Annotated in this window: 432 protein-coding genes, 1 tRNA gene, 8 pseudogenes, 1 riboswitch and 1 other annotated feature (2 of these 443 cut by a window edge); of the genes and pseudogenes, 353 read left to right on the top strand and 88 right to left on the bottom strand. The window is 29.5% G+C overall.

The annotated features are described in order from the left end of the window. The 3 genes from AXY43_RS04930 to AXY43_RS04920 all read left to right on the top strand — a co-directional run. Nucleotides 1-525, top strand: partial view of a response regulator transcription factor gene (locus AXY43_RS04930; protein WP_039769284.1) — the 3' portion only. The gene continues 132 nt to the left of window position 1, outside the view; only the last 525 of its 657 coding nucleotides appear in the window; the start codon falls outside the window, past its left edge; its stop codon occupies nucleotides 523-525. A 5-nt stretch (nucleotides 526-530) separates the two neighbouring features. Then, entirely contained in the window at nucleotides 531-1,991 is a 1,461-nt protein-coding gene (locus tag AXY43_RS04925) for a sensor histidine kinase (RefSeq protein WP_105411118.1), read from the top strand. Nucleotides 1,992-2,228: 237 nt separating this feature from the next. Continuing rightward, nucleotides 2,229-3,074 (top strand): hypothetical protein, encoded by an 846-nt coding sequence (locus AXY43_RS04920; protein ID WP_105411117.1) that lies wholly within the window; start codon nucleotides 2,229-2,231, stop codon nucleotides 3,072-3,074. A 438-nt stretch (nucleotides 3,075-3,512) separates the two neighbouring features. Here AXY43_RS04920 and AXY43_RS04915 read toward each other — a convergent pair. Then, nucleotides 3,513-5,224, bottom strand: a pseudogene (locus tag AXY43_RS04915) (methyl-accepting chemotaxis protein). A 616-nt stretch (nucleotides 5,225-5,840) separates the two neighbouring features. Continuing rightward, a complete protein-coding gene (locus AXY43_RS04910; RefSeq protein WP_012059532.1) occupies nucleotides 5,841-6,182 on the bottom strand; it encodes a winged helix-turn-helix transcriptional regulator in 342 nt (113 codons plus the stop codon). A 352-nt stretch (nucleotides 6,183-6,534) separates the two neighbouring features. Here AXY43_RS04910 and AXY43_RS04905 point away from each other — a divergent pair, with 352 nt between their 5' ends. Then, entirely contained in the window at nucleotides 6,535-7,170 is a 636-nt protein-coding gene (locus tag AXY43_RS04905; protein ID WP_017210998.1) for a flavodoxin family protein, read from the top strand. A 143-nt stretch (nucleotides 7,171-7,313) separates the two neighbouring features. Here AXY43_RS04905 and AXY43_RS04900 read toward each other — a convergent pair whose 3' ends face one another. After that, nucleotides 7,314-8,234 carry a glycoside hydrolase family 18 protein gene (locus AXY43_RS04900; protein WP_279220086.1) on the bottom strand — a complete coding sequence of 307 codons (921 nt, stop codon included), beginning with the start codon at nucleotides 8,232-8,234 and terminating at the stop codon, nucleotides 7,314-7,316. Between the two features lie 500 nt (nucleotides 8,235-8,734). Here AXY43_RS04900 and AXY43_RS04895 point away from each other — a divergent pair, with 500 nt between their 5' ends. The 4 genes from AXY43_RS04895 (at nucleotide 8,735) to AXY43_RS04880 (ending at nucleotide 14,243) form a co-directional block, all read left to right on the top strand. Next, nucleotides 8,735-10,459, top strand: a complete 1,725-nt coding sequence (locus AXY43_RS04895) for a sigma-54-dependent Fis family transcriptional regulator (protein ID WP_039769295.1) — start codon at nucleotides 8,735-8,737, stop codon at nucleotides 10,457-10,459. 289 nt (nucleotides 10,460-10,748) lie between these two features. Beyond that, the gene (locus AXY43_RS04890; protein ID WP_077868825.1) at nucleotides 10,749-12,293 is read left to right on the top strand and encodes an acyl CoA:acetate/3-ketoacid CoA transferase; all 1,545 of its coding nucleotides are present in this window, start codon (nucleotides 10,749-10,751) and stop codon (nucleotides 12,291-12,293) included. Between the two features lie 74 nt (nucleotides 12,294-12,367). Further along, nucleotides 12,368-13,762, top strand: a complete 1,395-nt coding sequence (locus tag AXY43_RS04885) for a GntP family permease (protein ID WP_012059527.1) — start codon at nucleotides 12,368-12,370, stop codon at nucleotides 13,760-13,762. Between the two features lie 64 nt (nucleotides 13,763-13,826). Further along, nucleotides 13,827-14,243 carry a MaoC family dehydratase gene (locus AXY43_RS04880; protein WP_012059526.1) on the top strand — a complete coding sequence of 139 codons (417 nt, stop codon included), beginning with the start codon at nucleotides 13,827-13,829 and terminating at the stop codon, nucleotides 14,241-14,243. 260 nt (nucleotides 14,244-14,503) lie between these two features. On the opposite strand, the gene AXY43_RS04875 is transcribed toward AXY43_RS04880, so the two are convergent. The 4 genes from AXY43_RS04875 to AXY43_RS04860 form a co-directional block, all read right to left on the bottom strand. Continuing rightward, nucleotides 14,504-14,887 carry a desulfoferrodoxin gene (locus AXY43_RS04875; protein WP_012059525.1) on the bottom strand — a complete coding sequence of 128 codons (384 nt, stop codon included), beginning with the start codon at nucleotides 14,885-14,887 and terminating at the stop codon, nucleotides 14,504-14,506. Nucleotides 14,888-15,252: 365 nt separating this feature from the next. Continuing rightward, the gene (locus AXY43_RS04870; RefSeq protein WP_105411115.1) at nucleotides 15,253-16,311 is read right to left on the bottom strand and encodes a galactose ABC transporter substrate-binding protein; all 1,059 of its coding nucleotides are present in this window, start codon (nucleotides 16,309-16,311) and stop codon (nucleotides 15,253-15,255) included. A 294-nt stretch (nucleotides 16,312-16,605) separates the two neighbouring features. Beyond that, on the bottom strand, nucleotides 16,606-17,727 hold the full coding sequence (locus AXY43_RS04865) for a DNA alkylation repair protein (RefSeq protein WP_105411114.1): 1,122 nt from the start codon (nucleotides 17,725-17,727) through the stop codon (nucleotides 16,606-16,608). Between the two features lie 159 nt (nucleotides 17,728-17,886). After that, on the bottom strand, nucleotides 17,887-18,801 hold the full coding sequence (locus AXY43_RS04860; protein WP_039769305.1) for a helix-turn-helix transcriptional regulator: 915 nt from the start codon (nucleotides 18,799-18,801) through the stop codon (nucleotides 17,887-17,889). Between the two features lie 109 nt (nucleotides 18,802-18,910). Here AXY43_RS04860 and AXY43_RS04855 point away from each other — a divergent pair, with 109 nt between their 5' ends. The 5 genes from AXY43_RS04855 (at nucleotide 18,911) to AXY43_RS04835 (ending at nucleotide 21,445) form a co-directional block, all read left to right on the top strand. Continuing rightward, a complete protein-coding gene (locus AXY43_RS04855) occupies nucleotides 18,911-19,336 on the top strand; it encodes a PTS sugar transporter subunit IIA (protein WP_012059521.1) in 426 nt (141 codons plus the stop codon). Between the two features lie 341 nt (nucleotides 19,337-19,677). Next, nucleotides 19,678-20,190 carry an RNA polymerase sigma factor gene (locus AXY43_RS04850; RefSeq protein WP_026015777.1) on the top strand — a complete coding sequence of 171 codons (513 nt, stop codon included), beginning with the start codon at nucleotides 19,678-19,680 and terminating at the stop codon, nucleotides 20,188-20,190. Beyond that, nucleotides 20,187-20,639 (top strand): hypothetical protein, encoded by a 453-nt coding sequence (locus AXY43_RS04845; protein ID WP_023976046.1) that lies wholly within the window; start codon nucleotides 20,187-20,189, stop codon nucleotides 20,637-20,639. Before AXY43_RS04850 ends, AXY43_RS04845 begins: the two co-directional genes overlap by 4 nt. Further along, nucleotides 20,620-21,147: a hypothetical protein gene (locus tag AXY43_RS04840; RefSeq protein WP_017211008.1), complete on the top strand. Its 528-nt coding sequence runs from the start codon at nucleotides 20,620-20,622 to the stop codon at nucleotides 21,145-21,147. Before AXY43_RS04845 ends, AXY43_RS04840 begins: the two co-directional genes overlap by 20 nt. Continuing rightward, nucleotides 21,140-21,445 (top strand): hypothetical protein, encoded by a 306-nt coding sequence (locus AXY43_RS04835; RefSeq protein ID WP_039769311.1) that lies wholly within the window; start codon nucleotides 21,140-21,142, stop codon nucleotides 21,443-21,445. The genes AXY43_RS04840 and AXY43_RS04835 overlap by 8 nt, the downstream gene beginning before the upstream one ends. Nucleotides 21,446-21,822: 377 nt before the next feature. On the opposite strand, the gene AXY43_RS04830 is transcribed toward AXY43_RS04835, so the two are convergent. After that, entirely contained in the window at nucleotides 21,823-23,490 is a 1,668-nt protein-coding gene (locus AXY43_RS04830; protein WP_039769314.1) for an MFS transporter, read from the bottom strand. A gap of 152 nt (nucleotides 23,491-23,642) precedes the next feature. Here AXY43_RS04830 and AXY43_RS04825 point away from each other — a divergent pair, with 152 nt between their 5' ends. The 18 genes from AXY43_RS04825 (at nucleotide 23,643) to AXY43_RS04745 (ending at nucleotide 43,592) form a co-directional block, all read left to right on the top strand. Next, nucleotides 23,643-24,290: a TetR/AcrR family transcriptional regulator gene (locus AXY43_RS04825; RefSeq protein ID WP_039769317.1), complete on the top strand. Its 648-nt coding sequence runs from the start codon at nucleotides 23,643-23,645 to the stop codon at nucleotides 24,288-24,290. 418 nt (nucleotides 24,291-24,708) lie between these two features. Further along, a complete protein-coding gene (locus tag AXY43_RS04820) occupies nucleotides 24,709-25,053 on the top strand; it encodes a hypothetical protein (RefSeq protein ID WP_012059512.1) in 345 nt (114 codons plus the stop codon). A gap of 953 nt (nucleotides 25,054-26,006) precedes the next feature. Further along, a complete protein-coding gene (locus AXY43_RS04815; protein WP_039769321.1) occupies nucleotides 26,007-26,816 on the top strand; it encodes an ABC transporter permease subunit in 810 nt (269 codons plus the stop codon). A 98-nt stretch (nucleotides 26,817-26,914) separates the two neighbouring features. Then, complete coding sequence (locus AXY43_RS04810) at nucleotides 26,915-27,955, top strand: taurine ABC transporter substrate-binding protein (protein WP_105411113.1); 1,041 nt, start codon at nucleotides 26,915-26,917, stop codon at nucleotides 27,953-27,955. A 20-nt stretch (nucleotides 27,956-27,975) separates the two neighbouring features. Further along, nucleotides 27,976-28,803, top strand: coding sequence for an ABC transporter ATP-binding protein (locus tag AXY43_RS04805; RefSeq protein ID WP_012059509.1), 828 nt, complete (start codon nucleotides 27,976-27,978; stop codon nucleotides 28,801-28,803). Between the two features lie 142 nt (nucleotides 28,804-28,945). Continuing rightward, complete coding sequence (locus tag AXY43_RS04800) at nucleotides 28,946-30,994, top strand: alkaline phosphatase family protein (RefSeq protein ID WP_105411112.1); 2,049 nt, start codon at nucleotides 28,946-28,948, stop codon at nucleotides 30,992-30,994. A gap of 117 nt (nucleotides 30,995-31,111) precedes the next feature. After that, a complete protein-coding gene (locus AXY43_RS04795) occupies nucleotides 31,112-31,438 on the top strand; it encodes a thioredoxin family protein (protein WP_105411111.1) in 327 nt (108 codons plus the stop codon). A gap of 8 nt (nucleotides 31,439-31,446) precedes the next feature. After that, a complete protein-coding gene (gene trxB, locus AXY43_RS04790; protein WP_105411110.1) occupies nucleotides 31,447-32,670 on the top strand; it encodes a thioredoxin-disulfide reductase in 1,224 nt (407 codons plus the stop codon). A 339-nt stretch (nucleotides 32,671-33,009) separates the two neighbouring features. After that, nucleotides 33,010-34,347 carry a hemolysin family protein gene (locus tag AXY43_RS04785; RefSeq protein WP_077307892.1) on the top strand — a complete coding sequence of 446 codons (1,338 nt, stop codon included), beginning with the start codon at nucleotides 33,010-33,012 and terminating at the stop codon, nucleotides 34,345-34,347. 392 nt (nucleotides 34,348-34,739) lie between these two features. Next, nucleotides 34,740-35,363, top strand: a complete 624-nt coding sequence (locus AXY43_RS04780) for a DUF975 family protein (RefSeq protein ID WP_105411109.1) — start codon at nucleotides 34,740-34,742, stop codon at nucleotides 35,361-35,363. A 103-nt stretch (nucleotides 35,364-35,466) separates the two neighbouring features. Next, nucleotides 35,467-36,405, top strand: a complete 939-nt coding sequence (locus AXY43_RS04775) for a transposase (protein ID WP_105411108.1) — start codon at nucleotides 35,467-35,469, stop codon at nucleotides 36,403-36,405. A gap of 388 nt (nucleotides 36,406-36,793) precedes the next feature. After that, nucleotides 36,794-37,498 (top strand): lantibiotic protection ABC transporter ATP-binding protein, encoded by a 705-nt coding sequence (locus AXY43_RS04770; protein WP_039769334.1) that lies wholly within the window; start codon nucleotides 36,794-36,796, stop codon nucleotides 37,496-37,498. Further along, nucleotides 37,498-37,743 carry a hypothetical protein gene (locus tag AXY43_RS28620; RefSeq protein ID WP_347501431.1) on the top strand — a complete coding sequence of 82 codons (246 nt, stop codon included), beginning with the start codon at nucleotides 37,498-37,500 and terminating at the stop codon, nucleotides 37,741-37,743. Before AXY43_RS04770 ends, AXY43_RS28620 begins: the two co-directional genes overlap by 1 nt. Nucleotides 37,744-37,775: 32 nt before the next feature. Then, nucleotides 37,776-38,249, top strand: a complete 474-nt coding sequence (locus tag AXY43_RS28615) for a lantibiotic immunity ABC transporter MutE/EpiE family permease subunit (RefSeq protein ID WP_347501430.1) — start codon at nucleotides 37,776-37,778, stop codon at nucleotides 38,247-38,249. Between the two features lie 4 nt (nucleotides 38,250-38,253). Continuing rightward, entirely contained in the window at nucleotides 38,254-39,030 is a 777-nt protein-coding gene (locus AXY43_RS04760; RefSeq protein WP_039769337.1) for a lantibiotic immunity ABC transporter MutG family permease subunit, read from the top strand. Between the two features lie 67 nt (nucleotides 39,031-39,097). After that, a complete protein-coding gene (locus tag AXY43_RS04755; RefSeq protein ID WP_039769339.1) occupies nucleotides 39,098-39,760 on the top strand; it encodes a response regulator transcription factor in 663 nt (220 codons plus the stop codon). Beyond that, nucleotides 39,748-41,124, top strand: coding sequence for a HAMP domain-containing sensor histidine kinase (locus AXY43_RS04750; protein WP_105411107.1), 1,377 nt, complete (start codon nucleotides 39,748-39,750; stop codon nucleotides 41,122-41,124). The genes AXY43_RS04755 and AXY43_RS04750 overlap by 13 nt, the downstream gene beginning before the upstream one ends. Nucleotides 41,125-41,579: 455 nt before the next feature. Beyond that, on the top strand, nucleotides 41,580-43,592 hold the full coding sequence (locus AXY43_RS04745; protein WP_105411106.1) for a methyl-accepting chemotaxis protein: 2,013 nt from the start codon (nucleotides 41,580-41,582) through the stop codon (nucleotides 43,590-43,592). A 161-nt stretch (nucleotides 43,593-43,753) separates the two neighbouring features. On the opposite strand, the gene AXY43_RS04740 is transcribed toward AXY43_RS04745, so the two are convergent. After that, nucleotides 43,754-44,317, bottom strand: coding sequence for a TetR/AcrR family transcriptional regulator (locus AXY43_RS04740; RefSeq protein WP_017211025.1), 564 nt, complete (start codon nucleotides 44,315-44,317; stop codon nucleotides 43,754-43,756). A gap of 198 nt (nucleotides 44,318-44,515) precedes the next feature. Between AXY43_RS04740 and AXY43_RS04735 the strand changes: the two genes are divergently transcribed. Then, complete coding sequence (locus tag AXY43_RS04735; protein WP_039769345.1) at nucleotides 44,516-45,772, top strand: multidrug efflux MFS transporter; 1,257 nt, start codon at nucleotides 44,516-44,518, stop codon at nucleotides 45,770-45,772. Between the two features lie 225 nt (nucleotides 45,773-45,997). Here the strand turns inward: AXY43_RS04735 and AXY43_RS04725 are convergent, their stop codons facing one another. Then, nucleotides 45,998-47,062 carry an NADH:flavin oxidoreductase gene (locus tag AXY43_RS04725; protein ID WP_337250450.1) on the bottom strand — a complete coding sequence of 355 codons (1,065 nt, stop codon included), beginning with the start codon at nucleotides 47,060-47,062 and terminating at the stop codon, nucleotides 45,998-46,000. A gap of 120 nt (nucleotides 47,063-47,182) precedes the next feature. Between AXY43_RS04725 and AXY43_RS04720 the strand changes: the two genes are divergently transcribed. Further along, nucleotides 47,183-47,548, top strand: coding sequence for a winged helix-turn-helix transcriptional regulator (locus AXY43_RS04720; RefSeq protein WP_039769350.1), 366 nt, complete (start codon nucleotides 47,183-47,185; stop codon nucleotides 47,546-47,548). A 65-nt stretch (nucleotides 47,549-47,613) separates the two neighbouring features. On the opposite strand, the gene AXY43_RS04715 is transcribed toward AXY43_RS04720, so the two are convergent. Next, nucleotides 47,614-49,320 carry a GGDEF domain-containing protein gene (locus tag AXY43_RS04715; RefSeq protein ID WP_039769352.1) on the bottom strand — a complete coding sequence of 569 codons (1,707 nt, stop codon included), beginning with the start codon at nucleotides 49,318-49,320 and terminating at the stop codon, nucleotides 47,614-47,616. Between the two features lie 373 nt (nucleotides 49,321-49,693). On the opposite strand from AXY43_RS04715, the gene AXY43_RS04710 reads away from it, so the two are divergent. After that, nucleotides 49,694-50,827 (top strand): deaminase domain-containing protein, encoded by a 1,134-nt coding sequence (locus AXY43_RS04710; protein ID WP_105411105.1) that lies wholly within the window; start codon nucleotides 49,694-49,696, stop codon nucleotides 50,825-50,827. Nucleotides 50,828-50,919: 92 nt separating this feature from the next. Here AXY43_RS04710 and AXY43_RS04705 read toward each other — a convergent pair whose 3' ends face one another. The 5 genes from AXY43_RS04705 to AXY43_RS04685 form a co-directional block, all read right to left on the bottom strand. Beyond that, nucleotides 50,920-51,771 (bottom strand): IS3 family transposase, encoded by an 852-nt coding sequence (locus AXY43_RS04705; protein ID WP_243099213.1) that lies wholly within the window; start codon nucleotides 51,769-51,771, stop codon nucleotides 50,920-50,922. A gap of 35 nt (nucleotides 51,772-51,806) precedes the next feature. Continuing rightward, the gene (locus AXY43_RS04700) at nucleotides 51,807-52,124 is read right to left on the bottom strand and encodes a helix-turn-helix domain-containing protein (RefSeq protein ID WP_077836903.1); all 318 of its coding nucleotides are present in this window, start codon (nucleotides 52,122-52,124) and stop codon (nucleotides 51,807-51,809) included. A 168-nt stretch (nucleotides 52,125-52,292) separates the two neighbouring features. Then, nucleotides 52,293-52,487 (bottom strand): transposase, encoded by a 195-nt coding sequence (locus AXY43_RS04695; protein WP_105411103.1) that lies wholly within the window; start codon nucleotides 52,485-52,487, stop codon nucleotides 52,293-52,295. A gap of 103 nt (nucleotides 52,488-52,590) precedes the next feature. Continuing rightward, nucleotides 52,591-52,893 carry a hypothetical protein gene (locus AXY43_RS04690; RefSeq protein ID WP_241413822.1) on the bottom strand — a complete coding sequence of 101 codons (303 nt, stop codon included), beginning with the start codon at nucleotides 52,891-52,893 and terminating at the stop codon, nucleotides 52,591-52,593. 196 nt (nucleotides 52,894-53,089) lie between these two features. Next, a complete protein-coding gene (locus AXY43_RS04685; RefSeq protein WP_105411102.1) occupies nucleotides 53,090-54,073 on the bottom strand; it encodes an SDR family NAD(P)-dependent oxidoreductase in 984 nt (327 codons plus the stop codon). Between the two features lie 409 nt (nucleotides 54,074-54,482). Between AXY43_RS04685 and AXY43_RS04680 the strand changes: the two genes are divergently transcribed. The 6 genes from AXY43_RS04680 (at nucleotide 54,483) to AXY43_RS04655 (ending at nucleotide 61,027) form a co-directional block, all read left to right on the top strand. Continuing rightward, nucleotides 54,483-54,887: a MerR family transcriptional regulator gene (locus AXY43_RS04680; protein WP_105411101.1), complete on the top strand. Its 405-nt coding sequence runs from the start codon at nucleotides 54,483-54,485 to the stop codon at nucleotides 54,885-54,887. Nucleotides 54,888-55,058: 171 nt separating this feature from the next. Continuing rightward, nucleotides 55,059-56,777 carry an ABC transporter ATP-binding protein gene (locus AXY43_RS04675; protein ID WP_087703227.1) on the top strand — a complete coding sequence of 573 codons (1,719 nt, stop codon included), beginning with the start codon at nucleotides 55,059-55,061 and terminating at the stop codon, nucleotides 56,775-56,777. 6 nt (nucleotides 56,778-56,783) lie between these two features. After that, a complete protein-coding gene (locus tag AXY43_RS04670; RefSeq protein WP_087703221.1) occupies nucleotides 56,784-58,634 on the top strand; it encodes an ABC transporter ATP-binding protein in 1,851 nt (616 codons plus the stop codon). A gap of 22 nt (nucleotides 58,635-58,656) precedes the next feature. Next, entirely contained in the window at nucleotides 58,657-59,355 is a 699-nt protein-coding gene (locus AXY43_RS04665) for an MBL fold metallo-hydrolase (RefSeq protein WP_105411100.1), read from the top strand. Nucleotides 59,356-59,524: 169 nt separating this feature from the next. Continuing rightward, on the top strand, nucleotides 59,525-60,268 hold the full coding sequence (locus AXY43_RS04660) for a hypothetical protein (RefSeq protein WP_012059484.1): 744 nt from the start codon (nucleotides 59,525-59,527) through the stop codon (nucleotides 60,266-60,268). A 198-nt stretch (nucleotides 60,269-60,466) separates the two neighbouring features. Next, nucleotides 60,467-61,027 carry a class I SAM-dependent methyltransferase gene (locus AXY43_RS04655; RefSeq protein WP_012059483.1) on the top strand — a complete coding sequence of 187 codons (561 nt, stop codon included), beginning with the start codon at nucleotides 60,467-60,469 and terminating at the stop codon, nucleotides 61,025-61,027. 525 nt (nucleotides 61,028-61,552) lie between these two features. Here the strand turns inward: AXY43_RS04655 and AXY43_RS04650 are convergent. After that, the gene (locus tag AXY43_RS04650; protein ID WP_105411099.1) at nucleotides 61,553-62,275 is read right to left on the bottom strand and encodes a hypothetical protein; all 723 of its coding nucleotides are present in this window, start codon (nucleotides 62,273-62,275) and stop codon (nucleotides 61,553-61,555) included. A 227-nt stretch (nucleotides 62,276-62,502) separates the two neighbouring features. Between AXY43_RS04650 and AXY43_RS04645 the strand changes: the two genes are divergently transcribed. Together AXY43_RS04645 and AXY43_RS04640 are read left to right on the top strand one after the other, a co-directional pair. Further along, nucleotides 62,503-64,290 (top strand): GGDEF domain-containing protein, encoded by a 1,788-nt coding sequence (locus AXY43_RS04645; RefSeq protein ID WP_039769369.1) that lies wholly within the window; start codon nucleotides 62,503-62,505, stop codon nucleotides 64,288-64,290. Nucleotides 64,291-64,498: 208 nt separating this feature from the next. Beyond that, nucleotides 64,499-65,620 (top strand): IS4 family transposase, encoded by a 1,122-nt coding sequence (locus AXY43_RS04640; RefSeq protein ID WP_243099169.1) that lies wholly within the window; start codon nucleotides 64,499-64,501, stop codon nucleotides 65,618-65,620. A gap of 223 nt (nucleotides 65,621-65,843) precedes the next feature. Here AXY43_RS04640 and AXY43_RS04635 read toward each other — a convergent pair whose 3' ends face one another. Further along, nucleotides 65,844-67,175: a DUF346 domain-containing protein gene (locus AXY43_RS04635; RefSeq protein ID WP_105411097.1), complete on the bottom strand. Its 1,332-nt coding sequence runs from the start codon at nucleotides 67,173-67,175 to the stop codon at nucleotides 65,844-65,846. Nucleotides 67,176-67,553: 378 nt separating this feature from the next. On the opposite strand from AXY43_RS04635, the gene AXY43_RS04630 reads away from it, so the two are divergent. The 12 genes and pseudogenes from AXY43_RS04630 (at nucleotide 67,554) to AXY43_RS04575 (ending at nucleotide 81,214) form a co-directional block, all read left to right on the top strand. After that, on the top strand, nucleotides 67,554-67,985 hold the full coding sequence (locus tag AXY43_RS04630) for a MarR family winged helix-turn-helix transcriptional regulator (protein WP_077869428.1): 432 nt from the start codon (nucleotides 67,554-67,556) through the stop codon (nucleotides 67,983-67,985). Nucleotides 67,986-68,308: 323 nt separating this feature from the next. Next, nucleotides 68,309-70,042, top strand: coding sequence for an ABC transporter ATP-binding protein (locus tag AXY43_RS04625; protein ID WP_077869427.1), 1,734 nt, complete (start codon nucleotides 68,309-68,311; stop codon nucleotides 70,040-70,042). Nucleotides 70,043-70,073: 31 nt separating this feature from the next. Further along, nucleotides 70,074-71,965: pseudogene (locus AXY43_RS04620) on the top strand (ABC transporter ATP-binding protein). 237 nt (nucleotides 71,966-72,202) lie between these two features. Then, nucleotides 72,203-73,255 (top strand): galactose ABC transporter substrate-binding protein, encoded by a 1,053-nt coding sequence (locus AXY43_RS04615; protein ID WP_105411096.1) that lies wholly within the window; start codon nucleotides 72,203-72,205, stop codon nucleotides 73,253-73,255. Nucleotides 73,256-73,581: 326 nt separating this feature from the next. After that, nucleotides 73,582-75,570 carry a methyl-accepting chemotaxis protein gene (locus AXY43_RS04610; RefSeq protein WP_105411095.1) on the top strand — a complete coding sequence of 663 codons (1,989 nt, stop codon included), beginning with the start codon at nucleotides 73,582-73,584 and terminating at the stop codon, nucleotides 75,568-75,570. A 175-nt stretch (nucleotides 75,571-75,745) separates the two neighbouring features. Then, nucleotides 75,746-76,726, top strand: a complete 981-nt coding sequence (locus tag AXY43_RS04605) for a substrate-binding domain-containing protein (RefSeq protein ID WP_105411094.1) — start codon at nucleotides 75,746-75,748, stop codon at nucleotides 76,724-76,726. A 491-nt stretch (nucleotides 76,727-77,217) separates the two neighbouring features. After that, entirely contained in the window at nucleotides 77,218-77,679 is a 462-nt protein-coding gene (locus AXY43_RS04600; protein ID WP_105411093.1) for a PIN domain-containing protein, read from the top strand. Nucleotide 77,680: 1 nt separating this feature from the next. Continuing rightward, nucleotides 77,681-78,004, top strand: a complete 324-nt coding sequence (locus tag AXY43_RS04595) for a thioredoxin family protein (protein WP_077869421.1) — start codon at nucleotides 77,681-77,683, stop codon at nucleotides 78,002-78,004. Between the two features lie 310 nt (nucleotides 78,005-78,314). Continuing rightward, nucleotides 78,315-78,746 (top strand): HD domain-containing protein, encoded by a 432-nt coding sequence (locus AXY43_RS04590; protein WP_105411092.1) that lies wholly within the window; start codon nucleotides 78,315-78,317, stop codon nucleotides 78,744-78,746. A gap of 199 nt (nucleotides 78,747-78,945) precedes the next feature. After that, nucleotides 78,946-79,416 carry a GNAT family N-acetyltransferase gene (locus AXY43_RS04585; RefSeq protein ID WP_039769779.1) on the top strand — a complete coding sequence of 157 codons (471 nt, stop codon included), beginning with the start codon at nucleotides 78,946-78,948 and terminating at the stop codon, nucleotides 79,414-79,416. A 579-nt stretch (nucleotides 79,417-79,995) separates the two neighbouring features. Beyond that, on the top strand, nucleotides 79,996-80,790 hold the full coding sequence (locus AXY43_RS04580; RefSeq protein ID WP_039769468.1) for a polysaccharide deacetylase family protein: 795 nt from the start codon (nucleotides 79,996-79,998) through the stop codon (nucleotides 80,788-80,790). A 139-nt stretch (nucleotides 80,791-80,929) separates the two neighbouring features. Further along, complete coding sequence (locus AXY43_RS04575; protein ID WP_105411091.1) at nucleotides 80,930-81,214, top strand: hypothetical protein; 285 nt, start codon at nucleotides 80,930-80,932, stop codon at nucleotides 81,212-81,214. 499 nt (nucleotides 81,215-81,713) lie between these two features. Here AXY43_RS04575 and AXY43_RS27610 read toward each other — a convergent pair whose 3' ends face one another. Beyond that, a complete protein-coding gene (locus AXY43_RS27610) occupies nucleotides 81,714-81,851 on the bottom strand; it encodes a hypothetical protein (RefSeq protein ID WP_155715530.1) in 138 nt (45 codons plus the stop codon). Nucleotides 81,852-82,125: 274 nt separating this feature from the next. Here AXY43_RS27610 and AXY43_RS04570 point away from each other — a divergent pair, with 274 nt between their 5' ends. From AXY43_RS04570 to AXY43_RS04475, 24 genes and pseudogenes are all read left to right on the top strand, one after another. Next, nucleotides 82,126-83,109, top strand: coding sequence for an HD-GYP domain-containing protein (locus AXY43_RS04570; protein ID WP_105411090.1), 984 nt, complete (start codon nucleotides 82,126-82,128; stop codon nucleotides 83,107-83,109). A gap of 168 nt (nucleotides 83,110-83,277) precedes the next feature. Beyond that, complete coding sequence (locus AXY43_RS27605) at nucleotides 83,278-83,448, top strand: hypothetical protein (RefSeq protein WP_167514421.1); 171 nt, start codon at nucleotides 83,278-83,280, stop codon at nucleotides 83,446-83,448. 166 nt (nucleotides 83,449-83,614) lie between these two features. Beyond that, the gene (locus tag AXY43_RS04565) at nucleotides 83,615-83,872 is read left to right on the top strand and encodes a hypothetical protein (RefSeq protein WP_012059465.1); all 258 of its coding nucleotides are present in this window, start codon (nucleotides 83,615-83,617) and stop codon (nucleotides 83,870-83,872) included. A 224-nt stretch (nucleotides 83,873-84,096) separates the two neighbouring features. Further along, nucleotides 84,097-84,267, top strand: coding sequence for a hypothetical protein (locus AXY43_RS27600; protein WP_181246120.1), 171 nt, complete (start codon nucleotides 84,097-84,099; stop codon nucleotides 84,265-84,267). A gap of 650 nt (nucleotides 84,268-84,917) precedes the next feature. Then, complete coding sequence (locus tag AXY43_RS04560; protein ID WP_077829138.1) at nucleotides 84,918-85,355, top strand: YmaF family protein; 438 nt, start codon at nucleotides 84,918-84,920, stop codon at nucleotides 85,353-85,355. Nucleotides 85,356-85,666: 311 nt separating this feature from the next. Continuing rightward, nucleotides 85,667-86,809, top strand: coding sequence for a flagellin lysine-N-methylase (gene fliB / locus AXY43_RS04555; RefSeq protein WP_039769457.1), 1,143 nt, complete (start codon nucleotides 85,667-85,669; stop codon nucleotides 86,807-86,809). 653 nt (nucleotides 86,810-87,462) lie between these two features. Continuing rightward, the gene (locus AXY43_RS04550; RefSeq protein WP_039769456.1) at nucleotides 87,463-87,906 is read left to right on the top strand and encodes a hypothetical protein; all 444 of its coding nucleotides are present in this window, start codon (nucleotides 87,463-87,465) and stop codon (nucleotides 87,904-87,906) included. A gap of 255 nt (nucleotides 87,907-88,161) precedes the next feature. After that, nucleotides 88,162-88,983: an NAD(+) diphosphatase gene (nudC, locus tag AXY43_RS04545; RefSeq protein WP_105411089.1), complete on the top strand. Its 822-nt coding sequence runs from the start codon at nucleotides 88,162-88,164 to the stop codon at nucleotides 88,981-88,983. 391 nt (nucleotides 88,984-89,374) lie between these two features. Then, nucleotides 89,375-89,872, top strand: a complete 498-nt coding sequence (locus AXY43_RS04540; protein ID WP_105411088.1) for a DUF3850 domain-containing protein — start codon at nucleotides 89,375-89,377, stop codon at nucleotides 89,870-89,872. Nucleotides 89,873-90,534: 662 nt separating this feature from the next. After that, entirely contained in the window at nucleotides 90,535-91,425 is an 891-nt protein-coding gene (locus AXY43_RS04535) for a cation diffusion facilitator family transporter (RefSeq protein WP_105411087.1), read from the top strand. 597 nt (nucleotides 91,426-92,022) lie between these two features. After that, on the top strand, nucleotides 92,023-93,570 hold the full coding sequence (locus AXY43_RS04530; protein WP_012059458.1) for an acyl CoA:acetate/3-ketoacid CoA transferase: 1,548 nt from the start codon (nucleotides 92,023-92,025) through the stop codon (nucleotides 93,568-93,570). A gap of 30 nt (nucleotides 93,571-93,600) precedes the next feature. Further along, nucleotides 93,601-94,236, top strand: a complete 636-nt coding sequence (locus AXY43_RS04525) for a class II aldolase/adducin family protein (protein WP_023976985.1) — start codon at nucleotides 93,601-93,603, stop codon at nucleotides 94,234-94,236. 479 nt (nucleotides 94,237-94,715) lie between these two features. Beyond that, nucleotides 94,716-96,122, top strand: a complete 1,407-nt coding sequence (locus AXY43_RS04520; protein WP_077869473.1) for an amino acid permease — start codon at nucleotides 94,716-94,718, stop codon at nucleotides 96,120-96,122. A 196-nt stretch (nucleotides 96,123-96,318) separates the two neighbouring features. Beyond that, nucleotides 96,319-96,528, top strand: coding sequence for an alpha/beta-type small acid-soluble spore protein (locus AXY43_RS04515; RefSeq protein WP_012059455.1), 210 nt, complete (start codon nucleotides 96,319-96,321; stop codon nucleotides 96,526-96,528). A 442-nt stretch (nucleotides 96,529-96,970) separates the two neighbouring features. Further along, nucleotides 96,971-98,368: a prolyl oligopeptidase family serine peptidase gene (locus AXY43_RS04510; RefSeq protein WP_077869472.1), complete on the top strand. Its 1,398-nt coding sequence runs from the start codon at nucleotides 96,971-96,973 to the stop codon at nucleotides 98,366-98,368. Between the two features lie 218 nt (nucleotides 98,369-98,586). Next, entirely contained in the window at nucleotides 98,587-98,742 is a 156-nt protein-coding gene (locus AXY43_RS27595; RefSeq protein ID WP_167514420.1) for a hypothetical protein, read from the top strand. 304 nt (nucleotides 98,743-99,046) lie between these two features. Continuing rightward, nucleotides 99,047-99,307, top strand: a complete 261-nt coding sequence (locus AXY43_RS04505; protein WP_017211070.1) for a hypothetical protein — start codon at nucleotides 99,047-99,049, stop codon at nucleotides 99,305-99,307. 340 nt (nucleotides 99,308-99,647) lie between these two features. Continuing rightward, the gene (locus AXY43_RS04500; protein ID WP_012059448.1) at nucleotides 99,648-99,905 is read left to right on the top strand and encodes a phage holin; all 258 of its coding nucleotides are present in this window, start codon (nucleotides 99,648-99,650) and stop codon (nucleotides 99,903-99,905) included. 97 nt (nucleotides 99,906-100,002) lie between these two features. Then, nucleotides 100,003-101,037 (top strand): GH25 family lysozyme, encoded by a 1,035-nt coding sequence (locus tag AXY43_RS04495; RefSeq protein ID WP_039769440.1) that lies wholly within the window; start codon nucleotides 100,003-100,005, stop codon nucleotides 101,035-101,037. A 667-nt stretch (nucleotides 101,038-101,704) separates the two neighbouring features. Next, nucleotides 101,705-101,875, top strand: coding sequence for a hypothetical protein (locus AXY43_RS27590; RefSeq protein ID WP_017211073.1), 171 nt, complete (start codon nucleotides 101,705-101,707; stop codon nucleotides 101,873-101,875). A 261-nt stretch (nucleotides 101,876-102,136) separates the two neighbouring features. Next, nucleotides 102,137-102,775 (top strand): hypothetical protein, encoded by a 639-nt coding sequence (locus AXY43_RS04490; RefSeq protein WP_105411086.1) that lies wholly within the window; start codon nucleotides 102,137-102,139, stop codon nucleotides 102,773-102,775. A gap of 438 nt (nucleotides 102,776-103,213) precedes the next feature. Continuing rightward, nucleotides 103,214-103,602 (top strand): annotated as a pseudogene (locus AXY43_RS04485) (ACT domain-containing protein). 135 nt (nucleotides 103,603-103,737) lie between these two features. After that, a complete protein-coding gene (locus tag AXY43_RS04480) occupies nucleotides 103,738-103,944 on the top strand; it encodes an alpha/beta-type small acid-soluble spore protein (RefSeq protein ID WP_012059444.1) in 207 nt (68 codons plus the stop codon). Nucleotides 103,945-104,427: 483 nt separating this feature from the next. Continuing rightward, on the top strand, nucleotides 104,428-105,165 hold the full coding sequence (locus AXY43_RS04475) for a cell wall-binding protein (RefSeq protein ID WP_039769430.1): 738 nt from the start codon (nucleotides 104,428-104,430) through the stop codon (nucleotides 105,163-105,165). 113 nt (nucleotides 105,166-105,278) lie between these two features. Here the strand turns inward: AXY43_RS04475 and AXY43_RS04470 are convergent, their stop codons facing one another. Both AXY43_RS04470 and AXY43_RS04465 read right to left on the bottom strand, forming a co-directional pair. After that, nucleotides 105,279-106,097: a TIGR03943 family putative permease subunit gene (locus tag AXY43_RS04470; protein ID WP_087703203.1), complete on the bottom strand. Its 819-nt coding sequence runs from the start codon at nucleotides 106,095-106,097 to the stop codon at nucleotides 105,279-105,281. Nucleotides 106,098-106,741: 644 nt separating this feature from the next. Further along, nucleotides 106,742-108,352, bottom strand: coding sequence for a permease (locus tag AXY43_RS04465; RefSeq protein WP_105411084.1), 1,611 nt, complete (start codon nucleotides 108,350-108,352; stop codon nucleotides 106,742-106,744). A 682-nt stretch (nucleotides 108,353-109,034) separates the two neighbouring features. Between AXY43_RS04465 and AXY43_RS04460 the strand changes: the two genes are divergently transcribed. The 7 genes from AXY43_RS04460 (at nucleotide 109,035) to AXY43_RS04435 (ending at nucleotide 115,532) form a co-directional block, all read left to right on the top strand. Further along, nucleotides 109,035-109,226 carry a hypothetical protein gene (locus tag AXY43_RS04460; RefSeq protein ID WP_243099168.1) on the top strand — a complete coding sequence of 64 codons (192 nt, stop codon included), beginning with the start codon at nucleotides 109,035-109,037 and terminating at the stop codon, nucleotides 109,224-109,226. A 73-nt stretch (nucleotides 109,227-109,299) separates the two neighbouring features. Continuing rightward, on the top strand, nucleotides 109,300-110,595 hold the full coding sequence (istA, locus tag AXY43_RS04455) for an IS21 family transposase (RefSeq protein WP_077857071.1): 1,296 nt from the start codon (nucleotides 109,300-109,302) through the stop codon (nucleotides 110,593-110,595). Further along, nucleotides 110,588-111,340, top strand: coding sequence for an IS21-like element helper ATPase IstB (gene istB, locus AXY43_RS04450; RefSeq protein ID WP_078114545.1), 753 nt, complete (start codon nucleotides 110,588-110,590; stop codon nucleotides 111,338-111,340). Before istA ends, istB begins: the two co-directional genes overlap by 8 nt. Nucleotides 111,341-111,381: 41 nt before the next feature. Next, on the top strand, nucleotides 111,382-112,146 hold the full coding sequence (ltrA, locus tag AXY43_RS04445) for a group II intron reverse transcriptase/maturase (RefSeq protein ID WP_279220071.1): 765 nt from the start codon (nucleotides 111,382-111,384) through the stop codon (nucleotides 112,144-112,146). 132 nt (nucleotides 112,147-112,278) lie between these two features. Further along, entirely contained in the window at nucleotides 112,279-112,575 is a 297-nt protein-coding gene (locus AXY43_RS28720) for a group II intron maturase-specific domain-containing protein (RefSeq protein WP_171786255.1), read from the top strand. Nucleotides 112,576-113,598: 1,023 nt separating this feature from the next. Further along, entirely contained in the window at nucleotides 113,599-114,279 is a 681-nt protein-coding gene (locus AXY43_RS04440; protein ID WP_105411082.1) for a YjjG family noncanonical pyrimidine nucleotidase, read from the top strand. A 251-nt stretch (nucleotides 114,280-114,530) separates the two neighbouring features. Then, nucleotides 114,531-115,532: a Gfo/Idh/MocA family protein gene (locus tag AXY43_RS04435; protein WP_105411081.1), complete on the top strand. Its 1,002-nt coding sequence runs from the start codon at nucleotides 114,531-114,533 to the stop codon at nucleotides 115,530-115,532. 121 nt (nucleotides 115,533-115,653) lie between these two features. On the opposite strand, the gene AXY43_RS04430 is transcribed toward AXY43_RS04435, so the two are convergent. After that, a complete protein-coding gene (locus AXY43_RS04430; protein WP_105411080.1) occupies nucleotides 115,654-116,097 on the bottom strand; it encodes a hypothetical protein in 444 nt (147 codons plus the stop codon). A gap of 277 nt (nucleotides 116,098-116,374) precedes the next feature. Here AXY43_RS04430 and AXY43_RS04425 point away from each other — a divergent pair, with 277 nt between their 5' ends. After that, complete coding sequence (locus tag AXY43_RS04425; RefSeq protein ID WP_242986357.1) at nucleotides 116,375-117,013, top strand: ferritin-like domain-containing protein; 639 nt, start codon at nucleotides 116,375-116,377, stop codon at nucleotides 117,011-117,013. Between the two features lie 661 nt (nucleotides 117,014-117,674). Beyond that, complete coding sequence (locus AXY43_RS04420) at nucleotides 117,675-118,052, top strand: hypothetical protein (RefSeq protein WP_077869466.1); 378 nt, start codon at nucleotides 117,675-117,677, stop codon at nucleotides 118,050-118,052. A 750-nt stretch (nucleotides 118,053-118,802) separates the two neighbouring features. On the opposite strand, the gene AXY43_RS04415 is transcribed toward AXY43_RS04420, so the two are convergent. After that, nucleotides 118,803-120,104, bottom strand: coding sequence for an IS110 family transposase (locus tag AXY43_RS04415; RefSeq protein ID WP_012059009.1), 1,302 nt, complete (start codon nucleotides 120,102-120,104; stop codon nucleotides 118,803-118,805). Between the two features lie 420 nt (nucleotides 120,105-120,524). On the opposite strand from AXY43_RS04415, the gene AXY43_RS04410 reads away from it, so the two are divergent. Continuing rightward, the gene (locus AXY43_RS04410) at nucleotides 120,525-121,070 is read left to right on the top strand and encodes a hypothetical protein (protein WP_105411079.1); all 546 of its coding nucleotides are present in this window, start codon (nucleotides 120,525-120,527) and stop codon (nucleotides 121,068-121,070) included. A 135-nt stretch (nucleotides 121,071-121,205) separates the two neighbouring features. Here AXY43_RS04410 and AXY43_RS04405 read toward each other — a convergent pair whose 3' ends face one another. After that, the gene (locus AXY43_RS04405; RefSeq protein WP_236886673.1) at nucleotides 121,206-121,862 is read right to left on the bottom strand and encodes a Crp/Fnr family transcriptional regulator; all 657 of its coding nucleotides are present in this window, start codon (nucleotides 121,860-121,862) and stop codon (nucleotides 121,206-121,208) included. Between the two features lie 76 nt (nucleotides 121,863-121,938). Here AXY43_RS04405 and AXY43_RS04400 point away from each other — a divergent pair, with 76 nt between their 5' ends. The 5 genes from AXY43_RS04400 (at nucleotide 121,939) to AXY43_RS04380 (ending at nucleotide 125,931) form a co-directional block, all read left to right on the top strand. Next, complete coding sequence (locus AXY43_RS04400) at nucleotides 121,939-122,811, top strand: YitT family protein (protein ID WP_105411078.1); 873 nt, start codon at nucleotides 121,939-121,941, stop codon at nucleotides 122,809-122,811. Between the two features lie 240 nt (nucleotides 122,812-123,051). Continuing rightward, a complete protein-coding gene (locus AXY43_RS27585; protein WP_242986359.1) occupies nucleotides 123,052-123,306 on the top strand; it encodes a hypothetical protein in 255 nt (84 codons plus the stop codon). A 117-nt stretch (nucleotides 123,307-123,423) separates the two neighbouring features. Then, complete coding sequence (locus AXY43_RS04390; RefSeq protein WP_061114876.1) at nucleotides 123,424-123,633, top strand: alpha/beta-type small acid-soluble spore protein; 210 nt, start codon at nucleotides 123,424-123,426, stop codon at nucleotides 123,631-123,633. Nucleotides 123,634-124,370: 737 nt separating this feature from the next. Beyond that, a complete protein-coding gene (locus AXY43_RS04385) occupies nucleotides 124,371-125,081 on the top strand; it encodes a DedA family protein (protein ID WP_105411077.1) in 711 nt (236 codons plus the stop codon). Between the two features lie 157 nt (nucleotides 125,082-125,238). Then, nucleotides 125,239-125,931: an MBL fold metallo-hydrolase gene (locus AXY43_RS04380; RefSeq protein ID WP_105411076.1), complete on the top strand. Its 693-nt coding sequence runs from the start codon at nucleotides 125,239-125,241 to the stop codon at nucleotides 125,929-125,931. 126 nt (nucleotides 125,932-126,057) lie between these two features. On the opposite strand, the gene AXY43_RS27580 is transcribed toward AXY43_RS04380, so the two are convergent. Further along, nucleotides 126,058-126,222 (bottom strand): hypothetical protein, encoded by a 165-nt coding sequence (locus AXY43_RS27580; RefSeq protein ID WP_023973835.1) that lies wholly within the window; start codon nucleotides 126,220-126,222, stop codon nucleotides 126,058-126,060. 583 nt (nucleotides 126,223-126,805) lie between these two features. On the opposite strand from AXY43_RS27580, the gene AXY43_RS04375 reads away from it, so the two are divergent. Continuing rightward, nucleotides 126,806-126,970 carry a Spo0E family sporulation regulatory protein-aspartic acid phosphatase gene (locus AXY43_RS04375; protein WP_078117502.1) on the top strand — a complete coding sequence of 55 codons (165 nt, stop codon included), beginning with the start codon at nucleotides 126,806-126,808 and terminating at the stop codon, nucleotides 126,968-126,970. Nucleotides 126,971-128,148: 1,178 nt separating this feature from the next. Here the strand turns inward: AXY43_RS04375 and AXY43_RS04370 are convergent. Then, entirely contained in the window at nucleotides 128,149-128,724 is a 576-nt protein-coding gene (locus tag AXY43_RS04370; protein WP_077869342.1) for a class I SAM-dependent methyltransferase, read from the bottom strand. Nucleotides 128,725-129,057: 333 nt separating this feature from the next. Here AXY43_RS04370 and AXY43_RS04365 point away from each other — a divergent pair, with 333 nt between their 5' ends. Next, a complete protein-coding gene (locus AXY43_RS04365; protein ID WP_242986293.1) occupies nucleotides 129,058-130,614 on the top strand; it encodes a peptidoglycan-binding domain-containing protein in 1,557 nt (518 codons plus the stop codon). Nucleotides 130,615-131,068: 454 nt separating this feature from the next. Here AXY43_RS04365 and AXY43_RS04360 read toward each other — a convergent pair whose 3' ends face one another. Continuing rightward, entirely contained in the window at nucleotides 131,069-132,466 is a 1,398-nt protein-coding gene (locus tag AXY43_RS04360) for an aspartate ammonia-lyase (RefSeq protein ID WP_105411075.1), read from the bottom strand. 155 nt (nucleotides 132,467-132,621) lie between these two features. Here AXY43_RS04360 and hydF point away from each other — a divergent pair, with 155 nt between their 5' ends. The 9 genes from hydF (at nucleotide 132,622) to AXY43_RS04320 (ending at nucleotide 140,203) form a co-directional block, all read left to right on the top strand. Next, on the top strand, nucleotides 132,622-133,860 hold the full coding sequence (gene hydF, locus AXY43_RS04355; protein WP_105411074.1) for a [FeFe] hydrogenase H-cluster maturation GTPase HydF: 1,239 nt from the start codon (nucleotides 132,622-132,624) through the stop codon (nucleotides 133,858-133,860). Nucleotides 133,861-134,231: 371 nt separating this feature from the next. After that, nucleotides 134,232-134,849 (top strand): DUF3267 domain-containing protein, encoded by a 618-nt coding sequence (locus AXY43_RS04350; RefSeq protein WP_039768266.1) that lies wholly within the window; start codon nucleotides 134,232-134,234, stop codon nucleotides 134,847-134,849. A 460-nt stretch (nucleotides 134,850-135,309) separates the two neighbouring features. Then, nucleotides 135,310-135,741 (top strand): hypothetical protein, encoded by a 432-nt coding sequence (locus tag AXY43_RS04345; RefSeq protein ID WP_242986291.1) that lies wholly within the window; start codon nucleotides 135,310-135,312, stop codon nucleotides 135,739-135,741. A gap of 142 nt (nucleotides 135,742-135,883) precedes the next feature. Beyond that, nucleotides 135,884-136,072: a hypothetical protein gene (locus AXY43_RS27575; RefSeq protein WP_243099167.1), complete on the top strand. Its 189-nt coding sequence runs from the start codon at nucleotides 135,884-135,886 to the stop codon at nucleotides 136,070-136,072. Next, on the top strand, nucleotides 136,069-136,341 hold the full coding sequence (locus AXY43_RS27570) for a cupin domain-containing protein (RefSeq protein ID WP_243099166.1): 273 nt from the start codon (nucleotides 136,069-136,071) through the stop codon (nucleotides 136,339-136,341). The genes AXY43_RS27575 and AXY43_RS27570 overlap by 4 nt, the downstream gene beginning before the upstream one ends. Nucleotides 136,342-136,633: 292 nt before the next feature. After that, nucleotides 136,634-136,927: a hypothetical protein gene (locus tag AXY43_RS04335; protein WP_105411072.1), complete on the top strand. Its 294-nt coding sequence runs from the start codon at nucleotides 136,634-136,636 to the stop codon at nucleotides 136,925-136,927. Between the two features lie 288 nt (nucleotides 136,928-137,215). Continuing rightward, entirely contained in the window at nucleotides 137,216-138,475 is a 1,260-nt protein-coding gene (locus tag AXY43_RS04330) for a glycosyltransferase (RefSeq protein ID WP_105411071.1), read from the top strand. Nucleotides 138,476-138,780: 305 nt separating this feature from the next. Continuing rightward, nucleotides 138,781-139,668, top strand: a complete 888-nt coding sequence (locus AXY43_RS04325; protein ID WP_105411070.1) for an alpha/beta fold hydrolase — start codon at nucleotides 138,781-138,783, stop codon at nucleotides 139,666-139,668. A gap of 148 nt (nucleotides 139,669-139,816) precedes the next feature. Further along, complete coding sequence (locus AXY43_RS04320; RefSeq protein WP_077869332.1) at nucleotides 139,817-140,203, top strand: VOC family protein; 387 nt, start codon at nucleotides 139,817-139,819, stop codon at nucleotides 140,201-140,203. 209 nt (nucleotides 140,204-140,412) lie between these two features. On the opposite strand, the gene AXY43_RS04315 is transcribed toward AXY43_RS04320, so the two are convergent. After that, nucleotides 140,413-141,042: a class I SAM-dependent methyltransferase gene (locus AXY43_RS04315; RefSeq protein WP_105411069.1), complete on the bottom strand. Its 630-nt coding sequence runs from the start codon at nucleotides 141,040-141,042 to the stop codon at nucleotides 140,413-140,415. Nucleotides 141,043-141,661: 619 nt separating this feature from the next. Here AXY43_RS04315 and licT point away from each other — a divergent pair. The 12 genes from licT to AXY43_RS27555 all read left to right on the top strand — a co-directional run bounded on the left by licT (nucleotide 141,662) and on the right by AXY43_RS27555 (nucleotide 150,059). Further along, entirely contained in the window at nucleotides 141,662-142,492 is an 831-nt protein-coding gene (gene licT, locus AXY43_RS04310; protein ID WP_105411068.1) for a BglG family transcription antiterminator LicT, read from the top strand. 139 nt (nucleotides 142,493-142,631) lie between these two features. Continuing rightward, entirely contained in the window at nucleotides 142,632-144,521 is a 1,890-nt protein-coding gene (locus AXY43_RS04305; protein ID WP_105411067.1) for a beta-glucoside-specific PTS transporter subunit IIABC, read from the top strand. A 165-nt stretch (nucleotides 144,522-144,686) separates the two neighbouring features. Further along, nucleotides 144,687-146,102 carry a glycoside hydrolase family 1 protein gene (locus tag AXY43_RS04300; RefSeq protein WP_105411066.1) on the top strand — a complete coding sequence of 472 codons (1,416 nt, stop codon included), beginning with the start codon at nucleotides 144,687-144,689 and terminating at the stop codon, nucleotides 146,100-146,102. 434 nt (nucleotides 146,103-146,536) lie between these two features. Next, the gene (locus AXY43_RS04295) at nucleotides 146,537-147,028 is read left to right on the top strand and encodes a GNAT family N-acetyltransferase (RefSeq protein ID WP_039768243.1); all 492 of its coding nucleotides are present in this window, start codon (nucleotides 146,537-146,539) and stop codon (nucleotides 147,026-147,028) included. A gap of 50 nt (nucleotides 147,029-147,078) precedes the next feature. Further along, on the top strand, nucleotides 147,079-147,369 hold the full coding sequence (locus AXY43_RS04290) for a pyridoxamine 5'-phosphate oxidase family protein (protein ID WP_242986289.1): 291 nt from the start codon (nucleotides 147,079-147,081) through the stop codon (nucleotides 147,367-147,369). Between the two features lie 170 nt (nucleotides 147,370-147,539). After that, the gene (locus AXY43_RS04285; RefSeq protein WP_077831609.1) at nucleotides 147,540-147,896 is read left to right on the top strand and encodes a RidA family protein; all 357 of its coding nucleotides are present in this window, start codon (nucleotides 147,540-147,542) and stop codon (nucleotides 147,894-147,896) included. A 91-nt stretch (nucleotides 147,897-147,987) separates the two neighbouring features. After that, nucleotides 147,988-148,248, top strand: coding sequence for an NUDIX domain-containing protein (locus tag AXY43_RS04280; protein WP_105411065.1), 261 nt, complete (start codon nucleotides 147,988-147,990; stop codon nucleotides 148,246-148,248). Between the two features lie 125 nt (nucleotides 148,249-148,373). Then, on the top strand, nucleotides 148,374-148,541 hold the full coding sequence (locus tag AXY43_RS27565) for a hypothetical protein (RefSeq protein ID WP_171780658.1): 168 nt from the start codon (nucleotides 148,374-148,376) through the stop codon (nucleotides 148,539-148,541). A 185-nt stretch (nucleotides 148,542-148,726) separates the two neighbouring features. Continuing rightward, nucleotides 148,727-148,981, top strand: coding sequence for a hypothetical protein (locus tag AXY43_RS04275; RefSeq protein WP_171786265.1), 255 nt, complete (start codon nucleotides 148,727-148,729; stop codon nucleotides 148,979-148,981). Nucleotides 148,982-149,266: 285 nt separating this feature from the next. After that, nucleotides 149,267-149,416 carry a hypothetical protein gene (locus tag AXY43_RS04270; protein WP_241414831.1) on the top strand — a complete coding sequence of 50 codons (150 nt, stop codon included), beginning with the start codon at nucleotides 149,267-149,269 and terminating at the stop codon, nucleotides 149,414-149,416. A 17-nt stretch (nucleotides 149,417-149,433) separates the two neighbouring features. Continuing rightward, complete coding sequence (locus tag AXY43_RS27560) at nucleotides 149,434-149,712, top strand: hypothetical protein (protein ID WP_242986287.1); 279 nt, start codon at nucleotides 149,434-149,436, stop codon at nucleotides 149,710-149,712. Continuing rightward, nucleotides 149,667-150,059 (top strand): DUF4830 domain-containing protein, encoded by a 393-nt coding sequence (locus AXY43_RS27555; RefSeq protein ID WP_181246122.1) that lies wholly within the window; start codon nucleotides 149,667-149,669, stop codon nucleotides 150,057-150,059. Before AXY43_RS27560 ends, AXY43_RS27555 begins: the two co-directional genes overlap by 46 nt. 318 nt (nucleotides 150,060-150,377) lie before the next feature. On the opposite strand, the gene AXY43_RS04260 is transcribed toward AXY43_RS27555, so the two are convergent. After that, nucleotides 150,378-151,334 (bottom strand): LysR family transcriptional regulator, encoded by a 957-nt coding sequence (locus AXY43_RS04260; RefSeq protein WP_041897952.1) that lies wholly within the window; start codon nucleotides 151,332-151,334, stop codon nucleotides 150,378-150,380. A gap of 168 nt (nucleotides 151,335-151,502) precedes the next feature. Here AXY43_RS04260 and AXY43_RS04255 point away from each other — a divergent pair, with 168 nt between their 5' ends. The 15 genes from AXY43_RS04255 to thrS all read left to right on the top strand — a co-directional run bounded on the left by AXY43_RS04255 (nucleotide 151,503) and on the right by thrS (nucleotide 171,202). Continuing rightward, complete coding sequence (locus tag AXY43_RS04255; protein WP_026015725.1) at nucleotides 151,503-152,963, top strand: aspartate ammonia-lyase; 1,461 nt, start codon at nucleotides 151,503-151,505, stop codon at nucleotides 152,961-152,963. Nucleotides 152,964-154,105: 1,142 nt separating this feature from the next. Further along, nucleotides 154,106-155,371, top strand: a complete 1,266-nt coding sequence (locus AXY43_RS04250; RefSeq protein ID WP_039768229.1) for a cation:dicarboxylate symporter family transporter — start codon at nucleotides 154,106-154,108, stop codon at nucleotides 155,369-155,371. Nucleotides 155,372-156,579: 1,208 nt separating this feature from the next. Next, entirely contained in the window at nucleotides 156,580-156,702 is a 123-nt protein-coding gene (locus AXY43_RS04245; protein ID WP_206154756.1) for a winged helix-turn-helix transcriptional regulator, read from the top strand. Between the two features lie 84 nt (nucleotides 156,703-156,786). Continuing rightward, nucleotides 156,787-157,350: a nitroreductase family protein gene (locus tag AXY43_RS04240; RefSeq protein ID WP_023973812.1), complete on the top strand. Its 564-nt coding sequence runs from the start codon at nucleotides 156,787-156,789 to the stop codon at nucleotides 157,348-157,350. Nucleotides 157,351-157,649: 299 nt separating this feature from the next. Continuing rightward, nucleotides 157,650-158,516 (top strand): cell division protein, encoded by an 867-nt coding sequence (locus tag AXY43_RS04235; protein ID WP_105411063.1) that lies wholly within the window; start codon nucleotides 157,650-157,652, stop codon nucleotides 158,514-158,516. Between the two features lie 324 nt (nucleotides 158,517-158,840). Next, nucleotides 158,841-159,515, top strand: coding sequence for an HD domain-containing protein (locus AXY43_RS04230; RefSeq protein ID WP_105411062.1), 675 nt, complete (start codon nucleotides 158,841-158,843; stop codon nucleotides 159,513-159,515). A gap of 181 nt (nucleotides 159,516-159,696) precedes the next feature. Next, on the top strand, nucleotides 159,697-160,455 hold the full coding sequence (locus AXY43_RS04225) for a DUF4304 domain-containing protein (protein ID WP_105411061.1): 759 nt from the start codon (nucleotides 159,697-159,699) through the stop codon (nucleotides 160,453-160,455). A 289-nt stretch (nucleotides 160,456-160,744) separates the two neighbouring features. Further along, nucleotides 160,745-161,374, top strand: coding sequence for a site-2 protease family protein (locus tag AXY43_RS04220; protein ID WP_105411060.1), 630 nt, complete (start codon nucleotides 160,745-160,747; stop codon nucleotides 161,372-161,374). Nucleotides 161,375-161,602: 228 nt separating this feature from the next. Then, a complete protein-coding gene (locus tag AXY43_RS04215) occupies nucleotides 161,603-162,532 on the top strand; it encodes a tyrosine-type recombinase/integrase (protein WP_236897329.1) in 930 nt (309 codons plus the stop codon). A gap of 4 nt (nucleotides 162,533-162,536) precedes the next feature. Further along, a complete protein-coding gene (locus AXY43_RS04210) occupies nucleotides 162,537-163,691 on the top strand; it encodes an IS91 family transposase (RefSeq protein ID WP_105411058.1) in 1,155 nt (384 codons plus the stop codon). 426 nt (nucleotides 163,692-164,117) lie between these two features. Continuing rightward, entirely contained in the window at nucleotides 164,118-165,014 is an 897-nt protein-coding gene (locus AXY43_RS04205; protein WP_077831769.1) for a GNAT family N-acetyltransferase, read from the top strand. Between the two features lie 50 nt (nucleotides 165,015-165,064). After that, the gene (locus tag AXY43_RS04200) at nucleotides 165,065-165,331 is read left to right on the top strand and encodes a hypothetical protein (RefSeq protein ID WP_105411057.1); all 267 of its coding nucleotides are present in this window, start codon (nucleotides 165,065-165,067) and stop codon (nucleotides 165,329-165,331) included. Nucleotides 165,332-165,656: 325 nt separating this feature from the next. Then, nucleotides 165,657-166,799, top strand: a complete 1,143-nt coding sequence (locus AXY43_RS04195; protein ID WP_105411056.1) for a leucine-rich repeat domain-containing protein — start codon at nucleotides 165,657-165,659, stop codon at nucleotides 166,797-166,799. Between the two features lie 430 nt (nucleotides 166,800-167,229). Next, nucleotides 167,230-168,144 carry a class I SAM-dependent methyltransferase gene (locus tag AXY43_RS04190; protein ID WP_105411055.1) on the top strand — a complete coding sequence of 305 codons (915 nt, stop codon included), beginning with the start codon at nucleotides 167,230-167,232 and terminating at the stop codon, nucleotides 168,142-168,144. A gap of 777 nt (nucleotides 168,145-168,921) precedes the next feature. Next, nucleotides 168,922-169,152: a binding site (T-box leader), on the top strand. 142 nt (nucleotides 169,153-169,294) lie between these two features. After that, entirely contained in the window at nucleotides 169,295-171,202 is a 1,908-nt protein-coding gene (gene thrS, locus AXY43_RS04185) for a threonine--tRNA ligase (RefSeq protein WP_077868770.1), read from the top strand. 287 nt (nucleotides 171,203-171,489) lie between these two features. Here the strand turns inward: thrS and AXY43_RS04180 are convergent, their stop codons facing one another. After that, nucleotides 171,490-171,720 (bottom strand): DUF4318 domain-containing protein, encoded by a 231-nt coding sequence (locus tag AXY43_RS04180; RefSeq protein ID WP_039773543.1) that lies wholly within the window; start codon nucleotides 171,718-171,720, stop codon nucleotides 171,490-171,492. Nucleotides 171,721-172,353: 633 nt separating this feature from the next. Between AXY43_RS04180 and AXY43_RS04175 the strand changes: the two genes are divergently transcribed. The 6 genes from AXY43_RS04175 (at nucleotide 172,354) to AXY43_RS04150 (ending at nucleotide 183,657) form a co-directional block, all read left to right on the top strand. After that, the gene (locus tag AXY43_RS04175; protein ID WP_105411054.1) at nucleotides 172,354-172,971 is read left to right on the top strand and encodes a hypothetical protein; all 618 of its coding nucleotides are present in this window, start codon (nucleotides 172,354-172,356) and stop codon (nucleotides 172,969-172,971) included. A gap of 351 nt (nucleotides 172,972-173,322) precedes the next feature. Beyond that, nucleotides 173,323-177,663: a DNA polymerase III subunit alpha gene (gene polC, locus AXY43_RS04170; protein WP_105411053.1), complete on the top strand. Its 4,341-nt coding sequence runs from the start codon at nucleotides 173,323-173,325 to the stop codon at nucleotides 177,661-177,663. Between the two features lie 1,629 nt (nucleotides 177,664-179,292). After that, complete coding sequence (locus tag AXY43_RS04165; protein WP_039773548.1) at nucleotides 179,293-180,147, top strand: zinc ribbon domain-containing protein; 855 nt, start codon at nucleotides 179,293-179,295, stop codon at nucleotides 180,145-180,147. 35 nt (nucleotides 180,148-180,182) lie between these two features. After that, the gene (locus AXY43_RS04160; RefSeq protein WP_105411052.1) at nucleotides 180,183-181,139 is read left to right on the top strand and encodes a zinc ribbon domain-containing protein; all 957 of its coding nucleotides are present in this window, start codon (nucleotides 180,183-180,185) and stop codon (nucleotides 181,137-181,139) included. Nucleotides 181,140-181,185: 46 nt separating this feature from the next. Further along, complete coding sequence (locus AXY43_RS04155) at nucleotides 181,186-182,817, top strand: YARHG domain-containing protein (protein WP_105411051.1); 1,632 nt, start codon at nucleotides 181,186-181,188, stop codon at nucleotides 182,815-182,817. Further along, nucleotides 182,818-183,657 carry an N-acetylmuramoyl-L-alanine amidase family protein gene (locus AXY43_RS04150; RefSeq protein ID WP_039773550.1) on the top strand — a complete coding sequence of 280 codons (840 nt, stop codon included), beginning with the start codon at nucleotides 182,818-182,820 and terminating at the stop codon, nucleotides 183,655-183,657. A gap of 395 nt (nucleotides 183,658-184,052) precedes the next feature. Here AXY43_RS04150 and AXY43_RS04145 read toward each other — a convergent pair whose 3' ends face one another. From AXY43_RS04145 to AXY43_RS04130, 4 genes are all read right to left on the bottom strand, one after another. After that, nucleotides 184,053-184,247, bottom strand: a complete 195-nt coding sequence (locus AXY43_RS04145) for a hypothetical protein (RefSeq protein ID WP_105411050.1) — start codon at nucleotides 184,245-184,247, stop codon at nucleotides 184,053-184,055. Between the two features lie 25 nt (nucleotides 184,248-184,272). Next, a complete protein-coding gene (locus AXY43_RS04140; RefSeq protein WP_105411049.1) occupies nucleotides 184,273-184,560 on the bottom strand; it encodes a hypothetical protein in 288 nt (95 codons plus the stop codon). Between the two features lie 62 nt (nucleotides 184,561-184,622). Next, nucleotides 184,623-185,066 (bottom strand): ImmA/IrrE family metallo-endopeptidase, encoded by a 444-nt coding sequence (locus AXY43_RS04135; protein WP_181246100.1) that lies wholly within the window; start codon nucleotides 185,064-185,066, stop codon nucleotides 184,623-184,625. Nucleotides 185,067-185,223: 157 nt separating this feature from the next. Beyond that, nucleotides 185,224-185,736, bottom strand: coding sequence for a helix-turn-helix domain-containing protein (locus AXY43_RS04130; RefSeq protein ID WP_051144914.1), 513 nt, complete (start codon nucleotides 185,734-185,736; stop codon nucleotides 185,224-185,226). A gap of 217 nt (nucleotides 185,737-185,953) precedes the next feature. Here AXY43_RS04130 and AXY43_RS04125 point away from each other — a divergent pair, with 217 nt between their 5' ends. The 7 genes from AXY43_RS04125 to AXY43_RS04095 all read left to right on the top strand — a co-directional run bounded on the left by AXY43_RS04125 (nucleotide 185,954) and on the right by AXY43_RS04095 (nucleotide 192,030). Beyond that, nucleotides 185,954-186,166: a transcriptional regulator gene (locus AXY43_RS04125; protein WP_105411047.1), complete on the top strand. Its 213-nt coding sequence runs from the start codon at nucleotides 185,954-185,956 to the stop codon at nucleotides 186,164-186,166. A 548-nt stretch (nucleotides 186,167-186,714) separates the two neighbouring features. Further along, complete coding sequence (locus AXY43_RS04120) at nucleotides 186,715-187,629, top strand: YqaJ viral recombinase family protein (protein ID WP_105411046.1); 915 nt, start codon at nucleotides 186,715-186,717, stop codon at nucleotides 187,627-187,629. Between the two features lie 59 nt (nucleotides 187,630-187,688). Further along, nucleotides 187,689-188,459, top strand: a complete 771-nt coding sequence (locus AXY43_RS04115; RefSeq protein WP_105411045.1) for a recombinase RecT — start codon at nucleotides 187,689-187,691, stop codon at nucleotides 188,457-188,459. A 77-nt stretch (nucleotides 188,460-188,536) separates the two neighbouring features. Beyond that, nucleotides 188,537-189,523: a phage replisome organizer N-terminal domain-containing protein gene (locus tag AXY43_RS04110; protein WP_105411044.1), complete on the top strand. Its 987-nt coding sequence runs from the start codon at nucleotides 188,537-188,539 to the stop codon at nucleotides 189,521-189,523. Beyond that, on the top strand, nucleotides 189,486-190,199 hold the full coding sequence (locus AXY43_RS04105) for an ATP-binding protein (RefSeq protein ID WP_242986231.1): 714 nt from the start codon (nucleotides 189,486-189,488) through the stop codon (nucleotides 190,197-190,199). The genes AXY43_RS04110 and AXY43_RS04105 overlap by 38 nt, the downstream gene beginning before the upstream one ends. Nucleotides 190,200-191,009: 810 nt before the next feature. Continuing rightward, entirely contained in the window at nucleotides 191,010-191,252 is a 243-nt protein-coding gene (locus tag AXY43_RS04100) for an AbrB/MazE/SpoVT family DNA-binding domain-containing protein (protein ID WP_077868758.1), read from the top strand. Between the two features lie 25 nt (nucleotides 191,253-191,277). After that, entirely contained in the window at nucleotides 191,278-192,030 is a 753-nt protein-coding gene (locus tag AXY43_RS04095; protein WP_077868757.1) for a phage antirepressor KilAC domain-containing protein, read from the top strand. Between the two features lie 147 nt (nucleotides 192,031-192,177). Here the strand turns inward: AXY43_RS04095 and AXY43_RS04090 are convergent, their stop codons facing one another. After that, nucleotides 192,178-193,437 (bottom strand): helix-turn-helix domain-containing protein, encoded by a 1,260-nt coding sequence (locus AXY43_RS04090; RefSeq protein ID WP_105411043.1) that lies wholly within the window; start codon nucleotides 193,435-193,437, stop codon nucleotides 192,178-192,180. A gap of 530 nt (nucleotides 193,438-193,967) precedes the next feature. Here AXY43_RS04090 and AXY43_RS04085 point away from each other — a divergent pair. The 5 genes from AXY43_RS04085 (at nucleotide 193,968) to AXY43_RS28385 (ending at nucleotide 197,356) form a co-directional block, all read left to right on the top strand. Next, nucleotides 193,968-194,987: a rod shape-determining protein gene (locus tag AXY43_RS04085; protein WP_105411042.1), complete on the top strand. Its 1,020-nt coding sequence runs from the start codon at nucleotides 193,968-193,970 to the stop codon at nucleotides 194,985-194,987. A 168-nt stretch (nucleotides 194,988-195,155) separates the two neighbouring features. Then, a complete protein-coding gene (locus AXY43_RS04080) occupies nucleotides 195,156-196,370 on the top strand; it encodes a macrolide family glycosyltransferase (RefSeq protein ID WP_105411041.1) in 1,215 nt (404 codons plus the stop codon). Between the two features lie 372 nt (nucleotides 196,371-196,742). Further along, complete coding sequence (locus AXY43_RS27550; protein WP_242986233.1) at nucleotides 196,743-196,934, top strand: hypothetical protein; 192 nt, start codon at nucleotides 196,743-196,745, stop codon at nucleotides 196,932-196,934. Nucleotides 196,935-196,952: 18 nt separating this feature from the next. Beyond that, nucleotides 196,953-197,231, top strand: coding sequence for a hypothetical protein (locus tag AXY43_RS27545; protein ID WP_242986235.1), 279 nt, complete (start codon nucleotides 196,953-196,955; stop codon nucleotides 197,229-197,231). Further along, nucleotides 197,222-197,356, top strand: a complete 135-nt coding sequence (locus tag AXY43_RS28385; protein WP_278337365.1) for a hypothetical protein — start codon at nucleotides 197,222-197,224, stop codon at nucleotides 197,354-197,356. Before AXY43_RS27545 ends, AXY43_RS28385 begins: the two co-directional genes overlap by 10 nt. 130 nt (nucleotides 197,357-197,486) lie before the next feature. On the opposite strand, the gene AXY43_RS04070 is transcribed toward AXY43_RS28385, so the two are convergent. After that, nucleotides 197,487-197,705 carry a DUF2922 domain-containing protein gene (locus AXY43_RS04070; protein WP_105411040.1) on the bottom strand — a complete coding sequence of 73 codons (219 nt, stop codon included), beginning with the start codon at nucleotides 197,703-197,705 and terminating at the stop codon, nucleotides 197,487-197,489. 164 nt (nucleotides 197,706-197,869) lie between these two features. Next, nucleotides 197,870-198,094: a DUF1659 domain-containing protein gene (locus AXY43_RS04065; protein WP_039773565.1), complete on the bottom strand. Its 225-nt coding sequence runs from the start codon at nucleotides 198,092-198,094 to the stop codon at nucleotides 197,870-197,872. 339 nt (nucleotides 198,095-198,433) lie between these two features. Here AXY43_RS04065 and AXY43_RS04060 point away from each other — a divergent pair, with 339 nt between their 5' ends. From AXY43_RS04060 to AXY43_RS04000, 14 genes are all read left to right on the top strand, one after another. Continuing rightward, nucleotides 198,434-201,580, top strand: a complete 3,147-nt coding sequence (locus tag AXY43_RS04060; protein ID WP_105411039.1) for an HD domain-containing protein — start codon at nucleotides 198,434-198,436, stop codon at nucleotides 201,578-201,580. Nucleotides 201,581-201,716: 136 nt separating this feature from the next. Then, on the top strand, nucleotides 201,717-203,213 hold the full coding sequence (locus AXY43_RS04055; protein ID WP_105411038.1) for an SIR2 family protein: 1,497 nt from the start codon (nucleotides 201,717-201,719) through the stop codon (nucleotides 203,211-203,213). A gap of 206 nt (nucleotides 203,214-203,419) precedes the next feature. Next, on the top strand, nucleotides 203,420-203,920 hold the full coding sequence (locus tag AXY43_RS04050) for a DUF3916 domain-containing protein (protein WP_105411037.1): 501 nt from the start codon (nucleotides 203,420-203,422) through the stop codon (nucleotides 203,918-203,920). Nucleotides 203,921-203,979: 59 nt separating this feature from the next. Then, nucleotides 203,980-204,309, top strand: a complete 330-nt coding sequence (locus AXY43_RS04045; RefSeq protein ID WP_105411036.1) for a hypothetical protein — start codon at nucleotides 203,980-203,982, stop codon at nucleotides 204,307-204,309. A 192-nt stretch (nucleotides 204,310-204,501) separates the two neighbouring features. Beyond that, nucleotides 204,502-204,657 (top strand): hypothetical protein, encoded by a 156-nt coding sequence (locus AXY43_RS27540; RefSeq protein WP_206608169.1) that lies wholly within the window; start codon nucleotides 204,502-204,504, stop codon nucleotides 204,655-204,657. A 117-nt stretch (nucleotides 204,658-204,774) separates the two neighbouring features. After that, entirely contained in the window at nucleotides 204,775-205,341 is a 567-nt protein-coding gene (locus AXY43_RS04040) for a hypothetical protein (RefSeq protein WP_105411035.1), read from the top strand. Nucleotides 205,342-205,406: 65 nt separating this feature from the next. Continuing rightward, nucleotides 205,407-206,078, top strand: a complete 672-nt coding sequence (locus AXY43_RS04035; protein ID WP_105411034.1) for a hypothetical protein — start codon at nucleotides 205,407-205,409, stop codon at nucleotides 206,076-206,078. A gap of 202 nt (nucleotides 206,079-206,280) precedes the next feature. Then, nucleotides 206,281-206,898 carry a hypothetical protein gene (locus AXY43_RS04030; protein ID WP_105411033.1) on the top strand — a complete coding sequence of 206 codons (618 nt, stop codon included), beginning with the start codon at nucleotides 206,281-206,283 and terminating at the stop codon, nucleotides 206,896-206,898. Between the two features lie 137 nt (nucleotides 206,899-207,035). Next, nucleotides 207,036-207,509, top strand: coding sequence for a hypothetical protein (locus AXY43_RS04025; protein WP_105412492.1), 474 nt, complete (start codon nucleotides 207,036-207,038; stop codon nucleotides 207,507-207,509). Nucleotides 207,510-207,718: 209 nt separating this feature from the next. Then, nucleotides 207,719-208,171 (top strand): hypothetical protein, encoded by a 453-nt coding sequence (locus AXY43_RS04020; protein ID WP_105411032.1) that lies wholly within the window; start codon nucleotides 207,719-207,721, stop codon nucleotides 208,169-208,171. Between the two features lie 285 nt (nucleotides 208,172-208,456). Continuing rightward, a protein-coding gene (locus AXY43_RS04015; protein ID WP_105412491.1) for an IS630 family transposase occupies nucleotides 208,457-209,516 on the top strand; the annotation gives its coding sequence in 2 pieces (ribosomal slippage) (nucleotides 208,457-208,984 and nucleotides 208,986-209,516; 1,059 coding nt in all). A gap of 249 nt (nucleotides 209,517-209,765) precedes the next feature. Then, the gene (locus tag AXY43_RS04010) at nucleotides 209,766-210,428 is read left to right on the top strand and encodes a hypothetical protein (RefSeq protein ID WP_105411031.1); all 663 of its coding nucleotides are present in this window, start codon (nucleotides 209,766-209,768) and stop codon (nucleotides 210,426-210,428) included. 181 nt (nucleotides 210,429-210,609) lie between these two features. Further along, the gene (locus AXY43_RS04005; RefSeq protein WP_105411030.1) at nucleotides 210,610-210,951 is read left to right on the top strand and encodes a hypothetical protein; all 342 of its coding nucleotides are present in this window, start codon (nucleotides 210,610-210,612) and stop codon (nucleotides 210,949-210,951) included. A gap of 982 nt (nucleotides 210,952-211,933) precedes the next feature. Next, nucleotides 211,934-213,901 (top strand): class I tRNA ligase family protein, encoded by a 1,968-nt coding sequence (locus AXY43_RS04000; RefSeq protein WP_105411029.1) that lies wholly within the window; start codon nucleotides 211,934-211,936, stop codon nucleotides 213,899-213,901. Nucleotides 213,902-214,083: 182 nt separating this feature from the next. Here the strand turns inward: AXY43_RS04000 and AXY43_RS03995 are convergent, their stop codons facing one another. After that, nucleotides 214,084-215,316: a PucR family transcriptional regulator gene (locus AXY43_RS03995; RefSeq protein WP_105411028.1), complete on the bottom strand. Its 1,233-nt coding sequence runs from the start codon at nucleotides 215,314-215,316 to the stop codon at nucleotides 214,084-214,086. Between the two features lie 275 nt (nucleotides 215,317-215,591). Here AXY43_RS03995 and AXY43_RS03990 point away from each other — a divergent pair, with 275 nt between their 5' ends. Then, nucleotides 215,592-216,686, top strand: coding sequence for an amidohydrolase family protein (locus AXY43_RS03990; protein WP_105411027.1), 1,095 nt, complete (start codon nucleotides 215,592-215,594; stop codon nucleotides 216,684-216,686). Between the two features lie 10 nt (nucleotides 216,687-216,696). Further along, nucleotides 216,697-217,341, top strand: a complete 645-nt coding sequence (locus tag AXY43_RS03985; protein ID WP_206608170.1) for a nuclear transport factor 2 family protein — start codon at nucleotides 216,697-216,699, stop codon at nucleotides 217,339-217,341. A gap of 635 nt (nucleotides 217,342-217,976) precedes the next feature. Here AXY43_RS03985 and AXY43_RS03975 read toward each other — a convergent pair. After that, entirely contained in the window at nucleotides 217,977-218,588 is a 612-nt protein-coding gene (locus AXY43_RS03975; protein ID WP_105411026.1) for a LysE family transporter, read from the bottom strand. A 134-nt stretch (nucleotides 218,589-218,722) separates the two neighbouring features. Between AXY43_RS03975 and AXY43_RS03970 the strand changes: the two genes are divergently transcribed. Continuing rightward, entirely contained in the window at nucleotides 218,723-219,610 is an 888-nt protein-coding gene (locus tag AXY43_RS03970) for a LysR family transcriptional regulator (protein ID WP_105411025.1), read from the top strand. A 509-nt stretch (nucleotides 219,611-220,119) separates the two neighbouring features. Here AXY43_RS03970 and AXY43_RS03965 read toward each other — a convergent pair. Next, entirely contained in the window at nucleotides 220,120-220,962 is an 843-nt protein-coding gene (locus AXY43_RS03965) for an SDR family oxidoreductase (RefSeq protein WP_105411024.1), read from the bottom strand. 278 nt (nucleotides 220,963-221,240) lie between these two features. Between AXY43_RS03965 and AXY43_RS03960 the strand changes: the two genes are divergently transcribed. After that, the gene (locus tag AXY43_RS03960; RefSeq protein ID WP_039773578.1) at nucleotides 221,241-222,218 is read left to right on the top strand and encodes an AraC family transcriptional regulator; all 978 of its coding nucleotides are present in this window, start codon (nucleotides 221,241-221,243) and stop codon (nucleotides 222,216-222,218) included. Nucleotides 222,219-222,328: 110 nt separating this feature from the next. Here AXY43_RS03960 and AXY43_RS03955 read toward each other — a convergent pair whose 3' ends face one another. Then, nucleotides 222,329-222,910 carry a TetR/AcrR family transcriptional regulator gene (locus AXY43_RS03955; protein WP_105411023.1) on the bottom strand — a complete coding sequence of 194 codons (582 nt, stop codon included), beginning with the start codon at nucleotides 222,908-222,910 and terminating at the stop codon, nucleotides 222,329-222,331. Nucleotides 222,911-223,108: 198 nt separating this feature from the next. Here AXY43_RS03955 and AXY43_RS03950 point away from each other — a divergent pair, with 198 nt between their 5' ends. Continuing rightward, nucleotides 223,109-223,288 carry a hypothetical protein gene (locus tag AXY43_RS03950; protein ID WP_039773579.1) on the top strand — a complete coding sequence of 60 codons (180 nt, stop codon included), beginning with the start codon at nucleotides 223,109-223,111 and terminating at the stop codon, nucleotides 223,286-223,288. Nucleotides 223,289-223,473: 185 nt separating this feature from the next. Here AXY43_RS03950 and AXY43_RS03940 read toward each other — a convergent pair whose 3' ends face one another. Continuing rightward, nucleotides 223,474-223,899 carry a MerR family transcriptional regulator gene (locus AXY43_RS03940; RefSeq protein ID WP_039773580.1) on the bottom strand — a complete coding sequence of 142 codons (426 nt, stop codon included), beginning with the start codon at nucleotides 223,897-223,899 and terminating at the stop codon, nucleotides 223,474-223,476. A gap of 229 nt (nucleotides 223,900-224,128) precedes the next feature. On the opposite strand from AXY43_RS03940, the gene AXY43_RS03935 reads away from it, so the two are divergent. Further along, nucleotides 224,129-224,893 carry an SDR family NAD(P)-dependent oxidoreductase gene (locus tag AXY43_RS03935; protein ID WP_105411022.1) on the top strand — a complete coding sequence of 255 codons (765 nt, stop codon included), beginning with the start codon at nucleotides 224,129-224,131 and terminating at the stop codon, nucleotides 224,891-224,893. Between the two features lie 299 nt (nucleotides 224,894-225,192). Here the strand turns inward: AXY43_RS03935 and AXY43_RS03930 are convergent, their stop codons facing one another. Continuing rightward, the gene (locus AXY43_RS03930) at nucleotides 225,193-226,182 is read right to left on the bottom strand and encodes an AraC family transcriptional regulator (protein WP_243099165.1); all 990 of its coding nucleotides are present in this window, start codon (nucleotides 226,180-226,182) and stop codon (nucleotides 225,193-225,195) included. Nucleotides 226,183-226,315: 133 nt separating this feature from the next. Here AXY43_RS03930 and AXY43_RS03925 point away from each other — a divergent pair, with 133 nt between their 5' ends. The 4 genes from AXY43_RS03925 (at nucleotide 226,316) to AXY43_RS28380 (ending at nucleotide 228,069) form a co-directional block, all read left to right on the top strand. Further along, nucleotides 226,316-226,651, top strand: a complete 336-nt coding sequence (locus tag AXY43_RS03925) for a hypothetical protein (RefSeq protein WP_238892680.1) — start codon at nucleotides 226,316-226,318, stop codon at nucleotides 226,649-226,651. 54 nt (nucleotides 226,652-226,705) lie between these two features. Then, nucleotides 226,706-227,278, top strand: coding sequence for a flavin reductase family protein (locus tag AXY43_RS03920; RefSeq protein WP_039773583.1), 573 nt, complete (start codon nucleotides 226,706-226,708; stop codon nucleotides 227,276-227,278). Nucleotides 227,279-227,294: 16 nt separating this feature from the next. After that, nucleotides 227,295-227,867: a flavin reductase family protein gene (locus AXY43_RS03915; RefSeq protein ID WP_039773584.1), complete on the top strand. Its 573-nt coding sequence runs from the start codon at nucleotides 227,295-227,297 to the stop codon at nucleotides 227,865-227,867. Nucleotides 227,868-227,937: 70 nt separating this feature from the next. Continuing rightward, a complete protein-coding gene (locus tag AXY43_RS28380; protein WP_276517138.1) occupies nucleotides 227,938-228,069 on the top strand; it encodes a hypothetical protein in 132 nt (43 codons plus the stop codon). A 378-nt stretch (nucleotides 228,070-228,447) separates the two neighbouring features. Here AXY43_RS28380 and AXY43_RS03910 read toward each other — a convergent pair whose 3' ends face one another. Further along, the gene (locus AXY43_RS03910) at nucleotides 228,448-229,416 is read right to left on the bottom strand and encodes a carotenoid biosynthesis protein (RefSeq protein WP_039773585.1); all 969 of its coding nucleotides are present in this window, start codon (nucleotides 229,414-229,416) and stop codon (nucleotides 228,448-228,450) included. A 596-nt stretch (nucleotides 229,417-230,012) separates the two neighbouring features. Here AXY43_RS03910 and AXY43_RS03905 point away from each other — a divergent pair. The 17 genes from AXY43_RS03905 (at nucleotide 230,013) to AXY43_RS03835 (ending at nucleotide 243,276) form a co-directional block, all read left to right on the top strand. Beyond that, on the top strand, nucleotides 230,013-230,579 hold the full coding sequence (locus tag AXY43_RS03905; protein ID WP_236887816.1) for a TetR/AcrR family transcriptional regulator: 567 nt from the start codon (nucleotides 230,013-230,015) through the stop codon (nucleotides 230,577-230,579). A 584-nt stretch (nucleotides 230,580-231,163) separates the two neighbouring features. Continuing rightward, complete coding sequence (locus AXY43_RS03900) at nucleotides 231,164-231,847, top strand: accessory gene regulator ArgB-like protein (RefSeq protein ID WP_105411020.1); 684 nt, start codon at nucleotides 231,164-231,166, stop codon at nucleotides 231,845-231,847. Between the two features lie 193 nt (nucleotides 231,848-232,040). Continuing rightward, a complete protein-coding gene (locus tag AXY43_RS03895) occupies nucleotides 232,041-232,508 on the top strand; it encodes a hypothetical protein (protein WP_105411019.1) in 468 nt (155 codons plus the stop codon). A gap of 32 nt (nucleotides 232,509-232,540) precedes the next feature. Next, nucleotides 232,541-232,687, top strand: coding sequence for a cyclic lactone autoinducer peptide (locus tag AXY43_RS03890; RefSeq protein ID WP_081300627.1), 147 nt, complete (start codon nucleotides 232,541-232,543; stop codon nucleotides 232,685-232,687). A gap of 85 nt (nucleotides 232,688-232,772) precedes the next feature. Further along, a complete protein-coding gene (locus tag AXY43_RS03885) occupies nucleotides 232,773-234,296 on the top strand; it encodes a PAS domain-containing sensor histidine kinase (protein ID WP_243099164.1) in 1,524 nt (507 codons plus the stop codon). Nucleotides 234,297-234,313: 17 nt separating this feature from the next. Next, the gene (locus AXY43_RS27535; protein WP_347501436.1) at nucleotides 234,314-234,604 is read left to right on the top strand and encodes an ATP-binding protein; all 291 of its coding nucleotides are present in this window, start codon (nucleotides 234,314-234,316) and stop codon (nucleotides 234,602-234,604) included. A 135-nt stretch (nucleotides 234,605-234,739) separates the two neighbouring features. Then, nucleotides 234,740-235,348 (top strand): histidine phosphatase family protein, encoded by a 609-nt coding sequence (locus tag AXY43_RS03880; protein ID WP_012059351.1) that lies wholly within the window; start codon nucleotides 234,740-234,742, stop codon nucleotides 235,346-235,348. Nucleotides 235,349-235,518: 170 nt separating this feature from the next. Then, nucleotides 235,519-235,659, top strand: a complete 141-nt coding sequence (locus AXY43_RS27530; protein ID WP_167514417.1) for a hypothetical protein — start codon at nucleotides 235,519-235,521, stop codon at nucleotides 235,657-235,659. 76 nt (nucleotides 235,660-235,735) lie between these two features. Continuing rightward, nucleotides 235,736-236,164 (top strand): Rrf2 family transcriptional regulator, encoded by a 429-nt coding sequence (locus AXY43_RS03875; RefSeq protein ID WP_039773646.1) that lies wholly within the window; start codon nucleotides 235,736-235,738, stop codon nucleotides 236,162-236,164. Nucleotides 236,165-236,378: 214 nt separating this feature from the next. Then, complete coding sequence (locus AXY43_RS03870) at nucleotides 236,379-237,374, top strand: NADH:flavin oxidoreductase (protein ID WP_077868484.1); 996 nt, start codon at nucleotides 236,379-236,381, stop codon at nucleotides 237,372-237,374. A gap of 122 nt (nucleotides 237,375-237,496) precedes the next feature. Continuing rightward, on the top strand, nucleotides 237,497-238,003 hold the full coding sequence (locus AXY43_RS03865; RefSeq protein ID WP_077830516.1) for a nitroreductase family protein: 507 nt from the start codon (nucleotides 237,497-237,499) through the stop codon (nucleotides 238,001-238,003). A gap of 515 nt (nucleotides 238,004-238,518) precedes the next feature. Continuing rightward, nucleotides 238,519-239,928, top strand: coding sequence for an RNA polymerase sigma factor (locus tag AXY43_RS03860; protein ID WP_105411018.1), 1,410 nt, complete (start codon nucleotides 238,519-238,521; stop codon nucleotides 239,926-239,928). A 91-nt stretch (nucleotides 239,929-240,019) separates the two neighbouring features. Further along, the gene (locus AXY43_RS03855) at nucleotides 240,020-240,451 is read left to right on the top strand and encodes a hypothetical protein (RefSeq protein WP_105411017.1); all 432 of its coding nucleotides are present in this window, start codon (nucleotides 240,020-240,022) and stop codon (nucleotides 240,449-240,451) included. A 42-nt stretch (nucleotides 240,452-240,493) separates the two neighbouring features. After that, nucleotides 240,494-240,769, top strand: coding sequence for a hypothetical protein (locus AXY43_RS03850; RefSeq protein ID WP_105411016.1), 276 nt, complete (start codon nucleotides 240,494-240,496; stop codon nucleotides 240,767-240,769). 131 nt (nucleotides 240,770-240,900) lie between these two features. Next, nucleotides 240,901-241,506 carry a hypothetical protein gene (locus tag AXY43_RS03845; protein WP_105411015.1) on the top strand — a complete coding sequence of 202 codons (606 nt, stop codon included), beginning with the start codon at nucleotides 240,901-240,903 and terminating at the stop codon, nucleotides 241,504-241,506. Nucleotides 241,507-241,614: 108 nt separating this feature from the next. Further along, a complete protein-coding gene (locus AXY43_RS27525; RefSeq protein ID WP_181246109.1) occupies nucleotides 241,615-242,448 on the top strand; it encodes a hypothetical protein in 834 nt (277 codons plus the stop codon). Between the two features lie 63 nt (nucleotides 242,449-242,511). Then, on the top strand, nucleotides 242,512-243,276 hold the full coding sequence (locus AXY43_RS03835) for a hypothetical protein (protein WP_077868489.1): 765 nt from the start codon (nucleotides 242,512-242,514) through the stop codon (nucleotides 243,274-243,276). Nucleotides 243,277-243,582: 306 nt separating this feature from the next. Here the strand turns inward: AXY43_RS03835 and AXY43_RS03830 are convergent, their stop codons facing one another. Next, nucleotides 243,583-243,783, bottom strand: a complete 201-nt coding sequence (locus AXY43_RS03830) for a YvrJ family protein (RefSeq protein WP_012059349.1) — start codon at nucleotides 243,781-243,783, stop codon at nucleotides 243,583-243,585. A 1,131-nt stretch (nucleotides 243,784-244,914) separates the two neighbouring features. On the opposite strand from AXY43_RS03830, the gene AXY43_RS03825 reads away from it, so the two are divergent. Next, complete coding sequence (locus tag AXY43_RS03825; RefSeq protein ID WP_087701761.1) at nucleotides 244,915-245,790, top strand: helix-turn-helix domain-containing protein; 876 nt, start codon at nucleotides 244,915-244,917, stop codon at nucleotides 245,788-245,790. Nucleotides 245,791-245,848: 58 nt separating this feature from the next. Further along, on the top strand, nucleotides 245,849-247,210 hold the full coding sequence (locus AXY43_RS03820; RefSeq protein ID WP_105411014.1) for an MATE family efflux transporter: 1,362 nt from the start codon (nucleotides 245,849-245,851) through the stop codon (nucleotides 247,208-247,210). A 233-nt stretch (nucleotides 247,211-247,443) separates the two neighbouring features. Here AXY43_RS03820 and AXY43_RS03815 read toward each other — a convergent pair whose 3' ends face one another. Next, nucleotides 247,444-248,016, bottom strand: a complete 573-nt coding sequence (locus tag AXY43_RS03815; protein ID WP_105411013.1) for a sigma-70 family RNA polymerase sigma factor — start codon at nucleotides 248,014-248,016, stop codon at nucleotides 247,444-247,446. Nucleotides 248,017-248,423: 407 nt separating this feature from the next. Here AXY43_RS03815 and AXY43_RS03810 point away from each other — a divergent pair, with 407 nt between their 5' ends. Then, entirely contained in the window at nucleotides 248,424-250,130 is a 1,707-nt protein-coding gene (locus tag AXY43_RS03810) for an AAA family ATPase (RefSeq protein ID WP_105411012.1), read from the top strand. A gap of 219 nt (nucleotides 250,131-250,349) precedes the next feature. Here the strand turns inward: AXY43_RS03810 and AXY43_RS03805 are convergent. Then, nucleotides 250,350-250,802, bottom strand: a pseudogene (locus AXY43_RS03805) (RNA polymerase sigma factor); the annotation flags it as partial. A gap of 566 nt (nucleotides 250,803-251,368) precedes the next feature. Between AXY43_RS03805 and AXY43_RS03800 the strand changes: the two are divergent. From AXY43_RS03800 to AXY43_RS03755, 10 genes are all read left to right on the top strand, one after another. Then, nucleotides 251,369-251,938, top strand: coding sequence for a hypothetical protein (locus AXY43_RS03800; protein ID WP_077868498.1), 570 nt, complete (start codon nucleotides 251,369-251,371; stop codon nucleotides 251,936-251,938). Between the two features lie 352 nt (nucleotides 251,939-252,290). Next, complete coding sequence (locus tag AXY43_RS03795; protein ID WP_181246108.1) at nucleotides 252,291-253,139, top strand: restriction endonuclease; 849 nt, start codon at nucleotides 252,291-252,293, stop codon at nucleotides 253,137-253,139. Between the two features lie 222 nt (nucleotides 253,140-253,361). Continuing rightward, nucleotides 253,362-254,240 (top strand): ATP-binding protein, encoded by an 879-nt coding sequence (locus AXY43_RS03790; RefSeq protein ID WP_105411010.1) that lies wholly within the window; start codon nucleotides 253,362-253,364, stop codon nucleotides 254,238-254,240. A gap of 51 nt (nucleotides 254,241-254,291) precedes the next feature. Beyond that, a complete protein-coding gene (locus tag AXY43_RS03785; RefSeq protein WP_105411009.1) occupies nucleotides 254,292-255,518 on the top strand; it encodes an AAA family ATPase in 1,227 nt (408 codons plus the stop codon). Beyond that, nucleotides 255,515-256,486, top strand: a complete 972-nt coding sequence (locus tag AXY43_RS03780) for an HNH endonuclease (RefSeq protein WP_105411008.1) — start codon at nucleotides 255,515-255,517, stop codon at nucleotides 256,484-256,486. Before AXY43_RS03785 ends, AXY43_RS03780 begins: the two co-directional genes overlap by 4 nt. 176 nt (nucleotides 256,487-256,662) lie before the next feature. After that, nucleotides 256,663-257,802: a hypothetical protein gene (locus AXY43_RS03775; protein ID WP_105411007.1), complete on the top strand. Its 1,140-nt coding sequence runs from the start codon at nucleotides 256,663-256,665 to the stop codon at nucleotides 257,800-257,802. Between the two features lie 967 nt (nucleotides 257,803-258,769). Then, nucleotides 258,770-261,433, top strand: coding sequence for a DEAD/DEAH box helicase (locus tag AXY43_RS03770; RefSeq protein ID WP_105411006.1), 2,664 nt, complete (start codon nucleotides 258,770-258,772; stop codon nucleotides 261,431-261,433). Nucleotides 261,434-261,442: 9 nt separating this feature from the next. Then, complete coding sequence (locus AXY43_RS03765; protein ID WP_105411005.1) at nucleotides 261,443-263,518, top strand: ATP-dependent helicase; 2,076 nt, start codon at nucleotides 261,443-261,445, stop codon at nucleotides 263,516-263,518. Nucleotides 263,519-263,636: 118 nt separating this feature from the next. Then, complete coding sequence (locus AXY43_RS03760) at nucleotides 263,637-264,743, top strand: MBL fold metallo-hydrolase (protein ID WP_105411004.1); 1,107 nt, start codon at nucleotides 263,637-263,639, stop codon at nucleotides 264,741-264,743. A gap of 238 nt (nucleotides 264,744-264,981) precedes the next feature. Next, a complete protein-coding gene (locus tag AXY43_RS03755; protein WP_017212361.1) occupies nucleotides 264,982-265,257 on the top strand; it encodes a hypothetical protein in 276 nt (91 codons plus the stop codon). A gap of 539 nt (nucleotides 265,258-265,796) precedes the next feature. Here AXY43_RS03755 and AXY43_RS03750 read toward each other — a convergent pair. After that, nucleotides 265,797-266,840: a galactose ABC transporter substrate-binding protein gene (locus AXY43_RS03750; protein ID WP_105411003.1), complete on the bottom strand. Its 1,044-nt coding sequence runs from the start codon at nucleotides 266,838-266,840 to the stop codon at nucleotides 265,797-265,799. Nucleotides 266,841-267,368: 528 nt separating this feature from the next. Here AXY43_RS03750 and AXY43_RS03745 point away from each other — a divergent pair. Beyond that, nucleotides 267,369-267,560 carry a hypothetical protein gene (locus tag AXY43_RS03745; RefSeq protein WP_241394047.1) on the top strand — a complete coding sequence of 64 codons (192 nt, stop codon included), beginning with the start codon at nucleotides 267,369-267,371 and terminating at the stop codon, nucleotides 267,558-267,560. A 51-nt stretch (nucleotides 267,561-267,611) separates the two neighbouring features. Beyond that, nucleotides 267,612-268,238: a type 1 glutamine amidotransferase family protein gene (locus AXY43_RS03740; protein ID WP_105411002.1), complete on the top strand. Its 627-nt coding sequence runs from the start codon at nucleotides 267,612-267,614 to the stop codon at nucleotides 268,236-268,238. A 155-nt stretch (nucleotides 268,239-268,393) separates the two neighbouring features. Here the strand turns inward: AXY43_RS03740 and AXY43_RS03735 are convergent, their stop codons facing one another. Further along, nucleotides 268,394-268,816: a membrane protein gene (locus tag AXY43_RS03735; protein WP_012059326.1), complete on the bottom strand. Its 423-nt coding sequence runs from the start codon at nucleotides 268,814-268,816 to the stop codon at nucleotides 268,394-268,396. 93 nt (nucleotides 268,817-268,909) lie between these two features. Then, nucleotides 268,910-269,218 (bottom strand): cupin domain-containing protein, encoded by a 309-nt coding sequence (locus AXY43_RS03730; RefSeq protein WP_105411001.1) that lies wholly within the window; start codon nucleotides 269,216-269,218, stop codon nucleotides 268,910-268,912. A 224-nt stretch (nucleotides 269,219-269,442) separates the two neighbouring features. On the opposite strand from AXY43_RS03730, the gene AXY43_RS03725 reads away from it, so the two are divergent. The 3 genes from AXY43_RS03725 (at nucleotide 269,443) to AXY43_RS03720 (ending at nucleotide 270,429) form a co-directional block, all read left to right on the top strand. Then, nucleotides 269,443-269,778, top strand: coding sequence for a winged helix-turn-helix transcriptional regulator (locus tag AXY43_RS03725; RefSeq protein ID WP_105411000.1), 336 nt, complete (start codon nucleotides 269,443-269,445; stop codon nucleotides 269,776-269,778). A gap of 142 nt (nucleotides 269,779-269,920) precedes the next feature. Then, nucleotides 269,921-270,049 (top strand): hypothetical protein, encoded by a 129-nt coding sequence (locus AXY43_RS28375; RefSeq protein ID WP_278337366.1) that lies wholly within the window; start codon nucleotides 269,921-269,923, stop codon nucleotides 270,047-270,049. Nucleotides 270,050-270,078: 29 nt separating this feature from the next. Further along, nucleotides 270,079-270,429 (top strand): GNAT family N-acetyltransferase, encoded by a 351-nt coding sequence (locus AXY43_RS03720; RefSeq protein ID WP_206608174.1) that lies wholly within the window; start codon nucleotides 270,079-270,081, stop codon nucleotides 270,427-270,429. Nucleotides 270,430-270,457: 28 nt separating this feature from the next. On the opposite strand, the gene AXY43_RS27520 is transcribed toward AXY43_RS03720, so the two are convergent. Further along, entirely contained in the window at nucleotides 270,458-270,610 is a 153-nt protein-coding gene (locus AXY43_RS27520) for a hypothetical protein (RefSeq protein WP_206608173.1), read from the bottom strand. A 68-nt stretch (nucleotides 270,611-270,678) separates the two neighbouring features. Between AXY43_RS27520 and AXY43_RS03715 the strand changes: the two genes are divergently transcribed. Further along, nucleotides 270,679-271,737 (top strand): galactose ABC transporter substrate-binding protein, encoded by a 1,059-nt coding sequence (locus AXY43_RS03715; RefSeq protein ID WP_105410999.1) that lies wholly within the window; start codon nucleotides 270,679-270,681, stop codon nucleotides 271,735-271,737. Between the two features lie 167 nt (nucleotides 271,738-271,904). Continuing rightward, nucleotides 271,905-272,924 (top strand): aldo/keto reductase, encoded by a 1,020-nt coding sequence (locus tag AXY43_RS03710; RefSeq protein WP_039773620.1) that lies wholly within the window; start codon nucleotides 271,905-271,907, stop codon nucleotides 272,922-272,924. A gap of 666 nt (nucleotides 272,925-273,590) precedes the next feature. On the opposite strand, the gene AXY43_RS03705 is transcribed toward AXY43_RS03710, so the two are convergent. Then, the gene (locus tag AXY43_RS03705; RefSeq protein WP_105410998.1) at nucleotides 273,591-274,478 is read right to left on the bottom strand and encodes a LysR substrate-binding domain-containing protein; all 888 of its coding nucleotides are present in this window, start codon (nucleotides 274,476-274,478) and stop codon (nucleotides 273,591-273,593) included. 142 nt (nucleotides 274,479-274,620) lie between these two features. On the opposite strand from AXY43_RS03705, the gene AXY43_RS03700 reads away from it, so the two are divergent. Further along, nucleotides 274,621-275,652 (top strand): YeiH family protein, encoded by a 1,032-nt coding sequence (locus tag AXY43_RS03700; RefSeq protein ID WP_039773623.1) that lies wholly within the window; start codon nucleotides 274,621-274,623, stop codon nucleotides 275,650-275,652. A 130-nt stretch (nucleotides 275,653-275,782) separates the two neighbouring features. Here the strand turns inward: AXY43_RS03700 and AXY43_RS03695 are convergent, their stop codons facing one another. From AXY43_RS03695 to AXY43_RS03685, 4 genes are all read right to left on the bottom strand, one after another. Further along, nucleotides 275,783-276,106 carry a hypothetical protein gene (locus tag AXY43_RS03695; RefSeq protein WP_077868512.1) on the bottom strand — a complete coding sequence of 108 codons (324 nt, stop codon included), beginning with the start codon at nucleotides 276,104-276,106 and terminating at the stop codon, nucleotides 275,783-275,785. A 216-nt stretch (nucleotides 276,107-276,322) separates the two neighbouring features. Beyond that, nucleotides 276,323-276,856: an amidohydrolase family protein gene (locus AXY43_RS03690; protein WP_242986246.1), complete on the bottom strand. Its 534-nt coding sequence runs from the start codon at nucleotides 276,854-276,856 to the stop codon at nucleotides 276,323-276,325. Between the two features lie 11 nt (nucleotides 276,857-276,867). Next, nucleotides 276,868-277,077 (bottom strand): hypothetical protein, encoded by a 210-nt coding sequence (locus AXY43_RS27515; RefSeq protein WP_242986245.1) that lies wholly within the window; start codon nucleotides 277,075-277,077, stop codon nucleotides 276,868-276,870. Between the two features lie 13 nt (nucleotides 277,078-277,090). Next, nucleotides 277,091-278,323, bottom strand: coding sequence for an amidohydrolase family protein (locus AXY43_RS03685; RefSeq protein ID WP_023974983.1), 1,233 nt, complete (start codon nucleotides 278,321-278,323; stop codon nucleotides 277,091-277,093). Between the two features lie 289 nt (nucleotides 278,324-278,612). Here AXY43_RS03685 and AXY43_RS03680 point away from each other — a divergent pair, with 289 nt between their 5' ends. After that, nucleotides 278,613-279,266 (top strand): TetR/AcrR family transcriptional regulator C-terminal domain-containing protein, encoded by a 654-nt coding sequence (locus tag AXY43_RS03680; RefSeq protein WP_023974982.1) that lies wholly within the window; start codon nucleotides 278,613-278,615, stop codon nucleotides 279,264-279,266. A gap of 966 nt (nucleotides 279,267-280,232) precedes the next feature. Here AXY43_RS03680 and AXY43_RS03675 read toward each other — a convergent pair. Then, entirely contained in the window at nucleotides 280,233-280,973 is a 741-nt protein-coding gene (locus AXY43_RS03675) for a GntR family transcriptional regulator (protein WP_012059317.1), read from the bottom strand. A 384-nt stretch (nucleotides 280,974-281,357) separates the two neighbouring features. Between AXY43_RS03675 and udp the strand changes: the two genes are divergently transcribed. The 13 genes from udp to AXY43_RS03610 all read left to right on the top strand — a co-directional run bounded on the left by udp (nucleotide 281,358) and on the right by AXY43_RS03610 (nucleotide 296,325). Continuing rightward, entirely contained in the window at nucleotides 281,358-282,143 is a 786-nt protein-coding gene (gene udp, locus AXY43_RS03670; RefSeq protein WP_012059316.1) for a uridine phosphorylase, read from the top strand. A 33-nt stretch (nucleotides 282,144-282,176) separates the two neighbouring features. Beyond that, the gene (gene cdd, locus AXY43_RS03665; protein ID WP_023974981.1) at nucleotides 282,177-282,578 is read left to right on the top strand and encodes a cytidine deaminase; all 402 of its coding nucleotides are present in this window, start codon (nucleotides 282,177-282,179) and stop codon (nucleotides 282,576-282,578) included. Nucleotides 282,579-282,653: 75 nt separating this feature from the next. Then, nucleotides 282,654-283,844: a phosphopentomutase gene (locus tag AXY43_RS03660; RefSeq protein ID WP_105410997.1), complete on the top strand. Its 1,191-nt coding sequence runs from the start codon at nucleotides 282,654-282,656 to the stop codon at nucleotides 283,842-283,844. A 24-nt stretch (nucleotides 283,845-283,868) separates the two neighbouring features. After that, nucleotides 283,869-284,546, top strand: a complete 678-nt coding sequence (locus AXY43_RS03655) for a YczE/YyaS/YitT family protein (RefSeq protein ID WP_105410996.1) — start codon at nucleotides 283,869-283,871, stop codon at nucleotides 284,544-284,546. Between the two features lie 31 nt (nucleotides 284,547-284,577). Then, complete coding sequence (gene deoD / locus AXY43_RS03650; RefSeq protein ID WP_017212346.1) at nucleotides 284,578-285,291, top strand: purine-nucleoside phosphorylase; 714 nt, start codon at nucleotides 284,578-284,580, stop codon at nucleotides 285,289-285,291. Nucleotides 285,292-285,314: 23 nt separating this feature from the next. Further along, nucleotides 285,315-286,367 carry a BMP family ABC transporter substrate-binding protein gene (locus tag AXY43_RS03645; RefSeq protein WP_105410995.1) on the top strand — a complete coding sequence of 351 codons (1,053 nt, stop codon included), beginning with the start codon at nucleotides 285,315-285,317 and terminating at the stop codon, nucleotides 286,365-286,367. 110 nt (nucleotides 286,368-286,477) lie between these two features. Next, entirely contained in the window at nucleotides 286,478-288,028 is a 1,551-nt protein-coding gene (locus tag AXY43_RS03640) for an ABC transporter ATP-binding protein (protein ID WP_039773632.1), read from the top strand. Continuing rightward, the gene (locus tag AXY43_RS03635; protein WP_105410994.1) at nucleotides 288,003-289,130 is read left to right on the top strand and encodes an ABC transporter permease; all 1,128 of its coding nucleotides are present in this window, start codon (nucleotides 288,003-288,005) and stop codon (nucleotides 289,128-289,130) included. The genes AXY43_RS03640 and AXY43_RS03635 overlap by 26 nt, the downstream gene beginning before the upstream one ends. Beyond that, nucleotides 289,120-290,004 (top strand): ABC transporter permease, encoded by an 885-nt coding sequence (locus AXY43_RS03630; protein ID WP_105410993.1) that lies wholly within the window; start codon nucleotides 289,120-289,122, stop codon nucleotides 290,002-290,004. Before AXY43_RS03635 ends, AXY43_RS03630 begins: the two co-directional genes overlap by 11 nt. 448 nt (nucleotides 290,005-290,452) lie before the next feature. Beyond that, nucleotides 290,453-291,103, top strand: coding sequence for a deoxyribose-phosphate aldolase (gene deoC, locus AXY43_RS03625; protein WP_105410992.1), 651 nt, complete (start codon nucleotides 290,453-290,455; stop codon nucleotides 291,101-291,103). A 917-nt stretch (nucleotides 291,104-292,020) separates the two neighbouring features. Next, complete coding sequence (locus AXY43_RS03620) at nucleotides 292,021-293,730, top strand: methyl-accepting chemotaxis protein (protein ID WP_087701733.1); 1,710 nt, start codon at nucleotides 292,021-292,023, stop codon at nucleotides 293,728-293,730. Between the two features lie 173 nt (nucleotides 293,731-293,903). After that, on the top strand, nucleotides 293,904-295,172 hold the full coding sequence (locus tag AXY43_RS03615) for an APC family permease (RefSeq protein ID WP_105410991.1): 1,269 nt from the start codon (nucleotides 293,904-293,906) through the stop codon (nucleotides 295,170-295,172). Between the two features lie 871 nt (nucleotides 295,173-296,043). After that, a complete protein-coding gene (locus AXY43_RS03610) occupies nucleotides 296,044-296,325 on the top strand; it encodes a glutaredoxin (protein ID WP_242986346.1) in 282 nt (93 codons plus the stop codon). Between the two features lie 247 nt (nucleotides 296,326-296,572). Here AXY43_RS03610 and AXY43_RS03605 read toward each other — a convergent pair whose 3' ends face one another. Next, nucleotides 296,573-297,091, bottom strand: coding sequence for a methyltransferase family protein (locus AXY43_RS03605; RefSeq protein ID WP_017213123.1), 519 nt, complete (start codon nucleotides 297,089-297,091; stop codon nucleotides 296,573-296,575). Between the two features lie 293 nt (nucleotides 297,092-297,384). On the opposite strand from AXY43_RS03605, the gene AXY43_RS03600 reads away from it, so the two are divergent. Beyond that, on the top strand, nucleotides 297,385-298,155 hold the full coding sequence (locus tag AXY43_RS03600; protein ID WP_039773386.1) for a hypothetical protein: 771 nt from the start codon (nucleotides 297,385-297,387) through the stop codon (nucleotides 298,153-298,155). 124 nt (nucleotides 298,156-298,279) lie between these two features. Here the strand turns inward: AXY43_RS03600 and AXY43_RS03595 are convergent, their stop codons facing one another. Continuing rightward, complete coding sequence (locus tag AXY43_RS03595) at nucleotides 298,280-298,486, bottom strand: capping complex subunit for YIEGIA (protein WP_012059301.1); 207 nt, start codon at nucleotides 298,484-298,486, stop codon at nucleotides 298,280-298,282. A 15-nt stretch (nucleotides 298,487-298,501) separates the two neighbouring features. Further along, nucleotides 298,502-299,407, bottom strand: a complete 906-nt coding sequence (locus tag AXY43_RS03590) for a YIEGIA family protein (RefSeq protein ID WP_039773385.1) — start codon at nucleotides 299,405-299,407, stop codon at nucleotides 298,502-298,504. A 1,019-nt stretch (nucleotides 299,408-300,426) separates the two neighbouring features. Between AXY43_RS03590 and AXY43_RS03585 the strand changes: the two genes are divergently transcribed. After that, a complete protein-coding gene (locus AXY43_RS03585; protein ID WP_023974968.1) occupies nucleotides 300,427-300,636 on the top strand; it encodes an alpha/beta-type small acid-soluble spore protein in 210 nt (69 codons plus the stop codon). A gap of 303 nt (nucleotides 300,637-300,939) precedes the next feature. Here the strand turns inward: AXY43_RS03585 and AXY43_RS03580 are convergent, their stop codons facing one another. Then, a complete protein-coding gene (locus AXY43_RS03580) occupies nucleotides 300,940-302,196 on the bottom strand; it encodes a PucR family transcriptional regulator (protein ID WP_087701730.1) in 1,257 nt (418 codons plus the stop codon). 416 nt (nucleotides 302,197-302,612) lie between these two features. Between AXY43_RS03580 and AXY43_RS03575 the strand changes: the two genes are divergently transcribed. Beyond that, a complete protein-coding gene (locus tag AXY43_RS03575) occupies nucleotides 302,613-303,566 on the top strand; it encodes a flavodoxin family protein (protein ID WP_077867792.1) in 954 nt (317 codons plus the stop codon). Nucleotides 303,567-304,026: 460 nt separating this feature from the next. Beyond that, on the top strand, nucleotides 304,027-307,161 hold the full coding sequence (locus AXY43_RS03570) for an MMPL family transporter (protein WP_039773382.1): 3,135 nt from the start codon (nucleotides 304,027-304,029) through the stop codon (nucleotides 307,159-307,161). A gap of 129 nt (nucleotides 307,162-307,290) precedes the next feature. On the opposite strand, the gene AXY43_RS03565 is transcribed toward AXY43_RS03570, so the two are convergent. Then, nucleotides 307,291-307,833 (bottom strand): TetR/AcrR family transcriptional regulator, encoded by a 543-nt coding sequence (locus AXY43_RS03565; RefSeq protein WP_105410990.1) that lies wholly within the window; start codon nucleotides 307,831-307,833, stop codon nucleotides 307,291-307,293. A gap of 245 nt (nucleotides 307,834-308,078) precedes the next feature. Between AXY43_RS03565 and AXY43_RS03560 the strand changes: the two genes are divergently transcribed. The 9 genes from AXY43_RS03560 (at nucleotide 308,079) to metH (ending at nucleotide 320,820) form a co-directional block, all read left to right on the top strand. Continuing rightward, nucleotides 308,079-308,834: a molecular chaperone DnaJ gene (locus AXY43_RS03560; protein WP_105410989.1), complete on the top strand. Its 756-nt coding sequence runs from the start codon at nucleotides 308,079-308,081 to the stop codon at nucleotides 308,832-308,834. 21 nt (nucleotides 308,835-308,855) lie between these two features. Further along, a complete protein-coding gene (locus AXY43_RS03555; protein ID WP_105410988.1) occupies nucleotides 308,856-309,821 on the top strand; it encodes a tRNA dihydrouridine synthase in 966 nt (321 codons plus the stop codon). A gap of 204 nt (nucleotides 309,822-310,025) precedes the next feature. Then, nucleotides 310,026-310,400 (top strand): CopY/TcrY family copper transport repressor, encoded by a 375-nt coding sequence (locus AXY43_RS03550; protein WP_009170362.1) that lies wholly within the window; start codon nucleotides 310,026-310,028, stop codon nucleotides 310,398-310,400. Nucleotides 310,401-310,406: 6 nt separating this feature from the next. Further along, a complete protein-coding gene (locus AXY43_RS03545; RefSeq protein ID WP_105410987.1) occupies nucleotides 310,407-312,251 on the top strand; it encodes a M56 family metallopeptidase in 1,845 nt (614 codons plus the stop codon). Between the two features lie 621 nt (nucleotides 312,252-312,872). Further along, nucleotides 312,873-313,787 carry a group II intron reverse transcriptase/maturase gene (ltrA, locus tag AXY43_RS03540; RefSeq protein ID WP_012059836.1) on the top strand — a complete coding sequence of 305 codons (915 nt, stop codon included), beginning with the start codon at nucleotides 312,873-312,875 and terminating at the stop codon, nucleotides 313,785-313,787. A 132-nt stretch (nucleotides 313,788-313,919) separates the two neighbouring features. Further along, nucleotides 313,920-314,216 carry a group II intron maturase-specific domain-containing protein gene (locus tag AXY43_RS27510; protein WP_171786255.1) on the top strand — a complete coding sequence of 99 codons (297 nt, stop codon included), beginning with the start codon at nucleotides 313,920-313,922 and terminating at the stop codon, nucleotides 314,214-314,216. A gap of 632 nt (nucleotides 314,217-314,848) precedes the next feature. Next, nucleotides 314,849-315,382 carry an RNA polymerase sigma factor gene (locus tag AXY43_RS03535; protein WP_105410986.1) on the top strand — a complete coding sequence of 178 codons (534 nt, stop codon included), beginning with the start codon at nucleotides 314,849-314,851 and terminating at the stop codon, nucleotides 315,380-315,382. Further along, nucleotides 315,379-316,785, top strand: coding sequence for a DUF4179 domain-containing protein (locus AXY43_RS03530; RefSeq protein ID WP_087701722.1), 1,407 nt, complete (start codon nucleotides 315,379-315,381; stop codon nucleotides 316,783-316,785). Before AXY43_RS03535 ends, AXY43_RS03530 begins: the two co-directional genes overlap by 4 nt. Before the next feature lie 393 nt (nucleotides 316,786-317,178). Beyond that, nucleotides 317,179-320,820 (top strand): methionine synthase, encoded by a 3,642-nt coding sequence (gene metH, locus AXY43_RS03525; protein WP_105410985.1) that lies wholly within the window; start codon nucleotides 317,179-317,181, stop codon nucleotides 320,818-320,820. A gap of 394 nt (nucleotides 320,821-321,214) precedes the next feature. Here the strand turns inward: metH and AXY43_RS27505 are convergent, their stop codons facing one another. Beyond that, a complete protein-coding gene (locus AXY43_RS27505; protein WP_017213138.1) occupies nucleotides 321,215-321,376 on the bottom strand; it encodes a hypothetical protein in 162 nt (53 codons plus the stop codon). 474 nt (nucleotides 321,377-321,850) lie between these two features. Here AXY43_RS27505 and hisS point away from each other — a divergent pair, with 474 nt between their 5' ends. From hisS to AXY43_RS03510, 3 genes are all read left to right on the top strand, one after another. Further along, nucleotides 321,851-323,164 (top strand): histidine--tRNA ligase, encoded by a 1,314-nt coding sequence (gene hisS, locus AXY43_RS03520; RefSeq protein WP_023974962.1) that lies wholly within the window; start codon nucleotides 321,851-321,853, stop codon nucleotides 323,162-323,164. 402 nt (nucleotides 323,165-323,566) lie between these two features. After that, entirely contained in the window at nucleotides 323,567-323,722 is a 156-nt protein-coding gene (locus AXY43_RS03515; RefSeq protein ID WP_008425645.1) for a zinc-ribbon domain-containing protein, read from the top strand. An 835-nt stretch (nucleotides 323,723-324,557) separates the two neighbouring features. Next, complete coding sequence (locus AXY43_RS03510) at nucleotides 324,558-326,036, top strand: Lsa family ABC-F type ribosomal protection protein (RefSeq protein ID WP_023974961.1); 1,479 nt, start codon at nucleotides 324,558-324,560, stop codon at nucleotides 326,034-326,036. Nucleotides 326,037-326,100: 64 nt separating this feature from the next. Here AXY43_RS03510 and AXY43_RS03505 read toward each other — a convergent pair whose 3' ends face one another. Then, complete coding sequence (locus AXY43_RS03505; RefSeq protein ID WP_023974960.1) at nucleotides 326,101-326,469, bottom strand: metal-dependent transcriptional regulator; 369 nt, start codon at nucleotides 326,467-326,469, stop codon at nucleotides 326,101-326,103. Nucleotides 326,470-327,038: 569 nt separating this feature from the next. Here AXY43_RS03505 and AXY43_RS03500 point away from each other — a divergent pair. The 4 genes from AXY43_RS03500 to AXY43_RS03485 all read left to right on the top strand — a co-directional run bounded on the left by AXY43_RS03500 (nucleotide 327,039) and on the right by AXY43_RS03485 (nucleotide 329,109). Continuing rightward, a complete protein-coding gene (locus tag AXY43_RS03500; RefSeq protein ID WP_087701718.1) occupies nucleotides 327,039-327,332 on the top strand; it encodes a DUF2325 domain-containing protein in 294 nt (97 codons plus the stop codon). Nucleotides 327,333-327,689: 357 nt separating this feature from the next. Further along, nucleotides 327,690-327,950: a TfoX/Sxy family protein gene (locus tag AXY43_RS03495; RefSeq protein WP_041897537.1), complete on the top strand. Its 261-nt coding sequence runs from the start codon at nucleotides 327,690-327,692 to the stop codon at nucleotides 327,948-327,950. A gap of 25 nt (nucleotides 327,951-327,975) precedes the next feature. Further along, nucleotides 327,976-328,497 (top strand): cysteine hydrolase family protein, encoded by a 522-nt coding sequence (locus AXY43_RS03490; RefSeq protein WP_105410984.1) that lies wholly within the window; start codon nucleotides 327,976-327,978, stop codon nucleotides 328,495-328,497. A 42-nt stretch (nucleotides 328,498-328,539) separates the two neighbouring features. After that, nucleotides 328,540-329,109: an RBBP9/YdeN family alpha/beta hydrolase gene (locus AXY43_RS03485; RefSeq protein ID WP_105410983.1), complete on the top strand. Its 570-nt coding sequence runs from the start codon at nucleotides 328,540-328,542 to the stop codon at nucleotides 329,107-329,109. A 298-nt stretch (nucleotides 329,110-329,407) separates the two neighbouring features. On the opposite strand, the gene AXY43_RS03480 is transcribed toward AXY43_RS03485, so the two are convergent. Next, nucleotides 329,408-329,962, bottom strand: a complete 555-nt coding sequence (locus tag AXY43_RS03480; protein ID WP_105410982.1) for a nitroreductase family protein — start codon at nucleotides 329,960-329,962, stop codon at nucleotides 329,408-329,410. 158 nt (nucleotides 329,963-330,120) lie between these two features. Between AXY43_RS03480 and AXY43_RS03475 the strand changes: the two genes are divergently transcribed. The 11 genes from AXY43_RS03475 to AXY43_RS03420 all read left to right on the top strand — a co-directional run bounded on the left by AXY43_RS03475 (nucleotide 330,121) and on the right by AXY43_RS03420 (nucleotide 345,053). Next, nucleotides 330,121-330,474, top strand: coding sequence for a winged helix-turn-helix transcriptional regulator (locus AXY43_RS03475; RefSeq protein WP_077842640.1), 354 nt, complete (start codon nucleotides 330,121-330,123; stop codon nucleotides 330,472-330,474). A gap of 110 nt (nucleotides 330,475-330,584) precedes the next feature. Continuing rightward, nucleotides 330,585-331,100: an isopentenyl-diphosphate Delta-isomerase gene (gene idi / locus AXY43_RS03470; protein ID WP_023977045.1), complete on the top strand. Its 516-nt coding sequence runs from the start codon at nucleotides 330,585-330,587 to the stop codon at nucleotides 331,098-331,100. Nucleotides 331,101-331,708: 608 nt separating this feature from the next. Next, nucleotides 331,709-331,918, top strand: a complete 210-nt coding sequence (locus AXY43_RS03460; protein WP_012059270.1) for an alpha/beta-type small acid-soluble spore protein — start codon at nucleotides 331,709-331,711, stop codon at nucleotides 331,916-331,918. 273 nt (nucleotides 331,919-332,191) lie between these two features. Beyond that, entirely contained in the window at nucleotides 332,192-332,581 is a 390-nt protein-coding gene (locus AXY43_RS03455; protein WP_105410981.1) for a hypothetical protein, read from the top strand. Nucleotides 332,582-332,616: 35 nt separating this feature from the next. Beyond that, entirely contained in the window at nucleotides 332,617-335,265 is a 2,649-nt protein-coding gene (locus tag AXY43_RS03450; RefSeq protein ID WP_105410980.1) for a PAS domain-containing hybrid sensor histidine kinase/response regulator, read from the top strand. 46 nt (nucleotides 335,266-335,311) lie between these two features. Further along, nucleotides 335,312-337,576 carry a PAS domain S-box protein gene (locus tag AXY43_RS03445; RefSeq protein WP_023975515.1) on the top strand — a complete coding sequence of 755 codons (2,265 nt, stop codon included), beginning with the start codon at nucleotides 335,312-335,314 and terminating at the stop codon, nucleotides 337,574-337,576. A 167-nt stretch (nucleotides 337,577-337,743) separates the two neighbouring features. Beyond that, nucleotides 337,744-338,865 (top strand): IS4 family transposase, encoded by a 1,122-nt coding sequence (locus AXY43_RS03440; protein ID WP_243099107.1) that lies wholly within the window; start codon nucleotides 337,744-337,746, stop codon nucleotides 338,863-338,865. Nucleotides 338,866-339,393: 528 nt separating this feature from the next. Continuing rightward, nucleotides 339,394-339,975 (top strand): TetR/AcrR family transcriptional regulator, encoded by a 582-nt coding sequence (locus AXY43_RS03435; protein WP_039773368.1) that lies wholly within the window; start codon nucleotides 339,394-339,396, stop codon nucleotides 339,973-339,975. A 104-nt stretch (nucleotides 339,976-340,079) separates the two neighbouring features. Beyond that, a complete protein-coding gene (locus tag AXY43_RS03430) occupies nucleotides 340,080-341,198 on the top strand; it encodes a GGDEF domain-containing protein (protein ID WP_087701712.1) in 1,119 nt (372 codons plus the stop codon). After that, the gene (locus AXY43_RS03425) at nucleotides 341,188-342,942 is read left to right on the top strand and encodes a sensor domain-containing protein (protein WP_105410979.1); all 1,755 of its coding nucleotides are present in this window, start codon (nucleotides 341,188-341,190) and stop codon (nucleotides 342,940-342,942) included. Before AXY43_RS03430 ends, AXY43_RS03425 begins: the two co-directional genes overlap by 11 nt. 101 nt (nucleotides 342,943-343,043) lie before the next feature. Continuing rightward, complete coding sequence (locus AXY43_RS03420) at nucleotides 343,044-345,053, top strand: PAS domain S-box protein (protein WP_105410978.1); 2,010 nt, start codon at nucleotides 343,044-343,046, stop codon at nucleotides 345,051-345,053. Nucleotides 345,054-345,408: 355 nt separating this feature from the next. Here the strand turns inward: AXY43_RS03420 and AXY43_RS28370 are convergent, their stop codons facing one another. Continuing rightward, nucleotides 345,409-345,531 carry a hypothetical protein gene (locus tag AXY43_RS28370; protein WP_278337261.1) on the bottom strand — a complete coding sequence of 41 codons (123 nt, stop codon included), beginning with the start codon at nucleotides 345,529-345,531 and terminating at the stop codon, nucleotides 345,409-345,411. A 197-nt stretch (nucleotides 345,532-345,728) separates the two neighbouring features. On the opposite strand from AXY43_RS28370, the gene AXY43_RS03415 reads away from it, so the two are divergent. Next, entirely contained in the window at nucleotides 345,729-346,127 is a 399-nt protein-coding gene (locus AXY43_RS03415; RefSeq protein WP_181246144.1) for a hypothetical protein, read from the top strand. A gap of 120 nt (nucleotides 346,128-346,247) precedes the next feature. On the opposite strand, the gene AXY43_RS03410 is transcribed toward AXY43_RS03415, so the two are convergent. The 4 genes from AXY43_RS03410 to AXY43_RS03390 form a co-directional block, all read right to left on the bottom strand. Continuing rightward, on the bottom strand, nucleotides 346,248-347,294 hold the full coding sequence (locus AXY43_RS03410; RefSeq protein WP_087701709.1) for a galactose ABC transporter substrate-binding protein: 1,047 nt from the start codon (nucleotides 347,292-347,294) through the stop codon (nucleotides 346,248-346,250). A gap of 516 nt (nucleotides 347,295-347,810) precedes the next feature. Next, nucleotides 347,811-348,212 (bottom strand): ferritin-like domain-containing protein, encoded by a 402-nt coding sequence (locus AXY43_RS03405; protein WP_023975507.1) that lies wholly within the window; start codon nucleotides 348,210-348,212, stop codon nucleotides 347,811-347,813. A 167-nt stretch (nucleotides 348,213-348,379) separates the two neighbouring features. After that, nucleotides 348,380-349,318 (bottom strand): transposase, encoded by a 939-nt coding sequence (locus tag AXY43_RS03400; RefSeq protein ID WP_039771370.1) that lies wholly within the window; start codon nucleotides 349,316-349,318, stop codon nucleotides 348,380-348,382. A 503-nt stretch (nucleotides 349,319-349,821) separates the two neighbouring features. Next, the gene (locus AXY43_RS03390) at nucleotides 349,822-350,142 is read right to left on the bottom strand and encodes a hypothetical protein (RefSeq protein ID WP_023975505.1); all 321 of its coding nucleotides are present in this window, start codon (nucleotides 350,140-350,142) and stop codon (nucleotides 349,822-349,824) included. A gap of 424 nt (nucleotides 350,143-350,566) precedes the next feature. On the opposite strand from AXY43_RS03390, the gene AXY43_RS03385 reads away from it, so the two are divergent. Beyond that, complete coding sequence (locus tag AXY43_RS03385) at nucleotides 350,567-351,070, top strand: GNAT family N-acetyltransferase (RefSeq protein WP_023975504.1); 504 nt, start codon at nucleotides 350,567-350,569, stop codon at nucleotides 351,068-351,070. 310 nt (nucleotides 351,071-351,380) lie between these two features. Here AXY43_RS03385 and AXY43_RS03380 read toward each other — a convergent pair whose 3' ends face one another. Both AXY43_RS03380 and AXY43_RS03375 read right to left on the bottom strand, forming a co-directional pair. Next, complete coding sequence (locus AXY43_RS03380; protein ID WP_031276000.1) at nucleotides 351,381-353,246, bottom strand: heavy metal translocating P-type ATPase; 1,866 nt, start codon at nucleotides 353,244-353,246, stop codon at nucleotides 351,381-351,383. 8 nt (nucleotides 353,247-353,254) lie between these two features. Continuing rightward, entirely contained in the window at nucleotides 353,255-353,530 is a 276-nt protein-coding gene (locus tag AXY43_RS03375; RefSeq protein ID WP_012059254.1) for a metal-sensing transcriptional repressor, read from the bottom strand. A gap of 211 nt (nucleotides 353,531-353,741) precedes the next feature. Here AXY43_RS03375 and AXY43_RS03370 point away from each other — a divergent pair. The 13 genes and pseudogenes from AXY43_RS03370 to AXY43_RS03310 form a co-directional block, all read left to right on the top strand. Continuing rightward, nucleotides 353,742-354,146 (top strand): annotated as a pseudogene (locus AXY43_RS03370) (DUF2935 domain-containing protein); the annotation flags it as partial. Between the two features lie 251 nt (nucleotides 354,147-354,397). Beyond that, nucleotides 354,398-355,843, top strand: coding sequence for an FAD-dependent oxidoreductase (locus tag AXY43_RS03365; protein ID WP_105410977.1), 1,446 nt, complete (start codon nucleotides 354,398-354,400; stop codon nucleotides 355,841-355,843). A gap of 206 nt (nucleotides 355,844-356,049) precedes the next feature. Then, entirely contained in the window at nucleotides 356,050-356,496 is a 447-nt protein-coding gene (locus tag AXY43_RS03360; RefSeq protein ID WP_023975501.1) for a MarR family winged helix-turn-helix transcriptional regulator, read from the top strand. Nucleotides 356,497-356,749: 253 nt separating this feature from the next. After that, nucleotides 356,750-357,451 (top strand): pirin family protein, encoded by a 702-nt coding sequence (locus tag AXY43_RS03355; RefSeq protein WP_023975500.1) that lies wholly within the window; start codon nucleotides 356,750-356,752, stop codon nucleotides 357,449-357,451. Between the two features lie 81 nt (nucleotides 357,452-357,532). After that, nucleotides 357,533-358,153, top strand: coding sequence for a nitroreductase family protein (locus AXY43_RS03350; protein ID WP_077830279.1), 621 nt, complete (start codon nucleotides 357,533-357,535; stop codon nucleotides 358,151-358,153). 153 nt (nucleotides 358,154-358,306) lie between these two features. Continuing rightward, on the top strand, nucleotides 358,307-358,486 hold the full coding sequence (locus tag AXY43_RS03345; RefSeq protein ID WP_105410976.1) for a (2Fe-2S)-binding protein: 180 nt from the start codon (nucleotides 358,307-358,309) through the stop codon (nucleotides 358,484-358,486). 212 nt (nucleotides 358,487-358,698) lie between these two features. Further along, entirely contained in the window at nucleotides 358,699-359,916 is a 1,218-nt protein-coding gene (locus AXY43_RS03340) for an HD-GYP domain-containing protein (RefSeq protein ID WP_039773360.1), read from the top strand. A 274-nt stretch (nucleotides 359,917-360,190) separates the two neighbouring features. Beyond that, a complete protein-coding gene (locus AXY43_RS03335) occupies nucleotides 360,191-360,466 on the top strand; it encodes a CD3324 family protein (protein ID WP_017209248.1) in 276 nt (91 codons plus the stop codon). Nucleotides 360,467-360,620: 154 nt separating this feature from the next. Then, on the top strand, nucleotides 360,621-362,168 hold the full coding sequence (locus AXY43_RS03330; RefSeq protein ID WP_105410975.1) for an ABC-F family ATP-binding cassette domain-containing protein: 1,548 nt from the start codon (nucleotides 360,621-360,623) through the stop codon (nucleotides 362,166-362,168). Nucleotides 362,169-362,594: 426 nt separating this feature from the next. Continuing rightward, nucleotides 362,595-362,678, top strand: a riboswitch (cyclic di-GMP riboswitch). 125 nt (nucleotides 362,679-362,803) lie between these two features. Beyond that, nucleotides 362,804-364,525 carry a methyl-accepting chemotaxis protein gene (locus AXY43_RS03325; protein ID WP_039773358.1) on the top strand — a complete coding sequence of 574 codons (1,722 nt, stop codon included), beginning with the start codon at nucleotides 362,804-362,806 and terminating at the stop codon, nucleotides 364,523-364,525. A 632-nt stretch (nucleotides 364,526-365,157) separates the two neighbouring features. Next, nucleotides 365,158-365,328: a Spo0E family sporulation regulatory protein-aspartic acid phosphatase gene (locus AXY43_RS03320; protein WP_085953361.1), complete on the top strand. Its 171-nt coding sequence runs from the start codon at nucleotides 365,158-365,160 to the stop codon at nucleotides 365,326-365,328. Between the two features lie 12 nt (nucleotides 365,329-365,340). After that, nucleotides 365,341-365,425: transfer RNA gene (locus AXY43_RS03315), tRNA-Ser, on the top strand. Nucleotides 365,426-365,673: 248 nt separating this feature from the next. Next, nucleotides 365,674-366,291: a DUF5105 domain-containing protein gene (locus tag AXY43_RS03310; protein WP_039773357.1), complete on the top strand. Its 618-nt coding sequence runs from the start codon at nucleotides 365,674-365,676 to the stop codon at nucleotides 366,289-366,291. 331 nt (nucleotides 366,292-366,622) lie between these two features. Here AXY43_RS03310 and AXY43_RS03305 read toward each other — a convergent pair whose 3' ends face one another. Then, a complete protein-coding gene (locus AXY43_RS03305) occupies nucleotides 366,623-366,940 on the bottom strand; it encodes a hypothetical protein (protein ID WP_039773356.1) in 318 nt (105 codons plus the stop codon). Between the two features lie 366 nt (nucleotides 366,941-367,306). Between AXY43_RS03305 and AXY43_RS03300 the strand changes: the two genes are divergently transcribed. From AXY43_RS03300 to nhaA, 11 genes are all read left to right on the top strand, one after another. After that, complete coding sequence (locus AXY43_RS03300) at nucleotides 367,307-368,194, top strand: fructose bisphosphate aldolase (RefSeq protein WP_105410974.1); 888 nt, start codon at nucleotides 367,307-367,309, stop codon at nucleotides 368,192-368,194. A 370-nt stretch (nucleotides 368,195-368,564) separates the two neighbouring features. Further along, a complete protein-coding gene (locus AXY43_RS03295) occupies nucleotides 368,565-369,248 on the top strand; it encodes a zinc metallopeptidase (protein WP_039773354.1) in 684 nt (227 codons plus the stop codon). Nucleotides 369,249-369,339: 91 nt separating this feature from the next. Beyond that, nucleotides 369,340-371,223, top strand: a complete 1,884-nt coding sequence (ftsH, locus tag AXY43_RS03290; RefSeq protein WP_105410973.1) for an ATP-dependent zinc metalloprotease FtsH — start codon at nucleotides 369,340-369,342, stop codon at nucleotides 371,221-371,223. 409 nt (nucleotides 371,224-371,632) lie between these two features. Then, on the top strand, nucleotides 371,633-372,310 hold the full coding sequence (locus AXY43_RS03285; RefSeq protein WP_039773353.1) for a cell wall-binding protein: 678 nt from the start codon (nucleotides 371,633-371,635) through the stop codon (nucleotides 372,308-372,310). A 530-nt stretch (nucleotides 372,311-372,840) separates the two neighbouring features. Then, on the top strand, nucleotides 372,841-373,296 hold the full coding sequence (locus AXY43_RS03280; RefSeq protein WP_017209231.1) for a LytTR family DNA-binding domain-containing protein: 456 nt from the start codon (nucleotides 372,841-372,843) through the stop codon (nucleotides 373,294-373,296). Nucleotides 373,297-373,298: 2 nt separating this feature from the next. Beyond that, nucleotides 373,299-373,997: a LiaF transmembrane domain-containing protein gene (locus AXY43_RS03275; RefSeq protein WP_039773352.1), complete on the top strand. Its 699-nt coding sequence runs from the start codon at nucleotides 373,299-373,301 to the stop codon at nucleotides 373,995-373,997. A gap of 272 nt (nucleotides 373,998-374,269) precedes the next feature. Next, nucleotides 374,270-374,746 (top strand): DUF2975 domain-containing protein, encoded by a 477-nt coding sequence (locus AXY43_RS03270; RefSeq protein WP_039773351.1) that lies wholly within the window; start codon nucleotides 374,270-374,272, stop codon nucleotides 374,744-374,746. Between the two features lie 56 nt (nucleotides 374,747-374,802). After that, nucleotides 374,803-375,018, top strand: coding sequence for a helix-turn-helix domain-containing protein (locus AXY43_RS03265; RefSeq protein ID WP_023975479.1), 216 nt, complete (start codon nucleotides 374,803-374,805; stop codon nucleotides 375,016-375,018). A gap of 204 nt (nucleotides 375,019-375,222) precedes the next feature. Further along, a complete protein-coding gene (locus AXY43_RS03260; RefSeq protein ID WP_077867758.1) occupies nucleotides 375,223-376,569 on the top strand; it encodes a B12-binding domain-containing radical SAM protein in 1,347 nt (448 codons plus the stop codon). Nucleotides 376,570-376,843: 274 nt separating this feature from the next. Next, the gene (locus AXY43_RS03255; protein WP_105410971.1) at nucleotides 376,844-379,453 is read left to right on the top strand and encodes a cation-translocating P-type ATPase; all 2,610 of its coding nucleotides are present in this window, start codon (nucleotides 376,844-376,846) and stop codon (nucleotides 379,451-379,453) included. 329 nt (nucleotides 379,454-379,782) lie between these two features. After that, the gene (nhaA, locus tag AXY43_RS03250; RefSeq protein WP_105410970.1) at nucleotides 379,783-380,988 is read left to right on the top strand and encodes a Na+/H+ antiporter NhaA; all 1,206 of its coding nucleotides are present in this window, start codon (nucleotides 379,783-379,785) and stop codon (nucleotides 380,986-380,988) included. A 106-nt stretch (nucleotides 380,989-381,094) separates the two neighbouring features. Here nhaA and AXY43_RS03245 read toward each other — a convergent pair whose 3' ends face one another. Beyond that, nucleotides 381,095-381,763 (bottom strand): potassium channel family protein, encoded by a 669-nt coding sequence (locus tag AXY43_RS03245; RefSeq protein ID WP_039773347.1) that lies wholly within the window; start codon nucleotides 381,761-381,763, stop codon nucleotides 381,095-381,097. An 11-nt stretch (nucleotides 381,764-381,774) separates the two neighbouring features. After that, a complete protein-coding gene (locus tag AXY43_RS03240) occupies nucleotides 381,775-383,121 on the bottom strand; it encodes a TrkH family potassium uptake protein (RefSeq protein ID WP_105410969.1) in 1,347 nt (448 codons plus the stop codon). A 400-nt stretch (nucleotides 383,122-383,521) separates the two neighbouring features. On the opposite strand from AXY43_RS03240, the gene AXY43_RS03235 reads away from it, so the two are divergent. Further along, the gene (locus AXY43_RS03235) at nucleotides 383,522-383,872 is read left to right on the top strand and encodes a hypothetical protein (protein WP_012059221.1); all 351 of its coding nucleotides are present in this window, start codon (nucleotides 383,522-383,524) and stop codon (nucleotides 383,870-383,872) included. A gap of 224 nt (nucleotides 383,873-384,096) precedes the next feature. Here AXY43_RS03235 and AXY43_RS03230 read toward each other — a convergent pair whose 3' ends face one another. Both AXY43_RS03230 and AXY43_RS03225 read right to left on the bottom strand, forming a co-directional pair. After that, complete coding sequence (locus AXY43_RS03230; protein ID WP_039773391.1) at nucleotides 384,097-385,461, bottom strand: MFS transporter; 1,365 nt, start codon at nucleotides 385,459-385,461, stop codon at nucleotides 384,097-384,099. A gap of 5 nt (nucleotides 385,462-385,466) precedes the next feature. Beyond that, entirely contained in the window at nucleotides 385,467-386,033 is a 567-nt protein-coding gene (locus AXY43_RS03225) for a PadR family transcriptional regulator (RefSeq protein WP_241394825.1), read from the bottom strand. 235 nt (nucleotides 386,034-386,268) lie between these two features. On the opposite strand from AXY43_RS03225, the gene AXY43_RS03220 reads away from it, so the two are divergent. After that, nucleotides 386,269-386,631: a heavy-metal-associated domain-containing protein gene (locus AXY43_RS03220; protein WP_031275995.1), complete on the top strand. Its 363-nt coding sequence runs from the start codon at nucleotides 386,269-386,271 to the stop codon at nucleotides 386,629-386,631. Nucleotides 386,632-386,914: 283 nt separating this feature from the next. After that, the gene (locus AXY43_RS03215) at nucleotides 386,915-387,676 is read left to right on the top strand and encodes a SagB/ThcOx family dehydrogenase (RefSeq protein WP_105410968.1); all 762 of its coding nucleotides are present in this window, start codon (nucleotides 386,915-386,917) and stop codon (nucleotides 387,674-387,676) included. 59 nt (nucleotides 387,677-387,735) lie between these two features. Here the strand turns inward: AXY43_RS03215 and AXY43_RS03210 are convergent, their stop codons facing one another. Next, entirely contained in the window at nucleotides 387,736-389,325 is a 1,590-nt protein-coding gene (locus AXY43_RS03210; protein WP_105410967.1) for a nitrite/sulfite reductase, read from the bottom strand. Between the two features lie 17 nt (nucleotides 389,326-389,342). Continuing rightward, nucleotides 389,343-389,888 (bottom strand): flavin reductase family protein, encoded by a 546-nt coding sequence (locus AXY43_RS03205; RefSeq protein WP_023975469.1) that lies wholly within the window; start codon nucleotides 389,886-389,888, stop codon nucleotides 389,343-389,345. A gap of 465 nt (nucleotides 389,889-390,353) precedes the next feature. Here AXY43_RS03205 and AXY43_RS03200 point away from each other — a divergent pair, with 465 nt between their 5' ends. Then, nucleotides 390,354-391,301, top strand: coding sequence for a methyl-accepting chemotaxis protein (locus AXY43_RS03200; RefSeq protein WP_105410966.1), 948 nt, complete (start codon nucleotides 390,354-390,356; stop codon nucleotides 391,299-391,301). A 238-nt stretch (nucleotides 391,302-391,539) separates the two neighbouring features. Next, nucleotides 391,540-391,869 carry a protease inhibitor I42 family protein gene (locus tag AXY43_RS03195; RefSeq protein WP_017209212.1) on the top strand — a complete coding sequence of 110 codons (330 nt, stop codon included), beginning with the start codon at nucleotides 391,540-391,542 and terminating at the stop codon, nucleotides 391,867-391,869. A gap of 200 nt (nucleotides 391,870-392,069) precedes the next feature. On the opposite strand, the gene cooS is transcribed toward AXY43_RS03195, so the two are convergent. Next, complete coding sequence (cooS, locus tag AXY43_RS03190; protein WP_105410965.1) at nucleotides 392,070-393,998, bottom strand: anaerobic carbon-monoxide dehydrogenase catalytic subunit; 1,929 nt, start codon at nucleotides 393,996-393,998, stop codon at nucleotides 392,070-392,072. Between the two features lie 428 nt (nucleotides 393,999-394,426). Here cooS and AXY43_RS03185 point away from each other — a divergent pair, with 428 nt between their 5' ends. After that, nucleotides 394,427-395,617 (top strand): flavodoxin domain-containing protein, encoded by a 1,191-nt coding sequence (locus AXY43_RS03185; protein WP_023975465.1) that lies wholly within the window; start codon nucleotides 394,427-394,429, stop codon nucleotides 395,615-395,617. Between the two features lie 196 nt (nucleotides 395,618-395,813). Here AXY43_RS03185 and AXY43_RS03180 read toward each other — a convergent pair whose 3' ends face one another. Further along, the gene (locus AXY43_RS03180) at nucleotides 395,814-397,046 is read right to left on the bottom strand and encodes an FprA family A-type flavoprotein (RefSeq protein WP_039771534.1); all 1,233 of its coding nucleotides are present in this window, start codon (nucleotides 397,044-397,046) and stop codon (nucleotides 395,814-395,816) included. Nucleotides 397,047-397,316: 270 nt separating this feature from the next. Here AXY43_RS03180 and AXY43_RS03175 point away from each other — a divergent pair, with 270 nt between their 5' ends. Both AXY43_RS03175 and AXY43_RS03170 read left to right on the top strand, forming a co-directional pair. After that, nucleotides 397,317-398,030 (top strand): Crp/Fnr family transcriptional regulator, encoded by a 714-nt coding sequence (locus AXY43_RS03175; RefSeq protein WP_039771532.1) that lies wholly within the window; start codon nucleotides 397,317-397,319, stop codon nucleotides 398,028-398,030. Nucleotides 398,031-398,220: 190 nt separating this feature from the next. Beyond that, entirely contained in the window at nucleotides 398,221-398,637 is a 417-nt protein-coding gene (locus AXY43_RS03170) for a flavodoxin (protein WP_105410964.1), read from the top strand. 115 nt (nucleotides 398,638-398,752) lie between these two features. Here AXY43_RS03170 and hcp read toward each other — a convergent pair whose 3' ends face one another. Next, nucleotides 398,753-400,399 carry a hydroxylamine reductase gene (gene hcp, locus AXY43_RS03165; RefSeq protein ID WP_105410963.1) on the bottom strand — a complete coding sequence of 549 codons (1,647 nt, stop codon included), beginning with the start codon at nucleotides 400,397-400,399 and terminating at the stop codon, nucleotides 398,753-398,755. Between the two features lie 444 nt (nucleotides 400,400-400,843). Here hcp and AXY43_RS03160 point away from each other — a divergent pair, with 444 nt between their 5' ends. The 39 genes and pseudogenes from AXY43_RS03160 to AXY43_RS02970 all read left to right on the top strand — a co-directional run bounded on the left by AXY43_RS03160 (nucleotide 400,844) and on the right by AXY43_RS02970 (nucleotide 438,089). Next, a complete protein-coding gene (locus AXY43_RS03160) occupies nucleotides 400,844-401,719 on the top strand; it encodes a hydrogenase small subunit (protein ID WP_105410962.1) in 876 nt (291 codons plus the stop codon). Between the two features lie 70 nt (nucleotides 401,720-401,789). Continuing rightward, nucleotides 401,790-403,181, top strand: a complete 1,392-nt coding sequence (locus tag AXY43_RS03155) for a nickel-dependent hydrogenase large subunit (RefSeq protein ID WP_105410961.1) — start codon at nucleotides 401,790-401,792, stop codon at nucleotides 403,179-403,181. Between the two features lie 319 nt (nucleotides 403,182-403,500). Continuing rightward, entirely contained in the window at nucleotides 403,501-403,959 is a 459-nt protein-coding gene (locus tag AXY43_RS03150; RefSeq protein ID WP_051144828.1) for a hydrogenase maturation protease, read from the top strand. 31 nt (nucleotides 403,960-403,990) lie between these two features. Further along, complete coding sequence (locus tag AXY43_RS03145; protein ID WP_039771525.1) at nucleotides 403,991-404,251, top strand: hypothetical protein; 261 nt, start codon at nucleotides 403,991-403,993, stop codon at nucleotides 404,249-404,251. Nucleotides 404,252-404,450: 199 nt separating this feature from the next. Continuing rightward, nucleotides 404,451-406,751 carry a carbamoyltransferase HypF gene (hypF, locus tag AXY43_RS03140; protein WP_105410960.1) on the top strand — a complete coding sequence of 767 codons (2,301 nt, stop codon included), beginning with the start codon at nucleotides 404,451-404,453 and terminating at the stop codon, nucleotides 406,749-406,751. A gap of 159 nt (nucleotides 406,752-406,910) precedes the next feature. Continuing rightward, nucleotides 406,911-407,138, top strand: a complete 228-nt coding sequence (locus AXY43_RS03135) for a HypC/HybG/HupF family hydrogenase formation chaperone (protein ID WP_023975572.1) — start codon at nucleotides 406,911-406,913, stop codon at nucleotides 407,136-407,138. Then, nucleotides 407,135-408,214, top strand: coding sequence for a hydrogenase formation protein HypD (gene hypD / locus AXY43_RS03130; protein WP_023975571.1), 1,080 nt, complete (start codon nucleotides 407,135-407,137; stop codon nucleotides 408,212-408,214). The genes AXY43_RS03135 and hypD overlap by 4 nt, the downstream gene beginning before the upstream one ends. Further along, nucleotides 408,215-409,216 carry a hydrogenase expression/formation protein HypE gene (hypE, locus tag AXY43_RS03125; protein WP_023975570.1) on the top strand — a complete coding sequence of 334 codons (1,002 nt, stop codon included), beginning with the start codon at nucleotides 408,215-408,217 and terminating at the stop codon, nucleotides 409,214-409,216. It abuts the gene before it with no gap. 313 nt (nucleotides 409,217-409,529) lie between these two features. After that, entirely contained in the window at nucleotides 409,530-410,552 is a 1,023-nt protein-coding gene (locus AXY43_RS03120; RefSeq protein WP_105410959.1) for a methionine ABC transporter ATP-binding protein, read from the top strand. Further along, a complete protein-coding gene (locus AXY43_RS03115) occupies nucleotides 410,549-411,202 on the top strand; it encodes a methionine ABC transporter permease (protein ID WP_105410958.1) in 654 nt (217 codons plus the stop codon). The genes AXY43_RS03120 and AXY43_RS03115 overlap by 4 nt, the downstream gene beginning before the upstream one ends. A 124-nt stretch (nucleotides 411,203-411,326) precedes the next feature. Further along, nucleotides 411,327-412,172 (top strand): MetQ/NlpA family ABC transporter substrate-binding protein, encoded by an 846-nt coding sequence (locus AXY43_RS03110; protein WP_105410957.1) that lies wholly within the window; start codon nucleotides 411,327-411,329, stop codon nucleotides 412,170-412,172. A 175-nt stretch (nucleotides 412,173-412,347) separates the two neighbouring features. Next, nucleotides 412,348-413,682, top strand: a complete 1,335-nt coding sequence (locus AXY43_RS03105; RefSeq protein WP_023975566.1) for an amidohydrolase — start codon at nucleotides 412,348-412,350, stop codon at nucleotides 413,680-413,682. A gap of 213 nt (nucleotides 413,683-413,895) precedes the next feature. Further along, entirely contained in the window at nucleotides 413,896-415,044 is a 1,149-nt protein-coding gene (locus AXY43_RS03100; protein WP_023975565.1) for an ROK family transcriptional regulator, read from the top strand. 4 nt (nucleotides 415,045-415,048) lie between these two features. Beyond that, entirely contained in the window at nucleotides 415,049-415,831 is a 783-nt protein-coding gene (gene lgt / locus AXY43_RS03095) for a prolipoprotein diacylglyceryl transferase (protein ID WP_077856268.1), read from the top strand. A gap of 392 nt (nucleotides 415,832-416,223) precedes the next feature. After that, nucleotides 416,224-416,312: pseudogene (locus AXY43_RS28715) on the top strand (4Fe-4S binding protein); the annotation flags it as partial. Between the two features lie 171 nt (nucleotides 416,313-416,483). Continuing rightward, nucleotides 416,484-417,302, top strand: coding sequence for a sulfite exporter TauE/SafE family protein (locus AXY43_RS03085; protein WP_039771509.1), 819 nt, complete (start codon nucleotides 416,484-416,486; stop codon nucleotides 417,300-417,302). A 121-nt stretch (nucleotides 417,303-417,423) separates the two neighbouring features. Beyond that, nucleotides 417,424-418,290, top strand: coding sequence for a 4Fe-4S binding protein (locus tag AXY43_RS03080; protein WP_171780782.1), 867 nt, complete (start codon nucleotides 417,424-417,426; stop codon nucleotides 418,288-418,290). A gap of 339 nt (nucleotides 418,291-418,629) precedes the next feature. Beyond that, nucleotides 418,630-420,330: an FAD-dependent oxidoreductase gene (locus AXY43_RS03075; protein WP_105410956.1), complete on the top strand. Its 1,701-nt coding sequence runs from the start codon at nucleotides 418,630-418,632 to the stop codon at nucleotides 420,328-420,330. A gap of 299 nt (nucleotides 420,331-420,629) precedes the next feature. Then, nucleotides 420,630-421,517 carry a prenyltransferase gene (locus AXY43_RS03070; RefSeq protein ID WP_105410955.1) on the top strand — a complete coding sequence of 296 codons (888 nt, stop codon included), beginning with the start codon at nucleotides 420,630-420,632 and terminating at the stop codon, nucleotides 421,515-421,517. A gap of 228 nt (nucleotides 421,518-421,745) precedes the next feature. Next, nucleotides 421,746-422,189 carry a hypothetical protein gene (locus AXY43_RS03065; protein WP_023975559.1) on the top strand — a complete coding sequence of 148 codons (444 nt, stop codon included), beginning with the start codon at nucleotides 421,746-421,748 and terminating at the stop codon, nucleotides 422,187-422,189. A 68-nt stretch (nucleotides 422,190-422,257) separates the two neighbouring features. Beyond that, the gene (locus AXY43_RS03060) at nucleotides 422,258-422,443 is read left to right on the top strand and encodes an SHOCT domain-containing protein (protein WP_023975558.1); all 186 of its coding nucleotides are present in this window, start codon (nucleotides 422,258-422,260) and stop codon (nucleotides 422,441-422,443) included. A gap of 550 nt (nucleotides 422,444-422,993) precedes the next feature. Beyond that, the gene (locus AXY43_RS03055) at nucleotides 422,994-423,350 is read left to right on the top strand and encodes an NADH-quinone oxidoreductase subunit A (RefSeq protein ID WP_012059188.1); all 357 of its coding nucleotides are present in this window, start codon (nucleotides 422,994-422,996) and stop codon (nucleotides 423,348-423,350) included. After that, a complete protein-coding gene (locus tag AXY43_RS03050; RefSeq protein WP_023975556.1) occupies nucleotides 423,341-423,850 on the top strand; it encodes an NADH-quinone oxidoreductase subunit B in 510 nt (169 codons plus the stop codon). Before AXY43_RS03055 ends, AXY43_RS03050 begins: the two co-directional genes overlap by 10 nt. Beyond that, nucleotides 423,843-424,280 (top strand): NADH-quinone oxidoreductase subunit C, encoded by a 438-nt coding sequence (locus AXY43_RS03045; protein ID WP_039771502.1) that lies wholly within the window; start codon nucleotides 423,843-423,845, stop codon nucleotides 424,278-424,280. Before AXY43_RS03050 ends, AXY43_RS03045 begins: the two co-directional genes overlap by 8 nt. Before the next feature lie 18 nt (nucleotides 424,281-424,298). After that, nucleotides 424,299-425,411, top strand: coding sequence for an NADH-quinone oxidoreductase subunit D (locus AXY43_RS03040; RefSeq protein ID WP_039771501.1), 1,113 nt, complete (start codon nucleotides 424,299-424,301; stop codon nucleotides 425,409-425,411). A 243-nt stretch (nucleotides 425,412-425,654) separates the two neighbouring features. After that, entirely contained in the window at nucleotides 425,655-426,689 is a 1,035-nt protein-coding gene (nuoH, locus tag AXY43_RS03035; protein ID WP_039771499.1) for an NADH-quinone oxidoreductase subunit NuoH, read from the top strand. 172 nt (nucleotides 426,690-426,861) lie between these two features. Beyond that, nucleotides 426,862-427,251, top strand: coding sequence for a NuoI/complex I 23 kDa subunit family protein (locus AXY43_RS03030; protein WP_039771498.1), 390 nt, complete (start codon nucleotides 426,862-426,864; stop codon nucleotides 427,249-427,251). 89 nt (nucleotides 427,252-427,340) lie between these two features. After that, nucleotides 427,341-427,832 (top strand): NADH-quinone oxidoreductase subunit J family protein, encoded by a 492-nt coding sequence (locus AXY43_RS03025; protein WP_105410954.1) that lies wholly within the window; start codon nucleotides 427,341-427,343, stop codon nucleotides 427,830-427,832. Further along, complete coding sequence (gene nuoK, locus AXY43_RS03020; RefSeq protein ID WP_012059181.1) at nucleotides 427,833-428,141, top strand: NADH-quinone oxidoreductase subunit NuoK; 309 nt, start codon at nucleotides 427,833-427,835, stop codon at nucleotides 428,139-428,141. Further along, the gene (nuoL, locus tag AXY43_RS03015; protein WP_105410953.1) at nucleotides 428,135-430,003 is read left to right on the top strand and encodes an NADH-quinone oxidoreductase subunit L; all 1,869 of its coding nucleotides are present in this window, start codon (nucleotides 428,135-428,137) and stop codon (nucleotides 430,001-430,003) included. The genes nuoK and nuoL overlap by 7 nt, the downstream gene beginning before the upstream one ends. Further along, nucleotides 430,004-431,525: pseudogene (locus AXY43_RS03010) on the top strand (complex I subunit 4 family protein). It begins immediately after the preceding gene. A 2-nt stretch (nucleotides 431,526-431,527) separates the two neighbouring features. Beyond that, nucleotides 431,528-432,946 (top strand): NADH-quinone oxidoreductase subunit N, encoded by a 1,419-nt coding sequence (locus AXY43_RS03005; protein ID WP_023975548.1) that lies wholly within the window; start codon nucleotides 431,528-431,530, stop codon nucleotides 432,944-432,946. A 371-nt stretch (nucleotides 432,947-433,317) separates the two neighbouring features. Then, the gene (locus tag AXY43_RS03000) at nucleotides 433,318-434,001 is read left to right on the top strand and encodes a response regulator transcription factor (protein ID WP_039771490.1); all 684 of its coding nucleotides are present in this window, start codon (nucleotides 433,318-433,320) and stop codon (nucleotides 433,999-434,001) included. After that, nucleotides 433,998-435,371, top strand: a complete 1,374-nt coding sequence (locus AXY43_RS02995) for a sensor histidine kinase (protein WP_023975546.1) — start codon at nucleotides 433,998-434,000, stop codon at nucleotides 435,369-435,371. The genes AXY43_RS03000 and AXY43_RS02995 overlap by 4 nt, the downstream gene beginning before the upstream one ends. Before the next feature lie 291 nt (nucleotides 435,372-435,662). Then, nucleotides 435,663-436,166 (top strand): cupredoxin domain-containing protein, encoded by a 504-nt coding sequence (locus AXY43_RS02990; RefSeq protein WP_023975545.1) that lies wholly within the window; start codon nucleotides 435,663-435,665, stop codon nucleotides 436,164-436,166. A gap of 167 nt (nucleotides 436,167-436,333) precedes the next feature. Beyond that, entirely contained in the window at nucleotides 436,334-436,564 is a 231-nt protein-coding gene (locus tag AXY43_RS02985; protein ID WP_012059175.1) for a heavy-metal-associated domain-containing protein, read from the top strand. Nucleotides 436,565-436,594: 30 nt separating this feature from the next. Continuing rightward, complete coding sequence (locus AXY43_RS02980) at nucleotides 436,595-436,879, top strand: hypothetical protein (protein WP_039771484.1); 285 nt, start codon at nucleotides 436,595-436,597, stop codon at nucleotides 436,877-436,879. A 217-nt stretch (nucleotides 436,880-437,096) separates the two neighbouring features. Beyond that, nucleotides 437,097-437,306, top strand: coding sequence for a DUF378 domain-containing protein (locus AXY43_RS02975; protein ID WP_077868195.1), 210 nt, complete (start codon nucleotides 437,097-437,099; stop codon nucleotides 437,304-437,306). 225 nt (nucleotides 437,307-437,531) lie between these two features. After that, on the top strand, nucleotides 437,532-438,089 hold the full coding sequence (locus AXY43_RS02970; RefSeq protein ID WP_077868196.1) for a TVP38/TMEM64 family protein: 558 nt from the start codon (nucleotides 437,532-437,534) through the stop codon (nucleotides 438,087-438,089). 63 nt (nucleotides 438,090-438,152) lie between these two features. On the opposite strand, the gene AXY43_RS02965 is transcribed toward AXY43_RS02970, so the two are convergent. Next, the gene (locus tag AXY43_RS02965) at nucleotides 438,153-438,437 is read right to left on the bottom strand and encodes a TlpA family protein disulfide reductase (protein WP_238892967.1); all 285 of its coding nucleotides are present in this window, start codon (nucleotides 438,435-438,437) and stop codon (nucleotides 438,153-438,155) included. A 396-nt stretch (nucleotides 438,438-438,833) separates the two neighbouring features. Between AXY43_RS02965 and AXY43_RS02960 the strand changes: the two genes are divergently transcribed. Both AXY43_RS02960 and AXY43_RS27500 read left to right on the top strand, forming a co-directional pair. After that, nucleotides 438,834-440,546, top strand: coding sequence for a methyl-accepting chemotaxis protein (locus AXY43_RS02960; RefSeq protein ID WP_077868197.1), 1,713 nt, complete (start codon nucleotides 438,834-438,836; stop codon nucleotides 440,544-440,546). Nucleotides 440,547-440,583: 37 nt separating this feature from the next. Next, complete coding sequence (locus AXY43_RS27500; RefSeq protein WP_338422880.1) at nucleotides 440,584-440,892, top strand: YncE family protein; 309 nt, start codon at nucleotides 440,584-440,586, stop codon at nucleotides 440,890-440,892. A 147-nt stretch (nucleotides 440,893-441,039) separates the two neighbouring features. On the opposite strand, the gene ftsX is transcribed toward AXY43_RS27500, so the two are convergent. Both ftsX and ftsE read right to left on the bottom strand, forming a co-directional pair. Beyond that, a complete protein-coding gene (gene ftsX, locus AXY43_RS02950) occupies nucleotides 441,040-441,933 on the bottom strand; it encodes a permease-like cell division protein FtsX (protein ID WP_077868222.1) in 894 nt (297 codons plus the stop codon). Further along, nucleotides 441,923-442,608 (bottom strand): annotated as a pseudogene (ftsE, locus tag AXY43_RS02945) (cell division ATP-binding protein FtsE). Before ftsE ends, ftsX begins: the two are co-directional and overlap by 11 nt. A 208-nt stretch (nucleotides 442,609-442,816) precedes the next feature. Here ftsE and AXY43_RS02940 point away from each other — a divergent pair. From AXY43_RS02940 to AXY43_RS02895, 12 genes are all read left to right on the top strand, one after another. Continuing rightward, a complete protein-coding gene (locus tag AXY43_RS02940; protein ID WP_105410952.1) occupies nucleotides 442,817-443,920 on the top strand; it encodes an NlpC/P60 family protein in 1,104 nt (367 codons plus the stop codon). A gap of 70 nt (nucleotides 443,921-443,990) precedes the next feature. Beyond that, nucleotides 443,991-444,131 carry a hypothetical protein gene (locus AXY43_RS27495; protein ID WP_155715492.1) on the top strand — a complete coding sequence of 47 codons (141 nt, stop codon included), beginning with the start codon at nucleotides 443,991-443,993 and terminating at the stop codon, nucleotides 444,129-444,131. Between the two features lie 41 nt (nucleotides 444,132-444,172). Further along, nucleotides 444,173-444,607, top strand: coding sequence for a prolipoprotein diacylglyceryl transferase (locus AXY43_RS28365; RefSeq protein WP_278337355.1), 435 nt, complete (start codon nucleotides 444,173-444,175; stop codon nucleotides 444,605-444,607). After that, nucleotides 444,579-444,995: a prolipoprotein diacylglyceryl transferase family protein gene (locus AXY43_RS28360; RefSeq protein WP_278337356.1), complete on the top strand. Its 417-nt coding sequence runs from the start codon at nucleotides 444,579-444,581 to the stop codon at nucleotides 444,993-444,995. The genes AXY43_RS28365 and AXY43_RS28360 overlap by 29 nt, the downstream gene beginning before the upstream one ends. A gap of 312 nt (nucleotides 444,996-445,307) precedes the next feature. Next, nucleotides 445,308-446,135, top strand: coding sequence for a polyprenyl synthetase family protein (locus AXY43_RS02930; RefSeq protein ID WP_039771463.1), 828 nt, complete (start codon nucleotides 445,308-445,310; stop codon nucleotides 446,133-446,135). Nucleotides 446,136-446,176: 41 nt separating this feature from the next. Continuing rightward, on the top strand, nucleotides 446,177-446,671 hold the full coding sequence (locus tag AXY43_RS02925) for a DoxX family membrane protein (protein WP_039771460.1): 495 nt from the start codon (nucleotides 446,177-446,179) through the stop codon (nucleotides 446,669-446,671). 77 nt (nucleotides 446,672-446,748) lie between these two features. Then, nucleotides 446,749-447,288: a FixH family protein gene (locus AXY43_RS02920; protein WP_077868200.1), complete on the top strand. Its 540-nt coding sequence runs from the start codon at nucleotides 446,749-446,751 to the stop codon at nucleotides 447,286-447,288. A gap of 26 nt (nucleotides 447,289-447,314) precedes the next feature. Further along, nucleotides 447,315-448,706, top strand: coding sequence for a 4Fe-4S binding protein (locus AXY43_RS02915; protein ID WP_039771456.1), 1,392 nt, complete (start codon nucleotides 447,315-447,317; stop codon nucleotides 448,704-448,706). 126 nt (nucleotides 448,707-448,832) lie between these two features. After that, nucleotides 448,833-449,732 (top strand): 1,4-dihydroxy-2-naphthoate octaprenyltransferase, encoded by a 900-nt coding sequence (menA, locus tag AXY43_RS02910; RefSeq protein ID WP_077868201.1) that lies wholly within the window; start codon nucleotides 448,833-448,835, stop codon nucleotides 449,730-449,732. A gap of 15 nt (nucleotides 449,733-449,747) precedes the next feature. Next, a complete protein-coding gene (locus tag AXY43_RS02905; RefSeq protein WP_077868202.1) occupies nucleotides 449,748-450,374 on the top strand; it encodes a CPBP family intramembrane glutamic endopeptidase in 627 nt (208 codons plus the stop codon). A gap of 117 nt (nucleotides 450,375-450,491) precedes the next feature. After that, nucleotides 450,492-451,196 carry a bifunctional demethylmenaquinone methyltransferase/2-methoxy-6-polyprenyl-1,4-benzoquinol methylase UbiE gene (gene ubiE / locus AXY43_RS02900; RefSeq protein WP_077868203.1) on the top strand — a complete coding sequence of 235 codons (705 nt, stop codon included), beginning with the start codon at nucleotides 450,492-450,494 and terminating at the stop codon, nucleotides 451,194-451,196. A 334-nt stretch (nucleotides 451,197-451,530) separates the two neighbouring features. After that, entirely contained in the window at nucleotides 451,531-451,977 is a 447-nt protein-coding gene (locus AXY43_RS02895) for a DUF134 domain-containing protein (protein WP_012059156.1), read from the top strand. A gap of 88 nt (nucleotides 451,978-452,065) precedes the next feature. Here AXY43_RS02895 and AXY43_RS02890 read toward each other — a convergent pair whose 3' ends face one another. Next, complete coding sequence (locus AXY43_RS02890; protein ID WP_105410951.1) at nucleotides 452,066-452,422, bottom strand: NifB/NifX family molybdenum-iron cluster-binding protein; 357 nt, start codon at nucleotides 452,420-452,422, stop codon at nucleotides 452,066-452,068. Between the two features lie 301 nt (nucleotides 452,423-452,723). Between AXY43_RS02890 and AXY43_RS02885 the strand changes: the two genes are divergently transcribed. The 3 genes from AXY43_RS02885 to trxA all read left to right on the top strand — a co-directional run bounded on the left by AXY43_RS02885 (nucleotide 452,724) and on the right by trxA (nucleotide 454,464). Beyond that, nucleotides 452,724-453,395 carry a cytochrome c biogenesis CcdA family protein gene (locus tag AXY43_RS02885; RefSeq protein ID WP_105410950.1) on the top strand — a complete coding sequence of 224 codons (672 nt, stop codon included), beginning with the start codon at nucleotides 452,724-452,726 and terminating at the stop codon, nucleotides 453,393-453,395. Between the two features lie 9 nt (nucleotides 453,396-453,404). After that, a complete protein-coding gene (locus AXY43_RS02880) occupies nucleotides 453,405-454,007 on the top strand; it encodes a TlpA disulfide reductase family protein (RefSeq protein ID WP_039771447.1) in 603 nt (200 codons plus the stop codon). 139 nt (nucleotides 454,008-454,146) lie between these two features. Further along, complete coding sequence (trxA, locus tag AXY43_RS02875) at nucleotides 454,147-454,464, top strand: thioredoxin (protein WP_012059152.1); 318 nt, start codon at nucleotides 454,147-454,149, stop codon at nucleotides 454,462-454,464. Between the two features lie 193 nt (nucleotides 454,465-454,657). Here the strand turns inward: trxA and AXY43_RS02870 are convergent, their stop codons facing one another. Further along, nucleotides 454,658-455,554, bottom strand: coding sequence for a cation diffusion facilitator family transporter (locus AXY43_RS02870; RefSeq protein ID WP_012059151.1), 897 nt, complete (start codon nucleotides 455,552-455,554; stop codon nucleotides 454,658-454,660). Between the two features lie 333 nt (nucleotides 455,555-455,887). Here AXY43_RS02870 and AXY43_RS02865 point away from each other — a divergent pair, with 333 nt between their 5' ends. Beyond that, on the top strand, nucleotides 455,888-456,046 hold the full coding sequence (locus AXY43_RS02865; protein WP_077868206.1) for a peptidoglycan-binding domain-containing protein: 159 nt from the start codon (nucleotides 455,888-455,890) through the stop codon (nucleotides 456,044-456,046). A 20-nt stretch (nucleotides 456,047-456,066) separates the two neighbouring features. On the opposite strand, the gene AXY43_RS02860 is transcribed toward AXY43_RS02865, so the two are convergent. Continuing rightward, on the bottom strand, nucleotides 456,067-456,372 hold the full coding sequence (locus AXY43_RS02860) for a hypothetical protein (protein WP_039771444.1): 306 nt from the start codon (nucleotides 456,370-456,372) through the stop codon (nucleotides 456,067-456,069). A gap of 242 nt (nucleotides 456,373-456,614) precedes the next feature. On the opposite strand from AXY43_RS02860, the gene AXY43_RS02855 reads away from it, so the two are divergent. The 6 genes from AXY43_RS02855 to AXY43_RS02830 all read left to right on the top strand — a co-directional run. Further along, nucleotides 456,615-457,202, top strand: coding sequence for a cupin domain-containing protein (locus tag AXY43_RS02855; protein ID WP_039771442.1), 588 nt, complete (start codon nucleotides 456,615-456,617; stop codon nucleotides 457,200-457,202). Nucleotides 457,203-457,562: 360 nt separating this feature from the next. Next, nucleotides 457,563-457,793 (top strand): hypothetical protein, encoded by a 231-nt coding sequence (locus AXY43_RS02850; protein ID WP_039771439.1) that lies wholly within the window; start codon nucleotides 457,563-457,565, stop codon nucleotides 457,791-457,793. A gap of 11 nt (nucleotides 457,794-457,804) precedes the next feature. Further along, nucleotides 457,805-458,524, top strand: coding sequence for a serine/threonine-protein kinase (locus AXY43_RS02845; RefSeq protein WP_039771437.1), 720 nt, complete (start codon nucleotides 457,805-457,807; stop codon nucleotides 458,522-458,524). A gap of 90 nt (nucleotides 458,525-458,614) precedes the next feature. Next, nucleotides 458,615-459,202, top strand: a complete 588-nt coding sequence (locus tag AXY43_RS02840) for a hypothetical protein (protein WP_039771435.1) — start codon at nucleotides 458,615-458,617, stop codon at nucleotides 459,200-459,202. Nucleotides 459,203-459,520: 318 nt separating this feature from the next. After that, nucleotides 459,521-460,249 carry a YetF domain-containing protein gene (locus AXY43_RS02835; RefSeq protein WP_039771433.1) on the top strand — a complete coding sequence of 243 codons (729 nt, stop codon included), beginning with the start codon at nucleotides 459,521-459,523 and terminating at the stop codon, nucleotides 460,247-460,249. Between the two features lie 197 nt (nucleotides 460,250-460,446). After that, nucleotides 460,447-461,373 carry the 5' portion of a methyl-accepting chemotaxis protein gene (locus AXY43_RS02830; protein ID WP_039771431.1) on the top strand. 1,182 nt of this gene lie beyond the right edge of the window, so the window shows 927 of its 2,109 coding nt (coding positions 1-927); the start codon lies at nucleotides 460,447-460,449; its stop codon lies off the right edge, out of view.

Genomic DNA, 461,373 nt, shown 5'->3' with positions numbered 1-461,373 from the left:
GAGTCTTTTGATCTTGTACTTATGGATATTATGCTGCCAGGTATAGACGGATTCGAATTAATGAAAAGGATAAAAAGTTTAAATGTACCAGTAATATTTCTGACTGCTAAAAATGGGCTTGCTGATAAAATAACTGGCTTAAAATCTGGTGCAGAAGATTATATTGTTAAACCATTTGAAACAGTTGAATTATTAGCAAGAATTGAAATAGTACTAAGAAGATATTCAAAAAATAATAACTGTATAGAATTTAAAAGACTAAAAATATATGAAGACGAAAGAATTATAAAAAATGGAGATGAGACAATTGATCTTACTTTAAAGGAATTTGAGCTCATACTTTTGCTTGTGAAAAATAAAAATATGGCATTATCTAGGGAGTATTTATTAGAAAAAATTTGGGGATATGAGTATATGGGGGAGACCAGAACAATAGATACTCATATACAAAAAATAAGAAAAAAGCTTGATATTGGGGATAACATAAAAACTGTATATAAAATTGGATATAGGTTAGAGGAGTGAAATACATGAAGTTGTGGCTTAAAATATATCTTTTTTCGTTACTATTACTTGTATTCACTTTGAACATAGCTGGATTTATATTGATACAAAAACTTCATAATGATCTGCTACAAAAAGAAGTTGATAAATGCCTTGCAGAACAAAAATTTGCTTCTTCACAATTAAGTGTTAATTCTATGTATATGCAAAAAATCTATTCAAGTAATACCTACGATATAAATATATTAATTGGGACTTTAATGGATGAATATAATAAGGCTACTAATAGTGGAGCAGAACAGCATGGAGACGTAGAAATTTTGGATTCTAGGAATAATATATTATTTTCAGACATGAAATTTCCATTTTCAAACGAAAAGGATGAACTAGAAGACCTTTTGCCAGGAAAAACTAATTATATTATTAGGACAGTAGATGGTAAACAGTATTTGTACGCTAGCAGCTTAGTTAATGTATATGACTATCCAATAAAAGTACACTATGCGAAAGATATTTCAAATATATATTCTGAAAAAATAAATCAATATGCTCTCTTTATGAAATTAGATATTTTAATCTGTTCTATTTTTGCTATATTTATGTTTTTTATAAGCAAATTAATAACAAAACCAATAAATACATTAATAGCTTCGACCCAGAAAATATCTCTTGGCCAGTATGCAGAAAGGGTGAGAATTAAATCAAGAGATGAGTTTAGCGTGCTTTCCAATAATTTTAATCTTATGGCACAGACAATAGAAGATAAAATAAACGAACTTGAAACATCTAATATTGAGAAGGAAACCTTTATAAATAATCTGACTCATGAACTTAAGACACCTTTAACTTCAATAATTGGATATGCAAATTTAATTAGAACATCAAAATATAATGAAGAGGTATTTGTTGAAGCTTCGGATTACATATATAAAGAAGGAAAAAGGCTTGAAAAGATGGCTTTTAAAATGATGGATTTAATTTATACAAAGACTCAAGAAATCGAGTTAATGCCTGAAAAAATATCTACTATAATAAACGAGGTTAGAAGATTGTTATCTAGTAAACTTAAAGATAAAAATATAGACCTAATTATTGAAGGAGAGGATTGCGTACTAGATATAGAAAAGGATCTAATTACTATGGCATTATCTAATCTAGTTGAAAATGCTATAAAAGCATCTAAAAATAATTCGAAAATATATATAAAAATATACACTTTTCAGAGTAAAACTCACCTATCTGTTGTAGATTCAGGTTTAGGAATAGCCAAAGAACATTTAGATAAACTTTGGCAGCCATTTTATGTAGTTGATAAAGCTAGAAGTAGAAAAAATAATGGAGCAGGAATTGGTCTTTCTATATGTAAAAAGATAGCAGAGGTTCATAATGCAGATATTAAAATAAATAGTAATTTAGGTATAGGAACGGAAGTTATTTTAATTTTTAATAGTCATATTGCTGAAATAAATGATAAGCATGTGAATTAAAAGGTACGAACGTAGCTTATATGCATATCTTAAAAATAGTTTTAGATAGTTTGAATAAAAATAATCGTAAATAGAAATAGAGAGTTCTGGATTTTTGATTGAGTTTATTAGTGAAGTATATGTAAGTTTACAACTATTTTACAACTATAATAAACTTTTGGGACATTCAAATTTTATACTTAAAGAGTGGGGTAAGTACTTACGCACAATTAAAAAATATATTATGGAGGGATTATTGTGCATTCTAAAAAAATAGTAGCAGTATTGTTAATAGTAGGAGTAGTAGCATCTACTTTTGCTATATTTAATCAAATTAATATGAAAGGAGCTTTTGCAGATACTATAAAACAAAATGTTGTCTACACTAAAGAGGATACTTCATCAGTTTCTCAAGATGATGGGACTGGAAAAATAACTGGCGATGAGAAGGAAGCTTATAGGCAGAAATCCTTAGGTATATTAAAAGAATATTTTAACATATCATCTGTTGAAGAAAATGAAGATTTTAAGTTTGGCGCATGTATATTAAATGAAAAAACTTTGGATGCAATAAAGCCACTAGAAAAAAAAGATATACAAGATTCATATGATAAGAAAGAAATATCTAAGGAAGAATATGATAAGGAAATGGCTTATGCTGAAGAAAATGATAATGGACTTAAGGATAGGGTAGCAAAATTAAAGCACGGAATGGTTCAAACTGGATGGGTTGGAATTAATGAAGATAAATGCTATATGTTTGATTTTAATGAAAACACAAAGGAAATAGATAATGTATTGATTAGTGAAGGATATCTTGATGAATCCAAACCTAAGTTAACAATTTCTCAAGAACAATTAAAAAATACAGCTGAAGATTTTATTAAGCAGCATAAGCTAGGGGATATAGAAAAACCTAAATGTATACTTGTAGCAGGAGAAAATGGACATCGTCTTTTTTATCAAGATGAAAATAATTCTTCTAAAAAAGTGGAGATATTTATTAGTCCATATACAGGTAAGGTAGATGGTTTTTCGATAAAAGCATATGCAGATTTAGAATACAATATAGAAATTAATGAAACTAGGCTTGGCACTAAATAGGAAAACCTTAAGTTACTAGTCCTAATTCGGAGAAAACATTTGCTAACGCATACCATGAATCAATCAGCAGATAATTAGTTTGGGTAGCTGGAGTAAATTCCCACGTGATATGCTAAGGCTTCCATGTCTAGTACAAGTAAGTTTTATTATAGATTGAGGAGATATTTTGCTACCCTAGGTGACTGGTATTCCAGAAATTAAATTTATTATAGTTTTTGTGTGAATTAAAAGAATACCATTACTTAGAGATAAGCTGAGGCATAATAAAACTTTCAGTCTTTATCTTAAAGTTATTAAACTCTAAAAGAGAAATAGCCTATGCCAATTTTATTTGATAATTTATTATAGTATCAAATAAAATTTGTACAGGCTATTTTACATTTTATATGAGATTTGCAAAGATAATTTTAAATTTTCATAAATTATTTTGATTTTGTATTATATCTTAAATCTTTGAATCATTTCATTAAGTTTTTGTGAAAGTTCAGCTTGGCTTTGAGCAGATTTTGTAACATCTGAAAGAGCAAAGGTAACTTCAGTAATGCTATTTAATATTTCTTCTGTATTTGAGGCAGATTCTTGAGCTACTGAAGATACATTTTGTATTGCACCACTTATCTGCATTATAACTTCATCCATTTGTTTTGAAGAAGAGGCAGATTTATCTATAATATTACTTATAAATTCAGAATCCTTTTCATATTGAATTCCTGTATTCATGAGGAGTTCATAATTAGGTTTAACATTGTCAGCCATAAATTCTAGAACATCTTGTCCGCTTTTTGATAAACTTTCTACAGAAGCTTCAACTTGTGATACCATGGTTTGAATATTATAAACTGCATTGGAAGATTGTTCAGCAAGTTTTCTAACTTCGTCAGCAACTACTGCAAAGCCTTTTCCGTGTTCACCAGCTCTAGCGGCTTCAATAGCAGCATTTAGAGCTAATAAATTTGTCTGCTCTGCTATACTTCCAATAGAATTTGCCATTATTCTAACTTCTGATACAATTTTAGAATTTTCAATTGATTCTAAAATGTTTAAACGATTTTTATCATAAATTAAATTACTTTCTTCAATACTTTTTGAAGATTTATTTCTAATATTATAAGCACGTTCTTTTATTTCATTTACTGATACTAATGAATTTTCTGCATCTTTTGCGATGGAATTTATGGCGCTACTTATTTCTTCTGTTGATGCAGTTACTTCTTCTGTGGTAGCGCTTAAATCTTGAACACCTTTAGATATATGTTCTGTGGATTCATTAACAATTTCCATTTTAGAAGCAATTTCTTCAGTAGTAGCAGAAAGTTCTTCGCTTGTGGCGCTTATATCGCTTGAACTGTTCATTATTTCAACAATTAAATTCTGTATATTTTCTTTTGCATTGTTTAATGCCATTGAAAGACCACCTATTTCATCTTTAGAGTCAACAGTTATAGTTTTAGTTAAATCACCACTACCAAGAGCTTCAGCGAAGATTAAAACTCTTTTTACTTGTTTTGAAATCATAAATGAAATTGATAAACCTAAAATAACAGCTAGTAGTAAACTAATAAGTATTATTGAGATTGTTATGTATAAAGATCTTTTAAAAGTTGAGTTATTTTCAGAATAAGAAGCATCGGCTTGGTTAACATTATTTTTTATTAATTCATCCATGCTCAAATATATATTTTTTCTGGTTTCGGTAACTTTAGAATAATTTTCATCAGCTTCACTAAAATTATTCTCATCTACGTATTTTATTATTGAGTTAGATAAATCAACATATTTATTAAAGTTTTCTTTAAGGCTTGAGAATGCAGGTTTCTCAGATTCAGAGATTAGAGTACTTTCATATATTTTTATAAGGTCATTATTCTCGTCAATTAAGTCTTTAATGTCTTTTTTTACTATATCTTTTCGCTGACATTTCTTTGATAAGCAAGTTTTAGCAAATCTGAACGTATATCAGAAATATTTTGCTTTAAAGTAGTTAAGTTATTTATTGAGGCCAAGTTATAATCATGCATGGAAGTTGCATTGTTATTAATTATATTCATATTATATAATCCAATAAAACCAACAATACATACTAAAATTGAAATAAAAGTAAAAGTGGAAATAAGTTTATGCGATATTCTTAAATTTTTAAACCAAATCATTAAATCAACCCCTCTTTATTTTTTATGCGAAAGTTTTTTATTTTCTCACCTCCATTAAAAGTTCAATATAAATAGTTTATATTTGAGAAAAGTTGTAATTAAAAGTCTACATACTTCTTGATTTTAATTCATAGAAATTTAGTTTAAACTACCAGCTATTGCAAACCAAATAACACGATGTAAAATGAATTATATTATGTAGAATCTATATATTTATAATAATCGAAATTAAAATTAAAAAATTAAGAGAAAATAAAGAAAAATGCAGAAAAAACTAAAAATATAACCAAATATGGTTATAAGATATCTTGAAATTTAAGGTGAGTTAAATAATTTTTTATAATAATATTAATATGGTTAAATTATTATGAGTGATGGTAGCCATGAAATCAATAATAAATATTTAGAAAGGCTATAGCTATAATACTAACAAGTAGTAACATATTTAAAGACATAAAAAAGTATAATAGTAGATGAGACAGAGGAAGGGCATTGAAATAAATTATGCAATAAAATAATTAGTAAAAAGACAAGAGTGATGCATTTAAAGAATAAAGAAGAATCAGCTATAAAGGAGAAGGTTCTTCTTTATTTTAATTATAGAAAAGTGATAGAATTAAACACATTTATTATCTAATTCAGGGTAGTGTTTAACCGACCAAGACTCAATTTCCTTAATAATACTAGTAAGCTCTTTTCCTTTATCAGTAAGAGAGTATTCAACTTTGGGTGGAATTTCTGCATAAACCTTTTTACATACAAGTTCATCATTTTCTAATTCTTTAAGTTTTTCATTTAACACTTTTTGACTTATTCCTTCAGTCATTCGTTGAAGTTCTAGGAATCTTTTTGGTTCATTATATAAATGACATAATAAAACTGCCTTCCATTTTCCTCTTATAAAATCCATTGCAAAATCCAATAAGCACACATAACTTCTTCCGTTATAATTTACCATTTAGTTACCCGCTTTCATTTTTAAATATTTATAAATGTTACTAGATATTAGTATAAACAACCTGTCTGATAATATCAAATCAATTAAGCAAAATGTAAAATATATGTTAGTAATAATTTAGAAGATTGTATAAGATAATGGTTATTTTACCATGACTATTAGATAAGTTATATATTGCGAATTAGAATAAGGATATTATTGTTTTATGAAAAATTTATTATGGCCTTACATGTAGGCTATTCAATAATTCTTACCAAAAAGTAAGTTGTCTAACTAAAAAGTGCGTACTTGTTACTTACATTACTGAGTTATATAATCACATCATGATTTTAATATTATGGAGGTATGTATTATGAAAGTAGTTGCTTTTAATGGAAGTCCTAAAAAGAATGGAAATACTTATGAGGCAATAAAAGCTGTAGCAGAAGAATTAAAGAAAGAGAATATAGATGTAGAAATAGTTCATGTTGGAAATAAGGTTATACGTGGATGTATGGCTTGTGGCGGATGTGCCAGAAATATGAACGAAAAGTGTGTTATGCAGAATGATGAAGTTAACGATTGGATTCAAAAGATGAAAGAAGCTGATGGAATCATTCTAGGCTCTCCAGTGCATTATTCTGCCATAGCAGGAACTATGAAATCATTTTTAGATCGTGCGTTTTATGTTACATCTGTAAATAATGGCATGCTTAGACACAAAGTAGGTGCAAGTGTTGTCGCAGTTAGAAGGTCTGGTGGAGTTCCAACATTTACTCAGTTAAATAATTATCTTAATTATTCTGAGATGTTAATGCCAACATCAAACTATTGGAACGTAGTTCACGGTACAGCACCAGGAGAAGCAGTTCAGGATGAAGAAGGAATGCAGATAATGAGAGTTTTAGGAAAGAACATGGCATGGCTATTAAAACTTGCTGATTCTGGGAAAGCTAATGTAGAAGAAAGTAAAGGTGAAGAGAAAATATTTACTAACTTTATTAGATAGTGTTTAAAATGATAATGACTAAATTAATTAAATTAGTATTTCAAAAATTAAATTCAATAAAATGGTATTAAAAAAAATATATTTATTTATAAGAATAGGATGAATTAAGTAACATCCTATTTTTATTTTTTATGCATGTAATATTATTCGTTTAAACCTGTCCATAATTTATTTAGAAGAATATCATTGTAATCTTGATTATATTCCCAAAACATTGCGCCACCGAGGCCTTTTGATTTTATATATTTAACTTTATAGTCAATTGATTCTTCATCCTCATAAGTAATAAATGAATCATAATTTTTTAAATAAGCGGCTTTTGCTTCATAATCCCAGTATCTAGTCCAACCATTTTTATTTATATAATTTTCAAGTAGATTTCCATATGAAAGATATTCATGACCATAATACCCATAAAAAGGAATGCCTAAATTAATTTTCATAGCTGGAACACCTGCCTGCAAAAATATATTTACTGACTCATCACAGCTAAAATCCGATCCATAGGTAGAAGAAGTTGGATAAAGATTTGCATTATGAGTATTATAACCAAAGTCATAAGTCATTAAATTTATATAATCGCAGATATTTACTATTTCATTAATTTCTACATTATTAATGTAAAATTTATCTGCTCCAGCTGCAATACTGAGTATTTTATTCGTTCCAATTTTATTACGTATAGATTTAAGTAAAAGCGTGAAATTTTCTTTATCTTTAAGAGTACATTTAATTAGGTTACAAGATCCGCTAACAGGATATTCCCAATCAAGGTCTATTCCATCTATACCATAGTTATTTACGATATCCAGGCAGCTATTTGCAAAACTATTCCGTGATGACTCTGAATATGCTGCATCTGAAAAACCTTCAGCTCCCCACCCACCTATTGAAAGGATGACCATTAATTTTGGATTTTGAGATTTTAATAATACTAAATTCATTAAATTTTGATAATCAGGAATAAAAATTGAATTGTTTATAATACTTCCAAAAGCGTAATTAATATGAGTTAATTTGTTAGGATTTACATTAGTGGTGGCACCGTGTATATATCCTACTATTCTATATTTAGCTGTATTAGATGAATAATAAGATGAAGTTATTCTTTTTATTTCTATCAGTCCTTTCTAAATGCTTATAAAATATTTATATTTAATTTAAGTACATATATATTGCAATTATTTAGAACTAATTGACTACTTGGCTCGCTAGAGTTTCAAGATAGATTTATTATTGGAATATGTGTGTAGATAAATCAATTATGGCCTGGATTCACACTATGAAATATATCCTAAATAACAATGTTTTTAATTTAGATTTGTTAGATGAGCATATTAAAAAAGTTGATAAAACTTTAAGTTAGCACATAAATATAGTTTTAAAGGTGAATATCTATATTTTTTAAGGTTTAATTTGTATTTAATAAAAGTATATGTGGAAGGCTTATAAATGGGAATATAAAGCTGAAAACCATGTTCCAGAATAGTTACTTTATCACTTGTATTTACTTGGAATCTTTAGTAAAATACTTAAAAATAAGATTTAAGAGAGAAGGTGTTACATGAGCAACAAACCATTATTCAAAAATTATATTAGTAAGCTTGAAGTAATATTAGATAATATGTTTAATGCAATAATTGCAGTTGATAGTAACGATAAAATACTTTTTATTAATGAAGCAGCTAGTATTCTTTTTGATATAGATAGTAAAGGTGGTTTAGGCAAGAATATTAAAGAAATAATGCCAGATCCAGATATAGAATACTTTCTGTCAACTAAAAAAGAGGAAATTAAAAGGCCAATAGTAGTTAATGAATTGAATTTGATTTTGAGTATCATACCTTTTGGAGAAAATACTAATACACAAGGATCAATGCTAATTTTTAGTAATGTAACAAATTATAGTCAGTTAATTCATAAGCTTGAGGAAGAGAGGGATAGCAAAGAAATACTAAATACTGTAATTGAAACTGCTTATGATGGAATGATTATCATTGATAAGCAGGGGATAGTTACTATGATCAGTAATGCCTATACAGAATTTTTAGGGATTAAGAGGGAGGATGCTATCGGCAGGCATGTAAATGAAGTGATAGAAAATACTAGAATGCCAATAGTATTAGAAACTGGAAAAGAAGAAGTAGCACAACTTCATAAGATAAAAGGAAGCTATATGATAGCGTCAAGAATACCAATAGTAAAAAATGGAGAAATTATTGGGGTAGTTGGTAAGGTCTTATTTAGAAATGTAAAAGAATTAAATAGCCTTTATAAACGAATAAGCGTTATAGAAAAGGAATTAGCTACTTATAAATCAAGGTTTAGAGAATTCAATAAAGCAAATTATTCGCTTGAAAATATTATAGGTGAGAGTGAACCTATTGTTATGGCTAAAGCCATAGTTGAAAAAGCAGCTCATACAAATTCAAATGTTCTAATTTTAGGGGAAAGCGGGACAGGTAAAGAAATCTTTGCACATGCAATACATTCGGAAAGTAATAGACATGAAGGGCCATTTGTTAAAGTTAATTGTGCAGCAATTCCAAGTGATTTACTTGAATCAGAATTATTTGGCTACGAATCAGGAGCTTTTACAGGTGCCAAAAAAGAAGGTAAGATAGGAAAATTCGAGATTGCAAATGAAGGTACTATATTTCTAGATGAGATTGGAGATATGCCTCTCCATATGCAGGTAAAGCTATTAAGAGTTATTCAAGAAAGAGAAGTTGAAAAGGTTGGTGGCGTAGCTAGTAAAAAGATTAATATTAGAATAATTGCTGCAACAAATAGAAATCTTGAAAGATTAGTTGAAGAAGGTAAGTTTCGTGAAGATTTATATTATAGACTTAATGTCGTAACAATTGAAATTCCACCTTTAAGAGAAAGAGGAAATGACATAATACTTATTTCTAATCATTTAATAAAAAAGCTTTCAGTTGATTTAGATAAGAAGGTTAGAGGAATCTCTAAGGAGGCTGAACAATATCTTAAAACCTATGAATGGAAGGGTAATGTAAGAGAATTAGAAAATATATTAGAGCGGGCTATAAACATTATGGAGAATAGTGAGATTATTGAAGTGAAAGATTTACCGAAAGAGATCACAGGCAAAAAGGTTTCAATGGTTCCTAAGAAGCTTCAAGATATTCTTGCTGAAAGTGAAAAAAATGCTATTATTCTTGCCCTTAGGGCTGCGGATGGTAATAAAACTAAGGCAGCAAAAATTCTTGATATAGGGCGTACTAGTTTATATGAGAAAATAGAAAAATATAAAATACAAACATAGTTGTTCGTTTTTACGAACAACTTCTTTTTTTATGCAAAATAATTGTACGGAAAATCATACACTATGTAAATGTTTACTTAAAAAACTGTACGAAATAACGAACAAAAACTTTCTATTATTAAGAATTTTTTATGAAATTACTTATAGAAAAGCGCAATTTTACGTTGAATACATGCTCGAAATCTTGGCACGGATATTGCTTATATAAATAAGTGTAAAAGGAATTATAAATAAAATATTACACTCTTGCTTTATGGAGTATATAAAAGTGTGAAAAGGAGGAGTAAAGATGAACAAGATAATGTCGGTAGAACAAGCAATCGCCTTAATCAAAAGTGGAGACACAGTTGCATTTGGTGGGTTTATAGGTGCTGGGCATGCAGAAGGGGTTTCTAAGAAACTTAAGGAAATATACTTAGAACAAGGTGCCCCTAATAATTTAACTCTTGTTTATGCAGCGGGACAAGGAGATGGTAAAGAAAAAGGTTTGAATCATTTAGGACAAGAAGGTCTTCTCTCAAAGGTAATAGGCGGTCATTGGGGATTAGCTCCTAAGATCCAAAAACTCGCAATTGAAAACAAAATAAAGGCTTACAATCTTCCACAAGGAGTAATATCTAGTCTATATAGAGATATTGCGGCAGGTAAACCAGGTACAATTACTCATGTTGGTTTAAAGACTTTCGTAGATCCAAGAGTTGAGGGAGGAAAATTAAATGAATGTACAACAGAGGACATTGTAAAGGTTATCGAAATTGATAATAAGGAATATCTCTATTACAAAGCATTTCCTATAGATGTAGCTATATTAAGAGCAACATATGCAGATGAAGATGGAAATGCAACTCTTCAAAAGGAAGCAGCAACACTAGATGGTTTAGCTATGGCACAGGCAGCAAAAAATTCTGGTGGAAAAGTAATTCTTCAGGTTGAGAAAATAGTCTCTAAGGGAACTTTAGATCCAAAGCTTGTAAAAATCCCTGGAATACTTGTAGATGCTATAGTTGTAGCTAACAGTGAAGACCATATGCAGACATTTGCTGAAGCATTTAATCCAGCTTATAGTGGAGAAATAAGAATGCCAGTAGATTCTATCGAATGTCTTTCAATGGATGAGAGAAAAATAATAGCAAGGCGTTGTGCAATGGAACTTATACCAAATGCAGTAACTAATCTTGGTATAGGTATGCCGGAGGGAATTTCAATGGTTGCCAATGAAGAAGGAATAGGAGATACAATGAGATTAACTATTGAATCTGGCCCAATTGGTGGAATTCCAGCAGGAGGTTTAAGTTTTGGTGCAGCTATAAATCCAGATAGCATTATAGATCAATCATCTCAATTTGATTTTTATGATGGTGGAGGGTTAGATGTAGCATTTTTAGGACTAGCTCAATGCGATGAAAAAGGCAATATAAATGTAAGTAAATTTGGTCCTAAGATAGCTGGATGTGGAGGATTTATAAATATAACTCAAAATTCAAAAAAGGTTATATTCTGTGGCACATTTACAGCAGGAGGACTTAAAATTAATGTTACTGATGGCAAGCTAGTAATCGAAAATGAGGGAAGGTCAAAGAAGTTTATTAAAAATGTTGAACAAATTACATTCAGTGGAGATTATGCTAGAGATGTAAATCAACCGGTATTATATATAACTGAAAGAGCAGTTTTCAGATTGACAAAAGATGGAGTAACATTAGAAGAAATAGCTCCAGGGGTAGATTTACAAAAGGATATTATTGATCAAATGGACTTTAAGCCAATAATATCAAATAATTTAAAAACAATGGATGAAAGAATTTTTAAAGATAAGCCTATGAAGTTGAAGTAACAACTAATATAAGTGAATAGGATACGGATAAAATATTTGAAAAGAAAAATAATAAAATAACGGAGGTTTTGTATATGGCAGTTATAGGAATTTTATTAAGCTTAGCACTTTTAATGTTTATGGCCTATAAGGGGTTTTCAGTTATTGTTTTCGCACCTATATTTGCGATTATGGCAGCTATATTTTCAGGAATGGCGATTATGCCAACTTATACGGAAATATTCTTACCTAACTTGGGTAACTATGTAAAAGTTTACTTTCCATTCTTCTTACTAGGTGCAGTATTTGGTAAGGTTATGGAGCAATCTGGTGCAGCAAAATCAATAGCAAAATTTATAGTAGATAAATTAGGAAAAAAACGAGCTATGCTATCTGTAATACTAGCAGCAGCTATACTAACTTATGGTGGAGTAAGTCTTTTCGTTGTAGCATTTGCTGTTTATCCATTTGCAGCTTCTATATTTAAAGAAGCAGATATACCAAAGAGACTTGTGCCTGCAACTATTGCTGTTGGTGCTTTCACATTCACAATGGACGCGCTTCCAGGAACACCTCAAATTCAAAATTCTATACCAATGAAATTCTTTAATACAGATTTATATGCAGCTCCTATATTTGGAACGCTAGGTGCAATTATGGTTTTAGTTTGTGGTGTATCCTACTTAGAATGGTGCAAACGCAAAGCTCAGGCAAAAGGAGAAGGATATGGAACAAACCATAAGCAAGAGCCTGTGATTGTTGAAGACAGCAGCTTGCCGAATCCATTTATATCAGCATTACCATTAGCATCGGTACTTATAGTGACTCTAGTTCTTCAAAAAGTTGTATTTCCTAAATGGGATATCGTTTCTTGGGTAACTAAAGCTCCATACAACATACCGGAAGCTGGTGTTGTAGGTTCAATGAATAACTGGGCTCTTATGATCGCACTTGTAATTGGTATTACTCTTGCAGTATCAATTAACCCAAAACGTATGAAAGGAAACTTTGCTGCAGCAATTAATGCTGGTGCAATTGGATCACTTTTAGCAGTTATGAACACAGCGTCAGAAGTAGGATTCGGTAATGTTATCAAAACTTTACCAGGATTTCAATCTATAGCTCATGCTTTAACTAATATTAACCCAGATGGAAGCCCATTACTTTCAGAGGCAGTTACAGTAAATGTTCTTTCAGGAGTTACAGGTTCTGCTTCAGGAGGAATGAGTATAGCACTTGACACTTTTGGAAAACAATATTTAACTTGGGCAAATAGTGTTGGAATAGATCCACAATTACTTCACCGTGTTGCTGCTATGGCTTCAGGTGGAATGGATACATTACCTCATAATGGTGCAGTTATAACTTTACTTGGAATTGCAGGGTTAACTCATAAACAATCATATAAAGATATATTTGTAATCACTTGCATAAAGACAGGAACTGTATTTGCATTAATAGCATTACAAAGCTTATTACATTTTGTTTAATTAGAATTGAAAATACTTACAAATAATATTTTGAAAATTATATAGCAAAGAAGGGGGAGTACTAGTGAAAGGATTAACTATAAAGGAATTAAAGATTGGAGATAAGGCATCTTTTCAAAAGACTATTACAGAAACTGATGTATATTTATATGCCGGAATAACAGGAGATTTAAATCCGGCACATATAAATCAAGTTGAATCAGAAAAAACAATGTTTCAAGGTAGAATTGCTCATGGAATGTTAACTGCTGGCTTAGTATCTGCAGTATTGGGGATGCAATTGCCAGGTCCAGGTTCAATTTATCTTGGACAAGAACTAAAATTTACGGCTCCAGTAAAAATAGGAGATACAATTAAGGCTGAAGTAGAAGTGATAGAAAGAATTGAAGATAAAAATAGAATAAAATTAAGTACTATATGTACAAATCAAGATGGTGTTCAAGTGCTTAAAGGCATAGCAACAATAATGCCTCCTAAATAAAGACAAGCTCAAAAACAATGTGAATTTCATTAATTTGAAGTTCACATTGTTTTTATACATTAACTAAAAATATAAAAAATAATGAATGGATCTGCTTTGTATTATATGAAAGTATATTATTTTCTTAGAAGGATTTATGTATTAATGTTGAAGTGGAAGTTTTCTAAGTAAAACATTAAGTCTGTAGTCATTTGATTAAGATATGTAAGCAATAATCAAATGACTACAGACTTCTATTCATTTAAATAAAAAGTTTTTTATTAAGAATTTTTTTCAGCCCACAAACCATGTAAGTTGCAATATTCTCTAGCAAAAAGAACAGGTTCATCTACCTTAAAGAAAGCCTCAGGCTTTTCACCAGGTTTTAAGAATTTTTTATATACGTTACTTTCAGTATGAATTTCAATCCATTCTATATAGTGGTTATCAAGCATAGGATGTTCTACAGAGCCTACCTTTACTAAAACTCCACCTTCAACTTTTTCAATTACAGGAACGTGCTTTTCTGTTGCTCCATCAGTAGTATTTTCAGCTTTAAGCTTCATTGGCTGATTACAACATACTAGTGTACCTCCAGCATTATGAACAACCTCCACAATATTACCGCAAATTTCACATTTATACACTTGTTTCAATTCAGTCATTTTATTACCTCCTAAATTTAATTATAATTATTTGACTATTTCTTCATGATTTTTTTTGCAAGACCTTGGATATAAAGTTTTACTTTCTGCTAAATAACCAAGTTTAATTGTCATTACAACAGTCTTGTACTCTTTAAATTTATTTCTAAAATGTCTTTTTAATGACTAAGAATCTTAAAATTATTATTTATGTATATTTTAAGATTAAAATCATCAATGTGTTTAAAATTTAGCTGACATAATTAGAAAAAAATGAGAGTGTTATCTTTAAGATTATTATATACATAATAATTGCATTAGTCAATAATAATTATTAGTTAATAAAATAAATTTATAAAAATTATATGCTTTTATTATCTAATTTTTTATTGAAACATTGGGCCAGTATATTCTTCGTATGGTATACGAACAGCAGCTCCAGATTCATCTAATTTGTATGGTGTTCCTTCAATAGGATTTATTCCATGAACTAAGTTAGAACCTATTGTATAAATAGCGTTAGCCATAACGCTAGTATCTTGAACAGGAGAGCCTAACATAAAGCCTTTTGAAATCAATTCTCTAGCTTCAGGAACGCCATCCACTCCAACAATAGGAATTACTTTGGATTTATTTCCAGTGTTATAGCCATATTTTTGTAATGCTTTAGTTGCACCAATTGCCATAGAATCATCATTTGAAATTATTGCTTCCACCTTACTTCCAAGTCTTAGGAATAATGCATCAACAGTATTTTGCGCTGTTTCTCTATCCCAATTTAAAACAGGTGACGCAAGTTCCTCTGTTTTAATTCCAGCCTGCTGTATAGTTGAAATAGAATATGCAGATCTATCTATAGATGTTTTATTAAGTCTTTCACCAATAAGCATAATGTATTGTAATACATTATCTTTATTTTTATCAATTAAATCTTTATGATTATTCCAAGCATCAGTAATAATTTTACCTTGTAAAGTACCAGCTTGTTTTGAATCAGTACCTACATATAGGGCTTTTTTATATGATTTTATAGCATCCATTGTAAGTGGTTCTCTATTAAAAACTATTACTGGAATTTCATATTTTGATATTTTATTAATTAAGTCTCCTATATCGTTAACATTAACCATATCTAGCAATATTAGATCAATTCCTTCATTAAGTTTAGTATCAAGTTCGGCATTTTGAGTTGATTGATTGAATTTCGCATCATAAAATGTAAAGATGACTTCGTTCGGATGTTGATTTTGTATATCTTCAAAATTTTTACGGAGAAATATAAGGTAATCATCATTAAGATCTGCCGAAAACAGGCCAACTCTAATAGTAGTTCTTTGTTTAGAATCTTCTGCAATAGCTGTATTATTGAGAAAGATGCTTCTAAGTACCGTACTAAATATTATGGTAATTGCAGTTATAGCTAATATCTTTTTTAATATTTTCATTTAAATCCTCCAATCCTGTGTACTCATAAATGTATTATACGTTTTAAGAAAAAGTTTATACTTAATCTAAGTATATCTATAAGTTAAAAATGATTTTCAGGATAAATAAAAAAGCCCCAATAATGGGGCTAAAAGTGGATAGTTTAAATCATGAAAACATCTATATTATATGAAATTTTCGTAAAAATATTCATGTGATATGGATATCATTTGAATTCAATATATATTGCGATAATATATTTATATTGTTTGTTTAATATTATTAATGTACCTGTTTTTTATTTCAATAGTAGATTATTTATAATCATATTTGCATTCAAGAATATTTAATGTAGTCTGCGCAGATTCTATGCCGTTAACTATAAGGACAATTTTATGAATGCCAGGATAGTGCTTACGGACAGTAAGATCTGCGAAGCTATGTATACGCGTACCTTGTAAATGTGCATTAGGTAACACTGTTTTGTCAGATAAAAAAAATAATTTACGTGATGATTTACCATTTGATTTTATAAAATCAATGCCATATTCTAAGCGGATATGTACTGGAGAACCCCAGTCTATATCCAGTGAATAATTTAACTCACAACTGCCTCCAATTTTAAGTTGGTTAGGTTGAATAGAGATTGAGGCAGTTCTAAATATGGGATTTTCAGCTGAAGAGTTAGTGTAACCAAAGAGTGACATTGCCTTGGGATTAGCTCTTTTAATAAGGGTACGGCAGCCGCGTTTTAAAATCCAATCAGTATTTTGATTATGACATATCCAATTCTCCGCTATCGCTAAAACAGCGTCAGGATTATCTTTTGAAATGTCATTAAGGTTGTTAGCAACACTCTTACGAACATAAAGAGAGTCGTCTTCTTTCAAATTTTCTAACACTTTAAAAACAGGTAATGGATCGGCTTTAAACATCGGAAGAGCTATTCCCCAAGGAAGACGTGGTCGACAGCCTTCACTTGAAAGACGCCTTACATGTTCATTAGGAGATAATGACCACTTCATCATATATTCCATTACACCTCGAGGGTCATTCAATAAAAATGGTCGAATCGCAAACTCTGAAGATGACTGTTGAGTGAAACGTTCTAAGGCATTCATAGAGAGCTCAAAGTACTTCTCTTGCTTCCCATAGGTAGCAACAAAATCTGGAAAGAATAGATATGGAAAACCTACGCAACTCTTATTAATGGAGAATAAGATATTTAGGGCATTTTCAAAATCATTAGGAAGGTAGTCACCTAATATTTCAGCTATTCTATGAATACGAGCCTTTAAAGGCAATTCATCCCACGGATAAGCTAAAACTGAAGCGACAAAATCGCTCTTATTAAATTCTGCATAAACATTGTGTATCTTATTTGAAAAATCATTTAAAAATTCTAACGTATAAATATTTTTTAGTGGTTCACTCATAAGTATTTCATAATCTCCTTGTAACTATTATATCAAAAAAACTTGATATTTTATTATAATCTGAATTTAAAATATACTAAAATATTTTAATAACGTAATCCTTATACAGTTAAATTTTATTTATTATTATTGTAATAAACTAAACTTGACTACATTATGTCAAGTTTTAGAAGTATATTTATTTATCATGTTACCTAAGCGGTTGATAATTTCGTTTCGGACATCTATAGGCTCTATAATTTCTAACATTGTCCCGAAGGAAAGAAGATAATTATAAATCCATTCACCCTCAGGCATCGAAATGTCTATGGAGTAAGAGCCATCTTTATCGATAGTTATATTTTCTTCATCAAAATCATCGTATACTCTATAGGCACCTTCTGAAGATATTTTTAGTTTAAGATGAATTAGTTCACTGAATTTTTCTGATGGTGAATCATCCATAAGATCTTGTAAATATTGATGTATACAACTTTCATCTGTAATATTAATATCATTCATTCGAGTTATCTTAAAGGTTCTAAACGCTGTTCTTTCAAGACAATATCCTTGTAGATACCAGGCTTTATCTTTAAATAACAATTTAAAAGGTTCAACATACCTATTACTTTTCATACCGTCAGCACTAAAATATGAGAAATTGATTACTTTTTGCTTTAGTATTGATTCTTTTATTAGATTGAAGATCTCTTTTTGTTTTCTTTCACTACCCCAATTAGAAAAATCAACTTCAATCCAATTAATATCACTTTTCTGAAAAAGATTGCTCAATTTTGATAATACGTCATTAATATCATCATATCCTACAGCGGAAAGACTCTGTAGAGCAAGTAGAATTTTATCCTGTTCAACTTCAGAAAATAGTGATTTATCAAAAATGAATTTATCTACTAATGAAATACCGCCTCCTTTACCTTGACTTGAATATATAGGAATTCCAGCCTGGCATAGAGCATCAATATCTCTATAAATTGTTCTGACAGATACTTCAAAATGCTCTGATAGCTCTCTTGCTGTTATTGATTTTTTTTTGAGTAGAATATATATAATTTGAAACAATCTGCTAATTTGCATAACATCACCTCACATATAAATATATAATATATAACTTGACAACATAATGTCATATTATATCATTAATATAGAAAGATTAACTGAAAAAACTTTAAAAGGGGTAATTTAAATGATAGGAATAATTGTAGGAACTCATGGAGATTTATCTAAAGAGTTAGTTAAATCGGCAGAAATGATTTATGGAGAACAAAAGAATATTGGATGTGTTACGTTTAAGCCAGGAGAGGGAATTGAAAATTTATTAGATAAATACAATAAACTTATACAAGAATTAAATTGTACAGAAGGAATTTTAGTTATGGTTGATCTCTTTGGTGGAAGTCCATTTAATGCTGCTAGTATGATTGCATTAGAAAAGGAAGATATGGAGGTCATAACTGGAGTTAATATGCCAATGTTATTAGAAGTTTTTGCAAGTAGAGATATTTCATCAAGTCTTTCAGAGCTATTAGAGATTGCAAAAAATGGGGGCAAAAACGCCATAAAACAATTAGAGAAACAAACAGGTAGAAATTTAGATGATGACATATTATGAGCAAATAGGAGAACTAAACCTGAATGGGAGGAAGTTCTCCTATTTGCATTTAGGAAAATGTTAATAATAAATTTTATGAGAGTATAAACATTTATATGACTTATAAGAAATTATTTATAGAATAAAGTTTATAAAAATAGAAATTTATTATTTTTTGAATCAAAGAATATTCATGTGGAACTCGCAATACGTCATATGCTTTTTTCAAATGGCAGTATAATCTTATTATTTGATAAATTTTATGCAGCTGATAAATCAATAAATTCTTTATAATTTTTAAAAAAGTTGAAGTGTTTTTTATTTATTGATCGTTATATTTAATGTAAGGATTAATTAAGGTGGTGATAGATATTGAAAAAGAACAATTTCCAAATTGCATAAAACAATATGAACGGTTAATTATCACTATTTGTTTATCCTTCACAAAAAATTATTTTGATGCTGAAGATTTGGCTCAGCAAACATTTTTATCAGCATATCAAAATTGGGAAGGCTTTGATGGTGATAACCTTAAGGCTTGGCTTGCTAAAATTGCTGCAAATAAATGTAAGGATTATCTTAAGAGTAAGGCAAGAAAAACAGTTAGCTTGTCAGAAGATGAATATCAAGATCTTGAGTATAGAGGAGATTCACCAGAGGAAACAGTAGTTAAAAAGAATACTACAGAAAGAATACAAATTTTATGCAACAAGCTAAAAGAGCCATATAGAACTGTAGCTATAAATTATTTTTGCAAAGATGTCAAACTATCACATTTAGCAAAGGAAACTGGGCAGAATATTAAAACTTTGGAAACGCAACTTTACAGGTCAAAAAAAATGTTAAAGGATTTATGGAAGGAGGAGTTCATGTGAATAATGGATTATTTGATAAAGAAGGTCATTTAACTGAAGAAACATTAACCATGCTAAAGTTTGATATTTTGGGCGACGAAGAAATGATAGATATATTAGAACATATTAGTGATTGTCAAATGTGTGCTGGTGAATTTGCCGATAGTTTTAAAGAAGATGAACTTGCAGAAGCTCCTTTAGGTTTTCAAGAAAAAGTACAAATTAAAATAAAAAGTAAGAGGCAAAGCAAGATTCAGTTCCGTTTTTATTGTGTTAAAGTTGCAGTTGCAGCTAGTGTGGCATTAGTATTGGTTTTTTCAAATGGATTAAATTCTTTGGTTAATACAGCGACAAATCATGTTAGACCATTGGATTCTAGGATTGTAGATTCGGTTAATGTAAATCTTAATAACTTTTCTGAAAAAATAATTAAACTGGAGGTTTTTAATAATGATCAAGAGAAAAAGTAGATTTTTGACTTTTGTTTTTTCAATGTTGCCAGGTGCAGGACATATGTATATGGGATTTATGAAAATAGGAGTATCGTTTATGTCTGTATTCTTCTTTTTAATATTTCTTTCTTCTTGGCTTAACATAGGACCGCTATTATATATAGCGCCACTTATTTGGTTTTATTCTTTCTTTGATTGTACTAATAGAATGAATTTAAATGACGACGAACTTTTACTTTTAGAGGATAAGTACTTGTTCTCTATTGATAAGCTAGCAAAATTAGACAAAGATATATTTGAGAAACGTAGACTTACAGTAGGAGTTGTATGCTTATTTTTAGGTGTATATTTAGTTATAGAAAATATAATGAGTATTTTAGAACCATATATTCCATACGAACTACGCCGTTTTATTATTTATGATTTAATGAGGGACATTCCTAAAGTAATCATAGGAGTAGCAATAGTTACACTTGGTATAAAACTTATCAAGGGGAAAAAAATGGAGAGTGAGATAGATGATTAAGGGGCGTAAGGTAGGCACATTAACCTCAGGACTTGCTTTAGTTATATTTGGGATAATGTTTTTACTAAGATTGTTTATAACTAATCTCAATGTTCTTTTAATTTTATCAATGTGGCCACTTATATTAGTAAGTGTTGGAATAGAGATTATCGCAGCTTATATAATAAATAATCAAGAAAAAATGCAATATGATTTTAGTGCAATAATATTAGTTATTATTTTAGTATTCTTTGCTATGGGAATGGGAGGAGCTGAATTTATAGTTACTCATTCTCCACAGTTTGGAGCAACAATTTAGTTGAAATTTATGGAATAAATATTTCGAATTATAAATTAAAGTTATATTTATTATGATTTAATGGTTAATAGATAAAAAGTGAATAATAAATTTATTATGTAAAAATAATTTAAATGAGTGCATATCATTTTAGCTAGAATGAAGAATTGACTATAGATAGTAATGCATCTATAGTCAATATCTATGGTAAAAAATAAGCCCAAGACATATCGAACTGTCTTGGGCTTATTTACTGTAATTGAAATTAAGCATCATAATTATCAACAGAATGCTGAAAAATAAATATTATATTGAGAAATAAAACTTCTATATTATAATATGATAAGAATTATTTTACTGAAAATATTAATGCCATTTCAATGATTGTTTCGAAATATTCATACTACAAATTCTGGTTTGTTTTTTCCAAGTTCACTTTCTTTCATTTTATTAAAAGGTACTGCTGCTAATCCTAAAATTGCAATAATTGCTGTAAGTAGGAAGCACTTATTATAAACCTTATTACTTTCATCATTTTTTATGACAGTCATGTCATCTAAGACCTTATGGATCTCTTTTGTTTGAGTATTAAAGTTCTCTTCTATAGATGGCTTCATTTTATCAGGAGCAGAAGCTAACACAGTATCCTCTTTGTCTTTAATTAATTTATCAACCATATCTTTCGAAAAGGAAGTATTTTTGCTGGTGTCTGCAGTCTTTATTTTATCAACTATCGTAGATTTCACTTGATCTTCAAGAACTGTATTGTTATTAACAAGTTCGATTATTCTGCTTTTTGAATTATCTATAGCTTGAGTAGTGTAATAGCTGCTTAATGTTGAAACTAAGGCTATAGCTAAACATGCAGTTAGTTGCCTAAAGCTGTTCAGTATTCCTGAAGCAATACCATTCTTATCTTTTGAAACCTCATCAAATGCACTTTTATATAATGGAGAGGTTGAAGCAACACCAAGTCCTACTACAATGAATGCACTATAAATTATCTTCATATTGTTTGAACTATTCATAAATACAAACATAAGATCACCTAAAGATACAAAAATTATTGCTAATAATGAAATAACTCTAGCACCATATTTCTTAGATATAATTGCAAAGATTGGAGAGGTAAGAAATGAGACACCGCTTACTATACCTAAAATAAGTCCAGATTTTAAGACAGAATAACCTAATTGGTTTTCTAGATAGAAATTCATTAAATAAGATATAGGCATATAAGCAAAGAATATTATTCCGACTATTATGATTGAAGAAGTAAAGCTTCTTATTTTAAATAATTTAAATTCTATCATTGGATTTTTTGATCTTAATTCATATATTAGGAAAGCAATAATTGAAATTGCTGAGGTTATTATTAAAGTAACAATTTTTGTACTGCCCCAGCCATATGAGCTTCCTTTAACAAGGAAAAAGGTTAGTGCTCCGATTCCGTAAGCTAATAATATAGAGCCAATAAAATCTATTCGCTTTTCAATTGTTCTATCATAACATTCTGTAAGACATTGAGCTCCAAAGATTAAAGAGATGATTATAAAAGGAACATTTACATAGAATATTGCTTTAAAACCAAAGGCTTCATTTAATATTCCTCCAACAACAGGACCAGAAGCTGCAGCTATAGAAATTGTCATACCAATTACAATGGCAAGTTTTGACATAGCATCTTTACCAAATAATTCGATACCTAAAGGAATGGCTAATGGAGCGAGAATTGCAGCACCTATCCCTTGCATTATTCTAAAAATTATAATCATGGAAAGGGAAGTGGAAAGACCACAAAGTATTGATGAAATACCAAATACTATAAGACCAATTATAAATAGTTTCTTTCTTCCAAAAATATCTGCGATTTTAGAGAAGTTTATTAAAAGAGCTGAGAATGGAATCAAGTAAGCGGTACTTACCCATGATATTCCTGTTATATCTGTGTTGAAGTAATCAGCCATAGAAGGCAAAGATACATTAACTATGGTTGAATCTAATACTGTTAAGAAGCAAGCTATTGCCAGTGAAATAAATGCTAATACTTTTTGTTTTTTATTCATGATGACCTCCAAAATCTTTATTATATGAATATGAAATTAAATTCATGTTTATATAATATACTGGAAAAAATTAAAAGTCAATACATGAAATGAATTTCATATTTTATTGACTTTTATTTTTTTATATTTTATTATTTAAATAGGTGATAAAGATGGAAAGAAAGACAAGAATACCAACACAAAAAAGAGCTTTAGAAAAATATGATAGAATTTTAGAAGCAGCTTATAAACTATTTAATGAAAAAGGTTATTATAATACTACGACAGCAGATATATCTAATGAAGCCAATGTAGCGACAGGTTCTGTATATGCCTATTTTGAAGATAAGAAGGAAATTTATCTTAAGGTAATTGAAAGAATTAACAAAAGTTTTGATTATCCAAGTCATGATTATTGGTTAGAAAATGCTGATAAGGAATTTGATAATGCTGAAGTAGTAAAACCACTATTTAAAGTATTTATAAAGATGATGTTAGAATATCATGACTTTTCTAAAACTTTTCATGATGAAATGGAAGCATTAACACTCTTAGATAAAGATGTAGCTGCTTTGAGGAAAGAATATGATGAGCAGAGAAAAGATAAAATTAAAGAAATTTTCAAAGCTTTATCTATACCTTTTAACAGCGAAGAGGAAGAAAGATTATTCTACCATTATTCATTTTTTATAACAGATGATGTATGCCATAAGATTAAATTTGATGATGAAATTAAAGACATAGATTTGTGCATTGAGAAATGTGTTAATATGCTATATTGCTTATTTAAAGATTGTACAAATTATATAAAGGTAACATAGGATATTAATTTACTGGCACGAGTGGCTTTATGGTCAACGTTATCTTTTAACATAAAGATAACGATATGATTAGTATAGTGAAAAATTTTCTTCATAGAAGTACATACTATTTATATATAGATTAAATTTATAGTATTAATATTATTTGTATATATTAAAAAAGCCCCGATAAAGGGGCAAAGAATGAATGCCTAGGTTTAAGAATAAACCCATTTTTAGTATACGTAAAGTTGAAATTTTTATACGAAATTATTGTTGAACTTTTATTAATATTTATGAAAATGCGGAATTTCTATTTTATGAGCAATTATTAGAGTATATATTGTAAAAGCAATAACAAATATAGTAAATTAGCATAGTATATAATTAGAAGTTTAATCAAAAGATTATAAATTTGATAATTTACGGAGGAAAAGAAATGGGATACAGATGTCATAGAAGAAGATATAGAAATTCTAATACTCTTGGAGCTGTAAGTAATAATAATAATAATAATTGTAACGGAACTCTTGGAGAAAATGTACGATGTAATTGTAATGGAACTCTTGGGGAAAATGTTCAATGCCGTTGTAGAAGAAATTATCCTTCAGCTGGTGCATTAGAAGATGCTTATAACCAAGGATATAAGGATGGATATTGTGCAGGAGTAGAAGCAGGGCGTGAAGAAGGATATTGTCAAGGATACCAAGAAGGTGCACAAGAAGGGTGCCAAGATGCAAAAGAAGCTGCTGTAAGGTGCATAAATAGTATTAGATGTAATTAGAGTAATAGATTTTTTATAATAAAAATTAAGAAATAGAGAGAGCAAGGTAGTTGTACAGTGCTGTCTCTATTTGATATTGCTATTGTTTTTATGTAATTTTTATCATAGTTAATGAAAAGCCAAAGTGGGGACATAAGTGTGAATTTTACCTTGCTTGTATTCAGTAGTGTCCGCAAAAGGTTATATAATATAAAAAATCAACATTAAAAGAGGTCGATATCGTCATCAAGAAATAAAAACCAATGAGTTATTCGAAAAGTAACTAGGATGATACTTAAATTTAAGATTTTCATATATTAATACCGTGAAAAAAGTAAGTTATAAAATGCTTAGAGCAAAATAGAGGCTTTAAGCATTTTTATTTGTAAAAATATACAAATAATGATTACGAAAAAGTGAATTTAGGTAGTTAAAAGCAAATAGTGTATCATAAAACGTATATTTTTAGGAATAAAAAGAATATTTTAAGAAAATATAAGAAAGCTTATGATAATTTTGCTTTTTGTGCATAATTTTGTATGTTTAAAGGAAAAAGTATTTATTTAATTTTCATAAGTATTGTTGAGGGCGTACTTATTTATTTAGTGTAAATATATATCACAATTATTTTACTATAAATGTGAAAAAATACATGAACTTATTGCGTTGAACATTGAACAGTGATAGTATTACATTGTTCAATAATTGAACTTGCTGAACAGCGTAATTTATCAGGATTTATATTAATATATAAACATATTGTAAGTTACCATATATTCCTTAGAAAAATAAATCTTACTTTTTTGATATGTTTTATAGTATTTTTTATTGACAATACTTGGACGGTCTAGTAAGATATATTTAAAATTAAATCATAGTAATTGTATAGGAAAAGTAAAGAAGGGGGATGTGTATGAAAAATAAGAATTTAAAAAATAGATGTAAAAAGAAATGGGGGAGGGAAATTAACCTATATGAATAATCAAGACACAGCTGCGAGAATAGTGAAAAGAAAAAGAGGTGAAATTTTTTATATTGGTATTTCTTTTACATCTGTAATCATTTTCTTTATTGTATGGGAAATTGCCACAAGTAAAGGCTTGATTAATCAAGTATTTCTTCCATCGCCTCAAAAAGTATGGCAGGCATTTGTTGAATTAGCAAAACAAGGCTATAAGGGAGAAAGTCTAGTATCTCATATTGCTATAAGCATGGAGAGACTTTTTATTGCTATCTTTTTTGCAATAATAATTGGTGTTCCTTTAGGACTTATTGCAGGTAGCTCAAGGACTGTAAGGGCAATTTTAGATCCATTTATTGAATTTTATCGTCCACTTCCGCCGCTAGCGTATTATACATTAATTGTACTTTGGTTTGGAATTGGAGATGAATCAAAAATTATCTTATTGTTTTTAAATGCATTCGCACCTTTATTAATTGGGGTTATATTTAGTGTTCAAAAAGTACCGATAGATAGAATTAATGGCGCTAAATCATTAGGTGCCAGCGGAGTGAATCTTTTTATCAGTGTTATTTTTAGATCATGCCTGCCAGATATATTGACTAGTCTTAGAACAGCTATTGGTGTTGCTTATGCAACTTTGGTTGCAGCAGAAATGGTTGCAGCTGTATCAGGAATAGGCTGGATGGTATTGGATGCAAGTAAATATCTTAGAAACGATATTGTCTATGCTGGAGTTATAATTATGGGAATTATAGCAATTATATTAGATTCTTTTGTGAGATTTTTGATCAGGAAGGCTTCACCATGGCTAGAAAAATAAAAAAATAGAAAGTTCTTTATATTGAGTAATAGTAGATTATTAATAAAATCAATCAATGTACAAGCAAGTACATAAAGATATTTAAAGGAGTGTTATTTATGAAAATTAAAAAATATACAGTACTTCTGTCAGCTATTTTATCAGTTGGTATTTTAATAACAGGCTGCTCAGGAGCAAAAACAGCTAGTACAACAGGGAATACTCAAGCTTCAGATTCAGCGCTGCCAAAAGAAATACGTTTAGGATATTTTCAGTCCCCAAATGGAGAACTTCTTGCAAAAGGAGAAAAGTTACTTGAAAAAAATTTTCCAGGGATTTCAATTAAGTATGTTCAATTTGATGTTGGGCGTGATGTAAATGCTGCAATGGCTAGTGGATCTATAGATATTGCAACCATTGGTACACCTCCAGGAACAACTGGAATTGTTAATGACCTTCCTTATAAAATTTATTATTTACATGATATAATCGGTTCAAGTGAGGCACTTGTTGCAAAAAATACATCTGTAATCAATTCAATAGCAGATGTAAAGGGTAAAAAGATTGCAACTCCATTTGGTTCAACTTCACACTATAGCTTACTTGCTGCATTGAAACAAAATAATATTTCAGAAAATGATGTAACTATTTTAGATATGAGTGCACAAGACATTATAGCGGCATGGAGCAGAGGGGAAATTGATGGAGCTTATATTTGGCAGCCAGCACAATCAAAGCTAGTTTCAGATGGTGGAAAAGTAATACTTTCATCTGAAGATGTTGCTAAAGGCGGAGCTGTTACTGGTGAATTTGGTATTGTAAATAATGATTTTGCAGCTAAGTATCCAGATGTAGTCAAGGCATATATTGATATATTAGATGAAGCTACTAAGTCATATAAGACTCAATCAGATGATGTAGTAAAAACATTATCAGCAGAACTTGGATTAAGCGCTGAGGATACAAAGCAAGCTATGAATCAAATTTCTGTTTTAGATAAGTCTGAGCAGGCAAAATATATAGGAACAGCAGGCAATCAAGGGGCACTACCACAAATTTTAAAGGATACAAGTGATTTTTTGTTAACTCAAAAAGCAGTTACTACTTCACCAGATATTGAAACTTTCAAGAAGGCGGTAAGGAACGATTTATATAATTAATAGAGACGAGGAGATATAATATGGAATCGTTAGTTGAAATAAATAGACCAGAAGAGAGAAAAGCAAATTGTTCTGTTGAATTAAAGAATGTTAATTTAATATATAAAAATGGAAAAGAGTATTCGAATGTCTTAAATAACATTGAGCTTAAATTATTTGATGATGATTTCGTTTGTGTTCTTGGGCCATCTGGATGTGGGAAAACTTCATTATTAAATGCTATCGCTGGATATAATACAGATATCTCAGGGCAAGTACTTATAAATGGAGCACCGCACACTAAGCCAAATCCAGATGTAGGAGTTGTTTTTCAGCAGCCTAACATCTTTCCTTGGTTAAGTGTTGAAAAGAATATTGAATTTGGACTTAAGATGAAGAAGATTCCTAAAAAAGAGCGAGCAGAAATCGTAAATCATTATGTTGACTTAGTTGGTTTAGAAAAAGCTAGAAAACTGCTTCCTCATCAATTGTCTGGAGGTATGAAGCAGCGTGCAGCAATTGCAAGAACATTAGCGGCAGACTCAAAAGTAGTTCTGCTTGATGAACCTTTTAGTGCATTAGATGCATTAACGAGAGAAGCTATGCAAAAACATCTAAAGAAGATATGGAAAGAAACTAATAAATGCTTTTTCTTTATTACTCATGATGTGGAAGAAGCGATTCTTTTATCAACCAGGATTATTGTAATGAATGCTAATCCGGGAAGAATTGTGAGTGATTTTAAAAATCCACTTCAACAATATGATGATAATAGCTTTAAAAAAATCAGAGTTTCAGAAGAATTTGGAGAGCTTAGAGATTCGTTAATAGAATTGATTCAGGGAAATGATTTAGAAAATGAAGTTTAACAAATTATACGCTAAATGAAAGAAAGCGCACGATCTATTCGCAAAAATAAGTATCGATATTAAGAGTAATAGAAATTTTTGATTTATTATCCTCTTGATGGAGGTACATTAACGACAGAATTGTTGAAGGGAGATAAATATTATGAAAAGAGCAGCACTTACTCAAAAATTATTGGTTTTGGGTGTAGATGGCATGGATCCAAGAGTGAGTCAAAAATTTTTAAAAGAAGGAAAAATGCCAAATTTAAAAAAGCTGATTGAACGTGGTTCAGCTAGAAATGATTTAAGACAAATTGGTGCAATCCCAACAATTACACCGCCTTGTTGGACAACACTTGCTACAGGTGCTTATCCAGGAACACATGGAATTACTTGTTACTGGAGACAATCTCCTGAAAGTCTTGATGCAGTTGTTTATAATATGGATTCGCGTAACTGCACTGCTGAACAGATTTGGAATATTACATCAGAAGCTGATTTAAAAACATTAGTTTGGCATTGGCCAGGCAGTTCTTGGCCGCCAACTTCTCACAGTGAAAATTTGAGTGTTGTAGATGGAACTCAGCCAGGATCTGTTAATATGGGAGTTGCACAACTTGATTGGGAAAAAGTTATTGTTGCTTCGCCTGAAATCGAAGAGGTTCGTTATGCACCAAGAGTCGAAAAACCAGCAGGTGTTGGTTGCATAATTACAGATTTAGAAGGCACTTTAGACGATGAAGTTGATGATGAAATGATGGAACTTTGGTGGGGAGATACAGCCCGTCAAGGCGGTGAAATTCGTACCTATGTTATGGATGATAATGATACAGAAATTGTTATTGGAAGTAAAGTGGCTTATGATATTGTAAATTCTCCACTTAAACAGGCAAAGGGGTGGAAAAGTGCGCCGGAAGGAGCAAAAGAATTCACTATAATAACTTCAAGCGGTGTAACTAGACGTCCAGCCTTAATTCTTAAAAATGAAGCTGGTGAATATGATAAAGTAGCAATTTATAAAAATAAGAAAGCAGATGAACCAATCGTCATTTTAGAGAAAGATAAGATGGTAACAGGTATAATAGACGATGTTACAAAGAAAGAAGTGACAAAGCCTGCATGTCGTTCAATGAAGATTTTAGAACTTGATCCACAAGGCAATAAAGTTAGAGTCTGGATTAGTAATGCTCTTGACATCTCCAATGATCAATTATGGCATCAAAAATCTTTATACAAAGATATTACTGAGAATGTTGGACATGTTCCGCCTGTTAGTTTAATCGGTGGAGAAGATGATGAACTAGTAAGGGAAATCTTTGAACCATCCTGGGCAATTTACGATAAGTGGCAGGCGGATTGTCTTAATTATTGCATTAAGGAGAAAAAATATGATGTAGTATTCTCTCATCTTCATAATATTGATTGTGCAGGACATCAATTATGGCATCTTGCTAAGACGCTTGAGCCATGGGATTACACTGATGAAAAAGTATATCAGGAATTTATTGAAAAATTCTATATACAAACAGATGATTATATTGGTGAATTCCTGCATCTATTAGATGAAGGATGGACTGTATTACTTGTAAGCGATCATGGGCTTATGGTTGGAGAAAATGTACCTCCAATTTTAGGTGAGTATGGGGGATTAAATACAAAAGTCATGGAAGAGCTTGGGTATACAGTTTTGAAAAAAGATAAAGATGGTAATTCAACAAGAGAAGTAGATTGGGAGAAAACAAGAGCTGTTCAGATTCGTAGTAATTACATTTATATTAATCTAAAAGGCCGTGATAAACATGGTATTGTAGACCCAAAAGATAAGTATGATTTGGAAGAACAAATAATCTCTGACTTGTATAATTACAGGGATGATAAAACTGGTAAAAGGGTTGTAGGCATATGCCTTAGAAATAAAGATGCTGTCTTAATAGGTACTCATGGACCAGAATGTGGTGATATATTCTTCTCTATTGAAGAAAAATATAACAGACTACACGGAGATAGCCTTTCGACTTCAGAAGGATATTTTGATACCTCGGTGTCACCAATCTTTGTAGCAGCAGGCTCTGGGATAAAGAATGGCTTTACAACTGAACGTATTATAAGGCAAGTTGATGTTGCGCCTTCAGTTTCTGTATTACTAGGTTTACGTTATCCTGCACAGTGTGAAGGAGCTCCAATTTATCAAATTTTCTCAGAAGATATTTAGGCATAATCAGAAAAATAACAAATCCATCTGTCTTAATAAAGAATTATGGCTATCAGAAAGTAGCACTCTGATAGCTGTTTTTAAAATAGATTGAAGAATTATAAAGGAGTGAATAGAATGGCTTTACAACATTTGGATTCAAATGAGTTTGATGAAATTATATATGACAATGCTGAGTCAAGCCTAGTGATTTTTTCTAGAAAAAGCTGTAGTGTATGTCAAGGTGTAGTACCAATTTTAGAAGATTTAAAATCAAAATATGATGGTAAGTATAATTTTTATTATGTTGACGTTGAAGAACAAAAAAATTTATTTCAGAGATTTTCTTTAAAAGGTGTTCCTCAAATCCTGTTTTTTAAGGATGGTGAGTACCAAGGAAAATTAGCTGGTAACGTAGAAGATGATGCAGTTGAGGAAAAAATTGCTGAAGTTTTTGAGGAGTGATTAAAAGTATGGGCGATATGACTAATTCCTACGATTTAATTATCATAGGTGGTGGGCCTGCAGGGCTTTCAGCTGCAATTTATGGGGGAAGAGCTAAACTTAAAACTCTGGTAATTAATAAAGGAGTAGTTGGAGGTCTCGTAAATACAACAAGGGAAGTAGTTAACTATCCTGGTTATGAACAAATCAGCGGGCCAGAGCTTATGAAAAACTTTAAGAAGCACGCAGAGAACTTTGGAGTTGAATTTTTAAGAGATGAAGTTGTAGGTGCTGATTTGTCATTAAGAGAAAAACTCATTACCACTAAGAAAGGAAAGCAATTCTTAGCTAAGGCTGTAATCATAGCTTGTGGTAGCGAGCCTAGACTACTAAACATTCCTGGGGAAACGAGATTCCAAGGCAATGGAGTGGCATACTGCGCAACTTGTGATGCTGAGTTTTTTGAAGGAGAACATGTTGTTGTAATTGGAAGCGGTGATCAGGCTATTGAAGAAGGGATGCACATCACAAAGTTTGCAAGTAAAGTGACTGTCATAGTGCTTCATGATGAAGGTATTCTCGATTGTAACAAAGTAAGCAGTGAAAAAGCCTTTAATAATGAAAAGATGGAGTTTATCTGGAATTCAACCATAGAGGAAGTCCTTGGGAATGAAAATGTAGAAGGAGTAAAAATTAAGAACTTAAACACTGGAAATATAAAAGAGATAAACTGCCAAGGAGTATTTTTCTTTGTAGGTATGGTACCATCAACTAATTTCTTAAAAAACAGTAATCTTAAGTTTGATTCAAACGGTTATATATCTGTAAATGAACTCATGGAAACTAGCTTTGAAGGAGTTTATGCTATTGGAGATAATAGAGTTAAATATTTAAGACAGATTGTTTCTGCTGCTGGTGATGGAGCAATTGCAGCGGTGGCAGCTGAGCGTTACATTGAAGAATTAAATGACTTTAATGAAAGTATTCTAAAAAGTGAAAAAAGAGTATTGTTATTATTTTTAGATGCTTTAGTTAATGAAAACTTAAGATTTAGAACACTGCTAGAAGAGGTAAATAGGGAATTAGTTGATTGCTATAGGATTAAAGAAGTAAATATAGCCACAAAGAAAAATCTTATAGGAAAATATAATGTTAGAAATGTGCCTGAAATAATTGTGTTAGATCATGGTAATGAAATTAAAAGATTAAAGTATACAATGGATAAAGAACAATTAAAAAGTCAATTATCCTAACTTGTCATCTTTATGGTAATAGTCAGTAAAATTTATTTCACCAACAAATAAGAATATAAATGTATCGTATAAATACTAAGAAGTAACAGGACTTGAGTTCAGTATTAATGAAAGAGAATATAATAAAAGATTTATATAAGGAAATAAGTTAATTAATGCATATGCAACTCCCAGTATTAATATAATATTTTATAAAATTTAAATATTAGTGAATCAAATTGCTATAACACTTAATATTATATGTAAATAAGGAATATTTGAATTAATTGAAATTTTACTTTAAATATTTCTTGTGATATGATTATATTAAAAAAATTTTATGTTGGAGGAAATATTTTTATGGATTTAGACCCGGAACAGACGAGTATCACGTCACAATTAATTTTAATAGTCATATTGACTTTGATCAATGCATTTTTCGCGTCAGCAGAAATGTCTATAGTATCATTAAATAAAAATAAAATAAAGCTTCTTGAGGAAGAAGGAAATAAGAAGGCCAAGCTTTTATTGAAACTTATGGAAGAGCCTACTAATTTTTTATCTACTGTACAGGTAGGAATAACGCTTGCAGGATTTTTTAGTAGTGCTTCAGCAGCAACAGGACTATCAAAGGATGTAGCTCTTTATTTAAAGGGACTTAATGTTCCTTATAGTGGACAAGTTGCATTGGCATTAGTAACAATTGTATTATCTTATATCACCCTGGTATTTGGAGAACTTTTTCCAAAAAGAATAGCGCTTAAAAAATCAGAAGCTATTGCAATGTTCTGTATAAAACCATTAGTTATTATAGCTAAAATTGCAGTTCCATTTGTAAGGTTGCTTTCAGCATCAACTAATATATTAGTTAAACTGATTGGGCTCGATAAAGAGGATTTAGGTGAAAAAGTATCAAAAGAGGAAATCAAATCTTATGTAGAAGCTGGACTAGAACATGGAGTCATAAATAAGACTGAAACAGAAATGATAAATAGCATATTTGAATTTGATGATAAATTAGCATGTGAAGTAATGACACCGAGAACAGAAGTATATATGATTAATATAGAAGATCCATTAATGGAATATTTAGATGAATTGATTGATGAAAGATATTCAAGAGTTCCTGTTTACGAAGATGATACTGATAATATAATTGGTATTCTTTATATGAAGGATTTCTTCAGTGAAGCAAGAAAATATGGATTTGAAAATGTGGATATAAGAAGCATATTGCATCCCCCTTATTTTGTTCCAGAAAATAGAAATATTGATAGGTTATTTAAGGAGCTTCAAAGTACTAAAAAGCATATTGCTGTATTAGTAGATGAGTATGGGGGATTTTCAGGTATAGTTTCTATTGAGGATTTAATAGAAGAAGTCATGGGAAATATAGATGATGAATATGATGAGGATGAGCCATCAATAGAAGAAATGGATAATGACACTTTTATGATATCAGGTATGCTTTCAATTAATGATTTTAATAATTACTTCGATACAGATATTAAAAGTGAGAATTATGATACTATGAGTGGTTTTATTATTGAAATTCTTGAACGTATTCCTAGTAATACAGATGAACAAGAGATAGAATATGAAAACTTGATCTTTAAAATAGAAGAAGTAAAGGAAAAAAGAATTAGTAAGATAAAGCTTTATATTCAGAAAGATGATGAAATTTTAGCTGTATTATAAGGCTGTAATATAAAATAAAAGTGGCTGTTTTAGAATAAAAAATAGAACAATATAAGTACTGTTTTTTTATTAAAGACTATTTATGTTGTTCTAAAAATTTATTTTATAACAGTCTTTTTATTTGCAGTTTTATAACTGATATTTAATGCAAATTGTGTGATATATCCTTAATTATGAAATATTAATATAGAAGTTAAGTGCAAGATAGATAATTATGTTGAAATTATGAATTACTCGAATGAAAACTTTTACAAAAAGTATATAAATTATACAAAAGATTAATGTATATTTATAAATTAATGCGATTACTGTAAATTAAAATATAAATATAGCATAATGTTAAATCTCCCTGCATAAATATCAAAGGTATTTCAATTTAAGGAGGAATTTTTATGAATACTAGGGCAGAACTGAAGAGATATGCCAAAGATCAACTAAAAGGGAGGTGGGGACTGGCTATTGGAGGAATTTTTGTTGCTGGATTTCTAATTCCAATTATTTTTAATTTAATTTTAAGAGTTGTTAGAGAAAGTTTTGGTTTGAGTTTAATAGTATTTTTAGTAACAATATTTGTTAGCGCAGCAATAGGAGTTGGCATATGCAAATTTTCTCTAAACTATGCTGAAAGAGATAGTAACCCTAAATTTACAGATATATTTTCAGGATTTTCAATAATTCATAAAGCTGTAGGCCTATATATTTTATTGACTATAATTGTTACCATAGGATTATTTTTAGTGATAGTTCCAGGCATTATATTTATATATATGTTTTCACAATCATTTTTTATTTTAGCTGATGATAATAATAAGTCAATAATTGAATGTTTAAAAGAGAGCTCAGCTATTATGAAAGGGCATAAATTTGAGTACTTCGTCCTTACTTTAAGTTTTTTAGGGTGGATAATACTTGGAATGATTCCACTATGTATCGGTCTATTATGGGTGGTTCCTTATATGAACGTCACAGTGGCTACCTATTACTTAAAACTTAGAGATAGTTATAATAATAATTAGGTTGTTGAGTAAACAAAATTTGTAAAAAGTAAATAAGCCATTCCTTTGTGATATAATAATTTCGCTAAAAACCAAATCACATCACACAAGGAATGACTTAAATATGATTATATCACGAAAGATTAAAACTGAAAATGATAATTATAAGATTTTTGAAGCTGTTAAAATTGCATTTGCTAAATTAAATTCTAATAGTAAAAATGCTAAAGGCCGACCACGTAAGTACTCAGATGAGCAAATAGTTGCCTGCATGTTATATGGTGTTAAACATAGTATATTCAGTCTGAGAGAACTTGAATACGAAATAAAAAAAGATTATGTGTTTCAATCTATAATTGATCTTAATGAAATACCTGATTATTCTACCTTTTCGTTAAGAGCTAAGAATTTAGAGAAACATATATATTATGGTATTTATGCTATGTTTGTTGAACTTATTAACCCAGAAACTAGACTATGCGCAATTGATGCTACTGCCTTAAGAAGTTCAAAATACGATAGCGAAGCTAAATCCGGCAAAGGTACACGTCTGGGATATTATAAAGGTTACAAGTTACACTGCATTGCAACGGTTACTGATACTATTATTCCTCTAGTTTTTAGTTTAACAACAGCTAATGTTTACGATAATCAAGTTCAGGATTTACTATATGACGCTAAAAATTATAATCCATTTTTAATACTTGCTGATGCAGCATATGACTCAGTTGAATGGTTTGAAATTGCTGCAAAACTAGAATTTAATTTATTAGCTGATATAAATATGCGTAAAGCTAAAAGCATTGAGGCGTTCATTGATAAACGATATGAAAATGCTTTATTTTTAGAATCTCCTATCGGAGCGAACCTATATAAAAATAGATTGAAAATAGAGCAATTATTCTCAGTTTTAAAAGGTTTATATAATTTAGAAAATCCAAGGCTCTATGGGCAAGCACGATACAAACGTCATATAAAATGGGTTTTATTAGCCTATTTAATAGAGGAATTTAATAAAAAACAGCAGGGAATAAAATCGAGAAAATATCCTTGGAATCTTTGATTCCTAAGAATATTTTCTTAAATAACTATTTGTAAAAATTAGTTATTCAACAACCTAAATAATGATAAAATAGCATAAAGAACAATAATTTATTATTCAGAAAAAAATATATATATTGCAAAAATAATTCTTTATCATAATTCTAAAAATATTGTAAGAATTTTAGCTGTAATTGTGAATTGTGCATTGTGAATTGCGACATATATATTTATAAAATATTATATATGTTAAATTGAAGACTAAAGAAATTATACCTTCAGTAATGCCGTACGGAAGCGTTACTGAGGGATTTTTTATTTTTAAATACAAGTAAGTTTCTTAAATTTCAGTTCCTTATAAATTCCTTATAATTAAGGCTTATTATTTAATTATAAGAGGAGGAGTGAAGATGAACGAATTTATTTTAGAAACAAAAAACTTATGTAAAAACTTTAAAAAGCAAGAAGCAGTTAAAGATATTTCAGTATTAGTTAAAAAGAATTCAATATATGGGTTGCTTGGTCCAAATGGAGCAGGAAAGTCAACACTATTAAAGATGGTTACGGGAATGCTTAGAGCAAATTCAGGAGAAATCTTATTTGATGGACATAAATGGAGTAGAAAGGATTTACGCGAAATTGGGTCATTAATAGAATCAGCGCCTTTATATGAGAATTTGACGGCAAAAGAGAATTTAAAGGTTCGTACTACAGTACTTGGATTGCCAGATTCAAGAATTGAAGAAGTTCTTCATGTAGTAGAGCTTGAAGGTACAGGTAAAAAGAGAGCAGGACAATTTTCTATGGGGATGAAGCAGAGATTGGGGATTGCTATTGCACTACTTAATAATCCTAAGCTTTTAATTTTAGATGAGCCAACTAATGGACTTGATCCATTTGGAATACAAGAATTAAGAGAGTTAATACGATCTTTTCCAAAGAAAGGCATTACAGTAATATTATCAAGTCATATGTTAAGTGAAGTAGAACAGATCGCTGATCATATTGGAATTATATCTGGAGGTATTTTAGGATATCAAGGAGAATTAAAAAAAGGTGAAGATTTAGAAAAATTATTCATAGATATTGCAAAAAAATATAGGAGGGAGAAATAATGATGCTTAAATATTTTATTTCAGAAAATATGAAGATAAATCATACGTTTGTAAAGAAATTAGTATGGATAGCACCAATTATGGTAATTCTTCTTTCGGGATTTTTAGCATCAAATTATTTTCAGGTTGATATTTATAATTGGTGGTATACATTAATACTTCCTGGAGCTATATCACTAGGCAGTTGCCTTTTATCAAAAACTGATGGCTCTATGAAAAATAAAGCGGTTATATCACTTCAGTAGATTTAGATAAAATATGGATTGCTAAAATATTGGTGGGAGTAAAGAATATAGCTATTTCTTGTATAGTTATTTTTATAGCTGGAGAGTTAAGTGTGTTCTTTATTAAAATGGATAGCATATCACATATTTCGATGTTAAGTGGTTTAGTCGGAACTTTAGTGATCATTATAACTTCAATGTGGCAGGTTCCGTTATATTTTTTTCTGGGAAATAAAATAGGATTATTTCCAACTATTGTATTAAGCCTAGCTGTTAATATGTTTTCTATAGTTATGGCAGTAAAGGATTTTTGGTGGATAAATCCTTTTTCGTATACATCTAGACTAATGTGTCCAATTTTGAAATTACTACCAAATGGCTTAATAGCTAAACCAGAAAGTCAAACTTTTACACCAGAATTACTTAAGAGTTGGGGGATACCTCTTGGTATCGGAATTTCAATAGTCTTATTTATATTGATAACTTATTTAACAGCTAAATGGTATGATAGACAGGAGGCAAAGTAATATAATGAAAATTCTTCGCTTATTGAAGGCAGACTTTATAAAAATGAAGCACACACACTTTTATTGGATTCATATTTGTTTACCAATTATAGGAGCAATAATATTTTTGGAATATTATTCATTTTCAACTTGGAATTCTGTAAACAAAATAAATGGATATTTAGAAGTAGTATCATTAACATTTCCTGTGGTAATCGGAATTGTATGTTCCATGGTTATAGAACAGGAGGTTATGGCTGGAAAATTTAAAGAAATGCTATCTATAGAATATGGAAAAGGAATGTGTCTTTTGAGTAAAACATTAATTCTACTTCTTACAGGTTTATTTTCGCTTAGTTTAGCGGTTGGCATTTTTTTTGCTGGATTTCAATTTATTTTAAGGCAAAATACTCTACCAGTAAATTTTTACTTAAATATAATTTTTATTATATTTGGAGCTCAAATCTTCTTTTATTTATTTCACCTATGGTTGAGTATTAAAATAGGAAGTGGAGCATCGATAGGAATGGGCATACTTGAAAGCTTATTAGCGGCTTTGCTGATTACAGGACTTGGAGATGGAATATGGCAATGGATACCTTGTGGATGGTCAGTTAAGTTTTGTGATAATTTCTTTATAAAAGCCTCTAATTCTGCAGATAATTTTAATAAACTGGCTGATATTAATACTGTATTTAGTAATAGCGCCATTGGATTTAGAGATTGTGTTTTATTTACAATTGTCTTTGGGATTTATCTTGGAGTTTGGTTTAACTTTTTTGAAGGTAGAGGAGAGAAGTAATAATAATTTATAGAATAATAAAGATTAGCTGTTAATGTTGGATATAATAGATGTAGGAGGGATGGAAATGGCATATATTCTAGCGATAGATGATGAGCAAGGCATATTAAAGGTTATAAAAGGTGCCTTAGAAAGAGAAGGACATAATGTAACTATAGTTTCTAATCCTACGGATATATCAAAGGATCAGTATGTAAAATACGATTTAATTTTACTTGACGTAATGATGCCAGAAATAGATGGATTTTCTTTATGCAAAGATATACGAAGTTTGGTTGATTGTCCAATTATATTTTTGACAGCAAAAACCATGGAACAAGATATTGTAATGGGATTAAGTATTGGTGGAGATGATTATATATCAAAGCCTTTTAGTATAGGTGAGCTTCGAGCAAGGGTAGCTGCACACTTAAGACGTGAACATAGGGAAAAACAAAATGCTTTTTCTATTTCTGATATAAAATTTAATATAACTGCAAAAGAGGCATATTATAATGAAGAACTAGTGCCGTTTACAAAAAGTGAGTATAATATATGCGAGTACCTTGCTCTAAATCATGGGCAGGTATTTTCCAAGGAGAGAATATATGAAAGTGTATTTGGTTTTGATGGAAATAGCGATACTACAGCGATTGTAGAACATATTAAAAATATAAGAAATAAGTTTAAAAAGGTAGGAATAAACCCTATAGAAACTGTTTGGGGGATAGGATATAAATGGAAAGAGTGAAGAAGCAAAAAAGCATTTCTAAGATTTTTGCAATATATATATTGTTTTTCTGTATAGCTACAATTCTTTTAGCTGTATTTGATTTTATTCTATTTCAAATTGGTTTAGATAGTGGATTTATTTTACCAGCAAACTACTATGAGCAGAAAATTGAAAGACAGAGAGAAGAAATAGCAAAAGCTGAGGATGTTAATGTAAAAGACTTTATACCTGCGGAATGTAATTATATAGTTTATGATTCTATTGGAAATGTATTTTATAGCAATGTATCAGAAGCTAAAGCAACAGATATTTGGAATCTTGTACAAAGTGATAAGAGAAGTAAAGGAAAATATTATTATAAATTTATTTCTAGGGAGAATGGAATCTGTGTAGTTGAATACACCATAGGGGCAAGTTTTGTTAGCCCTGTTTTGAAAAAGTATGTTCAAAATGCTGAGCTTAGTTTAATTTTATTATATTTTATTTTGTTTAGCATTGAAATTATAATTCTATCTAGGTGTTTTAGAAGAAGAATATCGAAAGAACTACATGTTTTAAAAGAGACTACAGAAAATATACAGATGGAAAACTTAGAATTTGAGGTGAAGTATTCAAATATATTAGAAATCAATGAAGTCATTTCTGCGCTCGGTAAAATGAAGACAGAGTTGAATGATTCTCTAAGTAAACAATGGAAGATGGAAGAAGCACGTAAAGAGCAAATAGCAGCATTGGCTCATGATATAAAGACACCATTAACAATTATTAAGGGAAACTCTGAGCTTTTAAGTGAACTTAATTTAAAAGCAGATCAAGCCGAATTTAACGATAGTATAATAAACGAGGTTAAAAATATAGAAGATTATATTAAATCATTAATAGAAATTATGAAAACTGAGAAAGAATCAATATTAGAAAAAAATAAAATAAAGTTAGAAGAATTTATACAGGATATAATTGAACAAGGAATTTCCATAGGTATAAATAAAAAAGTAGAGTTTAGAAATGAAATTAAACATATTCCAGAAGTTATTATAGGAGATGAACTGGCTTTAAAGCGAGCTTTAAGCAATGTTATTTCGAACGCGGTTGAATATTGCTCCGAAAATGGGAAAATAGCATTTGGGGTTGATTCAGATAATGATAATATAAGATTCACCATTGAAGATTCAGGAAGAGGATTTACAGAAGAGGAATTACAGTTAGCTACAGAGCAGTTTTTCCAAGGCGACAAGAGTAGAAATTCCAAAAATCATTATGGCATGGGTTTATATATTGCAAAAAAATTTATGGAAAAACACAACGGGAATATTTCACTTGGAAAATCAGAAAAACTTGGAGGGGCTAAAGTTGTTATAGAATTACCCATTTTATTTAATTAATCAAAGTAGTTAGCTAAATAATAGGAAATTATTTGTTATTCAAACAACTATTAAACCTAAGTAAAATTAATAGTTCTAATTATAAACCTAATAAGAACCAAGAGTATAGATCTCTGTGAACATGGAGATTTTTACTCTTGGTTTTGTGATTTTATAAAACAATAAATAGAGGATTATTTTATAAAAGAGACATTATTGTAAAATCCAAATATGTAAAAGTTATACATTGACTTTGAGTATACTCTAGAATATATATTAGAATTAAAACAGTTTTGTAGAAAGAAGGCGAATTATATGAAATATATTAACTATATAAGAAGCGTAACTTAAGTTAAGGGCATTTTTACATGTTACTAAAGATAAAGCAATCAATACATATAATATATTGGTTATAAGGAATATTTATGTTTAACATTGTTATACAAATTTTAAAATCAAACAGGAAGTGAATTAAAATGAAAAACATTAAGACAAAAGTTATTCTATTGGTCGTAGCAGTTTGTTTTTTTAGTTTATTATGTTCTTCGACGATAAGTTATTATCTGTTTTATAAAACTACTGTGGTTGAATCAAAGGATAAACTAGGGGCACTATCTGAAAAATATGCAGAAACTATAGACAAATGGATGGCTAATCAAGGAAACTTTGTTAATGAAACAGCTGAAAACATCGAATTTAACAATAATTATGATAGTACAAACCTTTTGAAATATATGAAAGTTAAAGCAGAGTCAAATACCGATATTATGGATATATATTTTGGTTTTCAAGATAAAAGTTTTGTTGATGAAGATGGATGGATACCGGATAATGACTTTAATTGTACAGAGAGAGATTGGTATAAAGATGCTTTAAAAAGTGACTCAGTAATTTATTCTGATCCATACATAGATTCTGAAACTAAGAAGTTAGTCGTTACAGTTGCAAAATCAGTTAAAAAAGATGGAGCAGTCATAGGCGTTTTAGGTACTGACATAAATATGGAAAGTATCTCTAAAGAGGTTCAGAAGGCACAACCTATAAATACCAGTTATGGATTTTTATTAGATGAAAAAGATGAATTTGTGATTCATCCCAATAAAGATTTTCAGCCGAGTGCAGATAAGCTAAAGAATATTAGAGATGTATTAAGTGGAAGTTTAAGTAGCATGGTTGGGAAAGGTAGTTCTGAAGCTAATATTGTAAAGCTAAAAGATTATGATGGAATAAATAAATATTTTGCAACAGCACCTATTACTTCTTCAAAATGGATAATGGGGATTGCAGTTCCAAATGCTGAATTTTTAAAACCGCTAACCGGTTTAATTATCAGTTTTATTGCCATGTTTGTATTTTTAATGGTTGTTTTTTCTATGGTTGCTTTATATTTTGCAAGTAAAATATCAAGACCGATTTCATTGGTAACTAATTTAATAAATAAAACTACTAGCCTAGATTTAGAAATGAAGAAAGAAGATGAATTCGAGAAATTACTTCAAAGTAAAGATGAAATTGGAATTATTGCTAGAGCTGTAACATCGCTAAGAAAAGAGTTAAGGGAAATTATTGAAGTTCTTAAAGAAAAATCGAAAGAGTTACTTGATCATTCAGAAGGAATTGCAGTTTCAACTAATGAAACGCTTCAGGGAATTCAAGGTATTTCTGCAACGGTGGATCAGCTTTCAGTTGGCGCATTAGACCAAGCAAGGAATACAGAACTTACTTCTGAAAAATTATTGCATCTTGGAGAGAAAATAGATGTCTCATCAAATAATGCAGATTTAGTAACAAAGTTTTCAAAAAAATCGCAGCATATTAGCGAAGAAGGTATTAGTGCTTCAAGGGATCTTATGGATAATATCAATGCTAATAATGAAGCTTTGGAAAAAGTAATTAGAAATATAGACTTATTATCTAATAAATCAGGATCTGCAGGCAAAATAATAAATACAATTCAAGCGATTTCAGAACAAACTAATCTTCTCGCATTAAATGCAGCAATTGAGGCGGCAAAAGCAGGGGAAGCAGGTAAGGGATTTGCGGTTGTAGCAGATGAGATACGAAAACTTTCAGAACAGACTTCAAATTCCACTAAGGAAATAGAATGCATTGTAAATGAAATTATAAGAGAGATAAATGCAGCTAAGAAAAGCATGGATGAAGAAAAAAACATAATGACAGAAGTAAGCAAAACTACTAAAGAAGCTATTAATACATTCCAACTTATAAATAGTACATTTGATGATACTATAGAAAATATAGAAGAGTTAACTTCTAATATAAAGTCCATAGATGAAAATAAAGATTCAGCAATAAGCAGCATTCAAGAAATTTCAGCTGTAGCAGAGCAGTCAGCAGCTTCAATTGAAGAAGTTTCAGCAACTGTTTCAGAGCAATCTAATTCTATGGAAAAGATATCACATTCTGTAATAGAGCTTAAGAATATTGCAGATAAATTAGAACAAATAGTTGGAAAGTTTAATGTATAGAGGAAATAATTAGATGCGATAATATAAAAACTAGCAGCACAGCAAAATTTACATTTTGATATGCTGCTAGTTTTTGTAAAATAATAATTTAACATAGAACTCACTATTTGGAACATAGATATGTAGTTAACATTTTGAATTAAGATTTAAAAGTTTCTTAGTTATTTTTCTGATATTGATAAAATAAAGTCATCTATCATTAATTTAAAGCTGTCTTCTAAATTGACTGGATTTTGAAAATATCCGTGAGAGCTTAAGGAAACGAATCCATGTAATAGACTTCTTAAAGCCCTGCTTTTATGAATTATAAATATTTTATCACTGCTATAAAAGTCTAAAATTTTACGTATTATTGCATTACTTTCACTAGCTAAGCGCTTAACTTCATCACTTTCAGTACTTGGGATATTCACGTAAAGCTTATAGCCACTCTTGTTTTCAAATGCAAAATCTCGATATACATAAGCAAATTCTCTTATTGCAGTCTCTCCACTTTTCCCGATTAGTCGCTCCATTAAAGTTGAATTTAAGTTATTTAAAAAGTATATGGTCATTTTTATTTTAAGCTCTTCAATGTTGGCAAAATGATTATATAAAGACGGATATTTTATATCCAGTTTTTCTGCAATCTTTTGGAAAGTAATTTGATTAAGTCCAATTTCATCAGCTAGTAAAAAAGAAGATTCAATAATTTTTTCCTTAGTTAAATTTCGTTTCTGAACCATTTTATCACCTCTTATAATTCTGATTAATAAAGATAGTTTAACATGATAGGTTATTTTTATCAAATTGGAAATAATTATTAAACTATAAGATGTAGTTTACAAATTATATTTTATAGTTTATTCTTATATTTAGAAGACAATATACAAGTTATTGTATTGGAATAACAAAACTAATTAGTAAGAAGGAATAAATTTATTATGGAAATGTGGAAAAGAAATTTAAAAGTTTGTTGGTTCGGAATGTTCGTGACAGGAATAGGCATGAGTCAGATAGCACCAGTATTACCACTATATATACAGCATTTAGGAATTCAGGATTCGGCTTCGATAGAGAGGCTTTCTGGAATTGCTTTTGGTAGTACGTTTATTATCTCAGCTATTTTTTCACCCATTTGGGGACATGCTGCTGACAAATTTGGGCGAAAACCAATGTTGCTTAGAGCAAGTCTTGGTATGGCTATAGTTATAAGCTGCATGGGATTTGCACCTAATGTATATGTATTAATAGCTCTTAGGTTATTACAAGGAGCTATCACAGGATATAGCACAGCCTGTACTACCTTAATTGCAACTCAAACAGATAAAGAACATGCAGGATATGCTCTAGGAACTATTTCAACAGCAAATATTGCAGGTTCCTTACTTGGACCTACAATTGGAGGATTTGTAGGAGAGACTTTTGGTTTGCAAAATGTATTTTTTATAACAGGCGGGCTTATGCTCATTGCATTTATTACTACAGTATTATTTGTAAGGGAATCTTTTAGTCGTGAAGATAATAAAGTTTTAAGTTTCAAAGAAGTTTGGAATACAGTTCCAGAAAAAGGATTAACCATTACTTTATTTATAACTTTTTTTATATTATCTGTAGCAATGTATTCGGTAGAGCCAATAGTAACAGTTTATGTTACTCAACTATCTAAGGAAGCGAGTCATATTGCATTAATAGCGGGAATAACTTTTTCTGCATCAGGTTTTGCTAATATAATTGCAGCTCCAAGGCTTGGAAGGCTCTCTGATAAAATAGGAGCACATAAAGTTATGCTAATATGTCTCGTAATAGCTGGAATAATATTCATACCTCAAGCATTTGTAACGAACACTTGGGAACTTATGGGACTTAGATTTTTACTAGGACTCACAGTTGGTGGTCTTAACCCTTCTGTTAATATATTGGTTAAGAAAATTACACCATCCGCTCTTACAGGTAGAGTATTTGGTTTTAGTATGGCAGCAGGATATCTAGGTGTATTTGCAGGATCAGTTCTAGGAGGACAAATCGCAGGATATTTAGGAATAAAATGCGTATTTTTTGTAACGAGTGCATTGTTATTAATTAATGCAGTGCTAGTATATTTTAAAGTGTATAATAAACTTAATATAAATAATAATCATAGAATGGAGAAGTATGAAAAGGGGATAAGAAATGGAAAACTTCAAGTCAGTGGAAAATAAATTTATTAATATAGAAAAAACTGCATTAGTTCTTATAGATTTGTAAAATGGAATCGTAAATAGAGAACTTTCACTTCCTAAGATTGGAAGTATTAGAACAAGCGAAGAAGTAATTTCAGCATTAAAATAATTAAAAACAAAAAGTAGCGAAAAAGATACAATGCATATAATACATAAGCATTGTATCTTTTTTACTGTAATTAAATTTACAGTTTAGAAAACATTTTATTTATTATTCTTATCGAATATAACTTTTCCAGGACACACTTCAGATTGACCAAACCACATGCACTTTGCACAATTTAAACATTTTCCAGTATCTTTTCCATCCATAGCATGGTTTGCCCAATTAGGATTTATAAGAATCCCTTTACCAATATCAACGATATCTACATTTGTTTCATCTAATATTTCTTCTGCAATTTCGGCTGAGTTAATTCCATTAACTGCAAATACTGGAATTGATACTTCTTGCTTGATCTTCTCAGCAGCATAAACAGCATTGGAATACTTATAATCTTTGTTTACATTAATTTCTTGTTCATTAAAGAATCCATAAGAAATATCAAGAAAATCTATTCCACTCTTATCTAATATTTTAGCATAACTTACTCCATCTTCTATTGATGGTTCAAATCCGCCTAGACGAATTCCTACAACAAATTCTTCTGGAGTTACTTTTCTAATTCCTTCTAGTATTTCTAGTACAAATCTTTCTGGGTTAGTGCCATATTCATCAGTTCTTTTATTAACATTCTTATTTAAAAATTGACTTATTAAATAACCATGACATCCGTGTAGCTCAACGCCATCATATCCAGCTTCGTAAGATCTTCTTACAGCTTCAATATAGTCTTTTTGTATTGATTCTATATCTTCTTTAGTCATTTCACGTCCAATAACTGTTCCGGCAAAACCTTTATATTCATATGGACTTGGACATAGAGGAGATTTAGAGATTCCTGTAACTCCAGCATGATGAATTTGAATAAATATTTTACATCCTTCTTCATGAACTGCATTAACTATGTTTTTTAATCCTTCAATTTGGTTATCTTCCCAAATTCCAATTTGCTTTTCTGATAATCTTCCATCTTTATTAATACATGTAGCTTCTTGTATTATAAGTCCTGGACCGCCTTTAGCTAATTCCTTATAACGGTCTAAATTTTCTGCTGTTACATATCCATCTTTGGCTAAACCTACAACCATTGGAGGTACGCATATGCGGTTTTTTATTTCTATATTTTTAATACTAAATTCTGAGAATAACTTTTTCAAAATATCCACACTCCCATTTTGACTTATTTACATATTACCATTTGTCTGGTATGTTAATATTATAATTTAATAGGAAACATAATAACAAGTACGCACATTTTTGTGCCTTAGTTTTAAGGGGGATTACTTATGAAAGGTGAAACAGAAAAAACGAAAAACAAGTATTCTAAAGCATGTCCTGTTCTTCACGCACTTGAAATTATAGGAGGTAAGTGGAGGCTACCTATTATATGGGAGATATCAGGTTCAAAGAGCATTAGGTATAATGAACTTAAAAGAAGCATACCTGGTATAACTAATATTATGCTGACTCGATCTCTGCAAGCATTAGAAGAACATGGACTTATAAAAAGAACAGAATATAATAAGATTCCACCGCATGTAGAATATTCTTTGACTGATGACTGTAATGATTTACTTCCCGCATTAGCAATCATTAATGAATGGGGAAAAAGGGTATGGCCAGAATATGAAGCTAAAAATAAAACAAAATAAAAGAGTTTAGACGTGATGAATGTTTAAACTCTAAATATGATTATAGTTTCGTAGTAATTTTGATGTTAGGAATTATTTCTTATTTCATTTGTATAACAAATGCAAACAGTATTTCTACCATTCTCTTTTGCATTATATAAGGCATTGTCAGCACGCCTAAACCAGCTATGAAAATCCTCAACTACATCTTTTTCGGCTATGCCTATGCTAACAGTTATTTTATTTACAAATTTGAATTTATGATTTTCTATGGATAATCTTATTGTTTCAGCAATTATAGTACTTTCTTTTGAATCTGTGAAGGGGAGTACTGCAACAAATTCTTCTCCACCCCATCTAACAAGAATGTCTTCTTTTCTAAGGCACTGTTTAATAATCATAGCTGTTTCAGATAAAACTAGGTCTCCAGTACTATGTCCATAGGTATCATTAACTTTTTTAAAGTGATCAATATCAAGAACCAACATTGATACAAGACTCTTTTCTTTTTCGAGTTGAAGAATTTTATTTACAACTGTTTCTTCAAAATAGCGCCTATTATATATATTTGTAAGTTTATCTGTTATAACTTCTAATTGAAGCTTAGTATTAACTTCTTTTTCATGTTTTATTTGTTTTATAATTCCGATGGTAAATAATAATGTTTCAATGGAGGCAGCAGGATAGCATGTACTAAAAGCAAAAATATTCCATTCTAGTAAGCCGTAAGAACCTAAAATATATATGATAAAGCCAGTAAATAGTATAAATATGCCAACCAAGTAATATATAGATCCCATACCAAATTTAAAATAAGAATATATTGAAATAAGAATATATAACCCTACTAGGATCATCTGCAAATATAAAATATCATAAGTAAATCCGTCAGGAATAATTTCAGATATATATAGAGAAAGTACGAGAAAAAGTATTGAAAGTTTAAAAAAATTATTTAATATGGGCATGTTATTTTTTATATCTAAGTATGAATAGATAAATAAAACCCAGGTTGAAGCGGCCATTGCAGCTAATGCTATAAGCCTGTTATTACTATTAAATCCTAGAATTAACTTTTGCATTCCAGATAAGCAATATAGTAGTGAAAGCAGTGATCCTGTAAAAAGTGAATGAAATAAATACTTCTTATCTTTTGATGAAAAGAATAGAATCATATTCATAATAAGCATTCCTAGGAGTACACCCAAATTACCGATATAAAAACATGCTAACAAGTTTTGAATAATATAAAAGTTACTGTCTTTTGCTAGAAGCAAATTAAATACATTTGAATCCCAAGTTGAATTTATATAGATATCTCTATTAAAATCAATATTTTCAGGTAGATTAATATATGGAAAAATAAAGTATTCATTAGGCTTTTTAGTTACATACTTGCCATCAGTAGTTGGAATATAAAATTGAATATTTTCAATGAATTCACAATCAATGTACATTATATTATCAGTGCTAGCTTGTTTACCTTGTAATCTTAGTTTAAGCCAGACTTTTTGAACATCTTCAGGAAAGTAGATATTTTTAGAATTGTTTTTTTCAAATTTAATATAACTATTATCTGCTACTTGGTTTATTTCTGCATATTGATTATCTTTGGGGATGAAGTATTCTACATTGTTTGATAAGTTTATATATTTATCATCATCAATAAGTTCAAAATAACTATATTTTAGAACCTTTACAAAATTTATTAATAGTATAATTGAAATAATAATGATGCCCGTTAGAGCTACAAAATTTACCTCCTTTAATTTTATTGATATATTTTTTAACATACTGCCACCCCATATTAATGTTTTTAGATTAATGAACTTATATTCCTGAAAATATTTATTAGATTTAATATATTTTATTTTATATGTTTCTACTATGTTCTTTATTTTAGTGCATTATTAAGCTACTTTTTTCTATAATTAAAGCTAAATTGTTTATAACAAAAGTATGATTAATTGCATTATAATTCACGATAAGTATTATTATACCATATAAATTTTACATGATATTTTTATGTTTATAATCTTATGATTATTTTTAAATCGTATCGGTATTTGATTATAATCATTTTAAAATTTATGATATAATGATTAAATTGTTAAAGAGTTAAAATCAGTAATATATTTAGATAAGCATAAAACATAAGAGGGAAGTATGACTAAAATAAACATAATTTCAAATAAAAGAAAAAAAGAACGAATAAAGATTAATAATTTAAATGATTTTAAAGATGCATTGAAAAAAGAAGGCTATAAAATAAATTACTTTGATGAAGAGAAATTTAAAATAGAAGTTGCCAAGGCTTTTAAAGTAGAGAATAGTCTCATAGAGGAATTATATAAATGTATTGGTAAGGCGCAGGCCACTTACAGAGCAGATGATGTTAGTGATTTAATTAATTACATGAAAAAAATAATACTATTTGAATATGAACATGATAGATTATGGAAAAAAATAAATTCAATAAAAATATTAAATATAAATAGGATTGAATATGAGCGAGATGCAGTATCTAGAGATGATGTTAAAGATATGCTGATTGACATAAAAGAAGTTAAAAAAAGAGTATCCAGAATAGTAAGTGAAAAAGAAAAAGAGAAATTAGAAATTTTGGAAAAAGAATTAGATAATGATTATTTATATTCAAAGGATATTGAGCTTTTGAAGAAAATGCTTCTTATTAAAGAAGAAAGAGTAAAAGAAAGTTATAATGTTAATACTAAAGTTAAAACAATATCTATAGAAATTCCAAAGCAAATAGATTATCACTATATAACGCCACAAAAAGGCACTGTTGAATATCATCAACATCTAAGTAATAATATACCGAGAATGCAGCGATTAATAAAGAATATTAATAAGTATATGAAAGCCGATGAAGAAGAAAGATCAGTATTTAAAATAAATCAAAGTAAAACATTACAGGATTCTATAAATATTGCAGTGGCAGTATATGATAATAAAGAATTTAAGGCGATAAGCGGAAGTAATAATATAAAGGATTATTGTCATGCACCAACGAAAGATGAATCATTTTTTAAAAGTAATAAAGTTAACAAATTGGGTGAGTTTGGAATTGGATATGACAGAATCAATGATAGTGAAAAAAAGATAATTGAAGAAATACATAAACAGATAGAAGCAAAAGTATTGAAAGATGAGGGAAACTTAACTTTATATAGCAAATGGGAGCCTTGTCCAAGTTGCTGCTTTGTAATTAGCCAGTTTTGCAAAAAGCATCCTAATATAGAAGTTCAAGTTAAGTATCATAAGAAATATGGTGAATAAAAAACACATATTATTTGAAAATAAAGATGGAACCAACGACAATACAAAAATGAACTGCCCCCTGTCAAGTAGACAGATGAAAAAACAAAAAATTATGAAACCAAGGTCTGATTTCGATATTCAATTGGAGTCAGACCTTTTAAGTTTTTCTGTAGTCTTTTTGTATTATAGAAAACTATGTATTCATCAATTGCTTGTCTCAATTCTTCATATGTATAAAATTTTTGCAAATAGTACATCTCACATTTTAGAGTTCCCCAAAAACCTTCCATTGGTCCGTTGTCGATACATCTGCTGACACGTGACATGCTTTGAGTTGCTTTGATTTTATCAAGTTTAGCTTTGAAAGTCCTATTAGTATACTGAAATCCTCTGTCACTATGAAACAGTGGCTTTGCAGTCGGATTAGCACTTACTGCTAAATCAAATGTATCAAAAACAAGCTGATTGTTATTTGAGTGACCAACAACATAAGAAACAATGCTCTTATCAGCTAAATCAAATATTGCGCTAAGGTAAGCCTTTTTACCATTAAGTAGTTTAAATTCAGTAACATCTGTTAACCATTTTTCATTTGGTTTCTTTGCATAAAATTCTCTATTTAATTTGTTTTCTGCTGTAATTTGTGGAGTACTTTGAATATAATGCTTTCTCTTTTTTCTTATAACTGATCTCATGTTAATAGATTTCATTAATCTATAAATTCGTTTATGATTATACTGTTTATCCAGGAGTCTATTTATATTCATTGTTATCCGACGGTATCCATAGATACCATTTACATCTTCATAAAGCTTAACAATCTCTTTTAGTATTATTGAATTTTCCTTATCTAATTCAGTCTCTGAACGGTTAATCCATTTGTAGTAAGATGATCGTGCAATCCCAGCTAAATTGAATAGATCAGCTATTGGATAGCCATTTTTTTCATGTAATTCTTTTATAGAAATATATTTATATTCTTGGAGTCTTTTAGTGCTTATCGCCTTCTTTCTACTTCTTTCAATTTTTTTAAGAAATCAATCTCCATCTTTAAACGTCTATTTTCTGCTTCAATAAGTTTTAATTGTGCGGATAATTTATCAGACTCAGTAATCTCATCAGTATCTTTACGCTTACCGCGACGGTCTATTAGCTCTTCATATCCATTAGCTTTGTATTTTCTTACCCAGGTATAAACTTGTTGATAAGAAACATTAAATTTATCAGCAGTAGCTTGATAATCATCATTATTCGAAATGCAGAATGCAACAATCTCAATTCTTTCTTCATAAGTAGTCTTTCTTCCATTAGTCATAATTCTATCCCCTTGCTTATTATGAGATTTAATTGTTTTATGACCATTATACTTCTTAATCCAATCGCTGAGAACACGAGGAGATGAAATTTCATATGTGCAGCATATATTTCTTAAAGAGCCTTTTCCAGCTAGATAATCTTTAACTGCATTAAGTTTAAGCGAATCTCAATAATATTTGTTTTTTGTAGAAACTATTAAATTTGCTTCACCAACATCATTATATATTTTCAACCAGTCATAAAATGTGGCACTATGAATTCCCATCTCATCGCATATCTGTATAACTGCTTTTTCTCCTGATAGGTATTCTTTAATTCCTTTCAATTTCTCTTCCAGAGAACATTTCGTTTTTCTTGACATTAAAATACCCCCTTTATAGAAACAGTTTTATTATTTTAACTGTCTACTATAAAGGGAGCATATCAAAAATATGCTGTCGTTGGTTTTGATTTATATAGAAGATTTATATTTCACCTTGATAGTCAAATTCATCATCATCTTTATGTATGTCAGAATCAGAATATCTAACTGATGAGGGAATTCTTTCGGTAGAATCTGGGTTGCTTGTATTAACAGGGCTTACGTCGCTTGAACCATGAGTATATTTTGAACGTGAAGCATGACTGTTAGCGTATCTTACTTTTTCTGAATCAAGGGATGGATCGTCCTCAGATGAATGGATATCAATAATTTTTTCAGTATCATAGACACTTGGTGTTTGATCATCTAGTGTTTTTCCTTTTTTCATTGAAATCACTCCTAACATAATAATCTAAAAAATTATTTATAATATATTAAAATACTCTAAATAAAAATTTAAATAACTTAAAGATAAGTTATATAGTTATTATTGAGAAAAGTAAACTTATTAATACGTGGAAGATTTAGTTTTATAAATATTTAATGAAGATAAAACTAATTAATTATACTTGATTAAATGCTAAAAATTATATTAAGAAAACTTAAATTATGAATTTAACATTTGTAAGATCTTCACTAAGTATCCACAGTTTTTTTGCTAGATCTTTATCTATAGCCCAAGGACGAACACCATTATCTTTCAAACTGTCATAAGGAACAGCTTCAGCTATATTGCAGTCTTCACAGTAAACTCCACCCATTCCATCTAAAATACTATTTGTAGCACACCAAACAGAGGTTGCTGCACCTTGTTCAATGGTTTTAAATTCATTTGATTTTGTATTAGTGTCATCTTTTCTAGTGTTAGTTTTTAGTTCTTGTACAGTAGCTTTTCCGTTAACAGAGAATCTTCCAAGATTTGTAGTTGGAATTAAACCTGGGTGAACTGAGAAAGCCCTAACACCATGGGTTTTTCCTAATCTGTCTAATTCAACGGCGAATAATGAATTAGCGGATTTTGATTGAGCATAAGCCTTCCAACTATCATATTCTGTTTTTTGAAAGTTTGGATCATCAAAATTGACTCCGCCAAGACGCTGCGCTCTTGATGAAACTGAAATAACTCTAGCACCTTTAGCATTTTTTAGAGCAGGCCAAAGTCGTGCTGTTAACTGGAAATGACCTAGATGATTTGTCGCAAATTGAGATTCATAACCTCTTTTGTCCCTTATTAGTGGAGGTGCCATTATTCCAGCGCTATTTATTAAAATATGAAGAGATCTTTGAGAATTTATAAACTTTTGTGCGAAACTATCAATAGACATTGGATCCATAAGGTCTAAATGTTCAATTTCTATATTTGGAATATTATCCATAGCTCCTTTTGCTTTTTCTATATCTCTAGCAGGAATTATTACTGTTGCACCAGCTTCAGCTAAAACTTTTGCTGTTTCTATCCCAATTCCAGAATATCCGCCAGTAACAATTGCAATTTTACCTTTCAAGTTTATACCATCTATAACATCTTTTGCAGTTGTAGAAAAATTATATTTTGAATTTATTGGTGTTTGAGTAGTGTTTTTCATATATCTTTCTCCTTAGAAAATAATTTGATTTACAAGATAATAGAAATGAAAGAATAACATTCTTTTCACCAATCTTGTAGTATAAGATGAGTATATTTGTTAGAGTGCAGTGTAAGTCAATAGGAAATTTTTTTATATTTTTTTAGTTATTTTCTAATGTATTGATTTTTAGATATATTAACTTTTATAATAACTAATATGATGAAACTGAAATAAGAGAAAATGATAAATAGAAAAATGAGAGATGATTTTATCGTCTTATAAGTAGAGTTCAGTAATATATTTCATTAAGCATAGAGATTTGCATATATAGATAATATATCTAGATGAAGTAATTTTATAGTGTATGAATTTTGCTAATAGAACTTATAGATTTAAATAATTTTTGAGATATTTGGGAGTGTGACTTATGAAATATTCAATGAAAGAAGTTTCTGAAAAATTTAATATAACACCGTATACATTAAGATATTATGAGCGTGAGGGGTTATTGCCTTTTGTTCAACGTGATGATAATGGCAGAAGAATATACACAGATGTTGATCTTGGATCTATTCAGCTTGTTAACTGCATGAGGGCTACAGGAATGTCAATTGCATATATAAAAAATTATGTTAGTTTGACTACAAAGGGGAAGGATACAGTGGAGGAAAGAAGAAATATTATGCTTGAACAAAAAGAAATACTTAAGGAAGAAATCAAAAGATATAATGATCTTCTAGAACTTGTAAATATGAAACTAGACTACTATGATGAGAAGATTTCTAGAGATGAACTGAAAGAGATTATAACTGAAAGAAATAATAAGAATTAAAAATATGAATTGATATTTGAGAGTCACTTTAAGTAATAATTGATAGGAAATATTATAGCTGTTAGGTAACGCATACAAGCAGCTGGAAATATTTATTGTATTCTGCATGCAAAAATGATGTATAATATGGTATGGGAATTACCATTTAAACAAAGGAAAGGAATAAAGGATATGAACTTATACAGTAAATATTTTAATAAGTATAAAATTCCATTTGGGATAGCTGTTTTTTGTGTTGCATCTGAAGCAATTTGTGATTTGCTTGGTCCAACACTTATGTCTAACATAATTAATACAGGAATTGAGCAAGGATCACTTTCTAAAGTTTATTACTGGGGAATGCTTATGCTTATAGTAACTGCAATTGGAGCTGTTTTCGCAGTTACAAGAAATATTTTAGCAAGTAAGGTATCTCAAAGAATGGGAGCAGATCTTAGGTATGACTTATTTGAAAAGATTGTTTATTTTTCAGAATTAAGCACAGATAAGATTGAAAGTGGATCTCTAATTACACGTATGACAAATGATACGGCACAGGTTATATTGTTCGTTAATGGAATTATGAGAATTTTTTTAAAGGCTCCGATTACATGCATAGGTAGTATTGTGCTTGCAACACTGCTTAATTTTAGGTTGAGCCTTATTATATATGGTGTTGTTGCGATTGTGTCGATACTTATTATTATTAGTATGAAGTTAAGTTATCCGCGTTTTTATGAATTACAAAAGGCGATGGATAAAGTAAATTCAGTTGTTCAGGAATATCTTATAGGTGTACGCTTAGTCAAGGCCTTTGGAACATATGATAAGGAAAGTAGTAAGTTTGAAAATGCAAATACAAACTTAATGGAAAAAGGAATATCATCTCAAAGTGTTATTACATTTGTGTCACCACTTATAACTCTTACTGTTGGAATTGGAACAATAATTGTAATTTCAGCAGGTAGCAGTCTCTTTTCAGCAAACCTTGCAAATCCAGGAGATATATCAGCGTTTGTAATTTATATGGCACAAATTCTTACCTCATTAATTATGATAACAAATATATTCAATACATTTGTAAGAACCAAGGCTTCTACTGCTCGTATTAAAGAAATAGTTGATTGTGATGGAGATTTTTCTCATGATGGTGAAATGAAAGAATTAAATGGTAATATTGAATTTAGAGATGTTACATTTGCATATCCAAATGGTAGTGGTGTACCTGCTTTAAATAATCTATCGTTTTCTATTAGAAGTGGACAAAGTTTAGCTATAATTGGTCCAACAGGCAGCGGGAAATCTACTATTGCATGGCTTCTTTTGCGATTTTATGATGTGAACAAGGGGAAAATTTTAATTGACGGCTACGATGTTAAAGAATTAAATGTTGATTCTGTACGAAATAGCATTGCTATAGTGCCGCAGAAACCAATGCTTTTTTCTGGTTCTGTTGCTGAAAATATTAGATGGGGTAAAAGGGAAGCGAGCAATGTGATGGTTCATGAGGCTTCTGAAAAGGCACAAGCAGGTTTTATAAATAATATGAAAGATGGATATGAAAGTATGTTAGGGAGTGCTGGAGTTAATCTTTCGGGTGGCCAAAAGCAACGTATTTCTATAGCTCGTGGAATACTTAGGGATTCGTCTGTAATTATATTAGATGATGCAACAAGTGCATTAGATTCAGTAACAGAAGCAAAGGTTAGAGAAAACTTAAGTTCAAAAACAAGTAATCAAACTGTGATTACAATCACTCAACGTTGTGGAACAGCGATGTTTGCAGACAGAATTTTGGTTATGGATAATGGATCTAAGGTTGGATATGGAACTCATGATGAATTAATGCAAAGCTGTGAAGTATATAGAGATATTTATAAAACGCAAATAGAGAGCAGCAAGGAGGTATAGGATATTATGACACAACAATTTTCTAAAACTGAAGTAAAAGTACCTTCTATTAGTGGGAGACGTGTGGGTGGAGGCGGAAATCGCTTTGCACCTACACAAAAAGCTAAAAATGCTAGAGGCACATTAGTGCGTATTATTAAAATATACATGCGTTTTGCTAAGACGATCTTTCTAGCTATGATTTTTACAGCTTTTTCATCAGCAATTTCTGTTGGGATTCCTTATTTTGTAGGAAAGACTTTTGATACATTTAGAATAGCAACAAGAACTGTAGATAAATCGACTCTTATATTATTTTTAACTATAATTGCAGTTTTGTATGGAGTTAATTGTCTTATTTCATGGATAAATGGTGTTATTATGCTTAAAGTTTCACAAAAACTTGTTTTTGTAATACGTGCAGAGTTTTTTGAAAAGATGCAGAGGCTTCCTTTGAAATTTTATGATACACGTTCCCATGGAGATACAATGAGTAGAATCACAAATGATGTAGACAATATTAGCTCTACAATTGCACAAACAACTACACAGTTAATATCAAGTATTTTAACTTTAGTTGGATCTTTTATGGTTATGATAGTGTTAAATGTTCCCCTTACACTAGTTGTTTTATTATGTATACCTCTAGTTATACTTTTAACACGTGTAATTGCAACGCATAGCCGCAAATATTTCTTAGCTCAGCAAAGAAATTTAGGCTCACTTAATGGAGTAATTGAGGAAAATATATTAGGACTAAAGATGGTAAAGGCTTTTAATAAACAGGAGGATGTCCTAAAGCAATTTGAAGAGATAAACGAAAATCTATATGAAAGCAGCAATAAAGCACAGATATGGTCTGGGTATATGATGCCTCTTATGAATGTTATTAATAACTTTATTTTTGCAGTTGTTGCAATCGTTGGTGGTATGCTATCCGTAGGATATGGTGTAGCTGTTGGAACTGTAGTTAGTTTTTTAAGCTATTCAAAACAATTTTCACAGCCATTAAATTCTGTAGCAGGTATGTTTAATACAATTCAATCAGCACTTGCTGGGGCAGAACGTGTTTTTGAGATTTTAGATAATGAAGAAGAAAGTGCAGATTTTAAAGATGCAATTGAGATAAAACAACCCAATGGTAATGTAACCTTTGAAAATGTATGTTTTTCATATGATAAGTCTATACCTATATTAAAGAATGTGAGTTTTAAAGTTAAAGCAGGAGAAACAGTTGCGCTAGTAGGAGAGACTGGAGCAGGAAAAACTACTATTGTGAATCTTCTTACTCGATTTTATGATGCAGACAGTGGAAATATATTCATTGATGATGAGCCGATTACGAATATAAAAAGAAATAGTCTTAGGAAATGCTTCTCTGTTGTGCTTCAAGATACTTGTCTTTTCACTGGAACGATTATGGATAATATTCGTTATTCTAAAAAAGATGCAACAGATGAACAGGTTGTAAATGCTGCTAAAATAGCTCATGCTCATGAATTTATTGATAAACTTCCTAAAGGTTATCAAACATTGGTTTCTGGAGCTACAGATAACTTAAGTCAAGGGCAGCGCCAATTAATGTCTATTGCTAGAGCAGTTCTGTGTGATAGCCCGATTTTAATTTTGGACGAAGCAACTAGCAGTGTAGATACAAAGACCGAAAAAGATATTCAACATGCATTATTAAGATTAATGAAAAACCGTACTAGCTTTTTAATAGCACACAGATTATCGACTATTAGAGATGCAGATCGCATTATGGTAATTGGTGGTGGAAAAATATTAGAAAGTGGAAACCACAAAAGTCTTATGAATGAAAAAGGTGAGTATTACAAAATGGTTATTAGTCAAATGGGAAAATTAATTGAGGAGTAAATTTTAATTAGGAGGAAGAAAAATGAAAATTGCAGAAGGATTAGATATACTTGAATTAGGGAACGAAGAAAGAAGAATGAATGCTACACTAATTTGGGATGATAAAAATGTTATTTTAATAGATGCAGGATTACCTGGACAAATAGAAAATATTCGCGAAGAAGTGGAAAAAGCAGGTGTATCATTCGACAGAATTAATAAAATAATTATTACTCATCACGATTTAGATCATATCGGCAGCTTATCAAGTATTGTTAAAAATTCTAAAAGTGAAATAGAAGTGTTAGCACATAGTGGAGAAAGACCTTATATTGAGGGAGATAAAATCGGTATAAAAATTACTCCTGAGCGTTTGAGTTCAATGCCAGATTCTATGAAAGAAACCATAAAGCAGCTTAAAACAAAAGTTAATAGGGTTGTTAAAGATGAAGAGAATCTTCCTTATTGTGGAGGAATAGATGTAATTTATACTCCAGGACATACTCCGGGACATATTTGTCTCTATCTAAGAAAGTATAAGGCATTGGTAACTGGAGACGCAATGAATGTTGTAAATAATGAATTAATTGGTCCTAATCCAGAATATACATTTGATATGGAGCAAGCAATGGAATCTCTTAAGAAGCTCACAAAATATGATATAGAAACAGTCATCTGTTATCATGGTGGAGTATTTACAAAAGGCTCAAATGAGAGGATTGCAAAATTAGCTAATAGTTAAGAAGAATATAAAGATAGTAGCTTTATTATGAAGCTTCTATCTTTTTTATATTCTATTAAAAAAATTTCCATTAAATTTATAATTATTAGTGAAGGATATATTAATAATATTTTTTTTATTTGCAGATAATATAAAGTAGTAAAATAAATGTAGAAGTTAGAGGCTGATTATGAAAAAAACATTATATGATTATAGAGATAAAATTAAAAAATTGCCAGTAAAAGAGAAATACAATAAGAATGAACTATTGATAAAAGATTTTTTAATTGATAAGAAAGAAGATCTTGAAATATATTATTCGCCTCATAATGAATATATAAATTTAGACGCAAGGGTATTTATTGTTGGTATAACTCCAGGCTTCCAGCAAATGAGTACGGCCATTGCTACTGCAAGAAGAGAGTTAGAGAACTCTGATAATATTAGAGAAATTCAGTATAAATGCAAGAAAGCAGGAAGGTTTAGCGGTAGTCTTAGAAAAAACTTAATTGGTATGTTAGATGAAATAGAACTTAATAAGAGTCTAAAAATAGAAAATTGCAGCCAATTGTTTGAAGAAAAAGATCATTTATTGCACACATTTTCATTAATACCTTATGCAGTCTTTGTAAAAGGAAAAAACTATTCAGGTCACACTCCAAAACTTATTAAGAATGAATTTTTGATGAAATATATTTATGAGAATTTTATTTATGAATTAAAAGCATTAAATAATTTAGATAAAATTCTTATAGTACCATTAGGCAGGTCAGTAGAGGAAGTATTATACAAGCTATGTGAAAATAAAATTATAAACGAAAAGCAAATATTAAAAGGATTTCCACATCCATCTGGAGCTAATGTAAATAGGTTAGTTCAACTAGAGGAAAATAAGGAAAGTATGATTAATACAGTAAGAAATAATTTAAATTAAAAAGAACAAAAATTAATTTAAAAGCACATTATATATAAAATAAAGTCTAAAAGAGGGTTAAAGTGTATACCTTCTTTCTTTATATTTAAAACAAAATTTAAAGATTATTAATATTTTACTAAATAGATTTTTAATATTTAAGACTTATACTAATTCTATAATTTAACTAAAAGAGAAGAATTCAAGGAGGCTTTTAATATGAAGCTAGTAAAATTTTTGATTGAATATTTTAAATCACCTAGAACTATAGGGGCTGTAGCACCTAGTTCAGAGAAACTTGCAGAGAAAATGGTAGGAGACATAGATTTTAAAAATTCTGAGGTTATAATTGAGTACGGGCCAGGGACAGGAGTTTTTACGGACAAGCTGGTAAAAAGAAAAAAGAAAGAGACAGTATTAATGTTATTTGAATATAATGAAGAATTTTGCAGACAATTAGAAGAGAAATATAAAGGAGAAGATGATATTATAATAATAAATGATTCTGCTGAAAATGTAGACAAACATTTAGCAAAATATAATCTTAGCAGAGTAGACTATGTTGTATCGGGGCTGCCTTTTGCTAGTCTTCCTAAAGATGTTTCAAATAAAATTTTAAGACAAACTAGAAATATATTAAAAAGAAATGGATTATTTATAACATTTCAATATACTCTTTTGAAAAAAGAATTTATTACTGGATATTTTAAAAAGATAAATATAGAAAGAGTTATCTTTAACTTACCACCAGCCTATGTTTTGAAATGTATAAATTCTTAGAAGAAAGAGGAAGATTTATTTTGTGTATTCAAGAAGAAATGAAATATCATACAATAATCTCATTTAATTATATAAATATGAAAGAAGACTAGCAAATAAATGCTAGTCTTCTTTTTGCTGAAATTTATAATAAAATTTAAAGATAGATTATTTTTATTGTATAGATAACCCAATTATAAGTTAGATTTATATTATGAAATATATCCCAACTAGAAATAAGAATTATGCTTTTGTGAAATGTTTCATTAGGAATTTGATGGCTTTGATTCTTAGATTAAAAGTTGTTCCAAGTATGCTAGTTCAAAAAGTGAGAATCGAAATTTTATATTTCGTTCTTCGAACTTTCTCTGTGAGCGCTTGTTCTTTGAGGCTAGCACTTTGGGTGCAACTTTATAGCCTTAGAATCACCAATCAGAATTACCTAGAAACTGGAACAAAAGTATGTTACTCATTTCGGCGAGTTATACGCATAAGTATAGATTATAGTTGGGCTATCTATATATTGTAGAGTAATATAAGAAAGTTTTAATCTACATTGATGGAATTAAGAACTCTGAATCTATCATTGCATAAATCTATTCTAACCTTATTATTTTCAAAAACATTTTTAGAAATCTCTTTTGATATTGCTTTCATAGGTTCTACATAGCTTGTATCACTTTTATAATCACCTTCTACAACAAGAGATAAAATATAGAGTGTATCTTGCTTATCAATCTTAACGTCCACTTTTGAACTAGGAGTGAAGTATCCTTCTGAATTTAAATAATCTCCAAGTTTTTTCGCTTGAGATTCTGTTATCTTATTAGTATAAAATAAGTGATTTTCGCCATAATCAAGAGCATTTTTTGGTACGTAAATTGAGTATAGAATTGAAACAGCAGACAATGAAAAAATCAAAATCCCTATGATTATAGGAAATAAATACGAAGCACTTTGCCCTCCATTTTGAATATGTTCATTATACAGCTTTAACTGTGTGAACATAAGAATTATTCCTAAAGCTATATTAATACTGAAAAATATGATAGAAGTATTAATTGATAATATAGGCAGCAGTGCAATAAGTGCTATAAACACTAAGATACTCGTTAAAAGAAATATCCACTTCTTTTTTTGACTTCCAGATCGTCCATAATTCAAAGCACACATGATCCCAGCTGGTAGAAATGAGAAAAATACGGAAAATATAATAAATGATTTCGGATTCCACAGTTTTGTTGTAGGTAATTTATTAACCTTTGTCATGAAGATGCCTCCTTAGAATTGTCTTTACAATAATTATATCATAAGTTTATGGAAGCAAAATATGTTAATTCCAATTTATGTAATAAATTTGGTTTTGACTAGATAAACGTTTTTACATTAACTTAACAAAAATTATAAATACTTTTAATAAGATTATGTTATATTTCAACTATATTTACAAGAGCTACTATAATAGCTAATAAGAAGAAATATGGGGAGATTATAATATGTTAAATTCATTAGTTGATAATTTAAAATATAATGAGGCAGAGGAGTTGGAAAATATATTAAATAGTAAAAATATAACTACAGTTTATCAACCCATTGTTTCACTTTTAGATGGGGAAATCATAGGGTATGAGGCGTTAAGCAGAGGGCCGATAGACTCACCATTGCAAAATCCAGATAAGTTATTTAACGCTGCCCAGGTTTATAATAAAACATGGGAGTTAGAACAATTATGTAGAATAAAAGCTATTAAAAGAGCTACAAATATTGAAAAAAATAAATATCTTTTTATAAATGTAGATCCCCATATTTTTAAAGACGAAAAATTTAAGAAGGGTTTTACTAAAGAATTTCTTGCAGAACATAACATGTCACCTGATTGTATAATATTTGAGATTACGGAAAAGACGTGTATAGAAGATTACAAAGGATTTAAACAGGCTCTTAGCAATTATGTAGATCAAGGATATAAAATTGCGATTGATGATACTGGTTCAGGATATTCTGGACTTAAGATGCTTAATGAAACAAAGCCACATTATGTAAAAATTGACATGGATCTAATTAGAAATATAAATGAAGATTCGTTTAAACAATCATTAGTAGAATGCTTTGTTAAGCTATCGGAAGCAACAAATATGAAGCTTATTGCTGAGGGGATAGAAACAGAAGAAGAATTGAGAACATTAGTAAACTTAGGCGTCTATGCAGGACAAGGTTTCTTACTAAGTCGTCCAGCAGGAACTTTTCTAGATATACCTAATCATATTAGAGATTTAATTGTAAGGTGTAATAAATTCAAGGATAATGTGTATTATAACTATCAGTCAAGCTGTATAGGCGAAATTGTTAGACATGATAGTCCGTTTGGGCCTAAAACTTATTGTGGTGATATTAAAGAATATTTTGATTCTAACGATATTACTGGAGCCTGTATAGTAAATAATGATGTACCATTAGGCCTTATTATGAAACATACGTTAGACTCAGCGCTTGCTACAAAATATGGTGTTGCAATTTTTACAAAACGTCCTGTTTCTTTAGTTATGGATACAAATCCTTTAGTTGTAGATTACAACACACCAGTAACAGAAGTTTCAAGGCTAGCAATGTCTAGGAAAACACAAAATATATATGATTATATTATCGTAACCAACAATAATAAATACTGTGGAATGGTTACAATAAGATCTTTGTTAAATTATACTACAATGCTAGAATGTAACTACGCGAGACAACTTAATCCCCTTACTGAGCTACCGGGTAATACCGCTATACAAAATAATATAATGAATATAATTAAAACAAAACGTAAATGTTGTATTCTTTATCTAGATCTAGATAATTTTAAAGTTTATAATGATACGTACGGATTTGAAAATGGGGATAGGATTCTTAAATATACAGCTCAATTAATACAAGCTGAAATAAAATCGCTTTTCCCCTATAATGGATTTATTGGACATATAGGAGGAGACGATTTTGTAAGTATTTTAGAAAATCCAATTGAAGAATGTGAAGAAATGTGTGAAAAAATTATAAAGAAGTTTAATTATGGGATTTTAAATTTTTTTAATGAAAAAGACAGAAGTAATAGATATGTTACGGCTACAGATAGATATGGAAAAAATGGTATATTTCCACTTACTTCGCTTTCAATTGCAGGAATTTATGGTGAACTCAATGATTATTCAAATTCAGAAGAAGTAGGGGTAGCTGTAGCCGCAATAAAAAAAGAAGTTAAATGTATTCTTGGAAGTTGCTATTTAATAAAACCGGTTAATTGAAATCAGATTATTACCTTTATTGGTAATTCATAGAAAATAAAAAATGCTTAGTATATAAAGATTAAGCATTTTTTATTATTTTATTCTATAGGAATTTATCATATGTGTTGATTAACCAAAAAATAGAAGTGAAAATATATAAAAAATGAGGTCATTCTGTAGTAATATTAAAGTGCGAACCAAAATAATACTTAAGGAGAATGCCCTCATGAAAAATACTACCACTATATTTGATATATTTCAAACATTTTTAAGTGAAAAGGAAGTTGAAAAATTTAGTAAAATTTTAGAATATGTTGATACTGCAAGAAAATTCACATTATATGATTTAATAAAATTCTTTATTGCAGCAGCTACGAATGAATATAAGAGTTATAGGGATGGCGTTGAGCATATGGAATCAGTAGGGCTAACACCAGTTGATTATTCAACTATTTCTAAAAAAGCCTCTAAGGTAGATTACAAAATTTCTAAAACTTTATTTGAGATTATTGTTTCTAAATGTAATCGTAGAATGCGAAGAATTCTAAATTTGCCAAAACAATTAATAGCAATTGATTCAACTACCGTGACCGTAGGTGAAAACCGTCTTAAATGGGCAAAATTTAATGGGAAGAAATCTGGAATAAAACTTCATATATCTTTAAATATTAATGACTTTACACCACAAAAAGTTATTGAAACTATTGCTAAAAAGCATGATGGACCGATAGGTGAAGGTTTAATAGATGTACACTCTATTTTAGTTGAAGATAGGGCTTATGAAAATCATGAGAGATTTGATATGTTTAAAGAAATAAAACAATCTTTTGTTATAAGAATAAAAAATAATACAATACTTTCAAAACCAAAGAAATTGAGAAGTTTAGGAGTAGTAGAAAATTCTTCTGTAATTCGAGATGTTACATGTTATTTAGGAAAAGAGACTAAAAAAACTCAAAATAGATTTAGAGTAGTTGAATTTACTGATTATTATGGTAAATCAGTAAAAGTGTGCACTGACCTAATGAACATTACTCCAGAAAAAATAGCAGAAATATACAAGGAACGTTGGAAAATTGAAACCTTCTTTAAATCTATAAAACAAAACTTGAATGTAAAAAGAATATTTGGAACAACTGAAAATGCTGTCTATAATCAACTTTTCATATCATTGATAGCTTATGTTTTGCTTCAATTTACTTATGTTGAAACGACTAAAAATTTAAAATATGTTAAATTATCACTAATTCAATTTGTAAGAAAATTGCTTAAAAAAAGTCTTAAGGTCGAAGTCTATATATCTATTAACTTATTTTTGAAAAATATCAAAAATAAGTTAATAATTTAAAGTAAAAATTTGGTTAATCAACACTTGTGGGAATTTATAATGTAATAGAATCTGTGGATAACTTATGAAGAAGGCTATTTAATTAGTTTTTGTATAGAAAAAGAATAAAAAAGAAATCTTATTCGCCTGCCAGATTTTCCTCACATGCGTTCGGAAAGGCAGATGCGTAAAAAAAATCTACGGCTCCACAGTCGCCTGCGATTTTTTTATTATTTTATACTAATTAATTTCTCCAAATATGCAATAGAGAATCTTTTGAACTTTTTGTAAATACATCGGTTCTATTAGAGCTCCAAGAAACAGCTGCAGGATCTAAAGTGAAGGGACCACCTATTGTTTGCCAATCGCTCCAGCGCGAACCGTTCCATGTCTTTGTAATTAATTGGTTACTTTGATTTCGTGCAAATACCTCTAGCCTATTAGAAGCTCGAGAAGATACAGCAGGGGCAGATGCTAAATTTCCACCAAGATCTTCAAAGTCATTCCAACGAGAACCATCCCACCATTTATGATATAGACGATTTCCCTGACCACGAACAAATACATCAATTCTATTATTTCCCCAAGAAACAGCTGCTGGGCCAGAAGTTAGAACGCCACCAAGGTTTTCAAAGTCGCTCCAGCGAGAGCCATCCCACCATTTGTGATAAAGAGCATTATCTGTTCCACGGACAAATGTATCTATTCTATTTGCGGCCCAGGAAGAAGCAGCAGGTGCAGATGTTAAGACTCCACCGAGATTTTCAAAATCACTCCAACGAGAGCCATCCCACCACTTATGGTACATTGCGTTATTTGAACCTTTACCAAATACATCGATCCTATTATTTCCACAGGAAACAGCTGCTGGACCAGAAGTTAGGACACCACCAAGGTTTTCGAAATCATTCCAGCGAGAGCCGTCCCACCATTTGTGGTAAAGAGCATTATCAGATCCAGTTACAAATACATCAAGCCTGTTTGCAGACCAAGAAGAAACTCCAGGAGAATATTTTAAAACTCCGCCAAGATCTTCCCATTTACTCCAACCACTACTAGGCGATGGAGTAGGATTTGGACCAGGAGCTGGTGAAGGTTTAATGTTTCTAAGAGTAAATTCAATTATAGATCTAAAAGTGAGATTAATAACGTTGTTAGGAACACCTAGAGAACGAAGAGAAAGAAAAATTGAATTATTTCTTCTTCTAAAGTCATTAAAAATTCTATTTACACTTTGATTTATATTTCCCGGATATGTTTGAGCATTATCTAAAGTGAAAGCAATAGCGGTTCTAAAATAGTTATCGCCAACTCCTTGGAATAGTGAGAAAAGTTGAGGCATTTGATTACGCATTAATCTTAATATTCTATTAACTTCTTGGTCAGAAGCTCTATAAGAATCTGAGTGAATTTCTTTAGTCAATAAGTTTGAATCTTGAAATTCATAAGAATCTTCGTATCTATCAAATCTTGACATTTGATCATTATCGCCGAAATTTTTCATTTGTTCATCAAAAAATGGACAAATATTTTTCTGCATACAATACGGACAGTAAAAAAAATCATCATTATACATTGAGAATCTCCTCGTATTTTTGCTATGGCAGTAAAGCCTGTCTCATTCATTTTATGATTGCGGTTTAGGTATGTTACAGAGATAGTAAATTTAATATACATATGCAGCAATTGAGTTTCTATATTCAAAAAAATAATAGATTTAAAGCAGGAGTATAAATACAGTAATGAAAGGCTTCAAGTTGTTATTGGAGATTTTGATTCATCAAATAAAAATAGAAAATATCATATAAAGAATTGATAATAAATAGAAGGAAACTAATTTCTAAGAGTTGAAAAATATTATTTTTAAAATAAAATTATATTACCTTGACAAACTTAAAAAATAAAATTAAGATAATATATGTTAGAAATCTAACAAATTGATGGGAGCATAAGTATGGATAAAGAGGTACACATTGGGAAAAAATTGAGTATGTTATCTAGGAGATTGCATAGAAGAATAGATAAGGAAGCTTCAGAATATGGTGTGACTGGAGTTCAAGCTAGGATTCTTGGCTTCATATATCATAAATCAGATAAAAAAGACATTTTTCAGAAAGACATAGAAGAGGAACTTGATATTAGACGTTCTTCAGTTACGAGCGTACTCCAATTAATGGAGAAGAACGGGCATATTAAGAGAATAAGTGTATCAGAAGATGCACGTCTTAAAAAAATAGTATTAACAGAAAAGGGCTTGGAAATTCAAAGAAATGTATATGAGTTTATCCTTAGAGTTGAAAAATCATTAAGAGATGAGTTAAATGAGGATGAATTCAATATATTAGTTTCTTTAATTGATAGATTAGCTAAGAAAATTGCAGATTAAAGCACATTCAAAAAATAACAAGTACATTTGCCAGCCTATTTTCCACCATAAAGGAAGCTCGACTCGCATACGCTCACTGAGTAAGCGATTCACACAAAATCATAGATTTTGGTTCTCTGCTCATCGGCAAATTGACCTAATAGGCCCGCTATGAGGGAAATTTGCCTCCTTGCCTGATGAAAAATATCCACACATTAGAAAGGAGTAGCTATGCTGCATGTCGGAACTTCTATTGGCAACTTTGGACTTGTTATTTATTTTCATGTGCTATGCAATTTTTTTTGAGCTATTAGTTAGAAACCTAACAAAGAAGGAGGAAAATTATGATAAAAAAATTAGCAGGTTTTGTAGCAGAATTTAAAAGAGATAGTATTCTAACTCCTCTATATGTAGCATTAGAAGTAGTTATGGAAACAATTATTCCGCTTTTAATGGCATGGATTATTGACAATGGAGTAGGAAAAGGTAATGTGAAATATGTAAGTATTGTTGGTGGGGCAATGATAATAACATCATTTTTATCTCTTACTTTTGGAGTCTTGGGTGGTGTACATGCAGCTAAAGCTTCATCAGGGTTTGCTAGAAATTTAAGAAAGGGAATGTATTATAATATACAAAATTTTTCTTTCTCCAATATAGATAAATATTCTACAGCTGGACTTATAACAAGACTGACTACAGATGTAATAAATGTTCAAAATGCATTCCAAATGATAATAAGAATGGCTGTAAGGGCGCCATTTATGCTTATATCCGCTACAACAATGTGTTTTTATATTAATGCAAAATTATCTATGATATTTATAGGTGCTATAGTTTTTCTTGGAGTTATATTATATTTCATTATGACTACAGTACACCCATATTTTGTTGAGGTTTTTAAAAAGTATGATGATTTAAATGCCAGTGTACAAGAAAATTTAACTGGAATTAGAGCAGTAAAGGCTTATGTAAGAGAAGAGCATGAAACAAGCAAGTTTTATAAAGCTTCTAAAACTTTATACAAATATTTTATAAGAGCTGAAAAACTAATCATAGTTAATGCTCCAGCAATGCAATTTACAGTTTATACATGTATTTTGCTTTTATCTTGGCTTGGTGCAAAAATGATTGTTTCAAATACTATGTCAACTGGAGAATTGATGAGTTTATTTACTTATACTCTTAATATATTAATGAGTTTAATGTTCCTTTCGATGGTATTTGTAATGGTAATTATGTCTAAATCATCAGCTGAAAGAATTACAGAAGTTTTAAATGAAAAAAGTGATTTGGCAAATGATGAAAATCCAGTTTATGAAGTAAAAGATGGATCTATAACTTTTAATAATGTTGGATTTTCCTATAACAAAAATAAGGACAACCTTGTTTTAGAAAATATCAATTTGAAAATTAATTCTGGTGAGACTATTGGAATTATAGGAGGAACAGGAAGTTCAAAAACTACTCTTGTTCAGCTTATTCCAAGATTGTATGATGCTACAAATGGTAGTGTTGAGGTCGGAGGAGTTGATGTTCGAAAATATGATATAGAAACACTTAGAGATGAGGTTTCTATGGTATTACAAAAGAATGTTTTATTTTCTGGAACAATAAAAGAGAATTTAAGATGGGGAAATAAAGATGCCTCTGATGAAGAGTTAATAGATGCATGTAAGCAAGCACAAGCAGATGAATTTATAGAAAGTCTTCCAAATAAGTATGACACTTTTATAGAACAAGGCGGAACAAATGTATCTGGAGGACAAAAGCAAAGATTATGTATTGCAAGAGCGCTACTTAAAAAACCTAAAATATTAATTTTAGATGATTCAACAAGTGCTGTAGATACTAAAACTGATGCTTTGATCAGGAAAGCATTTAAAGAAACAATACCAAATACTACAAAGATTATTATTGCTCAGCGTATTTCTTCAGTTCAAGATGCAGATAAAATTATTGTATTAAATGATGGGAAAATAGATGGATTTGGAACTCATGAAGAATTACTAAAATCAAATGAAATATATAGTGAAGTTTACGAATCTCAAATGAAAGGGGCGAGCGACAATGAGTAAAGATAATGCTAGCAATAGACCTCCTAGAATGATGGGACGTGGCGGACGTGCTCCAGTAAAAGCCGATAAAAATTCTTTGAAGATACTAAAAAGATTATTAGCGTATATACTTAAGGAATATAAGTTTTTATTTTTCATGGTACTAGTAACTATTATTATAAGTTCTCTTGCTAATGTTATTGGAACGTTATTTTTAAGAAACTTAATCGATGATTATATAACACCACTTTTAAATAAATCAGGAGCAGATTTTGGTCCGCTTCTTAAAATGATAATTACTATGGCAGTAATTTATTATGTTGGGGTTATATCAACTTATATATATAGTCGTATAATGATTGTAATCTCACAAGGATCTCTAAAAAGAATAAGAGATGATATGTTTGCTCATATGGAGAGTTTGCCAATAAAGTTCTTCGATACACATGCTCATGGAGATTTGATGAGTTTATATAAAATGATACAGATGCTTTAAGACAAATGATAAGCCAAGGAATACCACAATTATTATCAGCTATCATAACTGTTGTTAGTATATTTGCTTCAATGATATATTTAAGTATTCCTCTAACAGGCGTTGAAATTATAATTATACTATTGATGTTTAGAGTTACTAAAGTTATTGGCGCAAAGAGTGGAAAATATTTTGGTCTTCAACAAAAAGATATAGGTGCAGTAAATGGATATATAGAAGAAATGATGGAAGGGCAAAAGGTTGTAAAAGTCTTTTGCCATGAAGAAGAAGCAAAAGCTAACTTTGATAGATTAAATGATATGCTCTTCAATAGTGCAAATAATGCAAATAAATATGCTAATGTCTTAATGCCTATTATGGGTAACATTGGATATATAAATTATGTAGCAGTTGCTATCTTTGGATCAGTTTTAGCTATTGGTGCATTTGGTGGATTTACACTTGGTGGACTTGCAGCATTTTTGCAATTAACAAGAAATTTCAGTCAAACAATTAATCAAATGGCTCAACAATTCAATTTTGTTATTATGGCACTTGCGGGTGCGGAACGTATATTCAAGCTTCTTGATGAAAAGAAAGAAACAGATGAAGGTTATGTTACTTTGGTAAATGCTAAGGAAAATGAAAATGGGGAATTAGAGGAGTGCAAAGAGCGTACAGGAATTTGGGCTTGGAAACATCCTCATGAAGATGGAACTATTACGTATACAAAGCTTCTCGGTGAAGTAGTATTTGATGATGTGGACTTTGGATATAATGATGAAAAGATAATTTTGCATAATATAAAGCTATATGCTAAACAAGGACAAAAAATAGCCTTTGTAGGTGCTACAGGAGCAGGTAAAACTACTATTACTAATTTAATAAACCGCTTCTATGATATTCAAGATGGAAAGATAAGATATGATGGCATTAATATCAATAAGATTAAAAAGGATGACTTAAGAAGATCTCTTGGAATAGTGCTTCAAGATGCACATCTTTTTACCGGAACGGTAGCAGATAATATTAGATATGGTAAATTAGATGCTACAGATGAAGAAGTAGTTGCAGCAGCAAAACTTGCAAATGCAGATACGTTTATAAGACACCTTCCAAATGGTTATGATACAATTCTTACAGGAGATGGAGGCAGTCTTTCACAAGGTCAAAGGCAGCTATTAACAATTGCTAGAGCAGCAATAGCAGATCCACCAGTTTTAATCTTGGATGAAGCAACTTCAAGCATAGATACAAGAACAGAAAGAATTGTTCAAGAAGGAATGGATAAGCTTATGAAAGGAAGAACCGTTTTTGTAATTGCTCATAGACTTTCAACAATTAAAAACTCTGATGTAATTATGGTATTAGACCAAGGTAGAATTATTGAAAGAGGAAATCATGATGATCTAATAAAAGAAAAAGGTAAGTATTATCAATTATATACAGGAGCTTTTGAATTATCATAAAGCTGAAATTTAATGACCACAAAATTGTGGTCATTAAATTTTTTTATTCTTTATGAAATTATAATGCAATTAAAGCTATGGATAATTTTTATATTAATCTATTTTATCTGGGTTAATTACTATATAAAGAATAAAAAAATAAATCATATTCACTTGCATAAAATGCTCTTATATGCAGAATAAAACTCTTATTAAAAGACAATCTATGAGTATAACTAAGTATAGGAGGGTCTTGAAATGAGTTTGTTTAAAAAGATATTTATATTTACTACAATTTCCTTTGTAATAATAATTATGCTAATAGGTAGTATTTCTAAAAGTTTAGCAATTAATTTAAATGGGGCTTCAATAATTCCAGTAAAAGTAGCTGTGTTTCAATCTAGAGAAGATGATCAATATAACATTGAGGTTAGAAAGAATTTAGAGGACATTCAGAAAGAAAATAAGGGCAAGGTTGAGTTCACTTTTTTTGATGGAAAAGGAAATCAGGTTATACAAAACGAAAGTATTTACGAAGCTATTGATGATCATTTTGATTTGTTTGTAATAAATCTGGTTGATACAAAGGTAGATACTATAAGTGATGTAATTAATAAAATTGAAAAAAATAATATACCATTAATTTTAAATGGAACACCTAATAAATATATATTGAATTTTATTACCCCTTACAAGAATATTGTTTTTCTTGGAACTGATACTGAACAATCTGGAGCTCTAGAAGGTAAGATAATAGTTGATTCATGGAATGCCAATAAGGGAGCTATAGATAAAAATAAAGATAATATACTTCAATATATTATGCTTCAGGGAAAAATAGATCATCCTGGTACTATTGATAGAACAAAGTATTCTATTTCAACAATTAATGATGCAGGAATAAAAACCCATGAACTTGCAATACAAAGTTGTAATTGGGATGAAGAATGTGCTAGAGCGAGCATTGACTCATTATTTTTAAGATATGGCAATAGTGTTGAAGCAATTATCGCAAATAATGATGCTATGGCCATAGGCGCTGTTAAAGCACTTCAGAAATATGGGTATAATAAAGGTGATAAAAATAAAAATGTTTTGGTAGTCGGAATTGATGCTATTCCAGAAGCTATGGAATTAGTAGATAAAGGATTTATGACCGGGACAGTTATTCAAGATGCAAGTGCAGAAGCTCAAGCAATATATTCTGTAGGCATGAACTTAGTTAAGGGAAAAGATCCTCTCGAAGGTACAAAATATAAATTTGATGATAATAGAATTTTACGTATGCCTTACCGTGAATATGTAAAATGAATTAGAATTTGGAGAATACTAATATTAGAAGGCTATTTACGGGAGCTTCATTTGGAATTGGATTAGGTTTCTTATTAATGCATGCAATTAAAATATTATGTGAAAAATTATAAATATATAAAAATTATTTAAATAAGAATTGCAGATGAAGATATCTTCATCTGTATTTTTTTAAAATAAAAGTTCGTTTTAAATATAGAGCTATGAAAAAATAAAGGAGAAATATGAAATATTGTAGAAGAATGTATACATAAAGGAAGAAAAATTGTATTATAGGTATAGGAAAAATGCTATTATAATTTATAGTGCCTAAAAGGGGGATGCTTATGAAAAAAGGGGAAACTAAGTATAAGGTTTCAATTAAAACAAAATTGCTTGGAATTATTATTCCAATGCTAGTAATAGTAATTTCATTGCTTATTTTTATTTCCTACAATAAGTCTAAAAATATAATAACCAACTCAGCTAATGATTTGCTAGAAACCTCAAGTAAGAAGCAGGTTGATCAAATTGAATCATTGTTAAATGAAAACTTGTCATCATTTAAAACTTTAAAAGATTCATTAGAAGTTGCGAATTTAAGCGAAAAACAATTACAAGACGTACTAAATAAATATTATGGATACAGTGATAATTACAAAGAAGGATTTTACATAGCTGATGAGAGTGGAAAGCTATTTAAAGCAGAAAAATCCAATAAATCAGATAAAGATGTGCTTAACTCAGTGTGGTATAAAGAGGGACTTACTCGTGTTAATATGGCATTTGGATCACCATATAAGAATGAATTTGGTAAGAATGTTGTTAGTGCTTCGGCAATATTAAATGATAAATCTGGAAAGATAAAGATTTTTTCTGTAGATCTTTCATTGGATAAGGTATCGATAATTGTAAATTCAATGATTGAGATGCATGATGCAGAAGCTTTCTTAATAGACAGTAGTGATAAAACAATAGTGGCTAATAGAGATAGTGAATTAATTTCCACTAAACTTGATTCCAGCAATGATAAATTTTTTACAGATGTTTCAGGAAAAATTGAAAATAAAGATTACAATTCATGCGAGTTAGATAATAACAGGGTTGTTTTTAAAGAAGTAGAGGGAACAAATTGGATTCTTGTATCATATGTACCTACAAAATCTATTTTATCAGAACTTATAAAGCTTCGTACTTTTATGATTTTAATAGGCATTATCTCTATTATTATTTTAGCTGTTTTAGTGGAGCGAGTTGTACAAGTAGTTATAAAACCTATTAGAAAACTTACAGACACAATTGTATCTATGACTAATGGAGATTTTACAGTTGATGTGGAAATAAGGGGTAATGATGAAATTTCAGTTATGCTGAAAAGTGTAAAAGAGTTTATAACAGTAATGAGAAATATGATAAATAATATTAGTATAGTATCAAATAAAATGAGTGAACAATCTGAAGGCGGTATAAGAATCTCTACAGAGTTATATGATTCATCTAAACTTCAATCTGAGTCTATGCAAAATTTAAACCTAACAGTAGATCAGTTATCAAGTTCGGTAGAAGAAATAGCTGAGAATACAACAACTTTAGCTAATGTCGTTTCTAATACTAGAGATTATGGTAATAATGTGAATGATAAAATGAAGGAAACTATTAAGATCTCAGAAAAAGGCATAAAAGATATGCAAAAAGTAAACGTAGCTATGGAAAATATAAGGATTTCAATAGGATCACTTGAGCAGGCTATAAGTAACGTTGGGAAATCTTCAATTGAAATAACTAGTATTATAAATGTTATTGGAAGCATTGCAGAACAAACTAATCTTTTATCACTTAATGCGTCAATAGAGGCGGCTAGGGCTGGAGAAGCAGGAAAAGGATTTGCTGTTGTAGCAAGTGAAATAGGCAAATTAGCTAATACAAGTTCTGAATCTGTTAAAAATATTTCATCTATTGTAAATGAAATTAACAAACTTGTTTCAGATACTGTAAAGCAATCACATGATAGTGCAGAATATATTAATGAAAGTAGTTATTTAATAAGTGGAACAGCTGATACATTTGATAATATTTTCAATAAAATTAATTCAGCAAATGATCTAATTCAAGAAATGATTGAAAAAGTTGGACATTTAGATGATGTTGCAACAACTGTAGCAGCCATAGCAGAGGAACAAGCAGCAAGTTCAGAGGAAATTTTAGCAACTTCAGAAGTCATGGTTGATCAGTCAAATAATATTACTAAAAATAGTGAAAAAGTAGCTAATGATGCAGAAACTTTAGCAAATACATCTGATGAACTTAGCAAACAGATTAAAATGTTTAAAATATAGGGATATTTTTTATTCTCTAGGAATTTACATTAGAGTAAAATCTGTGGGTATTGTGACACTTGCGAGAAATAAATTATTAAAAGACTGATTTAGAAGGTTTCACAGTTACCAGCAATTTTGTTCTATTAGACTTTATAATTATTACAAAATGAGTTTTAAGGGGGAAGTATATAGTATGAGAAAGAAAATATCTATATTATTAACTATAATTATGATGTTTGTTATGGTATCGGGATGTAGCTCAAAGAGTAGTTCTTCGACAAAGAAAAACGTAAAAATTCTATTATCAATTTCAGATGCATCAGATGAATTTCGTAGCATGCTAGCAAAAAGTGCAAAAGACTTTGCTGATAGTGAAAAAGTTGATTTAGTTATTAAAGATGCGGCAGGTTCTGTAGAAACGCAAGTGTCTCATATGAAAGAGGGAGTTTCTGGTGGATATGATGTTATACTATGCACTCCAGTGGATTCAACTACAGGGCTACAACTTAAAAAAGCAGCAGGAAATCTTCCGATAGTATTTATGAATAGTAGTCCAAGTGAAGAGTTACTAGAAAAAGATAAGTACATTTATGTGGCTTCAAATGAAAAGGTTGCAGGGCAATATCAAGCTGAATATATTGCAGATTATTTTAAAAATAAAAATAATATTAAAGTGGTTTTATTAAAAGGTGAGAAGAACCATGCAGCCACTAAAGGGCGTACGAAGGCAGTAAAAGAAACTTTCAAGGAAAAAGGAATAGATGCCGATTATGTTTTTGAGGATAATGCAGATTGGAGCAGGGCAAAAGCTAAGGAGATGTTTAATATATTCCTGTCTACAGGTAGAAAATTTGACTGTGTAATTGCTAATAATGATGAAATGGCACTTGGAGTGATGGATTCATTTAAAGAAAATAAAATCGATACTTCATTAATTCCAATTGTGGGAATTGATGCTACATCAGATGGATGCAAGGCTATTGTAGATGGAGGTTTACAATTTACTGTTTATCAGTCTGCTAAAGACCAAAGCAAAAATGCTGTTCAGGCAGCTGTTCAACTAGGATCAAATGGTGAGTTATCTAATATGGAAAATTTAGCACAGGATGGGAAACACATATGGGTTACATTTGAAAAAGTAACAAAGGATAACGTGAAAAATTATATGAGTTAATTTTATATTAATAGTTTTTAATAAATTAATCATATAAGATTCAGAGAAATAAATAATAGTTGATTTTAAGATGTAGTTATTTGATAATTACGTCAATTGTATTATAAAAAAGTTATTTCAACTAATGGAGAAGACTTAAGTCTATAAAATATACTGATTGAAATTTAACAAATAAAGCCGTGCATGTAGTTAATATACACGATTTTATTTATTATTTGGGGCTATATCACTAATAGGTTTGCCACTTGAAAATTACTATTTTGCAAGAGTCACATGTAAGTAGGTGAGGAGAATACAATAAAAATAAAACAATAAAAATTATGTCTAAATCTCTTTATATGTATGAGAGAAAAACTTATATAATTAAAAGAATGAATTTACGATAGATGAGAAAACTAAGATTGTAGTAATTAATAAAAAAATAATACGGAGTATAATAAATATATAAATAGATTAAGGATAATAATATAGCAATTGCGGGAGGGATAATTATGAACAAGTATTTATTGGATACTAATGTTGTAATAGGGCTCTGGAAACAATATCCTTCGATTATTAATAAACTCATAGAAGATGAGAAAATAATAATTTTAAAAGAAGTGAGTGAAGAGCTTGTTGTCAAGGAAAGGAAAGAATACAAAGGTCGACAAGTACTATCAGAAAGATTCTGTAAATTGCTATTTTCAATTATAGAAATAAATAAGAATAATCTCGAAGAATTTTCATCAAAATTAAATATAAAGTATTCTAAAAGTGGTAATATATATTTAAATAGTATAAATAAATTATCACAGAATGATTTGTTACTTTTATATGCGTGTCATTCAGATGATAGTCTTGTATTAGTGACAGAAGATAAATATTTATATAATGCTGCAAATCAAATATTAGGTGAGGATAAAGTTGTGACATTAAATATGATGATAGAAGAGCAATATAGTGAGGTAAATTAAGTTGGACAATTTGAATAATGATACGGAACTATTAGATCTAATAAAAGACAAAAGAATGAGCGCGATATATTTTACAGGAGGAGCTTGCGGGGCGTGTGAAGTCATTAAAACTAAGATTGAAGATATTTTAAAAAGATTTCCTGAAATTAAGAGTGGAGAAGTAAATGCAGAAAAGCATTTAGATTTAGCAGCAAAATATAATGTATTTTCTGTACCAATATTTCTACTTTATATAGAAGGCAAGGAAAGTATAAGAGTAGGAAGAAATTTAGATTTACTAGAATTAGAAGCAAGTGTAAAGAGATATTATGAAATGATATTCTAATTTAAAGGCGAATACAACTTTGTATAGATTATTACAGTATAAAAAACTGCTTTGGATATTAATTTTATAGCAGTTTTTTTGCGGTAAATGCAGAATGAAATCTATTTCAGATATTGTTTCTGATGCTCTTGGAGGTTATGTCCTTAAAAGGTACAATGTCCATAAGATGCCTTTGGTGTTTATACCGAAGAAGTCGAATGTTATGTCCCCAAAAGGTACAGTATCCATAGAGTTGACTCGATTATAAGTTCACAAAGAATATTTTAAATTTACTGAAAATATAATTTGACTAGTAAAAGGAGATGAAGATATGTTGGAAAAAGCTATATGTATAGCAGCAAAAGCTCATGAAGGTCAGGTGGATAAAGGTGGTAAACCATATATTCTTCATCCTCTAAGATTAATGATTTCAAAGAGAAGCCAAGAAGAAATGATATGTGCAATGCTTCATGATGTAATAGAAGATACTGATATTACAATAGATTATTTAAAAAATGAAGGCTTTTCAGAAGAAATACTATCTGCACTGGATGCATTAACAAGACGGCATAATGAAACATACGATGAGTTTATAGAAAGAATAATTACTAATAGGTTAGCGTGCGAGATAAAGCTAGCCGATTTAAAAGACAATATGAATCTATCAAGAATTAAAAATCCTTCTCAAAAGGATCATGAAAGAATAGAAAAATATAATAAAGCAGCAGATAAAATACTTAATGCATTAGAATTTTATAGATAGGAGTAACATAGAGAGGATGAAGAACAGTTTTTCTTTTGATATGGAAAATATTATAGATAACATGAAAGTTTCAGGAGCATTTTTATTTTAATTGTTATATTAAATGGAACATTCTTAATTAATATTGATAAATAGGTAATTTTATTGTATCCTATTATATAAAAATTAAACTAGCAAGTTAGTAGTGGGGGGAAGCTTTATGATAATAAGAGAAATACAGGAAAAAGATAATGAACAAGTAGAATCATTAATAAGAACTTGTTTGATAGAATTTGGGGCTAATAAACCTGGCTGTGCTTGGTCTGATCCCAACTTAGGATGTTTTTACCAAGTGTATAGCGGTGAAAAATCTAAATACTGGGTAGTTGAAGAAAATGGGAAGATAGTAGCAGGATGTGGGATAGGGCCATTGTTAGGAACTGAAGATGTATGTGAATTACAAAAAATGTATTCTTTAAAAGAAGCAAGAGGCTCAGGTATCGCAAAGAAATTACTAGGTCTTTCTTTAGAATTTGCGAGAGTACATTATAAAAAATGTTATTTAGAAACTTTTGATAATATGGAGGCCGCTAAGAGATTTTACGAAAAGAATGAATTTCTTAGATTAGAAAAACCTTTAGTTGAAACTGAACATTATGCCTGTGATGTGTGGTACATAAAGGAATTATAAATTTTATTGAAGTTTAAGATATATAAATAGTATAAGATAATAAACTAATACAATATGCAATGTTTTAAATGTATATTTATTAGTTTATTTTTATGCCTATAGATATCCAACGTTAAAACTAGATTTATGTGATAACTTACCGAAATCATAAATATTTTGATTCCGAAAAGCTATGAAAATATCGCTGAAGGTTCTAAGCAGCAGGTTGTATCCAATTTAGCATGCTCCAACTTTCTTAGGGAAGCTCGACTCATTACATTCGCTGAGGAAGTTCGAGAACCCAAAATAAAATTTGGGACTCTCACTTCACAAGCTAAATTGGAACAACCTACAGCTAAGAACCTTTAATAGCTCATTTTCAAATGTTTTCTCCACAAATATATTTATTATTTCTAATGAAGATATGAACTCAAGGGTTTAGTAACTTTGTAAATCTGTTCATCAAATAAGTTGAATTGTTATTGTTTATCACTAAAGTAGATGTTCAAAATTACCACAAATAAAAAATTTAAATATGTAAATTATAAGAAGTGTTTAGAATTATGATTCTAAAATGAATTATAAAAGGAGGGGGAGAAATTGAAGAATAGAATAAAATTTTTCTTATTTTTATTAAGTGGTCTTTTTGTTATATTTATATGCATGAAAAACGTAAGTGCTATTCCGATATCATCTAATGAAACAACTAGTGAAAATCATGATCCGGATAAAAAAGTTTCGCATGATATGAAGAAGGTAATTTATCTGACTTTTGATGATGGTCCTAGCTATAAAGTTACAGATCGTGTTCTAGACATTTTGAAGGAAAAGGATGTTAAAGGAACTTTTTTTCTCATAGGAAGCCAGATTGAGGGAAGAGAAGGGGTTGTAAAAAGAATTTATGATGAGGGAAACAGTATAGGGCTTCATACTTATACTCATAAATTTAATAAAATTTATTGTAGTGAAGATAAATTTATACAAGAAATGCTTGCATGCCGTATTCAGATAAATAATGTTATTGGAATTTCGCCAAATATAATAAGGTTTCCAGGTGGAAGTAGTAAGCATTTAAATAATAGATGTTTAAAAAAATTACATGATAATAATTTTAAAGTATATGACTGGAATATGGATAATACAGATGGATTAAATCCAAAGCTTTCTCCATATAATTTATATAGGAAGGCAACAAAGGGAAGCGAGAAATTATCAAAAGTAATATTGCTTTTACATTGTACGGATATGAATAATAATACTTGTGAAGCATTACCCGAAATAATAGAATACTATAAATCACAAGGATATGAATTTAAGACGATTACAGAAGAAACACAAGAGTTATATTTTCCTATATCAAGAAGAACATTTACATTCTTTGAGAATATTATATAAGAGCCGATATAAAAATATTCTTTATTAACTCTACATAATTCATTTTTTGGTAATATGATGTTTACAAAAGGTTAATAACTTTGACAAACGACTGACAAAAATAAGTATTAATATAGTTATTAGAAAGGGTGTTTATATCATGGAAAAAGAAATTGAGGATCTAGAAATTAGAGATGATAAAGAATTAGAAATTAGAAATAAAGTTACAAAAAGGGATAAGAAGATATTGCAAAAGGCAATAAGTGGAATAAAGGGATGGAGCTTTAATCCAATAGCTGTAGTAAGTAATGGAATAGAAGAGTATTATTTTATTTGTAAAGTAAAAACAATAATAGAAAATTTGCAAATGACTATGGCGAGGATATATGTTAAAGTTCAAGATGGAAATAAGCCTAGATTATTAGCTATAGAAGAGATAGTATAAAAGCCTTGTAGCAAGTAAAATTGTTGTATAGGAATGGTTTGGAAAATAAAAAAATGTTAATAATTAAATTGTTAAACCTTTTTTCATAATTTATCAAAAGCAGCAATTAGGAATGGTCCAATTGCTGCTTATATTTATTTTCTTAGAAATAATCATAAAGAAAGATCTTCACATAGATAAACATTATAATAGCTTAGTCTTATGAAACAATCTACCAAAAAGGAGAAACATTATTATTTCATAGGCTATGAAAATTTCGCTGAAAGCGCTAAATTACAGATTGCACTACTAGTGATTGCTCTCGATTTCGTTGTGAGAAGTATTAATTGATAAAAAATATCAATTAATATTGATTATCTTATGATGATGTGCTAATATATGAATATACAAAAGATATTCAAATCCCCTTTACCCCTCATAATTAATAGATAAAAAAATGCAGTCATATGATGGCTGCATTTTATTTTGCAATTTAAAACAGCGATATTAAGTTTTATTATTATTTTATTATTTTTAACTCATCTTGTAGCTGTTTTTGCATGTCTTGCATATAGTCGTCTATATTTTTATTTTTCGCAGAACTCAAAAATATACTTATTACTATAAAAATTAAAAATATTAGACTTAATATAATCATAAACTACACCTCACTTATCTAAAGTATTAACAAAAAAGCGTAATTGTATTACGACTATTTTCAACAATTAGATTAAAAACAAAAAAATATCTAGATAAAATTTCGTCAATAAATAATTTGATAAAACTTAACATATTAAACAAATGTAGCATAAAATAAGATATTCAGATTATAATGGGTAAAATTAAAAAATTGACCAATAAAATATATTTTATTATAATTTATAATAGCAATATAAAAACAAATGAAATGTTTATGAGAGGAGAAGAATCATATGAGATTAGTTATACTAAACGAAAAAGCAATGGACAAAGAGCTTGCGGTTCCTATTTATACGCAATCAGGAATGATATATTTAAATAGAGGTGCAAAAATTAATGAAAGAAATATTGAACAAATAAAGAAAATAGGTATAAGCACAGTCTATATAGATGATGGTATAAATGATGTTAATTTACAAGAAATATATGATGCCCCGCTAAGATTAAAAGCAATTAAAGAGTTAAAGAATGTATTTGATGAATGCAAAAGAAAAAAATATGTTCCTGAACAACCAGTAATAAAAATAGTTGAAGAAATAATTGAAAATATAAATATTTCAGAAAATGCCTATTTATATAACAACTTAGCTAAAAATGATAAAGACCTTGAATTATGTACTCATTCGTTGAATGTAGCATTATTATCAATAATAATTGGTTATAAGAAAAAATATAGTCAGGACAAGATTTTAAAGCTAGGAATTGGAGCTATATTACATGATATTGGTAAAATGGTTTCTAATGGGGAAGATCATACTATCGAAGGGTATAAATTGGTAAAAAGTAATAATTATTTTTCGGCAACATTATGTACTTGCATACGCTCACATCATGAAAATGAAGATGGAAGCGGTTATCCTGAAAAATTAAAAGGGGACAAGATATATGAGTTTGCAAAGATTGTTTCTATTTGTAATGAATATATTAATATATTAGATTCTGATGATTCTATCTTGCCACACCATGCAATTGAAGTATTAGCAGCAATGGGGCAGCAAAGATTCAGTAATGATATATATAAGGATTTTGTTGGATCGATTTATTGTTACCCTAATGGTTTGACTGTAAAGTTGAGTAATGGGTTAGAGGCCATGGTTATTAAGCAAAATATAAACATGCCAACAAGGCCTATAGTTGCATTTAAGGAAAATGATAATATAAAATATATTGATTTAGTTAATAATCTTACTATATTTATTGAAGAAGTAGTATATTAAAGTAGATATTTTAGTTAGCCACGAGATTGTGGTTAACTATTTTTTTATTAAATAACTATCGAAGAAATATTATAGGATATATTATAGAAAATACTTCATATCCTAAAATTTTAGTACCCAAATTTATACATGTAAATTGTATTATAGATATAGAAGGAGGTGGTGAATATGGGGAATATAATTAAGATAATTATGTATTCAGAGATTAAGAAGGATAAGAAGAGTAAAATTAAATTAAGAGTTTTAGAAGAAAATATTTTAAAATATAACTATTGGCTAAAAGTAACACATAGAGAGGACAAAATCGAAAATTATGAAGAATTTTTACGAGCTCGATAATTACTAAGAGGTAGATTAGATTTTAAGTTTAATCTGTCTCTTTTGTTTTTAATAAAGCAGAATCTTTATTTTTTTGTAATATTATATTAAGAAAAGCTTTATATAATTGATTAATAACTGACAAAAACCGGTAATAATATAATTACAGGAGAAGGTGTTTGTTTATATGTTAAAAGAAAATAGAAAAATGGAAATCAGAAGTGAAATTTCTATAGAAGAAAAAGTAATGCTAAATGATGCGTTAGATGGCATAAATGGATTCAAATTTGATCCTATAACAGTAATTACTAATGGTGTCGAGGACTATTATTTTATATGTAAAGTAAAGGTAATAATAAAAAGTTTGAGAATGAAGATAGCAAAGGTACATGTTAGAGTTTCTAATAACAATCCTCAATTATTAAGGATTGAAGGTATAGAATAAATTTATTTTAATTTTTATGAGATTTATGTAATTATATATAAATACAATTTTAAAAATATTTTATTTATTAATTATATCACTAGATGGATAGTAAATATAATATAATTTTAAAATAACAAATAATTATTCTTAAATAGTATTGAATATTTTATAATAATCTGGTAATATATATTTGAAGATAAAAATAATAAATAATATTTAATATTTAAGAAAGGAGAGTTATTATGGGTAACTTAATGAAAATCAATATATATGCTGAAAAAAAGAAAAAGATTGGAAAAGTTATAAGAATTAACAAGTTAGAAGAGACTATTTTAACTTATAATAACTGGCTAAAGAAGAATAATAGAGAGGATAGAATAGAGAGCTATGAGGAATTTTTACAAGCTCAATAATATTTATTATTAGAGGTAAATTAAATTGTATGATTTGATTTACCTCTATTTTTTAAAATTTTAAAATATTAATCGATAAAAGTTATTAATTAATATGGACTATTTAAAAATAATATGCTATTATATAAATACACAATATATTCAAATCCTAAATAACTCTCTCTCAAGTTTAACCATTAGATGCAGTCATTATTTGGCTGCATCTTTATTTTATTAGACCTAATTTATATAGCATTCTTTGAAAGAACTTTAGAATATTTTGTCAAAATTTATGTTATGAAAAATAGTTACTAGTTTAAAGTATTGTGATATTATAAAAGTGATTTGATAAAAGATTCTTCATCTATAAAGGTGGTATTGTCATGTACAATGCCACCTTTTTTAAAATTTAATTTTAAGAATTAAAATATTATGATCTATTTGCGATTGTTTAAAAAGATTTTTTATATAGAAATTTCGATTTTAATGGTTCAATGTTAAGGAACGGAATGTCTAACTTATACAAAATTTTATAGAAATTAAATCCACTTGAAATGGTGGATTTACTATAGGAAAGCAATAAAAATATGGTATGTTACTAAGTAATCACACAAATATGCGAGCAAACATAAAATATTATATATGTTTTAATAACGGAGGAGGAGCTTACGGTGAGATACAATTGTAATAATAACGGGAGATGCAGCTGTGGTTATAAAAATAACCAAAATGATAAAAATGAGGATAACTGTAACTATGTAGATATTAGCTATAGAATAAAGAATCATAATCATGAATATTTATCAAGTACAGATTATGCAAAAGATGATGAATGTGTGAGACATAATCATCGAATTGCCGGTATGACTGGTCCTGCAATAGAATGTGGGAATTCGCACGTTCATAAAATAGAAGGACGTACAGATACTTTTTGTGATCACTATCATAATCTTTGTGATACAACAGGTCCAGCTATTTACCTTCCAGACGGAAAGCATATTCATTTAGTAAAGGGTAAAACAGCTTGTGCAGATGGACATTATCATGATTATTATTTTACTACTTTAGTTGAAGATCCTACAAACGTTCCGAAAGATAAAGATTGCTAGATTTAAACACCAATAAAAGAAGCTTACCATTAAATAACTTCTAAAATATATATATTATAGATGTTTGATTATCACACTTTATGTATAATAGAGTGTGATTTGAATTTCGCCTTATATATTTCATTGCAGTATTTCATCTATCATGTACATTTTTGCGAGATTAAGTATGATATAATGAAATTGAAATAGTAATAATATTATTATATAAACTTATTGGAATTATATCTCTAAATAAAGTGAAATATATAAATAAGTCTATATTGGAATATGATAAATTACTCTTAAGGACGTAAGAAGATTGGAGCTAGTAAATGAAAATAAACGTTTTTTTACCTAAATATATGGAAAAATTTAAATGCATAAACTCAAGTTGCATTGATACTTGTTGTGCAGGGTGGGATATAAATATAGATGAGGATACTTATAATAATTACACTAATAGCACTGGTGAACTTAAAGAATTATTGGAAGGAAAGTTTTTTTTTAATGAAGCTGAACACGATTTTTTTAATAATGGTTTCATGGCACTAAAAGACGGTAATAGATGTCCTTTCTTAAATTGTAATATGCTTTGTGATATACATGGTGGATTTGGGGAAAAGAATCTTTGTATAACTTGTAAAAGTTATCCTAGAGTATTTAATATTGTCGATAATATTTACGAAAAGAGTGGATTACCTTCTTGTATTGAAATATGTACAAAAGCGTTTTTGGATAAAGATAAGATGGAGTTTATAGAGAACGAAGAAGAAATAAATGAGAATGATATTGAGATAAGAAGAATTATAGATAGTGAAGCTTTTGAAGGAACTGAAAGTCTTTTTCAATATTTCTGGGACATAAGGGTGATATCTATAAATATTATTCAATTGAGAGAATATTCGATAGAGGAACGGTTAAATATTCTTAAGAATTTTTACTGGAAAATTCAGAGTTCATATAAATTAAATGATTTTGATGGAATAGAGAAGTTATTAGATGATTTTAACAATGAATACATAGATTATGAGTCGTTAAAAGGAATGAATTTCAAGGAAAATAATGATTTTTATATGGATATTGCTAAGGATGATTTACTTGAAAATATAAGAGGTATAAGGCTTAAGCAATGTGTTAATGAATACAAAGATGGGATTTTTAATAAAAATGATTTACGCACGTATCTAGAAGAAAATCCTAGATATTTTGATGAGATAGATGAGTATTCATACATTTTAGAGAATTACTTAGTAAATCAGATTTTTAAAGACTTAATTCCTTTTAATAAAGGAGAAGAGTTTTTAGAAAGTATTAAAGTTCTTATTAATACCTATAAAATAATAAAAGCTTATATAATAGGAATTGCTATGAATTCCAAAGAAAAGATAAATGAACAGCAGATTATAAGAGTTATTCAATCTCTAAGCAAGGACATAGAGCACAATAAGGTGTTTAAGGAATTGCTGGAAAGGTAGGATTAGAAGCTAATTTATAGGAATATAATAGAGATAGTATTATTAATTAAAAAATACTATCTCTATTTTAAGTGTGGTTGAGTAATAATGCTTTCCTTTAGAATTATTGACAGGGTAGTAAGGAAATATACATATATTTTAAAATTATTATATAAAAATTTTATACATTAAATACATATGTTGTAATGATAAACTCACATTCAAAATTATAGTAAGTTAAGTACTCAATTAAAATAATCAATGTAGGAATCCAACTGTAGCACATATAGATAGTTATTATAAATAAATTTAAAATACAAAATAGAGATAGTATTAGTGAATTCTAAAATACTATCTCTATTTTAAATTTAGGTCGGGTTATTATGTTTTCAATAATATTATTAACAAAGTACAGAAAAATATACGTTTTTTAAATAACTTTTATAGTTTTATTATTCAGGTTAAAGCTTAGATATATTGGAATATTTCTTTAGTAATTAATAGCAAATATTATAAAGCAGCATAATATAGTACTAAGTGATTGCTAATTTTAACAAAGTTCTGGTAAAAAATATTATCAGATTTCTAATAGCATAATTGATAAATTAAAAGCTATATAAATAGAGCTTCTATAAATCAAACAATTTTATGGAAATTACAAAGGAGAGAAAAAAATGGATTACAAAGATAATAAAGAAGAATACGATTATTATTTTGAAAATGAGCTTGACTTTGATTTTGATGACCTAGAGGATGAGTTTGATTTCTTTGGAAAAGAAGAATGCGAATTTGAAGAAAAAGACGATTATGAATATGATCAAAAAGAAGAATGTGAATATGATCAAAAAGAAGAATGTGAATTTGCTGAAAGAGAAGATTGGGATTTAGGCGGAAGAGAAGAGTGTGACTTTGATAAAGATGAAGATTATATCCCAAAGATGATGGAAAAAGTTTTCAAAGAAGGTTTTGAAAAAGGAAAGTACGAAGGGTATAAAAAAGGCTGTAGAGATGGTTATGAAAGAGCAAAACGTCAACTTATAGAGTATATGAAAAAGAATAAATGCTGCTTCAAATGTCGTAAATCTCATCATAAACATCACTGCTGTAAAAAACACTAATATAAGGCCAAGGGTTATTATATAAAATAATAGTTTATTTATTAAGAGGGGTTATACAAAATGCTCCTCTTTGTATGTTTAATAAGGCGAATTTTATTGAATTATTCGATACATAAGTTATTTTTAGTTAATTTAGGTTAAATGTATATGCTTACCTTAATTTAAATTAAATGTTATAATAAAGATTATTTATTATTACTTTACATTAGGTATCAGTTTTAAATGGTAAAGTGTTTTGAAAGGAATTAATTTAAGATGGAGAATAATTTTAATATATTATCTAATATAACGAAAAAAAGTAGGCCTGAGGATTTGTGTTTTTTGATATTTAAAGGCAGTTTATTAGTGAAGAGAAATGGGGAAGTATTAAGTATTCCTGTTTTTGACGAAATTATGAGATTAGGTGCTAAATATGAAAAAGAGTTCCTTCTTGGAAAAATTGAAGATAAGTTTTGCTTTGCAATAGAAGTTTCTTCAGGAATTAAATTGGAAAATAATTTTGAGTTAATATCATTATATGAAATAGGACCGATATTAGAAGAAGAATTATTTTTAGCAGCAGGAAGAGCTAACCAAATATTAAATTGGGATAAAACACATAAATTTTGCGGGAAATGTGGATCTAGAACAGAAGAAAAAATTGATGAAATGGCTAAAGTTTGTCCGAGCTGCAATAACGTAATGTATCCTGTAATATGTCCTGCTATAATAGTTGCTGTAATAAAAGGAGATGAAATTCTTCTTGCCCATAATGGAGGATTTAAAAATGATATGTATAGTTTGATTGCAGGATTTGTAGAGGCTGGAGAAGATTTAGAGAGTACAGTCAAAAGAGAAGTTTTTGAAGAAGTTGGAATAAAGGTTAAGAATATTAAATATTATAAAAGTTCTTCTTGGTCATTTCCTAACTCATTAATGGTTGGATTTTTTGCAGAATATGAATCAGGAGAAATAAATGTTGATGGAAAAGAGATAGTTGATGCGCAATGGTTCTCACAAGAAAGCTTCCCTAATATACCTAAAAAGTTTACTTTGGCAAGAAAATTAATAGATGAATTTATAGAAAAAATTAAGTAATGAATTAGAACATATCTATAAAAACTAGACTTATGTGATAACTTACCGAAATCATAAATATTTTGATTCCGAAAAGCTATGAAAATATCTCTGAAGGTTCTAAGCAGTAGGTTGTATCCACTTTAGCATGCTCCAACTTTCAGTTTGACAAGCTAAAATGGAACAACCTACAATTTAGTACTTTCAGCGAAATTTTCATAGTCCTGCGAAATAACAATGTTTCTACTTTCAGTGGATTATTTATATATTAATTGGAGATTACATAATTTAAAAGCTTTTATTAAGAATAGTAGAAGTATTTTTTGACACAATAGTTATATAGAGCAAATACTCAATTTATTTAAGTCTAAAATTTTAAAATATAATACACTATAGAAAGAAGATGATTTAAATGATACATGAGCTAAAAATAACGCCTAATAACTATAAAGTGATAAGAGATGGAAGTAAAACTTTTGAATTAGTAGAATACAATAGGGAGTTTAGTGTTAGAGACATTCTTGTATTTGAAGAATATGAAGACTCAATCGGATATACGGGAAGAAAAATTATTAAAGAAATTTCATATGTTTCTAATAAAGGCGAAGATGGATTAAGTGATGATCTTTGTATACTTGGATTAAAAAATACATTATGTGTAGAATTAAAAAATGTAGATTCTGATGAAATAACTTTAATGAATCAGTTGAGAAAAGTTGAAAAGGAAAATAATGAGTTTGAGACTGCAGTGGTGAAAAATCATGTCAATAGAGCAGTAGAAGAATTCTGGGATAAAGTACAATCTTCATTGGGGGCATTAGAGAAGATTGGAATAAAAGCTGATATTGTAATTCAGGATTATCCAGAGCACCTAGAAAAAATTAGAAGTGAATTACCACACAAAGTATAAAAGAGATAGCTAATTATATAAATATAATTCTATAGAATGCTTAACAAAATGCTTTTTTCAATTAATACCAATATACTATTTGCAATAGCTTTTTAAAGTAATCTTATATTTTTGTACAAGCTGGCATGAATGTGAATAATTAGATATATTGGAAATAAGGATTTTCGATAATGGTTATATATGTTAAAATTCACAATGCACATTTCACAATTGCGTTAAAGTTCTTGTAATATTTTTTAGAATTATGATGAAGGATTATTTTTGCAATATATTAATTTAAAATGGAGGATTCGGAAGATGGGCTTCTGAGTCCTTTTTGTTGTCTGTATTTCTTTTTATATAATATTTGAGCTAATAGATCGTGGACTATATGAGATATCAATTAGAATTTATTTTCAACTGATAATAATAAGTACTTGATATATTGTTATATATATTAACATATATACAACAATAACATACTATAGAAGTATAAAATATATTACCAATTGATAATTAATGAGCAAACTATTATTAAAATAATTGATGAAGCAGGATGTAGAATAAACTTTTTTAGAAGTAACATAAAGAAAAAATAATAATATATTAGTCATCTATAGTTGAATTCATCAACCAATTTATTATAGTTACTTAAATTTTATTAATTAAAAGTAGGTGTAATTTTGGAGAAAAACAATTTTAAAGAAATAAAAAGAGTGCTTTGGATTATTATGTTTGCAAATATAATAATAGCTTTTATAAAAATAGTAATTGGTACTTTTGCAAATAGTTCGAGTATAGTGGCAGATGGATTTCATTCAATAACAGATGGATCATCTAATATTATTGGACTTATTGGGGTAGGAATAGCAGCCAAGCCTATTGACGAAGAGCATCCTTATGGACATAAGAAATATGAAACACTTACAGGATTATTTATTGTTGGAATGTTAGTTTTTATAGGTGGAAAGATTATAATCGATGGGATTAATAAATTTATGCATCCAGTTAGACCAGAAATTACAACGATCAGTCTAATTGTAATGCTTGTTACACTATGCATTAATATATTTATTACAAAGTATGAATATAAGAGGGGACTAGAGTTAAAGAGTACAATTCTAATTTCTGATTCAATGCATACAAAAAGTGATGTATTTGTAACCATCGGTGTAATTATAGCTGTTAGCGCAATAAAATTGGGAATATCGCCACTTATAGATAGTTTTGCTTCTGTTGTAGTTGCTATCTTTATATTTCATTCTGCCTATGAAATATTCAGAGCTGCTAGCGATATTTTAGTTGATAGTATTGCAGTAGAAGCTGGGACAATAAAAGAAATTACAATGTCCCAGAAAAGTGTAAAAGGTGTTCATAAAATAAGAAGTCGTGGAACTATTGAAGATATGCATATAGATATGCATGTTTTAGCAGATTCAAGAATGAGTCTTGAAGAGTCGCATAAATTAACTCATGAAATTCAAGATGCGTTAAGAAAGGAATTTAATAATAATGCCGATGTAATTGTTCATTTAGAGCCATATAGAGAAAATATGAATAATAGAGCAACTTAATATATAACATATATTGCTGATTATAAGTCAGAATATAACAAAAGAGAAAACAATATAAGTTTTATATTTTATAATATAGTAGTAACTCCTTTGATTTTAAGACAATCAGAGGAGTTATTGCTGTATTAAAGAGGGAAAATTTAAATGTTAAATGGTTTTATTGGAGAACATATATTGCAAGAATTTTAGACGTAATTATGCATTTTGAATTGCAACATATATGTTAAAGCGATATGTGAAATATAATGTTGTTATTTGGTAATCAATAATAAATTGAAAAATAGTTAAAAAAATATCAATATATATTAACCAATATGTGATTGCTTTCATAAAATGTAAGTATAATCAGATAATAAATATTTTGATTTAATTTTATATTTTAAATTTTTTTGAAAAATGTGGGAGAAATATAGAAATGTTAGCGATATCAATACATTAACAATAAAAAATAGATTTTTGAATAATAATGGATTAAAAAATAATTCTGAATTGTCAGAAAATTAGATTGACAAAAAATAGACAAGCTATTAAAATAAAGGTAAGAGGAATTGATAAAAAAATAACAAAGGCTATTATATTTTTCAGGAGATGATATTTATGGTAAAAATAATTAATTCTAAAGAAGCAGCAGATTTGGTAAAAGACAATAATGTTTTAGCAACATCAGGTTTCGCATTACTAGGAGTTCCAGAATCATTAATCAAAAGATTGGAAGAAAGATTTTTAGAAGAAAATAGCCCCAAAAATCTAACATTAATGTTTGCAGCAGCATCAGGTGATAGAGGAAGTAAAGGATTAAATCACTTAGCACATGAAGGGCTAACAGGTAGAGTTATAGGAGGACATTTTGGCTTAGCACCTAAGATAGGCGCATTAATTAGAGATAATAAAACATATGCATATAATTTACCGCAAGGAGTTATGTGTCATATGTTTAGAGATAAAGCAAGTAATAGGACTGGCACTATAACTAAAGTTGGATTAAACACTTTTGTAGATCCTAGAGTAGAGGGAGGAAAAGCAAATTCAATAACTAAGGATGATATAGTACAAGTAATAGATATATTAGGTGAAGAAAATTTAATATATAAATGTCCAAAGATAGATATTGCTTTTATTAGAGGAACATATGCAGATGAAAAAGGAAATATTACAATGGACCATGAAGCTACTTATTCTGAGGCTGCATGTATAGCTCAAGCAGTTAAAAATTGCGGAGGAACTGTAGTAGTTCAGGTTGAGAAGATTGTTAAATTTGGAACATTGGATCCAAGAGCTGTGAAGATACCTAGAATATATGTTGACTATATAGTTGAAGCAGAAGATAAAGAAGATCAAGCTCAAATATTAGGATACAATTATGACCCTTCATTAACTGGAGAGGCAAATATGGTGGTCGATGGATTAGCACCTTTAAAATTAGATGAAAGAAAAATTATCGGAAGAAGAGCTGCAATGGAATTAGTAAAAGGACAAGTTGTGAATATCGGGATTGGAATGCCAGAAGCAATTTCAAATGTTGCTAATGAAGAAGGAATATGTGATTACTTTACGTTAACTGTAGAACCAGGAGCTATAGGGGGAATTCCTCAAGGCGGTAATAAATTTGGAGCATCAATAAACCCAGAATGTATGTATGATCAACCAACACAATTTGATTTCTACGATGGAGGCGGATTGGATATAGCATTCTTAGGTCTTGCAGAAGTAGACAAGCAGGGAAATATAAATGTAAGTAAATTTGGACCAAAGGTGCCAGGCTGTGGTGGATTTATTAACATTACTCAAAGCTCGAAGAAAGTAGTCTTCTGTGGAACTTTTACAGCTAAAGGATTAGACATAAAAATAGAAGATGGGAAATTAAAAATTATAAATGATGGATCAAATAAAAAATTTGTAGACTCTGTTCAGCAGATTACTTTTAGTGGAAATCGTGCAACGAAGTTAAAGCAACCTGTTATGTATATAACAGAAAGAGCTGTATTTGAGTTAAAAGAAGATGGATTACATTTAACTGAAATTGCACCTGGAGTAAATCTTGAAAAAGATATATTAGCTGCAATGGATTTTGCACCAATAGTAGATAAAGATCTTAAATTAATGGATGCTAGAATATTTGAAGATAAAGTAATGGGATTAAATTAAGTGAGTGTTATGGTGAAGGAGAGTGTAAGTATGTTAGAAAACTTAAAAATCAAACTTATAAAAATTGCTAAAGACGCAGAAAAATATAACTTATGCATAGAAAAAATAGGAAGTTTTAGTATTAAAGACGAAAGTTCTGGTTATGTAATTATAACACCATCAAAAATTAAAATAGAGGATTTATGTAAAGAACATGTTTGTGTTGTAGATTTAAATGGAAATAAAGTTGAAACAATGGATGGAATTGAGCCAAATAGTGATATGCAAATGCATCTTGATATATATAAGGCTCGAAAAGATATAAAAGCTTTTATGCATATTCACCCAGTTTATGCGACTACTTTTGCGGTAGCTAATAAAGTAATTCCTCCAGTAACTTATGATGCGGCAAACTACGGAGGTTATATATATTTAGCTAATTATGAAAAAGCAAAAACTAATGATCCAGCAAAAGACTTAGTAGAAAGATTGAGCACAAGTGATGCTTGTTTATTAGAAAGTAACGGAGTAATTGTTGTTAGTAAAGATATAGAAGATGTATTATCTAAAGGAAGATATGTTGAAAAAGTAGCCGAAGTTTATTATAGAGCGTTAACTTTAAATCAATTTAAAGAACCTAAAAGATTTACAAGAGAAGAATTGATGGCTTATCTTATAGCTCAATAAAATTTTACAATAATCTTATTATAAAGTGCCGAGCTTATGCCTCTTATCGTTTTAAAGTAATGATAAGAGATATAAGTTCGGCATTTTTTAATAAATTTCTTCATTTATTACTAATATTATTCTTATATTTGTTTAAAATAATGATGGATATTATAGGTTTAAATTTATTTAGAAACATAGATTAAAAATAATGCAGTAATTTTTTGTTGGGTTTTCGTCGTTAACCTATGATTTTCTTCCTTATATTAGGACTTTGCATAATATTATGTTAAAAAGTATTGGTTTTTTAAGAGAAAAATTAAAAAATATATAAATTATTAATGTGTTAATGTCTTGCCTAATATTATAAAAATATGATAATATATTAATTGATTTGTTGTACTTTTAAAATTTCTAGATAAATATTTAATATGTTATATAGAGGTATATAGTTATTAAGAGATTTTTGACGAATGGATTAAGTAAATAGGAGGACCTATATGAATATTTTTAAGAAAAAATCGTTAGATAAAATGCTAGAAGGCGCGCAAAAGTCAGCTTTAAAGAAAAATCTTAAAGCAAAAGACATAGCTGCCTTTGGTATTGGAGCAGTAGTAGGGGTAGGTATTTTTGTTGCCACAGGGACAGGAGCACATTTAGCTGGACCAGCTGTAATTATTTCATTTATTTTAGCAGGTATAGTAGCTGGCCTTTGTGCATTGTGTTATTGTGAACTTTCAACTATGTTTCCAGTTGCGGGAAGTACATATTCTTATTCATACATAGTATTTGGTGAAATAGTAGCTATGATAATTGGATGGTGCCTTACTGCAGAATATTTAGTTGCATGTAGTGCGGTTGCATCAGGTTGGTCAGGAACCTTTATTGGAATATTAAAATCAGTGGGTGTAACACTTCCACAAGCTTTGATAACGTCACCAAGTAAAGGTGGAATAGTGGATTTACCAGCTGTATTAATAATTGCAATAATAACTTACATATTATATTACGGTATGAAGGAAAGCGCTAGAGTTAACAATTTAATTGTAGGAATAAAGATAACTATAATTATTGTATTTATAGTTCTTGGAGTATCACATATAAATCCATCTAACTATCAACCTTTTGTACCATTTGGATTTAAGGGGATTTTTGCAGCAACAGCTACTATATTCTTCTCGTTTATAGGATTTGATGCAATATCTACAGCGGCAGAAGAAGCTGAAAATCCTAAAAAAGACATTCCACTTGGACTTATAATTTGTTTAATAGCAGTTACTTTGCTTTATGTTTCAGTTGCAGTTGTGCTTACTGGAATGGTACCTTATAATGAAATAATTTCAGAAAATGCAGTACCAGGAGCTTTAGCTAGAGTTGGTATAAATTGGGGAGCAGCGTTAGTTGGAACTGGGGCTATACTTGGAATGGTTTCTACTATGATGGTTGTACTTTATGGCCAAGTTAGAGTATTCATGGTTATGTCAAGAGATGGACTTTTACCAAAATTATTTTCAAAAGTGCATCCAACACATAAAACTCCACACATTTCAACTATAATAACTGGAAGTATAGCAGCAGTAATAGCAGGATTCTTACCATTAGATATTATAGTAGAATTTTTAAGTACAGGAACATTATTAAGTTTCATTTCTGTATCTGTTGCCGTTATAGTACTTAGAAAAACTATGCCAGATTTCAAAAGAATGTTTAAAACTCCAGGAGTACCATTTACTCCATTAATATCAATAATATGCTGTATAATTTTATTATGCGGATTAAAATTAATAACTTGGATTGGATTTTTAGTATGGCTTGCTATAGGTTTAATAGTGTATTTTGTTTACGGAAGAAAGCATAGTGCACTTCAAAATGAAAGCAATCAAGAAAATTCAGACAAGGCTGTATAATTTATAATACATAAAAAAGTAGTAATCATAGATTGCTACTTTTTTTATGAATTTTAGTACAAGATATTGAAAGTTTTTTCTAATTATAATTTATGATGCTACTTTTGTTAATATTTTTATAGGTTATAATTCATCATAATGGTTAATATATTACTGCCAAGCAAAATTTATATTAATTTAAGGGAGGTAGATATATATGTCTTCAAACAATAGTGGAAGAAACAGAACATTAATACCAGAAGCAAAACAAGGGTTAAACAGATTAAAAACTGAGGTTGCTTCAGAAATTGGATTACAAGACTATGAAAATCAAGATAAAGGAAACCTTTCTTCAAGACAAAACGGAAGCGTTGGTGGATACATGGTTAAACACATGATCGAAAGTTACGAACAAGGTTTAAAGTAATTAAGAACTAAGAACGTAGAAAAAGTTTTCTTTAAAAAACTGTAAATCTCAATTTGCGGTTAAGTAAGGCTGGTAGAGCATTTAATATTAAATTATTTGTTCTACCAGCTTTTTTATTCTTTTGTGAGATTTTTTTACGTGTACTTAAAAAGAATGAGGTTAAAAAATCGTCAGCTTCACAGTTGTCTATCATTTTTTTGGATAAAAATAATAACAAAATTATTGACATTTAATAGCAAAGAAGCTAATATAAACATGTGAAGAAACGATTACAAGATATTGTTATTGTTACTTACTAGATCAGGCGAAACCTTAATTAATGAGAAGAGATATTACCTAGTCTCTTTTGATTAATTGGGGTTTTTATATTCTAATATATAATTCATAGTGATTGAGGATAGGAAAGTCTTATAATCTATATTCTAAATATAGGAGGAAAACAATGAAAAATATGATTAGGAAATATTTAAAAACTATAATATTATGTACTATCGGAGCTAATATGTCTACTTCTTCTACTGTTGATGTTTCCGCTACAAGTAAGCAAATAAATGAAGAATCTTATAGAACCGTTACAGAAACATTTGATTGGGGTCCAGCAATTACAAAAATAATCATTTATTTAGGTGCAACAGTATCAAAGGATTCAATAACCAACGAAACTTTTAAGATACGTGTAGTAAGAACTGAAAATAGGATAGAGAGTCCGATTTTAGGGGAGGCAGAAGGAGAGTGTAAAATCATAAAAGCTTATGTTTCTGATAATGATGGAAATGTCCAATTTAAAGGAAAATATGTAACACTTGAATTGGAAGTTGGACCTGATGTATCTTTAACTTCGCCAATTAACTATGATTTAACTACGAATCTTAATGGATGGGTTAATTGTGATTTTACAATTAAACAAAATAATGATATCGTTACGGATTCGGGCAAAATTTCTGGCTTAGTTATAAATAAATTTGCGGGTGGAACTAAAAAGCTTGTTGATGATTTCAAAATCGGAAGTGCAACTTATGATAACATTACTATAAAATATGTAAGCTATACACCAGAAAATGATTATAGTAAAAAACCATTAATTATTTGGTTACATGGTATTGGTGAAGGAGGGACAGATGGACTTTTACCTATATCAGGGAATAAAGCTGTAAATTTTGCATCAAAAGACATACAAGTATATTTTAACGGTGCATATATTTTAGTTCCTCAGGCACAAACTTTTTGGATGGATGGATTTAATGGTTTTGGAGATGGAAGCTCAAAGTATGAAAAAGCTCTTATGTCATTAATCAAAGATTACGTATCAAAGAATAGTAATATTGACACAAATAGAATTTATATAGGCGGAGATTCTAATGGTGGCTATATGACAATGCTTATGATACGTGATTATGCTGATTATTTTGCAGCAGCCTTCCCAACTTGTGAGGCGCTAAAGGATACATTGATTACTGATAAAGATATTGAAGCGTTTAAGAAAGTGCCAATTTGGTTTACAGCAGCTAAAACAGATACAACAGTACCTCCAGCTGATTATGTAGTCCCAACTTATGATCGTTTAGTGCAAGCCGGTGATACAAATGTTCATTTTTCATTTTTTGATAATGTAATTGATACTACAGGTTTATACAAGAAGGCAGATAACACACCATATGAATATAATGGGCACTGGTCATGGATATACGTATATAATAACCAATGTTCATCAATAATAAATGGAAAAGTAACAACGCTTATGGAATGGCTCTCTGACCAGCAATTAAATAAAGAAACTAAATCTCAAACAGGAATGAGACCTATTACGGTATCTCAGACTATTACTATATCGCAAAACTAACATTTAGTAAGCGCATGCACAGGAGAAATGAAAAAAAGGTATGCTTTGAAAGCAGTTTATATTTTAGAAAAGAGATTCTTATATACAATAGCTATTAAAGCCCTACTTTTAACTTCAAAGTGTATTTCATAGTCTTCATTAGATATTTTTAAATAAAGTATGTATAAAATATTATTTATTATGCACATTATGAATATAAGTCAAAAGGAGAGAAAAATATGAATAATCAAATTGATTACAATTCTATTTGTGATAATGAATTGAAGGAAAAAACTATAAAGGAATTTCATAGAGCAATAGTTAAAGATCTTATTAATAAATATGGAGCTCAAACTATGAAAGATGTTATGAGAAAAGTAAATTTACAGCGTTAGAAAGTTTGTTATTAATTAAATAGAATAGTTAAAGAGAAGTGTTTCATAATGTTTGGGACTCTTCTCTTTATTATTTGGTTCTATCACCACATAAATCTAGATTTGAAGTCGGATATCTATAATCACCAATGCATATTACAATTGATTTTCTATATTTTATTTTTTAAAGCAAATTTGCTGCACTTCTAAATTTTCTTTTGGAAATTAGTTAAAAAATTCAGATAATATGAATATGCTATAGTAAATCGAATATTATATAATCGTTTTCTAAAATTTAAGGGGATATAAATGAGAGGAGAATTCTATGAAGATATCAAGAGGATGGAAAGTTCACAATAACATAACAGATGATGATATAAATGTGCTTAAGACAGCATTAAGTGAATTAATTGGTGTTGAGTATGAACCTAAAATCTTAGCTACTCAGAGCGTAAATGGAACAAATTATTGTTTTATATGTAAGTCAAAGGTTGCAGCGCATAATGGACAAGGTATTTCGAAAGTGATGATTTATAAGCCGCTTACGGGAAATGCAAAGATAACGAGCATTGAGTGTATATTATAAAATAAATCACAATAAAATTAGTTTAGTTGAAAGTAGGGATAATATTTCTGTGCTTAGTAAAATATTATCTCTATTTTTATTTGAGATTTATATTACATTGCCTCTTCTTTAAATAAATAACTTTAATATAATAAGGTATTACTTAGATTAAAACTTAGATGGATTGTAAAAATGGCATTCATAATATATTTTTAAACATATATATTTTAAGAGGTATTAAAGTGATGAATGATAGTACCACTTATAAAATAGAATTCGTACTGTTAGTTCAATTTTAAGTCGCCATTAAGAGTTTTAATTCATATTATGTATATATAAAAGAAGAGAGGTGAAGATAGGTATGTTAGGTATTGATCTTCAAGCAAGATTAAAAAACAAAGCCTTTTGGGTTGCAATAGCTAGTGCTATAGCATTATTAGTGCAACAATTAGGGTTAAATATAATTCCTAATAACTATACAGAAATTGTTAATACTATTTTAACAATCTTAACAATGCTAGGAATTATAGTTGATACTAGTACACCAGGTTTAAGCGACCAAACTACAAATGATGAAGCAAAAACTGTCCAAGCTTCAGATTCTAAAGAAAATAAATAAAAGCAATAAGTTAATGGAACAATAGTAACTGAATATTTGAGAGTAACCCTTTAGGGTTACTCTTTATAAATATGAAAATCGGAAGGGAGTATGAATTATGGGGTATATAAAAGGTATAGATGTATCAAATAACAATGGAAATATAGATTTTGGAGCTGTTGCAGGAGATGGGGTTCAATATGTTTATTTAAAGGCAACAGAAGGGGCAACATTTAGAGATAGCAAAATGGAACTATTTTATAGTGGCTGCAAAAATAATAACTTAAAAGTGGGAGCATATCATTTTTTAGTTGGGACAAGTACTCCAGAAGCACAAGCCCAGAATTTTTATAATAAGATAAAAGATTATAATTGGGATCTAGTGCCTATGATGGATGTAGAAACTAACTTTAGCGGACTTGCAGATTATGTTACAAGATTTGTTACTGCATTTGGCCAGCTAACGTCTATTCCATTAGGCATTTACAGTTATACAAGTTTTATAAGTTACCTTACCAATGCAAAATCAGTTATACAGGATATGCCTTTCTGGGAGGCTAACTATAACAATGATCCTTGGAATTTGCCATCAAATTTCTTTACCAATAGGGTAGGGCATCAATATACTGAAACTGGCAGAGTAAATGGGGTAAGTGAAGATTGTGACATAAATTCATTTACTGATGGAGCTTTAATAAGCAATGTTACTAAACCAGGACAATGGATTATAAAGGATAATAAGTGGTGGTATAGGCACACTGATGGAAGTTATACTAAAAATGGATGGGAAAAAATAAATGGAAAGTGGTATCTATTTGATAGTGAAGGCTGGATGCTTTATGATTGGAAGTTGAGTGGAGATTATTGGTATTACCTGGGAAATTCAGATGATGGATCAATGAAATCAGGATGGTTATTGAAAAATAATAAGTGGTATTACCTTGGAGACTCTAGAGATGGATCAATGAAGACTGGATGGCAGAAAATAAATGGTAACTGGTACTACTTTGGAACGGATGGAGCCATGGTTACTGGATGGTTTAATGTAGGTGGATACGATTATCTAACTTATTCTACTGGCGAGTTAATTACCAATATAGATATATACGGATATCGCTTTGATGAGAATGGACATGCTACAAAGTTAAGCTAGCTTGAACAGATACAATAATGGTATTTTGAGCATAGGGAGGGATAGATAAACCAATCAACAGCTTGATTTATAATTTGTAAATAAAAGATAATATCTTGATTAGTAACAAGATATAAGTGGTGAGTATAGATAATTCAACTATAAGTTAGATTTATACTATGAAATATATCTTAACTAGGAATGAGTAATATACTTTTGTGGAATGTTTCATTGGTAATTCTGATGGATGTGATTCTTAATTGAAATTCAAAATCTATGATTTGGTCAATTGAAATTACTCAGTGAACGAAGTGAGTCGAGTTTCCTTTGAACTATTCCAAATGTGCTAGTTCAAAAAGTGAGAATCGAAAAGTGATGCTCCAAATTTTACATTTGGTAAGCAGAACTTTCTCTATGAACGCTTATTCTTTGAGGCTAGCACTTTGGGTGCAACTTTATAGCCTTAGAATCGCCCATTAGAATTACCTAGAAACTGGAACAAAAGTATATTATTCGTTTCGGTGGGTGTGTACGCATAAGTATAGGCTGTAGTTGCTGTATCTATACAAAGAGCGTTTTTAAAATTATCTATGTTAGAAGATATAATTAAATTTTAACTATTTCTTAATATTTTTCTACACAAAAAATTAATATCAAAGTTATATTATATAGAAAGGAGGGCAATGAAATGGGAAATATAATTAAAATTAATATGTATGCAGAAATGAAAAGAAAAAGAAATAATAAATTAAACGTAACAACAATAGAAAAAGTTATCTTGGAATATAATAATTGGATAAAGAATACCAACAGAGAGGATAAAATAGAGAGTTATGAAAAGTTCCTACATACAAAATAGTCTATAAAGGGTAGTTTGCGATTTTAGTTCGTTAACTACCCTTTATTATTTTTAAAAGTAATTTAATTTAGATAATATTTTTATGTTAAAAGTGAGTAGAAATTTGAGCCTGAAATTAGTTAGAATGCCCTAAAATAAAGAGGCAGGGGGATGGCTTAAGTTTGTATGAAACTTAGGGTAAGCGTAATGTAGCTATGCATATACAATCTATCTTTGGGTACTATAGTAGTATAGAAAAATATGCATCTAGGAGGAGAACTAATGAGTAAAATGAAAATAACAATTTTTAATTCACTTATATTAATCTTAGGTATTATGTTACTTGGATGTAGAGATATAGATTTAAGAAGTTCTACTGTAATAAATGAAAATGGGTCAGGTATTGTAAAATTGCAAGTTGTATATGATGATTTTATATCAACAAAATTAAAAAATGATGTAATTGATCATGAATGGGCTAAAGAAAATGGATATAATTTTAATAAGTATTTTAAAGACAATATGAATATTGAAGAAATTACCTATGAGTTCAAAGATATTAAAGAATTAGAGGAAAAAATAAATTCAAGTGGATTAGCAACAATGACTGATTTAAAAAGAGCAAGAGGAAAAGATGATGTATACACAATTGATGTAAAATTCAATAAATCAGCAATAGATAACTTAATAAAAAATAATACTGATGATCAAAAAGTATACAGTTATATTAAAAATATAAAATTTATTAATGAAGTTGAAGTACCAGGGAATGTTATAGGTTGCAATGCAGAAGAAGATGTTGATGAAAATACAAGAGTATGGAACTATAAATTGAGCCAAATAGATGATGATACTAAACTAGATCTTGCATATAAAATAAAGAAACATGCATTTCCAATTTCAGTATTACCTAATAATTAACTATCATATTGGAATTATGGGAGGCTAAAGAGAGGTAAAGTTAATATATTTTTTGAGTAAGAAAGTATTAAGATTGAAATGTATTCTACACATTTTAGGAATAAATAAACACCTAATTTAGTGAAATTATAAATGAAAAATCGTGATCGAAATATATACAATAATATGTGACGTTGATTGAAATTTTACATTATGTTAGAATAGATGAATAAATTTAACATGTAATAATTAAGGCTGAATTGTTTTTTTGATTCAATAGTTCAACATGATTAGCTGTTCTAAGATAAACTTTAAAGTTAATTGTATTCACTAAAGGATAAAAGCCTGAGAAGTATTTTAATAATATTTCTATTGGCTTTTTTCTTTTTGTATATTTTAAACTATAAATTTGCGATAAATAAGGCGTTTAAAAATGAGAAGAAAGGATGAAAGAAAGATATGTCGGAAAAAATATTAACTATCAGATTATTAGAAGAAAAATTGGAGTGTGCAGATTAAATAACAACGAATCAATTCCTGAATGGATAAAAAACAGTGATTTTTTTTCTATAACAAAGACATGTGATGAATTATCAATAGTATGTCTTGAAAAAGATATACCTGATGAAGTTAAATGCGAAAAAGAATGGAGAATTTTAAAGGTTGAAGGTCAGCTGGACTTTTCATTAGTAGGAATTCTTTCGTCAATTAGTACGATTTTAGCGAAAAGCGGAATAAGCATATTTGCAATTTCCACTTATGATACTGATTATATCCTTGTTAAGGAAAAAGATGTAGATAATGCTATGAAAGCACTTATTAAAAATAAATATGAGGTTATAGTTTAAGGAGGAATATCTAAAATTAACTAATACAAGCTATCTGTACTACTTCTGTTAACATTTTTATAGATTATATTTTGTGATAGTGGTTAAGATATTACTGCCAAACAAAATAAAAAAAATTAAGGGAGGTAGATTCATATGGCTTCAAACAATAGTGGAAGAAACAGAACATTAGTACCAGAGGCAAAACAAGGGTTAAACAGATTAAAAACAGAGGTTGCTTCAGAAGTTGGATTAAGCAATTATGAAAGCATGGATAAAGGAAACCTTTCTTCAAGACAAAACGGTAGCGTTGGTGGAGAAATGGTAAAAAGAATGATAGAAAGCTATGAACAAGGACTATAATAAATAAAAGTAAAGCACTAAGAAGATTCTTAGTGCTTTGCTTTTTTCTCTGGAAATTATAGATAAACAATATATAACTTAGACTTATGTAATAATCCACCGAAAGGAGAAACATTGTTATTTCACAGGACTATGAAAATTTCGCTGAAAGCACTAAATTGCAGGCTTCACCACTAATGCTTGTTCTTTGAGGCTAGCACTTTGTGTGCAACTTTATAGCATTAGAATCACCCATCAGAATTACCTAGAAACTGGAACAAAAGTATGTTATTCATTTCGGTGAGTTATATGCATAAGTTCAGGTCTTAGTTGGATTATCTATAAAGCTAAATCTGAGTAGAAGTTTTAAAAGCGGTAAGAAAATATAATATGTGAAACAGATATCTGTGTATTTTCCTTTTTTAAGAGTTATTATATTCTATTAGCATTATTGACATCACATGGTAAAAGGTGTAATAGTAATATGTGTAGGGAGGAATGGCAATGAATAAAGTGAAAAAGTTGTCCTTAGTAATCTTAACTATCTTGTCAATACAAATTACTAATTCTACTATGGCTAATGCATATTGGAAACAAAACAGTCAAGGATGGCAATTTACTAAAGGAGAAGCTTACTCAGTTGGATGGGATAAAATTGATGGTAACTGGTATTATTTTGATAGTGATGGAATAATGGAAACAGGATGGATTAATGATAATAATAAATGGTATTATCTAAATGATAGTGGAGCTTGGGAAGAATCTAAGACTACTACTGTTGTTCCAAATGATATTCAGGTTATGTATGATATAATTAATATTTATAATGATTCTGGAACTATTAAATATGAGAATAAGGGATTCATTAATCAAATAGGATTAAGTGATAAGAGTTTATATAAATTCTCTGCAGAAGACCAAGTTGGAAACAATATTAGTGAATATTACTATGATTCTTCTAATGGAAATGTATATAAAATAAAACAAGGAATTACAACACTGCTTAATTCTAATATTACTATAAATAACACTAATACTCAGATTTCAACGATTGAAGCTGTAGAGAAAGTAAAAGATTATCTTCTAGCGAATGGAAAATATGTTCCAAGTAAAGTTGAGTATGATCATGATGAGTCTAACTCTTATGTAATTCATTGCTATGATACAACAGGAGAATACATAACAACTGGCGGATGGTATTATGTAGATAAATTTACTGGAAATGTGACATCAATGTTTTAGAGCTATAAAATAAGAATAATCTAACGTAGAAAGTTAGGTTATTCTTATTTTATATTCATTATAATTTGTTTATATAGAGATCATGTTGGCTGAAAATTATATTGTCATATATTTTAAAATGGATAAACATAAGAAGTGTCAGGAGTAGGATCTTTTTCTATATTTTCAACAGCTATAACTGGATCTATTCCATCTTCAGAAGTATTAATTTTAATTTTTCCCTTTATTTTTACCCAGGTACCATTATCATATGAACCTGAATCACCGCTAGAACATTCAATTCCTGCAACTTGAAGATCAGCAGCACAACACACCATCATAAATCGTGCAATTATAAATTGATTTTCTTTTAAATCGTTATCTCTATATACAAATCCTGAAATTTCTATTTCCTTTCCTTCATATTTTTTAGGGTTTCCTAAAATCTCATCAAGAGAAGATACAAAGTTATTAATGTTTACTTCTATAATATCATTCACAATGTTTAGCTGAATCTTATCTACTTGACCTTGCCCATCACTTTCGGATTTTCCACTATACAATTCATATGTTGAGTTAAGGGAAGGCAAGTTGTTATTTGAATTATTGGAAGAGCTGTTAGTAGATGATGATTCGTTAAGATTCCCATTTGTATCAATGCTTTTAGTGGCAGAATTTGCGCTACCACTTTGCATAAAAAGTATCATAATCAAAGGAAAAATAAAGATAAAGTGATTCTTAATTTTAAATTTTTTTCTATTATTATAAAAGACATCTGAAATTAAAAATAAGGTAATTATGAACATCGAAATCATTCCAAAGATTGCAAAGGGTATAATTCGTGGATGTACATATGTGAGAATTTCATTACTTACAATAATTTTTAAATAGAATATTGAAAAACCTAATAGTATTAATATTTTTGCAACTACTTCCGCATTAATTTTTTTCATATTTTCATCTCCATATCAAATTAAAGAGTATCTTAAGATAAAATATATTGCCTAAGATAAGAGGATATTCTAAAATTGCTATATTCTTATATTCTTATATTCTTATATTCTTATATTCTTATATTCTTATATTCTTATATTCTTATATTCTTATATTCTTATATGGCATGGGTCTGTGGACTTAGGTTAATATTATGGACACATTTTTTACTAGTACATTGAATCTAAGTCAGTGATCTGTACACACCTTCTATTGAATATATGCTATTATTACTAGAATTCTTCTCGTTGCTGAATTAATATAATCTATAGAACTATAAATTCATTGGTGGTTACATATAGATATCAAATTTAAGAATTCAACTTATTAGATGAACATATTTACAAAATTGCTAGAACTTTAAGCTCATATATTAACTAGAAATCATAAATATATTTGTGTAGAAAACATTTGAAAATGAGCTGTTAAAGGTTCTTGGCTGTAGGTTGTTCCATTTTAGCTTGTCAAACTGAAAGTTGGAGCATGCTAAAGTGGATACAACCTGCGGCTTAGAGCCTTCAGCGATATTTTCATAGCTTTTCGGAATCAAAATATTTATGATTTCGGTAAGTTATAACATAAATCTAGTCTTAAAGTTGGATATCTATAGCCTAAGGTTAATAAGAATACTAAATGATACTACAATAATAAAAAATATTAGCTTTATGGCAAATTTTCTTTTGAAGTTTCCAAAAATCATAATTGTATTTTTTATATCAAGCATAGGGCCAACAACTAAAAAGCCCATTACAGAGTTAACTGAGAATTGTTTTAAAAATCCCTTAGCAATGAATGCATCTGAGGTTGAACAAACTGAAAGTACAAAAGACAATAATATCATTGCAATTAGAGGGGGTATATTACCACTCAAAATTGGAATGTTGGTACCGGCAGATACTATATTTTGAAAAATGCTAGATAAAAATGTACCAATGATCATAAACTTTCCTATATTAAAAAATTCATCGCCAGTATGAATAAATACTGCTCTGATTTTTTCAAATTTATTTCTTGAATAATCATAGTCATCATTACAAAAACCGCATTCGCAACTTAATGCATTATTATTAATACTTAATATATCATCATCTTTCCTTGTTAGAAAATGCATAATTAAACCAACTAGAATAGAAATTATTATGCCTGCAACAATCCTATAAATTACAACTGCCTTCATACCTTGAAAGGCGTATATTGTTGAAATTATAGCTATTGGATTTACTATTGGGGCAGATAACATGAAAGTAATACTAGCAGCTATAGGAACTTTTTTCTTTATAAGTCCTTTTACAACAGGAATAGTTCCGCAATCACATATTGGAAAGAGTAAGCCAGCAAGAGCTGCAATAACACATGACAAGAATATATTTCTTGGAAAAAATTTAATAAATGTATCCTTTGGGATACAAATTTGTATTATTGCAGATACAAAACTTCCAACTAAGATAAATGGTATACCTTGAATTAATATGCTAATGAATACAGTATAAAAATTTTTAAACTTGTCCAAATAGAATAAATACTCATTACTATCAGTAATAGATAATGCAGCAAAACACGTAAATGACAATATTAGAAGGCTCATATAAAACATAGTTTTAATTGCAGAAAAACTATGACTACTAATTTCTCTATATTCGTCTTGATGTATTTCTTTAATATTTAATGAAGGCGCATGCTCTAATAAGTTAGCCGTTTCATTAATTCTCTTTATTTGATTCTGAATATTTAAGAAGTCTTTTTTGTTGATATTATTTATATTGTTTAATATTATTGTCTTGCTATTATAGATTTGAGTACTTAACATGCTTTTCATATTTCTGAAATAAATGAAGAACTTTTTCGTATCAATTAAGGTTACGATATCGTCAATTCTGCATAACTTTCTTAAATTTTTATTATTGAACATATTAATTATAGAGTTAGAATTTTTCATACCATTAACTTCAATAAATATTCTATGGGGAGAATATATTTCTAAAATTTTGTTTATATACTTTTCATTAATTTCTTCATTAGAAGTATTTTCGATGTTTATAATATTCATATTTTCATTTGAATTTATAAATTCATTTTTTATTTTGCTTTGTCCAAATTCATCTTGGATGACAACAATAGTTTCATTTTGTAAATCGCAATTTTTAATCATAGAATTTATAAAATTAGTTTTTCCAGACTGTAAGAATCCTAGTATTATTTCTATTTTCGTTTTCATATAAATCTCCTTGTTGCAATGTATTTGCATTTAAATGTATTATATTACCATATATGTAAACAAACAAGAATAATATTGTGATAATTTTTGGCATTATTTTTATATTTATAGATATCTAACTTTAAAACTACATTTATGTGATAACTTACCGGTACGCCAAGCAAGGGCGTAAAAGATAATGAGGGCTAACCTTCCTCATTATTACTATATAGCAGGTGGGAATCCTGCATGACAAAGGCCAGCAACCAGTCATTAGTTAGTCTTGGGCTTATTATGGCGATGTAATAAGTTAAGTGTAGACAAACAAGGTACCAGGCCGCAAGCGAATGCTGAAACTACTAGCCACGAAATTATCACAAAGTCAGAAAGGACGATAATATCGGTAAATTAGAAGTCAGAACATAGATAATCATTATTGCAAGAATATCTGTGCTTTCTCGTGGTTTTAAGGTGTAGCATGGTATACATTGATATAGTACGTCAACTTGGGAGGACTCATTATTCTCTGACTTCAGAGTATGGAAAACAATGATTAGAAATCAGAGGTATTCAAATGATAATGAGTAGTCGGATTACACCATAGTACTGAAGAAATGAGTAATGACCATGGAGGGAAGGGTGTAACATATTATAGACCTTGAAAAGAGAAACAGAAATTCTCACACAGAGGAGGAAAAAAAAAATGTACACAAAACTTGAGAGGATAGCAGAAATAGCTGGAAATAATCCTAAAGAGAAATTTACATCACTAATGCATTTAGTTAACAAGGAAATGCTAATTTTATGCCATTATGAACTGAGCGGAAATAAGGCTACAGGAGTGGATAAGGTAACAAAGGAAGAATATGATATAAATGATAAGATAAGAATGTAAGGAAATGATCATTTAAGAATGTACAAATTAGTTTTTATAAATTATAATTACCCAATATTTATTGGGGGTAATTATGATTATACAAACAAACATTTATTCAGAAATTAAAATAAATAAGGTAGAAGATCTTCATAAATTAAAGCCACTTATGGAGGTAAACAATTTGAAAGTAAATAAAAGCCAAATAGCTAGAGAACTTGGAGTTGATCCTCGAACCGTAGGCAAATATATAAATGGATATGTCAAACCTACCACTAGAAAATGCAAATCTAAAATAGAAGCTTTTGAGCCTATTATAAAAGAGCTTCTTAGCAAAGATTCAATTCAAGTATTTTATTATAAACGTATTTTATGGCAATATCTAAAAGATAATCATGGACTAGATTGCGCACAATCTTCGTTTAGAAGATACATTTCTAATCACTCAGAATTTAATGAGTACTTTAATAATAGGAAAAAAGGACATATATCAAATGCTTCGCCTATGCGATATGAAACGGAGAAAGGGCAACAAGCACAATTGGATTGGAAAGAAAATATAGAATTTGTTTTGACTACAGGTGAAATTATTAATATAAATATTTTTGTGGTAATCCTTTCATACTCAAGGTTTAGAGTATATAAATTATCGATTGATAAAACGCAAGATATACTACTATCTTTTTTAGATGAGTCATTCGAAACTTTTGGAGGTGTGCCAAAAGAATTACTAACAGATAACATGAAAACAGTTATGGATAACCCTCGAACTACTTATTCTAAGGGAAAAGTAAACAATAAATTTCAACAATTTGCAGATGACTATGGATTTAAGGTCCGTCCCTGCATAGCAGGAAGACCGAATACAAAAGCAAAAGTTGAGGCTCCTATGAAACTATTAGACGAAATAAGGGCCTATAATGGAACCTTAGATTATGAAGGTCTGCATAAGCTTGTTTCGGATTTAAACAATAGAATTAATGGTACATGCCATACATCAACTGGTAAAATACCCATATTGCATTTAGAAAAAGAAAAAGATTTCTTATCAGAACTGCCTAAAGTACAGATAAGAAATCACCACAAAATAATCACCACAAATGTTAAAGTAAATCGCCAAAGTATGATTTCATATAAATCAAACCAATATTCTGTACCACCAGAATATATAGGTAAAAAACTAAAACTTCAAGTTTATGATGATCAACTACATGTGTATTATAGCACAAAGTTAGTTACTATTCATAGAATAAAAAATCAGAAGTTAAATTATCATGCTGATCATTATGCTGAAATCAGTGGTTTAACATTTAATAAAAATTCATATGAAATGATAGAAGTAGCCAGAAATAATTTGAAAATGATAGGAGAAATATATCAAAATGAATAGTACATATACACAACTCATAAATAATTTAGAATATTTGAAGATGAAGCAAATGATTACTCATTTGGACGAAGTTATTGATTTTACAACAAAAAACAATCTATCTTTTGTTGATGCTTTAATTAAGCTTACAGCTCACGAGATCGACTGTAAAGAAGCCAATATGATTAAATCAATGGTTAAGGTTGGGGCTTTTCCACATCAAAAGGAAATTAAAGATTTTGACTTTAATTTTCAACCTGGAATTAATAAAGATCAAATATTGGATTTTTTAACACTGCGTTTTTTAGAATCACAAGAAAATATTGTATTTTTAGGTTCTAGCGGAGTTGGGAAAACACATCTTGCGACATCTATAGGAATCGCGGCTGCGAAGCGCCGGTACAGTACATATTTCATTAAGTGTAATGATTTGCTGCAGCAGCTAAAACGAGCAAATTTAGAGAATAGGTTAGATGCTAGACTTAAGCATTTTAGTAAGTATAAACTTCTTATTATTGATGAATTGGGATATTTACCTATAGATAAAGAAGATTCGAAACTGTTTTTCCAATTAATTGATATGAGGTATGAGAAAAAAAGCACTATCTTAACTACCAACATAAATTTTAACTCTTGGGATGATATTTTTTATGATCCTGTTATAGCTAGTGCTATCTTAGATAGAATTTTACATCACGCCCATGTTGTTACAATCAATGGAAAATCATATAGACTAAAAGATCATTTTAAACAAGAAGAAGATTAAAAAACCACATTCTTAAATGATCAAAAAGTTACATTTCTAGCTTGACATTTATATATGAAACTAACTTAGAGAATAATATTGATAATCTACTAATTAGAATGAAGACTTTTAAATATAGACCGCAGCCTGTAAGGAGAGTATACATAGATAAGTCTGGTTCAAACAAGAAAAGACCTCTAGGTATACCGGCATATGAAGACAAAGTTGTACAATTAGCCATTAATAAAATATTAAAATCAATATATGAACAAGATTTCATTGATAGTTCTTTTGGGTTTAGACAAAATAGAAGTTGTCATGATGCTCTTAAAATCTTAAATGTATATTTATCTGAAAAGAATGTGAATTATGTTGTAGATGCTGATATTAAAGGATTCTTTGATAATGTTGACCACAAGTGGTTGATGAAATTTCTTGAACACAGGATTGCAGACAAGAACTTACTTAGATATATAGGTAGATTTTTGAAAACTGGAATAATGGAAAACGGAAAGTTTTATAAAGTATATGAAGGAACTCCACAAGGGGGAATAATATCTCCAACATTAGCAAACATTTATTTACATTATGTTTTAGATATATGGTTTAATAACTTTATCAAAAAGAAGTGTAAAGGACAGGCGTACATAGTACGCTATGCGGATGATTTTGTTTGCTGTTTTCAGTATGAAGACGAAGCGAAAGCTTTCTATGAAGCATTGAAAAACAGATTAGACAAATTTAACTTGCAGGTAGCTGAAGATAAAACTAAAATATTATATTTCGGTAAGAATGCCTACTATGATAGAAAATTCAAGAGAGCATGAAAGTTAGAATCATATAAAGATAGAACTTTTGATTTTCTAGGATTTACACACTTCTGCAGTTGCAGAAAGAATGGAAGTTTTAGAGTTAAGAGGAAGACTAGCTCAAAGAAATTTGGAGCTAGCATAAAGAGATTGAATGAATGGTTAAAGAATAATAGAACAGTGCCGCTCACATTATTAATGGAGAAACTGACACAGAGACTAATAGGATATTATAGGTATTACGGAATCACTGACAACAGTTTAAGTCTCGCAACTTTCAGATATTTAGTAAGAAAACTAACTTTTAAATGGCTAAACAAAAGAAGTCAGAAAAGAAGTTATAACTGGAGAAGTTTTGACACTATGTTTGAGTGCTTCAAAATACCTAAAGCTAAAATATATGTTAATATTTTCAACTTAAAAGAAGATATATCATATATACTGTGAATTATAATGTGGGGAGCCGTATGCGGGAAATCCGCACGTACGGTTCTGAGAGGGGTTAGGGAAGTGATTCCCTAGTCTACTTACCAAATCATAAATATTTTGATTCCGAAAAGCTATGAAAATATCGCTGAAGGTTCTAAGCAGCAGGTTGTATCCAATTTGGCATGCTCCAACTTTCAGTTTGACAAGCTAAAATGGAACAACCTACAGCTAAGAACCTTTAACAGCTCATCTTCAAATGTTTTCTCCACAAACATATTTATGATTTCTAGTGAAGATATGAACTTAAACTTCTAGTAATTTTGTGAATAGCTTCATCTAATAGGTCTATTTATTGAGCTGTTTACCTATAAAATTGATAAACTAAGAGGGAAAGGTTATGGGGCAGATAATGCACAACTATAAGAGAGTTTGATAAAATGATTAAAAATAGTTAAGCTATATAAATAGGGAATGATGAAATTTTATAGATAAACAAATCAACAGCTTAATTTATGTGGTAACTTACCAAATTATAAATATTTTTTCTGAAAAGCTATGAAAATATTGCTGAAGATTATAAGTAGCTCATTTTCAAATGTATTTATGATTTCTAGTTAAGATAATCATTTAGATATAGTAAGTATGGAAATATTTCTATATAATAAATCTAATCTATTACATATATAATGTATGGTTCAATATATATCTAATTCGTAAATTAGGCATATATAGATAAATCGCTTATAAGCTAAAATTTATACTATGAAATATATCCCAACTAGAAATGGGTAATATACTTTTGTGGAATGTTTCATTGGTAATTTTGATGGATGTGATTCTTTGGCTATAAGTTGTTCCAAATGTGCTAGTTCAAAGCTTGTCTTTGAGGCTAGCACTTTGGGTGCAACTTTATAGCCTTAGAATCACCCATCACAATTACCTAGAAACTGGAACAAAAATATGTTATTCATTTCGGCGAGTTATATGCATAAGTTCAGATCTTAGTTGGGTTATCCATAAAAGGGAAGGGAGAGGCATGAAATGAAATACAATACGTTATTATTTGATGTTGATAATACATTACTTGATTTCGACGCAAATGAAGGAGAATCGTTTAAGAGTTTAATTAGAGATAAGGGTGAAATATATTCAGAAGAATTGTATGAAGTTTATAAAAAAATCAATCAAGGCATGTGGGCTGATATTGAATTAGGAAAGATTAAAGTAGATGAAGTATTAAATACAAGATTCTCTAAGTTAATGTCTGAGTATGGGAAGAGTATAGATGGTGGAGAGTGGGAGAAGACCTATAGATTGTATTTAAATCAAGGAGTGCAGTTAATGCCAGATGCCCATGAGGTTTTGAGTAAACTGCATGAAAAGTATACTTTATATATCGTTACTAATGGAATTGCGAGGACACAGTATTCAAGAATAAATGGCGCTGGAATTTCACAGTACTTTAAAGACTGTTTTATATCAGAAGATATAGGTGCTAATAAGCCGGCAATTGAATTTTTTAACTACGTCAAGGATCATATTAAGGGGTTCAATCAGGCAGAAACATTAATTATTGGAGATTCTATCACATCAGATATTAAGGGAGGAAATCTCGCTGGAATTGACACTTGTTGGCTTTGCAAGGAGGGAACAGTAAATGAATCATCAATATCTCCTAACTATGAAATACATTCGTTAAAGGAATTACTTCAAATACTATAATGATAAGAATAATAACTTTGAATTTTATTAATTGGTTTGATTTGGGATGATTAAATTAAATTTATAGGTTATAATGCTATTAAAAGTAACTATGATATCTAACAAATAAAAGAATTTAAGTCAATTATTATAGGAAATATATCTTAGTAAATAAGCAAAAACTAAAAAGAAAATTGAGTTTAGTTAAGCATATTAGGTATCTAATGATAAGGTTACTAAGGAGATATCAATAGTAAAAGGGAGGAATTAATATGAAATTAGGAATTGTTGGAGCTGGAATGATAGTAAAGGATTTTCTTTCAATTAGTCATCTTTTGGAAGATATAGAATTAGAGGCTATTTGCGGAACTCCAAGAAGTGAAGATACTTTGAATGAATTGAAAGATAAGTATGGGATTAAGAAGGTTTTTTGTGATTATGATGAACTACTAAATAGTGATTTAGATATAATTTATATTGGCGTACCAAATAATTTACATTTTGAATTTGCTAAAAAAGCATTAGAGGCTAATAAAAATGTTATAGTTGAAAAGCCATTTACATCAACATATAAGGAATCATTAATTTTAAGTGATTTAGCTAGGAAAAAGAAATTATTCTTATTTGAGGCTATAACTAATCAATATTTCCCAAACTACAAAAAGATAAAAGAGCTGCTTCCGACTTTAGGAAATATAAAGATTGTTCAGTGTAATTATTCTCAATACTCTAGCAGATATGACAGCTTTAAAGAGGGGAAGGTATTACCTGCTTTTGATCCTAAATTCTCTGGTGGCGCATTGATGGATTTAAATATTTATAATATTCATTATGTAGTAGGTTTGTTTGGTAAACCAGAAAATGTTGAGTATTATCCAAACATTGAGAGGGGAATAGATACATCGGGTGTATTAATCTTAGATTATGGAAAATTTAAATGTGTTTGTGTTGGTGCAAAAGATTGTAAGGCACCTATAGCAAATAATATTCAAGGAGATAAAGGCTGCATATATCAAGACACTCCAGCCAATGTTTGTAAGAGATTTGAATTGCTTATGAATGATGGAACTAGCTCAGAAGTAAATGAAAATAATTATGAGCACCGTATGGTTAATGAGTTCATTGAATTTTCAGAAGCTGTCAAAAATAATGATTTAGAAAGATGTTATAAAATGCTAGATCATAGCTTGATAGTTAGTGAAGTTCAAACAATTGCTAGGCATAAAGGTGGAATAATATTCCCAGTAGATGATTTTACAGAAACAGAAAGTTAATTTGAATTTTGTAATAGGATAGCACAGCAGCTTATGTATCAGGCATACTAATCTTAGACCAATGTATGTCTGATTCTTTATCCGATAGTAATATCGCCAGCTGCTGCATGATGCTGATCTTTTATGAAGTTAATCTATTTATATAATCTAAATCTAAACTATTATCAATGATTTTATACTCTTTATTTGAGTTATCATAGTCATTTATAATATTAATATATTCTTTCCCCTGTATGATAATCTCGGTAGTAATCCTGCTTTTATCATAAATGTAAATATGAATAGCACCCTTTGTTTTATTCGCTGTACTACCATAATGTCGAACTAATTTTATGTTGGAAACATTAGCTAAAAGTTCATTGATTTTAGCCTTATCTTTAATTGATTTATCTTGTCTTGAAAGTGTACTTCTAATCTCTATTTGTTCAATATTTTCTTTGTTATAATTATTTAATAAAAAACTATTCAAAGTTTCAGGTTTATGATATAAGTAATATCCTGTTCCTAAAGCTAATATTAATAAAATTGAAAAAAACAATATTGAAAATCTCTTTTTATTTCTCATAAATAATAACTCCTAACATACAAGTTGTGTAAACCAAATTATACCATAATATTAAACTGAATTATATTTAAAATAGGTTTGTATATAAATTTTGTTTTTTAAAGTAACTTTTATTGACTGCTAGTACCACATGGAAATGTGGGTGATAAGTATACTGAATTGAGATAATTTATATTATTGGCATAGCTAGGGGATTATTGATCTTAATGCACAAATGAATTATAAATTAATACAATGAAAGTGAGTTAATTATTTGTAGGAGAATCAATAATATTTTATGGAAAACAATAATAATCAAATGAGTAATAATGATCAGATGAACAATGATGATCAGTTACAGATAGCAATTCAGGGGGTAAAAAAAGCAATTCAAGGAGAAAGAGAAGATGAATTGTTTTATGATTATCTTATTAGTGAAGCGCCAACAAATGAAGAGAAAGAAATAATATCATCTATTAGAGATGATGAGCGCAGACATAATATGTTGTTTAGAGGGATCTATGAAGATTTTACAGGTGATATGGATGCTACAATGGAGGGTGAAGAAGAAAATTTTGAGGTTCCTGAATCATATTTAGAAGGTATTAAGAAAGCTTTATTTGGAGAGCTAGCAGCAGTAGAAAGATATAGAGTTATTAGGAGAGGACTTCCTGAAGGAGTTTACAGGGATGTATTATTTGATATAATTACAGACGAATTAAAGCATGCTTCAAAATACAATTATCTATTTACATTAAATAGTATTGGAAATAATGAATCTATGAATAGAAGCTTAATGAGACAAGATACAGTTATTACAGAAAATATAGATAACACAAATGATCTTAATCCAGATGATTGGGTTAGCTATATTGATCCACTAGTTAATCGCGCTTTAACAGAATCAAAAGAAGGGGTCAATTCTGAGCATTTGTAACAAGAATTTATATTATCAGGTGTACTTGTTGGCTTAGGAAAGAATCCTAATGAAGCCATGGAACAGGTTGAAGAGTGGCGAAAATCAGGAGCTTCAAAGAAATTAGCTATGAGTAAAATGAGCAGATATTTTAATGATTTAGATAACATTTAAATATAAATATCCACCTATAATCTATACTTATGTGTATACTTCACCGAAATGAATAATATACTTTTGTTCCAGTTTTTAGGTAATTATGATGGGTGATTCTAGGGCTATAAAGTTGAACCCAAAGTGCTAGCCTCAAAGAACAAGCTTTGAACTAGCACATTTGGAACAACTTATAGCCAAAGAATCACATCCATCAAAATTACCAATAAAACATTCCACAAAAGTATATCACTCATTTCTGGTTTGAAGGTATTTCATAGTTTAAGTATAGTTTATGATTTCAAGTGAAGATATTAACTTAGAGTTTTAACAACTTTGTAAGTATATTCATATTAATCTTTATAAATTAACTAATGAAAAAGCGTGTAAAATGATTTATAATTTCCAAATTTTTAATACCACAACATTCATGAGTGTTGTGGTATTTTATTAAGAAATATTCATGATAAGCAACTATTAAGAGTCATATTCATAATATAAATTATTAATAAATTCTTTGGAGAAAGATATGTTTGATAGAAGTCCATATAGAACAATGATGAGAGCATTAGAAAAAGCTACTGCATATAGAAGAGACGGGATAATTTATATATTTGTGACAGGTGAGATGCCAACGCCATGTGATGAAGTTAAAATAGTTGGCACTTATCCAGGCAATATTGTGCATATAAAAGATCCAGGAGTAGCAGAACTTTTTATTAAAATGGGGCGTAAGCCTGAAGAAGAAGGGGAGTATTGCATTCCTATAGTGATGCCATTTTTTATTGAGGAAGAGATAGAAGATTCGAATTATGATGAGGTAGCAATTTATGTGAATGACAATTTGTATAAAAGGATAGAGGTCGAAGAGTGGAATGAGACATTTGCGCGCGTGACAAAGGAGTAAATGTTATACATTTACAGTATAGTGATTTAGATTTTTATTGTCTTGTAATTATGAAAGAATCTATATACCACAATATTCAGGTATGTAGCTAGATTTGTGTACAACAAATCTACTACATTCTTTTTTTTATTCTATAGGAATTTATAATGTAATAGAATCTGTGGATAACTTATGAAGAAGGCTATTTAATTAGTTTTTGTATAGAAAAAGAATAAAAAAGAAATCTTATTCGCCTGCCAGATTTTCCTCACATGCGTTCGGAAAGGCAGATGCGTAAAAAAAATCTACACATATGAAAAGAGTGCGAAGCACAATACGGAACTTAACCACAGTCGCCTGCGATTTTTTTATTGTTTCATGGTAGATTTGAAATAGTATACTTTAAAATAACAAGTGAGGATTTTAAAGGAAATTTCACTCTCAAATTGTCAGTGGCCCCTTTTAAATTATTACTAATCAAGATATTATCTTCTTGATTGTATAAGCACATTTTTAGGTGAGGTATATGTTGATGGTGTTATTGAAGCAGATGAAGTATTCGTATAGAATACATGGTGTTTTGTAAATTATGTTATAATAAGCATTATAAAAAAACTATAATCAAGTAAGCAATAGCAATTAATTAAGAGAATTATTTAAAAAGACCAGCTAATAATAGTCAAGTTAATTTTCAAAAAAATAGTTTTTGGAAAAAGAGTATGGCAAACAAACCGTTTTAAAACACGAACGGTTACAGAAATTGGAATAAAATTAAGCGACTTTGTTTAAAGAGTTATTTTCTAGGAACATTTGCTTATGTATTTTGGGATCTCTTTGCTCAAACGGAGTTTGATTTCGGAGAACAGCAAAAATGTAGTTTATAATTTTATGCATTATAGCGACTAAGGCGATTTTAGGCTTTTTGCCTTTAAGGTTTATTTGATAATAATCTAATAGGACTTTATTTATAGGAACTCCATTACGATTGTTACGGATTGAAGCTAGTGCAACAGAATATAATGCTCTTCGACCGATTCGAGTTCCTCTTTTTGAAATTTTATTATCATCGCCTTTAAAATTACCTGATTGATTAACTGAGCTATCAATACCAAAGAAAGCTACAAGATGTTTGGGCTTAAGAAAACCATCAATATCACCTATTTCAGCTATTATAGTAATAGCAGTTAATTGCCCTATGCCAGGAATTGAATCAATTAGTTCAATATTAGCTCTAATAGATTCAGGAAAAGTTTCAGACTGTATAAAATTGTTAATTTTCTGTAGCAATGTATCAATCTCTGATTGAATAGTTTTTATTAATGTTATAGAGCTGGCTATTTTGACGGCTAAACCGTCTAACGGTAAGCCAATTATTTTAGCTTCATTAGCAACCTTAAATAATTTGGAATATGTATTTTCCGACCAGATAATGCCCTTTTTAGAGCTATTAAGGAAAATCTTAATTATATTTTCCTTAGGTGCCTCTAAAATTGATTGTGGCGTTGGATATTGACTTAAAAGCTCAATTGAACTTTTAGATGTTGAATCTGAAAATATAGTATTATAGCCAGGAAAAATAACTCTTAAATCAGCGGATAATTTTTTCTTAAAAGTAGAGCTAGTATCTGTAAGTTTGTAATACTCTCTTACAAGATTTTTCAGAAGAAAAATATCAAGGCTAAGTTGTTGTGATAACTTAATGTTTTGAAATTTTCCTATTGTTGCAATAGATAAAGCGTCTTTTTTATCATTTTTCACTTTTCTTATGTCACCATTTTTGTTAGACTTAGTAACGAGTGGATTGATAACAAATGTGTTATCGAAATATTTATTAAGATAGTGGAAAAGAGATAAATGGTACACGCCAGTGGACTCCATGAAAATTGCAGTTTTCATGTTAAACTCTTCTTCCACTTTTTTTATTTCATTAACTAAGTGGTTGAAGCCATTGAGATCATGCTTTATTTTAAATGACTTCTTATAAATATCACCATTCGGTGCGAGTATTGCAGTATATGAAAAATCAGCTGAAACATCAATTCCTATTACAGGACTATAAAAAAAATTAGACATTGTATATATCTCCTTAAATTAAATTTTAGATATAGAATAGAACTTCCACTCTGTCAGATAGCTTATAACCTTGTTTGTGACACGGGTAATTCCCGAAGGGAAACCCAACCAGCTAAACATAGAATTCTACCTGATGAAATGATACGCTTTTTTACGGGTATAGGTTCTAAAAGACCTCCCAGGAGGTTTACATCTATCTTCTATTCAGGAGTATTATACTAGACTATATAAAACTTGGTTAGATTCCTTTAAGGAATTTAAATAAAAAACTATTTAAGATATGAAATGCATATTCCCTATCGGGGCGTAGGCAAAGTAATAAATTAGAATATTAAAAATAATAAGAGGTGTAATGTTCGTTAGAAAGATAAATAGTTTTCTATCAAATGTTACAACTAGATTATACAAGGAGGTTCGTTAATGAAGATTATTAGTAAAACTAATGGTATTAATTTTGGAGTTTCAAGTGAATTTAAAAGCGAATATCTTGCACCAATAATACAAAATTTACTGTTTAAAGCGGAAAATGAGTGGGATGATTATAATGAAGTTTATCATTGCTGTAAATTAATTGAGAATGTAAGAAGCAATGAAAATATAAATATGGACTTTCATATTATGAAGAAAGACGAAAAATGTTTAGGTGTTGCTCTTGTTAGTAGTGGCATTCTTGATTATAAGATGTTTTTTAAAGAACCTATAAAGATAAACGAAGAGGATAAAGACATTTTGATATTCAACTATTTTCATATAGCCCAAGAAGGCAGAGGAAATGGAGAAATGTGGTTGAAGAACATAATACAATATTATAAATCTAAACATTATAAAGCAATTTATTTAAAATCAAGTCATCCTAAGGTATTTTCTATGTATAATCGTTTGGGCATAGAAGTAGGAGAATATTCAAGTTATAGTGATAACAATTTATTTCATAGGAAAGGAAAAATATTTAAAATTACACTTTAAAGACATATATATAAATATTTCATGATTTTCATATATATTAAGTATTGCAGGCGGGAAATCTCACTTATAATTTTTATAGGCTATATTTCAACATTATATTAAAGCATAGCCTATTTTTAAGATAATTCTAGCCTTCTACTCTACATATTTAATTAGAGCTTCTCTTTCTAGTATTATTACTTTTTTATATTTTAATTTAATATATCCTAGTTTGCTAAAGTAGTTTAATATCTTGGTGGTTGTGACTCTATTTAGGCCAATGCAAGAAGCGATTTCCTCATGAGAATAGGGAATGCAATCTTCGCTTATATTTTTATCTTTATTAGGAACAGCTGTCTGTTGCAGCAAAAAATTAGCTACCTTTTCATAACGATTATAAAAGTAAGCTTGGTTAAGCAGACTTGAAAGATGATTACATGTATTTGAAAGTAACTGAAAAAGTAGAATCATCAATTCCTTTGATTGAGTTAGGTAAGGATACAGATCTTCTAATGAACAAGAAATCAATTCAACATCATTAACTGCACTTACTGTAGTAGGCTGTTTTGAACTTTGAATGAAAGATGATTCGCCAAATATTCTACCTTTTTCAACTATCTCTATTGTAATTTCACTACCGTCTTTTGAAGAAGAATATACTCTCACTCGACCAGCCTTTATTAAGTATAGATGGGTTGCGTTATCATCTTGCATATAGATAATATCATTCTTATTATATGTTAATGATTTTCCAACTTTTTCAAAATAATAATACAATTCTTCTGGAATTTTTATTTTATCCAAATTTTTCACCTTCTTTTATGAGATTGTAACATAGATTACATTTTTGTTTCAAGTATTATGGTATTCTGTGTCTTGGGGTGATAACATGAAAGGAAAAATCAATAGTTTAATTTACATTCTTCTAGGAAATATATTAATAGCTTTTGCTATTAGCACATTAATATTAGAAAATAATATTATTGTTGGTGGAGTTACAGGATTAGGAAGAGTGATAAATAATTTTACTGGGGCAAGCTTGACAATAGTTGTGTACATTATAAGCATTGCATTATTTTTATCGGCATTATTTTTTTTAGGAAAGAAATTTGCTTTATCTACTTTAGTATCTACATTTTTATTTCCTATTCTTTTGGACTTTTTTGAAAAGCATGAAAATCTGCATCATTATTGTAATGATATATTATTAGCATGTGTCCTTGCAGGATGTTTAATAGGAATAGGAGCAGGACTTATATTAAAAGCAAATGCATCATCTGGTGGAATTGATATTATAGGAATTATAATAAATAAAAAATTTAATACTCCAGTTCATATCACTTTAAATGTAATTGATTTGTGCATCTTAACTTTGCAAATTACATTTTCAAGTGTTACTAATGTATTGTATGGTCTGGTTGTTGTATTTTTAACTTATTTTATGTTAAATAAGACTTTAACTTTTGGAAAAGAAATGATACAAGTAGTTATTATGAGTGATCATTATGATGAAATAAAAAAGGCTATTATCTTGGAGGCAGATACAGGAGTAACTTTATTGCATGCAGAAAAGGGATACTCAAAAGTTGAAGCTAAAGCTATCAGCACAGTTATTCCAGCTGAGAAGCTGCAAAAAGTAAAAAATATTGTTAATAAAATTGATTATAGCGCCTTTATAACAGTATCAGACGTTAGGGAAGTTGGGGGAAGAGGATATACTCTAAATCGTGCATATGACAATTTAGATGTGTCTACAACGTAATTAATAAAAAATGATTAATAATAGAAATTTAAATGCTCAAGGTGAAATATTTATACTAAAATTGATAATTTAAAGGATGCTATAAAGCCTAATACAATAATGTATTTAAAGAATAGTTTAAAATCATAGCTTGGCAAGTATGTTAAAGAAAAAGATCCAAAGCCAATAAATCATTTTATAGAATTTTTTAAAGCTGCATATCCTGAAAATAGTAGAAGAAAAGATTTTACATGGGTGTTAATGGATGTAAATAGCATATCAGAGGAACAGGCATGGACTACTTTAACTTACATTAATAGAGAGTGCCTAAGTAATTATATGAGACTAAGTTCTTCTCAGAAAAAAGACATAATAAAAGTAATTGAAAAAGTGATTGCTAAAGGCAATGTTAAATTTATAAATAATATGAAAAGTCTTAAGCAATTTACTGATATTTTAGGGATAAATATCATAAATGATGGTAAAGGATTCAAAGTAAAACATAAGATTATCTAAAGTTATCTAATACAAGCTATCTGTACTACTTTTGTTAATATTTTTATAGATTATAATTTATCATACTGGTTAATATATTACTGCAAACAAAATATTAATTAAGGGAGGTAGATGTATATGTCATCAAACAATAGTGGAAGAAACAGAACATTAGTACCAGAAGCAAAACAAGGATTAAACAGATTAAAAACTGAGGTTGCTTCAGAAGTAGGATTAAATGATTACGAAAATCAAGATAAAGGAAATTTATCTTCAAGACAAAATGGATACGTTGGCGGTTACATGGTTAAACACATGATTGAAAGCTACGAACAAGGTTTAAAGTAATTAGTAACATAGAATAATAGAAAACCATTTCTTCGCAATATAATAACTATCCCCTTGCGGTTAAAAAGCCAGCAGAGCAATATAACATTGTTATATTTGTTCTGTTGGCTTTTTATAATTTTTAAAGACATATATGCTAAATGATTATAGATAAACCACCTATAGTCTATACTTATGCGTATACCTCGCCGAAATGAATAATATACTTTTGTTACAGTTTCTAGGCAATTCTGATGGTGATTCTAAGGCTATAAAGTTGCACCCAAAGTGCTAGCCTCAAAGAACAAGCTTTGAACTAGCACATTTGGAACAACTTATAGCCAAAGAATCACTTTCATCAAAATTGCCAATGAAACATTCCACAAAAGTATATTACTCATTTCTGGTTGGAATATATTTCATAGTTTAAGTATAGTTTATGACTTTTAAGGAAGAAATGAACTTGAAGTTTTTGTAACTTTGTAAATATGCTTATCTAATGAGTATATCTAATAGCCTATTTACCTATATATTCGATTTAAGAATTTGACATATACATCAGATTAGACACTAGATAATGTTTATCTATAAACTATGCAAAATAAATGAAAAGAGGTTATAATTAGTAATATAATAAATGCATTAATTCCAAATAAATCATATTGACCTCGGATTTTGCCTTAAGATATTGGGAATTAAGATAAGATTTATTGCTAAGGAAGTATGCAGAAAATTATTAAGCCGTGGAAGTGAGAGTATTGGATCATGTTATAGAATTGTTTAATCATTACGGATATATAGCAGTGCTTATAAGTTTAGTGTTAGAATTAATAGCATTTCCTTTGCCTGGTGAGGCACTAATGACTTATTGTGGATATGTTGTTTATATGAATAAAATGAGTTATCTGCTCAGCATTATAGTGGCTACAAGTGGGGCTATAATAGGTATTACTATATCATATTTCATTGGCAGGGCATTAGAAATAAGATTAATTGAGAAATATGGATCTTATATTCATCTAAATAAAAATAGGATGGATAAGATTTCAACATGGTATCAAAAATATGGTGGTATATTGCTGATTGTAGCATATTTTATTCCAGGAATAAGGCATATTACAGGCTACTTTTCTGGCATGACTAAGGTATCATATAAGAAGTTTGTGATTAGTGCATATTTAGGTGCATTAATATGGACTACTACATTTATATCTTTGGGAAGGGTTCTTGGAGCAAACTGGAATAAATATAATGAAATATCAAAATGGTATCTATTAATAGCAGTTTTAATCGCTATATTATTAATACTTCTTTATATAAGCTATAAGGAAAAAATAAATGTATTTTCTAAATTTCTAAAAGAAGAGTTTTGTAAAATACTTTATTCAATGCTTAAAGTAAAGGTATTGGTTACTGGATTAGCAGTTTTATTTTTGATATTTATAGTTGTTATGATAGGATTTATTTAAGATTAGTAAGTTAAGATTTGATAGAGAGTAAAAAATAAAATATATTCGCCAGTGATTTTGCTTGTCTTAAAGAATTGATTATTTAAGTTAAATTGGTGAAGATTACTCTTGTGGATGTAGAGCATGAGATGAAATTTATAAAAAAAGGATGATGCAAATGAATATTACATATGTTGAACATAGCTGTTTTTCAGTTGAACTTGATAAAGTAGTTTTGATATTTGATTATTTTAAAGGTCAGCTTCCAGATTTTGATCTAGAAAAGACAATATACGTGTTTTCAAGTCATAATCACCATGACCATTTTAATATAGATATTTTTCAGTTATTAAATAAATATCCAAATGTTGTGTATATTTTTTCAAAAGATATCAAAAAGAAATTTGGTAGAAAATTTTTTAATACTCATGGCGTTGATGATGAGGTTTATGAAAAAATAGAATTTATAGATATTAATAAAACTCTTGAAATATCAGATTTGAAAATAGAGACATTAAATTCCACAGATGAGGGCGTAGCATTTATTGTAACAGCAGAAGATAAAACAATTTATCATGCTGGGGATCTTAATCTATGGTGGTGGAATGGAAGGGATCAAAAGGACAATGAAAGTGCAAGAGAAAGATTTGAAGAAGAAATTAATAAGATCAAGAATAGACATTTTGATGCTGCATTTGTAGTTTTAGACCCTAGGCAAGGGGACGAATTTTACTTAGGATTTGATTATTTCATGAAAAACACTAATACAGATAAAGTGTTTCCAATGCATTTTTGGGGAGACAGCTCCGTAATAGAACGATTAAAGGAAATGAAATGTTCAGAAGATTACCGTAATAAAATATTTCTTTAATAAATTAAAAAAAGAGTGAGTATTATGTTGTTAAGTTTTTTAACATATAACAAACAACAATTGGCACTCTTTTTTGCTTATTATATTTAGATATCTTGGACTACTTTAATAAATATAGATACATTGTTATTCAACTTTTTTAAATGGGATAACATTATTCTTTTTAGGCATATCTGTGAAATTATCATCTTCGATCTCCTTTTCAGTAAAACTTAAATCAAGATCTTTATTTAGTAGTTTAATAAATGATATAATTCTTTCTCTACGAGTTTGAAATAGCATTTTGTTCATTAAAATTCTCCTTTTTACAAAAATTAATATGAAAATAGCTTGCCCTCAAATGAATAAAATATTCAAAATTAGGCACAACAATTCTATAAATTTAAAAATATATAATTTAATAAAACTAGCCCCTTAATTAATAAGGGGCTAGTAAAAGAGAAGAATAATGGCCGGGGGTGCAATTTAATAAGTTTGAATGTTGTATCAAGAGTAGTCTATGAAACATTGTAATATATATTCAAGTTATAATTAGTAAAAATAGAGTTTTTAGGATAGATTGTTTTAATTTATTAGTGACTACTCATAATCACTTATTTTTAAGATATAAATTTACTTTCCTATTTGATATTATGTATGAAATTGGTTAAACGTAGGCAAGATGTTATATTAATACTATTTTTTCTAATATTTTTAAAGAGTATAAGTGTCAATTGCGGTTAATATATTAGTGTCAAAACAAATTAAAATAAGCCAGTAGGGAATACAAGCAAACCCTTCTTATATAACACTTTCAGTAATATATCCTACGGGTTTATCTAATAAAATTATGCAAAAATTCTTAAAGATATTAACAAATAAAGGAGAATTAATTATGGATTCTATAAACAAAATAGATAGTGAAATTTATAAGATGGAACAAAACCTTCTAAATGTAATAAAGGAAAAAGTTGATTTGTTCGATCCTGAGGTAATTGTTGCAAGTGAACAATTAGATTCTATTTTGGACGAGTATAGCCATTTAATTCAATTAAGCTAGATAGAAATCTAGATAAAAGAGAGTTCTTATAAAGAGGGGCTCTTTTTTTGTGATATAAATATAGATAAACCAAGTATGGATTAGAATCATACATATAGCCAACCGAAAGTAAAAACATTGTTGCTTCGCAGGACTATAAAAATTTCGCTGAAAGTGCTAAATTGCAGGTTGTCGCCACTTGTGCTTGCTCCCACTTTCAGTGTGACAAGCACAAGTAGAACAACCTACAATAAAGCACTTTTAACAGCTCATTTTTAAATGCCTGCTGCGCAAAAATGTTTCTACTTTCGAGTATTGAATATATTTCAGGAGATAAACCAACTGTGATCTATACTTATGCATATAACTCGCCAAAATGAATAACATACTTTTGTTCCGAAAAGCTATGAAAATATCGCTGAAGGTTCTAAGCATCAGGTTGTATAATTTTAGCATGCTCGAACTTTCAGTTTGACAAGCTAAAATAGAACGACCATTAGCGGAAACTCTACTCACGTTCGTTAGCTGAGTAAGCGATTATCACTAAATCAAAGATTTGGGTTCTCTGCTTAAGAGCCTTTAACAGCTCATTTTCAAATGTTTTCTCCATATTATTACCCTTGTAGTTACAAATATATTTATGATTTCTTGTGAAGATATGAACTTAAAGTCTCTTAGTAATTTTGTAAATCTGTTCATCTAATAAGCCTAACTCTTAGGTTGTTTATGAATAGGCTCCAGAATGAGAGTGGAAATTATATGGATATCAGTCCAAATTGAATATATATTTGTTACAAATGAATATGAAAATTTCTCTGCTTGATATATTTCAAACTTTCAATGGGGAACCCTATGATAAACCAATTAAAAGTTAGATTTATACTATGAAATATATCCTAACTAGAAATAAGAATTATGCTTTTGTGAAATGTTTCATCAGGAATTTGATGGTTTTGATTCTTAGATTAAAAGTTGTTCCAAATGTGCTAGCTCAAAAAGTGAGAATCGAAATTTTACATTTCGTTCTTCGAACTTTCTCTGTGAGCGCTTGCCTTTGAGGCCAGCATCTTGGGTACAACTTGTGATCTTAGAATCATCCATCATAATTTCCTTAGAAACTGGAACAACAGCATAATTCTTATTTCGGCGAGGTATACGCATAAGTATAGATTATAGTTGGTTTATCAATAGAAATTGATTTATTTTTGGGCAATTATTCCGTAGAAGTCTTCACCAATATCTATAGTTGATATGGTTGAAAAATTAAGTTCATCCAATAGTTTTATTAGATCCATCCTGTCTAATCTACGTTCAATAGGAGGTCCAAAATTACTATCAATTTTTTCCCATTCAAGTATAGCAATTTTCCCTTCTGGGCATATTATTCTTTTTATTTCATTTAAAAATCTCTCTTTTTCTTCGACTTCATGAATTATATTACTTGCAAAAGCAAATGTGACCGAATTGCTTTCTAATTTTAAGTGATTTTCCTCTGTTAAAATAGTCTCAACATTTGATATGTTATTTTCAATTATTTTTTCTTCAACATCTTGCAACATTTCATCTGATATATCAAGTGCTAATATCTTACCGTTTTTTCCTACAATTTTAGAGGCGGGAATAGTAAAATATCCAATGCCGCATCCTATATCAGCCATTACATCTCCAGTCTGCAGATCAAGATTAATAAGTGTCTGTTCAGGTGGCAATATTTTTCTTCTCTTTTCATTTTCTATCTTGAGCGTGTCTTTTGCATCTAGTTTTTGTGTCATCATTTAAAAATACACCTCCTAAAATTTGTTTTAGGTACATGAAAGAAAGTAATAGACCAAAGATTCATGAGATATTTCGTATAGTTTCTCCACCAACACTACCGTTTTATCTTGAAGAAACTTTCCTTTATTCATGCTCTATTTGTCCTGTATGAGTTCAATTAAATTAAGCTGGAATATAAAATTCCAAATTAAAGGTTTCACATAAAAAGATATTAAGAGTACATAAATATTATGCACTTTCAGTAAATAATTATTAACCATAATTATATTTTTTAGTAATAAATATTGCATTTATTAAATATAATATCTTGAAAAAATAGAAAGAGGAATGTTATGGAGAATATAAGTAGTGGAAATGTTACAGGTAGTACTGGCGAAAATATGATACCAAATACAGCTGGAGGTTCAACTTTAAGTGCAGGAGGTGCTACAGGAAGCGCTGCTGGGAATGTCACAACACCAAGTACTGGAGGTGCTACATTAGGTGCAGGAAACATTACAGGAAGTGCCCCAGCAAATACTGGAACGACGCCAAGCACTGGAAGTGCTACACCAAAAATAGGTGGCTTGAAGATACAATGTTTCAGAGGAAACGATTATATTCCAGTAGATAGAGCTAGAATAACAGTAAGAGGACAATCTACTTTAGGTAATGATAGAACCATTGAGTTAGTTACTGATGTAGTTGGATTAACTAATATTATAGAACTACCGGCACCACCATTGGAATATTCCTTAAATCCTAATAGTAATCAAATACCTTATAGTTTATATGATATAACTGTTGAGAGAGAAGGGTTTAATCCTATAATAATAAGAGGATGCCAAGTGTTTCCTACAGAAATTGCATATCAGATATGTAATTTGCAACCTAATTTAGGCAGAGGCTCTATGAGACAAGAAGTTATAGACATACTGCCAAATACTTTGAATGGAAATTTTCCTCCTAAGATACCAGAGGCAGAAGATAAGCCATTACCACCGCCAACTTCAGGGGTTGTATTACCACAGCCTGTAGTGCCTGAATTTGTCATTGTTCATCAAGGTGGTCCAAATGATCCATCAGCACCAAATTATAAGGTGCCATTTAAAGATTATATTAAAAATGTTGCCTCATGTGAAATATATTCAACTTGGACAGGATCAGCTATAAGAGCAAATATTTTCTGTATTGTATCATTCACATTAAATAGAATATTTACTGAATGGTATAGAGGTAAGGGAAAAAATTTCGACATTACAAGTTCTACAGCTTATGATCAAGCATTTAATTATGGCAGAAATATTTATGATAACATAAGTGAACTTGTAGATGAAATCTTTTCAACATATATAAGAAGAGTTGGAAGAAAGCAGCCGCTTTTTGCACAATATTGCGATGGAAAGAGCGTTACTTGTCCTAACTGGTTAAGTCAATGGGGAAGTCAAGAATTGTCACGCCAAGGTCTTGGACCATACGATATATTAACACGTTACTATGGAAATAATATTGAATTAACTACAGCTGAAAAAGTTGCTGGAATACCAGTATCATACCCAGGAAGAGAATTGACACTTGGGTCATCAGGAGCACCTGTAAGAGCAATTCAAGGTCAATTAAACAGAATAGCAAGAAATTATCCACTTATTCCTAAGATTGCTGAAGATGGGAAATATGGACAAAAAACAGCTGCAGCAGTAAAAACATTTCAACAAATATTTACATTACCTCAAACAGGAGTAGTTGATTATGCAACATGGTATAGGATATCAGATATTTATGTTGGAGTAACAAAACTTGCAGAACTTAATACAACTGAATCAAGCAGAAGCTTTGGAATGAATGAATTTAGACCACCAGTTATACCTGGATTTGATAATGAAAGGAATATTCCAAGATTTTATTATTAAAATAAAAGTGTGCCCTTTAGAGTAAAAATATACTTTAAAGGGCACATCTATATATCCAACTTTAAAATTAAATTTAAGTGGTAACTTACCGGAATCATAAATATTTTGATTCCGAAAAGCTATGAAAATATCGCTGAAGGTTCCAAGCAACAGGTTGTATCCACTTTAGCATGCTCCAACTCTTAGTTTGACAAGCTAAAATGGAACAACCGTTAGCGGAAACTCGACTCACGTTCGTTCACTGAGTAAGCGATTCTCACCAAATCAAAGATTTGGGTTCTCTGCTTAAGAACCTTTAACAGCTCATTTTCAAATGTTTTCTCCATATTATGACCCTTGTGGTTACAAATATATTTATGATTTCTAGTGAAGATGCGAACTTAAATACGTAGCAACTTTGTAAATATATTCGTTTAGTAAGTCGAATTTTTAAGTTGGATATCTATAATTTGTTTTATTTTCCTGGGATATGGGTTCTTATTAATTCAGTTGGGGATAATATTTTATCAATAATATCTTCAGGTAATATTTGTTCTTCTAGAAGAATCTCTCTTATGGTCTTTCCAGTTGCTAAGGCTTTTTTTGATATTAAGCTGGCTTTATCATAACCTAGGTGAGGAACTAATGATGTTGCAGAAACTAAGGAATTTTCTAGGTTTTCTAAACATCTATCCTCATCCATTTTTAGATCATTTATGCATTTATCTTTAAAAAGTGTGACGCTTCTTTCAAGAAGTTCTAGAGATTCAAGTAGACATTCTGCTATAAGTGGAGTAAAAGCGTTTAGTTCTAATTGTCCCATAGAACTTGCCATGGTTATGGCGCTGTCATTAGAAATAACTCTTAAGCTTACTTGAGCAACCATCTCAGGGATAACAGGATTAACTTTTCCTGGCATAATTGTTGAGCCTGCCTGCATCTTAGGAAGAATTACTTCTCCTATTCCACCACGAGGACCAGAATTAAGGAGCCTCAAATCATTTGAAATCTTAAGAAGATTTACGCTGCACGATTTTAAAAGTCCAGAAGTTTCTACGAATATATCACAGTTTTGTGTAATGTCCATAGGGTAATCAGATCTTGCTATTCCAAGACCAGTAAGGTTTTGGATAATATCTGTCATCATAAATACATATTTATTTGTAGCATTTAAACCTGTACCTATAGCAGTACCACCAAGGTTTATCTGTCTTAATCTTTCTTCTACTTTGTATATTCTCCATCTATCTCTTTCGATAGCTTTAGAATATGCTCCAAAGCTTTGTCCAGCAGTCATTGGAAGGGCATCCATTAATTGAGTTCTTCCAAGCTTTATTATATCTGAAAATTCATTCTCCTTAATTTGGAGAGCTTCTTGCAGACTCGATAAAGAATCACTTAACTTTCTTATTAATCTAATTGCCGCAATTCTAAGGGCAGAAGGGTAAACATCATTAGTTGATTGGGACATATTAACATGGTTAAGAGGATGAACTAAATTGTAATCCCCTTTAACTCCACCTAACAATTCAATAGCTCTGTTAGCGATAACTTCATTTACATTCATATTAGTAGATGTACCAGCTCCACCTTGAAATGCACTAAGTTTAAATTCATAATCAAATTTTCCGTCTATAACTTCTTCGCTTGCTTTTATTATTGCATCGGCTTTTTCAGGGTCAAGAAATTTTAAGGTTTTATTTGTCATAGCAGCAGCTTTTTTTATAAGTGCAATTTCTCGTATTAAATTTAAATTTACACTTTTGCTGTTTAAATCAAAATTCTCCAAAGCTCTTGCTGTATTTATTCCACTATATGTAGAATTATCAATATTCTTTTCACCTAATACATCTTGTTCTAATCTATAATTCAAAATGAACACTCCTTAATATTTTTGTACTGATAATAAATCATCAATAAATAAAGAATTATTTTGCAATGTATATATTTCTATTTTATATTATAATAGAATAGGCAACTTAAAAAAATATTTTTGAGTAATTAAAATTAATTCAAAGGAGAAATAATATGAGTTTAAATACAACACCGTCTGGAGAAAGAGTACATATTGCTCTATTTGGTATGACAAACGCTGGAAAATCAAGTATTATAAATGCACTTACAAATCAAGAAATTTCAATTGTTTCTGATGTTAAGGGGACAACTACAGACCCTGTTTATAAAGCTATAGAAATTCTTCCGATAGGACCTTGTATGATTATTGATACAGCAGGACTTGACGATGAAAGTGAATTAGGTGAGTCAAGAAAAAAGAAAACTATTGAAGTTTTATCAAAAACAGATGTTGCATTAGTAGTGGTAGATGCTACTGTTGGAGTCACTGAAAATGATAGATTAATAATAGATCAAATAAAGGAAAAGAAGATACCTACAATTTGTATTTTTAATAAGGCAGATAAGAAAAGCATAGCAAAAGAGGAATTAGCTGAGATAGAAAAGACAATTGGAAGTACTGTTGTTTCAGTTTCTGCATTAAATAAAAATGGAATAGATGAGCTTAAGCAAAAAATTATAAGCGTAATACCAGATAATGAAGATAAATTTAAATTAGTTGGAGACCTTATAAGCCCAGGAGATTTAGTTGTTCTTGTTACACCTATTGATAAGGCAGCACCTAAAGGAAGATTAATCCTTCCTCAGCAGCAAACAATAAGAGACATAATTGAAAGTGATGCCATAGCTATTGTAACAAAAGAGCATGAGTTAAGAGAAACTCTTGAAAATTTAAAGAAAAAACCTAAACTTGTTATAACAGATTCACAAGTTTTCTTAAAGGCATCAGCAGATACACCTAAAGATATTATGCTTACATCATTTTCAATATTGCAAGCAAGATATAAGGGAGATCTTATGGAGCTTGTAAAAGGAGCTAAAGCAGTAGAAAGTTTAGAAGATGGGGATTGTGTTTTAATCTCAGAAGGATGCACTCATCACAGACAATGTGACGATATTGGAACAGTTAAAATACCTAGATGGGTACGTCAAATGACAGGGAAACAAATTAATTTTGAATATTCTTCTGGAAATTCATTTACTGATGATGTTAAGAAATACAAACTTATCATTCATTGTGGAGGCTGCATGTTAAATAGAGCAGCTATGCTTTCAAGAATTGGTAATGCAGTTAAATATGAAATTCCAATTGTAAATTATGGAGTATTAATAGGGTACGTTCAAGGAATTTTAGAAAGAGCACTTGAACCTTTCCCAATGGCAAAAGCAATATATGATGGAGATTTTAATTAAATAAAACTTACTGTAAGTAGAAACATTGTTATTTCGCAGGACTATGAAAATTTCGCTGAAAGTGCTAAATTGCAGGTTGCATCACTAATGCTTGCACCCAATTTCCTAGGAAAGCTCGACTCATTACATTCACTGAGGAAGTTCGAGAACACAAAAGAAAATTTTGGACTCTCACTTCATAAGCGTTAGTGGAACAACCTACAATCAATAACTTTTAAAAGCTCATTTTCAAATGCCTGCTACATAAAAAATGTTTCTACTTTTTAGTTGAAGCATTTTTCTTTATATAAATTTAGCTTTATGTAGTAACTTACCGAAATAAGGATTATTCAATAAAAATCAATTATGTTTTGATGAAAGGATTTTAATTAATGAGATATTTAAAGAAAATACCTTCTGCAGATAAGGAAGTTAGTATTAAGCTAATATCAGAGGGATGGACAAAACTAAAAGAACCCTCTAATTTGGGTATAGCAATGTTACTATCAGTGCCTTTTATGCTTATAAATGGGATTATATCTATTGCTATTTCCTATTATTTATATCCACAATTGAAAGAAATTTTTAGCAGTAGTAGGCATGGCTTTAGTATTAATTTCACAGTAAATTTATTTACTCTTATATACATTGTTGCAATTTTCATCTTTATGACTATACATGAATTTCTTCATGCTTGTTTTATACCTAATGTATTTAAATCAAGTCAAATATATTGGGGGATAAATGGCTTTTTCGGATTTGTTTACACTACTGAAAAAGTCAAAAAGAACAGATTTTTAATTATTTCTATTATGCCTTTCATTTTGTTGTCAGTTGTATTACCCTTTATTCTAAATTTTTTGGGATGGTTAAATGGATTCACTATATTTCTGTGTTTATTAAATGCAATGGGTTCATGTGTCGACTGTCTGAATATATATTTAGTAGCAATTCAAGTTCCAAAGGGTTCATATATTGTTAATAATGGATTTGAAACATATTTTAAGTAATTTAAGATTATGAACGTAATATTCCTACATTGAGTTTTATAGGTGGACAATATCACTTATAATTTTTTCAGGCTATATTTCAAAATCACATTAAAACGCAGCCAAAATAAAGATACCAACATTTCAGTTTAAGAAAAGTTGGTATCTTTATTTTGGGCTCTGATAATGAATGTATAGCATATGTGATATTTTGTAAATGATGTTATAATAAGTGTTGTGTAGCACTATAATCTAATGAACAAGTGCAAATATGTAATAATAGGGAGAATCAACGTTGAGTATTATCGGAATTATAATTATAATAAGTATATTTTTGTTAACAGTCACAGTTCTTACTTTAGGATTTATAAAGAAAAAATTCTCAATAAAGAAGATATTTAAAATTATCATTACTATTTTTATCTTAATTTGCTGTATTATATTTGGTGCTTATAAATATTTCCAAAGGTCAAGCAGCTTTATGTTTACCAAAACAACGACTCTTAACCAAGAAAATATAGATGGCATTCAAATGTATGAGAGTATTGATAGTAAGGAATTTATACAAAAATACGGGACAAATCTTGAAAAAATTGATAATGCACTATTTGACTACTATAAACTAAGTGATGGTTTAAAAATTGCTACGAATAAACAGAGACAAATTATTAGAGTTATTATTAACAGTGAAACCAACAGTAATATGAAGACAAGTAAAGGTATTGGGTTAGGGAGCTCAGTTGATGATGTGATTAATGCTTATGGTACTAACTATTATAAGAGGACTGAGGAACAAATGCCTAGCTCGCCAGTAATTGGATATGTAGACCATGGAAAAAAAGTAACAATTGAATTTTGGAATGCAGAAGATAAAGTAGTAAAAATAAGATATGATATTACTTCCATGGAATAACATCATATATAATCTGTAGATTTGACGTGGTAGTAAGTGAAAAAAGATGTTCTTAAAGAAAATAAAGCTAGATTTGATATAATATTTCAAGGATAATAATATCATATTAAATATATTAAAAGGAAAGGAGATGTTTTGAATTATGGTTAATATATTAAATATTAATAATTTGCCTAATGAATACACAATAGATTTTCTAGGCAAAGCTAATACTTCATATTTGGGTAAGGCAGCTGGTAGTGAGAAAATTTATATAAATATTGACAGAATATTACAGGAGCTAAAAGTGCTAAATATCACAGCCACACAAAACAAGAAGAATTTTTTATGATTATTAGTGGATGTGGAACTCTGAGGATGGATGGTAAAGAATATTTAATAAAAAAGGGAGACTTTATTGCTAAAACTGCAGGAAAAAATATAGCACATCAATTCATAAATACCGGGAATGAAACATTGGAAATATTGGATGTTGGTACTAAAGAAGAAGGCGACATGGCATATTATCCAGATGAAGATGTATATTATTTAAGTGAGCAGAAACTTATTTTTAATGGAAATAGTAAGTTAAATGGATGGGATTCTGAGCCAAATAAGTAATTTGGGAATATAATTCTATGAACGAGAATAATGTGTGATTGAGTTAATTCACAGTTTTCTTTCAGGTATACATAGGAAAAATAAATAGTAGATTGAAATATCACATTATTCAGTATGAATTTGTGATATTTTTTTGTTACGCAATTCTAAAATAAAACGTGATAGTAAATTATGAGGTAGTAAATTATGAGGTAGTAAATAAAAAACGTAGATTTTAGTATTTGGGAAATATGTTATAATTAGGATGAGATGTTATTAATTTATTTTATTTATTGAGAGGAAGATTATTTTTATGAAAAGTTATTATTATTTTTTAGCACTTGCAACATATGTAATATCCTTTCTAATATGTTTTAATATCTGCTTAAAAGTAAATATAGAAAAATTTATACGTGGTAAAATAAGCAGAAGAGTTAGTTTGGTTATAATTGCTTTTTTATTTAGTATTGTTGGTCCTTTAATGATAGATGGTTTGAATATTGCAAAAGAATACAGATTTTTGATTGATGGCTTTTTGGTTTTTGGACCTGCCACAGCTCTTTTTGTTTGGGCATTGCCAGCAAAACTAAACCGTAATAATCAATGAGTAATAATTAATACAAGTAAAGACTAAATTGAAATATTACAGGATCGTCTAGAAGTTGCAATGTTTTTTTGCATGATTTAGGCATAATACACAATGTGTAGAAAGTTAGTATCAAATTAATTTAAATAATAATATCTTCATCATTTTCTTATAAAAAGTAATAGTAATAATATGTGAATTAGCAGTTTCGTAGTGGGACAGAATATATTAAGTGTAAGGACATAAGAAATATAAACAGGGGATAGTTTTAACTAACAACTGATTATATTTGTGAAGGAGAAACTATGTATGAAAGTAGTATTTTTAACATTAGGTAGCAGAGGCGATGTTCAACCATATGTTGCACTTGCAAAAGAACTCATAAAAAACAGGCATGAAGCATTGGTGTGTACGGGGGGGAGTTTTAAAAGTTTTGTAGAGGAAAATGGTGTGACTTTTTGTGAGGCTTCAGCAGATCTTATGGCTCTCCTAGAGAGTGAGGAAGGAAAAAAGATTTTTAATGGCGGCCACTATAATGTTTTTAGAATGTTAAAGTATGCAAAGGAAGTAATTACACCCGAATATAGAAAAAGCATGGATGACTTTTTAGAGGCTTCAAAAGGAGCAGATATCATAGTGTATCATCCTAAAGCACTAGGGGCGGTTGATATTGCTGAATATTTAAATATTCCCTGCATAAGTATGCCTCCTATTCCAATTGTTTATCCGATCACTGAATTCCCTAATTTAGCCATTTCTGCTAATAAGAATTTTGGACCATTCTTAAATAAACTCTCTTATAAAGCTTCTTCACTTGGAGAGTTATCTTATATGAAACATATTAACGACTTCAGAAAAAAATCATTGCATTTACCCAAAAGAAAGGCAGGGGAGCTTGCGTTTAAAGTGAATGGGAAAAATATTCCGATAGTCTATCCGATTAGCCCGTTTCTCTTTAAAGAAGTAGACACTTGGAGTGAGAGTGTTTTCCTTTCAGGATTTTTCTTTTTGGATATAGTTGAAAGTGAGCTTGATGATGAAATGGAGGAGTTTCTGAAATCCGGTGTAAGGCCTATTGTTGTGTCTTTTAGCAGTATGCCTCTAAAAGACCCTAAAATATTTAAAAATAAGTTGATTAAAGCATTAAAGGAGACCGGTAACAGGGCTATTGTTTTAACTGGAACAAGTGGTATGACTTTTGAAAATGATGATAATATTATGGCAGTAAAAAAAGCATCTCATAGACTACTATTTAGAAGAGCTAAATGTATTATTCATCATGGTGGAGTCGGAACTATGTCAGAGGCTCTCCTTAGTGGGGTTCCACAATTAATCATGCCATTTACGGTAGATCAGCCGTTTTGGGCTAACAGACTTTATTTAAAAGGACTTACTACACATCCATTAAAGGAAAAAAATCTTGAAGTATATGATTTAGTTAAAGCATTTAAAGAAATGGAAAATGATAAATATATTCGAAATGCTGAAGAAATCAAAAATATTATTGAATCTGAAAAGGGACTTGAAAATGCAGTAAAATATATTGAAAGAGTATACAAAACATTTTGAAAAGATAATGTCTATTGTAAAGAAAGATAAATTTGCTGCATTACATGATTAATTAAAGGTATAAGACAATTAGAGGAAATGTTGATTTACATTTTTATTAAATCATGAATCAATAAAATAAAATGACAAATTGTGAAATCTTATTATTTAAGAGATTTAAATTATGATTTTTTTTACTGCGTAATGCTTACTATAAAACGTAATAGTGAATTAATGCTAAATAATGATCGTTTATTTACAAATTTATAAAAAGACGTTTTATAGTATTATATTAATAATAAAAATACAAAAGGGAGATGTATGCGATGGCACGCATAAATGCAAATGGAATACAAATTGAATATGAAATTTTTGGGGAGAAGACAAATCCTACTATAGTACTTATTGCAGGAAATGGTGCTCAGCTAAATTTTTGGGAACCAGATTTTTGTGAAATGCTTGCAAAGGAAAATTTACAAGTTATAAGATTTGATAATCGCGATGCGGGATTGTCTACAAAATTCGATGGGTTGGGTATTCCTGATATGGAAAGAATATACCAGGCAGCACAAGAGGGAAAAACAATTAACGTCGCCTATACATTGGAAGATATGGCTGATGATGTGGCTGGCTTATTAGATGCGCTCAATATAAAGAAGGCTCACATCTGTGGTGCTTCTATGGGAGGCATGATTGCTCAGGTTTTTGCTTATAAACACCCTTCACTTATATATAGTTTAATTTCCATTATGTCATCTACAGGTAATCCAAACAATCCACAAATATCACCAGAAACATTGAAGATTGTTACAGCAATGCCCCCAAATGGACGAGATGCATACATTGATTATACTTTACGTATGTGGAAAAATCTTTGGAGCAAAGGGTTTCCTTTTGAAGAGGAACGTGCAATACGATATACTGAAGAAAGCTATGATCGTTCTTATTATCCACAAGGAGCTGTACGCCAAAATGCGGCGTTGGTTGCTAATGGAGATAGAAGACAACACCTTTCATTATTAACAGTTCCAACACTGGTGATTCATGGAACTGCAGATCCATTGATTCCTGTTGAAGCAGGAAAAGATACAGCACGTACAATACCTAATGCTAAATTACTTTTGATTGAAGGCATGGGACATGATATGCCTAAAGGAACATGGAAATGCATAGTTGAAGCTATTGCTAATCTAGTAAACGACACGTCTCATTAATATTAATTAGAAAAGATACAACCATGTTTATTATGTAAGCAGAAAGTGGATTGATTATTATCGCAAATTCCACGTTATAGTTAAATTATTTCACATTATTTTTTTAAAATGAACTATATGTTAAATTAAGAAAGGGGAAAAATATACGATGAAAGCACAAATTAATCTTATTACGATTTGGACAAATGATATAGAGAGAATGAAAGATTTCTATAATAAAGTTCTTGGATTTAGAATTGAAAATGATCTTGGTAATTATGTTGAATTTGAAAATGATGGAGTAAGGTTTGCTATTTGTATGAGAGATGTTATGTATGTGTATAGTGACGAATATAGGAAAGAGTCATTTGGACAGGGATTTGAACTTGCTTTCCCATGTGAAAGTCCTAATGATGTTGATGAATCATTTAAGACGTTAATCTCAAAGGGAGCAACTTCTGTTCACGAGCCACAAGATATGCCGTGGAATCAAAGAACAGCACTATTTGCTGACCCAGATGGAAATATACATGAAATTTTTGCAGAAATTAAATAATACGTAGCTTTATTGCATTGAGTGTCATAGGAGGACAATCTCACTTGTGATTTTTTAGGCCACATATAAACATCATATTAAAACATAGGCAAAATAAAAATACCAACATTTCAATTTAAGAAAAGTTGATATTTTTATTTTTGTCATAATAGTTTACTAGCACACCTACATAATTTTATTGTAAGCATAAAAGGTTAGCTTTATCAGCTCTATATATCTTTTTTGCATTTTATCATTAAAAAGTTTACTGGAGGTTTATCTGGATTATCCTTATATATGTCATCAATCTCTACAAAGTCTACAAGACCATAATTTCCGAATTCTTTCTCTATAGACTTAGAATTGTAGAAAAACAGTTTTACACCATACGTTGTTTCATAATAATTTTCAGCAAGCTTCGTGCCATTACCGTACATTGGAGCTTTTTCAGAAACGGCTGTAAAAATCATATATCCACCTGGTTTTAAATGGTTATAGCAATCATTAATAAACTTTTTTCTTTCAGCTTCATTTAACAAATGAATAAGTGCAAAGCTGGCTACACCATCATAGAGTTTATTTTCAAAAGGCATATCTGATACTGATCCATGATAAATTTTATTATTAATTCCATGTTCTCTTGCTATATTAATTGCTGTTTGAGAAATTTCGATTCCTGTAACTTCCATGTTCTTATCAACAAATGGTTTTATATTTCGTCCATATCCAACACCTGGTATTAAGATCTCTTTCAGATTATTTTCAGCAAAGTAATCTGCGACTACAATTGCAGTGCTTGATGGCTCAAAACCCCACATTGCTTGCTTTTCTGAAAAATTTTTTTCCCAAAACTCTGACATATAAACATCTCCTTTAAAATTTTTTTATAACTTTATTATTAATATAAATCTTATTTTTATAGCAAAGATTATTTAAGTTATTTATAACCTAAATATAATTGTTTTAATCAAATGTATTACAGACTGTATTTATCTATAATATATCCGTTTATGCTTTTAGTCAATACTTATTAATGATTAAGTAAATTTTATTATGTTTTTATGGAAACCTATAAACTTTATGGTTCAAAGTAATGTATAGCATTCATATATGAGAATAAAAGACTTAAAAATATAGAGCAGATATATGTATTGTATGTGTAATATTTTGTTACTGGGAAAGTGGAAAAAAAATAATACTCAACAAGTAATGAACAGTTAATGCGGCAGTATTGTTATAGTTTAATAAGAGGTAACTTATTTGAATGCCTAAAAATATTTAAGAAAACTAAAATAAAATTGTTGACATTTAATTGCATAAACGTTATCATTGACTTACAACATTCATACAATTGTTAGGATTGTTACTGATTTGATCAGGCAAAACCTTAATTAATGAGAAAAGATATTTTTGTCTTTTTTGATTAATTGAGGTTTTTATATTATAAATTAGTATAATAGTATGGATAGGGGGAAAGAAATGATAATAAAAAAAATATTTAATAATAATACCCTATTAGCTAAAAATTTAGACAAAGATGAATTTGTCGTTATGGGATGCGGAATTGCGTTCAAGAAGAAAATAGGGGATGAAGTAGATGAAGGTTTAATAGAAAAAACTTTTATTCTTAAACAAAAAGATGCTTCAGAAAAATTTAAATTATTATTAGAAGATATCCCGGCAGAACATGTTTCGTTATGCTACGATATTATTGAATATGCGAAAAACATACTAGGTGTTGAATTAAGTGATTATATTTATGTCACACTTACAGATCATATTAGTTATGCACTAAAGTTGTTTGAAGAAGGCCTTAATAGACCAAATGCATTGATTTGGGAAATAAAGAAGTTTTATCCGAAGGAATTCAGTGTTGGATTAAAGGCACTAGATTTTATTGAAGATGAAGTTGCAAAAAGATTACCTGAAGATGAGGCAGGGAATATAGCATTACATTTAATAAATGCTCAAATGAATAATTCCAACAACAAAGTGGAAGATATTGCTCATCAAACAAAAATGATACAAGATATATTAAACATAATAAAATACACTTATAACATTCAACTTGATGAGAAATCTCTTAATTATGAAAGATTTGTTACGCATTTAAGATTTTTCTTCCAGCGTTTAAATAGAAATGAAAAAATAGAAACAGAGGAAGATGATTTCTTATTAAGGCAAGTTAAGGTAAAATATAAAAAAGCCTATGAATGTATGCTGAAAATACAGTCGTACTTAGAAAAAGAGTTGTCTGAAGAAGAGCAGTTATATTTGACTATTCATATTCAGAGAGTTACACAAAGATAAATTAAAAAATTATATAAAGTTTGGATTGTTACTGGTAAAGCAGGCGAGACCACTATAGATAGAGTAAAGTTGCACTGTATCTATTATTGGGTCTCGCTTTTTTTTATAAATATTATATTTTAAAAAGGAGAAATTATATATGAAATATGAACAATTAGCTAAAGACATTATAAAAAATGTTGGTGGAAAAGAAAACGTTAATAGTTTAACTCATTGTATTACTCGTTTACGTTTCAAATTAAAAGATGAAAGCAAAGCGAATACAGAAGTTTTGAAAAATATGGATGGAGTTGTAACTGTTATCAAAAGTGGAGGACAATATCAAGTAGTTATTGGAAATCATGTACCAGATGTTTATACTGATGTAAGAGCGGTTGGAGGTTTTTCATCAGCTTCAGAGGAAGCAACTGAAGAAAAAATGAGTCCACTTAATAAATTTATAGATACTGTTTCAGGTGTATTCACGCCAATTTTAGGTGTATTATGTGCAACTGGTATGATAAAGGGATTTAATGCATTATTTGTAGCATTGCATATACTTAATGCAACTGATGGGACTTATATACTTTTAAATGCAACAGGAGATTGTTTATTTAATTTCTTTCCAATATTCTTAGGTTATACCGCTATTAGTAAATTTAAAGGAAACAAATTTATTGGTATGGCAATAGGTGCGGCGCTTGTATATCCAACATTAGCAGGTATAACAGCAGCTCCAGCTAAGCCGTTATATACATTGTTTGAGGGTACGTTATTTGCATCACCAGTATATATAACTTTCTTAGGTATTCCAGTTATATTAATGAGTTATGCATCAAGTGTTATTCCAATAATTTTAGCTGCATTTGTAGGAGCTAAAATAGAAAATGGATTTAAAAAGATAATACCAGATGTAGTAAAAACATTCTTAGTACCATTTTGTACATTGCTAGTTATTGTTCCATTAACATTTATAGTTATAGGCCCTATTTCTACGTGGTTAGGACAATTGCTTGGGGCATTAACTCTTGCTATTTATAACTTAAGTCCAATTGTTGCAGGTTTATTTATAGGCGCATTTTGGCAAGTATTTGTTATATTTGGATTACACTGGGGACTTGTGCCTATAATGATAAATAATCTATCTGTATATGGATATGATCCAGTTATTGCATTAATGTTTGGGGCTTCTTTTGCTCAAACAGGTGTAGTTGGAGCTATTTTACTTAAAACAAAAAATAAAAAATTAAAATCATTATGTATACCAGCATTTATTTCAGGTATTTTTGGTGTTACAGAACCGGCTATATATGGTATTACATTACCACGTAAAAAGCCATTTATCTTAAGTTGTATTGGTGGAGCATTAGGTGGCGCTGTTTTAGGAATTATGGGAAGTAAACTATATATTTTCGGCGGATTGGGAGCTTTTGGAATTCCAAGTTATATTGGGCCAAATGGTGTGGATAATGGATTCTATGGTGCAATTATTTGTGTATTAGCAAGTTTCTTAATAGGATTCCTGCTAATGTTCTTTACAAAACTTGAAGATAATCAAGTAACTGAAACAGTCAAAGAAGAAACTCCATTAGTTAAACAAGAAATATTAGTAAGTCCATTAAAAGGTGAAGTTAAACCTTTATCAGAAGTAAAAGATGAAGCATTTTCAAAAGGTGTACTTGGAAAAGGTATAGCAATAGAACCAACTGAAGGTAAAGTAATTGCTCCAGTAGATGGTGTATTAACTACTCTATTCCCAACTGGCCACGCATTAGGAATTACAAGTGATAATGGAGCAGAAATATTAATTCATATAGGAATGGATACTGTTCAATTAGATGGTAAGCATTTCACTCCTAAAGCAAAACAAGGAGATACTATTAAGGCTGGAGATGTGTTATTAGAATTTGATATTAAGGCTATAAAAGGTGAAGGATATTCAGTAATAACACCTGTAATAATCACTAATTCTGATAATTACTTAGATGTAATAGAAACAGATAAGAAAAATGTTAATTATAGAGAAGATTTATTAACAGTAATGATTTAAGGTGCATTCAAAAATCATAAAAATACTAAGAATAAGAGTAGAGTTAATTTTATGCTTAGTATTTTACGACATAGTCAAAAATTCACTAATATATAAGAAAGTATAAAAGTTTTTAAATATGGCATAGATGCTTTAAGGAAAATATAAAATTTAGGAGGAATAGTTATGTTAATTAAGTTTCCAGAAGGATTTTTATGGGGAGGGGCTACAGCTGCTAACCAATTTGAAGGTGCATATAATGAAGATGGTAAAGGATTATCAACTCAAGATATAGCTCCAAAAGGATTAATGGGTCCATTAACTGATGAACCTACAGAAGATAATATGAAGCTTATAGGAATTGATTTTTACCACAGATACAAAGAAGACATCAAATTATTTGCTGAAATGGGCTTTAAGACTTTCAGATTATCTATTGCATGGTCAAGAATATTCCCAAATGGTGATGATAAAGAACCAAATGAAAAGGGATTGCAATTCTATGATAATGTATTTGATGAATTAGCTAAATATGGAATTGAACCTTTAGTTACAATTTCGCATTATGAAACTCCACTTGCTTTAGCTAAGAATTATGATGGTTGGGTTAATAGAAAACTTATTGGATTTTTTGAAAACTATGTTAGGACAATTTTTACAAGATATAAAGATAAAGTAAAGTATTGGCTTACTTTTAATGAAATAAACTCAGCAGTTCACCAGCCTTATATGAGTGCGGGTATATGGACTCCAAAAGAAAAATTAAGTAAGCAAGACTTATACCAAGCTATGCATCATGAATTAATTGCAAGTGCACTCGCAGTAAAAATTGGCCATGAAATAAATCCAGAATTTAAAATAGGATGTATGGTTCTTGGATTGCCAAATTACCCATTAACTCCAATGCCAAGTGATGTACTTAAAGCAATGGAACAGGATAGAGAAAATCTATTTTTTGCAGATATTCATGCAAGAGGAGAATATCCAAGATACATGAATAGATTCTTTAAAGAAAATAATATAGAAATAAAAATGGAAGCTTCGGATAAAGAAATATTAAAAAATACAGTAGATTTTATTTCATTTAGTTACTATATGAGTTTCTGTGCAACTGCAGATCCAGAAAAGAATAAAGCTGGAGCAGGAAACATTTTTCCTGGTGTACCAAATCCGTATTTAAAAGCATCTGAATGGGGATGGCAAATAGATCCTGAAGGCTTAAGATATATTCTTAACCAATTCTATGATAGATATCAAAAACCATTATTTATAGTTGAAAATGGCTTAGGTGCAGTGGATGAATTAATAACTGATGAAAATGGTAATAAGACAGTAAATGATGATTACAGAATTAAGTATTTAAATGACCACTTAGTTCAAGTTGCAGAAGCTATTGAAGATGGTGTTGAACTTATGGGATATACTACATGGGGATGTATAGATTTAGTTAGTGCATCAACTGCTGAACTTAAAAAAAGATATGGCTTTATCTATGTAGATAGAAACGATGATGGAAGTGGAACTTTAGAAAGATATAAGAAAAAGAGTTTTGATTGGTATAAAGAAGTAATAGCAACAAATGGAGCAAGTTTAAAAAAATAAAATTAAAGTCTAAGATCTATGATATGAAAAATATCAGTGGTGGATTTTTAAGTTTACGCATCGCCTCCACTAATGAAACCTATGAAAATCTAAAATTTAGATTTTCATAGGTTTATTTTAGTTTGTAAATATTTGAGAAAATTCGTATTTAAAATCTTTAAGTGATGATTTTTTACAACTGATTAGAAATTTCGCACATTAGTAAGGTTAAAAAACATGGAGCTTATGATCTATACCAGAAGAATCTTGTTCCAATACATGTTACGTAATTATTAGCTCTTTTAAGATAGTTTTGATAAGTAACAATAGTTATATAGATATATGCAATACTTGTAAACACAGCTATAATATGTATATGAGATATTGTAGAATAGTAAATAATTGTGAATGAAGGTATAAAAATAGCGAAATAAATGTTTGGGAAGGAAAATATTATGGAGTTAAGCAAATTGATATATAAAAGAGCGGATATACAAAATGTTGATATTATGTTAGAAATTATACATAGGTGCATGAAAGAAGTAAATTATATAGATTATAATGAGAGTGAATTTCAAAAATATTTAGGTACATTTACTGCAAATTGGCTAAAAAACATTATTGAAACAAGACATTATTATGAAGTTTGGTATAATAACAAGATTATTGCTTGTGGAGGAGTAAGTAGAGATTATAGTCAAGAAAAACAAAGCTATTTTACTGCTATATTCGTCAATCCAGATTATAGGGGGAAAGGTATAGGAAGAGACCTTGTACATCATCTTGAACTTGATGAATGGTGTCTTGATAGCAATTTAATTGAAATTCCATCTTCCAAAAGTTCTCATAAATTTTATAATAAGCTTGGTTATGAGTATAGAACATTTCCACCAGTATTTAATAAAAATGATGGTTCAACTATTATGTATAAATATAAGAAAGTATAATATGACATACCTGCAATTAAAGTTGGGAGTAATGATCTATAAAGGAGAAAGTGAAAATCACTGAATACGAAAATAGTTTAAATATTCTAAAAGTGTTATTTGCAAAAGATTATCAATTTGCTTTAGCAACATCAAATGATAATATTCCATCTGTTAGGTTTGTGGATACTTTTTATGATAATGGTGCATTTTATATTGTTTCTTATGCAAAATTGCAAAAAGTAAAAGAGATCGAGAAGAATAATAAAATTTATAAGGATGGAACTGGATATAGAGTTGATTTTCAAAATAGACAAGCTGAGGAATTTACATTTACATTTCATATAGTAACAGTTGATTGATTTACTCTTAGATGAGGCATAATTTGTCATGGTTTCTTTATAAAAGTAATTGAAAAAGAACTAAATGTATCATAAAACATAATAATAAATTTATGGGAACCAATAGTGTTTGTTTAACTAAAAGATAAATAGAAATTTGTAACGAAAATAAAATATGAGGAGAATGTTAAATGAGAGAAATTATAAGAACAGAAATAGACGAAGAATGGGCACACTCTGCGATTGTTGAGGCAGGAAATCATGTTTATATCAGCTATTGCATGAAGAATGAGGGACAATCAATAGAAAATCAAATAAATGGTGCATTTGATGTTTTGAGTGAAAGACTTGAAAAGATAGGCTTGACATTGAAATCTGTAGTGCAAATGGATTGCTTATTTAGAGATATTAAAGATTTATCGTTTTTAGGAGAAATAATTAAGGAGAGATTTGAAGGAAAATATCCAGCAAGAAAGGCATATGAAACAAAGTTTATTAGAGATGGAATTGACTTTCAGGTTGATGCAGTAGCTTTCAGAGAGAATTAAATGAATTGAAAAATATCTTTTAGTTACCTAGAAACTGAAGAACATTATGAATTAGACATCTAAAGAATTGTTAAGGGTAGTGTGAAAATATATGGATGAATACATAAAAAAGTTAAGAAAGCATATTGGTAATTCACCATTACTTCTTGTAGCAGCTGGAGCTATAATCCATAAAAATAGAAAAATATTATTACAGAGAAGAGCAGACAGTGGTAACTGGGCGATACATGGAGGAGTTCTAGAATTAGGAGAAACAGTAGAGGAAACAGTTAAACGTGAATTGAATGAAGAAATATGTATAAACATTGGAATGATATGGGCTAGAGTTACTAAAAATATGAAAAATAATTAATTGAAATGCTGCATTATTTAGAAATGAATTAGTAGTATTTTTATTACTCAATCTAAAAAACGTAATAGTAAGTTATTGTGAAATAAAGATTATTTATATAATAGAAATGTGGGGAGAATGAAATTATGAATGAAAAGGATAAAGAAAATAAAAATACAGAGATTGATGATGAAAACAATGAAAGTTCAGAAGAAAAAGAAGAAGATAATTATTTGGCATTAGGTATGTGCATTGGTATGAGTTTGGGATTAGCAATTGGTTCAAGCGTAAAAAAGAATTGTATTTATGTATAGATTATGGACATGGTGTGTAGTTGAAGTAATGAATAATTTTATTATTAAACGTAATAGTAAATTATTATGTATTAATTATAAACGTATATAAGGGGGAGATATAAATAAAAAAATCAAAAATTATAATTAAAATAATAATAATGACACTGATCCTTATTATTTTGTCTGCATCATTCTCAAATCGTGTGATATATGGTACTTGGAATATATTTAGCTATCCTAATAGGCTGTATTTTGATGAATACCGCTATGATATTGGAATAGTTGTAAAATTACTAGATTATGAAAAGCCTCAATATGAAGTTTCTAGAAATATTGATAAACTTACAGGTAAAAGAATTTATAGCAAAGAAAAAAACTTTATTGGAAATGGAAAAGTAGTTTATTTGCATTTAGATGGCGATAGATATCTTGCTTTTGCATCTGGCGGTGGTGGGTGATATACATTAAATGCTATAATAAGTGCTTCGTATTATTCTTAAATCATGAATCAATAAAAATGAATAGCAAACTGTAAATTGTAAATTGTATTATTTATTTTTATTGATTCATGAGTTTTTAGTGCGCAATTTATAGAAACGCAATAAGTAAGTAAGAGCGAACTGAAGATAGCTAATATTTTATGTAGGAAGCTATAAAATGAGCGATAAGCAAAAAAGCATTAAAGATGATCCATATTTTATTATGGAGCTTGAAACAAGAAGGTGATTTTAGGATGGCTTCAGATGGGCAATAAACAAGCAGATTTCTTCTATAGTAAAATAATTAATACAGAAGTTATTAAGCCATCCTTCATTAAGTTTTTGACTTTAAAAATGCAGCAAATGGCATTTTTAAAGTATGTTATTAATAAAATTTATTTTATATATTATTGAGAGGATAAATTGAAGTTATGATAATAAAAAAACAAAATCTAAAAAAAATAATTACTATTGGATTAATTTCTTTTACAATAGCAACTATACCTCCTATAAAAGTATTTGCTATTTGGAATCAAGATAATAATGGCTGGTGGTATTCAGAGGGAAGCGAATATTCTATAGGTTGGAAACAAATTGATGGAGAATGGTATTATTTTAACAACAATGGCTCTATGGCTAAAATACTTGCATTAATGGTTATACATTGGACTCAAATGGAATATGGATTAACAACACTCCAAATAATTTAGTAGATTCAGAAAAAGATAAAAAAATAGCAGAAGATTATGTTGAATCTTTAGGTTATATTATTACGAAAAATTTAGGAGAAGTAGGTAGTTTTATATTGGATGAAAACAAAGTTTCAAGTGCAGAATGGGAAAACAAATGGGAAGTACAAAAAGTTAAGCCCAATGAGTATTTAGGGAAACAGATTAATATATATAATTTTAAAGTAAAAAATCATCCTTTAGAAAAACAATATAATTCTGAGGTTTATGTTTATATTATGATTTCAGAAGGAAAAGTTATTGGAGGATATTCTATACCTGATAAAGGATATACTGGAGGAGTTTATTCCATAGATGGGAAACTATAAATTTTAAGAAAAGTTGGTGCTTTCATTTTCTAAAAGCTTTTTGAATAAACTACAAGATATAGATATCCAATCTAAGAATTATGTTTATGGATTAAAATATATGCTATACCAGAAAGGACAGGTACTCTTTTGTGCAGTGTTATATTAGAGAATATGTTGTAGGAATTTCTTCATTAGAAGTTGTTCCATTTTGCTTGTCACGAGCTTGCCTCGGGAGCATGATGAAATGGTCCAACTTCTGATGTTAGAAATCCTCAACTTATTCTCAGTAACCGGAACAACAGAGTACCTGTCCTTTCGGTATTTTACCACATAATTCTAAGTTATATCCTCATTAATTTCAGGTATAGCCATTTTTAAGAACTCTTCCATTGCTCGTGTGAAGTATTTTCCCTTTTTGGTGTAGAAATATACGTTACGGCAAATGCTATCCTCATTCAGCTTATAATAGATTACGTTAGGGTCAGGTTTTGTATATCTTATAAGCGTATCACTTAAAAAGCTGATGCCCATTCCATAGCAGGTAAGGTTATATGAAGTAACTAACTGGTCTAATTTTAAAATCACATTTGGTGAAAAGTTATGATGTTGACATATCTTCTCAGCACGTTTTCGTGTGTCATTTCCAGATCTTAAAAATAGAAATGGTTCATCTTTAAATAGTTCCAAAGGAACACTAGGTGTAGATGAATCAAGATGTTTATTATTTATTATGTCATGAGCAGTTAATTGATAATTTATAGTTTTACTATTAACTTCAAATTTCTTTGGAACAGCTAAGAGCAAGTTTTCATTACAGTATTTATGTCTAGAATATATATTTTCGTTAAACTCATAATTATCTATAACAAGATCTAAAGCACCAGAGAAGAGTTGCTGTTCTAAAAGCGCAGTATTAGCTTCAACCATATGAATAGAAACAAGTGGAAATTTTTCTCTAAAATCTGTGATTATAGGAGGAAGAATATAAGAGGCAAAAAGATTACTTCCGCCTATAGCTATATTTCCAGTACGTAACTCGTTCATATTGCTTAAGAAATTCTCGAATCCATTTTTAATATCAAGAATCTTTTCTATACATTTTACATACTCCTGTCCACAAGGAGTTAATTGAATTGGATTTGTACTTCGGTCAAACAAGGGAAAACCTACACGCTCTTCTATCTTTTTTATAGTTGCACTAAGGGAAGGCTGAGAAATATACAGGTTTTGAGCGGCTTTTGAAAAACTTTTTTCCTTATTAACTTCATACACATATTCCATACCTTTAAACATAAATAACCTCCATATATAAATAAAAATCTATAATACTTATATCATTATATGTATTTGATTATATTGTAGAGGACACTTATAATGAAGTCAACAGATGAATTAGAAGAATTTGATAATAAACCAATAATTTATACAAGAAGTGCCGATTATAATGTGGGGGCGAAGGTTATGATAAGGGAAATAAAGTTAGAAAATAAAGATATCAATTTCCGTAAGGAGAACGACTCAATTGGAAGCAAGGACATACCTGAAGATGTATATTATGGTGTACAATCTTTGCGTGCTGCTGAAAACTTTAGGATTACTGGATTGTTCATGCATCCAGAAATTATAAATAGTTTAGCATATATAAAAAAAGCAGCTGCTATAACAAATTGTGAAGTTGGAGTTTTAGACAAAAAGATTGCAGATGCAATTGTAAAAGCTTGTGATGAGATATTAAGAGGAAACCTGCATGAATACTTTATTGTTGACCCAATTCAAGGTGGAGCAGGAACTTCACTTAATATGAATGCTAATGAGGTCATAGCCAACCGTGCAATTGAGATACTTGGAGGTAAAAAAGGAGAATATTCTATTGTACATCCAAATGATCATGTAAACTGTGGACAATCTACTAACGACGTTATACCAACTGCAGGAAAAATTACTGCTTTAAAATTATTGGAACATGCTCAAAGTGAGCTGTATAGATTACATGATGCATTTTCACAAAAAGCTATAGAATTTGATCACATAATAAAAATGGGAAGAACTCAAATGCAAGATGCAGTACCAATTCGTTTAGGTCAAGAGTTTAAAGCTTATTCAGTAGCTATAATGAGAGATGTTAACCGTATGGAAAAAGCTATGGATGAGATGCGAGTTCTTAATATGGGCGGAACTGCAATAGGTACTGGAGTTAATGCAGACGTAAAGTATCTTAAAAGAGTTGTTCCAAATCTATCAGAGATTACAGGAATGGATCTTATACAAGCTTTTGATTTAATAGATTCAACACAAAACTTGGATTCCTTTGTAGCAGTATCAGGAGCAGTTAAGGCTTGTGCAGTAACATTATCTAAGATTGCTAATGATTTAAGATTAATGTCTTCTGGACCAAGAACAGGATTTGGAGAAATTAATCTTCCAGCAAAACAAAATGGTTCCTCTATCATGCCAGGAAAAGTTAACCCAGTTATTCCAGAGGTAGTAAACCAAGTGGCATTCAATATTATAGGAAATGATACGACAATCACAATGGCAGCAGAAGGTGGACAATTAGAACTTAATGCATTTGAACCAATTATATTCTATTGTTTATTTCAATCAATTGATACTCTAACTTATGCAGTTCAAACTTTCATAGATAATTGTGTAAAAGGTATTACAGCCAATGAAGAAAGATGCCGTGATTTAGTAGAGAACAGTGTTGGAATAATTACAGCAATTTGCCCACACGTGGGATATTCAACAGCTGCAAGCTTAGCTAAAGATGCTATAAAAACAGGGACATCTATTAGAACTTTGATATTAGAAGCGGGACTTTTAAGTGAAGATGAACTAAATGAAATTTTAGATCCATTTAATATGACAGAGCCAGGGATATCAGGAAAGAAATCTATTAGCAATGAATTAAAAACAGTTTAATAAATAAAAATATCTATACTTATGCGTATACCTCACCGAAATGAATAATATACTTTTGTTCCAGTTTCTGGGTAATTCTGATGGGTGATTCTAAGACTATAAAGTTGCATCCAAAGTGCTAGCCTCAAAGAGCAAGCTTTGAACTAGCACATTTGGAACAACTTATAGCCAAAGAATCACATCCATCAAGATTACCAATAAAACATTCCACAAAAGTATATCACTCATTTCTGGTTAAAAGATATTTCATAGTCTAAGTATAGTTTATGATTGAATTATCTATAATACTTAATAAAATAATTGTAACAGGAATGTAATAATATAAATTAAAGAATTTTAGGTTTAGAAAAGCAATCTATGTTTAGATTCTGTAAATATTTGTGATTATTCAATTAAATGAATGCATAATTGAGAATTAAGCAAATTTAGTTCGAAATCTTCTTTAAATGTAAATTAAAGGAACTTTTAATAGTTCCCTTAAAATATTGTATATTATCAACACTGTTCTTTAACAGAGTCTAAAATTAAATAGCAAGAAAAGTCATTTGGAGTGATATGAGATTCATAATTTTAATCTCATATCACTCCTTATTTTTATGCTCTTGGCACATGGTAAACTCCATATTAATTAATTGACATGAAAAATTTTTTTCTAATTCATATAAAGATGTTTGAAATAGATGCTATATTACAAGAAAGCATCTTGTAATATGTACTTAAGGCACTAAAATAGAGGGTTTAACGTATATTATTTGAGTTGGAATTATAATAAATTTAATTTATAAAAGTCGCACTAACGAATATTTTAATAAGCCTAAAATGGATTTTTTTGATTATTCAGAATTTTAAAAACATAAGAATAAATGATTTTTTGTGTTATAATACATGCGGAAATTGAATTTTCTTGTATAAATTTTCAAAAGTGAGACATTATGTCATAGCTTGATTATAAAAGCAATAAGAAATTTAGTAAAATAACATTATTTTTTTTATAAAAATCCATTGTTTTTTTATTAAGTATGTTTAAATTTGGAATTTTGTCTTTTTAAATACTTATAAGGTTTTATCAAATATATTCTCTGTAGTAAGTTTTTGAAACGAGAAAATTCTAAGTTGCAGCATTTTAGAAGGGGGATATTAAAATGAAAAAATTAGGATTAGCATTTCAAATTCTTCTAGGGCTTGTGCTAGGTATTGCAATAGGAGCTGCTTTTTATGGCAATCCAGTTGTAGCATCATACTTACAGCCTATTGGAGATATATTCATCAGACTAATCAAAATGATAGTTGTTCCTATAGTATTTTCATCACTTGTTGTTGGTGTTGCTGGTGTAGGTGATATTAAGCAGGTAGGAAAAATAGGAGGAAAAACCATACTGTATTTTGAAATAGTAACTACAGTTGCCATTGTAATAGGACTAGTTGTGGCTAATGTAGCTCATCCAGGAAGTGGAATTAATATTCAACAACTTTCGTCAGTTAGTATCGAAAAATATATGAATACAGCTGAAACTGTATCTAGCCATGGTTTTGCAGATACATTTTTAAATATTGTTCCAACAAATATCTTTGAATCTCTTTCAAAAGGTGATTTACTTGCAGTTATATTCTTTTCGGTTATGTTTGGTTTAGGTGTTGCTGCAATTGGAGAAAAAGGAAAGCCTGTTCTTGCTTTTTGTCAAGGTGTGGCTGATTCAATGTTTTGGGTAACTAATCAAATTATGAAACTTGCACCACTTGGAGTATTTGGATTAATTGGTGTAACAGTTTCTAAATTTGGAGTAGCTTCATTGATTCCATTAGGTAAATTAGTTATTAGTGTTTATGTAGCTATGATTTTCTTCATATTTGTTATATTTGGCTTGATAGGTAAGATGTGTGGTTCAAGCATTATATCACTTATGAAGATTTTAAAAGATGAAATTATCCTCGCGTACACTACAGCAAGTTCTGAAGCAGTTTTACCAAAACTTATGGAGAAGATGGAAAAGTATGGCTGTCCGAAAGCTATTACATCTTTTGTTATTCCAACGGGGTATTCATTTAACTTAGATGGATCTACCTTATATCAGGCGATTGCAGCACTTTTTATCGCGCAAATATATGGGATAAATCTGCCAATTGCTACGCAAATAAATTTAGTATTTGTACTAATGGTTACATCAAAAGGTATGGCTGGAGTTCCAGGGGCATCCTTTGTTGTTTTATTAGCAACCGTTGGTTCTGTAGGTATACCTGTAGAAGGGGTAGCTTTCATTGCAGGAATAGATCGTATTGTTGATATGGCAAGAACTGTTGTTAATATAATTGGAAACTCATTAGCTGTTATCGTTATTTCTAAGTGGGAAGGGAAATATGATACAGAAAAAGGAAAGAAATATTTGAACGTTATCAAAAAAGCAGCTTAATCACATAGAAACATGTGAATCTCAAAAAGCAGAAATAGTGTTATTTCCAAGGACTATGGAAATATCGCTGAAAGTACTAAATTTCAGGTTTCATCACTAATGCTTGCTCCAAATTTCATTGTGACAAGCATTAGTTAAACAACCTACAATTAAGAACTTTTAACTGAAAATTTTTAAAGATAAGTATAGAATATTCTATGCTTATTTTTTTTGAGTTCTGCATGAAAGTAATGTAGATTTATTAATGAAATGCAAGAATTAGCATTTAGTTTTCAAGAATGGTTAGAAAATAAATAAATATATTTAGATAGTCATGTCCTGATTACATTATTTATGGAGTAATAAAAATAAAAAATAGAAGAAATACCGCATTATTCAATAAAAATGAATTTGCGGTATTTTTTTATTTAAGTACTGCACAATACTTAAAATAATAGGTACAAAAAATGCCCCAATAAAGGGGCGTATATGTATGTGATAATTAATATTTGCGGGGTATTTATATTATACGTTAATATATCTTAAATAATACGTAATTAAAATATCATATTCCCACATTAAATGGATTGAAAATGGAGTACTGATCTGATTATGGAGACATTCTTAGTTTATGAGTATTTTATGAAATTATTCATGATAAAAATAATAAAAGCTCCCTAAAAATAGGGAGCTCAAAAAATAATGAACAAAAGTGTAAAGACTTATAAATAAAGAGCAACTAAAAGATCAAAATAACGAGCAAGAGGTTTCCTTTAATTATATGAAGGTTAAATTCATATAATTAAAAATATTAATATAATTTTTAAATAAGTATTCAAACAATTCAATTCAAACTAATATGTTAGTAGTTTGGAAATTTTGAAATTTAAGATGTAAAAGATAATTGACCACTACCAGCTATTATGACTTTATAACCATATTGCATAGGATTTAATACATATTGCAAGGAGTTTGGCTCAAAGCGTATAGATTGTTCCATTTGAGTAGCCACCTTTCACAATTCGAGTGTTATACAAGTAAGCAATTAAATTTATCATGTGGAATTATTAAATAAATATGCATAATGTAGATTTGGTGAAGTAAATAAAATATGTTCTTTGAAAACTGAATAATGTGATATTTAAAAATCTGTTATAATATTTATTAAAGAAAAGAAAGTTTGTTTAATAGATATTATGAAGGTTAAGGTTATGATAAAGAAATAAGATATGCCTGTTTGTGATGTTGCCACAACTGTACAGATATTGGGCAGTAAGTGGAAACTATTAATTATAAGAGATTTGATAGATGGACCAAAGCGAAACAGTGAAGCAATGGGGACATTTGTATAAAGAGCGATTATAGAGACTTTTTTGTGCGTACTGTTCATATAAAAAAAGTCGTTATATAATAGTTTTATGAAGGGCTGATATTATATGAAGACAGTTTTAGAAGTTATAAAAGAAAGAAGATCTATAAGATTTTTTAAAGAAGAACAGATAAAAAAAGAGGAGTTAGAGAAAATTTTAGAGGCTGGTTTATGGGCGCCGTGTGCAGGAAATCTACAAGCGGTAAAATTTGTTGTAGTTCAAGATAAGAGATTAAATGATGAATTGGGAAAGATAAATAGAGAACTTTTCGGAGCTGCAAGGAGAAACGATAAATCAAGTGGAAGTATTGCTGATGATGATAGTATTAAAAGTGCTTTTTATAAAGCTCCTGTAGTAATTTATTTATTTGCACCAGATAATTATCCTTATGCAATTCATGACTGTTGTGTTGCAAGTCAAAATATTATGCTTGAAGCAGCAGAAATAAATATTGGTTCTGTTTGTATTTCAAGAGGAGAAAAAACATTTGAAACTGAATTAGGTAAGAAAAGTAAGGAAAAATGGGGATTAGATAGTACTTATAAATGTCATAGTATCATTCCTCTTGGTTACATATCTAAAAATGGTAAACCACAGTCAAGGAAAGAAAATAGAATTATTTTTGATTAAAAAGATTTATGTATTGTTTAAAATTTAATAACGTATTTAAATATCACATTATCATAGTAATAGATAGATAATGTGATGTTTTTATGTACAGTTCTTCACAATACTAAAATAAAACGTAATAGTAAATAAATGCGAATTAAATTGAAAATTTATAATGTCTAATTTATAATACTAACTATATTAAGTTGTAAAGAGGGTAATAGGAATATGAAAAAAGTTTGTATGCCATATTCCTATATTGTCTCCATGAAACTTAAGGGGCAACAGTAGTTAAGTGAATTGTTATTAAGGAGTTTGTAATGAAAAAAGTAAGATTATTAAATTTTATACCACTAATAATTGCAGCGCCTCCAGTCATTATTGGAGTGATAGTAATGTATTTGCACAATGTTGCTGTCTTTACTGTTGGACAAAATATTTTTTGTTTATTAATAGGGGGATTGATTTCATCTTTTGTTGTATCAAGAAAAGAAAAAATGAAAGGTATTAATACTGAGAGCATCACTATATTTGTCTCAGGAATACTACTATTTCTAACTCTTATTAATTCAGGAATGGAAGGGGTACATAGATGGATATCTCTTGGACCAATTAAGTTCTATGTGGCAAGTATAGTTTTGCCTATTGTGATTATTAAGTTATCGGGGTTATTGGTGAATGGAAAACAGAGGGCGACCATAATTACTACAATAATTGTATCACTCATTTTACTAAGACAGCCAGATGCTTCGCAGTTAACTGCATTTGTAATTCCAATGATTATTCTTATATGGAATAACACCAGAAACAATATAATTCGTTTTAGTATTGTAGGAGCACTTTTAATAATGGCTGTTGTTTCGTGGGTGTATTTAGATGCATTACCACCTGTATCATATGTAGAAGAAATACTTAGTCTTGCAGCTAATACCGGAATCATATGGTTTGTTTTAGGAGTTATATCATTAGTTATATTACCATTGCCATTTATAATCTTTCCCCCAAAGAACTCAAAACTAATATCCAGGTGTATTGGTATATATTTTATTATTATATTGATATCTACACAATTTGGGAACTTCCCAATTCCATTGATGGGATACGGGATTTCTCCTATTATAGGTTACTTTATAGCAATTACCTGGCTGGTTAAGGATAAAGTCAAAAAGAAAAATCAGATAAAATAATCGATTATGTTAATTCATAACATTCTGAAATCATGAATCAATAAAAATAAATAACAAATTGTAAAATCGTATTATTCAAGAGATTGAATTTGCGATTTTTTTATGCGTACTATGTAGAAAGTGTGAATTAAATTAAGAAATGCTCTCTGAAAATTGAGCAATATGGTTTTTGTAAAATATTCTATAATTACTACAGAATAGTAAAATGGCGTGTAGTAAATTATTAAGTTATTAAGTAAATATAAAATAGAATAATTTGACAAAAGAATATTTGTTCGGTATTCTATATTATAGAAATATTTTATAAGTAGGGGGCTAATGTATATGGATACCGAAATGAAACATAAAAAAATTATAGAAATTGTTCAAGACAAATTAACTTGTTCAGCACACAACTTAGACCATGTATTTAGAGTTTATAATCTTTGCTTATTAATTGCACAACATGAAAAAGATATTGATTTAGAAATACTTATTCCATCCGCATTATTACATGATATTGCACGAGTAGAAGAGAGCCAAGATAAAACAGGAGAAATTGACCATGCAGTTTTAGGAAGTGTGATTGCGGAGGATATATTAAGAACTTTAGAATATGAGGAAGAAAAAATCGAGAAAATAAAGCACTGTATTATAACACATAGATTTAGAACAGGAAATGAACCTAATACAATGGAAGCAAAAATACTTTTTGATTCAGATAAGCTTGATGTTATAGGGGCAAGCGGAATTGCTCGCACTTTTATGTTAGCAGGGCAATTTGGACAAAGACTAACAGTAAATGAATCCTTAGATGAATATCTTGAAGGCAATACAGTTGAAAATGGAAGATTGAAAGATGTTTCAAAACATACACCTTTTATTGAGTACGAAGTAAAATTCAAAAAAATCCCCGATAAATTGTATACAGATAAAGCAAAAGAAATTGGAAAAGAAAGATTAAAATTTATGGATGAATATTTCAATAGATTAAAGTCAGAAATAGAGGGTATTAAATAAAATAAATACATAATATTCTTAAATTATGTATCAATAAAATTAAATAACAGATCGTAAATCGCATTATTCAATAGTTGGAATTTACGATTTTTTTTTGCTACGCAATACTAAGATAAAACGTAATAGTAAGTTATTGTTCAACAAAGTCAATGTATATACTTTAGATGGAGAGTGATTAAATATGGATAATTTTTCTTATGGCAGCCCTTATCTTGACAGTCTTTCTGAAAAGTATAATTATGCACAAATGCTCCATGAAACCTTTGATAATGTTATTGTACCAGGTTTTAAAGAGAAAGGGTTCAGAAAAAATGGAAAGACTTTTTATCGTAAGCGTGATGGTCTTACAGAAGTATGTAATGTTAAATTTTCAAGAGACAATAGTAGAGTTCATGCTAGGTTTTGGTTACAGGTATGTATCGCTATACCTTCATTTTACGATTCTATAGGTAAAAAGTATGATAAGAAATGGGAGGCAACAATATTTAATATAGAATCTGATTCACTTATTGGATGGGAAAATGGTTTGAGTAATTTTCATTACCCACCATATATGTTAGATTTATGGAACAGCAGATTGATTGCAGTTTCCCTAACTGAGACTAGAAAAGATGAAAAAGAGGAGTTATTAAAAGAGAAACTAGATAGCAGATATAATAAGCAGACTGGTGAAGGATTCAACGAGGTTGTTGCTTCTGATATTGAAAATGTAATAATTAAATTTTTTAATACAATTCCAAGTGCTGAAAAATTATTAGAGCATATTAATAATGATGAACCTAACACTTGTGCTGATGAAGCAATGATGTATGAGGTGGCATACCTTTATTACAATTATGGAGAGCAGGAAAAAGCCAAAGAAATATTAAAAAGAATTCAGAATGGTTTCTTGAAAGACAGAATTCAGAAGTTTGTAAATTATGCGGGGATTATCTTATAGACTGTTATTATTAATAAAAATACATAAGGTTAAAATTAATTAGTTTCTACCCTTAATCCGCAACTTTCATTAGTTATGTATCAATAAAATTAAATAGTAAATTGTAAAATCGTATTATTCAAGAGATTGAATTTACGATTTTTTTAGTGCACAATTTGTAGAATTGACGTAACAACTAATAAAAAATATTCTTTGAAAATTTAATAATATGATGTTTACAAAATGTGTTATACTTTAGATATAATGGAATTTAATAGCAACTAAAGTAATAAGTTTATAAGGAGTAAAAATGGAAAGATTTAAAAAGATTATTATATATGTAATTCCATGCATACTTGTGTATATAACTTCATGTTTAACAACTTTGTCACATGAATTAGGTCATTCAATCACAGCATATTTTTTTGATATTAAAAACAATCCATTTGATCTTAATTATAGTACAAAAATTTTTATGTTTGGAATAAGTGAAAATGTTGATTATAATAAGGTGTCAAAATTAATACAATATAAAGCAATATTAATATCAGCAGCAGGTTTGATTGTAAATTTTATTTTTGCTGTAAGTATAATCATATTGTTAATATTCTTTTACAGAAATCTCAACAAGTTTATATGTTATGTTTTATACTTGTTTTTATTTTGGAATACAAATGAATTCTTTAATTATTTTATAATCCGTAATATATTCTTAAGGGGCGATGTTGCTAATATTGTAACTTATGGGATACCTCATATTTATGTATTGATATTTGGAGTATGGTTTTCCTTAATTTTAGTTTACTTTTTATTTTTAAAGGTTAAGAAGAATTTATTTAAGATATTTAACTTGACCCAAAATCAATGCGTAAAGTTTACGAAAATAATAGTATTAAGTTTTGTGATATGCCAAATTTTAACATTATATAATTATAGTTAATGCAAACATTAATTAGAAATCTGATAGTTAAACTTGATTTGTTTACAAATAGACGTATATTGTTAATACACTATTTTTTCTTAAGTCATGAATCAAAAAGAATAAATAACAAATTGTAAAATCGTATTGTTCAAGAAATGAATTTACGATTTTTTTAATGCGTAATTCTACTATAGAACTAAATCGCTAAAAGCGCCGGCTTGGTTTGGCGATTAAATCAAAGTTTATATGGAAAAAATAAGAAGTGAAGTTCTTTCTCAAGGAACTTCACTTCTCACATTTTACACGCCTTTTAAAAGGAGTGATAAAATGTATCAAAAAATCGAAAAAATGATTAATGATTTAGAATTACGCGGACATAGTGAAAAAACTATAAAAAACATGGTTTGCACTATGAATGCTTTTTCTAGGTATTATAACAAGCCGCCTGAATTACTAGGTGAGCCTGAAATCATTAATTATTTAGAGTATTGCATAAAAAGGAAAAAATTATGCAGAGGAACTGTAAATTATATTAATAGTACTCTAAAATTCTTTTATGTTGTGACACTTGAAGGATCATGGAGTGATTTAAGAGTTCCAAGACTTAGATATGATAAGAAGTTACCTAAATATTTAACAAAAGAAGAAGTAAAACTTCTATTGGAATCTACTACTTATTTAAAACATAGAGCAATATTATCAACTATATATTCTGCCGGCTTACGCGTTAGCGAAGTTATAAACTTAAGAATATCTGATATTATGAGTAAAGAAATGAAAATCAGAGTTAGAAACGGTAAGAGGAATAAAGAAAGATATACTTTGTTATCTCAAAAGAATTTAGAGTTGCTAAGGGTATATTGGAAGAAGTTTGGTCATAGAAATTATTCTCCAGATGACTATTTATTTATATCTAGACTAACAAAAACTAAGTTAACTAGTCGAGGTGTACAAATGGCTATGGATAAAGCAATGAAAAAAGCTGGAATGACTAAAAAGGCAACCATTCATACTTTAAGGCATTCTTTTGCTACACATTTGATGAATGATGGTATTGAACTCGCCAATATTCAAACTTTGATGGGACATTCTAATATTAAAACAACTTCAATATATCTACATGTAAAAGATTATCAGCTATTGAATATAAAAAGTCCATTAGATACATTGGATTAGGTTTATGAATTCACTTCAAGATATCATTAAGTTACACGGCGAATCGTACACAAAATCAAAGAAACTACCATCCAATATTTTAAAAGCACTATATTCTATTAAGGATTGTAGAACTGCTGCGCTTGGCGGCCATGTATATGAGTGTGATGAATGCGGAGATACTATGATTTCATATAATTCATGTAGAAATAGGCACTGTCCTAAATGTCAGACTTATGCAAAAGAGTTATGGATTTATGAAAGAAGCAAAGCTTTATTGCCAACTCATTATTTTCATATTGTTTTTACAATTCCAGAACAGTTAAATTCATTAATAATCTTTAATCAAAAAGAAATATACTCTATTCTTTTTACTTCTGTTTCCGAGACTTTGCTAGAATTAGCAAAGGATAAAAAATACTTAAGTTCGAATATTGGATTTACAACAATATTGCATACTTGGGGACAAAATTTAATGTTTCATCCACATATTCATTGTATAGTACCAGGTGGTGGATTAAGCCTTGATAGCACAAAATGGATAAGATCGAAAAAGAAATTTTTCATTCCAGTAAAAGTTTTATCAAGAAAGTTTAGAGGAAAATTTATCTATCATTTAAATGAACTTTATCTAAAGAATAAACTTAAATTTCCTAGAAACATAAGTGAGTTATCATCAAGGAATATATTTGGTTCATTTAAAGATGATTTATATAAAAAAGAATGGATTGTTTATAGTAAAGCACCTTTCAGTAGTGCCGAGTATGTGCTTCAATATTTAGGTAGATATACTCATAGAGTTGCTATATCAGATAACAGAATTATAAAAGTTGATAATGAAAAAGTAGTATTTAAATGGAGAGATTACAAAGATAAAAATAAGGAAAAAGTAATGTCTTTAAAACCAGCAGAATTTATAAGACGTTTTACTATGCATATCTTACCAGATAGATTTGTGAAAATAAGACATTATGGTATTTTAGCCAACAGAAATAAAAATCTAAAGTTTAAGCGATGCATAGAAATATTTAGAATAAAACCAAAAGAAGTAGAAATATTATCGACAGCGGAGCTATTCTTTAAATTAACTGGAATTAGAATAGGTAAGTGTAAAAATTGTGAGAAGGGAAATTTAATAAAGATAGGTAAGATAATGCCTCGGAGTGATTCATCACCTTAGATTAAGGTAAAAGTGAATAAATACTTAAGCATGGGGAGGGGGAATCTATGTTCAAAAATAAAATAACTATATATTTTTGTGGAGTAAAGTCTTAAAATATTAATATATACATGAAGATTATGGAATTTAAGGTGAGTTGTGAATTATTGAATCCCCATACGGGGCGGTCTGCTTTTAGCGACTTCGTTCTATAAATTGATTGCGATATTGAGATGTGCATATTTAAAATACAGCTATAAAATTAAGTATAGATTTATTTTAATTATGTGCTATTTTTAGGTCTCAACATCGCAATCAACACAACTCAAATTGTGTAGTAGACAGATTATAATTTCTCGGTGCATACCCATTTTTGAAAGTCGACTTGACAAAAAAATAAAAACGAGATAATATAGTTGATAGTATCAATTAATTTGGAGGCGCGGTATGAATAAAGAGGAAGTAATTAGAAAAGAGATAAGATTAATTGTAAGAGAATTGGGTTTATTAAATTACAATTGCTTTAATTCAGGCTTGACACTTGCACAAGCACACATATTAAACTACCTAAGGCAAAACGGAAAGACTCCTTTTAATGAATTGTTGATAAACCTGGGTATTGATAAGGCTTCACTTAGTAGAATAGTTAGTAATATGGAAGCAAAAAATTACTTAGAATTGAAAAAGTCTGAAAGTGATAAGAGAATGAGAGATATTTGCCTTTTACCATTGGGTTTGACAACTATTAATGATGGGGATTATAAAGCAAATACATTTATGAATGAAATTTTAGATTTAGGAGATAGCGAGGATATAGACAATATTGTTAGGGCATTTAAAGTATTTCGTATTCTTGCATTAAAAAACAATCTTAGAAAGAATGATTCTAGAATTTTGATTGAAAAAATTTCAGAAAATTATATGGATGATGCAATAAAATTAGCAACAGAAGTATTTTTTAATGAGCAGGGTATCCCAGTAGAATCGATTGCAATTGATGCTAATTTAAAACCAATCTGGTGGTGTGCAAGAGTAGGTGAAGACGTTATTGGGGTTGTTGCAACATGGAAAGAAAAAGATAAATGGAAATGGGGAAGATTTGCTATTGATAAGAGACTGCGAGGTTTAGGTCTTGGTCAAAAAATGGCTATCCATTCATTAAAAGAGATTTTTAGACAATATACGGACGAGTTATATATTGAAGCAAGAGAAGTAACCGTAAATATGCTAATAAAATTTGGATGCAAAGTTATTGGAGAAACAGAAGATTTTTATGGCGAGCCCATAACACCAATAGTATTAAATAAAGAATTGTTTGATGAACATTTGAAAAGTTATATCTAACTTATAAAATTATTGGAAATAGAATAAAAATAAGAATAGAGGTGTTTTATATGAAAACAGAAAAAATTATACTTACTCTTGTTTTAGTTGTTATTTGTATTTTGATAACACAGATTTTTCTTGCTATGGCAGTTCTCATGCTTTGTGAAAATACTAATAGCAGAATAGAAATTTTTGCATATGTTTCAAGTGTGGCGCCTGGAATTATCTTAGGTTTATTTTTAGGTAAGCTATTTGAATTATTAACAGGAAGAAACTTTGGAAAAATGTATTACAGATTCTATTCTTTTGATAATGATAATAAAAATGTAGATTAAAATTCAATTAAATTTAGATATATAAGTGTGCTTTATTAATGTAGTGATATAGATATTAATTAGTTAGATAAATTCCAATTTATCGTTGAGGTAATTTGTAATGTTCTTATATCATGAATCAATAAAAATAAATAGCAAATTGTAAAATCGTATTATTCAAGAGATTGAATAATACGATTTTTTTTATGTGTTATAACACTAAAATACGTCTTTTATTGATCAATTTTCAATCGTTTGTAGAATAAATAATGAAAATATTGCCATAAATATGATATAATTATATATTGTTCCATTAAATACGATAAATTACATAGGGGGGTAAAGAATGAAAAGTTTGAGACTAATAAAAGTAATAGCGAGTTCATTATGTGTAGCTTCGTTATTAGCACTAAACCCAATAGGAGCGAGTGCAGAGTGGAAGAGCGATCCTAGAGGCTGGTGGTATACAGAAGGAAGTTCATGGGCTACAGGCTGGAGGCTAATTAATTCTAAATGGTATTATTTTGATTCTAAAGGCTACATGGCTAAAGATACAACAATTGATGGGTGTTATCTAAATGAAAGCGGTGCATGGACAGAACTTACAACAAGCGGAAACTTTAAATTTGATAAATCAACTGGAACAATAGTAGAATATACCGGTTCTGATAGCTCAGTCGTGATACCAAATAAAATTGATGGTACTGAGGTAAAACGTATAAGATTTACATCGGCATCTACCTGCAAAAACTTAACAAGCATAACAATACCAGACAGTACAACAGGTATAGAATCTATAGTATGTATGAATTGCAGTAACTTAACACACGTAGATATTCCAAGTAGTGTAAAACGTATAGATAGATATGCATTTAATGGATGTAGTAATTTACAAAGTATAACTATTCCAGATAGTGTGAAAATTATAAATGAATACGCCTTTAGTGGGTGTAAGAGTTTAAAAAGCATAATTATTCCAAATAGTGTGGAGTCTATTGGGCCTCAGTCATTTGCTGGATGTAGTGGTTTAACGACTTTAACCATTCCAAATAGTGTAACAAATATGGGGGATGCTATATTTAGGAATTGTATTAATTTAACAAACATAACAATTCCGGATAGTGTAAAAAGCATAGGCTATAGTGCATTTAGTGGTTGTAGCAGTTTAAGTAGCATAACAATACCAAATGGTATAACAATCATAAACGAGAATGAATTTCAAGGTTGTAGTAGTTTAACAAGCATAGTAATACCAAATGGTGTAACAAGTATACAAAGAAGTGCATTTGAAGGCTGCACAAATTTAACCAGCATAACTATTCCAAATAGTGTAACAAGCATAGCAACTCACCAAAAAATGCCTAATGGTATAGGAATTAATCCATTCTATGATTGTACAAATGCTACATTTTATGTAAAGAGTCAAACATTAAAACAGATTTTAATTAATTCTGGTGTAAGTGCAAGCAAAATCATAGTAAGTGCTTAGCCATAAATAATAAATCAAAAAAATAAATAGTTTTGTAGGGTAGTGCAAAAGCTACTCTATTTTTATAAGTAAAATCTATATCTTACCTTATTTTTTTATGTTTTTTCACAGTAAAGCTGACGCCACTAGATCTCCTTAGTATTTATTCAACAGTCTAATGATAATACAATTAATCCAGAAAAAATTAAACAAATATATTGCAAAAATAATTCTTCATAATAATTCTAAAAATATTAAAGGAATTTTAGCTGTAATTTTGAATTTAGAAAAATATTTTTATATATGAATACATTAAAAAACCGCCACTATAAATGTGACGTTTTGTAAATTGTTTATCTTTACTATATTTACAATACCATAAAACAATAAAAATGTCAATACTTGTAATTTGGTTGGTGAATTGGTATTAATTATTAGAGGTGATAATTTTATGGAACAAAAAAGTATGACTGCATTGATTAGTGCGTTTTCAAGAGCGTATCATTCTGTTAAAAACAAAGAGAAAGTTTTTGATGATTACTTAGCAAAGGATATTCTAACTCAAAATGAATATGAACAAATTTCAAGTAATATGTCAAAAGGAATTAAATTTTTCAACCCATCATTTGATGGTACACAAGATGAAGCGTTACGCTTTATCGTTGACAATCAGTTATCTCCAACTCCAATTGGTAGAGCAGCATTTACAGAAAAATCACTTGAAAATGCCGTAAAAATTGGTGCAAAACAATATTTGATTTTTGCCGCTGGGTATGACACCTTTGCATATCGTCAGCCTGACTGGGCAAGAAATATTCAGATATTTGAACTTGACCATCCTTTAACTGGTGAAGATAAGCAAAAGCGTATTCAAAAAGTAATGAAAGAAATACCTCCGAATTTACACTATATATCTATTGACTTTACAGAAAAGAATTGGGAAAGAAACATAATTAAATGCTCTCAATTTGAGCAAAGTAAAATAAGTTTTTGTAGTTTACTTGGCTTGAATTACTATTTAACTAAGAAAGATTTTGCATATGCAATTAATACTATTTCAAGCATTGTGCCGAAAGGTAGTAGCATTGTTTTTGATTATCAAGATGAAAACACATATACTTCTAAGGCAGGCGAAAGAGTTAAAAAGCAAATTGCACTAACTAATGCAACAAATGAAAAAATGCTTGCAAGTTATTCTTATTTAGAGTTGGAAAAACTATTGTCTGATAGTGATTTCTTAATTTATGAACATTTAACACCAGATGAAATAACGGAGCAGTATTTTAAAAAATATAATCAAGCGAATCCAGAACATCTTATAAGAGCATTTGATAATGTTAATTATTGCTTAGCAGTAAAAAAATAAAAGTGAAATTTAAGAAATAATTAATACGTTATTTTATTGAATTATGCATCAAATCTAAAACACATTATTCTAAACGGATGATGTGTTTTTTTTCAAAAAATAAAAAAGGAGAGAAGCTCATTAGTTGCACCCAAGATGCTAGCCTCAAAGGCAAGTGCTCATATTTTACAAAAGCATAAGTCTTATTTTTAGTTTGGATATGTTTGATAGTTTTTGTAATCAAAATATTTATGATTTTGATAAGTTACTACATAAATTTAGATTTAAAGTGGACATCTATATAGGGTTCCATATTGATAATAATACATATCAACTGTTTCAATTTCCTGAATAACAGCGATATTGAAATTTCATAAGTTTGAATATCATTGAGGAACCATATATATAAACATCTTAAGGATTAGACTTGTTAGATAAATATACTTACAAATTTGTTGGAACTTTAAGGTCTTATCTTTACCAGAAATTATAAATATATTTGTGGAGAAAACATTTGAAAATGAGCTGTTAAAGGTTCTTAGCGGTAGGTTGTTCCAGTTTAGCTTGTCAAACTGAAAGTTGGAGCATGCTAAACTGGATGCAACCTGCTGCCTAGAACCTTCAGCGATATTTTCATAGCTTTTCGGAATCAAATATTTATAATTTCGGCTTGTATATAACTGAGTTTATGGAAGCAAGAAAATTTTTGTGGTAAAAACTATTTACAAGATACTACAAAAGTGCTAGTATTTATTATTAATAAGAGCAAAGTGCACGTAACTCTTAAAAATTAAATATTTTCAGGCAATGAAAGGGAAAAGTATTATAGAGTACAGTTTTCAGAGAGGAAATGTCACCGACTGTAAGCATTTCTAAATATGACTATGAGAAAAACTACCCTGGAGCTATGGTTTATTAGCAGATTTTGTGAAATGCCATCGGTGAAAATCGTTAAAAATTTTAGAGAAGAATTGAGTTTATTTAATTCAATTTGGGTGGAACCACGGATATTATGCATTCGTCCCAAGGCTTGGGACGGGTGCTTTTTTTGTACAAAAATATATGAATTTAAAAAAGTATGAGACGCAATTTGGAATAAGTTGTGTTATCGATTATTAACCTATAGATATATCTAATGTTATAAAATCTTAAAGAAGGAGGTAACAAGTTTATGATAAATATAAAACTTAAAGATGGATCAATAAAAGAAATTGCAGATGAATCTAGTATTTATGATTTAGCAAATTCAATTAGTAAAAACTTAGCTAAAGTCGCAGTAGTGGGGGAAGTAAATGGGACATTAGTAGATTTAACTTACAAATTAAAAAATAATGATGAGGTAAATATTTTAACTTACGATGATGAAAAAGCAGTTGAAGTTATAAGACATTCTACTTCTCACGTTATGGCTCAAGCAGTTAAAAGAATTTATAAGGATTCAAAGCTTGCTATAGGACCTGCAATAAACAATGGTTTTTATTATGATTTTGATATTGAAAATTCATTATCCAATGAAGATTTAAATAAAATTGAAGCAGAAATGAATAAAATAATAAATGAAAATCTTAGCTTTGAAAGAATCGATATTTCTAGAGACGAAGCAATAAAATTAATGGAGGAAAAGGGAGAAACATATAAAGTAGAACTTATTAAGGATCTTCCTGAAGCTGAAAAGATATCTTTATATAAACAGGGCGATTATATAGACCTTTGCAGAGGGCCTCATATTCCATCAACAAAGTATATTAAGGCATTTAAACTATTAAGCGTTGCTGGAGCATATTGGAGAGGAAATGAAAAAAATAAGATGCTTCAAAGAGTTTATGGAGTTGCATTTTCTAGTAAGAAAGAATTAGAAGTGCATTTGCATAATTTAGAAGAAGCAAAGAAAAGGGATCATAGGAAATTAGGAAAAGAATTAAAATTATTTACTTTTGCAGAAGAAGGTCCAGGATTTCCATTTATGCTTCCTAAAGGAGTAATATTAAAAAATACCCTAATAGATTTTTGGAGAAAATTACATTACGAAGATGGTTATGTTGAAATTGAAACTCCAATAATGCTTAATAAGAAACTATGGGAGACTTCAGGGCATTGGTATCATTATAGAGAAAATATGTATACTTCAACAATTGATGAAGAAGAATTTGCTTTAAAGCCAATGAATTGCCCAGGTGGAATGTTAGTTTATAAATCAGAATCACATTCATATAGAGATTTTCCAATGAGAGTTGGAGAATTAGGACGAGTTCATAGACATGAGCTTTCTGGAGCACTCCATGGTCTTATGAGAGTAAGAGCATTCACACAAGACGATGCACATATATTTATGTTACCAGATCAAATAAAGTCAGAAATAAAAGGCGTTATTAATTTAATTGACAAGGTATATTCAAAATTTGGGTTTAAGTATAATTTAGAACTTTCTACAAGGCCAGAGGATTCAATGGGAAGTGATGAAGAATGGGAATTAGCAGAAAGCTCATTGAAAGGTGCCTTAGATGAATTAAATCTTGAATATAAAATAAATGAGGGTGACGGAGCTTTTTATGGGCCTAAAATAGATTTTCATCTTGAAGATAGCATAGGCAGAACTTGGCAATGTGGAACAATTCAGTTAGATTTTCAATTGCCTCAAAGGTTTGAATTAGAGTATGTAGGTAGTGATGGAGAAAGGCATAGACCAATAGTAATCCATAGAGTAGTATTTGGAAGTATAGAAAGATTTATAGGAATATTAATAGAACATTTTGCTGGAAAGTTTCCAACATGGCTTTCTCCAGTTCAGGTAAAAATACTTCCTATATCAAATAAATTTAATAGCTATTCAGAAAAGATTAAAGATAAATTAAGCTCAGAAGGTATAAGAGTTGAAATTGATCAGAAAGATGAAAAGATAGGTTACAAAATAAGAGAAGCCAGAAATGAAAGGGTTCCTTACATTATTATTGTTGGAGAAAAGGAAGAAGCAGAAAATAATATATCATTACGCAGCAGAAGTAATGGAGATGAGGGAACATTAAATTTAGAAGATTTAATAGAAAGAATAAATAATGAAGTTAAAAATAAAGCTCTATAATTAAGTAGAGATAATACTGAAATATTAAGATATTGAATTTAAGGAATAATTAAAGTAAACATCACTTTAATTATTCCTTTTAATATTTCTAATATAAAGCAACCTTCCATTTAGAAATTACTAGGGAAATCTTCTTAACATATAGGAACAAATATGCATTTAATTTCAGATAATATACACATAAATATAGTGTTAATTGTGTTTATGAAAACAAGATACTTTTAAATTCGGCTATTTTTTTATAATGTTGAAATATACTAAAAAATAATAGGGGAATTATCTACCTACTATTTTTCAAGGCACTTAATCATATACCCACCTCGAGCCATAGTGATTTCAGCAGAAAATAATCTATTCTCCAAATAGAATGTAACTGGCTTTTCGGTACTGACAAACTGGCACTTTTCTTTCGAACTTACACAATATTTTTCAATAGTATTGCAAATTGTCTGTGCAGATGGATAAGTTAAAGAATCATCCAAATCAACTAAAAAACTTTTTTTAGAGAGATTAAACATAGTGCTACATCCTTTCTTTTTATTGTTAATTATATGTTAGTTACCCATTCAACTAATTATAACATAATTAGCATAATATTACATTTGGTATGTCCTACATATATTGGTCTTCTTTAAAGAATATTTCATCTGATTCAACCATGCTATCAACGCCTATTTTCCCTAAAAATGTGCTAGTTCAAGGCTTGTTCTTTGAGGAATACGCATATGTTCAGGTTTTAGTCTGGTTATCTATGGATATTCAATTTGAGAATTATACTTATAGCTTGAAAAATCTGCTATATCAGAAAGGAAGGGTACTCTTTTGTGCAGTGTTACATTAGAGAATATGTTGCAGGCATTTCTTCATCATAAGTTGTTCTATTTTTGCTTGTCACGAGCTTGTCTCGGGAGCATGCTGAAATGGTGCAACTTATGATGTTAGAAAGCCTCAACTTATTCTCAGTAACCGAAACAACAGAGTGCCTGTCCTTTCGGTGAGTTATATGCATAATTTCAGGTCTAAGTTGTTTATCTATAGATACCTACATAAGAATTTAAAATATTATTTTAAATTTCTACAGTTTTTAATTTATTAAACAAGCAGTTATATATTATAATGTTATATATCACTTGATGAAGGAGAAGGAAAATATGTTTTTATTTGGCGGGAATAAATTAAAGGTAAGAAGCGAAGAAGATGAGGATGGAGTTAAAACTTTCGTGGAATACTATGGAATGAAGAAAAGCGATGAATTTAAAGTAAAGGTTTTAAATGAAATGATTGGAGAAAACCTTTGTTTAATAGTTTTAGACTCTAGAATGTTGTATTTTGGAAATCAAGTGGAGCATGAGGTTCCAGTTGAAGAAATAGTAGAGAATTTAGGAATTTCAAGAATAGCATATAAGAAGTTTGAAATAAAGAAGGTACCAGAAGTATCTATGTTTGGTATTAGCATAAAAAAGGGAACTAAAAAAACTGATAAAGATTATGTAATAGGATTTGTTGTAAATAAGTATAATTTTAAAAGAATTGAAGAATATGTAAATAGAATGAATCTATATTATTTCATAGATAACGCTGGACTTGGTGAAGAGGATTTATTGCAGAAGTTGAGTGAAAATTATGAAGAAATTGATGAAATGAGTAAGGAATTTTACTGTGAGATATTTAATAATAATTATATAAGTCAGTTAGTTATTTCATCAGAAAATGAGAACGCTATGGCAATAAAGGAAACGGTTGGCAGGTGCCATTCTGAGTTAAAATAAATAGTTTCACTCTAAGAAGAATGTATGCAAATTTTATTATTTATTAATTTGCCAGTGAATTCAACGTCTAATAGAATTAGCAAACATTCTTTTGCCTTGACAACACTATTAGATTATGGAATGATAATTAGATGTCGGAAAACTACTAATTGATTAATTATTTTACAAATGAAAAATTAGTTGAGATTAAAAAATGATATAAATATTATCTAGATTAAATATGAAGGAGGTATAGGAATACTTTTTTGATAGAATTATTTCTATGCGTTTTTTTGAAGCTTAACAAATTGCAAGTTTAATCTATATAATAGTAGCATACTGAAAATTTTTTAGAAAAGGTTAATGAGTAGTATGAAGAGAATAAATGAAGCTTTTAGTGATTATGAATCGGCTGGCAGCATAAATACTGCCGTTATACAATCCGTAGTCTTGCGTAAGAAAACTAAAGTGCTGGAAATGGAAATTAGTTCAGATAATTATATTGAACTAGGGGAAATTGAAAGTTTCAATAGTTTCATAAAAGATAAATTCGGATTAAATGATTCTAAAATTATTGTAAAGTATAGTGACGAGGTTGAAATAAGGCCTATAGAAAAAGAATTGAAAAATATCGTATATTCCTTATCTATGAAGTATCCTGCATTAAAGGCAGCGGTTAATAATAGTGACTATGAAATAGAAGGAAATACTATAAATTTTAATTTTAAAATTCCTGTAGCAGGTTTTTTAAAAACCATGGAATATGATAAGCAAATTAATAAAGCTATAAAGCATATGTACGGGAAACATTATAATATCAACTTTATTGACCAAATAGATAGCGAAGAATTAGTGAAAATTGCAGAAGATAAACGTGCTAATGAGATGAAAGTTATTAAAGAAATAAAAATTAACCAAAGCAATAATCCTCCTGAAGTACCTAAAGCTGAAGAAGGTAAGCCAGAGGTAAAAGCTGAGGGTGATGGCAAAAAGGCAAGTAATCCATTCTTGATTTTAGGGCGAAATGCTAATATTAAGGAAAACATAATTAAAATTAATGATATAACGCCTGATGAGGGAAGAGTAGCTTTAGAGGGTGAAATATCTAATTTAGAAGCAAAAGAATTAAGAAGTGGAAAGATGTTAATCTCCTTTGATTTATATGATGGATCAAATTCAATGACTTGCAAGATTTTTGCAAAGCCTACTGAGTATGATGAAGTATTTTCTAGAATAAAAAAGGCCAAGGGGCTTAGACTTGCTGGAAATGCAGGATATAGTAATTTCTCTCATGAAGTTGAACTTATTGCTAACACTGTTATTGAAACAAATGGAATAAAGAAGTATAAGAGACAGGATAATTCTGAGGTCAAGAGAGTAGAGCTTCACATGCATACTCAAATGAGCCAGATGGATGCCATGTCTAGCGCTAGTGATTTAATTAAGAGAGCTATGAGCTGGGGAATGAAGTCTATTGCTATAACTGATCATGGAGTGGTTCAGTCATTTCCAGAAGCACATAAATTGCTTGGAAGAGATAATCCAGATATGAAGGTCATATATGGAGTTGAAGCCTACCTAGCACCTGATAAAAAGCCATCTGTAACAAATGTTAGGGAAGAAAGTATTGATACAGTATACTGTGTTCTTGATTTAGAAACTACAGGTTTTTCTCCTCAGACAGAAAAGATTACTGAAATAGGAGTAATGAAAATTAAGGATGGCAAGGTTATAGATAAGTTCAGTACTTTTGTAAACCCTCAAAAGTCAATTCCTATGAGAGTTGTAGAGGTTACAAAGATAACTGATGATATGGTAAAAAATGCAGAAACTATTGATAAAGTTTTCCCTAAATTGCTTGAATTTATTGAAGGAAGTGTTTTAGTTGCCCACAATGCTGACTTTGATATTGGATTCTTAAAGCATAATGCGAAAGTTTTAGGCTATGAGTTTGATTTTACCTATATAGATACTTTAGGATTAGCGCAAGATGTATTCCCTGATTATAAATCTTATAAGCTAGGAAGAATTGCTAAGAATCTTGGAATAAAGGTTGAAGTTGCCCATAGAGCTTTAGATGATGTTGATACAACTGTTAAGGTATTTAACATAATGATTGAAAAGCTAAAAGAAAGAGGTGCACAAACTCTATCAGATATAGATTTATATGCAGCTGATGAAGAAGCTAAGAAAGTAGCATATAAAAAGGTTAAAACTCATCATGCAATAATACTAGCAAAAAATTACGTGGGGTTAAAGAACTTATATAAATTGGTATCATATTCTCATTTAGATTATTTTTATAAAAAGCCACGTATATTAAAGAGCATGTTTAAGAAATATTCTGAAGGTTTAATTATTGGAAGTGCTTGTAGTGAAGGGGAATTATATCAAGCGATACTTCTTGGAAAACCAGAAGAACAAATTGAGGAAATTGCTAATTTCTATGATTACTTAGAAATTCAGCCTTTAGGAAATAATGATTACTTAGTAAGACAGGAGCAAGTTCCAAGTAAAGAATATTTAAAAGAAATTAATAAAAAGATCGTAGAACTTGCAGAAAGATTAGGTAAGCCTGTAGTGGCTACTGGAGATGTTCACTTCCTAGATCCTGAAGATGAAATATACAGACGTATATTAGAAGCAGGACAGGGATTTAAGGATGCAGATAATCAAGCGCCATTATATTTAAGAACTACTGAAGAAATGCTTGATGAATTCTCTTATTTAGGAAGAACAAAAGCTTATGAAGTTGTAGTTACAAATACTAATATAGTAGCAGATATGTGTGAGCAAATAAGCCCAATTTCTCCTGAAAAATGTCCACCACATATAGAAGGCTGTGAGCAGACAATAAAAGATATAGCTTATGAAAAAGCCCATGAACTTTATGGAGATCCACTTCCAGAAATAGTTCAGGCGAGACTTGATAAAGAGCTGGATTCTATTATAAAAAATGGATTCTCAGTAATGTATATTATTGCTCAGAAGCTGGTATGGAAATCAAATGAAGATGGATACTTAGTAGGTTCCAGAGGATCTGTTGGTTCATCCTTCGTTGCAAATATGACTGGTATAACAGAAGTAAATGCGCTTCCACCTCATTATAGATGTCCTAAATGTAAGTATTCAGATTTTGAAGATTATGGAGTTTTAAACGGCTTTGACTTACCAGATAAAGTATGTCCTGTTTGTGGAGAAAAGCTTCATAAAGATGGAATAGATATACCATTTGAAACATTCCTAGGCTTTAATGGAGATAAAGAACCAGATATAGATTTAAACTTCTCAGGAGAATATCAGGCAAAAGCCCATAGATATACAGAAGTTATCTTTGGAAAGGGAACAACATTTAAAGCAGGGACTATAGGTACTATAGCAGAAAAAACAGCGTTTGGTTATGTTAAAAAATATTATGAAGAAAAGAATCTTCCAATAAACAAGGCCGAAACAATGAGAATTTCAGTAGGGTGTACTGGTATAAAGAGAACTACAGGTCAGCATCCAGGTGGAATTATAGTTGTACCAAAGGGAAGAGAAATATTTGAGTTCTGCCCTGTGCAGCATCCAGCTGATGACGCTAATTCTGATATTATAACAACACATTTTGATTATCACTCTATTGACCAAAATCTATTGAAGCTTGATATACTAGGGCACGATGACCCGACAGTTATAAGAATGCTTCAAGATATAACAGGGGTTGATCCACATGAGATTCCTATGGATGACAAGGATACTATGTCCCTATTCTTCTCAACAAAGGCTCTTGGGGTAACTCCAAATCAGATAAATTCAGAGGTAGGAACCTTTGGAATTCCTGAGTTTGGTACTAAGTTCGTAAGAGGAATGCTTGTGGATACAAAACCAAAGACTTTCTCAGACTTATTATGTATATCAGGACTTTCACATGGTACAGATGTATGGCTTGGAAATGCTAAGGACTTAATTGATAATGGAGTAATTACCAGCATAAGTGATGCGGTATGTACCAGAGATGATATCATGGTTTACTTAATTAGAAAAGGACTTCCACCTAATACCGCATTTAAAATAATGGAAACTGTTCGTAAAGGTAAAGCCTTAAAAGAACCTAAATTTCCAGAATATGAAGCTATGATGAGAGAACATGATGTGCCAGAATGGTATATAGAGTCTTGTAAAAAGATAAAATACATGTTCCCTAAAGCCCATGCAGCAGCTTATGTAATGATGGCATTTAGAATAGCATGGTTTAAAGTTCATATACCTCAGGCTTATTATGCAACATACTTTACTATAAGAGCAAAAGCCTTTGATGCAGAATTTATGATCTTTGGAAAAGAAAAGGTTAAAGCAAAGATGCAGGAAATTCAGGCTCTTGGAAATGATGCTGGTCCTAAAGATAAGGATATGTATGATGACCTTGAAATAGTTTTGGAAATGTATGAAAGAGGATTTAAATTCCTTCCAATTGATTTATATAAATCTAGTGCTACAAAATTCCAGCTAGAAGAAGATGGGATAAGACCACCAATAAACAGTATAGCAGGTATGGGAAATGTAGCGGCAGAAGGTATAGCAAGTGCTGCAAAGGAAAAGGAATTTAATTCTGTAGATGATGTAAAGAAACGTTCTAAGATTGGTAATGCTGCCATAGAGCTTCTTAGAAAATTTGATTGTTTAAATGGCCTTCCAGAAAGTGATCAAATGAGCTTCTTTGACGCAGTATAGATTATAATTCATACTCAACCGAAAGAGAGAATACTCTGTTTTTCGATTGCTAGAGAATAAAAGCTGATGATTTCTAACATTAGAAGTTGTACCAATTACTGTTTGTTCCCAATATAAAATTGTGACAAACAATAATTGAACAACTTCTAATGAAGAAATCTTACATCTTTATTCTCAATGCAATACTACAAAAAAGAGTAATCTCTCTTTCTAGTATGGGCTAAATTATAAGTGAAATTTAGATTGTCTAGTGAATTTGTACTTTTATTAGTATTTTAAAATTTGAACTAGCACATTTGGAACAACTTTTAATCTAAGAATCAGAACCATCAAATTCCTAATGAAACATTTCATATTATGACCCTTGTGGTTACAAAAGCATAATTCTTATTTCTAGTTAGGATATGTTTTATAGTGTAGATCTAACTTATAATTGGTTTATCTATAGTTTATAGCCAATCGAAAGGGATAATACTATGTTGTTTCGGTTGCTGGAGAATAAAAGCTGATGATTTCTAACATTAGAAGTTGTACCAATTACTGTTTGTTCCCAATATAAAATTGTGACAAACAATAATTGAACAACTTCTAATGAAGAAATCTTACATCTTTATTCTCAATGCAATGCTACAAAAAAGAGTAATCTCTCTTTCTAGTATGGTCTAAATTATAAGTAGAATTTAGGTTTTCTAGTGAATTTGTACTTTTATTTTATTAATATTTTAAAATTTGAACTTAAAAATTTATATAAAAAATAATATGAAAAAACACAGCCTACTGAGCATTGATGTAGGCTGTGTTTTTTTTTATATATTTGCTGTTAACTTAGTTATTATATATTTAAGTAACATAGATTATTTTCCATTATCTGTTGAGCCAACTTGATTGTTGCCTTTATCACGATTATTCTTGCCTTTCATCTTATCAACATTGCTCTTGTCATTCTTATTTCTGTTGTATTGAGAAGATCCCATTTTATATCACCACCTTACTTTTTATTTATTATTCGCGGAAAGAGTTTGTGATATTCATATTGAGATCAGTTTTTGTAATTATATTCACTTCCAGAGCTGGTAAACTCAATAAAGTCATCTGATAGTATGTCGCTTATCAGCCATGTGCTCCCAAGAAATATTTTACTTGAAGACGATACTATTAAACTCACTTCTTTTATAAATTGAGTTTGCAAAACAATTTGACACTAGAAATGGCGGTTTTTATTATTTCTAAAGTGCTTATAAATTTAAATTGATATTTAAGTGAATTGGATTTTTATTACAAGCTATATAGTGCCTAAATATTTTAGGATTGGGAGTTGAGTATATGGATTAAAAAGAAATTAAAATAAATAGCAGAATGAAAAGGACACAATAAAAATAGATGTGTGGGAAGTATTTGAAATCTAAGCAAGAATAAATTGGAAAGGGAAACATGATATGGTAGATTTTATTCAAAAAAGTATAGAAAATTGGATATGATGAATAAAAGCATGCAATTAATGTTTGCAGTTCCATTATGTGGGGTGCTATAATTACTTAGTATCGATATTATAAATATAGTAAATGGCATAGTTTGTTTTTAGTGCATAACTAATTATGTATTAGCAGATATGCAAACGGAGGGGTAATAATGTTTTGTAAAAATTGTGGAAGTGAAATTTTAGATGGAGATAGGTTTTGTGGATCTTGTGGATGCCAACAATTTGAAAATGATATGCGAAAAGAAACATTCACAACAGTAAAACCAATTGATAGTGGAATAATAAAAGTATTTAAAAATTACTTTATTAAACCAGTATCTTTTTTTAGTGAGTTAAAAGATGAAGAGTTATTAAAATCATCAATTGCTTTACTTTTAGGACTACCTATTATTCAGGGATTATTAAATATTTTATATGTTTCAGCTATTATTAATTCAATATTCAGTATGGTAAAAAAGTTACCTACGATTTTAGCAAGTGCAAAAATAATATCAGAGCAAGAAGCTTTGAAAGCATCACAACAACTTATGATGTCTAATGAAATATTGGATGCCAAAAATAAAATTAATGCATTTATTGACAATAAGGATATATTTATAAATGGCTTTATTCAAGTATTTGTAATAATTATTTTGACAGCTATAATATTAGCAATATTAAATGCAATAGTATTGAAGAGTAAGATAAAACCAACAGATATACTATTTATATCAACTTCATCATATATACCATTAGTAATTTCAATGGCATTAGCAAGTATAGTTACGTTAGTTAGCATTATTTTTGGATTACTTATAATTGGATCAGGGTATATATTATCATTTATTACTTTGTATAGCGGAATAAAACAAATTAGCGAAGAAAAAAATGATAAGGTATTTATAATAATGATAATATTATTCATTTCATGTTCTGCTATATTAGCATTATTTATTACAAGTCAAATAGAATCATCGTTGATATCAACAATTAATATATTTAATTCTTTTAAAAATATCATTTAAGAATTAAGTATATAAATAATTCAAGGAGTTAGTTTATGAAATATTGTAAAAAATGTGGAAATGAAGTAAGCGATAATATAAAATTTTGTCCAAAGTGTGGAGAGCTCATTAATTCAAATAATACACCTAATAATATAGTCAATAAAAAAAGGAAGATTGGCTTAAAAATTGCATTAATTAGCGTAATATTGATATTAATATTTTCAGTATCAGCAGGGGTAGCATATATTAAACAAAATGCATCTCATAAAGATGATGCAACTAAAAATATGGAAATATTAAACGTAGATATTGATAAGTACCCTGAAGTAACAGCTTCAATAAAAATTAATAATTATGCAAATAAGATTAATGTTAAAAATATTACAATAAAAGAAAATGATGCGTTTCAGAAAGATTTAAAATTATCTGATGGAGTAAATGATAATGAATATGCAATATCATACAAGACTTCAGACGAATCTACTAGCAGTGAAAAAAATATTAAAATAGCTTGTACATTAGATAATGATGAAGTTACAGCAGAGTATAGTTATACACCACCAGAAAAAAAGCAAACAGTGGATAAAAAATCTAACTCTTCTAATTCAGTTAACACATACGATAATAATGAGATAAAGGTCAAAAACTCAATAGAAGATTATGAAAGTGCATATATAAGAATGATTAACTCAAAGAATATTGACTATATTAAAGGATCAATAGATTTAAGTGGAGGTTTAATAAGTGAGTTTACTTCACTTATTAAAAATTATTCAGAACAGCAAATAGAAGAGGAACTAGTAAGTCATAAGATAGAAGATATAAAAAAAATAAGCAATTCTGAATATCAAGTAACTGTATATGAAAAATATTATATATCATATGGGAAAAATAAAACCTCATCATATACTGATTTTAGAGATACTTATGTGGTTAGATCAACTGCTTCAGATTTTAAAGTATATTCTATAAAAGATGTAGTGCAAATTAGTAGCAAAACAAATCCTTAATATACTTTAAACAATAATTAACACGTAACAATAGAGAGGTGAGAAAATGAAATTTTGTACTAAATGTGGAAATCCAATTGAACCAAACGTTAAGTTTTGCAAAAAATGTGGAAACCCAATTAAAAACTTAGATATAGATAATGAAGATATAAATAAAAGTAAAATTGATTTATCAAAAAAAATAAATAATAATGTAAATAATACTATAGATTTTTCTAAGGAAAATATAAATGAATCTATAACTGAACCTATTATTATACCTGCTAATGAATCATTGCAGAAAAATGAAAATGTTGAGAAAGAAAGAACTATGCATATTAATACTAGAGCAACTGAATACGAAAAATTTGAGCATAACAATGATACAGGTAACAATTCATCAAAAAATGGACATAAGAGAAGTAGAAAACCATTTTTTTCTGGAATGGCACCTAAAATCGCAGCAGCGGTTATATTAATAGTAGCAATTTGCATAGCTGTATTCTTCAATAGAATAGAAGGGGAATACTACATAATTAAAGCTAATGATACATCAATAAGTGCTAATGAAAAATTTCAATATGCTGTTAAGGCTGCAAAGGTATTAAAATCTAATACTACTAAAGACTTATTAAAAGCTAGTATTGTAGAAATTGCTAAGAATGATGTTGAATTAGCAGAAGAAGATTTAAATCAAGTATCAAGCATGATATCACAAGGAGACTATCAAAGTATTGCAATAGGTATAAAGGATAAAAAAATAGACAAGCTTTACAAAGATGGAAAATACCAAGATGCAGTAGCCGAGTTTAGTGAAATAGATAAACTTGGGGGAAACTTTAAAGATAATAAAAATTATGAAGATATTATGTTAAATGTAATTTCAAAAATAACTAATACTCCTCTTGCAAATACAAAAGCCTTACTTATGGAAGATAGGCAAATATGTTTTGATAACTTTGATGATGATCCTTTTGATGAAATAATAGAATTAAAAGGAAATGGAAAATACTCATATAATTCAGGATATAAATTAAATTTATATAAAATAAAAAATGGGCAATATAAATTAGTTGACAGCTTTACAATGGATCATGCATGGAATCAAACAATGCAGGGAGCATATAATTATGCTGATAATAAAAAAGGAGTATTTATCGGCTATTCAAATAATTCAAGCAATTCAGGTACAAGTGTTTTTGGAGTTGATAATGAAAAACTGCAATTAAAGGGAACTGTATTGGGGAACAAAGATACAAAGCCTGATGATGTAGATAATGACGGAATATATGAAATTGTATCAAATAGTACAAGCTTGGTGACATCAAATAACAAGGATAATACGAAATGGTACAAAGTATATGAAGATGGAAGAACTCCGACAGAAGTAAATGCAGGTGGGGGAGAAAAAGCTACCCAGAGTTCAAAATCTTCAAATGACTATATTTTAAAAGATAGCGATAAGACATATTTAATGGAAGATGATCTGAAGAATTTAACGAAGGATCAACTTGGGCTTGCAAGAAATGAAATATTTGCACGTCATGGATATGTATTTACTAATGATGAATATAAAAAATATTTTTCATCAAAAAGCTGGTATGTTCCAAATCCAAATTACGATGGAAGTGATTCTACTTTAAATGAATATGAAATAGCTAATTATAAAGTATTACAAGCATGGGAGCAAAAGAAATAGATGAATAAAATTTTATCAGGAGTTTTATCAATTTTAATATTTATAACTTTGTCTGGATGTAATTCAAATATAGAGAAAAAGGAAGTTAATAATACCCAAGAAGTTGAAAAAAGTGATGCTATAGAAACTGAAAATAAAACAGTGGATAATAGTGATGCACCAAAAGAAGATAATGATTCCTCAAATAATGTGGAAGAGCAAACGGTTGTAAATAAAAAAATAGTAGTCATTGATCCAGGACATTCTTCTAATGGAAATAAGGGAATGGAGAAACAGTCTCCAGATTCTGATGTAATGAAAATAAAAGATCCAGGTGGAGCGGAAGGAATTTCTACAAAAACGCCAGAATATATTGTTGCTATGAGTGTATCTAAAAAATTAAAAACTTTGTTAGAACAACACAATGTTACAGTTATAATGACAAAAACACAAGATTCTGAAAGCCCAGGCAATATTGAAAGGGCAGAGGTTGGAAATAATAACAATGCTGATTTAGCTATAAGAATACACTGTGATTCTGCGGATTCTCAAAGTGCTAGGGGAACATCTATGTTAATTCCAGCTCCAATAGGATATGCAAAAGATATTAGTGCAATAAGTAAAGTATATGGTAAAACAATACTGCAAGATTTAGTTTCTACCGTAGGAATGCCTGATAGAGGTGTAGTTGAGAGATCAGATTTAACTGGATTTAATTGGTCAAAAGTTCCTGTGGTACTAGTTGAAATGGGGTTTATGTCTAATGAAAAAGAGGATCAGCTTTTGAATGAAGACAGTTACCAAGAAAAACTGGCAGAAGGACTTAGCAAGGGTATATTAGAATCATTGCATTCAAATTAAATTTAGAAACTTAATTGAAAATATATAAATGTTTTTGAGGATTAAGAAAATTCCACGAAACATTTATATATTTTCTTTTTATATAAAATAAATTTATACATGCAATATACTGAGAAGGTAATCCACATTTATTTGTTTAATTTTATCATTATAAACATTTAGATCATTATTTAGTTGTTCCAATTCGATTTTAAGTTCTTTTATTTTAGTAATAATGATATCTCCGAGATCTGGATCTAAAGGGGCTTTATTAAGGAGATTATCTATTTGATCTACCGTTCCATTTGAATTTTCACATCTGCTTCCATTGGAATTCTTAAATAGCTACTTTCATTTTATTACCTCATTTTTATCGTAGATGTCTTGAAGTTATACTGGTTAGGGAAAAGCTTAAATTAGTATTTATAGTGACCTATTTCCATGGCTGTATAATATATTTTGCCATAATATTCACTAGGCAATTCATTATTTCTGTATAAAGAATATGCTTCCCTACACAGTTTACTAACACCATCTTTGTTTCCAGTATCTTCATAGGATTTAATCATTTCTTGAATAATTCGATTGCAATATTCTTCTGTATTCTCCATGTTAATCTCCTTGCAAATAATATTATTAATAATGAGTATTTAAATAATTTGCTATTTCTTCAATAAGTTCATTTCCATCTAAATCCAAAGCCATGATTGAGCAGCCAATCATGTGATCCCAAGAAATATTTATTCTTGTATTGTTTATAATAATATCTTGAAATTCTTCAAAGATGGGATTTCCATAAAAATCTGATAATTTAATTTCATACCTTTCTTTAAGGCGTTGTATGATTTTATTTATATATAACTCATCATCAAATAAATCAAAAATATTGAGTTCAGAAGAAGATTTACGAATTCTTCCTATCATTAACTAAACACCTACCTTATATAATATGAGCATAATAAAGAAAATTACATGCATTTAAATTACTAATCAAAATTACAGATGCCTATTCTAAGATCTAATAAATATCTTGAAACGTTTAACTCACGAGCAACTTCGTCTAATGTTTTTCCTATTAATATATCTTTAGATATAAATGGGATTTCAAATAAAGATGAAAATATATCAGCTTCTTTTTCAAATTTATTAACATTGAAGAAAGTCTTTGTTTTTAGATAAGTGCAGTTATATTTTTTATGAAGGATAGCATGTCCTAATTCGTGCTCACATGTTATTCTCTTACACTCAGGAGTAAGATTTTGGTTTATTGTTATAATTCTATTTCTCATCACATATTGATAAATCCCGTTTATTTCAGGATGAAGATCTAGTTCTCTATATGTTATTTTTTCTAATTTACATAATTCATAAACATCTGTAGTGTTATATTTTTTAACTAATTTTGAAAATAATCCCTCGATAAAATGCAAAAAAGTCACCCCCGTAATAGTTACCATAGTAAAGTAGTACAAATACAGAAGGCTTAAAATGCATTCTGTACCTGCTTTGTAATAATTCTAAAGTTATATATGCATAGGAATATCTATAATTTAACCAATATCTTAGATGAAAAAATCTCATTCTTATCTATTTCTTATATTTATTAGGTGAAATGAATTTATTTGCAGCATAGCTGCGTTTTTTTAAAGGTGTATACTTTTTATTTGCAATCTTTGCTTGACGTATTCCAGAAGATAAGGCTTCTATTAAACTTTCAATAGCTTCAGGTGACATCGGATTTCCTGAAAGCATAAGCCCTTCACCATTTAGTAAATCTTCTTTTAATGCTTCAATTCTTTTTGCAATGTCTCTTTCATCTTTCTTAGATAAAACAGTATTAGTTGCATCTGGAATTTCTACAGGTGTTTCGCCATCATTTATATAACCAGCAGCGGCCATAAGGTCAGCATAAGTGACACCATTGTGTGCAACAGAAGCAATTTTTTGTAATGTGCTAGGCGCTGGTGGACAAGAATTTTTATTGTTTATAATTCTTGATAACGTGCTAGAGCTTATTTTGCATTGACTAGCAAAGTTGTTTAAAGAAATATCACCTTGTGCTTCTTTTATTAAACTACTAAGTAATTCGGCATTAAACATATAATCAACTCCTTTAAGTGATAAGTAAGAGTGCAAATTTATTATTAACATCCAACGAACGGATGTGCGTACATATATTATATTAATTTTAAATAATTTATTGCGTAAATGCAATGATAAGTAAAAAAATAGTAAAAAAAGTGTTGCGCTTAAGAAACAGTGGGATTATAATATTGCGTGTAAGGAATATTGCATAAGGAGAATTGGAGGTTAATATATGAATACAACAAAAGAATCAGTTAAAAAATTTGTTAATGAGCAGTTTGATGGTAACTTCAATAAATGTGCTCGGAATCTTGATTTAGCACCAAGTACCATATGGCGAATAGCAAATGGAAATAGTAAAGCAGGAATAAAGGTTATTACAAATATAATTAAGTATTGCGATGATAAAAAAATTAATTACAGAAAGTATATATTTTTAAGTTAACAGCTTATAACTATTAATTATTAAAGATAAAATTACATTAATTTTGATTAAAAGTTTATACTTGTGTTTCATGCTCGTTTTATATAGGAGCGCATTTTGTAAGATGAAAAGTTGCTATTGTGCTATGCACCTTTTCATAGGTGAATCGATCTTAGTTACAGTATAGCTGCTTTTTTATAAGATGAAAAGTTGTTATTGTGCAATGCACCTTTTCATAGGCGAATTGATCTTAGTTACAGTGTAGTTGCTTTTTTTACAAGGTGAAAAATTCCTGATTGTGCTTTGCACTTTTTCAAAAGGTGGAAATGATTTTAGTTGCAGCATAGCTGCTTCTTTTAAAAGGTGAATTGTTCTTGGTTGTGCTACGCACTTTTTTTAAAGTGTTTAATTTTTTAAACCAAGTGTTGCGTGGGACGAACAGATAACTAATTATAGTTATGTACAGTTTTCAAATTTTTAAACATGTAGATAAAAATAAAATCATTAGACTTGATGATTTTAGTGGAAATTAATTTTAATTTAGAGTGTTTCATTGAGAGGTGAAGGGAATGGATAAATTACAATGGCTTAAGGAAAGGCAAAAGGGAATTGGAGGTTCTGATGTTGGAGCTATTATGGGAGTTAACAAATGGAAAAGTCCTTTTGAAGTTTATGTGGACAAGACAGAAGAAATAAGAGAAGTGAAGGAGTCTGGTGAATCATCTTACTTTGGGAATACCTTAGAGGAAGTTGTGGCAAGAGAATTTTCAATAAGGAGTGGCAAGAAGGTAAGGAAGGATAAAAGGCAGTTAGTTCATAAGACTCATGAATTCATGATGGGTAATATTGATAGAAGAATTGTTGGTGAAAATTCGCTGCTGGAATGTACAACGGTGAATGCCTTTAGAGCAAAGGAATGGGATGGTGAAGAAATTCCACCTAGTCACATACTTCAATGTCAGCATTATATGGAGGTCTTGGGTGCTGATACTTGTTATATAGCGGCATTAATAGGTGGACAAAGGTTTGTGTATAAAGAGATTAAACGTGATGAAGAATTAATTTCTATGATAGTTGAAGCTGAAAAAGATTTTTGGCTTAATCATGTTCAAAAAAGAATTCCACCAAAGCTTGATGGAAGTGAAGCTGCTAGTAAATATTTAAGCAAGACTTTTAAGAGTATAGATAAAACTTTAGAAGTTAGCTTGAAGGCAGAATATAAGGACAAGATAAATGAATATTTAAACATAAAAAATCAAATGAAGGTTCTAGATGAATCTCTTAAAGTTATAGAAAACAATCTAAAAAATCAGATTGGAAATGCTGAAAAAGGAATTGTGGAAAAGTTCCAAGTAATTTGGAAGGGAGTAACTTCAAACAGAATAGATAGTAAAGTTTTAAAAGAAAAATATCCTGAGATTTATAAAGAGGTTTGCAAACAGTCTATGAGCAGAAGATTTGAAATTAAGGAGATTTCTAGTTAGTTAATGATAAAACATATTAAGCTAATTATTCATCTAAATAAAGAGAGGGTGTTGTGTTTATGGCAACTAATAGCAGCTTAAAAAATCAATTGATTGAAAAAGAGCAAAGCACAGTAAATGTTCAAGAAACTATATTTAAAAATTTAATAAATAGTGATGAGATAAAGTCAAAGTTTACAGAAGTTTTAAAAGATAAAGCTTTTGAGTATATAAATTCAATAATAAATTTAGTTAAGGAAACTCCTATACCTAATGCCATAGGAGCAAGCGATTCACACCAAAGCGCAGATTTGGGTTCTCTGCTTATTGAATGTGAGCCTAGATCAATAATTGATGCATGTATGATTTCAGCTTCCTTAGATTTATCTATCGATAAAAATTTGGAGTATGTCTGGATTATTCCTTATAAAAAGAAAGCAAGTTTTCAGCTTGGATATAAGGGATATATTCAATTATTACTTAGAACTGGGGAGTATAAAGCCATAAATGTAATTGAAGTTTATGAAGGGCAGCTAAAATCATGGAATCCATTAACTGAAGAATTTGATATAGATGTTTCAGCTAAAAAGTCAAATGCAGTTATAGGGTATGCAGGATATTTTGAGATGGTAAATGGATTTAGAAAATATGTTTATTGGAGCAAAGATAATATGGATACATTTAAGAATAATTCCTTTAAGGGAGATCCAAGATGGAATAATGATTATAAGGCTATGGCTAAAAGAACAGTAATAAGAAATATGCTTTCAAAATGGGGAAGGTTAAGTGATGAAATGCAAAGGGCGTATTTAGAAGACATTAATACAGATAAATTTATTCAGAGAAATTAAATTATTGAGAGGGCTAATGCCCTCATGGAGCTGATTGGAAAGGCTTAAAGTATTTCTTTTAGAGGAGTGTGAGAAACATGTCAGATATTAAATGGATTAAGTTATCTACTAACATGCATGATGATGAAAAGATGAAATTAGTGGATGCAATGCCAGAGAGAGATACTATTCATTATTTATGGATAAGATTACTTATACAAGCTGGCAAAACTAATGCTAATGGACTTATATATCTAAATGAGAATATCCCATATACTGATGAAATGTTATCTACAATATTCTCAAGGCCTCTAGCTTCTATAAGACTTGCACTTAAAGTATTATCAGAATTTCAAATGATCGAGATAGCTGATAATAACGTAATCAGAATAGTGAATTGGGAAAGACACCAAAATGTTGAGGGAATGGACAGAGTTAGAGATCAAAATAGAAAAAGAGTTCAAAACCATAGAGAAAAGAAAAAACAACTTGAAGCTGTAGTTAATGAAAGTGAGGAAACTAGTGTTGAAATTGAAGAACATAGCTGTGCTGAAAGTAAAGAATATAGCATTGAAGTTACAAATGATATGTGTAACATTACAAAAAAATCTTGTAACGTTACAGATGATAAAAGTAACGTTACTGTAACGGTGCAGAATAAGAGAGAGAATAAGAACAAGATTAAGAATGAGAATAATAAAGATAGAGAGATAAAGAAAGAAGATGATATAAATTCTAAATCTATTGAACTTGCTAAGTATTGTGAACTAATAGCTGGAATACCTAATGTTCTTAATTTAGGCGCACTTAAGTTAGCTATAGGGGTGCATGGTCAAGAATATGTAAAGATGGCTATAGATATAGCATTAAAAGCTAATAAACCTAATATGACCTACATTGATGGCATATTGAAAAATTGGAGAAGAGAAGGATATCCAGATGACAAGGAGGTAGAGAAAAATGTCAATAGAAGCTATGGAAAGAATAGTAACCCAGATAAAAACAAATTTGCAGGATTCAAACCAAAGGAACCACGAAGCCTTACTGGTGAGCAGCGAAAAAAAGCTGAAGAAAACCTCATATAAGTGTGATAAATGCTGTGATACTGGGTGGGTACTTATTCCACAAGAAAATAGGCAACCACTTGCAGTTAGCTGTGAGTGTAGAGAAATTGAGAAGGTAAAAAATGAATGGAAGAATTCAGGAATTAATGTTGAAATGACAAAGCATACTTTTGCTAATTTTAAGGTGTGGAATAGAGCATCAGAAAGAGCAAAGGATACATCAGCAGCTTATTGCACTAATTTTGATGAAATTAGAAATAGAAGAAGAAATAGCATTCTACTTTGTGGTCAGGTAGGAAGTGGCAAAACTCATCTCAGTGTTGCCATTGGATTAAATTTGTTAAAGCAGAAGATTAAAGTTGTGTACATGCCTTATAGAGATGTAATTACTAAGATTAAACAAAACATCCTTGACCAAGAATATTATGTTAATACTATCTCAAAGTATAAGCTATGTGAAGTTTTACTTATTGATGATCTCTTTAAGGGCAAGATCAATGAAAGTGATATAAACATAGTCTTTGAAATCATTAATTATAGATATTTAAACTTTCTGCCAATCATAGTAAGCAGTGAATTTAGCATTGAAAGATTACTAAACTTTGATGAAGCTGTTGGCTCAAGAATTTATGAGATGAGTAAGGACTATGTGGTGGAAATTGAGAAAGACATACACAATAACTTTAGATTAAAATAAGTTCAGCACAAAATATATATATCCCACTTTAAAACTAAACTTAAGTGGAAACTTACCGAAATCATAAATATTTTGATTCCGAAAAGCTATGAAAATATCGCTGAAGGTTCTAAGCAGCAGGTTGTATCCACTTTAGCATGCTCCAACTTTCAGTTTGACAAGCTAAAATAGAACAACCTATAGCTAAGAACCTTTAACAGCTCATTTTCAAATGTTTTCTCCACAAATATATTTATGATTTCTAGTGAAGATACGAACTTAAAGTTTTAGCAACTTTGTAAATATGTTTATCTATAATTATAGATTAAGATAAATTCAATACACAACAACTATGGGGTTAAATAGTTCAAAATTTTGACTAGAAATTAAGAAAATTTAAGGAGTGTTTAGATATGGATAAAAAAGCTATTGAGGAAATTATCAATGAAAATATAAAGCTTACTGGAGAGAACATTAAGCTCGGTTATAAGGCACATTCAAAAAAATAATCAGTCCATCTACCAAGCCTATTTCCCATCATGCTACATCAGTAGATTGCCCTAATAGGCCCGCTATGAGACCAATCTACTTCCTTGCCTGATGAAAAATAATCATGGCATTTTGGATTTGTTATTTTCTCTCATGTGCCTGAAAATCTAATTTTAGAAAAGAAAATAAAGATATTAGAAGAAAAGACAAGAGTAATTCAAGGCAAGAAATCATCACAATATATTGTGGTTATGATGGCTTAATAAATATATAAAATTTGAGATATACAAGAAATGATTTAATCATATAAAAGAAAATAATTTTGTAGAGGAGAATGTAAAAATGAAAGCATCAGGAATAGTGAGAAAGCTAGATCCACTTGGAAGGATTGTAATACCAAAAGAAATAAGAAATGTACTAGGAATTAATGATGGAGATTCTATGGAAATAATTAAGGTTGATAATGAGGTAGTTGTTAGGAAATACAGTAAAGGCTGCATCTTTTGTGGAAATGATAAAGGTATTTCAAAATTTAGAGATGCACTTGTCTGTAGTGAGTGCAAAAAGGCGTTAGGTCAAGATTAAATCTATAAAAAGGGGATAAACAAAAATGGAGAGTTTACGAATTTTTAAAGATGAAAGATTTGGAGAAATAAGATGGTTAAAAATTAATAATAAGGATTATGCAGTTGGGATTGATATAGCAAAAGCTTTGGGATATAAAAACCCAAGAGATGCAATTTTAAGGCATTGCAAGGGTGTCGTGAAACACGACATAGGGGTAGTTACTGGAAAGAGGAGAGATGGAACAGATGTTATTCAAAATATAGAAATGAGTGTCATTCCTGAAGGGGATATTTACAGGTTAGCAGCCAAATCAGAATTGCCTGGAGCAGAGAAATTTGAAGCATGGATTTTTGATGAAGTATTGCCTAGCATACGAAAAACAGGAATGTACGCTACAGATGAATTATTAGATAATCCTGATTTACTTATTGCTGCAGCGACTAAGTTAAAAGAAGAGAGAAAAGCAAGGCTGGAAGCCGAAAATAAGGTGAAGATATTAGAGCCTAAAGGACAATTTTATGATGATGTTGCAGGATCTAAAGATAGCATTGAAGTGGGACATGTTGCAAAGGTCCTTGCTATAAGAGGAATGGGAAGAAACAATTTATTCTCACTCTTAAGAGAAAAGAAAGTTTTGGATAAAAACAATATTCCGTATCAACAGTTTGTAGACTTAGGATATTTTAGAGTATTAGAGCAAAAATACACAGTACCTAGTGGTGAAACAAAGATAAACATTAAGACAATGGTATTTCAAAAAGGAATAGAGTTTATAAGAAGAAAAATTGGGGAGTAATAAAATATTGATTGAAATTAAGTGAATATTAAAAATTAGTAATCTGGTACTGTTAATCACTTTGAACTAATAGTATAAAAAATGCTGTTGCATGGTTTGTATTAGACCTACAATAGCATTTTTTATGAGTTTCAGTTTAATTAGCACTTAAGTTATTTTATTCAAATGTCTATATTCTTTTGGAGTAACTCCTGTGAACCTTTTAAAAATGGTTGAAAAGTAGCTTTGAGCTCCAAAATTCAGAAGTGTACATATTTCAGATAAGGAATTATCAGTTAAAATCAATAATTTCTTTGCCTCTTCAATCCGTTCTTTTTGAATATAGTTACTTATTGTCATTCCTACTTCTTTCTTAAACAATCCTGATAGATAATTAGGATTCAAATTAACGGCTTTTGACAATTGTGAAAGTGTAATATCTTCATATATATGGCTGAAAATAAAGTTTTGACATTTAGTTATATATTTTGAATATCGTGGTTTATTTTTAGCAATATAAGACATGTTTGTAAAATCTAAAAACATTTTCAATCTTAAATCTTGAACATCTTGAACGTTTTTTAACTCTTCCATATGTTGTGTATATTGAACACTAAGAGCATAAGCAACTTCAGAATTAACGCCACCATCAATAGCAGCACGATAGGCTATTGTACAAGCATATATAAATTCGTTTTTAAAATGGCGTAAAGGGCTTCGTTTTGATAAAGTTCCCTTTTCTCCACTTGGCGGACTGTACAGGAAATCTAATAGCTTATTTTGGTCACCTTCTTTAATAAGAAGAAACAATAATTGCTCATACTTATAAGGAATATGGAACGTATTATTCTTACGAGTTTCAGATAAAGTTAAGTTCAAAAGATTGTGCATTTGAGGGATGTTATGTTCTAATGTAGAATTTTTTTCCTTTATGGTATCTATATCAAGCTTGGTTTTATATATGGAGTAATATAACACCAAGCTGAAGTTTAATAATGTACTAGTGTTTATCACGGGAAGTTGATTATAGTAATTGAAAAATTTCTTTTTATATGTAATTGGAAGGTTAAAATCAGAAATTAATTCGTCAATAGTTTCTAATGTAAGATTAGATGATAAAGATGGACCTACTATGAAGGTACCTATAAAGCTTTTATAGTCTTTTATTGAGATATAAAAAAAAGTTTCATAGAAGCTATTAATTTTTAAAATAGGAAAATTATAAATCTCATTATTCTCAATTAAACTATTGAATACATCGGTCTTACATGGAAATACAGGATTATGTACAAATCTTTCTGCGGATTCAAATAAAACATCTCCATTTTTGTCTAAGAAATGAATAGGTAACATGAAAGTTTTAGACATTATGTCACATACAAATTGTATATCTTCTTTTTCTAGAATATTTTCTAATTTATTAGTCATAATTAACTCCTTAGAATCATTAACAAACCTAAATAAAGTTGTTTTTCATAATAGATTAAAGATTATTGGCATGTTAAGTGAGAAAAATTTTAAATTAAGCTTGAATACCTTTAATTAACAATAGCTACAAAGGGAAGCTAAATATAATAATTATATAATATAAATAATAAAAAGTATGAAAAAAACTAAAAAAATATGAAAAAAATATAAAAGAAATTTGTTGAAAAATTATAAAATAGAAACGCTGAAATTAGCTTATATCCATATAAGAAATAAATTTAAATGAGAATTATTATAAGCATAGTAGATTATTGAACAAGTAATATTCTTGTATTTACAATTAAATCTTGCAAGGTTTAATTTTTATAGATTCATTTCAAAGCTATTGTGATATTAGAGTCACTCACAGACTTAAGTAATGCAATAAGTTATTAGCTATAGATATGCTCTACTATAGTATTACTGGAAAAAAACATTAGATATAAGTTTAAAAGAAAAAGACATCTTGTAAATTTGAAAGGAGACCATATATGGGTTTGTTTAGAATATCAAAAGATATAGGAATAGATTTAGGAACGGCAAATACTTTAGTTTATTTAAAGGGAAAAGGTATAGTTTTAAGAGAGCCTTCAGTTGTCGCAATTAACAGTGGTACAAAGAAGGTTCTAGCAGTTGGGGAAGAAGCAAAAAAAATGATAGGTAGAACGCCTGGAAATATAGTTGTTATTAGACCTTTAAAAGATGGTGTGATTTCAGATTTTGATGTAACTCAAACCATGATAAAAATGTTTATTCAAAAAATAATAAATAAAAGTGCCTTTGTATCTCCAAGGATAATTGCATGTTACCCATCTGGAGTCACAGAAGTAGAGAAAATGGCAATAGACGATGCTACTAAGCAGGCTGGAGCAAGAGAAGTTGTTTTGATGGAAGAAGCCATGGCTGCTGCAATTGGAGCGGGACTTCCAGTAGATGAGCCAAAGGGAAGTATGATAGTTGATATAGGCGGTGGTACTACTGAGGTTGCGGTAATATCTATAGATGGAATAGTTACAAGTAATTCTTTAAGAATAGCAGGTGATGAAATGGACCAAGCAATTATTAGCTATATCAAAAAAGAATGTGATCTATTTATTGGAGAAAGGACTGCTGAGGCTATTAAGATGACCTTAGGTTCAGCGTTCAAAACTGCTGATCGAGAAAAGAGTATGGAGATAAAGGGTAGAGATTTGATATCAGGTCTTCCTAAAACTATTTCTGTAACAGAAACACAAATTATAGAGGCTTTGGCAGAACCAGTGGAAGCTATTATAAGTACTATCAAAAGAACAGTGGAGAAGACTCCGCCTGAATTATTATCAGATATAATGGAAAACGGAATAATGCTTGCTGGTGGTGGAGCATTATTAGATGGACTGGACATTCTAATTAGCAATGTTACTCATATGCCAGTACACATAAATGAATTCCCATTAGATTGTGTTGCACTAGGTATTGGTAAGTCGTTGGAATTCTTCGAAAAAATTAGTGAAAGAAGAATGGATAAGTAAAGTACTTTAAGAATAAATTGAGTTTAACTATTGAAGATCTAAACTTAATACCGAGGAATTTACATTTAATGTGTGGATTTGGACGTTTAGAGAAAATGCTATTTAATTACTATGAGTATTATGAGAATATGTAAGTGTAAATATAAAGAATGGAAGTGAAGTTGATTTATGTCAAAAGTACTTTTTTTAAGTATACCTGCGCATGGACATATAAATCCTACATTGGGATTAGTAAATGAATTAGTAAAACAAGGAGAAGAAATTACATATTTCTGCTCAGAAGATTTTAAAGAAAAAATTGAAAAAACAGGTGCCAAATTTAAAAGTTATAGAGTGGAATTGAGCCTTTTTAAAAGAAAACATAAGACTTCTAATGATATGGGGCCAGATAAACTTCTTGATTATATAAATGAAACGCTTAAATCAAGTGATAGAATTATAAAAGATATTTTAAATCAAATTGAAGGCAAAAAATTCGATTATATTATGTATACGGCCATGTTCCCTTTTGGAAATATCATTGCTCAAATACTGAAAATACATTCAGTTTCTTCATTTGCAGTGTTTGCAACTCCTAAAGAATTAAGGGTGCAACACAAAGAATTAATGAATGGAAATTTAATAAAAAATCATCCAGTTATAGAGACTTATAAAAAAGTTTCAAGACAATTAAAAGAAGAATTTAATGTGGAAATGTCCCATAATATCTTTGATTTATTTTTTAATAAGGGTGATATAAATATTGCATATACCTCTAAATATTTTGTTGCACATCCAGAATATTATGATGATAGCTTTAAATTTATAGGTCCACCAATCTATGATAGAAAAGAAAATTTAGATTTTCCTTTTGAAAAATTAAAGGGAAAGAAAGTTGTTTATATTTCACTAGGTACAGTGTTTAATAATACTGACAGCAATCTATATGATATATTCTTTAAAACATTTGGTAATACTGATGAAGTTGTTGTAATGTCAGCATATAATATAGACTTATCTAAATTTGATATACCTAATAACTTTATTGTAAGAAATTATGTTCCTCAATCAGAGGTTTTAAAGTATACTAATGTAGCAATAACTCATGCTGGGATGAATAGTACTAGTGACTTATTGTATAACAATGTGCCTTTTGTAGCAATACCTATAGGTGCGGATCAACCATATATGGCAAAAAGAGCTGAAGAATTAGGTGCAACTATTTCTCTTGATAAGGATAATATTAATCCAGAAATTTTAAGGGAATCTGTTGAGAAAGTTTTAACTGATCCAAGTTATCTTGAAAATATGAGAAAAATAAGTGATTCTTTTAAAGAATCCGGTGGTTATAAGAAAGCAGTTGAAGAAATTTTCAAATTAAAACAAGAAAAAATATATGAATAACATTTGTTAATACTAATGCATGAAAAAATAAAAGCTGTAATAAATGTAGATTAGGCAAAAATACTTAGCCTACCTTTTATTTTTTACAAAAAAAATAGAGATAGCGAAAAATATTAGGAGAATAATGATTAGCTATCTCTATATTTATTAAGAATAGGAAACGTATTTTAACTATTGACACGATTTTAATATTCTATACATTAATTATAAGAAAATAACAAAGCGATAATATAAATCGCAAAAAGTCCATTTTTTCGTAATTAGTATAATTTAAATTTAATACTAAGGTCAAAGAGAAATAAACAATATATGTTATAATTGATTTATAATGGTAAGACGTGATGAGCTAGTATAGTTAAGGAGAATTATAATATGTATAAAGAAGGAACTGAATCATGGAAGATAGTAGTATCTAGTGATATGGCATTAAACTTTGCTCTTTTTACTGGTTGCCTATATGGATTAATAGATATTGATAATATAGAAGGTGAAAATAGGTTATGGCCTTCAAAGTATTTTAGTAACAAATGTCATAAACAATTACCTTTGTTAAAAGAACAATGAAGCGAATGGCTTAATAATATGATTAAAGGTAGAGGGGAAAAGGTTATTTCAAAACAAAGATTTGACCATTGGGATAATATGTTTAATCCACCTGACTTTTCAGATTTTCCATACTATGAATTAAAGGAATGTTGTAAAAATGCATGGCGACCTTTTATAGAATGGTGGGAAATGGTTGGTGGAGGTAGAATGCTCTTTCCTATTTTGAAGGATTTGGCAATGAAAGAATTAATGAATATATTAATGAATTTGAAAATAAAGTTCAAGGGAAAGTTAAGCCATTTAATTTGTATATAGATTTAGTATATACAGGAACATCCAAAATTATAGAAGCAAACAATGAATATATCGTTATGATTCCAGTTAGGCCTATATATTTTGATAAAGATTGGTGGATGAGTAAATTACAACAGATAGGTTAGAACAAATAAGGAAAATGTATATGGGTTACTAGTAAGTGATTCAGGTTCCAAGGTAAAATAAAACATATTCAATAGAAAATAGAAGCTCTCCATATCAAAGAATGGGAAGCTTCTATAATTTTACCTAAAACTAAGCTACTTCATATTTAGTAACTTGTCTTTGAGTAACCTGAGCACCGGATTTCTTAACTAGATCGCCAGCCTTAGTTTTAAAAACATTTTTTGAAATTATAGTGTCCATAAGTGCGTTAACTTCATCTTTTGTAAGAGTAGTTTTAACACCAGAAACACTTAAAGTGCTTTTTTCACCAGCAGAAGTTAAAAAAGTCATAGCTAAAGTATAGTCCATTTAATTTCCCCCCAATCTTTAAGTAGAGAACCCGAATCTATGATTCGGTGTGAATCAGTTAAGCAGGCATCCAAATCGTGATTTGATTATGATCGCTTACTCTGTGAGTATCCAGCGAACGAATGTGAGTCGAGTTTCCTACAATATTGTTTAAGAATAAGATCCTAAGCATTTGCTAAACTAGAAGATTCATTAATAAAGTAATCTCTAGTGTTAGCTTCTAATACACCTTTAATTGCATCAGCAATAGCATAGACATTTTCAGGTGTAGCATCTGTTTTTATACCTGAGAAAGTTTTCTTGGTATAAATTGGATCGCCGGCCTTGTCTAGAGCTTTTTGAACTTCAATACTTAGAGAAACAGAGTCAATAGTTTTAGTTACAGCCATGTTTCATTACCTCCTTTACTTTTTTTTCATAAAGGATATATGGATAAATTTCAGTTATTACATAAGTAGATGAAAATTATTTAAATGAAGAATTAGAGAAAATATATATTAGCAATATGAGTTAGAAAGAAATATTTAAGAGATTTATAATTTGTTAGTATAAACAAATTTTACTATATTTATCCTTTATTAAACTAGATAATTATTCCATGTATGAAAAAAATAGATTATAATGGGTTATATAGTCTTATAGATAATGATATTGTATTCTTATATAATGTTTATAATTATCAATTGAAAATTAATAGTTGTAATTAACTTATAGTGAGGTTTTGAAATATGACACTGGAAGAACATTTGAAAAAATCTTCATTTGAAAATGAAGATAATAAAGAATTATATGAAATTTGGATAGAGTTAAAAAGGGAAATAACTAGAACATTAGAGAATGTTTCAGTTTATTTTCCGCATTTTAGTTTACATAATGCAACTCACTCTAAAACGATTTGTACACAAATTGAGCGATTGTTAGGAGAGGAAAGAATTGAAAAATTAAGTATTTCAGATACGTGGATGTTATTAATGTCATTTTATTGTCATGACTTGGGAATGGCGTTGCAACATGAGCAAGTATATAATTATTTTAAAAGTCCTAAATATAAAGAAGAATTGATAAATATATCTATTAATGATAAAGGTGAATTGAAAAATATTGCAAAAAGATTACTTAATTTTGAGGGAAAATATTCAGAGGACAAAGAAAAAGCGTATGACAGTTCTATAGAAATATATAATGATATTATAATTATTATACAAAATCATTTCAGAAGTGGACATGCTAATAGAAGTGCAGCATTTATTAAGGATAAACTCGTAAAAAATACGCAATTTGAAAGAAGTATTGGCATTCGATTTGTAGAGGTACTAAGTGAAATATGTAAATTACATCAAGAGGATAGTAGGAATATAAAGAGATTACCGTATAAAACAAATGGAATAGTTAATGATTATATGCATCCAAGATTTATAGCATCAATGTTATGCTTAGGGGATTTATTAGATCTAGATACTGATAGATATAATGAGTATTTATTAGAAACAGTTACGCCGTTATCAAAGGGCTCTGCACTGCATTTGAAAAAACATAAATCAATAAAACATTTTTTAGTTGAAGAGGATGGCATAGAAATAATATCAGATACCAATGATATTAAAGTATATAGGATAATGAGAGAATGGGTTAAATGGATTGATGAGATAATAGAATTTGTATCTATGGAATGGAGTGAATTAGTACCTAAAAATTTTGGAATGGCTCCAAGAATAAAAAGAAAAGATTTATTGATAAATGGAAGTAAAAAATGGGTAGAATTTTCAGAATTAAAATTTACGATTAAAACTAATAGAGCCATCGAATTATTGCAGGGTGCTAATATATATAAGGATAAATTTGCATGTTTACGGGAAATTGTGCAAAATTCTATTGATGCTACATTAATTCAGTTTTGGAAGGAAAATCATTATGAATCAAGTGATGTCTTTAATAATGATATGAAACCTTATGATGATAAATTAAAGAAGATACTAGATTATAAAATTGATGGAAAAATATACATTAATGAAAAGAATGAAGCAGTAATTGAGATAAGAGATTATGGGACTGGAATAAATAATAATGATTTATTATGTTTTAAAGAAATAGGAAATAAAATTAATCATAGGAAAAAAGAAATAATTAAAACAATGCCAGAATGGTTAAAGCCATCAGGAGCATTTGGATTAGGATTACAATCTATATTTTTAATAACAAATAGTTTTGAAATTATTACTAAAGCAGATAATGAATTACCTAAAAAAATTATATTAGAAAATGGAAGTGATGGCGACGGATATATTATTGTAGAAGATTACAATAAGTATTTTAAGCGTGGAACAAAAATAATAATAAAAATAGATTCGGATAAAATTGATATTAATGATTTAGGGTGTTCCAATTATCATTATAAAACTATACCCAAGGCTGAATTAATTATTCCAGTACTTGAAGGAAAGTTTGATAATATACGAAGAGAAAGAGCAGCACCTGCCTTTAGGGCTAGAAATCAAATCAATGATTATATTCCAGTAGAAATAGTGTCAGAAAAAGAAAATGGAAAACGAGAAAAAATTATGGAATATAAAAGTATATTTAATGAATATTTTCTTGATTTGAAAGAAGGTAGTTTTGGAGATACATATGGAAATATTAAATTTGAATTTTATGATGAAGAAACAATGAGTATCTGCAAAATTTCTATTTTAGAACCTAGAATTAAAAATGAAAATTTTGGTGAAGATGACTATAGTTTTAATAAATATTGTCAATCTGTATTTTTCAAAAATAAATTTGTAACGACAGAAGTAATTGGGCATAAATACAGAGGAGAATATGATGTATATAAATTTATTGATTTTTCAATTAATATTTTAGGTAAGGATGCTGAAAAAACATTAACTATAAATAGAAATAGTATTAAAGAAAGTTATAGGCGAGAATTTAATAGATTAGTTAACATATGCGTAAAAAATACATTAAAAAAATTAATTGATAAACTATTAGATAACAACTCTGAAACAGAAGAAATTAAATGTGTTATTATAAAAATATATATGATAGCAAACCATTATTCCTATAGGGTGAAAGATGTTGAAAATAAATATGGAAATATATTAAAAGAGTTTAAGTTTAATAATTATTTTAATATAAATGAAGAAGAGAAAATTTATAATTTTAATGAATTAAAAGAAAATAATATTTATTTTATCATAGAAAAATTAGAGAGTGATACTATTCAAGAATTTAACAATGAAATAATTAAGTTAGATGCCTTTGAAAATTATTGTGTAACTTTAAAAAATAAGAATTATGAAAAACATATTTTAGCACACAGAATAGATGAAATACTTCTTGGAGAAATAAAAGGTAATTACTATATATGTGCAAAATCAAAAGCATTTCATATAACTAAGAGACAGAATCATTTTAAGAAAAACGAATTAATTATACTATATGATTTAATTTTAGCAATAATTTTTAATCATAGGTGTATGCAATCAAATTATGAATATAAATGCATTGCAACGCCAAGTATAAATAAAAGTGATGAAAATGTTATAGAACTTCCATTTTCAGATCAAATAAGAACTGATTTAAGAGAGTTTCTTAATAGAAAAAAGGTGATTGATAAAGATGAATTGTTGAAAAGCGTATTTACAGATTCACCATATAAAACAAATTTAAAATTTATTTCTGAATATAATAATAATTTAACTTTAGAAGAAATTGATAAAAATTATAATAAATTTATTGTTAAAATTATTGAAATGTTATTAGAGGATAAATATAGTCAATACGTAAATTTTATCTTTAATCATATAACTAGAGAGGCCAATAACTCAAATACTATTTTGGTATATATAATAAACTTCATGAAAATAAATATATAGTATTTAATGATTGTGAAGAATGAGACACGATATTATTTAAATAGTTATTACGCTAGTAATGAGTATGTATATAATGGAAAAATTAAAAGTTTTTTGAACTTAATAATGAATTATAAAAAGGAAGAGTGGCACTAATATGGATAATACTAATAAAAACATGATTAATAATAGGAATTTGATCAATAATGGATATTATTTTGAATCATTAGTTTTGAATGCTATTGATAAAAAGCTAGAAGAAGAAAATAAATTACTTTTAAATAAATATGTTAAAGTTGATAATTTCTATGAGTTTGATGCAATTATACCGGAAGGAATTGATGGATTAGAAGGACAAACTGTAGTAGATGTTAAGCTATATAGAGATAAAAGAAATTATTTTCTTTCAATTAAAAAAATTTCAGAAAGGTTAAAAAGAGGATTAGAATACCATGTATCACCTGTCAAAAGTATATTGTTTATATTTGGAAGTACATTTACAGGGAAAGAAAAGACGGATTTAGAAAAAAGATTTGCAGAGATAATAAACTATCCTATAAAAGTATGGGGGTTAGATGAATTATGTAAAATTGATGATAAGTTTAATTACTTAAAAGATGGTGACTTTTCTAAAATTGCTGAATTTGTAGTAAATGATGTAGTTGCTGGTGCATTGAATAAGAATAATGATAGTTGGAAAAAGATAAGAGATGACAGGATAAACCAACTTAAAGAAATTTATAAAAGAGATGAATTAGTTCTATTTTTAGGGGCAGGAGTATCTAAGGATGCGGGGATAAGTGATTGGAATGATTTAATATCTGATTTATTAATACTTATGATAAAAAATACTTTAGAAAAAAAAGATATTAAAGTAAGTCAACAAGAAACTGATTTCCTTTTAAGTAAGATGAAAGAAATAAATGATGCATCTCCATTATTGCAAGCCGCTTTTATCAAGGCTGCATTAGGAGAGTCATTTGAAGAAAATATATCTAATTTACTTTATAAAAATATCAACAATAATAATGGTACTTCGCAACTATTAAGTAGCATTTCTAAGTTATGTGTACCTAAAAGAAATGGTGTTGGAGTTCAAGCAGTTGTTACATATAATTTTGATGATTTGTTAGAGGATAATTTTAATAAATATCATATTGAGTATAATTCGTTATATAGTGAATTTGAGTATACAACGTCAGATAAATTAGGAATTTATCATGTACATGGATTTTTACCTCGTAATCCAGATAAATATGAACAACTATCTGAAGGATTATTGGTGTTTTCAGAAGAAGGATATCATAGTTTATATAATGATCCCTACTCATGGGCAAATATAACTCAATTAAATTTTTTAAGAGAGAATACTACATTAATGATTGGACTATCATTAACGGACCCTAACTTAAGACGGCTTTTATCAATAAGTAATAGAAAAAATAAGTTGAAGAAACATTATGCGATTATGAAAAAAGATGATATCAAGACTTCTTCTGATGGTATTGAAATAAAAAATGATATTCTTAAGTCATTTAATATTATAAATAATGATTTGCAGGAAAAGTTCTTCGAACAGTTAGGAATAAATATAATATGGATAGAAAGCTATGAGGAGATACCAAGCATAATAGAGAGTATTAGAACTGTATAATAAATATTACATAATAGATTAATTGGAACAAATTTTAATTTATCATTAGGCTAATACTACGAATCTGAGATTGAGGTGGATAAATACAATTTGTTCTTTGAGAATTGAGCAGTATGATATTTTAAAAATATGTTGAATTGAAAGATAATTATTGTAATTTATCAAAGTATCAAGAACTAGAGTATTGATGTCAGGAGAAGTAAAACATGTCTATGGAACGAAAGAAGCAAAGATGGTATAAAAGAGAAGTGAAACGTGTAATAAGAACAATTGATAATTTTTATTCAGTATTTAATCCTCTGGCTAATAAGCCATTTAGCGATGAATATTTTAAAATTTATGCAAATTTATTTTTCAAACCAAAAGGAAAAGATAGAAGAGAAATTTTTGAGCGTCTGGTAAGAAAAACAGAGGGAATTTTAACTAGCAAACCTGAAGATATAGGATTTTGCAAAATAATATTAGTAGTTTATGAAGAAAATCTTGCACATTCACAAATTTTAATTTTTTATGAAAATAGTTGTTATAATACATTTTGGGATAGAAAGGATATTAAATATCAAAAATGGTCAAGGATTAGCAAAGGGTCTCTAATCGCAGGGCTTAATGTGATGACAAATTTAGCTGAAGCTGGTTATTTAGAAGAGGTATCAGATGAATTAGGTTATAGAAAACAGAGAATTTGGTTTTATGGAGATGTAATATAGTATATTGATAACCAATATAACTTTTCATAATAAATATCAGTATTTAAAGGGGTTATAAAATGGATAAAGATAAGTATAGGATTATTAAAATTAGTAAAGAAGCATTATTTGAATTCATATATGAAAAATTTATTGAAAATCAAGAAGAGTATTTAGATGTTAATGCCTTAGAGGTAATGAATAGTTTTGAAATAGATTTTCAAAATGGGAATTTTATTTTTACTGCACATAAAAGTGAAGATGAAAATGGAAATATAACGCCATTTCCTAAAGAAATAGATTTGGCAAAGCTTATGGATAAAATGAAAGATACAACTTCTACAATGTTTAGTAAAAATAGATATGTTGAATTATCATTAAAAGAGGTTATTGATATACAGGAGAGATAAATTGCAGTTTGTAGGTGAAGACCACTATCAAATTACACTTATTAAGAGGAGGAGCTGTTAAAATGATTGTTGATTAGAAAAATTGAATGGAATCGTGTATATAAAGCTGTTGAAGAACAAAAGAAGATTAAAGGATATTCAGATGAAAACAGACAGTTATAAAATGAATATCGTAAAAATACATATTTAAGAGTGTATGATTTATGTGACAGTGATAGTTTGGCTGCTTATATATCAGATGATTTTGGTTTGGTATGTGATAGTGAATTAGTTGGATATACAGATAGTTGGTTGCAAGTATTAATAAAAACTTATGCCACTTCAAAAATTCCATGTGGTAACATATAATTTATAATTCGAATTTAAAATTATTTCAAGAATAGTATTTTGACGGTTCAATAGAAATGCTAATTTAAAATTAAGAAAGATAGATAGTAATTAGTAGGGGAGATTTTGGAGGTTATAATGAGTTTAGATTGTGATAGTTTTTTGTGTGAAAATGGTACAACTGGTTTTTTAGGAGGAATAATTTCGGCAGCTTCAGATGAATTTAATTCACAAATGTATAATTTGGGGATTAGATATGAAGATTTTGAAGTGGATATTTTTTATATAGGGGAGAATAATGAAATTACATTTGAAGATGCCATAAAGAAAAGAATGAATAATTCTTGGTATGGTGCGAGTTCTAAAGGTGATACAACTGATATAAATAAATTAGTAGATTCAACACACTTTAAATTTGAAAAGACTTGTGAGAAAAAATTATTAGAGACTATTATTAAAATGTATAAATATGATGAAATTGTTAATTTAAATAAAATTAACGTTCTGGCAAAAGAAATTGAGACTACTATTGAATATTATCTTCATAAACCTAAGGCAATATATGATTTACCATTTGCTAATAATAGCAAAATTTATGAAGTTAATTCTATTATTAGCAGATGTTACACATATATAATTTTCAATGTAATGCTTGTTGAATATGATAGATATATCTTACTTTTAGTAAGAGGAAGTAACGAGTAGAAATATTACAAATTCGGAGCTAAAAGTGAGTGATAAAGATGCTGAGTTGTGGAGGTAAAATAAATATGTTTAAGTTAGGGAAATTAACGTTTGATGTGGAGAATGCGACATTTGGTGGGAGTTTTATGGATTCTGCCATGAGTAGAAGAATGCAAAGTACTGGAAAGGAAGAAATCCATTGGTTTATAGAAATAGATATGAAAGCAGGAGATTTTGTAACAGAATTGGATGAGGAAGAATTGAAAGACTTAGAAGACGATGAAGAAATTTTTTATGAATCGGTTTCACCTCGTTTATATCACAACAACGGTTTTATCGTAAATATAAAATCATGGAAAGATATAGAAGGACTTTCTCTAAAATGGGATTCTCAATATAATGCAAACGGTGAAGAGGCAGGAACATTGTATGTTTTTGAACACGAAGATGTAACTAGTGGAACAATTAAGTTCTTAGAAAGAAAAGGCAATAAATTTCTAGTTCAATGGGCAGGAACTGCAAATGTGTATTGGGATGATGAATATGGTGAAGATGTTCCGTTTTCTTTTGAAGGGGAAGTGGAATTTAGTGGAGTTAGTGCTTATTGTGATGAGATATCAACTTTAGATGAATTAAAAATAGTCATGACAGATTTTATTAATTTAGATGAATATAAATGTATATTTAACGATACACATAAGATTGAAACAGGAATTTCTCGTGTTTGGAGATTTTTTCCTCAAAATATAGATAAATAAGTGAGCAATATAAAATTCAATTTGTAGAGTAAGTTATAAGTATTATTAATTGCTATTGATACGACGAATTATAATATAGCGAATAATCGCAACTAGAATGGACTTGATGATATATATATACTAAATTTACAAGTACTGATTGTATTACGTTGCATTTTGATGAGGATGGGCATAAGCTGTTATGCATATTAAGGTGAAATAGATGAATAGTTGTAAATTGTTAGAGGTTAAAGCTATAGTTCAAAATCCATATTATAAGGCTCCAAGTTGGATTGATGACAAGATCCAGAGGAGAGAATTTGTTGTTTTAGATGGGGATTCATCAGAAAACGATGTGGAATTATTTTTAATTGAATTATTAGGCTATAATAATATTAACATTGAGCAGGGTACAGAATTAGTTATGAAAGAAGTTTTATCGGAAGATGAAATAGTAATAGCAGGAGGGATATTATTTGTTGGAGAAAATAGAAATATATTTCCAAGCTGTTGTTGCGGTTTGGAAAGTTGGAATGAAGTATTAGCTGCAGCTATTGATAAATCATCACCATGGTTAGGACACGATCCATATCCCTGCTTTGAGTATGTTGAAAACAACATTCGTATATGGTCTGATGATTTTAATACAAAACAATCAAGTGAGATTTACTTTGTTGAGTGTGATAGGGATATTTTAATCGAAAAACTAAAATTAGTTAAAAATGATTTAATTAAATTCTCTAAAGGGCCTTTATATAATCATATCAGTAAACATGCAAGAACATATACTGATTTGATGGTACAGCAATTTGAAAAATGGTTTTCTTTAAACCTTGTGTAATATAATCTGAATGACATGTAGCTAATTGATGAACTGATATAAATCATTATGGGATTTCAATATAAAAATGATTAAAAGAAATATTGTAATTGTTTTATCATAATGGTTATTGTAAATTATTTGCTGAAGGTGATGAGTTGAAGAGTATTATTTTTGAAGGTTGGAAAATAGAAATTGATAAGGAAAAAACTAAAAATTATTATTCACAGTTATATAGAGATGGTTTACGTGAATGTTGTTCAGATTGTAGAAATTATTATTATGGAATAAGGCATTTGCCTAAAGTTTTTATAGATTTTTTAGAGAGCTTATTTATTGTTCCAGAAACACCTATATGCGCTTATAAGCTGGATAAAGTTGCTGATAATATATTCCTATATGATGTAAATTATTTAATTAGTGGTAACATATTAGAAAAACCTGATAATGCTGAAAATGCTTCAGAAAATGGAAAGAAGGTATTTAAGACAAGTACGTTAACTGATGAGGTAGAGTTTTATTTTACAAAAGAATTGTATCCAAGTTTGCGAAATCTTTCTGGTTATGAATCGTATTTTGAACTTCAATTATTTTGTGAAATTCCTTGGGTTATAGATGAGCCGTATGAATAATTGCTGATTAAAAATTTGTATGTAAGTTATATGTATTTCAAATTGCTATTGATACAATGTATCTCTAATTATTAATATAATTTACTTGAAATGTAGAAAGTGCGCAGTAGTAAATAAAATAATGTTCTTTAAAAATTGAATAATGTGGTATTTACAAGATGCGCTATAATTAATTCTTAATAGTAGGTTATAATGAGGGAAGTGATATTTTGAACTACTTAGATTTAATGAATTTAGAAAATATATATTTAAATAATTTAAATGAGCCACAAGAAAATTTTCTTAGGTTAACTTTTATTAAGAGTAAAACAAATGTTATTTCTCAATCAATAAATATTGGCAATAAAGTTATTAAAAATGTGCATTCAATTAATTATGATTATACGAATCCCTTAATACAAATTGATTTTGAATCATATATTGGATATTCGATTTTAAATGAGAGTTTTACATCCATGGATAATTATGAGGAATTTGAGGGTAAGTCATTTAGAATTTACAGGAAATCAAGGTACTTAGATTTCATAAAGGTTGGAACGTTTGCTTCAGAAGATTATCCTGGTACATTTAAACATTATGGGATTGTCTGCCTTAATCATATAATCGATATTGTTTCGATATCAGAACCTGTTATTAAACAAATACAAATGAGCAATCCTTAGATAAGTTTTGATGAACTTGTTAAAAGTGTCAATCACAATTTTCTTAAGTTATGAATCAATAGAATTTAGATAATAAATTGTAAATCGCATTATTCAAGAAATTGAATTTGCGATTTTTTAACGCATCATTCTAATAAAGTGCACATTTGTACTTAAGTAATATCATAAGGTTTATAATATATAAGTTCTAATTAATAAAATTCATTGCTTGTTAACTCATGTTTATATTATTTGATAAGTTTGCACAAAATAAATCTAGATTTATTTTGTGAGGTGATCCCAATGATGAATTTAAACAGAATTACAATAGAAGATAATCAGAGTGCAGTATTAGAACTTGAAACAGCAATGACAGAAACTAAAAGTGTACGAATGTATAAGCGGTACTCTGTAGTTTTAAAACACTTCCAAGGTTTTCAAAATAAGATAATTGCAGAAATGGAAGGATTAGAAGAGCATGCTGTTGGTAACTATATTAAAAAATATAAGGCCAATGGATTAGAAGGTCTTGCTATGAAAAAGCCGCCTGGTGCCCCTAGAAAATTAAATTCTGAGCAAGAACAAAAACTTATTTATGTAATAACAAATAATACGCCTGACGAAGTGGGTTTTGAATCAATAAAAAACTGGACTATCAAACTAATATGTCAATGGGTCATGGTTAATTTTAGTATTACTATAAAACATAGTAGTATGGCAGTTATACTTCACAGATTAAATTTGAGTTATATAAGACCAACATATGTTTTAAAAAAGGCTGATAAAGAAAAACAAGAAACTTTCAAGAATGATTTTGAATATCTAAAAAAGACACCTTGATGGCTTAGTTGATACTATCTTGTTTCAAGACGAATCAATGATAAGAGATTATCAGGCCATTCAAAAGACTTGGTTTATAAAAGGGAAACAACGAAAGATACCTACTTATGGAAAGAATGCAGGCGTAAAATTAATAGGGATACTAGATTATGAAAGTGGTCATGTATATTGTGAAGAACACGAAAAATATGATGCTGTAGTTTTTCTTGAGTTTTTAAAGAAGGTGCTTACGCAATACCCGAAGGGTAAGATAGTTATTATTCTTGATAATGCTAAAATTCATCATGCTAAATTGATACAACCATTTTTGGAAAAACTGAAAAATAGACTTGAATTAATGTTTTTACCTCCATACAGTCCTGACCTAAATCTAATTGAGGGGTTATGGGGATGGTTAAAATCATCAGTGGTAAACAATGTATTCTTTAAAAGTTGGACTAGTATTCGAGTTGCTATACAAAACTTCATTGGAACAATAAATAAAGTTCCTACACAAACAATAGACAGGCTATGCGTTAAAATGTAGCAACTTTATTAGAATATATATATATATATAATTTTCTCTTAGTCATATAATAGGACATGCTACAGTTATTCTAATTAGGCTAATAATGGTTATTCATGGTACTTTTGTAAAAAATAAAAGCATTAAAACTCTTATGGATGAGCAATATAGAAATAAAGTAAATAATGTTATAATATACAACAATGAAGCAAAATTACAGTCAATAATAAAGTGAAAAAACTATTATATGGCTTGCTTGGGGGATATTTTATGAGAAAAATAGTAAAAATAATTTTTATTTTAATTATTTCATTTATATTGGCGATAAATGTTTATTTAATAATAGAGAATGAACGTTCAGAAATAAAAATGGAGCAACTAAAAAAAATGCAACAAGAGAACTATTTAAAATCTGTGAGATTTAATTTAAATTTAGATAATAAAGAATATTATTATAAAAATATTGAAGATAATACTGACGGCTATATAAATGGACAAGAACAAAATTTTAAATATGATAGTTATTTTATTTCAAACGACTTAGAATATGTAAATACTGAACTAAATGAGAAAAAGGTGCATTTATATTGCAATGTTCCTATAGATAAAAATAGCAAAGACTATATTCAATCTTTTGGATCAAATGAAAATATTTATATATATCCATTTGATAATAATACAACTGTCTTTATATCAGTTGCAAGTGGTAAACCAGCAGAATCAGATAAGTGCTACATATTAGACTTAAATAATAAAACAGTTGTTTGGACTGAGAGCAAGTACTTTGCTCATGCTTATTACAGATCATCTACTGATACAGTAATTGCTACTCATAATATTAAACCCGTAGATACAATCTGGGGCGAGATGAAATATGAAGATTATGAAGTAAATATGTCGGGTGAAATGTGTAAAATTGAAACAAGAGATTAATTATTTTGGGTGTAATATAGATGAGAATATCGTAATACAAAATATTCAATTAATATAATTACGTAGTAATTAGCCAATATTCGTTTTTAGAAATGTAAATATTTTGATATTTCAAGTTTATGTTACAGTTAAATTATAAAGATGATAAATACAAATTAATTTGAGAAAGGCGAAGAATATAATGTTTTTAGTAAAAATTATTGATATAGTTATCCTATTAATTTCATGGATCTTTGGATTTTCCATATTAGTTATATTTGACCTGATATATACTTTTAAGTATAGTTTTCCAAATGATCCTATTTTCCAACATCCAAGCTATGAAGGTATTATAAGAGGTATTCTATCAGTTGTTGCATATTTTATTTTAATGTTCATATTGTATTATAAAAAAAAATCAAGAGGTGCAGTATATCCTAGAAGATTTATTTTTATAAATACTATTACATTTATAAGTGGCTTAGTTCTATTTTTCTTTTTTGGATTGCCGTTTGTTTCTCCACATGTAATTAATCAGTTTTGATAATTTACTTATTTGGGGTAATTATATAGAATTCATTAAATTAATATTTCATGAAAATTATTTTGAACAAAAATATAAGATGTCATACTAGTACTAAACTATAGCTATTTGCTGTTAAAAACTAGGTAAATTTCACATTATTCATATAGCAAGACATTAATATAATTCAGAAGAACATACTAAAACTAGTTAAAGCCCAAATAATTAATAGCAAAACATACTCTTAACCAACAAGACATTTAATAAGTTTGTTAAAAATTATTGCACCACACATCCATATAATAAAAAGTTTTAGATATTTAATATATATTGCAAAAATAATTATTCATTAAAACTCTAAAAATATTGCAAGAGTTTCAGCAATAATTGTGAATTGCAACATATATAGATAAAAAACTATCAAACAATATAATTGACACTTAATATTATAAGGTATATAATTGAACAAAAATAAAAGCTATGAAGAGAAGAGTAGTTATGAGGGAATACTCAGAGAGTTTCCATTTGGTGTGAGGAAATTATGAAATCATAATGAAACAAGTCTCGGAGCTGCATACGGATCTTATAAAGTAAAACTTTTTTGATGAAATTTTATTTTCGCTGAATTTAGTTTGAATTATCTTAGAGAGTGCAACCTATAACTCACATTTGAAGAAGAAGTGATGTTACTGACGCCTAAACTATAAGATAAAAATTAATTATAAGTGATGCTATGACGTAAGTTCACGTTACAGAACCAGAGTATGATTCAACCTATAATTTTAGGGAGATGGTGTACTTGAAGAGCCTAAAATGGTGACATTTTAGGGAAAAGGGTGGTATCGCGAAATAGAAGTTTCGCCCCTGTAGAAGTATTTTCTACAGGGGCTTTTTTGACGTTAAAATTGAGCATATAGAAAATTATAAGTTTAAAATATCATATATATTTTATTTTTTGATTATCCCAAGTATGAAAGTTAGAAATTTAAGGAGTGAGAAGTTTATGATAAGTAAAAGAATAGAAAAAAACGAAAGACCAACATTTCCAAAGAAGGCTATAGTAACAGCTGGAATGCCTTATGGAAATAAGAATCTTCATTTTGGCCATGTTGGAGGAATGTTCATTCATGCAGATATATTTGCAAGATTTTTAAGAGACAGAATAGGGAAAGAAAATGTTATTTTTGTATCTGGTACAGATTGTTATGGTTCACCTATCCTTGAAAGCTACAGAAAGCTAAAGGAAAATGGATACGAAAACACTATGGAGGATTATGTTAAGGCAAATCATTTGAGTCAAAAGAAAACCTTAGAAGATTATAATGTCAGCTTAAATATTTTTGGAGCTTCAGCCCTTGGAAGGACAGGAGAATTTCATAATGAAGTTTCAGAAGAAATATTTAATACTTTATTTAAAAATGGTTATATAAAGAAGATGTCAGCACTGCAATTTTATGATAAAGATAAGAAAATCTTTCTTAATGGAAGACAAGTGATCGGAAAATGTCCAATAGCCGGGTGTAACTCTGATAAAGCCTATGCAGAAGAATGTTCATTAGGGCATCAATATATGGCATCTGAATTAATTAATCCTATTAGCACTTTATCAGGAAATAAACCAATATTAAAAAGTATAGATAATTGGTATTTTACCTTAGATGAATCCATGGATATAATGAAGGAACTTAATGAGTTTTTAAAGAAGAATACTAATAGACGAAAGTATGAAATTAACACTATAGATGAATTTTTGAAGAAACCACTAATATATGTCCCAAGAAAATATATTAATGATGTAAATGAGCTAGAAGCTAAATTTCCAAGCCATGAAACCATAGATGAAGAGAAAAAATCTTCACTAGCGTTTATTTTCCAAACATTAGAGGATAGAGATAAGGCAAAAGAAATATTGGATAATTTGAATATTAACTATACTAGTGGTAAGACCTTGGTTCCTTTTAGATTATCAGGAAATATAGAGTGGGGAGTAAAAGTACCAGATAAAGAAGATTTGAAAAATTTAACCTTCTGGGTGTGGCCAGAATCTTTATGGGCTCCAATTTCTTTTACAAAAGCATATTTGGAGTCAAGAGGTAAGAATCCTGAAGAATGGCATAATTGGTGGGATGCTGATGATTCAATGGTATATCAATTTATAGGGGAAGATAATATATATTTTTATTCAATTGCTGAAATGGCCATGTTTATTGGGTTAAGGGTAGCTAAAGGTGAAAATTTAGATGTTACTAAGCTAAATTTACCACACATTGTTTCTAATAAACACATTTTATTTATGGATAAAAAAGCAAGCAGCAGTTCAGATATTAAGCCACCAATGGCAGATGAATTATTGAAATTTTATACAAAGGATCAATTACGCATGCACTTTATGAGTCTTGGATTATCTTCAAAAAGTGTTGGTTTTAAGCCACAAGTTTACATGAAGGAAGAAGAAAAAGTAGGAGCAGATCCAGTATTAAAAGAAGGAAACCTTTTAACAAATGTATTTAATAGACTTATTCGCTCATGTTTTTATACTTTGCAAAGTCTTAATGAAGATATTCCTAAAGAAGAGGTAAGTGAAAAAATTAAAGAATTAACAGAAAAAGCAGTATTAGAATATGAAAGACATATGTATAATCAAGATTTTCATAGAATAGCATATGTTCTGGACGATTATATAAGGGAAGTAAATAAACATTGGGCTAGTAATATTAAAAATGAGGAATTAAAAAGAAACGTAATATCAGATTGTTTTTACGCTTGTAAAGTTATAGCAGTACTAATACACCCTATAGCACCAGAAGGATGTGAAATGTTTAAAGATTATCTAAATATAGATGATGAACTATGGAATTGGGATAAAATATTTGAACCTATTACTTCTTATTTTAAAGATGCTGATAACCATAAGTTTAAATTTCTTGAACCAAAAGTAGATTTCTTTAAGAAAATGGAATATCAATATTAATGGAAGAATGATATGGTTTTTACAATTTATGTTATAATTAATCTAATCTAGATATTGTTTCATTAGAGTATGTTGGAACAATATCGGATTAGATCTATGTTATAAATAATAAGTCTTAGGAAAAGTGCTAATCTTTGCTGGATGGAGCACTTTTTTCTTTGATTATATCTTCAATATTATGATCAGGGTGTTTCTACTTTTATCTCTAATAGTTTAATAGATAAAAAAATTTTGCATATTTCGTCACCATGTTCTAAGCTTATACCAGTCATATCTTTTATTTTGTTGATACGGTAGAATAAAGTATTTCGATGAATATTTAATATTTTTGCAGCTTCTCCTGGAGAAGAAGAATAAAAGATATACTGCTTCAATGTTTCTAGAAAATCGGTTCTATTCTCTTTATCATAAAGCATAAGCATTGCGACAGCTGGATGGCAAAAATCCATCTGATCATATTTATTTGAAATCAATTCATAGATAATATGCAAGGTACAATCTTCAAAAAAAGAGCAATGCATGTTTCTTTTTAATCCTATCTCCATTGCTTTAACAGCATTCAAATAGTGTTTTTTTGAACCACTCAAGAGAGTGTATTTTTGGCTGATTCCAGCATATAGATTATTTTTGCTCAAGAAGTCATTAAATTCGCTATTTTGAGAGTTGAAAAGTTTATCAAATAACAATTGATCAAGGAAAGCTACAACTCCAGGAGCATAAATAATACACTGTCCAACAGGAATGTAAGATTTCAAAATTCTAAAAATGGAAGGAATCTTACTGTCAAAAGCTTCTTGTCTGTTACTTCCAATAACCATAATGTAAAGATGTTCTGTCCTAGCCCATTTCAAATAGTGTTGTTTATTTTTTATGATAGACTCATCAATCTGCTTTCCTTCTATAAGGTCAGCTAATAAGTAATTTGGGAGATTATTGTTATCCAAATTTAAAAGAATGTTCTTTTGTAATTGAGCACATATAAGTGGGCTAACTTTGTCTATTAGCATGAAATCAATATCTTGAAAGGGAATGCTGTTTTCGTAAACAACAAATTTGCCAATCTCTATGGTGTCAATTTTTATAGAAGATATTAGGTTTCGTTTTGAAGTGTTCTCTTTTTCGATATTATCATCTGTTTTATCTGAACATATTTGTGATAAAGTGTCTTCTGTTAGGTAAAGATTTTTATTTTCACCTTGAACAAATTGAAAAACATTTTCTGCATCATAAGAACCTGCCAAGAGCTTTCCGCTTGTATCAATTAATATCAATGGCCTTGCAAACTTTTCCCTTGCCTTATCTATAAGATATTGAAGTCCTTTGTTAGAACAAAATCCATCAAAAAGATCTTGCATGTAAAGTGCAAGCTTTATATCTATTTCGTTTAGATCATTTATATCGAAGTTTTTTTTCATGGAAACCTCCTAATATTTTAATTGTGCTTTAGCACAATTTATAGCTTTAATACGAGATAAAATTCAAATTTGAGTACATTGTATGGGCTCTTACATTATATTATAATCAGAAATGTAAGGCAAGACAGCTATCTGAAGTGTATTGTGCTTGAGCATAATGAGTTAATGAAAAATACTGAAAATTATACTGCAGGTGATTATCCAGTATTAATAAAAAGGTTAAATTTAATAGTGTTAGCCTTAAAAATATTGCTATTTCATAGGAGGTACTAAAAATGTCTACTACTCTAATAAAAAATATAAAAATTTTTAATGGTATTGAGTGTATAGATGAGGATAAAGTGGTAATCGAAAACGGATATATTATTGATAAAACAGAAGGAGATATTGAAATTGATGGGAATGGATGTACTTTGCTTCCAGGGCTCATAGATGCTCACATTCATTTATATCAAATTAAGAACCTAGAGGAAGCTTCAAGGTATGGTGTTACAACTATGATGGATATGGGGACACGTTCACCAGAAGTAGTTCATAGTTTGAAAAATTTACCTGGTTTACCTGATATACGAAGCAGTTATAGTCCGGGTTTCGCTCCAGGAAGCCAAGTTCCAGCTAAAATGGATTATCCTGATTCTGCCTTTGTAACAAGTGCAAATGATGCAGAGCGTTTTGTGAAGGAACAGATATCATATGGTGCAGATTACATTAAAGTTATGATAGAGGGCAAAGGAGTAGGTGTTAAATATACGCTATTTCCACCAGAGATTCTTGCAGCTATTGTCGCCAAGGCTCACGCTTATGATAAAAAAGTCATTGCACATGTAACTTCTTCTAATGCTTTTAAAGCTGCGATAGAAGGGGGAGTTGATGTGGTAACACATATTCCCTTTTCTGAACCTTTAACAGAAGAGGTTATTCAGTTGATGAGAAAAAACGGTACTGTGTCAGTTCCGACTATGGTAACAATGAAAGGAATTGTTGAGTCAATTAAAAAGTTTAATCCTAACGCGCCATTGAATTATGATTATGTTAAGGAATCAGTTGCAAGACTTTATAAAGCTGGTGTGACAATTATAGGTGGAAGTGATTCTAATACTGACGATCCAACAACTCCTTATTCTGCACCTTATGGGGTTTCTCTTATTAATGAACTTGGACTAATGGTTGATGCTGGTTTTACTCCTATTCAAGCATTACAAAGTGCAACAAGTATGCCGGCAAAGTATTTTGGCATGAATGACAGAGGAATTATTAAGGCAGGCTATAGGGCAGATCTTCTTTTAATAAAAGGTGATCCGACTGTAAATATTAATGAAATAAAAAACATTAAACAGGTTTGGATTGGTGGAGAAGAGATTATTAAATAATCCTTTATGGATGATAATTATTATAAGAAATGAGGGAACTGATATGTTATTTGAGAAGTTAGAAACTTCTACAGTAAATATAATGTTAGACAAATTTGCAGTAAGGGAATTAATCGAGTTTGAAAGATTCTGCCGTGACAATGCTCTTTGGGATCAAATGCATGAATGTTATACTAAGGATTCCACCGTCACTGTTTCATGGTATAAAGGAGATGGGCATGGTTTTGTTAATGCATCTAGTAAGATGAAGACTGTAGCTCCTCATAAACTTAATAATACTTTGGTGTGGTTAAATTATGGAAAGGCGGCAGCGGTATGCATGGCCTCTATACAGACAAGGAAAGAAATAAATGGTGTTAAAATGGACCTTACTTCATATGTTAGGCTTGTATATACAATAGTAAAAGAAGACTCACACTGGAAGATTGCTTCAATGGAAGCAATCTATGAGAAAGACTGCTTAATCCCTGCTTCACCTGAAGATATGAAACCAAATCCTAACTCTCGTGACAGTTATGCAAATTTATCTAAAGTAATTGGCAGTGATGGATATGAAATAGATCAAGATCTTGCAGGAGATGATAGACCAGAGTTAAGAGAAGCACTGCTTGCAAGAGTTGAAAATTGGTTGGTTAACTCAAGCGCTAAAATGTAAATTATGCACATATGCAATATAGAAAAGTCTCCTTTATGTCCGTTACGGTGAACCATATCATAAATAGCGGGACTTTCTTTGAAATGATAGAAAATGTATATATTATTCTATTGAAAACTCTTACCTTAGAAATATGGTAAGAGTATTTTTATTTTCAAGGAGGTACAAGAAACTATTCAAGATATATTACAGAAACTAGACAATGAATATGGGGGATACAGAAATAAATATGAAGATGGGTGAGGGGATGTTATAGTCGTAGAGGAAGAGAAAGAACTTGAAGAAAAAAAGTATAAGTATTACATTGATTCGCCGATGTTATTGCTGAATATGCTGATAAGATGGTATGTAGTAATGGTGGAACTTATACAAATCCCTTGATAATTCAAGTAGAACTAACACCACAAAATTTAAAAGATTATGTGATTGGACAACAAGCCTTAATTACCAGTGAGACAGTGATTAAGGCTTGTTCTATTATAAAAAATATGGAAGATTACTATACTAAGAAAAAATGCTTTAAGACACTAAAATATCGGAACCATCAGCAATATATTAGAAGGCAGTATTGTTTAAAATTAATGATTAGTTTGCATTTCTTTTATTATAATTCAAAGTGGTACCCCGTCTAGACATCAGATAAATAAATGAATTAGAAGTTTAAAATCGGGAACTGATAATGCACAATATATTAGGAGAGATGCCATAACAATATTAAATAACTTTCTATGACGGCTAAGAACTTTTTGAAATAATGCACCAAAAAGAGTCCAGCAGGACATCGATATAAATCCTACTAATGAGAGGAATATAGCAAATAAGCATAATATTATGCTCGATTTATAGTAGGGGATTATAAAAATTGAAGTCACCGTTATACCATAAAGTATTGTTTTAGGATTCATGAATTGCATAAGCATTCCAGATTTAAATGTGTTGATGCTGTAATCATTAATTGCATTTGGGTTAGAATTACTTTTGAGTATCTTGATAGCTAAATATATTATGTATGCTGAACTAAATACCTCCATAGACAACTTTATGTTGGGAAGAAGTTTAAATAAAAATAAGTTAAGATAACCACACAATAACATGATCAAAGCCATACCAGTTGTAGCACCTAGAACAAATTTAAATGTTTTTTTATATCCAAAGTTAGTACCATTTGTCATAGACATAATATTATTTGGACCAGGCGTAAAAGTTGAAACAAGAACATAAGATAAAAGTGCAGATAAATTGAACATAGCTTACCTCCTTAATGATTAAATTTGAAAAGATAGTAACAATATGATATCATGCTACTAATAATTAGTGAAATCAATAGTTTAAATTGTAACAATCAAAATAAATGATTGATTTTTGGGGGGGGGATATAGAAATGGAATTTCGTCAATTAAATGCATTTATTACCGTAGCTAAACTGAGTAATTTTACAAAAGCAGCATTTGAACTAGGATATTCACAATCTGCTATCACTGCTCAGATACAACAGTTGGAAAAAGAATTAGGTGTTAATTTGTTTGAAAGATTAGGAAAAAATATATCTTTGACTTCAGAAGGGGAAAAATTTCTTGCTTATGCTAAGCAAATAATTAAACTTTCTGATGAAGCAAAAAACAATTTAAGTACATCAGATGTAGTAAAGGGAACTTTGACAATAGGGGCTAATGAATCGCTTTGTGCTGTAAGGCTGCCTCCTATATTAAAGGAATTTCATGAGCATTATCCGGAGGTTGAAATTATTCTAAAAATGGAAAGTAATAATAAATGTAAAACATTGATAAGAGAAAATCAGATTGATGTTGCTTTTATTATTGGTCAGAAAATCAATGATTCTGAGTTAATTACAGAATTGGAATTTCCTGAACCTTTAGTTTTATTAGCGACCCCAGGACATCCACTTACTTCCAAGAAACATGTTCATCCTGAAGATATTGCTGAATATAACATAATTGTTTCAGAAAAAGGCTGTGGTTACCGAAATCTTTTTGAACAAAGTCTCAATGATGCTGGGGTAACTCCGAAATCAATAATAGAAATGGGCAGTATCCAATCAATCAAACAATTGACAATGAGCGGACTTGGAATAACGCTGCTTCCAAAGATTGCTGCTGCGGAGGAGCTGAAACGAAATGAATTGATAGAACTTCATTGGTGGGAAGATTCTTTTTATTTGGCTACGCAAATGGTGTATCATAGGGATAAATGGGTTTCAAGGGCATTAAGAGCTTTTATAGATCTGAGTAAAGAAATGATGAATAGTTAATATAATATTTTGAATTCAAATAACAAAGGTATGTATTTTGTGTTCTTAGTGTCTTCTTATTAAATTAAACATTAATATTTTTATATGACGTAACAGTTGAAAATGGAATGATAAGAAGCATCTAAATAAGAATTCTTTATTTTTCAACGAAAGAACTTTTTATATAGATGAGAAAGGAAAAAGAGTTATCATTTGCGAGTGTTACGGTGAACCATGTCATAAGGGATGTAGACTTTTTTAAAATATTGTATGATGAACCGTATTGAAGTAGAAGTATTGTTCAATGGTTTGAGAGAATTTTGATTTATGTTAGTCTAACTTTTACGCAGAAATTGGAATATTTGCGTTAAGGGATTATAATTAATATTTAATCAATTTATGAAATAATCTGCTATCAACTAAACGAATTGATAGCAGATTATTTGTTTCTACTAAGCTTTCAAAAATATACGCTTAATTTTGTATCTAACAAATTCGACACTTTAAATGCCTATTCTATCTTCTACTTTTTATTTATTAGTAGGGAAATCAGTAGAAAAGGCAAGTTCTTTTTGTGCTTCAAGTTCTTCAAGACGATTTGAAAGTGATTGATGTATCGTATTATAAGCTCCGCTGCCAAGAGCAATTCTTATTGGTGCTGGCTTTTGGTCAGCACTGTCAATCATGATTTTCACCATTCTAGCAGGATCACCAATAGGAACTATCGAGGTATCTTCAAAACCGCGTCTGGCATTATGTGCTTGAGAAATCGAGTAAGCCTCTAACTTTTGACCCAATACTACACTATGATGTGTAAAATTCGTACGTGCTCCGCTTGGTTCCACTATTGTAAGACTGATGTTAAAAGGAGCGATTTCTTGTCTTACGGCTTCGCAGAATCCTTCAATTCCCCATTTAGTTGCATGGTAGAGTGATCCTCCAGAGAATGCAGTTTGGCCTGCTGATGATGAGAGTTGAATGATATGCCCTTCTCCTTGAGCACGTAGATGTGGTAATGAAGCTCTAATCAAATGGATAGATCCAAGGAGATTTGTGTTAATCTGATGAGTAATTTGCTCAATAGTTAATTCTTCTGCTGCACCAATAAGGCCATAACCAGCGTTGCTTACAATAACATCAATTTTTCCAAGTTCGTTGAAGGCTTGATCGACAACCTCATAAATTGTGTTGGTGTCTGTAACGTCAAGATGAAACACTCTAAGAAGAGCACCGTATTTTTCCTTAAGGTCTTCTACTGAATTCATATTGCGTACAGTACCAGCAACTTTATCGCCCCTCTCAAGGAGTTGTTCAGTCATATGTCGTCCGAATCCACTGTTAATACCAGTTATAAACCAAGTTCTTTGTTCCATTTCTTTATACCTCTCTTTTATTAAAATTTAATAGTTTAGACATCAAGTTTGACTAACCATATTATCACATTAAAAATCAAAACATAATATAACGATAATGTTTAAAATTTGCCTAATTCTGCAAAGTATTAATTCAATGAATTGATGAAAAAACAAATTGATTTTTGATATAATATTTACTATAGTTTTAAGGAATATTATCATTGAGTTAGATAAATGAAATAAGATGTGGAAATTATCAGAAAATGGTTTAAGTATAAAGGCTGGGTGAGAAATAAATGTTAGAACAAAAAGAAAATTTAAATAAAGAAGTATTATTTGAAGAAAGTAACTTTATTAAGCAAAAGACATTGAATACTATAATTGGAATGACAGAGAGGATAGCTAAAATTGATGGAAATACCAAAACAATAGTCCCATTTTTTTCGGTTACCAGGCACAGTCATGAAATTCCTATAACTCCTGGAGTTATGAATCCTGCATTTAGTATTATTCTTCAAGGAAGAAAGGAGTTTCATTTCGGAGATGAGACTATACATTTTAATGCAGGTGATTTTGCAGCGTCTATTATTGATATGCCTGTATCCGTACAAGTGATAGGAGCATCAAAAGAGTTGCCCTGTATTAGTTTGCGTATTGATTTTACTACAAGTGAAATTGCTTCTGTAATACTGGATGCTAAAATTGAATTTAACATAAAAAATAAGAATCTTTATTTAGGAGCATTTGTAGGAAAATCAGATGAGGAACTATTAGATTTATTTATCAGACTTTTGAAGCTAATAAATAAATCTAAGGATACTTACTTTTTATCGCAGCTTATTAAGCGAGAAATGATTTATCACTTATTGAGTGGAGAGTACGGATACTTGTTTTTTCAACAGGTTCTAGCTGAACAGCAGGCAGATGGAATAGGTAAAGCAATAGAATGGATCAAGGAAAATTATAAACGTTCTTTTACCGTGGAAGAGCTAGCAAAATCAAATAATATGAGTGTATCAGGACTGCACCATAAGTTTAAAGCTGTAACTGCCATTGGTCCGCTACAATATCAGAAAGAGCTGCGACTTCATGAAGCAAGACGACTCATGTTTAGTGATTCTATTGATGTTACTACTGCTGCCATGGAAGTTGGTTATGAAAGCTCATCTCAATTTACCAGGGAATATAAGCGGTTATTTGGACAGCCGCCACTAAAACATATAAGAGCTTTGCGAAAAAGTTTTGAAAATGGTGAATTTCAAAGTGGTATATAAGGCGTATCATTTGGTGATAATAGATGGTTACAATACTTAGACAGAATAGAAAATTCATTGCAAAGAGCCTATAAAAAATGAAAAGAACACTATTTGATATAATGTTCTTTTCATCTTTTTAAAGTACCCATACCTGTAGAAATAAACCCAATAATCTCAGAAATTAGAAGTTCTTGAGGGATTGGTCTATTCTGAACTTCCCATTTGTAAATTACATTATAAATAGAAGTGCTCATCATTGTTGCAACTAATTGGGCACGTATTTGTTCATTTTCAGCTAATTCAGGGTCTTTTATTAGCATCTCATAGATTATGGAATATAGCTCACAAGATATTTTATCTCCTATTAAAGGTAAAATAGAGGCAAAACCGCACTTGCAGATGCTTTTTACCATTTCAAAGTACTCACAAACGCAAAGAATGAGGATTCGTATAGTATTCTCATTTAGGCGCATCTCGCCTAGTAGTTTATGGGAAAAGATCTCAGAGAATTTCTCTACTATGACGGTGTCCAGTAGTGCATATTTATCTGTAAAATGTGCATAGAAGGTTGCACGGTTTATGGTGGCCACGGTAGTAATATCCTTGACTGTAATGGAGTCAAAGCCTTTTTTAGTAACTAGTGAAATAAAAGCGTTGATAATAAGATCACGGGTTCTTTTTACTCTAGGATTATTTATATTTACTGACATATTATTACCTCATTTAAAAGAATTTTAGTTAAACTCATATTGCAGATTTAGTTTTATGCAAGCAACACTTTATCAATTTTGTTGGTTGAAAAATATATAAGCTAAATTTATAATCATTATAAGCAACACGAGTTGTTTTTGCAATATAGGTTGCTAGAATAATTGTTTGAAATAAATATTTATTACTTGGAGGTAAATATGTCAACTATAAATCCAAACTGTAAATGCATAAATAAAAGCTGTAAAAATCACGGTAATTGTAAAGCCTGTCGAGAGTATCACAAAGGGCAATCATATCTTAATCAAACATATTGTCAGGCTGGTGCAGTTAAATTCATAACTAAAGGATTAATATCTAAGTTAAAGTTACATTCTTAGCATATAACTTAGCAATTCAAATGCGGACTTACTATAAAATAAAAAAGGGTGGGAGTGTTGAAATATGAATTTAGATAATCCGATTTTCAAGAAGTCAATTATAGAAGTTATAAAAGCAAGAACATCTATGAGGTCATATAATGGAGTGCCTTTGGACAAAACAATAGGCGATAGCATAATAGATGCTATAATAGCAAGTTATTTTCGCGTTTTTCCTCATGAACTTTTTTTCTTTCTTCGTTAATAATTTGCGCCGCGTTAGGAGATGTATACTTCACTATTTTGGTATGAATAAGGTCTAAATTTTCATTGAGATCATTTATTTGGTTTAAAATTGCTTCTTGATGTTTTAAAAGTAATTCTTTTCGTGAATCTATGGTTCTAGAACCTTCCATGCAGAAATCAATATATTTTTTTATATCCTTAAGTTGCATGCCAGTATTCTTTAGACAACAAATTGTTCTAAACAGGCTTACGTCTGATTCAGTAAAAACTCTGTTTCCTGATTTATTTCTCAAAACAAATGGCAGAAGACCCTCTTTGTCATAGAAACGAATTGTATAGATAGAAACGCCAAACATTTTTGATATATCTTTTATTGTATAAGTCAATTTTAAAATCCCCTTTAAAATTTATTAAAAAAAGCTTGACCTAGATATATCTCTAGGTATTAACATGAGTATAAATCATAGGAAATTAAATTTCAAGTAACTTATACCTTCTTGGATTAATATTAAAACTGATGACTAAGGAAATACTGTCTTTGAAATATAAGTAGCGGTATAAATAATGAGATATTAATTTCTAAATGGTTAATAAATACTTAAAGGAGAGGTTTTTATGAACCCCAATAGTAAAATTGCATTAGTTACAGGTGGAAGTCGTGGAATTGGTAGAAATTCTGCAATAGCCCTATCTAAAAAGGGTATAGATGTAATTATCACTTACAATAATCAAAAAGAAAAAGCAGATGAAGTTGTAAAAGAAATTGAAGCAAATGGTGGTAAAGCTGCTGCTATTCAGCTTGATGTAAGTAATATATCTTCATTTGATTCCTTTGCATCTAAGTTATCAGATGTTTTAAAGGATAAATGGAATAGAGAGCACTTTGATTTTTTAATTAATAATGCTGGAATTTCAAGCCATACTCCTATTTTAGAAGTTACAGAAGAAGAGTTTGATAAAATAGTTAATGTACACTTTAAAGGAGTTTTCTTTTTAACACAGAAACTAATTCCGCTTATTGCTGACAAAGGTGGAATTGTAAACACTTCAACAGGATTGACCCGTTTTACAGCCCCAGGTTCGGGACTTTATGCTGCTGCGAAAGGTTCAGTAGAAGTTTTTACTAGATATTTAGCGATAGAATTAGGAGCTAGAGGCATAAGAGCGAATACGATAGCTCCTGGACCTGTTAACACTGAGTTTAGTGGAGACACTTATATTAAAAATCCAAGTTTGAAAGATACGATTGGTTCTTATGCTACACTCGGAAGAATTGGAGAAGCTTCTGATATTGGAGGTGTTGTCGCTAGTCTATGCGCAGATGAAATGGGATGGGTTACCGGTCAACGTATTGAAGCATCTGGCGGTATGTTAGTATAATTAAAAGATATTACTCTTAATCAACAAGATCTTATAAGCTTTCGTTGATTAAGAGTGCATATATGGAGCTTTTTTAAGATAAGAAATTTATATTTACTTTTATAAAATAATAAAATATTAATATATTTTATTTAGTGCTATATTCGTTCAATATCAAGTTCACTCATTCTTCCTTCACAAAACTCCCGGGGGCTTTTATGAGCGAAGCGAATTTGCTAATGAACTAATCAGTGTTACGGCTGAAAAAGGGTTTAATAACGTTATTGATGCATTTCACGTTGAAGCCATAACATTGACCATTAAAGCTGACGAGGAGAAGTACCATAATACTGTTTAAAGGCCTTATAGAAATTGCTGCTATTGCTGTATCCGAGCATATCAGCAATTTTTTCAATGGAAAGATCTGTATGATTCAATAATAGCTTCGCTCTTCGCATACGTGATTCAGCTAGCAGAGCAGAAAAGGTCTTCCCTGTCTTTTCCGGCAAAAGACGGGAAATATAGACGGGGTGATATCCGAAATGGGATGCAATGTCATTCAATGTTACAGAATCAGAGTGTGATTCGATATATTCCATAATCCGGTCAATTAATGTCGTGCCAGTAGGTAGACGCTGACGCTTGTACTCATAGGAAAGATACATTGCAAGGGACATGACCATAGGTTTTAAAATTTTCTGTGAGTCCTCTGTTTTATGAGCATATTCAAGAATCATGACATTCAGCAGCTGCCAGATTGGCGAAGAAGCTGGAATTTCCAGATGAACGAACTCTTCTGCATATTTGTTTTTCTGTGGTTCCAGAAAAAAATTAAGCATGGAGCTATCTGCTGAGAGCGCACTCAGGTATTCCTGGAAAAAGGTTTCTTTACGAATCAGTACTCCTAGAATAATACATTCGTGATCAGAATCACGCTTAACAGCATAGCCGCTATAGGGCTGACCGATATAGCAGTCTCCTTCTTTTACCGTGATCCGATTGTTATAGTTGGCGCTTAATGCATCATAATCTCCGTGGTAAGCAAAATGAATGAAAAAAAAGTCCTGGCGGTGAAAACGCTCCTCAATTTTTTCCCCTTTAAATGCACACACCATAACTTCCTCGGATTTCTCTCCCAACCAATGCGAAATCAGTTCGTTATTTCCTGAGGACGGATCCGGGCTAAAGTCCCAATTGAGGTGCGGAAAGTCCTGACCGAGTTTTTCTAATGCGTGATCGATTTCGGTATCGCAATTCCAAGACATAACAACGTTCCTTTCTTCAGATTTCTGAGCAATTCTTTCAAGCATTGCAACGTTTTTAGTAAATCAGATATTTTTATATCTAATTGTAGGTTAAAATACGCCATAATTCAAGTTAATATTTAGCGCTGATTTGGAAGGTGAAAATCTATATGATTGAGTAGTAGCAAGAAAGTTCAAATTGAAAGGAATAGAACTTATGTATAATTTTGACTTTTATATGCCAACAAAAGTATTATTTGGAGCAGGAAAATTTCAGGAGCCGCATACAGAAGTGCTTCCAGGAAAGAAAGCACTAATCGTGACATCCGGAAAAGATTTTATCAGAGCATTGGATGAACTGATCGAAGCAGTCGTATGTAAACATCTCCGAATGAGTGATGCAGGAATCAAGGAAGAAGAGCTCGCAAAGTATCCGAAGAGAATACACGAGGTGCTCGGCGGTGACATTACCGCAGACCCGTTACCGCTTACGGATGAAGATTATCTTGAAATCTATAAGAAATCATATCGTTAAGAGCATAATGCATCGAATAACTGTGATTTATTACATAATTTAAGGAGGATAAATATGTCTAGAAAAAATATCGGAGCAAAGCCATACATCACACCGATGCCGGTTTTGATGATTTCATCTTATGATGAGGCTGAAAAGCCGACCGCAATGTTAGCAGTATGGGGCGGAATCACGAATGAGACAGAAATTACTATTACCGTAGCATCCCAGAGAAACACGTTAAAGGGAATTCTTGCCAGAGGTTCCTTTGTTGTAAGTATGGCGGATGTGGAAAATGAAGTTGCCTGTGATTACCTTGGTATAACAACAGGAAATAAAGTGGAAGATAAGTTTGAGAAGTCCGGATTCAATACAACAAAGTCTGAATTCGTAGATGCACCGATTATCGATGAGCTTCCTTTTGCCGTTGAGTGCAGAGTGAAGAGCTATGATGAGGAAACTTGGAGACTGGTAGGCGAAATCGTCAATGTAAGTCTGGATGAACGGATTCTTGGAGAAGATGGCAAGATATCTTTTGAAAAATTCCATCCGATCACTTTCGATTGGATGAATAAGTCATATCTGTCCGTTGGTGAAAAGGTCGGTGATGCTTACCGCGATGGACTTCAGTTGAGAGAGAAGAACTAAGAGGAGGCTGTTTATTATGATGAAAAATTTAGGTTCAAACGCTTTTTCGTATGGGTATCCAGCGCCGGTTTTAATGGTTGGCACTTATAATGATGATGGAACAGTCAATGTGATGAATTTGCATGAGTGTACAAGGACGAATGCAGGTGATCTTGCATTATGTATTGGTCCACGTAGTAAGACGCATGAAAACATTAAAAAGAGACGCGCATTTACTGTTGCACTGGTTAATAAGAATTTGATAAAGGAAGTGGATTATTTTGGAATTGTAAGCGGCCAGAGAGTTCCTGATAAATTTGAAAAAACAGGATTGAAGGCTGTAAAGAGTGAACGCGTCAATGCCCCTATCATCGAAGGCAGTCCACTAGTCATCGAATGCGAACTCATAGAGGTTGTAAGAGCAAATAATTTCACTACTGTACTTGCCAGGATTGTCAATGTAGCGGTAGATGAGTCAGTGTTAGATAAAACCGGCATAATTGATGCCAAGAAAACAGGAATGTTATTTTTTGATTCGTTCAGCAACAGCTATTTTTCATTAGGTGAGAAAGCCGGAGATGCATGGGTCGAAGGAAAAAAATATCTGTAAATTCTTGTTTTGCATGAGATTTGCATTTATATGAGATTAATACGAGATGTTAAAGATGAACGATAAAATTATGTCGGTCGTTTTTGCCGGACATGGGAGCCCTATGGTGGCATTAGATAACAATGAAATTACAGAAGGTATGCAATCTAGGCTTCATGGCTATGACAGGGTTCGTTTTCGGATTATAATACACGGAACATGAGTCGATGTTAGATATAACAAAAAATCGATGCCAGGAAAATCAGTTTGTAGGGATATAATAGATATTGTTTTGATATGTTTCCTAAACGAGGGAATCTAGAAACATCAACGCTGTCATGTCGAGCCACGTGGAGACGGTAATTTTGATGACGAATAGTGGCTCTAAGGTCAAGTGAGACGGGTCAATCACAATATGTAGTGGTTTTAAAGTGAAAAATGAGAAAAAATCGGGACTGAAAAATGCGTTTTTCAGCCCGATTTTTTTGCCCTGCTTATAGATGACATTCGAGATTTTCATTGGTTGATAATTAATGGCTCAATAGAATAAGACAATATAAAACTCTATTGTGCGAATATTTATCTAACTTGTTGGGGCACTTTATTTCTTGAGAATAACTTTTTTACTAAAAATATGAATTCCAATCCAGCATAGCAATAATAACACCTGTGCCAGAACAACAAGCCATAGTACCTGCATGTATCCACCTATAATGCAAAATATGGTATTAACCAGTGGAAAACCCAGGAATGTAAACATGATAGGAAAATCTTTTTTGTAATCCATAGAACTAATGACCTTACGATCCCAGAACTTGGTTAAGGTTAACACTAAAACTCCCGCTGAAATTACAGTAAGTGCAATCAACATTACCCATTGCATATTAGAAGTTCTTGGGAAAAATGGTGCCATATAATTAAAGAAATTGGATAAAGGTGAAACCAAACAAACTACAGAAAGAATGGAAGCCAAAAACGGATATATGTATCCAATTAGTTTACTATAGCCTTTCTTTTTATGCCACCATTCACCGATTAAAATAAATGCAGTCCAGTATCCGGCTATATAGATCCATCCTGTAAAATTCATGACAGGTTCCCCATATATGACAGGTTCACCAGGGATCGGGAAATAACTCCACCGGCCAATGATTCCTTCCGAAGTTTGAAAAATCTGTTTTACTGCGACTGGATCCAGTGAAAAGTCAAAAATCATAGCACTAAGTCCAGTAATGAAGGGTTTAGTCCATGCCGGTATATTGATCGTCTTCAAAACACGTAAAGTTGAGTAAACGATAAGAAACTCGATAATAGGAACAGTTAATGGTATATTGAATATCATTAGGATACTGTGCCCATAGGCGTAAAAACCTTTATTTCCCATAAGTCCCATAGATACCGCAACATTTTCAAAGACTGCGGCGTAGAAAAAGACAAAACATAGGAATTGCATTAATACAATCTTTGGACGTTCTTCGTTTTCAATTATATAGAAAACCATTAATGCGGCGATGATTAGAACTAAAATATCTTGAATAATCCATACAGGTACTATAGTTATATTTCCCATTGTATTACCTCCATTTAAAATTATAATTTATTTGAACGTTCAAATATGTTGTATGTTAAATATATTATAATTATACAGTGCTACTTAATCAACAGGCAGTTCGATAACATTACGTTCGATATCTTACAAATCAGATAAGTGTTGTTCGTTCACTGAATTATTTAAGGAAGGTAAATAAGAGCAATACAATCATCATTTAAGGTTAAGGCAAAAAAATATTTTTGGGATTTAAAATTATAGAAAATCTATGTAGCAAATGTGGAATTATTACTGAGATTATAGCTAATACTTAAAATGAAGAAGATTAAGAATTATAGGGATTCTATACGAAAACTTAACTTATGCATCATACGTTAATAGTTGAAGTAGAAACCCTATGGATGGTTGTGAAGATTTCAAAAGATTTTTTAAAGGACTAACAGATAGACCAAAGAAGGGAGGAAGTTTGTCAAAACTAGCAACAGTATAAAACTTGAAAAGCAGATTAGATTACTTCAATGAAAGTAGTATATTCTTTTAGAATTACAAAATCGGACACATTGAACAGGGAATTAAACAAGTTTTATAAAGTTTTATAAGTTTTTGGCAACGGTATTATGGCATACGAAAAAGCAGACCGCCGGGTGAAATATACAAAAATGATTATAAAAAACAGTTTACTGGAACTCATGAAAGAGCGTCCTATCAGCAAAGTTACAGTGACAGATATATGCAAAAAAGCAGATATCAATCGCAATACTTTTTATTCACATTATGCTAATCAGTTTGAACTTCTTTCAAATATTGAAGGTGAGTTATATGAAGAAATCAGACAGGTTGCGGAACGTACTTTGAACCTTGAAACTTATGAAAAACTATCATATGAAATTTGTAAGTATATAAAAGCAAATAGCAATATATGTGGAGTATTATTTTCAGAGAACGGGGATAAAGAATTATTGAAACGTATTATTTATATCAGCCACGAATTAAATATTGAGAAATGGAAGAAGGAAGAAAAATATATTGATCAAAAACTATTTGATAATTGGTACACATTTACCGCATATGGCACTATAGCCGTAATAGAAAAGTGGGTCAATAGTGGTATGAAGGAAAGTCCAAGTAAAATTGCTGCTTTTATTAATAAAGCGACAGAAGCAGTATCGAAAGATTTTTATTGATACTCCCTAGAACTATCTGTATCAATAGCTACTCCAAGTTTAGATGATATATATGTTGCAATTCACAATGCACATTTCACAATTACAGCTAAAATTCTTGTAATATTTCTAGAATTATGATGAAGGATTATTTTTGCAATATATACATTATATTATTTAACTTGTTAATTGATGATGATAACCGATAAATTGTACAGTAACGAAAGAACAAAAGGGCGTTTGCTTGGATCTATAAGATTTATACATATTTATCCAATAAATTTCCGTTTATTCCAATATTTTGACGTTTTATTCCATTTCTATTTACATTGTTTTAATAATGTGCATATTATAAGTTATAGAAACAAAATATGTAAATTAGTTTGATAAGGCTTAAAGCTGTAAAAAGGCAGAATAGTAATTAATATAGAAAGTCAATTTGATTTTTCTGCTCTATTATTATCTATATTATTTTTCTAAGTAATATGCCTGTATACTATGGGGTTCATAAAAAAATTTATAGAATTTTAATCATTGTTATTATGTTTGTTTTATTATGCATAATAATCATGAAATCATTATTAAAAATAAAGGGATGAGCGAAAATGCCTCTAACTGAAAAAATAGCAACTAAAATCGGTAATAATGCAAAATTATTTTTGAATGTTAATGAAGAACAAGAACAGATAATCGTATATGGAGCAATAAATTTGTTTCAAATGCTATTTGCTATCTTATGGGTCATAATTGCTGGGTTGCTTTTTGGAGTGTTTTATGAAGCTTTAATATTTTCTATTAGTGCCAGTATTCTTAGAAAATATTCAGGTGGTGTACATGCATCCTCACCAAGCCGATGTGTTATAATAGGAACATTTTCAGCAGCATTAGCTGGAATTGTAATTAATAATATATTTTACAGCATAAATAGTATTAATGTAGCAGTAATAAGCGGTGGTATTATAATATTTGCATTTATAACAGTTTTTAGAAATGCACCTGTAGATAGTATTAAGAAGCCTATTAAAAATATTGAAACTAGAAGACAATTTAAGAGGAAATCTATTTTTACTATATTTATTTTTTTATTCATAATAATAATTTTATTCATGCTCAACGAAAAATTTTCAGAATTGTATTACATAAAATTAATAGAAAGTATTGGTGTGGGAGTCTTATGGCAGACCATTACTCTTACTAAAAATGGAATAAACTTTTTAAACAAAGTTGACTACGCCGTAAAATACATAATTGAGGGAATGGGAACATTAGTGACACCAAAGACAAAATAACTTTAAAAATGGGACAAACAAAACAATCATTTCATAGTAGAAATATGATTGTTAAAATATACATGAAAATAAGCGTGTGGAAGCGGACACAGCAAAAAAGGAGAAAATGTAAAAACAATTTGAAATAGTGATTAATATAGAAAATACTTTAACTTTTAAATATAGAAAATATTAAATGAAAGAGAGGAATGTAATGTTTAGACTTACTTGCGTAGATTTCTTTTTTAGACTTATTCCAGAATCATTTATTTTAATATGGGGGATACACATATTTTCTAGAAAAACTATTGATATGTTTAAATACATACTTTCAAGTTTAATATTAGCTATATTGTGCTTTATTATAAGATGTTTACCTATATACTATGGAGTAAATACAGATATTTGTATAATGCTAACTATAATTATTGTTATGTTTATTATTGATATACCGTTAATAAAAAATCTGCTAGGGACTTTTTTATTATATTTTATGCTTTCTTTAAGTGAAACCATGAATATGTTATTACTTAATAGTTTAAATGTAAGTACAGATATTTCTGTTTTACAGCCAATAACAAGATGCATATATGGGATTCCGAGCTTGATTATATTTATAACATCAATAATAATTTTGAAATGTGTACTAAAAAATAAGAAAGTCATTCCAAATTATCTTTAATATAAATATGGAATGAAGAGGAGCTGAAATTAATGAACAATATTTTTAAAATTTTATTACTTAAACTTACATCAAATATTTGTACAAGAATGGCGCTTAGTGTTTCTGCGTCAGCATGTCATTGGGGATTATATCAACCTGAAGAACCAAAATGTCTAAGAGATATTAATAATCATTAATATCAATGTTAAAAGGAAAAACTGTCATAAATTTAATTGACAATTTTTCCTTTTAATAATTATCTATTGAAAGGAATATATCTGTATGGGGAATTATGTAAGAAGTCATAATAACAAACTAAAAGAAATGGTGTGTTTTATTAAAATTGCAATTATAGTATTTGTTAGTATAATAATACATATGAATTTACCAAAGTATTGGTCAAGTTTATATATACACGAAAATACTAAATTTAACATATATATAGTAAGTTTTTCTTCGCTCATTATTGGAATAAATTTCATTATGTGTTTAATAATTACTGGTATAGTCTTACAAAAAAGAATTTTGTTAAAAAATTCATGGTTAATAGATAATATCATTTTTACATTTATTATATCCATACCTATATATTTATCCAAAGCACATCAAAGTGAATGCAAATATTTATTTCTATTATTAATAATATATTCAATTATTCAATATGGTTCTAAATGTGGGATAGTAACATCAATTTTTTCTTCTGGTGTTATTCTTGGAGCAGATTTATTGTATGCTCCCTTAGAAAATGGCATTAATATATACTTTCAAAAAGATTTAATAATGTGCGGTGTATTTATTCTTGTTGCATGGATTTTGGGATATTATGTTAATATTGAAGCTGAAAATAATAAAAAGAAAGATGAAACTCTTAATACATTAAGCAATGAAAAAAAAGAGATGGAATCTCTATTATTAAATAATAAAATTTGTTATGATATGTTATTTGAAAATTCATTAAACTCAATTATTGTACATACAAATGGAGAAGTTATATATGCTAATGCAAGTGCAACTAAATTATTAGGTTTAAAGGGAGAGAACTTTTATAATCATTATTTATCGGAAGTTAACAAAGATATTAAAAAGAAATATTCAAGTATTAGCCATAATAAGCTTGTAAAGATTACAAGTGAGGAGAGCATATTAAATTCTGATGGTGAATTCATTCCGGTGATTAATACATCATCTTTTTTTACTTATAAAGGGAAACCATCAGTTTTGACATTTTTAAGAGATATAACATCTGAAAAGAAAGTTGAATCTCTACAAGAAGATATAGAAAAAAATCTAAAGTTACTTAATGAGTCAAGAGAATTTAACAATCTTATAATGGACTTTTTTACTAATATGTCTCACGAGCTTAAGACACCTGTTAATGTAATTTATTCAGCAGTTCAAACTGTAGATGTTTATTTTGGGAACTATAATTTGGAAAATATGAAGAAATGTAAATTATACTTTAAAACAATGAAACAAAATTGTTTAAGACTGATTAGAATAATAAATAATTTTTTAGATGTAACTAAGTTAAATTCTGATTCTGGATTTATTAGAATGAAAAAAAGAAATGGTAATATTGTAAATATTATTGAAGAGATTACCCAATCTGTGGCATCTTATGTCAATGATAAAGATATAACACTTATATTTGATACAAACGTTGAGGAAAAGATCATGGGATTTGACCATGATATGATGGAGCGTATAATGCTTAATTTAATATCGAATGCTCTTAAATATAGCCATTCTAAGGGAAATATATATGTTGAGTTCATAGATAAACAAAAAAGTGTTAACGTTAAGTAAGGGATGAAGGGGATGGCATTCCAAAGGACAAACTTAATTTTATATTTGAACGTTTTGGCAAAGTGGATAACACTCTTTCAAGAAAATGTGAGGGAACTGGAATAGGATTATATCTTGTAAAATCTTTTGTTGAAATGCATGGTGGGAAAATAAGTGTTTCAAGTGTTGAAGGACAAGGTAGTGAATTTATAATAGAATTACCAGTAGAATTGATTAAAAATGAAGAAGAAGAAGATAAAATTCTATTTAAAACTAATATAGAAAAAATACAAATAGAATTTTCAGATATATACTCGCTGCAAAGTTAAAAAGATATATAGTACTTTAAATTGGATATGAGCTGTGGGGATAAAGGTAAATTGTAATTTGGAGGCTAATAAACTAAAGGATACTTATAAATATTGAAATAGAATAAATTTAAAATTAACAAGAGGGGAAATTAAATGAAAAATGTAATAACTATTCAACATACACAATCTATTCATCATACTAATGGGATGGTTGGTTCTTGGACTGATTGGGATTTATCAGAGGTGGGAATACAACAAGCGAATAATATTGGAAAAAACTTATCAAATCAGTTATCAGATAAAAAGTATGTATTGTATTCTTCAGATTTATTAAGAGCTAAGCACACAGCAGAAATTGTAGGAAGGCATTTGGGAGTTGCACCAATTTTTGTTGCTGAATTGAGAGAAAGAAACCTTGGAAAATGTGTTGGAAAGTCTGTACAATGGCTGCGAGATAATATAGAAGTACAAGAAAAATCTATTGATGATAAGATGTTTTCTGATGCAGAAAGCAGAAGAGATGAATGGAATAGATTATTACCATTTTTTAATGAGCTAATGACCAATAAATATGAGAATGTAATTATAGTTTCTCATGGAGATTTACTTAGTGTATTTAATACAATGTGGTTAGGTATGGATATTGAAATGCTTAACAAAAGTGAAATATTTGGATTAGCTGGTGGAGTTAGTTTTATGCAAGAAACCGCTGACGGGAAACGATTAATTAAGCGAATTAGCGATATGTCTTATATAAAGTAATATGGAAGTTTTTCTTTAATTATAAGAATTTTACGAAGCTTGAAAGTTCGACAAATTCAAATTTATCGAGATGCCTATAAAGAGTTTTCAGAAAGAAAGTTTACGTATTTTATAAATTAAGAATAGTATCGAATGAATGAAGAACGGATGAGTATAAATATGAATTAGAAATGTGCGAGCATTATTATATAGATGAGGATGAAGGTCAGGAAGTTAGAAGCTTATGTTTTAAAACTGGTAAGGGATATAACGCTTCAAATGGAGTTATAGCTGATTTAAAAAATACTATATTAAAATATAATTTAGAATAGGGAATGTTAATTATTAAAAATAATTGACAAGTAAATGCGTTGTAACTATAATGGTTACAAGGAGGTAATATTTATGATGCAGATTAGCAGTAGATTTACTGTAGCAATTCATATTCTTGCTGCCTTAGAAATTAGCAATGATGTTTGTACATCTGAAGTGATTGCAGGTAGCATACAGAATAACCCAGTTGTTGTAAGGCGGATTATTGGTATGCTAAAAAAGGCTGAACTGGTTGATGTCAATAGTGGAGGTGGCGGTGCCTATCTTCTAAAGCCAGTTGAAGATATTACTCTTTTTGATGTATATAAAGCAGTTGATGTAGTTGAAGACGAAAAGCTCTTTCAGATACATGAAAATACTAATCAGGAATGTATTATAGGTGCAAATATTCAAGATGTATTAATGTTAATGTTACCCAAAGCTCAATCGGCGATGGAAGAGGTATTAAAAAGTTATACAATGGCAGATATTGTTGCAGGTATATTGGAAAAAAAGTTGAATTGAAAGATTCAATTTTTTTTAGAACTATTGTAACTGGAATTGTTACAGTTACAATGGCGATTGTGTTAATGTAAGATATTCAAGCATAAATAAATGAAATTCATGTGTATGCAAGCAAGTAGAAATTTATCGGATTGCTATATCTAAAATTATTTAGATAGTAAATCAGCATAGTGCAATAAAAGAAAAAATAAATGTAAGAGGAAGGAAAACTAACATGAGAACATTATTTGATAAAACAGTTATTAATAGGATGGAAATTAAAAATCGCTTTATTCGTTCAGCGACACAAGAAATTATGGCAGAAGAGGATGGTCACTTAAATGATAGGCTGTATGAACTGTATGAAAATCTTGCTAAGGGAGGTGTTGGTTTAATTATTACAAGTGGTGCTTATATTACAGCAGATTCTAAATCCATGCCTGGACAAATTGGTTTCTACAACGATAATTTTATAGAGGAATACCAAAAGCTTACAGATACAATTCATGGCCATGAAAGTAAAGTATTGCTTCAGGTGAACTATGCTACTAAAAACGGTCAAAATCTAAAAACAGATGATGTTTCTTTGGAAGATATAGAAGCAATCATTTCTGCCTTTGGAGATGCAGCAGCTAGAGCTGAGAAAGCTGGTTTCGACGGAGTAGAGATTCACGCTGCACATGGATTCCTTCTGAGCCAATTTTTAAGTAGTAGAACAAATATGAGAACCGATCAATATGGAGGAACTCTTGAAAATAATGCAAGGATAATTATTGAAATATATAATGCCATAAGAAGTAGAACAAGTAAAGATTTCGTTGTGTTTTTAAAAGTTAATAGTTTCGATGAAATTGATAGCGAAAAAGCTTTTGAGAGTTGCCAATATATCTGTAGTCAACTTTCTGATTCTGGAATCGATGGGATAGAAATAAGTGGTGAGGGTGAAGCTTCAGATTATAAGGAATCTATATACAGGGATTATGCAGCTAAAATTTCTGCATTAAATAATAATATCCCGATAATTTTGGTGTGCAAAAACAGAACACCTGACACTATGGCGCAGATACTAAATTCAACAGGGGTAGAATATTTTGCTTTATCAAGACCATTAATTCGCCAACCGGATTTAGTAAATCTTTGGATGAAGGATTTAAATGAAGTACCAAAATGTATATCATGTTCAAAATGTATGCAACCAAATGGAACATCATGCATTTTTAACAAAGATTGATTTATAATAAACATTTGTTAAAGATAAATAAATGTTTATGATTCAATTGTTACAATATCTGTATTTGTAAATACATTAGAGTAAATAATTAAGTAAAACTAAAATTTAAGGGGAGATGAAAAATGGATTTTTTAGAATTAGCAAAAAAAAGATACTCAGCTCGTAAGTATGACGGGAAAAAAGTTGAAGATGATAAGTTGGGAAAAATATTGGAAGCTGCAAGAGTTGCACCTTCTGGAAGTAACAAACAACCTGTTAAATTACTTGTATTAAAAGATGAAGAGGAATTAGAAAAAGTTTCAAAGGCGGCACGAATCTACGGGGCACCACTTATTATAGTTGCATGTGGTGATCACAATATTGCTGGAGTTATACCTTTTAACAACAAAAGTGTAGTTGATATTGACACAAGCATTGCAACTGATCATATGATGATGGAAGCAACCTCTCTTGGATTAGACAGTGTTTGGATTTGTAGTTTCGACCCAGAAGTTATCAGACGTGAATTTAATTTGCCTCATAATATTGAACCAATTAATGTTCTGGCAATAGGTTATGCAGTTGGAGAGCCAGCTTCTCCAAATCGTCATGATAAAACCCGCAAATCTTTAGATGATCTGCTTTTGTAGGAGTAGGATATTCTATAGATAATATTAATAAGTATAAACAATCAATAGTACAAATAAAGTTTAAAGGCAATAAACATTGAAAATTAATGAAGTGCCCCCCAAATGTTAGACATATGATACACTCATATTTAATATTCGGAGAGCACTTCATAATTTTAATTTCCCTCCCAATCTTTAAATAGAGAACCCGAATCTATGATTCGGTGTGAATCAGTTAAGCAGGCATCCAAATCTGTGATTTGATGATGATCGATTACTCTGTGAGTATCCAGCGAACGAATGTGAGTCGAGTTTCCTTATAACTATATTTCTCCAAAATTTAATATTTTCTGAAAGCTTATCATATGAGTCAAAAAGAATTATCTACAATAAAATAATTAGTCAGGCTAAAGAGAAGTAAAAATAAATGAGATAAGATATATATCAATTAATAAAATATGTACCACTAGTGAAATATATATAGTAAAATGTAATAAATTATGTAAAATACCATAATTAGTGGGGGAAATATATCTATGAACAATAATGAATTGGCACATTATGCTGAAAAACTTAGGGAAGGGGATATTAGTGCATTTGAAATTATTTATAATGAAACTAATAAACAAGTATATAACTTACTTTACAGTTACACCAAAAATGAACATACAAGTTTTGATTTAATGCAGGAAACATACTTGACTGTAAATAGCAAAATAGGAACTATAAAAGATCCATATGCTATTAAAAGTTGGATAAATAGGATAGCAATTAATAAAGCGAACAGATACTTTGAAAAGAATAAGAAAGAAACTTTATTGTCAGAAGAAGGAAAAGACTTGTTTGAAACTCAATTTGAGGAAGATGAAGAATTCTTACCGCAAGAAATTTTAGATAGCAAAGAAAAGCAAAAAATAATAAAAGATATAATTGATAATTTGCCCATAGAACAAAAAACAGCAGTGTATTTATACTATTTTGATGAATTATCATTATCAGAAGTAGCAGAAGATATGGAATGTTCAGAAGGAACAGTTAAAAGCAGATTAAATTATGCACGAAAGAAGATTAAAGCAGAAGTAGATACCTGGGAGAAAAAAGGGACTAAATTATATGGAACAGGAGTACCAGTATTATTATTACTTCTCCAAAATCAGCTAGGAATTGAACAAATTTCTTTAGATAAAGCTAATATACTACTGAAAGATATAGTTAATGGTATAAGTGGAAGTTCTGTAATTGGAACTGTACATCAAATTTCTAATGCAAGTTTATCAAGCAAAATCAGTGGGACAGCAAAAGTGACTAAAAAAGTTTTTGGAATTAAATCAGCTATAGCAGGGGTTAGTGCAACAGTTGCAATAGCAGGTGTAATATATGCAAATACAAAACCTGAACCAATAGATAAAAGGGAACATTTTTATATTACATATAGCGAATTAAAAATGGAGGATGGGGTTAGTTCAGTAGATATTCTTGATGGTGACATAGCAATAGCAAATAATCTTCCTGACTATAGCTGTGTAGAAATAATAAGAACAGATTATGATGAAACTGAAGGCGAAGATATTAAAGCAAATGTTGGAAATAGACAAGAAGATATTAAAATAACTGATGTGAATGGAAAACAAGGCAATATAAAATTAGAAAAGATGGATGAATGTCTTTCAATACATACTGAATCTAAAGAAGGAGATAAATTTATTGCATCAAAAGTTTTTACAGACGGAACTATTGCTAAAGTTAGCGGATATGATGAAAATATTGTTGGAATTATTAATGAACCAGATAAAAAGCAAATAGAAATTAATCCATTGAAGGAAGGAAATACAACAGTAGAGATAATAGATAATAGTGGATTAAAAGGGGAATTAAATCTAGAAATTACGACCATAGGCAATAATGGAAAACTTTATGTACACCGTCGTATTAAAAAATGCAAATAAAATATTAAAATAATAAAACCAAATAGTAAGTTCAAGTATCTAAATAATGAAAACAAAAATATAAAAACAATTATCAAGGGGGAAATAATCAATGGGAAAAGTAAAATTAACAAAAATAATAGCAAGTTCATTAATAGCAGTTTCAGTATTAGCATTAAATCCAATAGGAGCAAGTGCAGAGTGGAGGAAAGATAATACTGGTTGGTGGTATTCAGAAGGAGATGATTCTTGGGCTATAGGTTGGAGAAATATAGATGGAAAATACTATAATTTTGATTATAGTGGCTATATGCAATCTAATACTATAGTTGATGGTAACACATTAGATGCTAGTGGAGCAGTAATTAAAACAGGTGTAGGAACATTATCAAGGGAAGATTTTAATTTTGAAGGAACTGATACGACTAATTCATTAAAAGGATATAAAAATATAATTGATTGGTTTTATGCTAATGATTACGTAAAAGGCTGGGGATGTTATTTAAGTCAAAAAGATTCTGAGTATGGGAAAGATAAAAGTTAAACAAGCAAAGGAATTAAAATTGGTAGTTCATTAAGTGAAGTATTGGCTGCTTATGGAAATACAGAAATTAAAAATGTAACAAGCGGTGATATGCTTTATATGTATGGGGATTGGAAGTCAAATCCTGAGAAAAAATGTGTAACATATTCATATTATGAAGGAATAACAAGATTTAATATTAGATTCTATTTTGATGCTTCAGATAAATTAGTTGTTATAGCATATACAGTAAATGAAAGTACTTTTCCACAGGGAATTGATCAGGCTCAGCAATTAACTAATCAATATAGAGCTAAAATAAAAACTCTATCTAAGTAAATTTAGATACACTAATGTAAGTATTTTTTTGGTAATTTAGTGATAGCATTTTTTATAGAGTTTAAAGCTAAGTAAGATTTACTCAATACTTTTTAGCGTTGAGTAAATTCGTAACAGGGGGAGAAATAATAATGATTAAAAATAATTTAATAAAAACAATATCTTTAACAATTATAGCAATGTCTTTAACAATATCTAATTCGATTTATGCTAATGCAGAAGATACCATGAATATTGAACAAGTGAAATCTGAAATAGCAAAAACAACTGATATAACTACAAATGAACTTAAATTTCAAGGGGAAACAACAGTAAAAAAAGAATTTTATTACGAAGATAATTATTATACTAGTGCTAATCTTGCAGATGAAAAATTATATTATTTTAGTTATAGTGAAACACCTCATATTTCCTTTTATTATGGATTAACTTCAAAATATGTTTATGAAGAATCTCGAGGTACTGGAGGCGGAGATTTAACTTTATCAAAAGATGGAAATGTATATAGTTATTTTGAATTTTATGGAGGTAGCTACAATACATTACATGGATGGATTGGATGGAATGGCTGGTATAAAGCAAGTGATAATAAGTGGACATATTTTAAAGATGGAGTACTTCAAACAGGTTGGATTTATGATAATGGGAAATGGTATTATTGCTATAGTAATGGAGAAATGGCACATGATACAACAATAGAGGGATATACATTAGGTTCTAGTGGTGCTTGGATTTAATAATAAGTATAAGAATTAAGAGAATAAGTTATGAAAAATTAAGATTAACTGAGTGATATAAGAAGTGAGTAAATGTAAAGTATTGTATGAGTAAAGGGGAAATAATTAATGAAAAGATTAAAATTAACAAAAATAATAGCAGGTTCATTAATTGCGCTTTCAGTATTGGCATTAAATCCAATAGGAGCAAGTGCGCAGTGGAAACAAGATTCTAAAGGCTGGTGGGATTCAGAAGGAAGCAGTTGGTCTAAGGGCTGGAAGGATATAAACGGTAAATGGTATTATTTTGATTATGATACTGGGTATATGAAGCATGATGAAATTGTAGAAGGTTATTATGTGGATTCTAATGGAGTTTATGTAAATAATCCATCTGAAGAAATAAAAGAATATGCAAAAATAATTAAAAGTGATGATTGGTACGATAGAATAACTAACGGCATGAAATGGCAGAGAGGGTTTACTGCAAATAGTATGATAGAAGTAAATGCACCACTAAGGGGCATAGTTATGGATTTTAATAATGATGGTACTAAAGAAATGATAGTAACAAATGAATCTCAAAATTCAATTTCCGTAGTAACTTATAACAAAGGAAATATTAATGTACTAAAGAGTATTGATGTTACCTATGCTGAATACTCTGGATATAGTAAATCTGAAAATGTATTTTTTGTTTATGGCTACTTTCAGGGAAGTAAGGAGATTAAAGGATATAAAGTAGACAATAATGAGTTAAAAGAAGTGTATTTTTACTACGATTCTACCAAAGATCATACTGGTGGCCCACATAAAGGTTATTTTATAAGTGAAGAAGATTATACAAATAACAAAAGTGTTTCTAAAGATGAATATTATAATGCACTTGAAAAATTATATGAAAAGTTAGATAGTGAAGGTCAAAATAAAGTCGGACCACTTTTAGAAGATTTAGGTAAGTAGTGATTTAGGACAATCTATAAAGTTTAGAGTATTAAAGAAGTGATAAAAAGGGGAATAATTTATATGAAAAAAATGATTGCAAGTGCATTAATAGTAGCTTCAGTATTAGCATTAAATCCAATAGGTGCAAGTGCGCAGTGGAAAAGCGATTCTAAAGGTTGGTGGTATACAGAAGGTAATTCATATGCTAAAAATTGTTGGAGCTTAATAGATGGAAAATGGTATTATTTTGATTATGATGGTTATATGCTGCATGACATAATTATTGATGGATACTATTTAAATTCAAATGGAGCATATATTAATGAGCCTTCAGAAGAAATAAAGAAATATGAGAGCTTATTAAGTGATAAAGATTGGATTAAAAAAACTACAAATACAACTTCAATATATAACCCCATAATTTTGGATATAAATCAAGATGGTACTTCAGAGATGTTATTTAACTCAGAGTGTGGTTTGGGATTAGCTGGGGAATCATTATTTGTAGTTACATATGATAATGGAAATGTTAATGTAGAACAAATAGAAAATTCTCATGGTGATTATTATGGATATAGTAGTTCAGAGAAAGTATTTTTTATTTGTGGTGGAAATCAAGGAAATAATTATGCCAGAGGATATAAATTAGAAAATAATAAATGCAAAGAAGTATATTCATGTTGGGATAATGCAGGTAGATTTATAAATGGAGATGCAACTTATTATGTAAATGGACAGGAAGTTTCTAAAGATGAATATGATTCTTCATTAAAAAGGTTTGGAAAAATAGATAAAGGGGAAGGCGCAGAGGGAATAGTGACAGCCAATATGGATGAGTTTGAATAATAATTAGCTGCATCATAAAGGAAAAAGGTGCAAGCTGCAACAAGGCATTAGACTATTCCTTAATTTGGGTGCCAGATTGGCGCATAAGGCTTCACTTATATTGGATAAATCACTTAAGTATAGTGATATTAAAGAAATAAATGATGAACTTGAACTCAATCCAAAAGAATAATTTAATAGGATATAATCAAACAAGTTTAAAGTCAATAAACATTCAAAATCAATGAAGTGCCCCCAAAATGTTAGAAATATGATATACTCACATTTAATATTTGGAGGGCACTTCATAATGTTTATTGCCTTTTTTTAAGCTACGTTATGAGAATCATCATTAGGACTATCTGTATCAATAGCTACTCCAAGTTTAGCTGATATTATAGTATTTAACCTATTAATTGATGAGGATAAGTTATCAATTTGTCTTTCTAAGCGTATTAGCAAATATGCTGCTACAGCTATAGCAAAGCCATTGTTAACCATAAGATTAATTAAATCAGTTACCTGCATATATATCCACCTCCTTTTAATGGATATATGAATGTACATAAACAATTTTAAAATAGTTAATGAAATTATTATATATACGTTGCAAAAATAATTCTTCATCATAATTCTAAAAATATTACAAGAATTTTAGCCGCAATTGTGAATTGTGAAATGTGCATTGTGAATTGCAATATATATAAATAATAGATATAAAATAAATTATTGAGTTTCACGCAGCTGATGGATACAACAAATAGTGAGAAGAAATGAGCATTATAGATAACTCAACTATAATCTATACTTATGCGCATGCATCACCGAAATCATAAATATTTTGTTCCGAAAAGCTAAGAACCTTTAACAGCTCATTTTCAAATGTTTTCTACACAAATATATTTATAATTTCTAGTAAAGATATGAACTCAAGTTTTAACAAATTTGTAAATGCATATTACAAGCTCAAAACATTTAGTCAATATTCTTATATGGTAAAGAATATATATTCTCCACCATATTTATTCTTCAGAATACTAGAATATATATTCTGATATTCTAATATTCTGAAGAATATGCTGGAATAATGCGGGTTTTAAGGCTGTTGGCTTAAAAAAGTTCGATTTTTATGTGGTTTAAGATAGGAAAATACGTCTTAAATATTAGTGGAGAAAAATTTTAATCGCGTAATAAAATTATAGAGTGTGTTTGTTAAATGATTAGGGGTGAAATAAGAATTGAATTAAAAAAGAGAGAAGACTTTTGTAAAAAATAGATGGATCTGTAATATTTATTATAGCCTTTGGATTGATAGCAATGCTTATTTTTTCAATAAACGTAGGTTACGTATTGTTATTACATTACATTTGATGGGGGAGGGCTTGGGATAATGAAAACAGTTTTGAAATTTGATTAACATGTATATTATTAAAACAGTAAATTATAATTGAGGAAAATATAGGAAAAATAATAAAAAATTGTAGTATAATAATGATATGATATTCTAGTACTATTCTGCGAAAAACATAGGTACTTTTTTTTTCTCTAAGATAGGGTAATTATATCCATCAAATCTAGAAAAGGCAACATTGGTAGCTTTAAGTTTTATGTCATATAAGCTTAGATCAAGTAATTAAGAAAAATCTATGAGGTGATGTTATGAATACAAAGAATTATGTTTTGGATGCAATTGAATATTTAGAAAAACACTTGCTTGAGGGAGTTTCATTAGAACAACTTGCGAAGCAGTTTAATTTTTCTAAATTTCACTATGCTAGATTATTCAAAGCAGTGTTGGGAGAGAATATTGGGGATTATCAAATGAAGCGTAGGCTTACAATTGCAGCGATGAGATTATTAGAGACAAGAGATAGTATATTGAATATAGCTATAATGTGTGGATATAGTTCTCAGGAAAGTTTTACCCGTATGTTTAAGGCATATTTTGGTATTACACCAAAGGATTATCGTGACAATAAGATTGAATATTTAAATTTATATAAATATTCAATTACACAGGAAGACATCGAGAGGGTGATGTCATATGGAACAGCAACAGAATATCAAATAATACATAAAAATTCTTTTGAGATAACAGGATTATTGTATCATGGGGATAATAAAAAACATGATGTTGCACGTATTTTTAATCAAACTGCTCAAAAAGTGCAATTGGATAAAATATATAATCAAATTGATGGGGTTTACGGATTGGATTTTTGTAAAAATGAAGAAGTGAGGAGTTATGAGTTCGATTTTATCGCTGGAATTGATAGTCGATATTTTAGTCAGATTGACAGGAAAGATGCTGAATTAGTACATAAATATATACCGGAGAATGATTATGCAGTATATTCCTTAACAAATATAATCGAAAAGATACAGATTCAGATACAGAGAAACTGGTTTAGCTTACTTAATGATGAATTGTATGTCCCGTGCGATAATTACGCATATGAGTTTTATCCCAATGGTTTTGTACCTAATCAAAAAAATATTGATGCATATCTTTTTATTCCGATAACAGCAAGATAGGTCAAAAAATCTTTTACGCGGATTGTTATAATAAAGAAAAGTAAGAGGAGGTAATAATATGACTGAACTTGAAAATTTTATTCTGGAAGGTAGTATCAAAAAATTACTCTTTAAGTTTTCTATTCCTGCTATAAGTGTATTTTTAGCTAATGTATTATATAATATTATTGATGCAATTTTTATAGGTAATCAGCCTAATGGTAGCTTAGGAATTGCAGCTTTAACTATAGTTTTTCCTATTCAACAAATAATACTGGCCCTTTCTCAAATGATTGGAGTTGGAATTGCTTCTATAACTTCCAGAAGTCTTGGAGCTGGAAATAAACTAAGAGCAGAAAAGGCTGTGGGTACTGCATTAACATCCTCTATTCTATTAGGAATTTTAATTATGGTTGTAGGACTAGTTTTCATCAGACCCATGTTATATATTTTTGGTTCCTTGGAAAATATACTACCCTATGCTGTAACATTCTTTAGAATTACTTTATATTGTAGTGTTTTTTTTGTTTTTAGTATTATTGCCAATAGCATCATACAATCAGAAGGACATGCTAATATTGCTATGATAAGCATGATAATAGGACCTGTAATTAACATTCCTTTAGATTATATATTGGTTACAAGACTTCAATATGGGATAAAAGGGGCTGCCATTGCTACAGACATTTCGCAAATAATATGTTTCATATTTTTACTAGTATACATCTGTTTTAATAGCAAAATTTTAGGGGTAAAAGTTAAAAATTTAACAATTAATATAAAATTATTAAAGGAAGCGATTTCCTTAGGATTATCTATGTTTATGACTCAACTAGCTTATGGAATTCTAGCCATAGTATTAAATAATTCATTAAAAATTTATGGAGGATCTGACTTATATGTTTCTGCAATTGGTATATATAATCGTGTATTCGGGTTTATTACCATTACTATGTATGGAATTAGACAAGCTCTTCAGCCTATTATAGGATTTAATTATGGTGCTAAAAAATTCGATAGAGTAAAACAAAGCTTAAAGCTTGCAATTTTAGCATCAGTTATAATTTCATTGGTATTTTTAGTTATAATTATTGGTTTTACAAACAAAATAGCGGGTGCTTTTACATCTGATAATGAATTAATAGTATTGACGGTTCCTATTTTAAGATTACTGATACTTATGAGTCCTTTAGTAGGTGTTCAAGTAATTGCTTCAAGCTTTTTTCAGTATATTGGCAAACCTAAGCCTGCATTATTTTTATCAATAATGAAACCATTTTTGTTTTTAATACCATTAATGTTAATCATCCCAATATTTCTTAAAATCACTGGTATTTTTGTATCTGTTCCATTAGCTGATTTTCTTGCTGCAATGATATCTTTAATTTTTATATATCGTGAGATAAAAAAGATGAATAAATTAAACTTAATTCAAGGTTAGAGAATGGAATATTAGATAAATGTCAGGGATGTAGCCTTAGATATATTTGTGATGGAATTGATGAGGTGGTTGATAGCTATGTGGAGGAAACTACTGAGGTTATAAATAATTTTAGTTTTGAATAAAGTGTATATTTAATCTTCAAAATTGTGGGAATATAATATAAATCACATTGCAATAGTAACAGCTCCAAGGATAAAAAAATTAACCTTGGAGCTGTTAGACGTTTAGCTTTAATAATAAAATGAAATATTATTGTGGATTTTTCTTAGAATGTTTTTCTTTCTTACAATAGCAGTAGAATAACACATATTTTTTATATGAGCATAATCCAGAACTGTATAATTTTTAAAGAATACAAAATCTATAAGTTCTTTCTCATCTTTAGTTAAATTTTTTAGAGCTAGTCTTAAGTCTTCATAATCACACATTTCACATAATGAAGTCTCAGGAGAGATTTCTTGTGATGGGATGTCCTTTTCAAAATTATCATGTAAACTTAGAGCTTTATTACCTTCAGTAGAGTTTCTGTTTTTAATTCTCTTAATCAAATCATTTATATTATTTTTAATGGCATTGGTAGCATAAGCAACGAATCTATGCTTGTCTAAGTTATACATAGAGATAGATTTAAAAAGTGATTGATAACATTCCTGAATAATATCATATGAGTTATATCCATCAATGAAAGTTCTCTTTGAGATATTATAAATTAATGGCCTAAATTCTTCAGCTAATTTTTCTTTTGCTCCTTCGTCATTATCTTTGCACCTAGTAACTAAAGTTTCGATATAATTAAAATCCATATAAACCTCCTTCATACATAAGATCTATAAAATTAATGAATTATTTTACATATATTGTGTTTAATGTTAAATTAGTCTCTACATATAGTATATATGGTTAAATTACCTAGAACTTATATGGAAATTGAAAATTATTTAAAAGACCAGCAGAAGATCCACTATATTTTGGAGGAAATAATGTACCATGGATAACAGTAGAGGAGGTAACTAAAGATGAAGATAAGTTTCTTGATGACGTCTCTACGTATTTAACTGAATAAGGAAAATATATTAGGAAATAAAGAATAAAAAATCGCTTTAGTGTTTTATTAGTCTCGTGATTACTTCTTTTAATAATATATAAAATTGGATATAATGAAAATAGTATATAGCAAGAGGAAATTGGTGAGGAGAAAAGGGGCAATAAAATGAGAAAAAATATACAGATTGGAGCATCTGATTTTAAAGAATTAATAGAAGGAAATAATTTTTTTGTAGATAAGAGTTTATTAATAAAAGAATTTATAGAAAATGGAGCAAAAATTATCTTAACACCAAGACCAAGAAGGTTTGGGAAAACCTTGAATTTAAGTATGTTAAGATATTTTTTTGATATAAGAACCAAAGATGATACCAAAGATTTATTTAAAAACTTAAAAATAGAAAATGAAAAAGAGATAATGGAGCTTCAAGGGCAGTATCCAGTTATTTTTATTACTTTTAAAAATCAAAAACATATTTCATTTGAAGACTTTCAAGATGGAATTAAGGTGCTATTATCTAACTTATATAAAGAACATGAGTATTTGTTATATAGTAATAAGTTATCAGAATTTGATAAAAATGATTTTAAAGAAATAATTTCAAGAAAAGCTTCAATAGGTGTTTTATATGAGGGCATAAGCAATCTTATGGGATATATGAATAAGCATTATGGCAAAAAGGTAATGCTATTTATAGATGAATATGATGTGCCAATTCAAGAAGGATATTTGCGTGGTTACTACGATAATATGATTGTATCAATAAGAAATTTATTAACTTCAGCACTTAAAGATAATCCATATGTTGAAAAATCACTAATAACAGGAATACTTAGAGTTGCAAAAGAAAGTATTTTTTCAGGACTTAATAATTTAGATGTAAATACTATTTTAAGATATAATTTTAATGATAAATTTGGTTTTACAGAAAATGAAGTTTTTGATTTAGCTAATTATTATGAGGCAGTGGAAAAGATTGAAAATATTAAGAAATGGTATAATGGATATGTTTTTGCTGGAGAAGTAGTTTATAATCCATGGTCAGTATTGAATTATTTAAAAAATATTAAAGAAGGCTTTATGCCGTATTGGATTAATAGTAGCAGCAATGATTTGATTAAAAAATTATTAATTAAAGGCGATAAAAACATGAAACTTGAACTAGAAGATCTTATTGAAGGAAAATCTATAAATAAGGTGATTGACGACAGTATAGTAATGTCAGAAGTTGAAGATTCTAATGATAATATTTGGAGTTTTTTGCTTTTAAGCGGGTATTTAAAAGCTGTAAAGACAGAAAATATAAGAGGTAGATTAAACTGTGAACTTAAAATTCCTAATGAAGAAGTTCATATATTTTATGAAAATTTAATTAAAAAGTGGTTTAATGAAACTATGACTAATGAAAAATATGAACTGATGTTAAATATGCTTATAACTGGTGAAATAGAAATATTTTCGGGAATATTTAAGCAGTTTGTAATAAATAATTTAAGTTACTTTGATGTATCAGGAACTGAACCAGAACGGGTTTATCATGCTTTTGTACTTGGAATGCTGATATCACTTTCGGATAAATATGAAGTTAAATCTAATAAAGAAAGTGGATATGGACGATACGATGTTATGCTAATTCCAAAGGACATTTCTAAAATAGGAATTGTCATTGAATTTAAGAAAATAGATGATTTTTTAAAGACAACAATAGAAGATGGAAGCAAGGCAGCCTTAAAGCAAATAGAAGACATGAAATATTCACAGGAGCTTGAAAGCCGTGGAGTAAAAAATATAATAAAGCTTGCAATTGTATTTAAAGGAAAAGAAATTGAGATTACTCAGGCACCTGAAAATGGAAATCCTAGATTAATATAGAAGCAATGAGAACAGATGAGATGAATTTAATAAAATCTTATCTGTTTTTTGTCTTAATAATAATAAATACAAGTAAATTATGTAAAAGATAAGCTGTATAATTTTAGTATAAAGTGAGATTTTAGGTGTACAAAATTATGGAGGAGGGAAAAATAAATGTTACCCAAAGAAAAGAATTTAGAAGAATCTATTGAAGACTATTTAGTATCAATAGGATAAGAATACAAAATCTATAAGTTCTTTCTCATCTTTAGTTAAATTTTTTAGAGCTAGTCTTAAGTCTTCATAATCACACATTTCACATAATGAAGTTTCAGGAGAGATTTCTTGTGATGGGATGTCCTTTTCAAAATTATCATGTAAGCTTAGAGCTTTATTACCTTCAGTAGAGCTTCTAGTTTTAATTCTCTTAATCAAATCATTTATATTATTTTTAATGGCATTGGTAGCATAAGCAACGAATCTATGCTTGTCTAAGTTATACATAGAGATAGATTTAAAAAGTGATTGATAGCATTCCTGAATAATATCATATGAGTTATATCCATCAATGAAAGTTCTCTTTGAGATATTATAAATTAATGGTCTAAATTCTTCGGCTAATTTTTCTTTTGCTCCTTCGTCATTATCCTTGCACCTAGTAACTAAAGTTTCGATATAATTAAAATCCATATAAACCTCCTTCATACATAAGATCTATAAAATTAATGAATTATTTTACATATATTGTGTTTAATGTTAAATTAATCTCTACATATAGTATATATGGTCAAAAGCTATAAAAGCAATTTGGAGAAGAAAAATTATTATAAAGGAAGGTAGACGAATTTATACTGGTAATAGGTATAGTTGTGATGAGTGATATAAAATAGTAGATCAAGCTAATGAAATATCAAAAATGAAAGATATAAAACTTTATTTGGAAATCTATATTAAATCGGTGGGGAATAGTGGGGCAGAAGTGATATGATTTTGGGAATTAGAAGTAGTTAATCAATATGCTGAGAAAGTATGTGATGAATTATCAAGTGGTTTGAATTTACCTAACAGGAGGGACAAGAAGTCTTAGTGTTCTTAGTAAGAATATAGTGCAAGCAATATTGCTGGAGTTAAGAGTGTAGCAGAAAAAATATCTAAATAGATTAAATATAAAGAAGTACTCTGATTAAAATATTTATTCTAATTTGGTTTAGTAGCTAATATAACTAATAGTGTTAGTAATTCATTAAGGTGTTAGAATGACTTTAAAATCATTATATACCTTTTTTAAAGCATACTTTAATTATGTTACATCTGGAAATCGTGCTTATGCAAGAGCAATTTCAGAAGCTATGGCAGTTATTAGAGATACATTAGCACAGAAAACTTTGAATCCAATACAAATATATTTGCACAAGCCATTTTCTTTTAAACTTGCTAAAGATATGCTTCAAAAAGCAGTTTCACTTGCAATGTCACAATACCAAGACCCTTTTAATGAAATCCAATATTTTAAGATTACAGTAACTATAGATAAAAGTTTTATTACTACTAATCATAAGGGAATAAATATACCAATAGAAGGCGGATGGGATAATAAAAATAATAAGCTTATTATTATTACATTTAGTCAACCAAGTAACATGATAGAGGAAGTTAGAGTAATCAAAGGATTGATTAAAGAATTTACGATAGTAGGTACTTTACCAGCAAATATTAAAACAGTAGCTTATTGGGATCTAAGTAAGGGAAAGATAACAGAGATAGACTATCAACCTTTGCAGCCAGTTGACAAACAGAGTTTGATTAATGCGGCTAATAGGATTTGATATAATAATTAAGTTACTATAGCTGCATCTTTATTTCAAATAAAGATGCATCTTTTGCACTCTAATTTCAAGAGTAATAATAAGAAAGAAAATATAAGTATCTAGTTTGGTGAATTATTTTTTTATTGGAGTAAATTTGAATATATCAATATTAATGGTAATTATTGATACAAATATAGGTAATATAATCAAATATTGTAGTATAATAAGGATAGATTATCTGCTTGAAAAAGATAGTCTATCCTTATTATTGTTTATGAAGAAAATGCAGAAGGAACGATTCTAAGAGGTACAATTATGTCTATAATGGGAAGTTGAGTTATAATTTATTGATTAAATTTGGAGGATGCTTATGGCGAATTTAACATTTACGGAACAGGAAAAATTTGAGAAGCTTTTTGGAATGAGTTCTGGTTATATATTGGATTTTGGCAACGCAAAATTTCAGAAATTTATTTATAATGTAATGAATATAGATGTTTACCAAAAGTACGAATATGCATCAAAAGCAAAGTTGTTAAGACGAATTATTTCAGATTATGATAATGTTATTGTAGGTAAATTATTAATGGAATTACTTATTTACACGAGAGACAATACCTCGATAAGTGATAATGAATTGTTTATAAATTGTGTAGATATATCAAATAGGCTTATGGGTAAAAAAATTAATATCGAGCAATCATCTAAAAAAGAGAATGTAACCCAAATAGCATTCAATCATGAGGAAAACTTAAAAGAATTATTGGAGTTGACATCTATAGATAATAATCAAAAACGTGGATTTGCTTTTGAGAAGTATTTATTTGAATTGTTTAAGCAAAATGGGCTCGATCCAAGAAATAGCTTTAAGATAACAGGAGAACAAATTGATGGAAGTTTTATTCTGAATAAAGAGGTTTACCTACTTGAAGCAAAGTGGACAAAACTTCCTGTAGATAAAGGTGAATTAGTAATATTTAATGAGAAAGTATTATCAAAATCTGGTTTTACAAGAGGCCTCTTTATTAGTTATTCAGGTTATTCGAATGAAGCTATTGAGACTTTCGCAAACGGAAGAACTGTAAATATTATACTAATGACAGTACAAGAGTTAGCGATATTACTGCAAAGAAAACTAGATTTTAAAGATATTCTTTGGAGAAAAGTTCGTTTTTTAGCAGAAGAAGGTAACTTTTTAAAAAATATTATTGAATTGTAAATAATTATTAACCTAAGATAGTTACAAGTCATTAATAATTTGTGAAAAAGTATGTGCTAAAAAGTATCTTTTGATTTTCTAATAAAGGATAATTAAGTATTGTTGTGTTGGTGATTTTTTTATATAGTAAATGAAGCAGAATAAAAAAATATTATAGAGAATTTTTTGTGAATAGATTTATTCTTAACTGTTTTATAAAAATAATTGGGTGGTGTGAAGTGTATGGAGCTTATATATTTGTATATAGAAAAATTTAATGATGTAATCAAAAAACAGGAGATTAATTTTTCACCTAATTTTTATGTGAAAATTCTCAATAATAAATTAATTATTGAGAATAAAGTATCATATATGGATAAATTGTACCCCACTAATATTAAAAATATTACTATGTTGCTTGGTAAGAATGGAGCTGGGAAAACAACAATATTAGATATACTTGGAATGAGTAGAGATGATAGGTGCGACGAATCAATAAAAAGAAAAGGTAGATCTAGAAGTGAAGTTATTGATAGCTATTTTATACTTTATCACATTCAAGGAGATTACTTCGGAATTGAGATTATGGATGACATAGAATCTAATGATAAAATAACAAAGTTATTTAGAAATAATTTAAAAAATTTCGATTTTAACAAGTTTACAGATGCATTTTATAAACTTCCAATTGGTTTAATAGTTAAAAAAGATAATGATAGTTTTCAGGTTGTTGAACATTTTTTTCGTCAATATCCATCACTTGGGTATAGAATAACAGATAAAGTGGGAATAAGTTACATATCAAATAGTTATAGTGATAGAATAAATACTAGATATAATCACATAGGAAAAGATGAGGAAAACTATGAGAAGAGCGATTATTTATTTAAAAGAAGATATTATTTAAAAGCTAGCGTAGAAATTCTATATAAGTTTATTAGCAATATGAAAATAAAAAAGCATTTGAATTTTCACGCTGATTTAGCAGCAATTGAAATTACTCCGAATTTTGATTATGGCTTAGATTATGAAAATGAAGAAATAAAAGAATGGATTAATACTTTGGAAAAAATCTTGTATATTGATAAATCAGATAGGATAAATATTTTAAGAGCTACATAAAATAGTGAGCAAGACCAAGAAAAAAAATCGGAGAATATTAAGGAAATCTTTATGTTAGATACATTATCTAGTTATATTATTCATCAGTTTATTAAAGGAATCTGTGGTATGATAGATGATAATAATAGTAAGCAAAATAATAATAATAATAAAGAAGTAGATATTAATTTTTCTAACAAAAAGCATATCGAATTTTTAAATAATTTAAAAATTGATAAGTTTATACAAAGTAACTCTGAGCATATTTTGGGCGTTCTATCGAACAAGAAAAATGAATATGAAAATTTAATGAAAGTAATAGATTATTATAAAAAGGATATAGCATTAGATATGTATAGTAAGTTAATTTGCATAAGTAGATATCTATATTCGAGAATGGAAAGTACAATTGGATTGGGCGATGATAGTAGGTATCAAATAGCGACTGAAGAGTTTTTAGAAGCATTAAATTCTTTGAGAGAGTTTTATTTTCATAAAAAATATATATCTATTAAGTGTAATTCAGAAATCGATAAGGCACTGATTAAAGCATTTCAAATATATGATAATTATTTAAATAATGAATATAGTGATATCACAATGAGATTTAAAATTAAATATTTAAATTTATCTGAAGGTGAAAAAAATTTTTTGAATTTACTAGCAAAAATATTTGATATAGTAACTAGATCTAAAGAAAATCAATTATCAATAATTTTATTAGATGAACCTGATCAAAGTCTGCATCCAGAGTGGAGCAGACAGTTTATTAAATTTTTATGTGATGAAATAGAACAATACAAAAATAGAAAAATTCAAATAGTATTATCAACACATTCTCCTTTTATGACAACTGATATAATGTCAGAACATATTTATTGTTTGGAGAAGATAAGCGAAACAGAAGATAATAATAAAAAAGAAAAAAGTGATATTAACATAGTTTCTATGGATAAAAAGAGTGATAAAATTCATAATACATTTGGCGCGAATATTTATGAAGTTTTAAAAGATAGTTTTATCCTGGAAAAAACAATAGGTGCATTTTCTTACGGGAAAATAATTGAGTTAATTAATGATTTAAAAAATGATTTGGAAAATCATGATATGGGGTATGAAAAATTTTTGATAAATTCCATTGGAGAATTACCATTAAGAAAAAAGCTTGAGTATATGTATAGACAAAACAGAGAAAAATGTTCTAGATTGAAAGATAGTCTATTAGAACAAATAAAAATAGAAACTGATGAGGAAAAACTAGATAAAATAAAAAAAATCTTAAATGGGGATATAATATGATTAGAATTGATTTTGAAAATAAAAGACAAAATATTGAACAAATATTTTGGAAGTGGTTTTATAATTATCATTTAAAAGGATTTTTGGAGATTATCAATGATGATATTGCCTTACAAGTACTTATATTTGATAGTAAAGAAAAATATTTGTTTTGGAAGAATAATTTCTGCCAAGATGAAAAAAAAGACTATAAAGAATTAAAAGATTTTTTCTTTTCATCACCTCAAAAACATTTCGAATATCAGAAAAAGATGGCAAATGTTAAAATCAGTAATAAATCCAAGAGCTTCTTTTTGAAAAGATATTCTAATTTTAGAAAATCACAAGTACCTAAAATTATAAATGTATTAGATATTCATTCATGTCCATATTGTAATAGGAATTTTATAGATGTGTATTATGAGGGGCAATCTAAAAAGCCTAATAAATTTAATGGTGATATAGATCATTATTTTCCGAAAGCAAAGTATGAGTATTTGGCGTTATGTCTTTATAATCTTATACCTTCATGTAAGACATGCAATCAGGAAAAAGGTGATAATAATGATAATCGAATACACTTTCATCCTTATATGGATAATCATATAGGTATGTATAGGTTTAAGACAAATTTTAACTTAGATTCAGATGTTATTGATATTGATTATTTATATGGATTATCTGAAGAATTTAAGATTCAAATATTTGATTACTTAAGCACAAGTAGTATAGATAATATAAAAGAATCAGTTAAAATATTTCATTTAGAAGATAAATATAAAGAGATGACTTCATTTGCAAGAGATATAATTAGAAAAGCATATATTTATAATAATGGTTATCTTAAAGATTTTGTGGAAGAGTATTCTGATATATTAGATGAAAAAGAAATTATTAAGTTTTTATTTGATTATGAAGGGGAAAATTTTTTGAATAAGCCTTTATCTAAATTTAAATATGATTTGATGAAAGAGTTTGATGTTATTTAATAAAGAGAACCTATTTACATAATAAAATAACAGCTATTCTAAAAATAACTTGAAAGTTACTTTTAGAATATATATTTTAATGTTTAAGATTACATTATTCATATACCCATTAGGTTAATAATAGATAGTTAGAATGAGAAAAAGACATATCAATAAGTTGTTAAGGGGGGGAAGCATTGATAAAGCCAATTGATGCAATAAAATACGACATTCAATTAAATGCAGAGTGTTTCTTACATATTATTAAACTTTTTTTGAGTTACAGTAAGTATAATCAGAATATAGATGAAAGAACATATGATGCGGATGGTTTCTCTACATTCGTGGGAGGAAACCTAGCTTTTGATTGTACGGTTTTTGTACATGAAGCAATAAATTTTTTAAAAACTTATGATAATAACATTTATCAATTAATTGTTAAATGTTATGGATTAGATGCATTAAATGAAATCAAAACAGTAAGAAATAATATGCACCTGTTTAACAAAAATGGCTCTTATAAGAATAAAGCGGAAAAAATTGTCTATAGCCAACTCGAAAAATTTGATATGTTAGAAGTAGATTTCTTAAATAAATTACGAACCGATATTTGTAAAATTTTTCTGGTGAAAAATGGTAAGAAAACTTTTTTAGGTACAAATTATTTCTATTTTCATTATGTGTACGAAGTGGGAGAAGAAAAATGGAATGGTTCAAAAATTAGAAATTATACACAGATGATAACTGAAATTTTAAAGTTTTTGGCAACCTATTCCAAAAAAATAATACGAATATCAGCAATAAAAAAGAAAGATTTAAAATGTAATATATTTTTTCAAGATGCGAGAAGCCAAGAATTACTTTCAACAAATTGTATGGATAAGTCAACAAATTTTAGGTTATTGCTTAGTTTAACACAAATAGGTTGGATAAATGCATTATTATTCGAAATTATTGATGCTGAGGCATGTATAGAAGAAGACAGAAAGTGGCGATGGTTTTTGACTAAATATTTAGCAATTAAATATGATGAAATATTTGATAATATACAAAACTTATTAGTCCATTCTGTATATAGAGATGAATTAAGGCGGAACTTGGAAGAAAATAACTTTAAGATAGAAGAGTTACCGCATAGACTATTGGCAACTAAAATTCGTAATACTCTGCATTATAACATTTCAGATATGGTAAAAGGGAAAGATGCGTTTAATAGTTTTTTAGTTAAAAATAAGTTATCAACAAATGAATTTTATCATGTATTTAGAGCTATGAAAAATGATTTAAATAACTTAATTGTTGTTCTGCAAAAATGTTATTGTCAGATAACCTTATAACGAATTATACTAACAACTGTATAATTAGGAGGATTTATAAATTGGTATTTATAAAAAACAATAGAGTGGATGAATATTAAAATAAAAAGATACTATTCAGGATTACAAAAGATCATAGTAATAAAATTAAGAATATAGCTTCACATTAATAATAGAAACCAAAACATCTATAGAAATATAGGTGTTTTGGTTTTTGGTTAGCAAAAAATATAATAATACCAGATTAATATAAATTTCAAATAACTAAATGTTAATAAAAAACTATGATGTAGAAATGATGTGAAATAATAAAAAAATCAACGTTTTATAAATCCAAGCGTTGATTTTTTTAACCGGATGATCTATAGAAGAATTGAACGTCCTATTTAACTCAAAGCAGCCAATTGATGATTCTGGAGATGATTGGGGAATGCATTCAGTAGATCCTCTATCCCAAACCTATAAAAACTATTAACATAATAAAACCATGAATTCATCTAATTTGAATGAAGGTAATAAACATCTAATTTTAATGCTTATTACCTTTTTTAGGTGTTATCTAAATTATTTTCTCCTAGTACATTAAGATATAATTATTAATAACTTTGGTATATAATTATAAAGGAATTTAGACATATGAAAAAACAATTAACTATGTTGCAAAATATAGATAAAGCAATTATAAGCTAGATTTATACTATGAAATATATCTCAACTAGAAATAAGAATTATGTTTTTGTGGAATGTTTCATTAGGAATTTGATGGCTTTGATTCTAGATTAAAAGTTGTTCCAAGTATGCTAGTTCAAAGCGCGTCTTTGAGGCTAGCATCTTGGGTGCAACTTGTGATCTTAGAATCATCTATCATAATTCCTTAGAAACTGGAACAACAGCATAATCCTTATTTCGGAGGGTTATACGCATAAGTATAGATTAGAGTTGGAGTTTTGTTTTTGATTGTAACTTAAGAGAATAGGAGCAATATTTAATGAATATAAGCGATTTAATTATATATAATAAAACAATGCCTAAAAGAGAAGCAGCTTATGTTGATTACCCAAGTAATTTATCAGAAGAATTATGTGAGTATTTGTCTCAAAATGGGATTGATAAGCTGTATAGTCATCAAGCAGAAATGCTTGAAAAAGCAATAGATAGGAACAACATTGTAATAACAACTTCTACGGCAAGTGGGAAAACTCTTAGCTTCTTGCTGCCAGTTATTCAAGAAATTCTATCAAATCCTTTGGCTAGAGCAATTTTTATATATCCTACAAAGGCTCTTGCAAGTGATCAGTATCGTGCTATTTTGCCTTACTTAGAATATTTTGGAGCTAACAGGATTTCAGCAGGAGTTTATGATGGGGATACTCCTGTAAATGAACGAAGCAGAATTAGAAAAAATGCTAATATTATTTTAACTAATCCTGAAATGATAAATGCTGCGTTTTTACCGAATCACAGTAAGTTTGGTTTTGACTTTATCTTTTCTAATTTAAAATATATCGTAATTGATGAACTTCATACTTATAGAGGTGCTTTTGGTTCTCATCTTGCAAATGTATTTAGAAGGCTTGGCAGGGTGTGCAGATATTATAATTCCTCACCTCAGTATTTATGCAGTTCAGCAACTATAGCAAATCCAGTTGAACTTGCAGAAGAGATTTGTGGATATAAATTTCTTGAGGTTTGCATAGATGGTTCACCAGCTCCAAAGAAAAATTATAAGCTTGTGCAACCACCAAAGATTATGGGACATGATAAAAAATATTATGGGCAGGTGCAATCAACTTCAGTTGCTGCTGATTTGATACCCGATTTAGTGGAAAATGATAATAGCTTTATTGCATTTGCCAAATCAAGAAGAAATGTTGAAGTTGTATTAAAAGAAGCAAGAGATAAACTAGAGACGGAAAACTTTTTTGGAGCTTCTTTAAAAGACAAGATATCTGGATACAGGGGAGGATATACTCCACTTGAGCGTAAAGAGATTGAAAATAAAATGATTACTGGAGTTCTGCGAGGTTTAGTATCAACAAATGCTTTAGAGCTTGGAATAGATATTGGTAAAATTGATACAACAGTAATTGTAGGATACCCAGGAACTAGAGCGTCTTTTTGGCAGCAGAGTGGAAGAGCAGGTAGAAACGGAAAAGAAAGTACTAATTATTTAATCCTTGATAATCTGCCTTTTGATCAATACATAGCAATTAATCCAGACTGGCTTTTTGAAAGTGGAAGTGAAAATGCAGTTATAGATAAGAATAATCTTTTAATAGAACTTGCACATATACGTGCTGCAGCTGCTGAAATCCCATTAACCTTAGATGATATTTCAATTTTTCCAGATTTAGGTGAAACAATTCCTGTTTTAATCAGAGCAAGTGAATTAACAAATCAAAGTGGAAAGTTTGCATGGTGTGGTAATTCATTTCCAGCAGGAGATTTTAGCTTAAGAAATATTGATAAAGCAAGGTACAAACTTATAAATAAAGATAACAATAAAGAAATTACAGAAATGGATGAAATGCAGGCTTTTCGTGAAATTCATAATGGAGCAATTTATATGCATGATGGAGTTCAATATCAGGTTGTAAAGCTTGACTTAGAAAGTAGAACTGCTTTTGCCGTTCCCTTTAATGGAAATTATTATACAATGCCAGGAGGCACAACAAATATAAGGATAATTCAAGGCAGCAAGGATATGGAATATGAGCGTACTAAAGTGACTTTTGGAGATGTAAATGTTGATGAAATAGTTTATATGTATAAAAAGCTGCAATTCCATAATCATCAAAATTTAGGCTTTGAACAGTTAGAAAAGCCATTATCAAAGGATTATGATACAGAAAGCACTTGGATAAAGATTCCTGACAATGTTGTGACTGTATATAGAAGGCTCCTTCAGGAAAGTCAAAATGGAAACTTTATAAGAAACAATCATTTTGAAGGTATATGTTATGCAATTAAAAATGCAGCAATGATGGCAACCATGACAGAGCAAGAGGACATAGGTGTTGTAATGTCTAACAATGCAATAGAAATAAGTCAAAATTATGATAGCGAAGTTTATATGTTTATTTATGATAAATATGTAGGTGGCCTTGGTTATTCTGAGAAAGTATTTGATTTAACTGCAAAGATTATTGAAAATGCAATCAAGATGGTAGGAGGATGTACATGTGATGATGGCTGCGCTGCATGTATTGGAGATTATCAATTAAATAAAGCTATGGTTCTATGGGGGCTTAAGAATTTATTAGAGGAAATAGAGGCACCAAAGGATATTAAGTTAGCACAATATGCTCCAGCAACCTTTATTAAGAAAGCATTTAAGTTTAATGAATTACAGGAAAAATGGAAAGAATTCTGTGAGTATATGCAAGAGAATGGAGATGCTTTTGCAAAATTTTTAAGTACAATTCCTAAGGTTGAAATAGATAATCGTACTTTTATTTTAGTTTTAAATAATGCATTTTATAGAGAATGGGTAATGGAAGAAAGTAATAAAAAGAGCATATTAAATATCATTTCTTTCCATACAGATGCTCCAATGGGAATTGAATTAAGTGTCAGACTTGAAGAGATAGATGAAGATAGAAAAAGTGTAAAAAGTAAATTACAAAGAAGATATGAAGATCTTACAGAATAGGAGAATAGCATGCACTATGAGAAAGAATTAGAAAGACTAAATGAATATCAAAGAGAAGCAGTACTTGATGAAAGTGATGCATGTGTTGTAAATGCAAATGTTGGAAGTGGAAAAACAACAGTTTTGATTTCAAAAATCGTGTATCTTCATTATGCAAAAAATATCAGTTATAAAGATATGATTGTATTAACTTTTACTAATAAAGCTGCAAATGAAATTAAAGAAAGACTAATGGTTTCTGATGAGAGTATAAAATCAGAGGAATTAGAGGGCTTTGGAACCTTTCATAGTGTGGCACTTCATTTACTTAAAGAAGTATTGCCAATTGAAAAAATAAGATATGAAAAAGACTTTTTAGTAATAGAGCCAGATGAGGAATTAGACATTGCCTTGCAGATAATCCAAGAAGAAAAGCTCAAAATTAAATATAAAAACCGTTTAAAAAAGAGACTTGAGCAAGCTATGATTATTGAGAAGGAAGAGGAAAAGATTTCGCCTTATGATGACGATATATTTAAGCTTGTTGAGCTGCTAAAGGAAGAGAAGATAAAACAAAATAAGATGTCTTTTTCAGATATATTGCAAAATGCAAATTTATTATTAGGTGAGCATAAAATAGAACCCAAATGGATTATTATTGATGAGGTTCAAGACAGCGATAAAATACAGCTTGATTTTATTGATAAGTTAAAAGGTGAAAATACTAAATTATTTGCAGTTGGTGATCCAAATCAGGTTATTTACAGCTGGCGTGGAAGTTCTTTAAATGTGGTTTACACCTTAAAGCATAAGTATAATGCAAAGGAGCTTTCCCTTCCAATAAATTATCGTTCAAGTAATGCTATTTTAGAAGCAGCAAGATGCTTTCAGCAAAATGGAAGCCGCTTAATGGGCGCTAGAGAAACTAAAAATAAAATCATAGTTAAAAATCATTATAATCCTTTTAATGAAGCATGTTATTTGGCAGATAAGATCAAGGAAATACATAAATCAGGTGTGCCTTATAAGGAGATTGCAATTTTTTATAGACTGCAAAACCAGTCTCAGGTCTTTGAAGATGTGTTTTTAAAAAATGATATTCCTTTTGAAGTATCCATGAAGAAAACCATAAGTGACAGTCCAGTGTTAAATTGGATGATTAAATTATTTCGTTTTTGCGTAAATCCTAATGATTTTTCCTCTGCAATTTATGTTCTTAGCAATAAAGAATATGGGGAGAAAATGACAGAAAAGACTGCAAGAAAAATAGTTAAAGAGCAGAACATAGTTAAGTCAGAACTATTAGAAAAGATGCATGAATTTTTAAATAAATGTTCTGAAATTAAGATGGCAGAAGAGATTTATAATTATTTTGAATTTGATAAATATATAAAGCCAACTTCAGCTACATATATAGATAATAAAGAAGCCATAAATGCATTGCTTAATATAATTATAGAATATGTGAAAGAAAAACAGATGATATTTTTGGATGGGCTTAGAGAGTTTATAAATTCATCAGCTTTATATGGCGTAAATATTTTAAAGAAGGATATAAATAGCGATATAGATTCTGTTAAGCTTATGACCTTACATGCCTCTAAAGGTTTAGAGTTTTCGTATGTGTTTATCACAGGAGTTAATTATGGGTTAATTCCACTTCATACAAGAGATATGGAGGAAGAAGAGGAACAAAGATTATTTTTTGTTGGAATCACTAGAGCAAAAGATTACTTAGAACTGTCTTATTATACAAATCCAGATTACCATAAGGCAGCGCCTGGAGAAAGTAGATATATTCATATGATTCCAGAGAAATTAATCCAAAATGATAAGGTTAAAAATAATAATGTAAATCTTCAAGAACTTAAAAAACAAATTCAAGAGGCAAAGGCACAAGGAAAGAAAGAAGAAGTTTCGGTTACTGAAGAGGTGGAATTACCAGTAGTTGAAGAAATAAATGAAACATCAATTAAAAAGGTAAACCACAAGAAATACGGAACAGGAAAAGTCCTAAAAGAAGATGATATGATGATTGAAGTAGAATTCGAAAATTATGGAGTAAAAGAATTTATAAAAGCCTTTAGTGAACTAGAATTTTTGTAGATATTTTTCTTATATAGGTAATGTGCAAAAGATAATTAGTAAATAAAAACAACATTTTAAAGATAATAAACTAATTAATGAAGTAATTTGAACAAATGAAGATATAGGAGGAACAAAAATGATTATATATATATTTAGTTTTATAATTTTATTATGTGTTGTTATTACAGCGTTTATAAAATTGAATCCAGCTTTCGGCGGAAAGCCTACAAAAGAACAAATAGAATTTTATAAGAATTTCGATAATTATGTTAATGGAAAATTTGTTAATGAAACTCCAACAAGTTTGGGCATGAGTGCTTCAGATATTTTATCAATGCTTAAAGATTCGATTACAGGCGCTGAAAATCGAAAGCCTCATGGTGAAATTCCTGTGGAATCAATTGATTGGGAAAAGATCAAAAGCGAAAAAGATAGTTTGACTTGGCTTGGTCACTCATCCTTTTTACTTAGCATCGATAATAAAAAACTGCTGCTAGACCCAATTTTAAGTACCATTGCATCACCAGTTTCATTTGCGGGAAGTAAAAAATATAAATATAGTGAAAATATTTTGGATATTATTGATAAAATTCCGCCTATTGATGCAATCGTTATATCACATGACCATTATGATCATTTAGATTATAAATCTATTGTAAAACTAAGCAGTAAAGTATCACATTTCTTTGTTCCTCTAGGGGTAAGTTCTCATTTAATGCGATGGGGTATTTCTAAGGAAAAAATTACAGAGCTTAATTGGTGGGATGAAATGAATTATCAAGGTTTAACAATTGCATTAACACCATCAAGACATTTTTCAAAAAGAGGAATATTTGGCTCAGATGCAACTCTATGGGGAGGATATGCAATTATCGGAAAAAACATAAAGTTATATTATAGTGGTGATGGAGGATATGATTCACATTTTAAGAAAATAGGAGAAAAATATGGTCCTTTTGATATTACTTTGATTGAGGGAGCTCAATATGACAGACGTTGGTTTTGGGCGCATATGAAACCAGAAGAAGCCGTTCATGCTCACTTAGATGTAAAGGGTAGGAATATGATGTTAATGCATTGGAGTGCATTTACCTTAGCCTATCATGGTTGGAAAGAACCAATAGAACGAGCCTTAAAGGAGGCCAAAAAGTCAGAGATTAGTTTAATAGCCCCTAAAATCGGCAAAACAGTGCTATTAGATTCAAATATAAATGTTCCGTTTTCTTCATGGTGGGATTTTTAACTAAGAAGATGATATGATGATTGAAGTTGAATTGGAAAGTTTTATTTATCGGAAATGATAGTAAGTCAGTTCAAAAATGGTGAGTGTTATTCAGTATTAAGTAGAACGATTACTAATAAAATTCAATAAATGTTTAAAAATTTTCTTAAGTTAATAACAAATTATGTGAATTAGCATACTATAATATTATAAATCAGTTGGTTAAGAATTTATAATAAATAACAAAGGAGAAAAGAAAATGGGATACAAAGATTATGAAATGTATTTAGAATCCGAAGAAGTGGAATTTGATTCTACTAAAAAATGTGGTTGTGAAGATGAAGAAAAAGATAAAAAAGGTTGCTATAAAAGAAATTACCCTACAGGAGCTGCATTAGAAGAAGCTTATCGTGCAGGTCGTAAAGATGGATATAAAGAAGGATACTGTGAAGGCTATGACAAAGGATCAAAGGATGGATGCAAGCAAATAAAAGAAAAAATTGCTGGATGTATAGATAAAATTGAATGTTGTTAATTAATAAATTAGTGATTTATAGAAATTCAAATAAATGAAGATTATATAAAAATAGAATATCTCTTGGAAAATAATATTAAAAGCAGTGGTAGGAGCAATCCAGCTACTGCTTTTTGTTGTTTTAGTTTATCTAATATTAGAGAAACTAATTATAAAAGTAATGATAGACATAGGACTTATTTCGATTATTAAATTTAATGAGACACGGAAAAAATAGTTAATATACTAACTAGTATATTATAATAATTAGTATATTATGATTTTAAAGAAAATGTTCATATTAAAGAAGAATGATTATATATGAATAAATAAAGCACTTTTAAATAGAATAAATAAGTTAAATGGTTGAATAACACTAAACAGAATAAGCACTCTTTTATCGATAACTTAAATTAACCTATAGATAAAGATAGGTTAAAAAATACTAATAGAGAAGGTAGAATAGAAATTATGAAGAATTCTTAAGCATTAAAAATTATGTTGTGAGGTAGATTATCAGTATGATAATATAATCCGTCTTTATACAAATTCTGTGCCCTTTATTTTTTTACATACTCCTCATAAGGGAAAGGAACTATGATTTCTCCATCAACAACATTATAGTTAGTATTTTCTGTGGCGCTTAAATTGTTAACCAAATTCATTCCAACATTATAGAATACTTCTGCTAAAACTTTAGGGTCTTGAATAACAGTACCAGCCATAAAGCCTTTATCAATTAAAGATTTTGCTTCTGGAAGTCCATCAATTCCAACGATAGCTATATTTTTTGATTTTTCACCCTTATTATAGCCATATTTTTGAAGTGCCTCAACTGCCCCTATTGCCATAGCATCATTATTTGAAATTATTGCTTCAATCCTACCATCATATCTAAGAAATAAGGATTCGATAGAATCTTTAGATAAGCTCTTAAGCCAATTAGCATTTACCAATGCTAATTGTTCTGTGTTTATCCCTGAATTACTAATTGTTGAAACAGCATATTTTGTTCTGTCGATTGTGACTGGATCTTTAGCTTGACCATGCAATAGAACATATTGTAAAGTGTTATCATTATTTTTATCTAGTGAACTTTTATTAGAATTCCATAGATTAACGAGAATTTTGCCTTGAACAGTCCCAGCTAAATCAGAATTTGCCAGTATAAAAGCAGCTTTATCATAATATTTAGAAACTTTAGACACTACTTTCGGATCTATATCTAAAAAAACAATTGGAAGATTTTTTGATCTAACATTAAAAATAATATCTTCAACGAAGTTTTCACTTGTATCAGCTAAGTTTGCCAAAATTAAATCGAAATCATTTTTAGAAATGGAATCTATTGTCTCATTTTGGAGCGCTATATTGTTTTTTCCATCAAAAAAAGTAAATTTGATTTTATCAGAATTATCCTTTTGAATGGTTTCTAAGCTTTGTTTAAGTGATGACATAAATGGATCAAACTTATATAATAACACAGCAATATTGGTTGTATTTTTATTATTTAAATTTAGACTATAAAACGTGCTAATTTCAGTGAACTTTACTGTAATATTCATTAACAATAGCATAGCTAATACTTTCTTTAATATCCACATTATAATCCTCCATCTAGGGCACTCGGTTTAATGGTATATATCACCATCACCAACGCTTGCAATTCTGAAATCAGCCTTAAATGGAATTAAATTATATCTTTCATTTCAAAGGCATCTTTCATATTTAGTATGGCATTAAAAATAAATAACATTCCTTAAGAAAACTAATAAAAAAGATAATTAAATTTATAAATTAGGAGTTATTATGGCTTTGATTTTTTTATACTAATTGCTATCATTTTATTTCGACAATTTGCATTATGCAATGATATATTTTATGGCTAAAAACATAGGAATTTAAAGAAAATAGATAATTATATAGGAAAAGTAAAGGAAAAATTTTCTTTACAAAAGAACGCAGTTTCAATATAATATATTAAAGAGAACGTATGTTTGCATAACTAGTAGATTTTATTTAAGAAATGGAAAAAATATTTGAGCTTAAGTATCATATAGAAGGGTGTAAGTGGGTACTATTTAAAATATAATGAAGTTCATTTTTTGCTAATAAATATTGTGATAAAAGGAATGATAATTATGGTAATAAAAGACAAAGAATTAGATATAAATTTAATAAATTCAGTAGAGAAATACTTAAAATTAAATTATAGTGAGCTATATGATAAGAATGACTTAGGCGCAGTATTTGATGAAGCTAAGAAAGATGATGAACTTAAGTTAAAAATATTTAATTCAATAAGAAGATTTATAATGAATTAACTTTTTGATAGTTCCTAGATATCAGATAAAATGAATGTGGAGGAATAGAAAATGAAGAATACAGTATATCTTTATGTATTTGATACAATGGCAGACTGGGAAATAGGTTATTTAATCGCTGAAATCAATTCGGGAAGGTACTACAAAAAGGGATTAATGCCGCTAAAAGTAGTGACTGTAGGAATTACCAAGGCCCCTATTACTACAATGGGAGGCCTTACAATATTGCCAGAAATTGAACTTGAGGAGTGTAGTACTCATGATACTGCTGCTTTGATTTTACCTGGTGGGAATACGTGGACAGAAGCAATTCATGCTCCAATTATAAGAATGGCTGAAAAATATTTAGAGAAGGGTATTGTTGTAGGGGCAATTTGTGGTGCTACAATAGGACTTGCTATGGGTGGAGTACTAGATAAACGAGATCATACAAGCAATGACCTAGGGTATCTTAAAATGGTCTGTCCAAACTATGATGGAGAAGTGTATTATAAACAGGAATGTGTAGTAACTGATGGAAGTTTGATTACTGCTTCTGGAATAGCTCCTCTTGAATTCACTTTGCATACATTGAAAATTCTAGATGTATTCTCTCCGCAAACCCTAGATTCTTGGTACAATCTGTATAAAACCCAAGAGTCAAAATATTTCTTTGAGCTTATGAACTCAATTCAATAAAAGGTTGCTTAAAGTGGGTAAGATAGCTACTTTTCACTGCAACAATTGGGAATATAGAGTTAAGAAAAAGTACTTATTGTCATAAAATAAGTACTTTTTTTAAGTGGAAATTATCCATTAATTTATTAATTCATTTGATATTTCAGGACTGTCTTTTACTTTTTATTCATTAGAATTAATCCAACTATACTTAAGCATATTCCTAGAGCATTCATAGGGGATAGTTTGGTTTTATAAACGAAAATACCAACTACAATTAATATTATTGTTGAAATTATACTTACAAAAAGAGGAGCAACGGCTATATTCCATCCACTTCTATAGATATATAAGTATCCTATTTCCAGGCCTAATGCAGATATCCCTAGTACATAACTTGCCCAATTTAATTGTTTTAGAGAGCTTATAATATTGCGGTCTATGGGTAAAATGATTAATGCTAATATAGAGAATATTATTGCGGTGACATATGTGACTATCATTGATATAAATGGATTTGTTGATTGATTGATAGATTTTTGACTGATATTATATATTACAGTTGCTAAAACTGTGATTATCATAGATATATAGTACATATAATAATACATCCTTTCTTATATGTTTTGAAATAGTAATCATTAGAATAAAAGCTTCTAAATCTTTTATTCTAATGATTATAGATATTGCAATTATTTCATAATGGTGTTTTTTATTTGTAAGATTAATAATTTTTCATCTCCATTATTTGTGAAACCATGGCTTTCTTCATGTGGAGATAACATTACATCATTCTCTTTAATTGAAAAATCTTTGCCATTTATAGTTATTATTCCTTTGCCGCTAATTACATAGAATATTTCATCTAAATCTGAATGTTTGTGAGGAGTCATTGTTTCACCAGGTTCGTAGAATAAAATACCTGAGTCCATTGTGCCCTCTGTAAACAGTGCTTTCCTTTTGATTTTTTCTGTAGTATCGTTAATGTTCAAAATTTTCATAGTTATACGTCTCCTTAATTTATAATATTTATTTAAGCTAATTATTAAAATTCTATTTTATGGTAAAGACACATTTGATTTTTTCATAATAGATTTCCTCCCATGCTTTGTTGACTTATGGTATTATAATATAATCACTATTAACTTTTTACAAGAAGGCACTATTTTGTATGGTACGAACTAAATAGTAAGTATCAATTTATATATGATAGGAGTGAATGCTGATGACATGTGGTAAGTTATGTCCAATTGAAGAGACTGTTAAACTTATTGGACACAAGTGGAAAGTTCTTATTTTAAGAAATTTACATGATGATGGAACACAAAGATTTAACCAACTTGAGAATGGAATTAATGGGATAAGTCAAAAAATGTTAACACAGCAGCTTCGACAAATGGAAGCTGATGGATTAATTATTAGAAAGGTATATCCTGAAGTGCCACCTAGGGTTGAATACTCACTTTCAGAAATAGGAAAGAGCTTAAAGCCAGTTTTGGATTCCATGAACATCTGGGGAGAAAATTATATAAATTCTAATAAACACCTTTATGAAGATTAAATTAGAGTATGTACATTTTTGTAAGATAAGATGGAATGATAATTCTACAAACTTACCATATAACAATGATATGGTAAGTTTTGCTTTATATATATAATATGGGTATATTATAATAGTTAAAAAACTAAAAGGGAGATTGATTATGAATAAAAATTTTGAAATTACGGAAATAACACAAATTTCAGATGATCTTTTGCAGGAGCTCTCACTTCTACTTATAAACGTAGTTGAAGAGGGGGCATCAATTGGTTTTTTACCACCATTAAGTTAGAAGATGCAAAAAAATATTGGAGAGAAGCATTGACTACAGGAGTTTTACTTTGGATTGCACAAGTAAGAGGAAGGATACTTGGTACTGTGCAATTACATTTATGTCAAAAACAAAATGGAACACATCGTGCAGAAATTGCAAAACTTATGGTACATTCTGATTCCAGAAGAGAAGGATTAGGTAAGTGTTTAATGGAGAATGCAGAGAAAAAAGCAAAGGCTGAACAGCGAAGTCTTATCACATTAGATACAAGAGCAGGTGATCCTTCAAACTTGCTATATAAGTCTATTGGCTACATCGAGGTGGGACGAATACCTAAATATGCAAGATCGGATAATGGTAATTTACACGAAACTGTTTTTTATTATAAGCAAATGTAATTTAGCTATAGTAACCCATTGCATGAGATTAAAAAATAATTAGCTGGTGTAAATATAAAATTATTTTTTTCTTTCCAACTTCATATTTGACTACTTCATGACCTGATTGTATTGCTCCTTTAATAAATGCTTCAGATAATAGATAACTATTACCACCAACTCTTGCACTACAAATCAACATTAAATAGCATAAACTTTTTTTTATAAAGACATAATAAAATTATATAATAAATGGCAAGGAGGATTTAAATGGAAGCATTTAAGAGAATATTAAGTATAGCTTTACTTGCAATTATATTGGTTATAATGCTTGGAAATAACTCATATATGACTACGAATGCCAGCACAAACTATCGTCAAGGCTCTCCTGTTAGAGTAGGCTTATTTACAAGAGATCTTAATGATGATTACATTGTACTCCTTCGCAAAAATTTTGAAGATATCCAAAAGAATAATCCAGGAGAAGTTTCATTCTCTTTTTATAATGCCAATTTTAATCAATCAACACAAAATACAGATATTGAAAATGCACTTCACAAGGGTATTGATCTTATATTATTAGATATGGTTAATCTACTTGAAATACGAGAAATGATTAACAGAATTTCGCAATTTAACATCCCAGTAGTAGTTTTTAATAGAGTACCATTTTCAATGGAGGCAATTAAATCGTATAAAAAAGCTTTTTATGTAGGAACAGATTCAGCACAAGGCGGCACTTTACAAGGGAAAATGATTGTCGATGCTTGGAGAAATCATAAACAATTAATTGATAAAAATAAAGATGACGTATTACAATACGTATTACTCGTTGGTGAAAAACTTAATAAAACCTCCATTGATAGGTCAGCATACTCTGTTTCAACTATTAACGAAGCTTTTATAAAAACCGAACAACTTGCATCTCCTATTTTGAATTGGGATACAGCGTCTGCTAAAGATGCCGTTGATGCATTGTTTTTGAGATTTGGTAACAAAATAGAAGCAATAATTTCAAATGATGACTCTATGGCAATTGGTGCTGTTCAAGCGTTGCAAAAGTATGGCTACAATACTGGAAATAAATCTCAGTCGATCATAGTTGTTGGTCTAGATGGAGTATCTGAAGCTAAAGAACTAGTTTCAAAAGGCTTTATGTTGGGTACTGCATCACAAGAAACAGCTGATATGACTAATACAATATATACCGTAGGAATGAATTTAGTTAAAGATAGAAATCCTCTTGAAGGGGTATCCTATAAATCAGATGAAACAGGAGTGGCAGTTTTACTTCCATATGAATCATATACCGGGCCAATGTTTCAATAATAATTAATTTACTAAAGGTGAAATTGAAATAGGCATACATTATTTTAACTCAGATATTTACTTAGGTTTTATTCTTGACTTGAAGTTAACTCTAGGTGATATAATATCAAGTAAATAGGTTAATATAACCAATATATTTATGGAATTGCGAGAAAGGCGATGATAATATGGTAAATGTTACGCTAGGAAGAACTGGGATAGTAGTAAATAGAAATGGATTTGGTGCTCTCCCTGTTCAGCGTGTCTCTAACGAAGAAGCAGTAAAATTGTTGAGGAAAGCTTACGACAATGGTATTAATTTTTTTGACTCAGCAAGAAGTTACACTGACAGTGAGTATAAAATTGGTCTTGCTTTAAGTGATGTTAGAGATAAAATAATTATTGCAACGAAAACACCATCAACTACTGTTGAAGGTTTCTGGAGTGATTTAGAAAAGAGTCTTGCTATGCTTAAAACAGATTATATAGATATTTATCAGTTCCATAATCCAAGTTTCTGTCCTAAACCTAATGATGGGACAGGTCTATATGAGGCTATGCTAGAAGCAAAAAAACAAGGAAAGATTCGTTTCATAGGAATTACAAATCATAGATTACCAGTAGCTATAGAAGCTGTTGAATCAGGTCTTTATGATACATTACAGTTCCCATTTAGCTATCTTGCTGATAAAAAGGATGAGGATCTAGTAGATTTATGTAAAGAGAAGAATGTTGGATATATCTGCATGAAGGCATTATCAGGTGGGCTTATAACAAGAAGCGATGCAGCTTACGCATACCTTTCTCAATTTGATAATACTTTACCTATCTGGGGAGTTCAAAGAGAAAATGAATTAGATGAATTTATCTCATATATAGACAATCCCCCTGCAATGACAGAAGAAATTAAAGAATTCATTGAAAATGAGAGAAAAGAGCTTGTAGGTGAGTTTTGTCGTGGATGCGGATATTGCATGCCATGTCCAGCAGGCATAGAGATTAATAATTGTGCAAGAATGTCCTTACTTCTTCGTAGATCTCCAACTGAGGGGCTTCTTTCAGGGGAAGGCCAAGCTAAAATGAAAAAGATTGAAGATTGTATAGAGTGTGGTAACTGTAAGGCTCATTGTCCTTATGGTCTTGATACTCCAAATCTTTTAAAAAGAAACTATGAGGATTATAAAACATTTCTAAAGAATATAGGTTAAGCAATTATAGATACCCAACTTTAAAACTAAATTTATGTGATACCTTACCGAAATCATAAATATTTTGATTCCGAAAAGCTATGAAAATATCGCTGAAGGTTCTAAGCAGCAGGTTGTATCATTTTAGCATGCTCCAACTTTAAGTTTGACAAGCTAAAATGGAACAACCTACAGCTAAGAACCTTTGACATCTCATTTTCAAATGTTTTCTACACAAATATATTTATGATTTCTAGTGAAGATATGAACTCAAAGTTTTAGCAACTTTGTAAATATGTTCGTCTAATATGTCAAATTCTTGTTTTGGAAATCTATAAAGACATAGATAAACAAATTATAAGTTAGATTTATACTATGAAATATATCATAACTGGAAAATAGAAATATTTTTATAACCTCAATGGTCATAATATGCAGCAAAAATTTGGAAATAAGCTGTTAAAAGTCCTTGATTGTAGGTTGTACTACTAATACTTGTGAAGTGAGAGTCCAAAATTTTCTTTTGGGTTCTCGAACTTCCCTAGGAAATTGGGAGCAAGCATTAGTGATGCAACCTTTTATTTAGCACTTTCAGCGAAATTTTCATAGTCATGTGAAGTAACAATGTTTCTACTTTGGGTAGATTATCGCATAAATCTAAAGTTAATGTTTTTCATTTTTCCATTTTTATAGATTTTCTACATAGCTTTTTAGCATATCTATAAAGACCAATGTTCCTTTTGAGGGGATTATACCTTTTTGCATTACATATGAGAATGGACGGGTGTAAGTTTGTTTGGTTTTTAAAGTGGAAATTTCATTGTTTTTTAAAGAATTCTCAATTACAAGTGAAGAAATAAAAGTTATTCCTAAATTGTTTTTAACAGCTTCTTTTACAGAATAATTACTTCCAAAAACAATGATATTTTTAGCGTTAATATTATTATTTGATAAGAAGAGATTCAAATATTGCCTAGTACCAGAGCCTATCTCTCTACTAATCCAAGTCTGATTTTGCAGATCCTCAGCTGAAAAATAGTTATTAACTAAGTAGTGATTGTACGGAACAGCAACTTCCATTTTGTCAGTATAAAATTTTTCAATTGTAAAGTGGGAAGGAGGAACAGTACCTTCAACTAGAGCAATGTCAACTTGAAAATTCTTAACTTTTTCACATATGTTATGTGTGTTTTCAATTGTCACTTCTAATTCTAACTCAGGATAGGCTTTTGCAAATTTTCCTAAAAAGGCTGGTAGTAAGTATTCTCCTATAGTAAAACTAGCCCCTATATGCAACTGACCTTTTACAACATTTCCATAACCTAATAGATCATTTTTAGTATCATTTAATAGCTTAATCATTTGTTTTGAACGCTCATAGAGTAAATACCCAGATTGAGTTATGTTTATATTTTTCTGTTTTATGGAACGTTGAATTAAAGTTGTATTAAAATACTCCTCAAGATGCTTAATATGTAAACTTACACTAGGTTGGGATAGATTAATAGATTCAGCAGCTTTAGTGAAGTTTTTATATTCAACAACTGCTATAAAAGTTTTTAATTCATCAAGCATGGAATCATCCTTTCTTAATCATTAATATTATTAATCATTATTATAGAATATATATATTTTACTTATGATTATACACCTAATATACTAAAAATAGAAAAAGAAGTACTTCATATTCAGATAAATATTTTAGAAGGTGATATGAATGAGTTTAAATATAATTAGAGATAAGAAATTATCAAGAGGAATGGATAAGGTTTTAGAAGTTTTACCAGGAGTTATAATATGTACAATAATCGCATTTATCGCAAAGTATTTAAGTAATTATGTACCTAGCATAGGGGCAGCATCTCTAGCAATATTCATTGGGATGGCAGCAGGAAATACATTTTGCAATAGAAAAATATATCAAAAGGGATCAAAATTCGCAGAAAGTGAACTATTGTCATATTCTATAGTTCTGTTAGGCGGAACATTGGGAATTCAAACTATATTAAAATTAGGTTTTTCAGGAATATCATTTATAGTATTTCAAATGAGTATTACTATAGCACTTGTAATTTTAATTGGGAAAAAGCTTAAATTTTCAGAGAACTTTAGTTTTTTAATGGCAAGTGGAAATGCAGTTTGTGGATCTTCAGCTATAGCAGCTACTGCACCAGTAATAGGAGCAGGGGATAGTGAAAAAGGCATAGCAATAACTATAGTAAATGTTACAGGAACAGTATTGATGCTTGTTCTTCCATTTATAGCTAAAGTGATATTTTCATTAGAGACAATAAAAACCTCCGCTTTAATAGGAGGAATACTTCAATCTGTAGGACAAGTTGTTGGTAGTGCAAGTCTAGTAAATGAACAAGTTAAGGATTTATCTACAATATTTAAAATAGTAAGAATAATATTTTTAGTTGTTGTTGTATTAATATTAGGAAAAATGAAAAATAAATCTGGTAGAGTAGAAAGCGGAAAATTAAATTCAAAAATAAAAATACCTTGGTATGTATTGGCCTTTTTCCTTATGTGCTTAGCATTTACTGCTGGAGTTTTTCCAATGAATATTTCTAATATATTTAAATTAATAAGTAGCAACTTTGAAGTAATTGCTCTTGCTGGAATAGGGATGAGAGTGAATTTTAGACAACTTATAAGAATAGGAAAGAAAGCTGCACTTTATGCCTTAGCAATTGCCTTAATCCAAATAGTTTCAGCAATTTCACTTATCACAGTATTTTTGTAAAATACTATTCTTTAATATAGAGTTGAAATATAGTATTATAAAAATTATAGGTGGGATTGCCCACCTGTGATACCCAATATAAGAACATTGTTTATCAGTTTTTGGCTAATTCATAAATTAATACTTCATATTAATGCTTATCTGTCTCAACTATTCTGTTCATATCTTCAAATAATATCTTTTCATCTATTGGACCTATTATCGTCTTCACCCTTGCAGAAGCTACAGCACCTCTAAAACTTCCTATTGAATAAGTTTTTATTCTACTATAATATTGATTCCCTGCTTCTATAGCTCTTTCCTTCAATTCAGGATCATTAGGAGCTTTACTTAATTCTAAAAGAAGTTTATAGTAAATCTTTTTATAAGGATTAGATTCCCACATCGTAAAAACTACTTGAAATATAACAACTGAAATAGTTGCAATACATGCTATTAATACCTGTATTCCCATATATACTCTCCATTCTATAAACACGAAATAATTAACTATTGTTCATTAGATTACAGTTTTTAATAACGCTTATTATAACATAACTTGCAAAATATAACACATGCTAGGCGTACAAGGGCTCTATATTTTTTAAATCGTGACTCCAGCTAATTTTTAGATATTATAATAAGAGGATAACTATACGTGTTTACGGAGTTATCCTCTTATACCTATAGATTAACGAAAACGAGGGAAAAGTTCTTTTGCTGCTTCACACATTATCTTATGTTTTTCACCTTCGTTAAATCCTGAGTAATTGTTGAATTGTTCGATGCTTTCAGTTACACCTTTCTCATAGCGTAGTGGAAAATCAGTACCGAACAGAATATGTGATGCTCCTACCAATTCTTTAAGTGTAGAAAATACACTTGGTGAAGTTGAAAGCGCTAAATCGTAATACAAACTTTTCAATGATGCAAGAACTTCATCGCTAGACAAGCTGCTTGCTTTGTTTTCTTGTGCAACAGTACTCAAACGATACGCTATATATGGAATGGTTCCTCCTGCATGAGAAACAATCCATTTTATATTAGGATATTTTTGGATCTTGCCTCTGTAAATAAGGTCCATCATGGCCCTGGTTGTATCAAAAGGGAATTCATAAATAGACATATCTTTTACGAACAATGACTCATTAGCGCCTGCAGGCTTGGTTGGATGAAGTAGTACAACAGCAGATCTTCTGTTTAGTTCTGATAGTATTTCATCCATACGGTCATCGCCTATATAAATCCCTTTAGTGTTGCTTGGAATAGAGAATCCATCTGCCTTGTGATTTCAGGACTTGCTGACACAGGCAGCGAAAGTAATGCTCCTGTTATTCCCATCCTATTCATTGCCTCTTCATCTATTTTCATATCCCATGGTGACAATAAAGCAGCATTAGGATTATTTTTTCCAATAACATGATGATGTATATCAATAAAAATCATATATATTTCCTCCTTATATGTTAGATAACTGTGCGCCTTGTCTCCAAACCGCTTCAATTGATAATGTGTCTGAAATATTGGTTGTTGGATCACCTTTTACCAATAGCAGATCAGCACGAGCATCATTTACAATACGACCGCGGTCATTCATGCCAAATCGGCGTGCTGGAACTGAAGTGGCAGCTCTAAGCGTCTCAATCGGAGTTAATCCAGCCTTAACCAGTAATTGCAGTTCATGATGTAAACTAGCACCATGCACCATACCACCAACTGATGCCACTGAAGGATCGCTGCCAGCTAAAATATCAACGCCTGCATCAAAGAGTGCCTTCACTGATGCTAATAGATATTCTGTCTTCCCATGTGGCCAAGATGCGATGTGCTTATTCAGAGCATTTATCCATTCTTCACTCAATTTAGAGCGTACACGCTCATCCTTAGCAAACTCTGGAGCGTCGCTGTCGCCTATTGTGGAAGCGCCGGCAACAATGGTTGGGCATACAAATGCACCAGAACTTACAATAGTATCAATAATTTCTTTAGTATGTGGTTTGTCAATGAAGATATGCATTAATCCATCTATTCCTCCATTAATGGCACGTTCAGTAGCTTTTAACGACATTGCATGTGCCACAGCTATTTTGCCAAAACGGTGCGCTTCACTGCAGGCAGCTGCAATCACTTCATCTGTCAAATTAGGTGTATCAGGATGACCGAATACCGTTCCATCCTCTACCATAATTTTAATATAGTCTGCTCCCTGTGCTACGCGTTCTGCAACAATACCTGCTGCTTCTTCGGGTGTTGATGCAGTCTTTTTAGGAGGTAAGCCTACCTCTTCCATCATTGCTTTCTGCTGAGCTAGCACTGCTGGTGGCAATAGTTCATTTGGATGTCCGTTTGGTGCTGTAACTGCAAAGAACGTAACAAGAGTATCCGCCAAATCTTTTCGGCTCTTGATGGCCTTAATCTGCTCTTCACTAAAATATCCCTGCATCTGACATGTAGTAGTAACTCCGAAGGTTAAGTCCATTTTTAAGGCATCCATATTTGGATGTGAGTGTGCATCTATTAAACCTGGCAACAAAGTACAACCTTTGGCATCGATAATCTCAGCACCATCAGGTGCATGTCCACCAATATTGATAATCTTTTCTCCTTTGATTGTAACGGATTGCTTGTCAATTACTCGCTCACCATCAAAGATTTTTGCATTGGTAATGAATGTGATTTTTTCTTTACTCATGTTAGTTACCTCTTTTCAATAATATTTTTTAAACCATGTTTAGTTTCTAAGAGTATTCATATTAAGATTTGCTGCGATTCTAAATATAGCTGTATCATCTAGATAGTTTGATTACTGAAAGCTATTTTAAAATTTTAATCATAATAATATTTCCTTAACAGTGTTAAATTCATATTCACACTTTAACACTGTTAAGGATGCTTGTCAATGATTTTGAAAAAGTAATTTAACACTGTTAATGTGAATGATTTTGTGCTATTATAAAAGAAAACTTTTATGAGGCGAGAATATGAAAAATAATTTGGAAATAAACGATAAGCAAAATAAAATTATTGAAGCCGCACTTGAACTTCTAAACGAAAAAGGATATAACGAGTTATCGTTGCGTGATATTGCAAAAAAATTAGATGTTAAAGCTCCTGCTATTTATTGGCACTTTAAAAATAAAGCTATGCTCTTGGATTATATGGCAGAATACATATTGCAAAAGGAACTTGGAGATTTTGAACCACGGAAAGATGAGCAGACGTGGCAAGATTGGCTGACATATAATATTAACTTGTTTCGTAAAGCAATGCTTTCATATCGTGACGGTGGGCGAGTGGTTGCTGGTGCACATCTTTTTCCTGCCGTTACCTTAGCAAAGTTTATGGAATATTCACTAGTATCACTTTGCAGTAGTGGAATGGATATAAAAACAGCAACAAGTGTTATGATCACTTCTATTCGCTACACATTTGGTTACGTTATTGAGGAACAGTCAGACAAGTATAGTGATAAAGCTCCCGAGGATAATATATTGAATACCGGGAATTTCCCAAACCTTATGGAAGTTATGAGAATAGGGGACACAGAAGATACTGCTTTTAAACTAGGGCTTGAGCTTATCATTGTTGGTGGAAGTGAAGTTATGTCAAAAAAAGCTAGTATTGAAACAAAGTAATTTAAAATTTCTAAAAATTAAGAGCTGATAAATTATGATTTAATTCATAATTTATCAGCTCTTTGTCAAGAGGGACTAGCGCTTCAATAACTAATACTACTTAAAGCAAATATACTTGAATTACATACTAGCATTTTCAGCGAAACTTTTATAGACCCACGAAGACAATGTTTCTGCTTTCGGCAGATTCTTATATATAGAACTTATACAAATAAATTTCTTGATTTTCAACACGATTTAAGCGCTTATTCTATAATATATAATATAGTGTAGTTGAAATATTATTTCTCCTTATTAAATAAATTTCACGACAAACTTAGAATGATTTATTAATTTTAGTAAATCATTCTTATTTTAATTCCTAAAGCATATGGTTTGAGAGATTAAAATACAATAATTACAAAACAAATGCTATTTTATAATTATTCATAATATAGATAACTCAACTAAGACTTGAACTTATGCATATAACTCGCCGAAATGAATCACATACATCAAAATTACCAATGAAACATTCCACAAAAGTATATTACCCATTTCTAGTTAGGATATATTTCACAGTATAAATCTAACTTGTAATTGGCTTATCTATATAGATAAACAACTTAGGGATTTGACCTATCATTATAAATACGTTTACAAAGTTTATAAAAATTTAAGTTTATATCTTCACTAGAAATCATAAATATATTTGTGGAGAAAACATTTGAAAATGAGCTGTTAAAGGCTCTTAGCTGTAGGTTGTTCCATTTTAGCTTGTGAAGTGAGAGTCCAAAATTTTATTTTGGGTTGTCGAACTTCCTCAGCGAATGTAATGAGTCGAGCTTCCCTAAGAAAGTTGGAGCATGCTAAAGTGGATACAACCTGCCGCTTAGAACTTTCAGCGATATTTTCATAGTTTTTCGGAATCAAAATATTTATGATTTCGGTAAGTTACTACATAAATTTTGGGGATCTATAATTAACCTATTGCTTTTTAGGATGAAACTTAATCGAACTTGTTTTTATCGGTAAATAATGCTTATTTGAAGCAATAGGAAATTCTGAATCTTTATAAAGAGTTTCCTGTATAAGATGAAATTGATTTTCTGGCGAAATTGGATACGTTTTAGCAGCAAAGTTTCCAGAAGTTGAATACTTTATTTCAACTAATATATCACTAGATATTTCGTAAATATCTCTTTCTAGAAATTCTAAAATCATATCCTCATTGTTTAAATCAAGATTAAATTTTGAAATAGTTTCAATTGGCAATAAAGTAAACGTATAAGCTATAGCTTGACCTTCAGATTTATACCATCTATCTATTAATACTACAGCAGCAGTTTTCTTTACAAGAATTTGATTAAAATAGTCAGTAGATGGCTCTATTCTTAATTGAATTTTAACTTCATCAATGACATCATTTATGCACTTGTATACGGGGTGTCCCATTGTTTCTAAACCAAGATCTTTTTTAGGCTTAGATTTTACTATAAAATTTCCCTTACCTCTTATATTATTTACTAATCCATCATCTTGTAGTAGTGCAAGTGCCTGTCTTAGCGTAGTTCTACTAACACCAATTAATTTAGATAGTTCAGGTTCAGAGGGTAATCTACTTCCTTCTGGAAAAGTACCTTCATTTATCATTTTAAAAAGTTGATTATATACACTTACATATCTTAATTCTTTTGGCTTTTCAACTATATCAAATTCATCATTCATAAAAATATCACCTTTCTACAGATATAACCCTGTCTAGACAAGTATACATATTGAATTACAAATTTTCAACTGAAATATTTGTTTTATACTTAATTATAACGTTAATTAAACAATATTGGCAATCAAATTATTATGGTTATTTTGTGCACAGCCTGTCCTTCTGAAAGCTTGTACCAACAGGCTTTTGGTATAGTTTTTAAATTGAATGAATTTTCGGAATTTATCATGAATAAAATGCTTGACATGAAATAACAGACATGCTATTCTTTGAGTACAAACAATAATACAACTTAATAGACAAGTATTAAGGATGTCCAACATTTTTTAACGTAATGTTGAAACCGTATTCTGAAAGCGAATCGTGAAATAAATGGAGGTATTATAATGAATTATTCACAAGGTTCTGGGAAACAATATCATATAGATGTGAGAGAAGGAGATGTAGGTAAATACGTAATATTACCAGGGGATCCAAAGAGATGTAAAAAGATTGCTGCATACTTTGATGATCCGAAATTAATTGCTGATAATAGAGAGTATGTTACTTACACTGGATTTTTAGATGGTGTAAAAGTAAGTGTTACTTCAACAGGAATTGGTGGACCATCAGCTGCTATAGCATTAGAAGAACTAGTAAATTGCGGAGCAGATACTTTCGTAAGAGTTGGTACATGTGGTGGAATGGATATAAATGTTAAAGGTGGAGATGTAGTTATTGCTACTGGTGCAATTAGAGCAGAAGGTACTAGTAAAGAATATGCGCCAATTGAATTTCCAGCTATTGCAAACTTCGATGTTGCAAGCCTACTTGTGCAAGCATCTAAAGATTTAAATAAAAATTATCATGTTGGAGTAGTTCAATGTAAAGATTCATTTTATGGTCAACATTCGCCAGAAACTAAACCAGTAAGTTATGACCTTTTAAATAAGTGGGATGCATGGATGAAATGCGGATGTCTTGCTTCTGAAATGGAATCAGCAGCTTTATTTGTAGTAGGAAGCTATTTAAAAGTAAGAGTAGGTTCAGTATTTTTAGTTGTTGCAAATCAAGAACGTGAAAAGGCAGGACTTGAAAATTTGCAAGTGCATGATACAGAAACAGCTATAGAAGTTGCAATTGAAGGAATTAGAAAATTAATAAAAGCTGACAAAGAGAGAGAAACTAAATAAGAAAGTGTTTGATCTTTCGGAAAGGAATATGAAATGAAAGAGTATGAAGATATTTTAGAAAGAGCTTTTAAAGCTATGGAAAATGCATATTCTCCTTATTCAAAGTATAAGGTTGGTTCTTGTGTTGTTACTAAAGATAATAAATATTTTATAGGAGCAAACATTGAAAATGCATCTTATGGTTTAACAAATTGTGCAGAGAGAAATGCAATCTTTCAAGCATATTCAAATGGGTATCGTAAAGAGGATGTAAAAGCAATTGCCATTGTAAGTGATGGAAATACGCTAGCGACTCCTTGTGGTGCATGCAGGCAAGTTTTAGTTGAATTATTAGAAAAACATACTCCAATAGTTTTATCTAATAAAAAGACTGAAAAAATTACTGATATCGAAGAATTATTACCAATGTCCTTTACAGAGGAAGATCTAAAATAATAAAATTTTAATTTGGGAATAAGTATTAAATATAAAATGAAATATAAACTTAATTAGTTTTGAAAGGATGGAGTTATGAAGAAATATAATAGAATTTTCACAATAGTAATAGATTCACTTGGAATTGGAGAAATGAGTGATTCAAAAGAGTATGGTGATGTTAATGTAGACACACTTAAGCATATATCAGAGTCGGTAGATGAATTTAAGATTCCAAACTTACAAAAGTTAGGGTTAGCTAATTTACATCCAATCAAACATGTTGAAGCAGTTGAAAAGCCTTTAGCTCATTTTATGAAGATGAGGGAAGCAAGTGTTGGAAAAGATACAATGACTGGTCACTGGGAAATGATGGGGTTAAAAATAGAAACACCATTCCAAACATTTACTGATACAGGTTTTCCACAAGAGTTATTAGATGAACTTGAAAAAAGAACAGGTCATAAAATAGTTGGAAATAAAAGTGCAAGTGGAACAGAAATATTAGATGAACTTGGCGAACATCAAATAAAAACAGGAGATATGATCGTTTATACTTCAGCTGATTCTGTTTTACAAATATGTGGTCATGAAGAAACTTTTGGTTTAGATGAACTTTATCGTTGCTGTGAAATTGCAAGAGAATTAACTCTTAAAGATGAATGGAAAGTTGGAAGAGTTATTGCAAGACCATATTTAGGAATGAAAAAAGGTGAATTCAAACGTACAAGTAATAGACATGATTATGCTTTAAAACCATATGGAGCAACTGCATTGAATGCATTAAAAGATAGTGGATTTGCTTCAATATCAGTTGGAAAAATAAACGATATATTTGATGGTGAAGGTATAACAGAATCAAATAAATCAAAAAGTTCTGTTCATGGAATGGAACAAACTTTAGAAATAATGGATAAAGAATTTAAAGGATCGTGCTTTGTTAACTTAGTAGACTTTGATGCTTTATGGGGACACAGAAGAAATCCAGTTGGTTATGCTGAAGAATTAGAAAAGTTTGATGTTAATTTAGGAAAAGTATTAGATAAATTAAAAGAAGATGATTTATTAATCATTACAGCAGACCATGGTAATGATCCAACTTATAAAGGATCAGATCATACACGTGAACATGTTCCTTTCTTAGCTTATTCTCCATCTATGACTGAAAGTGGTTTAATGGAAACAAGCGATAGTTTTGCAGCAATTGGTGCTACAATAGCAGAAAACTTTGGAGTAAAGATGCCTGAGAATACAATTGGTGAATCAGTACTAAGCAAGTTAGTATAGCACTGCAGGAAGGATATTTAACTAATGATGAGTACAGTTAATACGCTAAAGGAAAAATCACTTAAAGTTCTTCTTATAAATATTTTAATAGCGTTAGTTGGAGTTTCCCTTGTTGGATTTGGAATTGCATTTAATTCGGCTGCAATGCTTGGAAATGATGCAGTTGCAATTCTATATGATGGAGTTCGCAGTGCAAGTGGTCTTCCACAAAGCGAACTTGGAATGACAACAAATGTGGTAAATTACGCAATAATAATATTATCGTTATTAATTAACAGAAAGTATATAAATATAGGAACATTTATATATACTATTCCAATGGGAACCTTCGTTGGAATAGGTTCGAAGTTTTATGAATATATGAATTTGCCTAATGTTTTAGAGTGGAGAATATTAAGTTCTGTATGTGGATCCTTAATGCTGTTTACAGGATTAGGAATCTTTATAGCAATAAATATTGGATTAGATCCTTTTACAAGTTTAGCTATGATATTAAAAGACAAAATGAAATCTCAATATAGAACGGCAAAGATAATTTGTGATGTTACATCGCTTATAATTGGTTTTATACTAGGAGGAAAAGCAGGGGCTGTAACAGTTATTGCAGCCCTAATAGGAGGGCCTTGTATACAATTTGCATCAGAGCTATTTAAAAAGTCAGTTCTAATGAAGATTAAAATAGGTGAAAAGAACATTTTATAATATTAAAAACAAGATTTTGGAGGACAGAATTATGACAAATGTACCAACTCCCCATAATGGGGCAAAGCTAGGAGAAATAGCAAAAACAGTATTAATGCCAGGAGACCCTTTAAGAGCTAAATTTATTGCAGAAAACTTTCTTGAAGATGTTACTCAATTTAATACAGTAAGAAATATGCTTGGGTATACTGGAACTTACAAAGGAAAACGTGTCTCAGTTATGGGAGGCGGTATGGGAATGCCATCTATAGGTATTTATAGCTATGAATTATTTAATTTCTATGGTGTAGATAATATTATTAGAATTGGAACAGCAGGAAGTATATCTGAGAAATTGCACCTACGTGATGTTGTAATCGGTTTAGGTGCATCTACTAATTCTAACTACGCACATCAATATGGTCTGCCAGGAACTTTTGCTCCTATTGCAAGTTTTGATTTAGTTAGCAGTGCAGTTGAAGCAGCAAAAGAAAACAATATAAATGTTGTTGTAGGAAATATACTATCTTCTGATACTTTTTATAGTGCTGATAAAACAGCAACAGAAAAGTGGAAGAGTATGGGAGTCCTAGCAATAGAAATGGAAGCAGCTGCACTTTATATGAATGCTGCAGAAGCAGGAAAGAATGCGTTATGTTTACTTACAATTTCAGATTCAGTATTAACAGGAGAATCACTTTCAGCAGAAGATAGACAATTAAGTTTTACAGAAATGATGAAAATTGCTCTTGAAATAGCAAAATAATAAAGTTTATAGGAGGAAATATCATGAAAAAAGTAATTGCATTATTAATGACAACAATGATTATGGGAACTATGGCTGGTTGCGGATCAAGTGGAAACAAGACAACTGATAAAGGAACTACAGGTGATAATAAGGAATTTAAAGTTGCAATGGTAACTGATACAGGTGGTGTAAATGACCAATCTTTCAATCAATCTTCATGGGAAGGATTGCAAAATTTTGAAAAGAATAATGCTGGAGGTAAAGTAAGCTATCTTGAATCCAAGCAAGAATCAGATTATGCTACAAATCTAGATAAAGCTGTTGATGCTGGTAATAAAGTAGTTTGGGGTATTGGTTTTGCAATGTCAGATGCAATAACAAAGGCAGCAAAAGCAAATCCAGATGTTAGTTATGCTATAGTTGATAATTCATATGGAGATGATACTCCAGCTAATGTTACAGGAGTTATGTTTAATGCACAAGAACCTTCATTTATGGTAGGCTATGCAGCTGCTAAAACAACAAAAACAGGTAAAGTTGGATTTGTTGGAGGAATAAAAAGTGGAATTATAGATCAATTCCAATATGGATACCAAGCTGGTGTTCAATATGCATCAAAAGAATTAGGTAAAGATATTACTGTAGATGTTCAATATGCTGAAAGTTTCTCTGATGCATCAAAAGGTAAAGCAATTGCAAACAAGATGTTCTCTTCTGGATGCGATATCGTATTCCATGCAGCAGGTGGAGTTGGTGTAGGCGTAATTGAAGCAGCTAAAGAAGCAAATAAATTTGCAATAGGTGTTGACCGTGATCAAGCATATTTAGCTCCTGATAATGTATTAACATCAGCATTAAAACTTGCAAGTGTTGCAGTTGAAAATGTTTCTAAAGAAGCTATGACTGGAAATAAAATTGGTGGTAAAACTTATACTTATGGATTAAAAGAAAATGCTGTAGGAATTCCAACTGAAAACAAAAATATGGATCCAGCAGTATACAAAGCAACTATGGAAGTTCAAGACAAGATTAAAAATGGCACAATAGTTCCACCTTACAATGAACAAACTTATAATGACTTTTTAAAAAAATAATAATTTAAATTTAAAGTAGATAATAACTATTAAGACAGTAGTGGAGGTAGGCTTTGCTGGTAACTTAACGGTTTGCCGGCAAAGCCTTATATAATAGAGGAGGATTAGGTATGGAAATTAGCAAACAATATGCAGTACAAATGCGTGGGATTACAAAAACGTTTGGCTCGTTCTGTGCTTTAGATAATATCAACCTTGATATTAAAAAAGGTACAATTCATGCACTACTAGGAGAAAATGGTGCAGGCAAAAGTACCCTTATGAATATCCTTTATGGATTGTATCAAGCTGATCAAGGTGAAATATATCTTAATGGTGAAAAGATAAATATTAAAAACCCTAATATAGCGATTGAAAATGGAATAGGAATGGTTCATCAACACTTTATGTTAGTTGAAAATTTTACAGTAACACAAAATATAGTGTTAGGTAGTGAAATTACAAAAAAATGTGGAATACTAGATATGAAAAAAGCCCGAGAAGAAATATTAAACATTGTTAAAAAGTATGGATTAGATGTAGATCCAGACGCAAAAATTGAAGATATTTCAGTAGGTATGCAACAGCGTATTGAAATATTAAAAGCTTTATATCGTGGAGCTGATTTATTAATATTGGACGAGCCGACAGCGGTTCTTACTCCACAAGAAATTCAAGATTTAATAGGCATCATGCATAACCTTATTGCTGATGGAAAAACAATAATTATAATTACACACAAATTAAAAGAAATAAAGGAGTCTTCTGATGTTTGTACAATAATACGTAGAGGAAAATATATAGATACAGTAAATGTTAAGGAAGTAACAAGAGAAGATCTTGCAACAATGATGGTTGGTCATGCAGTCAAGTTAATCGTTGACAAAGAAACTGCAAAACCAGATGAGGTTGTTTTTGAAATAGATAATTTAACTGTAAAAGATGAAAGAAAGTTAGATGCAGTTAAAGATTTATCACTTAAAGTACGTAAAGGTGAAATCGTTGGTATTGCAGGAATTGACGGCAATGGACAAAAAGAATTAATTGAAGCTATAACTTGTCTTGCTAAATCCGAAAAAGGTACCATTAAAATAAATGGAGTAGAGATACAAAATACTACAGTGGAAAACGTTATCAAAAATAAAGTTTCAACAATACATGAAGACAGGCAAAAACGTGGGCTTGTACTAGATTTTAGTGTTGCTGAAAATATGGTAATAGAAAAATATAAAAGTGAACCATATTGTAAGAATGGATTATTGGTTAAAGATAAAATTATGGCTCATACTAAGGAGCTTATAAATCAGTATGATATAAGGCCTGATAACTGTGAATCATCACCTATCAGAGGGCTATCAGGAGGAAATCAGCAAAAAGTTATAATTGCAAGAGAAGTATATAATGATCCGGACTTATTAATTGCAGTGCAGCCAACTCGTGGACTTGATGTAGGAGCAATTGAATATGTTCATAAAACATTAATAAGAGAAAGAGATAAAGGAAAAGCTGTTCTTTTAATTTCATTAGAACTTGATGAAGTTATGAATGTTTCAGATACTATAGCTGTAATTTCGGAAGGAACTATTGTAGGTACTTTTAAACAAGGTGAAGTTGATGAAAATACAATAGGCTTGCTAATGGCGGGAGGTAAACATAGTGAAGATAGTAGTAAAAATTCTTAAAAAACCAGTTACTTCAACATTCATTGCAATATTCTGTGGGTTTATTGTTGCATCAATAGTACTAGGTGTTGCTGGTTATAATCCTATAGATGCTTTTAGTGCACTTTTTGGAGGGATTTTTTCAAAACCTAAATATATATCTAATACAATTATTAAGGCCACTCCTATTATTTTAACTGGTTTAAGTGTTGCATTTGCTTTTAAAACAGGATTATTTAATATTGGAGCGGAAGGTCAATATATAGTAGGTACAATTGCATCAACTATAGTTGGAATCAAATTAAATTTGCCAGCAGTATTAGAAATTCCTTTAGTAATTTTAGCTGGTGTAGCTGCTGGAGCAGTGTTTGGTGGTATTGTAGGAGTTCTTAAGGCGAAATTCGGAATACATGAAGTTATAACCAGTATAATGCTGAATTGGATTGCATTATATTTATCCAATTTCGTTGTATCAACAGATGTATTTCACCAACCAGATTCAACAAGTACTTATATGATTAATGAATCTGGATTTACTACTATACTTGGTAATTGGAAGACATCTGATGCTGGAATGGAATTTCTTTCTCACAACAAATGGTTATCAGAAGTGTTGTTAAAGACAGATGTTAATATTGGAATTATTGTTGCTATTATAATGGCTGTAGTTATATCAGTTTTATTATATAAATCAGCAAAGGGTTATGAATTACGTGCAGTTGGATTAAATAAAGATGCAGCAGAATTTGCTGGAATAAATGTTAATCGTAATATAATTCAATCAATGGTAATTGCAGGTGCATTATCAGGTCTTGCTGGGGCACTAGCTATTACAGGCACAGCACCTCATAAGTTATCAACTATGGCTGCTTTTGAAAATAATGGATTTAACGGATTATCAGTTGCATTAATTGCAGGAAGTTCACCTATTGGATGTATATTTGGAGGATTGTTATATGGTGGATTACTATATGGAGGTCAATCTGTACAATCTGCTATAGGTGCACCATCAGAAATAATAAATATAATGATAGGTACTATTGTATTTTTCGTAGCATTAACTAAGATTGTACCTGCTTTAGCTGACAGACTTTTAAAGAGAGGTGAGAAGAATGTTAAATAGTATTGCACTATTAATAGGTATTACACTAATGTATTCAGCACCGTTAATATTTGGAGCATTAGGTGGAGTTGTTTCTGAGCGTTCTGGAGTTGTAAATATCGGAATTGAAGGTATGATGACTATAGGTGCCTTTACTGGTGCGGCAGTAGGATATTATTCTGGAAATGCATGGCTTGGATTTTTAGCTGCAGGAATTGCAGGGGGAATAATGGCTTTATTACATGCAGTTGCATCTATAACATTCAATGCTGATCAGACAATATCAGGTATTGCTATAAATTTATTAGGTGCAGGTTTCTCTTTATTTACATGTAGATTATTATTTGAAGGAGCTACTATGACTAAACCAGTAGCTACTAAATTACCTAAAGTATTTGGCGTAGATATTACAGTTTTTATAGCGATTTTAATTACAGTAGTTATTTGGTTTATTTTATATAAAACTAAATGGGGACTACGTATTCGTGCTGTAGGAGAGCATCCAGCAGCTGCAGATACTCTTGGAATAAGTGTAACTGCAACTCGTTACGTGTGTGTTATGATTTCTGGAATACTTGCAGGGTTTGGTGGAGCATCTATGACACTTGCAATAATAGCGCAATTCACTCCAACAGCAATTAGCGGTCAAGGATTTATTGCATTAGCAGCAGTTATTTTTGGTAAATGGACTCCGCATGGCGCTTACGGAGCTTGTCTATTATTTGGATTTGCTCAAGCATTAACAGTAGTATTAGGTGGCGGAAACTTTGCTATTCCTTCGCAAATACTTGCAATGCTACCATACATTTTAACAATTGTAGTATTGATTCTTTTTGTAGGAAAATCAGTTGCACCAAAAGCTGATGGAGTTCCTTACGAAAAAGGTACTCGTTAATTGAAAGGAGAAACATTGTTATTTCACAGGACTGCGAAAATTTCGCTGAAAGTTCTAAATTTCAGGTTGCACCACTAATGTTTGCTACAGATTTCCTAGGGAAACTCGACTCATTACATTCGCTGAGGAAGTTCGACAACCTAAAATGAAATTTTGGACTCTCACTTCACAAGCGTTAATGGAAGAACCATTAGCGGAAACTCGACTCACATACGTTTGCTGAGTAAGTGATAAGTGAATCACGTGTCACCTGTAATTTGTCACTAGTATCAACTTGTTATTTAATCAATCTAAACCATGAACTGCATGTTATAATTCTAATAATATTACAAGAATTTTATTCGTAATTGTGAATTACGAAATGTGTATTGTGCATTATGAATTATGCATTGTAAATTGTGAATTGTAAAATATATAGTTATAAAATAAATTTAAGGAGTAATGAAATATGAATATTGCCCAATATATAGATCATACAATATTAAAACCAGAAGCGACAGTAGAGGATGTAAAGAGATTATTCAGAGAAGCTAAAGAATACAATTTTGCATCTGTTTGTGTAAATGGATGTTATGCAAAATTAGTAAGTACTGAACTTGCAGGAAGTGAAGTGAAAACTTGTGTGGTAGTAGGATTTCCACTTGGAGCAATGACAAAAGAAGCGAAAGCATTTGAAACATCTCAAGCTATTGAAAATGGTGCGAGCGAAATAGATATGGTTATAAATGTAGGGGCACTAAAGTCCAAGGATTATAACTTTGTAAAAGAAGATATAGAAGCTGTAGTAAATGCAGCTAAAGGAAAAGCATTAGTTAAAGTTATTATTGAAACATGTTTATTAACTGATGAGGAGAAAGTTAAGGTTTGTGAAATAGCTAAAGAAGCTAAAGCTGATTTTGTTAAGACATCAACAGGATTTTCTAATGGTGGAGCAACTAAGGAAGATATTGCTTTAATGAGAAAAACTGTTGGACCAGATTTAGGCGTAAAGGCATCAGGTGGAGTTAGAGACTTCAAAGCTGCTATGGATATGATAAATGCAGGAGCAAGCAGAATAGGATCAAGCAACAGTATTGCTATTGTTAATGAGAGCAAATAATTTTTAGGCTATAAGCTAAAGAAAAGATAAAATGATAAATTGTGATAAATAGCTAGATAGAACCATGAGGCAAAAAATAATTCATGGTTCTATTATTTATATTACTCTGAAAATGAAAGAAGATTTAGTAAGGAAAATAATTTGATTTTTTGCAGAGAATTATGCTATTTTAAACTAATGTAGTGAGATAAGACTATATCAGGATTAATGTGAATTAAAATGAAGAGATTATAATTTTTAGATTTATTTATATAATCTGTAACATTATTGATAAATCTCTGTTACAGAACTGTAACAATAATTTCCTATAATTAAACCGAACAAGAGATATGCATTAAAAAAAGATGTGGAGGAGCAATAACAGGAAGATAAGGAAACTGGTGTTATAGAAGCTTTCACTTCTTCAAAATAAAAAACACGCTAACAAAATTTGGAGATAGGATTAATATAAATTCTATAAATGAGTAAAATTTTAATAGGTTAGTTATGCAAATGAATAACTAGCCTATTTAATTTAATTGAAAAAAAATAAAACATTACATAACTACACTCTATGATGCACACTTTGTATAAAAAGGAAATGTATAGGTATATGTGGTTAAAAACTAAATATTTATAATCTAAATTAGTAGTATGATAATAAAAAAAATATATATATGTTGTAAAAATAATTCTTCATCATAATTCTAAAAATATTACAAGAATTTTAGCCATAATTGTGAATTGTGAAATGTGCATTGTGAATTGCAATATATATAAATAAAAACATATAAAATTGTAATAATTAGAAAAATTTATGTCGAAATGCTATTATATTTTAACAATTTTTGATAAAATATAATTTAGTAAGGGGTTGAAATAAGCTGCAAATTATTATAAACTTTAAAATTTTACTATAAGAGGGAGATGGTATACTGATGATAAAGAATTTATCAATAAAAACAAAATTGTTAATTGGCTTTATGAGTATGGTTATACTAATTGGAATAACTGGTTTCTTCGGAAAGTTTGGTCTATTAAATACTGAGAGTAGTATGGAACAAATATATTCTGATAATTTAAAAAGTATTGATGAAATACATTCGGTTAAAGAGAATTTTTTAATTGAAATTAAAATTGTTAATGATCTAGTTCTAGAACAGGATAATTCCAAGGTGCAAACAGCGCTACAACAACTTGATCAAATCAAAACTAAAAATTCAGCTGTAGTTGAAGCTTTTGGTAATAGTAGTATGTCGACTGATGAGAAGAAAGAGTTTGATGATCTTAATTCTATTTTAGGAGATAAGTTTGCAACTGAAAAAGACAATCTTTTTGAGTTACTCAAAAATGGGAATTATTCAGAAGCAAAAATTAAATTATCTGAAATTAACCAAACCACAGAAATTATATCAAAACATCTTGATAACTTGGTTGAAATAAACCAAAAACAAGCAGATGAAGCTTATAGCAGTGCAAAAGAAAACTATCGTACAACAACTCATATAATGCATGCAATTCTAATAGTAGGGATTATTTTGGCGCTTATTATAGGGACAGGATTATCAATATATATATCGATGATGATTAAAAAGGGTTTATTATTTGCTGAAGCTTTAGGAAACGGAGATTTAACATATTCAATAGAAAGTAAAAACAATGATGAATTAGGATTATTAATTAGGGCATTAAATAATGCAAAAGAAAAAATTAAATCAGTGATTGAAAATATTGTGATTCAGGCTCAAGGTGTAACAGCATCTAGTGAAGAATTATCTGCTACGTTAGAAGAATTATCAAGCAATTTTGAAAGCATAGATAAGAACACATCTGGAATAGTAGAAAATATACAAGGCATAAATTCAATTACAGAAGAGTTGGCTTCAACAATGGAAGAAGTTAATTCTGGAATAACTCAGCTGGCTTCGAATTCAACTGAAAGTAGTCATCAGTCTATCGAAATTAAAGAAAGAGCTACTGAAGTAAAGGAAACTGGAATTAACTCTATGAAAGCTACAGATGAATTGTATGAAGAAAAGCAAAATAATATACTTAATGCAATAGAGCAAGGAAAAGTAGTTAGTGAAATAGGTATAATTGCACAATCAATAGCATCAATAGCAGAACAGACAAATTTATTAGCCTTGAATGCAAATATTGAAGCTGCAAGGGCTGGAGAACAAGGAAAAGGATTTGCAGTGGTTGCAAATGAAGTAAGGATACTTGCTGAGCAATCAGCAGATTATGTTAAGAATATTCAAAATGTAGTTTCAAATGTCCAGGCTGCCTTTAATAATCTATCAGGTAATTCAAAGGAGGTACTACATTTTGTTAATGAGAATGTTAAAAAAGATTATGATTTATTGATTGAGACAGGAAATAAATATGAAAATGATGCTGCATATATTAGTGATTTATCACAAAATATTGCATCAATGTCACAGGAGTTAAATGCATCTACAGAAGAGATTTCTGAAGTTGTACAAACTATTGCTGAAAATATGAAAGATACTAAAAACAGTTCGGAGGAAATTAAAGTAGGTATAGATGAAACTAATAAAGCAATAGAACAGGTTGCTAGAGTAGCTCAAGATCAAGCAGAAACAGCAGAAAAATTAACTGAATTAGTTTTAAATTTCAAAATATAAATAGGTTTAACAATCCAAGTGAATCTTAGACATAACTAAGATCATTTGGATTGTTTTGTTAAATAGAAAATTTTTAATCATCAAAATTATTGATATGCTGCATTTAAAATTTCAATTTTACAAATAGACTAAGCCCTCTTATAATAAGATAATCAACATCAAGGAGGGGAAAAATGAATAAAAAACTAAATACTATTTCTATAAGTGGACTAATGATAGGTCCAATTTTAGGTTCAGGTATTGTACTCTTACCACCTATAGCAATTCATATGATTGGAGACAAAGCTATTATTGCATGGATAATAACTATGCTTATGGGCATTATATTTGCTTACATATTTACCAAAATGAGTATACTAACTTTGAGTAATGAAGGGGTGAATGTGGTAATTGGTGAGAAGCTTGGACAAAATTTTAGGGAATTATCTTCGAATTATTTAACAGCAGCTGTCTGCTTTGGACCTGTAGCTGTTTTATATACGGCTTCTGGATTTATTTGTAACATGTTTCAGGGAGCAAATAATTATAGGACTCTTGTAATTTTTATATTATTATTTCTTAATATAGCTGTGCTATTAATGGGAATAACTGCAATGGGAAAGGTTACTTTAGTACTCTCTTCACTTACTGGACTTATTCTTATTATAGGCAGTGTTTTTAATCTTTTAAAGCAAGATAATGTAACTTTTCCAAGTGGTATGCCACCAATTACAACTCTTGGTTCTACGCTTTTGCTATTATTTTGGGCAATTATAGGGTGGGAAGTAATTGGAAGTTATGTTGAAGAGGTCATGAATCCAGAGAAAACTCTTATGCGTGCTATGAAAATAAGTTTATCAGCTGTTATTTTTATATATTTATTGACTACTTTTGCTTTGCAGAACAGTTTAGGAAATCAAATTATTACAAAAGAAACAGACATCAATGTGAGTTTGATTCTTATTCCTTTATTCGGTAACTTATCTTATATTGTTATGGGTATTGTGGCAGCAGGATTGTGTTATGCCACATTGATCATGATATTAGGTGCTGTTACAAGACAAATGGCTGCAAGAGCAGAAAATGGCATGCTTCCTGCTTTTTTAAGAAAGAAAGAATCAGAGAGATCGCCTAAAAGAGCTTTATTAGTATTAACTATATTTCATTGCATACTTATTGTCCTTATTCACTACAATTATATTACTGTAGAATGGACAGTAGGAATTGCAAATACCTTTTTTATATGCAATGCACTTCTTGGACTTATTGCCAGTCTCAAATGTATAGATGGTATCATCTTAAAAATATCAATAATATTGTTGATTATAATATTAGTTATATTACTAGCATTTTCATCACTATTAGGATGGACACTGTTGGTTGTAGTGAGTCTAATGAGCATGTATAAGAGCATGCCACAATTTCAGCAAAAATTAAAAAAAAGATTTTTAAAAGAAAGCTAAATTAGCTGTTTATTATGCAGCTAACCGAAATAAGGATCATGCTGTTGTTCCAGTTTCTAATGAAACATTTCATATTATGACCCTTGTGGTTACAAAAGCATAATTCTTATTTCTAGTTTGGATATATTTCATAGTATAAATATATCTTGTAATTGTATCTATATGTACATTATTTTGATATTTCAAATTTGATTTATGGTATCAAAAAGTATAAATATAATTATTTTGAAAAAAATAATTATTGAAGTATGGGGATTAGATTCTTCTTATTAGATGAATATATTTACAAAGTTGCTAAGACTTTAAGTTCGTATCTTCACTAGAAATCATAAATATATTTGTAACTACAAGGGTCGTAACAGTGCATCTTTGATTTGGTAAGAATTGTTTACTAAGCGAACGAATATGAGTCGAGTTTTCGCTAGCGTTTGTTTCATTTTAGTATACTCCAATTCTTAGTTTGATAAGCTAAAATGGAACAAAACATTTATGATTTTGGTAAGTTACCACATAAATTTAATTTTAGAGCTAGATACCTATATAGATAAACAACTTAAGAATTTGATTTGCACTTTGCAATAAATACCATACTAGAAAGTAGAAACATTTTTATGTAGCAGGCATTGAAAATGAGCTGTTAAAAGTTTTTAATTGTAGGTTGTTCAACTAATGCTTGTCACAATGAAATTGGGAGCAAGCATTAGTGGTGCAACCTTCAATTTAGCACTTTCAGCGAAATTTTCATAGTCCTGTGAAATAACAATGTTTTTACTTTCGGTGGATTATTTCATAAGTCTAAGTTATATATTGTTTATCTATATAAAGAATCATGAACCACAGTAAAAATATTTTAAGAAAGCAAAAGATACAAATGAAAGGATATTTTATTATGAAGATTTATGGAAGTAATGTGTGTCCATCTACACTAAAGGCTATAGAGGAACTAAAAGAAAAAAATATTAACTTTGATTATAGAGATTTTTGCGAAGATATAAAAGCTTTGAAGGAATTTGTTGCAATTCGTGATGAAAATTCACTATTTGATGATGTTAAAGATGAAAAGAGAATAGGGATACCATGTTTTGTTTTGGATAATGGAGTTATAACACTTGATAAAAATTATGCAATAGAAGAATCTATGAAAAATAGATAGGGGAGTTTACATAGTAGAGGATTTTTAGATTGTATGCTAGTCAAATGGATAAAAAACAGGATTTCATTATTAATAAATAGGCTATGTTTTAAGATAATGTTGAAATATAGCCTTGAAAATTATAGGTGGATTGTCCACCTATAATGCTCAATATTGTATATGTACTACATTACAAATATTTTCTTTGGTGAATAATATAAGAAGAACACAAACCATAACTTGAATAATAGAGTTATATCACAACGGCCTAAATATAACGTCTCACTTTATTCATATATTTTATATACTCTTCTCCGAATTTCTTAATACACCATCTTTCTTCTGAAAGAATAATCCAGTGTGCGGATACTTGAAAACAGATTAATAACGCAAGTAATATCAAGGAATGTGTTAGCAATGCACACCCTAAAAAATAAATAAAATATGCAATGTACATAGGATTGCGGGATACTCGGTATAATCCGTTTAAATTTATTCCATTCATTTTAGGCTTAGCATAATTTACTATAGATACGGCATATAAAATAATTCCTAAACTATATACTCCTAAACCTATGTAAAACCAATCAGAGTCAGTTTTGATTTTGAGTAATAGTGGGTATAGTAAAATAAGTACGGTTGTAATTTGATAAACCCAGAATGCTACTTTTTCTCTTCCGATTAATGGAGCAAAGAAACCCGCACGTTTAAGTGATTCTTTGTCTATTATACTTAAAATCCCATACCTAATAAGTATTAGTGGTATTACTGTCAAAAATGCATTCATTTTACCCCACCTTTTAGTTTTTTGCTCTATATCATTTCTATTTTAGTTAGTTCGCCTTTTCTAACCATTGTTCATTAGATTATAGTCCTGTATAATACTTATTATAACATAACTTACAAAATCTCACACATGAATTAGTTCTCTATTTTTTAAATCTTTTACTTTGGTATATGAATATGCTACATTGCTTTGAACTATAAAGTTTTTATGAATTAATTTTGTGGGATTTTAGTGAGCATAATATAATGATGATTCATACTATATTATTATATTAATTGTAATTAGGGATACATATGAAGAAGTGTAAATGTAAGAAAGATAGAAAATGTAGAGGTAGTAAGAAGACAAATAAACAAAGGAAATCGCAATGCAATCCCAATCCATTTGCAGATGCAGTTATTCCACCATGTGCGGAATATTTAGAAAATGAAAATATATTGGTATTAGATGGAGAGTTGATTTATAGAAATGCTAATAAAATATATACATTTATTACTACAAGTGCTTCAAATAATGGTACTACAGGCAGTTTAGGTGAAGCTCTTGAAACTAATGTTGAGATTAGCATTACAACATTTATAATTGGTCTATTTATTAATCAAGTTCAAATGGGTGTCATTAAGTATGACAAAACTAAACCAATTCACCCAGATGAAAAGATTGATTTACTAATACATGAATGTCTTCAAAATATATGTGAAGAAAATAATGAAGAAAATCAATCTGATGCAGAAATGAATGAAAAATCCAAGGAATCCCAAAAGGATGAAATGGGTGAGAAGTCAGATAAAAGCGAAGGAGATAACGAGTCTCAATCAAAAAATGCAGCAGAATTTAATTATATGTTAACATTCGTTATATCTAATGGCAATGCTATTGCGACTTTTGTAAACTATCAAATAAATATAACAGAACTTAATTATACTATATTATTGGCATTAAATAGGTTAGAAGGCGATCCAGGATTATATTTTCCAAATAATAATTATGCAACACCTATACCGGTAAATCTTTATTTAGCAGGATTAAATATAAAATTTCCAATAGATAAAAATTGTTTCTAATAGAACTGTGTATCGTGAATTATATATTTCTAAATGTTAAAGCATAATCACTGCTGTCAGCATTAGGTATTCAAATATCAGTTTTAATGTCAATTATCTTGAGCATGCCACTAGGTTTATTTAGTTAGTTTTTGCTAATAATCATATAATCGCCGCAAGTAAGTTGAACTACTTCTGCCCTTAAAGCCTTTGAAATATCATCAGTTAACTGCTTTTGCTCCTCTTGAGTTTGGGCAACTAAAATTAAGGGGTTTCCATTTTGTGCCCTATCTTTAGATAGGGTTATATATGCTATTATTTCATAACCAGTATTATAAAAATCTGTACCCATGGTATTCCTGCCTTTCTATTTATTAAGATTAGATTTCATTAAACTAGAACTCTTTTTTATACTCTCTAAAAGAGGTGTTTTCTTTATTGTTTCTATAAAAGAGCCTTCATTATAAATTATTGGAACTAGCATAACAGCGACTCTTCCTGTTTCGTAGTCACATTTAGTATAGTGATATCTTTTTAGTCCTAACATTCTGCACGCTTCAAATATTATGGCCTGCCTTTGACCGTGGTGATCAATTATTCTGTTGAAGTGCCTTTCATTTGGATAAATTATAGCTGCCATGCCACCATCTTTAACTAAATTCCTTGCCCTATCTGTACCTAAATGATTTGTAACAAATATATCATCCACATAGAGTTCGGAATTTTTTACAGTTATTTTGGCTAGCTTTACTTGAGCAATATCCCCGATAGATTTACCTTTTGAAAAATTTTTGAGTATATAAAAAATTATTCCTCCAGCTAAAATACCGCTTAATATATTTATTAGAATGATGTTATGAGGCACAAGGTGCATGGTTAAGCTAGTTAAAAAAGAAACTAACAATGATAAATAATTTCTCGCTTCAAAAGTTTTTGCAATACCGTCAATGTACGCTTCTCCTCTAAAAACATGTTCCACATTATCAAGATCTTGAAGACTTTCTTTTTCTATTTTTCGTACTTCTCTAAACTGTTCAGTAGCAAGAACTAGGAATGTTATTGCTTCAAAGTTCCTTTCAAGAATAGCTGGAATTGCAATAGCGCCTATTCCAGAAGATATGAATCCAGCTACTAAATGAATTAAATATCCATTTGGATAGCTGGGATACTGCCTGTAATCAACTACTAGGGTAATATATCTAGCAACAGTACCACATAGTATTGGTATTAAGATTAAAAATATATAATACTGAGAAAGGATTTCTTTTTCCATATGAGCCTCCGAATATTTAGTAGTTAGAATATAAATAACCAATTTTATATATTAATTTTCTGCATTATATATAAAAAATATACAATTATCTTGAAATTTGAGACCTATATAGATAAACCTACTATAATCTATACTTATGTGCATACTTCGCCGAAACAAATAATATACTTTTATTACAGTTTCTGGGTAATTTTGATGGGCGATTCTAAGGCTATAAAGTTGTGCCCAAAGTGCTAGCCTCAAAGAACAAGCGCTCACAGAGAAAGTTCGAAGAACGAAATATAAAATTTCGATTCTCACTTTTTGAACTAGCACATTTGGAACAACTTATAGCCAAAGAATCACATCCATCAAAATTACCAATGAAACATTCCACAAAAATATATCATTCATTTCTGGTTGGAAATATTTCATAAACTATACTTAGGCTTATTCAATCATCCACCAAAAGAAGAAATATTGTTATTTCACAGGACTATGAAAATTTCACTGAAAGAACTAAATTGCAGGTTTTACCGCTAATGCTTGCTCCAAATTTCATTGTGACAAGAATTGGGAATAACCTACAATTAAGGGCTTTTAACAGCTCATTTTCAATGCCTGTTTCATAAAAATGTTTCTGCTTTCTAGTATGGTATTTATTGCAAAGTTTAAATGAAATTCTTAAATTGTTTATCTATATAAGTTTCAAATTTATTTGGTAACATACCGAAGAAATCATAAATACTTTGTTCCAAAAAGCTATGAAAATATCCCTGAAAATTCTAATTGGTATGGAAATATTTCTATATTAGGATAAAAAATATGATCGTAAACATCTATTAAAAAATTAATATTTACAAGGTGAACTAATAGGAGATTATGGACTTAAATGAAATATAATTCTTAAACAAGGAAAAGTATGTAATACAAGCTATAGGTGCTACTTTTACTAGTATTTTTATAGGTTATAAATTATCATACTGGTTAATATATTACTGCCAAGCAAAATTTATATTAATTAAGGGAGGTAGATGCATATGTCATCAAATAATAGTGGAAGAAATAGAACATTAGTACCAGAAGCAAAACAAGGATTAAACAGATTAAAAACTGAGGTTGCTTCAGAAGTTGGATTAAGCAATTATGAAAGCATGGATAAAGGAAACCTTTCTTCAAGACAAAATGGATATGTTGGCGGATATATGGTAAAACATATGATCGAAGATTACGAACAAGGTCTTAAGTAATAAGCATAAGACTAAGAGCATGAAAATAGTTGTTTAAGATATAAAGCGAAATTTTATATCTTAAACAACAAGACCTAAAAGATTGAATTAACAAATCTTTTAGGTCTATTTTTTTAATATAATATACTTGCCTTTATTTAAATTAATACAGAATTTAAATTGAATATACATTAGAGCAAGTCTTGCAAAATTTTTTGCAACACTTTTTCATAGCCCATTTATCCTTTGTTAATCAAAATCATTTGTTATACTAACAATATATTAGGCAGTATTAAAAGTTGTTACATAATATTTAGGTAAAGCTTAAGAAAATTCATTGTAATTTAAAATTTTAATTGATAATTCTAATTTAAATAAATTATTACTGTCTTCCAAAGAAATATCAAGTAAACTTTGAATCTTATTAAAACGATAAAATAATGTGCTTCTATGTATATTTAATTTATTTGATGTATGATTGGCATTTCTATTACATTCTAAGTAAGTTTTTAGGGTTATAAATAATTCAGTTTTATTCTTCTCATCGTATTTAATAAGCTTTTTTATTAGAGGGTTAACTAAGGTTGTTATATCAATTCTAGGTAAATCATTATTTTCTTTTGAACTTGCAGATATATGAATAAGATAATATTCAATGTAATCTTCAAAATAACTTATATTACTATGGATTTTCATATATGATGATAGCTTTAAAGCGCATATTGATTGCTTAAAGTAATCTTTTATATCCAATAAATTATTAAAATTAATACTAGCTCCACATCTTAAATTATTTAGTTTTAAAAATTCTAATAGATTCTCTTTTATGTATTCACTGATAATTTGTTCATTATCACTGCTAATAAGAAAAATAATTGTATCCTTATAATAAGTTGAGATACAATTTCCAAGTATACCTTTAAGTCTTTGAATTAATTCTCTTAATCCAAAGTTATGTCTATAATCCTCATATTTCTGTTTGAAGGGGATTGAAAGGATTAGATTGTATTTACTTAAAGTAAAGCTACTATATTTTAAGCGTTCACTGGCATATTCCAAATTATCTATGTCATTTACCAATAAATCCATCAAATAATATTCCTCATCTAAACCTGAATTACTTATAAATAGATTTTCTTTTTGTATTTGAATAGAAAGTAAATTGGATAATATATTTGTAAGTTCTAAATCTTCATCTTCAAAATCACGATTACGTTGAAGAACACTTATATATCCTATTGAAATTCCATTAACTTTAATAGAGCAAAATATTAAATTTTCATCGGAATAATGAAAAAATGAATTATTTGTTTTATAAATAGTATCCATGCATTTATTTTCTTTCATTAAACTAATAATACCTGATAATAAATAATCTTCACCATTATGGGTTTCAATACTTGAATTTTCACACTTAGCTAGATTAGAACGAGTGATGAGTCGATAGCTTGTATCTAAAATAAAAATAGGATTTCCTAAAAAGTTCTCAGCTATGCTAAGAATATCATCAATATTATTTTGAACAAATAAACTATCATAAAGTTCATATCTTTTCTTATATAAATCGTATTCCTTTTTCATTAAATTCTCCTTATTTCGTTTAAATTGAAAAAATGTCTAAACATTATAAACTTAAGGGCATTATTTTAAGACTTATTTTTGATGAATGACATTTTCTATAATGCTAAAATTATGGTAAATCGTTTGTTTTTGCAATTTCTAAATTTATGTAGTAACTTACCGAAATCATAAATATTTTGTTCCGAAAAGCTATGAAAATATCGCTGAAGCTTCTAAGCAGCAGGTTGTATCCACTTTAGCATGCTCCAACTTTCAGTTTGACAAGCTAAAATGGAACAAAAGTATGTTATTCATTTCGGCGAGTCATATGCATAAGTTCAGGTCTTAATTAGGTATCTATATTAGATTATAATTAGAAAATGCAAAAGTATAAACTAATTTTAACAAAATATTGAGCTATTAAAGGAGAAGTATTAATGAGTTTTACAGTATTAGGTATTACAGCAGGAAGAAAAGATTCAAATTCAGAAATCTTATTAAAGGAAGCATTACTTGCATGTCAAGAACAAGGTGCAGATGTTAAGATGATTAATTTAAGAGATTATAATATTATGGAATGTTCAGGGTGTACAGCTTGTACACATGGGATGAGTAATGGAAAAAATGTTGGTTGTACATTAAGCAAAAAAGATGATAAGGAAGAAATTATGAAAGTGATGCTAAATGTAGATGCTATAATTGCAACTGCACCAACATATGACTTAATGCCAACAGCAACATTTTCAAAATTTATGCATAGAAATCTAGCATATGAATCAGCATTCTTAGAATTTATTGGTGCAATTGAGCATAAGGATAGAGTTGCAGGTTTAATTGCAGTTGGGGGATCTACTCGTTCTTGGCAGTCAATGGCACTTGAAAGCATGCAGGCTACATGTTTTACAAATGATTTTAAAGTAGTTGATATGTATTTAGCAACAAGAGTTCCAGCACCAAAACAGTGCTTATTATACGATGATATGATAGAACGTGCTCATAAAATGGGTGAAAATATAATGAAATCATTAAATACTCCAGTAGGGGAAAGAACATGGCTTGGAGATGAAGGTATGGGATGGTGTCCACATTGCCATTCAAATGCATTAATTCTTGGAGAAGTGCAATGGGACGGGCTACATTACCCAGTTGAATGTCAAGTTTGTGGTGCTGGTGGAAACTTAGAGAAGACAGAAGACGGAAAATGGAAATTTGTTATCCAAGAAGATGGATTGATTCGTGATCGTACATCTGTTGAAGGCAGAGGACATCATGTAAAGGAGATTATGCATACACAGGGTGGTTTCTATACAGACGAGAATTTGGCAGTTGTTAAGGAAAAATTTGCAAAGTATAAGGAATTAAAGTTCCCTACAATTGAAATCAATAAATAATTAATGCCGTATTACTAGAGGTATGTAGTTAAAAAAGGTTATAGAATTGGAAAATGAATGATGTCATTTAATGGCGTTATTCATTTTTTTATTTCGTAGAAAGCTGCATTAAAGTTAAGTACGAGTATAGTGTGGTCTGCTTACATGAATTATAAATAATGCAGATTAAGAAAAAATAAAAGAGAAAATGCATTCACATCTTGAAAAAATCATATTAAGTTTTAAGTAGAAATTTATCATATAAATTTTCCTGAACAGGATATTGAATATTATTCATTCTATTCTTTTCATAAATTACTTAAATTATTATACACAGTATTTCGTAAGTTATTCGACAGTTTTTATTAATGTGTCTTATATCCAACAAGCTTTTATAATATTGATGATTGAAATGAGAAATCCATCAAAATATAATATACACATGTCGACAAAACAATGACTATTAACGGAGGATGAATTTATGAGAAAAATATTAAAGCATCGTTTTAGTATATTGCTTATATGGATTATAGCCACAATAGTATTCGTAATTAATCAACCAAATTTTAATGCGGTACTAAGTCAGAAGGGTGGAGCTACTATAAGTGAAAACTCACCATCTGTAGTTGCTCAAGAAATGATAAATAAAATGGGTGATTCTAAAGGAGATTCATTGTTATTAGTATTTAATAGCGATAAGGAACTCTCAGATGATGATCTGAATGATATTGAACAAGGTATAGATAAATTAAATGAAAATAAAGAAAAATTGAAAATAAATGATATTATAGATCCATTCAGTAAGCCTGAAGCAAAAGATCAAATGATATCAAAAGATAATACAACTGTACTTGTATCAATTTCCTTTGATAAAGGTGAAAGAGATAGTAATGCTGTAATACAAGATTTTAATAATGAAATCAAAGATGTTAAGGTAAATCATTATATCACAGGTTCGCTTGCCATAAATAATGATTATCAAAATGAAGTAGCAAAGAGTGTTGATAAAAGTGCTTTAATAACTATAGGGTTTATATTAGTTGTACTAGTGCTTATGTTCCGTTCAGTTGTTACACCTTTAGTAACGCTTCTAGCAGTAGGGGTATCATATGTATCATCAATGGGTATTATAGGTGTGCTAGTTAATAAATTTAATTTTCCTATTACAAGTTTCACTCAAATGTTCATATGTTTAGTACTTTTTGGAATTGGAACAGATTATCATATACTCTTACTTAATAGATTTAAAGAAGAGTTATCTAATGGATTAACTATAGATGAAGCTATTATAAACAGTTATAAAACTTCAGGTAAGACAATATTATATAGCGGCTTAACAGTTTTAATGGCTTTTGCAAGTTTAACTTTTGTACAATTTTCTATATATAGATCAGCTAATGCTGTTGCTATAGGCATAGCTATTCTTTTAGTAGAAATGTTTACTTTTACTCCTATAGCTATGAAATTATTAGGTAGTAAGTTATTTTGGCCTTCTAAACAAGCAAGTGGTCATAAAGAAAGTGGTTTATGGGGAAGAATAACTTCAATGTCAGTTAAGCATCCAGTAGTTTCATTGTTAGTTGTTGCAGCAATACTTACTCCTGTAATAGCACTTAATGCAAATAAATTATCTTTTGATAATATTAAGGATTTAAGTGATTCAAATGAATCTGTAAAAGGCTTTAATATTATTACAGACAAGTTCAGTGCAGGAAAGGTTATGCAGACTACTGTTGTTTTAGAAAGCGATGAACCTTTGGACAATAATGAAGATTTAGCAGTTATAGATAATATTACTGAAAAGCTTAAAGGAGTAAAGGGAATAAAAGAAGTATCAGGACCAACTCAGCCTATGGGAACTATAATAGATAATTTTTATACAAATAAGCAGACAGATACTGTAGTGAATGGATTATCTAGTGCAAATGATGGGATTGGAAAGGTTAAGGATGGATTAAACAAGATGGATAACAGTCTATCAGCTCCAGATTTTTCATCAGTTAAAAATCTATCTGAAGGTACTGGTAATCTTGAAGGTGGAATGGATGCAATAACTAATGGATTAGTAAAAATCAATGATGGAATTGCACAAGGAGCAAATGGTGCAGATAACCTAGCATCAGGTATAGGGCAGCTTAAATCAGGCTTAGCTCAAATAAATGGTGGACTTAATAATATTTCAAGCAAAATCACAGAAATAAACAATGGATATAATACACTTGGAGAAGGATATAAGTCCCTAGAGACATCTATAAGTCAATTAAAGCAGATGTCATCAATGATGCAAGGAAGTATCGCAAAAGTTGATGAAAAATTACCAAATGATCCAGATGTAGCAGCACTTAAAGAGATGATTAACAAATTAGGTTCTTCACTAGATAGCATTACTTCAGCAATGAATACTGCTAATAATAACTACGATAAACTTACTTCAGGCTTGAATCAGGTCAATGATGGTTTAAAAACAGTTATTGCTAGTACAAGTTCAGATTCAGAGTTTGCAAAAGGTATTAATGAACTTGAGAATGGTGCCAAAGCACTTTCTAATGGATTAAAGCAAGGTAGTGCTGGACAAGAACAAGTTATTTCAAGTATGTCGCAACTAAAAAATGGTGCTGATAAAATTAAAACAGGACAAGATTCCTTATACAATGGATTAAATAATCTTAGTGGAGGAATGACAAAACTAAAGGATGGATTAAACGGAAGCAGTAATGGATTGTCTAGTATATCAAATGGAATTGATAAGAGTAACGATTTTTTAAATCAGCTTACTAATACAAAAAGTTTTTATATACCAGATGAAGCTTTTAGTAATTCAGATATAAGTAAAATGTTTGATGCATATATGTCTAAAGATAGAAAAATAGCGAAGTTAACTATAACTTTAGATTCAGAGCCATATTCTGATTCTTCAATTAATCTTATAGATAATATAAGTACTGTAGTTCAAAATAACCTCAGTGGTACAAAGCTTTCTAATGTAAAATATGGAGTTGCAGGGGCAACAGCTAATTCTAATGATTTAAGTAATGTTGCAACACATGATATAACTTTTACTCAAATAATAGTATTAGGAGCTATATTTATATTACTAGTTATTGTAATAAGGTCATTTTGGATTCCAGTTTATATAGTAGGTTCACTTGGAGTGGCTTATTATGCAGCTTTATCATCAACAGCGTTTATATCAAAAATGTTATTTAGCAGTGCAGCAGAAGGGTTGTCTTGGAATGTTCCTTTCTTCTCATTTATAATGATAGCTGCACTTGGTGTTGATTATAGTATATTCTTGATGATGCGTTTTAAGGAATATCCAAATATTTCTGCAAAAGAAGCTATAGTTTTAGCATCAAGAAAAATAGGTGGAGTAGTAATGTCAGCAGCTATTATTTTAGCTGGAACTTTCGCTACTTTATATCCTTCGAATATTGTTATATTAATGGAACTTGCAATAGCTGTTGTTATAGGATTATTCCTATTAGCTTTTGTTTTACTTCCAATAGCAATACCAGCGCTTATGTCACTATCAGAAGATATTTCAAAAAAATCGAATACTAAAATGAAAGAAATTGCACAAGCAATGAAAAATAATAATTATATAGAAGAAATATAGATTTAATCAAAATAAAGGTGCCGAAAAAATTGTGGCACCTTTATTTTTTGCATTACAACAAGTATATACTATATAGATATAGGTATAATTTGATGATTGGAATAGAGAGATTATAGAGATAATATTAAGTTAGAACATTTCTATTATGGTAGCAGCTAAATCTTTAGGTGGAACATTCATATCATCATTAAGCCACTGTTGTACAACTCCAATAAACCCTGAGATTGTATAAGGAATGTAATAATGGGCTTTTGTATTAGAAAATGAACTGTTTACTGGTAAATTAGCATATTTTATAAAGTTCTTAAATTTTTCTATAAAAGCATAATCTCCATCATGTCCAAGTAATATTTTAAACATATCTGCATTGGTTTTTATGAATTCAAGTAAATAAGTTAAAAATGATAATAAATTATCATAGGAGGCTGTTTCTTCTGAAAATTTGTCATAGGCCTCAGTAAAATCATTGAATAATCCTGTTTCGATTTTTTCTAACATATCATATATATCATTGTAATAAAGATAGAAAGTTGATCTGTTAACATCAGCCAAGTCAGTAAGTTCTTTAACAGTAATCTTATTTATTTTCTTTTCAGACATAAGTTTTGTTAAGGCTTCTATTAAAACTTTCTTAGTTTTTCGTGTACGTCTATCTACTTTATTTTGCTCCATAATAAAAAACCTCCAAGTAAGCAGTTATGATTAGTACATGTCAAATAAATTAATCATTATATATTAAGTAGTTTGGCTATAATTACAAAAAGTATTAATAAATCCTAATTGAAATAGATAATTGTAATAGAATTGTATAAAGTCAGTGCTTTAAATTGATTATAATTTTAAGTATAATACTTTAAGGAGTACTAAGGTTAAAATTAAAATAGGATTATCCTAATTTAAAGAAATGGAGAGAAGTAATGACAGATTACCATAAATTATTAGGCGTAGAAAAGAATGCATCGAAGGAAGAGATAAAAAAAGCCTATGAAATGCAAGTAGATAAAATGAAAAAAGAAGTGGTTAATGAAAAAAGACTTAATCAATTTTTAAAGATATTTGATGAGGCTTATGAAGCTTTAATCAGCTTAGATGAAAATCAATCGGTTAAAGAAAATTTAACAGTAGCTATAAATCCAAAAGAAATACAAAAAGAAAAAGATTATAGTAATGAAGATGAAGCTTATACAAGTAGGCGTAATTCTAAAAGTAAAGCAAAAAGTTCTGGAGGGAAAAGTAATAATCTAAAGAGAAAAGAAACTTCAAGAAATAAAGAGAGAAAAAATAGTTTAAACGATGATAAAGAGGAAAAAGGAAGAAAACAAAGAGCAGCCGAAAAGAAATCACAAAATGATACTAAAAAAGCATTTAATTTGATTATGCTGCCATTTAAGATATTGGCGTTCCCATTTATAGTTGTATTGTCAGTAATAATAGCAGTATTACAGGTTATAAACATAATTTCATGGATAGCAACTAAAGTATTAATCGTTGGATCTATATCTGTGGGAGCCATACACTTATATCAGGTCAAAATGGGACAAGCGATAAATTATAATATATTAATTTTGGCTGGTGCAGTATTATTAGCATCATTTTTCTTACCATATATCTTAAAGTTATTATTAAAAGTTTTGCAAACAATAAATGATGTATTAAAAGGCTTTGTTTTTTAGGATACATAAAGGAGTTATTAAATGAAATACTACTTAGCACCCATGGAGGGAATTACTGAATATATATATAGAAATTCTTATGAAAAGTTTTTTGGAAACGTGGATAAATACTTTACACCTTTTATTGTTCCAAATGAAAGTAGAAGTCTTAAGACTAAGGAGCTTGTAGATGTCTTGCCTGAAAACAATAAAGGCATGAATATAGTACCTCAAATACTTACTAACGATGCAGAAGGCTTCATTAATACTTCTAGGAAATTACAACAACTAGGGTATAGCGAAGTTAACCTAAATTTAGGATGTCCTGCTAAGACTGTTGTTTCAAAGAATAGAGGCTCAGGATTTTTGGCAAAAAGGGAAGAACTAGACTCATTTCTAGATGAAATATTCAAGATAGATGATATGAAGATTTCTATAAAAACTAGAATAGGAAAAGATAATCCAGAAGAATTTTATGAGCTAATAAAAATTTACAATAAATATCCTTTGGAAGAGTTAATTATTCATCCTAGAACACAAAAAGATTTTTATGGAAATAAACCTAATTTAAATATATTTAGAGATGCCTTATCACTAAGTAATAACCCAGTATGCTACAATGGAGATATTTTCACAATTAATGATTATAATAAATTAGTAGCGGATTTCCCTGAAATAAATACCGTAATGCTAGGAAGAGGCATACTTGCTAATCCAGGGTTGATTAACATAATAAAAAATAATATTAATATAAGCAAAAATATATTAAAAGATTTCCATGATGAAATTTTAAATAGATATATAGATGTGTTTCCAGAAGATATATATGCAATAAATAGAATGAAAGAGCTATTTGGATATATGATTTACATATTTTCAGATAATAAAGAATACGCTAAAAAAATAAGAAGTGCACAAAAGTTAAGCGATTATACTGAAGCTGTGCAAAGTTTATTTACAGAGCAAGAAATTATAAAGGAAGCTGGATTGTTTTATAATAAGCAATAAAAAATAGGACCTGATTTTAATAGCAATATTAAAATCAAGTCTTATTTAATTGGGCAGAAAATTAAAAGATATTCTAAAATAGATACATATATAGTATTGATATTTAATCTGAAATTTATTCAAAACATATATTGACAATTAAGGATTACAGTTGTATTCTAATTATAGATTACAATTGTAATACAAAAAAGAGGAGTGAAAGTTATGGGAGAAATACCTAAGATATCTGAGGCAGAATGGGAAGTTATGAAAATTGTCTGGACAGATTCACCACGCACATCAAATCAAATTATTGAGGCATTAGAAGATACAAAAGATTGGAAGCCAAAAACAATAAAGACATTAATAAGCAGACTAGTTAGCAAAAATGCACTTGGATTTAAAGAAGAAGGCAGAAAATACTTATATTATCCAATTGTAAATGAAAATGAATGCATACGTGCAGAGAATCAAACGTTCTTAAGTAAAGTTTATAATGGAGCTATTAAAAATATGCTAGTAAGTTTTATAAAAGAAAGTGATTTAAGCAAAGAAGATATAGATGATCTTAAAAGGATATTAGACGAGAGGAATAAGTAGTGTTGTATGTACGAGTATTTTAATTATCTTGACCAGCTATTTAAAATAATATTTCAAACATCTATTACTGGCAGCATATTGATTTGTTTCATTTTAATTTTTAGAAGATTTTACAAAGAGAGAATAGGTATAAAGTTTCAGTATGCATTATGGTTTTTAGTAATACTGCGTTTAACCATATTTAAGCTTCCTGAGAGTACTTTAAGCATGTTTAATCTTATAAATAAATTAGGAAAAAATATATTGTTATTAATTCCTAATAAGGAAGTACATTTTGGAAGTATGTTAGAAAAGGGGAGCAGTCAAGCTAATTCTATGTCTAATCATGATGTTATCCTAGGAACTATAAATTCCATTGATTTTAGTAATAACGAAATTAATAGTTATAGTTTATCAAGTTTAACTACATTGAGTCTTGTATGGCTTATAGGAGCAGTGTTTATATTCACATATGTTCTATTTGCATATAAAAAACTGAGAAATAAGATAAGCAGCGAGTCCATACAAAATAACATCGAATTTTTAGATGTTTTAAAATACTGCCAAAATAAAATGAAAATTAAAAGAGATATACTGCTAGTCGAGACTTCTAGCGTAAAGACACCAGCGCTACTAGGTTACTTTAATCCAATGATTCTAATTCCAACAGATATTCATAAGATAATATCTGTTGATAAATTAAGATATGTATTTCTTCATGAATTATCTCACTTTAAACGTAAAGATATAGTTATTAACTGGATAATAATTTTTTTAAAGACTATTTATTGGTTTAATCCAATTATTCATTATGGTCTTAGGAAGATGAAAGAGGATATGGAAATATGCTGTGATTCACTTGCACTTTCTTATACGGAAGATGAAGAAGTTGCTGAATATGGATTTACAATAATAAATTTGATAGAACATTTTTCAAAGTCGATTCATTTAGTTGGGGCAACTTCTATAGTAAATAATAAATCTGAAGTGAAAAGGAGAATTGTTATGATAAAAGTTTTTAATAAAAAGGCCTATAGATTTTCTGCAATGGCAGTTGCATCTTTGCTTGTAATTAGCGGAATTGCACTTACTGATGCAAAGGCATCTGCAAATATAAATGGAGCTAGCAATGCAGTAAATGTAGATAAAATTGATTATGCTTTTGTTAATGATCCTAATATAATAGGTGAGTGGCAAGGTGTAGATTTTGTTGAAAACATAGAAGATTTTAATGTAAATGATAAGAAATTCAAAGGTGATTTATTTGTTAAAGAGTTAAACTTTACAGAGGATGGAAAGGTAGCAAAAACAGTATTTACATGGACTAAGGATCACATTCTTAATGATGCTGATAAAACTGATAGTAGTTATGTAATCAAAGATATTGATGGTTCAACTTATATGTTCTTTCAATGGAAGAGCGGAGATTATACAATTAGAGGAGAGAAACCTTGCTACTACGTATTGAAAAAAGTTAGTTCTACCCCATCACTTAATACTAATATATCTGGTAATGAAGTTGAAACTAGAGCTGATAAAGTTGACTACCCTTTTATTAATGATCCTGAAGTAATTGGAAAATGGGATAGCGTTGATTTTGTGGAGGATATAAATAACTTTAATCCAGAGAAAAAGTCATGGAATGGAGATTTATATTTAAATAATTTAATCTTTGATGAAAATGGTAAAATAGAGAATAAAAATATAAATTGGACAAGAGACCTAGTTTTAAATACTAGCGATAAAACTGCTTCTAAATATATAATAAAAGAAATAAACGGTTCAAAATATATGTTCTTTGAATGGAAAAATGGTGATTATATAGAAAGAGGAGCAACTCCTTGGTACTATGTTTTGAAGCAAGCTAAATAATAAAACAGGATAACATTAAAAATATATTAAGAAAATAGTCATTCACATAGATATCCAACTTTAAAATTAGATTTATGTGGTAACTTACCGGTACGCCAAGCAAGGGCGTAAAAGATAATGAGGGCTAACCTTCCTCATTATTACTATATAGCAGGTGGGAATCCTGCATGACAAAGGCCAGCAACCAGTCATTAGTTAGTCTTGGGCTTATTATGGCGATGTAATAAGTTAAGTGTAGACAAACAAGGTACCAGGCCGCAAGCGAATGCTGAAACTACTAGCCACGAAATTATCACAAAGTCAGAAAGGACGATAATATCGGTAAATTAGAAGTCAGAACATAGATAATCATTATTGCAAGAATATCTGTGCTTTCTCGTGGTTTTAAGGTGTAGCATGGTATACATTGATATAGTACGTCAACTTGGGAGGACTCATTATTCTCTGACTTCAGAGTATGGAAAACAATGATTAGAAATCAGAGGTATTCAAATGATAATGAGTAGTCGGATTACACCATAGTACTGAAGAAATGAGTAATGACCATGGAGGGAAGGGTGTAACATATTATAGACCTTGAAAAGAGAAACAGAAATTCTCACACAGAGGAGGAAAAAAAAAATGTACACAAAACTTGAGAGGATAGCAGAAATAGCTGGAAATAATCCTAAAGAGAAATTTACATCACTAATGCATTTAGTTAACAAGGAAATGCTAATTTTATGCCATTATGAACTGAGCGGAAATAAGGCTACAGGAGTGGATAAGGTAACAAAGGAAGAATATGAAACTAACTTAGAGAATAATATTGATAATCTACTAATTAGAATGAAGACTTTTAAATATAGACCGCAGCCTGTAAGGAGAGTATACATAGATAAGTCTGGTTCAAACAAGAAAAGACCTCTAGGTATACCGGCATATGAAGACAAAGTTGTACAATTAGCCATTAATAAAATATTAAAATCAATATATGAACAAGATTTCATTGATAGTTCTTTTGGGTTTAGACAAAATAGAAGTTGTCATGATGCTCTTAAAATCTTAAATGTATATTTATCTGAAAAGAATGTGAATTATGTTGTAGATGCTGATATTAAAGGATTCTTTGATAATGTTGACCACAAGTGGTTGATGAAATTTCTTGAACACAGGATTGCAGACAAGAACTTACTTAGATATATAGGTAGATTTTTGAAAACTGGAATAATGGAAAACGGAAAGTTTTATAAAGTATATGAAGGAACTCCACAAGGGGGAATAATATCTCCAACATTAGCAAACATTTATTTACATTATGTTTTAGATATATGGTTTAATAACTTTATCAAAAAGAAGTGTAAAGGACAGGCGTACATAGTACGCTATGCGGATGATTTTGTTTGCTGTTTTCAGTATGAAGACGAAGCGAAAGCTTTCTATGAAGCATTGAAAAACAGATTAGACAAATTTAACTTGCAGGTAGCTGAAGATAAAACTAAAATATTATATTTCGGTAAGAATGCCTACTATGATAGAAAATTCAAGAGAGCATGAAAGTTAGAATCATATAAAGATAGAACTTTTGATTTTCTAGGATTTACACACTTCTGCAGTTGCAGAAAGAATGGAAGTTTTAGAGTTAAGAGGAAGACTAGCTCAAAGAAATTTGGAGCTAGCATAAAGAGATTGAATGAATGGTTAAAGAATAATAGAACAGTGCCGCTCACATTATTAATGGAGAAACTGACACAGAGACTAATAGGATATTATAGGTATTACGGAATCACTGACAACAGTTTAAGTCTCGCAACTTTCAGATATTTAGTAAGAAAACTAACTTTTAAATGGCTAAACAAAAGAAGTCAGAAAAGAAGTTATAACTGGAGAAGTTTTGACACTATGTTTGAGTGCTTCAAAATACCTAAAGCTAAAATATATGTTAATATTTTCAACTTAAAAGAAGATATATCATATATACTGTGAATTATAATGTGGGGAGCCGTATGCGGGAAATCCGCACGTACGGTTCTGAGAGGGGTTAGGGAAGTGATTCCCTAGTCTACTTACCAAATCATAAATATTTTGTTCCGAAAAGCTATGAAAATATCGCTGAAGATTCTAAGTTGCAGATTTCACCACTTTGGCATGCTCCCGCTTTCCTAGGGAAGCTCGACTCATTACATTCGCTGAGGAAGTTCGAGAACCCAAAAGAAAATTTTGGACTCTCACTTCACAAGCTAAAGCGGAACAATCTACAACTAACAATCTTAGCAGCTCATTTTCAAATGTTTTCTTTACAAATATATTTATGATTTCTAGTTAAGGTAACCAATTATATATAGTGAATATGGAAATATGTTCACATAATAAGTCTAAAATTAATGCTGTTCATCTATAGAATGGCTATTTTTTTGTAAAAATTTCTTACTATTTGCAATGGAAAAATATAGTATCATATTATTAGAATTTATGGAAAAGTTACAGGAACAGAAGAGTAATAGAGTATTATGGAAAAGATTTATTGGTTTTTTAAAATTTACGGGAACATTTTTGTTTTCTGCCCCATCTAATGATTGTAATACTTAGCTAGGTAGTATAAATTAAGGAGGAAAAAGATGGAGTTGATATCATTTTTTGATTATAGGAAAAAGTCAACAGTATCTAAAGCGAAGAAAGGCGACAAAGAAGCTTTTTTAGCTCTTATAGATGAAAATAGATTGAATATTTACAGAGTAGCCAGAGGGATTTTAAAGGATACAGTGGATATTGAAGATGCGATTCAAAATACAATAATAAAATCATTTCAAAAGATAAATTCTCTGAAACAAGATGAGTACTTTAGAACTTGGTTGATTAAAATTTTAATTAATGAATGTACTCAAATATTAAGAAAAGGTAAGAGAGTTACTTATTTATCTGAAAATAGCGATACAGAGATCTATAATGATAGTTATGAAAATATTGATTTGACAAAGGCAATAAATTCATTAAGCGAAGAGTTAAGAGTGACAACAGTACTATTTTATTTTGAGGATACGAGTACTAAAGATATTGCAAAATTGCTGAAGATTTCAGATGGAACAGTTAGGTCTAGACTCACAAGGGCAAGAACAAAACTTAGAGAAATAATTGGTGAGGTGGAGATATGATAGAATTAAATGATGATTTATTTGATGATAAAATAAGAAAAAAGCTAAAGGATGAAATTAACTGTGTACCAAATGATATTAACCAAAAGATTGATAGTACACTTAACAAAATAAATAAGAAAAGATTTACTATAAAGAAAGCTTGCTGCATATTGGTAAGCTGTATAGGGGTAACACTATTACTTGGAATGGCTATGCCAACATATGCAAGCAATATTCCTATCATAGGGAATATATTTAAAATGTTTACCAACAAAACTTATGAAAATTATGATGAATATGCTTCTGATTTAAACATAACTAAGGAAAGTAGCGGCTTAAAGATGACTATTGATAAAGTGGTTTACGATGAAGTTCAATTATCAATATTCTATACTATTGAAAGTGAAAAGGAAATACAAGATACTCCAAGATTTCCAGGAGCAAAATTAAGAATAAATGGCAAAGAAACTGCTTTTAGTGCAGGTGGAACAGGAAAGCTTATGAATGATAATAAAACCTTTGCGGGTTCTATAGAGTACAATGTGTCAAAGCATAATTCAGTGCCTAAGGAGTTTCAAAATGAACATTTATTGGGTGGATATGTAGAAATACCAGATAAATTTGTATTAAATCTAGATATAGATGAAATAGGATTAGATAATCCTATTAAAGGAACTTGGAACTTTAATATTCCTGTAAGTAGTGAAAAGGTTAATGGGAAAGTGAATGAAAAGGAATGCGATATAGATTTAAGCAATATAGTTAGTGGATATCATATAAACAAAATTATTACAACACCACTAAATACAGTGATACAAGGAACACGTATGGATGATGAAGAAAATGCTAATAGATTATCTTTTGCTGTATTTGATAATAAAGGAAGATATATTAAAAACAAGTCGGGAGAAGCAGTAGGTCATAAAGATAAAGATGGAAATTATATAATGTATTTCAGTAATGGTTTTAAAGAGATCTATGATGATACTGATTACCTGACATTCATACCATGGAAATATAAAAATAATAATAAGCATGAAACTAAAAATAATATTACTGAAAAATTAAACTTAAAAGGAGAAACAAAGTTATATTCTAGTGATGGAAAAGAATATATTACTATTACTAAAGTGAATACTGAAGATGGAAAAACAAAGATTTATTATAAATCAAGATATGGAGTTAATGCAGCTCCAATTGAAATATTAGATAATAAAACTGGTGAAAATATAATCTCATTTAATGAGGATTATAATTTTGAAGAACAAAAAGAAGCTACTACTTATAATGCAGATACTGATGAGTATGCAATTACTTGTGATAAGGAAATTAAAGATGGGGACTATTCTGTTAAAACCATAGATAAATCAAAATCTATCGAAGTTTATGGTGATGAAAAATTCACAATAAAAATTAAATAGTAGATTATATATTTTTTACAAAAATAATTCTTCATAATAATTCAAAAATATTGCAAGAATTTTAGCCGTAATTGTGAATTGTAAAATGTGCATTGTGAATTGAAACTATATTTTTGAAGGTGCCTCTTAGGCTTATAGAAGAGGCACCTTCATTTTTTTAGAGATAGGAGATTTAGGATTGCCGTGGATATTACTTATTATATTTTAATAAAATATCAAAATAATTGGACTCTTTATGGCAAATCATTTAAAATTGATATAAGAAAATATAGGTTTATTTTTATTAGTGTGTATTTTAGGGCTTACTTAAGGATAAAAGAAAATAACATAAATTTTTTGATACTAATAAAAACCTATTAGACTATATATAAAACAATTTGGGGAGGAAACTTGATGAATTTACAAATTAAAGAGTTATTAGAAAAAAGAATACTAGTACTAGATGGGGCTATGGGGACTTGTATTCAAAATTATAAATTAGAGGAAAAAGATTATAGGGGGAATTTAAACATCTCTTGTAATCAAAAAGGAAATAATGATATTTTAAATCTCACTAATCCTACTATAATAAGAGAAATTCATGAAGCCTATTTGGAGTCTGGTGCAGATATAATTGAAACTAACACATTTAATAGTACGAGTATATCTCAAAAAGACTACGAAATGGAAGATAAAATATATGAACTTAATTTTGAAGGTGCAAAGCTTGCAAAAGAAGCTGCAGATAAATTTACAGCAGAAAATCCAGATAAACCGCGTTTTGTAGCAGGATCACTTGGACCTACAAATAAAACTGCATCTTTATCACCTGATGTTGAAAATCCAGGTTATAGAAATATAAGTTTTGATGAATTAGTTGAGGCTTATAAAGAACAAGTTTTAGGGCTTATAGATGGAGGAGTAGATTTAATTCTCATAGAAACAATTTTTGATGCATTAAATGCAAGAGCTGCTCTTATGGGAGCAAAGCAAGGATTTCAAGAAAAAGGCAAGAACTTACCTGTAATAATTTCTGGAACTATTGCAGATAAAAGTGGAAGAATTCTTTCAGGTCAGACTTTAGAAGCTTTTGCAAATACTATGGTAGATGAAAGTATAATTGCAATAGGTCTTAATTGTTCCTTTGGAGCAAAAGATTTGATACCATTTGTAAAATATCTTTCAAGAACTCAAAATAGATACATAAGTGTTTACCCTAATGCAGGACTTCCAAATTCCTTTGGGGAATATGATGAAAAGCCAGAAGAAACTGCAGCTTTAATAAAAAGTTTAGCAGAGGACGGATGTCTTAATATTGTAGGTGGATGTTGTGGTACAACACCAGATCATATAAAAGCAGTAAGTGAAGCTATAAAAGACATTTCACCTAGAAAGATACCAGACATTGAAACTGAAACAGTTTATTGTGGTTTAGAAGCTCTTAGAGCAAATAAGGAAAATAACTTTATTAATATTGGTGAAAGAACAAACGTAGCAGGTTCAGCAAAATTTGCAAGATTAATTAGAGAAAAGAATTATGAAGAAGCTTTATCTATAGCTAAAGATCAAGTTGAAAATGGAGCACAAATAGTTGATATTAACTTTGACGATGCTCTCTTAGATGCAAAAGAAGAGATGGATAAATTCTTAAAGCTTTTAGCAAGTGAACCTGAAATTTCAAAGGTTCCAGTAATGATTGATTCTTCTAAGTTTGATGTTCTTGTAACTGGACTTAAAGCCATTCAAGGAAAACCAATTGTAAATTCCATAAGTCTTAAGGTAGGAGAAGAAGAATTTAAGAGACAGGCGTCCATTATAAGAGATTTTGGAGCAGCTGTTGTAGTTATGGCTTTTGATGAAAATGGGCAGGCAGATTCTTATGAAAAGAAGATAAGTATTTGTAAAAGAGCTTATGATATTTTAGTAAATGAAGTTAATTTCCTTCCACAAAATATAGTATTTGACCCTAATATCTTAACAATTGCTACAGGAATAGAAGAGCATAATAATTATGCAGTAGATTTTATTAATGCAACTAAATGGATAAAAGAGAATTTACCTTATGCAAAAGTAAGTGGTGGTGTAAGTAATCTTTCATTTGCATTTAGAGGTAATAATGTAATAAGAGAAGCTATGCACTCAGTATTTTTATATCATGCAATAAAAAATGGAATGGATATGGGGATCGTAAACCCTGGAATGATACAAATTTATGATGAAATTGATAAAGGCTTACTTGAAAAAGTAGAAGCGGTTATTTTTAATAAAAGCGAAAATGCAGCAGATGAGCTTTTAGAATTTGCAGCCAGTTTTAATAAGGTAGACAATAAGTTAGAAGAAAACAAGGAAGCCTGGAGAAATGAAAATGTCAAAGAGAGGTTAAAAACTGCTCTCGTAAAAGGTATAGACAAATATATTAAAGAAGACGTGGAAGAGGTAAGAACAGAATATAGAAAGTCATTAGAAGTAATAGAAGGACCTCTTATGGATGGAATGAATGAAGTGGGGAAACTTTTTGGTGATGGTAAGATGTTCTTACCTCAGGTTGTAAAAAGCGCTAGAGTTATGAAAAAGGCCGTAGAAGTTTTAAGACCATATTTAGAAGAGGAAAAAAGCAGCAGCGGAAGCATTAGTGCTGGAAAAGTAGTTTTTGCAACTGTAAAAGGTGATGTTCACGATATAGGTAAAAATATTGTGTCAGTAGTGCTTTCTTGTAATAACTTTGAAGTTATTGATCTTGGAGTAATGGTTCCTACTGAAGTTATTTTAGAAACAGCTAAGAAAGAAAATGCAGATATTATCGCTTTAAGCGGTCTTATAACACCATCCTTAGAAGAAATGTCAAATGTGGCAGAAGAGATGGAAAAGCAAGGATTTAAAATTCCTCTAATGGTAGGTGGAGCTACAACATCAAAGGCTCATACAGCAATTAAAATTGCACCTAAGTATTCTGGTGGAGTAATTCATACAACTGATGCGTCAAAAGCTGTTGAAGCTGCTAAACTTCTTTTAAATAAGGATAAAAAAGCTGAATATCTTAATAAAATAGAATCAGAATATGAAACTTTAAGAGAAACATTTAACAAAGTACCTAGAAAATTTGTCACTTTAGATTATGCAAGGGAAAATAATTTCAAGAAAGAATGGGATAAAGAGGAAATCGAGAAGCCTAAAATGTTAGGTATAAAGAAATTTATTAATTTTCCTATAGGGAAATTAAGAAAATATATAGATTGGAGCTTTTTCTTCATTGCTTGGGATATGGGAATGACATATCCACAGATCCTTGAAGATGCAAAATACGGTGAAGAGGCTAAGAAATTATTAGCTGATGCTGAAAAAATGCTTGATAAAATGGAGCGTGAAAATATTTTAAAAGCAAATGCAGCCTTTGGTCTCTTCGAAGCTAATTCTATAGGCGATAATATTGAAGTCTATAATGATTCTGAAATGATTAACTTTAATCTTTTAAGGCAGCAAGAAGTGAAAAAAGATAACACATATATGTGCTTATCTGATTTCATAGCTCCTAAAGATACTGGAATAAAGGATTATATAGGTGCTTTCATAACAACAGGTGGAATAGGCGCAAAAGAATACGCAGATAAGCTCAAAGCCTCTGGTGATGATTATGGTGCAACAATGGTTATTTTACTTGCAGATAGACTTGCAGAAGCCTTTGCAGAATATGTTCATGAAAAAGTGAGAAAAGAATATTGGGCATATTCGTCAGATGAAAATTTATCCATCGAAGAAATATTTAAAGGTAAATATAGAGGAATAAGACCTGCAATTGGCTATCCTTCCCTTAGAGATCACTCAGAAAAAGTTAAATTATTTAACTTACTTGATAAAGAAGGAGAACTTAATGTAAAACTTACTGAAAGCTATATGATGTCACCAACTGCAAGTACCTGTGGTCTTTACTTTGGAAATAAAGATGCTAAATACTTTGACATTAATAAAATAGCTCAGGATCAGTTTGATGATTATGCCCAAAGGAATGGCAGAGATAAAGGTGAGCTTAAAAAGCTTATGTATACAATTATAGATTAGGATTCTTTTGATAAAAAACAGAAGACAGTTTAATTAAAAAATAAACTACATAGGTTTTTACTTTATAACAGCAGTTTAGTGTGTCAGTATGAGATGACATGTTAAACTGCTTTTTCCAGCATGTACATAAGTATAACTTATTTTAAAATTCTACATGAAGTAAATATTATCTGATTGTTGCCAATTATTCTAAATTTTAAAGTGAGATCTTATAAGTTGTTTTATTATATGACCAAAAGCTTACTGGTAAGCACATTAAACTCACATTGTATATAACCCATATAAACTTCATTTGATAATCTATATATTATCTTAATGAAGCTTATATGGGTCATTTTTATGGATTGGAATTTTATTTGAATTATTATATGCTTGCACTTTAATACAATTAGTTTTACTTTAAGCTATTTGATGAATCTGAAGAACTTGTCATATTGCCTTTTTTAGAAGCAGACTTTTTAGCACTGCCAGAGTAAACACTACTAACAGAATTTTGTACTGAATCATCTGAATTTAATATCTTTAGACCTTTAACGTCGTATGCATTTCTAACCATAATTTATGTTCCCCTTTCAATTTTTATAAACTAGTAAAATTTAGATAGACTTAATTTAGCTAACAAATATATTTTGTCTTGATTTCTTTAGTTTATTACAGGAAGTTTATCACTTTGAATGATTATTATAGTATTAAAAATCAGCTGGAAATGGTCAAATTACTATTGAAAATAAGATTAGCATATTGTATAATGATAGAAATTAAAATTTAGGAGAAAGTATTATGAAAGCATTTAATATGAAAAAAATAAATTTCATACATCATCACCAGTAAGACTTGGTCTGTTAAAGCGGCAGATACAAGTCTATAATTCGTAGGCTTGTATCTGCTGGTGATGATAAATTAAATGTCAGTAATAATTTGTTAAGCCATGTGGGATATATGCCTGCATGGTTTTTTGTCATTTAAAGCAAAATATAAAACAATTTATTTGTCAAATATAAAAATTAATATTTAAAAGGAGATTAAGATTATGAAGAACAATAAGATACAACCAAGTATATTACCAGGATTTATGGAGCTATTGCCTAAGGAGCAACAAATATTTAAAGACATAGTAAGAAAAATAACTAAAGTATATGAAGAAAATGGATTTATGGAAATTGATACTCCAGTCATTGAAAAGTCTGAGGTATTATTAGCTAAAAGTGCAGGAGAGACAGAAAAACAAGTTTATAGATTCAATAAGGGAAGTAATGATTTATCTTTGAGATTTGATTTGACAGTGCCGTTTGCAAGATATTCATCACAGTATTTTAATGAATTAACATTCCCATTTAAAAGATATCAAATTGGAAAGGTATATAGAGGTGAAAGAAACCAGAGAGGAAGATACAGAGAATTTTATCAGTGTGATATTGATATTATAGGTAATAACAAGCTTAGTATTAATAATGATGCATTTGTAATAAGTATGGTTTCTAAAGGATTTAAGGCTATCGGTTTAAAAAAATATAAATTTCAAATAAGCAATAGAAAGATATTATCAGCTATTTTAAAAAGTTTAGAGATTGGTAATGTAACTGAAGCCCTAATATTAATTGATAAATACGACAAAATAGGAGAGGAGGAGTTTAAGAAATCATTAGATGAATTAATTGGAGTGGGAAAGGCAGATGTTATTAATAAAATTATAAATATAAGTGGAAGCAACGAATCTGTATTGGGTCAACTAAAGAAATTAAATTTCAATTCAGATGAGTTTACAAAAGGTCTAGAAGAACTTGAAGCAGTTAAAAAAATGCTTGAGCTTTTTGGCGTAGAAGATAATGAATATGCAATTAACTTAAAAATAATAAGAGGACTTGATTATTATACAGGGACAGTATTTGAAACATTTTTAATGGAGAATGAAAAATATGGCTCTATATGTTCAGGTGGAAGATATGATAACTTAGCACAAAATTACACAGATAAAGTATTACCTGGAGTAGGGATATCCATCGGTCTTACGAGATTATTTTTTGTATTAAAAGAAATAGGATTTCTTAATAGCTACAAGGTAGAAAAATCAATGGAATATTTAATAATACCGATTGGTGATACGCTTGAATATTGCACTGAGATATATAAAAAATTAATTGATAAAGAAAAATATGTAGAAATATATCTTGAAGATGATAAATTAAAGAAAAAACTTAACTATGCAAATAAATTGGGGATACAGAAAGTGATATTAATAGGTGAAGATGAAGTAATAAGCAAACAAGTTAAAATAAAAAATATGATTAGTGGTGAAGAAAAAATAGTTGATATTGAGAGTCTGGAACTTTTGTATAGCTTATAAAAAATAGGAAACACTTCTTTCAAAAAATAAAAAGGCAAATTGAAAGAATTTAGACAATGATAAATAAATTTAATCTTTCGCACTGTTTTCATATAAAAACACTATACTTTAAGTGAAATGTAGTGTATACTACAGTAGATTTATGAATGTTTAAAGTGCTAGTTTTGATGTTTATATTAAGAGTTATCTTACAATCTTTTTTTATAATTTAACCATTCATAAATTACAGATATAAAAAATTAAGCAATTAATGAAATAAAAGGTTGCAATTTAAAATAAAAGCTGTTATAATAAATTTTGTAAGAAAAAGAAAAAAGGTTTTTTATAGATAGTATGGATTTCTCCTTTTAGAGAATTATATGAATCGATATTAATCTTTAATTTTAGAAGGAGGAATTGAATATGCAAGATAAAACTTTAGTATGTAAAGATTGTGGAAATGAATTTGTTTTCACAACTGGAGAACAAGAATTCTACAAAGAAAAAGGATTTGACAACGAACCAGTAAGATGTCCTGATTGTAGAAGAGCTAGAAAGCAACAAAATAATAGAAGATAGTTTTGATTATTTTAGGAGTTATAAGATTTTCTTATAACTCTTTTTTAATTCTTTAGGAATTATAATCAAATCGGTGGATAACTTTTGGAAGCTACAGAAACATATAGTCTGAGAAGCGGATTTTGTTCTATAGTGTGAAAATTTTAAAATATATAAAAAACAGGTGAGAAAAATGATAAGATAATTGCTACATTTTAGATTTAATAGTAAATAAATTTTTGCTATAGAGGTTTTTATAATGTGAGGGTTCTTGAGCGGTTAATCCCTAAAAGCTGCTTTCCAAAAAATTAGTTAATACCAAACCAATAATAGAGCGAAGAATCTATTTTATATTTTGAGAAATTCTTGAACTTATAAAAAATCAACGTAGGAATATCTTATGTTGATTTTTTTTATTTATGGTGGTACAATATCATTAAATTTGAAATTTGAGGTGAAATGATGATTAAATTTTCTTGCTAATTTTTAAAGTGCAATATAATAGAGGAGTGAATGAGTGGACTCTGTTTATTTTGTTGTACCTATGCAAGAAAGTTATTCTATTTTCTCTTAATATATATTTTATGTTATGCTATATAAATTAGCTAAACTATGTGTATTTATGAGCTGTAAGGATAATAATTTCTTGCAGCTCTTATTTTTTTCTAAACTACGATGCAAGGAGGTGAAAAGTATCATGGAAAATAAAGATATAAACCTAACACATGACAATCTTCATATAAAGCCGGATACTTCAAGCGACGTTTATATTTATATGAAGTAGAAGCAGTCGCCTAATTTTCCGACTTTGTTATTTTAGACCAATAATAAACTAATTTCAAAGGAGGACAAATGCATGTCTTTAATAAATGTTACAAACCTTACCTTCTCTTATGATGGTAATTACGATACTATTTTTGAAAATGTTAGTTTCCAGATTGATACTGATTGGAAATTGGGATTTACGGGAAGGAATGGAAGAGGAAAGACTACTTTTTTGAATCTTTTACTTGGAAAATACGAATATACTGGAAATATTTCGACCAACGTAAATTTTGAATACTTTCCGTATGAGGTAGAAGAAGAAGAAAATTTTACAATAGATGTTATAAAGGAAATTAGTCCAAATTCAATGGATTGGGAAATAATGAAAGAATTATCAATGCTAGATATAGACGACAATGTTCTATATAGACAATTTTACACTCTATCAAAAGGAGAGCAGACCAAGGCATTGTTAGCAGCTATGTTTTTGAAGGAAAATTCGTTTTTGCTTATTGATGAACCTACAAATCATTTGGATGCTGAGGCTAGAAAAAAACTTAGTAATTATTTAAGAAAAAAGAAAGGATTTATTTTGATTTCACATGATAGGGCCTTTTTAGACAATTGTATTGATCATGTTCTCTCAATAAATAAGACCAATATAGAAATACAGAAAGGTGATTTCTCAAGTTGGTGGGAAAATAAAAAGAGACAGGATGGATATGAGCTAGCAGAAAACGAAAAACTTAGGAGAGACATTAATCGTTTATCAGAATCTGCTAAGCGAACTAGTAGTTGGTCAAGTGAAGTGGAAAAATCAAAAAAAGGAACAACTAACTCTGGCTCTAAGCTTGATAAAGGCTATGTTGGTCATAAAGCTGCTAAAATGATGAAGCGTTCTAAATCAATTGAAAATAGACGGGAGACTTCAATTGAAGAAAAATCTAAGCTTTTAAAAAATATTGAAAGTTCGGACAGCTTGAAAATCTCTCAGCTTGCCTATCATAAAAATAAGCTTTTGGAACTCGAAAATATATCGATATTTTATGGAGATACAATGGTTTGTAAAGATATCAATTTAAGCATTGAACAAGGTGAACGAATTTCACTTAAAGGTAAAAATGGAAGTGGAAAATCAAGTATTATCAAGCTTATTTGTGATGAGAATATAAAATATACAGGAACTTTTAGAAAAGGCAGTGGACTAAAAATATCATATGTGTCACAGGATACCTCTTATCTTAAGGGGAATTTGACTAACTATGCTCTTGAAAACAGCATTGATGAAAGTCTTTTTAAAGCAATTTTGAGAAAACTCGATTTTTCAAGAGAGCAATTTGAGAAGGATATATCATCCTTTAGTGGTGGACAAAAGAAAAAAGTACTGATTGCAAAAAGTCTTTGTGAAAAAGCTCACTTGCATATTTGGGATGAACCCCTTAATTTCATTGATGTTATCTCTCGTATGCAGATAGAAGAGTTGTTGCTTGAATATTCGCCAACACTACTTTTCGTAGAGCATGACAGTGAATTTTGCAAAAATGTTGCAACAAAGTTTGTGGAGCTTTAGTTAAATCAATTTAAATTTATTAAAGTGGGGAGCAAGGGCTCTCCACTTTTTGATTATCTATTGTTTAAGTATTTTTATTTACATATTTCTTCATAGCCTCAAAACTCTCATTGCTTATAACATGTTCAATTCTACAGGCATCTTCAACAGCAATTTTCTCATCCACACCAATAGATTTTAACCAGTTAGAAAGAAAAGTATGCTTTTCATAGACCATATTTGCTATTTCTTTACCTGCGTCAGTGAGAACTATATTTCCCTCATCTGTTATAGCTATATATTCTTTTTCACGAAGATTTTTCATAGCAACGCTTACACTAGATTTTTTAAAATTAAGCTCGGTAGCAACATCAATAGAGCGGACAGAGTGTGATTTTTGGCTTAATATTAAAATTGTTTCTAAATAGTTTTCGACTGATTCATTTATAGCCATATAAAGACCTTCTTTCAATAAAATCTATGTAATGAAATTTAAATTTTAATGAAGTAAGTATATCATAATGTATATTTAACATCAAATTTAGAGGGAAATAGCATATATGAAAAGCATTGTGATGGGAATATAAAATATAAAGGTGCTTTTAGAAAAGGCATCGGACTTAAGATATCATATGCATCACAGGATACTTTTTATCTGTGATGCATATGAGAAAAGTAATTAATGCACTGGACAATCTTACTAGAATATATTAAACTAATATTAGTTAGTTAAGACTAACTCATACTGTTTTATTATCCAATAGTGTAATTGTTTTGAATTTTTGTGATGATTTTATCATGCATGTTATTGTGAAATAGGGGCACTATATAAATATAATATTGAGTTAGTTAAGACTAACTCGGAATAGAATATCAGGTAATAATAAAAAAGATGAAATTAAAAATTTTTAACATTTATAGATAAAACATAATAGTTAAAGGAAATCATATTGGCGAGTTGCCGAAAAGTAAATTGACTTAAAAATATTATTATATAGTTAGATAGGAGAGGTGGAGATAGAAATGAGTATTGTTATAATTGGTGGTCATGATCGAATGGTTTGCGAATACAAAAAAATATGTAAGAATTATAATTGTAAAGCAAAGGTTTTTACTCAAATGCAAGGTAATTTAAAAAAGCAAATTGGAAAGCCTGATCTGCTTGTATTGTTTACAAATACGGTATCACATAAAATGATACAATGCGTGTTATCTAATAATGATACAAATGAAGCTGAATTAATACGATGTCATCAGAGCAGTGGAACTGCCTTGAAAAAAATATTAGAATGCAAGTGCTGTAATATTAGTAATTAAAGTTTTAAATTTATTTAAAGGAATTCAGAAATATTGTACAACTATTTTAAGTAGCCGTACAATATTTCTTTTTATTCTCAAGGAGTCTATATTGAAGTGAAATCAATTGATATTGTAGCGAGGATAAATTACGAAAAAGAAGGAACTAGATAGTTATATCTCAAGAGAAAATATATTTGACTTCAAAATTTTTCTCATATGGTTTAAAAAAGCAGATTCAAAAAATATGCGAGGCCAGTTATAAAATCAGATGAAATATGTTAAGCTTTTTGATATACTTAAAAATAGAAAAAATTATCTAGGTTTCTTTAAAATGTATTTGATTTTTATTAATCAGATTTGAGAGGAAGTTTTATCATGGGAGAATTATCAAAGCTACCTAATATCGGCAAAGAAGTGGAAAGGCAATTGAATCAAGTAGGGATATTTACTTATGATGAATTAAAAGCAATTGGAGCAGAGCAGGCATGGCTTAAGATACAAGAAATTGATCCTTCTGCATGTATCCATAGGTTGCTGGCACTGGAAGGTGCAATTCATTGTATTAAGAAAACAGAGCTATCACAGAAACGTAAAGAAGATCTAAAAGATTTTTATAATTGGAATAAAGGAAAGTAGTAATTTATAAAAGGAGAATAAAAAAATGGTTTTATTAGTAGTTGATACACAAAAATTAATAACAAACGAAAAATTATATAACTTTAATGCATTTGTATCGAATGTAGAAAAAATAATTAGTGAAGCAAGGAAAAATGATATTGAAGTAATATATATACGTCATGATGATGGACCTGGGAGCGAGTTAACAAAAGGAACTGACGGATTTGAAGTGTATGAGAAATTTCAGCCAATTAATGACGAAAAAATATTTGATAAAAAAGTAAATAGTGCTTTTAAAGGGACAGGCTTATTAGAATATTTAATGGATAAAGACGAAAAAGATATAATAATTGTAGGAATTCAAACAGATTTATGTGTTGACGCCACTATAAAATGTGGATTTGAGCATGGCTTCAATATGATAGTCCCTGCTTATGCAAATACAACTGTTGACAATAAATTCATGTCAGCAGAACAAACATATAAATACTACAATGAATTTATATGGGATGGAAGATATGCAGAATATATTTCGATGGATGAAACTATTAGAAGAATGAGTTAATTAAATAAGGTGTAAATATTTTTTACAAGGAGAAATTATAAAATGAAAGCCATTAATATATATGTTATTCATGGTTATACATCTTCCAGTAAATCGGAGTGGTTTCCATGGTTGAAAGAACAGTTTAAAGATAGCTCTATTAAGGTTAATGTTCCGGATATGCCTGATTCGGGAGATCCACATCTTGAAGCTTGGCTTAAACATCTTCGTAAATGTATTATGGATATTGATGAAAATACGATATTAATTGGTCACAGCCTTGGATGTATTACAGTACTGCGCTATATTCTAGAAAAAAATATAAAAATAAAAGGTGCAATACTTGTCTCAGGTTTCATAAATAAAAATCCCATGGAGGAACAAACAGAAGGTATTCAAGAATTTGTAGATAGTCCACTTGATGTTGCTAAAATAAAAACTTTAATTCCAAAGAGAATAGTTGTTACTGCAACAGATGATGATATTGTTCCGACAGAGGCAACACAAAAACTAGCAGAAGAGTTAGATGCAAATCTTATTATTCTTGAATCAGGAAAGCATTTTATCGCTCGTGATGGATATACTAAATTTCCTGTTTTATTAAATGAGATTAAGAAATTAATTGACGCATAGAATATGCATTATTAGAAAGAAGAAACATTTTCATAGTCCTGTGAAATAACAATGTTTCTCCTTTCGGTAAAGTATTGCATAAGTCTAAGTTAGATATAAAATTTAAGAATTCAACTTATTGGATGAATGTATTTACAAATTTGCTAAAACTTTAAGTTCATATCTTCACTAGAAATCATAAATATATTTTCATAGCTTTTCGGAATCAAAATATTTATGATTTCGGTAAGTTATCACAGAAATGTAGTTTTAAATTTGGATATCTATAAATACAGATATTTATGGAATGATTTAACCATTATCGTATATAATTCACTACATTTAATTTTCTCTTAGGAGCAATTAATTCTTTGTTTAATGACTTATATCCTAAAGCAACACCATAATAGGCTTCATATCCTTCTGGAATACCGAGTTTTTTAGCTTCATCTTCTAATTTTAAGAAAAACGTTATGAGGCCAATCCAAACAGAACCAATGTTTAAGCTTTCTGCTGCTAAAAGCATATTTTGTATTGCTGCGGAGCAATCAACTTTAGGGGAAAGTGCATTTTTATTACCAGATACAATTATTAAGGTTGGAGCATCGTATATTAAATTAACCTTGGGATTTGCCCCCATATTTTTAATCCAGCTGATTTCTGATTGAGCCATTAACTCTTTTGATTTATCATTGATATGTTTTAATATTTCTTTGTTTTGAATAACAGTAAAATGCCATGGCTGATCATTATGACCAGAAGGCGCATATATCCCAGATTGGATAATTAAATCCAAATCTTCTTGTTTTATTTGTGTAGGTAAATATGTTCTTACACTTCTTCTATTTCTTATAGTTTTCAAAACTTCATTCATATAATATATTCCTTCCTTATTGGTTTTATAAAATAATAGCATTAATAGAATTATCATAAAAGTACGCACAAATTTGATATGTGATATCAAAAATGATACCATTAAGGTAATTAAATAGAAGATAGATTGTTACAAAAATGTGTTAGGAGAATAAATTAATGTCAAAATCAATTGATTTAGAGTCGGATTGCCCTATGAATTTAACTATAAATATACTTAGTGGGAAGTGGAAAATAGCAATTCTTTGGCATTTGTCGAGAGGAACTATTAGATTCAATGAATTACAAAGATTATTAACTAATATTACTCAGAAAACATTGACAATGCAGCTAAGAGAATTAGAAAGAGATGGGATAATTTATAGAGAAGTTTATCCAGAATCACCACCAAGGGTAGAATATGGACTTACAAGCATTGGAGAAAGCATGAAGCCTATTTTAAGTGCAATGTGTGACTGGGGAAAAGGCTATAAAAAATTAATAAATGAAGACAATAGTGTTAGCTTATTATAGCAAATTCATATATTGGTTAATGGAAGATGCTTTTTTACTCATATATCGAATACAATTATTTTAATGATGCAAATTTTGATTATATTAGTTTAAATGGAAGGGGAAATTAAATGGCAGAATATATAATAGCTGTAGATGAATTTGATAACGAAATAGGTTCAATTGAAAAAATGGAGGCTCACCGTAAAGGAACATTACATAGAGCTTTTTCTATATTAGTATTTAATTCTAAAAATCAATTGTTATTACAGAAAAGAAATGTAAAAAAATATCATTCGCCTGGCCTCTGGACCAATACATGTTGTAGTCACCCTAAATACGGTGAAAATTTACAGGATGCGATTTATAGAAGGCTTAAGGAAGAAATGGGTTTTACATGTGAACTTGAAGAAGTATTTAGTTTTATTTATAAAGTAAAACTTGAAGATAATCTTTTTGAAAATGAATATGATCATGTATTCATTGGGAAATATGATGGAGAAATAATTGTAAACAAAGATGAAGTAGATGATTTTAAGTGGGTTGATATTAATGAAGTTAAGAAGGACATTATAGAAAGGCCAGAAGCATATACTTATTGGTTCAAGTATTTAGTTAATAAGGCAGAAAACAAAATATTTAAATAAGTAAGAATTTCGTCTAAATAAAGATTTGGAAATTAATTGTTTTTCAATCAATAGGCCAGCAGTAATACCTATCCCAATACCTTCAACAACAAGTCTTAATCTAAAACTATGCCAATGAAATAAAGTTTTATAGGTATTTGTTTTATGTTTTAATTCCATTATTATGCCTCCAATATTGTCGTGTCTCAAAAGTATATTGTATTAAAGTATTTAATACTACAACGTATATTATGTTAGCATATATATATCAATATGTTAATAGTAAAACCTTATTTATGGACTTTGTTATATATATTGGATATATATTGTAGATTGTTACACTAATGCTTGTCACAATGAAAATGGGAGCAAGCATTAGTGGTGCAACCTGCAATTTAGCATTTTAGCGATATTCTTATAGCTTTTCGTAATCAAAATATTTATGATTTCGGTGGATTATTGCATAAGTCTAAGTTATAAATATCAATATAATTCTTCAATAGGGAAAAATATTTAATACAAGCTATCAGTACTATTTTTGCTAGTATTTTAATAGATTATAATTTGTCATAATGGTTAATATATTAATGCCAAACAAAATTTATATTAATTAAGGGAGGTTGATGTATATGTCATCAAATAACAGTGGAAGAAATAGAACATTAGTACCAGAAGCAAAGGCAGGATTAAACAGATTAAAAACTGAGGTTGCTTCAGAAGTTGGATTAAGTGATTATGAAAACATCGATAAAGGAAGCCTTTCTTCAAGACAAAATGGATATGTTGGCGGTTATATGGTAAAACATATGATTCAAGATTACGAACAAGGTCTTAAGTAATAACTATAAGACTAAGGTCGTGAAAATAACTCTTTAGAAATTTAATAAGATTACGAAAAGCTAGTAGAACTATTTATATAATTAATTGTTCTACTGGCTTTTTTGTGATTTTAAAGTTATTAATATATCAAAGACTTCTGTTTATTATTTTATTAATAATGGTATAGATGATATAATAAATTAAATGTATTCTATTTGAAGAATTTATATTTTATATGCATTATGGAAATTCCATACATGTTATAAGAGTTTATATTTACGGAGGAAGAATCAATGCCACTTAATAGTAAAAGAAATCAAGAAGCATCTATTACTATTTCAAATAAGATAGTAATTAAAGTAAGCGAAGAATTTGTTGATTTAACAGGGTATTACAAAGAGGAACTATTAGGAAAATCATATAAAGAACTGAGTAAAATATTGAAATCTGATTTTTGTGATGAATTTGGAAGTGTTAGTGATGAAATAGATATCTACATATTCACTAAGTCACTTGAGCCAAGAAAAGTGATTATTTCTAAGAAGATAGATCACGAGAAAATGAATATATTATATTTCTTCTATGAAAAAGAGAATTCCCGTATTGAAAATAAATTTTTATATGCAGAACAGTTATGTTTGGATAATAGATATGGGATTGGAATTTATTCACGCCAGATTTAACTTTATTAAAAGCTAATGAAAAATACATTTATTATATGGATGAACCATTTAATAGGAAAGAGAATTGCATTGGTAAATCAATAGAAGAAATAGCTAAAGATTTTAAGGAAGATAAAATAAGGGAAAAATGGATAAGTGTTATAAAAACAGGTAAGACGGGCTATGTAAAAGATTTTATGAGTGATAGACATGGAACGGGAGCAACATATTTTGATTCAGCAATAGTACCAATATATGAAGATGGGAAAGTAAAATATTATATTGAGAATCGTATTGATGTAACAGATAGAATAAGAAATAAAATGGTTATTAAAGCTCAAGCTGCTGAAATTGAGAGAAGGGATAAAAAAATCGAGGCAATAATGGATTTAGCAGATGAGCAGATAAGCATCTTTGATAAAAGTGGAAGGTTAATTAAAATAAGCAAAGTTATTTTGGAATTATTTCAAGCAAATAAAATAAGCAATATAAATGATATAAAAGATGAAATAATAATTTTTGATGTAAATAAAAATAAAATTGAATTTGAAGAGAGTAAGTTTAGTTATATAGAAAAAGGAAAGGAAATAAATAATTATAGAGTAATAATAGGAACTAGAAATTTAGAGAAACATGTTGTTATTAGTGGCAAGCCTATATTTGATAGAAAAGGAAATTTTGAAAGATATGTTTTAATAATTGACGATATAACGGAAAAGGTACAAGCAAAAATTATAGAAGAGCAAAAGAATAAATTAGAAGCTATAATTAGAAATATGTCCGAGGGATTGTTTACAATTGACAAAGAAGGTAATATTAATATTCTAAATTCCAGTGCAAAAGACTTTTTTTATAATATTGAATTAGCAAACAAAATCAGTGAAAATTTGTTAAAAGTGAAATTCTACGATTCCAATGATAATATAATCAAACCAGAAAATTTGCCTAGCTATCGAGTACTAAAAGGTGAAAAGATTAATGAATATAGAATGACGCTTAAGAGAAAGGGATTAGAATATCACTTTAATGTAAGTGGCAGTCCTCTATATGATGAAGATGGAGATATAGTAAAGGCGCTATTGTGCACTCGAAATGTTACTGAACAGGTTAATAGTAATACAATTATAAAGATGCAAAAAAAGCAATTAGAAGCTGTCATTGAAAATATTTCTGATGCAATTTATATTGCAGATAAGGAAGGTAAAATAATTTTGATGAATGCAGAAGGAAGAAGTCTTCTTTCTGATTATTGTGCTGTAAAGAATGCAGAAGATTTTAACATAACTAAGCAAGCTTTTGATACATCAGGGAATGAAATCCATGTGGAGAATTTGTCTTTAAAATGCGCATTACGAGGCGAAAAAATAAAAAATAAAACAATCATAATTAAGCGTTCAGATAAAGAACTAACTATTAGAGTAAATTCTACTCCTATATATGACACAAGTGGAAATTTAATTATGGCTTTAGCTTGTTATCATGATATTACAGATCTAGCTGAAAAAGAAAAGATCATTGTTGAAAAATATAGGCAATTGGAAGTATTAAAGGAAGAAGCTGAAATTGCTAATAAAATAAAGTCGTTATTCTTAGACAATATGAGCCATGAAATACGGACTCCGATGAATGGCATTTTTGGAACAATTCAGCTTCTTGAAAAAACACCTATGAGTGAGGAGCAAAGTAAGTATATAACACTGCTAAAAAACTCTGGAAATAAACTATTAACAATTATAAATAATATTTTAGATATTTCAAAAATAGAGGCCGGTATACATAAATTAAATGATGGTAAATTTGCTTTGAAAAAGATAACAGATGATATTTATACAAATCTCTTGGAATCAGGAAATTCTAAAGGATTAGAGATAAGATATTATTTTGACCCAAATGCAGAATTTATAGCAATTGGAGATGAACTAAAGTTAAAACAAATATTAGATAATTTAATTAGTAATGCAGTAAAATTTACTGAAAAAGGATATATATCCTTTAGGGTAACAAAAGTATCGTCAGATAATGACTATGTAAAAATTAAATTTACAATAGCAGATACAGGGATAGGAATAGACGAAAGATTTAAGAGTAAAATTTTTGGCATATTTAGTCAAGGTGATATATCTGTAAATAAAAAATATACAGGAACTGGTCTAGGATTATCTATATCTAAGCAGCTTGCTATGATGATGAATGGAAATATAAGCTTTGAAAGCACACTAGGAGAAGGTTCTACATTTACGTTTACATGTAGTTTTAAAAAAAGTGATTATTATGAAAAGAATATAGAGGTAATGAACGATAATAAAATTAGCGAAGATGATAATATAAATAATTTATGGATGAATAGAGTCATACTTTGCATTGAAACTAATTCAATTGACAAAGAAGTTATGGAGAGTATAGTGGAGAGAAAAGGCTGCAAATATATCCATGCGCATAATATAAGCGAGGCCTTGAAAATCCTAAATTGTAACTATGTAGACTTAATATTGCTAGATATGAAATTAAATAAATTAGAAGATTTTGAAAAAATTAAGGAAATGAGAATATCAAGAGTAAAAGGAAAAAATATTCCTATAATCGGAATGTCTTCATATACCATTATGGAAAATAGAGAGATACTTATGAATCTAGGAATTGATCATTGCATATCAAAACCATTTAATGTTGAAGAAATTTATAACATCTTCGAAATCTATTTATGAGAATGAAAGAGTGTGTTATAAAAATAATAAGGGGATGGTGTAAATTATGGTTAGCTCAGTATTAGAGGGAATATCATATTTAAATAATATTAATAACATAATATCTATATACGAACCATTAACTGATTCAAATCAAGTTATTTATGATTTCAGTGTTAAATTTATAAATGAAAGTTTCAGAAAGGAATTTGACTGTGAAAACTTACCCCATAACTGTGTTGATGAAATTAAAATGTATTTAAGAGAGTATTTATTTAGTTATTTAAAAAGAATTGATAACAATATTTATACATTAGTCATTAGAGATACTGTTTATGAAGTTAGTTTCAGTAAATTTGCTGAAAAGTATATATTTTGCACATTCATAAAAAGTAAAGGCATATTATCAAATGAAAAGTTGTTTATAGAAGGAAGAGATTTTATAGATAATGCATTAGAGAGTATTCTTGTAGTAAGCAGAAGTGGGGAAATACTTTATGGAAATAAAAAGGCTATTGAAATGTACGGGTATTCTTTTGATGAACTTGTAAATTTAAATATCTTTACCCTTAGAAATGAGGATAGCAGGGAATTCACCCAAAATCAATTAAATAAAGCTTTAGATAGAGGAATAAAGTTTAAAAGTTATCATCACAAAAAAGATGGGACAAGATTTCCGGTTGAAGTAAGGTCCGTCTGTAGTAATAAGAAATCAAGAGATGTGGCAGTCAGTATTATAAGAGATATTTCGGATATGGAAAGGTTATTTAAAGATTCAAAGATATTTTCAATATCTTTAGATATACTTGATGATCCATTTGTGATTTTTGACAAAGAAATGAACATATCTCGTTGGAGTAAAGGCGCTGAGACAAAGTTTGGATTTAAGGAAGCGGACATAATAGGAAATGATATGAGACGGCTAATTCCAAAAGATAAATTAAATGAATCACAAAAATTAATAGATATGATTACCAAAGGAAAGGTAATTAAAGATTATGAAACTGTCAGAATAGACAAGGAGGGAAACCTGGTTAATGTCTTAATGTCAGCATCTCCGATTTATGATGATAATAATCTCTTTTTCGGAGTAGTAGCAATGTATAAAGATATTACAGACAGGAAACTAATAGAAAAGGATCTGCGAGAAAAGTGTGAACAATTAGAATTGTTAAAACAGAAAGCAGAAGAAGCCAATAAAGCCAAATCATTTTTTTTGGCTAATATAAGCCATGAAATAAGAACTCCAATGAATGGAATTACGGCGGCTATACAGTTATTAAAGTTAGAAGATATTAATGAAAAGCAAAAAAAATATATTAGAATATTAAATGATTCAGCAAATACTGTGCTTAGGCTTATTAATAATTTATTAGATATGTCAAAAATAGAGTCAGGTACATTTAGAATTAATAGGGAACCGTTTAATTTAAAAGAGACTATAAATAGTATTTATAATAGCCTTTTAGTCACTGGAAATTCTAAGGGCTTAGAAGTAAGTTACTATTTAGACCATAACATAGATTTTGAAGTTATTGGTGATGAGCTGAGGTTAAAGGAGATATTATCCAATCTAATTAGCAATGCAGTAAAGTTTACAGATGACGGATATATATCATTTAGAGTAAGTATGATTTCAGAAGATAGTGATAGTGAAAAAATTCAATTTACGATTAAGGACTCAGGGATTGGTATAGATGATGAGTTCAAAGATAAGATATTTAATAATTTTACTCAAGGAAATATATCATCAATGAAAAAGTATATGGGAACAGGATTGGGGTTATCAATTTCAAAACAGTTTGCTAATTTGATGAATGGAGAAATAAGTTTTGAAAGCTCTTTTGGTAAGGGCTCAACATTTATTTTTACATGTGAATTTAAAAAAACAAATGATAAAAAACAAGTTATGGAAAGAAAAAACATTGAAAGTGATAAGCTTAATCAACATAATGATCGAGAGGATAAAGTTATCTTATATGTTGAAGATAACTTAATAAGCCAAGAAGTAATGGAAAACATAATTAGGAGTAACGGGTATAAATATATTTCAGCATATAATGGAAATGAGGCCATAAATATATTAAAAAACAATAAAGTTGATTTAATATTAATGGATATACAGATGCCAGAACTAAATGGTTTTGAAACAACACAGGCTATAAGAGTTGAGGAATTAGAAGGAAAACATATACCAATAATTGCAATAACCGCATATGCTATGCGGGAAGACAAAGAAAAATGCATAAAGGCAAAAATGGATGATTACATATCTAAACCATTTGAAATTGAAAATTTGTTAAATATTATAGAATTCAACTTAAGAACATAGAGGCTTATAAGGCAGCACTAATAATTGGTGCTGCTTTTTTTATTCTATAGGAATTTATCATATGTGTTGATTAACCAAAAAATAGAAGTGAAAATATATAAAAAATGAGGTCATTCTGTAGTAATATTAAAGTGCGAACCAAAATAATACTTAAGGAGAATGCCCTCATGAAAAATACTACCACTATATTTGATATATTTCAAACATTTTTAAGTGAAAAGGAAGTTGAAAAATTTAGTGAAATTTTAGAATATGTTGATACTGCAAGAAAATTCACATTATATGATTTAATAAAATTCTTTATTGCAGCAGCTACGAATGAATATAAGAGTTATAGGGATGGCGTTGAGCATATGGAATCAGTAGGGCTAACACCAGTTGATTATTCAACTATTTCTAAAAAAGCCTCTAAGGTAGATTACAAAATTTCTAAAACTTTATTTGAGATTATTGTTTCTAAATGTAATCGTAGAATGCGAAGAATTCTAAATTTGCCAAAACAATTAATAGCAATTGATTCAACTACCGTGACCGTAGGTGAAAACCGTCTTAAATGGGCAAAATTTAATGGGAAGAAATCTGGAATAAAACTTCATATATCTTTAAATATTAATGACTTTACACCACAAAAAGTTATTGAAACTATTGCTAAAAAGCATGATGGACCGATAGGTGAAGGTTTAATAGATGTACACTCTATTTTAGTTGAAGATAGGGCTTATGAAAATCATGAGAGATTTGATATGTTTAAAGAAATAAAACAATCTTTTGTTATAAGAATAAAAAATAATACAATACTTTCAAAACCAAAGAAATTGAGAAGTTTAGGAGTAGTAGAAAATTCTTCTGTAATTCGAGATGTTACATGTTATTTAGGAAAAGAGACTAAAAAAACTCAAAATAGATTTAGAGTAGTTGAATTTACTGATTATTATGGTAAATCAGTAAAAGTGTGCACTGACCTAATGAACATTACTCCAGAAAAAATAGCAGAAATATACAAGGAACGTTGGAAAATTGAAACCTTCTTTAAATTTATAAAACAAAACTTGAATGTAAAAAGAATATTTGGAACAACTGAAAATGCTGTCTATAATCAACTTTTCATATCATTGATAGCTTATGTTTTGCTTCAATTTACTTATGTTGAAACGACTAAAAATTTAAAATATGTTAAATTATCACTAATTCAATTTGTAAGAAAATTGCTTAAAAAAAGTCTTAAGGTCGAAGTCTATATATCTATTAACTTATTTTTGAAAAATATCAAAAATAAGTTAATAATTTAAAGTAAAAATTTGGTTAATCAACACTTGTGGGAATTTATAATGTAATAGAATCTGTGGATAACTTATGAAGAAGGCTATTTAATTAGTTTTTGTATAGAAAAAGAATAAAAAAGAAATCTTATTCGCCTGCCAGATTTTCCTCACATGCGTTCGGAAAGGCAGATGCGTAAAAAAATCTACGGCTCCACAGTCGCCTGCGATTTTTTTATTCTTTATAAATTTATATTTAATCTGGGACGTGAATGAATCAAGGAAAAAATTAGTTAAGAAGGTTGAGATTTATAAAGAAAATATAATTGTTAGATACATGTATTTGAATAGTGATATGATTACATTCCCAAAGAAGTCGTGCTCATTCAAAATGAGTCGAATTATGAGTAAAAATAGAGTACAAAATAAATTGAATGGGGAAAAATACAGTGATATGATTTATGTAACGAACGTTATATATATAATTTTGTAATTTATGAGAATAATAACAAAGTTATTAAAAAACTTTCAGTAAATTTGTAAATGGAGGTAAGTATTTTGGAAAATTCAACAAGAGATAAAATATTTTATACTTCTTTTAGACTTTTTCTGGAGAACGGATATGAGGCTACTAATATTAGAGATATTTGTAAGGAAGTTGGAGTTAAAGCATCAACAATATATTTTTACTATAAGTCAAAGCAGGATTTGTTTTTCTATATTTATGATTATATTTATAAAGATTATATTGATTACATGGAGAGTATTGAGACAATGGACAAGAATATGCCTCTTAAGGAAAAGCTTTATACTCTATTAAAAAAGAAGATAGAGTATTATATATTAGATATATCCAAGAGAAAGTTTATTCTTAGATGCCACATGTTTCCACCAGAAGAGATAGCAAATGTAATACGAGAAAAATATAAATTCTATATAGCTGAAGAAAACAAAATCATTCTTGATATCATGGGTAATCCTCAATATAATGATAAATTTATAACTAAAAATATAAATAGTTATTTGATTAAATGTAAAAAGCTTGAGGATTATTTACTTTATGAAATGATAACATCAAATATAAGAATAAACGATAAAGTTATTTCAAAGCTATGGGATATATTTTTTGAATTAATGTAATAAGAAAAACAATTCTAAAAGAGGTTTTAAGAAGTACATATGAATTTAATAAGCAAAGTTTTGGGGAATTGAGAGGATTTTAAATTTAAAAGGGAGGGAATCTTATGGAAGTAATAGACCAAGTAAAAGAAAGGCTATCTATTTTTAAAAAGTTATATGATGTTATAAGAATAGTGGATCCAATAAATAAAAAAGCGGCTCTTGTTAAGGACAATGAGCTACAAGGGCTAAATGGCACATGCTATTTGTTGTGGAAGAAACATACATTTTGTGAAAACTGTATTTCTATGCGAGCATATAACAACAATGATACATTTGTAAAAATAGAATATGATAAAGAAAAAATTGTCTTAATCACAGCAACACCAGTAGAATTAAATGGCAAGATATATATTGTAGAAATATTAAAGGATATTACCAATATCGGAAGCGTATTTCATAAGATGACTGAGGATTCTGACTTTGTGGAAGAATTAATTATCTCAATGAATGAAAAGGTAATTAAAGATGAATTGACAGGATTATATAATAGAAGGTATATAAATGAGAGACTCCCTGTAGATATTAACTACATGAAAATTAGTAAAATGCCTTTATCGATAATTATGGCAGATATAGATTTCTTTAAAAAAGTAAATGATCAATATGGTCACATTATAGGGGATAAAATACTCATTGATTTTTCAGATCTAATATTGAAATCGGTCCGAGGTAAGTCAGACTGGGTAGGTAGATTTGGTGGAGAAGAATTTATTATAATATTAAATTATACTGAGGCTAAAAATGCGTATAAAGTTGCCGAGAAGATACGAAAAGTATTAGAAAATACATCTTTCAATTATGATGGTATTGAGATAAAAATAACAGCAAGTTTTGGCGTGTACGAAGCTTCTGATGAAGATGTGAATATTTATGATTTATTATCAAAAGTAGATAAGAATCTCTATAAAGCTAAAGCTAGTGGAAGAAATAGGACAATTGTAAATCAAGAAAGTATGTATGAATTTGATTCAACGAATATTAAAGAAAAAACAATCAAATTATCAGAATTGAATCAAAATATAAGTGCTGTAAGAGAAATTTTGAATGAAGTTTGCTGCACACTTGATGGAAACGTAGATATAGACAATGGATTAACTATAAGCCAGCATTTAGATGATCTGATAGTAGAGTATATGAAAGAATTGAACAACCATAAAGAAGGTTATAATCATGAAAGATAATCAAATGAACTTATTTTTAAGGAGAGCAAAGAAATCTGTTATGGAGATAGAAAAAAGTGATTTGGATTATGAAGAAATATTAAAAAAATATAAACAAGCAATAGATGAAGCTAATATAGCAGTTTGGGAATGGAATATAAAGGAGGACAGTTTCTTTATTTCTGATGCATGGGAAGAAATTACTGGTTATAACTCAAAAGATTTTAGCAGTTTAATTGATTGTATTGAAAAAGTAGCTATAAGTAAAGATAGAGAGGATGCATTGACTGATTTAAATTTTTTTGTTGCAGATAAAGTGACCTTATATGTGAGCGAGTTTAGAATTATTACTAAAGATAATAAATTGAAGTGGGTATTGTTTAAAGGAAATGGCATAAAAGAGAAAGATGAAGGTGTGACTCGTATATTTGGATTGGTAAATGATATAACTGAAGAAAAGGAAAGAGAAAAAGGAATTGCAGATAATTTGTATCATGATTCTCTTACAAACCTTCCAAATAGGGATATGTTTCTAATGGATATAAAAAATATCTTAGATAAAAATATTCAACTGAGTCAGGAAGGAGCTATAATTTTCATAGACCTAGATAATTTTAAATCGATTAATGATACCTTAGGACACGACTATGGTGATCTTATGTTAAAAGTATTCTCACAATTATTACATGTGTGTATAAAGGACTATGGGAAGTTGTATAGAGTCGGCGGTGATGAGTTTATTGTAATTATAGAAAGAATTAATTCTATAGAAAAAGTTAAAGAGATGTGCAATACAATTTTAAAATATTGCAAGAATCCATTCGAACTTAATGAAAACCATCTGTATATTACAACAAGCATGGGAATATCAATTTTCCCAAGAGACAGCAATAATATGAATGATCTACTAAAATTTGCAGATCTAGCAATGTATAAGTCTAAAGCAGATGGAAAAAACACATACACCTTTTTCGAACAAGCTCTAAGTAGGTTATATACAAGAAGAATAATAATTGAAAATGAATTAAAAGAAGCAATTAAGAAAAATGAATTTTCCATTGTTTATCAACCGCAAATTGATGCATTAGATAATAAGGTAGTCGCATTTGAAGCGCTATTGAGATGGAATAGTAAAAAGCTCGGTTTTGTATCTCCAGCTGAATTTATACCAATAGCTGAAAGGATTGGAATAATTGTAGATATAGGAGATTGGGTATTTGAGAAAGCATGCCGTAAAATTAGAGAGCTTAAGGAGAGGAAGTATGAATTTAATAATATCTGTATAAATGTTTCACCGGTTCAAATAAAAGAAAGAGATTTTAAAGACAAAATAATAAGAACTTGCGAAGAAAACAAAATTCATCTAAGTTTAATTGAAATAGAAATAACCGAAAGTACTTTAATTGAATTAGATGATGAGAAAATTGCTGATTTACATGAACTAATAAAAAAAGGTATAAATATTTCAATTGATGACTTTGGAACTGGATATTCATCTCTAAGTTATTTAACAATCCTACCTATAAATACTTTGAAAATAGATAAATCTTTTATTGATAATATTGGGAACGATAAGAACAGAGCAGTAATAGAGTGTATTTTGAGCTTATCGAAAAGTTTAAAGTATAAGGTCATAGCAGAAGGGGTTGAAGTTAAAGAGCAACTTAATGAATTAATGAATTTAGGATGTAATATAATTCAGGGATATTATTTCAGTAAACCAGTTTGTGAAGAGGAACTTGAGAAAATGCTAAAAAATGATTAAATGAACTATTAGGCCTGCTTATGCTATACTAACGACAATTATATTTTATGCTATCTTATTCGTTTGTTATTTAATTTACGGAATTTAAGGAGGGGTGATAGATGAGTAGTGAAACCAATGAAAATATTAATAAAAAAAAGTATAATTATTTGCAAATATATGAAGCTGCTATACGTAATGCTAATGACATAATAATTTTGTTTTCAAGTCAAGGTAATATATTAGAGGTTAATAGAAAGGCAGTGGATACTTATGGCTATACTGAAGAAGAACTACTTTCTAAGAATATATTTGAATTAAGAAATAGAGAAAGAATTGAACTTGCAATCATGCAGTTTGAAAAAGCTAAATCGGGTGATGTTGAGTTTGAAACTATTCACTTTAAAAGTGATGGTACTAGTTTTCCTGTAGAAGTCAAATCAATAGGAATAGAAATTAATAATGATAGATTTGTTTTAAGTATAATAAGAGATATATCAAACCGAATGAAAAATGAAGCAGAAATTAGGGGATTAGCTTCTTTAGTTGAAAATACTGAGGATGCAATTATAGGAAAAACTTTAGATGGAATTATAACAAGTTGGAATATAGGTGCTGAAAATATTTATGGATACAAAAAAGAAGAGGTGATTGGAAAGCACATATCTATCATAATTCCTGATGAGAAAATTAATGATTTTTATGAAATAATTAAAAAGATAAAAAATGGAGAAAGAGTTAGGGGATTTGAATCTAAGAGAAGAAAGAAAAATGGGCAGTTAATTGATGTTTCAATAACAGTTTCACCTATTTACGACTTTGAAGGAAATTTAATTGGAGCATCTAATATCACTAGAGATATAACAGAAAATAAAAAAGTGGAAAAAGAGTTAAGAGATAAATATGAAGAGATATCAGCTCTATATGAAGAACTTATAGCAATAGAAGAAGAGCTAAGAAGTAATTATAAGGAGCTAGAAAAAGCAAAGGAAGAAGCGGATAAGGCAAACAAAGCTAAAAGTGAATTTCTTGCAAATATTAGCCATGAAATAAGAACTCCTATGAATGGAATAATAGGAATTATAGACTTATTGAAGGTAACTGAACTTAATAATAACCAAAAAGAATATTTAGACATGCTCAGTAATTCATCAAGATTGTTACTAGGAATATTAAATACCATTTTAGATATTTCTAAAATAGAGTCAGGGAAATTTGAACTTACATTAAAGCCGTTTAATATGAAAAAAACTCTAGATAGGATTACTAAAGAGTTATCTATAGCATGCAGTAAAAAAAACTTAGAAGTATTTTACTATATTGATCCATATATAAATTTTGATTTAATAGGAGATGAAATTAGATTAAATCAAGTACTTATAAATATTATTAATAATGCTATTAAATTCACTGAAATGGGTCAAATAATGTTTAAGGTAAGGAAATTAAATACTACAAATAATAAGCTAACATTAGAATTTTCAGTGAAAGATACAGGTATTGGGATTAAAGAAGAATTCAAAAATGATATCTTTAAAAAATTTGTCCAACAAGATATGACTTACACTAAAAAATATGATGGAACGGGGCTAGGGCTTGCTATTTCAAAAGATATTGCAAAGCTAATGAATGGGGACATATGGTTTGAAAGTATTGAAAATAAAGGAAGCACCTTTTATTTTACGGCAGAATTTTTATTGAATTATGCAGAGGATATAAATAATGATAATTTAAATACAGAAAATACTTGGATAGCATCAAGTAAAAATAAAAAGATATTATTAGTTGAAGATAACGAAATAAATATTAAGATAACTTGTGAAATGCTAAATAGATTGGGATATGAATATGAGTATGTATATGATGGGAAGCAGGCGTTAGAAAAGCTAAAAGAAAATACATTTGATTTAATACTCATGGATATTCAAATGCCAGAATTAAATGGATACGATGCCACTAGAATAATTAGAGAAAAAGAAATAAAGACAAAAGAACATGTTAATATAATAGCTATGACAGCTTATTCTATGAATGGAGACAGAGAACGATGTATTGAAATTGGAATGGATGACTATATTTCTAAACCATTTGATATGAATACATTAAAGAATGTTATTTTAAGATTTATATAATATTTATGAAAGAGAAATAATAGCATTCGATTTATAATTTAATCAGCGATTAATGAAAACATTACTTTCGATGAGTAAATCGTGATATATTTTTAAATATGTTATAGTCAATTATAAATAGCAGTTTGAAGGAGAATTTTAATGAGTAATTCTATTTTAATTTCAGTAGGTGCTGTTTATTGCATGTGCTTTGGTTGCTATAAGCAAAAAAGATAGGAAAAAATGAATTTTAAATCTAATGGTAAGTTTTATAGATAGTAGGTTGTATAATGCTGTTTAGGCAACGTATTTAAGTTAAGAAAATAGTGAGTTTACTTATAAAGTATACTCGCTATTTTTAAATTCTTTAGACTGCTTATGAGTTACTAACTGGACCTGTATATGGCTTATAAGACTCTGGAATCGTAATTATTTCATTATCTAGTTTGTAAGGTGTATTTGCTTTGTACAGCCATATTATTTTTTGAAATGTCTTCATCAAATGATCCTCCAACTCATGTAACTGTTTTAAATCATAATACTCATCATTAGGTTTGGTATAAACATAAAATTTATTCTAAGATTATAAAATAAAAAGCACAATAAAAATTAGAGATTATATCATTGAGTGAATATGCTATAATTATATATAAATGGTAAAATAATACTGAGTATATTTTATGATAGAGGTGTAAAATGCTAAATAGTTATTATAAAAATTATAAAGCAGAGGCATGGGATATTCTGCAATATCTTTTTAAGGCTAAAAGGATAGCTATGCTAGAAAAAGTTTTCGGTATTTTTCCCTATAAGATTGCAAGAGGAATAGTTGAGAAAAAATTTGTGAATCCACCAATTGCTTTTACTAATATAGGTATAATTGATGAAAAACAGCTTGCATTTGGTGATAGTGATATTATCGAAGCTTACATGACAGGCTCAATCAAATATGATCCATACTTTCAGTTGGCTGTATCAACATTTGACAATGTGGCAACACTCAGCGTTAATTTATACGGAACTCAGTCAGACAAAAATAAAGTAAATATCTTTTTAGATAAGTTTATTAACGAGTTACAAGCTAGTGTGTACTAGTAAAATTTTATGAAAAATAAGCCCCTAAAGATAAGGGCCTTATAAAAATATTATTTTAGAATATTCAAGTATATACATAAATGATAAAGATTTATGCTTTTGTAATTAAAGAAGTTATTATTATTTAACATATTCAGAATAAGGCAGCTCAATTGCGACTCCGGTTTCATCAAATTTATAATTAGTACCGCTGAGAGGAGGAGCACCAGAAACTAAATTCATTCCTATAGAATAAATTGCATTTGCATGTTCGCGTGGATCTTGCTTAACAGTACCAGTCATAAATCCTTTTGCAATTAGTTCTTGTGCCTCTGGTAAGGCATCAACTCCAACAACTGGAATATACTTAGAGGAATCTCCTTTATTGTATCCATATTTTTGAAGTCCTTTAACAGCACCTATTGCCATGGAATCATTATTAGCAATTATTGCTTCAATTTTATTACTGTAATTTAAAAACAGTGATTCTACAGAAGTTCTTGCGCATTCTTCTAGAAAATCACAGGTGACTGATGAAATTTCCTGAGTTTTTATTCCAGATTCATTTATTGCCTGAATTGAATATTTGTTTCTTAGAGCTGTTATATTGCTATCAGATGGACCTTTTATAAGAATATATTGCATTATATTATCTTTATTTTTATCTAAAAACCCTTTATTTGAATTCCAAGCATTGGCGAGAATTTTACCTTCAAGAATACCAGATTGAGCAAGATCCGTATTAAGGATTATAGATCTATTGCGGTAAGGTCTAAGTAAGTTTACTATCGATGGAGTTTTTTCGTATAAGATAATTAATGGAATATTGTTTTGCTGTATTTTGTTAAAAGTACCTTCAATATCACTTAGGTTTTTACTAATAGGACGTATTATAAAAAGGTTAAAATCTTCATTAAGTGCGTTTTCAATGCTCTCATTTTGAATACTTTGATTTTCTTTGGCATAAAAAAAAGTAAATTGAACTTTACCTGAATTCTCAATTTGAATATCTTCTAAATTCTTCTTTACCTCATAAAGAAATGAATCTTCAAAATTATTTATAAATACAGCTACTTTGAGTTGAGGTTGAGCGGTAGTGTTTTGTAAAGCATATGTATTATATGGAATTATATTTGATAATAATAGAATAACTATAATAATCAATTTCGATTTTTTTAATAAATTCATTTTAATCCTCCATATGTTTTAATTTAACTATATACTCATAGGCTTTCTTTATTTATAAAATTTATTCGAACCTGTGCATATTGAATAAAATTTATAATCATGCTTGTAGTTAAACTTTAGAAAGATTAAAGTGACTTAATAAAAATAATAAGCATTAACTTGAAACTTTAAATTTTCAGTGCGAAAACTATATAAGAATATAATTGTAGATATGAATAATAAGAATAAGATTTTTAAAATAATTTTTAAGAATTTTAGATAGTCATTAAGGAAAAGCCTAATTCATATGAATTTCAGAAAAAAGGAATTGATAGAAGGATGAGATCAAAAAGACTTGTTAGAGATGAGTTATAAAAATTAAAAAATAATTGTGTGCAATAACACTAAACTTAAGCTTCAAATCAAAATCTCAAGTTTAGTGTTATTATATTTTTTGCATTTTGAATTAAACTTATATTTTTATAGAGCTTATTATAGATAAATTAATTATAGGTTAGATTTATATTATTTCATCCACTATAAATATTTTTCAATCAACTCTTTTAAAATCTCACCATGTCTACACTCATCTTCGCCAGCAGTATGTACAGCTTGAGCTGCTTCTTTAAGACCTAATTTATCAAGAATATTAGATAATTCTTTTATTTTTTCTCCTGCAGAGATTTCCCCAATAGACATTGAACTCAAAGCATCACGTAAATTTTCATTTGTATGGCCATTTAGTGATGCATATAATCCGCCATGACGAGCCTCATCAGCAGAAATCTTTTTTAGTTCATCTGCTAATTCAGGTAGACCTTTTTCCTGAGCCACTATTGCAAAAGCTTGATAAGTTGCAGCACCTATTGCTTCTGCCTTCCACATTTCAGTAATTTTTTCTTCTAAATCTGTACCTTTAGTTAGACCAATTAAACTCATAACGAACCTCCATATTAAAATTGATTAAAATAATATATAACATAATTTAATTGAATAAAACCAGATTAACATTTTAATAAATTAATGTCAATAGAATTTTATTTCTATTATAGGTTGTTGAATAACTAATTTTTACAAATAGTTATTTAAGAAAATATTCTTAGGAATCAAAGATTCCAAGGATATTTTCTCGATTTTATTCCCTGCTGTTTTTTATTAAATTCCTCTATTAAATAGGCTAATAAAACCCATTTTATATGACGTTCGTATCGTGCTTGCCCATAGAGCCTTGGATTTTCTAAATTATATAAACCTTTTAAAACTGAGAATAATTGCTCTATTTTCAATCTATTTTTATATAGGTTCGCTCCGATAGGAGATTCTAAAAATAAAGCATTTTCATATCGTTTATCAATGAACGCCTCAATGCTTTTAGCTTTACGCATATTTATATCAGCTAATAAATTAAATTCTAGTTTTGCAGCAATTTCAAACCATTCAACTGAGTCATATGCTGCATCAGCAAGTATTAAAAATGGATTATAATTTTTAGCGTCATATAGTAAATCCTGAACTTGATTATCGTAAACATTAGCTGTTGTTAAACTAAAAACTAGAGGAATAATAGTATCAGTAACCGTTGCAATGCAGTGTAACTTGTAACCTTTATAATATCCCAGACGTGTACCTTTGCCGGATTTAGCTTCGCTATCGTATTTTGAACTTCTTAAGGCAGTAGCATCAATTGCGCATAGTCTAGTTTCTGGGTTAATAAGTTCAACAAACATAGCATAAATACCATAATATATATGTTTCTCTAAATTCTTAGCTCTTAACGAAAAGGTAGAATAATCAGGTATTTCATTAAGATCAATTATAGATTGAAACACATAATCTTTTTTTATTTCGTATTCAAGTTCTCTCAGACTGAATATACTATGTTTAACACCATATAACATGCAGGCAACTATTTGCTCATCTGAGTACTTACGTGGTCGGCCTTTAGCATTTTTACTATTAGAATTTAATTTAGCAAATGCAATTTTAACAGCTTCAAAAATCTTATAATTATCATTTTCAGTTTTAATCTTTCGTGATATAATCATATTTAAGTCATTCCTTGTGTGATGTGATTTGGTTTTTAGCGAAATTATTATATCACAAAGGAATGGCTTATTTACTTTTTACAAATTTTGTTTACTCAACAACCTATATTAAATATATATTCCCATAATATTTTAAGTTAATTTACAATCAATAAGTGAATTAATTACAACAGCTGTTCATGATTTTAAAAAATCATTATCAGTAATTAGAGGATTAGTTCAATTAGGAATGATAGCTTCTGATAAAGTTAAAATTGATAACTATTTAATCAGGATAATAACACAATCTGATGAGATGAATGATATGATTATTGAACTTTGAGTATATTTAAGATAATAATTTGGAACTAAAAAATAAAAACAAATAGAGATAGCATTTAAACTAGGTAGATAATAATAAAGCTATCTCTTTTTTGTTCTATGAAATTGCATTTTAATTATGTACAGTATTTAAAGAAAATATACTCTTAATTATAAACGATAATTGAGAAATGTATTTGTATTTAAGAAAAAGTTAACGCGCCTTGCCCCAATATTACAATTCTATCACTATTTCTAATGGGTTTAAGTGGAAACTTTTGAGAGCGTGGATCTAAGGAAATAGCTTGCTGTATTTTCTGTTCAGAATCAAATACAACCATAAATCCTCTATATTCAGATAAATTCTGTACACTGTAAGAAACATTTTCCATAAGGCCTAAATCTCGTATGTTATAAAATCCTTCTTTAAAAGTTCGTGGTTGATTTATATCAGCTACTGTAGCAGTAGTAATGCTAAATGATAGAAATAAAAAAATAGAAAATATTGAAATAAATTTCTTCAATTTAAGAACCCCTTTCATTAATCTTATCTCAGATTTATTATGTGAAGGTAGAGAAAATATATTCTCTTTAAAAGATTGTATAAGTGGCATTATAAGTTTGTCTAAAGCAAATGAGTGGTAATGGATATTAATAAACAATAATTTAATGTACTTTAGTATTATCTAAGTGCAAATATTACTAAATGATTTTTGGTAGTATTTACGCTTATTTTTTATTCCGTGATTTTATAGAGTTATTTAAGAATAGCGCAGTATTTAGCTAAGCCTTATGAAAATATAATTGAGGTTTAAACTAAATTGGTATACACTAGTGGTAATTGAAAGTTTGATAAGTTGCTCAATTAGGACTAGAACGTATAAACTTAATTAGAGGATAGATTATTTATTGAAATATATAAATTTATTCGCATAGAGGAGAATAGAAATGGAATTTAGAAAAGCATTTGAAACAGATATAAATGATATAATGAACATTATTAAGCAGGCACAATCTTACTTTAAAGAACAAGGAATTAATCAATGGCAGAACAATTATCCTAACTCTGAAACAATAAGAAATGATATTGCTAATAAACATAGCTATATTTTATTAAAAGACAATAATATTGTTGCTACGGCAGCGGTTTCTTTTGACGGAGAAAAAACATATGATTCTATTTATGAAGGCGAATGGATTACTAATAGCCAATATGCAGTTATTCATAGGATAGCTGTAGATAACACTTATAAAGGATTAGGCTTATCATCTAAAATTATTAAAAATGTGGAAGAACTTTGTTTAAGTAAAGGGGTACATAGCATAAAAATAGATACACATGAAGAAAATATATCTATGCAAAAGTTGCTTAAGAAAAACAAATTCCAGTATTGTGGGATAATCTATTTAGAAGACGGAAATAAAAGAATAGCATTTGAGAGGATACTATAATCTTATAAATAGTCCTATTCTTTCTGTAAATAATGGAGACAAGCGCCACGGGAGGTGAGTAGTATCATATAACAATGCTAATTTATAATTAGTAGAATTATAGCTTAGTTACTTTTTTATGATGATGAGGACTACAAATTAGGAAATGAGTGAAAAAGTCAAATAAGTCGAAAGTATTATTTTCGGCCTATTTGACTTTATAAAGCTGTATATTTGTGTAAAAATCACTTATACAGATATTAATTCATGTATGTTGTGGTAGTGAATTAATATGGGAAATAATACTATGATGATAAAATGCATAAATCTTTTATTCACTTTTGAAGTTTAATAGTAATGCTGAATTTATAATAACTGCAACTGAGCCTAAGTTATGAACTAGTGCTCCAAGTATCGGATTTAAGATACCTGTCATTGCAAGTATTATAGCTGTAAAGTTTAGTAGCATAGAAAGAGATAAATTCCATTTGATTGTATTCATGGTCTTTTGTGATAGACTGAGTAAATGTGGAAGAGCTTTTATATCATCACTAACAAGAGCAATATCTGCTGCATCAACAGCAATATCACTTCCAACACCGCCCATTGCGATACCTACATATGCTTTTTTTAGTGCAGGAGCATCATTAATTCCATCGCCTATCATACATATCATTTCATTGTTATTTTGATATTCTTCAATTACAGATAATTTATCTTCTGGCAAACATTCAGAGTGAACATTAATAATACCTACGTTTTTAGCAATATGAGAAGCAGCTTTAGGATTATCTCCTGTTAATAAGACACTTTCTACATTGATTGAGCTTAGCCTTTTAATCATTGACTTAGAATCTTTTCGTAAAGTATCAGATAAAACTATAAAACCAGAAGTTTGTGAGTTAACAGCTACATAGATAACGGTACAACCTTCTTTTATATAACTTAATGCCTTGTCCGATATTTTATTTGGTATTTCTATAGAACTTTCAGCTAGTAGTTCAGCATTTCCAGCAAAGATTGTATCATCATTGATAATTGATTTAACACCACGGCCAGCTATAAGTTCGAATCGTTGAGGATCTTCAGGGATAGATTTTGACGTGGTTTTAAAGTGTGAAACTATTGATTTACCCAGAGGATGCTCGGAACGAAGTTCAGCAGAAGCTGTTACTTCAAGTAGTTTTTCTGAATTAATATTTTCATTAAAACTTTCAATTGCTACAACATCAGGCTTTCCATATGTCAAAGTACCAGTTTTATCGAATGCAATTCTTTTTACACTTGCTAATCTTTCAAGTGCGTCACCTTCACGAACAAGAATACCATGCTTTGTAGCATTTCCTATGCCAGCCATTATGGCCGTAGGAGTTGCAAGAACTAAAGCACAAGGGCAGAATACAACAAGTATTGTAACAGCACGAATAATTTCTCCTGTAACAAACCAAGTGCCAGCTGCTGATACAAGGGCAATTACAACTATCCAAGTAGCCCATTTATCTGCCATTCCAACAATTTTAGCTTTGCTTGCATCAGCAGACTCAACAAGTTTGATCATTCTTTTTAGGGAACTATCTTCGTCAACCTTTGTGGACTTCATATCAAATGCACCAAATTGGTTAACTGTTCCACTGAAGACTTCGTCACCTACACCCTTATCAACTGGCATAGATTCACCTGTCATTACGGCTTGATTGATAGACGTTTGTCCAGAAATAATGAGACCATCAACAGCAATAGTTTCGCCAGGAAGCACACGGAGAATATCTAAAACCTTAACTTCTTCAGCAGGGATTATACTTTCAATTCCATCACGTACAATTCTAGCTGTCCTTGGAGTAAGATTTACTAACTTTTCAATACCTGCACGGGCTTTAGCAACAGTATGTTCCTCTAATAACGCGCCCAATGTCATAATAAAAGCAACTTCACCTGCAGCAAAAGTTTCTCCAATTAAAATAGATGCAACAAGTGCAATGGCAACTAAGACGTCTGCCTTAATATCAAATTCAGTTATAAGTCCTTCAATGGCGCCTTTTACAATAGGGAAGCCACATAAAATAATAGCCACCCAAGCTATATCAATTTTGAAATTTACAATATGTAAGAAACTAATAAGCAATGCAAAAGCAGATAAAAATAAAAATAGAAAAGTACGTTTTTCTTCATTTTCAAAGAATTCTTTTATTTTACTCATGTTATCACCTATCCCATCCTTGAAAAATGCTCTACTGCTTTAGCAAATTCAGCAATTGTTTTATCAGCATCGCCATGTTCAATGCCATCACGGACACAGTGTTGTAAATGTCCTTCTAAAACTACCTGACCAACTTTATGTAATGCACTTTTTGCAGCATTAATTTGTATTAAAATATCTTCACAAGGAACATCTTTATTTATCATTTCTGAAATAGCTCTAAGTTGACCCTCAATTTTTTTTATTCTAGTTTGAATTTTTGGAACATCCATACATTGACGCATATTAGCATCCTCCTTAATTAATTTTCTTGATATTATACCCTAGGGGGTATAGGTATATATTAATAATGATAATCATTTTTGTCAATTACTATTTGTAATAAATTTAGTAAGAATTGGAATACCTTGGCTGCATATGTTCCAAAAATATTAATTACTTTTATAAAATGAGCAATCCAATTACATTATGGATTTATTGACAGTCAATGGAACTAGATTGCAGGAACGCGAAGATATTGATTTAGAGAGAGAAGCTTATGAGCAGGAATATTTCTGGAATAGAATTATGGCTGAACATGCAAAATTCCTTCGAGGACTTCTTGATCCAACAGAAGATGAATTAATAAATATGTCAAATAACTTTGGACGTGAGTTTGATAAGTTAACAATGGAAGCAAGGGAAGCTATGAACCAATCAGTTACACTTTCTAAAGTTACAGATGATAGTTATAAAGCGACTTTAGCAATAGGTAAATTTAAAGAACAAGGTACAGTAGGGTTATTAGAGTGTAAAATTAAATCCATAATAGTACCACTATTAGGTGACCATATTTTGCGTGAAGCAAATCATTATTTGCGATTACTAAAAATATTTAAAAGGGTTGGGGAGTTAGAATAACAAATTATTTGTGGTAAGACTTTTAGCATAATACTTATTGTTATGTTAGAAGCCTTTTATTATGTTAGAGTGAAACATGTTGACATGTTGACATGTTGCTACCTGTTGATATAAATTATGAAAAAGGCCGATTCAGAAGGTTTTATGCCTCTTTTTTCGCAATTCTGAGGTTTTGATATTATTTGTAGGAACTAATAGAAATTCGTGTATAGTATCTAAAAAAATGGAATACTAAGCATGAGGTGATTTACATGGAAAGTGTATGGAGCTATGAAGTGAATTTTAGAAAAAGAGAAACTTTAAATCAAGACATTCAATGTGACATTCTTGTAATAGGTGCTGGAATGGCAGGACTGCTCACAGCATATATGCTAAGTAAAAGTGGAAGAGATGTTGTTGTAATTGATGCTAGAAGTATAGCAGGAGGAGTTAATAAAAATACAACTGCTAAAATAACATCTCAGCATGAATTAATTTATGATAAATTAATTAAAGAATTTGGAGAAGATGGAGCTAGTCAATATGCAAGAGCCAATGAACTTGCTATAAGGAGATACAAGGAAATAATTGATGCAGAAAAAATTGCTTGTGATTTTGAGCATAAAGATGCATACTTGTATACTTCCGACAACATTAAAGATATTGAGAACGAATATAATGCAGCGAAAAGATTAGGAATTGATGCGGAGCTTGTAGATGAAGTAAATATTCCTATAAAAGCTAAAAAAGCATTGAAATTTAAGAATCAAGCGCAGTTTCATCCACTAAAATTCCTAAGACCAATTTCAGAACAATTAACTATTTATGAAAATACAGTAGCTCTTGATATTACTGAAGATAATACTGTAGTTACAAAGAATGATATGAAAATTAAAGCGAATAAAATAGTTGTAGCATCGCATTATCCATTCTTAAATACTCCAGGTTACTATTTTATGAGAATGCATCAAGAAAGAGCATATGCTATAGCTTTAGAAAATGCGCAAGATGTTAAGGGAATGTATAAAGGTATTGATCAAAATACATATTCATTTAGAAATTATAAGAATCTATTAATACTTGATGGTGCAGCCAGAAGAACTGGGGAAAATGAAGAAGGGGGAGCATACGAGGAATTAAGAAAGGTTGCTAAAGAATTTTATCCAAATGCAACAGAGAAATATCATTGGTCAACTCAAGATTGTATAACATTAGACAATATACCTTATATAGGTCACTACTCATCTAAAACTCCTGATATTTATGTTGAAACAGGATTTAAAAAATGGGGAATGACAACTTCAATGGTTGCAGCAATGATAATAAGTGATATGATTCTTGAAAAGGAAAATGACTTCTCTGAAATATTCTCGCCAAGAAGATTTGACATGTCAGCATCCATGAAAAATGCTGCAAAGGATCTTGTCATAACTGCAAAAAATTTTATAGCAGAGAGGATAAATATTCCAGAGGAAACCTTAAATAGTATTGGAAATGGTCATGGAGGTATTATAGAATATAAAGGTGAAAAGGCTGGTGTCTACAAGGATAATGAAGGCAAAGTATATACAGTATCAACAAAGTGCGCTCATTTAGGCTGCGAACTTAAATGGAATGCTGATGATTTGACTTGGGACTGTCCTTGCCATGGTTCAAGATACAATTATGAGGGAATCTGGATTGAAAGTCCTACTAATAAATGCCTTCATGAAGTGTAGTAATATGTTATAGATAATAGCATAAGTATATTATTTAACATACATAATCTATACGTTGAAGAAGCTGTCTTAAAATATTTGAGTTTTAGATAGCTTTTTTTGATTTGGGTAAAACCAATGAAGCTTTTGTGTGGTTTTTGTTTTTGGGAAAACTATTTTGATATGATACCTTGACATTATTACTAATTAGTAATAATATTATATCCATGAATAAGAATAAAGTTACTTATGGAGAATTAAATGATTTAAATTTAAAGGCTATTATAGCATTAAGCCGATGCATACAAAGTGTTAATAAAAGAGAACTTAAGATCATCAAAGAAGGAGGATTGACTTATTCACAATTTGGGGTGCTTGAAGTACTGTATCATAAGGGAGATTTAAGAGTCAGTGAAATATTAGAAAAAACTCTTTCAACTGGTGGCAATATGACTGTTGTTATAGATAACTTGGCTAAAGATGATTTGATCGATAGGCGTCCTGATCCTAAGGATAGACGTGCAAGTTTAATAAGCATATCTGAAAAAGGAAGAAAGCTTATGAGTGAACTCTTCCCTAAACATGTAGATAATTTAAGTGAAATTTTTAGCGCTTTAAGTGTTGAAGAGAAAAAGGATCTAATAAATATGTTAAAGAAATTATCAGGTGTATAAAGTGAAACTTACACCTTAGTTTTTAAACAAATAGTACTAATTAGTAATTAACTAATTAGTACTGAAGTGTTAACCATATTTTAAAATAGAGCAAAAAGCAAGAGTGAAAAAGTAGGAGTAGTAGAAAAACTCTTTGAGTTTATTAGTAATACTTTTTAAATATTTATTATTATCTATTACTTATTTATAAATTATATTTTGCGAATATGATCTAAAATTTGATAGAGTTAGATAAAATGGAGGAGGATAAAAAATGTTAAGAGTAATTGATAGCGGAAATATGGGCAGTAGTAATTTAGGATGGTTAAGAAGTAAATTTCATTTTTCATTTGCAGAATACTATAATCCACATAATATAAAGTTTGGAGTTTTAAGAGTTATAAATGATGATTTAGTTGAATCTAACACTGGATTCGATACTCATCCACATAGAAACATGGAAATAATATCATATGTAGTTAACGGTGAACTTACACATGGAGACAGCATGGGAAATAAAAATACAATAACTCGTGGTCATGTTCAATACATGAGTGCTGGCACAGGCGTATATCATAGCGAGCATAATTTAGGAAAAGATGAGTTGAGATTTTTACAGATATGGATATTCCCAGATAAGGAAGATTATAAGCCTAATTATGGAGATTATAGATTTGACTGGAGCGATAGACAAAATAAATGGCTTCATATGGTTTCAAGTAAAAATGGAAATGCGCCAATAAAAATAAATCAAGATATAAATGTTTATTCTTTGGAACTTGATAAGGGAAAAGAAATTAATTTTCAAGTTAATGAAGGGAGACAGGCCTATTTGGTTCAAATAGAAGGTGGCGCTATAATAAATGACATTGAATTAAATAATAGAGATGGAATGGAAATAGTTGAGGAAGATATTTTAATCAAAGCTAAAAAGACATCTCATATTTTGATTTTAGAAATGAAGAAAGAAAATTAAGAATTGTATAAGTTCAACTAATCTTCAGAGGGAGGTTGGTTGAATTTCTTAAACAAAATAAGAATAAAAAGAGGGTTAATAATGAATGATTTTTTAAAAATTGTAAGAGAAAGAAGATCAGCTAATAAATTTATTGAAAATATTAAAATACCTAGAGAAGATTTTAATGATATATTTAGAGAACTTTCACTGGCGCCTTCTGCTTTTAATTTGCAACATGCTAGGTACTATGTTGTAGAAGACAAAGAGCTTATGGAGAAAGTTTATGATGCATCATTTAAACAATACAAAATAAAAACTGCTTCAGCAACTATAATTGTAACAGGTGATAAAAACGCATACTTATCAGCAGATAAAATTTATGAAGGCTCAATGATGCTTGGAATGATCGATAAAACTGATTATGAAATCATGCTTAATACTATTAATAGTCTTTATGAAGGCTGGGGAGAAGAATTTAAACATGATGAAGCTATAAGAAATGCCTCATTGTCAGCAATGCTATTTATGTTATTAGCTAAAAATAAAGGCTGGGACACATGCCCAATGATTTATTTTGAGAAGGAGAAAATTGGTAAGTTATTAAATATTCCAGAGAACGAAGTTCCAGTTTTAATGATTACTATGGGGAAAATGGACAAGAGTAGTAATAAAATTAGAGGATATAGAAAGCCTGCTGCTGAATTTGTGAAATTTTATTGATCAGAGCTTTTACACCCCAAATATTAATATTGGATTTAGGGTGTAAAAGCTTTGAATTTCACTATTAGTATACATAATAAAAATAAAAGTGTTAAAACTATTCAGTGTAAAAAGCTTTATATTTAATCTAACAATAACTAAGGAGGCAATATAATGGATGATGATAAAGTAATATGCGGATGTAAAAATGTTAAAGTAAAAGACATAAAGAATGCTATTGCTAATGGCGCAAAATCATTTGAAGAAGTTCAAGAAAAAACTGAAGTAGGAACTGGCTGTGGGCATTGCGTAGAAAAAAATAAAGCATTAGTTGATGAATTATTAGGAAAATAGAATTTCATAACCATATATAACACATTAGAAGTAGAAAATACTATATATAATATAAGACATAGTAAAAATTCAGTGAAAATATAACAGCAGATAGCATAATTGGTAAATGAACTAATTTTGTGGTAAAAGTACCGAAAATAGTATAAAATATTTTTATACTATTTTCGTTTTTTTATACAAAAGATAAGTTTGATGTAACAAGGAGGAGGATTATGTTATTTAGGTTAAATGAATTTCTAATGGCTGTTTCATTTGCTTTAGACTTTGTGGAGATGGATATTCTCGGGATGGCATCTAACCATGGAAAAAGAACTGCATATATTTCAATTAGTATTGCTAAAGAACTGGGGCTGAATTCAGAAGAGCTCCATGATGTAGCTGCACTTGCAATGCTTCATGACAATGGGTTAAGTGAATATAGCCTGCATGAAAAATTAGCTACAAAAGAATTAAAAAATGCAGCATTATTAGAAGGTGTAAAAGAACATTGTACAATTGGAGAAAGTAATATTAAAAACTATCCATTGCTTACTAATGTGAAAAATATAATAAAGTACCATCATGAAAGGTATGATGGTACAGGATTCTTTAGTTTAAGAGGAGAAGAAATTCCTCTAATGTCGCAAATTATAGCAATCGCAGATGCTTTAGAAAAGACCTTTGATTTGCAGAATAATAATCAAGATATGCAAAACAAAGTTTGTGAATTTGTAAGAAATCAAGAAAATATATCATTTTCTTCAAGAATTGTAAAAGCGTTTTTTAAAGTTACTGAAGAGAAAAAGTTCTGGATGAATTTAGAAAATAGTTTTATTAGTATAGAATTAGAAAAAAGAATTCCAAAGCATAGTCTGGAATTATCATTTGAAGAGATTCATGGTATAACTAATGTGTTGTCAAAGATTATTGACTCTAAATCTAGCTATACTCAAAGGCATTCTCAGGGTTTATCAGAGAAGGCGGCTATTATGGCAGATTTCTATAACTTAGAGAAGGAAGAAAAGATGAAGCTAATTATTGCTGCAGATCTTCATGATATTGGTAAACTAGCAGTGCCAAATGATGTGTTAGACAAGCCTGATAAACTTTCTAATGAGGAATTTAAAATTATAATGAAACATCCAGAGTACACTAGATTAGCACTTCAAGAAATAAAAGGATTTGAGGATATAACTGAGTGGGCTTCAAATCATCATGAAAAGTTAAATGGAAAAGGATATCCTATTGGGATGACAGATAAAGAATTAGATTTTAATTCGCGTCTTATGACTTGTCTTGATATCTATCAGGCACTTACAGAGGAAAGACCATATAGAGAGGGATTAGCCCACGAAAAGGCAATGGAAATACTAAAAAGTATGATGGACAATGGATTTATAGATACTAAAATAACTAGAGATATTGATTATGTTTTTAGTAAGTTGAGTTAAATTATAATGAAGTATCTTCTTAGGATTTAGAAATAAGAATTAAATTTGAGGCTCAAAGCGTCAAAATTGACACAAGTTATTGTGATATAATATTATAGAATAAAAAGGAAGTGAATTCATTATGTTTCTAGTAATAGTAGTTAGCTCCATGCAAAGATTATAATATGTGAAAAACTTTTGCCTGGAGCCAATATATCAACATTAAGTTTTTCATATTATAATAGGTCTTTGCATCTTCATTTAGATATTAAATGTAGAGTGGAGCGAAGAAATTATGAAATATGAAAAAGCACAAAATATATTGCCATATAATATAATTGAACTAATTCAAAAATATACAGATGGTGGATATATCTATATACCAAGAAAAAATGAAAACAAAAAATCATGGGGAGAAAATACTGAGACTAAAAGATATCTTAGTGCAAGAGATAAAGAAATTTTTAATAAGTATTCATCTGGAATGTCCGTTAAAATTTTAGCTGAACAGTATTTTTTAACTGAAGGTAGTATTAGAAGAATAATAAGGAAACAAAAAAATTCTACTTAAAATATAAGAGAAAAGGCATATTTTTCACAGTCATTACTATGAAGAATATGCCTTTTTTCAGTATGATTATAAACATTACAGATTTATTCTTAAACTTGGTCTTCATATTACATGATGATATCATTTATTATGAGGACACAAGGAGATGTAGAATATGAGTATTTTAACAATTGAAAACATGAGTCATTCATTTGGCGATAGAATATTATTTAATGATGTATCTTTTAGGTTATTAAAAGGAGAGCATATTGGACTTATTGGTGCTAATGGAGAAGGAAAATCGACTTTGATGAAAATTATTACTGATCAGATATTACCAGATAAAGGTACTATTGAGTGGAATAATAAATTCAGCATTGGTTATATGGATCAATTGGTTGATTTGAAAGAAGGAATTGATGCATTAAATTTCTTAAAAGAAGCATTTGCTAATTTATTTAATATAGAAAGTAAAATTAATAGTTTATATATTGATCTTCAAAATATGAGTGAGAAGGATATGGAAAAATCTTTAAATAAAATTGCTATTATGCAAGAAATATTAGATAAAAATGATTTCTATAGCATTAATTCTAAAATACAGGCAACTGCAGTAGGTCTTGGAATTAAGGAACTTTTGGATAAAGATGTTTCAACTTTAAGTGGCGGGCAAAGAACTAAGATTTTACTCGCTAAATTACTTTTGCAAAAGCCAGATATTTTATTACTGGATGAGCCGACTAATCATTTGGATGAAGAGCATATTGAATGGCTTAAGAATTATCTAGCAAATTATGAAAATGCATTTATATTAATATCACATGATAATGCTTTTTTAAATAATGTAGTAAACGTAGTTTATCATCTTGAGCACAAAGTATTAACAAGATATGAAGGGAATTATGATTATTTTATTAAACTATACGAAATACGAAAAGAACAGAGATTGATTGAATATAAAGAACAACAAAATGAAATAGAAAAGCTTGAAGATTATATAAGAAAAAATAAAGCAAGAGCCTCAACTTCAAAGCAAGCTAAATCAAGAGAAAAGAAACTTAATAAGATTGAAAGAATAGAAATAAAAAAAGAAATTATAAAACCTCATTTTAATTTTAAAACTGTAAAAATGCCAGAAAGTATAATCCTTGAAGTAAGCAACTTGATTATCGGATATAACAGACCTTTAAGCAAACCTTTAAACTTAAAAATGAAAAGAGGACAAAAAATTGCAGTAACAGGAGCTAATGGATTAGGAAAGACTACTCTGCTAAAAACCTTACTTGGAATGCTAAAACCTATAAATGGTGAAATTACTTTAAGTGAGCATAGAAAAATAGGATATTTTGAGCAGGAAATTGCATGGAATAGCACTAATTCAGTTTTATATGATGTTTGGAGTGAGTTTCCTCACCTAACTCAAACGGAGGTAAGAAGAGAATTGGCTAGGTGTGGATTAACAAGGCAGCATATAGATAGCCCCATTAATATATTAAGCGGAGGAGAGCAAGCCAAAGTCAGGTTATGCAAACTTATTAATGAATATACAAATGTATTAGTATTAGATGAACCAACAAATCACCTAGATATTAATGCTAAAAATGAACTAAAGCGTGCGTTAAAAGAATATGAAGGAAGCATGATTTTAGTATGTCATGAATCGGAATTTTATAAAGATATTGCTACAGATATATGGAACTGTGAAGAATGGGGGGTGCTTTAGAAAATAATATTACATTGCGGATGTAATTCTATAAGAATGTATAAAAAGAAACCTTAAAAATAGAGCGTTTAGTATCTATTTTTAAGGTTCGTCCTATTTATATATAGCATTTATTTGTGATTTATTGGTAAATAAAATTATGAAAAAATCCTAAGTCGAATTAATTTTGATTCTGCGTAGTTTTTTTCATTCTTGAATCTTAGAAAAGTACTTATTAGTTGAGATGCATTAATTTAAGGAGAACTAGTGAATTGATATGGTTGTACAGGGAAGTTTCGTATAATTAAAAATTTTCTACTGTAAATAAGAATAGTATAATCGGAAGCTAATGGAATAAATTTCGACAATTTATATTAAGCATTATTGATTTTTTTGCATGAATATGATAATATTTCTATATATTAGGTAAGTGTATTTATAAAAAATAGAACAATTGGAAGCGATGAAAAATTCTCTATATCTGGGCACTTTGAGAATTTGGAGCTAGTTGTGCAACCGACCAATTAAAACTTAGTAATCCATAAACATATTAAGTTTTTGTTGGTTTTTTATTTTTTATTAATCATTTTAATAAATATATTGTAATAATGAAATTATATTTAAGATCCTAGTATTAAGATAAGGGGGACAATAAAATGACGTGGCTTAATAATTTAAAGGTAGGTAGAAAATTAGCGATGCTTATAATTTGCTCTTTAGTAGGATTATTTGCAGTTGGAATAACCGGTTACTATTTTTTACAAACGTCTAGTAAAAGTATGGAGGTCATGTATAGTGAAAGACTGCTATCTAGTGAATGGCTTAGTGAGTCTAGAGTGCATGCAAGGGCTATATCAGCTGACATTTTTAGAATTATGGTAACTACTGATAAAAATGAAAATAGTAATTTAACAAAAGATATAAATACTCGTGCTGAAGAATTTAACAACTATATGGCTCTTTATAAAAAAATGAAATTAGATGATTTTGAGGCTGATAAGATCAGTAAGATTGATAGTAATTTAGCTAAATATAGGGAAGGAAGAAAAGTCGCACTAGATTTAGCCATTGAAAACAAAAATCAAGAAGCGTACGAATACTATGAGAAAAACGTTGAATCATATGCTGATACTTTCTTAGCTGATTTAGTTGAACTTGGAGAACATAATAGACAAATTGCTGAAAAAATAAACGCTCAGGATAAAGCAAATTTAAAAATTGCAACAGCAACATTTATAAGTATTGTTATTATAGCTTCAATATTAGCAATTTTATTAGGAATACTAATAACAAAACGTATCACAAAGAGATTAAATGACTTTGTAGTATACATGGGTTCTTTATCACAAGGTGATTTTTCTGTAAAGATAAAAGAAGAAAGTCTTAATGATAAGAGTGAATTTGGTGTTGTAAGTAATGCGATAGATAAGATGACCAAAAACATTATTGAACTAATAAAACAATTAGGAAATACATCTGAGCAGTTAGTATTATCATCTGAAGAGCTTACAGCAAGTGCTGAGCAATCAGCAGATGCATCAAATCTAGTTGCATCCGCAGTAACAACAATGGCACATGGAGCAGATGAGCAATTTTCTTTTGCTAATAGTACAAACAAAGTGGTTGAAAACATATCTAATAAGATAAATGTAGTATCTGAAAATACAAAATCTGTTTCATCGTTAACAGATAAGGCAAAAATATCAGCAAATGCTGGCGAAGAGGCTGTAGTGAAGGCAATGAACCAAATGGAAATAATAGAGAAAAAGACTAGTGAAACATCGCATATTATAAGCGAGCTTGAAGAGAAATCAGTGAAAATTGGACAAATACTTGATACAATCCAAGGTATATCAGAGCAAACAAATCTTCTAGCATTAAATGCGGCAATAGAATCTGCAAGGGCTGGGGAAGCCGGGAAAGGTTTTAGTGTAGTAGCGGAAGAAATTAGAAAGTTAGCAGAACAATCACAAGAGGCAACTAAAGAAATAGCTGGAATTATTAATGATGTACAAAACAAAACCAATAGTGCAGTTGCTGTTATGAATGAAAACTCAAAAGAAGTTAAAACAGGAGCAGATGTCGTTGATGTTGCAGGAATAAGTTTTAAGGAAATCCTTCAAATGATAATAGAAATATCTAGTCAGATTCATGAAATATCATATTCTATCACTGAAGTAACTGTAGGAACTAAAGAATCTGTTGATTCAGTAAATAATATTAAAAACATAAGTAGTAATATAGCTGATGAGACTCAAACAATATCGGCAGCGGCTGAGGAACAATTGGCATCTGTTGAGGAGATAGCTTCATCTAGTAAACTTCTATCTCAAATGTCTGAAGAGTTAAGATGGATTATAGCTAAGTTTAAAATATAGGATATCTATTAATTGTGAATAAGAAAATATACCTTTGTAGTATTATATTAAATTAGAGGGAATGCTTTTTATTATTAAATATAACTAGTGAAATAAATGTTTCTGTATTCAACTAAGACAAAATTACAATTATAGAGGAATTAATTTTTGGAAGGAAAAAGCGTTTAGAATTATTCTAAGCGCTTTTTTTGCATCCTAATCATAGTATTTTATGGTGCTTTATAGATTCATTGAACTTTAAATTAATATTTATTTGTCTTATAATCTCTGGCACGTTTACTAATATAGTAAGTATGGCGCCAACTATATAAAATATTTCATTTTCATTATTTGGCATCATAAACACCTCATTTACTTTTAATATATTAGATACACTTAAGAAATGTTAAACAATATACACAGAGAACAATAGAAAATTAGGTTATAAAACAGATGTGGAATTATTAATCCAGAAATATATAATTTTCATGCGTTCATCATATTAAGTAATTACATTTGAAGTTCTGAGGTTATACATAGAATATATGTAAATAATATGAATATTTTGGCCGCAACCTATTTATGTAACAAGTGATACATAAATTTTACTATTTAGGGGTTATACTAATAAAAAAAGTAAGGAGGGTAAATATTTGGAATATTTAAAAGAAAAAGAGATGATGATTAGTAGAATGAGACAAGCCTTATGCAAAATTATGGGCGATGAAGGAAATTCATTAGATAGGGAGGTGATTAGTGCGTGTAGAAGATTAAACTTTGCACTGAATGAGTACAATGAATTGCTAAGGAGAACAATTAAATAAATTCTCTTATATGGAAAATTGTCAGAGTGGTTTAATGGGCTGGCTTACTAAGCTAGTGAGTGTAAAAGCTCCACAGGTTCGAGTCCTGTATTTTCCAACAACTTATATTATAGTTTGTAATATATGCTTATAGCGAAATGTGAATAAAGCAATTGAGGCGCTCTAGTTAAGAATTTCTAGTTTGCCTCTTTATTATTTAACTTAACTGGTTACATATATGCCCAAGTATTGAATTAATATGAAATAAATGTTGAAATTAATTGGAAAATATAATAAAATATTAACCATGTGGTAATTAATGTATTGCTATATGAAATTAAATACTATATTTTAGGGGGAATAATAATGAAAAAAATCAAAAGAATTTCTACCATATTGTTAGCTGTTATGATGGTAACAATAATGCTAGTAGGTTGCGGAACAAAAGCAACTCCAGAAGAAAGTGCTAAAATATTTTTAGATCTACTTTTAAAAGATGATAAAACTAATATGGACAAGATAGGGATGAAGGAAGAAGATTATACTGAATTTAGAAGTAGCTTTGATGATGGCATGATGATGGCCTTTGGAAATTCAGGTTTAGATGAAAGCATTCTAACAGATGATATAAAAAATTCTTTTAAGAAAGATATTATTACAGGATTAACTAAAGTGGAATATGAAGTGGTTTCTGCGTCAACAGAAAAGGACACAGCAAAAGTTCAAGTTAAAATAAAAGGGTTTGATATGAAGAAAATCACTGAAAATGGCCAGAGTGAAATAATGAAAAAAGTTACTGAAAATCCTTCAATGACTGAACAACAAATATATACAGAAGCTTTTAAGCTTATAGGGGGCAGTATGGCGTCTGGTATATTAAAAGAAGAACCACAGACAGTAACAATAACATTAACTAAAAAAGGCGGTGCTTGGTTACCGGGTGAAGATGATGTTGTAACATTAATGAAGGCAATTGCCCAATAAAGTAAAACTAAAAGCAGTAGTTAGAAGAAATTTTTCTACTGCTTTATTTATTGCTTAAAATTTATAAATAAATGTGATAAAATATAGTTGTGAAAGTTGAGCTATTTTCAATTTTTACTTTAGATCCCATTAAGTGCAGTCATTAACTTGACTGCATTTTTTATGCTCTATTGCACTTATAAGAAGAGTATGTAAAATAAATATAAAATTCACTGTTGAGTAAATACATTTAAAAGCAGTAGATTAGAAAGTTTAACTGATGCTTTTGGTTTTGAAATTATATTGCTGTTATTGCAGAAAAAATTAAAAGTATATGAATTGAGAAAGTTTTTTAGGAGAAAGTAACAGGAGTATTCCCAAAAATTATAACTGAATAGCCATAGTTAAAAGGTTTAAGAGTTTGTTCGTTTGATTGAGAATCTAGCCTTGTAAGTTCTCTCATGTATTGGTTATTATCAATGACGAAGATAATAACTCTACCGTTAGGGTCATTAATTCTAGCCGTCACAGTAGAACCTATTGGTAGATTAATATCTCGTACATTATAAATACCTTGACTTAAACTTATGGGAGCAGCACTGGTATTTTGAGCTAAATTAGTAAATGACAATAATAAAAATATAAAAAACACTATAGTAGATTTTTTCATAATATATTTCCCCTTCCATAGTATATTTAAAGCAAAATTTACTAGTGAAATAAGTTCCTTTGAAGGAGCTGAATTAAGTAATTTACTTAATAGAATTAATCATTTTAATATATTCCAACATTAGTTATGCGTAATTCATAAAAAAGTATTCAATTACTCATTAGTTTGGATAATAATTAATCACCTATATGTGAATTTATAAATAAAGCTCAAAGGACTTATATTATTTCTTTGAGCTTTATTTATAGTGATTGCAGATTGTGTTAAATTTATAATATTAGCAAACGCATAATTAATAGAGAAAGACACTATAATAAAAAGTAAGACATGATTCTAATCTAAGATAAAGAGAAGGAGGAGAATTAGATGAATGAAAATCAAATGAACCGAATACATACAGGTAAAGGATTTATTGCAGCTTTAGATCAAAGTGGTGGCAGTACTCCAAAAGCGTTACTTGAGTATGGGATTAAAGAAAATAGTTATTCTAATGAGGAGGAAATGTTTGATCAAGTACATGAAATGAGGAAGCGCATAATAAAGAGTCCAGCATTTACTTCAGAATATATTTTGGGTGCTATACTATTTGAAGACACAATGTATCGTACTATTGACAATCAATATACACCTGATTATCTTTGGAAGGAAAAAAATATTGTACCTTTCTTAAAGGTTGATAAAGGCTTAACTGAAATTGAAAATGGTGTTCAGCTTATGAAACCAATAAGTAATTTAGATGATCTTTTAAAGCAGGCAGTAGAAAAAAACATTTTTGGAACAAAAATGCGCTCAGTTATTAAGGAAGCAAATGCTAAAGGAATTAAAATGGTAGTTGATCAGCAATTTGAAATTGGTAAACAGATTGTAGAAGCAGGTCTTGTTCCTATTATTGAACCAGAAGTTGACATCCATAGCACCGATAAGGAAGAATCTGAAAAACTTTTAAAACTTGAAATTTTAGAGCAATTATCAAAACTTGATAAAGAAACAAAAGTGATGCTTAAACTTTCAATACCAACTCAAGATAATTTCTACATTGATTTAATAGATGAGCCACATGTTGTCAGAGTAGTAGCTCTGTCAGGTGGTTATAGTCAAGCAGAAGCAAACGAAAGACTCGGACGCAATAATGGATTAATTGCCAGTTTTTCAAGAGCTTTATCTCAAGGGCTCACTGCTCAGCAAACTGAAGAAGAATTTAATGCAACAATATTAAAATCAGTTAAAGAAATCTATGAAGCATCAGTGAAATAATTTATTATTATTGCATTATGATTAATCAATGTCGTAAGCTAGGTGAATATTTATTGAGGTTTGGACACTTTTCATAGTCTTAAATAATTACCTATATTTATAAAATGTCGGAATGTAGTGAAAATTAAAACAAAATAGAAATTTGTGAATTAATATGTATTGACACCATATAATAAGGTATGATATACTTCATATAACTTAGGGGAGTAGCTTATAAGCTATAGAGCCAACAACCGGCAATTAAAACTGCCTGGTTCTATACTCCAAATGGAAAGCAAGACCTTTGATACGATTTAGTTGTTACTGAATCAGATCAAAGGTCTTTTTTGTTAAATTAAAACTATAAAATCAAGATAGTGGAGGGATAAACATGGACATTTATTATATTATTTTAGTTTTACCGGCATTGGCTTTTTCGCTTTATTGTCAATTTAAAGTAAAAGGAACTTTTGACAAGTATAGCAATTATGGCAATGCTAGAGGATTTACTGGTGCAGATGTTGCAAGGAGAATTCTTGATAGAAATGGACTTTATGATGTAGCTGTAGTTCCCACAGCAGGCAGCTTAACTGATCACTATGATCCTGGAAAAAAGGTAGTGAGATTATCTGAATCAGTATATTACAGCAATTCTGTTGCAGCCATAGGTGTTGCAGCTCATGAAACTGGACATGCAATACAACATAAAGTACAATATGCACCACTTTCTATAAGAAGTGGGCTTGTACCAATTGCAAATATAGGTTCTATGGCAGGCCCATATATGGCGATTTTTGGATTAATATTTCAAATTCCTTTGCTTGCACAACTAGGCATAGTGTTTTTTACTGGGGCGGTAGCATTTTATTTTGTAACTTTACCAGTAGAATTTAATGCAAGTAAAAGAGCAATATCAGAGTTAGAATCCCAAGGAATACTTAGTTTTAATGAAATGGCTCCTGCAAAAAAAGTGCTAAATGCAGCAGCTATGACTTATGTTGCTTCTGCAATAACTGCTGTTGCAAGTTTGCTTCACCTTATATTTTTATTCATGGGAAGTAGTGATAGAGAATAATAAATTATCATGCATGGAGCGTGTTAAAGTCCATACAATACAGATTATTTGGTTAAGGTTGTAATTTGCTAATATTAAAGGAGGAAAGTTTATGTTTCAAAATAGAAAAGAGTCGCCTAAAAAAAATGGATTACCCAATAAAAAGGAGTTACCGAAATACATTATAGCAGCGCTTATAATTACATTAGTAATAAATATAGTTATAAATTTGATTTCTCAGTCAAATCATAAACAAATTGATTATAGTGAATTTCTTACAATGGTAAATAATAAACAAGTAGAATCAGTTGAGATTTATAGTGACAAGCTTGTTATAACACCAAAAAGTGATGAGGATGCTTCAGCTATAAATAAAAAATTATATTATACTGGCAACCTAGACTATCCTCAACTTGTAGATAAACTATATAATGCAGATGTAAAGTTTACTACCCCCGTAAAAAATACTCAGTCTCCAATTATTGGTTTTATACTTTCGTGGATTATACCTTTTGCTATATTCTATATGTTAGGTAATTGGTTCATGAAGTCTTTAAGTAATAAAATTGGAGGCGGCGGAGGAGGATTTATGTCCGTCGGAAAAAGTAATGCGAAGGTATATGTTGAAAAGACTACAGGAGTATCTTTTAAAGATGTAGCAGGTCAGGAAGAAGCTAAAGAATCTCTTAAGGAGATAGTTGATTTTCTTCACAAACCTGAAAGATATACAAAGATAGGAGCTAAGCTTCCTAAAGGCGCACTTTTAGTAGGACCTCCAGGTACAGGAAAGACATTACTTGCAAAAGCTGTGGCAGGAGAAGCAAAGGTACCATTTTTCTCACTTTCTGGGTCAGGTTTTGTAGAGATGTTTGTAGGTGTTGGAGCTTCAAGAGTAAGAGATTTGTTTGCTCAAGCTGAAAAGCAAGCACCATGTATTATTTTTATTGATGAAATTGATGCAATAGGTAAGAGTAGAGAAGGTAATATAAGTGGAAATGATGAAAGAGAACAGACCTTAAACCAGTTACTTGCTGAAATGGATGGCTTCGATTCTTCAAAGGGAGTTGTTATTCTTGCAGCCACTAATAGGCCAGAAGTCCTTGATAAAGCGCTATTAAGACCTGGACGTTTTGATCGTAGAGTTATAGTAGATAAACCAGATCTTAAGGGAAGAGAAAATATATTAAAGGTTCACTCCAAGAATATAATAATGGATGAAAGTGTTAATCTAAAAGAGATAGCACTTGCTACTGCTGGTGCTGTTGGAGCTGATCTCGCAAACATGGTTAATGAAGCTGCTTTAAGAGCTGTAAGAATGGGGAGAGATACGGTTAGGCAGGATGATTTATTTGAAGCAGTCGAAACTGTAATTGCAGGTAAAGAGAAAAAGGATAGAGTAATGACTGAGAATGAGAAAAGTCTTGTTGCATTTCACGAAGTTGGACATGCATTAGCTTCAGCGCTTCAGAAAAAGACTCAGCCAGTTCATAAGATTACAATTGTTCCAAGAACAATGGGAGCACTTGGATATACTATGCAGATGCCGGAAGAAGAAAAGTACCTTATGTCTAAAGATGAATTGCTAGAACAGATAGTTGTTCTTCTTGCAGGAAGAGCAGCTGAAGATCTTGTGTTTAATGAAATAACTACAGGTGCTTCAAATGATATTGAAAGAGCTACTAGTATTGCAAGACAAATGGTAACAATGTATGGAATGTCAGAAAAATTTGGTATGATAGGACTTGAATCAATTCAAAACAGATATCTTGACGGCAGACTAGTAAGGAATTGTTCAGATGAAATATCTGCTGAAGTTGACCGTGAGGTTATGAATATAATCAATGAATCCTACGAAAAGGCAAAAAATCTCCTAAAGGCTAATATGGAAGCTTTGGGCAAAATATCATCGCATCTAATTTTCAAGGAAACCATAATGGGTGATGAATTTATGAAAATTCTGAACTCAATCCAAATAGACGAGCCGGTTAACGTTTAAAGCTAAGAAAGTTTCTTGATAAAAATTTTTATAATATATATTACAAAAATAATTCTTTATCATGATCTTAAAAATATTGCAAGAATTTTAGCCGTAATTGTGAAATGTGCATTGTGAATTGGAACATATATTATGTTGCAAAAAATAAATATTCTTCAGAATATTAGAATATTTATTCTGAAGAATACTAGAATATATATTCTAAACCATATATATTCTTAAGAATATGCTGGAATAATGCCAATCTTAGAGAAAGGTATGTGAAATTAAAGCAAGGTGATGATAATTATTTAATAACCAGTTTAAGCTCATAAATTTCATTCAATATTCATAAGATATGATTAGTAATATTTTATAAATATAATAAATAACATAAAATCATGTTATGAAAAAATATGGGGGAAATAAAATGAGAAAGTTAATATCTGGCGCTTTAGTGGTAATTTCAGTATTAGTTTTAAGTCCAACTGGAGCTAGTGCTGAATGGAGACAAGATAATAGTGGATGGTGGTACTCAGAAGGAAATTCATATGCTAAGGGATGGAGAGACATTAATGGAAAGACGTATTATTTTGATTCAAATGGATATATGAAAACTGGATGGGTGCAAGATAATTATTATGAGACTTGGCATTATTTTTATCAAGATGGAGCTATGGCACATGGTACTGTAATTTATGGATATGAACTAGATGAAGATGGAACTTGGATTAAACCATCCAAGGAAGCTGAAGAAGCAAGAAATTTAATATTAAAAGAAGACAGTAATTATATTTCAAAAATGAATGCTGCATATGGCGCTAAGCTGACAAAAAGATATTTTGAAGGGAATATTAATAAGTTCATAGCTAACGATAAATGGAATCTACCAGTAGAGGATGTATATGTGTTTAGCCTTACAGGCTCTTATAATGATGAATACTGTGGATACATGGTTGGTAAGACAAGTAAAAATGTATATTGCGTGCCACATCAAGGAGGACTTTCAATATATCAAATAAAGAATAATGAAATAGTAAAAACTTATAAGTGGCTTGATAGCAATGGATATGATGGTAATTGGCGTAATTTAGACAAAGATAAATAATTTTAAGTAAAGTTGATTTTTTCATTAAAAAGTTTATAGATATATTTATATTATGAAAATCCAAGGTTCATTGGCCTTGGATTTTTTAGTATGTGCAATTTTATAATTCATGCTTAGAAAATATGCTAAGCATGAATTATAAATGCAATTACAAAATTATTAAATCATAAGCAAGTCATTTAATCATTCCATTAATATGTTATTGGTTATTAGATAAAACCTGTAAAACTTCATTTATATCTGGAAGTTGTTCTGATGGGTAAACTTTTATCTTCCTTTCTCTTTAAATTCTCTTAATATAGAATTCCCTAAACGATAGTTTTTATGAAAATTAAGAAGAAAAAGTATAAAAGAGTTATTTTTTCTAAAGATTATTATAGATAAAAAATACGTGAAGATTTAGAAAAATCAAAGATCATGCAAAAAGTATATAAAAATGTACCACTTACAAGTGATAACTAACCACTTACTGCTATCGTGTTTACAACGTAAAAGTCAGCAAATATAATAAAGATGTGGGGAGTGAAAATATGAAAATACGGGTTGAACTTGATAATGAAATTAAAGAAAATGAAGTTATTATTAAATGTAATGAATTAAATGAAGAGGTTAGAAATATTCAAATTGTGCTTGGTGAGCTGCTATCGCAAAAAAAGCATATAACCTTTTACAAAGGAGAAACAGAGTATTATCTTTCACTGGAAGAAATTTTGTTTTTTGAAACTGAAGAAAGCGGTATTTGTGCACATACCATTAATAATATATATAACGTAAAGTATAAGCTATATGAACTCGAGGAATTATTGCCAGGATATTTTATGAGAGTTTCAAAATCAACAATACTAAATACAAATCATATTTACTCCATAACAAAAAGTATATCATCATCAAGCAGAGTTGAATTTCAAAATACTCACAAACAGGTGTATGTCTCAAGATATTATTACAAGCCATTAAAAATTAAATTATTAGAAAAGAGGAAATAATGATGAAAAAAGAAAGAGTCTTCTGGGGAATTTTATTTATACTAGCAGGTATCTTTATGGTTATAAGTAAACTTGGATACTTCCCAGATATAAATGCATTTAGTTTAATATTAACAGTTTTCTTAGTAGTGATCATAGCAAAAAGTATACCTCATCTTAACTTTTCAGGTATTCTATTCCCAATTGCATTTATTTGTATAATCTATGCTAGACAATTAGGAATTACAGCTATTACCCCTTGGACCGTGCTTATGGCAGCACTATTTGGTAGTATCGGCCTTTCCATGATTTTTCATAAACATGTTAACTGGATTCATCATAGTCATGTTCATGAGGATTATAAATTTGAAAAAATTGACATAGAAGATGAAGGTAATATTATATTTAGAAATTCATTTGGAGCTTGTATTAAATATATAAATACAAATGAATTTGAACAAGCTGATCTTAACTGCTCATTTGGAGCTATGAAGGTGTATTTTGATAATGCAGTTATGAGTAGCGAAAATGCTATAGTAAGAGTTAATGCTTCTTTTTCAGGAGTAGAGTTATATATACCAAGAACTTGGAAGGTTGATAATAAGACTAATGTATTTTTAGGTTCTGTTGATGAAAAAAATAGGAACAATGAGAGATCGACAAATACATTAACATTAGTTGGAGATGTTAGTTTTTCGGGAGTAGAAATAATTTATATATAAATGAGAAAATGTTATAGAAAAAGTGCTAAATATCATGAGATATAGCACTTTTTTTATGATTGCACAGGAAGGCAAAGCATTCACAAAGTATTTAGTTCTTTTTTGTGTCCAAATCTGCTATCAGGATTTTTTATCTCGTTTTTAAACTAACACAATTAATCAATATATTCTTGTCTAAAAATAAATAATATATGAAATATAATAAAAATTTATTGATAAACGATAAAAGATGTGATATCTTATATATATAATTTAAAAGTGAGGTGCTTTTTATGAAACGATATTCAACGATTTTTTTAAAGATAGCTGTTATTCTTATCGGAGTTCCAGTTCTTGCTTTATGTATATTTGGGGCATTTCGATTGACTAATAATCCAATAAATCCAGACTATGCAAATATGATATATCCAATTTTAGCAGGTGTGCTTGTATCAGTTGTGCCGTTCTTTGCTGCATTATATCAGGCCTTAAAACTTTTAGGGCATATTGATAAAAATGTAGCGTTTTCTGAGTTATCTGTAAAGGCATTAAAGAATATAAAATACTGTGCAGTTATAATATCTGCATTATATGTGGTAGTGCTTCCGTTTGTTTACTTGTTAGCGGAGAAAGATGATGCCCCAGGTCTCATAATAATTGGAATGACACCTATTTTTGCTTCATTGGTAATCGCAGTTTTCTCTGCTGTTCTTCAAAGGCTCTTAAAAGAAGCTATAGACATAAAATCAGAAAATGATTTAACAGTGTAAGGCGTAAAGATTAATAATCTTAATGTACAGAATGAAGAATGCAGGAGGAAAATAATATGGCGATTATAATTAATATTGATGTTATGCTAGCTAAAAGAAAAATGAGTGTGACGGAGCTTACTGAGAGAGTTGGAATAACAATGGCTAATCTTTCTATACTCAAAAATGGCAAGGCAAAAGCTATTAGATTTTCAACTTTAGAGGCAATATGCAAAGCCCTAGATTGTCAGCCAGGCGATATATTAGAGTATAGAAGTGATGTGGATACTTAAAAATAAGATAAATATAACTAGGTTTTCATCTTGTAAAAGAAAGATAATTTATAATTTGTAGATTCTTTTTTTAGCAGAGTTCTATAGAGTATGAGTAAGATTACATATTTTATTCTAATAATAGTTTATGTTCAATATGTTAAGAATGATAATTTTAGCCAATAAGCATAATACTTTGAAATTAATAATTTGAGGGGAAATACTATGAAGATTAAGTTAATTCAACCTGCAATGCTTCCAAGGCCTATGGATACAAAATTAAAGACAAGAATGTCTCCTTCATTAGCTCTACTCACAATAGCAAATCTTACGCCTAAAGAACATGAGATTATTATTGAAAATGAAAATGTTGATAAGATAGATTTTGATGAAGATGTTGATTTAGTTGCAATAACTGTTACTGTAGATGTTATGAATAGGGCGGCAGAAATATCAAAGGAATTCCAAAAACGTGGAGTAAAAGTAATTGCAGGAGGTATACATATAACAGCAGATCCAGAAGGAGCTGCAAACAGCTTTGATGCAATAATTATAGGAATGGCTGAGAGGGTTTGGAAGAAGGTTCTTAAGGATATAGAAAATAATTCAATTAAAAAAATATATTATGATATGGAAAATATTAATGGAAATGAAATAGTATCTCCTGATTATGGCATGATAGATAATAAGAAATATTTATATACTAATATAATCAGTACAAGCAGAGGATGCCCTTTTAAATGTGATTTTTGCTATAATAGCTGCACTAATTCCATTAAAACTTATATTAATAGGCCTATAGAGGATGTAATTGAAGACATTAAAGTACTAAAAACAAAACATATTATGTTTATTGATGATAATTTTATTGGAAATCCCAAATGGACTAAGGAATTATTAAAAGAAATGAAACCTCTAAAGTTGAAATGGAATGCAGCAGTTACGTCTAATATAGTGGACATGCCTGATGTATTAGATGAGATGAAAGAATCAGGATGTCAAAGCCTTTTTATAGGGTTTGAAAGTATAAATAGTAAGTCAATAGAGAGCGTACATAAAACTCAAAACAGTGTAAGTAGATATGAGAAGCTTGTTGATGAAATTCATAAAAGAGGGATAATGATAAATGCAAGCTTTGTTTTTGGATTAGATGAAGATGATGCAGAAATATTTAAGAGTACATTGGAGTGGATAGTTAAAAATAAAATAGAGACAGTAACGTCTCATATAATGACTCCTTATCCAGGCACAAAGTTATACGCATCATTATTAAAGGAAAATAGAATAGTAGATCATAATTTATCTAATTATAATACTTCCCATGTTGTATACAAACCAAAGAATATGACAGCAGAAGAATTATATGACGGCTATCTATGGATATATAAAGAAGTGTATACGCTTAAGAATATAATTAAGAGACTTCCTAAATCTAAAAAACAATGGATTCCATTTTTAGCTTTTAATTTGCTTTATAGAAAGTTTGGAAAGCTAACTGAGTTGGTATGTAACATAGTTTCATTTGAAGTTATAGGAAGGTTATCAAGATGGGTTGCTTATAGAATAAAGTAAGTGGCAAACTTTGAAAGTAAATGCCTTTACTTTATTGCACGTGTAGTAATTTGTAACTTTATAATTGTTTTAACATGATATTTTATAAGTTATAATTAGAGTAAGTTCATATGATGAATAAATAATGTAATATTTTTTGTTTTTATTATCATTTTTTTAAGTATATTTTTATTAATTTATAATAAATTAATAAATAGAAAATCAAATAATTAGAAGGGAGTCTATATAAGTAATGAAAAAACGAAAAATATTTAAGGTTTAAGGAGGACAGTTTATGAGAGGGTATTATGAGAAAACGCCAGAAGAGTCACTGGAAATGTTAGGAGTTACTAGAAATGGCTTAAATGATGAAGAAATTACAAAAAGACGAGAGAAATATGGTTTTAATGAATTAGAGGAAGCAGCAAGGAAAAGTCCATTTCAGGTTTTTCTTGAGCAGTTTAAGGACTTTTTAGTAATTATATTATTAGGAGCAGCAATCATTTCAGCTTTTCTTGGAAAGCTTGAAAGTACCATTGTTATAATGGTTGTAGTTATTATCAATTCAATACTTGGCACAATACAACATATTAAAGCAGAACAATCATTAAAGGGACTTAAGGCCCTTTCATCACCTGTAGCAAAGGTTTTTAGAAATGGTCAAAAGATTGAGATTCCTTCAAGAGAACTTTTAGTAGGAGATATTTTATATCTTGATGCTGGAGATTATGTTAGTGCAGATGGTAGAATTCTTGAAAGTTTTAGTCTTCAAGTGAATGAGAGTTCTTTAACAGGTGAGTCAGAAAGTGTTTTAAAATTTATAGATGTAATAAATAAAGATGATGTATCTATTGGTGACAGAAAAAACATGGTATTTTCCGGAAGCTTTGTAACTTACGGAAGAGGAGTTGTTTTAGTTACAAGTATAGGGATGAATACCGAAATTGGGAAAATAGCGAACTTGTTAGAAAGTGCAAAGGAAAAGAAAACACCGCTTCAAGTTGGTTTAGATAACTTCGGTAAAAAACTTGCTTTTGTCATTTTAATAATTTCAGCAATTATTTTTGGTTTAGATATATTTAGAGGGCGTAATATTATAGATTCTTTTATGTTTGCAGTATCTTTAGCGGTGGCAGCTATACCAGAAGCGCTAAGTTCAATAGTAACAATTGTTCTTGCACTTGGAACTCAAAAGATGGCTAAGAAAAATGCAATTGTAAGAAAACTTCATGCTGTTGAAAGTCTTGGAAGTATATCGGTTATATGTTCAGATAAAACAGGGACTTTAACACAAAACAAAATGACAGTACAGAAAGTTTTTGTTGATGGTAAAGTACTTGATCATGATAGTTTGGATCATGATAAGACTTTAGAGAAAAATTTAGTTTTAATGGCATTATTGTGTAATGATGCTGTTACAGTAGAAAATAAGGAAATTGGTGATCCAACTGAAGTTGCATTAGTTAATCTAGGTGAAGTATATGAACTAGATGAATTGATCATAAGAGATCAATATCCAAGACTTGGAGAAGTACCTTTTGATTCAGATAGAAAATTAATGAGTACTATTCACCAGTTTAATGATAAATACATAATGTTAACTAAAGGTGCATTAGATGTACTTTTATCAAGAACAGTAAAAGTTGAAACTTCAGAAGGAATAATGGATTTTACAGAAGAGCACAAAAAAGAAATTGAAGAGATAAATAGAAAATTTTCAATGGATGGGCTTAGAGTTTTGTCTTTTGCTTATAAGGAGATTTCAGAAGGAAAAGAAATTACTCTTGAAGATGAATATGATTTAATATTTGTTGGTCTTATAGCTATGATGGATCCACCAAGAAATGAATCGAAAGAAGCTGTTGAAAAATGCATTAAAGCAGGAATAAAACCTGTAATGATAACTGGTGATCATAAAATTACTGCATCTGCTATAGCTAAGCAAATAGGAATACTTAAAGATGAATCAGAGGCAATGGAAGGGTTTGAATTGGAGAAAATTAGTGATGAAGAGTTAAAAAACAAAGTAGATAAGACTTCAGTTTATGCTAGAGTATCTCCAGAACATAAAATCAGAATAGTAAGAGCATGGCAGGAAAAAGGAAATATTGTTGCAATGACCGGAGATGGTGTAAATGATGCCCCAGCTTTAAAGCAGGCGGATATAGGAATTGCAATGGGAATAACGGGGACAGAAGTTGCTAAAGATGCTGCTTCAATTGTACTTGCTGATGACAATTTTTCAACTATAGTAAAATCTATCTCAAATGGGAGAAGCATATATGCAAATATTAAAAATTCAATTAAATTTCTCTTATCAGGTAATACTGCAGGAATATTATCAGTATTGTATGCGTCAATAGGAGCATTACCAATACCTTTTGCAGCAGTTCACCTATTGTTTATTAATTTGGTTACAGATAGCTTACCAGCAATAGCAATAGGACTTGAGCCTCATAATGAGAATATAATGAAAGAAAAACCAAGAAATATAAATGTTCCAATACTTAATAAATCTTTTGCAATTGAAGTTATAATGGAAGGGTTGCTTATTGCAATAGTTACTATGGCGGCTTTTCACATAGGATTATATACAGGTGGTGCTGAGGTTGCAAGTACAATGGCTTTTGCAACTTTATGTTTATCAAGGCTGCTTCATGGATTTAATTGTAGATCTAAAGAATCGATTTTTAAAATAGGATTATTTACAAACAAAACTATATGGATTGCAGCAATAATTGGCTATTTGCTATTACTATTAGTTCTGACTTTTAGACCTTTAAGTGGAATCTTTGAAGTTAGTGCATTAAATTCAATGGAATTTAGTTATATTTATGGATTATCAGTTATCCCACTTATTATAGTTCAAATTTATAAATTATTATTTGTTAGAGATAAAGCATAAAAATGTTAAATTTATAGTTTAACTGTTTTGGATATCTAAGATATTATTATTTATATTCAATCAATTAGTTTAGGAGGTGGGAAGCTCTAATTTAGAGTATTCTCATCTTTTTTTATTGTCTAGGAAAGTATAGAATTTTTTGATTTTGAAAGCCAGTGATACCAATGGCTATAAGGATATTGGCCTGTAAAAAATGGTATAAAGAAAGAGCGTGGCGCAGCCACTTTTGTTCTAATTAGGAACATGCCTTGCATATTGATGCATTAAATATTAATGCATTAAGTTTTCGTTTTAGGTTATATATAAGATAGAAAGGTGGAAAAGCAAGTATGAAGAATAAAATTCTAAATCCATTTATATACTTTTTTAAAAATGAATCTTCAAGTGGCATAATATTATTAATTTCTGCACTTTTGGCAATGATAATCGCAAATTCTAAATTTGCGTCAATATATGAGAATACATTACATACTTATATAGCCATAGGATATATGAATCTTTCTTTGTCGATGTCAGTTCTTCATTGGATCAATGATGGATTAATGGCTATATTCTTCTTAGTTGTTGGTATGGAGATAAAGAGGGAAGTTGTGTTTGGAGAACTTAAATCTTTTAATAAGACAATACTTCCAATATCAGCGGCAGTAGGAGGGATGATTGTACCAGCAATTATATACGCTTTAGTTAATTATAAAGCAGTGACAATTTCCGGATGGGGAATACCAATGGCAACAGACATTGCATTTGCGTTAGGCATTCTTTCGTTAGTAGCTAAAAATGCACCAAAAGGAATAGTAGTTTTTCTTACAGCGTTAGCAATAGTTGATGATCTAGGAGCTATTATAGTAATAGCGATATTCTATAGCAATCAAATTTCATGGCTTTCACTTGCCATAGGCTTGATAATTTTTGCAATACTTCTAATAGCTAATAAATTACAAGTTAAATATAAATCATTTTACATTATTATGGGGTTAGTCTTATGGATTTTTATTTTGAAATCAGGTATACATGCAACAATTGCTGGAGTTTTACTTGGGATAGCATTACCTACGGGAAAAAATGTTAACGAGTTTAAAACATCAGTTTTATATAAATTTGAACATGCGTTAACACCTGTATCCAGCTTTATTATTATGCCGATATTCTCCATTGCAAATTCTGGCGTGGTGATTAGTGTGGATAATTTATCAAATATAATATTTTCACCAGTTAGTCTAGGAATTATAGCTGGGCTTTTTGTTGGTAAACAAGTTGGAATATTTGGGATTTCGTATATTTTAGTAAAATTAAAGTGGGCTGAGTTACCATCTAATGTGACTAAAAGACATTTATATGGTGCGAGTATTCTTGCAGGCATTGGATTCACGATGTCGTTATTTATATCTTCTTTATCATTTACTGATGAAGGGACATTATCTTTGGCTAAGATGAGTGTTATGATTGTTTCAATCTTATCTGCTATATTTGGTGCAATAATTTTTAAATTAATAAACTTAAAGGATAACTATAAAGAGGAGAAGATTACAAATTAAATTACATTAAAATAAAGTGAAACTTAAGCTTCAGATAAGATTCTTTATTACAAAATTGAAGCTATTGTTTCACTTAAATTGTTTCTATTTTAAATAAATATCAAAATTAATTTTTTTTACCAATCAAGGTTTCAAACTTATTTAGGTCTTTATTAGAGCCAAGAGCTACTAAAATATCTGTACGTTTAATAATATAATTTGCAGAAGGAGAAACATCTATGCTTTTATCGTTTTTTATTGCAACTATATTTATACCGTATTTACCTCTTATCTCAATATCTCTTATAGATTTGTTAAGCCATTCATCCAGTGGTTCAAGCTCTATCATGCTATAGTCTGAAGGCAGCTCTATATAGTCTAGTATATTAGAAGATACCAAATGATGAGCTACTCTAATTCCCATATCTTGTTCAGGTAAAATGACTCTGTCTGCTCCAATCTTATATAGAATTTTAGCATGTAAGTCACTAGTAGCTTTTCCTACTATATATTTAACTCCCATTTCTTTAACTAATAGGGTTACCATAGTACTAGCTTGAATATTAGTTCCAATTGTTACTATTGCTACATCAAAGTTTCTAAGACCTAAAGTTTTTAATACATTTTCATCGGTTGCATCCAATTGAATAGCATGAGTAACATTATCTGCGATTTCTTGAATTCTATCTTCATTAATATCAATAGCCAATACATGTTGACCTAAATTATATAATGTTGTAGCTATTGAAGTGCCAAATCTTCCAAGTCCAATTATAACAAAATGCTTATTTTTCAAGTTATGACCTCCTATCCAATTAATATTTTTCCTTCAGGATATTTAAGTTTATTTTTTTTCTTTTTATTAATAACAGCTAATAGGACTGTTAAAGGACCAACTCTGCCAAGATACATAGTTATAATAAGAGTTACTTTAGAAATAGAACCTATATTTTGAGTGACTCCAGTAGTCAGTCCAACAGTTGCAAAAGCTGATGTAGCTTCATACAGTAAATTTATGAAAAGTTCCTTTGGTTCCGTAATAGTAAGAATTATAGTTACTATTAACACTAATATCGTAGCAATAGATAATAGAGTAAAAGCTTTATATACAGTTCCCTTGGAAAATCTTCTGCCAAATACTTCAGTGTCCTCTCTTCCATTTAGCACTGACACTAAAGTAAATAGAAGTACACCAAAAGTAGTTACCTTAAGTCCTCCAGCTGTTGAACCAGACGCGCCGCCAATAAACATTAATATAATAGTTATAAATTTACCAGCCATAGTCATTCTATCAGTTGAAATACTATTGAATCCTGCAGTTCTTGGGGTAACAGAAGCAAAAAAAGCATTAAGAACTTTATCTCTAAAATTCATGGCTCCAAGAGTTTTTTGATTTTCATACTCAATAAAAAATATAAGTAAAAAACCAAAAATAATTAAAGCTACTGTTATGTAAAGTACAATTTTTGAATGAATCGAAAGTTTTCTGTTTTTTTTATAATTATATATTTCAAGTGAAACGGTAAATCCAAGCCCGCCAATAATTATAAGTGCACTTATAGTTAATAAAACAATAGGGTTGCTAGAATAACTAACTAAACTAGTATAATTTCCAAATAAATCAAAGCCAGCATTGCAAAATGCAGATATTGAATGGAATATGCTGTAGAATATTCCGACTTTTAATCCAAACTGTTGTATAAATTGTGTTGATAATAATACTGCACCTAGGCTTTGTATAATTATTGTGAACCCCAAAATATATTTAACCATCTTTACAAGCCCCTGTATGCTAAAAGTATTCATTGATTCCTGCATTATAAGTCTATCTTTAAGAGTAATCTTTTTTCCTAAAATTATTGCTATAAAAACAGTAAAAGACATGAATCCAAGGCCACCAGTTTCAATTAAAAGCATTATTACTATTTTGCCGAAAATACTCCAATAAGTGCCTGTATCTAAAGTTACAAGTCCTGTAACGCATACAGCTGAAGTTGATGTAAATAGTGAATCTAGAAAATTAGTATATTCGTTATTTGCTGATGAAATTGGTAAACTAAGTAGGATCGCACCAATTGAAATAACTAGCACGAAGCCTATTGCGAGTATTTGAACAGCACTAAGTTTTGGCTTTTTCATTAAAGCTTCTGTCATGTGTACCTCCTTAAGATTAATAAACTTGTAATTTATTATATATATATATTTCCCCATATTCATATTGGAAATATACAAAAATCTTTTTATTCTCTAGGAATTTATATTGAAGCCAATAAGATAAATATCCGATTTTGTAGTCATATATGCTAAGTATTTATTTGTATTTTAGCATTTTCTGAGTTTATTTCAATGTAATTATTTGTAATGTTAATAATATTAGGATTGAAATTTGACAGAAATATTATCGAAATATGATAGTGTTATCAAACGTTGAATAATGATAAGATTTTTATGGATAATTAGAGCCTTATTTCAAAATATTTACGTATTCTATCTATTAATGTATACTTGTATTGAGTACATATTAGATAATATTTTGCTATGAGGGAGTGATAATATGAGTAAATATAGAAGTTCGTACTGTAAAATTTTCATCAACACTGATGAAGAAAAAGAAGTTATATTGAATTTAATTGAAAAAATAACAATGGGTAGTAAAAAAAGATGGACAATCATCTCAGATTTAATGAAAATAGAATTGATAAACAATGAAGATTTTAGTGAAGAAAAAAGTGTTAAAGAAGAAGACGGTTTTCTATACTCAAAATATTATCTTGGTATTGAGCCTGGAGAAGGTATAAAGGAAGAACAGTATATTACAGGAGTAATAATCTTGCTGGAAAATCTAAGATCATCAGGATACAAGGTAGTTGCTTCCTGTGATTTTCAAAATGAACTTTCCAAATAAAGATATATGTAAATTAATTTAATTAGTTCTTTTAGTAAAATTGAAAGAGATAGCAGACATATCAGGTTAATGATAATAATGCTCTCTCTTTATTTATTGAAAATAGGAAATCGTATTTTAATTATTGACACAATTTTTGAAAAACATACATTGTAAAAGCCTATTTTATGATAGCAAGCTTAATTAGAGTTTGAGTTTTTTTGAATGGAAGACTATAAATAAAACTAGCTGATTGTAGCATGTCCAATGTTTTTAGGTAAAAATATTACTTCGATTACTGGATATAACATCAATAGACCAAGGAAAACAAAGCCTAATTTATAAGAGATAGTAATTGAAAAGAAAATCTGTAGTAAATTAACAACAACTGTAATAATTGATATACCCATTCCTTGTGCTAATGTTGAAACTACAGCATTCAAAGTATTTGCACTATTCCTATCTTGAGGGGCTATTTCAGAAAAGCTTAGTCCATTGTAAGCAGTTAAGGCTAATGAACGTCCTACACCTGAAACTAGCGCAAGAAACATTATCCAAGCAGGAAAAGTATTAATTTGAATGAATGCTAAACCAATTGATGTAACAAACACCATTCCAAATGATGATAATAGTGCACCGCGATAGCCTAATTTACGAATAATTATATTTGTAAAAGGTTTAATTCCAATGTTTCCAACAAAAATAAATAGCACATAACTACCTGCTTTTACTGCTGACCATTGAAAGACTGTTTGTAAAAAAATTGTTAATATGTACGGTAATGCTCCAACACATAGCCATAGAACAGATCCACTTGTCTGGAATATTCTAAAAGAAGTTATTTTTAGCGAATCAAGTGAAAATAGTGGATTATCTGATTTTTTTAAGTGCTTGAAAACTATAAATCCAAGTATTATTCCTAAAATTACTAATCCTAGCGCGCTAAACCAATAATCTTTTCCGTGAGTGGCTATTTCTGCTCCAACTAAAATTATGCCAGATGAAAGTGCAATTTCTATAAATCCTATAAGATCAAATGAAGTTTTATTCTTTACTTTATCAATATCAATTAATTTTGCTCCTATTAATGCTGTAATTAAACCTATTGGTACATTAATTAAAAAAATCCATTGCCAGTTCCAGTAGGTAACAATAAATCCACCAACTAAAGGTGCTATTGCTGGTGCGATGAGTGCTGGCCAAATCAAGTAACTAATCATTTTTAATAGCTGTGAAGCTGGTGTTTTTTCTAACACAATCAGTCTTGCGGTAGGTGTCATCAATGCACCAGAAATTCCTTGTATAATTCTCATTATCAAAAGGAAAGAGAAATTAGGCGCTAGTGCACTGCTTAAGGAACTAATGGTAAAGAGGATGACAGCAATAATCCAAATTTTCTTTTTCCCAAATTGATTAGCCATCCATCCACTTAAGGGAATAAAAATCGCAACTGTGATCAAATACACACTAACGAGTAAAGCAATTGTTGATGAACCCGTATGAAAATATTGGCCCATTTTAGGTAGTGCAGTTGTTACAATTGTTCCATCTAAAATCTCCATAAAGAGACTAGCAGCCATTAATAAGGCTATTTTTATTTCTTTTGTCATTCTCATCACCATTCTTTCTTCAGTTCATGTTTAAACTCTTTAATCCAATCAATTGCAACATTTGCCTGCTGTAGTCGCAATTCAAACCTTTTACTTGCATACCAGTGATCTTTTGAATTTTCCTCAGCTAATTTTTTTAGTGCAAATTGCGTATCTTCAATTATCTCTCTTTGTTCTTGATCGAATTGATCCAATAGTTGCATTTGTTCGTCTAGTGTAAGGTGCTGCATTACATCAAGTTTAATTAAATATATATCAGCAGTATGGGCTCCACTTGGAACAGGCATGTTCATTAGCACAAAAAAACGTTCTTTTCCTTTTTCCGTAATTGTAGCCATTTTCTTATTTTTTCCGTGTGATTCTACGTTAGTTATATCTAAAAAACCATCATTCTCTAATTTTTCAAGCAATGGATAAATTACTCCATAGCTGACTTTACGATGACGTCCTAAAGAAGCTTGTAAGGCATTACGTAGATCATAACCACTTTGTGGTTCTTCCATTAATTCACCTAAAATAAAAAGTTCATTCATTATTTTTATTTCCTCCAATATATCTTTTAGATATATCAAATATATATCTAAAAGATATATATTGCAAGTTATTTGTATAAAAAACTTTTGAAATCAGAAAAAATTATTGAAAAATGAAATTTTGGAGTTGTTTAGTAGGATATTAATACTATTTAAGCAATAGATAATGTGTTTTTGTTATTCAATACAAGGTAATGATAATCATTGTCAAATACAATTTGCAGTGATATACTTAAAATAAATAAATTTACATTAATTAAAGGAAGGTGTTTTTATGGCAACATATATATTAAGTGGAATAATACTTTTGATTATAGTTTTTTCAGTTAGGAGCTTTATAGAAAAATTAAGATTTGGATGCTGTGGGGGAACTATAGAAAAGAGTACAAAGAGAAAGAAGATAAACAAAAAGGAGTTATCAGAGTATCAGATATCAAAGACTATATATATTGAAGGTATGACATGTGGAAATTGTGCTAATCATGTTGAAAATGCCCTTAATAGTTTGGACAATGTATATGCAAAGGTTGATTTAAAGAAGAACTTAGCAAATGTCAGAATGAAAATAGATATGAGTGAAGAAATACTAAAAGGTTCAATAAATAAGGCTGGATACAGTGTAAAATACATAGATTAAAATTAATATGAAGTTTGCAACAAGATAAGGGGACAAGTTAATATTTAATATAGAACACTTACAGAAATGTAGGTGCTTTTTTGATATAAAAACTTGAAATAAGATAGGTACAATATGGTAGATGAATTTATTTGAAGCACTAGTTCTCGTAAAATGATTGATAAATAAAATTACAATATAGAAATAATTGCGTCTTATAGAACAATAAACGTAACTGATGATACATACTATTTTTCAGTATTATGATATTATATTTTCCAAAAGATAGGATAGGAGAATTTTTATGACAAGATATGAAAAGCAGAGAAATTTTTTGAAATCTAATTTTAACGAATTCAAAAATATAAAAACTGATAAAATGAAAGGTATACCTCAGCCAGATAGTATAAAATCTTATGATTCACAATCTAAAATTGTTGTTTTACCAAGGGTAAGTGAAGAAACTGTAACGAATTCTAATATTTATAAGTGCATAGGTAATAGAAGAAGTACAAGGCTTTATGCTGAAAGGTCTATGAATCTTGAAGAATTGTCATATCTGTTATGGGCTACTCAAGGAATTACTGAAACTAATAAAGCTGGTTTAACTTTAAGAACAGTTCCTTGTAGTGGGGCAACGCATTCTTTTGAAACATATTTATTTATTATGAATGTTGATGGGATACAAAAAGGTATTTATAGATATCTACCAGTGGAGCATAAACTTTTATTCATGTTTGAATTAGATGAAATTGACAATAAAATAGATGAAATTACTTTAGAGCAGCCTTTTGTACCTAACTTTGCAAAGAAAGCTGCTGTGTTATTTGCTTGGAGCACGACTCCATATCGTTCAGAATGGAAGTTTGATATTACGGCGCATAAAAAGATTTTAATAGATGTTGGCCATGTATGCCAAAATCTTTATTTAGCAAGTGAATCGATTAAAGCGGGAGCATGTGCTATAGGTATTTATGATCAAAAGATGATAGATACACTTTTGGGGCTAGATGGAGATGAAGAATTTATTATATATCTTGCAGCTGTTGGAAAAAAGAAAGAATAAAAAGTTAAACCAGTGAGACATAAATGATATATCTCACTGGTTTTGTTTTAATTAGGTTTTTATATGTTTTCTGTGATTTTACTAATTCCTACTCTTGCGATAAATTCATTAAAAGTCTCATTCTCCAACTTGCTTTTTTCAAAGAAAGTTACTATTTTCTCAAGAACTATATGAACCTCAGTAGAGTTTACACGGTAGTTTAGATTTTCTGCAAACTGCCCGCCATTGTTTAATGTACCACCAAGCCATATGGTAAAGGCTTCCTCACAGCTATCTTCAGTTTTTATTAATGCACCTTGGAGGCTGATATCAGCTATATGTTTTTGTCCACAAGAATTAGGACAACCTGTAAAATGGATACGCAACGGTGTATCTAGTTTAATTTTAGAATCAAGATATTCGATCACTTCTTTAGCACGTTTTTTTGTTTCAACAATAGCTAAATTGCAGAATTCTTTACCCGTACAAGAAACTGTGTATCCTGTAAAAATACTTGGATTTGGAGAAAGTTGTTTAAATACATCTTTTTTTAATAGAGAAGGTATCTCTTCATCACTTATACCTGTAATAATTAAATTTTGTGATAGTGTAGTTCTAATTTTTCTATCTCCGTATTTTTCTGAAATATCGGCAAGTTCTAAAAGTTGATCACAAGTGATTTCTCCAAGTGGTAAACTAACACCAATATAGCTTTTGCCATCTTCATTTTGGGAATGTACTCCAAAATAATAAGATGCATTCCATGAAGCTAATTTATCATCACCTGAGCTTGGCATATCCCCAGTGAATTCTAATAATTTATTCTTGAATTTTTCTGCGCCCCAGTCAGCTACTAAAAATTTTAAGCGGGCACGAGTACGTTTTTCCCTATATCCATAATCTCTAAAAATAGTACATACACCTTCAGCAACCTTTAGCACATCTTCTGGTTTAACAAATATATCTAGTTTTTGTGCTAAATGAGGGCTTGCTGAAAGTCCTCCTCCAACCCATACGTGGAAACCAATTACGTCCTGATTATCAATTTTTTTTGTTGCTGGAGTAAAGGCAAGATCATTAATTTGTGCATGAGCTGCATTATGTATACTAGCTGATATTGATATTTTAAATTTTCTTGGTAGATTAGAAAAATCCTTGTTTAATAAGAAGAAATTATTAACTTGTTCTACAAGTTCAGTTGTATCCATAAGTTCATCTTTATCAATTCCAGCAAGAGGATTTCCAACTATCGTTCTAGGGCAATCGCCACAAGCCTCAAAAGGACTTAGGCCACAAGCTTCTAATCTTTCATAAATAGAAGGTAAATCTTCTACCTGAACCCAGTGAAGCTGTATAGCTCCTCTTGTAGAGACGTTTGCAATTCCACGTCCATAATCTTTAGCAATCCCTGCTAAAACTTTTGCTTGCTCTGAAGTCATTATTCCAGAATTAATACGAACTCTCATCATAAAGTATCCCTCTCTTGGCTTTTGTTCGTAAACGCCAGCCCATTTAAATCTATTCATATCTTTAGGCGTTATTGAATCATAACCTTCCTTCGAGTATTTGTCAATTATAGTTTCAATTACATCTAAGCCATCCTTTTCAAGTTTTATAATTTCTACGTCATTTAGTCTTTGATTTTTAGCCCAAATAGCTTCGTAAGACATATAGCTCCCTCCTTATCTTATTGCTCATTTTTAATATATCTGTATCCTTTGTTTATTCCATCCCCAAAATATAAAAGGTTATCAAATTTTGAAATATTTAATCTGTTTTCATCATCTAAATATTCCTTTGAAATAAGCCTGCCCTTTATAATTCCAAGAATATTAGTAATACCTGCATAGGCATCTTTTTCGATAACATCTGTTAAAGTACATTCTATAGTAATTGGGCATTCTTCAATGATTGGTGCGTTTACAATTTTAGATTTAGAATAAGTTAATTTGGTAGCGTCAAACTTTTGAACTTCATGACCAGATTTAGTTCCGCAAAAGCTAATTTCTTTCCTAAGTGAACTGTCAGGGATATTAATTACAAAATCACGAACTTCTTTAATTTGATTAATTGCATATCCTTTGCTACTAAATCCAAGAACTACCATATCTTTAAGGCTATAGGAAGATGAAAGAGTAGTTACATTTGGAAGACCATTTTTATCAAAAAAACTTATAAGAATTACAGGAAATCCGTAATACATTTTTTCATAGTTAACATTTATTTTTTCCATTTCTATATTCCTCCTAAAAACTTTGTTTATATAACTTTATAACATAAATGATAATGGTGCCGTGATATAAATCACTTAACTATTAACTAAAGAGGCCATTTTATAACTTTGAATATCTATAGCAACATCAAGACTAACGGATAATAGAACGAGAACAGGCTAACTTCAAGAGATGACTTTTCTGCATTATAAGCTGAAACAGTTGTAACAAAACTTACAACAACTAAATAAGAATATTTTACAACCTATAGATTTACAATTACTGAAAATTTAGCGAAATATGATTTAAATCACATTCTTTTTGAATATTTTAGCTTAAAATTGTATTAAGAAACAGAGTTGATCAATTGGTACTAGAAGTTTCCATCTAGCTAAGGGCATGAACGAAGAAGCAGGATATAAAAATAATACAATATATAATTTAAGAAAAATCGATATATTTGAAAGAATTTAGGAGTGAGCTGAATGAACCTATTTAGAAATAAGAAAATTAAAGATTTAGAAAATAAGCAATCAATTGATGGTGAAGAAACTATAATAAAGGCAAAAAAGTTGCACGATGATACTAGTAATTTTCTTCAGAAAACGAGTGGATTATTAGCGGGGATTGTAAAACAACATCATAGAGTAGATGATCAACATGACGTTTTAGGAAAGCTTGCTGATAAAGTAAAGGTACATATGAATGCGATTTCTAGTTTGACAGAAAATACTAATGACTTGACAGATAAATTATATCTTGAAGGGAATAATCTTATCGAAATTACAAAAGATACGGTTAATAAATCATATGAAGGCAAAAGTGCTATTGAGGAAATTGTCAAAGTAGTAAGATTTCTAGAAGATGAGAATAGGAATAATACTGAAAATATAAATGAATTGGCAAGACGGTTTAGTAAAGTTAATGAGGTTGTAAAGCTAATAACCAATATAGCAAATCAAACTAATTTACTGGCTTTAAATGCTGCAATAGAAGCAGCAAGGGCTGGAGAACAAGGGAAAGGATTTGCAATAGTTGCGGGTGAAATAAGAAATCTAGCAGAAATGACTAAGCAAAGTACTAAGGATATTTCGGCGTTAATTGGTAATATAGAAGATGAAACAAATATTGTTATAAATAATTCAGATAAATCTAAAGAAGTTATTGCTAAAGGGGTTAATGCATCAGTGAATGCGGCAGAAAAGATAGAAGAAAGCTTATCTTCTATAGGAAAAGTTGAGAAGGAAGTAAGGAAAGTAATAGAAATTTTAACAAATCAAAAACAACATATCGAAAATATGAATAAAGAAATAATAAATGTGGATGAAATTTTAAGAGTAACATCAAAAACTATAACAAATCACATAGAAGAGGCAAGTATTGTAGATAGGCAATTAGAAGAAATGAAAATGCAATTAGAATCTTATAGTTAAGAAAGGAATTTCATAGTATTTTTTTATATCATTTAGTAACTTCTGGAATTTTGTTCTTACTTTATAAGTTATACAAAAACGTAAATTTAATATAATAAGCTAAAGAATAAAAATATATGAACATTATTATACTACTAGACATATTTTATATTATAAAGATTTGCTCTCTAGTAATGAAATATTAAAGCTAAAAGAATATTAGAATAAAATTAATATTAATCAGGAGTGTGAATGTATTATGGCAAATTCATTAGTGTCTCCAAGAAGAATAACTGTTGAGGCAGGCGAAACTTTTTGTGTTAGAATCCGTTCAGTAAGTGAAGGATCCACAGGATATCATTGGGAACTTGTTTATGATATTCCTAATAATATAGAGTTTTTAAGTCAGGAATGGATACCAGATAGTAATGCAATTGGTAGTCCTGGAACAGCTGTATTTAAATTTAAAGCACTTTATTCAGAGAAAGCTTCTCAAAAATTAGTATTTGTTCAGATAGCACCTGATAGTACAATTGCCGATTCACTATCAGTAAGTGTACGTGTTATTCCAAGAAACGCTAATTGTTAATAATACTAGAGGTTATATCATAATAAATTTGATATAGCCTCTTCTTTTTATGTATTATGTTTAGTATAATTAAAAAAATGAATATTACGCAATAAAATTGACTCATAGTGCGTAGAAAAACGAGTACCTCAAAACAATTAGAAATTATCTTGAGACACCCATGTTAATTTAATATTAATGGAATTTGTTTATAAAATATATTAGCTTAATCCCATACCTTTTCTTTTTGCAATAATATGGGCTTCAATATTTTCAGCTACTTCAATAGGATTATCACCTAAAGCTATTTTACCACCAGTTACATCTTTTGCTTTTTCAGTCAAAAGTTCAACTAATTGAGGAGCACCGGTCATAAAAGGAGTAGGAGATAAATGAGTATAAGTACCATAAGCTAGTGCAAAAATTCCATCTATAGTTGCTTTTTGTTCCATCCATTCTGGAGCAGTAACAGCTATTGGAAGATCAGCTACATCAACATCTAAGTGATCTGCAAGAGCAGTAACTAACATTGAAATTCTTCCAGTATCTGTACAAGTACCAAAGCTTAATACTGGAGGTATTTTTAGCAAGTTACACACTTCTTTTAAACCTTCTCCAGCCATTTCATTTGCAGCTTCCACAGTACATAGTCCAGCTACTTCAAGAGCATGGTTTCCGCATCCGCCACTAACTACTAATATATCGCGTTTTATAAGTTCTTTTGTAAGGTTTATAGTCATAGAATCTTGAGGACCGTTTCTTAGAGTTGAGCAATTTGCAAGAGCTACAACTCCTTTAATTTTTCCAGCAGCTATTACATCTACTAATGGGTCAAGTTTGTTTCCAAGAGCACCTAAAACAGCTTCAGTTGAAAAACCAGCTATAGCTTTTTGAGTTTTCTTTGGAACTAATGGTTCAATTTTTCTTTCTTTTCTCTTTTTAAAGTTTTCAATAGCAAGTTCAATTAATTTATCTGCCATTTTATCAACTTCTGAAGGTTCATAAGGAATCTTATGTTCAATACCAGGTAAATCAATTATAGTACTTACAGATACTAAAGTGACTTGGTATTTTTCTGCGTACATATCTATGGCTGGAGGTGAACAATTTTCTTCCATTGCAAACACGTCAACAGTACCAGTAGCAAGTAATGGTTCTATAGTAAGCCAATTACCCATGTGACCTACAAAAACTTCATCCATTTCAAATCTTTGAAGTAATTCTTGACCTGTTTCTATAGAACCAACTATTCTAAGACCTTTTGCACCTGAAGCTTTTGCCATATCTTGAACTTCTTTTGTTCTTGCTTTTAATATTGTTGCAACTCCAGGCCAAGGTTGGTGACCGTTAAATACAACATTTACATAATCTGGGTCCATAATTCCCAAATCCATGTTAACTTCATGTGGAGTAGGAGTTCCAAATAGTATATCTTGAACCATTTCAAGCCCTATTTGAGTATTGTAAATTGTAGCGATTCCAAGTCTAAGAGCTTTCATTGCAAGTGAGACATGACTTCCATCTACGTTTGTAAGACAGCTGGCTACACAGTTTTGTTCTTCATGTACTGTACCTGCTGGATATATAGCTAATTTTTTCCATATTTCTTTTCTTTTCTTAGGGGCAAAAGCCTCAACCATAATATTTTTATCTTCTGTATCTATCTTTTGCTGATCTTCAAGCAAGACTGCTAAGTCGATTGCCATTTTGTTAACTTCTTGATTTGTATTGATTCCTACTTTTTCACACATCCATTTAAGTTTATCTACATCAGTAATTTTAAATGGAGTTTTTCCTTCTCCAGTAGCTTTTAAGGTTCTAAAAGCTTCATAAGCATGATGACTATATGTACCAGCCCCCATTATATTTTTTAGGAGAAAGTTTCTCATAGCCATAGCATTAGGGTCTATTCCGCAGACACCTTTTTCTTGGCCACCTTTTTCGTTAATTCTACAAGGACCATTTGAACAGAGTTGACAGCTTACCCCTTTAAGACAAAACGAACATCTTATCTTTTCTTGAGAAGCATATCTATCAAATACATTTGATAATTTATCAGCTCTTATTCTTTTTACCATCTCCTCTACAGAATCATGATAACTTACTCTTCCGTTAAATCCTTCTAATTCTTCTAGCATTTTTTCACTCACTAAAATTTCACTCCTTCAACTTTCCTATATGAAAGAAAATTAATAGAAATACAAGCATATTATTTTCTTTCATGCGTCTATTAATATCGATATTAACTTTTCCTATTTAGGAATTAATTATGTATATAATTTTTAAGTTTAAGGAGATATATGGCATGTGGAACTAATAGTTGGGATACAGGGAGCAGATGAATTTGTGATAAAGTAAAAGAAGCTAGAAATCTGGCTGATTTTGCTTTGTTTAAAACATAATATTATTTAGGAATTAAGTCTATTTGAATTATAATTCTGTCATTGGAATATATATTTTAAAATCTAAGTGCTACAAGCCCTAAGTATAATATACTAGGAAACTACGTATATTAAGGATTAAATTATACATTTTATAGAAATCATGAAGTGGAATTTAACAAATGGGAGGAATTAGAATGAAGAAACTTAGAGATGGAGTATATTGGGTTGGAGCAACTGATTGGAAAGTAAGACATATTCATGGAAATGAATTATCTACACATAGAGGAAGTACTTATAATTCATATCTTATTAAAGATGAAAAAACTGTTATTATAGATACTGTATGGGAACCTTTAACTGAGATGTTTCTTGAAAATTTGAGAGAGGTAACTGATATATCAAAGATTGATTATGTTGTTATGAACCATGGGGAACCTGATCATTCAGGAGCGTTACCTGCATTAATGGAGCATATTCCTAATGCAACAGTTTTTGTTTCTAAAAAAGGTTTAGAGTCAATACAGAAGCATTATCATAAGGAGTGGAATTTTAAGGTCGTTTCCACAGGGGAGAAGATAAATATAGGTAAAAATAATCTTGTATTTATAGAAGCTCCTATGCTTCACTGGCCTGATAGCATGTTTACATATCTTACTGGAGAAAATATATTGTTTTCTAATGATGCATTTGGACAGCATTATGCATCTTCGAGCATTTTTAATGATGAAGTAGATGAAACAGAAGTTAATCAGGAAGCTCTTAAATATTACGCAAACATACTTACTCCTTTTAGTAAACTGGTTACAAAAAAAATAGACGAACTTAAAAAACTTGGAGTACCTGTAGATATGATAGCTCCAGCTCATGGCATCATTTGGAGAAAAGATCCAATGATGATAGTGGAGAAATATTATGAGTGGGCAGCTGGAAAATCAAATAAAAGTGTAGTGGTTGCATATAATTCAATGTGGGGGGCTACTCATAAAATGGCTGAATTTATAGGCAAAGGCCTAGGAGAAGCAGGGGTAGAATATAAAATATTTAATGTCGCAACTTCAGATAAAAGTGATATATTAGCCGAAGTTTTTAAATCAAAGGGAATAATACTAGGATCATCAACAGTTAATAGTGGAATTTTAACGTCTTTATTACCTCTTATTGAAGACTTAATTGGATTGAAGTTTAATGAGAAAGTAGGTGCAGCTTTTGGAAGCTATGGATGGGGTGGAGAATCAACAGATATTCTTACAAACTATTTAACAAAGGCTAAAATTAAAGTTGTTGAAGATGGATTAAAGTTTAAATATATGCCAAATGATGACGAACTTGAAGAGTGCATAGCCTTTGGAAAGAATTTTGGTCAGAAAGTGTTAGAAGAATTTTAAATATTAATAATAGTTTGATTAAATAGTGGGTGAGACACATATACTAAGCAAATAAATGTTATATTTAATATCAAAAGGATCTTAGGAAAGAAAGGCTGTTTTGTGCCTAATCTCACAAGATCCTTTTGATGTAGATTATAGATGAAAAATATCTACGGCAACTTTGGGCACTTTATTTCTTTTCATGCGCCTTATTTTAAATTGCACTAAACAATAAATCACTAGTATAGGTAACTATTCTATCAATGCTCTTTAGGTTGTCTTCTTTTGATGAAAATCTAATTCTTAGAGGTAATTCTATATCAGTCATACCAGTAGATTTAATTATATCAGAAGTATTTAATGATCTTAAATTAGTTTTATTTAAATAGTCTTGTATAACCTCTATAGCCTCTCCACTCCAGCCATAAGAACCAAATGCTGCGCCTAGCTTGTTTTCTAAATTTAGAGTTTTAAGATTCTTTAGTACCTCTTCCATATTTCCAATCATGTCACCATATTTAGTTGAGCTGCCAAAGAAGATTGCGTCAGCTTCATTAATAGCATTCATTATATTATCCATTGCATCTTTATTTACATCAATAATATTTGAAGTTATATTTTGCTCTTCAAACTTTTCTTTAAAAATGCCTGCAATCTTTTTTGTATTACCTGTCATAGTAGAGTATAGAATAAGTGCTTTTTTATCTAGCTCTGTATTTTTGCTCATATTATCATAAATATCTATAAAGCTTTGGACTTCATCTCTAATAATAAATCCATGAGAAGGAGCTATCATCTTTATATCTAAATCTTTGATTTTTTCAATCATTTCTTGAACATATCTTCTGTGAGGATGCATTATCAATTTATAATAAGTAATAAAGTCTTCCTTTATGTCTACTTGAGCTAAGTCATTGAAGTATTCATAATTGGCTACATGAGTACTGAAAATATCACAAGGAAATAAAATTTTATTATCTTCGCAATAAGTTATCATAGTTTCTTCAGTATGAAGATATGGTGTTTGTATAAATTTAAGAATTTTGCCTCCTATATCTAAAGTATCACCATCACTTACAACCAAAAATTCTCTATTATGAAGCCTGTACATCTCTTTAAGTTCATTTACAGCCGGCTCTGTGCATACAATTACAGCATTTTTTGCTTTGGCTGCTAAGCTTCCAAGGGCACCAGAATGATCAGGTTCTGTATGATTAATTACAATATATTTAATTCTATTAAGTTCAATCTTATTATTTAAGTTTTGTACAAATTCTCTTCCAAAACTCATATCAACAGTATCAATTACTGTAGGCTTTTCTGTCATTAATAAATAACTGTTATAAGTAGTTCCTTTAGTTAAAGTTAACCTATGAAAAGGCACATCTCTATCATCTACTTTACCAACCCAAAATATATTTTTACCTAGCATAATGTTTTGTTCCATAATATAAAACCTCCATAATTTGTGTTTATTTTTATATTTCAATTAGTTTTCTAAGTTGTTGTCTTTCGATGATTTTATTTTATATCCATATCAATTATAAAAATATGATTCAAATCAAAATATTAAGATTAAGTTTTCATGAGTTTTTTATTATAATGATACTAAGGAGAATATTACTTGAGTGGTTTTAGTTAGAATTAAATATACACGGGACACAACTTAAAGTAAGATAGTATTTGTAGATATATCTTATAGATAGGAGGATTTGTTATGAATATTCACTGTGGTAATTGCTGCAATAATTGTAGGGGAGGACTTTGTGCTAGTAAGGTTCCAATATTTGAAAATTTAAATAGAGACGAATTAGTGGAGATTGTAAATAAAATTAATCATAAAGAATTCAGTAAAGGCGATGTTATTTTTACTGAAGGTAATATAGCTAATACACTTTATTTTATAAATGAAGGAAAAATAAAATTATATAAATATACTAAGGATGGTAAGGAACAGATACTACATATACTTTCAGAAGGAGATTTCTTTGGGGAATTAGAACTTATAAAACCATCTAAATATGGATTTAATTCTAAAGCTATAGAGGATGCTAAAATATGTACTCTTACTAAGGAGGAAATGAAAGATATAATGATGAAGAATCCTGAGATTGGAATAAAGGTATTAGAAACAGTAGGAGAGAGATTATCAAAAGTTGAAAATCTTGTTCAGAATTTAGCAACTAACGATGTTGACTCAAGAATGGCTTATTTAATTATAGAGCTTATGGAGAAGTATGGAGAAAATGTTGAAGGTAATATTTCTGTAAAACTACCCATATCAAGGGAAGATATGGCGAGTTATATTGGGGTGACGAGGGAGACCATAAGCAGGAAATTAAAGAAATTAGAAGATGAAAATCTAATAAAAATAATAGGAACAAAAACAATAATCATTATAGATGAAGAAGGCTTGAAGAACTATATATAAAATAAATATTCATTATTGCTTATTAATGTAATAATGAATATTTATTTTTATATAGATTCAAACTTGCGTATATCAGATTTTTTCTTGATTTGATTTCAATCACATTTTATTTAAATTAATAAAGTTATACTTATATCAAGAAATAGATAAAAAATAAATTTTTAGGAGAAAAGTGATTGGAGGAAGTTATATGAAAATTGTATATTTTAGTCAAACAGGAAATACAGAAAAAATGGCAAACTTAATTCTAGAAGGAATAGAATCAGAGGGGAAGAAAGCCGAATTAGTTGAAGTATCAAATACAACACTTGATGATGTTAATAATGAAGAAATACTTATTTTAGGATGCTCAGCTTATGGATCAGAAGAATTAGATGAAAGTGAAATGGAACCTTTTGTTAAATCATTAGAAGGAAGTTTGCAAGGAAAGAAAGTTGCTCTTTTTGGTTCATGGGGATGGGGCAATGGTGAATGGATGACAGAATGGGAAAAGAGAATGGAGTCATATGGTGCTATATTAATAAGCGAAGGTTTAACCGTGCAGGAATCTCCTGAAGGTGAAGATGAAGACAAATGCAGAGATTTTGGAAAATTAATAGCAAAATAGGAATAACAAAAACCATGCAATAAGGAGATTTATCTCACTTATTGCATGGCTTTTAATTTTATACAGTGGTTTTATGCATTTTACAATAGAACAATTTATTGTCCAACTTCAAAGTTTAGCCTAATATTTGTTTTAAATCCTCATCAGGAGTACTGATTGGTTTAAGATCGAAATTATCAACTAAGAAATTTAATACATTAGGAGTTAAGAAAGCAGGTAAGCTTGGCCCGATATACATTCCTTTTACGCCTAATGAAAGTAATGCTAGTAAATCACATACAGCTTTTTGTTCATACCAAGACAATACTATTGATAAAGGTAAATCATTAACTGTACAGTTAAATGCATCAGCTAAAGCTAAAGCTATTCTAACTGCTGAGTATGCATCATTACATTGTCCAACATCAAGCAATCTTGGAAGTCCTGCAACTTCACCAAATTGTAATTTGTTGAAACGATATTTTCCACACGCTAAAGTAAGAATAATACAGTCACTTGGAATTTTTTCAGCAAACTCTGTATAATAATTTCTTCCAGGCTTTGCACCATCACATCCACCAATTAAGAAGAAGTGCTTAACTTTTCCGTCTTTAACTGCATTAATAATTGTTTCAGCATGACCTAAGGTTGCCTTATGCCCAAAGCCTACTAAAATTTCTTTAACTTCTTCGTCTTCTGTGAAACCACCAAGTTCAAGTGCTTTATTTATTATTTCAGAGAAATCCTTATATCCATTTTCATCTTTTTCAATATGTTTAATACCATCAAATCCAACAACACTTGTTGAGAATATTCTATCTATATAAGAATCTTTTGGTCTCATTAAGCAGTTTGTTGTCATTAAAATACAACCAGGTATATTATCAAATTCTTTTTGTTGATTTTGCCATGCACTTCCGAAATTACCCACTAAATGAGGATATTTGTTTAATTCAGGATATCCATGTGAAGGTAACATTTCGCCATGAGTATAAATATTTATTCCTTTACCCTCAGTTTGCTCAAGTAACATTTCTAGATCTCTTAAATCATGTCCAGAAACTACTATGAATGGACCTTTTTTAATATTTACATTAACTTTTGTAGGTGATGGAGAACTATAAGTAGTATTATTAGCATTATCTAAAACTTCCATAATCTTAACACTCATAGTACCTGTTTCCATTGCAAGTTTAATCAAATCTTCAAGATTTAAACTATCATCAGCTAAAGCTGCTAAAGCCTTAAAATAGAAGTCATTTACTTCATCGCTAGTATATTTTATAAATCTAGCTTGATGAGAATAAGCAGCGATTCCTTTTAAACCATATTTTATAGTTTCTCTAAGAGAACGAATATCTGGATCTAAGTTTTCATCGTACATTATTCCAGCTTTTTCAGCATCTTCAAGTATAGATTCTTTAGAATCACTTAGGTTGTACAGCGCTTCAGGAGAGGTGATATTTTCAGATTTAACCTTTGCTCTTAAAGACTCTTTAATTTCTTGAGACTTTTTAAGTTGAATAAGGTGAGCCTTAGGGTCAAAATTAACATTAGTTAATGTCATAAATAAAGAATCTTCAACAAAAGAGGCTACCGATGTGTCAACCTTTTCATTTTTATTTAAAAGTTCTTTTGCGTAAACACTTATTCCTTTTAATTGATAAATCAATAAATCTTGCATTGCTGCAATTTCAGGTGTTTTACCACACACACCTATTTTAGTACATCCCTTACCCCCAGCAGTTTGTTCACATTGATAACAAAACATTTTTTCTACCATAATAAAAACTCCTCTCATATTTACATAATATAATGCTACGGATATATTATACAATAAATTGGATAAAAATAAAATATAATAATATAATTTTCATAAAAATGTAAAAATAACCACAATAAATAACGAATTTTTGTCAAAATTTTGATTACAATTTAAAAAATGTGTGATGTTTTGCTGATTCTTCTAGGAGAAATTCCGAAGTTATTTATTTAAATAATAATACTATCGAAAGGAATTAAATCTTATAAAGTTAAGGATTGGAAATAGAGTATAGCATTTTTAAATTATTATAATCATATACTTTAGCTGTAGAAATGATTGAACGCATTTGCAATCTAAAACCAGTACATAATTTAGCTTATATTAATGATAATTATTATAGAAAATGAAAAGTTCTAATTTTTTAATAAGTTGAAAGAAGTAATAAATTATGGAGGAATTAAATTGACTAGTGGAAAAGTATGTCCACTTACAAAAGCTAAGATTCATACGTCAAAGAGACTTGCAAACGATGTTGTAGGAATGCTAAAAGATAAAAAGTCTAAAAAGATGAATGCTATATGGCTTGAAGTGACAGGATGTTCAGGAAATATAATTTCCTTACTTAATAGTGAAAATCCTGGGCTTTATGATATTTTAACTGACATGTTGAATTTTACTTATAACAACACACTTATGGGATTAGAAGGGCAGCTTGCTTTTGAAAAGTTTTTAGAAACACAAGATACAGAGTTTATATTATTAGTGGATGGGGCAGTTTCAACAAAAGAAAATGGGCGTTATAACATTGTAGCAAATTATAATGGGACAAATATCACAGCATTAGATGCAATACAATTAGCTGGCGGAAAAGCGAAATATGTTGTAGCAGTAGGAACTTGCGCCTCTCATGGGGGAATATCAGCTGCAAAACCAAACCCTTCAGAAAGTAAAAGTGTACAGGAAGTTTTAAATCGTGAAGTTATTAAACTACCAGGTTGTCCTTGCCATCCAGATTGGGTAGTAGGAACTTTAGCACATTTGATTGGTTATGGTGTACCTGCATTAGATAGTGAGGGAAGACCATTACTTTTCTATGGAGTTACAATTCATGATAATTGTACGAGGCGAGGATTTTTTGATCAAGGTATATTTGCACAAAAGTTTGGAGATGAAGGCTGCATGATCAAACTAGGATGTAGAGGGCCTGTCACAAAAACTGATTGCCCAAGGAGAAAATGGAATGGATACGTTAACTGGCCTATTGGAGATAATACAAATTGTATTGGGTGTGCAAATGCGCAATTCCCAGATGGAATGGAACCTTTTGTAAAGTATTAGGCACATGAAATAAAATAGTGGACAAGTATACTGATCAATTGTTTTATTTCATGTACCACAAGGAGGAGTTATGGGCAAAACAATAACTATAGATCCGGTAACAAGAATCAGTGGTTTTTTGGAAATAAAAGCAGAAGTAGAAGGGAATACAATTGCTAAAGCAAATGCAAGTGGACTACTCTTTAGGGGATTCGAAAAAATGTTAATAGGAAGATCACCTTTAGATGCTGTATATTTTACAGAGAGAATTTGTGGAATATGCTCTACTGCTCATTCAATGGCTTCTACTTTAGCGTTAGAAGATGCATTAAAAGTAACAGTTAGTTTAAATGATAATTATATTCGAGATATTTTACATGGCTTTGAATTTATACAAAACCATTTAAGACATTTTTATCTTCTGTCTATGCCAAGTTATGTAAAAATATCAAACATAAAATTAATAGAAGAACAACAATATACTGATTATAGACTACCAGATAAAATAAACAAAAAAATAGAAGAGGATTATGTAAAAAGTATTGAACTCAGTAGATTAGCTCATGAAGGATTAGCACTTCTAGGAGGAAAAGCTCCTCATAACCATGGTATTTTTGTAGGTGGAGTTACGGTGAATATAGATGCGTATAAACTAGAAAAAGTAAAAAGTATTATTAGAAAAATAGAATCTTTTGTAAAAAATATAATGAAAGAAGATGTAGAGATAATTTCTAAATATTACTCTGACTATTTAAAAAAAGGACAATCTTATCCATATTTTATGACTTATGGAGTATTTGATAAATATGAAGATCCTGAGATTACTTATGTTAAGTCAGGAGTAATGAAGGATAATGTAAAATATCCTTTGGAAACAGATAAAATCACAGAGCAAATCCATTATTCGTGGTATAAAAAGGACGAAGGGCTGGAAGAAGTAGATTTATCTAAATTAGATGCGTACACTTTTATAAAAGCTCCCCGTTATTTAGGACTTCCTATGGAAGTTGGTCCTTTAGCAAGGTTAATAGTGAGTGGACAATACACAAATGGACATTCATGTATGGATAGAAATATAGCAAGGGTATTGGAAACAGAAAAGATTATAGGAATAATGAATAAGCTTATTGAAAGAGTAGAACTAAGACCTAATAATCAAAAAACTTATAATATTCCAGAAAAAGCTTATGGTGCAGGCTTAACTGATACTACTAGAGGTGCTCTCGGTCATTGGATTGAAATAGATAAAAATGTTATTAATCATTATAATATCATAACACCAACCGTATGGAATTTATCACCTAAGGATGAATCAAATCTTCCTGGAACTATAGAAGGAGCCTTGATTGGAACTAAGTTAAACAATATTAGAGAGCCTATAGAAATCGGTCGTATTGTAAGATCATTTGATCCATGTGTATCTTGTGCAACTCATTTGATTGGATCAGCAGGTGATACAGAAATAGTAGAGGTTTTGGTGTAAAAATATATGCATAGATAAACAAGTTAAAAATCATACTTATGTGATAACTCGCCGGAAGAATGAATACTCTGTTGTTTCGGTTACTGGAGAATACAGCTGTGGATTTCTAATAGCAGAAGTTGCACCCACTGTTGCATGCTCCTGAGGGAAGCTCATGACAAGCAACAGGAACAACTTCTGCTAAAGAAATACCTACAGCGATATTCTCAGATGAAACACTACACAAAAGAGTATTCATTCTTTCTAGTGTGGAATACATTTTAAAGTACAAATTTGGATCGAAATTCGTTTATCTATAGAAAGTGGAGAAATATATATTATGGTAAACTCTAATATTAAAGTGATTGCGATTGGAAATGTTTTAATGAGGGATGATGGTATAGGAATTGAAGTAGCAAAAAAGATAGAAAAGAAGCTTTTAGAAAAGAATATTAAAGTTATTTATGGAGAAACCGATGTTCAATACAGTATTGCCAGTGTAAAAGAAGATGACTATATATTTATTTTAGATGCTGCATATTATGGAAAGAGTCCAGGTGAAATCACTTGTTTTCAGTTAGATGATTTTGTTTCTAAGAAAAAGGGATATTCCCAGCATAGTTATAATTTCTTGGATTTATTAAAACTTTTTTATCCTGGTGCTAAAGGGCAAATTTATGGAATTGAAGTTAATGATGTTGGAATTGGCTTGGGATTGAGCGAAGAATTACAAGATAAATTGGAAGGAATTTCTAAAAAAATTTTGGATGAAATAGAAATAAATATACTTAATTTATAGTCAAAAAATAAATGAAGGGATAGTGAAAAATATGCATGATACTATTTTATTAAGTAAGATTTCAGAAGAATTAAAGAATATATGTGAAACTAATAATATTAATAAAGTTAAAACATTCACTGTTATTGTAAATCACAGAAGTCATGTTAATGAGGAGAATCTTTATGAACATCTTCAGAATTTTAATTCAAAGTTAGTTGGAAAATGGACAAAAGTTAATGTACAGAGGGAAGATATACAGGATCAAACAGCAATTCTTAAAAGCATTCAAGGCGAACAAAATGAAAATTAGAAGTCTATATTGGAAACTCGATATTATCCCAATATATCGTTAGATAGGATCAGGGTGAAAATCAGAACAAGGGTCTGTCACTCTAGTAATGCATTATACAATATATTGAGTTTGCCTTTTTGTATACAAAACAGTATATATAATGAAAATTACTTAATGCGATAGCTCATAACATATAAATAGAGAAGGTCTTTAATATATGAGATATATAGTAAAAATTTACGGAATTGTTCAAGGGGTAGGATTCCGTCCATTTGTATATGAAAAGGCAAGGGACTTTAAAATTCGTGGATCTGTTCAAAATATAGGTGGTGCCGTAGTAATTGACTGTTTAGGTGAGAGGGAAAACATAAAACGGTTTATGTTTAATGTTATAAAAAGACCTCCCAGTATTGCAAGAATAGAAAAGGTTCAATGTACGTTAATTAAAAACGATTTAAGTACTACTCCATATTCCAGCGAAAACAAATTTATAATTAAAGAAAACATTGATCAAAAATTTGTTATTAGGGAAAGTACTAAACAAAATAATGAAATGAGATTTGTTTCACCTGATATAGCAGTTTGTGATGAATGTTTAGAAGATATTCGAAGTAAAGGAAACCTTCGTTATAAATATGCTTTCACAAATTGCACTCAGTGTGGACCTAGGTATTCAATTATCAAGGCTTTGCCATATGACAGACAGAATACTACTATGAAAGAATTTTATATGTGCGAGGAATGTAAAGACGAATATGAAAATCCACTCAGTAGGAGATTTCACGCGCAACCAAATTGCTGTGAAAATTGTGGACCTAAACTCTTTTTAACAAATAATCATGGAGAACAAATTAAGTGTGAAGATCCTATTAAAGAAACTATTTCACTTATTGAGGAAGGAAAAATATTGGCGATTAAGGGAATCGGAGGATTTCATCTGGTTTGTGATGGAAGAAATGAGCAAGCTATTAATTTGCTTAGAAGTAGAAAACAAAGGAAAGATAAACCATTAGCTTTGATGGCAAAGGATATTGGAATTGTTAAAGGGATTTGCTATATATCTGATAAAGAAGAGGAAGTAATAATCAGTAATAAGAGACCTATTGTAATTTTAAAGAAGAAATATCCTTTTGTATTACCAGAGGCTATAGCACCAAAGCAGAATAGTTTAGGAGTAATGCTTCCGTATACTCCCCTTCATTATCTATTATTTAATGAAAAGTTAGATCTTTTAGTTATGACTAGTGGAAATATAAGTAGCATGCCAATGGAATATAAAAATGAAGAAGCACTAAAACATTTAAATACAGTGGCAGATTATTTTCTGATGAATGACAGGGAGATTTACGTCCAAGTTGATGATTCTGTTGTAAAAGTCATAGGGGAAGTAGAAAAGGTTATTCGTGGTGCAAGAGGATATAGGCCTTATTCATTAAAAACAGGAGTTGAAAATGATATTATAGCAGTTGGAGGGCAGCAGAAAAGTACTATTTGTGTTTCTAAAAATGGATACGCATATTTAAGTCAGTATTTAGGTGATTTAGGAGAATTTAATTGTTATAAGAATTTTAAATATGTACTAAAACATTTTTGCAATTTATTTGATATTAATGAAGAAGTATTGGCATGCGATATGCATCCAGCATACTCAAGTACTAAATATGCAAAGGAAAAGAAAATGAGAAAAATAGAAGTACAGCATCATCATGCTCATATGGTTAGCTGCATGGCTGAACATTCTATTTATGATTCTGTAATTGGAATTATATTTGATGGTACTGGATTTGGACTTGATGGATCAATATGGGGTGGCGAATTTTTGGTTGGAAATCGAAGAGTATTTAAAAGAGCAGGGCAATTGAAATATGTAAATCTCCAAGGAGGAGAACAAGCTATAAAAGAACCTTGGAGATGTGCTTCAAGTTATTTATATGCTTTAGGTTATGATCCAGAAAAAATAATTCAAGGAGTAGATAATGAAAAAATTAAAGTAGTTAAACAAGCTTTAGATTCAAAAATAAATTGTTTTTTATCTTCAAGTGTTGGAAGATTGTTTGATGCAGTAGCAGCCTTATGCGGAATCAGAAACAGTATATCTTATGACGGACAGGCAGCAATAGAATTAGAAAATATTATTGATTATAAAATTAAAGAAAGTTATTTATGGGATATTAAAGAGGCAAATGGTATTTTTAATATTCAATACAAAAGCATTATTAAAGGAATCTTGGGGGATATTCAGAAAAAGGAATTGATTTCTAAGATATCGTCTAAATTTCACAACTCACTTATTAAAGCTTCATGTGATTTAGTTTGTAAGCTTAGAGAAAAGGAGCATATAGATAAAGTTGTTCTTAGTGGTGGTGTTTTTGAAAACCATTATCTTTTAAAAGGAATATATATAAATCTGATTAAGCAAGGATTTAAAGTGTTTTATAATGAACAAATCCCAACTAATGATGAGGGAATTTCTTTTGGCCAGCTCCATGTGGCAAATGCAATTATTGAAAAGAAATAATATATTTAAATTTGTTATGTATATTTTTCATAAGACTAAGAAGCAAAGTGAATTCATATTGTATTTACTAAGTTAATCTACTAATGCTATGTTAGAAAAATAGGTTGTCAGATTGATTTACGATTTTTATAAGTGTGAATAAAGAAGGAAGGTAAGTTTATGTGTCTTGCAATTCCAGCACAAGTTAGAAGCATAGATAACTATAGTGCAATAATGGATATTATGGGATTAGAGAGTAGAATTAATATTCAGCTTATTGAAGAACTAAAAGTGGGAGATTATGTTTTAGTTCATGCAGGCTGTGCTATTCAAAAGATTGACAAGGATTATTTTGAAGAATTACAAAGTATATTTCAATCAATACTTAATAGCGAGGAAAAAGTATGAATAAAGAAATTTTGATTAAAAATATTCTTAATGAAATTCAAAAGTCTCAAGTCAAAAAGTTTAATGTCATGGAAGTTTGTGGAACTCATACTCAGGCACTTTCAAAACTTGGAATTAGACAATTGGTTAATCCTAATATAAATTTACTGTCAGGACCAGGATGTCCAGTTTGTGTTACTCCAGAAGATTATATAGATGCAGCTATAGAATTACTTAAGAATTCAAATGTGATTTTAAGTACTTTTGGAGATATGATTAAAGTAAATGGAAGTAGAGAGAATTTAATTAAGCAAAGAGAAAAAGGAAAAGATATTAAAATATTATATTCACCTTTAGATTCAATAGCACTTGCAGAAGAAAATAAAGATAAGGAAATAGTTTTTCTTGGAGTAGGCTTTGAAACTACAACTCCCATAATTGCTTTAGCTGTAAAGATAGCACAGGAAAAAAATATAAGAAATATTTCATTTTTAATAGGAATGAAAAGAATGGAGCCAATACTCCATTACATACTTAAGCAGCCTAATCACAATATAAATGGATTAATGTGTCCAGGGCATGTAGCAGCAGTAAAGGGATCAGATTATTTTAAATTTATTGTAGAGGAATATAATATTCCGGCAGTAATTGCAGGTTTTGAAGCTCTAGATATTGCTAGTGCTTTATATTTTTTAACGAAAGAACAAAATAAAACTGAAAAAAGTTTCGAAAATCTATATAAAACTTGTGTAAGCCAAGAAGGAAACAAAAGAGCAAATGAATTAATGAGTAAAGTATTCACATATTGCGAACATGAATGGAGAGGAATAGGAGTTATTAAAGATTCTGGATTTACTTTGAGGGAGAAATATAAAAAGTATGATGCTTCTGAAAGATTTGGAATAAATTTAAGTAAGACTTCTGAGAAAAACTATATTAGAACTTGTGCATGCAGTGAAATTTTATTGGGGAAGAAATTACCTAATAAATGCGAGCTTTTTGGAAAAGGTTGTACACCAGAGCATCCAATAGGACCTTGTATGGTATCTACGGAGGGATCTTGCTCTATTTTTTATAAGTATGGGGGAGTGAAATAAATGAATGAAATGATTAAGCTTATTCATGGTGATGGAGGAAAGCATACAAAAATATTAATTGAGCAGCTTTTTTACAAATATTTTAATAACAATATTCTTTTACAAGAACAAGACTCAGCAACATTTACAGCAGTACAAGGAAAAATGGCTTTTACTACAGATTCTTTTGTGGTAAAGCCACTGTTTTTTCCTGGGGGAAACATAGGAAAGCTTGCAGTTTGTGGTACTATTAATGATTTAGCTGTATCTGGAGCAAAGCCCTTTTGTTTAAGTTCGAGTTTTATAATTGAAGAAGGATTTTCAATGCAAAGCCTTGAAGAAATTGTTAATTCTATGGGGCAAACTTGTTTAGAATGTGGAGCTAAGATAGTAACAGGAGATACAAAGGTAGTTGAAAGAGGAAGTGTAGATGGAATATTCATTAATACTAGCGGAATCGGATATATAATTAACGGATATGAAGTAAAACCTATTGAAGAAGGAGATAAAATTATAGTAACTGGGGGAATTGGTGAGCATGGAACAACAATTGCAGTAGAGAGATATAACTTAAAAGTCAAAGGAGACTATAAAAGTGATTGTGCACCACTATTTCCTTTTATAGAAGAACTTAAGGAACAGTTTCCTTCTATAAAAATAATGAGGGATGCAACTCGAGGCGGATTAGCCACTGTATTGCATGAATTTTCTTCACTTTGTAAACTTGGAATACACCTAATAGAAAAGGAAATTCCGATTAGTGAAAGCGTTAAGGCTATAAATAATCTTTTAGGATTAGATCCATTATATATGGCGTGTGAGGGGAGAATGGTACTAGTTGTTAAAGAAACCGAAGCTGAAAAAGTATTAGATATAATTCACTCACTTGATCAAGGAAAAGGAGCTAGAATTATAGGTGAATTTGTTAAAGAGTCTAATCAGAACATATTTATAGAAAACGGATTTGGTGGAAAGAGATTATTATCGTCTTTAGAGGGAAGTATGTTGCCTAGAATATGCTAAGGTGCGTAAATAAGAAATAACATAATAATGATTTTAATTTTGTAAATATGATAATATGGAGTAAAACTGCTATAGATAATTAATATTATTTATAGCAGTTTTACTTGTTTCTATATTTTGCTTTAATGGGTTTGTATAAAAGTATATGTATATTATTTATTATTATGATATTTTATGGTGAAAAGTAAAAAATATGAAAAATTATATTGACAATTCAGATAAAAATGGTTAGAATTAAAAACAACAAAACACACTAACCCTATAGGGAATATGTAATAAAGTCTTTTTATTATATATAAAGGGAGGACTTTTAATGATAGAGTTGAAAAATATACAAAAAATATTTAATAAAAAGGGCGTAAAAGTAGAGGCTTTAAAGGGCGTCAATTTACAAGTTGATAAAGGAGATATTTTTGGCGTTATTGGATTTAGCGGAGCGGGAAAAAGTACGTTAATAAGGATGGTAAATTACTTAGAACAACCTACTTCAGGCGAAGTGATTGTTGATAATAAAAATTTGGGAAAGCTTACAACTAAAGAACTTCGTGAGGTTAGGAAACAGATAGGAATGATATTTCAACATTTTAATTTACTTGAGTCTAAGAATGTTTTTGAAAATATTGCTATTCCTCTTGTATTAAATCATAGAACAAAGGATGAAATTGAAAGCAGGGTAAATGAACTATTAGAGTTTGTTGGACTTGAGGATAAAGCTAAAGCTTATCCTAGTGAATTATCAGGAGGTCAAAAGCAAAGAATTGGTATAGCGAGAGCACTTGCTACTAATCCATTAATACTTTTATGTGATGAGGCAACTTCAGCATTAGACCCTCAGACTACAGGATCTATATTGCAGCTGCTTAAGAAAATAAATAGAGAGTATAATATAACAATTTTAATGATTACTCATGAAATGGCTGTAATTAGAGAAGTTTGTAATAAAGTAGCTGTTATGGAAAATGGAGAAATTATTGAACAAGGCAATCTATTGGAGGTATTTGGTAATCCTAAAGAACAAACGACAAAGAATTTTGTTAAGACTGTTGTGCATGACGAGGTACCACAAGTTATATTGGATGAAATTAATAGTGAAGATGAGAATAGCAAAGTCTTAAAACTTAAATTTATAGGTGAAAATTCAAAGAAGGCTATACTTGCAGAAGCATGTAGTGAATTTAATGTACAGCCAAATATATTATTTGCTAATGTTACAGAATTACAGGGGAATATACTTGGGCATCTTATTGTGGAATTAAAAGGTGAAAAAGAAGATATAGAAAATGCTAATAAATATATGAAAGATAGAAAAGTTGGAGTTGAGGAGGTTTTGATATGACAACAATAACAGGACCGCAGATTATTAAGGCTATTATTGAAACTTTACAAATGGTAAGTGTGTCGCTTTTGATTGGCTCACTTTTGGGAATTCCACTTGGAATATTACTTGTTATTACTAATAAGGGAGGAATTATAAAAAACAAGGCTGTATATTCAGCACTAAATAATGTGATTAATATTGTTCGTTCAGTACCATTTATAATTTTGCTTGCAGCAATTGTTCCATTTACAAGACTTATTGTTGGGACCTCAATTGGAACTAAAGCAGCAATTGTTCCACTTATAATATATATAATTCCTTATATTGCAAGGCTTATAGAAAATTCTTTGCTGGAAGTTAATGATGGAATAATTGAAGCAGCAGAGTCAATGGGAGCAACGCCAGTACAAATAATATGGCACTTTCTTTTGCCGGAGGCAATGGGATCTTTAATATTATCGCTAACAACAGCAACAATTGGATTAATCGGAGCAACTGCAATGGCAGGAACCATCGGAGCAGGTGGAATAGGTGATGTAGCTATTTCTTATGGATATCAAAGATTTGATACAAAAGTAATTCTTATTACTGTAATAATATTGATAATTTTCGTACAATCTATTCAGAATTTTGGAAATAAATTAGCTAGAAAGGTAAGAAGGCATTAACAAATAGCATGCCAATTATTATAAATTTATAAGAATAAATAGAATGGTTATACCTTTAAATGCCAGTGAAACCATAGGAAATATAAAAATAGAACTAAATAATCAATAAGTTAGGAGAATAAAAATGAAAAAGAATATAGTTACTAAAATTATTATAGGTTTAACAACAAGCTTGTTTGCATTAGGGTTAGCAGGATGCGGAAACAGTGGAAGTACTGATACAAAAGCTACGGAAAAGAAGGATTTAACAATAGGAATATCTCCTGGACCATATAGTGAGCTATTTACAAGCGCTGTTAAGCCTATATTAGAGAAGAATGGTTATACAATTAAAGAAGTGAATTTTTCTGATTTGAGACAAGCTGATGTGGCATTAACAGAAGGAAGTATTGATTTTAATGTAGATCAACACAGTGCATATGCAAATAATTTCAATAAAGAAACTAACAATAAGCTAACTCCAATTACTCCTATTCCAACAGTTCCAGCAGGAATTTTTTCGAATAAGCATACTTTAATTGACCAAGTAGCTAAAGGTCAAAAAGTAGCAATTCCTAATGATCCATCAAATACAGCAAGAGCTTTTAGACTTCTAAAAAAAGCTGGATGGATTAAGTTAAAGGAAGATGCAAATCCAACAACATTAACTATAAATGATGTAAGTGAAAATACTTACAATCTTGATATAACACTAATGGATTCAGCACAAATTCCACGTGCATTAGATGATATAGACTTTGCAGTACTTCCTGGAAGTATGGTTTACGCATCTAAAATAGATCCTTCAAAATCATTATTATCAGAAGATGTTAGTAAAGAATTACAACTTCAAGTAGTTGTTGATGAAAAGAATAAGGATAGTAAATGGGCAAATGATATAGTAGAGGCATATAAATCTAAGGAGTTCAAAGATTATATGGCAGAACACAATAAGAATAATTACTGGTTCATACCAGATGAAATAAAGTAAGACAGTTTTATATAAGCAATTATATATTGATATTTAATATTAAAAGGTTACTCTGATTAATTTTTTTTAAAGAGTAGCCTATATATTTATTGAATATGAAATTATAGAATATTACTAACTTGAAAGACCGATGAAATTACGATTAGTAGATCTATTATAAAAGGAGGGAATAATTATGAATGAAATTGAAAAAAAGATAATAGATATCATTGATAAAAATAGAGATAAAATTATTGCTTTTGCAACAGATATATATAAGCATCCAGAGCTTGGCTATAAGGAAAAGAGAACATCAGAAAAGGTATTAAAAATTTTAAAAGAGAATAGTGAAGAAATTGAAACCAATCTTGCAATTACTGGTATAAAGGGGTATTTAAAGAGGAAAAATTCAGAGGAGATAAAGGTGGCATTAATTGGTGAGTTAGATGCTGTTGTATCACCAGATAACCCATTTGCTGATAAAAAAACAGGAGCCTGTCATGCATGCGGTCATCATACTCAATTGGCTGGAATCATAGGAGCGGCATTTGCACTGTCAGATGATGAAATAAAGAATTCATTAGATGGAAATGTAGTGTTTTTTGCGGTACCCGCTGAAGAGTATGGTGAAGTAGAATTTAAACTTTCTTTAAAAGAAAGGAATTTAATTAAGTATGGAGGAGGAAAAAGCGAGCTTATTAGAATTGGAGCATTTAATGATATAGACCTTTCTGTGGTACATCATTCTGATCCTACAGGAGCTGATATTGTAGTAGGAGATAGTACAAGCAATGGTTTTGTATCGAAAGTTACAAAATATAAAGGAAAAGCATCTCATGCAGCAGGAACACCACACTTAGGTATTAATGCTGTAAACGCAAGTTCACTGGGCTTGAATGCAATAGCATATCAAAGAGAAACTTTTAAAGATGAAGATTCAGTTAGGGTTCATTCAATAATAACCAAAGGAGGCGGATTAGTGAATGTAATTCCTGATGAAGTAGTAATTGAAAGTCTAGTCAGAGCAAAAAATGTTGAAGCTATTAGAGATGCCAGCAGAAAGGTGGATAGAGCCTTTAAGTCTGGTGCTTTAGCAGTTGGAGCGGAAATAGAGATAATTACGGCACCAGGGTATCTTCCAGTAGTACCTTTAAGACCGTCAAAAGAAATTTTAGAAATAGCACATGAAATACTGCCTAATGGAAGGGTTGAGGAAGTTGATCCTAATAAACATACAGCAGGCTCTAGTGATGTTGGGGATTTGACTCATATTATGCCAGTATTAAAATTTACTACAGGTGGAGTTGAAGGCGGATTACATTCAGAATATTTCAAAGTAGTAAATGATGAAATAGCTTATATTGCTACTGCAAAAATCATGGCTTTAACAGCCTATAGATTACTAAAGGAAAAAGCAAAGGAAGCTAAAAAGATTAAGGAAGGGTTTAAGCCTAAGTTTACTATTGACGAATATAAAGAATACATGGATAATTTTGATGAGATATTTAAGGGTGATTATAAAAATGAATAAACCCGATAGCAGGCACATTTAGTGAATCAAGAATATATTGTTCACTAAATGTGCCTTATGCTTAAAAGACAGATATGTAAGCATAAATAATAATTTGGAACTAGAATTAAGGAACAAGTAAAAAAATAACAATTTAACCACATGCTTAAATTAAAACTTATATCCATAATGGCTAAAAGATGATATACTAATATGAGAAAGGGAGCGGGTTTCTTGGAAGCATATAAAAGTTTTGAATCATTAAATGATAGATGTAGATATATCTTTCGAATCATACAAGAAAATGGTCCTATAGCTAAAAATGAATTGGCAAACGTAACTAAGATAAAATTAACTACATTAAATAGAGATCTTAAAATATTAATTGACGAAAAAATTATTGTGGAAAGTGATATTGGAAAATCTACAGGGGGAAGAAAGCCTAGTTTATATGATGTTAATCATAGTGAATTTTATATTATTGGAATTGATATTTCAAGAATTTATACTAGAATAGTTATAACAAATTTGAAATTAAAAATAATAGAAGAAAAATTATTAAGCCATGAATATGATATGGATACAATATCTGAAATTATACCTAATGTTATAAAAGAATGTTATATGAAATTAAAAATACAAAAAGCATCAATTGTTGGAATTGGAATAGGAATAGTTGGTGGATTTAATTCAGATCAATTAAAAGATGAATTAAAAAGAGAATTTGATACAATGATATGTATAGATAATGGTGCAAATGCAGCTGTTATAGGTGAATATAACTTTGGGATTGGAAAAGGTAAAAAGAATATTGCATATATTAACTGCGGTGTAGGAATAAGAACGGGGATCATATCATCTGGAGTTCTAATTCGAACTATTAACAACGTAGAAGATGCATTTGGACATATGGTTGTTGATGCTGACGGGGAATTGTGTTCCTGCGGAAATTATGGATGTATAGAAAGTTATGTATCAATATCAAATATAACAAAAAAATTTATAGATGAAATAAAAGAAAATGAATCATCTTTGTTAAAGAAAAATTTAAATGATATTAATTATATAGATGTTTGTAACCTTGGGGAAAGAGAAAATGAAGAGGCTATGGGTATTATAAAAGATTCGGCTTTATATTTTGGAATAGGACTTTCAAATTATATTAAGTTGTTTAATCCAGAGCTTATAATTTTAAGTGGCCCATTAATACAACAATCAAAGTTGTTTTATGAAACTACAAAAGAAATAGCTCTTCAGAAGTGTCACATAAAAAATAATAATATTCAATTTATTAGGGGTGGATATTTTGAAGATAAATCTATAGCTGTAGGAGCTTGTGCTATGGTTATACAAAAAATACAAAACGAGAAGATAAGGAAGTGAAATTATGAATCCAGTAGCATTTTCAATTGGAGGATTTGATATTAGGTGGTATGGGATATTAATTGCAACAGGTATTATGCTTGGAATACTAATATCTCAATATAATTGTAAGTGGAGAGAAGTTGATTATGATAATTTGCTAAACATTGTATTATTATCTATTCCAATTGGTATAATAGGTGCAAGACTGTATTATGTAATATTTGAATTTGATAACTATAAAGATAATATTATTAATGCTTTTAATATAAGAAATGGAGGACTTGCGATCCATGGGGGGCTAATTTTTGCATTAGGAACAGCATTAATTTATACAAGAGTTAAAAAATTAAGCTTTATTAAGTTTGCAGATGTGGCAGCACCGTCAATTATTTTAGCTCAGGCTCTAGGAAGATGGGGGAATTTCTTTAATCAAGAGGCACATGGGGATGTAGTTAGTTATGAATTTATTAAGCATTTTCCTATGTTCATTCAAAAGGGGATGAATATAAATGGATTATATTACAATCCTACTTTTTTATATGAATCTCTCTGGAATTTAACTATATTTATAATACTGATGATTATGCTCAGAAAATGCAAAAAAAATGGAATAGTATTTTTTACATACATAGGATTGTATTCTATAGGTAGATTCATAATTGAAGGAATGAGAACAGATAGTTTAATGATAGGAAGTTTTAGAATGGCTCAATTGGTAAGTTTAGCAGGAGTCATTGTATGGATAATATTTATAGCTGCAAGTTATTATAATAGCAAATCTAAGGAGAATACTTATAAAGAGTAAAATTTATAATTTTATTTGTTAAAAAGGAGCTCAATTTAGGGTTCCTTTTTTATAATGTTATAAAATATCATTTGATTTGTTTAATAACTGAAATTTTTAAAATAATTTAATGAAGTTAGAATAATGTTAAGTAAAAGGTAAGCTGATATTTTAATGATATATCGGCTTACCTTTTTTTGCATTAATATATATGTCGCAAAAATAATTCTTCATCACAATTCTAAAAATATTGCAAGAATTTCAGCCATAATTGTGAAATGTGTATTGCAACATATACATAGTTTTATTGTGTGATAAAGTTACTGATAATAGAAGAGCAATTTTATAAAATAAAAAGAGACAAACAAGTAAGGTTAGAAGTTTAGTTGGAAAGTGATTAGTTACCTTTTAAACTAAGCCATCCAGATTGTATTCAATGTGGAAAGTGTGTTATTGAATGCCTAAAAAAGCAATTGGATATAATAAAATTACTATAATGTAAGGAACTAAGCACAAAATTGTGTTTTGAAATATAAAATTTAAAACTTATATCCAAAATGGTTAAAAGATAGTGTATAATATAGGAGAGTTATATTAATATAATTAATAGTTTTTAAATTTTAAAAACTTGTTTAATTATAATGCATAATTGTTATGGAAGAAGGTTTTAAATTTGATACAATTTTTATGGTTAACCCCATTGGGATTTTTAGTTGGAGCATTTGGAACTCTAATAGGTGCAGGTGGAGGCTTTATATTGGTACCTATTTTATTATTGTTATATCCAGATAAGAGTCCAGATACAATAACTAGTATTTCTCTAGCAGTTGTATTTTTTAATGCATTATCTGGCTCTTTTGCTTATTCTAGAATGAAACGTATTGATTATAAATCAGGAATAATTTTTGCAATAGCAACACTACCTGGCTCAATATTAGGATCAGTTATAACATCATACGTACCAAGGCAGCTTTTTAATGGGATATTCGGTGTGTTATTGGTTATTATATCTGTATTTTTGATATTAAGGACCAAGGAGGAGAAAGTAGAAAATAGCTTGGTAGTTAAGAATGGCTACATTACAAGAACAGTGGTAGATATTGAAGGGGTAGAACATACATTTTCATATAATCCCGTAACTGGAATAGTTGTAAGTATTTTTGTTGGCTTTATGTCTAGCTTTTTAGGCATAGGAGGAGGAATAATACATGTTCCAGTACTTGTCAATATATTAAATTATCCCGTTCATATTGCAACTGCTACTTCGCATTTTGTTCTAGCAGTAATGTCATTATCAGGAACTATGGTTCATATAGTCAATGGAGTGCTTCAGTCAAGCTTTATCCAAACAGCTGCATTATCTATAGGTGTATTATTTGGAGCGCAGTTAGGTGCGAAGCTTTCAAAAAAGATTCACGGAGTAGCGATAATTAGAAGTCTTGCAGTTGCGTTAGCTATTGTAGGGGTAAGAATATTTATTATGGCATTTTAAATCTTGAATCATTAAATATTTTAATGGTTATCATTAGGTATTTATATTATATTTATTATCATATATCTATTATACTGAAACAAAATGAGAAAGAATTAGTAATTCATAGTTAGGGAGATGTATGATTATTATGGTTAATGAGAAGAGACAAAAAGAAATGAAGGCATTAGGTTTTTTATTACAAAATGATAGGGAACATTACGCAGTAAGGTTTTTAAGTAGAGCAGGAAATTTTACAGTTGAAGAATTAAACAACATAAATGGGATTGCTAAAAAATATGGACGAGGGTATTCAGGACTTACAACAAGACTTCAAATTGAAGTTCCTTGGATTAAAGATGAAGATGCAGAAAAAGTAATGGAAGAAGCAAAATCTTTGGGACTACGTCATGGTGGAACGGGTCAAAAGATAAGGCCATTAGTTGCATGCAAAGGAACTGTATGTCTGCATGGTAACATTGATACTCAGGCAATTTGCAGAGAACTAGAGGAAAAATATTTTGCTACAGATACTCCTCATAAGTGCAAAATAGGAATAGTTGGTTGTGCAAATAATTGTGCAAAAGCTAATATAAATGATATTGGAATAATGGGAAAGACAATCCCAGAATTTAATTTGGACAACTGTGTTGGATGTGGAATTTGTGTTAAAGGTTGCAGGCAAAAAGCATTAGAGGTAGTAAATAGAAAAGTAGTATATCATGAAGAATTATGTGTAAGTTGCGGTGAATGTTCTAGACTATGTAGAACCAATGCAGTTGGTATTAAAGAAAAAGGTGCAGAAATTTTTGTTGGTGGAAGATTTGGACGAGGAATAAGAATAGGAGATTCTTTAGGAAAGATATTTAAAGAAAAAGACATAGTATTTGTAGTTGATAAGATTATGGAATGCTATAGAGAAATTGGAGTAAAAGGAGAAAGAATCTCGACAGTAATGGATAGAGTAGGAAAAGAAAAATTCATATCTGAAGTATTAAGCAGACAATAAGACATTTTATTTGTTGTCCTTTATAAACCTTAGCTTAGTTATAGAGAGAAAGACTATGAATTGGTTTTATCTCTCTTTTTTGTTATAATTTGTTTATGTGACTATGTCACTTATATTTTCTAAAGATTTATATATAATAAAGTCATAGAAGGAAATAGGTAAGTAATTGTGGAAAATAGACATAAGGTAACTTAACAGAATTTTCACTAATTGTGATTAACTTAATTAGCAGAATACTAATAAGTATAAAAAGAAAATACATAGAGCTTAATAGGTATAAAATCATAATTGATAGAGATTTATATTAAAATTATAAGTTGAGGTTAGGAGGAAATGGTCATGAAGAAAAAAATATTAATAGTTGGAGGAGTTGCGGGTGGAGCATCTGCCGCAGCAAGACTTAGAAGACTTAGTGAAGAAGATGAAATAATAATGTTTGAAAAAGGACCTCATGTATCTTTTTCAAATTGCTCACTCCCATATCACTTAAGTGGAATAATAGACGAGGCTGATAGGTTGGTTCTAATGAGTCCTGAAAAATTTCTTGTTCAATATAATATTAAAGCAAGGGTGAACAATGAGGTTTTATCAATAAATAAAGAGGAGAAGTATATAACAGTTAAAAACTTAGAGAATGGTGAAACATATAAAGAAAACTATGATAAGTTAGTATTATCTCCAGGGGCTAAGCCAATTGTACCTAATATTCCCGGAATTGAAGAAGTGAATATTTTTACAATAAGAAATGTTGTTGATATAGATAAGTTAAATAAATATGTTAAATCAATTTATACACAGGATATTGCAGTTATTGGTGGTGGATATATAGGAGTTGAAGCAGCAGAAAACTTAAGAGATGCTGGTTATAATGTATCCCTAATAGAGGCAACTGACCAAATATTAAGACCTTTTGATTATGATATGGTTCAAATATTTCATAAAGAATTATATGATCATAGTATAAATTTAATTGTTGAAGATAAAGTTGAAAAGTTTGAAAAAGATACGGTGATACTATCATCAGGCAAAAGAATTAGTGCGAAGGTTGTTGTAATGGCAATAGGAGTATCACCGGAAACAGCCTTAGCAAAAGGAGCAGAGTTAGATATTGGAGAAACTGGAGCAATAAAAGTAGATACAAATTACAAAACTAATGATGATAGTATATATGCGGTAGGAGATGCCATAGAAGTTTATAATTCATTAACTCATTCCAATGTGAAATTATCACTTGCAGGCCCAGCTCAAAAGCAGGCAAGATCTGTTGCAGATCATATAAATGGAAAGAAAGGCTTAAATAAGGGATATATAGGTTCATCAGCTATAAAAGTTTTTGATTATAATGGAGCATCAACGGGGTTAAATGAAGCACTTATAAATGTTCTCAACATGAATATACAATATGATGTTGTAAGGGTAATACTTACAGATAAAGTTGGAATAATGCCTAATTCATCGCCTGTACATTTAAAATTATTATATGAAGTTCCAACAGGAAAAATTTTAGGAGCTCAAGCTATAGGTAAAGGTGATGTTACAAAAAGAATTGATGTAATTGCTACTGCTATAAAGTTTGGTGGAACAGTAGAAGACTTAAAAGATTTAGAATTATGTTATGCACCACCATTTGCTACAGCAAAAGACGTTGTTAATTATGCTGGTTATGTTGGTTCTAATCTTTTAAATGGCGATTTTAAGCAGGTTAATATAGATCTAGTCAGAGGACTTGTTGAACATAATGCTTATATAATAGACGTTAGAGAAAGAGGAGAATATGCTAATGGGCATATTAAAAACGCAATTAATATTCCATTAAGTGAACTTAGACAAAGGATAAATGAGATACCAAAAGATAAACCAGTATATTTACATTGTAGAACTGGTCAAAGAAGTTATAATGCAACATTAGCACTACAAAACTTAGGTTTTAATAATGTTTATAATATTACAGGTAGTTTCTTAGCACTATCATTTTACGAATATTTTAACGACCAAACTAAGAATAGAGAAAGCATACTTACTGAATATAATTTTAAGTGATTTTTAATATTTAATTTATTAGTTGCAAAAGGAAAAGTAAGTAAATTATAATATTCAAAAGGTTCAAGTGTTGAATAAGAATAGCACTTGGACCTTTTATTAAATGCAGATGTAAAAAATAATTAGATATATGGTATCTTCATAATTCCTCCACAGTTAAGCGGTAAAATGAATATATAAAGAGAAGATAATTAAAATATAATTTGTATTACTATCATCGACTTCTTCATAAAATCTTTACAAATATTTTGTATTATAAAATAAAAAAGATTAAAGATATTGATAAGGAGAAGAGATCAGTGGGATTTAAAACAATAATAAAACTTATGGATATAAAAACCCTTGCTGCAGGGTTAGTTCCTGTAATTTTAGGTTCAGTTTATTCAAAGTATGCTTTTGGAAAGTTAAATGCTTTGTATGTTATATTATTAGCAATTGCTATGATATTGATTCAAAGTGCTACTAATATGATTAATGATTACTTTGACTATAAACGTGGAGCAGACAGTAATAAGAGTGGAGATGAAAAAGCTCTAGTTAGTGGTGAAATCACATCTAAGCAAGTATTATTTATAATAATCTTATATAAGTTTATTGCTCTTATGATTGGTCTTTTTTTAGCTAGCCAAACAAGCTATTACATTTTACTAGTCGCTGTAATAGGAGGCCTTATCTCAATTTTATATGCTTTTGGTCCTTTACCTATTTCATATACGCCATTTGGAGAGATTATATCTGGAGTTACTATGGGGATTGGTATAACTACTACAGTGATTTATATTCAATCAGGCATATTTAATATAAATACAATTTTGGTTGCAGTCCCTACAGTATTATTTATTAGTACTATATTACTAACAAATAATTTAAGTGATATAGAAGAGGATAGTGAAGCTGGAAGAAAAACACTGCCTATTATGATAGGTAAAAAAAATGCAAATAAGCTTTGGGTTTTTAATATAATAATGTTACTTGTACTAACAGTCTGTTTAGTGTTAATGAGCATTTATCCCATTGTCGTGTTATTACCTGTAATTTTAATATATCCCTATAAATCAATTAGGAGTTTTCTTTCATATGAAAAAAGTTCTAAAACAAAAGGTAGGAGTATGGGACTTATAGGACAGGTTGGTCTAAAATATCATTTGGCCGTAGTTATTGGATTGATAATTGCAATTATAATGTAAAAAATTATTATGATGTAATGTATTAAAATTTAGATTCTGTCTGATTTGAAATTATAAAAATCCTATGAATATGCAAAAGGTTCAAGTGTTATAATCAATATAGCACTTGAACCTTTTATTATATATAATTAGAATATTTTTTGAAAATATATTATCTTCATAATTACTCCATAATTGAGTAGTAAAATAAGTATATAAATAAGAAGAAAATTAAAGGAGTGATACACAATGAAAAAGAAAGTTATGATTCTAGCATTAGCAGGTATATTAACTGTAAGCGGAATATCACTTGCATATGCGGCAGATAACAATAATACAAGGTTTAATAAATTTAATGGACAAATGATGAATGTGAAAAATGGTGAGGTTAAATCATCATCAAATTATAGAGGAACAATGATGAGCATGATGGGGTCTGGAGCGCAATCAGATGATAATATCAATAAAATGACTGAACTAATGAAAGAGAATGGTTTTAATGATGAAGCAAATGCTATGGAAAATAGAGATTTTAATGCCATGAAAAATTTAATGTCTAATATAAGTGATGAGGATTATAACAAGATGATTGATGTAATGAAAAATAACGGATATGGATCTATGGCAAATATGATGCAATCTGTAGGAAAAGAAAAGATGGCAAAACTTCATCAAAGCATGATGAGGAATTAGTATCATCAAATTTTAAAAAATCGAAATAAATTTAGAATGATAATATGAGAATGGAAGGATGGTCTGGAATGATGATTATACCAATAATTTTAATTATTGCTGTTATATATTTAATTTTCAATCAAGAAGAAAGTAAAAAGCTTAAAGTTTGCAGTGTTAGAGATAATTCTCTAAATATACTAAATGAAAGATTTGTTCGCGGAGAAATAAGTGAAGATGAATATAATAGAATAAAAAGTACATTAAGATCATAGGTAACAGTAAAAAGTCATGTAAAAGGAGTATAGATAATTCTTCTTTTACATGACTTTTTCTGTATAGAGAAAAGGAGTTATCTTAATACATATTGATCGATTTGTAAGAATTTTAATTTTTAAATGTAATAAGGGCATAATGTATATTTTTACGAAAATTTTTCTACATAAAATCTTTATAAATATTTTGTATGATAAAAAATAAAAGTTAAATAATTAAATACGTGTAATAAGTCGCTTATTAATAGGAATAATGCAGTAAAACAGAAGTTTGTATTTTATAAACCTCTGCTTTTTTGATATTTATTATGAATGGCTTTAATAAAAAATTCTTTAAATTTACTTTAATAATGTCTCGGATTTCAGCGGCACATGTGGAATAATTTGAAAATTATGTGTTAACCTATAGGATTTCTACATAATAACTTCATAAAAACTTGTTAATATGTGAGCAGATATAAAATTATTAATAACTTTTAGACTTTGTACCTGTAGAAGGAAGGTTTGACGTGTTGATTTTGATTTTAAAGTAAATTGAAAGGGGATAAAAATGATACAAGATTATTTGATTATTGGAATTTTTCTTATAGCTTCATTTATTTTTGGAATGGTCGTCTTATTAACGGCTTCCTTAGTAAGACCGAAGAAGCCAAATAAAGAAAAATTATCTACTTATGAGTGTGGTGTTGAAACTACTGGTTCAACGTGGATTAGATTTAAGGTCAGTTACTTTATGTACGGCTTAGTATTTCTACTCTTTGATGTTGAAACAGTATTTTTATTGCCATGGGCAGTGAAATTTAAATCATTAGGATTATTCGCACTTTTTGAAATGGTTATTTTTATAGGCATTTTAATCATTGGTTTATGGTATGCGTGGAAAGAGGGGGCATTAGAGTGGAAGTAAATTTTAAACAAGATAAAGAGATTCAAGAGCAAATAGAAAAAAATATTATTTTAACTAAATTAGATGATACTTTAAATTATTTCCGCGTACATTCTTTTTGGCCGTTAACATTTGGACTCGCATGCTGTGCTATTGAAATGATGGCAGCAGGAGGTGCTCGTTATGATATTGCACGTTTTGGATATGAAGTTTTCCGCGCTTCACCAAGACAAGCAGATTTGATGATTGTTGCAGGAACAATTACTGAAAAAATGGCACCTATAGTTAAAAAGATTTATGACCAAATGCCGGAACCTAAATGGGTAATTGCTATGGGAAGCTGTGCAACTAGTGGGGGACCGTTTGTAGATTCCTATAATGTTGTTCCAGGTGCTGACATATTTTTACCAGTAGATGTTTATATTCCAGGATGTCCTCCACGGCCAGAAGCATTAATCCATGGGCTTTTAACGTTAAAAGAAAAAATTATTCATCCGAAAGAGGTGGGAAGAAGTGAGTAAGACTTGTGAAAATCTAATTTTTGAACTGAAAGCAGAATATAAGCAAGATATTGAAATTATAGAAAATACGCAGATTGCTATTCACACAGAAGCAAGTAAATTTCTAGACGTTATAAAAAAGGTAAAGCAATATGGATTTGATTTTTTAGTTGATTTAACAGCTATTGAAGATGATGTATTAAGCTGTGTTTATCATTTTATGTCATTAACTACTCATGAGATGATTAGAATTAAGGTAAAACTTAATGAAAAGCTTGAAATTCCATCATTAACTAAATATTGGCTTGCAGCAAATGTTCAGGAAAGAGAAGCTTATGATTTATTTGGAATTAATTTTATTGGCCATCCAGATTTAAAAAGGATATTATGTCCTGATGATTTTCTAGGACATCCGCTTAGAAAAGATTTTAAGGTTGAAAAGCGAAGGTAGAAAGGAGGAAGTTTGAGAATGGAATATAACAGAGAGTTGCACACTGAAGAAATGACTTTAAATTTTGGACCACAGCATCCTAGTACCCATGGTGTATATAGAGCAATCTTTACTTTAGATGGTGAGCATATTGTAAATGTAGAAAATATCATAGGCTATTTGCACAGAGGTATGGAAAAGCTAGCTGAATCCAGAACCTATACTCAATTTATACCTTATACTGATAGATTAGATTATTTATCTGGAATGTTAAATGAGTTAGGTTACGTTCAAACAGTAGAGAAGCTTGCTGGGATTGAAGTTCCAGAAAGAGCAGAATACATTCGTATAATAATGGCTGAATTGCAGAGAATAGCAAGTCATCAAGTTTTTTTAGGAAGTATGGCTCTTGATTTAAATGGGCATACCCCTTGGATGTATTTCTTTAGAGATAGAGAAAAAGTTTTGGATTTATTCGAGATGGTTTGTGGTTCTAGAATGACTACAAATTATATGCGTATCGGTGGAGTAAGCTATGATCTGCCTGAGGAATTTATGCCTGGCTTAAAAAGCTTTCTTAATGATATGGATAAGAGCCTTATAGAGTATGAACGAATCATCACTGGTAATGAAATATTTCAAGCAAGAACTAAAGGTGTTGGAATAATTAGTGGAGAAAAAGCTTTAGCTTATGGTTTAACAGGTCCAAACCTTAGGGCTTCTGGTATAGACTTAGATTTAAGACGTGATGCGCCATATGGTATTTATGATCGTTTCAATTTTAAAGTGATTGTCGGTAAAGATGGCGATTGCTATGAAAGATGGATAATGCGTATTGGAGAAATGGAAGAGAGTATAAAAATAATTAAACAGGCGCTAGAGCAAATAAAAGAAGGTCCAGTTTTAGCTAAAGCTCCAAGGCTGATAAAACCGCCAAAAGGAGATATTTATCATCAAATTGAAGGCTCTAAAGGTGCACTCGGATATTACTTAGTAAGTGATGGGTCTGATAAACCTTATAGAATTCACATACATGGCCCATCTTTTGTTAATATAGGTGCCTTTCCTGAAATGGCGACTGGAAGCACTATTCAGGATGCTGTTGCAATACTCGCATCACTTGATCCTATATTAGGCGAAATTGATAGGTAGTTCAGGCGCATTCAAAAAATAACAAGTCCATTTGCCAGCCTATTTTCCATCATGGGAAGCTCGATTCTCATACGCTCACTGAGTAAGCGATTCACACCAAATCATAGATTTGGGTTCACTGCTCACATTGGCAAATTGACCTGATAGGCCTGCTATGAGGGCAACTTGTCTCCTTGCCTGATGAAAAATAATCATGGCAACTTTGAACTTGTTATTTATTTTCATGTGCCTTAGGAGGTAGAAATGGAGAATATATTTTTAAACATATCTAATTGGATTAAGGGTTTAACTTCGGCATTGGCAATACCAAATGCCTTTGTAAGTATTATTATGAGCTTAGTTTATTTTATTGGGATTGTAGCTTTTGTTTTATTAAATGCTATGTTTTTGATTTATTTAGAAAGAAAATTTTGTGGTTATCTTCAGCAGCGTCCAGGGCCTAATAGATTTGGGCCACAAGGAATATTTCAAAGTGTAGCTGACGTTGTTAAGCTTCTAGGTAAAGAAGATATTATTCCAGAAAAAACAGATAAATTAGTTTTTGTAATGGCATCATTGTTAGTTATGGTTCCTGCTTTATTAATATATGCTGTGTTACCTTTTGGAAAAAATATGGTCGCTGTAAATTTAAATTTAGGATTGCTTTATTTCTTAGCTATATCTGGAGTTTCTTCAATACCTATATTAATGGCAGGCTGGGGATCTAATAATAAGTATTCCATTTTAGGTGGGATGAGAGTAGTTGCTCAAATGATAAGTTATGAAATACCTATGATTTTTTCTCTTCTTGGAGTAGTTATGATAAGTGGTTCTTTAAACTTAACAGAAATTATAACAGCACAAAATAAAGTGTGGTTCATTTTTTTACAGCCTGTTGCATTTATTATTTATCTTATTGCCGCTACTGCAGAGTTAAATAGAGCTCCTTTTGACTTAGCTGAAGGAGAGCAGGAAATAGTAGCTGGTCCATTCACAGAATATAGCGGAATGAGATATGCGCTTTTTTATCTTGCTGAGTATACAAATATGTTTGCTATTTCGGCACTTACAGCTACTTTATTCTTAGGAGGAGCTAGTGGTCCGTTATTACCTTCTTGGATTTGGTTTATCCTAAAAACTTACGTAATAGTGTTACTGCTTATGTTAGTTCGTTGGACTTTTCCTAGATTTAGGTTAGATCATATGATGTCTTTAAACTGGAAATATCTTATTCCTATTTCTCTAATAAACATTTTACTAACTGGAATTGGTATTAAAATATTTCAGTTAGGTATATGAAAGAAAATAATAAGTCCATGATGCGATGTATATTTTCAGTCAGACACGGAAGTATTTTTATCTCATAGTGGGCCTATTAGGTAAAAATGCTGATGTAGTATGACTAGAAATAGACTAGCATGATGACTTATTATTTCTTGAATATGCCACAATTAGTTGAGAGGTGAATTTAATGTTTGGTAAAGGATTATTAAATGGTCTTAGAGTGACACTTGGACATTTATTTGAAAAAAATATTACTCAGCAGTATCCAGAAGAACATCCAAAGCTTCCATTGCGTTCTCGTTGTTCTTTTAAACTGGATTCAGAAAAATGTATTTCATGCAGCATTTGTGCTTTGAGCTGCCCGAATAGAGTTATTAATGTTGAAAGTTATAAAGATGAAAATAATAAAAAACATTTAACTAAATATGAAATGCAATTAGAATATTGTCTTTTTTGCGGACTTTGCGTTGAAAGCTGCCCAACTAAGGCACTTCAGGTTACTTCAGATTTTGAATTAAGTGCTTATAGTAGGGCTGAAACTAAGTTAACACTATTTGATGAATATTCAAAGAAGTAACAGGTCAGAATACTTTTTTGCATGATGAGAAACATGCATTATATTAATGACCAATATTTACTTCATATTCTTAACAAGGAGGATTTATAATGATTTCAGCTTTTGTTTTTTGGCCTATAGCATTTTTAATTATAGCTTTTGCTATAGGTGTCGTTCATTCAAAAAATATTATTCATAGTGCTTTATCAATGATTTTAACATTTATAGGTATCTCAGTAGTTTTCATTTTGCTACAAGCTGATTTTCTAGCTTTAGCACAGATTTTAATTTATGCTGGAGCAATTTCAATATTAATCGTATTTGCTATAATGCTTACACGAAAAAATGATATGAAAAACAGTAATCCCTTTAATAAATTAAGATGGACAGGTTTAGCATTTTGTTTAGGATTCTTTGGGCTTATTACACGTTTAATTTTACGTAGTAACTTTACGTATAAGAATTTAAATATAGAAAATACCATTAGTGTTATTGCAGATGGATTCTTTGGAAATTATATGATTCCATTTGAAGTTTCTGCATTACTTTTATTAATAGCATTAGTAGGAGCTATTATTTTAGCAAAAGGAGTGAAAAATTAGATGGTTGGTTTAGAAGGTTATTTAATACTCGCAGCAGCTTTGTTTTGTATTGGTCTTTATGGAGCAGTTGTTAAAAGAAATGTTATCAGCGTATTAATGTCAGTGGAAATCATGATGAATGCAGTCAATATTAATTTAGTAGCTTTTAATAGATTTTTAGCACCAGAAAAGGTTACAGGACACCTTTTTGCTATATTCGTTATTGTTGTTGCAGCAGCCGAAATTGCTGTAGGTTTAGCTATTATCTTAAATATTTATCGAAGTCTACCTACATCTAATGTAGAAGATTTCAATATTTTAAAATGGTAGGTGTTATGATGAGATTTATAGATTTGGCTTGGATGATTCCCATATTTCCTGCAATTGCATTTTTAATTATTGGATTTGTTACGAAGAAATCTAAAGGGATTAGTTCAGCAATTGCAATAGTTGGAATGTTTATTTCTTTTATATTTTCTTTAGGAGTTTTTTATGAGGTTATTACTTCAAAAGTTAGTATTAATCAACCTGTTGAATATGCTGTTTCGTGGTTGTCAGTTCCCCTTAAGATTGAAGTAGGAGTATTAATTGATCCACTTACAGCAATTATGCTTATAATTGTGACTTTTATAGGTTTATTGGTTGAAATATATTCTTTGGGATACATGAAAGGTGAAGATGGTTTTTCTAGATTTTTTGCGAATTTATCATTATTTAGCAGTTCAATGCTCGGACTCGTAATTTCTAATAACTATTTTCAAATGTTCTTTTTCTGGGAACTCGTAGGGTTATGTTCTTATCTTCTAATTGGTTTCTACTATGACAGGCCTTCAGCTGTAAAGGCTAATAAAAAGGCGTTTGTCGCTAACAGAGTTGGAGATTTCGGATTTTTAGTCGGAATGCTTTGCCTTTTCATGGCTTTTGGAACTTTTAACTTTAGAGAACTAGCCGCAAGTATTCCATCATATCAAGATGTTGTTTATTTAACTATAATAGCATTATTAATTTTTGCAGGACCAGTAGCAAAGTCAGCTCAATTTCCACTTCATGTTTGGCTTCCAGATGCCATGGAAGGACCAACACCAGTAAGTGCATTGATTCATGCAGCTACTATGGTTGCAGCTGGAGTATATCTTTTAGCGCGTGGTTATATATTATTTTCTTCTTTACATGAAGTAAGTTTAGTAATTGCGTACATTGGTGGAATAACTGCATTCATGGCAGGTACAATTGCAATAGTTCAAAGAGATTTAAAAAGAATATTGGCTTTTTCAACTATGAGTCAATTAGGATATATGGTTATGGCAATGGGAGTAGGCGGATTTACTTCTGGAATGTTTCATCTTACAAGCCATGCATTTTTTAAGGCATTATTATTTTTAGGTGCAGGTATCATTATTCATTCTATTGGTGTACAGGACATTTTTAAAATGGGCGGCTTAATTAAAAAAGTGAAACTTGTAAGCATAACTTTTATAATTGCATCTTTATCACTAGCTGGAATTCCACCTCTATCAGGCTTTTTCAGTAAGGATGAAATTTTAACTGTAACTTATGAGCATGGATATATATTTTTATATTACTTAGGTTTAATTACAGCGTTTTTAACAGCATTTTATATGGCTCGTTTAGTTTTAATAGTCTTCTTTGGAGAGGAAAGAGAAAAACATTATGTCCATAAAATTCCTTGGTGCATGACTGTGCCATTAATCATATTATCAGTTTTCTCAGTATTTTATGGTTTTATAAATGAAACTTTTGCTTCATTTATATATTTTCAAACCTCTCAAATTCCAGAAGCAAATTTAATGGTTATGAGTGAATCAGTAGCAGCAGCTTTTGGTGGAATACTACTAGGATGGCTTATTTATGGTAAGAAAGTAATATCAGGTGAAGCTCTTAGTGTGAAGTTTAAACCAATACATCAATTTCTTTTTAATCAATATTATATAAATGAACTTTATCAATGGATATATGAAAAAGTAGTTTTAAATATTTCTTATCTTTTTAATTGGTGTGACCGCAAGATTGTAGATGGAATTTTTGACAATACTACTTCTTTGATATGGAGAATGGGAGCTAAACTTAGACTTATTCATTCAGGAAGGGTGCAAAATTATGCTCTAGTCTTTTTCATAGCAATTGCTTTAATAATTTTATGGCTCACAGCACCGATTTTAGGAGGGATGTAGATGCAATTTCCGATATTAACATCAATATTATTAGCACCCATTTTGGGTATAATCATAATACTTTTCTTGCCAGGAACTAAGAAAAAGGAAATAAAAGTTACTGCAGCAATTGTTACGTTTATTTCATTGTTGCTTTCGATTATAGCTTTTGTTACTTACAATAAGGAAATGGGAGGGCTTCAATTTCAAGAAACCTATTCTTGGGTACCTGCCTTCGGAATTAATTATTCTGTGGGTGCGGATGGTTTAAGCATACCTTTAATATTGCTTACTGCTATCGTTATTTTTGCAGGTGTTTTTTCATCATGGAAAATGGAAAAAAGAATAAAGGAATTTTTCATTTTCCTGCTTTTACTAGTTGCAGGTGTTTTTGGAGTATTTATTTCAAGAGATTTATTTTTATTCTACGTATTTTTTGAAATAGCTGTTATTCCAATGTATATATTAATTGGAGTTTGGGGAAGTACAAGAAAAGATTATGCTGCAATGAAACTTACTTTATATTTATTAGTAGGAAGTGCATTTATTCTAATTGGAATTATTGCGACCTTTGTATATGCTAATAATTTAGGAATAAGAAGTTTTGATATACAAACTCTTAGTACTATTGAGTATAGCGCCAGCTTTCAAAAATTTACTTTTTTCCTAATGTTAATAGGTTTTGGGATATTAGTCCCTATGTGGCCTTTTCATACATGGTCTCCAGATGGACACGTGGCTGCACCAACAGCTGTAAGTATGCTTCACGCAGGAGTTTTAATGAAGCTTGGTGGTTATGGAATTATCCGTGCAGGTGTATTTTTATTTCCAGAAGGTGCAAAGTACTGGGTTCCTTTAATTGCATATTATCCATAGCTAATATACTATATGGAGCTATGGTAGCCATGGCTCAAAAGGATTTAAAATTTGTAATTGGTTATTCCAGTGTAAGTCATATGGGGTACGTACTACTCGGAATTGCTTCATTAAATTTTGAAGGAATAGACGGAGCTGTAGCTCAGATGTTTGCCCATGGTATTATGACTGCATTATTCTTTACTTTAATAGGTAATATTTATTATCAAGCTCACACAAGAGAAATCGCTAAGTTTGGTGGTTTAATACATCAAATGCCAAGAGTGGCAATTGGTTTTATAATTGCTGGTTTTGCATCATTAGGATTACCAGGACTAAGCAACTTTGTTGCTGAATTTCTAATATTTTTAGGATCCATGATGAGCCAAGAAAACTATTTTCAATAATACCTTTTAAAGCAATTTCAATAATGGCTATTCTAGGAATTGTTATTACGGCTGCTTATATATTGAAGGTGGTTCAAAGCACTTTCCTTGGCCCAAGAAAAGAAGAATGGGATCATTTAGAAGATGCAAAAGGGGTGGAAATGGTACCTATAGTTATGCTTGCAAGTGTATTAATATTTTTTGGTTTATTCCCATCACCACTAATTGATCTTATTCATAGTGGAGCAATGTCACTTATGGGTAAGATATCAGATATAGGAATGATAATGGGGGGATTTTAATTATGAGTTATATAGTTGAACTTTTAACTGCAGCTTTATGTCTTGTACTTTTGATAGCAAGTTTATCACTGCAAAGGTATAAAGAAAAACTTAGTTTATTTACAGGAATATGTCTATTTATAATTTTAATAGTATCATTATTTAGTGAGGCACTATTGAATGGGAGTCAGTCACAATCTCTTTTTGGTGGAGCTTATATTAATGATCCTTTTAGTACTTTTTTTAAACAGCTTTTCTTGATAGCTGCAGTATTAACAGTGTTAATTTCTAGAGATCATCTAGTTTCAAAACAAGGAGAGTTCTATGCATTAATTGTGTCTGCGCTACTTGGAATGATGATTATGGTATCATCGGGAGAACTCATTGCAATATATATAGGACTAGAATTAATGACTATATCATTTTGCGTTTTAATTGCTTATAAAGGTGATGATAAATCAAAAGAAGCAAGTTTAAAATACCTTATTTTAAGTGCAATGTCTTCAGCAATTTTCTTGTATGGATTAAGTTTAATATATGGGATTACTCAAACAACGGCTATTAAAGAAATTGCAGAAGCACTGGTGACAGGACAGATAGCACCATTAGAAATACTAGGCGTGATATTTTTAATTGCAGGTTTTGCTTTTAAAATAGCCATTGTTCCTTTTCATATGTGGGCTCCAGACATTTATGAAGGAGCACCTACTTCGATTACAGTATTTTTAGCGGTAGCATCTAAAACAGCAGGTTTAGCAGTTTTATTAAGATTATTTATGACTGGAATGTCATCTGTGTCTAACTACTGGATTGATTTAATAATAGTATTATCTGTTATAACTTTAGTGCTTGGAAATTTAGTTGCTATTCCCCAAACTAATATTAAAAGGCTGCTTGCTTACTCAAGCATTTCACAAGCAGGTTATTTTTTACTAGGGATTATTGCGAATTCAAGTCTTGGCATCGCATCAATTTTGCTTTATAGTTTGTTTTATCTGTTTGCAAACATGGGAGCATTTGGAGTTGTAATTGCAGTTTCAAAGGCAACAGGAAGTGATCAAATTAAAGATTATGCTTATTTAGCTAAAAGATCACCATTTTTAGCTGCTGTTATGCTTATCTCCTTACTTTCTTTAGCAGGAATTCCACCTTTAGCAGGATTTATAGGCAAGTTCTATTTATTCTTATCTATAATAGAAAAGGGACAGATATGGTTAGCATTTTTAAGTATTGGTATGAGCGTTATATCAGTATATTACTATCTTAAAGTTGTTAAGGTTATGTATTTTGGAGAAAGTCCTACTAAACTTGAATCAATTCCGGTATCCATAAGTACAAAATTAGCATTAACTATATCTATGACAGTACTTGTTATTCTTGGAATTTATCCTAGCCAAGTAGTAAATGTAGTTTTGTCAGTATCTAAAGCATTTTTATCCTAATATAAGAATTACTAAAAATTCTATTTTGTAATAATCATTATCTTCATAATTTCTACATAATTTTAATGTACAATAAGAATCATTTTCAAATGATAGATAGTAGGAAGGATGAGGAAAATGGTTGCTACAATATTAATAATTGCAGTTATTGCTTTTATAGTTTTTAGAGTATTCAAAGGCGGTGGAGGATGCTGCCATTAAGGATGTACTTCAAAATGATTTTTTTATCATTTTGAAGTACTTTCTTTTATTAAGTGTAACAGAATTTGAAATTTAAAATAATAAAAGAACTTATTGGAGGAATAATTTTTAGTTAAATTATTAAATATATGATAAAGTAATATTAAAATTAACTATATGGGGGGAATATTATGAACAACATTTTAATAATTGAAGATGAAAAAAGCGTATCAGACGTTGTAAAAGCATATTTGGAAAGAGAAGGATATGGGGTGTATTCCACTGAAAATGGATTAGATGGAATTGAAGTTTTTAGAAAAGAAAGGATTGATCTTGTAATTTTAGATTTAATGCTTCCAGATATTGATGGTGAGGAAGTTTGTAAGATATTAAGAAAAATATCAGATGTATATATTTTTATGCTAACTGCTAAAAGTACATTAAGCGATAAAATTGAAGGGTTAAATATTGGAGCAGATGAATACCTAACAAAACCATTAAGTCCAAGAGAACTTACTGCGCGTGTAAATGCATTGTTCAGAAGAGTAAGAACAAGAAAAGAAAATGTACTTTCTTTTAATAATAACAAATTAATAATTGATTTTGATAAGAGATTAGTTAAATTGAGTGGAGAGGAAGTAAGTTTAACTCCAAATGAATTTGATATATTATATATTTTATCTTCAAATCAAGGAAAAGTATTTACACGGGAAGCAATAATAGAGAGAGCTTTTGGAATCGAATTTGATGGTTCAGACAGAAGTATAGATGTTCATATCAAAAATTTACGTAAGAAAATTGAAGAAGATACCAAGTCTCCTCGATATATAGTTACTGTTACAAAAATTGGTTATAAATTTGGTGATGAAGTATGAAGCAAAGTATTAGGGGGAGATTGAGTTTTATTATAATATTTTGCGCAGTAGCTACCGTATTATTATCAGCTTTATTAGTAAATATAACTATAACGAATACATTCAATAAGTATATGGAAAATATACAAACTCAAAGAAATACAAGGTTAGTAGAATATTTTCAACAAGTTTATAAAAGTGATGGTGGATGGAATATTACTTCGGGGGAAGAAATGATGCATGAAGCGTATATGAGTAATTACTGTTTAAGTCTTTTGGATGATAATAAAAAGGTTGTATGGGAAATGAACCATGAAGATATACAAAATAAAAATCATATGACAGTAAATGGCAAGGAAGAAACCGGAGTGTATACTTCTAATACTTTTGATATAAATGTAAATGGAAAAACAGTAGGTTATATTATTGTCGGACAGTATTCGCCTGTTCTGCTTTCACAGGAAGATATAAGCTTCAAGGGACAAATTAATAAGAGTATTGTATTTAGTGGAGTATTAACACTAATAGTAGTAGCATTGATAAGTCTTATTATATCAAAGCAATTTTCTGAACCAATAAAGGAAGTTTCAAAAACTTCTGTAAGTTTATCAAAAGGAAATTATAATTCTAGATCAAATATAAAAAGTAATATTGAAGAAATTCGGAATTTAACTGAGAGCATAAATGATTTAGGTGAGAAATTAAATAGTCAGGATGTATTAAGAAAGCGTCTTATTTCAGATATATCCCATGAAATTAGAACTCCATTAAATGTATTACAAAATAATTTAGAGGCAATGATAGATGGAATTATACCTGTAACTACTGATAAACTTAATAGCTTAAATGATGAAGTAATAAGATTTGGCAAGCTTTTAAATAATTTGAATTCATTAAAACAAATAGAGTCAGATGAAATAGTGCTTAAATTAGGAAGGGTTAATATAGGGGAGCTTATTTCAAATGTAATTAGTGATTTTAATATTGCTGCTGATGAAAAAAATATAAAGTTAATTATTAATAAAGAAGAAGGTAAAAATTTTATTGTAGTAGGCGATTACGATAAATTGAAACAAGTATTTATAAATCTTATATCTAATGCAATTAAATTTAACAATATAAATGGAACTGTATGGGTCAATATTAGTAGCGATATAAACTCAGTTATCATTAAAATTAAGGATAATGGAATTGGAATTAAAAAAGAAGATTTACCTTATGTTTTTGAAAGAATGTATCGTGGAGATAAAAGTAGACATAAAATTGAGGGAAGCGGAATAGGTCTTACACTTGTAAAGAAAATATTAACTTTGCATTCTGGAACAATAGATGTAGAAAGTAAGGAAGATAAGGAAACTGTATTTACAGTATGCATAAACAAAAGTAATTAATACATAAATTTTTATCACAAACTACATAAAAAAAGAAGGTATCTATAAACACTTTAAAAAGTGATTTTAAGATACCTTTTTTGTTTTTTGAGAATTATTAAATTGACATTTATTTCCTTAAAATATAGATGATTTATTATGTTTTAATAATAGCATATAACTACCAATATAATTTGACAGAAATTTCATATATCATCCTTATAGAATCTTCATAACTTTTTATTATACTTTACTATATAATAAGCGACTTTTTTCTGAAATAATATATTTATAATTATAGAGGTGACAAGCATGAATATTATAAGAAAAGTTAATAAAGCAATATATAAATGTTTAAACAACAGAAAATATGTAAGATTATTTGCTATAGGTGCAATTATTCTATTATTTAGTACTATTGTATCAAGTTTTGATATGAGTGAAAAATTAAAACATAACTTATCAGTAAATAAAGCTAATGCATCTCGCTTAAATATAGCTAATGCGTCTATTGAAAATGGGGTTCAGGTAGTAAGAATAACAGTAGATAATAATGGTTATACCCCTGATGTTATTTATGTTCAAAAAGATATTCCTGTTAAGTTGATATTTGAAGGAGATCAACTTAATTCGTGTAATAATGGAATAGTATTACCATCTTTCAATATAGATAAAGATTTCAAATCAGGAGAAAATATAATAGAATTTATCCCCAAAGATGAAGACATAGAGTTTAGTTGCTGGATGGGAATGATAAAAGGAATAATTAAAATTACAGATAGCATTGAGTCCATAAATGAGACCGAAAAATTTTAATAGAAATTCAGATTTTATTGTGAAAGTTATGTAATATAAGCACTAATTATATAGAGGATTACATTTATCCTGATAATTAGATTTTAATTAATATTTAAAATTTATTTTTATCTACACAATATCTTCATAACATTTATTTATAATGTATTTACAGGGAGGCGATAGTGATGAAAAGCTATAGTTTACGTTTTAAACAAGAAAATATGCTTTGTCATAGGTGTCTAATGAATGTTGTAAAAACATTAAGCTCCATTCAAGGTTTATTAGGAGTTGATGTTAGTTTAGAATCAAAGAAAATTAAAGTAATCTATAGAGATAAAGAGATATCAAGAGATGATATTAAAGAAATAGTAAATAGATCAATTTTAAGTGGTAAAGTAGTTAAGCTTAAACATTAATTATAATGAGAATATGAGGGGGAATTTATTATGAATTGTCATGGAAATAATAAAAATGAAGGAAATAAAAAACATAATCCAATAAAGCATATGTTAATGATGGTGCTTTGTTGTGGATTACCGTTTATAATTGTAGCAGCACTTCCTTTTTTAAGTGTTGGAACAGGTCTTAAAGCAGCTATAGGTGGGATAGCACCTTTCATATGTCCAATAATGATGGTACTTATGATGGGAATGATGTTTAAAGGAAAGCATGGAAGCTGTTGTAGTGAGAAGAAAGAAGTTAATGAAAATCAAAACAAAATAGAGCAATAGGCTAATAAAAAAAGAGGTTAATCAGTATCGTATGTTACTATTAACTTCTTTTTTAGTTAGAGAAATAAATAAAGAATGAACAGTTATTAGATTGGTTTTGGGTATAATAAAAGGTAATTTACAAATAATAGATTAGGTATTTAAAATATCTAAATATTATTTGTAATTCAAATTTAACATAATATAAAATATATTTAATAAAAGGGAGTGAATGAAAATGAGAACAATAACATGGGTATTGATTGTTGCAGCTGCTATAAGATTAGGAATAATAGGTTTTTTGGGAGATGATTTCATAGGGCTTGCCTTTGGTTCTGCACCTGTAACAATGTCTTGGCTCGATCGGATAGTTTGTGGCATTGTTGGTATAGCAGGGATATATGCAATTTATTTATTATTCAAAGGAACGAATAGTGAAGTAGCCTAGAAGGATAAGAAAAGTAACACAATCATTTTAAATATGTTTAAGCAAAAGTACCATGGATATGTAAAAGGCTCAAGTGCTGTAAAAGCTAAAATTTGAGTCTTATTTTATTTGAATTGATTATAAGAATGTTGTAAAATAGCAGATAGTAATCAAGATAGTACGTGATAAATAAATGGCATTTAGAAATTAAGATTTTAAGTTAGAATATTAATAAAGGAGAAATCCATGTTCAATATAAATGATGTAGTGGAGATCTTGAGAAATAATAGCTCTATTGCGATACCTATAAGTCTAATAATAAGTATAGGCATTTCCCTTGTTGGTATATTACCGTCAGTATTTATAACAGGAGCGAACATAGTTTTCTTCGGGCCTATTAATGGCTTTTTCATATCTCTGTTAGGTGAAGCAATAGGAGCATATATTACTTTTATTATCTATAGATTAGGTTTTAAAAGGAAGATTGAAAAATTCACAGATAGAAATAGGTTAATTTCTAGAATAGTTAAAAGTGATGGAAGAGAGGCGGGGCTACTAATATTTCAAGGAAGAATCATTCCATTTATACCATCAGGAATTATAACACTTGCAGCATCAATAAGTAGTGTTGATAGTACAATATTCACTGTTGCAACATTGATTGGAAAGGTTCCATCTATAGCGTTAGAGGCACTTGTTAGCTATGACATAATTAATATTTACGATAATTGGATAAGGCTAGTCATAACATTTATTAGTCTAATAGTTATTAAATTTACAATTGCAAAGAAAAAAGATTATTAAGTAAAAATGAATTAGAATAATCTCAGATTAGAGAGTTCTAATTCATTTTTTTATTAAAGCCGGTTATTTATCTAGAGTTTTGATATAGGCTTTCATTTGGTTGATATTCATGTCACCAACATGCTTAGAAAGTATATTTCCGTCTTTATCAATAAAGTATGAAGTAGGAATTGAAGTTATGTTATATTTTGTAGCTACACTTTGATCAGGGTCTATAAGTACCTTAAAGTTATATTTGTTACTATCAATAAATGATTTAACAGCATTTAATGGCTCACCGATTTCTACAGAAACTATAACTAAGTCACTATCCTTTGTTTCTTGATATAATTTTTCTATCTCGGTCATTTCAGCTTTACAGGGGGGGACACCAAGTTGCCAAAAAGTTAAGAAACACTTTCTTGCCTTTTAAATGGTTAATCCCCAATATATATAAGTCAATAATTATCATAAGTAAAATTATTATATAAAAAAGATATGAAGATTATATGTATTTTTGATAACTTATTATTAAAATAAAAAAAGTTAAATTTACATGGTGTGAAATTTATTATATTAGACAGCGTAAAATTAGGGAATTAGAAATTGAATATATTATTATGAATTGGAATATTCTTCATAAGTTCTTCATAATAGAATGGTATTATTTGAGTTGTTAAAAGTTAATATTTTAAGAATGATTTAGAAAACAAAATAATGTGTGTATTCAATTAGGAGATAACATATAAACTGAGGAGGAACAATATGAAAATATTTAATAATTTAAAACTTGCACAAAAACTTATATTTTGCTTCTTATTAATTTCATTACTTATAGGGATTATTGGATTTAGAGGTATATCAGAAATAAAAAAAATAAATGCAAATTCAACCTCTATGTATGAAGATAATTTAATACATTTAAAAACAGTTGAGGAGTTAAAAGCAAACTTTTTACAGATACATTCAGATTTATTAGCGCTTTTAACAACAAAAGATGCAGCTAAAAAACAGGATATTGAAAATGAAATAGAAAAATTAACAAATGAAGATATGATGATTTCTGAAGAATTTAAAAATGCAGGTGAAACAGGTGAAGAAGAAAAATTATTAACAAATTTTATAAAGCTTCACGAAGAATATATGATGTCACGTAAAGATTTTATGGACTTAATAAATGCAAATAAATATGATGAAGCACAAACGGCTTTTCAAATGGTAACTGAGGCTAGGGATAAGACTTTTGATAGTATTAATAAAATAATTGATTCAAATATAAAAGAAGCTGAAAATGCAAATAATGTTAATAATTTAATATTTAAGAATTCGTTTAATTTAATGATTGGTATAGTTATATTCGGTTTCATATTTGCAATTTTACTTGGAGTTTTGATTTCAACATTAATATCAAAACAAATAAATAAGGTTTTAGTATTTGCGGATGCTCTAGGTAGAGGTGATTTAACTCAGAGAATAGATTTCTATTCAAAAGATGAAATAGGAAAAATATCAAATGCTTTAAATAAAGCTGCTGAAAACACTAGAAGTCTTATATCAACAATAATTTCAAATTCTAGCAGTATAAAAGAATCAAGTGAAGAAATCTATAACACTATAGAAGGAATTTCTACAAAAATGAACAATATTAATGAAGCTACAAAGGAAATAACAACTGGTACAGAAGAATTGAGTGCAACATCACAAGAAGTAAATGCATCAATTGAAGAAATAACTTCAAATTCTATTGAGTTATCAAATAAGGCAAAGGATTGCGATCAAGCTTCTAATGATATTCAGATACGTGCCTCAGAAATAAAAGATAAGGGACTAAAATCAATAAATATTTCTAAGAAAATATATAAAGAAAAGCAAGAAAATATATTAAAAGCAATAGAAGAAGGAAAAGTTGTTGAAAAAATTAAAGTAATGGCTGATTCTATAGCAAATATAGCATCGCAAACAAATCTTTTAGCATTAAATGCGGCCATTGAATCGGCAAGAGCTGGTGAAATGGGGAAAGGTTTTGCTGTAGTAGCAGATGAGATACGCAAGCTTGCAGAACAGTCAGCAGAGAATGTTTCAAACATACAAGAAGTTATTACTCAGGTAAACAATGCCTTCAATAATCTTTCACATAACACTCAAGAGATATTGGCGCATATTGATAATAATGTAAATCCAGATTATGAGCTTTTTTTAGAAACTGCTTTTAAATATGAAAAGGATGCAGTCTTTATTAAATCTATGTCAAAAGAAATTGCAAATGGTACAAATCAAATACTTAGTTCTATAGAGCAAACTAGTGCTGCAATAGAAACAGTTTCGTCTACTGCTCAGCAATCGGCAGAAAGTTCAGAAGGGATATTAAATAGTGTAGATGAAACAACTGCCGCAATTCAAGAAGTTGCGAATTCTGCACAAAGGCAAGCTGAATTATCTGAAGAACTTAATTTCTTGGTACAAAAATTTAAAATATAGATAATATGTTGTATAAAAATATAAAGGGAATGGTACTATCGCAGTAGGAAAAGGACCTACCCAAGTTTACATTGAATCAGATGATAAATATTCATTCCTAGCAAATCAAGGAACTGAAGATGCACCATCTAATACTGTTTCAAAGATAGATATGTCAACTAAGAAAGTAGTTGCAACAATAGAAACTGGAAAAGGAGCTCATGGAGTAGTAGTTAGCTCTGATAATAAATATGTTTATGTTACTAATATGTATGATGGAACTGTAAGTGTTATTGACAATAGCACAGATAAGGTTATTAAAACTATAAAAGTAGAAGGAGAACCAAATGGAATAAGCTACAGGTAATTAATATTCTAATGAGAATAAATTTAATTTGAGTTAATTAAATTTAGTAATTTATGCAATCATAATTCATAGTTCTTAATATATAAAAAAGTGTATTGAATTCTAAAATAATTAGTTTTCAATACACTTTTTAGTATCTTTTATGATTTATACTTTTAAAAATTTAATTAAAGACCAGAAGCTTCCTACACTTCCAATTAAAATCCCAACTAATATAAACTGCCATTGGAGGGTTTGCGTAATATAAGATGGTGATATTAAGTTTATTAAAAGTAAATTTTCATTTATCTTTATAAAAACTAGTTTATAGAGATAGTATATTAATATATTTGAACATACTGCTCCAAACAAACCAATAAGTGCACCTTCAATAATAAGCGGCCATCTAATAAACCAATCAGTTGCTCCAACAACTTTCATTATTCCAATTTCTCTACGTCTTGAGTAAATAGCTAATTTTATAGTATTACTAATAAGGAATATAGAAACTGATACCATTAATATGAATAAAGCAATTCCAATCCATTTCACGTTTTTGGATATTGGAATTATTTTATTTGTAAATTCCTGATCATTGCCAATGGATTCTATACCAGGCATATTTTCGATTGCGCTTATCACTTGATGTGATATTTCAGGATTTTCTAGATCTATTATAAATGAATTAGGCAGCGGATTATTGGAAGAATCATAATTATTTAATAAAGAACTATTATCTTCAGAAACCTGTTTATTAAACTTTTTTAAAGCCTCTGATTTATCTTCAAATTTAACACTTTTGATACCAGAAATATTATTTAACTTTTGCTCTAAGTTTTCTTGATCTTTATTAGTAACGCTATTATTTAAAAATACTTGTATTTGAACCTGGGATTTAGCATTACTCATTCCTATATTTATATTTAGCATTAATAGCATTGAGACTCCCATTATAAATAAAGTTGAGGTCACTGTAATAACTGATGCTATACTAATGGTTCTATTTCTATTTAAACTCTTTAATGCATCAATAATATAATATTTGAAGGTATTAAAATTCATTATCATAAGTCCCCCTAATTTCATCTCTTATTATAGTTCCATTCTCAATAGCAATAACTCGCTTCCTCATTGAATCAACGATATCTCTTGCATGAGTAGCCTAAGTATTGTAGTACCGTTTTTATTAACATTGTCGAGCGTGTCCATTACTCCCATTGCAGTTTCAGGATCGAGATTTCCTGTTGGTTCATCGGCAATTAAAATATTAGGATCATTCACTATAGCTCGAGCAATTGAAACTCTTTGCTGTTCACCGCCTGACAATTGGCTTGGAAATGACCTAAATTTATCAGATAATCCAACTAGTGATAAAGCCATAGGTACCTTCTTTTTTATATCTTTAGTACTGACACCAATAACCCTTAATGCAAAAGCTACATTTTCATAGACATTAAGAGTTGGAATTAGTTTAAAATCTTGAAATATTACACCTATCTTTCTTCTGTAAAACGGTATTTGATTCTTATTTAGATTGGTTACATCAGTATCGTTTAATATTAACTTACCATGTGTCGGCTCAATTTCTTTAAAAAGCATTTTTATTATTGTTGATTTGCCAGCACCACTTGAGCCTACTAAAAAAGCAAAATCACCTTTTTCTATAGTTAAGTTAACATTTTTAAGAGCCAAGGTGTTATTGTCATATACTTTAGTAACGTCTAGAAATTTAATCATTAGTAATCCTCCAATTAGATGTTAGTTAAATATACTTGTGTGTTTTTGTAATATTATAACTTATTATTATGAAGAAATTATGTGTTTCCTTATGGTAATGTATTCCTTTATACGAATCTACATAATTTCTACACAATTTTAGTGTAGTATAGGATTGAATTTACAAAAGAGAGACAAGTATTACTCTATAAATAAGGGAGCGATATAAGTGAAAAAAACAATTAAAACGGTTATGCTTGCAACAGCATTAGTGATGATTACTCAAGTTTCAGCATTTGCTGCACCAACATCTAATCAAGCACAAACTCAATTGGAGCAAAATAAAAATTCCTTAAAGGAAGTACAAGATAAACGACACCAGCTTGAAGCAAGCATTGAAGAGTTGGATAATCAAATTGAAGATTATATGATGAAGATTGAAGCAAATAAGAAGAACATAACTGGGGCAGAAAACGATATCCAAACAACAAAAAAGCAAATTACTCAGGTTGAAAAAGAAGTAGAAGCTAAGCAAGATGTATTAGATCAAAGAGTAAGAGCTATGTACATAAATGGGCAGTCTAACTATCTAAAAATCTTATTGGAATCTGAAAGTTTCAGTGATTTAATAACAAGAGCTGAAGCAATTAGAAAAATAATTGGACTTGATAAACAAGTAATAAGTGATTTAAATGATAAGAAGTCAGAAGTAGAAAGTAAAAAAACATCTCTTGAAGTTAAGTATAATGATTTGCTTGCATTAAAAAGCGAAAATGAAGACAAGCTTATAAGTCTAAATACAAATATAGCAGATCAAAAGAAGCTTATTCAAGAGGCCAAAGATCAGGAAAAATTATTTGCATCAAAAGTAGATGAATCTCAAGTGCAAGTAAGCGCAACTATGAATCAAGTAAATAAAATAAGAAATGAAGCACCTAGAGTTACTAATGCATCGAGAGGCGCAAAATCTGCACCCGTTTCTGATAATAACATAATAGCATATGCTTCAAATTTCTTAGGAACTCCTTACCTGTGGGGAGGAACAAGTCCTTCTACAGGATTCGATTGTTCTGGTTTTACACAATATGTATATGCACACTTTGGTATTAGCCTTGGAAGAACAACTTATGACCAAATAAATGATGGATATGAAGTTTCAAAATCCGAACTACAGCCTGGAGATTTAATATTCTATGGTAAGGGCGGAAATCCTACTCATATGGGAATGTATGTAGGGAATGGGACATATATTCATGCGCCGAGAACAGGTGATGTAATAAAAATATCATCAATAGATAGACCAGATTATATTACAGCAAGAAGAGTTAAATAAGCTAATATTTTTAGCCATTAGAATAGAAAATATCAAATTTTAAATTAAGATATTGTAGTTGGAGGTATGAATGATGGTCATTGAAGTAGCAATAACGGTGGTAGTAGTTTTATTTGTTGCGCATATTCTTTATCACAAAGTAATAAAAAAAGCTTCAGGGGGATGCTGTTGTAATAAAGATGGTAAGTCCAAGAAAAAGTGTAGTAAATAGTTTTATAGTTATTTTAAATTTGTAGGAAGGAAGTTAATAGTATGAAGGAACTGTTTAGTTTTGGCCCAATACATATATACTTTTTTGGACTAATGATAGCATTAGCTGTAATTACAGGCGGAGCATTTGCAATTAAGCAAGGGGAAAAAAGAGGAATAAATGAAGACATAATATTTAATCTAATTTTTATTGTTGTTATAGCGGGTGTATTAGGAGCTAGATTATTTTATATTCTTTTTTATAATCCATCATTTTATTTTAGTAATCCAGGAGAAATATTTAAAATAAATGAGGGTGGGTTATCTATACACGGAGGAATTGTTTCCGCTGTGCTTGCAGGATACATATACTCTATTAAGAGTAAGATATCATTTTTAAAACTTGCAGATATTTCAGTGGTGGGTATTGCATTGGCTCAAGGTATAGGTAGAGTAGGGTGCGATGTATTTGGCAAACATAATGATATGGGGGATTAACTATAATGGGCAACTGCTTCATCCTGCACAAGTATATGAGTTTATTTTAGACTATATATTATTTATAGTTCTATGGAGAAGAAGTTACAAGAAAAAATTTGAAGGTGAATTATTTATAATTTACTTAATCGCTTTTGCCATAATAAGAGGTATTGTAGAATTCTTTAGAATAAATCCTGTTATCTGGGGTCCGTTTTCAATTTCGCATTTATTAAGTCTTGCTTTAGTTATTATAGGATTAGCCATTTATATATTCTTATCCAAGAGGGTCGCAGGAAACGATAGGATTTATGTGGAAGAGAATAAAGTAAATTTAACAAGTTCAATAATTATTTTAATTGCATTGGTGGTAATATCTGTATTTGTATTTTATTTTGTGCAAGGATAACTAATGAATTGTGTTTGTGTTTCAACTAGAGGTAAATAAAATATTATAAAGTTAAAGAGCTCTAATAAAATTTTGGTTTTTATTGGAGCTCTTATTATATTTTTAATGCCAGAGGTTACGGGTGACACTGACTAAATTTGAATTACATATAGCAGATCTGAAAGTAATTATTATTTTGATTATTTATAAAATTATCTTCATAATTTCTACACATGTTCTTTGTATACTCTCTAAAGAACAGTAATTCAATTATATAAAAATTAAAATAAATAATTATACTAAAAGATTAGATTATTGAGAGGTGGTGAGGTCATGTCAAATTTTATAAAAGCTAAAAATGCTGTGAGTAAAGAGCTTTATGAAGTTGAGATGATTTTAAAAAATATTGGAAAAGATTTTAGTTCGGGTTCAACTCAAGAGATATTTGAATATTTCTTTAAGGTTCCAGGAAAATATCTTCGTCCTAGTTTGATAATACTTTCAGCTAAAGCTATAAATCCTGAAATGACTATAGATGAGAGAATGCAATTAATTAATTTATGTGTAGCAATTGAGCTAATACATAGTGCTAGTTTGGTACATGACGATATAATTGACAATGATTTATTTCGCCGTGGTCAAAAGACGTTAAATAATATATATGGTAGAAAGATAGCGGTTCTCGCAGGGGATGCCTTTTATGCTAAAGCATTTTCAATATTATTAAAACTACCAACAAATGATGCAGAACAAATAATTACACAAGTTATTGAAAAAATGTGCGTTGCAGAAATTGAACAAGCTCAAAATCATGAAATTACAAAGCAGGATTACTTTAACATAATAGAAGGCAAAACTGCATCCTTTATGGCTGCCTGCTGTAAGCTTGGAGCAAAAACAGTTAATGCAAAAGAAGAAGAAATTGAAGCCTTGGAAAATTACGGCTTAAATTTAGGAATGTTATATCAAATCATTGATGATTGCACAGATGGTGATTCTAACGCTACTAAAAATAATATAACGGTTGAAGATGCTAAAGAGTTTGCTTTAAAAGCTGAACAAGCAATTAAAAATTTAGAGACTTCGGTTTATAAGGATAGCATGAATAGTCTTTTAAATCATATACTTGAATCTTCAAATAAGAAAACAAAAAATGCTTAATCTTAAATTCATAATAAATATCACAAGGGAGATGACATTAAATGAGATTTTTTAGAAATAAATATTTAGTTCCTGTGTGGACAATTTTGCGTATATGGCTAGGCTATCAATGGATAGTTCCAGCAATAGAGAAACTTAAGGATCCAACTTGGGTAGGAAGTCAATCAGGTGTAGCGATAACAGGATTTTTAAAAGGAGCTTTAGCTAAAGCAACCGGAGATCATCCATCAGTACAGTTGTGGTATGCAAGATTTGTTGAAAGTGTTGCTTTGCCAAATGTAGGAGTATTCACGTATGTAGTTCCAGCCGGAGAACTTCTTGTTGGTATTAGTTTAATCCTTGGAGCTTTTACTATAGCAGGTTTGATTGGTGGAGCATTTATGAATCTAAATTACTTATTAGCAGGAACTACTAGCACTAATCCAATTTTATATACTGCAGCTATAATTTTAATGGCAGCTGGAGCAAACGCTTATAAAATTGGGATTGATCAGTTAATTGTATCCTTTTGGAAAAAGAAATATGGTAAACAATAAATATAGCATAGAAAATAAAAATATAACAAAAAAGAAATTAAGTCTTTAGACGTGATAATGAAGGGAGTCAAAAAACAATGAAAAAGAAAACAATTAGAGGTGCAATATTAAGTTTAATTCTTACGTTAGGCCTTTCAACAGCAGCTTTTGCTGATGGAATGGGTAACATGGATATGGGGAAAGGAACAGAAAAAAGTGTAAATGGTATAAATGCAGAATTAACGTTTAATAAAGATAACAAAGTTAAAACCGGTGATAATGATGTAATGATCACATTGCATGATAATAATGATAAAAAAATTGAAAATGCTGATGTTAAGATTAGTGCAGAAATGGACAAGAACTCTGATATGGGCATGGATATGAATGGTAAAAAGCCAATTGAAGTATCATTAGAAAATAGTAAAGATGGTCAATACATGGGGAAAATTAATTTCACTGATAAAGGTAAATGGGTTATTACAGCTAACATTATGGTAAATGGAGAACAGAAGGATGTAGAGTTTGATGCGGATGTGGTTAGCGGTGGACCAAACTGGGTAGTTATAGGTGGATTTGTAGGAATAGTGGTAGTAATAATTATAGTAGCTGCAGTAAAGAAAAAAAGTAGCAAATAAAGATAAAGAATAGAGGTGATAGTTTAATGTCGAAGTTGGACAAGAAACTTAGTGATGAAACAAAGGCATCACAAGAGCAAAGAGGAAATAATTTATTAAATAATAAAATACTTAAGAGCTTCATTAAAAGTAAGTGGTATCCAGGAATATTTCAGCTATTTGTAGGAATAGTATTTGCATTCATCGTGTTTGAATTACTAACTGGACCTGACGAAGCTCACGATAACTTTGGTACAGCGGGAACTTGGGTATTGTGGTGGCCTATACTTCCAATACTATTATTTTTAACAGGTAGGTTTTGGTGTGCTATATGTCCATTTGGAGCCTTAAGTGATGTAGTACAAAAATTTGTAGGAAGCAAAAAGCCAGTACCTAAATTTCTAAGAAAATACGGAGTATGGCTTATAGATGCAATGTTCTTAGCAATTACATGGAGTGATCACGTTTTTGGAGTCGTTGAATCACCTAGAGGTTCAGGAACATTACTCCTACTTATTACAATTGGTGTAATATTCTCAGGTGCTTTTTGGGAACGTAGAACCTGGTGTAGATATCTATGTTTCTTAGGCGGATTATCTGGAAATTATTCAAGAGCAGGGATGCTGCAATTACGTGGAACAAAAGATATATGTGCTAAATGTACAGCAGCACATTGTTATAAAGGGAGTGAAAGGGCAGAAGGATGTCCTATGTTTGAATTCCCAAAAACTATGGAAGATAATGCAGAATGTAATTTCTGTGGTAATTGTGTAAAGAATTGTCCTAACAATTCAATTCAAATATCATTGCGTCCACCTACTAAAGAATTATGGTTTATTAGAAAGCCACGATTAGATGCATCATTTTTAGCTGTTGTAATTATGGGTATAGTATTTGTACAAAACATTACAATGTTAGAAATATGGGATGGAATGCTTGCATGGCTTGAAAATGTAACAGGAACACAAAATTATGCTATTACTTTTACTATAACATTTATTATAGCTATGGCTATACCAGTAGCATTGTTATCTATAACAGGATTAGTTGCAAAAACATTTAATAAAGCTTCGTTAAAAGAAAATTTCACGAAGTATGGATATGCGCTCATACCATTAGATATGGCTGCACATATAGCTCATAATTTATTCCATTTACTAGCAGAAGGAAAATCTGTATTCTATACATTTATAGAATTATTTGGAGTTGAAATTCAACATACATCTTCAGCTATTTTAGATGACCCAACGATACAAGCGTTTCAGTTTATATTAATAGCAATTGGAACTCTTGGTTCAATATATACTGTATATAAAATATCGAAGAATAATTATGAATCTAAAAAAGTTAGCACAACAATAGTATATTCTATTCTTTTAATATTACTAGCAGTAGTTAATATAATGTTATTCTCACTACCTATGGCAATGCGTATGTAATGATCCTTTATAGCTTATCTAAAAATTATTTTAGATAAGCTATAATATTATTTTTCTTGCATCTTATAAGAAGAATAAATTAATACAAATGAAGAAAGATTAGTTGATAGAGGTGATTAAAAGAAAATGACAATTGAAAAAATTAAGTTATTTATCAGAGCTTCAAGACCTTTTTCTTTAACAGCTTCAGCAATTCCAGTTGTGCTTGGGGAAATATTAGCATTAAAAGAGCCTAATTTTAATCTTGAATATTTTATACTTTCGATCATAGCAATTGTTTTTCTGCAGGCTTCAGTTAATTTACTGAATGATCATGATGATTTTATAAATAAAGTTGATACAAAGGAATCTCATAGTTCTAGCGGAGTTGTTGTTGAAGGCTTGCTGACTTTAAAAGAAGTTTATAGAAGCGGTATTCTATTACTTATTTTAGGATGTTTAATTGGTTTGTTTTTAGCTTACAATGTAGGCATTATGATTCTCATTTTAGGGATTGTTGGAGCTTTATGTGGATATTTTTACACAGGAAAACCGTTAATGCTTAAATATAGAGGATTAGGTGCACCATTGGTGTTTATAATTTTCGGACCATTAATGACCCTTGGAGGGTATTATCTGCAAATGCAGAAGTTTACTATTCAGTCATTAGTAATATCAATTCCAACAGCACTTCTTACTACTGCAATATTGCATGCTAATGATATCAGGGATATAAAACATGACAAGAAAGCTGGTATTAAAACACTGTCAATAAGTGTAGGCTATAAGAATGCACAAATAGTATATTCAAGCTTGATTATACTTTCGTATATTTCACTCATCATAATGATTATTTTTAAATATATTCCTTATTTAAGTTTGATTTGTTTATTAACAGTATCAGCTGCTGTTAAAAACATTAACAAATTAAGAACAGCTGGAGATTCAAGTAGTAATATCGCAGAACTTGATAAAGAGAGTGGAAAGCTTCAAGGTCAATTTGGAATTCTTTTAATTTTATCTATACTTTTAGCTTATATTTTATAGAAAGGTGGCAAAGTTTTGGAGAGAGAGAAAAGTAAGAATAAGATCATTATTTCTTCATTAATTATGGCTACAATATTGTGGTTTGTAATATTTGTATTAAAACCATTTAATTTTTGGATTGAAATGGGAGTATCCATATTATCGTTAGTAATGGTAGCTTTGTTTTCTGAAAAGAACTTAATTTCATTTAGAAATATAAAGTTAAGACACATATTAATCGGAATTATTTCAGCAATAATATTGTACTTTGTTTTCTATGCTGGAAATATAATTTCGGGATATTTATTTCCGTTTAAAGATGCTCAAATTGCATCAGTTTATAGCAATAGAGCACAAGGAAATTCATTACTTATTGGAGCTCTATTATTATTTATAATAGGGCCGGGAGAAGAAATATATTGGCGTGGATTTATACAAAACAATCTTGCAAAAAAATTTGGTAAAGATAAAGGATATATATTTGCAACTCTATTGTACGCTGGTGTTCATATAATTACATTTAACTTTATGCTTGTGGTAGCTGCTTTAGTATGTGGAATATATTGGGGATGGATTTATAAGAAAGAAAAAAGCCTCGTTCCAATAATAATATCTCATGCAATTTGGGATTTTACTGTATTTGTTTTGTTTCCACTAATGTAATAAGATATATGGAAATTATAAAATAGTAATTAAAAAGCTTAATTATAAGAAACATAATTAATTTAAATACTTATTAGGTTTTATAAGCGTAAAATAAAAGAATGTGTGGTGGTTATAATGGCAGAAATCAATGTAACAGATGTGGAAAAGATTTTTTCTGTTATTGCAAAGAGATATGATATGTTAAATTCAATATTAACATTAAATATTGATAGATTATGGAGAAGAAAAGCAATAAAAATCTGTAATATTAAGGAGGGGCATCAAGTATTAGATTTGTGCTGCGGTACAGGACAAATGATTAATTATGAATGTAAGGCAGTTGGAAAAAATACAGCAGTTATCGGTATAGATTTTAGCCAAGAAATGCTTAACGTTGGAGCGAAAAGACTAAATCAATCATTAAAGGATTATAAGTATGAATTAATCAAAGGCAGTATTTTAGAATTACCCTTTGAAGAAAATACTTTTGACTGCATCACAATTGCTTTTGGATTAAGAAATATTCCAGATAAAAACAAAGCATTATCAGAAATATACAGAGTCTTAAAACCAGGAGGAAAAGTGGTATGCCTAGAACTTTCTAAACCCAATATACATATTTTAAAAAATATGTACGACTTATATTTTAATCATGTGTTACCAGCAGTAGGATCAATAGGTACAGGTGATAAAAAGGCATATTATTATCTTAGAGATTCAGTAAATAATTTTATGAATAAAAAGCAGCTTAAAGAAGCGCTAGAGAAGATAGGTTTTAAAAATTCAGAATATGAATCTTTAACTTTTGGAATTGCATCCATACATTATGGCAATAAATAAAGTTAAAGTTATATCTAATATATTTATTATAAAATAGAATGTTAAACTATAGTAATATTAAACAATATAAAGGCAGCTAGCTATTAGCCGCCTTTATTTATTTTGATGAATTAAATACAAGTATTAACACAAATTTGAAGCATTTTATTTAATCTAGTATAATTAAATATATGGTTTCATTAATAAACTTATATTTAAACTTTTAGTAAGTAAAGTAAGGTACTTGATTAAGAAAAAAAATATAGGAACTTAACCTTATCATATATATCAATATTTATAATAGATTTAGGTATTACGTGCTTTAAATATATAGTAATCCAAGGAGGATAAAAAAGTGGCAAGACCAACTAAATTTAGAAGAGTGGAATTTTTCCCAGAAGATGATTATTTTGTACCATGTGGAAAGCCAAAATGTCAAATCGAAGAAATAGCTTTAAAAGTGGAAGAACTTGAAGCCATGAGATTAAAGGATATTGAGGAGTTAAATCAAGAAGAATGTGCTGAAAAAATGCAGGTATCGAGGCAGACATTTCAGAATATAATAGATAGCGCAAGAAAAAAAGTAGTTACAGCTCTAACAGAAGGTAAGGCAATAAGGATAAGTGGTGGTCATTATACTACAAAGCTTTGTAAATTTAAATGTGCAGAATGTGAAACAATTTATGAAATAAATTATGATCAAGATAGAGCGGTATGCCCAAGTTGTGGATCTGATAAAGTTATGTGCAATAAAAAAGCAGGATTTTGTAAAAATTGGTGTAAAGGAAATAATATAGAGTAGTAAGTTATTTAAAGTTGTAGAAGCTTAAGCTTATGAAAATAAATAATAATAGACCAATATAATATTGAGTCTATTATTATTAGATATATTAGTTATGACATTCGTGATTGTGACACGAATCTCCAGAATCTATAAGAGAACCTTCAAGCCATTTTTCAGCAACTGATTTTACATCTCCAGAACATCCACGTAATACTTCTATTCCTGCGTTGCTTAAAACTCTTACCGCTCCTTCACCCATATTGCCAGCAAGTAAAACTTTAACACCCATATCAGAAAGCGTAGATGCTATATTAGATTTGCAGCCACATCCAGCTGGAGATTCAAGGGTTTCAGAATCTATTATTTTTTTGGCTTGTGTATCAACTGTGAAGATCGTGTAATATTCACAGTGTCCGAAATGATCATCGATATTGTTATTATGTGAGGGTAATGCAATTTTCATAATATAAACCTCCAATAAGTATATAAATGTAGCATATGTAGCAAATAAAATTGTTGGCATATGCTATTTATATATTATAATAAACTTATTAATGGCATATGTCAATAATATAAAATTAATAAAAAAATATGTAATTTCAGTTAATTACAACATAAGTCTAAGTTAGTAAAATCTATTTATCTATATATTAGGTCTTTATTAAAATGTGACTAAATTACATAAAAATTTTAATAAATAATTTATAATGTATAATAAAGGTAATATATTATAAAATCTCATGCTTATAAGGAAAGGACAAGCTATGGAATATTTTCTATTATTTTTAGAAGGAATTATAACATTTATATCACCATGCATTTTGCCTATGATACCTCTTTACATATCGTATTTTGCAGGAGACAATATAACAAATAATAAGTATAATGCATTAGTAAATTCTTTAGGGTTTGTATTGGGATTTACAGTGATATTTACGCTGCTTGGAAGTCTTGCAGGGTCTTTTGGAAGTTTCATAAAAACTGAAAGTAATATCATTAATATAATAAGCGGATTATTGTTAATTGTTTTTGGAATCAATTATATTGGGTTATTTAAAATATCATTTTTAGAAAGAAGTTCAAAGATAAATGTGCAAATAAAAACTTTTAAGTTTTTATCATCAATTTTATTTGGAATGATTTTTGCAATAGGATGGACACCTTGCGTAGGCACATTCTTAAGTGCAGCTTTAATGAGTGCAGTTAACTCTCACGATATATTAAAAGGGACACTAATGCTTTTAATATACAGTATAGGACTTGGAATACCTTTTATAATATGCGCTATTTTAATAGATAGCTTAAAAGATACTTTTAACTTAATAAAACGAAATTACAAAATTATAAATATGTTATCTGGGTTAATCCTTATAATTGTAGGAATTGCAATTATGACTGGATATCTAAACAAATTAATTTCATTCCTTACAATCTAGGAGGTTTTTATGAAAAATAAAAAATTAATATTAACAGTAACAGCAATAGGTTTTGCAGGATTTTTAGCTATATCATATTTGGCATATAACTCATTAGGTCCCAAATATGATAAGAAAGATATAAACATAAGTAAAGATACTTCTCAGGATAAAGAAGAAGAGACTGACACTCCTACTGTACAAGATAAAAAAGCGGAAAAGGACTTTGTTGTATATGATGAAAAGCTTAATAAAGTGAAGTTATCAGATTATAAAGGAAGACCTGTTATAGTAAATTTTTGGGCTAGCTGGTGTCCTCCTTGTAAAGAAGAAATGCCTCTATTTAATAAACTTTCAAGTAAATATAAAGCAGAAGAATTAACAGTTTTAATGGTGGATTTAACAGATGGTCAAAGAGAAACAATGGATAAAGCTAAAAAATATATATTAGATAATGATTATGAGATGAAAATTTTATTTGATAATGATGGAACTGCTTCAATAAATTATAATATTATATATATACCTAGAACTTTATTTATTGATAAAGATGGAAATATAATTGAAGATCATTCAGGAGAAATAACTGAAGATGAATTAAAAAGTCAAGTGCAGCTATTATTGAGTAAATGAGATAAACATTAAATTAAAGTATTGATTAATCAAAGAAGTAAAATATATGGTGATTAAGTCACAGAATTAATTTGAAAATAAGACTATACTTTAAGTGTAGGAAAAGAAAAATTTAAATTATAAATTGGAGGAGTTAATTATGGCTAGAATAATAAGCAGTAATGAATTTATTGAAAATGTTGAGAACTCAAAAGGAATAGCAGTTGTTGATTTTTTCGCAACTTGGTGTGGACCATGTAAAATGTTAGCTCCAGTATTTGAAGAAGCTAGTATGGAAGCTAGGGGGAAAGCTAAATTCTTTAAAGTTGATATAGATGCAAGTGAAAGAATAGCAGAAAAGTACGGAATATATGCAGTACCGACTATGATTGTATTTAAAGATGGGAAACCAGTGGAGAATTTAGCAGGCTTTATGCCAAAACAAAATATACTAAATAAAATTAATGCACATTTATAAATAATAGAATATAGGTTTAAATTCAGGCGGATTGCAAAAATCTACTTTTAAAAGTTTCGCTTTGTTTGAATAACTTTTAAAAGTGTATGAAGGCAGATTTGCAAATAAAGCGGTGGAATATGTTTAATCCATCGCTTTATTTAGTATAACTGTATCTAGATTATTATGATTATATATTCTGTATAGCTTAGCTTTAATCACACTTATTCTTACATTTAGCGCAATTAGGATTATACTCTGAAGATTCTAAGTGAATCATAATTTCGGAGTAATTTAGAGATTTTTTTATATCATTTTCAATTCTATCACATACGTCGTGAGCATCTTTAATTCGCATATTTTCAGGAAATACTAAATGTAATTCGATATACCTAATTCGTCCAGATTTTCTTGTTTTAAAGTTATGGTAATTACAATAGATACTCGAAAACTTATTTATGCTATTTTGAATAATTTTGATTTCATCATTAGATAGCTTAGTATCTAAAAGTGGATTGAATGCAGAGATCAATAGTTCAATGGCTTCTTTTAATATAAATATGGCAACTAAAATAGCCACAACTGGGTCTAAAAAATTCAACTTAGTTATCCATATAAGAAACAAACCAATTCCTACACCTAATGATGTATAAACATCAGCTTTTAGATGAAGAGCATCCGCTTCAAGAGCTATAGAGTCTTCTTGTTTAGCAACCTTATATATTTTTCTGGAAACCATAAAATTTATAGCAGAGGAAATAAACATAACTATAAATCCAAGGCCAATTGATTCCACAGATCCAGGAATTGTTAATTTTTTTACTGCTTCAATTATTATCCAAATAGAAGCTGATAGTATAAGAATTGCTTCAATTACGCCAGAAACATTTTCTATTTTTCCATGTCCATAGGGATGTATATCATCAGCTGGTTTATCAGATATTTTAACTGAAAAAAACGCTATTATAGCGGCTAACAAATCCATAGTCGAATGTATAGCTTCAGATATTATGCTTACTGAACCAGTAGCAAGTCCAACAATTAATTTTAGAGTTATTAGGATGCTATTTGATAATAGAGATAATCTTGCAACTTTAACTTTTGCATTCATATAAAACGCCTCCATAATTTAACATGAGTTTTATCATTTGATAAAACAAATTAACACTATAATATATTTATATGCTTGAAAAGTCAATAGATTAATGTTGAAGTGTGTTATCAATTGATAATGATAGCTATTGTGATAAGAGTTAGTGTTGGAATTGAGATTATAATGATTAAATTAATCATTAGCTATGGAATAGGGTATAAGAATTATGCTAGATTTAAAATATATAAAAAATATATTACTGCGCAGGTCAATATGGCCCTTTTGAAAAAATGATTAGTAAATTTAAAGCCTGGAGATAGTGGCTCAGATGTTTTTGAGATACAAAGAAAAATGAAGGAAAAAGCTTATTATCCTGGAAATTTAGATGGCATATATGGAGAAGGAATGAAGCAATATGTAATAAAATTTAGGAAAGATAATAGTATTAAAGAATGTCATGATATTAATAAGGAATTCTATGAAAATCTTGGGATGACCCTAGTAGATTAAGTATATTTAATCTACTAAAGCTAACCAATTATTACATCATCAGCTGCAGTTGATTTAGCAGCATTATTATTATTATTATTATTATTATTATTGGTGTTGTTGCTGTTATTGTTGTTATTTTGTGTAGAATTAGAATTCCTAGATTCCTGTAATACAGTTAAATACTGTTGTTGTGAGGCTATTGTCAGTAGTAAACAACCTATACCCACAAGGAAATTTCCAATAACATTTATTTCATCAGCGTTTTTACCTTTTGCAAGTGAAATAGCAATTGCATTTGTTAAAATTAAAGAATCTTCAGGAGTTAAGTTTTCAAAACCTGTCATGACTTACACCCACTTATATGTAGATTATAATTAATAACTATGATATTTATTTAAATAATATGAGTATAGGATGTATTAAATAAATAATTATAATCTTCATAAGGCGTCTCTAAATCTTTATGTTTTAAAGTAGATATTAAAAATTAAAAAATATCTTTTAATATGAATATTTACTAAAAAATAGAACATCCATGAAATTATAACATATTATATTTTTGAAATAATAAACAAGGAAGAAAAGTATGAATAATGATGGAATGTATTCAGTAGATTATTCAACTGAAACATCAGATTATAACTTAGAGAACGGATACAATAATAATTGGACATATCAGAATTCTAATTTCAGGTCTGTTCCATATTCTATGCTATTTGATGAAATGGAGTACGATTATAGGGCTGATATTCCACAATCAGCAACTGGAAATAGCAAAATGGATCTTAAAGACTATGGACCACAACCTTTGGTAATTAACATTGATAAAGCTACAAAGCAAAATACCAACTTTCGTACTGCTTTATGGACAGGAGAGCATTTCCAAGTTACATTAATGAGTATCAATGTCGGCGATGATATAGGTCTAGAAATCCACCCAGATACTGATCAATTCATACGTATTGAAGATGGTCAAGGAATTGTTAAAATGGGAAAAAGCAAAGATAATCTAGAGTTTCAAGCAAATGCCCGTGATGACTTTGCAATCATGGTTCCTGCTGGAACTTGGCATAATGTTATTAATACAGGTAACAAACCTCTTAAAGTATACGTTATTTATGCACCGCCTCATCATCCACGAGGCACAGTGAATGTAAATAAACCTTCTGAATAAATTTTTGAAGAAAATTAGAATTAAGATAATATAAGTCTAACCCAGCAATTTACGGTCATAGGGTTAGACTTTTTTAGTTTCTGTGAAATTATATATCTAGACAATCTGTGGCATTGTATCACTTATGGGTATAAATTGTGAAAATGGCGGATTAGTAAAAAAATCTAAACTCGCACAGTATGATTATACTGATTAGTATAAAGATGTTAGAATTGTGTTAAAAAACTGCAAGATATATCCATTGTATTTTTATCTAAATTAAGTAACATAACATAGATTTCATTCATATTATATAAGTGAAAAATAGCTTATTATAGCTAAAAAATACGAAAGAGGTGTTTTATATGGGAGCTTATCAAAATGAGTCATATAAAGGACATGGATATTATAAAGCAAGCAGATCTAAAAGCAGTGACAGTAAATCAAGAAGTAATTCAAGTCATTCTAGAAGTAACGAAAGCAGGTCAAAGAGCAATGAAAGTAGATCAAGAAGTAATGACAGCAGATCACAAAGCAACGCAAGCTATTCTTACAGCAGACCATATAGTGAATCCTATAGCAGATAATAGAATTATAGATAGATTTTTATAGAGATTAGTAATATGGATAGGTATTACAACATCAATGAAATAGTAAATGGATATTCAATTATTAAGGTAATAGGCGAGGGAAGATATGGGATTGCATATTTGGCTATAAATGACAAAGGTGAAAAGTTTGTAATAAAACAATTAAAAGAAGATATGCTTGAAAAAACTAGAGAAAAATTGTTCTATGAAGAGAAAATATTACAAGGTTTAGACAATCCTAAATTCCCAAAGTTTATATCAAATTTTAAAGATGAATATAGAGAAGGATATATTTTAGAATATATAGAGGGTATAGTCTTTGAAGACTTGTTAGTTAGAGATGAATATGAATTTAGTAGAAGTGAGATTTATGAAATCGGAGGACAGATCCTAGAACTAATACAGGTACTGCATAATAATAATGTTGTACACCGGGATATTAGACTTCCAAACGTAATATTGAAAGAAAATAAAGAATTATCGCTAATTGATTTTGGGTTAGCTAGAATTATAGATAATAAAAAATATGTTAGAGAGATGGACTACTGGTTTATAGGTGACTTTCTAATTCATTTATATTATTCATCATATGAAGAAACTGAATTAGAAGAAAGACCTTGGTTTGAAGAACTTGATTTGAATTCAGAGGAAAAGATATTTCTAAAAAAACTCATGGGTATTGAGGAAAGTTATAAAGATATTGAAGAAATAAGAAAACAACTTGAAAAAATAAAAAGTATGAATAAATTTTAAAAAATAAACCATGTGATTTAATATTATATATTTAACATCACATGGTTTATTTCAAAACAATCAAAAGATTAAGTGAAGGAGGCATGTATTATGTCAAATTCAATAGAAATATTAAAAATATATAATGAAAGTTTCAGAGCTAATGTGTATTCTAATAAACCTTTTAGAATGATTGGCTTAATTGATGTAAGTATTGAATATATTTACGGAATAGAAAAAGTAACTCTAGCTTTTTTTAGATCATCAGGAACAAATAGTGGAAAAATCAAAGGACTATGGTATCCGATTGTTGGAATAAAGACTATTACAGGTGAATTTACTGAGTTCTCAGAATACTTGAACTTTGTTTTAACAAATACCACAAGAATGGGAATTGCTGATGAGGGGTGGCTTGCTAAATCTTTATTTTTTGCCAGCGAATATACAGATGAATCAGAAATCAGAGGATTTTCAAGTGGGATTCATTATGAAAGTCTTCTAAAAATAGGAGAAACTTTAAGAGATTTATATGAAGAAAACAAATTCCAAGCTATGAGAATACTAAACGCTGAAAAATTAAATAATATACTAACTTCAAAAGAGATATATAAAGATAATAAGCATACTCAAAGGGAAAACTTTGAGAAATTTATACAAGATATATTTAATGAAGTTAATATGATAGATTCAGAAAATTGAGTTAAGAGCAAAGGAAATGAAAAAAGACAACGAGCCAATAATAAATTTAGGTTATTAGCATTTGACAATAAGGCCAAAAAGAATGATATAAAATTGACAAATGCTAATAATTATTGAAATATATTATAAATTAGTGGAACAGTTTTAATTCTATTTTTTCAAGCAGTTGGTCAAGTAATGTTTCATCAGAAGCTGTAAAAATTTGGCGCTAATAGATGAATACTTCAAACGGTAGCAATTAGAAAATATAATGAATGTTTATTATGTTACTTGTTAACACTATTATTACAGATATACCATTAAGGGAGATGTGTTTATATGGAATTAATTAAGGAACTTCTAATAGTAGGGGGAAGAATAGTAACAATCATGCCACTGATGCTAGGAGTAACATTTTATATGGGAAAACGATCCATTGGAGAACTTCCGGTTTTTGATTTTCTTATAATAATAACTTTTGGGGCAGTAGTTGGAGCTGATATAGCAGATCCAGCAATACCACATATTCATACTGCAGTAGCAATTGTGCTAATAGGAATATTACAGATAATAGTTTCAAAACTTATAATTAAATATAGAAAGTTGGGTCATGTTATTACTTTTGAGCCTACAATAGTTGTTGTAGACGGTAAACTGATAAAAAGTAATCTTAAAAGATTGCGTTATTCAATAGATAACGTACTACAAATGATAAGGGAACAGGGGATGTTTGATATAAAGGACGTATATTTGGGGATTATTGAAGCAAACGGTAAATTATCTATACTAAAGCAGCCTAGTAAGGAAAACATTACAATAGAAGACATGAAGTTAGAAAAAAAGAACTCGTCATTGTCGTATCCGGTAATAATTGATGGAAAGGTGTATGAAGATGTGCTTGCTAAACTTGAACTTTCTAATGATTGGTTACATGAAGAATTGAGAAAGCTTGATGTAAAAAATTTGGATGAAGTTTTCTTTGCATCTGTGAACACAAAAAAAGAACTGCACGTTTCTCTTGAAAATTATATGAAAGATAAGAGAAGTATTCCTCCAATATATAATTAACTCTATTTAGTATTTTAAAAGAATAAAAAATAGAAATGTTAACCTAAGATTTGGTTGTAAAATAAAAATACTCAATAATTATACTAATCAGTATAAAACTGTTAGAATTGCGTTAAGAAACTACAATATATGACAAATTAGTGCTATAATTACTTATATTGTTGCAATAGATTAGAACATAAGGGGGGACACGTTGCATGATTAAAAAGTTTAATTTAGGGACAAAAATAAGCATAATAATAGGATCAATAATTCTTGTGTGTTATATAGGAGTGTTTGCAAGTATATTAGTACAAATAAAGTCTAAAAGCATAATGGATAGTGAAACTTTAGCAAAAGAAATATCTTTATCTTATGCAGCACAAATCACATCTAACTTTGAAAAGCTAGAGACAATAGGTAAGGATTTAAGGGGGGCACTAACCAATGAAATTAAGCTTAATTCTCAGAATAGAGATCTTGTTATTGAAATTCAAAAAGAAATATTAAAGACTGATCCTGAAATTTTTGGAGTTACAGTTGCATTTGAGGCGAATGCATTTGATGGAAGAGACGATTATTATAAAGGCAGAAAAGAGTTTGCAGATGATGGAAAGTTCATACCTTATGCAAGTAGAAATGGAGATCAAATAGTAGTATTACCAGCCTATGATGATCAGACAGATATGACATGGTACAATAAGCCAAAGGAATTAAAAGGAACTTATATTACAGAACCAACAGTTTATACTGTTAATGGACAAGATATTTCAATGGTATCTTTAGCTATGCCTATATTGGACGATAGTGGAAAGTTCTTGGGAGTAATATCTATAGATTATAAGCTCGATACATTAGAAAAACTTGTATTAGAAAAAACACCACTAGGAGGCACAGTTGAACTAATATCTAACCAAGGTATTTATGTAGCAAGTGGTGAAGATCCAAGCCTAAAGATGAAAGATGCAAAACAAAATAATGCAACTTGGGCAAAAGTTATAAGTGAAACTTCACAAGGTAAAGAATTTTATACTTATGGAACTTCGGTAAAAAAAGGACAGGAAGTTTTAATGGTAGCAGATCCGGTTAACTTAGAAAATACAAAGACTAATTGGATACTATGCAGCCAGATTCCAAAAGAGAAA

Source organism: Clostridium sp. MF28 (genome assembly GCF_002969175.1).
GTDB classification, from domain to species: domain Bacteria; phylum Bacillota; class Clostridia; order Clostridiales; family Clostridiaceae; genus Clostridium; species Clostridium beijerinckii.
Note: the sequence above shows the minus strand (reverse complement) of the source record. Positions and strands in the feature narration are given on the sequence as shown.

Bases quoted from the DNA above. Each gene is read 5' to 3' on its own strand.
- AXY43_RS03145 (WP_039771525.1), top strand. From the start codon at position 403,991: ATGCATGATACTATTTTATTAAGTAAGATTTCAGAAGAATTAAAGAAT.
- AXY43_RS04180 (WP_039773543.1), bottom strand. From the start codon at position 171,720: ATGTTTAATCTCTCTAAAAAAAGTTTTTTAGTTGATTTGGATGATTCT.
- thrS (WP_077868770.1), top strand. From the start codon at position 169,295: ATGATAAATATAAAACTTAAAGATGGATCAATAAAAGAAATTGCAGAT.
- AXY43_RS04440 (WP_105411082.1), top strand. From the start codon at position 113,599: ATGAAATACAATACGTTATTATTTGATGTTGATAATACATTACTTGAT.
- AXY43_RS03755 (WP_017212361.1), top strand. From the start codon at position 264,982: ATGGGATACAAAGATTATGAAATGTATTTAGAATCCGAAGAAGTGGAA.
- AXY43_RS03260 (WP_077867758.1), top strand. From the start codon at position 375,223: ATGAAGATTAAGTTAATTCAACCTGCAATGCTTCCAAGGCCTATGGAT.
- AXY43_RS04425 (WP_242986357.1), top strand. From the start codon at position 116,375: ATGGAAAACAATAATAATCAAATGAGTAATAATGATCAGATGAACAAT.
- AXY43_RS03310 (WP_039773357.1), top strand. From the start codon at position 365,674: ATGAAAAAAATCAAAAGAATTTCTACCATATTGTTAGCTGTTATGATG.
- AXY43_RS03905 (WP_236887816.1), top strand. From the start codon at position 230,013: ATGGCATACGAAAAAGCAGACCGCCGGGTGAAATATACAAAAATGATT.
- AXY43_RS03275 (WP_039773352.1), top strand. From the start codon at position 373,299: ATGAAAAAAGAAAGAGTCTTCTGGGGAATTTTATTTATACTAGCAGGT.
- AXY43_RS03865 (WP_077830516.1), top strand. From the start codon at position 237,497: ATGGATTTTTTAGAATTAGCAAAAAAAAGATACTCAGCTCGTAAGTAT.
- AXY43_RS03545 (WP_105410987.1), top strand. From the start codon at position 310,407: ATGTACGAGTATTTTAATTATCTTGACCAGCTATTTAAAATAATATTT.
- AXY43_RS03220 (WP_031275995.1), top strand. From the start codon at position 386,269: ATGGCAACATATATATTAAGTGGAATAATACTTTTGATTATAGTTTTT.
- AXY43_RS02865 (WP_077868206.1), top strand. From the start codon at position 455,888: ATGAAGGAAAAAGCTTATTATCCTGGAAATTTAGATGGCATATATGGA.
- AXY43_RS02985 (WP_012059175.1), top strand. From the start codon at position 436,334: ATGAAAAGCTATAGTTTACGTTTTAAACAAGAAAATATGCTTTGTCAT.
- AXY43_RS04770 (WP_039769334.1), top strand. From the start codon at position 36,794: ATGAACGAATTTATTTTAGAAACAAAAAACTTATGTAAAAACTTTAAA.
- AXY43_RS03185 (WP_023975465.1), top strand. From the start codon at position 394,427: ATGAAGAAACTTAGAGATGGAGTATATTGGGTTGGAGCAACTGATTGG.
- AXY43_RS04460 (WP_243099168.1), top strand. From the start codon at position 109,035: ATGTACACAAAACTTGAGAGGATAGCAGAAATAGCTGGAAATAATCCT.
- AXY43_RS04520 (WP_077869473.1), top strand. From the start codon at position 94,716: ATGAATATTTTTAAGAAAAAATCGTTAGATAAAATGCTAGAAGGCGCG.
- AXY43_RS02835 (WP_039771433.1), top strand. From the start codon at position 459,521: ATGGAATTAATTAAGGAACTTCTAATAGTAGGGGGAAGAATAGTAACA.
- AXY43_RS03150 (WP_051144828.1), top strand. From the start codon at position 403,501: ATGGTAAACTCTAATATTAAAGTGATTGCGATTGGAAATGTTTTAATG.
- AXY43_RS03175 (WP_039771532.1), top strand. From the start codon at position 397,317: ATGAATATTCACTGTGGTAATTGCTGCAATAATTGTAGGGGAGGACTT.
- AXY43_RS04780 (WP_105411109.1), top strand. From the start codon at position 34,740: ATGAATACTAGGGCAGAACTGAAGAGATATGCCAAAGATCAACTAAAA.
- AXY43_RS04605 (WP_105411094.1), top strand. From the start codon at position 75,746: ATGAGAAAGAAAATATCTATATTATTAACTATAATTATGATGTTTGTT.
- AXY43_RS04125 (WP_105411047.1), top strand. From the start codon at position 185,954: ATGAATACAACAAAAGAATCAGTTAAAAAATTTGTTAATGAGCAGTTT.
- AXY43_RS04350 (WP_039768266.1), top strand. From the start codon at position 134,232: ATGAGATATTTAAAGAAAATACCTTCTGCAGATAAGGAAGTTAGTATT.
- AXY43_RS04775 (WP_105411108.1), top strand. From the start codon at position 35,467: ATGATTATATCACGAAAGATTAAAACTGAAAATGATAATTATAAGATT.
- AXY43_RS27580 (WP_023973835.1), bottom strand. From the start codon at position 126,222: ATGAACAAAATGCTATTTCAAACTCGTAGAGAAAGAATTATATCATTT.
- AXY43_RS04370 (WP_077869342.1), bottom strand. From the start codon at position 128,724: ATGATGACACAAAAACTAGATGCAAAAGACACGCTCAAGATAGAAAAT.
- AXY43_RS04000 (WP_105411029.1), top strand. From the start codon at position 211,934: ATGATAAGTAAAAGAATAGAAAAAAACGAAAGACCAACATTTCCAAAG.
- AXY43_RS03335 (WP_017209248.1), top strand. From the start codon at position 360,191: ATGAAATATGAAAAAGCACAAAATATATTGCCATATAATATAATTGAA.
- nuoH (WP_039771499.1), top strand. From the start codon at position 425,655: ATGGAGAATATATTTTTAAACATATCTAATTGGATTAAGGGTTTAACT.
- AXY43_RS03855 (WP_105411017.1), top strand. From the start codon at position 240,020: ATGGGAAAAGTAAAATTAACAAAAATAATAGCAAGTTCATTAATAGCA.
- AXY43_RS04755 (WP_039769339.1), top strand. From the start codon at position 39,098: ATGGCATATATTCTAGCGATAGATGATGAGCAAGGCATATTAAAGGTT.
- trxA (WP_012059152.1), top strand. From the start codon at position 454,147: ATGGCTAGAATAATAAGCAGTAATGAATTTATTGAAAATGTTGAGAAC.
- AXY43_RS04200 (WP_105411057.1), top strand. From the start codon at position 165,065: ATGAAAACAGAAAAAATTATACTTACTCTTGTTTTAGTTGTTATTTGT.
- AXY43_RS04040 (WP_105411035.1), top strand. From the start codon at position 204,775: ATGAGTTTAGATTGTGATAGTTTTTTGTGTGAAAATGGTACAACTGGT.
- AXY43_RS03985 (WP_206608170.1), top strand. From the start codon at position 216,697: ATGATAATTATTATAAGAAATGAGGGAACTGATATGTTATTTGAGAAG.
- AXY43_RS04085 (WP_105411042.1), top strand. From the start codon at position 193,968: ATGGGTTTGTTTAGAATATCAAAAGATATAGGAATAGATTTAGGAACG.
- AXY43_RS04155 (WP_105411051.1), top strand. From the start codon at position 181,186: ATGAAATTTTGTACTAAATGTGGAAATCCAATTGAACCAAACGTTAAG.
- AXY43_RS03200 (WP_105410966.1), top strand. From the start codon at position 390,354: ATGAACCTATTTAGAAATAAGAAAATTAAAGATTTAGAAAATAAGCAA.
- AXY43_RS02930 (WP_039771463.1), top strand. From the start codon at position 445,308: ATGTCAAATTTTATAAAAGCTAAAAATGCTGTGAGTAAAGAGCTTTAT.
- AXY43_RS03770 (WP_105411006.1), top strand. From the start codon at position 258,770: ATGAATATAAGCGATTTAATTATATATAATAAAACAATGCCTAAAAGA.
- AXY43_RS04100 (WP_077868758.1), top strand. From the start codon at position 191,010: ATGAAAGCATCAGGAATAGTGAGAAAGCTAGATCCACTTGGAAGGATT.
- AXY43_RS04825 (WP_039769317.1), top strand. From the start codon at position 23,643: ATGGAAAGAAAGACAAGAATACCAACACAAAAAAGAGCTTTAGAAAAA.
- AXY43_RS04550 (WP_039769456.1), top strand. From the start codon at position 87,463: ATGGATTACAAAGATAATAAAGAAGAATACGATTATTATTTTGAAAAT.
- AXY43_RS03750 (WP_105411003.1), bottom strand. From the start codon at position 266,840: ATGTGGATATTAAAGAAAGTATTAGCTATGCTATTGTTAATGAATATT.
- AXY43_RS03790 (WP_105411010.1), top strand. From the start codon at position 253,362: ATGGAGCTTATATATTTGTATATAGAAAAATTTAATGATGTAATCAAA.
- AXY43_RS04320 (WP_077869332.1), top strand. From the start codon at position 139,817: ATGAAAGCACAAATTAATCTTATTACGATTTGGACAAATGATATAGAG.
- AXY43_RS03415 (WP_181246144.1), top strand. From the start codon at position 345,729: ATGCTAAATAGTTATTATAAAAATTATAAAGCAGAGGCATGGGATATT.
- AXY43_RS03580 (WP_087701730.1), bottom strand. From the start codon at position 302,196: ATGAAAAAGGAATACGATTTATATAAGAAAAGATATGAACTTTATGAT.
- AXY43_RS03205 (WP_023975469.1), bottom strand. From the start codon at position 389,888: ATGGAAAAAATAAATGTTAACTATGAAAAAATGTATTACGGATTTCCT.
- AXY43_RS27545 (WP_242986235.1), top strand. From the start codon at position 196,953: ATGATTAAAGGTAGAGGGGAAAAGGTTATTTCAAAACAAAGATTTGAC.
- AXY43_RS03135 (WP_023975572.1), top strand. From the start codon at position 406,911: ATGTGTCTTGCAATTCCAGCACAAGTTAGAAGCATAGATAACTATAGT.
- AXY43_RS03870 (WP_077868484.1), top strand. From the start codon at position 236,379: ATGAGAACATTATTTGATAAAACAGTTATTAATAGGATGGAAATTAAA.
- AXY43_RS04285 (WP_077831609.1), top strand. From the start codon at position 147,540: ATGAGAGAAATTATAAGAACAGAAATAGACGAAGAATGGGCACACTCT.
- AXY43_RS03355 (WP_023975500.1), top strand. From the start codon at position 356,750: ATGTTAAGAGTAATTGATAGCGGAAATATGGGCAGTAGTAATTTAGGA.
- AXY43_RS03075 (WP_105410956.1), top strand. From the start codon at position 418,630: ATGAAGAAAAAAATATTAATAGTTGGAGGAGTTGCGGGTGGAGCATCT.
- AXY43_RS04640 (WP_243099169.1), top strand. From the start codon at position 64,499: ATGAAAAATACTACCACTATATTTGATATATTTCAAACATTTTTAAGT.
- nuoL (WP_105410953.1), top strand. From the start codon at position 428,135: ATGGTAGGTGTTATGATGAGATTTATAGATTTGGCTTGGATGATTCCC.
- AXY43_RS04840 (WP_017211008.1), top strand. From the start codon at position 20,620: ATGATCAAGAGAAAAAGTAGATTTTTGACTTTTGTTTTTTCAATGTTG.
- AXY43_RS03575 (WP_077867792.1), top strand. From the start codon at position 302,613: ATGAGTTTTACAGTATTAGGTATTACAGCAGGAAGAAAAGATTCAAAT.
- AXY43_RS03955 (WP_105411023.1), bottom strand. From the start codon at position 222,910: ATGTCAGTAAATATAAATAATCCTAGAGTAAAAAGAACCCGTGATCTT.
- AXY43_RS04590 (WP_105411092.1), top strand. From the start codon at position 78,315: ATGTTGGAAAAAGCTATATGTATAGCAGCAAAAGCTCATGAAGGTCAG.
- AXY43_RS27605 (WP_167514421.1), top strand. From the start codon at position 83,278: ATGGGGAATATAATTAAGATAATTATGTATTCAGAGATTAAGAAGGAT.
- AXY43_RS03385 (WP_023975504.1), top strand. From the start codon at position 350,567: ATGGAATTTAGAAAAGCATTTGAAACAGATATAAATGATATAATGAAC.
- AXY43_RS04760 (WP_039769337.1), top strand. From the start codon at position 38,254: ATGAAAATTCTTCGCTTATTGAAGGCAGACTTTATAAAAATGAAGCAC.
- AXY43_RS03725 (WP_105411000.1), top strand. From the start codon at position 269,443: ATGACATGTGGTAAGTTATGTCCAATTGAAGAGACTGTTAAACTTATT.
- AXY43_RS04400 (WP_105411078.1), top strand. From the start codon at position 121,939: ATGAAAGGAAAAATCAATAGTTTAATTTACATTCTTCTAGGAAATATA.
- AXY43_RS03785 (WP_105411009.1), top strand. From the start codon at position 254,292: ATGTTAGATACATTATCTAGTTATATTATTCATCAGTTTATTAAAGGA.
- ftsH (WP_105410973.1), top strand. From the start codon at position 369,340: ATGTTTCAAAATAGAAAAGAGTCGCCTAAAAAAAATGGATTACCCAAT.
- AXY43_RS03600 (WP_039773386.1), top strand. From the start codon at position 297,385: ATGAAGAAGTGTAAATGTAAGAAAGATAGAAAATGTAGAGGTAGTAAG.
- AXY43_RS03685 (WP_023974983.1), bottom strand. From the start codon at position 278,323: ATGAGTAAAGAAAAAATCACATTCATTACCAATGCAAAAATCTTTGAT.
- AXY43_RS03495 (WP_041897537.1), top strand. From the start codon at position 327,690: ATGGGAGAATTATCAAAGCTACCTAATATCGGCAAAGAAGTGGAAAGG.
- AXY43_RS03615 (WP_105410991.1), top strand. From the start codon at position 293,904: ATGAATAAAAAACTAAATACTATTTCTATAAGTGGACTAATGATAGGT.
- AXY43_RS03000 (WP_039771490.1), top strand. From the start codon at position 433,318: ATGAACAACATTTTAATAATTGAAGATGAAAAAAGCGTATCAGACGTT.
- AXY43_RS04665 (WP_105411100.1), top strand. From the start codon at position 58,657: ATGAAAATTGCAGAAGGATTAGATATACTTGAATTAGGGAACGAAGAA.
- AXY43_RS03995 (WP_105411028.1), bottom strand. From the start codon at position 215,316: ATGAAAAAAAACTTCGATATAAATGATCTAAACGAAATAGATATAAAG.
- hypE (WP_023975570.1), top strand. From the start codon at position 408,215: ATGAATGAAATGATTAAGCTTATTCATGGTGATGGAGGAAAGCATACA.
- AXY43_RS04315 (WP_105411069.1), bottom strand. From the start codon at position 141,042: ATGTCAGAGTTTTGGGAAAAAAATTTTTCAGAAAAGCAAGCAATGTGG.
- AXY43_RS27525 (WP_181246109.1), top strand. From the start codon at position 241,615: ATGAAAAGATTAAAATTAACAAAAATAATAGCAGGTTCATTAATTGCG.
- AXY43_RS03060 (WP_023975558.1), top strand. From the start codon at position 422,258: ATGATGATTATACCAATAATTTTAATTATTGCTGTTATATATTTAATT.
- AXY43_RS04330 (WP_105411071.1), top strand. From the start codon at position 137,216: ATGAAAGTAGTATTTTTAACATTAGGTAGCAGAGGCGATGTTCAACCA.
- AXY43_RS04610 (WP_105411095.1), top strand. From the start codon at position 73,582: ATGAAAAAAGGGGAAACTAAGTATAAGGTTTCAATTAAAACAAAATTG.
- AXY43_RS04095 (WP_077868757.1), top strand. From the start codon at position 191,278: ATGGAGAGTTTACGAATTTTTAAAGATGAAAGATTTGGAGAAATAAGA.
- AXY43_RS04175 (WP_105411054.1), top strand. From the start codon at position 172,354: ATGTTTTTATTTGGCGGGAATAAATTAAAGGTAAGAAGCGAAGAAGAT.
- AXY43_RS04080 (WP_105411041.1), top strand. From the start codon at position 195,156: ATGTCAAAAGTACTTTTTTTAAGTATACCTGCGCATGGACATATAAAT.
- AXY43_RS04215 (WP_236897329.1), top strand. From the start codon at position 161,603: ATGGAAAAAATAAGAAGTGAAGTTCTTTCTCAAGGAACTTCACTTCTC.
- hisS (WP_023974962.1), top strand. From the start codon at position 321,851: ATGAAGAACAATAAGATACAACCAAGTATATTACCAGGATTTATGGAG.
- AXY43_RS03930 (WP_243099165.1), bottom strand. From the start codon at position 226,182: ATGCTTGAAAGAATTGCTCAGAAATCTGAAGAAAGGAACGTTGTTATG.
- AXY43_RS04365 (WP_242986293.1), top strand. From the start codon at position 129,058: ATGGAGAATATAAGTAGTGGAAATGTTACAGGTAGTACTGGCGAAAAT.
- AXY43_RS04030 (WP_105411033.1), top strand. From the start codon at position 206,281: ATGAATAGTTGTAAATTGTTAGAGGTTAAAGCTATAGTTCAAAATCCA.
- AXY43_RS03610 (WP_242986346.1), top strand. From the start codon at position 296,044: ATGAAAGGATATTTTATTATGAAGATTTATGGAAGTAATGTGTGTCCA.
- AXY43_RS04805 (WP_012059509.1), top strand. From the start codon at position 27,976: ATGGAATCGTTAGTTGAAATAAATAGACCAGAAGAGAGAAAAGCAAAT.
- AXY43_RS02980 (WP_039771484.1), top strand. From the start codon at position 436,595: ATGAATTGTCATGGAAATAATAAAAATGAAGGAAATAAAAAACATAAT.
- AXY43_RS02995 (WP_023975546.1), top strand. From the start codon at position 433,998: ATGAAGCAAAGTATTAGGGGGAGATTGAGTTTTATTATAATATTTTGC.
- ubiE (WP_077868203.1), top strand. From the start codon at position 450,492: ATGGCAGAAATCAATGTAACAGATGTGGAAAAGATTTTTTCTGTTATT.
- AXY43_RS03425 (WP_105410979.1), top strand. From the start codon at position 341,188: ATGAAAGATAATCAAATGAACTTATTTTTAAGGAGAGCAAAGAAATCT.
- AXY43_RS03450 (WP_105410980.1), top strand. From the start codon at position 332,617: ATGGATGAACCATTTAATAGGAAAGAGAATTGCATTGGTAAATCAATA.
- AXY43_RS02860 (WP_039771444.1), bottom strand. From the start codon at position 456,372: ATGACAGGTTTTGAAAACTTAACTCCTGAAGATTCTTTAATTTTAACA.
- AXY43_RS04860 (WP_039769305.1), bottom strand. From the start codon at position 18,801: ATGCAAATTAGCAGATTGTTTCAAATTATATATATTCTACTCAAAAAA.
- AXY43_RS03710 (WP_039773620.1), top strand. From the start codon at position 271,905: ATGGTAAATGTTACGCTAGGAAGAACTGGGATAGTAGTAAATAGAAAT.
- AXY43_RS03910 (WP_039773585.1), bottom strand. From the start codon at position 229,416: ATGGGAAATATAACTATAGTACCTGTATGGATTATTCAAGATATTTTA.
- AXY43_RS04220 (WP_105411060.1), top strand. From the start codon at position 160,745: ATGGAAAGATTTAAAAAGATTATTATATATGTAATTCCATGCATACTT.
- AXY43_RS04130 (WP_051144914.1), bottom strand. From the start codon at position 185,736: ATGTTTAATGCCGAATTACTTAGTAGTTTAATAAAAGAAGCACAAGGT.
- AXY43_RS02855 (WP_039771442.1), top strand. From the start codon at position 456,615: ATGAATAATGATGGAATGTATTCAGTAGATTATTCAACTGAAACATCA.
- AXY43_RS04335 (WP_105411072.1), top strand. From the start codon at position 136,634: ATGAAAAGTTATTATTATTTTTTAGCACTTGCAACATATGTAATATCC.
- AXY43_RS03815 (WP_105411013.1), bottom strand. From the start codon at position 248,016: ATGGATTTTAATTATATCGAAACTTTAGTTACTAGGTGCAAAGATAAT.
- AXY43_RS03915 (WP_039773584.1), top strand. From the start codon at position 227,295: ATGATGAAAAATTTAGGTTCAAACGCTTTTTCGTATGGGTATCCAGCG.
- AXY43_RS02975 (WP_077868195.1), top strand. From the start codon at position 437,097: ATGAGAACAATAACATGGGTATTGATTGTTGCAGCTGCTATAAGATTA.
- AXY43_RS27610 (WP_155715530.1), bottom strand. From the start codon at position 81,851: ATGATTATATTAAGTCTAATATTTTTAATTTTTATAGTAATAAGTATA.
- AXY43_RS04645 (WP_039769369.1), top strand. From the start codon at position 62,503: ATGTTAAATTCATTAGTTGATAATTTAAAATATAATGAGGCAGAGGAG.
- AXY43_RS04070 (WP_105411040.1), bottom strand. From the start codon at position 197,705: ATGGACTATACTTTAGCTATGACTTTTTTAACTTCTGCTGGTGAAAAA.
- AXY43_RS03380 (WP_031276000.1), bottom strand. From the start codon at position 353,246: ATGAGTAAAATAAAAGAATTCTTTGAAAATGAAGAAAAACGTACTTTT.
- AXY43_RS04260 (WP_041897952.1), bottom strand. From the start codon at position 151,334: ATGTTTAAAGGTATGGAATATGTGTATGAAGTTAATAAGGAAAAAAGT.
- AXY43_RS03845 (WP_105411015.1), top strand. From the start codon at position 240,901: ATGATTAAAAATAATTTAATAAAAACAATATCTTTAACAATTATAGCA.
- AXY43_RS04005 (WP_105411030.1), top strand. From the start codon at position 210,610: ATGTTTTTAGTAAAAATTATTGATATAGTTATCCTATTAATTTCATGG.
- AXY43_RS03510 (WP_023974961.1), top strand. From the start codon at position 324,558: ATGTCTTTAATAAATGTTACAAACCTTACCTTCTCTTATGATGGTAAT.
- AXY43_RS03550 (WP_009170362.1), top strand. From the start codon at position 310,026: ATGGGAGAAATACCTAAGATATCTGAGGCAGAATGGGAAGTTATGAAA.
- AXY43_RS03505 (WP_023974960.1), bottom strand. From the start codon at position 326,469: ATGGCTATAAATGAATCAGTCGAAAACTATTTAGAAACAATTTTAATA.
- AXY43_RS04225 (WP_105411061.1), top strand. From the start codon at position 159,697: ATGGATAATTTTTCTTATGGCAGCCCTTATCTTGACAGTCTTTCTGAA.
- AXY43_RS03280 (WP_017209231.1), top strand. From the start codon at position 372,841: ATGAAAATACGGGTTGAACTTGATAATGAAATTAAAGAAAATGAAGTT.
- AXY43_RS04540 (WP_105411088.1), top strand. From the start codon at position 89,375: ATGATACATGAGCTAAAAATAACGCCTAATAACTATAAAGTGATAAGA.
- AXY43_RS04410 (WP_105411079.1), top strand. From the start codon at position 120,525: ATGAAGATTATTAGTAAAACTAATGGTATTAATTTTGGAGTTTCAAGT.
- AXY43_RS03115 (WP_105410958.1), top strand. From the start codon at position 410,549: ATGACAACAATAACAGGACCGCAGATTATTAAGGCTATTATTGAAACT.
- AXY43_RS04895 (WP_039769295.1), top strand. From the start codon at position 8,735: ATGAGCAACAAACCATTATTCAAAAATTATATTAGTAAGCTTGAAGTA.
- AXY43_RS03965 (WP_105411024.1), bottom strand. From the start codon at position 220,962: ATGGAACAAAGAACTTGGTTTATAACTGGTATTAACAGTGGATTCGGA.
- AXY43_RS04905 (WP_017210998.1), top strand. From the start codon at position 6,535: ATGAAAGTAGTTGCTTTTAATGGAAGTCCTAAAAAGAATGGAAATACT.
- hypF (WP_105410960.1), top strand. From the start codon at position 404,451: ATGAGATATATAGTAAAAATTTACGGAATTGTTCAAGGGGTAGGATTC.
- AXY43_RS04140 (WP_105411049.1), bottom strand. From the start codon at position 184,560: ATGATAGGAAGAATTCGTAAATCTTCTTCTGAACTCAATATTTTTGAT.
- AXY43_RS04785 (WP_077307892.1), top strand. From the start codon at position 33,010: ATGGATTTAGACCCGGAACAGACGAGTATCACGTCACAATTAATTTTA.
- AXY43_RS03300 (WP_105410974.1), top strand. From the start codon at position 367,307: ATGAATGAAAATCAAATGAACCGAATACATACAGGTAAAGGATTTATT.
- AXY43_RS04205 (WP_077831769.1), top strand. From the start codon at position 164,118: ATGAATAAAGAGGAAGTAATTAGAAAAGAGATAAGATTAATTGTAAGA.
- AXY43_RS03515 (WP_008425645.1), top strand. From the start codon at position 323,567: ATGCAAGATAAAACTTTAGTATGTAAAGATTGTGGAAATGAATTTGTT.
- AXY43_RS04875 (WP_012059525.1), bottom strand. From the start codon at position 14,887: ATGACTGAATTGAAACAAGTGTATAAATGTGAAATTTGCGGTAATATT.
- deoD (WP_017212346.1), top strand. From the start codon at position 284,578: ATGACAAATGTACCAACTCCCCATAATGGGGCAAAGCTAGGAGAAATA.
- AXY43_RS04295 (WP_039768243.1), top strand. From the start codon at position 146,537: ATGGAGTTAAGCAAATTGATATATAAAAGAGCGGATATACAAAATGTT.
- AXY43_RS03025 (WP_105410954.1), top strand. From the start codon at position 427,341: ATGATTTCAGCTTTTGTTTTTTGGCCTATAGCATTTTTAATTATAGCT.
- AXY43_RS03655 (WP_105410996.1), top strand. From the start codon at position 283,869: ATGATGAGTACAGTTAATACGCTAAAGGAAAAATCACTTAAAGTTCTT.
- AXY43_RS03285 (WP_039773353.1), top strand. From the start codon at position 371,633: ATGAGAAAGTTAATATCTGGCGCTTTAGTGGTAATTTCAGTATTAGTT.
- AXY43_RS03780 (WP_105411008.1), top strand. From the start codon at position 255,515: ATGATTAGAATTGATTTTGAAAATAAAAGACAAAATATTGAACAAATA.
- deoC (WP_105410992.1), top strand. From the start codon at position 290,453: ATGAATATTGCCCAATATATAGATCATACAATATTAAAACCAGAAGCG.
- AXY43_RS04345 (WP_242986291.1), top strand. From the start codon at position 135,310: ATGTTTACCAAAACAACGACTCTTAACCAAGAAAATATAGATGGCATT.
- AXY43_RS04090 (WP_105411043.1), bottom strand. From the start codon at position 193,437: ATGACTAATAAATTAGAAAATATTCTAGAAAAAGAAGATATACAATTT.
- AXY43_RS04715 (WP_039769352.1), bottom strand. From the start codon at position 49,320: ATGTTAAAAAATATATCAATAAAATTAAAGGAGGTAAATTTTGTAGCT.
- udp (WP_012059316.1), top strand. From the start codon at position 281,358: ATGAATTATTCACAAGGTTCTGGGAAACAATATCATATAGATGTGAGA.
- AXY43_RS03410 (WP_087701709.1), bottom strand. From the start codon at position 347,294: ATGAATTTATTAAAAAAATCGAAATTGATTATTATAGTTATTCTATTA.
- hydF (WP_105411074.1), top strand. From the start codon at position 132,622: ATGAGTTTAAATACAACACCGTCTGGAGAAAGAGTACATATTGCTCTA.
- cdd (WP_023974981.1), top strand. From the start codon at position 282,177: ATGAAAGAGTATGAAGATATTTTAGAAAGAGCTTTTAAAGCTATGGAA.
- istA (WP_077857071.1), top strand. From the start codon at position 109,300: ATGATTATACAAACAAACATTTATTCAGAAATTAAAATAAATAAGGTA.
- AXY43_RS27550 (WP_242986233.1), top strand. From the start codon at position 196,743: ATGTATAAAGAAGGAACTGAATCATGGAAGATAGTAGTATCTAGTGAT.
- AXY43_RS04570 (WP_105411090.1), top strand. From the start codon at position 82,126: ATGAGATTAGTTATACTAAACGAAAAAGCAATGGACAAAGAGCTTGCG.
- licT (WP_105411068.1), top strand. From the start codon at position 141,662: ATGATAATAAAAAAAATATTTAATAATAATACCCTATTAGCTAAAAAT.
- AXY43_RS04110 (WP_105411044.1), top strand. From the start codon at position 188,537: ATGTCAGATATTAAATGGATTAAGTTATCTACTAACATGCATGATGAT.
- AXY43_RS03305 (WP_039773356.1), bottom strand. From the start codon at position 366,940: ATGAAAAAATCTACTATAGTGTTTTTTATATTTTTATTATTGTCATTT.
- AXY43_RS04745 (WP_105411106.1), top strand. From the start codon at position 41,580: ATGAAAAACATTAAGACAAAAGTTATTCTATTGGTCGTAGCAGTTTGT.
- AXY43_RS04820 (WP_012059512.1), top strand. From the start codon at position 24,709: ATGGGATACAGATGTCATAGAAGAAGATATAGAAATTCTAATACTCTT.
- AXY43_RS04145 (WP_105411050.1), bottom strand. From the start codon at position 184,247: ATGGAGAATACAGAAGAATATTGCAATCGAATTATTCAAGAAATGATT.
- AXY43_RS27595 (WP_167514420.1), top strand. From the start codon at position 98,587: ATGAATAATCAAATTGATTACAATTCTATTTGTGATAATGAATTGAAG.
- AXY43_RS03800 (WP_077868498.1), top strand. From the start codon at position 251,369: ATGACTTTAAAATCATTATATACCTTTTTTAAAGCATACTTTAATTAT.
- AXY43_RS03535 (WP_105410986.1), top strand. From the start codon at position 314,849: ATGGAGTTGATATCATTTTTTGATTATAGGAAAAAGTCAACAGTATCT.
- AXY43_RS04050 (WP_105411037.1), top strand. From the start codon at position 203,420: ATGTCTATGGAACGAAAGAAGCAAAGATGGTATAAAAGAGAAGTGAAA.
- AXY43_RS04420 (WP_077869466.1), top strand. From the start codon at position 117,675: ATGTTTGATAGAAGTCCATATAGAACAATGATGAGAGCATTAGAAAAA.
- AXY43_RS03900 (WP_105411020.1), top strand. From the start codon at position 231,164: ATGCCTCTAACTGAAAAAATAGCAACTAAAATCGGTAATAATGCAAAA.
- AXY43_RS03265 (WP_023975479.1), top strand. From the start codon at position 374,803: ATGGCGATTATAATTAATATTGATGTTATGCTAGCTAAAAGAAAAATG.
- AXY43_RS04700 (WP_077836903.1), bottom strand. From the start codon at position 52,124: ATGACTAATGGAAGAAAGACTACTTATGAAGAAAGAATTGAGATTGTT.
- AXY43_RS02845 (WP_039771437.1), top strand. From the start codon at position 457,805: ATGGATAGGTATTACAACATCAATGAAATAGTAAATGGATATTCAATT.
- AXY43_RS04470 (WP_087703203.1), bottom strand. From the start codon at position 106,097: ATGAAAAAAATTAATGCGGAAGTAGTTGCAAAAATATTAATACTATTA.
- AXY43_RS04800 (WP_105411112.1), top strand. From the start codon at position 28,946: ATGAAAAGAGCAGCACTTACTCAAAAATTATTGGTTTTGGGTGTAGAT.
- AXY43_RS02880 (WP_039771447.1), top strand. From the start codon at position 453,405: ATGAAAAATAAAAAATTAATATTAACAGTAACAGCAATAGGTTTTGCA.
- AXY43_RS03875 (WP_039773646.1), top strand. From the start codon at position 235,736: ATGCAGATTAGCAGTAGATTTACTGTAGCAATTCATATTCTTGCTGCC.
- AXY43_RS03935 (WP_105411022.1), top strand. From the start codon at position 224,129: ATGAACCCCAATAGTAAAATTGCATTAGTTACAGGTGGAAGTCGTGGA.
- AXY43_RS03565 (WP_105410990.1), bottom strand. From the start codon at position 307,833: ATGGAGCAAAATAAAGTAGATAGACGTACACGAAAAACTAAGAAAGTT.
- AXY43_RS04435 (WP_105411081.1), top strand. From the start codon at position 114,531: ATGAAATTAGGAATTGTTGGAGCTGGAATGATAGTAAAGGATTTTCTT.
- AXY43_RS03660 (WP_105410997.1), top strand. From the start codon at position 282,654: ATGAAGAAATATAATAGAATTTTCACAATAGTAATAGATTCACTTGGA.
- AXY43_RS03735 (WP_012059326.1), bottom strand. From the start codon at position 268,816: ATGTACTATATATCTATGATAATCACAGTTTTAGCAACTGTAATATAT.
- AXY43_RS04575 (WP_105411091.1), top strand. From the start codon at position 80,930: ATGGAAAAAGAAATTGAGGATCTAGAAATTAGAGATGATAAAGAATTA.
- AXY43_RS04585 (WP_039769779.1), top strand. From the start codon at position 78,946: ATGATAATAAGAGAAATACAGGAAAAAGATAATGAACAAGTAGAATCA.
- AXY43_RS03325 (WP_039773358.1), top strand. From the start codon at position 362,804: ATGACGTGGCTTAATAATTTAAAGGTAGGTAGAAAATTAGCGATGCTT.
- AXY43_RS04890 (WP_077868825.1), top strand. From the start codon at position 10,749: ATGAACAAGATAATGTCGGTAGAACAAGCAATCGCCTTAATCAAAAGT.
- ltrA (WP_012059836.1), top strand. From the start codon at position 312,873: ATGTACACAAAACTTGAGAGGATAGCAGAAATAGCTGGAAATAATCCT.
- AXY43_RS03970 (WP_105411025.1), top strand. From the start codon at position 218,723: ATGGAATTTCGTCAATTAAATGCATTTATTACCGTAGCTAAACTGAGT.
- AXY43_RS04240 (WP_023973812.1), top strand. From the start codon at position 156,787: ATGAAGACAGTTTTAGAAGTTATAAAAGAAAGAAGATCTATAAGATTT.
- AXY43_RS03375 (WP_012059254.1), bottom strand. From the start codon at position 353,530: ATGCGTCAATGTATGGATGTTCCAAAAATTCAAACTAGAATAAAAAAA.
- AXY43_RS27530 (WP_167514417.1), top strand. From the start codon at position 235,519: ATGTGCGAGCATTATTATATAGATGAGGATGAAGGTCAGGAAGTTAGA.
- AXY43_RS03210 (WP_105410967.1), bottom strand. From the start codon at position 389,325: ATGTCTTACGAAGCTATTTGGGCTAAAAATCAAAGACTAAATGACGTA.
- AXY43_RS03595 (WP_012059301.1), bottom strand. From the start codon at position 298,486: ATGGGTACAGATTTTTATAATACTGGTTATGAAATAATAGCATATATA.
- AXY43_RS03795 (WP_181246108.1), top strand. From the start codon at position 252,291: ATGGCGAATTTAACATTTACGGAACAGGAAAAATTTGAGAAGCTTTTT.
- metH (WP_105410985.1), top strand. From the start codon at position 317,179: ATGAATTTACAAATTAAAGAGTTATTAGAAAAAAGAATACTAGTACTA.
- nudC (WP_105411089.1), top strand. From the start codon at position 88,162: ATGGAGAATAATTTTAATATATTATCTAATATAACGAAAAAAAGTAGG.
- AXY43_RS03180 (WP_039771534.1), bottom strand. From the start codon at position 397,046: ATGGAACAAAACATTATGCTAGGTAAAAATATATTTTGGGTTGGTAAA.
- AXY43_RS28375 (WP_278337366.1), top strand. From the start codon at position 269,921: ATGAATAAAAATTTTGAAATTACGGAAATAACACAAATTTCAGATGAT.
- AXY43_RS03690 (WP_242986246.1), bottom strand. From the start codon at position 276,856: ATGGATGAAATACTATCAGAACTAAACAGAAGATCTGCTGTTGTACTA.
- AXY43_RS03400 (WP_039771370.1), bottom strand. From the start codon at position 349,318: ATGATTATATCACGAAAGATTAAAACTGAAAATGATAATTATAAGATT.
- AXY43_RS02920 (WP_077868200.1), top strand. From the start codon at position 446,749: ATGAAAAAGAAAACAATTAGAGGTGCAATATTAAGTTTAATTCTTACG.
- AXY43_RS03530 (WP_087701722.1), top strand. From the start codon at position 315,379: ATGATAGAATTAAATGATGATTTATTTGATGATAAAATAAGAAAAAAG.
- AXY43_RS04795 (WP_105411111.1), top strand. From the start codon at position 31,112: ATGGCTTTACAACATTTGGATTCAAATGAGTTTGATGAAATTATATAT.
- AXY43_RS04660 (WP_012059484.1), top strand. From the start codon at position 59,525: ATGAAAAAAACATTATATGATTATAGAGATAAAATTAAAAAATTGCCA.
- AXY43_RS04010 (WP_105411031.1), top strand. From the start codon at position 209,766: ATGAGAAAAATAGTAAAAATAATTTTTATTTTAATTATTTCATTTATA.
- AXY43_RS04230 (WP_105411062.1), top strand. From the start codon at position 158,841: ATGGATACCGAAATGAAACATAAAAAAATTATAGAAATTGTTCAAGAC.
- AXY43_RS04530 (WP_012059458.1), top strand. From the start codon at position 92,023: ATGGTAAAAATAATTAATTCTAAAGAAGCAGCAGATTTGGTAAAAGAC.
- AXY43_RS02970 (WP_077868196.1), top strand. From the start codon at position 437,532: ATGTTCAATATAAATGATGTAGTGGAGATCTTGAGAAATAATAGCTCT.
- istB (WP_078114545.1), top strand. From the start codon at position 110,588: ATGAATAGTACATATACACAACTCATAAATAATTTAGAATATTTGAAG.
- AXY43_RS03420 (WP_105410978.1), top strand. From the start codon at position 343,044: ATGAGTAGTGAAACCAATGAAAATATTAATAAAAAAAAGTATAATTAT.
- AXY43_RS03695 (WP_077868512.1), bottom strand. From the start codon at position 276,106: ATGGGAATACAGGTATTAATAGCATGTATTGCAACTATTTCAGTTGTT.
- AXY43_RS03745 (WP_241394047.1), top strand. From the start codon at position 267,369: ATGATAATTATGGTAATAAAAGACAAAGAATTAGATATAAATTTAATA.
- AXY43_RS04600 (WP_105411093.1), top strand. From the start codon at position 77,218: ATGAACAAGTATTTATTGGATACTAATGTTGTAATAGGGCTCTGGAAA.
- AXY43_RS03700 (WP_039773623.1), top strand. From the start codon at position 274,621: ATGAGTTTAAATATAATTAGAGATAAGAAATTATCAAGAGGAATGGAT.
- AXY43_RS03765 (WP_105411005.1), top strand. From the start codon at position 261,443: ATGCACTATGAGAAAGAATTAGAAAGACTAAATGAATATCAAAGAGAA.
- AXY43_RS03880 (WP_012059351.1), top strand. From the start codon at position 234,740: ATGAAAAATGTAATAACTATTCAACATACACAATCTATTCATCATACT.
- AXY43_RS03555 (WP_105410988.1), top strand. From the start codon at position 308,856: ATGAAATACTACTTAGCACCCATGGAGGGAATTACTGAATATATATAT.
- AXY43_RS04855 (WP_012059521.1), top strand. From the start codon at position 18,911: ATGATAGGAATAATTGTAGGAACTCATGGAGATTTATCTAAAGAGTTA.
- AXY43_RS03155 (WP_105410961.1), top strand. From the start codon at position 401,790: ATGGGCAAAACAATAACTATAGATCCGGTAACAAGAATCAGTGGTTTT.
- AXY43_RS04910 (WP_012059532.1), bottom strand. From the start codon at position 6,182: ATGGTAAATTATAACGGAAGAAGTTATGTGTGCTTATTGGATTTTGCA.
- AXY43_RS27495 (WP_155715492.1), top strand. From the start codon at position 443,991: ATGATGGTCATTGAAGTAGCAATAACGGTGGTAGTAGTTTTATTTGTT.
- AXY43_RS03920 (WP_039773583.1), top strand. From the start codon at position 226,706: ATGTCTAGAAAAAATATCGGAGCAAAGCCATACATCACACCGATGCCG.
- AXY43_RS04815 (WP_039769321.1), top strand. From the start codon at position 26,007: ATGAATAATCAAGACACAGCTGCGAGAATAGTGAAAAGAAAAAGAGGT.
- AXY43_RS03585 (WP_023974968.1), top strand. From the start codon at position 300,427: ATGTCATCAAATAATAGTGGAAGAAATAGAACATTAGTACCAGAAGCA.
- trxB (WP_105411110.1), top strand. From the start codon at position 31,447: ATGGGCGATATGACTAATTCCTACGATTTAATTATCATAGGTGGTGGG.
- AXY43_RS04515 (WP_012059455.1), top strand. From the start codon at position 96,319: ATGTCTTCAAACAATAGTGGAAGAAACAGAACATTAATACCAGAAGCA.
- AXY43_RS03570 (WP_039773382.1), top strand. From the start codon at position 304,027: ATGAGAAAAATATTAAAGCATCGTTTTAGTATATTGCTTATATGGATT.
- AXY43_RS04415 (WP_012059009.1), bottom strand. From the start codon at position 120,104: ATGTCTAATTTTTTTTATAGTCCTGTAATAGGAATTGATGTTTCAGCT.
- AXY43_RS04490 (WP_105411086.1), top strand. From the start codon at position 102,137: ATGAGTAAAATGAAAATAACAATTTTTAATTCACTTATATTAATCTTA.
- AXY43_RS03885 (WP_243099164.1), top strand. From the start codon at position 232,773: ATGGGGAATTATGTAAGAAGTCATAATAACAAACTAAAAGAAATGGTG.
- AXY43_RS03430 (WP_087701712.1), top strand. From the start codon at position 340,080: ATGGAAGTAATAGACCAAGTAAAAGAAAGGCTATCTATTTTTAAAAAG.
- AXY43_RS03715 (WP_105410999.1), top strand. From the start codon at position 270,679: ATGGAAGCATTTAAGAGAATATTAAGTATAGCTTTACTTGCAATTATA.
- AXY43_RS03360 (WP_023975501.1), top strand. From the start codon at position 356,050: ATGAATAAGAATAAAGTTACTTATGGAGAATTAAATGATTTAAATTTA.
- AXY43_RS27560 (WP_242986287.1), top strand. From the start codon at position 149,434: ATGATAATAAAAAAACAAAATCTAAAAAAAATAATTACTATTGGATTA.
- AXY43_RS03005 (WP_023975548.1), top strand. From the start codon at position 431,528: ATGAGTTATATAGTTGAACTTTTAACTGCAGCTTTATGTCTTGTACTT.
- AXY43_RS04190 (WP_105411055.1), top strand. From the start codon at position 167,230: ATGGAACAAAAAAGTATGACTGCATTGATTAGTGCGTTTTCAAGAGCG.
- AXY43_RS03895 (WP_105411019.1), top strand. From the start codon at position 232,041: ATGTTTAGACTTACTTGCGTAGATTTCTTTTTTAGACTTATTCCAGAA.
- AXY43_RS04270 (WP_241414831.1), top strand. From the start codon at position 149,267: ATGGGCAATAAACAAGCAGATTTCTTCTATAGTAAAATAATTAATACA.
- AXY43_RS27600 (WP_181246120.1), top strand. From the start codon at position 84,097: ATGGGTAACTTAATGAAAATCAATATATATGCTGAAAAAAAGAAAAAG.
- AXY43_RS04655 (WP_012059483.1), top strand. From the start codon at position 60,467: ATGAAGCTAGTAAAATTTTTGATTGAATATTTTAAATCACCTAGAACT.
- AXY43_RS04325 (WP_105411070.1), top strand. From the start codon at position 138,781: ATGGCACGCATAAATGCAAATGGAATACAAATTGAATATGAAATTTTT.
- AXY43_RS04055 (WP_105411038.1), top strand. From the start codon at position 201,717: ATGGATAATACTAATAAAAACATGATTAATAATAGGAATTTGATCAAT.
- AXY43_RS02960 (WP_077868197.1), top strand. From the start codon at position 438,834: ATGAAAATATTTAATAATTTAAAACTTGCACAAAAACTTATATTTTGC.
- AXY43_RS03830 (WP_012059349.1), bottom strand. From the start codon at position 243,783: ATGCAGGTAACTGATTTAATTAATCTTATGGTTAACAATGGCTTTGCT.
- AXY43_RS02915 (WP_039771456.1), top strand. From the start codon at position 447,315: ATGTCGAAGTTGGACAAGAAACTTAGTGATGAAACAAAGGCATCACAA.
- AXY43_RS03230 (WP_039773391.1), bottom strand. From the start codon at position 385,461: ATGACAAAAGAAATAAAAATAGCCTTATTAATGGCTGCTAGTCTCTTT.
- AXY43_RS04680 (WP_105411101.1), top strand. From the start codon at position 54,483: ATGAAATATTCAATGAAAGAAGTTTCTGAAAAATTTAATATAACACCG.
- AXY43_RS03835 (WP_077868489.1), top strand. From the start codon at position 242,512: ATGAAAAAAATGATTGCAAGTGCATTAATAGTAGCTTCAGTATTAGCA.
- AXY43_RS04390 (WP_061114876.1), top strand. From the start codon at position 123,424: ATGTCATCAAACAATAGTGGAAGAAACAGAACATTAGTACCAGAAGCA.
- AXY43_RS27505 (WP_017213138.1), bottom strand. From the start codon at position 321,376: ATGGTTAGAAATGCATACGACGTTAAAGGTCTAAAGATATTAAATTCA.
- AXY43_RS04430 (WP_105411080.1), bottom strand. From the start codon at position 116,097: ATGAGAAATAAAAAGAGATTTTCAATATTGTTTTTTTCAATTTTATTA.
- AXY43_RS03705 (WP_105410998.1), bottom strand. From the start codon at position 274,478: ATGCTTGATGAATTAAAAACTTTTATAGCAGTTGTTGAATATAAAAAC.
- AXY43_RS27565 (WP_171780658.1), top strand. From the start codon at position 148,374: ATGAATGAAAAGGATAAAGAAAATAAAAATACAGAGATTGATGATGAA.
- AXY43_RS04250 (WP_039768229.1), top strand. From the start codon at position 154,106: ATGAAAAAATTAGGATTAGCATTTCAAATTCTTCTAGGGCTTGTGCTA.
- AXY43_RS04475 (WP_039769430.1), top strand. From the start codon at position 104,428: ATGAATAAAGTGAAAAAGTTGTCCTTAGTAATCTTAACTATCTTGTCA.
- nuoK (WP_012059181.1), top strand. From the start codon at position 427,833: ATGGTTGGTTTAGAAGGTTATTTAATACTCGCAGCAGCTTTGTTTTGT.
- AXY43_RS04870 (WP_105411115.1), bottom strand. From the start codon at position 16,311: ATGAAAATATTAAAAAAGATATTAGCTATAACTGCAATTACCATAATA.
- AXY43_RS03340 (WP_039773360.1), top strand. From the start codon at position 358,699: ATGTTATTTAGGTTAAATGAATTTCTAATGGCTGTTTCATTTGCTTTA.
- AXY43_RS02870 (WP_012059151.1), bottom strand. From the start codon at position 455,554: ATGAATGCAAAAGTTAAAGTTGCAAGATTATCTCTATTATCAAATAGC.
- idi (WP_023977045.1), top strand. From the start codon at position 330,585: ATGGCAGAATATATAATAGCTGTAGATGAATTTGATAACGAAATAGGT.
- AXY43_RS03345 (WP_105410976.1), top strand. From the start codon at position 358,307: ATGGATGATGATAAAGTAATATGCGGATGTAAAAATGTTAAAGTAAAA.
- AXY43_RS04830 (WP_039769314.1), bottom strand. From the start codon at position 23,490: ATGAATAAAAAACAAAAAGTATTAGCATTTATTTCACTGGCAATAGCT.
- AXY43_RS27585 (WP_242986359.1), top strand. From the start codon at position 123,052: ATGGATGTAAATAGCATATCAGAGGAACAGGCATGGACTACTTTAACT.
- AXY43_RS02925 (WP_039771460.1), top strand. From the start codon at position 446,177: ATGAGATTTTTTAGAAATAAATATTTAGTTCCTGTGTGGACAATTTTG.
- AXY43_RS02890 (WP_105410951.1), bottom strand. From the start codon at position 452,422: ATGAAAATTGCATTACCCTCACATAATAACAATATCGATGATCATTTC.
- AXY43_RS02965 (WP_238892967.1), bottom strand. From the start codon at position 438,437: ATGACCGAGATAGAAAAATTATATCAAGAAACAAAGGATAGTGACTTA.
- AXY43_RS03890 (WP_081300627.1), top strand. From the start codon at position 232,541: ATGAACAATATTTTTAAAATTTTATTACTTAAACTTACATCAAATATT.
- AXY43_RS03105 (WP_023975566.1), top strand. From the start codon at position 412,348: ATGAATGAAATTGAAAAAAAGATAATAGATATCATTGATAAAAATAGA.
- AXY43_RS04720 (WP_039769350.1), top strand. From the start codon at position 47,183: ATGAAAGGTGAAACAGAAAAAACGAAAAACAAGTATTCTAAAGCATGT.
- AXY43_RS04635 (WP_105411097.1), bottom strand. From the start codon at position 67,175: ATGTATAATGATGATTTTTTTTACTGTCCGTATTGTATGCAGAAAAAT.
- AXY43_RS03120 (WP_105410959.1), top strand. From the start codon at position 409,530: ATGATAGAGTTGAAAAATATACAAAAAATATTTAATAAAAAGGGCGTA.
- AXY43_RS04750 (WP_105411107.1), top strand. From the start codon at position 39,748: ATGGAAAGAGTGAAGAAGCAAAAAAGCATTTCTAAGATTTTTGCAATA.
- AXY43_RS03195 (WP_017209212.1), top strand. From the start codon at position 391,540: ATGGCAAATTCATTAGTGTCTCCAAGAAGAATAACTGTTGAGGCAGGC.
- AXY43_RS02840 (WP_039771435.1), top strand. From the start codon at position 458,615: ATGTCAAATTCAATAGAAATATTAAAAATATATAATGAAAGTTTCAGA.
- AXY43_RS02990 (WP_023975545.1), top strand. From the start codon at position 435,663: ATGAATATTATAAGAAAAGTTAATAAAGCAATATATAAATGTTTAAAC.
- menA (WP_077868201.1), top strand. From the start codon at position 448,833: ATGACAATTGAAAAAATTAAGTTATTTATCAGAGCTTCAAGACCTTTT.
- AXY43_RS03365 (WP_105410977.1), top strand. From the start codon at position 354,398: ATGGAAAGTGTATGGAGCTATGAAGTGAATTTTAGAAAAAGAGAAACT.
- AXY43_RS03975 (WP_105411026.1), bottom strand. From the start codon at position 218,588: ATGTTCAATTTATCTGCACTTTTATCTTATGTTCTTGTTTCAACTTTT.
- AXY43_RS04480 (WP_012059444.1), top strand. From the start codon at position 103,738: ATGGCTTCAAACAATAGTGGAAGAAACAGAACATTAGTACCAGAGGCA.
- AXY43_RS04195 (WP_105411056.1), top strand. From the start codon at position 165,657: ATGAAAAGTTTGAGACTAATAAAAGTAATAGCGAGTTCATTATGTGTA.
- AXY43_RS04675 (WP_087703227.1), top strand. From the start codon at position 55,059: ATGAACTTATACAGTAAATATTTTAATAAGTATAAAATTCCATTTGGG.
- AXY43_RS03170 (WP_105410964.1), top strand. From the start codon at position 398,221: ATGAAAATTGTATATTTTAGTCAAACAGGAAATACAGAAAAAATGGCA.
- AXY43_RS04810 (WP_105411113.1), top strand. From the start codon at position 26,915: ATGAAAATTAAAAAATATACAGTACTTCTGTCAGCTATTTTATCAGTT.
- nhaA (WP_105410970.1), top strand. From the start codon at position 379,783: ATGAAGAATAAAATTCTAAATCCATTTATATACTTTTTTAAAAATGAA.
- AXY43_RS04695 (WP_105411103.1), bottom strand. From the start codon at position 52,487: ATGTCAAGAAAAACGAAATGTTCTCTGGAAGAGAAATTGAAAGGAATT.
- AXY43_RS03460 (WP_012059270.1), top strand. From the start codon at position 331,709: ATGTCATCAAATAACAGTGGAAGAAATAGAACATTAGTACCAGAAGCA.
- AXY43_RS27590 (WP_017211073.1), top strand. From the start codon at position 101,705: ATGGGAAATATAATTAAAATTAATATGTATGCAGAAATGAAAAGAAAA.
- AXY43_RS04045 (WP_105411036.1), top strand. From the start codon at position 203,980: ATGGATAAAGATAAGTATAGGATTATTAAAATTAGTAAAGAAGCATTA.
- AXY43_RS04120 (WP_105411046.1), top strand. From the start codon at position 186,715: ATGGATAAATTACAATGGCTTAAGGAAAGGCAAAAGGGAATTGGAGGT.
- AXY43_RS03820 (WP_105411014.1), top strand. From the start codon at position 245,849: ATGACTGAACTTGAAAATTTTATTCTGGAAGGTAGTATCAAAAAATTA.
- AXY43_RS04280 (WP_105411065.1), top strand. From the start codon at position 147,988: ATGGATGAATACATAAAAAAGTTAAGAAAGCATATTGGTAATTCACCA.
- AXY43_RS04035 (WP_105411034.1), top strand. From the start codon at position 205,407: ATGTTTAAGTTAGGGAAATTAACGTTTGATGTGGAGAATGCGACATTT.
- AXY43_RS04565 (WP_012059465.1), top strand. From the start codon at position 83,615: ATGTTAAAAGAAAATAGAAAAATGGAAATCAGAAGTGAAATTTCTATA.
- AXY43_RS03740 (WP_105411002.1), top strand. From the start codon at position 267,612: ATGAAGAATACAGTATATCTTTATGTATTTGATACAATGGCAGACTGG.
- AXY43_RS03440 (WP_243099107.1), top strand. From the start codon at position 337,744: ATGAAAAATACTACCACTATATTTGATATATTTCAAACATTTTTAAGT.
- AXY43_RS04685 (WP_105411102.1), bottom strand. From the start codon at position 54,073: ATGAAAAACACTACTCAAACACCAATAAATTCAAAATATAATTTTTCT.
- AXY43_RS03630 (WP_105410993.1), top strand. From the start codon at position 289,120: ATGTTAAATAGTATTGCACTATTAATAGGTATTACACTAATGTATTCA.
- AXY43_RS03235 (WP_012059221.1), top strand. From the start codon at position 383,522: ATGAGTAAATATAGAAGTTCGTACTGTAAAATTTTCATCAACACTGAT.
- AXY43_RS04735 (WP_039769345.1), top strand. From the start codon at position 44,516: ATGGAAATGTGGAAAAGAAATTTAAAAGTTTGTTGGTTCGGAATGTTC.
- AXY43_RS02885 (WP_105410950.1), top strand. From the start codon at position 452,724: ATGGAATATTTTCTATTATTTTTAGAAGGAATTATAACATTTATATCA.
- AXY43_RS04160 (WP_105411052.1), top strand. From the start codon at position 180,183: ATGAAATATTGTAAAAAATGTGGAAATGAAGTAAGCGATAATATAAAA.
- AXY43_RS04115 (WP_105411045.1), top strand. From the start codon at position 187,689: ATGGCAACTAATAGCAGCTTAAAAAATCAATTGATTGAAAAAGAGCAA.
- AXY43_RS03270 (WP_039773351.1), top strand. From the start codon at position 374,270: ATGAAACGATATTCAACGATTTTTTTAAAGATAGCTGTTATTCTTATC.
- AXY43_RS28365 (WP_278337355.1), top strand. From the start codon at position 444,173: ATGAAGGAACTGTTTAGTTTTGGCCCAATACATATATACTTTTTTGGA.
- AXY43_RS04060 (WP_105411039.1), top strand. From the start codon at position 198,434: ATGACACTGGAAGAACATTTGAAAAAATCTTCATTTGAAAATGAAGAT.
- AXY43_RS04505 (WP_017211070.1), top strand. From the start codon at position 99,047: ATGAAGATATCAAGAGGATGGAAAGTTCACAATAACATAACAGATGAT.
- AXY43_RS03455 (WP_105410981.1), top strand. From the start codon at position 332,192: ATGCCACTTAATAGTAAAAGAAATCAAGAAGCATCTATTACTATTTCA.
- AXY43_RS03490 (WP_105410984.1), top strand. From the start codon at position 327,976: ATGGTTTTATTAGTAGTTGATACACAAAAATTAATAACAAACGAAAAA.
- polC (WP_105411053.1), top strand. From the start codon at position 173,323: ATGAAGAGAATAAATGAAGCTTTTAGTGATTATGAATCGGCTGGCAGC.
- AXY43_RS03825 (WP_087701761.1), top strand. From the start codon at position 244,915: ATGAATACAAAGAATTATGTTTTGGATGCAATTGAATATTTAGAAAAA.
- AXY43_RS04150 (WP_039773550.1), top strand. From the start codon at position 182,818: ATGAATAAAATTTTATCAGGAGTTTTATCAATTTTAATATTTATAACT.
- AXY43_RS03950 (WP_039773579.1), top strand. From the start codon at position 223,109: ATGTCAACTATAAATCCAAACTGTAAATGCATAAATAAAAGCTGTAAA.
- hypD (WP_023975571.1), top strand. From the start codon at position 407,135: ATGAATAAAGAAATTTTGATTAAAAATATTCTTAATGAAATTCAAAAG.
- AXY43_RS03110 (WP_105410957.1), top strand. From the start codon at position 411,327: ATGAAAAAGAATATAGTTACTAAAATTATTATAGGTTTAACAACAAGC.
- AXY43_RS04740 (WP_017211025.1), bottom strand. From the start codon at position 44,317: ATGGTTCAGAAACGAAATTTAACTAAGGAAAAAATTATTGAATCTTCT.
- AXY43_RS03960 (WP_039773578.1), top strand. From the start codon at position 221,241: ATGTTAGAACAAAAAGAAAATTTAAATAAAGAAGTATTATTTGAAGAA.
- AXY43_RS03350 (WP_077830279.1), top strand. From the start codon at position 357,533: ATGAATGATTTTTTAAAAATTGTAAGAGAAAGAAGATCAGCTAATAAA.
- ftsX (WP_077868222.1), bottom strand. From the start codon at position 441,933: ATGAATTTTAATACCTTCAAATATTATATTATTGATGCATTAAAGAGT.
- AXY43_RS04305 (WP_105411067.1), top strand. From the start codon at position 142,632: ATGAAATATGAACAATTAGCTAAAGACATTATAAAAAATGTTGGTGGA.
- AXY43_RS03475 (WP_077842640.1), top strand. From the start codon at position 330,121: ATGTCAAAATCAATTGATTTAGAGTCGGATTGCCCTATGAATTTAACT.
- AXY43_RS03500 (WP_087701718.1), top strand. From the start codon at position 327,039: ATGAGTATTGTTATAATTGGTGGTCATGATCGAATGGTTTGCGAATAC.
- AXY43_RS03810 (WP_105411012.1), top strand. From the start codon at position 248,424: ATGAGAAAAAATATACAGATTGGAGCATCTGATTTTAAAGAATTAATA.
- AXY43_RS04375 (WP_078117502.1), top strand. From the start codon at position 126,806: ATGGATTCTATAAACAAAATAGATAGTGAAATTTATAAGATGGAACAA.
- AXY43_RS04525 (WP_023976985.1), top strand. From the start codon at position 93,601: ATGTTAGAAAACTTAAAAATCAAACTTATAAAAATTGCTAAAGACGCA.
- AXY43_RS04630 (WP_077869428.1), top strand. From the start codon at position 67,554: ATGGATAAAGAGGTACACATTGGGAAAAAATTGAGTATGTTATCTAGG.
- AXY43_RS03990 (WP_105411027.1), top strand. From the start codon at position 215,592: ATGTCTACTACTCTAATAAAAAATATAAAAATTTTTAATGGTATTGAG.
- AXY43_RS27575 (WP_243099167.1), top strand. From the start codon at position 135,884: ATGGTTAATATATTAAATATTAATAATTTGCCTAATGAATACACAATA.
- lgt (WP_077856268.1), top strand. From the start codon at position 415,049: ATGAATCCAGTAGCATTTTCAATTGGAGGATTTGATATTAGGTGGTAT.
- AXY43_RS03330 (WP_105410975.1), top strand. From the start codon at position 360,621: ATGAGTATTTTAACAATTGAAAACATGAGTCATTCATTTGGCGATAGA.
- fliB (WP_039769457.1), top strand. From the start codon at position 85,667: ATGAAAATAAACGTTTTTTTACCTAAATATATGGAAAAATTTAAATGC.
- AXY43_RS04165 (WP_039773548.1), top strand. From the start codon at position 179,293: ATGTTTTGTAAAAATTGTGGAAGTGAAATTTTAGATGGAGATAGGTTT.
- AXY43_RS03645 (WP_105410995.1), top strand. From the start codon at position 285,315: ATGAAAAAAGTAATTGCATTATTAATGACAACAATGATTATGGGAACT.
- AXY43_RS04210 (WP_105411058.1), top strand. From the start codon at position 162,537: ATGAATTCACTTCAAGATATCATTAAGTTACACGGCGAATCGTACACA.
- AXY43_RS28380 (WP_276517138.1), top strand. From the start codon at position 227,938: ATGTCGGTCGTTTTTGCCGGACATGGGAGCCCTATGGTGGCATTAGAT.
- AXY43_RS04865 (WP_105411114.1), bottom strand. From the start codon at position 17,727: ATGAGTGAACCACTAAAAAATATTTATACGTTAGAATTTTTAAATGAT.
- AXY43_RS04255 (WP_026015725.1), top strand. From the start codon at position 151,503: ATGATAAGGGAAATAAAGTTAGAAAATAAAGATATCAATTTCCGTAAG.
- AXY43_RS04710 (WP_105411105.1), top strand. From the start codon at position 49,694: ATGACTAAAATAAACATAATTTCAAATAAAAGAAAAAAAGAACGAATA.
- AXY43_RS04625 (WP_077869427.1), top strand. From the start codon at position 68,309: ATGATAAAAAAATTAGCAGGTTTTGTAGCAGAATTTAAAAGAGATAGT.
- AXY43_RS03485 (WP_105410983.1), top strand. From the start codon at position 328,540: ATGAAAGCCATTAATATATATGTTATTCATGGTTATACATCTTCCAGT.
- AXY43_RS28620 (WP_347501431.1), top strand. From the start codon at position 37,498: ATGATGCTTAAATATTTTATTTCAGAAAATATGAAGATAAATCATACG.
- AXY43_RS04500 (WP_012059448.1), top strand. From the start codon at position 99,648: ATGTTAGGTATTGATCTTCAAGCAAGATTAAAAAACAAAGCCTTTTGG.
- AXY43_RS03480 (WP_105410982.1), bottom strand. From the start codon at position 329,962: ATGAATGAAGTTTTGAAAACTATAAGAAATAGAAGAAGTGTAAGAACA.
- AXY43_RS04885 (WP_012059527.1), top strand. From the start codon at position 12,368: ATGGCAGTTATAGGAATTTTATTAAGCTTAGCACTTTTAATGTTTATG.
- AXY43_RS04065 (WP_039773565.1), bottom strand. From the start codon at position 198,094: ATGGCTGTAACTAAAACTATTGACTCTGTTTCTCTAAGTATTGAAGTT.
- AXY43_RS03675 (WP_012059317.1), bottom strand. From the start codon at position 280,973: ATGAATGATGAATTTGATATAGTTGAAAAGCCAAAAGAATTAAGATAT.
- AXY43_RS28370 (WP_278337261.1), bottom strand. From the start codon at position 345,531: ATGAAGACATTTCAAAAAATAATATGGCTGTACAAAGCAAATACACCT.
- AXY43_RS03030 (WP_039771498.1), top strand. From the start codon at position 426,862: ATGTTTGGTAAAGGATTATTAAATGGTCTTAGAGTGACACTTGGACAT.
- AXY43_RS04495 (WP_039769440.1), top strand. From the start codon at position 100,003: ATGGGGTATATAAAAGGTATAGATGTATCAAATAACAATGGAAATATA.
- AXY43_RS04615 (WP_105411096.1), top strand. From the start codon at position 72,203: ATGAGTTTGTTTAAAAAGATATTTATATTTACTACAATTTCCTTTGTA.
- AXY43_RS03760 (WP_105411004.1), top strand. From the start codon at position 263,637: ATGATTATATATATATTTAGTTTTATAATTTTATTATGTGTTGTTATT.
- AXY43_RS03445 (WP_023975515.1), top strand. From the start codon at position 335,312: ATGGTTAGCTCAGTATTAGAGGGAATATCATATTTAAATAATATTAAT.
- AXY43_RS03560 (WP_105410989.1), top strand. From the start codon at position 308,079: ATGACAGATTACCATAAATTATTAGGCGTAGAAAAGAATGCATCGAAG.
- AXY43_RS03055 (WP_012059188.1), top strand. From the start codon at position 422,994: ATGATACAAGATTATTTGATTATTGGAATTTTTCTTATAGCTTCATTT.
- AXY43_RS03040 (WP_039771501.1), top strand. From the start codon at position 424,299: ATGGAATATAACAGAGAGTTGCACACTGAAGAAATGACTTTAAATTTT.
- AXY43_RS27570 (WP_243099166.1), top strand. From the start codon at position 136,069: ATGATTATTAGTGGATGTGGAACTCTGAGGATGGATGGTAAAGAATAT.
- AXY43_RS03605 (WP_017213123.1), bottom strand. From the start codon at position 297,091: ATGAATGCATTTTTGACAGTAATACCACTAATACTTATTAGGTATGGG.
- AXY43_RS03215 (WP_105410968.1), top strand. From the start codon at position 386,915: ATGACAAGATATGAAAAGCAGAGAAATTTTTTGAAATCTAATTTTAAC.
- AXY43_RS04245 (WP_206154756.1), top strand. From the start codon at position 156,580: ATGCCTGTTTGTGATGTTGCCACAACTGTACAGATATTGGGCAGTAAG.
- AXY43_RS04380 (WP_105411076.1), top strand. From the start codon at position 125,239: ATGAATATTACATATGTTGAACATAGCTGTTTTTCAGTTGAACTTGAT.
- AXY43_RS03255 (WP_105410971.1), top strand. From the start codon at position 376,844: ATGAGAGGGTATTATGAGAAAACGCCAGAAGAGTCACTGGAAATGTTA.
- AXY43_RS03240 (WP_105410969.1), bottom strand. From the start codon at position 383,121: ATGACAGAAGCTTTAATGAAAAAGCCAAAACTTAGTGCTGTTCAAATA.
- AXY43_RS04650 (WP_105411099.1), bottom strand. From the start codon at position 62,275: ATGACAAAGGTTAATAAATTACCTACAACAAAACTGTGGAATCCGAAA.
- AXY43_RS04300 (WP_105411066.1), top strand. From the start codon at position 144,687: ATGTTAATTAAGTTTCCAGAAGGATTTTTATGGGGAGGGGCTACAGCT.
- AXY43_RS04690 (WP_241413822.1), bottom strand. From the start codon at position 52,893: ATGTTAGGAGTGATTTCAATGAAAAAAGGAAAAACACTAGATGATCAA.
- AXY43_RS03730 (WP_105411001.1), bottom strand. From the start codon at position 269,218: ATGAAAATTTTGAACATTAACGATACTACAGAAAAAATCAAAAGGAAA.
- AXY43_RS04235 (WP_105411063.1), top strand. From the start codon at position 157,650: ATGAAAAAAGTAAGATTATTAAATTTTATACCACTAATAATTGCAGCG.
- AXY43_RS02850 (WP_039771439.1), top strand. From the start codon at position 457,563: ATGAGTCATATAAAGGACATGGATATTATAAAGCAAGCAGATCTAAAA.
- AXY43_RS27515 (WP_242986245.1), bottom strand. From the start codon at position 277,077: ATGATTTTTATTGATATACATCATCATGTTATTGGAAAAAATAATCCT.
- AXY43_RS04465 (WP_105411084.1), bottom strand. From the start codon at position 108,352: ATGAAAACGAAAATAGAAATAATACTAGGATTCTTACAGTCTGGAAAA.
- AXY43_RS04835 (WP_039769311.1), top strand. From the start codon at position 21,140: ATGATTAAGGGGCGTAAGGTAGGCACATTAACCTCAGGACTTGCTTTA.
- AXY43_RS03860 (WP_105411018.1), top strand. From the start codon at position 238,519: ATGAACAATAATGAATTGGCACATTATGCTGAAAAACTTAGGGAAGGG.
- AXY43_RS04510 (WP_077869472.1), top strand. From the start codon at position 96,971: ATGAAAAATATGATTAGGAAATATTTAAAAACTATAATATTATGTACT.
- AXY43_RS04670 (WP_087703221.1), top strand. From the start codon at position 56,784: ATGACACAACAATTTTCTAAAACTGAAGTAAAAGTACCTTCTATTAGT.
- AXY43_RS03680 (WP_023974982.1), top strand. From the start codon at position 278,613: ATGAAAAATAATTTGGAAATAAACGATAAGCAAAATAAAATTATTGAA.
- hcp (WP_105410963.1), bottom strand. From the start codon at position 400,399: ATGGTAGAAAAAATGTTTTGTTATCAATGTGAACAAACTGCTGGGGGT.
- AXY43_RS03295 (WP_039773354.1), top strand. From the start codon at position 368,565: ATGGACATTTATTATATTATTTTAGTTTTACCGGCATTGGCTTTTTCG.
- AXY43_RS03080 (WP_171780782.1), top strand. From the start codon at position 417,424: ATGATTATTATGGTTAATGAGAAGAGACAAAAAGAAATGAAGGCATTA.
- AXY43_RS04925 (WP_105411118.1), top strand. From the start codon at position 531: ATGAAGTTGTGGCTTAAAATATATCTTTTTTCGTTACTATTACTTGTA.
- AXY43_RS27520 (WP_206608173.1), bottom strand. From the start codon at position 270,610: ATGTTGATTTGTAGTGCAAGAGTTGGTGGTAATAGTTATCTATTATCT.
- AXY43_RS03590 (WP_039773385.1), bottom strand. From the start codon at position 299,407: ATGGAAAAAGAAATCCTTTCTCAGTATTATATATTTTTAATCTTAATA.
- AXY43_RS03620 (WP_087701733.1), top strand. From the start codon at position 292,021: ATGATAAAGAATTTATCAATAAAAACAAAATTGTTAATTGGCTTTATG.
- AXY43_RS03405 (WP_023975507.1), bottom strand. From the start codon at position 348,212: ATGAGTTTAATTGGTCTAACTAAAGGTACAGATTTAGAAGAAAAAATT.
- AXY43_RS03065 (WP_023975559.1), top strand. From the start codon at position 421,746: ATGAAAAAGAAAGTTATGATTCTAGCATTAGCAGGTATATTAACTGTA.
- AXY43_RS03640 (WP_039773632.1), top strand. From the start codon at position 286,478: ATGGAAATTAGCAAACAATATGCAGTACAAATGCGTGGGATTACAAAA.